421 protein-coding genes, 6 tRNA genes, 1 other RNA gene, 7 pseudogenes, 1 riboswitch and 1 other annotated feature (2 of these 437 running past the window's edge) are annotated in these 461,373 nt (G+C 44.7%); of the genes and pseudogenes, 319 read left to right on the forward strand and 116 right to left on the reverse strand.

Going from position 1 to position 461,373, the window contains the following annotated elements:
• The 5 genes from MHH57_RS07065 to MHH57_RS07085 all read left to right on the forward strand — a co-directional run.
• Positions 1-2,687, forward strand: partial view of an amino acid adenylation domain-containing protein gene (locus MHH57_RS07065; RefSeq protein WP_342434982.1) — the 3' end only. The gene continues 4,786 nt to the left of window position 1, outside the view; only the last 2,687 of its 7,473 coding nucleotides appear in the window; its start codon lies off the left edge, out of view; its stop codon occupies positions 2,685-2,687.
• Positions 2,684-2,902, forward strand: a complete 219-nt coding sequence (locus MHH57_RS07070; RefSeq protein ID WP_029516437.1) for an MbtH family NRPS accessory protein — start codon at positions 2,684-2,686, stop codon at positions 2,900-2,902. Before MHH57_RS07065 ends, MHH57_RS07070 begins: the two co-directional genes overlap by 4 nt.
• Positions 2,903-3,203: 301 nt before the next feature.
• Positions 3,204-4,265, forward strand: a complete 1,062-nt coding sequence (locus MHH57_RS07075) for an SPFH domain-containing protein (RefSeq protein ID WP_029516438.1) — start codon at positions 3,204-3,206, stop codon at positions 4,263-4,265.
• On the forward strand, positions 4,262-5,263 hold the full coding sequence (locus MHH57_RS07080) for a sugar kinase (RefSeq protein WP_029516439.1): 1,002 nt from the start codon (positions 4,262-4,264) through the stop codon (positions 5,261-5,263). Before MHH57_RS07075 ends, MHH57_RS07080 begins: the two co-directional genes overlap by 4 nt.
• Positions 5,264-5,340: 77 nt before the next feature.
• Positions 5,341-5,520 carry a hypothetical protein gene (locus MHH57_RS07085; protein ID WP_013309345.1) on the forward strand — a complete coding sequence of 60 codons (180 nt, stop codon included), beginning with the start codon at positions 5,341-5,343 and terminating at the stop codon, positions 5,518-5,520.
• Positions 5,521-5,596: 76 nt separating this feature from the next.
• On the opposite strand, the gene MHH57_RS07090 is transcribed toward MHH57_RS07085, so the two are convergent.
• Positions 5,597-6,688: a LuxR C-terminal-related transcriptional regulator gene (locus MHH57_RS07090; RefSeq protein ID WP_342434983.1), complete on the reverse strand. Its 1,092-nt coding sequence runs from the start codon at positions 6,686-6,688 to the stop codon at positions 5,597-5,599.
• Positions 6,689-6,860: 172 nt separating this feature from the next.
• On the opposite strand from MHH57_RS07090, the pseudogene MHH57_RS07095 reads away from it, so the two are divergent.
• The 12 genes and pseudogenes from MHH57_RS07095 (at position 6,861) to MHH57_RS07150 (ending at position 15,911) form a co-directional block, all read left to right on the forward strand.
• Positions 6,861-7,675 (forward strand): annotated as a pseudogene (locus MHH57_RS07095) (class I SAM-dependent methyltransferase).
• Positions 7,662-8,747: a saccharopine dehydrogenase NADP-binding domain-containing protein gene (locus MHH57_RS07100; protein ID WP_340954851.1), complete on the forward strand. Its 1,086-nt coding sequence runs from the start codon at positions 7,662-7,664 to the stop codon at positions 8,745-8,747. The pseudogene MHH57_RS07095 and the gene MHH57_RS07100 overlap by 14 nt, the downstream one beginning before the upstream one ends.
• Positions 8,748-8,892: 145 nt before the next feature.
• Positions 8,893-9,288: a hypothetical protein gene (locus MHH57_RS07105; protein WP_029516441.1), complete on the forward strand. Its 396-nt coding sequence runs from the start codon at positions 8,893-8,895 to the stop codon at positions 9,286-9,288.
• 25 nt (positions 9,289-9,313) lie between these two features.
• Entirely contained in the window at positions 9,314-9,871 is a 558-nt protein-coding gene (locus tag MHH57_RS07110; protein WP_029516442.1) for a hypothetical protein, read from the forward strand.
• 250 nt (positions 9,872-10,121) lie between these two features.
• Positions 10,122-10,835, forward strand: coding sequence for an HAD family hydrolase (locus tag MHH57_RS07115; RefSeq protein WP_039269708.1), 714 nt, complete (start codon positions 10,122-10,124; stop codon positions 10,833-10,835).
• Positions 10,832-11,419 (forward strand): GNAT family N-acetyltransferase, encoded by a 588-nt coding sequence (locus MHH57_RS07120; RefSeq protein WP_209949601.1) that lies wholly within the window; start codon positions 10,832-10,834, stop codon positions 11,417-11,419. The genes MHH57_RS07115 and MHH57_RS07120 overlap by 4 nt, the downstream gene beginning before the upstream one ends.
• Before the next feature lie 62 nt (positions 11,420-11,481).
• Positions 11,482-11,640, forward strand: coding sequence for a hypothetical protein (locus tag MHH57_RS07125; RefSeq protein ID WP_209949598.1), 159 nt, complete (start codon positions 11,482-11,484; stop codon positions 11,638-11,640).
• Between the two features lies 1 nt (position 11,641).
• Positions 11,642-12,124 (forward strand): DUF2809 domain-containing protein, encoded by a 483-nt coding sequence (locus MHH57_RS07130; protein ID WP_029516445.1) that lies wholly within the window; start codon positions 11,642-11,644, stop codon positions 12,122-12,124.
• 60 nt (positions 12,125-12,184) lie between these two features.
• Positions 12,185-13,396, forward strand: a complete 1,212-nt coding sequence (locus MHH57_RS07135) for an SGNH/GDSL hydrolase family protein (protein ID WP_209949683.1) — start codon at positions 12,185-12,187, stop codon at positions 13,394-13,396.
• 115 nt (positions 13,397-13,511) lie between these two features.
• Positions 13,512-14,456, forward strand: coding sequence for a class I SAM-dependent methyltransferase (locus MHH57_RS07140; protein WP_029516447.1), 945 nt, complete (start codon positions 13,512-13,514; stop codon positions 14,454-14,456).
• 306 nt (positions 14,457-14,762) lie between these two features.
• On the forward strand, positions 14,763-15,320 hold the full coding sequence (locus tag MHH57_RS07145; protein WP_029516448.1) for a hypothetical protein: 558 nt from the start codon (positions 14,763-14,765) through the stop codon (positions 15,318-15,320).
• Between the two features lie 30 nt (positions 15,321-15,350).
• Positions 15,351-15,911, forward strand: a complete 561-nt coding sequence (locus tag MHH57_RS07150) for a GNAT family N-acetyltransferase (protein ID WP_342434984.1) — start codon at positions 15,351-15,353, stop codon at positions 15,909-15,911.
• Position 15,912: 1 nt separating this feature from the next.
• Here the strand turns inward: MHH57_RS07150 and MHH57_RS07155 are convergent, their stop codons facing one another.
• A complete protein-coding gene (locus MHH57_RS07155; RefSeq protein WP_039269713.1) occupies positions 15,913-16,254 on the reverse strand; it encodes a GIY-YIG nuclease family protein in 342 nt (113 codons plus the stop codon).
• Positions 16,255-16,409: 155 nt separating this feature from the next.
• Positions 16,410-17,168 carry a DUF2087 domain-containing protein gene (locus MHH57_RS07160; protein WP_342434985.1) on the reverse strand — a complete coding sequence of 253 codons (759 nt, stop codon included), beginning with the start codon at positions 17,166-17,168 and terminating at the stop codon, positions 16,410-16,412.
• Between the two features lie 358 nt (positions 17,169-17,526).
• Here MHH57_RS07160 and MHH57_RS07165 point away from each other — a divergent pair, with 358 nt between their 5' ends.
• The 3 genes from MHH57_RS07165 to MHH57_RS07175 all read left to right on the forward strand — a co-directional run bounded on the left by MHH57_RS07165 (position 17,527) and on the right by MHH57_RS07175 (position 25,938).
• Entirely contained in the window at positions 17,527-19,545 is a 2,019-nt protein-coding gene (locus MHH57_RS07165) for a fibronectin type III domain-containing protein (RefSeq protein WP_342434986.1), read from the forward strand.
• Between the two features lie 82 nt (positions 19,546-19,627).
• Positions 19,628-25,477 (forward strand): RHS repeat-associated core domain-containing protein, encoded by a 5,850-nt coding sequence (locus tag MHH57_RS07170; protein ID WP_342434987.1) that lies wholly within the window; start codon positions 19,628-19,630, stop codon positions 25,475-25,477.
• A 23-nt stretch (positions 25,478-25,500) separates the two neighbouring features.
• A complete protein-coding gene (locus MHH57_RS07175) occupies positions 25,501-25,938 on the forward strand; it encodes a hypothetical protein (protein ID WP_340884806.1) in 438 nt (145 codons plus the stop codon).
• 846 nt (positions 25,939-26,784) lie between these two features.
• Here MHH57_RS07175 and MHH57_RS07180 read toward each other — a convergent pair.
• The gene (locus tag MHH57_RS07180) at positions 26,785-26,997 is read right to left on the reverse strand and encodes a helix-turn-helix transcriptional regulator (RefSeq protein ID WP_311082130.1); all 213 of its coding nucleotides are present in this window, start codon (positions 26,995-26,997) and stop codon (positions 26,785-26,787) included.
• A gap of 284 nt (positions 26,998-27,281) precedes the next feature.
• Between MHH57_RS07180 and MHH57_RS07185 the strand changes: the two genes are divergently transcribed.
• The gene (locus MHH57_RS07185) at positions 27,282-27,686 is read left to right on the forward strand and encodes a hypothetical protein (RefSeq protein WP_340884808.1); all 405 of its coding nucleotides are present in this window, start codon (positions 27,282-27,284) and stop codon (positions 27,684-27,686) included.
• Between the two features lie 43 nt (positions 27,687-27,729).
• Here MHH57_RS07185 and MHH57_RS07190 read toward each other — a convergent pair whose 3' ends face one another.
• Positions 27,730-28,035, reverse strand: a complete 306-nt coding sequence (locus MHH57_RS07190; protein WP_318626831.1) for a hypothetical protein — start codon at positions 28,033-28,035, stop codon at positions 27,730-27,732.
• Between the two features lie 117 nt (positions 28,036-28,152).
• On the opposite strand from MHH57_RS07190, the gene MHH57_RS07195 reads away from it, so the two are divergent.
• Positions 28,153-28,226, forward strand: a tRNA-Pro gene (locus MHH57_RS07195).
• Positions 28,227-28,441: 215 nt separating this feature from the next.
• Here the strand turns inward: MHH57_RS07195 and MHH57_RS07200 are convergent.
• Complete coding sequence (locus MHH57_RS07200; RefSeq protein WP_340884810.1) at positions 28,442-29,713, reverse strand: MFS transporter; 1,272 nt, start codon at positions 29,711-29,713, stop codon at positions 28,442-28,444.
• Between the two features lie 520 nt (positions 29,714-30,233).
• On the opposite strand from MHH57_RS07200, the gene MHH57_RS07205 reads away from it, so the two are divergent.
• From MHH57_RS07205 to MHH57_RS07215, 3 genes are all read left to right on the forward strand, one after another.
• Entirely contained in the window at positions 30,234-33,125 is a 2,892-nt protein-coding gene (locus MHH57_RS07205) for a 2-oxoglutarate dehydrogenase E1 component (RefSeq protein WP_342425852.1), read from the forward strand.
• A 5-nt stretch (positions 33,126-33,130) separates the two neighbouring features.
• On the forward strand, positions 33,131-34,429 hold the full coding sequence (odhB, locus tag MHH57_RS07210) for a 2-oxoglutarate dehydrogenase complex dihydrolipoyllysine-residue succinyltransferase (protein ID WP_165145028.1): 1,299 nt from the start codon (positions 33,131-33,133) through the stop codon (positions 34,427-34,429).
• A 139-nt stretch (positions 34,430-34,568) separates the two neighbouring features.
• Entirely contained in the window at positions 34,569-35,099 is a 531-nt protein-coding gene (locus MHH57_RS07215; protein ID WP_029516462.1) for a YfiT family bacillithiol transferase, read from the forward strand.
• Between the two features lie 107 nt (positions 35,100-35,206).
• Here MHH57_RS07215 and MHH57_RS07220 read toward each other — a convergent pair whose 3' ends face one another.
• The 4 genes from MHH57_RS07220 to MHH57_RS07235 all read right to left on the reverse strand — a co-directional run bounded on the left by MHH57_RS07220 (position 35,207) and on the right by MHH57_RS07235 (position 38,910).
• On the reverse strand, positions 35,207-36,205 hold the full coding sequence (locus MHH57_RS07220; protein ID WP_342434988.1) for an alpha/beta fold hydrolase: 999 nt from the start codon (positions 36,203-36,205) through the stop codon (positions 35,207-35,209).
• Between the two features lie 25 nt (positions 36,206-36,230).
• On the reverse strand, positions 36,231-37,205 hold the full coding sequence (locus tag MHH57_RS07225) for a type I phosphomannose isomerase catalytic subunit (RefSeq protein WP_029516464.1): 975 nt from the start codon (positions 37,203-37,205) through the stop codon (positions 36,231-36,233).
• A gap of 169 nt (positions 37,206-37,374) precedes the next feature.
• The gene (locus tag MHH57_RS07230) at positions 37,375-37,956 is read right to left on the reverse strand and encodes a class I SAM-dependent methyltransferase (protein ID WP_029516465.1); all 582 of its coding nucleotides are present in this window, start codon (positions 37,954-37,956) and stop codon (positions 37,375-37,377) included.
• Complete coding sequence (locus tag MHH57_RS07235) at positions 37,957-38,910, reverse strand: TIGR01212 family radical SAM protein (RefSeq protein WP_029516466.1); 954 nt, start codon at positions 38,908-38,910, stop codon at positions 37,957-37,959.
• Positions 38,911-39,217: 307 nt separating this feature from the next.
• Between MHH57_RS07235 and MHH57_RS07240 the strand changes: the two genes are divergently transcribed.
• Together MHH57_RS07240 and trmB are read left to right on the forward strand one after the other, a co-directional pair.
• A complete protein-coding gene (locus MHH57_RS07240; RefSeq protein ID WP_013309373.1) occupies positions 39,218-39,415 on the forward strand; it encodes a hypothetical protein in 198 nt (65 codons plus the stop codon).
• 104 nt (positions 39,416-39,519) lie between these two features.
• Complete coding sequence (gene trmB / locus MHH57_RS07245) at positions 39,520-40,233, forward strand: tRNA (guanosine(46)-N7)-methyltransferase TrmB (RefSeq protein ID WP_029516467.1); 714 nt, start codon at positions 39,520-39,522, stop codon at positions 40,231-40,233.
• A gap of 41 nt (positions 40,234-40,274) precedes the next feature.
• Here the strand turns inward: trmB and MHH57_RS07250 are convergent, their stop codons facing one another.
• Positions 40,275-41,447, reverse strand: coding sequence for a UDP-N-acetylglucosamine--LPS N-acetylglucosamine transferase (locus MHH57_RS07250; protein WP_049816935.1), 1,173 nt, complete (start codon positions 41,445-41,447; stop codon positions 40,275-40,277).
• 12 nt (positions 41,448-41,459) lie between these two features.
• Positions 41,460-41,987 (reverse strand): phosphatase PAP2 family protein, encoded by a 528-nt coding sequence (locus MHH57_RS07255; protein WP_029516469.1) that lies wholly within the window; start codon positions 41,985-41,987, stop codon positions 41,460-41,462.
• A 610-nt stretch (positions 41,988-42,597) separates the two neighbouring features.
• Between MHH57_RS07255 and MHH57_RS07260 the strand changes: the two genes are divergently transcribed.
• The 9 genes from MHH57_RS07260 to MHH57_RS07300 all read left to right on the forward strand — a co-directional run bounded on the left by MHH57_RS07260 (position 42,598) and on the right by MHH57_RS07300 (position 51,013).
• Positions 42,598-43,836, forward strand: coding sequence for a glycosyltransferase family 2 protein (locus tag MHH57_RS07260; protein ID WP_029516470.1), 1,239 nt, complete (start codon positions 42,598-42,600; stop codon positions 43,834-43,836).
• 309 nt (positions 43,837-44,145) lie between these two features.
• Entirely contained in the window at positions 44,146-44,643 is a 498-nt protein-coding gene (infC, locus tag MHH57_RS07265; protein WP_010349250.1) for a translation initiation factor IF-3, read from the forward strand.
• Between the two features lie 20 nt (positions 44,644-44,663).
• Positions 44,664-44,864: a 50S ribosomal protein L35 gene (rpmI, locus tag MHH57_RS07270; protein ID WP_013309379.1), complete on the forward strand. Its 201-nt coding sequence runs from the start codon at positions 44,664-44,666 to the stop codon at positions 44,862-44,864.
• Between the two features lie 51 nt (positions 44,865-44,915).
• Positions 44,916-45,275 (forward strand): 50S ribosomal protein L20, encoded by a 360-nt coding sequence (gene rplT / locus MHH57_RS07275; RefSeq protein WP_007429517.1) that lies wholly within the window; start codon positions 44,916-44,918, stop codon positions 45,273-45,275.
• A gap of 378 nt (positions 45,276-45,653) precedes the next feature.
• Positions 45,654-46,691, forward strand: coding sequence for a BMP family protein (locus MHH57_RS07280; protein ID WP_165145041.1), 1,038 nt, complete (start codon positions 45,654-45,656; stop codon positions 46,689-46,691).
• 141 nt (positions 46,692-46,832) lie between these two features.
• A complete protein-coding gene (locus MHH57_RS07285) occupies positions 46,833-48,371 on the forward strand; it encodes an ABC transporter ATP-binding protein (protein ID WP_029516472.1) in 1,539 nt (512 codons plus the stop codon).
• Positions 48,364-49,443, forward strand: coding sequence for an ABC transporter permease (locus tag MHH57_RS07290; RefSeq protein WP_069012850.1), 1,080 nt, complete (start codon positions 48,364-48,366; stop codon positions 49,441-49,443). Before MHH57_RS07285 ends, MHH57_RS07290 begins: the two co-directional genes overlap by 8 nt.
• A gap of 1 nt (position 49,444) precedes the next feature.
• Positions 49,445-50,404 (forward strand): ABC transporter permease, encoded by a 960-nt coding sequence (locus MHH57_RS07295; protein WP_010349245.1) that lies wholly within the window; start codon positions 49,445-49,447, stop codon positions 50,402-50,404.
• Between the two features lie 261 nt (positions 50,405-50,665).
• On the forward strand, positions 50,666-51,013 hold the full coding sequence (locus MHH57_RS07300) for a hypothetical protein (protein ID WP_023987757.1): 348 nt from the start codon (positions 50,666-50,668) through the stop codon (positions 51,011-51,013).
• Positions 51,014-51,047: 34 nt separating this feature from the next.
• Here the strand turns inward: MHH57_RS07300 and MHH57_RS07305 are convergent, their stop codons facing one another.
• The gene (locus MHH57_RS07305) at positions 51,048-51,488 is read right to left on the reverse strand and encodes a GNAT family N-acetyltransferase (RefSeq protein ID WP_342434989.1); all 441 of its coding nucleotides are present in this window, start codon (positions 51,486-51,488) and stop codon (positions 51,048-51,050) included.
• A 613-nt stretch (positions 51,489-52,101) separates the two neighbouring features.
• Between MHH57_RS07305 and ilvB the strand changes: the two genes are divergently transcribed.
• The 15 genes from ilvB (at position 52,102) to MHH57_RS07380 (ending at position 73,810) form a co-directional block, all read left to right on the forward strand.
• Positions 52,102-53,847: a biosynthetic-type acetolactate synthase large subunit gene (gene ilvB / locus MHH57_RS07310; protein ID WP_029516475.1), complete on the forward strand. Its 1,746-nt coding sequence runs from the start codon at positions 52,102-52,104 to the stop codon at positions 53,845-53,847.
• A 1-nt stretch (position 53,848) separates the two neighbouring features.
• Entirely contained in the window at positions 53,849-54,334 is a 486-nt protein-coding gene (ilvN, locus tag MHH57_RS07315; RefSeq protein ID WP_023987760.1) for an acetolactate synthase small subunit, read from the forward strand.
• Between the two features lie 163 nt (positions 54,335-54,497).
• Positions 54,498-55,490, forward strand: coding sequence for a ketol-acid reductoisomerase (ilvC, locus tag MHH57_RS07320; protein ID WP_013309387.1), 993 nt, complete (start codon positions 54,498-54,500; stop codon positions 55,488-55,490).
• Positions 55,491-55,614: 124 nt separating this feature from the next.
• Positions 55,615-57,156: a 2-isopropylmalate synthase gene (locus MHH57_RS07325; protein ID WP_069012849.1), complete on the forward strand. Its 1,542-nt coding sequence runs from the start codon at positions 55,615-55,617 to the stop codon at positions 57,154-57,156.
• 203 nt (positions 57,157-57,359) lie between these two features.
• A complete protein-coding gene (leuB, locus tag MHH57_RS07330; RefSeq protein WP_029516477.1) occupies positions 57,360-58,436 on the forward strand; it encodes a 3-isopropylmalate dehydrogenase in 1,077 nt (358 codons plus the stop codon).
• A 323-nt stretch (positions 58,437-58,759) separates the two neighbouring features.
• Positions 58,760-59,299: a peroxiredoxin gene (locus MHH57_RS07335; RefSeq protein WP_069012848.1), complete on the forward strand. Its 540-nt coding sequence runs from the start codon at positions 58,760-58,762 to the stop codon at positions 59,297-59,299.
• Positions 59,300-59,562: 263 nt separating this feature from the next.
• Positions 59,563-59,979 (forward strand): hypothetical protein, encoded by a 417-nt coding sequence (locus MHH57_RS07340; RefSeq protein WP_029516478.1) that lies wholly within the window; start codon positions 59,563-59,565, stop codon positions 59,977-59,979.
• Between the two features lie 337 nt (positions 59,980-60,316).
• Positions 60,317-61,420 carry an ATP-binding protein gene (locus MHH57_RS07345; RefSeq protein WP_039269745.1) on the forward strand — a complete coding sequence of 368 codons (1,104 nt, stop codon included), beginning with the start codon at positions 60,317-60,319 and terminating at the stop codon, positions 61,418-61,420.
• Between the two features lie 341 nt (positions 61,421-61,761).
• A complete protein-coding gene (locus MHH57_RS07350) occupies positions 61,762-63,903 on the forward strand; it encodes an EAL domain-containing protein (protein ID WP_340931740.1) in 2,142 nt (713 codons plus the stop codon).
• Between the two features lie 107 nt (positions 63,904-64,010).
• Positions 64,011-64,081, forward strand: a tRNA-Gly gene (locus tag MHH57_RS07355).
• A 279-nt stretch (positions 64,082-64,360) separates the two neighbouring features.
• Positions 64,361-65,401, forward strand: coding sequence for a pectate lyase (locus MHH57_RS07360; protein WP_318626829.1), 1,041 nt, complete (start codon positions 64,361-64,363; stop codon positions 65,399-65,401).
• A gap of 365 nt (positions 65,402-65,766) precedes the next feature.
• Positions 65,767-67,617, forward strand: a complete 1,851-nt coding sequence (gene abc-f / locus MHH57_RS07365) for an ABC-F type ribosomal protection protein (RefSeq protein ID WP_342435166.1) — start codon at positions 65,767-65,769, stop codon at positions 67,615-67,617.
• Between the two features lie 451 nt (positions 67,618-68,068).
• Positions 68,069-69,100: a phenylalanine--tRNA ligase subunit alpha gene (gene pheS, locus MHH57_RS07370; protein ID WP_273041806.1), complete on the forward strand. Its 1,032-nt coding sequence runs from the start codon at positions 68,069-68,071 to the stop codon at positions 69,098-69,100.
• A gap of 28 nt (positions 69,101-69,128) precedes the next feature.
• A complete protein-coding gene (pheT, locus tag MHH57_RS07375; protein WP_029516482.1) occupies positions 69,129-71,576 on the forward strand; it encodes a phenylalanine--tRNA ligase subunit beta in 2,448 nt (815 codons plus the stop codon).
• 209 nt (positions 71,577-71,785) lie between these two features.
• Positions 71,786-73,810: a DNA repair protein gene (locus MHH57_RS07380; RefSeq protein WP_342434990.1), complete on the forward strand. Its 2,025-nt coding sequence runs from the start codon at positions 71,786-71,788 to the stop codon at positions 73,808-73,810.
• Positions 73,811-73,961: 151 nt separating this feature from the next.
• On the opposite strand, the gene MHH57_RS07385 is transcribed toward MHH57_RS07380, so the two are convergent.
• Positions 73,962-74,321 (reverse strand): phage holin family protein, encoded by a 360-nt coding sequence (locus MHH57_RS07385; protein WP_029516484.1) that lies wholly within the window; start codon positions 74,319-74,321, stop codon positions 73,962-73,964.
• Positions 74,322-74,470: 149 nt separating this feature from the next.
• Between MHH57_RS07385 and MHH57_RS07390 the strand changes: the two genes are divergently transcribed.
• The 4 genes from MHH57_RS07390 (at position 74,471) to MHH57_RS07405 (ending at position 79,446) form a co-directional block, all read left to right on the forward strand.
• A complete protein-coding gene (locus tag MHH57_RS07390; protein WP_342434991.1) occupies positions 74,471-76,840 on the forward strand; it encodes an endonuclease MutS2 in 2,370 nt (789 codons plus the stop codon).
• A gap of 58 nt (positions 76,841-76,898) precedes the next feature.
• Positions 76,899-77,312, forward strand: a complete 414-nt coding sequence (locus MHH57_RS07395; RefSeq protein ID WP_013309402.1) for a DUF350 domain-containing protein — start codon at positions 76,899-76,901, stop codon at positions 77,310-77,312.
• Positions 77,313-77,366: 54 nt separating this feature from the next.
• Positions 77,367-78,077 (forward strand): hypothetical protein, encoded by a 711-nt coding sequence (locus tag MHH57_RS07400; RefSeq protein ID WP_069012840.1) that lies wholly within the window; start codon positions 77,367-77,369, stop codon positions 78,075-78,077.
• 115 nt (positions 78,078-78,192) lie between these two features.
• On the forward strand, positions 78,193-79,446 hold the full coding sequence (locus MHH57_RS07405; protein WP_322251382.1) for an MFS transporter: 1,254 nt from the start codon (positions 78,193-78,195) through the stop codon (positions 79,444-79,446).
• Between the two features lie 75 nt (positions 79,447-79,521).
• Here MHH57_RS07405 and MHH57_RS07410 read toward each other — a convergent pair whose 3' ends face one another.
• Positions 79,522-80,760, reverse strand: a complete 1,239-nt coding sequence (locus MHH57_RS07410; RefSeq protein WP_165145053.1) for an FAD-dependent oxidoreductase — start codon at positions 80,758-80,760, stop codon at positions 79,522-79,524.
• Positions 80,761-80,874: 114 nt separating this feature from the next.
• Between MHH57_RS07410 and MHH57_RS07415 the strand changes: the two genes are divergently transcribed.
• The 12 genes and pseudogenes from MHH57_RS07415 (at position 80,875) to MHH57_RS07470 (ending at position 89,567) form a co-directional block, all read left to right on the forward strand.
• Positions 80,875-81,111, forward strand: coding sequence for a hypothetical protein (locus MHH57_RS07415; protein ID WP_013370103.1), 237 nt, complete (start codon positions 80,875-80,877; stop codon positions 81,109-81,111).
• Positions 81,112-81,143: 32 nt separating this feature from the next.
• Positions 81,144-81,530, forward strand: a complete 387-nt coding sequence (locus MHH57_RS07420; RefSeq protein ID WP_069012837.1) for a spore coat protein — start codon at positions 81,144-81,146, stop codon at positions 81,528-81,530.
• A gap of 143 nt (positions 81,531-81,673) precedes the next feature.
• Positions 81,674-82,174, forward strand: a complete 501-nt coding sequence (locus MHH57_RS07425; protein ID WP_069012836.1) for an Lrp/AsnC family transcriptional regulator — start codon at positions 81,674-81,676, stop codon at positions 82,172-82,174.
• A 12-nt stretch (positions 82,175-82,186) separates the two neighbouring features.
• A complete protein-coding gene (locus MHH57_RS07430; protein ID WP_029516491.1) occupies positions 82,187-83,398 on the forward strand; it encodes an aminotransferase class I/II-fold pyridoxal phosphate-dependent enzyme in 1,212 nt (403 codons plus the stop codon).
• A 113-nt stretch (positions 83,399-83,511) separates the two neighbouring features.
• Positions 83,512-83,718, forward strand: a complete 207-nt coding sequence (locus MHH57_RS07435; protein ID WP_069012835.1) for an aspartyl-phosphate phosphatase Spo0E family protein — start codon at positions 83,512-83,514, stop codon at positions 83,716-83,718.
• A gap of 101 nt (positions 83,719-83,819) precedes the next feature.
• Positions 83,820-84,389, forward strand: a complete 570-nt coding sequence (locus MHH57_RS07440) for a hypothetical protein (protein ID WP_069012834.1) — start codon at positions 83,820-83,822, stop codon at positions 84,387-84,389.
• Positions 84,390-84,407: 18 nt separating this feature from the next.
• Positions 84,408-84,971: a cob(I)yrinic acid a,c-diamide adenosyltransferase gene (locus MHH57_RS07445; RefSeq protein WP_029516494.1), complete on the forward strand. Its 564-nt coding sequence runs from the start codon at positions 84,408-84,410 to the stop codon at positions 84,969-84,971.
• 21 nt (positions 84,972-84,992) lie between these two features.
• Positions 84,993-85,931 (forward strand): annotated as a pseudogene (locus MHH57_RS07450) (RluA family pseudouridine synthase); the annotation flags it as partial.
• A gap of 27 nt (positions 85,932-85,958) precedes the next feature.
• Positions 85,959-86,324 (forward strand): arsenate reductase family protein, encoded by a 366-nt coding sequence (locus tag MHH57_RS07455; RefSeq protein ID WP_141695545.1) that lies wholly within the window; start codon positions 85,959-85,961, stop codon positions 86,322-86,324.
• Positions 86,325-86,396: 72 nt separating this feature from the next.
• Positions 86,397-87,293: a 5'-3' exonuclease H3TH domain-containing protein gene (locus tag MHH57_RS07460; RefSeq protein WP_080710677.1), complete on the forward strand. Its 897-nt coding sequence runs from the start codon at positions 86,397-86,399 to the stop codon at positions 87,291-87,293.
• A 221-nt stretch (positions 87,294-87,514) separates the two neighbouring features.
• Positions 87,515-88,393, forward strand: a complete 879-nt coding sequence (locus tag MHH57_RS07465; RefSeq protein WP_307348962.1) for an ROK family protein — start codon at positions 87,515-87,517, stop codon at positions 88,391-88,393.
• Between the two features lie 166 nt (positions 88,394-88,559).
• A complete protein-coding gene (locus tag MHH57_RS07470) occupies positions 88,560-89,567 on the forward strand; it encodes an HRDC domain-containing protein (protein WP_340954898.1) in 1,008 nt (335 codons plus the stop codon).
• A gap of 160 nt (positions 89,568-89,727) precedes the next feature.
• Here the strand turns inward: MHH57_RS07470 and corA are convergent, their stop codons facing one another.
• The gene (corA, locus tag MHH57_RS07475) at positions 89,728-90,663 is read right to left on the reverse strand and encodes a magnesium/cobalt transporter CorA (RefSeq protein ID WP_023987788.1); all 936 of its coding nucleotides are present in this window, start codon (positions 90,661-90,663) and stop codon (positions 89,728-89,730) included.
• A gap of 552 nt (positions 90,664-91,215) precedes the next feature.
• Positions 91,216-91,341, forward strand: a riboswitch (SAM riboswitch).
• Between the two features lie 118 nt (positions 91,342-91,459).
• Between corA and metA the strand changes: the two genes are divergently transcribed.
• From metA to mqnC, 4 genes are all read left to right on the forward strand, one after another.
• Positions 91,460-92,377, forward strand: coding sequence for a homoserine O-succinyltransferase (gene metA, locus MHH57_RS07480; RefSeq protein WP_039269776.1), 918 nt, complete (start codon positions 91,460-91,462; stop codon positions 92,375-92,377).
• A gap of 125 nt (positions 92,378-92,502) precedes the next feature.
• Complete coding sequence (locus tag MHH57_RS07485; RefSeq protein ID WP_069012830.1) at positions 92,503-93,687, forward strand: PLP-dependent transferase; 1,185 nt, start codon at positions 92,503-92,505, stop codon at positions 93,685-93,687.
• Complete coding sequence (locus MHH57_RS07490; protein ID WP_342434992.1) at positions 93,684-94,862, forward strand: aminotransferase class I/II-fold pyridoxal phosphate-dependent enzyme; 1,179 nt, start codon at positions 93,684-93,686, stop codon at positions 94,860-94,862. Before MHH57_RS07485 ends, MHH57_RS07490 begins: the two co-directional genes overlap by 4 nt.
• 432 nt (positions 94,863-95,294) lie before the next feature.
• A complete protein-coding gene (gene mqnC, locus MHH57_RS07495; RefSeq protein WP_029516502.1) occupies positions 95,295-96,428 on the forward strand; it encodes a cyclic dehypoxanthinyl futalosine synthase in 1,134 nt (377 codons plus the stop codon).
• A 96-nt stretch (positions 96,429-96,524) separates the two neighbouring features.
• Here mqnC and MHH57_RS07500 read toward each other — a convergent pair whose 3' ends face one another.
• From MHH57_RS07500 to MHH57_RS07515, 4 genes are all read right to left on the reverse strand, one after another.
• Positions 96,525-97,388, reverse strand: a complete 864-nt coding sequence (locus MHH57_RS07500) for a YitT family protein (RefSeq protein WP_342435167.1) — start codon at positions 97,386-97,388, stop codon at positions 96,525-96,527.
• Between the two features lie 83 nt (positions 97,389-97,471).
• On the reverse strand, positions 97,472-98,698 hold the full coding sequence (locus MHH57_RS07505) for a cation:proton antiporter (RefSeq protein ID WP_023987794.1): 1,227 nt from the start codon (positions 98,696-98,698) through the stop codon (positions 97,472-97,474).
• A 4-nt stretch (positions 98,699-98,702) separates the two neighbouring features.
• Positions 98,703-99,197 (reverse strand): cation:proton antiporter regulatory subunit, encoded by a 495-nt coding sequence (locus MHH57_RS07510; protein WP_342434993.1) that lies wholly within the window; start codon positions 99,195-99,197, stop codon positions 98,703-98,705.
• A 208-nt stretch (positions 99,198-99,405) separates the two neighbouring features.
• Positions 99,406-99,801, reverse strand: a complete 396-nt coding sequence (locus tag MHH57_RS07515; protein ID WP_069012825.1) for a hypothetical protein — start codon at positions 99,799-99,801, stop codon at positions 99,406-99,408.
• Positions 99,802-100,041: 240 nt separating this feature from the next.
• Between MHH57_RS07515 and MHH57_RS07520 the strand changes: the two genes are divergently transcribed.
• The 12 genes from MHH57_RS07520 to MHH57_RS07575 all read left to right on the forward strand — a co-directional run bounded on the left by MHH57_RS07520 (position 100,042) and on the right by MHH57_RS07575 (position 112,803).
• Positions 100,042-100,923 carry a putative sporulation protein YtxC gene (locus tag MHH57_RS07520; RefSeq protein ID WP_342434994.1) on the forward strand — a complete coding sequence of 294 codons (882 nt, stop codon included), beginning with the start codon at positions 100,042-100,044 and terminating at the stop codon, positions 100,921-100,923.
• Positions 100,924-100,984: 61 nt separating this feature from the next.
• Positions 100,985-101,560, forward strand: a complete 576-nt coding sequence (locus tag MHH57_RS07525; protein ID WP_013309429.1) for a 3D domain-containing protein — start codon at positions 100,985-100,987, stop codon at positions 101,558-101,560.
• Positions 101,561-101,644: 84 nt separating this feature from the next.
• Positions 101,645-101,953 carry a hypothetical protein gene (locus tag MHH57_RS07530; protein WP_029516507.1) on the forward strand — a complete coding sequence of 103 codons (309 nt, stop codon included), beginning with the start codon at positions 101,645-101,647 and terminating at the stop codon, positions 101,951-101,953.
• A gap of 196 nt (positions 101,954-102,149) precedes the next feature.
• Positions 102,150-103,736 (forward strand): trypsin-like peptidase domain-containing protein, encoded by a 1,587-nt coding sequence (locus MHH57_RS07535; protein WP_029516508.1) that lies wholly within the window; start codon positions 102,150-102,152, stop codon positions 103,734-103,736.
• A gap of 149 nt (positions 103,737-103,885) precedes the next feature.
• The gene (locus MHH57_RS07540) at positions 103,886-104,575 is read left to right on the forward strand and encodes a response regulator transcription factor (RefSeq protein WP_029516509.1); all 690 of its coding nucleotides are present in this window, start codon (positions 103,886-103,888) and stop codon (positions 104,573-104,575) included.
• A 1-nt stretch (position 104,576) separates the two neighbouring features.
• Complete coding sequence (locus MHH57_RS07545; RefSeq protein WP_029516510.1) at positions 104,577-106,055, forward strand: HAMP domain-containing sensor histidine kinase; 1,479 nt, start codon at positions 104,577-104,579, stop codon at positions 106,053-106,055.
• A gap of 111 nt (positions 106,056-106,166) precedes the next feature.
• Entirely contained in the window at positions 106,167-107,123 is a 957-nt protein-coding gene (locus MHH57_RS07550; RefSeq protein WP_165145059.1) for a 4-hydroxy-3-methylbut-2-enyl diphosphate reductase, read from the forward strand.
• 261 nt (positions 107,124-107,384) lie between these two features.
• Complete coding sequence (gene aroF / locus MHH57_RS07555; RefSeq protein WP_023987802.1) at positions 107,385-108,422, forward strand: 3-deoxy-7-phosphoheptulonate synthase; 1,038 nt, start codon at positions 107,385-107,387, stop codon at positions 108,420-108,422.
• A 271-nt stretch (positions 108,423-108,693) separates the two neighbouring features.
• A complete protein-coding gene (glnA, locus tag MHH57_RS07560; protein ID WP_029516512.1) occupies positions 108,694-110,118 on the forward strand; it encodes a type I glutamate--ammonia ligase in 1,425 nt (474 codons plus the stop codon).
• A gap of 265 nt (positions 110,119-110,383) precedes the next feature.
• On the forward strand, positions 110,384-111,475 hold the full coding sequence (gene serC / locus MHH57_RS07565) for a 3-phosphoserine/phosphohydroxythreonine transaminase (RefSeq protein ID WP_185156330.1): 1,092 nt from the start codon (positions 110,384-110,386) through the stop codon (positions 111,473-111,475).
• Positions 111,476-111,714: 239 nt separating this feature from the next.
• A complete protein-coding gene (gene trmL / locus MHH57_RS07570; RefSeq protein WP_023987805.1) occupies positions 111,715-112,179 on the forward strand; it encodes a tRNA (uridine(34)/cytosine(34)/5-carboxymethylaminomethyluridine(34)-2'-O)-methyltransferase TrmL in 465 nt (154 codons plus the stop codon).
• A gap of 375 nt (positions 112,180-112,554) precedes the next feature.
• Positions 112,555-112,803, forward strand: a complete 249-nt coding sequence (locus MHH57_RS07575; RefSeq protein ID WP_013309439.1) for an AbrB/MazE/SpoVT family DNA-binding domain-containing protein — start codon at positions 112,555-112,557, stop codon at positions 112,801-112,803.
• A gap of 98 nt (positions 112,804-112,901) precedes the next feature.
• Here the strand turns inward: MHH57_RS07575 and MHH57_RS07580 are convergent, their stop codons facing one another.
• Together MHH57_RS07580 and MHH57_RS07585 are read right to left on the reverse strand one after the other, a co-directional pair.
• A complete protein-coding gene (locus MHH57_RS07580; protein WP_341039130.1) occupies positions 112,902-113,969 on the reverse strand; it encodes a phosphodiester glycosidase family protein in 1,068 nt (355 codons plus the stop codon).
• The gene (locus MHH57_RS07585) at positions 113,966-114,373 is read right to left on the reverse strand and encodes a hypothetical protein (RefSeq protein ID WP_029516516.1); all 408 of its coding nucleotides are present in this window, start codon (positions 114,371-114,373) and stop codon (positions 113,966-113,968) included. Before MHH57_RS07585 ends, MHH57_RS07580 begins: the two co-directional genes overlap by 4 nt.
• 275 nt (positions 114,374-114,648) lie before the next feature.
• Here MHH57_RS07585 and MHH57_RS07590 point away from each other — a divergent pair, with 275 nt between their 5' ends.
• Together MHH57_RS07590 and MHH57_RS07595 are read left to right on the forward strand one after the other, a co-directional pair.
• Entirely contained in the window at positions 114,649-115,305 is a 657-nt protein-coding gene (locus tag MHH57_RS07590; protein ID WP_029516517.1) for a response regulator transcription factor, read from the forward strand.
• 50 nt (positions 115,306-115,355) lie between these two features.
• Positions 115,356-116,609: a PLP-dependent aminotransferase family protein gene (locus MHH57_RS07595; RefSeq protein WP_165145068.1), complete on the forward strand. Its 1,254-nt coding sequence runs from the start codon at positions 115,356-115,358 to the stop codon at positions 116,607-116,609.
• 19 nt (positions 116,610-116,628) lie between these two features.
• Here the strand turns inward: MHH57_RS07595 and MHH57_RS07600 are convergent, their stop codons facing one another.
• Positions 116,629-117,462: a DUF2161 family putative PD-(D/E)XK-type phosphodiesterase gene (locus MHH57_RS07600; protein ID WP_209949853.1), complete on the reverse strand. Its 834-nt coding sequence runs from the start codon at positions 117,460-117,462 to the stop codon at positions 116,629-116,631.
• Between the two features lie 283 nt (positions 117,463-117,745).
• Here MHH57_RS07600 and MHH57_RS07605 point away from each other — a divergent pair, with 283 nt between their 5' ends.
• Complete coding sequence (locus MHH57_RS07605; protein ID WP_342434995.1) at positions 117,746-119,641, forward strand: PrkA family serine protein kinase; 1,896 nt, start codon at positions 117,746-117,748, stop codon at positions 119,639-119,641.
• A 324-nt stretch (positions 119,642-119,965) separates the two neighbouring features.
• Here the strand turns inward: MHH57_RS07605 and MHH57_RS07610 are convergent, their stop codons facing one another.
• The 7 genes from MHH57_RS07610 to MHH57_RS07640 form a co-directional block, all read right to left on the reverse strand.
• Positions 119,966-120,844: an arylamine N-acetyltransferase gene (locus tag MHH57_RS07610; RefSeq protein WP_029516522.1), complete on the reverse strand. Its 879-nt coding sequence runs from the start codon at positions 120,842-120,844 to the stop codon at positions 119,966-119,968.
• Between the two features lie 246 nt (positions 120,845-121,090).
• Positions 121,091-121,987: an aminoglycoside phosphotransferase family protein gene (locus MHH57_RS07615; RefSeq protein ID WP_069012818.1), complete on the reverse strand. Its 897-nt coding sequence runs from the start codon at positions 121,985-121,987 to the stop codon at positions 121,091-121,093.
• Between the two features lie 18 nt (positions 121,988-122,005).
• Entirely contained in the window at positions 122,006-123,016 is a 1,011-nt protein-coding gene (locus MHH57_RS07620) for an aminoglycoside phosphotransferase family protein (RefSeq protein ID WP_069012816.1), read from the reverse strand.
• A gap of 192 nt (positions 123,017-123,208) precedes the next feature.
• Entirely contained in the window at positions 123,209-123,772 is a 564-nt protein-coding gene (locus MHH57_RS07625; protein ID WP_342434996.1) for a PepSY domain-containing protein, read from the reverse strand.
• A gap of 118 nt (positions 123,773-123,890) precedes the next feature.
• Positions 123,891-124,484 (reverse strand): PepSY domain-containing protein, encoded by a 594-nt coding sequence (locus MHH57_RS07630; RefSeq protein ID WP_318626817.1) that lies wholly within the window; start codon positions 124,482-124,484, stop codon positions 123,891-123,893.
• A gap of 22 nt (positions 124,485-124,506) precedes the next feature.
• Positions 124,507-125,868 (reverse strand): HAMP domain-containing sensor histidine kinase, encoded by a 1,362-nt coding sequence (locus tag MHH57_RS07635; RefSeq protein ID WP_340954921.1) that lies wholly within the window; start codon positions 125,866-125,868, stop codon positions 124,507-124,509.
• Positions 125,865-126,566, reverse strand: coding sequence for a response regulator transcription factor (locus MHH57_RS07640; protein ID WP_342434997.1), 702 nt, complete (start codon positions 126,564-126,566; stop codon positions 125,865-125,867). The genes MHH57_RS07635 and MHH57_RS07640 overlap by 4 nt, the downstream gene beginning before the upstream one ends.
• 252 nt (positions 126,567-126,818) lie before the next feature.
• Between MHH57_RS07640 and MHH57_RS07645 the strand changes: the two genes are divergently transcribed.
• From MHH57_RS07645 to MHH57_RS07655, 3 genes are all read left to right on the forward strand, one after another.
• Positions 126,819-127,505, forward strand: a complete 687-nt coding sequence (locus MHH57_RS07645; protein ID WP_029516529.1) for a response regulator transcription factor — start codon at positions 126,819-126,821, stop codon at positions 127,503-127,505.
• Entirely contained in the window at positions 127,502-129,085 is a 1,584-nt protein-coding gene (locus MHH57_RS07650; protein WP_209949845.1) for a HAMP domain-containing sensor histidine kinase, read from the forward strand. The genes MHH57_RS07645 and MHH57_RS07650 overlap by 4 nt, the downstream gene beginning before the upstream one ends.
• 122 nt (positions 129,086-129,207) lie before the next feature.
• Positions 129,208-130,389: a WD40 repeat domain-containing protein gene (locus MHH57_RS07655; protein WP_342434998.1), complete on the forward strand. Its 1,182-nt coding sequence runs from the start codon at positions 129,208-129,210 to the stop codon at positions 130,387-130,389.
• A gap of 191 nt (positions 130,390-130,580) precedes the next feature.
• Here the strand turns inward: MHH57_RS07655 and MHH57_RS07660 are convergent, their stop codons facing one another.
• Positions 130,581-132,023, reverse strand: a complete 1,443-nt coding sequence (locus tag MHH57_RS07660) for a SpoVR family protein (protein ID WP_069012807.1) — start codon at positions 132,021-132,023, stop codon at positions 130,581-130,583.
• Positions 132,020-133,186 carry a sporulation protein YhbH gene (yhbH, locus tag MHH57_RS07665; protein ID WP_029516533.1) on the reverse strand — a complete coding sequence of 389 codons (1,167 nt, stop codon included), beginning with the start codon at positions 133,184-133,186 and terminating at the stop codon, positions 132,020-132,022. The genes MHH57_RS07660 and yhbH overlap by 4 nt, the downstream gene beginning before the upstream one ends.
• 165 nt (positions 133,187-133,351) lie before the next feature.
• Between yhbH and MHH57_RS07670 the strand changes: the two genes are divergently transcribed.
• The 10 genes from MHH57_RS07670 to MHH57_RS07715 all read left to right on the forward strand — a co-directional run bounded on the left by MHH57_RS07670 (position 133,352) and on the right by MHH57_RS07715 (position 143,150).
• Positions 133,352-134,065: a response regulator transcription factor gene (locus MHH57_RS07670; protein WP_340931772.1), complete on the forward strand. Its 714-nt coding sequence runs from the start codon at positions 133,352-133,354 to the stop codon at positions 134,063-134,065.
• Positions 134,066-134,100: 35 nt separating this feature from the next.
• A complete protein-coding gene (locus MHH57_RS07675) occupies positions 134,101-135,138 on the forward strand; it encodes a HAMP domain-containing sensor histidine kinase (RefSeq protein WP_341039135.1) in 1,038 nt (345 codons plus the stop codon).
• A gap of 144 nt (positions 135,139-135,282) precedes the next feature.
• Positions 135,283-136,206, forward strand: a complete 924-nt coding sequence (locus MHH57_RS07680) for an ABC transporter ATP-binding protein (protein ID WP_190298922.1) — start codon at positions 135,283-135,285, stop codon at positions 136,204-136,206.
• The gene (locus tag MHH57_RS07685) at positions 136,203-136,910 is read left to right on the forward strand and encodes an ABC transporter permease (RefSeq protein ID WP_025723953.1); all 708 of its coding nucleotides are present in this window, start codon (positions 136,203-136,205) and stop codon (positions 136,908-136,910) included. The genes MHH57_RS07680 and MHH57_RS07685 overlap by 4 nt, the downstream gene beginning before the upstream one ends.
• 14 nt (positions 136,911-136,924) lie before the next feature.
• The gene (locus MHH57_RS07690) at positions 136,925-137,659 is read left to right on the forward strand and encodes an ABC transporter permease (protein WP_029516537.1); all 735 of its coding nucleotides are present in this window, start codon (positions 136,925-136,927) and stop codon (positions 137,657-137,659) included.
• A gap of 225 nt (positions 137,660-137,884) precedes the next feature.
• Positions 137,885-138,577, forward strand: coding sequence for an ABC transporter ATP-binding protein (locus MHH57_RS07695; protein WP_029516538.1), 693 nt, complete (start codon positions 137,885-137,887; stop codon positions 138,575-138,577).
• A gap of 17 nt (positions 138,578-138,594) precedes the next feature.
• On the forward strand, positions 138,595-139,725 hold the full coding sequence (locus MHH57_RS07700; RefSeq protein ID WP_342434999.1) for a radical SAM protein: 1,131 nt from the start codon (positions 138,595-138,597) through the stop codon (positions 139,723-139,725).
• 419 nt (positions 139,726-140,144) lie between these two features.
• Complete coding sequence (locus MHH57_RS07705; RefSeq protein ID WP_342435000.1) at positions 140,145-140,750, forward strand: hypothetical protein; 606 nt, start codon at positions 140,145-140,147, stop codon at positions 140,748-140,750.
• A gap of 319 nt (positions 140,751-141,069) precedes the next feature.
• Positions 141,070-141,411: a response regulator transcription factor gene (locus MHH57_RS07710; protein WP_342435001.1), complete on the forward strand. Its 342-nt coding sequence runs from the start codon at positions 141,070-141,072 to the stop codon at positions 141,409-141,411.
• A gap of 257 nt (positions 141,412-141,668) precedes the next feature.
• Positions 141,669-143,150 carry an ABC transporter ATP-binding protein gene (locus MHH57_RS07715; protein ID WP_342435002.1) on the forward strand — a complete coding sequence of 494 codons (1,482 nt, stop codon included), beginning with the start codon at positions 141,669-141,671 and terminating at the stop codon, positions 143,148-143,150.
• A 42-nt stretch (positions 143,151-143,192) separates the two neighbouring features.
• Here the strand turns inward: MHH57_RS07715 and MHH57_RS07720 are convergent, their stop codons facing one another.
• The 3 genes from MHH57_RS07720 to MHH57_RS07730 form a co-directional block, all read right to left on the reverse strand.
• Positions 143,193-143,522, reverse strand: a complete 330-nt coding sequence (locus tag MHH57_RS07720; protein ID WP_029516541.1) for an AzlD domain-containing protein — start codon at positions 143,520-143,522, stop codon at positions 143,193-143,195.
• Positions 143,519-144,244 carry an AzlC family ABC transporter permease gene (locus tag MHH57_RS07725; RefSeq protein WP_165145137.1) on the reverse strand — a complete coding sequence of 242 codons (726 nt, stop codon included), beginning with the start codon at positions 144,242-144,244 and terminating at the stop codon, positions 143,519-143,521. The genes MHH57_RS07720 and MHH57_RS07725 overlap by 4 nt, the downstream gene beginning before the upstream one ends.
• Before the next feature lie 323 nt (positions 144,245-144,567).
• Complete coding sequence (locus MHH57_RS07730; RefSeq protein ID WP_029516543.1) at positions 144,568-145,806, reverse strand: MFS transporter; 1,239 nt, start codon at positions 145,804-145,806, stop codon at positions 144,568-144,570.
• A 335-nt stretch (positions 145,807-146,141) separates the two neighbouring features.
• On the opposite strand from MHH57_RS07730, the gene MHH57_RS07735 reads away from it, so the two are divergent.
• Both MHH57_RS07735 and MHH57_RS07740 read left to right on the forward strand, forming a co-directional pair.
• Positions 146,142-146,690 carry a helix-turn-helix domain-containing protein gene (locus MHH57_RS07735; protein WP_029516544.1) on the forward strand — a complete coding sequence of 183 codons (549 nt, stop codon included), beginning with the start codon at positions 146,142-146,144 and terminating at the stop codon, positions 146,688-146,690.
• A 99-nt stretch (positions 146,691-146,789) separates the two neighbouring features.
• Positions 146,790-147,305 carry an acyl-CoA thioesterase gene (locus MHH57_RS07740; RefSeq protein WP_013309488.1) on the forward strand — a complete coding sequence of 172 codons (516 nt, stop codon included), beginning with the start codon at positions 146,790-146,792 and terminating at the stop codon, positions 147,303-147,305.
• A gap of 109 nt (positions 147,306-147,414) precedes the next feature.
• Here the strand turns inward: MHH57_RS07740 and MHH57_RS07745 are convergent, their stop codons facing one another.
• Positions 147,415-148,881: an RICIN domain-containing protein gene (locus tag MHH57_RS07745; RefSeq protein WP_029516545.1), complete on the reverse strand. Its 1,467-nt coding sequence runs from the start codon at positions 148,879-148,881 to the stop codon at positions 147,415-147,417.
• Between the two features lie 227 nt (positions 148,882-149,108).
• Here MHH57_RS07745 and MHH57_RS07750 point away from each other — a divergent pair, with 227 nt between their 5' ends.
• The gene (locus MHH57_RS07750) at positions 149,109-149,807 is read left to right on the forward strand and encodes a 4'-phosphopantetheinyl transferase superfamily protein (protein ID WP_029516546.1); all 699 of its coding nucleotides are present in this window, start codon (positions 149,109-149,111) and stop codon (positions 149,805-149,807) included.
• Between the two features lie 45 nt (positions 149,808-149,852).
• The gene (locus MHH57_RS07755) at positions 149,853-151,442 is read left to right on the forward strand and encodes an amidohydrolase (protein ID WP_340954946.1); all 1,590 of its coding nucleotides are present in this window, start codon (positions 149,853-149,855) and stop codon (positions 151,440-151,442) included.
• Between the two features lie 69 nt (positions 151,443-151,511).
• Here MHH57_RS07755 and MHH57_RS07760 read toward each other — a convergent pair whose 3' ends face one another.
• The 3 genes from MHH57_RS07760 to MHH57_RS07770 all read right to left on the reverse strand — a co-directional run bounded on the left by MHH57_RS07760 (position 151,512) and on the right by MHH57_RS07770 (position 154,652).
• A complete protein-coding gene (locus MHH57_RS07760; protein ID WP_342435003.1) occupies positions 151,512-153,137 on the reverse strand; it encodes an S-layer homology domain-containing protein in 1,626 nt (541 codons plus the stop codon).
• A 157-nt stretch (positions 153,138-153,294) separates the two neighbouring features.
• A complete protein-coding gene (locus tag MHH57_RS07765; RefSeq protein WP_342435004.1) occupies positions 153,295-154,146 on the reverse strand; it encodes a DegV family protein in 852 nt (283 codons plus the stop codon).
• 32 nt (positions 154,147-154,178) lie between these two features.
• Positions 154,179-154,652, reverse strand: a complete 474-nt coding sequence (locus MHH57_RS07770; RefSeq protein WP_069012792.1) for a hypothetical protein — start codon at positions 154,650-154,652, stop codon at positions 154,179-154,181.
• Between the two features lie 219 nt (positions 154,653-154,871).
• Between MHH57_RS07770 and MHH57_RS07775 the strand changes: the two genes are divergently transcribed.
• Positions 154,872-155,255 carry a DUF423 domain-containing protein gene (locus MHH57_RS07775; protein WP_029516551.1) on the forward strand — a complete coding sequence of 128 codons (384 nt, stop codon included), beginning with the start codon at positions 154,872-154,874 and terminating at the stop codon, positions 155,253-155,255.
• Positions 155,256-155,361: 106 nt separating this feature from the next.
• Here the strand turns inward: MHH57_RS07775 and MHH57_RS07780 are convergent, their stop codons facing one another.
• Both MHH57_RS07780 and MHH57_RS07785 read right to left on the reverse strand, forming a co-directional pair.
• The gene (locus MHH57_RS07780; RefSeq protein WP_029516552.1) at positions 155,362-155,910 is read right to left on the reverse strand and encodes a hypothetical protein; all 549 of its coding nucleotides are present in this window, start codon (positions 155,908-155,910) and stop codon (positions 155,362-155,364) included.
• 450 nt (positions 155,911-156,360) lie between these two features.
• Positions 156,361-157,131 carry an ANT(4')-I family aminoglycoside nucleotidyltransferase gene (locus MHH57_RS07785; RefSeq protein ID WP_029516553.1) on the reverse strand — a complete coding sequence of 257 codons (771 nt, stop codon included), beginning with the start codon at positions 157,129-157,131 and terminating at the stop codon, positions 156,361-156,363.
• 608 nt (positions 157,132-157,739) lie between these two features.
• Between MHH57_RS07785 and MHH57_RS07790 the strand changes: the two genes are divergently transcribed.
• The gene (locus MHH57_RS07790; RefSeq protein WP_238794812.1) at positions 157,740-158,321 is read left to right on the forward strand and encodes a sigma-70 family RNA polymerase sigma factor; all 582 of its coding nucleotides are present in this window, start codon (positions 157,740-157,742) and stop codon (positions 158,319-158,321) included.
• Complete coding sequence (locus tag MHH57_RS07795; RefSeq protein WP_029516554.1) at positions 158,278-159,975, forward strand: DUF4179 domain-containing protein; 1,698 nt, start codon at positions 158,278-158,280, stop codon at positions 159,973-159,975. Before MHH57_RS07790 ends, MHH57_RS07795 begins: the two co-directional genes overlap by 44 nt.
• A gap of 185 nt (positions 159,976-160,160) precedes the next feature.
• On the opposite strand, the gene infC (MHH57_RS07800) is transcribed toward MHH57_RS07795, so the two are convergent.
• Positions 160,161-160,673, reverse strand: a complete 513-nt coding sequence (infC, locus tag MHH57_RS07800; RefSeq protein ID WP_342435005.1) for a translation initiation factor IF-3 — start codon at positions 160,671-160,673, stop codon at positions 160,161-160,163.
• Between the two features lie 168 nt (positions 160,674-160,841).
• Between infC (MHH57_RS07800) and MHH57_RS07805 the strand changes: the two genes are divergently transcribed.
• The 15 genes and pseudogenes from MHH57_RS07805 to MHH57_RS07875 all read left to right on the forward strand — a co-directional run.
• Positions 160,842-161,837, forward strand: coding sequence for an iron-siderophore ABC transporter substrate-binding protein (locus tag MHH57_RS07805; protein ID WP_165145161.1), 996 nt, complete (start codon positions 160,842-160,844; stop codon positions 161,835-161,837).
• Positions 161,834-163,882 (forward strand): iron ABC transporter permease, encoded by a 2,049-nt coding sequence (locus MHH57_RS07810; RefSeq protein WP_307349105.1) that lies wholly within the window; start codon positions 161,834-161,836, stop codon positions 163,880-163,882. Before MHH57_RS07805 ends, MHH57_RS07810 begins: the two co-directional genes overlap by 4 nt.
• Before the next feature lie 130 nt (positions 163,883-164,012).
• Positions 164,013-164,324, forward strand: a complete 312-nt coding sequence (locus tag MHH57_RS07815) for a helix-turn-helix transcriptional regulator (RefSeq protein WP_023987858.1) — start codon at positions 164,013-164,015, stop codon at positions 164,322-164,324.
• 76 nt (positions 164,325-164,400) lie between these two features.
• Complete coding sequence (locus tag MHH57_RS07820; protein WP_029516559.1) at positions 164,401-165,576, forward strand: MFS transporter; 1,176 nt, start codon at positions 164,401-164,403, stop codon at positions 165,574-165,576.
• A gap of 233 nt (positions 165,577-165,809) precedes the next feature.
• Positions 165,810-166,343: a hypothetical protein gene (locus MHH57_RS07825; protein WP_318626801.1), complete on the forward strand. Its 534-nt coding sequence runs from the start codon at positions 165,810-165,812 to the stop codon at positions 166,341-166,343.
• Positions 166,344-166,428: 85 nt separating this feature from the next.
• Positions 166,429-167,103: a VOC family protein gene (locus tag MHH57_RS07830; RefSeq protein ID WP_342435006.1), complete on the forward strand. Its 675-nt coding sequence runs from the start codon at positions 166,429-166,431 to the stop codon at positions 167,101-167,103.
• Between the two features lie 100 nt (positions 167,104-167,203).
• Positions 167,204-167,659: a GNAT family N-acetyltransferase gene (locus MHH57_RS07835; RefSeq protein WP_029516562.1), complete on the forward strand. Its 456-nt coding sequence runs from the start codon at positions 167,204-167,206 to the stop codon at positions 167,657-167,659.
• A 223-nt stretch (positions 167,660-167,882) separates the two neighbouring features.
• The gene (locus MHH57_RS07840; protein ID WP_340957559.1) at positions 167,883-169,214 is read left to right on the forward strand and encodes a helix-turn-helix transcriptional regulator; all 1,332 of its coding nucleotides are present in this window, start codon (positions 167,883-167,885) and stop codon (positions 169,212-169,214) included.
• Positions 169,215-169,664: 450 nt separating this feature from the next.
• On the forward strand, positions 169,665-171,035 hold the full coding sequence (locus tag MHH57_RS07845) for a helix-turn-helix transcriptional regulator (protein WP_342435007.1): 1,371 nt from the start codon (positions 169,665-169,667) through the stop codon (positions 171,033-171,035).
• Between the two features lie 160 nt (positions 171,036-171,195).
• Entirely contained in the window at positions 171,196-171,600 is a 405-nt protein-coding gene (locus MHH57_RS07850; RefSeq protein WP_341071855.1) for a hypothetical protein, read from the forward strand.
• A gap of 766 nt (positions 171,601-172,366) precedes the next feature.
• Positions 172,367-173,710 carry a WXG100 family type VII secretion target gene (locus MHH57_RS07855; RefSeq protein WP_029516566.1) on the forward strand — a complete coding sequence of 448 codons (1,344 nt, stop codon included), beginning with the start codon at positions 172,367-172,369 and terminating at the stop codon, positions 173,708-173,710.
• Positions 173,710-174,198 (forward strand): hypothetical protein, encoded by a 489-nt coding sequence (locus tag MHH57_RS07860; protein ID WP_029516567.1) that lies wholly within the window; start codon positions 173,710-173,712, stop codon positions 174,196-174,198. The genes MHH57_RS07855 and MHH57_RS07860 overlap by 1 nt, the downstream gene beginning before the upstream one ends.
• A gap of 725 nt (positions 174,199-174,923) precedes the next feature.
• The gene (locus MHH57_RS07865) at positions 174,924-175,703 is read left to right on the forward strand and encodes a hypothetical protein (RefSeq protein WP_341071856.1); all 780 of its coding nucleotides are present in this window, start codon (positions 174,924-174,926) and stop codon (positions 175,701-175,703) included.
• Between the two features lie 149 nt (positions 175,704-175,852).
• Entirely contained in the window at positions 175,853-176,017 is a 165-nt protein-coding gene (locus MHH57_RS07870) for a hypothetical protein (RefSeq protein WP_155271686.1), read from the forward strand.
• Positions 176,018-176,362: 345 nt separating this feature from the next.
• Positions 176,363-176,482: pseudogene (locus tag MHH57_RS07875) on the forward strand (DUF1805 domain-containing protein); the annotation flags it as partial.
• A gap of 265 nt (positions 176,483-176,747) precedes the next feature.
• Here the strand turns inward: MHH57_RS07875 and MHH57_RS07880 are convergent.
• Together MHH57_RS07880 and MHH57_RS07885 are read right to left on the reverse strand one after the other, a co-directional pair.
• Positions 176,748-176,987 carry a DUF3139 domain-containing protein gene (locus MHH57_RS07880; protein WP_230584966.1) on the reverse strand — a complete coding sequence of 80 codons (240 nt, stop codon included), beginning with the start codon at positions 176,985-176,987 and terminating at the stop codon, positions 176,748-176,750.
• Positions 176,988-177,577: 590 nt separating this feature from the next.
• Positions 177,578-178,822, reverse strand: coding sequence for a hypothetical protein (locus MHH57_RS07885; protein ID WP_029516570.1), 1,245 nt, complete (start codon positions 178,820-178,822; stop codon positions 177,578-177,580).
• Between the two features lie 217 nt (positions 178,823-179,039).
• On the opposite strand from MHH57_RS07885, the gene MHH57_RS07890 reads away from it, so the two are divergent.
• Positions 179,040-179,201, forward strand: a complete 162-nt coding sequence (locus MHH57_RS07890; protein WP_013370205.1) for a hypothetical protein — start codon at positions 179,040-179,042, stop codon at positions 179,199-179,201.
• Positions 179,202-179,436: 235 nt separating this feature from the next.
• Here the strand turns inward: MHH57_RS07890 and MHH57_RS07895 are convergent, their stop codons facing one another.
• Positions 179,437-181,713 (reverse strand): DEAD/DEAH box helicase, encoded by a 2,277-nt coding sequence (locus MHH57_RS07895; RefSeq protein ID WP_341039151.1) that lies wholly within the window; start codon positions 181,711-181,713, stop codon positions 179,437-179,439.
• A 436-nt stretch (positions 181,714-182,149) separates the two neighbouring features.
• Here MHH57_RS07895 and MHH57_RS07900 point away from each other — a divergent pair, with 436 nt between their 5' ends.
• The 14 genes and pseudogenes from MHH57_RS07900 to MHH57_RS07965 all read left to right on the forward strand — a co-directional run bounded on the left by MHH57_RS07900 (position 182,150) and on the right by MHH57_RS07965 (position 194,103).
• On the forward strand, positions 182,150-182,467 hold the full coding sequence (locus MHH57_RS07900; RefSeq protein WP_230584987.1) for a DUF3102 domain-containing protein: 318 nt from the start codon (positions 182,150-182,152) through the stop codon (positions 182,465-182,467).
• Positions 182,468-183,483: 1,016 nt separating this feature from the next.
• Positions 183,484-184,215 (forward strand): YiiX/YebB-like N1pC/P60 family cysteine hydrolase, encoded by a 732-nt coding sequence (locus tag MHH57_RS07905; RefSeq protein ID WP_340931806.1) that lies wholly within the window; start codon positions 183,484-183,486, stop codon positions 184,213-184,215.
• A 65-nt stretch (positions 184,216-184,280) separates the two neighbouring features.
• A complete protein-coding gene (locus MHH57_RS07910) occupies positions 184,281-185,453 on the forward strand; it encodes a hypothetical protein (protein ID WP_340931807.1) in 1,173 nt (390 codons plus the stop codon).
• Positions 185,454-185,471: 18 nt separating this feature from the next.
• On the forward strand, positions 185,472-185,750 hold the full coding sequence (locus MHH57_RS07915) for a hypothetical protein (RefSeq protein ID WP_029516574.1): 279 nt from the start codon (positions 185,472-185,474) through the stop codon (positions 185,748-185,750).
• A gap of 200 nt (positions 185,751-185,950) precedes the next feature.
• The gene (locus MHH57_RS07920; RefSeq protein ID WP_342425892.1) at positions 185,951-186,283 is read left to right on the forward strand and encodes a hypothetical protein; all 333 of its coding nucleotides are present in this window, start codon (positions 185,951-185,953) and stop codon (positions 186,281-186,283) included.
• A gap of 178 nt (positions 186,284-186,461) precedes the next feature.
• A pseudogene (locus tag MHH57_RS07925) lies at positions 186,462-187,078 on the forward strand (recombinase family protein).
• A 539-nt stretch (positions 187,079-187,617) separates the two neighbouring features.
• On the forward strand, positions 187,618-189,033 hold the full coding sequence (locus tag MHH57_RS07930; RefSeq protein WP_209949841.1) for a helix-turn-helix transcriptional regulator: 1,416 nt from the start codon (positions 187,618-187,620) through the stop codon (positions 189,031-189,033).
• Positions 189,034-189,582: 549 nt separating this feature from the next.
• The gene (locus MHH57_RS07935) at positions 189,583-190,182 is read left to right on the forward strand and encodes a papain-like cysteine protease family protein (protein WP_029516577.1); all 600 of its coding nucleotides are present in this window, start codon (positions 189,583-189,585) and stop codon (positions 190,180-190,182) included.
• 25 nt (positions 190,183-190,207) lie between these two features.
• A complete protein-coding gene (locus MHH57_RS07940) occupies positions 190,208-190,993 on the forward strand; it encodes an LPXTG cell wall anchor domain-containing protein (protein WP_230584968.1) in 786 nt (261 codons plus the stop codon).
• Positions 190,994-191,136: 143 nt separating this feature from the next.
• On the forward strand, positions 191,137-191,364 hold the full coding sequence (locus MHH57_RS07945) for a hypothetical protein (RefSeq protein ID WP_029516579.1): 228 nt from the start codon (positions 191,137-191,139) through the stop codon (positions 191,362-191,364).
• A gap of 122 nt (positions 191,365-191,486) precedes the next feature.
• Positions 191,487-192,650, forward strand: coding sequence for a WXG100 family type VII secretion target (locus MHH57_RS07950; RefSeq protein WP_165145185.1), 1,164 nt, complete (start codon positions 191,487-191,489; stop codon positions 192,648-192,650).
• A gap of 13 nt (positions 192,651-192,663) precedes the next feature.
• Positions 192,664-192,915: a hypothetical protein gene (locus tag MHH57_RS07955; RefSeq protein ID WP_029516580.1), complete on the forward strand. Its 252-nt coding sequence runs from the start codon at positions 192,664-192,666 to the stop codon at positions 192,913-192,915.
• A gap of 140 nt (positions 192,916-193,055) precedes the next feature.
• Positions 193,056-193,604: an RNA 2'-phosphotransferase gene (locus MHH57_RS07960; RefSeq protein ID WP_069012772.1), complete on the forward strand. Its 549-nt coding sequence runs from the start codon at positions 193,056-193,058 to the stop codon at positions 193,602-193,604.
• A gap of 196 nt (positions 193,605-193,800) precedes the next feature.
• The gene (locus MHH57_RS07965; protein WP_017425931.1) at positions 193,801-194,103 is read left to right on the forward strand and encodes a DUF1805 domain-containing protein; all 303 of its coding nucleotides are present in this window, start codon (positions 193,801-193,803) and stop codon (positions 194,101-194,103) included.
• Positions 194,104-194,252: 149 nt separating this feature from the next.
• On the opposite strand, the gene mtnA is transcribed toward MHH57_RS07965, so the two are convergent.
• Complete coding sequence (gene mtnA / locus MHH57_RS07970; RefSeq protein ID WP_342435008.1) at positions 194,253-195,362, reverse strand: S-methyl-5-thioribose-1-phosphate isomerase; 1,110 nt, start codon at positions 195,360-195,362, stop codon at positions 194,253-194,255.
• A gap of 5 nt (positions 195,363-195,367) precedes the next feature.
• On the reverse strand, positions 195,368-196,591 hold the full coding sequence (gene mtnK, locus MHH57_RS07975; RefSeq protein WP_069012770.1) for an S-methyl-5-thioribose kinase: 1,224 nt from the start codon (positions 196,589-196,591) through the stop codon (positions 195,368-195,370).
• 312 nt (positions 196,592-196,903) lie between these two features.
• On the opposite strand from mtnK, the gene MHH57_RS07980 reads away from it, so the two are divergent.
• From MHH57_RS07980 to MHH57_RS08010, 7 genes are all read left to right on the forward strand, one after another.
• Positions 196,904-197,374 (forward strand): Dps family protein, encoded by a 471-nt coding sequence (locus MHH57_RS07980; protein WP_013309551.1) that lies wholly within the window; start codon positions 196,904-196,906, stop codon positions 197,372-197,374.
• A gap of 390 nt (positions 197,375-197,764) precedes the next feature.
• Entirely contained in the window at positions 197,765-198,547 is a 783-nt protein-coding gene (gene sufC, locus MHH57_RS07985) for a Fe-S cluster assembly ATPase SufC (protein ID WP_029516585.1), read from the forward strand.
• 23 nt (positions 198,548-198,570) lie between these two features.
• On the forward strand, positions 198,571-199,875 hold the full coding sequence (gene sufD / locus MHH57_RS07990) for a Fe-S cluster assembly protein SufD (RefSeq protein ID WP_025719242.1): 1,305 nt from the start codon (positions 198,571-198,573) through the stop codon (positions 199,873-199,875).
• Positions 199,872-201,095, forward strand: a complete 1,224-nt coding sequence (locus MHH57_RS07995) for a cysteine desulfurase (RefSeq protein WP_165145264.1) — start codon at positions 199,872-199,874, stop codon at positions 201,093-201,095. Before sufD ends, MHH57_RS07995 begins: the two co-directional genes overlap by 4 nt.
• Entirely contained in the window at positions 201,085-201,507 is a 423-nt protein-coding gene (sufU, locus tag MHH57_RS08000) for a Fe-S cluster assembly sulfur transfer protein SufU (RefSeq protein ID WP_013309555.1), read from the forward strand. Before MHH57_RS07995 ends, sufU begins: the two co-directional genes overlap by 11 nt.
• Before the next feature lie 30 nt (positions 201,508-201,537).
• Positions 201,538-202,935, forward strand: a complete 1,398-nt coding sequence (sufB, locus tag MHH57_RS08005) for a Fe-S cluster assembly protein SufB (RefSeq protein WP_013309556.1) — start codon at positions 201,538-201,540, stop codon at positions 202,933-202,935.
• 280 nt (positions 202,936-203,215) lie between these two features.
• The gene (locus tag MHH57_RS08010; RefSeq protein ID WP_029516587.1) at positions 203,216-203,578 is read left to right on the forward strand and encodes a YmaF family protein; all 363 of its coding nucleotides are present in this window, start codon (positions 203,216-203,218) and stop codon (positions 203,576-203,578) included.
• 293 nt (positions 203,579-203,871) lie between these two features.
• On the opposite strand, the gene MHH57_RS08015 is transcribed toward MHH57_RS08010, so the two are convergent.
• A complete protein-coding gene (locus tag MHH57_RS08015; RefSeq protein ID WP_029516588.1) occupies positions 203,872-204,711 on the reverse strand; it encodes a manganese catalase family protein in 840 nt (279 codons plus the stop codon).
• Between the two features lie 205 nt (positions 204,712-204,916).
• Here MHH57_RS08015 and MHH57_RS08020 point away from each other — a divergent pair, with 205 nt between their 5' ends.
• The gene (locus MHH57_RS08020) at positions 204,917-205,771 is read left to right on the forward strand and encodes a manganese catalase family protein (protein WP_029516589.1); all 855 of its coding nucleotides are present in this window, start codon (positions 204,917-204,919) and stop codon (positions 205,769-205,771) included.
• A 169-nt stretch (positions 205,772-205,940) separates the two neighbouring features.
• Here the strand turns inward: MHH57_RS08020 and MHH57_RS08025 are convergent, their stop codons facing one another.
• Complete coding sequence (locus MHH57_RS08025) at positions 205,941-207,005, reverse strand: HD-GYP domain-containing protein (RefSeq protein WP_029516590.1); 1,065 nt, start codon at positions 207,003-207,005, stop codon at positions 205,941-205,943.
• Between the two features lie 317 nt (positions 207,006-207,322).
• On the opposite strand from MHH57_RS08025, the gene MHH57_RS08030 reads away from it, so the two are divergent.
• From MHH57_RS08030 to MHH57_RS08060, 7 genes are all read left to right on the forward strand, one after another.
• A complete protein-coding gene (locus tag MHH57_RS08030) occupies positions 207,323-208,777 on the forward strand; it encodes a bifunctional UDP-sugar hydrolase/5'-nucleotidase (RefSeq protein WP_069011215.1) in 1,455 nt (484 codons plus the stop codon).
• On the forward strand, positions 208,731-209,891 hold the full coding sequence (locus tag MHH57_RS08035) for an HD-GYP domain-containing protein (RefSeq protein ID WP_069011214.1): 1,161 nt from the start codon (positions 208,731-208,733) through the stop codon (positions 209,889-209,891). Before MHH57_RS08030 ends, MHH57_RS08035 begins: the two co-directional genes overlap by 47 nt.
• Before the next feature lie 97 nt (positions 209,892-209,988).
• Positions 209,989-211,119 (forward strand): radical SAM/CxCxxxxC motif protein YfkAB, encoded by a 1,131-nt coding sequence (gene yfkAB / locus MHH57_RS08040; RefSeq protein ID WP_340884910.1) that lies wholly within the window; start codon positions 209,989-209,991, stop codon positions 211,117-211,119.
• Positions 211,120-211,135: 16 nt separating this feature from the next.
• Entirely contained in the window at positions 211,136-212,485 is a 1,350-nt protein-coding gene (locus MHH57_RS08045; protein ID WP_029516594.1) for a hemolysin family protein, read from the forward strand.
• 240 nt (positions 212,486-212,725) lie between these two features.
• Positions 212,726-212,950, forward strand: coding sequence for a spore coat associated protein CotJA (locus tag MHH57_RS08050; RefSeq protein WP_029516595.1), 225 nt, complete (start codon positions 212,726-212,728; stop codon positions 212,948-212,950).
• A 1-nt stretch (position 212,951) separates the two neighbouring features.
• Positions 212,952-213,413 (forward strand): spore coat protein CotJB, encoded by a 462-nt coding sequence (locus tag MHH57_RS08055; protein WP_318626775.1) that lies wholly within the window; start codon positions 212,952-212,954, stop codon positions 213,411-213,413.
• Positions 213,414-213,458: 45 nt separating this feature from the next.
• Complete coding sequence (locus tag MHH57_RS08060; RefSeq protein ID WP_029516597.1) at positions 213,459-214,028, forward strand: manganese catalase family protein; 570 nt, start codon at positions 213,459-213,461, stop codon at positions 214,026-214,028.
• Between the two features lie 249 nt (positions 214,029-214,277).
• Here the strand turns inward: MHH57_RS08060 and MHH57_RS08065 are convergent, their stop codons facing one another.
• On the reverse strand, positions 214,278-215,348 hold the full coding sequence (locus tag MHH57_RS08065) for a glycosyltransferase family 2 protein (protein ID WP_342435009.1): 1,071 nt from the start codon (positions 215,346-215,348) through the stop codon (positions 214,278-214,280).
• 429 nt (positions 215,349-215,777) lie between these two features.
• On the opposite strand from MHH57_RS08065, the gene MHH57_RS08070 reads away from it, so the two are divergent.
• From MHH57_RS08070 to MHH57_RS08080, 3 genes are all read left to right on the forward strand, one after another.
• The gene (locus tag MHH57_RS08070) at positions 215,778-218,594 is read left to right on the forward strand and encodes a bifunctional glycosyltransferase/class I SAM-dependent methyltransferase (RefSeq protein WP_342435010.1); all 2,817 of its coding nucleotides are present in this window, start codon (positions 215,778-215,780) and stop codon (positions 218,592-218,594) included.
• A 25-nt stretch (positions 218,595-218,619) separates the two neighbouring features.
• Positions 218,620-219,282, forward strand: a complete 663-nt coding sequence (locus MHH57_RS08075) for a class I SAM-dependent methyltransferase (RefSeq protein ID WP_069011210.1) — start codon at positions 218,620-218,622, stop codon at positions 219,280-219,282.
• A gap of 84 nt (positions 219,283-219,366) precedes the next feature.
• Entirely contained in the window at positions 219,367-220,068 is a 702-nt protein-coding gene (locus MHH57_RS08080; RefSeq protein WP_081317560.1) for an HAD family hydrolase, read from the forward strand.
• Between the two features lie 103 nt (positions 220,069-220,171).
• On the opposite strand, the gene MHH57_RS08085 is transcribed toward MHH57_RS08080, so the two are convergent.
• Genes MHH57_RS08085 through MHH57_RS08110 form a run of 6 tightly spaced genes read right to left on the reverse strand, consistent with a single transcriptional unit; the run spans position 220,172 to position 226,933 of the window.
• Positions 220,172-221,362: a YheC/YheD family protein gene (locus tag MHH57_RS08085; protein ID WP_069011208.1), complete on the reverse strand. Its 1,191-nt coding sequence runs from the start codon at positions 221,360-221,362 to the stop codon at positions 220,172-220,174.
• Entirely contained in the window at positions 221,344-221,859 is a 516-nt protein-coding gene (locus MHH57_RS08090) for a GNAT family N-acetyltransferase (RefSeq protein ID WP_069011207.1), read from the reverse strand. Before MHH57_RS08090 ends, MHH57_RS08085 begins: the two co-directional genes overlap by 19 nt.
• A 16-nt stretch (positions 221,860-221,875) precedes the next feature.
• Positions 221,876-222,985 (reverse strand): YheC/YheD family protein, encoded by a 1,110-nt coding sequence (locus tag MHH57_RS08095; RefSeq protein WP_069011206.1) that lies wholly within the window; start codon positions 222,983-222,985, stop codon positions 221,876-221,878.
• Positions 222,982-224,352, reverse strand: coding sequence for a YheC/YheD family protein (locus tag MHH57_RS08100; RefSeq protein WP_029516605.1), 1,371 nt, complete (start codon positions 224,350-224,352; stop codon positions 222,982-222,984). The genes MHH57_RS08095 and MHH57_RS08100 overlap by 4 nt, the downstream gene beginning before the upstream one ends.
• Before the next feature lie 12 nt (positions 224,353-224,364).
• Entirely contained in the window at positions 224,365-225,519 is a 1,155-nt protein-coding gene (locus MHH57_RS08105) for a YheC/YheD family protein (protein ID WP_342435168.1), read from the reverse strand.
• A 43-nt stretch (positions 225,520-225,562) separates the two neighbouring features.
• Positions 225,563-226,933 carry a YheC/YheD family protein gene (locus tag MHH57_RS08110; RefSeq protein WP_029516607.1) on the reverse strand — a complete coding sequence of 457 codons (1,371 nt, stop codon included), beginning with the start codon at positions 226,931-226,933 and terminating at the stop codon, positions 225,563-225,565.
• Positions 226,934-227,095: 162 nt separating this feature from the next.
• Between MHH57_RS08110 and MHH57_RS08115 the strand changes: the two genes are divergently transcribed.
• From MHH57_RS08115 to MHH57_RS08125, 3 genes are all read left to right on the forward strand, one after another.
• On the forward strand, positions 227,096-227,440 hold the full coding sequence (locus MHH57_RS08115) for a YlbF family regulator (RefSeq protein WP_013309578.1): 345 nt from the start codon (positions 227,096-227,098) through the stop codon (positions 227,438-227,440).
• A gap of 72 nt (positions 227,441-227,512) precedes the next feature.
• A complete protein-coding gene (locus MHH57_RS08120; protein ID WP_029516608.1) occupies positions 227,513-227,797 on the forward strand; it encodes a hypothetical protein in 285 nt (94 codons plus the stop codon).
• A 199-nt stretch (positions 227,798-227,996) separates the two neighbouring features.
• A complete protein-coding gene (locus MHH57_RS08125) occupies positions 227,997-229,331 on the forward strand; it encodes a DRTGG domain-containing protein (RefSeq protein WP_029516609.1) in 1,335 nt (444 codons plus the stop codon).
• A gap of 42 nt (positions 229,332-229,373) precedes the next feature.
• On the opposite strand, the gene MHH57_RS08130 is transcribed toward MHH57_RS08125, so the two are convergent.
• Both MHH57_RS08130 and MHH57_RS08135 read right to left on the reverse strand, forming a co-directional pair.
• Positions 229,374-229,871 carry a hypothetical protein gene (locus MHH57_RS08130; RefSeq protein ID WP_039269883.1) on the reverse strand — a complete coding sequence of 166 codons (498 nt, stop codon included), beginning with the start codon at positions 229,869-229,871 and terminating at the stop codon, positions 229,374-229,376.
• 12 nt (positions 229,872-229,883) lie between these two features.
• A complete protein-coding gene (locus MHH57_RS08135) occupies positions 229,884-230,213 on the reverse strand; it encodes a YtrH family sporulation protein (protein WP_013309582.1) in 330 nt (109 codons plus the stop codon).
• A 137-nt stretch (positions 230,214-230,350) separates the two neighbouring features.
• Here MHH57_RS08135 and MHH57_RS08140 point away from each other — a divergent pair, with 137 nt between their 5' ends.
• The 6 genes from MHH57_RS08140 to pyk all read left to right on the forward strand — a co-directional run bounded on the left by MHH57_RS08140 (position 230,351) and on the right by pyk (position 238,647).
• Positions 230,351-234,028 (forward strand): DNA polymerase III subunit alpha, encoded by a 3,678-nt coding sequence (locus MHH57_RS08140; RefSeq protein WP_029516611.1) that lies wholly within the window; start codon positions 230,351-230,353, stop codon positions 234,026-234,028.
• 165 nt (positions 234,029-234,193) lie between these two features.
• The gene (locus MHH57_RS08145) at positions 234,194-234,691 is read left to right on the forward strand and encodes a phosphatidylglycerophosphatase A (RefSeq protein WP_023987905.1); all 498 of its coding nucleotides are present in this window, start codon (positions 234,194-234,196) and stop codon (positions 234,689-234,691) included.
• Positions 234,692-234,844: 153 nt separating this feature from the next.
• Positions 234,845-235,033, forward strand: a complete 189-nt coding sequence (locus MHH57_RS08150) for a hypothetical protein (protein ID WP_013309585.1) — start codon at positions 234,845-234,847, stop codon at positions 235,031-235,033.
• Positions 235,034-235,213: 180 nt separating this feature from the next.
• On the forward strand, positions 235,214-236,107 hold the full coding sequence (gene accD, locus MHH57_RS08155; protein WP_029516612.1) for an acetyl-CoA carboxylase, carboxyltransferase subunit beta: 894 nt from the start codon (positions 235,214-235,216) through the stop codon (positions 236,105-236,107).
• Positions 236,108-237,091, forward strand: a complete 984-nt coding sequence (locus MHH57_RS08160) for an acetyl-CoA carboxylase carboxyltransferase subunit alpha (RefSeq protein WP_039269886.1) — start codon at positions 236,108-236,110, stop codon at positions 237,089-237,091.
• Positions 237,092-237,216: 125 nt separating this feature from the next.
• Positions 237,217-238,647 carry a pyruvate kinase gene (gene pyk / locus MHH57_RS08165; RefSeq protein WP_165145285.1) on the forward strand — a complete coding sequence of 477 codons (1,431 nt, stop codon included), beginning with the start codon at positions 237,217-237,219 and terminating at the stop codon, positions 238,645-238,647.
• A gap of 99 nt (positions 238,648-238,746) precedes the next feature.
• Here pyk and MHH57_RS08170 read toward each other — a convergent pair whose 3' ends face one another.
• Positions 238,747-239,637, reverse strand: coding sequence for a LysR family transcriptional regulator (locus MHH57_RS08170; RefSeq protein WP_165145288.1), 891 nt, complete (start codon positions 239,635-239,637; stop codon positions 238,747-238,749).
• Between the two features lie 208 nt (positions 239,638-239,845).
• Between MHH57_RS08170 and MHH57_RS08175 the strand changes: the two genes are divergently transcribed.
• The 7 genes from MHH57_RS08175 (at position 239,846) to MHH57_RS08205 (ending at position 246,189) form a co-directional block, all read left to right on the forward strand.
• Entirely contained in the window at positions 239,846-240,769 is a 924-nt protein-coding gene (locus MHH57_RS08175) for a phosphate ABC transporter substrate-binding protein (RefSeq protein ID WP_029516616.1), read from the forward strand.
• A 106-nt stretch (positions 240,770-240,875) separates the two neighbouring features.
• Positions 240,876-241,808, forward strand: coding sequence for a phosphate ABC transporter permease subunit PstC (gene pstC, locus MHH57_RS08180; RefSeq protein WP_029516617.1), 933 nt, complete (start codon positions 240,876-240,878; stop codon positions 241,806-241,808).
• Positions 241,808-242,704 carry a phosphate ABC transporter permease PstA gene (gene pstA / locus MHH57_RS08185; protein ID WP_023987910.1) on the forward strand — a complete coding sequence of 299 codons (897 nt, stop codon included), beginning with the start codon at positions 241,808-241,810 and terminating at the stop codon, positions 242,702-242,704. Before pstC ends, pstA begins: the two co-directional genes overlap by 1 nt.
• 17 nt (positions 242,705-242,721) lie before the next feature.
• A complete protein-coding gene (gene pstB, locus MHH57_RS08190; RefSeq protein ID WP_039269891.1) occupies positions 242,722-243,564 on the forward strand; it encodes a phosphate ABC transporter ATP-binding protein PstB in 843 nt (280 codons plus the stop codon).
• A 287-nt stretch (positions 243,565-243,851) separates the two neighbouring features.
• Positions 243,852-245,141, forward strand: a complete 1,290-nt coding sequence (gene pelA, locus MHH57_RS08195; RefSeq protein WP_029516619.1) for a pectate lyase — start codon at positions 243,852-243,854, stop codon at positions 245,139-245,141.
• 134 nt (positions 245,142-245,275) lie between these two features.
• Entirely contained in the window at positions 245,276-245,794 is a 519-nt protein-coding gene (locus MHH57_RS08200; RefSeq protein ID WP_029516620.1) for a thioesterase family protein, read from the forward strand.
• The gene (locus MHH57_RS08205) at positions 245,791-246,189 is read left to right on the forward strand and encodes an FxsA family protein (RefSeq protein ID WP_013309596.1); all 399 of its coding nucleotides are present in this window, start codon (positions 245,791-245,793) and stop codon (positions 246,187-246,189) included. Before MHH57_RS08200 ends, MHH57_RS08205 begins: the two co-directional genes overlap by 4 nt.
• 29 nt (positions 246,190-246,218) lie before the next feature.
• Here the strand turns inward: MHH57_RS08205 and ytvI are convergent, their stop codons facing one another.
• Positions 246,219-247,337 (reverse strand): sporulation integral membrane protein YtvI, encoded by a 1,119-nt coding sequence (gene ytvI, locus MHH57_RS08210; RefSeq protein WP_039269897.1) that lies wholly within the window; start codon positions 247,335-247,337, stop codon positions 246,219-246,221.
• A gap of 345 nt (positions 247,338-247,682) precedes the next feature.
• Here ytvI and citZ point away from each other — a divergent pair, with 345 nt between their 5' ends.
• From citZ to MHH57_RS08290, 16 genes are all read left to right on the forward strand, one after another.
• Complete coding sequence (gene citZ, locus MHH57_RS08215) at positions 247,683-248,795, forward strand: citrate synthase (protein ID WP_029516623.1); 1,113 nt, start codon at positions 247,683-247,685, stop codon at positions 248,793-248,795.
• Positions 248,796-248,946: 151 nt separating this feature from the next.
• Positions 248,947-250,242: an NADP-dependent isocitrate dehydrogenase gene (gene icd, locus MHH57_RS08220; RefSeq protein ID WP_029516624.1), complete on the forward strand. Its 1,296-nt coding sequence runs from the start codon at positions 248,947-248,949 to the stop codon at positions 250,240-250,242.
• A 16-nt stretch (positions 250,243-250,258) separates the two neighbouring features.
• Complete coding sequence (gene mdh, locus MHH57_RS08225) at positions 250,259-251,200, forward strand: malate dehydrogenase (protein WP_028542892.1); 942 nt, start codon at positions 250,259-250,261, stop codon at positions 251,198-251,200.
• A gap of 314 nt (positions 251,201-251,514) precedes the next feature.
• Positions 251,515-251,931, forward strand: coding sequence for a hypothetical protein (locus tag MHH57_RS08230; RefSeq protein WP_023987918.1), 417 nt, complete (start codon positions 251,515-251,517; stop codon positions 251,929-251,931).
• Positions 251,932-252,144: 213 nt separating this feature from the next.
• Positions 252,145-253,014 carry an SDR family oxidoreductase gene (locus tag MHH57_RS08235; RefSeq protein ID WP_029516625.1) on the forward strand — a complete coding sequence of 290 codons (870 nt, stop codon included), beginning with the start codon at positions 252,145-252,147 and terminating at the stop codon, positions 253,012-253,014.
• 119 nt (positions 253,015-253,133) lie between these two features.
• The gene (locus tag MHH57_RS08240) at positions 253,134-254,936 is read left to right on the forward strand and encodes an ATP-binding protein (protein WP_029516626.1); all 1,803 of its coding nucleotides are present in this window, start codon (positions 253,134-253,136) and stop codon (positions 254,934-254,936) included.
• A gap of 128 nt (positions 254,937-255,064) precedes the next feature.
• Positions 255,065-255,796: a response regulator transcription factor gene (locus MHH57_RS08245; protein WP_013309604.1), complete on the forward strand. Its 732-nt coding sequence runs from the start codon at positions 255,065-255,067 to the stop codon at positions 255,794-255,796.
• A gap of 121 nt (positions 255,797-255,917) precedes the next feature.
• A protein-coding gene (locus MHH57_RS08250) for an IS1182 family transposase (RefSeq protein WP_342434813.1) occupies positions 255,918-257,278 on the forward strand; the annotation gives its coding sequence in 2 pieces (ribosomal slippage) (positions 255,918-256,488 and positions 256,488-257,278; 1,362 coding nt in all).
• A gap of 264 nt (positions 257,279-257,542) precedes the next feature.
• Entirely contained in the window at positions 257,543-258,667 is a 1,125-nt protein-coding gene (locus MHH57_RS08255) for a methyl-accepting chemotaxis protein (RefSeq protein WP_029516627.1), read from the forward strand.
• A gap of 127 nt (positions 258,668-258,794) precedes the next feature.
• Complete coding sequence (gene pstB, locus MHH57_RS08260; protein WP_029516628.1) at positions 258,795-259,553, forward strand: phosphate ABC transporter ATP-binding protein PstB; 759 nt, start codon at positions 258,795-258,797, stop codon at positions 259,551-259,553.
• Positions 259,554-259,592: 39 nt separating this feature from the next.
• Entirely contained in the window at positions 259,593-260,252 is a 660-nt protein-coding gene (phoU, locus tag MHH57_RS08265; RefSeq protein ID WP_025721993.1) for a phosphate signaling complex protein PhoU, read from the forward strand.
• 177 nt (positions 260,253-260,429) lie between these two features.
• The gene (gene polA / locus MHH57_RS08270; RefSeq protein WP_342435011.1) at positions 260,430-263,084 is read left to right on the forward strand and encodes a DNA polymerase I; all 2,655 of its coding nucleotides are present in this window, start codon (positions 260,430-260,432) and stop codon (positions 263,082-263,084) included.
• Between the two features lie 71 nt (positions 263,085-263,155).
• A complete protein-coding gene (gene mutM / locus MHH57_RS08275) occupies positions 263,156-263,986 on the forward strand; it encodes a DNA-formamidopyrimidine glycosylase (protein WP_342435012.1) in 831 nt (276 codons plus the stop codon).
• 111 nt (positions 263,987-264,097) lie between these two features.
• Positions 264,098-264,889, forward strand: a complete 792-nt coding sequence (locus MHH57_RS08280; protein ID WP_029516631.1) for an MntP/YtaF family protein — start codon at positions 264,098-264,100, stop codon at positions 264,887-264,889.
• Positions 264,890-264,900: 11 nt separating this feature from the next.
• On the forward strand, positions 264,901-265,497 hold the full coding sequence (gene coaE, locus MHH57_RS08285) for a dephospho-CoA kinase (protein ID WP_039269909.1): 597 nt from the start codon (positions 264,901-264,903) through the stop codon (positions 265,495-265,497).
• Positions 265,494-266,057 carry a lytic transglycosylase domain-containing protein gene (locus MHH57_RS08290; protein ID WP_029516633.1) on the forward strand — a complete coding sequence of 188 codons (564 nt, stop codon included), beginning with the start codon at positions 265,494-265,496 and terminating at the stop codon, positions 266,055-266,057. Before coaE ends, MHH57_RS08290 begins: the two co-directional genes overlap by 4 nt.
• Positions 266,058-266,173: 116 nt before the next feature.
• Here MHH57_RS08290 and MHH57_RS08295 read toward each other — a convergent pair whose 3' ends face one another.
• A complete protein-coding gene (locus MHH57_RS08295; protein WP_025685069.1) occupies positions 266,174-266,398 on the reverse strand; it encodes an alpha/beta-type small acid-soluble spore protein in 225 nt (74 codons plus the stop codon).
• A 105-nt stretch (positions 266,399-266,503) separates the two neighbouring features.
• On the opposite strand from MHH57_RS08295, the gene nrdR reads away from it, so the two are divergent.
• The 3 genes from nrdR (at position 266,504) to MHH57_RS08310 (ending at position 267,261) form a co-directional block, all read left to right on the forward strand.
• Entirely contained in the window at positions 266,504-266,971 is a 468-nt protein-coding gene (nrdR, locus tag MHH57_RS08300; RefSeq protein ID WP_013309614.1) for a transcriptional regulator NrdR, read from the forward strand.
• A 129-nt stretch (positions 266,972-267,100) separates the two neighbouring features.
• Positions 267,101-267,176 (forward strand) — tRNA-Ala (locus MHH57_RS08305).
• Between the two features lie 12 nt (positions 267,177-267,188).
• Positions 267,189-267,261, forward strand: a tRNA-Lys gene (locus MHH57_RS08310).
• 157 nt (positions 267,262-267,418) lie between these two features.
• Here MHH57_RS08310 and MHH57_RS08315 read toward each other — a convergent pair.
• Genes MHH57_RS08315 through MHH57_RS08325 form a run of 3 tightly spaced genes read right to left on the reverse strand, consistent with a single transcriptional unit; the run spans position 267,419 to position 269,842 of the window.
• Positions 267,419-268,423: an alpha/beta hydrolase gene (locus tag MHH57_RS08315; RefSeq protein WP_318626763.1), complete on the reverse strand. Its 1,005-nt coding sequence runs from the start codon at positions 268,421-268,423 to the stop codon at positions 267,419-267,421.
• Positions 268,420-269,070 carry a GNAT family N-acetyltransferase gene (locus tag MHH57_RS08320; RefSeq protein ID WP_165145305.1) on the reverse strand — a complete coding sequence of 217 codons (651 nt, stop codon included), beginning with the start codon at positions 269,068-269,070 and terminating at the stop codon, positions 268,420-268,422. The genes MHH57_RS08315 and MHH57_RS08320 overlap by 4 nt, the downstream gene beginning before the upstream one ends.
• Positions 269,071-269,086: 16 nt before the next feature.
• Positions 269,087-269,842, reverse strand: coding sequence for a MerR family transcriptional regulator (locus MHH57_RS08325; RefSeq protein WP_069011193.1), 756 nt, complete (start codon positions 269,840-269,842; stop codon positions 269,087-269,089).
• A 228-nt stretch (positions 269,843-270,070) separates the two neighbouring features.
• On the opposite strand from MHH57_RS08325, the gene MHH57_RS08330 reads away from it, so the two are divergent.
• From MHH57_RS08330 to MHH57_RS08345, 4 genes are all read left to right on the forward strand, one after another.
• Positions 270,071-270,949: a radical SAM/SPASM domain-containing protein gene (locus tag MHH57_RS08330; RefSeq protein WP_049816948.1), complete on the forward strand. Its 879-nt coding sequence runs from the start codon at positions 270,071-270,073 to the stop codon at positions 270,947-270,949.
• 234 nt (positions 270,950-271,183) lie between these two features.
• Positions 271,184-271,363: a hypothetical protein gene (locus MHH57_RS08335; RefSeq protein ID WP_029516636.1), complete on the forward strand. Its 180-nt coding sequence runs from the start codon at positions 271,184-271,186 to the stop codon at positions 271,361-271,363.
• 32 nt (positions 271,364-271,395) lie between these two features.
• Positions 271,396-271,734, forward strand: a complete 339-nt coding sequence (locus tag MHH57_RS08340) for a hypothetical protein (RefSeq protein ID WP_340884945.1) — start codon at positions 271,396-271,398, stop codon at positions 271,732-271,734.
• 10 nt (positions 271,735-271,744) lie between these two features.
• On the forward strand, positions 271,745-272,305 hold the full coding sequence (locus tag MHH57_RS08345) for an ABC transporter substrate-binding protein (RefSeq protein WP_029516638.1): 561 nt from the start codon (positions 271,745-271,747) through the stop codon (positions 272,303-272,305).
• Positions 272,306-272,432: 127 nt separating this feature from the next.
• On the opposite strand, the gene MHH57_RS08350 is transcribed toward MHH57_RS08345, so the two are convergent.
• The 4 genes and pseudogenes from MHH57_RS08350 to MHH57_RS08365 all read right to left on the reverse strand — a co-directional run bounded on the left by MHH57_RS08350 (position 272,433) and on the right by MHH57_RS08365 (position 275,722).
• Positions 272,433-273,569 (reverse strand): hypothetical protein, encoded by a 1,137-nt coding sequence (locus MHH57_RS08350; RefSeq protein WP_069012187.1) that lies wholly within the window; start codon positions 273,567-273,569, stop codon positions 272,433-272,435.
• A gap of 111 nt (positions 273,570-273,680) precedes the next feature.
• A complete protein-coding gene (locus tag MHH57_RS08355) occupies positions 273,681-274,070 on the reverse strand; it encodes a DUF4183 domain-containing protein (RefSeq protein WP_245249091.1) in 390 nt (129 codons plus the stop codon).
• 88 nt (positions 274,071-274,158) lie between these two features.
• Positions 274,159-274,971 (reverse strand): annotated as a pseudogene (locus tag MHH57_RS08360) (DNA alkylation repair protein).
• A 76-nt stretch (positions 274,972-275,047) separates the two neighbouring features.
• Positions 275,048-275,722, reverse strand: a complete 675-nt coding sequence (locus MHH57_RS08365) for a Crp/Fnr family transcriptional regulator (RefSeq protein WP_209949828.1) — start codon at positions 275,720-275,722, stop codon at positions 275,048-275,050.
• A gap of 206 nt (positions 275,723-275,928) precedes the next feature.
• Here MHH57_RS08365 and MHH57_RS08370 point away from each other — a divergent pair, with 206 nt between their 5' ends.
• The 4 genes from MHH57_RS08370 to MHH57_RS08385 all read left to right on the forward strand — a co-directional run bounded on the left by MHH57_RS08370 (position 275,929) and on the right by MHH57_RS08385 (position 281,075).
• Complete coding sequence (locus tag MHH57_RS08370; RefSeq protein ID WP_069012184.1) at positions 275,929-277,011, forward strand: ankyrin repeat domain-containing protein; 1,083 nt, start codon at positions 275,929-275,931, stop codon at positions 277,009-277,011.
• Between the two features lie 407 nt (positions 277,012-277,418).
• Complete coding sequence (locus tag MHH57_RS08375; RefSeq protein WP_029516644.1) at positions 277,419-278,165, forward strand: DeoR/GlpR family DNA-binding transcription regulator; 747 nt, start codon at positions 277,419-277,421, stop codon at positions 278,163-278,165.
• A 2-nt stretch (positions 278,166-278,167) separates the two neighbouring features.
• Positions 278,168-279,079, forward strand: a complete 912-nt coding sequence (gene pfkB, locus MHH57_RS08380) for a 1-phosphofructokinase (protein WP_029516645.1) — start codon at positions 278,168-278,170, stop codon at positions 279,077-279,079.
• 67 nt (positions 279,080-279,146) lie between these two features.
• Positions 279,147-281,075: a fructose-specific PTS transporter subunit EIIC gene (locus MHH57_RS08385; protein WP_029516646.1), complete on the forward strand. Its 1,929-nt coding sequence runs from the start codon at positions 279,147-279,149 to the stop codon at positions 281,073-281,075.
• Between the two features lie 153 nt (positions 281,076-281,228).
• Here the strand turns inward: MHH57_RS08385 and MHH57_RS08390 are convergent, their stop codons facing one another.
• Positions 281,229-282,104, reverse strand: a complete 876-nt coding sequence (locus MHH57_RS08390; RefSeq protein ID WP_342435013.1) for a LysR family transcriptional regulator — start codon at positions 282,102-282,104, stop codon at positions 281,229-281,231.
• Positions 282,105-282,215: 111 nt separating this feature from the next.
• Here MHH57_RS08390 and MHH57_RS08395 point away from each other — a divergent pair, with 111 nt between their 5' ends.
• The 7 genes from MHH57_RS08395 to MHH57_RS08425 all read left to right on the forward strand — a co-directional run bounded on the left by MHH57_RS08395 (position 282,216) and on the right by MHH57_RS08425 (position 289,887).
• A complete protein-coding gene (locus MHH57_RS08395; RefSeq protein WP_165145314.1) occupies positions 282,216-282,602 on the forward strand; it encodes a tautomerase family protein in 387 nt (128 codons plus the stop codon).
• Positions 282,599-282,934 carry a carboxymuconolactone decarboxylase family protein gene (locus tag MHH57_RS08400; RefSeq protein WP_069012182.1) on the forward strand — a complete coding sequence of 112 codons (336 nt, stop codon included), beginning with the start codon at positions 282,599-282,601 and terminating at the stop codon, positions 282,932-282,934. The genes MHH57_RS08395 and MHH57_RS08400 overlap by 4 nt, the downstream gene beginning before the upstream one ends.
• A 246-nt stretch (positions 282,935-283,180) precedes the next feature.
• Positions 283,181-284,038, forward strand: coding sequence for a PRD domain-containing protein (locus MHH57_RS08405; RefSeq protein ID WP_029516650.1), 858 nt, complete (start codon positions 283,181-283,183; stop codon positions 284,036-284,038).
• A 183-nt stretch (positions 284,039-284,221) separates the two neighbouring features.
• The gene (locus tag MHH57_RS08410; protein ID WP_029516651.1) at positions 284,222-286,102 is read left to right on the forward strand and encodes a beta-glucoside-specific PTS transporter subunit IIABC; all 1,881 of its coding nucleotides are present in this window, start codon (positions 284,222-284,224) and stop codon (positions 286,100-286,102) included.
• Between the two features lie 74 nt (positions 286,103-286,176).
• Positions 286,177-287,586, forward strand: coding sequence for a glycoside hydrolase family 1 protein (locus MHH57_RS08415; RefSeq protein WP_209949821.1), 1,410 nt, complete (start codon positions 286,177-286,179; stop codon positions 287,584-287,586).
• 135 nt (positions 287,587-287,721) lie between these two features.
• Positions 287,722-288,624, forward strand: a complete 903-nt coding sequence (locus tag MHH57_RS08420) for a LysR family transcriptional regulator (protein WP_029516653.1) — start codon at positions 287,722-287,724, stop codon at positions 288,622-288,624.
• Positions 288,625-288,747: 123 nt separating this feature from the next.
• Positions 288,748-289,887 carry a 5-methyltetrahydropteroyltriglutamate--homocysteine S-methyltransferase gene (locus tag MHH57_RS08425; RefSeq protein WP_029516654.1) on the forward strand — a complete coding sequence of 380 codons (1,140 nt, stop codon included), beginning with the start codon at positions 288,748-288,750 and terminating at the stop codon, positions 289,885-289,887.
• Between the two features lie 992 nt (positions 289,888-290,879).
• Here the strand turns inward: MHH57_RS08425 and MHH57_RS08430 are convergent.
• A complete protein-coding gene (locus MHH57_RS08430; protein ID WP_029516656.1) occupies positions 290,880-291,218 on the reverse strand; it encodes a helix-turn-helix transcriptional regulator in 339 nt (112 codons plus the stop codon).
• Positions 291,219-291,934: 716 nt separating this feature from the next.
• Here MHH57_RS08430 and MHH57_RS08435 point away from each other — a divergent pair.
• Positions 291,935-292,033, forward strand: coding sequence for a hypothetical protein (locus MHH57_RS08435; RefSeq protein ID WP_014599622.1), 99 nt, complete (start codon positions 291,935-291,937; stop codon positions 292,031-292,033).
• Between the two features lie 222 nt (positions 292,034-292,255).
• Positions 292,256-292,702, forward strand: coding sequence for a DUF6386 family protein (locus tag MHH57_RS08440; RefSeq protein ID WP_239645164.1), 447 nt, complete (start codon positions 292,256-292,258; stop codon positions 292,700-292,702).
• 138 nt (positions 292,703-292,840) lie between these two features.
• Here MHH57_RS08440 and MHH57_RS08445 read toward each other — a convergent pair whose 3' ends face one another.
• Complete coding sequence (locus MHH57_RS08445) at positions 292,841-293,971, reverse strand: phosphodiester glycosidase family protein (RefSeq protein WP_318626750.1); 1,131 nt, start codon at positions 293,969-293,971, stop codon at positions 292,841-292,843.
• A gap of 133 nt (positions 293,972-294,104) precedes the next feature.
• Between MHH57_RS08445 and MHH57_RS08450 the strand changes: the two genes are divergently transcribed.
• From MHH57_RS08450 to nspC, 7 genes are all read left to right on the forward strand, one after another.
• Positions 294,105-294,578: a hypothetical protein gene (locus tag MHH57_RS08450; protein ID WP_029516659.1), complete on the forward strand. Its 474-nt coding sequence runs from the start codon at positions 294,105-294,107 to the stop codon at positions 294,576-294,578.
• Between the two features lie 50 nt (positions 294,579-294,628).
• Positions 294,629-295,942, forward strand: coding sequence for a hypothetical protein (locus MHH57_RS08455; RefSeq protein ID WP_341039180.1), 1,314 nt, complete (start codon positions 294,629-294,631; stop codon positions 295,940-295,942).
• 154 nt (positions 295,943-296,096) lie between these two features.
• Positions 296,097-296,720, forward strand: a complete 624-nt coding sequence (locus MHH57_RS08460) for an SMI1/KNR4 family protein (RefSeq protein ID WP_342435014.1) — start codon at positions 296,097-296,099, stop codon at positions 296,718-296,720.
• A 180-nt stretch (positions 296,721-296,900) separates the two neighbouring features.
• Positions 296,901-298,781 carry a molecular chaperone HtpG gene (gene htpG, locus MHH57_RS08465; protein ID WP_342435015.1) on the forward strand — a complete coding sequence of 627 codons (1,881 nt, stop codon included), beginning with the start codon at positions 296,901-296,903 and terminating at the stop codon, positions 298,779-298,781.
• Positions 298,782-298,938: 157 nt separating this feature from the next.
• Entirely contained in the window at positions 298,939-299,208 is a 270-nt protein-coding gene (locus MHH57_RS08470; protein WP_069012172.1) for a bacteriocin immunity protein, read from the forward strand.
• Between the two features lie 314 nt (positions 299,209-299,522).
• A complete protein-coding gene (locus MHH57_RS08475; protein WP_016819676.1) occupies positions 299,523-300,722 on the forward strand; it encodes a saccharopine dehydrogenase family protein in 1,200 nt (399 codons plus the stop codon).
• A gap of 8 nt (positions 300,723-300,730) precedes the next feature.
• Positions 300,731-301,870 carry a carboxynorspermidine decarboxylase gene (gene nspC, locus MHH57_RS08480; protein WP_029516665.1) on the forward strand — a complete coding sequence of 380 codons (1,140 nt, stop codon included), beginning with the start codon at positions 300,731-300,733 and terminating at the stop codon, positions 301,868-301,870.
• Between the two features lie 108 nt (positions 301,871-301,978).
• Here nspC and MHH57_RS08485 read toward each other — a convergent pair whose 3' ends face one another.
• Together MHH57_RS08485 and MHH57_RS08490 are read right to left on the reverse strand one after the other, a co-directional pair.
• On the reverse strand, positions 301,979-302,473 hold the full coding sequence (locus tag MHH57_RS08485) for a hypothetical protein (protein WP_069012171.1): 495 nt from the start codon (positions 302,471-302,473) through the stop codon (positions 301,979-301,981).
• A gap of 326 nt (positions 302,474-302,799) precedes the next feature.
• On the reverse strand, positions 302,800-303,294 hold the full coding sequence (locus tag MHH57_RS08490) for a hypothetical protein (protein WP_039269955.1): 495 nt from the start codon (positions 303,292-303,294) through the stop codon (positions 302,800-302,802).
• Positions 303,295-303,580: 286 nt separating this feature from the next.
• Here MHH57_RS08490 and MHH57_RS08495 point away from each other — a divergent pair, with 286 nt between their 5' ends.
• Positions 303,581-304,096 carry a hypothetical protein gene (locus MHH57_RS08495; protein ID WP_342435016.1) on the forward strand — a complete coding sequence of 172 codons (516 nt, stop codon included), beginning with the start codon at positions 303,581-303,583 and terminating at the stop codon, positions 304,094-304,096.
• 70 nt (positions 304,097-304,166) lie between these two features.
• The gene (locus tag MHH57_RS08500; protein ID WP_039269957.1) at positions 304,167-304,676 is read left to right on the forward strand and encodes a GNAT family N-acetyltransferase; all 510 of its coding nucleotides are present in this window, start codon (positions 304,167-304,169) and stop codon (positions 304,674-304,676) included.
• A 108-nt stretch (positions 304,677-304,784) separates the two neighbouring features.
• On the opposite strand, the gene MHH57_RS08505 is transcribed toward MHH57_RS08500, so the two are convergent.
• On the reverse strand, positions 304,785-305,219 hold the full coding sequence (locus MHH57_RS08505; protein ID WP_039269959.1) for an N-acetyltransferase: 435 nt from the start codon (positions 305,217-305,219) through the stop codon (positions 304,785-304,787).
• 394 nt (positions 305,220-305,613) lie between these two features.
• On the opposite strand from MHH57_RS08505, the gene MHH57_RS08510 reads away from it, so the two are divergent.
• Positions 305,614-305,698, forward strand: a tRNA-Leu gene (locus tag MHH57_RS08510).
• 92 nt (positions 305,699-305,790) lie between these two features.
• Here MHH57_RS08510 and MHH57_RS08515 read toward each other — a convergent pair.
• Positions 305,791-306,321, reverse strand: coding sequence for an NAD(P)H-dependent oxidoreductase (locus MHH57_RS08515; RefSeq protein WP_342435017.1), 531 nt, complete (start codon positions 306,319-306,321; stop codon positions 305,791-305,793).
• A gap of 197 nt (positions 306,322-306,518) precedes the next feature.
• Here MHH57_RS08515 and MHH57_RS08520 point away from each other — a divergent pair, with 197 nt between their 5' ends.
• Positions 306,519-306,875, forward strand: coding sequence for a helix-turn-helix domain-containing protein (locus MHH57_RS08520; protein WP_029516671.1), 357 nt, complete (start codon positions 306,519-306,521; stop codon positions 306,873-306,875).
• A gap of 169 nt (positions 306,876-307,044) precedes the next feature.
• Positions 307,045-308,226: an enoyl-ACP reductase FabV gene (fabV, locus tag MHH57_RS08525; protein WP_341071873.1), complete on the forward strand. Its 1,182-nt coding sequence runs from the start codon at positions 307,045-307,047 to the stop codon at positions 308,224-308,226.
• 112 nt (positions 308,227-308,338) lie between these two features.
• Here the strand turns inward: fabV and MHH57_RS08530 are convergent, their stop codons facing one another.
• The gene (locus tag MHH57_RS08530) at positions 308,339-308,542 is read right to left on the reverse strand and encodes a hypothetical protein (protein ID WP_069011059.1); all 204 of its coding nucleotides are present in this window, start codon (positions 308,540-308,542) and stop codon (positions 308,339-308,341) included.
• A 168-nt stretch (positions 308,543-308,710) separates the two neighbouring features.
• Between MHH57_RS08530 and MHH57_RS08535 the strand changes: the two genes are divergently transcribed.
• The 3 genes and pseudogenes from MHH57_RS08535 to MHH57_RS08545 form a co-directional block, all read left to right on the forward strand.
• Positions 308,711-309,862, forward strand: coding sequence for a sn-glycerol-1-phosphate dehydrogenase (locus MHH57_RS08535; protein ID WP_342435018.1), 1,152 nt, complete (start codon positions 308,711-308,713; stop codon positions 309,860-309,862).
• A 197-nt stretch (positions 309,863-310,059) separates the two neighbouring features.
• Positions 310,060-311,166 (forward strand): GntR family transcriptional regulator, encoded by a 1,107-nt coding sequence (locus MHH57_RS08540; protein WP_342435169.1) that lies wholly within the window; start codon positions 310,060-310,062, stop codon positions 311,164-311,166.
• Between the two features lie 267 nt (positions 311,167-311,433).
• A pseudogene (locus MHH57_RS08545) lies at positions 311,434-311,815 on the forward strand (ribulokinase); the annotation flags it as partial.
• Between the two features lie 205 nt (positions 311,816-312,020).
• Here the strand turns inward: MHH57_RS08545 and MHH57_RS08550 are convergent.
• Positions 312,021-312,605: a helix-turn-helix transcriptional regulator gene (locus tag MHH57_RS08550; RefSeq protein ID WP_007429779.1), complete on the reverse strand. Its 585-nt coding sequence runs from the start codon at positions 312,603-312,605 to the stop codon at positions 312,021-312,023.
• 295 nt (positions 312,606-312,900) lie between these two features.
• Between MHH57_RS08550 and MHH57_RS08555 the strand changes: the two genes are divergently transcribed.
• The 15 genes from MHH57_RS08555 (at position 312,901) to MHH57_RS08625 (ending at position 329,972) form a co-directional block, all read left to right on the forward strand.
• Positions 312,901-316,140, forward strand: coding sequence for a hypothetical protein (locus tag MHH57_RS08555; RefSeq protein ID WP_342435019.1), 3,240 nt, complete (start codon positions 312,901-312,903; stop codon positions 316,138-316,140).
• Between the two features lie 110 nt (positions 316,141-316,250).
• The gene (locus MHH57_RS08560; RefSeq protein ID WP_342435170.1) at positions 316,251-321,647 is read left to right on the forward strand and encodes a polymorphic toxin-type HINT domain-containing protein; all 5,397 of its coding nucleotides are present in this window, start codon (positions 316,251-316,253) and stop codon (positions 321,645-321,647) included.
• Positions 321,648-321,675: 28 nt separating this feature from the next.
• Positions 321,676-322,005 carry a hypothetical protein gene (locus MHH57_RS08565; RefSeq protein ID WP_318626743.1) on the forward strand — a complete coding sequence of 110 codons (330 nt, stop codon included), beginning with the start codon at positions 321,676-321,678 and terminating at the stop codon, positions 322,003-322,005.
• Positions 322,006-322,482: 477 nt separating this feature from the next.
• Entirely contained in the window at positions 322,483-323,619 is a 1,137-nt protein-coding gene (locus MHH57_RS08570) for a polysaccharide deacetylase (protein WP_039269971.1), read from the forward strand.
• A 206-nt stretch (positions 323,620-323,825) separates the two neighbouring features.
• Positions 323,826-324,251: a phage holin family protein gene (locus MHH57_RS08575; RefSeq protein ID WP_029516680.1), complete on the forward strand. Its 426-nt coding sequence runs from the start codon at positions 323,826-323,828 to the stop codon at positions 324,249-324,251.
• A gap of 80 nt (positions 324,252-324,331) precedes the next feature.
• Complete coding sequence (locus MHH57_RS08580) at positions 324,332-324,619, forward strand: Dabb family protein (protein ID WP_013309679.1); 288 nt, start codon at positions 324,332-324,334, stop codon at positions 324,617-324,619.
• A 23-nt stretch (positions 324,620-324,642) separates the two neighbouring features.
• On the forward strand, positions 324,643-325,083 hold the full coding sequence (locus tag MHH57_RS08585; protein ID WP_069011066.1) for a HepT-like ribonuclease domain-containing protein: 441 nt from the start codon (positions 324,643-324,645) through the stop codon (positions 325,081-325,083).
• 8 nt (positions 325,084-325,091) lie between these two features.
• Complete coding sequence (locus tag MHH57_RS08590) at positions 325,092-325,739, forward strand: metalloregulator ArsR/SmtB family transcription factor (RefSeq protein ID WP_029516682.1); 648 nt, start codon at positions 325,092-325,094, stop codon at positions 325,737-325,739.
• Positions 325,740-325,835: 96 nt separating this feature from the next.
• Positions 325,836-326,159 (forward strand): YtxH domain-containing protein, encoded by a 324-nt coding sequence (locus tag MHH57_RS08595; RefSeq protein WP_069011067.1) that lies wholly within the window; start codon positions 325,836-325,838, stop codon positions 326,157-326,159.
• A gap of 210 nt (positions 326,160-326,369) precedes the next feature.
• Positions 326,370-327,179, forward strand: coding sequence for a glutamate racemase (gene racE, locus MHH57_RS08600; protein ID WP_069011068.1), 810 nt, complete (start codon positions 326,370-326,372; stop codon positions 327,177-327,179).
• Positions 327,180-327,296: 117 nt separating this feature from the next.
• On the forward strand, positions 327,297-328,517 hold the full coding sequence (locus tag MHH57_RS08605) for a M14 family metallopeptidase (RefSeq protein ID WP_039269978.1): 1,221 nt from the start codon (positions 327,297-327,299) through the stop codon (positions 328,515-328,517).
• A 136-nt stretch (positions 328,518-328,653) separates the two neighbouring features.
• Entirely contained in the window at positions 328,654-328,920 is a 267-nt protein-coding gene (locus MHH57_RS08610; protein ID WP_029516685.1) for a hypothetical protein, read from the forward strand.
• A gap of 140 nt (positions 328,921-329,060) precedes the next feature.
• Entirely contained in the window at positions 329,061-329,363 is a 303-nt protein-coding gene (locus MHH57_RS08615; protein WP_013370462.1) for a heme biosynthesis protein HemY, read from the forward strand.
• A gap of 23 nt (positions 329,364-329,386) precedes the next feature.
• Positions 329,387-329,608, forward strand: a complete 222-nt coding sequence (locus MHH57_RS08620) for a DUF1450 domain-containing protein (RefSeq protein ID WP_007429791.1) — start codon at positions 329,387-329,389, stop codon at positions 329,606-329,608.
• A gap of 94 nt (positions 329,609-329,702) precedes the next feature.
• A complete protein-coding gene (locus MHH57_RS08625) occupies positions 329,703-329,972 on the forward strand; it encodes a hypothetical protein (RefSeq protein ID WP_023987992.1) in 270 nt (89 codons plus the stop codon).
• 199 nt (positions 329,973-330,171) lie between these two features.
• On the opposite strand, the gene MHH57_RS08630 is transcribed toward MHH57_RS08625, so the two are convergent.
• Both MHH57_RS08630 and MHH57_RS08635 read right to left on the reverse strand, forming a co-directional pair.
• Entirely contained in the window at positions 330,172-332,154 is a 1,983-nt protein-coding gene (locus MHH57_RS08630) for an LTA synthase family protein (protein WP_069011070.1), read from the reverse strand.
• 188 nt (positions 332,155-332,342) lie between these two features.
• The gene (locus MHH57_RS08635; RefSeq protein ID WP_023987994.1) at positions 332,343-333,503 is read right to left on the reverse strand and encodes a class I SAM-dependent RNA methyltransferase; all 1,161 of its coding nucleotides are present in this window, start codon (positions 333,501-333,503) and stop codon (positions 332,343-332,345) included.
• A gap of 157 nt (positions 333,504-333,660) precedes the next feature.
• Here MHH57_RS08635 and MHH57_RS08640 point away from each other — a divergent pair, with 157 nt between their 5' ends.
• Complete coding sequence (locus tag MHH57_RS08640) at positions 333,661-334,305, forward strand: O-methyltransferase (protein ID WP_340884995.1); 645 nt, start codon at positions 333,661-333,663, stop codon at positions 334,303-334,305.
• A 110-nt stretch (positions 334,306-334,415) separates the two neighbouring features.
• Here the strand turns inward: MHH57_RS08640 and MHH57_RS08645 are convergent, their stop codons facing one another.
• A complete protein-coding gene (locus tag MHH57_RS08645; RefSeq protein ID WP_029516688.1) occupies positions 334,416-335,636 on the reverse strand; it encodes an MFS transporter in 1,221 nt (406 codons plus the stop codon).
• Positions 335,637-335,871: 235 nt separating this feature from the next.
• Between MHH57_RS08645 and hemE the strand changes: the two genes are divergently transcribed.
• From hemE to MHH57_RS08690, 9 genes are all read left to right on the forward strand, one after another.
• Positions 335,872-336,918, forward strand: coding sequence for a uroporphyrinogen decarboxylase (hemE, locus tag MHH57_RS08650; protein WP_039269982.1), 1,047 nt, complete (start codon positions 335,872-335,874; stop codon positions 336,916-336,918).
• A 31-nt stretch (positions 336,919-336,949) separates the two neighbouring features.
• Positions 336,950-337,891, forward strand: a complete 942-nt coding sequence (gene hemH, locus MHH57_RS08655; protein WP_069011071.1) for a ferrochelatase — start codon at positions 336,950-336,952, stop codon at positions 337,889-337,891.
• Positions 337,892-337,898: 7 nt separating this feature from the next.
• Positions 337,899-339,344 (forward strand): protoporphyrinogen oxidase, encoded by a 1,446-nt coding sequence (hemG, locus tag MHH57_RS08660; RefSeq protein ID WP_069011072.1) that lies wholly within the window; start codon positions 337,899-337,901, stop codon positions 339,342-339,344.
• 137 nt (positions 339,345-339,481) lie between these two features.
• Positions 339,482-340,963: a CapA family protein gene (locus MHH57_RS08665; protein ID WP_069011073.1), complete on the forward strand. Its 1,482-nt coding sequence runs from the start codon at positions 339,482-339,484 to the stop codon at positions 340,961-340,963.
• 81 nt (positions 340,964-341,044) lie between these two features.
• Positions 341,045-341,815, forward strand: coding sequence for a glycerophosphodiester phosphodiesterase family protein (locus tag MHH57_RS08670; RefSeq protein ID WP_069011074.1), 771 nt, complete (start codon positions 341,045-341,047; stop codon positions 341,813-341,815).
• 38 nt (positions 341,816-341,853) lie between these two features.
• Positions 341,854-342,477, forward strand: coding sequence for a fumarylacetoacetate hydrolase family protein (locus MHH57_RS08675; RefSeq protein ID WP_069011075.1), 624 nt, complete (start codon positions 341,854-341,856; stop codon positions 342,475-342,477).
• Between the two features lie 168 nt (positions 342,478-342,645).
• The gene (locus tag MHH57_RS08680; RefSeq protein WP_069011076.1) at positions 342,646-343,452 is read left to right on the forward strand and encodes a DUF92 domain-containing protein; all 807 of its coding nucleotides are present in this window, start codon (positions 342,646-342,648) and stop codon (positions 343,450-343,452) included.
• A gap of 82 nt (positions 343,453-343,534) precedes the next feature.
• Positions 343,535-344,113, forward strand: coding sequence for a TetR/AcrR family transcriptional regulator (locus MHH57_RS08685; protein WP_342435020.1), 579 nt, complete (start codon positions 343,535-343,537; stop codon positions 344,111-344,113).
• 121 nt (positions 344,114-344,234) lie between these two features.
• Positions 344,235-346,184 (forward strand): ABC-F family ATP-binding cassette domain-containing protein, encoded by a 1,950-nt coding sequence (locus tag MHH57_RS08690; RefSeq protein ID WP_340885004.1) that lies wholly within the window; start codon positions 344,235-344,237, stop codon positions 346,182-346,184.
• 151 nt (positions 346,185-346,335) lie between these two features.
• Here MHH57_RS08690 and MHH57_RS08695 read toward each other — a convergent pair whose 3' ends face one another.
• The 5 genes from MHH57_RS08695 to MHH57_RS08715 all read right to left on the reverse strand — a co-directional run bounded on the left by MHH57_RS08695 (position 346,336) and on the right by MHH57_RS08715 (position 350,291).
• Positions 346,336-347,373, reverse strand: coding sequence for a M42 family metallopeptidase (locus tag MHH57_RS08695; RefSeq protein WP_029516698.1), 1,038 nt, complete (start codon positions 347,371-347,373; stop codon positions 346,336-346,338).
• A gap of 13 nt (positions 347,374-347,386) precedes the next feature.
• Positions 347,387-347,809, reverse strand: coding sequence for a lipopolysaccharide assembly protein LapA domain-containing protein (locus tag MHH57_RS08700; RefSeq protein ID WP_340931884.1), 423 nt, complete (start codon positions 347,807-347,809; stop codon positions 347,387-347,389).
• Between the two features lie 56 nt (positions 347,810-347,865).
• Positions 347,866-349,662: an oligoendopeptidase F gene (gene pepF / locus MHH57_RS08705; RefSeq protein WP_029516700.1), complete on the reverse strand. Its 1,797-nt coding sequence runs from the start codon at positions 349,660-349,662 to the stop codon at positions 347,866-347,868.
• Between the two features lie 199 nt (positions 349,663-349,861).
• A complete protein-coding gene (locus MHH57_RS08710) occupies positions 349,862-350,050 on the reverse strand; it encodes a hypothetical protein (RefSeq protein WP_029516701.1) in 189 nt (62 codons plus the stop codon).
• Positions 350,051-350,057: 7 nt separating this feature from the next.
• Positions 350,058-350,291: a hypothetical protein gene (locus MHH57_RS08715; protein ID WP_013309704.1), complete on the reverse strand. Its 234-nt coding sequence runs from the start codon at positions 350,289-350,291 to the stop codon at positions 350,058-350,060.
• A 173-nt stretch (positions 350,292-350,464) separates the two neighbouring features.
• On the opposite strand from MHH57_RS08715, the gene MHH57_RS08720 reads away from it, so the two are divergent.
• The 5 genes from MHH57_RS08720 to MHH57_RS08740 all read left to right on the forward strand — a co-directional run bounded on the left by MHH57_RS08720 (position 350,465) and on the right by MHH57_RS08740 (position 354,880).
• Entirely contained in the window at positions 350,465-350,662 is a 198-nt protein-coding gene (locus MHH57_RS08720; RefSeq protein ID WP_013309706.1) for a cold shock domain-containing protein, read from the forward strand.
• A 208-nt stretch (positions 350,663-350,870) separates the two neighbouring features.
• A complete protein-coding gene (locus MHH57_RS08725; protein ID WP_029516702.1) occupies positions 350,871-352,289 on the forward strand; it encodes an MATE family efflux transporter in 1,419 nt (472 codons plus the stop codon).
• A gap of 189 nt (positions 352,290-352,478) precedes the next feature.
• Positions 352,479-353,558: a tetraprenyl-beta-curcumene synthase family protein gene (locus MHH57_RS08730; RefSeq protein WP_039269998.1), complete on the forward strand. Its 1,080-nt coding sequence runs from the start codon at positions 352,479-352,481 to the stop codon at positions 353,556-353,558.
• Positions 353,559-353,581: 23 nt separating this feature from the next.
• The gene (pfkA, locus tag MHH57_RS08735) at positions 353,582-354,553 is read left to right on the forward strand and encodes a 6-phosphofructokinase (RefSeq protein ID WP_039269999.1); all 972 of its coding nucleotides are present in this window, start codon (positions 353,582-353,584) and stop codon (positions 354,551-354,553) included.
• A gap of 117 nt (positions 354,554-354,670) precedes the next feature.
• A complete protein-coding gene (locus tag MHH57_RS08740; RefSeq protein ID WP_013309710.1) occupies positions 354,671-354,880 on the forward strand; it encodes a DUF3906 family protein in 210 nt (69 codons plus the stop codon).
• Here the strand turns inward: MHH57_RS08740 and MHH57_RS08745 are convergent.
• From MHH57_RS08745 to MHH57_RS08760, 4 genes are all read right to left on the reverse strand, one after another.
• Positions 354,877-356,247: an MATE family efflux transporter gene (locus MHH57_RS08745; RefSeq protein ID WP_342425926.1), complete on the reverse strand. Its 1,371-nt coding sequence runs from the start codon at positions 356,245-356,247 to the stop codon at positions 354,877-354,879. The genes MHH57_RS08740 and MHH57_RS08745 overlap by 4 nt on opposite strands.
• A gap of 197 nt (positions 356,248-356,444) precedes the next feature.
• Positions 356,445-357,623, reverse strand: a complete 1,179-nt coding sequence (locus MHH57_RS08750; RefSeq protein ID WP_029516706.1) for a putative glycoside hydrolase — start codon at positions 357,621-357,623, stop codon at positions 356,445-356,447.
• Positions 357,624-357,839: 216 nt separating this feature from the next.
• Complete coding sequence (locus tag MHH57_RS08755; protein ID WP_080658605.1) at positions 357,840-358,028, reverse strand: hypothetical protein; 189 nt, start codon at positions 358,026-358,028, stop codon at positions 357,840-357,842.
• A gap of 172 nt (positions 358,029-358,200) precedes the next feature.
• Complete coding sequence (locus tag MHH57_RS08760; RefSeq protein ID WP_029516708.1) at positions 358,201-359,022, reverse strand: YitT family protein; 822 nt, start codon at positions 359,020-359,022, stop codon at positions 358,201-358,203.
• Between the two features lie 325 nt (positions 359,023-359,347).
• Here MHH57_RS08760 and MHH57_RS08765 point away from each other — a divergent pair, with 325 nt between their 5' ends.
• The 4 genes from MHH57_RS08765 to MHH57_RS08780 all read left to right on the forward strand — a co-directional run bounded on the left by MHH57_RS08765 (position 359,348) and on the right by MHH57_RS08780 (position 362,778).
• Positions 359,348-360,937 carry a DEAD/DEAH box helicase gene (locus tag MHH57_RS08765; protein WP_029516709.1) on the forward strand — a complete coding sequence of 530 codons (1,590 nt, stop codon included), beginning with the start codon at positions 359,348-359,350 and terminating at the stop codon, positions 360,935-360,937.
• Between the two features lie 223 nt (positions 360,938-361,160).
• Positions 361,161-361,922, forward strand: coding sequence for a DUF624 domain-containing protein (locus MHH57_RS08770; RefSeq protein ID WP_029516710.1), 762 nt, complete (start codon positions 361,161-361,163; stop codon positions 361,920-361,922).
• Between the two features lie 58 nt (positions 361,923-361,980).
• A non-coding RNA gene (ssrS, locus tag MHH57_RS08775) (6S RNA) lies at positions 361,981-362,175 on the forward strand.
• Between the two features lie 210 nt (positions 362,176-362,385).
• Positions 362,386-362,778, forward strand: coding sequence for a DUF1499 domain-containing protein (locus MHH57_RS08780; protein ID WP_013309718.1), 393 nt, complete (start codon positions 362,386-362,388; stop codon positions 362,776-362,778).
• A gap of 92 nt (positions 362,779-362,870) precedes the next feature.
• Here MHH57_RS08780 and tpx read toward each other — a convergent pair whose 3' ends face one another.
• Complete coding sequence (gene tpx, locus MHH57_RS08785; RefSeq protein WP_029516711.1) at positions 362,871-363,389, reverse strand: thiol peroxidase; 519 nt, start codon at positions 363,387-363,389, stop codon at positions 362,871-362,873.
• A 119-nt stretch (positions 363,390-363,508) separates the two neighbouring features.
• Here tpx and MHH57_RS08790 point away from each other — a divergent pair, with 119 nt between their 5' ends.
• Together MHH57_RS08790 and MHH57_RS08795 are read left to right on the forward strand one after the other, a co-directional pair.
• Positions 363,509-364,132: a rhomboid family intramembrane serine protease gene (locus tag MHH57_RS08790; RefSeq protein WP_165147797.1), complete on the forward strand. Its 624-nt coding sequence runs from the start codon at positions 363,509-363,511 to the stop codon at positions 364,130-364,132.
• Between the two features lie 97 nt (positions 364,133-364,229).
• A complete protein-coding gene (locus MHH57_RS08795; RefSeq protein ID WP_023988022.1) occupies positions 364,230-365,168 on the forward strand; it encodes a LysR family transcriptional regulator in 939 nt (312 codons plus the stop codon).
• A gap of 88 nt (positions 365,169-365,256) precedes the next feature.
• On the opposite strand, the gene MHH57_RS08800 is transcribed toward MHH57_RS08795, so the two are convergent.
• Positions 365,257-365,928, reverse strand: a complete 672-nt coding sequence (locus MHH57_RS08800) for a zinc metallopeptidase (protein WP_023988023.1) — start codon at positions 365,926-365,928, stop codon at positions 365,257-365,259.
• Between the two features lie 42 nt (positions 365,929-365,970).
• A complete protein-coding gene (locus MHH57_RS08805) occupies positions 365,971-366,402 on the reverse strand; it encodes a MerR family transcriptional regulator (RefSeq protein WP_049816952.1) in 432 nt (143 codons plus the stop codon).
• Positions 366,403-366,696: 294 nt separating this feature from the next.
• On the opposite strand from MHH57_RS08805, the gene MHH57_RS08810 reads away from it, so the two are divergent.
• The 4 genes from MHH57_RS08810 to MHH57_RS08825 all read left to right on the forward strand — a co-directional run bounded on the left by MHH57_RS08810 (position 366,697) and on the right by MHH57_RS08825 (position 370,781).
• On the forward strand, positions 366,697-368,100 hold the full coding sequence (locus MHH57_RS08810; protein ID WP_029516714.1) for an ammonium transporter: 1,404 nt from the start codon (positions 366,697-366,699) through the stop codon (positions 368,098-368,100).
• A 48-nt stretch (positions 368,101-368,148) separates the two neighbouring features.
• On the forward strand, positions 368,149-369,231 hold the full coding sequence (locus MHH57_RS08815) for a DUF294 nucleotidyltransferase-like domain-containing protein (RefSeq protein ID WP_029516715.1): 1,083 nt from the start codon (positions 368,149-368,151) through the stop codon (positions 369,229-369,231).
• Complete coding sequence (locus tag MHH57_RS08820) at positions 369,228-369,965, forward strand: exonuclease domain-containing protein (protein WP_029516716.1); 738 nt, start codon at positions 369,228-369,230, stop codon at positions 369,963-369,965. The genes MHH57_RS08815 and MHH57_RS08820 overlap by 4 nt, the downstream gene beginning before the upstream one ends.
• A gap of 171 nt (positions 369,966-370,136) precedes the next feature.
• Positions 370,137-370,781: a TlpA disulfide reductase family protein gene (locus tag MHH57_RS08825; RefSeq protein ID WP_342435021.1), complete on the forward strand. Its 645-nt coding sequence runs from the start codon at positions 370,137-370,139 to the stop codon at positions 370,779-370,781.
• A gap of 39 nt (positions 370,782-370,820) precedes the next feature.
• On the opposite strand, the gene cimA is transcribed toward MHH57_RS08825, so the two are convergent.
• Positions 370,821-372,437 carry a citramalate synthase gene (gene cimA, locus MHH57_RS08830; RefSeq protein ID WP_340931888.1) on the reverse strand — a complete coding sequence of 539 codons (1,617 nt, stop codon included), beginning with the start codon at positions 372,435-372,437 and terminating at the stop codon, positions 370,821-370,823.
• Between the two features lie 292 nt (positions 372,438-372,729).
• Between cimA and MHH57_RS08835 the strand changes: the two genes are divergently transcribed.
• The 3 genes from MHH57_RS08835 to MHH57_RS08845 all read left to right on the forward strand — a co-directional run bounded on the left by MHH57_RS08835 (position 372,730) and on the right by MHH57_RS08845 (position 376,104).
• Positions 372,730-374,010, forward strand: a complete 1,281-nt coding sequence (locus tag MHH57_RS08835; protein ID WP_029516719.1) for a DNA polymerase IV — start codon at positions 372,730-372,732, stop codon at positions 374,008-374,010.
• 158 nt (positions 374,011-374,168) lie between these two features.
• Positions 374,169-374,411, forward strand: coding sequence for a ferredoxin (locus tag MHH57_RS08840; RefSeq protein WP_013309730.1), 243 nt, complete (start codon positions 374,169-374,171; stop codon positions 374,409-374,411).
• Positions 374,412-374,679: 268 nt separating this feature from the next.
• Positions 374,680-376,104 carry a L,D-transpeptidase gene (locus tag MHH57_RS08845; RefSeq protein ID WP_069011087.1) on the forward strand — a complete coding sequence of 475 codons (1,425 nt, stop codon included), beginning with the start codon at positions 374,680-374,682 and terminating at the stop codon, positions 376,102-376,104.
• Positions 376,105-376,131: 27 nt separating this feature from the next.
• Here MHH57_RS08845 and MHH57_RS08850 read toward each other — a convergent pair whose 3' ends face one another.
• A complete protein-coding gene (locus MHH57_RS08850; protein ID WP_023988033.1) occupies positions 376,132-376,278 on the reverse strand; it encodes a hypothetical protein in 147 nt (48 codons plus the stop codon).
• Positions 376,279-376,496: 218 nt separating this feature from the next.
• Here MHH57_RS08850 and MHH57_RS08855 point away from each other — a divergent pair, with 218 nt between their 5' ends.
• Genes MHH57_RS08855 through MHH57_RS08865 form a run of 3 tightly spaced genes read left to right on the forward strand, consistent with a single transcriptional unit; the run spans position 376,497 to position 379,008 of the window.
• Entirely contained in the window at positions 376,497-377,591 is a 1,095-nt protein-coding gene (locus MHH57_RS08855) for a quinone-dependent dihydroorotate dehydrogenase (RefSeq protein WP_342435022.1), read from the forward strand.
• A gap of 34 nt (positions 377,592-377,625) precedes the next feature.
• Positions 377,626-378,438, forward strand: coding sequence for a GTP pyrophosphokinase family protein (locus tag MHH57_RS08860; RefSeq protein WP_023988035.1), 813 nt, complete (start codon positions 377,626-377,628; stop codon positions 378,436-378,438).
• A complete protein-coding gene (locus MHH57_RS08865) occupies positions 378,439-379,008 on the forward strand; it encodes a DUF309 domain-containing protein (RefSeq protein WP_318626729.1) in 570 nt (189 codons plus the stop codon).
• A gap of 85 nt (positions 379,009-379,093) precedes the next feature.
• On the opposite strand, the gene MHH57_RS08870 is transcribed toward MHH57_RS08865, so the two are convergent.
• On the reverse strand, positions 379,094-379,621 hold the full coding sequence (locus MHH57_RS08870) for a thioredoxin family protein (protein WP_029516723.1): 528 nt from the start codon (positions 379,619-379,621) through the stop codon (positions 379,094-379,096).
• 163 nt (positions 379,622-379,784) lie between these two features.
• Here MHH57_RS08870 and MHH57_RS08875 point away from each other — a divergent pair, with 163 nt between their 5' ends.
• Positions 379,785-381,449 (forward strand): RsmB/NOP family class I SAM-dependent RNA methyltransferase, encoded by a 1,665-nt coding sequence (locus MHH57_RS08875; RefSeq protein WP_069011088.1) that lies wholly within the window; start codon positions 379,785-379,787, stop codon positions 381,447-381,449.
• Positions 381,446-382,228: a pseudouridine synthase gene (locus MHH57_RS08880; protein WP_342435023.1), complete on the forward strand. Its 783-nt coding sequence runs from the start codon at positions 381,446-381,448 to the stop codon at positions 382,226-382,228. The genes MHH57_RS08875 and MHH57_RS08880 overlap by 4 nt, the downstream gene beginning before the upstream one ends.
• 125 nt (positions 382,229-382,353) lie before the next feature.
• Here the strand turns inward: MHH57_RS08880 and MHH57_RS08885 are convergent, their stop codons facing one another.
• The gene (locus tag MHH57_RS08885) at positions 382,354-383,535 is read right to left on the reverse strand and encodes a GGDEF domain-containing protein (RefSeq protein WP_165147782.1); all 1,182 of its coding nucleotides are present in this window, start codon (positions 383,533-383,535) and stop codon (positions 382,354-382,356) included.
• A 205-nt stretch (positions 383,536-383,740) separates the two neighbouring features.
• On the opposite strand from MHH57_RS08885, the gene MHH57_RS08890 reads away from it, so the two are divergent.
• The gene (locus MHH57_RS08890; RefSeq protein WP_029516727.1) at positions 383,741-384,865 is read left to right on the forward strand and encodes a glycosyltransferase family 4 protein; all 1,125 of its coding nucleotides are present in this window, start codon (positions 383,741-383,743) and stop codon (positions 384,863-384,865) included.
• Here MHH57_RS08890 and MHH57_RS08895 read toward each other — a convergent pair.
• Positions 384,862-385,968: a hypothetical protein gene (locus MHH57_RS08895; RefSeq protein WP_165147779.1), complete on the reverse strand. Its 1,107-nt coding sequence runs from the start codon at positions 385,966-385,968 to the stop codon at positions 384,862-384,864. The genes MHH57_RS08890 and MHH57_RS08895 overlap by 4 nt on opposite strands.
• A 141-nt stretch (positions 385,969-386,109) precedes the next feature.
• Here MHH57_RS08895 and MHH57_RS08900 point away from each other — a divergent pair, with 141 nt between their 5' ends.
• The 5 genes from MHH57_RS08900 to MHH57_RS08920 all read left to right on the forward strand — a co-directional run bounded on the left by MHH57_RS08900 (position 386,110) and on the right by MHH57_RS08920 (position 388,628).
• Positions 386,110-386,715: a DedA family protein gene (locus MHH57_RS08900; protein WP_039270030.1), complete on the forward strand. Its 606-nt coding sequence runs from the start codon at positions 386,110-386,112 to the stop codon at positions 386,713-386,715.
• A gap of 84 nt (positions 386,716-386,799) precedes the next feature.
• On the forward strand, positions 386,800-387,372 hold the full coding sequence (locus MHH57_RS08905) for a xanthine phosphoribosyltransferase (protein ID WP_039270032.1): 573 nt from the start codon (positions 386,800-386,802) through the stop codon (positions 387,370-387,372).
• 101 nt (positions 387,373-387,473) lie between these two features.
• Positions 387,474-387,818: a hypothetical protein gene (locus MHH57_RS08910; RefSeq protein WP_007429850.1), complete on the forward strand. Its 345-nt coding sequence runs from the start codon at positions 387,474-387,476 to the stop codon at positions 387,816-387,818.
• Between the two features lie 141 nt (positions 387,819-387,959).
• Entirely contained in the window at positions 387,960-388,181 is a 222-nt protein-coding gene (locus MHH57_RS08915; protein WP_165147776.1) for a hypothetical protein, read from the forward strand.
• Between the two features lie 117 nt (positions 388,182-388,298).
• Complete coding sequence (locus tag MHH57_RS08920) at positions 388,299-388,628, forward strand: carboxymuconolactone decarboxylase family protein (RefSeq protein ID WP_013309744.1); 330 nt, start codon at positions 388,299-388,301, stop codon at positions 388,626-388,628.
• A gap of 140 nt (positions 388,629-388,768) precedes the next feature.
• Here MHH57_RS08920 and MHH57_RS08925 read toward each other — a convergent pair whose 3' ends face one another.
• Positions 388,769-389,305 (reverse strand): hypothetical protein, encoded by a 537-nt coding sequence (locus MHH57_RS08925; protein ID WP_029516732.1) that lies wholly within the window; start codon positions 389,303-389,305, stop codon positions 388,769-388,771.
• A gap of 222 nt (positions 389,306-389,527) precedes the next feature.
• On the opposite strand from MHH57_RS08925, the gene MHH57_RS08930 reads away from it, so the two are divergent.
• The 3 genes from MHH57_RS08930 to MHH57_RS08940 all read left to right on the forward strand — a co-directional run bounded on the left by MHH57_RS08930 (position 389,528) and on the right by MHH57_RS08940 (position 391,361).
• Positions 389,528-389,612: transfer RNA gene (locus tag MHH57_RS08930), tRNA-Leu, on the forward strand.
• A 177-nt stretch (positions 389,613-389,789) separates the two neighbouring features.
• Positions 389,790-390,302, forward strand: a complete 513-nt coding sequence (gene msrA, locus MHH57_RS08935) for a peptide-methionine (S)-S-oxide reductase MsrA (protein WP_029516733.1) — start codon at positions 389,790-389,792, stop codon at positions 390,300-390,302.
• 123 nt (positions 390,303-390,425) lie between these two features.
• Complete coding sequence (locus tag MHH57_RS08940) at positions 390,426-391,361, forward strand: divergent polysaccharide deacetylase family protein (protein WP_342435024.1); 936 nt, start codon at positions 390,426-390,428, stop codon at positions 391,359-391,361.
• On the opposite strand, the gene MHH57_RS08945 is transcribed toward MHH57_RS08940, so the two are convergent.
• The gene (locus MHH57_RS08945; protein ID WP_029516734.1) at positions 391,336-392,097 is read right to left on the reverse strand and encodes an N-acetylmuramoyl-L-alanine amidase; all 762 of its coding nucleotides are present in this window, start codon (positions 392,095-392,097) and stop codon (positions 391,336-391,338) included. The two genes, MHH57_RS08940 and MHH57_RS08945, sit on opposite strands and share 26 nt — an antisense overlap.
• Positions 392,098-392,307: 210 nt before the next feature.
• Here MHH57_RS08945 and MHH57_RS08950 point away from each other — a divergent pair, with 210 nt between their 5' ends.
• Complete coding sequence (locus MHH57_RS08950) at positions 392,308-392,499, forward strand: YqzE family protein (protein WP_029516735.1); 192 nt, start codon at positions 392,308-392,310, stop codon at positions 392,497-392,499.
• 99 nt (positions 392,500-392,598) lie between these two features.
• On the opposite strand, the gene MHH57_RS08955 is transcribed toward MHH57_RS08950, so the two are convergent.
• The 4 genes from MHH57_RS08955 to MHH57_RS08970 all read right to left on the reverse strand — a co-directional run bounded on the left by MHH57_RS08955 (position 392,599) and on the right by MHH57_RS08970 (position 397,656).
• A complete protein-coding gene (locus MHH57_RS08955) occupies positions 392,599-393,855 on the reverse strand; it encodes a hypothetical protein (protein ID WP_239645165.1) in 1,257 nt (418 codons plus the stop codon).
• Positions 393,856-393,913: 58 nt separating this feature from the next.
• Complete coding sequence (locus MHH57_RS08960) at positions 393,914-394,864, reverse strand: YqhG family protein (protein WP_029516737.1); 951 nt, start codon at positions 394,862-394,864, stop codon at positions 393,914-393,916.
• Position 394,865: 1 nt separating this feature from the next.
• Positions 394,866-396,680: an SNF2-related protein gene (locus MHH57_RS08965; RefSeq protein ID WP_029516738.1), complete on the reverse strand. Its 1,815-nt coding sequence runs from the start codon at positions 396,678-396,680 to the stop codon at positions 394,866-394,868.
• Between the two features lie 136 nt (positions 396,681-396,816).
• Positions 396,817-397,656, reverse strand: coding sequence for a helix-turn-helix transcriptional regulator (locus MHH57_RS08970; RefSeq protein WP_342435025.1), 840 nt, complete (start codon positions 397,654-397,656; stop codon positions 396,817-396,819).
• A gap of 163 nt (positions 397,657-397,819) precedes the next feature.
• On the opposite strand from MHH57_RS08970, the gene fabF reads away from it, so the two are divergent.
• From fabF to MHH57_RS08985, 3 genes are all read left to right on the forward strand, one after another.
• Positions 397,820-399,058, forward strand: coding sequence for a beta-ketoacyl-ACP synthase II (fabF, locus tag MHH57_RS08975; RefSeq protein WP_029516739.1), 1,239 nt, complete (start codon positions 397,820-397,822; stop codon positions 399,056-399,058).
• 293 nt (positions 399,059-399,351) lie between these two features.
• Positions 399,352-400,305 (forward strand): YafY family protein, encoded by a 954-nt coding sequence (locus tag MHH57_RS08980; protein ID WP_029516740.1) that lies wholly within the window; start codon positions 399,352-399,354, stop codon positions 400,303-400,305.
• A 107-nt stretch (positions 400,306-400,412) separates the two neighbouring features.
• The gene (locus MHH57_RS08985) at positions 400,413-401,153 is read left to right on the forward strand and encodes a zinc ribbon domain-containing protein (RefSeq protein ID WP_029516741.1); all 741 of its coding nucleotides are present in this window, start codon (positions 400,413-400,415) and stop codon (positions 401,151-401,153) included.
• 86 nt (positions 401,154-401,239) lie between these two features.
• Here the strand turns inward: MHH57_RS08985 and MHH57_RS08990 are convergent, their stop codons facing one another.
• Positions 401,240-402,475: an MFS transporter gene (locus tag MHH57_RS08990; protein ID WP_340955108.1), complete on the reverse strand. Its 1,236-nt coding sequence runs from the start codon at positions 402,473-402,475 to the stop codon at positions 401,240-401,242.
• Between the two features lie 195 nt (positions 402,476-402,670).
• Here MHH57_RS08990 and MHH57_RS08995 point away from each other — a divergent pair, with 195 nt between their 5' ends.
• Genes MHH57_RS08995 through MHH57_RS09010 form a run of 4 tightly spaced genes read left to right on the forward strand, consistent with a single transcriptional unit; the run spans position 402,671 to position 404,877 of the window.
• Positions 402,671-403,258 carry a TetR/AcrR family transcriptional regulator gene (locus tag MHH57_RS08995; RefSeq protein WP_029516743.1) on the forward strand — a complete coding sequence of 196 codons (588 nt, stop codon included), beginning with the start codon at positions 402,671-402,673 and terminating at the stop codon, positions 403,256-403,258.
• A 22-nt stretch (positions 403,259-403,280) separates the two neighbouring features.
• Positions 403,281-403,673 (forward strand): hypothetical protein, encoded by a 393-nt coding sequence (locus MHH57_RS09000; protein WP_029516744.1) that lies wholly within the window; start codon positions 403,281-403,283, stop codon positions 403,671-403,673.
• Positions 403,674-403,705: 32 nt separating this feature from the next.
• On the forward strand, positions 403,706-404,296 hold the full coding sequence (locus MHH57_RS09005) for an O-acetyl-ADP-ribose deacetylase (RefSeq protein WP_049816950.1): 591 nt from the start codon (positions 403,706-403,708) through the stop codon (positions 404,294-404,296).
• Positions 404,297-404,316: 20 nt separating this feature from the next.
• A complete protein-coding gene (locus MHH57_RS09010) occupies positions 404,317-404,877 on the forward strand; it encodes a GrpB family protein (protein WP_029516746.1) in 561 nt (186 codons plus the stop codon).
• Between the two features lie 177 nt (positions 404,878-405,054).
• On the opposite strand, the gene MHH57_RS09015 is transcribed toward MHH57_RS09010, so the two are convergent.
• A complete protein-coding gene (locus MHH57_RS09015; RefSeq protein ID WP_029516747.1) occupies positions 405,055-406,239 on the reverse strand; it encodes an aminotransferase class I/II-fold pyridoxal phosphate-dependent enzyme in 1,185 nt (394 codons plus the stop codon).
• Positions 406,240-406,282: 43 nt separating this feature from the next.
• Positions 406,283-406,521: a binding site (T-box leader), on the reverse strand.
• Positions 406,522-406,710: 189 nt separating this feature from the next.
• Here MHH57_RS09015 and MHH57_RS09020 point away from each other — a divergent pair.
• On the forward strand, positions 406,711-407,319 hold the full coding sequence (locus tag MHH57_RS09020) for a DUF1349 domain-containing protein (protein WP_029516748.1): 609 nt from the start codon (positions 406,711-406,713) through the stop codon (positions 407,317-407,319).
• Positions 407,320-407,414: 95 nt separating this feature from the next.
• Complete coding sequence (locus tag MHH57_RS09025; protein ID WP_069011353.1) at positions 407,415-408,125, forward strand: DUF1361 domain-containing protein; 711 nt, start codon at positions 407,415-407,417, stop codon at positions 408,123-408,125.
• 56 nt (positions 408,126-408,181) lie between these two features.
• Here the strand turns inward: MHH57_RS09025 and MHH57_RS09030 are convergent, their stop codons facing one another.
• Entirely contained in the window at positions 408,182-409,111 is a 930-nt protein-coding gene (locus MHH57_RS09030) for an ArsR family transcriptional regulator (RefSeq protein WP_342435026.1), read from the reverse strand.
• A gap of 508 nt (positions 409,112-409,619) precedes the next feature.
• Between MHH57_RS09030 and MHH57_RS09035 the strand changes: the two genes are divergently transcribed.
• From MHH57_RS09035 to MHH57_RS09085, 11 genes are all read left to right on the forward strand, one after another.
• A complete protein-coding gene (locus tag MHH57_RS09035) occupies positions 409,620-410,963 on the forward strand; it encodes a sugar ABC transporter substrate-binding protein (protein WP_250244585.1) in 1,344 nt (447 codons plus the stop codon).
• 93 nt (positions 410,964-411,056) lie between these two features.
• Positions 411,057-411,947: a sugar ABC transporter permease gene (locus MHH57_RS09040; protein ID WP_342435027.1), complete on the forward strand. Its 891-nt coding sequence runs from the start codon at positions 411,057-411,059 to the stop codon at positions 411,945-411,947.
• A gap of 27 nt (positions 411,948-411,974) precedes the next feature.
• Positions 411,975-412,817, forward strand: coding sequence for a carbohydrate ABC transporter permease (locus tag MHH57_RS09045; protein WP_029516751.1), 843 nt, complete (start codon positions 411,975-411,977; stop codon positions 412,815-412,817).
• Between the two features lie 80 nt (positions 412,818-412,897).
• Positions 412,898-414,283 carry an arabinan endo-1,5-alpha-L-arabinosidase gene (locus MHH57_RS09050; RefSeq protein ID WP_165147877.1) on the forward strand — a complete coding sequence of 462 codons (1,386 nt, stop codon included), beginning with the start codon at positions 412,898-412,900 and terminating at the stop codon, positions 414,281-414,283.
• Positions 414,284-414,323: 40 nt separating this feature from the next.
• Positions 414,324-415,295, forward strand: coding sequence for a family 43 glycosylhydrolase (locus MHH57_RS09055; protein ID WP_039270067.1), 972 nt, complete (start codon positions 414,324-414,326; stop codon positions 415,293-415,295).
• A 235-nt stretch (positions 415,296-415,530) separates the two neighbouring features.
• A complete protein-coding gene (locus MHH57_RS09060) occupies positions 415,531-415,875 on the forward strand; it encodes a DUF3024 domain-containing protein (RefSeq protein WP_238794840.1) in 345 nt (114 codons plus the stop codon).
• A 328-nt stretch (positions 415,876-416,203) separates the two neighbouring features.
• The gene (locus tag MHH57_RS09065) at positions 416,204-418,312 is read left to right on the forward strand and encodes a class I SAM-dependent methyltransferase (protein ID WP_342435028.1); all 2,109 of its coding nucleotides are present in this window, start codon (positions 416,204-416,206) and stop codon (positions 418,310-418,312) included.
• A gap of 205 nt (positions 418,313-418,517) precedes the next feature.
• The gene (locus MHH57_RS09070) at positions 418,518-419,171 is read left to right on the forward strand and encodes a hypothetical protein (RefSeq protein WP_342435029.1); all 654 of its coding nucleotides are present in this window, start codon (positions 418,518-418,520) and stop codon (positions 419,169-419,171) included.
• A gap of 91 nt (positions 419,172-419,262) precedes the next feature.
• Positions 419,263-419,688 carry a VOC family protein gene (locus tag MHH57_RS09075; RefSeq protein ID WP_029516757.1) on the forward strand — a complete coding sequence of 142 codons (426 nt, stop codon included), beginning with the start codon at positions 419,263-419,265 and terminating at the stop codon, positions 419,686-419,688.
• Between the two features lie 161 nt (positions 419,689-419,849).
• A complete protein-coding gene (locus MHH57_RS09080) occupies positions 419,850-420,323 on the forward strand; it encodes a MarR family transcriptional regulator (protein ID WP_029516758.1) in 474 nt (157 codons plus the stop codon).
• Between the two features lie 154 nt (positions 420,324-420,477).
• Positions 420,478-421,719, forward strand: coding sequence for an MFS transporter (locus MHH57_RS09085; RefSeq protein WP_342435030.1), 1,242 nt, complete (start codon positions 420,478-420,480; stop codon positions 421,717-421,719).
• A gap of 69 nt (positions 421,720-421,788) precedes the next feature.
• Here the strand turns inward: MHH57_RS09085 and nrdF are convergent, their stop codons facing one another.
• The 3 genes from nrdF to nrdI all read right to left on the reverse strand — a co-directional run bounded on the left by nrdF (position 421,789) and on the right by nrdI (position 425,403).
• The gene (gene nrdF, locus MHH57_RS09090) at positions 421,789-422,754 is read right to left on the reverse strand and encodes a class 1b ribonucleoside-diphosphate reductase subunit beta (protein ID WP_029516760.1); all 966 of its coding nucleotides are present in this window, start codon (positions 422,752-422,754) and stop codon (positions 421,789-421,791) included.
• A 218-nt stretch (positions 422,755-422,972) separates the two neighbouring features.
• On the reverse strand, positions 422,973-425,057 hold the full coding sequence (nrdE, locus tag MHH57_RS09095) for a class 1b ribonucleoside-diphosphate reductase subunit alpha (protein WP_209947980.1): 2,085 nt from the start codon (positions 425,055-425,057) through the stop codon (positions 422,973-422,975).
• Positions 425,044-425,403: a class Ib ribonucleoside-diphosphate reductase assembly flavoprotein NrdI gene (gene nrdI / locus MHH57_RS09100; protein ID WP_016819181.1), complete on the reverse strand. Its 360-nt coding sequence runs from the start codon at positions 425,401-425,403 to the stop codon at positions 425,044-425,046. The genes nrdE and nrdI overlap by 14 nt, the downstream gene beginning before the upstream one ends.
• A gap of 407 nt (positions 425,404-425,810) precedes the next feature.
• Here nrdI and MHH57_RS09105 point away from each other — a divergent pair, with 407 nt between their 5' ends.
• Genes MHH57_RS09105 through MHH57_RS09115 form a run of 3 tightly spaced genes read left to right on the forward strand, consistent with a single transcriptional unit; the run spans position 425,811 to position 427,999 of the window.
• Complete coding sequence (locus MHH57_RS09105; RefSeq protein WP_069011357.1) at positions 425,811-426,173, forward strand: DUF2500 domain-containing protein; 363 nt, start codon at positions 425,811-425,813, stop codon at positions 426,171-426,173.
• Positions 426,174-426,212: 39 nt separating this feature from the next.
• A complete protein-coding gene (locus tag MHH57_RS09110; RefSeq protein ID WP_029516763.1) occupies positions 426,213-426,773 on the forward strand; it encodes a GNAT family protein in 561 nt (186 codons plus the stop codon).
• 2 nt (positions 426,774-426,775) lie between these two features.
• Complete coding sequence (locus tag MHH57_RS09115; RefSeq protein WP_209947982.1) at positions 426,776-427,999, forward strand: MFS transporter; 1,224 nt, start codon at positions 426,776-426,778, stop codon at positions 427,997-427,999.
• Between the two features lie 70 nt (positions 428,000-428,069).
• Here the strand turns inward: MHH57_RS09115 and MHH57_RS09120 are convergent, their stop codons facing one another.
• The gene (locus tag MHH57_RS09120) at positions 428,070-429,761 is read right to left on the reverse strand and encodes an ABC transporter substrate-binding protein (RefSeq protein WP_209947983.1); all 1,692 of its coding nucleotides are present in this window, start codon (positions 429,759-429,761) and stop codon (positions 428,070-428,072) included.
• A 279-nt stretch (positions 429,762-430,040) separates the two neighbouring features.
• Here MHH57_RS09120 and MHH57_RS09125 point away from each other — a divergent pair, with 279 nt between their 5' ends.
• The 6 genes and pseudogenes from MHH57_RS09125 to MHH57_RS09150 all read left to right on the forward strand — a co-directional run bounded on the left by MHH57_RS09125 (position 430,041) and on the right by MHH57_RS09150 (position 436,344).
• The gene (locus tag MHH57_RS09125; RefSeq protein ID WP_039270191.1) at positions 430,041-431,108 is read left to right on the forward strand and encodes a LacI family DNA-binding transcriptional regulator; all 1,068 of its coding nucleotides are present in this window, start codon (positions 430,041-430,043) and stop codon (positions 431,106-431,108) included.
• Between the two features lie 204 nt (positions 431,109-431,312).
• Positions 431,313-433,865 (forward strand): glycoside hydrolase family 2 protein, encoded by a 2,553-nt coding sequence (locus MHH57_RS09130; RefSeq protein WP_069011360.1) that lies wholly within the window; start codon positions 431,313-431,315, stop codon positions 433,863-433,865.
• Positions 433,866-434,064: 199 nt separating this feature from the next.
• A pseudogene (locus MHH57_RS09135) lies at positions 434,065-434,364 on the forward strand (TIM barrel protein); the annotation flags it as partial.
• A gap of 314 nt (positions 434,365-434,678) precedes the next feature.
• On the forward strand, positions 434,679-435,419 hold the full coding sequence (locus MHH57_RS09140; RefSeq protein WP_209947985.1) for a DUF1361 domain-containing protein: 741 nt from the start codon (positions 434,679-434,681) through the stop codon (positions 435,417-435,419).
• Between the two features lie 63 nt (positions 435,420-435,482).
• Positions 435,483-435,686 carry a YwbE family protein gene (locus MHH57_RS09145; protein ID WP_165147716.1) on the forward strand — a complete coding sequence of 68 codons (204 nt, stop codon included), beginning with the start codon at positions 435,483-435,485 and terminating at the stop codon, positions 435,684-435,686.
• 25 nt (positions 435,687-435,711) lie between these two features.
• On the forward strand, positions 435,712-436,344 hold the full coding sequence (locus tag MHH57_RS09150) for a DUF2238 domain-containing protein (protein WP_025721732.1): 633 nt from the start codon (positions 435,712-435,714) through the stop codon (positions 436,342-436,344).
• Positions 436,345-436,479: 135 nt separating this feature from the next.
• Here MHH57_RS09150 and MHH57_RS09155 read toward each other — a convergent pair whose 3' ends face one another.
• Positions 436,480-437,649: a glycosyltransferase family 1 protein gene (locus tag MHH57_RS09155; protein WP_069011362.1), complete on the reverse strand. Its 1,170-nt coding sequence runs from the start codon at positions 437,647-437,649 to the stop codon at positions 436,480-436,482.
• 93 nt (positions 437,650-437,742) lie between these two features.
• Entirely contained in the window at positions 437,743-439,047 is a 1,305-nt protein-coding gene (locus tag MHH57_RS09160; RefSeq protein ID WP_209948118.1) for an MFS transporter, read from the reverse strand.
• Positions 439,048-439,251: 204 nt separating this feature from the next.
• Here MHH57_RS09160 and MHH57_RS09165 point away from each other — a divergent pair, with 204 nt between their 5' ends.
• The 5 genes from MHH57_RS09165 to MHH57_RS09185 all read left to right on the forward strand — a co-directional run bounded on the left by MHH57_RS09165 (position 439,252) and on the right by MHH57_RS09185 (position 446,147).
• Positions 439,252-440,283: an aromatic acid exporter family protein gene (locus tag MHH57_RS09165; protein ID WP_175405266.1), complete on the forward strand. Its 1,032-nt coding sequence runs from the start codon at positions 439,252-439,254 to the stop codon at positions 440,281-440,283.
• Between the two features lie 357 nt (positions 440,284-440,640).
• Positions 440,641-443,019 (forward strand): RNA polymerase recycling motor HelD, encoded by a 2,379-nt coding sequence (gene helD, locus MHH57_RS09170; RefSeq protein WP_245248922.1) that lies wholly within the window; start codon positions 440,641-440,643, stop codon positions 443,017-443,019.
• 153 nt (positions 443,020-443,172) lie between these two features.
• Positions 443,173-445,014, forward strand: a complete 1,842-nt coding sequence (locus tag MHH57_RS09175) for an adenine deaminase C-terminal domain-containing protein (protein ID WP_209947989.1) — start codon at positions 443,173-443,175, stop codon at positions 445,012-445,014.
• A 126-nt stretch (positions 445,015-445,140) separates the two neighbouring features.
• Positions 445,141-445,722 carry a Crp/Fnr family transcriptional regulator gene (locus tag MHH57_RS09180; RefSeq protein ID WP_069011365.1) on the forward strand — a complete coding sequence of 194 codons (582 nt, stop codon included), beginning with the start codon at positions 445,141-445,143 and terminating at the stop codon, positions 445,720-445,722.
• Between the two features lie 83 nt (positions 445,723-445,805).
• A complete protein-coding gene (locus MHH57_RS09185; RefSeq protein WP_029516775.1) occupies positions 445,806-446,147 on the forward strand; it encodes a darcynin family protein in 342 nt (113 codons plus the stop codon).
• Between the two features lie 141 nt (positions 446,148-446,288).
• Here MHH57_RS09185 and MHH57_RS09190 read toward each other — a convergent pair whose 3' ends face one another.
• Complete coding sequence (locus MHH57_RS09190) at positions 446,289-447,137, reverse strand: copper amine oxidase N-terminal domain-containing protein (protein ID WP_069011366.1); 849 nt, start codon at positions 447,135-447,137, stop codon at positions 446,289-446,291.
• Positions 447,138-447,380: 243 nt separating this feature from the next.
• Here MHH57_RS09190 and MHH57_RS09195 point away from each other — a divergent pair, with 243 nt between their 5' ends.
• Entirely contained in the window at positions 447,381-448,655 is a 1,275-nt protein-coding gene (locus tag MHH57_RS09195; protein ID WP_029516777.1) for an ABC transporter substrate-binding protein, read from the forward strand.
• Positions 448,656-448,688: 33 nt separating this feature from the next.
• On the forward strand, positions 448,689-450,392 hold the full coding sequence (locus MHH57_RS09200) for a methyl-accepting chemotaxis protein (protein WP_029516778.1): 1,704 nt from the start codon (positions 448,689-448,691) through the stop codon (positions 450,390-450,392).
• Between the two features lie 94 nt (positions 450,393-450,486).
• Here the strand turns inward: MHH57_RS09200 and MHH57_RS09205 are convergent, their stop codons facing one another.
• A complete protein-coding gene (locus tag MHH57_RS09205; RefSeq protein ID WP_069011367.1) occupies positions 450,487-451,761 on the reverse strand; it encodes an oligosaccharide MFS transporter in 1,275 nt (424 codons plus the stop codon).
• Between the two features lie 517 nt (positions 451,762-452,278).
• Here MHH57_RS09205 and brnQ point away from each other — a divergent pair.
• Positions 452,279-453,637, forward strand: coding sequence for a branched-chain amino acid transport system II carrier protein (gene brnQ, locus MHH57_RS09210; RefSeq protein WP_342435031.1), 1,359 nt, complete (start codon positions 452,279-452,281; stop codon positions 453,635-453,637).
• A 15-nt stretch (positions 453,638-453,652) separates the two neighbouring features.
• On the opposite strand, the gene MHH57_RS09215 is transcribed toward brnQ, so the two are convergent.
• Positions 453,653-454,573 (reverse strand): AraC family transcriptional regulator, encoded by a 921-nt coding sequence (locus MHH57_RS09215; RefSeq protein WP_029516781.1) that lies wholly within the window; start codon positions 454,571-454,573, stop codon positions 453,653-453,655.
• A gap of 180 nt (positions 454,574-454,753) precedes the next feature.
• On the opposite strand from MHH57_RS09215, the gene yicI reads away from it, so the two are divergent.
• Positions 454,754-457,078 carry an alpha-xylosidase gene (yicI, locus tag MHH57_RS09220; RefSeq protein ID WP_069011369.1) on the forward strand — a complete coding sequence of 775 codons (2,325 nt, stop codon included), beginning with the start codon at positions 454,754-454,756 and terminating at the stop codon, positions 457,076-457,078.
• 144 nt (positions 457,079-457,222) lie between these two features.
• Here yicI and MHH57_RS09225 read toward each other — a convergent pair whose 3' ends face one another.
• Entirely contained in the window at positions 457,223-458,176 is a 954-nt protein-coding gene (locus MHH57_RS09225) for a serine hydrolase (RefSeq protein ID WP_069011370.1), read from the reverse strand.
• A gap of 272 nt (positions 458,177-458,448) precedes the next feature.
• On the opposite strand from MHH57_RS09225, the gene MHH57_RS09230 reads away from it, so the two are divergent.
• Positions 458,449-460,167, forward strand: coding sequence for a HAMP domain-containing methyl-accepting chemotaxis protein (locus tag MHH57_RS09230; RefSeq protein WP_342435032.1), 1,719 nt, complete (start codon positions 458,449-458,451; stop codon positions 460,165-460,167).
• Positions 460,168-460,257: 90 nt separating this feature from the next.
• Positions 460,258-461,373 carry the 5' portion of an MFS transporter gene (locus tag MHH57_RS09235; RefSeq protein WP_342435033.1) on the forward strand. It continues 195 nt past the right edge of the window, so the window shows 1,116 of its 1,311 coding nt (coding positions 1-1,116); it begins with the start codon at positions 460,258-460,260; its stop codon lies off the right edge, out of view.

A 461,373-nucleotide genomic window follows, 5' to 3' on the forward strand; every position in this document is an offset into this window, starting at 1 on the left:
GGAACGGTGACACGAACGCGAGCACTTGTCCTAACCAAGCGTCTACCTCGAGCTTGCCTGTTTTATTCGAACAACAGGCTGCCCGTACCCCGGGAGCTGTTGCAGTTTCATACGAAGGCAACCAGCTAAGTTATGAGGAATTGAACGCGCGTGCCAATCGACTGGCGCATCTGCTGATAGCGCGTGGTGCAGGTCCAGATCGCATTGTGGCGCTGGCGCTTCCTCGGTCACTGGATATGGTTATTGCATTGCTGGCTGTGCTTAAATCGGGAGCCGCCTACTTGCCGCTAGATCCTGATTATCCGGCAGATCGTCTCGCATATATGCTAGAGGATGCTTCACCTGCTCTGATGATTACCAGCATTCACGTGACAATATCCTCAATTCCGGTAACAAGCACGGTATTCCCGGTTGTACTGGAGGATCCTCAGACAAATAAGGAGCTGAAGTCATATCCCGACCGGAACCCGGTGGATGCAGACCGTCTGATGCCTTTGTTGCCGCTTCATCCTGCTTATATTATTTATACGTCCGGTTCTACCGGAAAACCAAAGGGAGTAGTTATTCCTCATCAAAATATCGCGCGTTTGTTTGATTCGACGCAGCCTTGGTTTCATTTTGGTCCATCGGATGTATGGACTCTGTTCCACTCCTATGCGTTTGATTTTTCAGTATGGGAAATTTGGGGACCGTTGCTGCATGGAGGCCGTCTTGTCATTGTGCCGTATACTGTCAGTCGTTCTCCGGAGCAATTCCTGCAATTGCTGGTGAACGAGAGCGTAACGGTGCTCAATCAGACACCTTCGGCATTTTATCAACTGATGCAGGCTGATCTTGAACAGCCTGTCCTTTCACAAAAGCTGGCGTTGCGTTATGTCGTATTTGGTGGTGAGGCTCTGGAACTGGGCCGGCTGCCTGCATGGTATGAGCGTCATGCAGACGATGCTCCTACCTTGGTGAATATGTATGGGATTACGGAGACAACTGTACATGTCAGCTATATTGCGTTGGACCGTGATATGGTGGCTGAAAAAGCAAACAGTCTGATTGGGCGTCCCATCTCTGATCTGCAAGTGTATGTGCTGGATGATCGACTTCAGCCTGTCCCGCCGGGTGTAACGGGTGATTTATATGTCGCCGGTGCTGGATTGGCACAAGGCTATTTGGGAAAACCCGCTTTAACGGCAGAGCGTTTTGTAGCCGATCCGTATGGTTTGCCGGGGAGCCGGATGTATCGGACAGGTGATTTGGCCCGCTGGCGGTCTGACGGCTCGCTGGAGTATGCCGGACGTGCTGACCAGCAGGTCAAAATACGTGGTTTTCGCATGGAGCCGGGAGAAATTGAAGCGGTGCTGGTTCGGCATGATGATGTGGCTCAGGCAGCGGTCATTGTCCGCGAAGATCAGCCGGGGGACAAACGACTCGTCGCCTATATTGTTCCTGTACCTGGCGGTGAACCGCAAGCGTCCAGACTCCGACTGCATGCAGGAGTCAGCTTGCCTGATTATATGATACCGTCAGCTTTTGTCACGGTATCCGATCTCCCGCTTACACCTAATGGCAAGCTGGATCGTAAAGCATTACCTGCTCCCATGCAGATGGCTGCGGGTGGAGGAAGGGGACCGCGAACGCCACAGGAGGAAATCCTGTGTGATTTGTTTGCCGAGACGCTTGGCATGGAGCGAATCGGTATAGATGATGGCTTTTTTGATCTGGGCGGTCATTCATTGCTGGCTGTGAAGCTGATTAGTAGAATCCGCGAGGCATTGGGTATCGAGTTGGGCATTGGCAACCTTTTTGGAACGCCAACAGTGGCTGGCCTAGCCGAGCAGTTGAACGTAGGTGCCAGTCAAGGGGCTTTGGACGTTTTGCTGCCTTTGCGGGCAAGTGGATTGCAAGCTCCGTTGTTCTGTGTACACCCGGCAGGCGGATTAAGCTGGTGTTATGCGGGCTTGATCCAGTCCATGGGCAAGGATTATCCGATTTATGGCTTACAGGCTCGCGGGATCGCCCAACAGGAGGAATTGCCGCAGACGCTGGATGATATGGCAGCCGATTATATTCGTCATATTCGCACAATTCAGCCCACAGGACCGTATCATCTGTTGGGGTGGTCTTTGGGAGGGAATGTAGCTCATGCAATAGCGACACAGCTTCAATACGAAGGAGAGACAATTGCGATTCTGACCATGCTGGATTCCTACCCAAGCAACCATTTGCCGCTGCGGGGAGGACCAGATGAGGAGGAAGCGTTAATCGCTCTGTTGGCTCTGGGGGGTTATGACCCGGATAGTCTGAATGATGAGCCTTTGCGGCTTTCCACCGCCCTGCATATCTTACGAAGCGATGGTAGCGCCTTGGCCAGCCTCAGCGAGGAGACGATTTTAAACCTCAAGGATACTTATGTAAATTCTGTGCGTATCTTGGGGGAGTACGTTCCGAGACGGTACAAAGGTGATATATTATTTTTCCGATCTACAATTATCCCAGATTGGTTTGAGCCAATTGCTCCGGAAACCTGGCTTCCCTATATTGATGGACAGCTAGAGCAGCATGAACTGGATTGCCGTCATAAGGATCTGTGCCAGCCGGGACCCTTGGCTCATATTGGAAAACTGATGGCAGCAAAACTATACAGGCTTTCTAAATCAATACATCACAATCGCAAGGAGGAAAACAAACCATGATTAATCCTTTTGAGCAGAATGAAGGTGGTTATTTAGTGCTGATGAATGGAGAAGGACAGTATTCACTCTGGCCTGATTTCCAGCATGTACCGACTGGATGGGAGGTCGTTCACCCGACAGACAGCCGTGAGGCATGTATGAATTATATCAGCACACATTGGACAGATATGAGGCCGGATTCCTTGCATCCCAAGGCCGATGCAGTGCGTCGCTAATCGGGGAGTCATCATATCTTTATACAACTATACAACTGTTGCTCATATATGACCCATGAAATGATGACAAATGTAACGCCTTTTGATGATACCATACAATTTTTCGTGATCTTTAAAGTTTCATAGGAAGGCAGAGAACGAATTAGGCTGTTTCCTCTAACCGAGCGTATCGGAGGGGAAACGGCCTTTGTTTTTTATAAATGTCATATTGATATTATCGGGAACATGTGTTATTTTATTGTTAATAACAAAATGATAATAACAAAATAATATAAATTGTAAAGAAAGCGGGGAAGCAGCTATGTTTGGATTTAATTTTGTTAAATTTCAGCCCAGTGAATATGTGATGAAGGTGAAAAACGGGAAGGTGGTTCGGGAGGGTGTTGGATTATCCTTTTATTACTACGCCCCGACCACCTCGGTTGTTGTCGTGCCCGTCTCTTCTATTGATGCGCCGTTCATGTTTGAGGACATGACAAATGATTTTCAGGCGGTGACGGTACAGGGGCAACTGACTTATCGAATTGTGGATTATCGGAGAACGACGCAGATTTTAAACTATACGTATGACTTGAAGGAACGACGTTACATTTCGGATGATCCAAGCAAGCTGGCCCAACGGGTGATTAACATTGCCAAGGTGCTTACCAAAAAGTATTTGGAGCGTGTCCCGCTCAAAGAAGCTGTTCAGTCCAGTGAACGTCTGGCCCAAAACATGACAAAGGATATTGCTCAGCATACGGAAATGGAAAAGCTCGGCATTGAGGTTATGGGGCTGTCGATTTTGGCGATTCTACCTAATAAGGAGACGATGAGAGCGCTGGAGGCTCAAGCGAGGGAAGAGATTCTTCGCAACGCGGATCATGCTTTGTATGAGCGTCGTAATGCATCTATTGAGCAAGAGCGGCGTGTGAAGGAAAACGAGCTGAACACTGAGATTGCAGTGGAGACGAAAAAAAGGCAGATCCGTGAAACTCAACTTGATGCCGAGCGTTCCGTAAAGCAAAAGCAAAGTGAGATGAAAGAGGAGCAGCTACGATTTGACACGGCCTTGGAGGAGAAAAAACGCGAGCTGATTGAGCTGACCGTAACGAATAAAAAGGCAGAAGCCGATGCCAAGGCCTATGAGCTGACAGCCGTCATGAAATCGTTGCAGGATGTTGAACCGAACGTACTTCAAGCTATGGCTAACATGGATATGAGCCCGGATAAACTAATTGCGATTGCATTCCAGGAGCTTGCAGAAAATGCAGGGAAAATCGGTCAGCTGAATATTACGCCGGATCTGCTGCAAGGTCTCATGTCAGATACGGGAGCAAGCGGATCAGGAGGATCGAGAGGGTCTGGAGGAAGAACACGATGAGCGGCCGAATGACAGAGCAGAAGATCATTTTGGTGAAGCGTAAAACGCGACTGGAGGAACTGATTGTCCGATACAATACGGTGCAGCAGGCTCGCTTCTTTATGGAACGGCTGGGTGCGGATTTCAGTGATTATGTGCTGGAGGACGAAAATTACCGCAGGGCGGTGGCAACGGCAACGTCGGAGTTAACGGCCTTGGGTCGTGTTCAGATTGTGGAGCGGGAGCATGTGCCGAACTTTATTTTTGGTGAGCAGGATACAGTGGTGGTGCTGGGTCAGGATGGGCTGGTAGCCAACACCTTAAAATATTTGACCGAGCAGCCGCTTATCGGCGTGAATCCAGATCCATTGCGCTGGGACGGGGTATTGCTGCCGTTTACCGTATCCGACCTGCGCTGGGTAGTGCCGGATGTATTCGTGCACAGACGGCCAATTAAGGAAGTTACGCTGGCTAAGGCCCGATTAAATGATGGCCAATCCTTGTATGCTGTAAATGATTTGTTCATTGGACGCAAAACTCATGTTTCCGCGAGATATGAGCTAAGGCTGGAGGATCAAGTAGAGCAGCAATCCTCCAGCGGCATTATCGTTTCAACCGGATTGGGAGCGACAGGCTGGCTGACCAGCGTACTGGCTGGAGCGGCCGGAATTGTCGGCAGTGCTACACGGCATCCAATCTCGCTGACTCCAAGCCAGCTGATGCCAGGTACAGCCTTCAGTCAGGAAGGGACAGCAGACGGAATGAGTCATGATCATCGTGCAACCTGGAGTTCGCCATCGCTTTATTTTACGGTGAGAGAACCATTCCCCAGCCGAACGACTGCTGCGGATCTCGTGTTTGGTCAGGTAGCAGCCGAAAAACCGTTACGGATTGCATCGCAGATGCCGGAAAACGGAGTTATTTTCAGTGATGGAGTAGAAAGTGACTTTCTGGAGTTTAATGCTGGCATTGAGGCGATCATTGAACCCGCGGAGAAAAAAGGGCATCTGGTCGTGTAGAGGTTTGTACAGGACGGCAATGGGTAATTATGAGTAAGGTACAACCATCAGATGAAATTAAAAAAGGAGGAATCAACATGAGCGACCACACTCAAGACGAAGCGAAAATCCGCAACAAGAAGGACGAGGACGGAGATTCCTTGATGGAGAAAACGAAGCTGGAAAATGGCGTGGATATCGAGCCTGAGGCTGATGAATGGATTGCGAAGCCCTCACCAGTGTCATACGATGATACGAACTCCTCTTCGAAGAAATAAGGCTCTGGCATTCCAATAGAGCAGTGATGCAAAGACAGATGATCCCTAATCGGGTCATCTGTCTTTTTTACATAGGTTAATTGAATCTGGAATATACCTTCCATACTAGCTCACGACGGCTGCTTACATCTGTTTTCAAGAAAATCGCTTTCAGGTGATCCTGCACCGTGTAGGCAGTAATATGAAGTGCGCTGGCCAGCTCCTTGGTCGAAAAGCCCTGAACAATGAGTTGGACAATTTGTCTCTCTCGTTCGGACCATGAGTACACCTCAGCCATAAGCGGTAGCATGTCAGTTGCTTTAGCAGCCTCAAACCATACGGCTAGCTGCTTCTGTCCCGTATGCTTCTGTCCGCCTTGCAGAAGGGTGGCTCTGATGGTTACCCATGGGGCTCCTGCGTCTGTGGAAGGGATACATAGTCGTGCTGGTGCAGTGGCAGTGGATAGCGCTCGCAAGCATACCACCCGGACGGGAGCCGGAAGACCGTCTTCATGGATTCCCTCCTGCTGCCGAAGCAACTGTAGCCACTGCTCTGCTACTAAATTGGACGAAATCGGTTTTAGCTTATCGGAAAGCATGAGAACTCCTGGCTCAAGTCCATTTTCCGTGATCATGGCAGGGGATGGAGATAAACCGACACTGGCCTGACGCAGATGATAGGCTATGGACGGCGCTAACGCTTCAAGCAGTTGTTGCTCTTCCTCGCTGAATACAGGTTTTCCATGATGACGGAACAACCTAAGAAATCCCCAACAGCTCCCTTTGTACATAAACGGAACACGTAGCTCATCTCCGAATCCGGCGGGTTGCAAAACATCTCTATATCGTGTGCTCCGATCCGGTTGGCCATGTGTAAACCCATGTAGCGTCGCTACAGACTGTCCTTCTCGCACCAACTGATCATATTTCATCATATCGTCGTGCAGGTATTCGTATTCTAGCAGTTTGTTATGAATGTCCTCCACACCCGACTCTGTAAATGCCCCTGTGGAAAGCAGCGTACGCGGATCTACCGAGGTACAGCACGCCGCATCGAAAGTAACCTGAGTACGCAAGCGGTCGATTAGGGTGTGCTTGTACGTTAGGGATGAGGGGTCTTTTTTTCCTAGATCAATGATTTGCTGTCGGACGTCCTTAAGCTGTGCAAATTGTGTGTAGTGTGCGTTCATCATTTACTCCTATCGTGAAAGCTGGAGATTTTCAAGCGCGATTATTAAATCCCGCATTTATGGGATGGTGGATATTTGTATTGTCTTTATAATTGAGAATGATTCTTAATTAAATCTACAATAAATGAATGGTCTGAGAAGATCAAGGCTAAATGTTTGGAGGAAAGCACATATGAGACATACCCCTATTGGAAATACGGACTCAAATCAACCTATGAGCTGGAATCATCCGAATGTGCATAAGTACGCGGATACGATTGCTTTAAAAATACCTGGATATGCTCATTTGTACGAGATGACAGACGGTTTGATAGCCGCACAGCTTGAAGCACAAACTCATATTCGAAATATAGATCCAAATGTGCTAATTGTCGGAGCTGGAGGCGGTCAGGAATTGATTACGCTCGGAGGGCGCCATGATGCATGGTCCTTTACGGCAGTTGATCCCTCTGAGCACATGCTGGATTTGGCACGTAAGCGTGTAACACATGCGGGCATCAGTTCAAAAATATCGTTTGTTGCAGGTACGTTGGAAGAGTTGTCTGGAGAACAGCCTGAAGAACAGCGCGAAAAGCACAGCGAAGAATCATGCAGAGAACCGGTCTATGACGCTGCAACCTGCCTGCTGGTGCTTCATTTTCTTCAAAGCTTGGAAAGTAAACAGGCGTTGCTACGCCAGATATCTACTCGACTCAAGCCGGGTGCGCCTTTTTGTTTAGCTTCTATTAATGGGAATTCACAGGAGCCTTCTTTTTCCATCCAAATGCAGGCGTGGAAAGGTCATATGCTGAGCCAGGGCATTTCACTGGAGGATTGGGAACGATTCGCTGCTTCCATCGGTCGTGAGTCAAACCCAGTGTCCAATGCGGCAATACAGGAACTGTTGATAGATGCAGGCTTTACCCACATCACCCGGTATTATGGTGCTTTTTAGTAAATGCATGGTTTGCAGTTAAAGAGGGAGGGACATCTTATGACAAAGGATAACATCATCATCATTGGCGGGTATGGCCATGTTGGAAAAATTGTATGTACAGAGTTAAGTGAAATGTTTCCCGGCAAGGTATTTGCCGCAGGTCGTAGTCTGGAACGGGCCACTGAATTTAGCCAACGATCGAATGGTAAGATACGGCCCTTGCAGCTTAATATTCATGAGCCGATGGACCCGTCGATATTAGAGCAAGCCAAATTGGTAATCATGTGTTTGGATCAGGACAATACGGCCTTGGTACGTGCCTGCCTTCGACATGGGGTGCATTACATGGATATTACCGCGAATGCGGACTTTTTGAGTCAGGTGGAGCAGTGTCATCAGGAGGCCCGAGCTCATCAGGCCACAGCCCTGTTAAGTGTAGGATTAGCTCCGGGACTGACCAATCTGTTGGCACTGCAAGCGACACAGCTCATGGATCAGACGGATGAGTTGAATATATCTTTGATGCTGGGTTTGGGAGATCGACACGGTCAGGCTGCTATTGAGTGGACAGTAGATCAGATTCATGCCGATTTGGAGGTTATAGAACAGGGACGTTTTGTGACTCGAAAAAGCTTTACTGGCGGAATAGTGGCAGATTTTGGTGCAGGAGTGGGTCGTCATCGGGCGTATCGATTTCCTTTTTCAGATCAGCAGACACTTCCTCGTACGCTCAAAGTTCCTACGGTTAGCACACGCCTTTGCTTCGATTCGCGCTTGACCACTCGGCTTCTAGCAGGGCTTCGGACGATAGGAGTTTCAGGTCTACTCCGACAGCAAACCGTGCGTGATGCAGTGGTTCGCAGCTTTAGCAAGGTACATATAGGTGGGAATGCTGTAGCGGTCAAGGTAGATGCTCGAGGAACTCTCAATGGCAAGGAGACGAAGGTCGAATGTCGGCTAAGGGGTCACCATCAGTCTGATTTAACCGCTAAGGCAGCCGTCTTTGCAGCGCTCGCCCTGTACCGTTCAGAACTTCCATTCGGTGTATTTCATACGGAGCAGGTTTTTTCATGGAATCGCATGCGGGCTTGGTTAGGGCAGCAAGTAGCCGCAGATATTCAGGTGAACGGACAGCAAGCATAGAAGTCATACATTCTAATAAATGAATCTCATATAATCCAAGCTTATTCAGCAACGCATTGCGGATAGGTCTTGGATTTCTTTTCCTGTTAGATTACACTAGAATGAAGTACATATTTTTGGAAAAGACCTAAGGGGATGATATGAAATGTGGAACCCCTATGAAAATAGCAGACAGCATCCGCACGATTTTATAATAAAATATCGATTTTACACACCGGAAGAAGGAGGCAGGAAACAGCTGCCTATTCAGGGTTATCGCTGTGATTTTGCCTATGAGGGTGACGACATCGGGAATACGGGAATTTATGCCATACATCCTGAGTTTGAAGATGGAGATGGTCAACTGATTATGGATGTTGGTCGTCCTGTTCAGCGGGAAGGGCAAGCGAGAATGTGGATTTTGTTTGGAGAAATGAGGAAAAAGGTACACCGACATCGGATACAGGTAGGAACAAGGGGATATTTCATGGAAGGTCCGCGCCGTGTTGGTGAAGTTGAAGTTACAAGCCTGGTAGGCCTCTTGACCAATCCGGTCAACTAGGTAGTTGCTGAGGAGTCGATAAGAGATGGATATCGCTTATATCATAGATTTATTACGTAAACACGATGTGACCCTAGCTCCAGGCTTATCCATGCAGGAGATTACCGACGTCGAAAGCAGGTATGATATTCACTTCCCGCCCGATTTGCGGGAGCTTCTGATGAGTGTTCTTCCCATCGGTAAAAGCTTTATCCCTTGGAGAGATACGTCACCACAGCGGATGGGTGTAATTCGGCAAAGGTTGAATTGGCCGTTAGAAGGTATGATTTTTGATGTAGAGCAGCATGTATTCTGGCCTCCCGAATGGGGCGAAAAACCGACAGATTCGGCGGAAGCTGTTGATATATGTAAACGTGAGTTTTTACGTGTGCCCAAGCTAATCCCAATCAACGGACATCGATATATCCCAGAGCAGCCATCTGAAGAAGGAAATCCGGTATTTTCCGTATATCAAACGGATATTATCGTGTATGGGGAATGTTTGCAGGAGTATTTCAAGCTGGAATTTGGGGAGAAGCCTTATGAACAAATTGATTTTAATGCCGTAAAAAAAGTGCGTTTTTGGAGCAACTTGTGTGAGTGAGTGTCAGGAAGATGAATAAGTCGAAACGAAGGAAGGGGAGCATGATGTGAAGGTGGAGCAGGATTTGGAAGAAATCAAAGAAAGGTTGACCCAGATCGAGACCAAACTAGAACAAAAGTCGACCTCCAAGAGAATCTTGAAGTACATGATCATTATTTTCTTGTCTATTTTTTTTCTTTTATTTCTAATAGGAATTATTCAGTTTGTTTCAGCCTAATCGATACAAGGGGATGAAGGAAGGGAGCTATTTATGTCCATAGAAGCAATCATTTTTGATCTGGATAATACTCTTATTCATCGTAAACAGGCGTTTGCGGCATATACAGAGCGCTTTATAGAACGATTTATAGTGGCAGAAGAACCGGCGATCCGCGCGGCTGTCGTTGAACAGATACGATTGGCGGATCGGGACGGATACCGGGATAAGAAGGAACTGTATACCGAGCTGCATACAGACTTGGAACTGAAAAATCCCGATACGTCAGTACAAGAGATGCTGGGCTTTTGGTATAGTGAATTTCATAAGTTTACGGTGTTGATGGACGGGGCCAAGGAAGTATTGTCCGAACTGCGGTCGCGTGGCTTGAAGCTCGGTATTATTACCAACGGCTCACTCCGCACACAGCAAGCGAAAATCGACCGAGTTATGCTGAGGGATTATGTGGATTCTATTATCGTGTCGGGTGGCGTCAACATCCAGAAGCCTCATCCTCGAATTTTCGAGTTGGCTCTGAATGAGCTGGACATTGTCGATCCCGACCATGCCTGTTATGTAGGCGATCACCCGACAAATGATATTCGTGGTGCACAAAGTGCAGGATTGCATACCATCTGGCTGGAAGGCTTTATGACGTGGCAGGAAACGGGCATTGTACCGGACTATCAGATTGGGAGTTTGCGTGAAATCACAGGTTGGCTGGATCGTCGCAGTTATTCAACGAATAAGGAGGAGGGTGCATCATGAGTATGGAGCAGCAACCGAATCCGATTCTCTTATCGTTCCCGGACCAATTCCAGACGGAGAGATTGACCATACGCGCTCCGCAGTGGGGGGATGGAGCGGCAGTCAATGAGGCGATGCGAGAAAGTGCGAATGAACTGCGGCCTTGGCTTCCGTTTGCAAGAAATCTTCCGACGGTAGAGGAATCTGAAATCCGTTCGCGTCAAGCCAGACTTAAATTTCTGGATCGCTCTGATATGATGTTGTATATATTTGATACGGCTTCGGGAGAATTTGTAGCCAGCAGCGGTCTGCATCGGATTGATTGGGATACACGAAGATTTGAAATTGGGTATTGGCTCAGAACATCCTGGACTGGAAAAGGCATCATAACAGAGGCCGTGCACGGTATTACGGATTTTGCCATACAGCATTTGCATGCCAATCGGGTGGAGATTCGTTGTGATTCCAGAAACACGCGCAGCGCCAAGGTAGCGGAACGTGCAGGTTTTACACTGGAGGGGATTTTAAGAAACGTCGAGTATGATGAAAAGGGGAGCATGGCACACGAAATGGTTTTTGCCAAGGTGCGTGGTATTGAATTTTAGTATCCTCACATGAATAGTTTGGAAGTTGCTGATATGTTTGTACGATATTACGGAGGCTCATTATGATTAATTATATTATGAAAAATACAGACAAGTTGGTGTGCATACAATATGACATCAGCAAAAGGTTCTGCAATCTTGCAAACGCTATCCAAGAGAGGGTGCTTAAAAATTTCCCGCAGCTTGGCGAAGATGTCCCAGCATTAGGACAGGTGATTTAGCATGAGGAGCGTTCGTAAGAGCGTCAGCAGGAAGGCCAATCGGGAAATAAAGGCGAAATTCCGCTGGAAGGCCCGTGCTGCGTACCTTGTTGCTGTGCTGGTCACGATCTTGTTGGGTTTGGGAAGCCGAGTTTTCTCCTCCCAGTTGCCTGAATTCGTTGCTAATCACTTTGGGGATGCCTTGTGGGCGTGCATGATTTATTTTGGGCTGAGAATGTTGGGGGTGAATCGTCAATTGTCCGTAGCCCTGTGGGGCAGCTTGCTGTTTTGCTTCGCCATTGAGTTCAGCCAGATGTACCAGGCTCCCTGGATTAACCACATTCGGGCAACGACACTGGGCGGCTTGGTGCTTGGGAAAGGGTTCCTGACCGCGGATCTGATCAGGTACACGGTTGGCATTGTGGTATCCTGGGCGCTGGACCAAGGCTGTCAAAAGCTAGCGGGGATCAATACACGTATAGACGATGACAAACCACTCAAATAATCTGAAAAGCGAGGGTTGCGCTTGAAACAAAAGGGAAAGCGTCACAGGTTGTTCGGTAAGATGATTGGATTATGCGCAGGGTTCAGCTTGTTGTTTGCTACCATACTTATCCCAGGGCAGGCATTAGCCGAAAAACAGCTTGTGGCACCTCTTCGTTTTGATTTTGGCCCCGGCAAGGTAGCTGACGGCTACACCCAAGTCACTGCCAATGATGTTTACACGCCTGAGCGAGGCTATGGATTTACCGATCTTTCCAAAGTGAATGAAGAAGATCGTGGTGGAAGTGATGCTATACGCTCAGATTTTGTTCGTGTTCAAGGATCATCCTTTGTTGTCAATTTACCACCGACGGATTACACGCTTTCCCTGATTGCCGGAGATACTGCCGGAAACACAGACATTACGGTTAAAGCCGAGTCCATCGTCAAGGTAGAACCTACTGCTAAAACAGCAGGACAATTTGTCGAGGCTGGATTTGAACTTGCACTCATCGACGGTCAGCTCGAATTGTATTTCTCAGGTAATGAAGCGAAGATTAACGCTTTGGTTATTACCCCAAAGGATGCTCGAACGGCTGGAGAACATCCTTCGGTATACCTTGCGGGAGATTCTACGGTTCAAACCTATAAATCCGCGATGAAGCCTCAGGCGGGCTGGGGGCAAATGATTGCTCCATTCTTCACAGATGAGCCTATTTTTGTGAACCGTTCTATTGGTGGACGAAGCACGAAAACCTTTCTGGTACAAGGGCGGTTAGATGATATTTTACGCAATATCCGTCCAGGAGATTATCTGCTCATTCAGTTTGGGCATAATGATGCCGCGATCAACAACCAAGAGCGTTATGTTTCACCCGCAGATTACAAAGTTTACTTAAAAACCTACATTCAAGGAGCCATCCAACGCGGTGCAACACCTGTGCTAATTACTCCTGTTGGCCGCCGGGATTATGATGCGGCAAGTGCCTCGTTTCGGATTAGTTTCCCGGAATATGTGCAGGCCATGAAGGAAACAGCATCGGAGACAAATGTTGCACTGGTCGATCTTAGCCGCTTGAGCGTAGCGTACTATGATACACTTGGACTGGAAGGAACACTCCCGTTATTTTTGCATGTGGAGCCAGGGGTGTATCCTGCATTTCCTGATGGAGTGAAGGATGATACTCATTTTCAGGAATATGGTGCGGAGCAAATAGCTCGGCTGGTAGCTCAGGGAATACGTGAGCTGAATATTCCTTTATCCTCTTATGTACAGGTGGAAGATTCGCAATAGAACATTATTTCCATAGCCATGGTATACTTAGAAAATAAGCTGGCCCTACCCAAAGATAACATTGTTTAGGCTTGGGTAGGGCTTTAATGTTCTGGATCTTAAGGAGGAAGCGAGAATGACAGTCGCTCAACTTCATAAACTTATTAACGGTCAACTCCTGTACAATCAGCATCGGAGTTTATTTTATATGCGCGAGGGTTCTGTTCTGTTAGGACCTTCAACGGAAATGACGTACTGGCTGACGCAGAGAAGCTCAGAACTGATGCTCATGCTTCAAGGCTTGAAGCGCCAGCATATGTATAACGCTTTTGTGACGGATGTAGCGGCTAAAATACTGTCCCAGTTTGTAAATACCAATCAATATCTACATTTTCACACAGCTCATGTGAGGGAGCTTACGGAGCTGTATGATCGACTTTTCACCCGTATTGAGAAACTGTTCCAGAAGAAATTTATAGATAGAGCAACCTTGGACTTACTGCTTCAGCAGCATTACGGGCATTTGAGAGATTTTTTAACTCGTACCAACGGACGTGAAATGTTTGCTAAGTATGCAGAGTGTGAGTATACCTTTTGGATACCTTGTGAGGAATATACGCCGGAGTTGCAAGCCAATCTGCTAGGATTGGACATTGCTCGTTTGCAAGAGCCTGTTCTAGATGTTGGTTGCGGATCTGAGGCACGGTTGGTTACTTATTTACGTGCCTGTGGAATTGAGGCTTACGGAACAGATCGGTTGGCTGAAACAGAAGGTTGGGTCACTCAAGGAGATTGGTTAGAGACCACCTTTGGGGAACGCACATGGGGAACGATCGTTTCACATATGGCATTCTCCAATCATTTTATACATCATCATCTGAAGGCAGATGGTAATATTCATGAGTACGCTCGCAAATATATGGAATTGCTTAGAGCCATTCGGCCCGGAGGGAGTTTTATTTACAGTCCGTGCCTTCCATTTATGGAAGGGCTTTTGGATGCCCGAATGGGTTATCAGGTAGAGTATATCCAGTCATCTGAAGGTTACAGGGCCACGAAAATAACGCGTATACATTCATAAGCGCTAGTAGTAGTCCATTCATTTGTCAGATTCCTTCTTGGAATGGTATTATAAGGATAGATATTACTCTATTTGGGATTCAGTTGATGATAGAAATTCTCATGACGCTAATTTGACACCATAGAGGATGATCATTAGCAGCATGGCTGCACTGAATAATAATGATTAGCCTACGGATAACTGAATTTTAGGGAAGATTAAACCATATTTTCCTAAAAGCCGATATATGGGAATGAGGCGAGAACATACTGTTATTAAACCCGCCCGAAAATGGATGTATATAATTGGGTTAGGAGAGTAGAAGAAGTGTCAGATCTGTATACGAAAAAAGAAGTAGAAGATTATGTAACCAACGTGGTTTTCGAACGACCTTTAGGTGTAAGCATTTCAGCCATTTTATTGATCTTTAATGGAGCACTTCTGTTGGTGACCCAGCTATTGACGCTTAATGCATTAAATGAGGCTGCTACGTTAGTAGGCATTTGTAGGGGCATGTTTCAAGGATTTATCGCGTTACTTGGTTTGGCAGGGACGACTGCCGGTATCGGCATGTTATTTGGTAAGAAGTGGGCTTGGTGGCTGGCAGTATTTTATTTTACATATGAGACCATGCGTTATACGTGTGCAATTCTGTTTATTCCAGATGTCCCTCCAACGTTGGGCGGTGTACAGTTAAACCCTGCTTTATACTACGTAAAATATGGTATGCGTATTATTTGGAATTTGTTGTTTACATTGTTCATGTGTCGTAGTAAAGTGACGGGTTTTTTTCAAACAAGTGGAATCAGCAAGTGGAGAGCATGTATTGCATTATTCTTCATCAATGGAGTGATAGTTGGGATTGGCTGGTGGCTGATAAGATAAGGTTCTTCGATGTGAAGGAGGAGATAGATCATGGCAATGGAAACGTTTCCGATTTTAGAAACTGATCGGCTTCGTTTAAGACAGCTTACAGTAGGGGATGCGGAGGATGTATTCGGTTATTTCTCCAAGGATGAGGTCACACAATATTATGACTTGGAAAGCTTTACAGAGGTAGAGCAAGCCGAAAAATTTATTCGTTCGATGCTAACCAGATATGAGAAGCAAGAGGGCTTTCGTTGGGGGATTACATTAAAAAAAGCTCCTGAGCGGATCGTGGGTACAATTGGATTTCATAACTGGCAGAAGGAGCACTCCCGTATTGAAATCGGCTATGAGCTGGCACCGGAATATTGGTTGCAAGGTTTGATGACAGAGGCGATGAAGGTGGTAGTGGATTATGGCTTTCATTTGCCGCAGGTTCACCGTATAGAAGCCTTCATTGATCCAGATAACGAAGGCTCCAAACGGCTGCTACTCAAAAGTGGCTTTGCTAAAGAGGGTCACCTGAGAGACTATTTTTATGAAAAAGGTCAATTTGTCGACGCTGTTATTTTTGGATACCTTCGGGAAGAGCATCCCGTGGATTGTTAATTTACAAATACCCTTTGTCCCCGAAAGGCTGGAGTCGATCAAGCCAGGTCTGCTCCAGCTTTGCTAGTGCATCCTTGACATCAAAGAACGCGGATTCCTTTTTCTTCAAAACGTCCAGCACTTCAAATTCAAACGAATCTTCGCCGTACTCATTCCATTCCTGTTGTAGTTGTTTATTCTTAAATCCACCCATATTTAGCTCAAAACGCCGTCCATTCAGCGACTTTAAATTCGGCGTGGAAGAGACGAAAATTTTCCCATTACGTGTATTGCGAATGCAATAGATTCCTGCCTCTGTCTTCATCTCCATGTACTGCTGCACCAATTCTTTTCTTCGATTCATTGTCGAATCCTCCTATTTGAGCATTTTGCATAAATCCCAAGAGCATTTTCAAATCAGCAATGTATAGATCGAAACGCTTTAGTTCGTCTATATATTGTACCTACGAGCGTTGGGAATCGATTTATGCAAAATGCTTATTTCATAAGCGCCTAGCTTCAAGATTCCTTCAACCAATATTCACTGCCATCCGGCTTGCGATCCAACAGACTGTATTCAATCATATATCTTCGCACCGTGACATAATCGTCATACACTTCCTGTAAAATCACATTGATATCCTTCTCATGATATATTTGTCCCTTCACAAAACGGCCTGCAATTTCACGCAGCACAATCAGCTTGTGCTTTTCTTGCATTTTAAAGGTCTTAAGGCGTCCGTCTGTACCATTCGGAAAATACTTCGTGAGTACCTTTTGTCTTTCGTCTTCCGTAATGTTATAGCGTTCGTCCACCATCCGTGCTCCTATGGGTACTTCTACAATGGCGGGAGCGTGACGATCTTTCTCCTTTAGCAGCTCCATTAATGTGAGAAATACTTTGGCCTGTCGTTCTTTTTCTTTGAGACCAAAGCGATGATTGCGTATGGTGGATGCGCTACCGATTCCGGTTTCCTTTTGAATGTCCGCATCGCCCATGCCTTGATAAAATAACTGAAGCAACCGATTCTGATGATCCGTCAGTCCAGTCAGCTTTTTGTCCAGACCGATCAAATAGTCAAAGACCGAACCGTACGTCCGCTCAATATGAAGTCGCATGTACCTCTCCGCGTCATAAAATACCCCTTGATCCTGATATATGATGCCTTGCTCAAATCGCTGTCCGTCCAGCAAGCAAATGACCTGCTCTCCTTGGCGAATATATCCACGCTTCAGTTCTTCGATACCAGCATTCCAGAATAGTTCGGTATGATCCATTTTAGCAAACACCTCGATTAAATGATGATTATATTATAGACAATATAACATCTTGTTTATTTTAAATCAATGAGTTGAATGAACGCAAGAAGTATACTGGATATTCAAATTCATATAATGTTTAAAAAAGGATGTTATTGTTTTAAACATAATTTATGGCAATTTAAATATATTTATATATTTTTCTTTATTTCGACAATCTTCGCTATATACAAATTTAATACGACATTGTTATCATATGTAAATCAAAATATATTTTTCTGAAAGAGGGCGAAATATAATTGAATTATAAACTAGTTTAATTTTATTGTTCTTCTAACTAGGCATTACCACTATATACAGGAGGATGATTTTAACAATGAAATTTCCTTTAAACGAAGTGAGACAGCGATGGAAAGGAAAAAATGCTAAGCCATTCGTTTTAACAATACTTGGCTTACTTGTTTTTTTATCACCGTGGAGCGTGATCGTGCTTCCTCATGCAGTAGTGTCAGCAGCTTTTACGGGTGGGATACCAGATCTGTATCCACCACCAGACAGAGGAGGATCAATTGGACCTCCTGAAGAAAAGCCAACGCCTTCAGAACCATCATCTACACATGAAACTGTAACGTTATCGGATGGTTCGATTGTACATGTACAGGCGAATTCTTATTACATAAGCCTGACTCGCAACAATGTCGTCATCTATTTTAAGGATCTTGGGGCTGCATTATCAGCTAAACTTTACAGTGCTTCTGCATCTTCCAATAACGCCATAACAGTCTATTACTTTTACATTAATGAGAATAATGGAGCCAAATCCTCGGGAAGTTTTACATACTCAGGAATTGTCTTAACCACTCCAGCCAGCCCACACATAAGTTCCAATATTACAGGGATGACGAATCAAAATGTTCTTATCCAATTGGATAATGTACCTGCTAATTCTAAGAGCGAGTACAAAATCGGTGTGAACGGTACGTGGAGTCCATACAGTAATCCATTTCAGGTGTCTGAAAACACTACTATTTTTGCTCGTTGTACAGATAAATACGGAAACCTCAGCACTGAGAATTTATTGGTGATTAGCAGCATTGATAAAACACCTCCTGCCCCACCGTCATTCAGTAATAGCCCTGCGAATGAAGTAGCAAATAATATCAGAGTGACAATCAACTATCCTACTGATGCAGCGACAAGGGAATATCGTGTCAATCAAAGCGAATGGAAGGTGTATAACTCTCCCATTGATGTCAATGAGTATGGAACGCGCATACAGGCACGGGCAACAGATAGTGCCGGAAATGTGTCGCAAGTTACGGAATCGGTAATAAATTTGATTAATAGAACGCCAGTAACGATTAAGGGCATTCCAGCTACCACGATTGAAATGGATGAGGGAGCCTCAAATAAAGATTTATCCGAATATTTTAAAGACCCTGACCAGCAGCAACTTCAATATTCGGGTACAAATTCCAACTCAGCCGTAGTCACCCACCAATTGGTCAAGGACTCAAGGGGGAATACCTCACTACTGAATTTGCAGCCCCAAAGTTCGGGAGAATCGACGATAACCATAACAGCTACAGACCCGTTAGGTAAGTCTGTATCGCAGAATTTTGTTGTAAAAGTTTTGGATACTAAATATATAGAACAATTGGCCAAAGCTGAAGCAGCGGTGGCACAAGCAGAGACAACCCAATTACAGACGGATGTAAATACAGCTGTAGAGTTAATAAACAAACTTCGTGATCAGGACAAGGGCAAGCTTGTTGAAAGAGTAGTAGCAATACAAAAAATCATTGATGCAAAAGCTGCCTATACTGAACAATTAAAGACAGCTACGCAGGCAGTTGAAAAAGCAGAAGCTTCAAAATTACAAACGGAGATTAATATAGCCCGCACTTTACTAGTGCATCTCAATGATACAGACAAACAACAGCTTAACGATCGTTTGGATCGTATACCGGCTATTGATGATTTGCCCAAGGATATAACAAGCCCTTCCAAGCCAAAGAAGTTAGCAGGCTCCAGACCTACGCCGGGAAGCATAGTTTTAACGTGGGAAGCATCTATCGATGATGTTGGAGTTGTTAGCTATGATGTGTATCGTGATGGTCAAATGATAGGTAATACCAAGGAATTAACCTTTCAAGTGAACCAGCTAGAGCCTCAGAAAATTTACAGGTTTGCAGTGAAAGCCAGGGATGCGGCTGGTAACTATTCAGAATTTAGCAATAGTGTTAAAAGCGGCTTATCCAGAAAGTATAAATATATTTATGACGCTAATGGAAGACTTGAGCATATTGAACAGGATGGTCAGATAGTTTTCCAATATCAATACGATGCCAATGGTAACCTAATGCAGATTATAAAAATGAGCAGTTCCAAATAAATGATAAGTAACTTAATTTAAAGTCTGGAATGGAGAGAAGAACTTGCGATTTAGAACAACAAGACGTCATATAGCGATAATCATGGTTATCACATTTATTTTCAGTACAATTAGTGGCTTTGTTCCTCCAAATGTGTTCGGTGCAGGAAATGACAGTTCGCAATATTCGGCGGATCAAATGGCTGTCCGATTTGGAGTCACATCATCTTTTCTTTCGGAACAATTAAGAAAAGGTTATTCATTAAATCAAATTTATACAGCGTTATATATGGCTGAACAGGATCATATAAGCTACGAGCAGGCAGTAGCTTCGTTATTTCCTTCAGAGGAAAACCAATCACAGACTGTAACAAGTGACGTATATAATAAGCTATCGGATGCTCCACTAGATAACCTGATTTCTCATAGTGTTACAGATGATGTTTATCCAACTGATGATCCTGTTCCTACGAACAAAGTCACTGAAGATGTATATAAGACGGATTTCCTGAAACTAAATCTCATGGCGAATGTGCCACAGCTTCCACCTATTAGAGAGGAAGCGCCCGTTTACAATAAATCTTCTTTTAATGAAGCACCTTATTCTGTTGGCGATGATAAAGAATCGATATCCACTTTATCAGGTAGCTTATCGCTGCAAAACACAGATTTAACTCTGCCTGGACGAAACGGACTGAGCTTTTCATTGACGCGTCAATATGATACAAATCGTGCTCAATTTTTTGACAAAGGCGCTGAAATTGTCGACAACAGTGCTGCTGTGCAAAACTATTATGTCTACTTTAAGGCGATGATGAAACCTATTACTAAGTCGTACAAGGTAGCTTATCAGCAAAAAAGATGGGTACAAGAGGACACAGACGGTGATGGGAATGTTGATGTGAATACCTATAATCTTCAGCCGGAAACCAAAGTTATAGGCACATACACAACCTATGAAGCTGCTAGTCAAGCAGCGGGGCAAAAAATAACCTATACTACAGCTCCGGAGTCCAGAGTAGAAAAGGACTCTCAAACGGGAAAATGGGAGAAGGCTTTTCCCGATTCAATAAAGTACAGCAAAGATGGATTTACGGGAACCTTAAACAAAGATGGACAAGCCAGAGTCATCAAGGGATCTTATACAGGTCCTAGTTCTAAAAATATATTCTGGGAACAATGCAGCGTTATGAATACGTTCTACTATGATAGTGCGGGTAACGCTTCGCGATACTTTCCAGGTAGCCCGGCATGTGGAGACTCTAAAATGCATTATGACAGGGATTCATATGTAGGGGATTTAAGTTTATCATCTATGCTGGTTTATCCAAGGTGCCCCAGTTACGCTCCTGGTAGAGTAATGTGTACCGAATCAGGAACGGCGTATTATTCAGGAACAGTTTTCAATCAGGGAACTGCTGATACCCGAGAATGGAGGCAAGATTATAGCGGAACTGTTACCAAGCCCGGTTATACTAGCGATATTGGTTATAGCGAGTGGACAAGTAATGGAAAAGGTGGAAGGACAAGAACAGCCTTTACCATGGAAGGATCGCCGCAAATTGAAACGATTGTCTCAGAGGGTCTCGAAACGGCTGTTCGCCGACAGACAGCACTATTTACAACTATTGCTGAGGCTGAACATTACAGGGATTTAATTAACAGTAATCCTCAGACTGAAATTCCGAGTGACGATGGGAATAAATATTATATTGCAGCAGATGCGGACGCTACCGTTTTTGCTGAGATCGTAGCCTATCAACCTTCATTTATTTTTCAAAACCGTACCTATCCTGCCATGGAAGATCAATTGAGCCCTCTTGGCAAGGGGTGGTCCTGGAATTTGCCTTATGTAGAAACCAAGGAGGGCAAGCAGTACGTGCATTTGGGGGATGGTGGAAGCTATGAAATTGAGGGTGACCAGCTTAAAGGTTACGACTGGAAAGGACTGACCTTCACTCTTGACACTTCAGTAATAGTTAATGGAGAAAATTCAGCCTATGTATTAACTTCTGTGGATGGAATGAAAAAACAATATTTCTCCAAAGACGGTCAGTTGCTGCAAATTGAAGATGGATATCGTAACACGATAAAGTTCAATTATGAACTCAATGCTACTTATAAACGTAAATTGCTTAGTAAGGTAGAAGATGCGATCGGTAACTCGATTGATATTCAATATACGGCTACAGACGTTACTTTGTCTAAAGGAAACCGCACAGTTGTCTATCATAAACATACAGAACAAGGTGTTGAATTACTGGATTCAGTTACAGATGCCGAAGGCAGAAAAACGACATATTCCTATACATTGGCACCTGCCAAGTTTAATTTGAGTGCGTCACATCCAGAAAGACAAATCTCTAATCCGTACGCTTTGTTAACCAAAGTATTTCATCCTACTGGAGCCTCTACTTTGTATACTTACGAAGACCAGCCAGTAAAACGCTATATTGGCTCCAATTCGGTAAACGAGGCATATCGAGCGGTCTCACGTGTAGATCAAATCACATATCAAAATAATCAAACGGAAAACTATAATCAGGAAACGATTCATTATAATTCTGATATGGGTGAGAGCTATGTGAAAGATACTTCGTTCTCTACTGTAACAGACAATGGATTAGTTCGTTCGACCTTCAATTATACTAAAAAATTTATTAGTGCAGACACGCCACCACAGTATTACCTGGATCAATCTGTGTTTAAAGCAGGAGATTCTGAAAAGAGTACAGCTTATCAATACGGTAAGCAGGTGACAGGCAAAGCCTATACCGTACCTGTTCCGACCCGTACCTCGTCCAGCAATAATCAAAATGGAGACGTTTTGACAACTGCTGCTGAATATGATGATTACGGTAATATGACAAGCTCAGTGGATGAAAAAGGTTCACAAACTGCGTATACGTATGACGACAAGCATAGGATTAAAACCATTACGGAACCGATTGATTCTAACAGCACTGGAGTTACAGAGTACACTCGAAACCCGCAGGGGAAAGTAACACAGGCCATCGTCTCCAAGGATCATTCTGGGGGAGAACTACTACAAAAAGTAAATTATTCAGGTATTGATGCTTACGGAAATACAACGGTTCAGACGATTACGAACGGTAACAAGTCCGTGACTACAACCACGGAATACAGCAGTGGCTACGACCATGCTTTTCCTACGAAACAAAGTGTAGAGGTTACAAATATTGATGGAGAAAAATCTACGGTAACCATTCAGTCAGAGTATGATAAGCCAACTGGTTTAATCACTTCCTCGCTGGATGGGAAAGGTCAGAAAACTGAGTATCAATATGATGCTCTGGATCGCGTAAAGGCTGTAACCTATCCGGACGGTAAAAGTATCCATGTAGCCTACGATGATCTTGAGAACACTGTAACGGTTACGAATGAGCTCGGGATACGAACAAAAACACGTTACAATGCTTTGGGCTGGAATATCGAGTCAGGGCTGTATGAAGGTAACGATTATGTGATCAAATCCAAATCAGCTTATGACGTTAACGGCAGATTAGTATCCAGTGAAGATGCACTTGGGCACCTGACACGTTATGGCTATGACGCTTGGAGCCGTACAACGTCAACAGCCTACGCGGACGGATCACAAGCAGTAGTCGAGTATAATGATGCTCTTCGTCAAGTAACTCAACGAGATGGTGAGCTTAATGAACAAATTCAAATCTACGATAAATGGAATCGTCTGGTGCAAAACAAAGAGAAATCAGCAATGGACGGTATTGAGAAAATAACTTCCAAAGTAGAGTATGATGCTGTAAACGACCTGATTTTAAAACAAACCGATGCGAATGGTAATGAGACTCAATTTTCATATAATGCTTTGGGTGACCAAACATCTGTGACGGAGCCAAACGGCGAAACAACGAAGTACACTTACGATATGCTGGGCAATCTCACTCAGATCACATATCCGGATGGTCATGCCAAGGTGAAGGCGTATGATGAATTGGGTAGAGTGATTCAAACCAAGGATGAGAAAAACCAGGTTGAGAAGCGTTATTTTGATACCAACGGGAACTTATCCAAGAAAACAGATCGCAACGGGAACGTCACTTCATTTGAATACGATAGCCGTAATCGGTTGAAGTCGCGTGTAGGAAAAGATGAGACGGTCAGCTACGTATATGACGCTGCGGGCAAACGCCTAAGCATGACGGATCAAACGGGTACAACATCCTATGCGTATGATCCGTATACGGAGCAATTAGATACCCTGTCTTACCCGGATGGTCTAAAGCTCTCCAATCAGTATGATGCTAATGGAAATCGAACTGAAATGACAGGGCCGTTTGGCGAGCAAGTAGACTATACGTATGATCAATTGAACAGATTGAAGACCGTAGGAAACACAAAAGATAAGCCTATTTCGGAATATTCCTATACCAAAAATGGATTGCTGGATTCAACAGTATCTGCAAATGATTATCGCCAGCAAAACAAATATAACGGGATTGAGTTAGTTGAATTAAAGTACACACGATCTGATGCGGAAACGAACAGCTTTCAATATAGCTATGATCCTGGTAAAAATATCACGAAGCGTATTCAAAATGGTGTAGAGGATTCATTTACGTATGACAAGCTGAATCGGATTGCTACCTCCACCGATAATCAGGATGCTTATTCGTATGATGCCAGAGGGAATCGTCTTACGATGGAAACGGAGAGAGCTCCTCATACGAAGCCGAGGGAGAATCGATTCGACGAGCAGAACCGATTGACTCAAGTCAAGATTAACGGAAAGCTCGTAGAGTACCGATACAACGGGGATGGATTACTGACAGAACGTATACAGGATGGCGTTCATACTCGATACTACTACGATGGGAACAGTGCCCAAATCATAGCAGAGGCTACGATTGAAAATGGAAAACCTGTTTTAAAAGCTAACTATATTCGAGGTCTCAAATTAGAGGCTATAGCCTATGCGGATCAAACAAAAGCCTATCCCGTCTATAATGGTCACGGAGATATTATTGAAATCAGGGATTCCTCCGGAGCGTTGTTGAATCAATATCAATATGATATTTGGGGCAATGAAGAAGTGAAGGAAGAAAAAGTCCACAACCCATTTCGGTATTCAGGCGAATTATGGGATGATACAACGGAATTACAATACCTTCGCGCCAGATGGTATGATCCTGATAGTGGAAGGTTTATTAATGAGGATGCGTATCAAGGAGAGCAGAATAATCCGTCAAGTTTAAATTTGTATACGTATGTCCAAAACAATCCATTGATTTATATTGATCCTAGCGGGCATTATATTTCAACTGGACCATTGGAACAGTTTAAATATGAATTAGAACTAGCTATGAAGGACGTACATTCTAAAAAGCAGGCCGATTATTGGCTGTGGAGAGAAGAAATAGGTAGTATTTTTGCTCCTGTGTATAATGACAATAACAATGAATTTAAATTTTTATTTGGGTTAGCGACCCAAACAAGCCCTTATGGAAATAGTAAAAAGAAGGCGGATTGGGCTAAGAGTTACCTACTAGAGGCTTATAGTGCTTATATCACAGGATATGTTTATGAATCTTCGGGTCTTGTTGGTACTGTGGGTTCCATGTTTGGACCTAGTAATGGTAGGAACACTGGACAAGCTAAAGCCAAAATTTTCAGTGCAGATGGAAATGCTGAGTTAAGGGCGACCAGACGGCCTGTATTTGATAAGTGGATGGAGAATGGTGTCGAAGTTGGTGGTCAAGGATTCAAAATGAATCAACATGCTTACAATAGGCTATTTAAGTCAGGTCGCAAAGATATTATGCCAGATGATATCACAACAGCACTTAGTAAAAAGCCAACTCCGGGTGAGCCAGGAAGCGTGATATATACTAATCCATCAACTGGAACTAAGGTCTATGTCAATCCAACAAGTAAAGAAATTGTTGGAGTTCAACCTGGCAGTTTCAAATAAAGAGCGAAAGGAGAACTTTAGTAGTGCTATTAAAAGAGATTGATGCAAACCACAGTATCTCTAGGGTGTCATGCACATACACTCCGTCTATTGAAACCTACAATATTGTCACAGATAATATGACGGATGATTGTAAACCTACTCAGCTTGGCAATGGATGTTGCATTTGGCTAAATGAGAAAGGGCAACTCGGAGAGATTGAATGTATTTGTCCAAAGAAATTCAAAGATGGAATTTCAACATATTTTCATCTTGACGAATGGATTGATGGGACACCTTCTTTCGAGATATCATCAATTGATGGTGATGTAGCCATTGAACACCTTGAGGATGGATACATTATTTGGCTATCGAGAAAAAGTAACGTAGAACTAGAAGTATCGCAAAGTGGAATAAGCTACTTGTTATCAGGAAATAAACTATCAGGTATAGTAGCTAAAAAAAGTGAAATAATTGAATAAACCATAATGGATTGTCATGCCTAGTAGGAATGAAGTGTTGCCTAAATCCATATAAGGAAATGGTAAGAGATTTGAAAGGGATTAAAGAAAGATAATAATAATTATGGTTTTTTATATTAACCACATGTAAAACTCTTGCATGTGGTTGCTTTTCATCTCAAGAATGAAAAGCACGACCCGAATCAGGATGATTATTCGTATGTGCCAGAGGGAACCGCCTTACGAGGGAAACGGAGAGATCTCCTCATACAAAGCCGCGTGAAAACAGTTTTGACGATGAGAACCGATTGACTCAAGTCAAAGTCGACGGAAAACTCGTAGAGTACCGATACAACGGGGGATGGATTGCTGACAGTCCGCATACAGGATGGCGTTCATACCTGATACTACTACGATGGAAACAGTGCCCTAAACCAAAGTCTTATACTAGCGTAAATCGTCCTGTTATCACTGGTTTGAGTATGGATGTGATGATGATCGTAACGAATAAAATGTACGCAATTTTTAAAGGGACAACATAACCCTGATACATTATTTGATAAATATACATGGGGAGAATTTATTTAAAATCGCCTGACAGGAAGGGAGTTTGATCATCGAATCTAATTTGAGTGGGAGATCGGTAAACAAGTATTTGGAGTATTATATAAAGAACAGAGAGCCGTAAGCATATTAACGGCTCTCTTCGTCGTCTTCTGGCAAGTATTTGATCAGCTCACCAAGGAGTACGCAAGGGGTCTACAAAGTGTATTTAGGGTTGGATAGGCAATTCGGGCGTTTGCATTGAAGGGCAGCTTTTAGAAAACCTAATTGAAACAGTTTCTATAACAAGAGAAATTTATTTTACTAATTTGTATCATCCTCTACATACTCGATAACATCTTGAACATGGCAGTCTAGAGCTTTACAAATTTTATCCAGCGTATCAAATTTCACACCATCTGTTTCTTCGTTGTAAAGCTTGGTAATTCCGTTTCTATGTAACCCAGTCTTGCGGGAAAGCTCGGCTATATTTATTCGTTTTTCGCCCATAATACGGGAAAGATGAATCTTTATCATATTTTCCTCCAGATAAATGCACTCTATAGTGTTAAAAAGAACCATCAAAGTATTGACAATAAACACTATTCAATGTATTCTAGAAACAGCAAAAATAACACTGGAATGTGCATTTTATTTATTGAGATGTTGTTTGTGAACGTCGTAGTAATATGCTTATCGTACCAAAACGTTTTACAATTAGCAATTAATTATCGTTCAACCACCTAGTTTGAAAAACTACCTGTAGAAGAAAGTATATTGGCAAATAAGAAACTTTGAACAAAGGAATGGAGCGAGGATGTATGACAGAATGGGTAATGGGATTGGAACGGGTATCCATGGCTCAGGGGCCATATGATTCACCTCATATGTATGAGATATGCGAAGGGGTTCTTTATGACCAACAATATTTCTTTTACCTCGAAAATGGCATACTGTGTTTGCGCCATGTGAAGAAGGTGGAGCAATCATATCATATGCATCTTTACTTGGATGGAGAAAGCGGAGGTTTGCAACTGGCAGAAGGTGTGCAAGGGGAAGTTATGCAAGTTGTCACGGAGATCATCGAACGCTTACGCGGCAAGGATGGACTGACATTTTTATTCGATGAACTGCTGTGGCTACATGGTAGGGGACCTATTGAATTAAACCTTTTCAATAAGAAGGATGAAGTGACCTTAGGTGGCAGACAATTTGCTACGAAATAAATGATTCTTATGCTTTATATCATGGAACTTGTCGAAATAAAGCTTATGATTTCACCGAATATATCAGTTGTTGACTGATGAAAATGAGCGGATTCCGAATCCATATGGTCAATTCCAGCATCACAGCATCGGCAGAAGGACTAAAGCCCCAATCACCTCCGAATAAAATGTTTTGCTGCTGCTCTAATATAGGTGACTGAGGTTCTTCCAAGCCATACTGTTCTTTGAATCTCTCTTTCGTTTCATGATCTATGACAAGGTTATCCTGTGCAAAGGTATAGCAGATAGGAACGCTTAACTGTATTAAAAGAAGTAATGCAATGGGGATAAGTAATTTTTTGCTTTGCATGGTTAGCTCCTATGATCTCTGTTTTTGACCTCTTAACGTGAAAATAATCCCTTTACAGGATTTTATGACCAGAATATAATGGTAAATAACAGCATCGATCTACATACACTGGGTTATCGGGGTATAGCGCAGCTAGGTAGCGCGCACCCTTGGGGTGGGTGAGGTCGTGGGTTCGAATCCCGCTACTCCGATTTCAATCAAAATGTCCTGCTGATGCAGCTAATGCGTCTGCCGGGCGTTTTTTTTTGAATATTACATACCCTATCGTTTTTGTCTCTACTGGGTTATGACGAGCTAGTCGTATGCAACGAATGTATGAAGCCACCTCTGAACTGGATTCGGAGGCAGAAGTGGCAACTCAACAATCGCTGGCGGAATGGTCTGCTGTATGACTTTTTTAATTTGCCTATAAAGATTCCTGAAGGGTCTTGGAAGAAGTACTGTAATCAGCATAACGGGGAAGCACAATAGTGTAGTATATTCCTACAATAACGGTACAGATCCCAACTAATAAAAACAAGACTTCAATTGAAATAAATGAAGGAAAGCTTATAGCAATGAAACCTAATGTAAGAGACTGGGACAGCATCATTAACGGATTAATCAAACCTTGCACACGTCCCATCATTTGAGGATCTACAATACGAGGAAGCCATCCTCCTATACCAATGTTAATGAACGGAAGTATCAGTGCGATGACAAAGTTGATAATCAGGAAAGCATAGATGTGGTTAACAAATCCAAGTGTGCACATACCCATTCCGGCTACCAGAACTCCCGCTGCAATCATTTGGTGTAGTTTTAGCTTGGCAGAGATGAGAGAAGCGATTAGGGTACCAAGCAACACACCAGCCCCAAAAATAATACCCGTCCATACCATATACTGCTCGTAATTGCCTGGAGCTAGCTTGTATTTAAGAATAAACATCGGTAAAACGCTAAAACCACCATTTAAAATACCGAACATAAAAAAGCCTGAAACCAACCAAAGCAATAGTCTGTTGCGTAATATGTAAAGAAACCCTTGTTTAAAATCGATCATGACAAGTTTGAATTTTAATTGTTTGAATTGATGTGCCCCGTTCGGAAGGCGTACTTCCTTTGGAATTTTGCAGGAACGAATAAGCAGTGCAGACACAATAAAAGAAACAGCATCAATTAGGATGGCTCCAGTAATTCCAAAGTGCCAGTAAACGACAGCCCCGAGAGTTCCTCCGAATAGCATGAAAAGACTCCCCATCATTTGATTGAGGCCTGCGGCAATGGTGTAATCATCTTCGCTTAATATCCCCTGTATAATGGCACTTTCGGCCGGGAAGAAAAATTTGGAGGCAGCACTACGGATGAACAGGAGGGCAAATATCAAAGGAATCGAATCGACCCAAATAAAAATAAGCAAACATAAGGATAAAAAAGCGCTGATCCAGTCACAATTAACAGCAATTTTTTGTCTGTCCATCCGATCTGCCAGCACTCCAACTACGAGAAATACTACCAGCATAGGAAGCGAATACATTAACTCGGCAAGCGTTGCATAATAAGGCTGATTTGTAAACCGTTTCAACAAATAAAACATGAATGCAGTAACCCCGATAATTCCTCCCATTTGTGAGGCGAAGGTTGCCAGAAAAAACCTGACATAATTCTTGTTTCTGAGTACTTGTTTTAATCCAGTCACAGTTCCATCCCTTTCGCTTTCAAAGCGGTTTTTAGATGCCTAATTAAAATAATAGTGAAAAGTAGGAATATTGTACAGAAAAGTGACTTTAATGTCACTTTACGTTTGAATTTGCATCGTATCGGACCTTCTGCCTTTTAAATTCTGCTGTTGACGGTAATCATAGTGGGGTGGACTCGGAAGTTGCATTCAAACTCGTTTGGCGTTATGAGGTGCAACATAGACTAAATAACCAGCTGTTAGTTGATATTCGACGGCTGGTTATTTAAGTTGCCAGGTGTTTGATTACAGATTAGCCCGATTCATCTCATTTACGCATGGATATGTTGAGAAAAAGGAAATGCTCATAGCTAGAAAACTTTATACAATGGAAGAGGAATAAGAATTGTGAAATTCGACTTTTGATGAAGAATTTCATATAATGTGAGCATATTGTGAACAACTTAAATTGAAGATTAATAAAAAAATGAAAATGATTTCCGTCCAGCTATGAATTTCAAAATTTGACGGAGGGAACGAGATGACAATGGAAGAGAGCAGCAGACAGGTACCTTGGCAGGCGTATTACGGACCTAATCTAGGTTATGTGCAGGACCAGTATGAAAAGTATGTAGCGGACCCCGGAACGGTTGACCCGGCTTACCGCGAGCTATTTGATCAATGGGGTGAGCCGCCACAATCCGAATACTCGGCTGCTTCCATGATAGACAACAAATTGCAAGGCCCCCCCACAAGTGCTTTGGGGCATCTTGATTCGAATACATTACAGAAAGCGGTTACAGCGGGCAAAATGGTATGGAATATCCGTGAATACGGACATTTAGCCGCCCAAATCGATCCGCTGGAACTGGATGCAGAGCAGGATACACGCTTGCTTAATCCAGCATCTTACGGTTTAACTGAACAAGACTTGAAGGCTTTTCCAGCCTCTTTAATATGGGATAACGCTCCTGCGGGAACACTTAACGGATGGGAAGCCATTCAACGGTTACGTGTAGCATACACTGGTCCGATTGCCTATGAATTTAGTCATATTCATAACGAGGAGGAACGCCGCTGGCTGAACAGCTATGCAGAATCCGGTTGGTCCTCCAAGCCCCTCACCACACAGGAACGCAAGTCGTTGCTGGGCAGATTGGTAGAAGTAGAACAGTTCGAAGAGTTTTTGCATAAAACATTTGTCGGACAGAAACGTTTTTCCATCGAGGGTAATGATGTGCTTGTCCCTGTTCTCGACGAGATTATTCGTCTAACCACAAATGCAGGAGCAAGTCATGTCCTGATGGGTATGGCGCATCGCGGCCGTTTGAATGTACTGGCACATGTGCTGGGCAAGCCTTACAGTAAAATTTTCTCTGAATTTCATCATTCGCCGAATAAGGATTTGATCCCGTCGGAAGGTTCCACAGGAATTAACTACGGCTGGACTGGCGATGTGAAATATCATCTGGGTGCTGATCGTTTTGTAAAAGATGGGGGAGCGGTGCAGGCCCGTCTGACATTGGCGAATAACCCAAGTCACCTGGAATATGTGAATCCGGTGGTACAAGGATTTTCACGAGCTGCACAGGAAGACCGCAGTGAGGCTGGTTATCCGAAGCTGGATGTGAGCAAGGCAGCTACCATTATTATGCACGGTGATGCTGCTTTCCCAGGTGAAGGTATCGTGGCAGAATCACTTAATTTCACGAATTTGCGCGGCTTCCGCAATGGCGGTTCAGTTCATATTATTGTGAATAATCGTCTGGGCTTTACGACAGAGAGTGTTGATTCCCGTTCGACCCGTTATGCCAGTGATCTCGCTAAAGGCTATGAAATTCCAATTGTGCATGTGAACGCGGATAATCCCGAAGCTTGTATTGCAGCTGCTCGTATGGCTGGCGAATATCGCAATCGTTTCAAGAAGGATTTTCTGATTGATCTGATTGGTTACCGTCGTTATGGTCACAATGAATCCGATGACCCGGAAACAACACAACCGCTGGTATATCGTAAGGTGAAGAATCATCCGACGGTGAGCAAATTGTATACTCAAAAGCTGATGAAGCAGGGGATTGTGGACGAAGCGTTTAGTGCCGGCCTCATTGAGAAGGTGCAAAACAGACTGAAGGAAGCGCATGAGCAGGTGAAGAATCAACCGGAACAAGAGCCGGAGATTACTCCTGTGAAGGCGAAAAAGAATCAGAGTTCTGTGGTACGTACTGCAGTGGAATTGAAAAAACTGCGCCAAATCAATGAAAACTTACTCAAATGGCCACAGTCTTTTCACGTATATCCGAAGCTGGATCGAATTTTACAGCGTAGAAAAACCGCTCTGAACGAAGGTGAAAAGGTAGATTGGAGTTTGGCGGAGACGCTGGCTTTGGCTACCATTCTCGCAGACGGCAAGCCTATTCGTATGACAGGCCAAGATGCGGAGCGAGCTACATTTGCTCACCGTAACCTTGTGCTGCATGAGCCTGAAACAGGCCGTACACATTGCCCGTTGCATACATTGCCGGAAGCACGTGCTTCGTTCAGTATTCATAACAGTCCATTGTCTGAGGCATCTGTCCTTGGCTTTGAATATGGCTATAACGTGTATTCTCCTGAAACGTTAGTGATTTGGGAAGCACAATTCGGCGATTTTGCCAACTGTGCACAGGTTATTTTTGACCAATTTATTTCCGCAGGCCGTGCCAAATGGAGACAGAAATCGAGTCTGGTGATGCTGCTACCGCATGGTAGCGAAGGACAAGGACCAGAGCATACGAGCGCACGTCTGGAGCGTTTTCTCCAGTTGTCCGCACAAAATAACTGGACTGTCGCTAATTTGAGCAGTGCCTCCCAATATTTCCATCTGCTGCGCCGTCAGGCTGCATTAAGCGAAAGTGAGGAAGCCCGCCCGCTGGTGATGATGTCGCCGAAGAGCCTGATTCGTAATAATCGTGTCGCTTCGCCTGCTTCTGAATTCAGCGAAGGAGCATTCCGTCCTGTGTTGGAACAGCCTGGTCTGGGTGCACGTCCGGATCGTGTAGAACGCATTGTACTGTGCAGTGGCAAGATTGCCATTGATCTCGAAGAAGCATTGGAAAAGGATAAGAATGAGGCAGAAGAGCGTCTGCATATTATTCGTGTGGAGCAGTTATACCCTTTCCCGGAAGAGGAAATTCGGAATATTTTCGGTCGCTTCCCGCATGTTAAGGAGTTCGTATGGGCTCAGGAAGAACCTAAAAATATGGGGGCTTGGAGTTACATTGAACCTCGCCTGCGGAATGTTGTGCCACAGGGAGCGGAAATTCGTTACGCAGGCAGACCAGATCGTTCAAGCCCGGCCAGCGGTTATCAGCAAGTACACAGCCTAGAACAACAGCGAATTATTCAATCGGCGTTGAAGCAGGATTCCAAAAACAATATTACACTGGGGAGGTAGCGGCTGTGAGCGATATTATAGTGCCGGCAATGGGAGAATCCATCACGGAGGGAACAATCTCCAAATGGCTTGTGAAGGAAGGGGATTCCGTAGGACAGGGAGATGTTCTGCTGGAGTTGGAAACCGATAAGGTCAATCTGGAAATTAGTGCGGAAGAAGCAGGTGTGGTGCAGAAAATCCTTCGTCAGGAGGGAGATACTGTGGTCATTGGTGAAGCTGTTGGTCTGATCGGAAGCGGCAGTGGTAGTGCGGATTCAACTGGTGCTGGAGAAGTTGCAGCGACTCAAGCGCCTGAAGCACCGTCCGTAGCGACTTCACCGTCTTCCGTAGGAGGCGGCGTTAAAGTAGAAGAAAAGTCTGCACCGCCTATTTCATCGAATAGCGACGGAAATGGCCAGACGGCATCACCATCTGCACGGAAGTTAGCGCGTGAGCGCGGGATTGATCTTGAGCAGGTACAGGGAAAGGACCCGCTCGGACGTGTATTCCAGGAGGACGTAAAAACGCATAACAGCGCTGAAGTATCACGTGCAGCATCTATATCTGCGTCTCCCGCTACTAGCAAGCCTGCGCCTCCGTCTTCAGCGCAAACGGAGTACAGCAAGCCTGTGGAACGCCAGCGCATGTCTCGTCGCAGAGCGACGATCGCTAAGCGTCTTGTTGAAGCACAGCAGACAGCTGCCATGCTGACCACTTTTAATGAAGTGGATATGACCGCCATTCTCGATGTGCGTAAACGCCGTAAAGATAAGTTTAAGGAAAAACATGATGTAGGCTTGGGTTTTATGTCCTTCTTTACAAAGGCAGTGGTTGGTGCTCTCAAGCGCTTCCCTACCGTGAATGCTGAAATTAATGGCGATGATATCGTACTGAAAAAATACTATGATATTGGGATTGCTGTATCTGCCAAGGAAGGTTTGGTTGTGCCAGTTGTACGGGATGCCGATCGTCTTGGCTTTGCTGAGATCGAGAAGAGCATTGCAGATTTGGCTGGCAAAGCACGCTCCAATTCGCTTTCTCTGGCCGACTTGCAAGGAGGAACTTTTACCATAACCAATGGAGGTATTTTCGGTTCCCTGCTGTCTACGCCAATTCTCAATACGCCGCAAGTGGGGATTTTGGGAATGCATAAAATCCAACTTCGCCCGATTGCCATCGACGAGGAACGAATGGAAAATCGTCCGATGATGTATATCGCGTTGTCCTACGATCACCGGATTATTGATGGTAGTGAGGCAGTTCGTTTCCTGGTAACGGTCAAAGAATTGCTGGAAGATCCGGAATCATTGTTACTGGAAGGATAAAATAAATGGGGTAAGTGTATCTCCTCTTTACGTGTATGACAAAAGCAGACTCTTGCGAGTCTGCTTTTTTTCCTGCATAGTTATCACATAAGGCTACAGACATTACTGTCAGTAGATGTAGAGAAGGGCGGGAACTGTTTTGGACAAAGACTTGCGCTATCCGATAGGATCATTCGTTGTTCCAGACACCATTACAGAAGAACAGCTTATCGCATGGATTCACGACATTGCTGAATTGCCTGCACAGCTGCGTCTGGCGGTCGAAGGACTGAATGAGCAGCAGCTAAATACGCCTTATCGTGAAGGGGGCTGGACGATAAGGCAGGTAGTTCATCATGTGGCAGACAGCCATATGAACAGCTATATCCGTTTTAAACTGGCGCTGACGGAGGATACACCGACGATCAAGCCATATGATGAGGGACGTTGGGCCGAAATACCAGACGCCAGGGAACTTCCACTGGAGCCCTCGTTGCAATTGCTAGAAGGACTGCATGAACGGTGGGTGACCGTGTTGCGATCGTTGGGAGAGGATCAGCTACACCGATCGTTTATTCATCCTGAATCGGGCCAGACGATCCGCCTGGAACGAAACATCGGTATCTATGCCTGGCATGGCAAACATCACACAGCTCATATTACTTCCCTGAGAGAACGAAATGCATGGTGATTTTTAAAACTAACCCAAATGGAAAATAAAAAGGAATAAGAAAAGAAACCTTCAATCCCACTTTAATCGTGGTTTTAAAGGTTTCTTTTCTTATTTCCTCACAAGGCTTATGACTTGGACGAGGTTGATTGTTCAGGTTCATCGGAGGCTCCAGACAATGTGGAAACAGAGGTCACCTCTGTATTAACATGACGGTCGAGCCAGTCTACGATGTCACTCATCACCTCGTCGCGGTTTGTTTCATGAAGCATCTCATGGCGACCATCAGGATAGAGGCGATACTCTATGTCCTGAAGCTCTAGGCTTCGATACATTTCCACTAGTGACAACACGCCTTTACCGAACAAACCCACTGGATCACGATCCCCGGCAAAAATATAAACTGGCAGTTTGGGATTGATATGTTTCAGCGAGGAAGGCCAGTGGATTTCTTGCAATAGCCTGAAAAAATCCAGAAAAAAGCCTGTCGTGCAAATAGCTCCACATAATGGGTCGTGCACGAACTGATCTACTTCCTCAGGATCACGGGACAGCCAGTCGAACGCTGTGCGCACCGGACGAAAGGCACGATTAAAGCCTCCAAAGACCATAGCGTTGAGCAACATACTGCGATGATCCATTCCTTGCAGTTTGGCTTGCAGTAGAGCAACTTGCTCTCCGAGTTTTAGAAGACCACGTCTTCCGTTGGTTCCCGATAAAATAAACCCATGATACGTCTGCCGATCGTCATACATAATTTTCTGGGTTAAAAAGGACCCCATGCTGTGACCCAGCAAAAAACGAGACTGTTCAGGGAATTCCTTAGCCACAATTTCGCCTAGCTCCAGCATGCCATTTGCCATTCGATTAAACGCATCAGCTCCTGGCATACCCAGCTTATCAGGATCACCAGCCGTGCGCCCGTGACCGATATGATCGTTGGCATACACACCGTAACCGCAAGCAGTAAGCTTTTCGGCCAGTCGGATGTACCGATAGGACGTCTCGCACATACCATGCGAAATTTGAACAATCCCCTTAATGGGCAAATTCTGATCGGGCAGCCAGCGGTAGGCAAAAAGCTCTGTTCCATCATTTTCAGCGATGGTGAAGGTGTATTCCCGCATAATTAGACATCACATCCTTTAAGCCTTAAGGAAGATAAGATCTAAGTACGGTCATTCCGTCATTCAGCGTGTAACCGCTCAGGTTAGCGGGCAACAGGAAGCAATCTCCAGCTTTACAGGAAAGAGACTCGGTATTATTGTTCCATGTTATGGTCCCACTGCCTTCACAAATCACGAGAATGGTGAAGCTGTCTTCCGTTGTAGAAAGTGCCCAACTTCCATCTACGATACCCTTTTCCACAACAAAATACTCACAGGCTGCCAGCTGGAGCCATTTTCCAGGCTGTAAGCCGTCCGTTTTCATCGTTGTTGCGCCTGCACCTGCGTAGGAGGTTACATTGAGGGAATCCTCGATATGCAACTCACGAGGCTTGCCATCCAGTCCGGGGCGATTATAGTCATATAAGCGATAGGTAGTATCCGAATTTTGCTGGATTTCAGCAACGACAACGCCTGCACACAGTGCATGTACGGTTCCAGCGGGGATGAAGAATGTATCGCCTGCTTCGACTGGGACCTGACGCAAACTGCCGAGGATGTCCCCACTTTCAAGAGCTGTACGCAGACTCTCGCGGGTTACACCTTCGGTCAGACCATAAATAATCTTGGCATCCGGCTTGGCATCAAGCACGTACCACATTTCAGTTTTTCCTAATTCTCCGGCTGGAAGTCCTTTGTAATCATCTGTCGGATGCACCTGAACGGATAAGTCATCATTACAATCCAGTAGTTTGATCAAAAGTGGGAATCGTCCGCCTTTTTCCGATACACCCTTGGCCCCGAGCCAATCTTGCCCGTAGGTCTCGCGAATTTCATCCAGTCCTTTGCCTGCCAGCTCACCATTGATGACCGTTGTTGTTCCGTTTGGATGATCGGCAATCATCCATCCTTCCCCGATATGTCCTTCTGGTGGGGTTAGACCAAATTGCTCTAAGGCCCGTCCTCCCCAAACTCTCTCTTTGAACTCAGGTTGAAATTGCAGCGGGTATGGCTTTAGCATAATTTCTCTCCTCCATAATGAGTAAATGAGTGTGATCTAACAGAATAGGGAAATCAATAACGTGCTGATGGGCAATAAACTGGGATGAATAGCGCCCAAACGAGCTAAAAAAATGATATATGTAAGGCGGCTAAAAAAGCCGCTCATAACCTGAGTTTAAAATCCGACATTATTTCTTCTCAACTGCCACTACGTAAGGTGAAGCGGCTCGTTGTAATTGACGATAAATAATGCTTTGACCGCTGGAGACCGGGAGAGCAGAAGCCCATTGAAGAACGGCATCTGCTTCTTCACTTCCTCCAGCATGCCCTGGATAGAGTACGGCAGTCAGAATGCCGCGTGGTCGCAGCAATTGTAAGGCAGCATCCAGTGCGACGAGCGTACTGTGCGTATGCGTGATGACCGTAGGATCGGCGCCTTCGGATGGCAAGTAGCCAAGGTTAAACATGACCGCAGCGACTTTGCCATGCAGCATGTCCGGAACGGCCTCCCGCATTTGCTCATGACCTTGTAGTAGTAGCGATACTTCTGCTAATGAAGGTGAAGCGTTTTCTTCCAGTCGACGACGGGCGCAATGCAGTGCTTCTTGCTGGATGTCAAAGCCATAGACACGGCCCCGTTTGCCAGCAGCTTTTGCCAGAAATAACGTATCTGCTCCTGTACCGACGGTAGCGTCTATAGCAGTATCGCCTGGCTGCACCCGCGTAGCCACCAATTGATGAGCGTAGCTCAGGACGGATAGGAATCCCATTTAAGGTTGCCTCCAGTATTTTCCCTGCCACGTTTCGCGTGACTTCAGTTCATGATCAATGGCATTGAGCACTTCCCATTTTTTGAGCGACCACATGGGTCCCACTAGCAAATCGCGTGGGGCATCTCCGGTTAACCGATGAACAATCATTTCGGGAGGTAAAAACTCCAGCGTATCAACAATCAGCTTCACGTATTCGTCCTTTTCCAGAAAGCGTAGCAATCCCGCTTCATACTGCTTGACCATAGGCGTTTTGCGCATGAGATGCAGCAGGTGGATTTTGATGCCCTGCACATCCATAGCCGCTACTGCACGTCCCGTATCAAGCATCATTTCATGCGTCTCTTGGGGCAGACCATAAATAATGTGGGCGCACACGCGGATATTCCGCTTGCGCAACTTTTCCACCGCCTCCAGATAGCATTGAGTATCATGAGCGCGGTTAATCAGCTCTGAGGTCGATTCATGGACGGTTTGCAGACCCATTTCGACCCACAGGTACGTGCGTTCGTTTAGCTCGGCAAGGTAATCCACTACATCGTCAGGCAGGCAATCAGGACGTGTAGCGATGGACAGACCGACAACGCCGGGCTGCTCCAGAATTACCTCAAAGTATTCTCGCAGTTCCTCAACCGGGGCATACGTATTCGTGTAGGCTTGGAAATAGCCAATATATTTGGCGTTTGGCCATTTTAGATGCTGTCGATCCCGAATCGTATTAAACTGGGTGACCAGATCATCACGACGACGCCCGGCAAAATCACCCGATCCGCGTGCGCTACAAAAGGTGCAGCCCCCTTTAGCGATGGAGCCATCGCGATTCGGACAGGTAAAACCCGCATCTAGCATGACTTTGAACACTTTATTTTGAAATTGCTCACGCATTTCGTAATTCCAAGTGTGGAACCGTTTATCTCCCCACAGGAGAGGAGCAGGCAATAAATCTGTTTTCATGGGTGTACTCCTTTTTTTACGATCACCCTATTGTAACAAAAATTAGTCTTCATTGGGAATCATTTGACCGAACAAGTCAATAAAATGTGCGGATTTCACGGCGTTGCGGATTGAAAAAGGTTACACAATATGTTATATTGTAAGCGGTACCAGACATACAATAAAAGGACTGTTTTCGATCCTGAAGATAAAAGTTATCCCGTTGCTAATGATTATTCTTCAGGGAGGCAGCTATGCTGTTTCTAACGCCTGTTTTAGGGTAAGTGCACGTCGGTTCCATCACAAATAACCCGTGAGGTGATCTTTTATGAATGCGCAGGATAAGACGCGTATGGATAAAGTTACTGTTGAGTTAACCTTTGATGAGGCGTTGGCATTGACTGGTGTCCGTTTTGGGCAGGATCGTCAGATTGGAACGACCGCACGTCAAAAAATCAGAGCGGCTTGCCAAAAGACAATTGATTTTTCACCTGCTGATGGGGTAGACTATGAACAATTAAATTAGTTGGACCCCAATCCAAATATATTGAAAAAGGAATTTCATTTCCGTATCTTCAAGCGGGGGTGAAATTCCTTTTTCCTTGATAACAGAGTATATGGAGGAGTAACATGCGTTTACGCGGAAGAAAAGGAATACGGGAAAGTCTGGAAGAACAGCAGGATCTAGTCATCTTGGAGCCGGCACAGTATAAGGGGAAATGGCAACAGCTTTTTGGTAATGATCGTCCCATTCATGTAGAGTTCGGTATGGGTAAAGGGCAATTTATAAGCCAAATGAGCTTCCGGAATCCAGAGGTTAACTATATTGGCTTTGATATGTATGATGAGCTGGTTCGCCGTGCAACAGAAAAGTCCCGTCTGGCCTGGAGTAATTCAGAGGTTGATACGCCGCCTAATATTAAATTGGCACTGGCAAACATTGAACAGATCGAGAATGTTTTTGAACCAGGAGAAATTGAACGCATTTATCTAAATTTTAGTGATCCTTGGCCTAAAGCCAAGCATGCACGTCGTCGTTTGACGCATCCGCGTTTTTTGGACAAGTACCGTCAGCTTTTGAACAGCAAAGGACAAATTCATTTTAAGACTGATTCGGAGACACTATTTGAGTTTTCTTTGAATTCGTTTGCCGATAGCGGTTTACAAATGACGAATATTTCGTTAAACCTTCATCGTGAGGGGATCAACGAGGAGCATGTCATGACGGAATATGAACAAAAGTTCATGGGCAAGGGTATGAATATTCATCGAGTCGAAGTGCTGATCGGCCAAGATGCTTTGGAAGAGTACGGAAAAACACGCCTTGAAAAGTACGGGAAATAAAAAAAAGATCAAATGGATAAAATAAGACAGGGTGCTTCCTTTTAGGAAAGCACCCTGTTCGGTTCCAGTATATCCAAAATACTCTGTGCGCTCTGAAGAGGATAATATCGCGCTACATTGTGGACGTGCTCCTGTCGTTTACGGACGATTTCTGGAAAATCGTGTAGCAGTCGGTTCATCCATTTCACGACAACATCCAGCGAAGTAATCGGTTCTCCGTAGCCTTGAGCCGTAAAGTATTGACAATTTTCCTCCTCCTGTCCAGGGAGAGGTTTGTGAAACAGCATCGGAATCCCTTTAGCCAATCCCTCGGTGCATGTCATTCCGCCGGGTTTGGTGATGAGCAGATTCGATACCTCCATTAATTTGTCGATTTCCCGTGTAAATCCGAAGATATGAATATTTGGATGATTAAACCTGGGATCTAATTGCATTTTACGACGAATTTTATCATTATGCCCCAAACAAAAAATAAATTGAATGTTCTCTCTCCACTGAGTAAGCGAACGATGTATAACTTCGTCATTCATAAGGCCCCAGCCGCCACCCATAACGAGTACGGTCGGGATGGGTTTAAGTCCAAATTGTTCTCTAATTTCATCGTGCCCAGGATGTTCCCAAAAATTTGGATGAACGGGAATACCGGTCACCTGGATTTTCGAGACGGGTACTCCGCGTGCTCGCAGCTTACGCATGACTTCAGGCGTAGATACAAAGTACCGGTCAACCTCGGGACTAATCCATGTTCCATGTGCATCGTAGTCTGTAATAACAGTACAAAGCGGAACATGTAAACCTAAGCGCTTCAAACGTGAAATTACCGCGCTTGGGATGGGATGAGTACATACCACCAAATCGGGACGAAGCTGCCGGAGAATGTTTCGGGTCTGCGTGTAGAACAGACGGTGCAAAGCGAGCGTTGTAAGACGGTTTAATGATTTTTTGTACTGATGACGGTAAACCAATCCGACTAGGCGAGGCTGCGATACGACAGTCTTCTTGTATGCTGTAATAATAAGGGGGGCCATTCTTGGATTCAAAAAACTCCCCAGCTCCAGCACTCTTGTCTGCACATTCGGAGAAAGCTTCCGCAAACTGCTTGAGAGCGCGTAGGCAGCTTGAGTATGTCCGGCACCGAAACCTTCCGATAATAATAACACTCGTTTTTTAGCCACTCTCATTTCACCTGTTCCTGCTGGGATGTTCTCAATCATACCATATCGGCTTTAAGGCCAGAATGCAACCGTTCCTATTGCTGCAGACGTTCCGATCACCGCTCCTGCAAGTACATCCGTTGGGTAGTGGAGACCTAGATAAATCCGAGAAAAACCTACAATTGTCGCTACAGGCAACAGCAGCAGTGTTAGCATCGGTGACTGTAGCATAAAAGGCACGGTAGCTGAAAAAATAGCGGTCGTGTGCCCTGAGGGAAAAGAATGGTCCGACAAGGGGTTGCGGAATGTATTTGTACCTGGTAGCGCTAAATACGGGCGAATCCGCGGGTACAGCTTTTTAACGATAGCTACGGGGATGTGACTGACCCCAAGAGCGATGGCTCCCTTCATACCGGAATCTTTCCACGGGTTCGGAGCGAGCCACCAAATAAGGAGTGTGGAGGCTATAGTAAAGGTAGCCCCGCCTAAATGTGTGAGATAATAAAGCCAGAAGTTCAAAAAACGGTTGTGTAAGCGTCCGTTGATCCATTTGAACAACTGCTGCTCCAGACTTACAAGTTTTACGACTAGACGTTGCATTTGGTTTCCTCCGGTTGCCGGTTCAGGTCAGTCGGCAAATATTTTGAGTCATTTTGACATAATCAGACCATAAGTAATTATTCTCTTGCTCTCATCATATTTTTAAACGCTGTTCATTTCAAGAATCACTAAAGATTCATAACTTACTTGGTTCAATTCTACACAAAAATGTTAATGGAATATAAGCTGTATTGTATAACTTTCTTTGCGTTCATCCGTCTAATAAGATAGAGTGTTTAGAAGTGGTTGCTAATTGGCCCACAAAAAGGAGGGACCAAAGAAATAAAAAGTTAGCAAATGGATGAAAATAAGACCTAAACGTCATGAATGAGAAGTCCAGCGCTGCATTCCCGGTTTAAACGGGAGTTTGTTGTGTTTTTTTGCTGCTGAGACCGGTTTAAGGGCTTTGACAAAAGATTGAAAACCAACGAAAATCGTAATGGCGTTCCTGTGTCAGCCAAAAGGGGGCTGCGCACAGCCAATGAAGAAAGCAAGGGTCGGGTCAAAAACTACAGAAAAGGCGCGAAAAGCGCCGCAACTTGCGCTACACAGATAGAAAACAAACAAACGCAAGATTTTAAGGGGTATAAAAAGGGGGTAACAAGAGATCATGTTAGACGCTATTTTTGTGACGCTCCAGGTCATACTGGCGGTGATCGCAGTCTATCAGTTTGCATTCTCCTTGTTCGGATTGGTTCGGAAGAAAAGGAAAGAGCACGCGGCTCCAGAAAAGTCATTTGCCATTTTAGTCGCTGCCCACAATGAAGAACAGGTTGTCGGAGCGTTGATGGAAAATTTGAAGCAACTTGATTATCCGAAGGAACTTTACGATGTGTTCGTAATCTGTGATAACTGTACAGATAAGACTGCGGACATCGTTCGCGCTCACGGCATGAATGCTTGTGAACGTACGAATCCGAATCTGCGTGGTAAAGGCTACGCTATTGAGTGGATGCTCAAGGAATTATGGGCTATGCCACGCCAATATGATGCCATTGTCATGTTTGATGCTGACAATTTGGCGCATACCAATTTTTTGAGTGAAATGAACAATGATCTGTGTACAGGTGCCCGTGTTATCCAGGGGTACATTGATACTAAGAATCCTGAGGATTCTTGGATTACAGCGGCATACGGGGTATCTTATTGGTACATCAACCGTTTGTGGCAGCTGTCACGTCACAATCTGAACATGGCTAATTTCCTCGGTGGTACAGGCATGTGCTTTGAAACAAATCTGCTTAAGGAAATGGGCTGGGGTGCGACAAGTCTCGTAGAGGATTTGGAATTCACCATGCGCTGCACGCAGTGCAACGTATATCCAAGATTTAATTACGATGCCAAGGTATATGATGAAAAGCCGTTGACGTTCAAAGCCTCGTCCAGACAGCGTCTGCGCTGGATGCAAGGTCATTTCACGGTCGCTCGTCGTTATTTCTTCCCGTTGCTGTGGCAAAGTATCAAGCATAGAAGCCTGATTAAATTCGATATGGCTCTTTATGGTCTGAACGTGTATATCGTACTGCTCACCTTCTTGATGACAGTAGCTATGTGGATAGATATCGCCTTCTTTGGTGGACCTAATATCGAGAACATCTATGTACAGTTACCAGCTTGGACCGGTGTTATAGCTATTGGTTTGAATGTTGCTACTTTTGTGCTCGCAATGATTTTGGAAAAGGTCACATTCAAAAAAGTATATCTGTACTTATTGCTGTTCCCGGTCTATGCGATATCGTGGTATCCAATTACGGTCTATGCGTTCTTCACACAAAACAACAAGCAATGGAGCCATACCCAGCATACGCGTGTCGTTCGCCTAGAAGAGGTGCAGAGCAAGCAAGGGTAATTAGACGGTGGAATAGGACTAGAGATCGGTGTCATCAATTTTTATTAAAGTGTTGACACCTCGATTGCACCGTGATAAGATATTTGAGTATGTTAATTGAAAAGTATGGATTAACAAGTAGAAGGTCCGACTTCTCACCTGTCCGGTATTGCCGGCTGGTCATGATCCAATGATTTGTGAATTGAACTTTCATGATGAATTGAGTATCAGACAGGGATGTCGGCTGTGTAGTCGTCATCCCTTTTTTGTGCTTAAACACAATACAACAATAACAGGTTCTGGAGGTGGAGGGTTATTAGTAAGGAACATATGATCAATGATGAGATTCGAGTGAGAGAAGTACGTCTAGTTGGTGCGAACGGTGAACAAATCGGGATTAAACCGACGCGTGAAGCTTTGCAAATGGCGATTGACGCAAACTTGGATCTCGTGAACGTGGCGCCTCAAGCGAAGCCGCCCGTGTGTCGGATTATGGATTACGGAAAATTCCGCTATGAGCAACAGAAGAAAGAAAAGGAAGCCCGTAAAAACCAGAAGATCGTTGACATCAAAGAGGTATGGTTCCGTTCCAACATCGAGGAACATGACTACCAAACCAAGTTTCGCAATGTGGTGAAGTTCCTGAATGAAGGGGACAAGGTGAAATGCTCCGTTCGTTTCCGCGGTCGTGAAATTACTCATGCTAACGTGGGTCAAAAAATTCTCGAACGTGTGAAATTGGAAGTTGCTGATCTTTGTACCGTGGAGCGCCAACCCAAGCTCGAAGGACGCAGCATGATTATGATATTGGCTCCAAAGAGTCAATGACAAATTAAGGAGGAAGTTCAATGCCTAAAATGAAAACACATAGCAGCCTTAAAGGCCGCTTCAAAATTACCGGTACTGGTAAAGTAATGCGTTACAAAGCTTACAAAAACCACTTGCTTTCCCACAAATCCAAACGTGCAAAACGCGTTCTGGGTACTAACCCTGAGATGGCACCTGGGGACGTTAAGCGTCTGAAACAAGGTCTTGCTAACCTGAAATAGCACAGCACGGCAATGAAGAAAGTATAAACATTATTTGGGAGGTCATTTGATATGGCAAGAGTAAAGGGCGGATTCGTCGTTCGTCGTCGTCATAAAAAAGTATTGAAGCTTGCTAAAGGTTATTTTGGTTCCAAACACCGCATTTTTAAAACAGCTAACGAGCAGGTAATGAAATCGCTTGTTTACGCATACCGTGACCGTCGTCAGACGAAACGTAACTTCCGCAGACTGTGGATCGTGCGTATCAACGCAGCAGCTCGTTTGAACGGTTTGTCTTACAGCAAATTGATGCACGGCCTGAAATTGGCTGGTGTGGACATTAACCGCAAAATCTTGGCTGATCTTGCAGTCAATGATATTAATGCATTCAACTCTTTGGCAACTGTTGCTAAAGGCAAAATCAACGCTTAATTATTCATAATGAAGGCGTGGAAACCACGAAAGTGGTAAAGAGGTATCCCAAGCAGTACGCTGTGTAGGGATGCCTTTTTTTGTACATACTCAATGGTACGGAAAAGACTTTGTTTTCTCCAAAATACGAATAAATATGACGTAGGATGGAAGAATGTATGTTTTTTTTAAGATTGTAGCGCTTACATTGTTGAGGTTTTAAAAAAAATTGACCCAAGGTTATTAATTGTCTAGATTTTAGCCGATCATAATTGTATAATCTCTAAAGTAAGTCTTCTGTACGATCTGTCTCGTCAGTAAATGACATGCATGAGCATGTACATGTTCAAAGAAAAGAGACAGTCTAGGGATCTAACACTAAGGGGGAACAGTATCAGCATGAAGAAAATGTTCAGTATGTCTTTGGTTATGCTGCTGGCGATCTCGGTCATTCTCGCAGGCTGCGGTAACAAAAATCAAGGTGCGTCCAACGCAAATGGTGGAGACACAGGTGGTTCTGCCAAAACATCGAATGTCCAAATCGGCATGGTTACAGATGTGGGTGGAGTAAACGACAAATCGTTTAACCAATCTGCGTGGGAGGCACTACAAGCCACTGAGAAAGAATCAGGCGTTAAAGTTAAATACCTGCAAAGTAAATCTGATCAAGATTATATTCCTAACCTGAACCAATTTGTTAAGGGTGATTTTAACCTGACTTGGGGAATCGGTTTTAATCTGGCGAATGCGATTGGACAAGTAGCGAAAGACAACCCGAGCAAGAATTTGGCGATCATTGACAGTGTCGTGGATGCGCCTAACGTAAAATCGGTTGTTTTTGCTGAAAATGAAGGTTCCTTCTTGGTGGGGGTTGTAGCTGGTAAGCTTACCAAAACAAACAAAATTGGTTTTGTGGGTGGACAAGATAGCCCGTTGATCAAACGTTTTGAAAAAGGATTCGAAGCAGGAATTAAAGCTGTAAATCCAAATGCAAAATTGGAAGTTAACTACACAGGTGCATTTGATAAGCCGGATCTGGGTAAAGCAGCGGCTGCGACGATCTATAACAGCGGTGCAGATATTATTTTCCATGCAGCTGGCGGATCTGGTACAGGTGTATTTAACGAAGCACTCGCACGTAAGCAACAAGGTCAGCAAGTATGGGTTATTGGTGTGGATAAAGACCAATCGCTTGAATTTGGTGACGACGTAACATTGACTTCGATGGTAAAACGTGTAGATGAAGCTGTAAAACGCGTATCTAAAGAAGTAATTGACGGTAAATTTAAGGGCGGTGTCGAAACACTGGCTCTGAAGGATAATGGCATTGGTTTGGCAGACACTTCAACGAAAAACGTACCTAAAGACGTGCTTGATATTGTAGAACAATACAAGCAAAAAATTATTAAGGGCGAAATTACAGTTCCTTCGAAATAAGTTTTGGATTGAAGAATATAGAGGTGGCGACAAGGCTGGTTCATAAGACTAGCCTTGTTCTTACGTCTGGAGTTATATGGATTATAACGGGCAAAATCAGCTCATTGGAGCACATACTATAAAGTGTATAAGGGTGATCTCATGGATGCAGCGACCCCCGTCGTTGAGTTAAAGCAAATTACAAAACGATTCCCCGGCATCGTTGCCAACGACTCCATCAGCATCAAGCTGCATAAGGGAGAAATTCATGCCCTTTTGGGTGAGAATGGCGCGGGTAAATCTACGCTTATGAATATTCTTTTCGGACTGTATCAGCCGGATGAAGGGACCATTGAAATCGGAGGTAAACCTGTACAGATTGATAGTCCAAATAAGGCGATTGATCTGGGGATTGGCATGGTGCATCAGCATTTTAAACTCGTACAGCCGTTTACCGTTACCGAAAATATTGTCCTGGGCTCGGAGCCACGTAAGGGTCTGAAAATCAATTATAAAAAGGCTGCCGCAGAAGTACAGCGGTTGTCTGAGCAGTACGGCCTTCAGGTGAATCCGAATGCCAAAATTGAGGATATATCTGTGGGTATGCAGCAACGTGTAGAAATTATTAAAACGCTTTATCGCGGTGCAGATATTCTGATTTTCGATGAGCCTACAGCTGTACTGACACCACAGGAGATCACTGAGTTGCTGGACATTATGAAACGTTTGGTGGCTGAAGGCAAATCAATTATTCTTATTACTCATAAACTTAAAGAAATCATGCAAATTGCGGATACCGTTACGATCATTCGCCGAGGTCAGGTTATTGATACGGTCAAGACGTCTGAAACAACACCAAATGAGCTGGCTGAGAAAATGGTGGGCCGTCGTGTGTCCTTTAAAGTGGACAAGCAGCTTGCGCAACCAGGACAAACGGTATTGGAAATGAACAATGTAATTTCTAAAAACAAGGATGGTATTCATGTTCTAAATGAGTTGAACCTGCAGGTCAAGGCGGGCGAGATTTTGGGGATTGCCGGAGTAGATGGTAATGGACAGAGTGAGCTGATCGAAGCTTTGACAGGCTTACGCAAGGTGGATGGCGGGAGCATTCGTTTGCTCGGACAAGAGGTGGCCAATCAGTCACCACGCAAAATTTCAGAGGCAGGCGTTTCACATATACCAGAGGACCGTCATAAGCATGGGTTGGTGCTCGATTTTTCTATGAGTGAAAATATGGTGCTGGAGACGTATTACCAGGCGCCTTACAGTAAAAATGGCTTCTTGAACAAAGATGCTATAGAGAAACAGGCTAAAAGTCTCATCGAAAAGTTTGATGTTAGAACACCGGATATTCACACGAAGGCAAGAGCATTATCTGGTGGGAACCAGCAGAAGGCTATCATTGCGCGTGAAATTGATAAAAATCCGGACCTTCTCATTGCAGCACAGCCTACACGCGGTTTGGATGTTGGAGCTATTGAATTTGTCCAGAAACAACTGATTGCGCAGAGGGACCAAGGTAAAGCTGTATTGCTCATATCTTTTGAACTGGACGAGATTATGAATGTATCCGACCGAATTGCTGTCATCTATGAGGGCAAGATTGTCGGGGAAGTGCTGCCAGAAGAAACGAATGACCAGGAACTGGGACTGATGATGGCAGGAAGTGCAGTGAAGAAAGGAGTAGAGAATGGCTAATCTATTGAAAATATTCACAAAAGACTCCTTTGTACTGGCGCTGGTCTCTATTATTTTGGGTCTCCTTCTGGGTGCTATCGTGATGCTGATTGGCGGGTATGACCCTATTGTGGCCTATTCTGCTTTGTTTAGCCGTGTATACGGAGATTCTTATAACTTTGGAGAGGCTATCCGCGAGATGACTCCGCTGATTTTGACGGGGTTGGCATTTGCTTTTGCGGCCCGCGCCGGATTGTTTAATATTGGTGGCGAAGGTCAGTTTCTGGTAGGTATGACAGCTGCTTCGATTGTGGGCATTAAACTCCACGGACTGCCAGCTATCATTCATGCACCGCTAGCTGTGATTGCAGGCGCAGTTTTCGGAGGCCTGTGGGCTGCGATTGCTGGCTATTTGAAGGCCAAACGAGGCGTGAATGAAGTTATTACATGTATTATGATGAACTGGATCGGCCTGTATTTGGCTAATTTGGTGATCAATCAGTTCGCACTTATGGAAGGTGAGAATCGTTCTGTGGATATTCAGCCTTCTGCTTCAATTTCCATCGAATGGCTGTCCCAGATGATGGGGAATGCTCGGGTACATTGGGGTACGGTTATTGCTGTGCTGGCAGCAGTCTTTTTCTACATTTTCATGTGGAAAACAAAGCAGGGCTATGAGCTACGGGCTGTCGGATTTAATCAGGATGCATCCCGTTATGCAGGTATGAATGTAAATCGTAATATTATAAAAGCGATGTTCATTAGTGGAGTTTTTGCCGGATTGGCAGGGGCCTTTGAAGTGCTGGGAGTATTCCATTATCAATCTGTCATGGCAGGATCACCGGGAACGGGTTTTGACGGTATCGCTGTAGCTCTGATTGGGATGAATAACCCATTTGGTGTGCTGCTTGGTTCTGTTTTGTTCGGAACGCTTACGTATGGTTCTGCGGGGATGAGCTTTAGCGCAGATGTACCGCCCGAAATTATCCGGGTTGTCATCGGCTCTATTATTTTCTTCATTGCGGCCCAAGGTATTGTACGTTGGGTTGTGAAGCCGCTCTACTCCAAGCGGAAGAAAGAGAAGGTGTTGTAAAATGAGTTGGTTAACACTTGGTGAATTAATCCATACAACGCTCGTTTTTGCGACGGCGATTATTTTTGCGTCTCTCGGCGGAGTTTTTTCAGAAAAATCCGGTGTGACGAACCTCGGGTTGGAAGGACTTATGGTATTTGGAGCGTTTGCAGCGGGTGTTGGCGGATTTTATGCCGAGCAAGCTGGACTAGGAGGCACCTCTGCGGCTTGGGTAGGTGTGCTGTCAGCTGCGGTGTTCGGTATTCTGGTTTCGCTAATTCATGCTGTAGCCTCTATTACCTTTAAAGCTGATCAGGTAATAAGTGGTATAGTTATTAATTTTCTGGCAGCAGGTAGTACACTGTATATGGTCAAGCTTTTATTTGAGGGTGATGGTGACACTGGTCGGATTCAGGGTTTCAACGAAATATCCATCCCTTACCTTGTGGATATCCCGATTGCAGGAAAAGCCTTTTTCCAAGCTTACCCAACGACATATCTAGCCATTCTATTGGTTATTATTGGATATTTCACCTTGTATAAAACACCGTTTGGCTTGCGTTTGCGTTCCGTTGGGGAGCATCCAGGAGCGGCCGATACCGTGGGAATTAAAGTAAATCGTCTTCGTTATATTGGTGTGATGATTAGTGGGGCGTTGGCTGGGATTGGTGGAGCTACAATCACTCTAACTACAACCAACATGTTCTCACACAATACAGTTTCGGGGCAGGGATATATTGCTATTGCCGCTATGATTTTCGGTAAATGGAATCCGCTCGGTGCTTTTGGCGCAGCAGTGTTTTTTGGTTTTTCACAAGCCATTCGCAACTATGTGCAGCTGTTCGCATGGTCACAAAGTATTCCCCAGGAAATTATTTTTATGTTGCCGTATCTCCTGACGATTATTGTACTGGTAGCGGCTGTCGGACGTTCACGCGCTCCGGCCGCTTTGGGTCAACTTTATGATCCAAGCAAGCGTTAAACTTATAAACAACTGATGCTGTATGTTTTGCAAAATGTACATGGGTGTATAAAAAATCTGGTATCTGCATATGCAGGTATCAGATTTTTTTATATTGTGCAGGCATTTAAACATACGCTACTGGCATGAATGGAATAGACTGTGCTATGCAGATTGGACGGGACGCTCGGCCCCTGTCAGCTCCGGTCTATTTTGTGGTGGTGATGAGCTATCAAGGAGCCGTTCAATCTGTCCATCCGTTGAGAAGAAGGAGGAAATACGATGAAACAGGCAGTAACCAGAAAGCAGGTGGAGAAGCTTGTCGGCAAAGTCATCTTTGCTACTCGCAAAGATGGTTCCCAGGTCAGCGGCAAGCTGATTCGCATTTCGGGTAACCGACTGGTTCTTCAACCAAACCGCAAGAAAAAAGTAAACACGAAGGCAATTATTCCTCTGGTGCTGTTTGACTTGCTTGCCATCGGCACAGCTCCATACATTGGTGCCTATGGTGGGGGATATGGTGGCTACGGTCCGGGCTATGGAGGACCAGGATATGGTCCGCAGCCAGGCCCGTATACAGACGGCGGATACCCCGGGGTAGGATATCCGTATTACCCTAATTTATTTTAGTCATACAAAATCCTGAGCCCGAAAAAGATACTTTTTACAGTAACTTTTCGAGTTCGTGGCATCGGCTCAGAGCTACGTATCGCAGCATTTGATATTGATGACGCAGATAAAAGTGGATCCCCCTGATATTGTCTTCATCCACCATCACTTTAGCCCACTTGCAGCGACGCAGTCGTCCGTAGTGTTCGGCATGCTCAAGCAGTTTTTTTCCGTATCGCATACCTTGATGAGCCGAAGAGATTGCGATCAAATCAATGTATAATAGTTCGCCATGCAGCATAACATGAATGAAGCCAACAACCTGTGCATTATCCGGTCTGCAAGCTACAAAAGTGATGCCCCGGTTTAAGCGCCGGGGTAATTCTTTGCGTATTTGTTCCATTTCTTGGGCACTTAAATGCGATAGGGGGACAAGCTCTTGCTCGATTAGACGAAAGATGATGTTGTCATCTTGAGAGCTGCGTTTTCGAATCATAAACGGGCCTCCTTTTCTACCCTTTTAACAAGATAAGACGTGGCTTTGGAGGAGTGTACTGTCTCACCGTGTGGTCTTTTTTATAATATGCGGGTACCTCTTACAAGCGTGCGACTCGGAGGTGCTTCAGAAAAGAAACATAAATTTTTATGAAATATGGGTATTGACTATCCCAGATGGGAGACATATAATGTGTCTAAACATTTGAAAGAATGACATGAACTCAACGGCAATGAAGAGGACGAAGTGATTAGGGCTCTTTTGTTCAGAGAGTGAGGCATTAGCTGCAAGCTTCACCAAAATCCCTTTTTAACGAGCTCACCTTGGAGCTGTTTTCCTGAAAAGTATTTGGGCCCGATGACATTAACGGTGCGCTGAATCACCTATTAGGGAAAATCGTACGGTCTACGTTACAGACGCCAGATATGGAGATCCTTTGTGATTTCTGTACCTGCCAAGGTTCGATATTGCGAAATATCGGGCAAACACGGGTGGTACCACGGAAGCTACAGCCTTTCGTCCCTCAGTAACAGCAAGTCTGTTCTAGGGATGAAAGGTTTTTTTGTTTTTACAAATGTCAGATGTATGTAAATTTTGTAAAGGAGGATGACCAATGAGTGCACAAATTCCTGAAGTTAGGTCAACCAATGAATTACGTGAAAAGTGGATGAAGCCTGAAGTGATTACAGGTTCGGAAATTTTACTCCGTAGCCTGTTGCTGGAGGGAGTAGATTGTGTCTTCGGATATCCTGGTGGTGCAGTGTTATATATCTATGATGCCATGTATGGCTTTAAGGATTTCAAGCATGTCCTCACTCGTCACGAACAAGGAGCTATTCATGCGGCAGATGGTTATGCACGGGCGAGCGGTAAAGTGGGCGTCTGTATTGCGACTTCCGGACCTGGAGCGACAAACCTGGTAACTGGTATTGCGACGGCTTTTATGGATTCGGTGCCGTTGGTGGTCATCACGGGTAACGTTGTATCTTCCCTGATCGGTACGGATGCTTTCCAGGAAGCCGATATTACGGGAATTACAATGCCGATTACGAAACATAGCTATCTGGTAAGAGATGTAGAGGATCTACCGCGAATCATCCATGAGGCATTTCATATTGCCAACACAGGGCGCAAGGGACCGGTACTGATTGATATTCCGAAGGATATTTCTGCAGCCCAGACGTTGTTTGTCCCACAAACGGAACCTGTGACCATGCGGGGTTATAACCCGAAAGTGTTGCCCAACAAAATTCAACTAGACAAGCTAACTCAAGCTATTTCCGAAGCAGAACGTCCATTCATTCTGGCAGGTGGAGGAGTTGTATACTCCGGTGGACATGAAGCACTTTACGAGTTTGTTCGTAAAACGGAAATTCCTATCACGACAACATTGCTCGGATTGGGTGGTTTCCCAAGTGGACATGAACTGTGGACGGGGATGCCGGGGATGCATGGAACATACACCTCCAATCAGGCGATTCAACAGTCAGATCTGTTGATCTGTATCGGAGCCCGCTTCGATGATCGGGTAACAGGCAAGTTGGATGGGTTTGCTCCTCAAGCTAAAATCGTCCACATTGATATCGATCCTGCTGAAATTGGAAAAAATGTTGCAGCGGATATTCCTATCGTGGGTGACGTGAAGGCAGTGCTGGAATTGCTGAATCAGGATGTGAAACGTGCGGACCTGGCAGATGCATGGAGAGCGCAAATTCAGCATTGGAAGAATGAGAAACCTTATTCTTATAAGGATTCTGAAACGGTGCTTAAACCACAATGGGTTGTTGAGTTGTTGGATGAAACGACCAAGGGTGGTGCAATCGTAACGACAGACGTGGGACAGCATCAAATGTGGGCAGCGCAGTATTACAAATTCAATCAGCCACGCTCATGGGTCACCTCTGGTGGACTCGGTACGATGGGATTTGGTTTCCCTTCTGCAATCGGTGCTCAAATGGCCAATCCCGACAGATTGGTAATATCGATTAACGGGGACGGCGGTATGCAGATGTGTTCGCAGGAATTAGCCATCTGTGCAATCAATAACATTCCGGTTAAAATCGTAATTATCAACAACCAGGTGCTTGGAATGGTTCGCCAATGGCAGGAATTGATCTATAACAATCGGTATAGTCACATTGACCTGGCGGGAAGTCCGGATTTTGTGAAACTTGCCGAAGCATACGGTGTCAAAGGGCTGCGTGCTACGAATAAGGAAGAGGCACGTCGGGCTTGGCAGGAGGCGCTTGATACACCCGGACCGGTCGTTGTCGAGTTTGTAGTCAGCAAGGAAGAGAACGTATATCCAATGGTGACGCAAGGTTCGACAATTGATCAAATGCTGATGGGGGACGAGTAAAATGACAACAAAAAATACCATTGCTGTACTGGTAAATGATCAACCCGGCGTTTTGCAACGTGTGTCCGGCCTGTTCGGTCGCCGCGGCTTTAACATTGAGAGCATAACTGTGGGACAATCGGAAGAAGTTGGATTATCCCGTATGGTCATTGTGACTGTAGGGGATGAGAACAACCTAGAGCAGATTGAAAAGCAGCTTTACAAGCTGGTTGATGTGATCAAGGTCATCGATCTCAGTTCCAAACCAATGGTAGCCCGGGAATTGGCGATGATAAAGGTAAAGGCAGAACCGCCTCAACGGCCAGAGATTATGGGCGTGGTAGAAACATTCAGAGCAGCTGTAATTGATGTTGGAACGACGAGTTTGATTGTACAGGTCATTGGCGATACAGAAAAAATTGATGCCATGATCGAGTTGTTGAAGCCTTACGGTATTCGGGAGTTGACTCGAACCGGGGTTACAGCTATGATACGTGGCAATGCTTAATATGGAGCTTTAACGAATTACCGCTTATAGCGCATTACATCAATAAAGAACCGCCCGCATAAGAGCGGGGACTCGAAGAGATTTTTAGATGCTAATCACGAGGGAAAGTCTCTTGGAGTACCCGCTCATTATGAAGGGTCCAATTAAAAGGAGGAAATTAACCATGGCAGTTACAACGTACTACGAAAAAGATGCAGAACTCAGCGTATTGAAAGGAAAGACAGTGGCCGTTATTGGTTACGGTAGCCAAGGGCATGCTCAAGCACAAAACTTGCGTGACAGTGGTGTGAATGTTGTTATTGGTTTGCGTGAAGGCAAATCGGCTGATGTCGCAAGAAACGACGGTTTTGAAGTTCTGAACGTAGCTGATGCAACAAGCCGTGCAGATGTGGTTCAAATTTTGTTACCTGATGAAACTCAAGCTTCTGTGTACAAAAATGAAATTGAACCTAACCTGAAAAAAGGCGCAGCTCTTTTGTTCTCCCATGGTTTTAACGTTCATTTTGGACAAATCGTAGCTCCTAAAGATAGCGATGTATTGCTGGTTGCTCCAAAATCCCCAGGACATATGGTACGTCGTACTTATGTAGAAGGGTTTGGAGTACCGGGGCTGATCGCAATTGAGCAGGACGCAACGGGTCAGGCCAAAGAAATCGGACTTGCTTACGCAAAAGGCATTGGCTGTACACGTGCGGGCGTAATTGAAACCTCCTTCCGTGAAGAAACGGAGACGGATCTGTTCGGTGAGCAGGCGGTATTGTGTGGCGGCGTGAGCGCACTTGTAAAAGCGGGCTTTGAAACATTGACTGAAGCAGGTTATGCTCCTGAGATGGCATACTTTGAATGTTTGCATGAGCTTAAGCTGATCGTTGACTTGATGTATGAAGGTGGATTGGCAACGATGCGTGATTCCATCAGTAATACAGCGGAATATGGCGATTATGTAACTGGACCACGTGTGGTAACGGAAGATACGAAGAAAGCCATGAAGGATGTGTTGACTGACATTCAACAAGGTAAATTTGCTCGTGACTTCATCCTTGAAAATCAATCTGGACGTGCATTCTTGACGGCTACTCGTCGTAATGAAGCTAACCATCCGATTGAAGTGGTGGGCGGACAATTGCGTGAAATGATGCATTGGATCAAAAAGTAATAATCTTTTGTACTATGAATTCGACTACATGCATTATTTATAAATATTAATTACAATGCGGCCCTGCTTATTGCGTGAGCCGCATTGTAATTTAAGGGTCCTAATCCTGAGGAGGTGCGTTAGGTTGCGCAAAATATATATATTTGACACAACGTTGAGAGACGGAGAACAGTCACCTGGCGTGAACTTGAATACTCGTGAAAAAGTGGAGATCGCTCATCAGTTGGAGAAGCTGGGAATTGATCGTATGGAGGCTGGGTTCCCGGCTGCTTCTCCGGGTGATCTGGCAGCTGTTAATGCAGTAGCAAAAGCTGTAAAAAATTCGACGGTGATTGGTCTTTCGCGTGCAAGGGAACAGGATATTGATGCAGTTCGCGAGGCACTCAAGGGAGCTCAGGACCCGTGTATCCATATTTTTTTGGCAACCTCTCCTATTCACCGTCAACATAAGCTGCGGATGGAGAAGGCACAGGTTTTGGAAACTGCTCGTGCTGCCATACGCTATGGGTTGAAATATTTGCCTAAAGTGGAGTTTTCCTTGGAAGATGCAGGCCGTACAGAGCTTGATTTTGTGGTTGAAATGGTCACCATGGCTGTACAAGAAGGAGCTTCTGTCGTCAATATTCCAGATACGGTAGGTTACTTGACACCCTATGAGTATGGAAATATATTCAAACATATTAAGGAAAATGTAATCGATGTGGAGAAGATTCAATTGAGTGCACATTGCCACAATGACCTGGGAATGGCTACTGCTAATACACTTGCTGCCATCCTGAACGGCGCGGATCAGATCGAGGGAACCATTAACGGTATCGGTGAACGTGCTGGAAACACGGCCATTGAGGAAATCGCCATGGCACTGGAGACGAGACAGGAATTTTTCCAGGCCAAAACGTCTCTTCAATTGTCTGAAATTGCGCGCACGAGCCGTTTGGTTAGCCGTTTGACGGGGATGGTAGTGCCGGGCAACAAGGCAATTGTTGGAGCCAACGCTTTTGCGCACGAATCAGGTATTCATCAAGACGGCATGCTGAAAGAGAAAACGACTTATGAAATCATGACACCAGAAAGTATCGGTCTAAAAGAAAGCAAGCTGGTACTTGGTAAGCACTCAGGTCGTCATGCTTTTCGTGAGCGTTTGATCGAGTTGGGCTACGAATTGAACGAAGAAGATCTGAATCGCGCTTTTGGGCAGTTCAAGGATTTGGCTGATAAGAAAAAGGAAGTTTCGGACGATGATATTTTGGCATTGCTGGAAGAAAAATTGGCTGATGCACCTGAAGTCTTCAAGCTGGAAACGATTTTTGTTACCTACGGGAATAAGGCTACGCCTTCCGCACAAGTGCGTCTGGTTAACGATGAAGATCAGGTTATTGAGACAGAAGCTGAAGGAAATGGTTCAGTCGATGCGATCTATAATGCGATTGATCAAGCCAGCGGTGAGAGCGTTGTACTTTCAGATTACTCCATCAAGTCTGTTACCCATGGTAAGGACGCTCTGGGTGAAGTCCATGTAGTGCTGACGCAAAACGAACTGTCTGTACAGGGACGCGGGGTAAGCACCGATATTCTGGAAGCAAGTGCTCGGGCTTACGTGGATGCGCTGAATGGTTTAATCGACAAGCGTAAAAACTACAGTAATCGCGTAGATTATAAATCTTAGTTTTTATGCAGACTTAAGAGTTGGGTTTACAGGGTCGGGTTTTTCCGGTCCTGTTTTCTTTTTTTCTGATGAAAAAACCAGCTTATAGGCTGTGCCTATTGAATTGATAGATTCTATATCTTGGTCAAAGCCCTGCCATATATGTTACAAAGAAGGTATGAAAAATACGGTTGTATGGCTGTATAACAAGAGGAGTGTACGTGATGGCAGACGTTAAAAAGATTGCGGTAATAGCGGGAGATGGAATTGGACCTGAAGTGGTCGCAGAGGCAGAGAAAATTTTGAAACGTACGGAAGAAGTATTCGGCTTTTCATTTGAAACGGAGCATGCGCTGTTCGGCGGGATTGCCATTGATAAGAAGGGCACACCATTACCGGAAGAAACACTGGCAGTATGTCAGTCTGCAGATGCTGTTCTGCTGGGTGCGGTAGGAGGGCCACAATGGGATAACAATCCAAAGGAACTTCGTCCTGAAACCGGGCTGCTGGGCATTCGCAAAGAGCTCGGTCTGTTTTCGAATCTTCGTCCTGCTGTCGTCTTTGACTGTCTCAAGGACGCGTCTACATTGAAACCGGAAGTGTTGGAAGGAACGGACCTGATCGTGGTGCGCGAACTGACGGGCGGCATTTATTTCGGCGAGAAGTTCAGACGAGAAAGTCCTCAGGGTGAGGAAGCAGTTGATACTTGCGCATATAATGTAACAGAAGTAGAGCGTATCGTGCGCCAATCTTTCGAAATTGCACAAAAACGTCGCAAAAAACTTGCATCGGTGGATAAGGCTAATGTACTGGAAACTTCCCGTTTATGGCGTGAAGTAGTGAACCGGGTTGCTGTAGACTACCCGGATGTCGAGCTGGAGCATGTATTGGTTGATAACTGCGCCATGCAATTGCTGCGTCGTCCATCTAGCTTCGACGTCATCGTGACGGAAAATATGTTTGGTGACATTCTCAGTGACGAAGCGGCTATGCTGACTGGATCCATCGGCATGCTCTCCTCCGCATCACTGGGAGAAGGCAGCTTCGGCCTATACGAGCCGGTACATGGCTCGGCGCCTGACATTGCAGGTCAAGGCCTGGCGAATCCCATTGCAACGATTTTGTCCGTTGCTTTGATGTTCCGTCTTACCTTCGGGTACGAGAAAGCAGCAGATGCCATTGAGAAAGCCGTAGCTGAGGTACTGGATGCAGGGCACCGTACGGCGGATATTGCGGTGGATAAATCTCAAGCAATCTCGACAACTCAAATGGGTGATCTGATCGCTGCAGCTATTCGCTAAAAGCTCCGTAAATGCACCCGTTCTGAAAAAAAGCTTCCTATTATATAGTAAGGTTATACAGTCTAGCTTTTTGGCAAATGTTTAGCACAGTAGCTCCTGAGCAATCAGGAGCTATTTGTATATTCAAAGGTTCAAAATGTGAATAAAATGTGAATTTTTAAGCTAGTTTAAAATAATTATAAAAAAGTAATGGTTACAATATTGACTTTGATTTCAGCGAATGATAACATTTATCAAGTAAGTTGTTGTTTATTACAATACAGATGATTGAGGAAAGCACATTTGGTGTTTTTCTTACATATTTTAAAGGAGGATTTCATATTATGGCAGAAAGATTGGTAGGAAGACCCGCCCCTGATTTTGCATTGGAAACAGTGACTGGAGACGGTCAAGAATTTGGTTCGGTGAAGCTTTCCGATTACCGTGGCAAGTGGCTCGTATTTTTCTTCTATCCACTGGATTTCACTTTTGTGTGCCCTACGGAAATTACAGCATTGAGCAATGCTGCTGACCAATTCAAAGAGCTGGATACTGAAATTCTGGGTATCAGTGTAGACTCCGTGCACAGTCACAAAGCATGGATCAACACAGCTAAAGAAAACAACGGTCTAGGCAAACTGAACTTCCCATTGGCTTCTGACATCACGAAGAAAACAGCAAGCGATTATGGCGTTCTGATCGAAGAAGAAGGCGTTGCATTGCGCGGCTTGTTCATCATTGATCCAGAAGGCGAATTGAAATATCAAGTGGTTAACCACAACGATGTAGGTCGCAGTGTAGAAGAAACATTGCGTGTACTGCAAGCTTTGCAATCCGGTGGCTTGTGCCCAATGAACTGGAAACCAGGCGATCAAAATCTGTAATATAAGCTTCACAAGTTGAAATTAATTAAACAAACAAGCCCCCAACTAGCGGTTACTCTACCGTTATTGGGGGCTTGCTTGCCTGCTCTGTGCAGCGGAAAATGTGAGGACAGCCTGTTTAATGAGGCAACGCAGAGTGAGGTAACAAATAATTATGGAAATGTTGTTGTGTTCTGGAGGAATTTTGCCTGACGAAAGCGAATAAGGTATTGTAGAAGATAAGCAAGGCAGAACAGGTTTTGTTCAGAGGAGGCTGAGCCCGGATGAGTTATTGCTGTGGAGCAAGCATGGTAGGAACCAAGGGAACGCTGAAGCATTACCGCACCCAAGTTCATAATGTTCCTTTGCTGTTTTGCCCGGTATGTCGTCGCATTGAAGTTCATTATAAAGTCGAAAATGAGTATGAAATCTTGGCTGAATATGCACATGGAGATGGGGCAAGCGAGATTGATTTTCAGGATTATGTCATGGAAGACGATGATACGATATTTGAAAATTGTGTGAATCGTGAAAGTGAAGATGCGTTTGAAATTGTGAAGCGTCAAATTGACATATCCCTGGATTTATTGATGGTAGCCAAACAGATGAATGATGAAAAATGGCAGGGAGAGCTTAAGAGAAGACTGGCCGTTATGAGCCAAAGACGATCCCGGCTTCAACATAATAAGAGCGGCAGTTGACATCCTACACACCAAAGAAGCTCTCAATTCTGGAGAGCTTCTTTGGTGTGTAGGGCGCTTGTTCCTAACTTCATTTTTCATTTTGGTAATGTTGCGCAGATATTATGACGAAAGAAAACAGGATAAAAATTTGGATTCGACACTTTTTCCGATTGACTGCGATCCTTAATCTTGTCTATCATAAAATAAGACTGGAATTGGAAAGAGATGGTCGGATTTCTGTGTAACTGTTTTCTACACCATTGAAGGGTAGTCGATAGATGCCTTTCTTTTCTTCAAGATTATTACGCGTCCGATACGGCCAGTTTGTCATTCCGAAACAAGGGGGAAGCCTGGCATGATCAGTGAATTCCAAGAAGCCTTGCTTGATACCGTGGGAGCTTGTCCTTCCACACAGATCGCCAATAACAAGTATGAAAATGTGCTGGAGAACCTGGATAGTGGTATCATGCTGTTTGACAGTGACGGGGTACTGACCTTTATTAACGTGCAAATGGCGAAATTGCTGGAGCTACCACGGAGTTCGCTAGCAGGTCGCAATTTGATGCAAATTTTGCATCATCCTGAGTTAAGCCGGTTTAAGAAGAAGAAAATCATGCGGATTTATAAAGAAACTATCTTTCATAGAAAGCGCTATCATGAGTTAATTGATGAGTATGGTCGGCATTGGTTGATAACAGTAACCTATGGTGATCAGATGGATGGCGATTTTTTGTTTAGCGTCAAGGATGTGTCGGATTATAAGCAGATTGAGCAGACAGCATATCAAAACGATAAGCTGGCGATGCTGGGACGCATCTCGGCCTCTATTGCTCATGAAATTCGTAACCCGCTTACCGCAATCCGGGGCTTTATTCAATTGCTTCGACCGCATTTGGTGGAGTTGGGCAGGGATGAGTATGCCCGCATTATATTAACAGAAATTGATCGTGCGAACGACATTATTTATGAGTTCTTAAATTCGTCCAAGCCTTCGGCTCCGCAAAAAACGGCTGTATCTGTGATGGGGCTGCTGAAAGAAGTAGTGATGCTGACAGAAAGTGAAGCATTGATGAAGGGTTGCCAGATTGCATTGGACGAAAATGATGAGCTCATGAAGGTTTCCATTGATGTGAAGCAGATTAAGCAGGTTATTCTCAATATGATTAAAAATGCAATGGATGCCATTGAAAGCATGGGTGGGGAACGAGAGGGCTGCATCGATATTCATACAGTGCTTGAGGGCAATTATGTCCACATTTGTATTGAAGATAACGGATTAGGTATGGATCACAATACATTGACGCGTTTATTTGATCCTTTTTTTACAACAAAAGAAAGTGGAACCGGATTGGGATTGGCTGTGAGCTATCGAATTATCAAAAATCACGGAGGTTTCATACATGTAGACAGTAAACATGGAAGTGGCACACAATTCAAAATCACGCTTCCTGTAGTTTAATATAGAGAGGTTTTCGCAGAGGGGTCCTGTACATACTATTTCTTTTATGTTGTGCAGCGTTGGGGTATAGGTATCACCTTTTTGGAAAAGGTTATCTGAAGCGCATAATCTGACAAGATGATGCGCTTTTTTGGTGCTGTAAGCTCGGTTATTTGCGTAAATGCGAAAATGAATTCATGAATTTAAGACAAAAAAATGATTCACCTTTCACAGATTAAATGCTATTATATACCAGAATACAACATTATTTTTGATACTATAGACTTAAACAACGGCTTCCAAAGCTGTCAAACGTCTTAGATGATCGGAATCTCCGATATGCAGGGGGCTGAAGAGGCTGAATGAGTATACGGCTGGAAGTAAAAAAAACGATAGGTATCGGCATTGCTGCGATAGTTTTGTTTGTCTTGGTTCAGTTATTTCACGTAACTTTGAATAAGATATACTCCCATAATGTTTTTTTCTTGTTATATCCGATCATAGGGTTTGCCTGTGCTGCGATTTGTTTTTCTATTTTTTATCAATCCTGGTCCGTTTTACTGGAACAGTTATCCTTGCAGAGACTTCTTATTGCCCCGACGTTTTTAGTGGCTGGTCTGCTTTACCTTGTTCATATTGTTTCGTTTAGTTTCGTAAGCCTGACGGACTTTGCTTTGTCTCCGGGCATTTCGTTATGGCTGCTATTTGTAAATCGTGCCTTTACTTCTGTCTTGCTCTTATGTGTTTGTTTCCTCCCGTTTAGCAAGACGAAGTCTGAATACAAGACAGTGGCTTTGTGGGCAGGGATAGGCTGCACTTTGCTGATTCTAGGAGTTATTAAGACATTTGGTGCAGGCTTACCGGATCTACGTATACGATACGAAATAGGCAACCTGGGCTGGACGTTAAATCTGGCTGTCATGTTACTGCTTGTGCTCACTTTTATTTTCGGGGTGCGAAAATATCGGAAAGTCCGCCCGGCGGAGTTAGGCATGTTGCTTATGGTTCGTGGAATTGGATTGTGTGTTGTGAGTCAGTTGTTCTATTTATTTTCTGAGCAAATGAGCGATATTAATCACCTATTGGGACTTTTGACCAACGCGATAGCATTCTATAACATGTTGAGCGGGCTGGTCCGGTTGATGGTTCTGGTTCCTTATCGTGAAAAACAGGCAGCCGAATCTGAGTTTAATCACATTGCTTATAATGATGATATAACAGGACTCCCCAATCGTCGCCGCCTTTCCCAACGTTTAGATAAAATATTGCGCAAATCATTGAAATCGGATGAGACAGTAGCGCTTTTAGTTCTAAATATTGATCGTTTCAAGGCGATTAATGATTCGCTTGGACATATGGCAGGAAATTATTTGCTGTATGCAGTAGGCGAACGCTTGGGGCATTTTAGCCATGAAGGGGAAGCTGTCTTTAGCATGGGCGGAGATGAATTTGCCTTTCTTCTAACGGGATACGAAGATACAGATGCTATGAGAAGTCGTATTGATGATATGGTGAAGCTGTTCGATCTGCCTTTCGATATTGATGGTGAGTCTTATCATGTGACGGTGAGCGTTGGTATAGCTTTGTACCCGTTGGATGCGAATCAGAGTGAACAGCTTATTCAGCAGGCGGATACGGCTGTACATAGTGCTAAAGAGCAGGGAGTGAATTTTCAGCGGTATGCTAGTTCGATGCAGATGCGAGCGCATGAAAGACTCCAGCTGGAAAATGATCTGCGGCGAGCGCTTGAAAATGTGGAATTTTCATTGGTGTATCAACCTCGTGTCCACCTGCAAAGTGGCGAGCTAACGAGTTTGGAGGCGCTGGTGCGTTGGAATCATCCTCATCGTGGGATGGTGATGCCAGGCGATTTTATTCCGGTGGCTGAAGAAAGTGGTTTAATTGTGCCCTTGGGGGAATGGGTGTTACGGGAGGCCTGTCTGCAAAATAAGCATTGGCAGGAGCTTGGGTACCCACCAATCCCGATTTCGGTCAATTTATCCATGCGCCAATTTCAGCAAAAAAAGCTGGTGGATGTAATTCGGGGCATTTTGACCTATACGGAACTTGAAGCACGCTATCTAGAGCTGGAGATTACCGAGAGTATGACCTTTGATAAGGATCGAGCCTTTGAACAGTTAAAAAAAATAAAGGCTATTGGTGTCGCAATCAGTATTGATGATTTTGGAACTGGCTATAGCTCATTGCATTATTTGAAGAATCTCCCGATTGATCGTCTAAAAATTGATCGTTCCTTTGTAAATGAGGTACTGGTCGACAGCAAAAATGCAGCAATTGTATCTACTATTGCCTCCATGGCTCACCATTTGAAGCTGAAGGTTACGGCTGAAGGGGTAGAGAATGAGGAGCAGCTTCATTTTTTGCAGGCACAAGATTGTCATGAGGGTCAGGGGTATTACTTTAGTCGCCCCATTCCGGCAGAAATCTTTGAAAAATTGTTTTTACGTGAACCTATGAATTGGCTGGCTCAGGATAGTATGTAGTATGCTTGCATTTTGCTGAAAGGTAAGTTATACTAAATAACATCCTGATTCAGCTGGTTGACGATAGGTTAAGCGTGCCATACATAAGAATCGAGATATTATAAAATGCGGGTGTAGTTCAATGGTAGAACTTCAGCCTTCCAAGCTGATAGCGTGGGTTCGATTCCCATCACCCGCTTACTATTTTAAGAAGTTCGAAACCCTTGTGACGCAAGGGTTTTTGTTTTGTTTGGAGTTTTGTTTGGAGTAGATAAATACATTATAGCCGGGGTGCCAATGGGGTATCACGGCTTTTTGCGTTCTTACGAACTATTTTTACATTGCCACACAAAATAAAATATAAAATATTTAGCTTATATGCTATATAAACAGATAAAAAGAACTATTTACCATTTACTAAAAAATAAGTATAGTCGCATTGTTGGGATTTAACTTAAAAAAGGATGGTGTAGTTGCAATGAGGAAAATTTCTTTTCTGTTTTTAGCATTAACTTTGGTGCTGCTTACTTTCCCTGCAAGTTCTACGTTCGCCGCTGCTGATTTTCCGAATACGTCGACGAATGGAATGACTGGTTTTGCCGGACAGGCTAAAAGTGAAAATGGAGCTACTAAGCCTGCCACAACAGGGGGAAAAGGCGGTCAGATTATCTATATCAATAATCTAAACGATTTGAAAAACCAGTTAGGGGATTCAACTCCTAAAATTCTGGTCATCGAAAAAAATATCTCTGCCTCCTCTAAAACCGTGGTCAACATTGGTACTAACAAATCGCTCATTGGTTCTTATGCGCAAAACAAACTGGTTAACATTCATTTGAAAACAACAAATAATTCGGGAAATGTGATCTTTCAAAATTTAACTTTTGAGCACAGTGCCAACATTAACGGTAACGATGACATCCAACTTTATCTTACTGCGGGCACAAATTATTGGATTGATCATGTTACGTTTGCAGGTCACAGTTATAATGCAAATGGCTCGGATCTGGACAAACTTTTGTACATAGGCCAATCGGCTGATTATGTAACCATTAGTAACTCCAAATTTGCTAATCATAAATATGGTCTCATTTTGGGATATCCTGATGATGGCAATAAAAATTATGATGGCATGCCCCATATCACGATCGCTAATAATTATTTTGAAAACTTACTTGTACGTGGTCCAGGACTCATGAGATATGGATATTTCCATGTTAAAAATAATTATATTAATAATTTTCAGCTTGCTTATACCATTGCTACGAATGCAAGAATCTATTCTGAGTACAACTACTTTGGAAAAGGTAGTGAAAAGGGCGGTATTCTTGATGATAAAGGCAATGGCGAGTTTAAAGATGTAGGGAGTTTTCCCACCATCAACAACCAAAAATCGCGTGTAACCAACTGGAATCCAAGCAAGAACTATAGCTATCAAGTTCAGACTCCTGAATATACTAAAGAGTTTGTAACGAAATATGCAGGCTCGTCGAATACAACTTTGGTATTTGGAAAATAACGAGGGTTATTTGCAAATGTGTTGTGATCTGCTATACTAACCGCAAGTGATTATCCCATGAAAAGGAAGGTAACCATACGTCCGATGAAGTAAGCACACTGATTTTCCCACTTAACTGCACAGTTACTGGCAGGCGGCTGTAAGCTGCAACGGGAGAAGTGTGTCTGAAAATGAATGTAGGGACGTATGCGTTTATTCCGGAACGGGATTTGGCTTATTCGTTTACGGTGTTATTTTTCATAAGCGTATGTTCTGAAACGATTCATAACAGTCATTCTATATTCCTTGTATGCAAGCCGCAGCCTTCTGCGGCTTTTTTTATTGCTTCCGGGGTCAAAAAACCGGGCTGGGAAAGGATGATCGGTATGAGAACGATTTTGCGTATTCGCAATGTAGTAAAGGATTGGAACGGGACATCTTTATTTGAGAATGTGTCGTTGGATGTGATGGAAGGAGAACGGCTCGCACTGTTTGGAAGAAATGGAGCAGGTAAAACGACGCTATTACGAATATTGCTGGGAGATGAAGCGCCAACCTCTGGTCAAGTAGAGCATGATTTGCCACTGGAAGAGCGGGGCTGGCTGAAGCAGCAGGATACGGTGGATGGGTCTCGAACCGCACTGGAGGCCGCACAGCAGGCCAGCCCTCGGCATTGGCTCCTCAAGCAAGCGTTGGGACAGCTGGAAGCTGACCTAGCCGATGCTGGGAAGGATATGGAGCATCATTTGGAGCGTTACGGCGAGCTGATGGATGAATACGAACGCCTGCAAGGCTTTGCCTGGGAGTCTGAGGTGGAAAAGGCGCTCACTCGAATGGGAATGCCTGCCCAGACGTGGTCCATTGCTTATGGTGACCTGAGTGGCGGACAGAAGACGAGAGTGCGGTTAGCCGGACTGATGGTCAGGCAGCCGAAGCTGCTGGTGCTGGATGAGCCGACCAACCATTTGGATGCCGAAAGCTTGCTTTGGCTGGAGCAGTGGCTGTTCACGTATCCGGGAACGCTGCTGTTTGTATCGCATGACAGAGCCTTTTTGGATCGAGTGGCTACGAGTATAGTTGAGCTTGCATCGACAGGTATTGGACGCTATAAAGGCGGCTATAAGGAATATAAAGCGCAAAAGGAGCGGGAACTGCGAGAGCAGGAAGCCAGCTATCGAAAGCAGGAGCTGGCGAAACAGGCACTGGAGGAAACGATTCGAAATTACAGGGAATGGTTTCACCAGGCACATCGTAGCGCATCCAAAGTCGAAGTGGCTATTACACAGAGCTTCTATAAGGCCAAGGCTAAAAAAAATATCTCCCGTTATCATGCGAAAGAAAAAGAACTGGAGCGACTGGAGGCTAACAGGGTAGAACAACCACGTGAAGCTCCGTCTTTGCACATGAAATTAAGTGACAGCGGGTTTCAGGCAAAATATTTGCTGCGTGCTGAGCAGGTTGACTTTAGCTACGACGACCGTATCATTGTGAAAAATCTAAATCTGATCGTTGCACGTGGAGACCGTCTGGCTGTTCGGGGGCCCAATGGAATTGGTAAAACCACACTGCTTCGGTTATTAACAGGTCAACTGGAGCCGCAGACAGGAAAAATCACAGCCAACCCACAGTTGAACATCGGATATTTTTCACAGGAGCTGGAGCAGCTCCCAGAGGATCAAACGTTGCTGGACAGTCTGCTTGCGCTTCCGACGATGACCCAAACAGAAGCGAGAACAGTGTTGGGCTGCTTTCTTTTTGCGAAAGAGGACGTGTTTAAAAGGATCGGGACACTTAGTATGGGAGAAAAATGCAGGGTAGCTTTTCTGCGTCTGTACTTTAGTGGAGCCAATCTGCTGGTGCTGGATGAACCGACGAATTATTTTGACATTGAAACCCGTGAAATTGTAGAGGATTCTTTGCGTAACTATGATGGAGCACTGGTGCTCGTCTCACATGATCGGGAGCTGGTGAGGAGCACGGCAACTCGGTTACTCAATATGAAGCCGGGGGGCAGATATGAAATCTATGAGGGGACAGCCGACGAAAAGCAAGAAGATGAACGGAGCCGTCAACGGGAGCCAGAAGATCAGGAACGGCGTGAGGAACGTCTTCGATTACAATTGCGTCTTACAGAGTTGATGGGAATGACAGGCACGAATGACGAAAATGAAAAGTTGTTGAGCGAAATCAGGCGCATTCGTGCAAATCTGGAGCGGTTGGATGATCTCGATATCTAAAGGGTTGAAACGTATGCCCTGCTTGCCAAAGCGCGGTAGTTTGCATATAATAATGAACAATAGTTCGAATTTTTGAAAATGTCTTGATGGAGAAGAGTAGACAGTGTCCGATTGAACAGGGAGGAAGCGTCGTAGGATTGAGAGCGTTTCTGCAAATACTGGGCTGTTGAAGTTCGCTCCGGAGCAGTTCCTTGAACCTCAGGCGCCATGTGAATGGCGAATGTGCAAGTAGGGGATACCGGTTCACGACCGTTATAACGTGCAGAGCGAGACGATGATGCATAGCATGAACAATCACCTGTAACTATGTTGCCGTAAGGCAAAACGCCGGGTGAGCTAAGCTTATTGTCTAACGAGGGTGGTACCACGGTCTTTTCGTCCCTTACCGGGAGGAAAGACCTTTTTTTGTTGTCTGAAAAGCTGGATATGAAGAAAGGGGACTGAACAGGCGATGAGCGAAACCATCCAAATGAAGGAACATTTGCTGGCCTTGAAGGAAGAAGCACTGGAAGTATTGGAGAAGGTGGCAACACCTAAGGAGCTGGCTGATCTACGGGTCAAATACTCGGGAAAAAAGGGCGCATTGACTGAAATTTTGCGCGGTATGGGCAAGCTGAGCGCGGAAGAGCGTCCGGTTGTTGGACAGGTAGCCAATGAGGTGCGGGAGGCGATTGAAGAAGTCGTTAACCGTAAGCAAGACGAGTTCACGAAAGCGGAAACGAATGAGCGTCTGCAAGCGGAAAAGATCGATGTTACGCTACCTGGACGCACACTGCCGCAAGGCGGACTGCACCCACTCAACAAAGTGATTGAGCAAATCGAGGATATTTTTACAGGCATGGGATATCGAGTGGCTGAGGGTCCACAGGCTGAGACGGATTATTATAACTTCGAAGCATTGAACCTGCCTAAAAATCACCCCGCACGCGATATGCAGGATTCATTTTACCTGACTGAGGATCTGTTGATGCGTACCCATACGTCACCAGTTCAGATTCGCGCGATGGAAGCGATGAAGGGCGAAACACCTATTAAGGTTATCTGTCCGGGTACGGTTTTCCGACGTGATGATGACGATGCAACACATTCTTTTCAATTCCACCAGATTGAAGGGCTTGTCATTGGAAAAGACATTCGCATGAGTGATTTGAAAGGAACCTTACTTCAATTTGCACGCGAAATGTTCGGAGAATCGACCGAAATCCGTTTGCGCCCAAGCTTCTTTCCGTTCACAGAGCCGAGTGCTGAAGTAGACGTAACTTTTGTGAAGAAAAATGGCGAACGCGTGTGGATTGAAATTTTGGGCTGTGGCATGGTCCATCCGAAAGTGCTAGAGATGGGCGGTTTTGATCCCGAGGTGTACAGCGGCTTTGCATTCGGTATGGGTGTAGAGCGGATTGCTATATTGAAATACGGTATCGATGATATTCGTCATTTTTATAACAGTGACCTGTCGTTCCTGAAACAGTTTGCGCGTCAATAAACAACTATATCAAGGGAAGTGAACCCATATGAAAGTATCATTCGAGTGGCTGTCCGAGTATGTATCGCTGGATCAGGTAAGCGCGGAGGATCTGGCAGAGAAAATCACCCGTTCGGGCATAGAAATTGATGAGGTCGAGCAGCGCAATCAAGGGATTACTGGCGTCGTTGTCGGCTATGTTAAAAGCAAGGAAAAGCATCCTGATGCTGATAAGCTGAATGTATGTATTGTCGATGCAGGTCAGGAGGAAGATCTGCAAATCGTGTGCGGTGCCAAAAACGTGGATGCAGGTCAAAAGGTTCCTGTTGCAGTTGTAGGTGCCAAGTTGCCGGGAGATTTCCACATTAAAAAGGCCAAGCTGCGTGGTGTAGTATCCATGGGTATGATCTGCTCGGCCAAAGAACTGGGCATGAATGACAAGCTGCTTCCAAAGGAATTGCAAGAAGGTATTTTGGTGCTGCCTGAGGATGCTGAAATTGGTATGCCAATTACGAAGCTGCTGGCGCTGGATGATCAGGTGCTGGATTTTGATCTGACACCCAATCGTTCGGATTGCCTGAGCATGCACGGAGCAGCATATGAAGTGAGTGCGATTCTGGGACGTGATATTTCTCTGGCTGATCCGGCTAAGGATCTGGTGGAAATTAGCGATGCAGCGGCAGATCATCTGTCTGTGAAGGTAGATACTCCTGAACTGTGTACGCACTACGCGGCCCGTTATATTACAGGTGTAAAAGTGGGGGCTTCCCCATTATGGATTCAAAACCGTCTGATGGCGGCAGGTGTTCGTCCGATCAACAACATCGTAGATATTACGAACTACGTCATGCTGGAATACGGTCAGCCGTTGCATGCTTTTGATGCGGATAAGCTGGAAAATGGAAATATTGAAGTTCGACTCGCTCGTGCAGGCGAAACATTGATTACACTTGATGATCAGGAGCGTAAGCTGGAGCCGCATATGCTGCTGATTACAGACGGTGTGAAACCAATAGCATTGGCAGGCGTGATGGGTGGAGCCAACTCCGAGGTTACGGATGCGACGGTCAGCATTGCGCTGGAATCTGCGAAGTTTGACGGCGGTACAGTTCGCAAAACGTCTCGTCAACTTGGACTGCGTTCAGAAGCAAGTCTGCGTTTTGAAAAAGAGGTTGATCCAGGCGCTGTTGTGCCTGCTGTGAATCGTGCAGCTGCGCTGATTCAGCGTTATGCAGGAGGCACTGTACACCAGGGCATCGTAGAATCTGCGTCTGCAAAAGCTGAAAACCGCATTATCAAGCTGTCGCTAGATAAAATAAACCGATATTTGGGAACCGAACTGTCGCTGCTTGAGGTGAAAACGATTTTCGGTAGACTTCATTTCGGATGTGGCGACGCAGAGCAAGGGGTACTGGAAGTTCAAGTTCCTACACGCCGTGGAGATATCACCATTGACGTGGACTTAATCGAAGAGGTTGCTCGTCTGTATGGTTACGACAATATCCCGACCACGCCGATTGAAGGTCCTACAACTCCGGGAGCTTTGACAGCATCACAATCATTGCGCCGCTCCCTGCGCAGATTGCTGGCTCATGGTGGCTGGCAGGAGACGATCAGCTACTCGTTTGTACATCCGCAAAGTACGGGGTTATTTAATGCCCTGACAGAAGGCAGCCATCCGGTACGTTTGGCTATGCCTATGAGCGAAGACCGTAGTGTTTTGCGTACGAGTATCATTCCGCAGATGCTGGATACAGCGGTGTATAACATGAACCGGAAGCAAGACAATCTGGCGATTTTCGAGATGGGAACAGTATTTTATACAGAGGAACAAACATTAACCCGCCAGCCGCAGGAAATTCAAGTGCTGAGTCTGTTGTTGACTGGGGTACGCCGTGAAAAACAATGGAATATTGGTGCTGAAAAGGTTGATTTCTTTGATATTAAAGGCGCGCTTGAAACGGTGTTTGACTATTTCGGATTGAGTGCCAGCATTCGTTATGTCGCTGACCAACCGCAAAGCTACCACCCGGGCCGTTCCGCTTCGGTATGGCTGGATGTGAATGGAAGCTCTCAACGGATCGGTACCCTTGGGCAGATTCATCCGGAGCTCCAACAATCTTATGGGCTGAACGATACGTATGTTGCAGAAATTGCGTTGCAACAGGTCATTGAACACGCAAACTCTCATATTCAGTTCAGAGAGCTGGCTCGCTTCCCATCCGTGGAACGTGACATTGCCCTCGTGGTCAATAAAGACGTTGAGGCAGGCGAACTGCTTCGTGTTATTCACGCTGCAGGCGGAGAGCTGTTGCAGGATGCACGAGTGTTTGATGTATTTACAGGCAGTAAGCTTGGTGAAGATAAGAAGAGCGTAGCTATCTCTCTGACCTATCGTCACTGGGAACATACGTTGACGGATGAAGAGATCAATGCGGCGCATACTCCTGTCGTTACGTCTCTGGAACAAACTTTTGGAGCGGAATTGAGAAAGTAGCAGGAAATGCGGGAAGCCGTATCGAATCTTAGTGACAGAGGTTCGATACGGCTTTTTGGCCTATCATCATAGAAGCTCTCTTACTCTGATAATTACCCGCTGCGGGGAAGCCGGACTAATAAGGTTGAACGCTTCACGGAAGGCGGGTTACCATAGTACCGGACACACCTTAGAATCAACATACAGTAGTATTGAAGGAGGGCATAATTGTGACTACACCAGATCGTACTCGCGTCACTGTAGAGATCTACGGTACTTCTTATAAACTCGTCGGCAGCAATACCGATTATATGAAGCAGGTTGCCAATTACGTGGATGAGCGTATGCACAGCATTTCTCAAGCTCATTCGCGTCTGGATATGCCCCGAATTGCCGTGCTGGCTGCGGTTCATATGGCAGAAGAAGCTGTACAAATCCAGGAAATTCAGAGTCATATGAACCGCTTAGCAGCGGAACGAGCAGAGCTCCGGGGAGATCTGGCGCAACTCCAGACAGCTCTAGGGGAACAACAGCAGAAAAATACAGATATGCATCAATCTCTTATTCAACTGAAGGAAGAAAAGGAAGCAACGCAGAAGAAGCTGATGGAAACCGAATCTGTATCAGCCAAGGAGATCGCCCAATTGAGGGCAAAGCTGGAACAGCAGGAGAAAAAAGCGGCTGAACTTGAAAATGGACAAAAACAAGCTAAACGTGAAATGGAGGAGTCCCGTCAAGAAGCTTCTCGCAAGCTGAAAGAGCAGCAGGAGGCGGCCAATGCGCGTATCCGGCAGATAGAAGAGCAGATGAAGAAGGAAGTATTTGAAGCGGCTAAACAGACTGAAGCCAAGCTGTCAGCTGCAGAGAAGACTCATCAGGAGCAAAAGCGCACAGAACTGGACAAGCTGCGATCTGCTTTGCAGCAAGAGCATAGCAAGAAGGTAAGCGAATGGCAAACTAAGTGCTCCGGACTGAATGAGCAGCTGGAGCAGGAACGTAAACAGGCTGAATTGGCGTTGAATGAAGAAAAGCTCCAGCATCAAGAAGCACAGAAACGAGCTGATGAAGCTGCACTGGAGCAGGAGATTCGGGTCGAGGAGCTTCAGGAACAATTAGAACAAGTACAGGCAGGCAGTACAGAGCTTTCTTCTCGTCTGGGAGAGGCTCAAGAGCAAGCAAGAGTACTGAAGGAACAACAGTCCGAGCTGGAGTCTGTGCTGGAAACACAGCGACAGGCTGCGATAGAGCGAGAGCAGGCAGATACGCTTGCACGTGAAGAATTGCAAAGTCGATATGATCAATTAGAAGCTGAAGCCAAGGCTAAGCAGCAGCAGACGGCTAAGCTGGAGGAAGAACAGCGGCGGATGCAGAAGCTGTTGGAGCAAGCTCACGTATCTTCTCGCAAGCTACAAAGTGAGCTGGCTACGCTAGCTGAAAGCGAGAAGTCATGGAAGAAGCTTGCAGAAGAACGACAGGTGGTAGTTGATGAACTGGAGCTCTCCCTGCTGGAAGCACGTGAGCAGAAGGAAGAAATACAAGTGCAATTACAGCACGCAGCGGCTGAGCTCGAAGCTATTAATGATAAATTTGCTTCACAACAGCAACGGCTAGTTCAACTCGAAGCGAGAATCAAGGAGCTTTCACCTGAGCTGATTCGCGTTCAGGATGAGCTTGAGAAAGCCAAAGTCCGAGAGCAAGAGGGAACTAAGGCGTATCAATCGCTTCAGGAGCAATATGGAAGCATGAAGAGCCGAGCTGGACAGCTGGAGCAAAATATCAAGCAGCTCCAGCAGGAAAATCGAGAACGGCGGAGTGAACTGGAACGTGCTGAGGAAGAATCCCTGGAATGGCAGCTTAAATACGATCAGTTGAAGGCTGAAGCGGAACGTTTGGAAGCTGAAGATGCTGCCCGTAAGGAAGAATTTGCTTCTTGGGAGCGGGAAATAGCGGTAACGGTTCAACAAAAGGAACAGCTTCAGGAGGAAATTCGTTTGGCTGTTGAAACTGCCAAAACGGCGAAGGCTGAACAGCAGTCCATAGAGCAGGAACGGATGGCCTTGCAGTCTGAGTTGGACGAAGTGGGTCAAAAATATGAAATGGCAGCGCATCAGCTTCGTCTGTTGCAAGTACAACAGGACGTAGATCGGGAAAATTCGGAGAAGATTTCTACGGAATTACGTCAATTACAGGAAGAATACACCAAGCTTCAAACTGAGTATAATGAATGGATTGAACTTATCGAACAGGATCAGTAGATACGGATTATACATGTAAGGCAATCCCCGGCTGCTCATTGCCGGGGATTGTTTGTTTATTGTATCCACTCAGAGGTGTAAATGACAAAAAGCTGTCCTTTGGCAGATGAATTCTGCTTCGGGACAGCTTTGCCAGAAGCGATTACTGAAATTAATTCCCGTTTTTCCGACCGGCTTCAAACGGTGTCGATACCGGAATGAACAGGTCGATAATCCCGATAACCAATGCAGCGAGCAATGCGCCCAGAACGGAAACACTGACATGAGCGACGACATATTGAGCGACCCAGATCACCAGAGCGCTCACAAGAAAACCTACGATACCGCGTCCAAATGGGGAGACGCGTCGACCAAACACCGCCTCGACGATATAGCCAATCAAGGCAATGACAATGGCTAGGATCAGCGCGCTCCAAAAGCCGCCTACACTAAATCCGGGAACGATCCAGCTTACGACCATCAGCACCAGAGCGGCAACGATGAAACGTACAATGTGCCCGAGAATGCTCACGGAATAACCTCCTTTGTTTTTTGAATCAGGGTTAGACAAAGGTTAGTGTGTGGCATGAAGAGCTTTCTTATGTGTAAAACAGAGTTGGCAAATAGCGTAAGTTTGCTGCTTTCGGTATAATATAGATATAAGTGAAAGGAGTAGTGAAGTTGGACTCTAAAATTTTCAAAACCCTTGAATATCAAAAAATTCTAAATAAACTAAGTCACTATGCCCAAACGGCAACGGGACAACAGACAGCCCTTCAGCTACAGCCCAGCGATGATTTGGAGCATATCAAGAAAATGCTGAAAGGTACGGATGAGGCCTATGCTGCTGATCGCCTCAAAGGAGTGCCTTCATTTAACGGAGTAGTGGATATCACTCCGGCGGTGAAGCGTGCCCGTATTGGTGGAACATTAAGCCCGCATGAGTTGCTTGGCATTCGGACAACGGTTCAGGCCGCACGCCGTATACAAGTATACGTGACAAGTTTGCATGAAGAAAATCCTGTCGAAACATTGCTGTATTGGAGTGAGCAGCTTTCGGAGCAGAGAAGTTTAGAAAACTCCATCAAAGGCTGTATTGACGAAAATGCAGAAGTGTTGGATTCTGCCAGCACAGAGCTTTCACAAATCCGTCGGGAGCTGCGCTCGGGAGAAGTGCGTATTCGTGAGAAGCTGGATTCCATGATTCGTTCCTCAACTGTATCCAAAATGCTTCAAGATCAGTTGATTACGATTCGTGGAGATCGGTTTGTGATCCCGGTTAAGGCCGAATACCGTTCTTATTTTGGCGGAATTGTTCATGATCAATCCGGGTCAGGTGCAACATTGTTTATCGAGCCTGAATCTATCGTAGCCATGAACAATAAGCTGAGGGAAACAAGGCTGAGAGAAGAGCGTGAAATTGAAGTCATTTTACAAAAGCTGACCGCACTTGTCGCAGAACAAGCGGATATGTTGCTGTATGATGTGGACGTTTTGGGCAATCTTGATTTTATTTTTGCAAAAGCGCGTCTCGCCCGTGAAATGAAGGCAACCTTGCCTTTAATGAATGACCGAGGGTACTTGAAGCTGAAAAAAGGCAGACATCCTCTAATTCCGTTGGAGCAGGTCGTTCCCATAGATGTGGAGCTGGGCAATTCATACACCTCCATTATCGTTACCGGACCGAACACAGGGGGGAAAACCGTTACCCTGAAAACCATTGGCCTGCTTAGTTTGATGGCGATGTCTGGACTGTTTGTACCTGTTGAGGATGAAAGCCAGCTGTGTGTATTTGATGCAATCTATGCTGATATTGGTGACGAGCAGAGCATTGAGCAAAACTTGAGTACATTTTCCAGTCACATGACCAATATCATTAGCATCCTGAAAAATATGACGCCCAAAAGTCTTGTATTGCTTGACGAAGTGGGGGCAGGAACGGACCCCGCGGAAGGTTCGGCTTTGGCTGTGTCCATTTTGGAGCATATACATGCCATGGGTTGCCGTATGGTTGCGACGACTCACTATAGTGAATTGAAGGCGTATGCCTACGAGCGTAAAGGAATTATTAATGCAAGCATGGAGTTTGATGTCGCTACCTTAAGCCCGACTTACCGCCTTCTGGTCGGTGTCCCCGGACGAAGTAACGCATTTGCCATTGCCGAGCGATTGGGATTGCCAGGGCGCATTTTAGACTATGCCCGTGGTGAGGTAACAGAAGAAGACCAGCGCGTTGAGCACATGATTGCGTCACTGGAGCAGAACCGTTTGACAGCTGAGCAAGAACGGGAAAAAGCGGAGCAGTTGCGTAAAGAAATGGAAGCATTGCGTAGCCGTCATCAGATGGAGCTGGATAAGCTGGAGTCCCAACGGGACCGTATGCTGGAAAAAGCTGAGGATGAAGCAAGAGTTCTCGTGGATAAGGCTCGTAGCGAAGCTGAGAAAATCATTACTGATTTGCGTAAATTGGCTCAGGAAGAAGGGGCTTCGGTTAAGGAGCACAAGCTGATTGCAGCTCGCAGAGAACTGGATGAGGCTGAACCGAAGCAACGCAAGAAAAGTACTGTCAAACGCCCGGCCGCTACGCGTACTCGTTCTATCATGGCTGGCGATGAAGTATCCGTTCACAGTCTGAATAAAAAAGGCCACGTGGTTGAACTGTCCGGTACCAAGGAAGCTGTGGTTCAATTGGGGATCATGAAGATGAAGGTCAGTCTGGATGATCTGGAACTACTGCAACCTGCCCAAACAACGACTCCAAGAGTTCAAAAACCAGTCACTGGCGTTAAACGGACACGGGATGATAACGTACGAAGTGAACTTGATCTTCGGGGGGCGAACGTGGAGGAAGCCTTGATGGAAGTGGATCGCTTCATGGATGAAGCGTTTCTGGCCAATCTGGGTCAGGTACACATTATTCATGGCAAAGGTACGGGTGTTCTGAGAACCGGTATTCAGGAGTACCTCCGCAAGCATAAACATGTGAAAAGCTACCGTATCGGTAATTACAATGAAGGCGGCACAGGCGTAACCGTTGCTGAATTGGAATAGCTATGGGGTGCCGGCTTTGCTCGGGAACGCTTGGTAGAACGGGAGGGACGAAGTGAAGATGGCGATTGATGAATTGCTGTCACATCCGTTGGGGATGATGCTGGGTTATTTCTCGGTGGCGGTGCTAGAGCTAATTGTATTTTTGTCGTGTTTTGAGCTGGTAACCCGCTATAAATGCTGGGAAGAGATCAAGCGCGGCAATGTTTCAGTAGCCATGGCTACGGGAGGGAAAATGTTCGGTATTTGCAACGTGCTCCGCTTTGCAATGGAAGCCAAATCCAGCGTGTACGATACGATGATTTGGTCGTTCGTTGGCTTTTTACTGCTACTTGCGGCGTACTTTCTTTTTGAGTTTCTGACACCGGTATTTTCTATCGATCAACAGATTAAAGAGGATAACCGTGCTGTCGGCTTGTTCTCCATGATTATTTCAATATCGTTATCTTATGTGATCGGTGCCAGTGTAACTTGACACATCCTGTATACTAGAGCTTGGTATACGCTTGGAACGGAAGGATGAGAAAGCTTGGAAATGACTATTTGTCCATGGTGTAACATGGAAATTATTTGGGATGAAGAATTGGGACCTGAGGAAGAGTGTCCCTATTGCCATAATGATCTGAAAGGGTACTCTGACATCACTGATGATGATGAAGATGAGTCTGTTTCTCCACCTGTTCATAGACATGCCGGTGAGCATGGACATGAAGAGACGAAACATGATCATGTGACTTCTGTAACCCCGGCGCCTCACGCTCATGGAAAAGAAGACCTGAAGGGTTATCGTACATTGAGTATTCAGCTCGGTGATGATGAAGAGCAGGATATTTTATATGAGGCAGAGGATGAAATCGTAGTTGAAAAACCGGTTGATGCACCGTTGTTGCAGGATAATGAGCTGCATAAGCTACCTGTTCTGCATACTTTGCAAAAATTTGAAGAAAGCGGTGCGGATCTGATGGCTTATGAACAAGGTGCTGAACAAATACTCGACAGACAAGATGAGGTTCTTGAATGTTCCCAATGTGGAGAGTACATGCTGCATGCGGGTTCGCAAACCGTAACCAGAGAAGGTTTTGAACCGTCGATGTCGCCAGCACTTGGCAAACCTGTTCTGGACTTGCCATTCGTCTTGAATGTTTATGTTTGTCCTAGCTGTTTTCATGTCCAGCACACATTGTCAGAGAATGACCGACTGCGGATGCTGGAGAAGCTCAGCGGTATTTCCAACAATTAAATAGCAATCCCCCGGATAGGCCCAAGCTTAATACGGGCATCTTAATCGAAGAAATCTTTGAACAAGCTGGCTTGAAATAAGCTGATTGGTGATTTTTCGGTTAGGGGGAACTGCATTGAAATCAAACCTGAACGGACAATCCATTCTGCTATTAAGCTTGAATGGATTGTTTGTGTTTGCAGCAGCATTGTCAGGCACATTTCTCAACGTATATTTATGGAAGAGCAGGCAGGATTACGCGATGATTGGCTGGTTTAATGTCAGCCAACAAATTGCGCTGGGAATTATGGTCTGGGTGGCTGGGAAATGGGTCAAGGAACATAACAAAATGAATGCCCTGCGCGTGGGGACAGCACTGTCCGGTCTGTTTTATTTAATCGTGTTATATACGGGACCGCAGGCTGTAAACTACATATGGCCGCTCGGAATGTTATTGGGTGCAGCATTAGGTTTATTCTGGCTGGCGTTTAATGTCATTTTTTTCGAAGTCACAGATCAGGCAAGTCGCGATCATTTTAACGGATGGGTCGGTCTGCTGGGTTCGTTTTCCGGTATCGTGGGTCCTTGGCTGTCTGGTTGGATTATTGCTCGTATGGAGGATGATGCGGGTTATCGAGTAATATTCAGTATTTCCTTAGCTTTTTATGTCGTAGGAGTGGTACTTAGTTTCTTTCTTCGTAAGCGTAAGCCGACAGGAAATTACAATTGGAAGGAGCCTAAGCAACGATTGTCACAAAAAGGGAGCATGTGGCGTCCCTTGTCGTTATCGCTTGTTACCCAGGGCATCCGTGAAGGGGTTTTTGCCTTCCTGATTACGCTGCTCGTGTATGTAGCTACTCAACAGGAATGGAAGCTGGCACAGTTTTCACTTATCACCTCGGCGGTTTCATTTTTCAGCTTTTGGGCTGTCGGAAAATGGCTCAAGCCACACTATCGCTCGGCTGGTATGCTGTTGGGTGCTGTATTGTTGGTGATTGCGCTGTTACCCTTATTATGGCGTATGGAGTATATCACGCTACTGATTATGGGGATCGGCACCGCTATATTCCTGCCCTTGTATTTAATTCCTATGATCTCAGCGAGTTTTGATTTAATGGGTACGAGTGAAGGAGATGCGAATCAGAGAGTGGAACTGGTTGTACTGCGTGAACTGTGCTTAATGGTAGGCCGGTTGACCGGGACACTCATTTTCTTGGGCGTCCTAAGTATCAGCAAGGCTCCTACAGCGATGATTTGGTTGTTGATTGGACTTGCATTAATGCCAGTGATCGGCTGGTTTTTTATGCGAAATGTGCTGAAGATGGAACAGAAGATAAAGCGAAGCAATTCTCATTCCCATGCACAACGCTGGCGCAAGCAAACGGAATAACAGGAAAATTCGATACAAAAAGAACCTCAGAATTCACTTATATAGGCGAAAGGAGGTTCTTTTTGTATTCATATGTTAAACCATTGGTTTTGTTGCTTCTGGCGAGGGTTTGGTCGTACGGGTCAGAGAATACAGCTCCATTTCAGGTCGGTGTGTGCCCGTCAGTTCATCAGCCAATAGCTGTGCGGCCATCATATTCGTAACCGTCCCATTTCCCCCGTAACCCTCCAAGAAATAGCAGTTTGGAAAACGCGGATGTGGACCAATATACGGCAAGCCGTCGTGAGAGGAGCCGAATACAGCCGCCCAAGCGTAGTCGATCTGAAATGGCACACTGGGAAAATGCTCCTGTAGTGCTTGCAGCAGCTTTTGTTGTTGGTGTAGTAGCCTGATTTCACGTTGGTTGGCGTCCAATACAGGTTCATCCAAACCACCAATAATGATACGTCCTTCCGGTGTGGAGCGCATATATAGATAAGGACGGGCCGTTTCCCAGATCAGACACTGCTCATGCCACAAGGGAGCATCTCCGATTGGATTGGTGGCGATAGCATAAGAGCTTTGCAGAACGGCTCCCTGATCGGTTTTAATCTCTTGTGTTTCATAACCTGTTGCAAAAACAACCTTTTTTGCTCGGATCATTCCACCGTTAGTATGACAAACGACCTCATTATCATGGAATTCAAAATGCTTGGCTTCCGTATGCTCATATAAGCGAACACCGAGACGGTTGGCAGATTGCAGCAGGCCCTGGGCAAACAAAAATGGATTAACCTCAGCATCTTCGTGTGTGTACAAGGCTGCCGGTTTTCGAAAAGGAAATCGGGCAGCAACCTGTTGCTCATCCCAGTACTCCACTGGAAATCCAAACCGGGTTAGCTGTTTGTACTCTTCCTGAAGCACCTGTACATCTTCTAGTGTACTTGCATAGTACAGGCTGCTTCGCCGAATAAAGGAAGGGTCTGTATCCAGTGTGGCAGCCAGCTTATCTAACTGATCTAGTGCATCCTTGCACATGCGGTAAAACAGTACACCGTTCGTTTCACCAAACGTATTGATGAAAGAGGTTAAGGTCTTGTCATTGCTGTATTGCAGCAGGCCAGTATTGGCCGAAGAGCTTCCAGTTACCAGTTTGCGTTTGTCAATAACCACGGTGTCTACCTGTCGTTCTCCCAATAACCGGGAGCAGATGGCCCCCCCCATCCCTCCCCCGATGATCAATACATCACAATTTAAATCCTCTGCCAAAGGCGGAAAATCCAGCGCCTGCTCCAATGTATTCGGCCAATATGTATTCCCGCTTATCAACTCCATATAAAATAGCACTCCTCATAGGCAATATGTAGTATTTCTTATGTGTACATAGTATTTCGCCAAACGGACAAGATAACCAGCGTGCAACAAAACTTTTAAGGAGGCACAGAGATTATGCAATCTACGAACATGCAACCCCTGTCAGGCAAAGAGCTGGAGTACATCGTGGACTCCATCTCCAATGAAGAACTACTACTCAAACAATGTGCGGCCACAGCGGCGTCTATTCAGCACCCAGCCATCCAACAAGCCTGTTTACAACTGGCAAGAACTCATGAGCACCACTTGAATCTGCTTTCTAATGCTCTTCAACAGCATCAGCAGCTTGCTCCAATGCAACCACAGCAGTAATTTGGATTTACCAATAAAGGAGGTTTGACAGAATGTATTCACAAAACAATATGTCATTTATGCCCGAAGAAGATTTGCTCTATACCATTCTTGCTGATATGAAACGTACAGTGCGCGAATACACAACGGCGACGACAGAATCCAATTGTCCGTCTGTGCGTCAGATGTTCACCGACCTTACGAATGATACATTGCGTCTGCAAGGTGATTTGTATCATCTGATGAGCCAAAATAATATGTACGCCACTCCAACTAAAGCACTGCGCATCGATTTGGACAAACAGATTCAAGAAGCTCGCAAGACCCAACAAGAATGCCAACAGTTCATTCAGCAAAAGTCGACATCCGCGGGAGTATATGGTCAATCTATGCACCAGCAAGGCCAGTCTACACATCAAAACAACCCTTATTATATGTAAACGGGATTTTCTGTTTTTGAAGCAGATTCCCATAACAGCCGTCCACCTGCCGGGTTTACCGGAGTGGACGGTTTTTCTTTGCAGGTTTAAAGTGCGTATTGTATGATGTATAGTAATCTCTTTCGATGGAGGCCTTATGTAGAATGACAGAGCTGAATGAATTGAAATTAAAAGTGCTGGAATTGTTAAAAGAAGATGCAAGAAGAACACCGACTTTATTGGCTACTATGCTGGGGGTTGACGAGCAGGATGTACGCATCTCAATGAAAGAGCTCGAAGACCAACACGTGATTGTCAAATATGCCGCTGTAGTTAATTGGGACAAAGTCGACGACGAAAAGGTTACCGCTTTGATCGAAGTGCAAATTACACCCGAGCGTGGAAGAGGCTTTGAAGGGATTGCAGAACGGATTTATTTGTATCCGCAAGTTAAATCGGTCTATCTCATGTCCGGAGCATACGATTTGCTGGTAGAGGTTGAAGGCCGCAATCTTCGTGAGGTCGCTAACTTTGTGTCGGAGAAACTGTCGCCTATTGATTCGGTCTTGTCTACCAAGACTAATTTTACGCTTAAAAAATACAAGCAGGACGGAATTATCTTTGAGGACCATCAGGAAGATAATCGTCTGATGATTTCGCCGTAAAGGAAGATCATGATGAATCTCAAAACAGAAGCATTTACCGACAGTAACAAAGCTATGAGTTCCTATTTGTCCCCGTTGGTGCGCGAGATCCCATCTTCGGGTATTCGTAAGTTTTTTGACTTGGTGGGTGGCAACAAGGATATTATTACCCTTGGTGTAGGCGAACCGGATTTTACAACCCCTTGGCATATGCGGGAAGCCTGTGTCTATTCATTAGAGCGAGGTTTTACCAGCTATACGTCTAATGCGGGAACGCCAGAACTGCGTGAAGCGATCAGTGATTATCTGAATGAGCAATTTGAAGTCCGTTATGATCCTAAAAATGAGATTATCGTGACCGTTGGGGGAAGCGAGGCGATTGATCTTGCTTTGCGTGCGTTAATTGTACCAGGCGACGAAATTCTCGTGCCCGAACCGTGCTACATTTCATATTCTCCAATCACTGCAATTGGAGGCGGGATTCCGGTAGGTATTGAAACCTTTGCTAAGGATGAATTCAAGCTGACGGCTGAGGCGCTGGAGGCAAAAATTACACCTAAATCCAAGGTGCTGATTTTATGCTATCCGAGCAATCCAACTGGGGCTACGATGACTTATGAAGATTGGCTTCCGATTGCCGAAGTCGTGGAAAAGCATGATTTGATCGTCATTTCTGATGAAATTTATGCTGAATTGAATTATGGAGAGAAGCACGTCAGTTTTGCGGCTATGCCTGGTATGATGGATCGTACAATTCTCGTCAGTGGTTTTTCCAAAGCCTTCGCCATGACAGGTTGGCGTATTGGATATACATGCGGACATCCCGATCTGATTGCCGCTATGCTCAAAATCCATCAGTACACCGTAATGTGTGCGCCTTCTATGGGGCAAGTTGCGGCACTGGAAGGGTTGCGGAATGGTTTGGGTGAGAAAGATCGTATGGTAGAAGCCTATAATCAGCGTCGCCGTCTGATGGTTGAAGGGTTTCGGGAAATCGGCCTGGAGTGCCATGAGCCAAGAGGGGCTTTTTACGTTTTCCCTAGTATTCAAAGCACGGGACTCAGCTCAGATGAATTTGCACAGCGTCTTTTGGCAGAGGCTAAAGTTGCGGCTGTACCAGGTAATGTGTTCGGTTTGGGAGGCGAAGGCTATCTTCGTTGCTCATACGCGACTTCTGTTGCTCAGCTGACGGAGGCACTGGATCGGATTGGTCATTTTGTAGAAAAAGTAAGAAAAGAAGGTTAAAATTATTTTTTTATGGGTAATTCATAAAAAATAGTCTTTTATTTCTAATTTCTATGCTATAATTTGAAAGCGATAGCAGGAAGTTCAATTTTTCAATTGTAGGAGGAATGCTCATGTCATATGTTGGATTTAATTCGTCTAGTTCAATAGGATACGACATTTCTCTGGAAGATGAAATTTTGTTCCTGCGCAATGAGATGATGCGGACGTTTCAGAAAGAGCAGTCCTTCACCTCTGATCTTGTCATCGAGATCAGTTGCAAGCTCGATTTGAAAATCAATGAATATATGAAGCTGTATGGTACGGAATGCAAGGTTTAACTGTGTGAAGTCAGCCAAATGTAAGAAGAAGGCCGTCGAGCCTTCTTTTTTTGCGTTCACAACTTATGATATATTAATGGCATGGAAGAGGGGGCGTACATATGAGAGCGGGGCTAAAAAGGCTATCGCCGTGGATCATCGGAATGCTGACACTTGTATTATTGGCTGGATGTGGGGGACGGGACAAGGACAGCTTCTCCATTTTTATTATGGATAAAGGGGATGCTTCAGTCATCCGTGAGGAGCTGGCACAAAAGCTTAAGGATAAGCTGGGCGAACAGGCTCCGACTATTGAGATTTCAGTCAGTCCGCTGTATAACCAGCAGAAGCTGGTTGTAGAATATGCGGCCGGGGAGCATGATCTGTTTCTTTTGCCGGAAGAGGACATGAAGCTGTATGGACAGAATGGTTCGAATCTGCCGTTAGATGATGCTTTTGACAAGAAGACGTATGCCCGGGGCGTGTTCGAGGGCGGCGTATTTAAGAAGAAGGGGCAGGAGGAAGAAGGAACAGATGTGAGCAAGGAAACTCATTTGTTCGGAATTCCGGTGGAGCAGATGAAGATGTTTAAGGAGCTAAAATATAACTCCAAAACATTATTTGCTACCGTTCCGCCTCGTACAAGCAATAAGGAAGAAGCCATCAAGGTGCTGAAAGCACTTACGGAATGATAAAGGGGATGAAATGGAATGGGAATCTATACTAGAACAGGTGATGAAGGACAAACTTCTGTGATCGGCGGTCGAGTGTCCAAAGATGATGATCGTGTGGAAGCGTACGGAACAATTGACGAGCTGAACAGCTTTGTAGGACAAGCCATCAGCTTTGCCGAAGGGGAAGAGTTTGCGGATATTCGGACTCAATTGGAAGAAATACAGCAGGAGCTGTTTGATTGTGGTTCGGATTTGGCATTTGTTAAAATCAGTGAAAGCAAATATAAGGTGAAGGACGAGCTGGCAGAGCGTCTGGAAGGTTGGATTGATGCATGTCAGGAGGAAAATCCGAAGGTGGAGCGTTTTATTATACCAGGTGGTAGCACATTATCCTCAACGCTTCATGTATGCCGTACGGTTTGCCGACGCGCAGAACGCCGTGCGGTTACACTAGGTAAACATACGGACATCAATCCGGCGGTACGTCGGTATTTAAACCGCCTTTCCGATTATTTCTTTGCCGTCGCTCGCACAGCGAATGTCCGTCAGGGCGTACCCGATGTCGAATATGTGCGCAGCAAAAAAGTGTTCCGCAAATAAGGAGGCAACCGGGAATTTGTGATGAGCTTGTACTATGAACCTATCGTATATACGATCCCTCCGGAGGAGGAGGGCATGCTGTTGAAGACTATTTTACAAAAACGTATGAACATTTCTCGAAAGTTAATATCCAAACTCAAGCTGACCGAGCAAGGTATTATGCTGAACGGGACGCGTGTGTACATCAGCGTAAAGGTGAAATCCGGGGATCGAGTAGAAATTCGCATGGAGCGCGAGCGTTCTGATGATATTTTACCTGAACCCATTCCTTTTGAGATATTGTTTGAGGATGAACATCTGTTAGTGGTGAATAAGGCGGCGGGCATGATTGTCCATCCGACTCATGGTCATTACACAGGAACACTGGCTAACGGGGTTGTGCATTATTGGCAGACCAAGGGGGAGCTGTTCCGGTTTCGTCCTGTTCATCGTCTTGATCAGGAGACGACGGGGGTGCTGGTCGTAGCCAAAAATCCATATGTACACCAGCATATTTCTGAACAGATGATTGCCGGAACGGTGGATAAGCGCTATACGGCTCTGGTGCATGGGCGCCCTGAGCTGCAGGAAGGTAAGGTAGACGGACCGATTGACCGCAACCCGGATGATCCGCATTTGCGTATGGTGACTCCGGATGGTTATCCTGCCCTTACGCTGTATAAGCTGGAGGAAGTGTGGAACGGGGGAAGCCGTATCGGACTAAAGTTGGAATCCGGGCGTACGCACCAAATTCGAGTGCATATGACTTATATCGGCTGCCCGTTGATCGGAGATAAAATGTACCGGATTACACCTGATGATGCTGCGCAACGTGAGCGATATGATCAGCTTGATGTCAAGATGCCTCGACAAGCCTTACATGCTTCAGAGCTGTCCTTGGAGCATCCTGTAACCGGGGAGCGGCTGACGTTCTATGCTCCTCTACCTGACGATATGGCTGAAATGCAGGAGCTTTTAAGAGAAAACCAAATGGAGGTTAAACTAGCGATGAGCCAACTGAAAGTATATCAGTATTCTAAATGCAGTACCTGCCGTAATGCAGTGAAATGGCTGCAAAACAAGGGGCATGAGACGGAACTGATTCCTATTTTTGAACAGCCGCCCGGCCCGGAGGAATTGGAAGAATTGATTCGCAAAAGCGGGCTGGAGCTGAAAAAGTTTTTCAATACTAGCGGTGAGGTGTACAAAGAGTTAAAGCTGAAAGATAAGCTGGGAGACATGAGCCGTGAAGAGCAAATTTCGCTTTTATCCTCAAATGGAAGATTAATCAAACGCCCGATTGTAACCGACGGTAACAAAGTAACGGTAGGGTTCAAAGAGGAAACATTTGAGGGCACATGGGGAGCTCAATAACGCCCAATTTACCCCCACGATATGTTATACTGTGGGGGTTAAATATTATGATGAATGGGAGCAATACAATCTGTGACACAACGCAATGAACAATCCGTAATGCTGGTTGACGGCATGGCCCTGCTATTTCGCGCTTATTATGCAACCGCCGCAAACGGTTATATCCGTCGTACAAAAGCTGGGGTGCCAACGAACGCCATATATGGTTTTATTCGATATTTTTGGGATGCAGTCCAAACGTTTAATCCTACACATGTTATTTGTTGCTGGGATATGGGCGGAACGACATTCCGTGGGGAACATTTTGCTGCGTATAAGGGAAATCGAGCCGACGCACCAGATGATTTGATTCCCCAATTTACATTGATTCGTGAAGTGACGGACAGCCTCGGCATTCCCAACATTGGAGCGGAAGGCTTTGAAGCCGATGATTGTATCGGTACGCTTGCACGCCATTATTCGCAAAATGAGGACATGGATGTAATGATTCTCTCGGGAGATCATGATTTACTTCAATTAGTGGATGATCGGACACGGGTCATTATTATGAAAAAGGGCCACGGCAATTATATGGTATACACCCCGGAGACCCTGCTGACTGAAAAAGGGCTTAAGCCACGCCAAGTGGTGGACCTTAAAGGCCTGATGGGGGATGCAAGCGATAATTATCCAGGAGTACGAGGTATTGGTGAGAAAACGGCACTCAAGCTGGTGCAGGAATACGACTCTATTGAGGGCATTCTGGAGAATCTGGATCAATTAACACCATCGGTCCGCAAAAAAATTGAGAGTGATTTGGATATGCTGCATCTTTCACGCAAACTCGCTGAAATTCACTGTGGTGTACCTGTAGCATGTGCTTTGGATAGTTGTCTGCTGACGTTGGATCACGTGCAAATTGTAGACAAGTTTGAGCAGCTTGAAATGAAAAGCTTGTGTACATTAATGGGTGTCGCAACCGGATCATAATGAAGCTATTAGGCTTGGTACGACAATTTAAATAAAGTAAGTTATATAGGGATGCTGAGGCTGGATGCGTCAGTGTCCTTATTTGTATACGTTATGTTAACGGAGTTATATCGTCTTGTGAAGGATTATATACAATTGCGATTAGGGGATTGACCTCAGGTACATTTCAGGTGAATATAGTGGAGAGAGAACCGGATTATCGAAAGGGGACAACAGCAACTATGACAGTATTGGGAGCAATTGAGGCAGGCGGTACCAAATTTGTATGTGGAATTGGCAACGAACGTGGAGAGGTACTGGAACGAGCGAGCTTTCCAACAACCACACCAGCAGAAACAATGGAGAATGTCATCGCATTTTTTGAAGGCAAGGGCATTGAAGCATTGGGCGTAGGTTCGTTCGGGCCGATTGATCCTATCGAAGGTAGTGATACATATGGTTATATTACAACAACGCCAAAGCCACATTGGGGAAATTACAATCTGATTGGTAAACTGAAAGAGCATTTTGATGTGCCTATGGGGTTTGATACGGATGTGAATGGAGCAGCACTTGGTGAGTCTATTTGGGGTGCCGCCAAAGGATTGGACAACTGTCTGTATATCACGATAGGTACAGGCATCGGGGCAGGTGCTTTGGTTGGTGGAAAGCTAATACATGGATTATCTCACCCGGAAATGGGGCATATTCTGGTACGTCGTCACCCAGAAGATACTTACGAGGGGACATGTCCTTATCACGGAGATTGTTTGGAGGGTCTGGCAGCAGGTCCTGCGCTCGAAAAAAGATGGAAGGTTAAAGGACATGAGCTTTCTGTCGATCACCCGGCCTGGGAAATGGAAGCGCACTATCTGGCACAGGCTTTAATGAGCTATGTATTAATCCTGTCCCCGCAAAAAATTATTATGGGCGGGGGAGTAATGAAGCAAGACCAATTGTTCCCGCTCATTCGTACCAAACTACAAGAACTTTTGAACGGATACGTGCAGCATTCGAGTCTGACAACAGATATTGAGCAATATATCGTATCTCCAGGATTGGGTGACAATGCTGGATTGTGTGGTGCTCTGGCATTGGCAAAGGAAAAGCTGAATCATTAGAATTTAGGGTTGACGGCACTCCAAGGTACGGTTATTATATAGGCAACAGTATAGTACGGCTCAAAAAGGGAAGCACCTTTCTTGCGAACACGCAGGATAGGTGCTTTTTTTTGCGTTTTTGTGTTGTGCGGGACTGTCTTTCAACGATATGAGGGAGGAAGAAATCATGGAGATTGTATTTTTAAATCGCTTGTCCAAACGGAATGAACAGGGCTATGAGGACTTTGCTCAGGTATGGATTGGGCAGCATGAAGGGGGATGGAGTGCAGGCTGGAGCACACACCATGTCCCGGATGAAAGTATAGACGACCTTTGGTATGAGGGCAGCTTGTGGCAGGAATTACTGCATGTATACCGTCATGAGCTGGCGCTCAAAATGGCTGAGGGCTACAGGCCCTTAATCCATGGCGTATTTCATGAGCAAGAAGGATCATCAGGGCGAGGACAGACGCTGCAAAAGCTGTATTGCTACAGTGATTTGTATCCACGTGATGAAGTGTATGAGCAATTGACGATGTGGAGACGGCAAAAAGCAGCAACGGAACGAAAAGCACCTTATTTTATCGCTACGAATCGACTGCTTCGGCTCATTAGCGTTTATCTTCCCCATACCGAAGAAGAACTGTTGGAGCTGCCTGGTATGGGTCAGGGTAAGGTGTCGCAATATGGGACGGAGCTATTGGCTATTACGACACAAAATGACCGCACCACGCCATTTCCGTTGAACTGGGTAACAGAGACGCTGGAAGAAGAAGTTTTTTTGTCATGGCTATACAAGCAAAAAGAGAACCAGTACAGGCAGGAGCTGAACAAATTCAGCTTAACTAGAACGATTATTGAAGGCATTTCGGACGGTCTTTCACTGGAGCATATCGGAATGAAGACAGGTTTGCATCGTAGAGAGATGATTGAAGCTGTGGAGCATTTGGATAGAGATGGTATTGATATGGAGAAGCTGATCCACAACGAATTGGTGAATGTATCTGAGGCGGAGCAGGCAGCTATCTGGTCTGCTTATGAAGAGTTGGGGGATACGTTGCTCAAGCCCGTCATGCTGAAAGTGTATGGGGAAGAAAAGGCAACCGAAACAGGACTGGATCAGATTTATGAGCGTCTGCGTCTGATCCGTATACGGTTTCGTCATCAGCAGGTACCCGACCGACATGTTGGATAATATAGAACTGGTTGGATAAAGCTAGGTATTAAAGTATATTCAGGGTCCAACATACTAAAAAGCAGCAGCCAGTTCCTCACAGGACACGGCTGCTGCTTTTTATGACCAAGCTTGAAAATAGAAAAAAGTATCCAATTCGATACTTTTTCCCCTTTTATTTTTAAACCCAGTCTTTCTTACGGAAAATACAGAACATACTGACGCCTAATGCCACCATAATACCAATGACGACAAAATAGCCATAACGTGTATGAAGCTCAGGCATATTATCGAAGTTCATCCCATATATTCCGGTAATGACCGTCAATGGCATAAATACGGTCGTAATTGCTGTAAACACACGCATAATTTCATTGGCACGGTTGGCGATACTGGATTGATAAGCTTCTCGAAGGTTACCCATCAAGTCGCGGTAAGTTTCGAAAGTCTCCGAAATTTTCACAGCATTTTCATAAATGTCGCTAAAATATTTTTGCAATTGATCGTCGATGAGCCGCAAATCCCGCTTGTTCAGGGTATTGATGACTTCTTTTTGCGGGCCCAACACTTTTTTCAGCCACAGAATCTCACTGCGTAAGCCGATGATTTCGTTCAAATGCGACTTTTTCGTATGCATTAGAATATCTTCTTCCAGCTTTTCAATGCGGACCTCAATCCGGTCACCAACCAGAAAATAGTTGTCAACAATTAAGTCGACCAACAGATACATAAAACGGTCAGGCTGGCTGACTTCTTGCTCCCACAGCATAGGCTTGAGGGTACGAAGCTCATTGATTTTCTGCTTGGTCACCGTAATGATAAAATGGCGGCCGAGAAAAATGTTCAAAGCTCGCAAAAATATTTCTTCATCATCAAAACGAATGCTATTTACAACGATAAAATAATGGCTTTCATAAATTTCAATCTTCGGACGCTGTTCTTCTTCACTCAAACAGTCTTCTACTGCAAGATCATGCATGGAAAATAAAGGCTGGAGCACTGCCAAATCATCGACATCGGCATCAATCCAATAAAAACCTTCTGCCGGTGCAGTAAGCGCCATTTCAATTTCTTCGACAGGGGTAAAAACCCCGTTGTTGACCAAACGGATTTTCATATACGTCACTCCTTATGCTCCGCCGTAACGGAAATACGTTTACCTTAAGCATAAGGAATGGACTCAGTTAGCCAGTTAGCCGGTGCGGGTAAGCGTGCACTCTCATCAAAAGCCGGAGGCTTTTGGAGCATGCAGAGCCTGGCGTCCCGTCTTTCGGCAAGCTGAAGTCATTCCTATGCTGTTGTTCAGGGATCGCCGCCTATTCGGACTCGGGTCGCCTTCCATTCCGGATTCACCTCTCAAATGTTCTTTTTTTAGATTGCCACAGTATCGCAGGAAACACTCAAGTCTGCACTACTGCTCCATATTTTTGCCTAATAGCACTTGTATAGTATAACGCTCGGCCTACGGCCTTTCAAGCGCAAAATCATGGGCAAAATCAACAGTAGTGGCAAGAGCTTCAGCGATAGGAGGGATATGATTTAACCTATGGAAAAGGTAGACAAAATGTGAATGCAGGTTACAAATTTGCAAGTCCCATCTTGACGAAGCCCAGCCGATGCATTAAAGTGAACAACAAGAACTTTGTGAACCCAAAATGAATATAGCGAAATCTTATCAAGAGCAGGTGGAGGGACTAGCCCGATGATACCCGGCAACCGGCGATTTTAATCGCACGGTGCTAATTCTTGCAGGACGCGCGCTTTGTACAAAGCGCGTTGCCCTGACAGATGAGAGAGGCGCATATGGATACAAATATGACCTTTCTCTAACCAGAGAAAGGTCTTTTTATTATATGCCCGGCATCTCAACAAGACGATTTTCGCAAAACTTACCGAACAAGGAGTGAGTTTACATGCCGATTAAAATCCCAGACACATTACCTGCTAAGGAAGTGCTGGAGGGCGAAAATATTTTCGTAATGGATGAAAGCTTGGCTTATCATCAGGATATTCGTCCGTTGCGTATCGCCATTTTGAATTTAATGCCTACAAAGGAAACGACGGAAACCCAACTGTTGCGTCTGGTCGGCAATACGCCGTTGCAAGTGGATGTCACGCTGGTGCACATGAAGTCTCATGTATCCAAAAATACATCGCAAGAATATTTGAACATGTTCTATAAAACGTTCGACGAGATCAAGAACAGTCGTTTTGACGGCATGGTCATTACAGGAGCCCCGGTTGAACAGCTTGAGTTTGAGGATGTGAACTACTGGGAGGAAATCCGGCAAATCTTTGAATGGACGAAAACGAATGTAACTTCGACCATGCATATCTGTTGGGCCTCACAGGCAGGCTTATACCATCATTTCGATGTCCCTAAATATGGGCTCGACTACAAATGCTTCGGTGTATTTCCACACACCGTGATAAAACCTAAAGTAAAATTGTTACGCGGCTTTGATGAACTGTTTTATGCCCCTCACTCCAGACATACGGAGGTTCGTCGGGAAGATATTGATCATATCGCCGAATTAGAAGTTTTATCCGAATCCGAGGAAGCTGGGGTGTACCTCGTAGCCACGCTTGACGGTAAACAAATTTTTGTAACTGGGCATTCTGAATATGACCCGCTTTCACTGAAATGGGAATACGACCGCGATGTAGCCAAAGGAATGGATATTGAAGTCCCCAAAAATTATTTTCCTAATGATGATCCTGAGCGCACCCCCCCCTCAATTTGGCGGGCGCACGCCAATTTATTATTCTCGAATTGGCTGAACTATTATGTATACCAAGAAACACCTTATGATATCGGGCCCCAGATTTAAAAAAGGAGCATGTAGTTTACCTTTGTAGAGTATCACCTTGCAGTAGCGCAGCAGTATAGTCTTTGACATCCATTTTTGCAGGATTGGTTATAGCACCCACTATGGAAGTTAACAGGAGGATTCATATGAGTGAGAAACAGTGGAAAATCGAAAGTAGATTGGCACAAATCGGTTCAGTAGAAGAGCCAGTAACCGGGGCTGTTAATTACCCGATTTACCAATCTACGGCGTTCCGCCATCCCCGTCTGGGTCAAAGCACAGGATTTGATTACATTCGGACGATCAATCCCACGCGAAAGGTACTGGAAGAGGCTTCTGCTGCACTTGAATCGGGTGATGCAGGCTTTGCATGCAGCTCAGGTATGGCGGCGCTGCAAACGGTATTTGCATTGTTTGGACAGGGAGATCATCTCATAGTATCGCTGGATCTGTATGGCGGGACGTATCGTTTGCTGGAGCGTATTTTGTCTAAATTTGGTGTGACAGCCAGTTATGTGGATACGAACGATCTTGAAGCGCTCGAACAGTCATGTCGACCGAATACCAAAGCTGTATTCATAGAAACGCCTACAAATCCGTTAATGATGATTACTGATATTCGAGCGGTGGCTAAATGGGCATCACAACATCAGTTGCTTACCATTGTAGATAATACGCTGCTAACGCCATATTTCCAGCGGCCATTGGAACTGGGCGCGGATATTGTGGTACATAGCGCAACCAAATATTTGGGCGGACACAACGATGTGCTGGCAGGGTTGATCGTAACCAAAGGCAAAGAGCTATCAGCTGAAATTGCATTCCTGCACAATTCCATAGGGGCAGTGCTTTCCCCAAGCGATTGCTACCAGTTAATGAAGGGCATGAAGACGTTAGCGCTGCGTATGGACCGGCACGAGCATAATGCAACAGTGCTGTCTAACTATTTACTGACGCATCCGGCTGTGGCGGAAGTATTTTATCCAGCTCTAGAAGGCCATCCAGGTCGTGAGATTCAAAATAAACAATCCAGCGGAAATACGGGTATCTTTTCCTTTAAAGTAAAGGATGCTCGTTATGTGGAACCTTTGCTTCGTCACATTAAGCTCATTGCGTTTGCGGAAAGTCTCGGCGGTGTGGAATCGTTAATGACCTATCCCGCTGTGCAGACACATGCGGACATACCAGCAGAAATTCGGGATGCAGTCGGGGTAGATGACAGGCTGTTGCGTTTCTCCGTAGGCATTGAGCATACAGACGACCTAATTGAAGATTTACGTTCGGCGTTGGAAGCGGCACGTCAAGAAGTAGAAGGAGGAGAGCTGCAATGATAGAGGATGCGAGGAGGATCGGGCAGGATCTGAACAAAGAGCGGAAGTTCGCTACCAAGCTGCTGCATTTTGGCTCTGAAATTGACAGCGTTACGGGGGCATCGAGCGTCCCGATCTATCAAGCTTCTACCTTCCACCATCACGATATTTTTAATCCTCCACAGCATGACTATAGCCGTTCAGGTAATCCGACACGACAAGCTTTGGAGGATTATATCGCTTTATTAGAAGGCGGGGCGTGCGGTTTTGCCTTTGCATCAGGTATGGCGGCCATCTCTACTACATTTATGCTCTTGTCTGCTGGAGATCATGTCATTGTTTCCGAGGACGTATATGGAGGAACATATCGACTGCTGACCTCCATTTTGAAACGGATGAATATCGAAACGACCTTCGTCGACATGACGGACCTCAACCTTGTGAAAGATGCGTTGCAGGAGAATACAAGGGCTGTATATATGGAAACTCCGTCCAATCCGACACTCAAAATTACCGATGTGGCAGGAATAACTTCTTGGGCACAGGACAACGGGCTTTTAACGTTATTGGATAATACTTTTATGACACCTTATTATCAACGTCCGATTGAGCAGGGAGTTGATATTGTATTGCACAGCGCGACCAAGTTTCTGGGCGGACACAGCGATGTGCTGGCAGGACTTGCGGTAGCACGTACCGAATCGTTGGGAAGACAAATCAAGCAGCTCCAAAATGGACTGGGTACCGTGTTGGCTCCGCAGGAGTCATGGTTGCTCATGCGCGGTATGAAGACACTGGAGGCTCGTATGGCTCACAGCGAAAAGAGCGCAGCGAAGCTTGCTAACTGGCTGAACGAGCGCAACGACATTGAGGCGGTATACTACCCGGGTCTGGAGAATCATCCAGGGCGTGAAGTTCATGAGTGCCAATCCAGCGGTTATGGTGCAGTGATATCTTTTGATGTGGGTTCTGGTGAGCGTGCAAAAGAAGTCCTCAGTCGCGTACGTATTCCAATTGTAGCGGTGAGTCTGGGAGCTGTGGAAAGCATCTTGTCGTATCCGGCGATGATGTCACATGCGGCTATGCCCCATAGTGTACGATTGGAGCGCGGGATTACGAACGGACTACTCCGTTTCTCCGTAGGTTTGGAGGATATTGACGACCTGATCAGTGATCTGGATGAGGCGCTGCGCTAGAGCGTTAGCACATCCGCAGCATCTTTGTCGTTTTCACGCTGAGAGCAAATATGTACAGTACTAAACAGCAAGTTTCCAGTATTTCAGGAGGCTTGCTGTTTTCTATAAAATAACATGAACGACAGTGTGAAAAAAGACACTTTTCAGTTCTGTTTTCTTATTTTTTGGCTATATGCAATGTTGAGATAAGCTTGGCAGTTGCCTGTTTTCCTAGGTGAAAAGCAGAAAGAAGCGGGAATAAGTATGGTTCCTTACCTAAAGATATGTTAGTATTATCATTAGGTTTTACTATGCTAAATAGCACAGACAACATACAAGGCTAGTCATGAACATACATTACGGCAGGGTTCGAACGCAGGTTTGTGAAAGCATTCTCGTTCATAAGTCCTGTCGTTCATTTCGTCGCCCTGTGACAGCGAAGGAGGATACACCATGAGTGTAATCGACCATATTTTAGATAAAGCCCTACGCGGCGAACGCCTGAATTTAGAGGATACCGTTGCTTTGTTCGAATCAGACGAGGTAGAAAAAATCGGTCATGCGGCGAATAAAGTCATGAATCGCATGCATCCCGATCCCGTTAAAACCTTCGTTATCGGACGAAATATTAACTATACAAACGTGTGTGACGTATACTGTCGCTTCTGCGCTTTTTATCGTAGACCAGGTTCTGATGAAGGTTATGTTTTGCCGGATGAGGTGATCTTTCAGAAGATCAAGGAAACGCAGGAAGTAGGTGGCACCGAAATTCTAATGCAAGGCGGTGTGAACCCGAATCTGCCGTTCAGTTATTATACCGATTTGCTGAAAGGTATCAAGGAGCGTTTTCCCGATATTACGATGCACTCCTTCTCGCCAGCTGAAATTCACAAAATGAAGGAGAAATCTGGTCTTTCTATGGAAGAAACAATCCGCGCCATTCATGAAGCTGGATTGGATTCGCTTCCGGGCGGAGGTGGAGAAATTTTGGATGACCGCACACGCCGCAAAATTAGCCGTCTCAAAGGCTCTTGGCGTGATTGGATGGATGTCATGCAAACGGCTCATAAGGTTGGGATGAACACGACTGCTACGATGGTTATTGGCTTTGGCGAGTTGATGGAGGAGCGTGCGCTGCATTTGTTGCGTGTTCGTGATGCTCAGGACGAATGCATTGAAAACAAATATAATTCTGAAGGATTTTTGGCCTTTATTCCTTGGACCTTCCAGCCAGACAATACCAACCTGAAGAAGGAACGTCAGACGCCGGAGGAATATCTGAAGACCGTTGCGATCAGTCGTCTTGTATTGGATAACATCAAGCATATTCAATCCTCATGGGTAACTATGGGACCTGAAATCGGTAAAAAATCGTTGTACTACGGTTGCGATGATTTTGGTAGCACCATGATTGAGGAAAACGTAGTTTCCGCTGCAGGCGCAACGTATAAGGTTAACATTGAATCCATTTTACAGTTGATCCGCGAGACGGGTCACATTCCGGCACAGCGTAATACCCGTTATGATATTATTCGTACTTTTGACAGTGCCAGCAGTATTGAACATGATTTTATCATGCAGAATTAATATCCGTTAATATAGTGTTCATTACAAAACGCCTATCTGTACTAATCGTTATACATAGATTAGTGCAGATAAGCGTTTTTTTGATGTGTTACTTTGCTATGCTTTCCATCGTTTCATATACATGATCTCAGCTTGCGGGTCTGCCATTTGAATGACTGCCTTAAAGCGCTGCAAATCCAACAGATGAACGCTGTAAACGATGACCATTTGTTCTTTTTTATCCTCAGATTCGCTTTTGATCTTGCCCTCTATCTGGGCAGAGCCTACAACAGGCGTGCTGTGTATACGCAGCCTGCGATATATGGCATCCTCGACGGTTGGCTGCTTCTTGCTGACAACACAAACCATACGCGTCAGACCGGTAAACATCAGCCGGGTCGTTTCGTAGGCGGCGAGGCAGGATAAGGCTGAATATAGAGCTGGCTCCCATCCTAGCACAAAGCCAGCTGTAATGAGCAGCAGACCATTACACAGCATAACAATCTGTATTAACGGAATCTTGCGGTGTGTTAGCAACAATGTGGATGGACGGCCATCGCCTGATTCGTTAAGTCCTAGTGAATCGAGCAGACCACCGTGACGAGCTGCCAGCCCTGCGCCAAGCCCGATACAGATTCCGCCGCCCAAAGCACATACGACCGGATGGCCGCTCACTGCCGGAAAAGGCGAAAGAATGATGGCTGAGCCTGAAAAGGCGAACAAGCCGGGTAGTGCACGGAGCAGCATGGGTTTGTGAGTAGACAGAGAATACAGCAGCATGAGTGGTAAATTCAAAACGAATAGCAGTAACCCAAAATGCTCTTGTGTATAAAGCGACATGAGTCTGGAGATCCCCGTGACGCCTCCAGCGATCATATCATGCGGATGCAAAAACAATTCTAGACCGACGGATGCCGTAATCCCGCCAATCACCGTATAAAAGACAGGGAACCTGCTCGCATCTTCTGAAGCGGGCTTCACAAGCCGCCTCATAGAGTTTCGGCATGTTTAATAGCGTGCGGCATAGCCTTCCCTCCTATGGATTGTCGTATCCAGCTTTACAGTTACGCCGAGTTACTTTCTTCTTTTCGTAGGCGGGGGTCCTTGAACTTGAATATTTTGTTTAACATATTAAAAATAGGTTTTGACTGCTTTGTGAGAAGTGGTCCAAGAATGGCCAGTATGAGTACATAGATGGCTGCAAAGGGTTGAACAATATCAAGTAAACCACCTTCCTTACCCAAGTTGGCCATGATAATCGAAAATTCACCCCGTGCCACAATGGTCAGGCCGATATTTGCTGACGCTTTGGGAGATAAGGAGGCCGTACGCCCAGCCAGCATTCCTGCCCAAATGTTACCAAACAACGTGAGGACAACTGCTGCCAGCGCAAGCCATATCGCGTTTCCTCCTAGGGACAGTGGATCAATGGATAGTCCAAAGCTGAAAAAGAACAGGGCACCGAAGAAATCGCGGAAAGGAACAATTAAATGCTCGATTCGTTTGGCATGTTCTGTTTCGGCTAGTACCAGACCGACCAACAGGGCGCCGATAGCTTCCGCCACATGAATCGTTTCCGAAAAACCTGCCACCAGAAACAGGGAGCCGAAAACAACAAGTCCGAATACCTCATTGGAGCGAATACGAAGAATCCGATTTAACAGAGGGACGGCCTTACGGCCGATAATAATGACTGCAAGCATAAAGCCAAGCGCGATTAACGCTGATAGCAGCACACCCCCGAGCGAGGATGAATCGCTAAGAACCAATCCGGAGAGGATGGAGATGTATACGGCGAGGAAAACATCCTCGAACATAATAATGCCCAAAATCATTTCAGTTTCAGCATTGGCAGTCCGCTTGAGATCTACCAGCACCTTCGCAGCAATAGCACTGGATGATATGGTTGTAATTCCGGCGATAACCAGCGTTTCTGCTACAGGAAAGCCGCTCAGGAAGCCAAGAGCCAGCCCCAGTGTGAAATTGATGCCAATATAAATGGTGCCACCCACGGCAATGGAGCGGCCTGATTTAATTAACCGACCTACTGAAAACTCCAGACCCAAGTAAAAGAGAAGAAACAGCACTCCGATTCTTCCCATAAAATCAATAAAAGGGGCGCTTTCGATAAAGCGAAAATCAAAATGCCATAGCTCCATCGCATGCGGTCCAACTGCCATTCCGATCAGGATATAAAAAGGGATGACCGAGAAGCGCAGTTTGGAGGAAATAAGTCCGGCTGCAGCGATGAGAGCAATTGCCAATCCAACCTCAAATACCAGATGATCCATCCAATCACCCGCTTCCGTTCATAAGGATTTGTTTAAAGCGTTTTTGCTGATCGCGTTCCCCAACAACAACTACAGTGGCATCATCGTTAATAATCACTTCAGGACCAGGATTTACATATTTCTTTCCCTTTTTCTCCACAATGGCAATAACAGTGGCTCCCGAATTTTGCCTAATATCCAGCTCACCGATGGATTTGCCAACACTTGCATAGTGAGATTCCACTCTATACCATTCGATAATAAAATCGTCAAACGTCATTTCTACACTTTCAAGCTGTTTGGGCTTATATGTCATACCCCCGATGATGGAGGCTACCAATCGCGCTTCCTGATCATTCAGGGTTGTCGTAGAAATACTTTGTTCCAAATCCTCGTAATCAAAGTGATACAACTCACGCCTGCCATCATCATGAATAATAATGACAATTCGGTCGCCACTCTCTGCATCTATTCGATACTTAATCCCGATTCCTGGCAAAATAGACTCTCGAATATCCATTTGTAAAGCCTCCTGTACGATACGTTATTTAAATGAATGGTATGGGAAATAAATCACATGCTTTGGGAGTGACATGGAAACTTTCTTTTTGTATTAAATTTTATAAATTAACATAGAAAACCTGATAAATATACTTAACGTATTACACTTATTGGGAACGGTTAACAAATAGACATGCAAATGTGGTGATGTGCATGCTTAAGGGAGGTTAAGCCACATAACTAGAGGTAAATTTGATGGGGAACAAGTACAATTGCTTCTTTAGTTTGCAAATGACAGGAATAAAAGGCAGACGTAGTTTAGGGATGCTCAATAGCAGCACAAACGCTATCAAAATGACAAAGGGAAGTGATTTGGCCGCAGCGATCACCAGATGAAGTAAAGGGGAGGATTTGCGTATAGCTGGTTTGGGATGGTGCTCCAGACCGTGAGAATCTGTTTCTAACGAGGAAACATCAGCATGAGACAGGAGAGAAGATCCCGCAGTAAACTGAAGGGATTGAGTAGTGTCTTCTGCATGAAACGTCACAGGAAGGGACAAAATCTGAACGAGGCTCAATATGACGATCATGAATGTACGCAGCATGTTCAGCATCGTTGACATCTTATCTCCTCCCTCTTGTGAAAAATTCATATTAATTTAACCTTAACATACCCCACCCTAAATATTCAAACGTCTTTCGTTTTTTTCCTATACCACAGTCATTGTTTATAACACGCCAACCGGCTTTTTGAAACCTGATCATCCTCTTTTGACTATGTCTTTCTGTTTCCAGTCGTTCACTTCGTATAACCCTTCAGAGGCCGCCATATACTGAAAGCAGTGATCGAAAGGAGTGAGCCAATGGAACTGTTTACAGTGTGGACCAATACAGACGGAGATCAGGAAACCGACCGGTTTTACGAAGTGGTCAAAAGTAGAACAAAGGGGCTACATATGTCACGGCGCGGATTTCGATTCACTTTCAGACAGCTGGACAACAAAGTGGCATGGACCTGCAAGGGCACAGAAAGCAATTCGGCGTTTGAAAGCTTTCTCCCCTGTGTATACAGCATCATGTCTTCGGCAATAGCGGATTATATTATCGAGGTCAAGGAGTGGGGGCTGCTTAATCTCATTCTCACCAAAGCCTGTTCGCTGCTGGAGAAAGAGGATACAGAGCAAATTCGCAATATGATTCGTTCACTGTTAAACGATGATGGCCCGAGAGGTCGTTTGAAGCGTCATGGTAAGCTGACCACTCTCCTGGAGAAGGATTTCAAGGAGCTTCGTGTGATCAATTTGGAAGGACTGATTCAATTTAGGCTCCATGCGTATAAAAAAGAGCTTGAAGAAATCGTCGACTATGCCATGGAAGAATTCTGGGCAGATCGGCAATACGAAGAATTTATGGGGCTGCTTAAATATTTTGTTTTTTTTCAGGAAAGCAAAGTTCCGCTCGTACACGTACTTCACCAAGGCGGACATAATTTTACGATTCTTGATAGTGCCATGGTGCCGATACCGACTCCCGATGCAGATGACATCATTGTCGAGATGCCAGGCATCGAACTGGAAATGGAGGTCGAGGATCGAATCGTGAGCACCCTTATTTCGATTTCTCCTGCTTCCATTATATTGCATACAGACGATGAGCACACCCCCATAGTGCGGACACTCCTGCATATTTTTGAAGATAAAGTGAAGCTGAGCAGATTTTATCCAGGTCAGGATGTTCAAAAATAATAATCTGTTCGTATAAACCAATGGATTTCTGGAAAGCCTTTGCCTCAAGGGGAGGTTTTTTATGAGATCCATGTTGGTATGGAAACGGATTTTGGGAACCGTGTTAATCGCAACCTGTCTGGTATTGCCCGGCAATGAAGTTTACGGTCACAAAGAACCGGTCCAGCATAAGAAATGGCAGTCCACACCTGTTTTAGCTCCACGCGAAGAGCAGGTTATTACGACCATGACGGTCACAGCAACAGGATATACAGCAGGCTATGAATCGACTGGCAAACGGCCAAGTCATCCCGGTTACGGTATTACGTATTCCGGTGTAAAAGTGCGTCGTGACAAGAACACGCTGTCTACGATTGCGGCTGATCCCAAAACGTTTCCTTTGGGAAGCATATTGTACATTCCTGGTTATGGATACGGGATTGTAGCAGATACAGGTTCTGCGATTAAGGGTAATAAAATTGATTTGTATTTTAAAACAACCCGGCAGGTGTATTCTGAATGGGGCAAGAAAGATGTGGATGTTCAAATTATAAAAAAAGGGAACGGAAAATGTACGGAAAAGATGGTGAAATCGCTCCAAAAGGCGATAGAAACGCATAAAACCATTCCGACCGCGACACTGGATGCTTCCATATAATCCTTGAATATTGTTTTTTCCAACATCACATACTATGTTGCGGGATGAGTTTATCCCACAAAACATACTGGGAGGTTGAGAATTATGCCAAATCAAGGCGGAAGTTCTTTCACGAACAAAGGCTTCAATGCGAGCACAGGAAATCAGTTCAAAGCGGAATTTGCACAAGACAATACGGTAGGTGTTGTTTCACAAAAGGTAAAGCAGTCTGAACAAAATAAAATTCAAGACAACTTCCAGACACCAAATGAGAAGTATGATGAAGAATTTGCAACAGATCAAGGCGGTACAGGTGCAGTAGCACAAAAAGTTCAAAACTCTAGTCGCAACAAAATTCAAAACAATGCTCAAACACCGAACGAAAAGTTCGACGAAAACTTTAACACGAAATAAAAAAGCATATATAATCGATAATGCTCCGGATTATATCCGGGGCATTTCGTTTTGAGTAAAAGTGGTTAGGTACAAATAGGTCTAAGGTTTTATCTCCTTTTTAATTGTTTTTAAGGTGGAATTAAGGTTTAAAGTGCAAAATAAAGTCAGTTAAACAACACCACCTTGAAGCATAGGGTTTGGGAGGAGATATACAATGGACGAATTTAAAAATAATAACTCCGGACGCCGGAACGACAACGATCAGGTTGATACCGATAACGTAACTCGGCAAAACGATTCGAACGGTTCCTCATATTATTATTCTTACGGCCCTTTTTCTTCAGTTCAATCGGACGGACAACGTAAGGAAGGGCAGTCGGTGGAAAAAGATGTTGAGATCACGCCACCGCAGGCAGTAAGACCCCTTCCTCCCTCATACCATCGTGCTATGCCTGAGCAACAGGATGGTTCGGGCCGAAATGGCGGCAACTGGCAATTTAAACCGAATAAGCCCAAGTCGCAGGTGAAAACAATTTTCTTATCTTTTTTGGCCGGGATGCTGGTCATTACGGTATTGATGTATACAGCTGACCGAACAAATATGTTCACACCCGAGACGGCGTTGACTTCGGCGGCAGCTGAAAGCGGAGAAACGACTAATTCGGGAACAACCAGCTCGACTCCAAGCGCAGTTCCGGCTGTGATGCCTTCAGGTACCGCTGATGTTCAATCTGTTGTGGCTAAGGCTGGACCGGCAGTCGTCAAAATCGAAACGCTTGCCAAACAAACCAGTGGCAGCAGCGGCAGACAAAGTAGCCCTTATTACAATGACCCGCTGTATCAATACTTTTTCGGTAATCAGTATGGTGACAGTGGCAGCAGCGGTAACAGTAATGAAAATGAAGGTAGCAACAGCGGACAGCTGACTCCGCTTGGTATTGGTTCCGGTTTTATTTTTGATAAATCGGGTTACGTCCTAACCAATAACCATGTTGTTGAAGGCGCGAGTGTGGTTCAGGTTACAGTAGAGGGAACTAATAAGCCTTACGAAGCCAAAGTCTTGGGCAAAAATGCTGATCTTGATTTGGCGGTACTTAAAATTGAAGGCAAAAATAACTTTCCGACAGTAACTTTGGGTGACTCGGATAACGCTAAAGTCGGCGAGTGGATGGTCGCAATTGGCAACCCTGAAGGCTTTGAGCATTCGGTAACAGCCGGGGTGCTAAGTGCGAAAGAACGTACGATCACCATTAATAGTGAATCAACTGGAAAACCGACGCAATACAAGCATCTCATTCAGACGGATGCGTCCATTAACCCTGGTAACTCTGGTGGACCGCTGTTAAATCTGCAAGGGCAAGTTATCGGTATGAACGTAGCTGTTAGTGCAGACGCACAGGGAATCGGGTTTGCGATCCCGTCCAATACGATTTTGGAAGTCGTCGATAAGCTGAAAAATAACCAGCCTATCCCTAAAGAACCTGTACCTTTCATTGGTGCAAGTCTGTTAAATTTGAGTCCTGAAGTAGCCAAAGAACTGGGAACAACCCTGACCGAAGGCTCGGTTGTGCGGGATATTATATACAAATCACCAGCTTATCAGGCTGATCTGCGTCCTTACGATGTGATTATCGGAGCCAATGGCACGCCTTATAGCACATCACAAGAGCTGATCCAGTTCATTCAAAAACAAAAAGTGGGTACAGCACTGACGCTTAACATCGAACGAGCTGGGCAGAAAAAAGATGTTCAACTGAAAATAGGCAATAAAAATGACTTTAGCTCGACGCTCCAGCAATAAGATGATAACTTTACAAAAATGAACATGTGCACGCAAGAAACGGAAGGAAGATCCCTTCCGTTTCTTGCTGTATGAAGTAGCAAGATGCTACGCGCGTGTACTCCTGCTACAATAGAGGGAAAAGAAGAGATAAAGGAGTTCGATCGTGTATGCGTTCTACTATTTTGATCATTGATGACGATGAAAAAATTGTTTCCATGCTGCGCAGAGGACTGGCATTTGAAGGCTATGAAGTGCTGACAGCCGCCAATGGAGCAGAGGGATTAAATAAAATGCTGACAGCTGAGCCTGATGTAGTCGTGCTGGATGTAATGATGCCGCAAGTCGATGGTTTTGAGGTATGCCGTCGCATGCGGGAGGGGGGGAGCACGGTACCTGTCCTAATGCTTACAGCCAAGGATGAGGTTGAGAATCGGGTTAAAGGCTTGGATCTAGGGGCCGATGATTATCTCGTCAAGCCGTTTGCTCTGGAGGAGTTGCTGGCACGAGTGCGAGCGCTTTTGCGGCGTAAAACCGAACAACAGGGCAATAACGGAAATAGACTTACCTTCGAGGATTTACAACTGGATAACGAATCCCGTGAAGTGGTTCGTGGCGGCAAACGCTTGGAACTGACGGCCAAAGAATTTGAACTGCTCCATTTGTTCATGCAAAACCCGAAGCGTGTTCTGTCGCGTGATCTGATTATGGACAAAATTTGGGGCTATGACTATAGCGGAGAATCGAATGTGCTCGAAGTATATATTGCCATGCTACGACAAAAAACGGAGCAGGATGGCGGTAAACGTCTCATTCGTACAATTCGGGGAGCTGGCTACATTTTAAGAGGTGATGTGTAATATGTCTATTCGGTGGCGGCTGACAGCTTGGTATTCGAGCATCTTGGCTATAGTGCTTGTCATTTTTGGTCTGGCTATTTACGGACTGGTTTATTATTACACATACAATGAAGTAAAAAGTCAGCTTACGACTCAGGCGCCACGGATTAACAAGCAGCTACTGCTTACAATTAAAGGGGGATTATTTGAAGTCCCCAATCTGGATTTGGGTTTAGTGCAAGAACGTGGAATTGATGATTCACAGCTATATGTACAAATTTACAATTATACATCAGGTGTTACCAAAACCACCCAAAACATGAAAGACCTCAATATCACCTTCCCTGTTCCATCTACAGCGACAGGAGCAGTTCAAAATGAGGGAATCCGGCGTGTGAACGTAAATGGGGATACCTTTATGATTTACCAACAGCCCATTAAGTCCGAGGAGTTGGGCTTGGTAGTCGGGTTGCTACAGGTAGGACAATTCACGGGCTCTCAGGATCGACTCATGAACAGGTTGCAAAATGTGCTTGTATATGGTTCGTTGTTTGCATTACTTGCTGCTGCGACTTCAGGTCTCTTTCTGGCTCGCAAGTCTATGAAGCCGCTGGTCAAGGTAATTGAGGGGGCAAATCAGATTCAATCCAGTAATGATTTGAGTGTTCGGATTGAATATGACGGACCACCAGATGAAATTGGACAATTAATCGGGACAGTTAACAACATGCTGGGGCGTACAGAGGTGTTTTACAAGGAGTTGGAAGATGCGTACGGTGCACAGCGCCGTTTTGTGGCTGATGCTTCCCATGAGCTTCGTACGCCGCTAACGACGATCCGTGGCAACGTTGATTTTTTGCTCAAAATGTGGACTACCGAACCAGGAGAGCGACCGAATATGGATGAAGAGATGATTCGTGAGCTTTCTATGGAGGCATTAAATGACATGGCAGATGAAGGCAAACGGATGAGTCGTTTGGTGAGTGATATGTTGTCACTTGCGAGAGCAGACACAGGGAAAACGTTCGATAAGACTCCCGTTGCGCTGGAACCCCTTGTAAGTGAGGTTGCCCGTCGTGCTCAGTTTTTAGAGCGAACGGCCGAATGGAATGTGGGAGATTTTTCGTTGCTGAATGGTATTTATATGGATGGGAGCAAGGATTATTTACAGCAAATGCTATTCATTTTCATTGATAATGCATTCAAATACACACCTGAAGGTACAGTCCGATTTGATGCCATTGTTTATCAAGGACAGGTAGGGCTACGGATCAGTGATACGGGCATTGGAATGGACAAGAGTGAGGTTCCCTTTATTTTTGACCGCTTTTACCGGGCAGATGAGTCGCGCGGGGTGACAGAGGGAATTGGGTTGGGGCTGTCTATTGCCAAGTGGATTATTGATGAACATCACGGGTCTGTGGAAGTGGTTACGCGTCAAGGAGAAGGAACGACATTTGTCATCTGGCTTCCGGTCAGCTTTTCCGCGCCTTTGGAATAGGCTATAATAGGAAGGCAACTACATCATAGAATTGGCCGGTAAAGGCTTGGATGCCCACAGCTACCGAGTTATCGGAGCTGTATACTGTGTCGAAGAAAGCGGGGGCTCATTTTGGAAGTACTCAGAATTTCGCCCCGGGGTTACTGCTACGGCGTAGTCGATGCCATGGTATTGGCTCGTCAGGCAGCCAGAAATCTGGACTTACCCCGGCCTATTTATATATTGGGCATGATCGTGCATAACAGTCATGTCACGAATTCCTTTGAAGACGAAGGGATTATTACACTGGACGGCCCGAACCGTATGGAGATTTTAAGCCAGGTAGAGAGCGGCACTGTTATCTTTACTGCTCATGGCGTATCACCAGAGGTACGCAAGTTGGCACGAGACAAGGGGCTGACTACGGTAGACGCGACTTGCCCTGACGTCACAAAAACGCATGATCTGATTCGGGAGAAGTCTGCCGAAGGCTACCAGATTGTTTATATTGGCAAAAAGAATCATCCAGAGCCGGAGGGAGCTATCGGTATTGCTCCTAACCATGTTCATCTGATTGAAAAGGAAGAAGAGATCGACAGTCTTACGTTGCCAGCTGGCAAAATCCTTATCACGAATCAGACGACCATGAGCCAATGGGACATCAAGCACATTATGAAGAAGCTGCTGGAGAAGTTCCCGGGTGCTGAGATACACAATGAAATCTGTTTGGCGACGCAGGTACGTCAGGAAGCGGTAGCTGAGCAGGCTGGACAGGCGGATCTGGTGATCGTTGTCGGTGATCCGCGCAGTAACAATTCAAACCGATTAGCTCAGGTTTCGGAGGAAATTGCTGGTACAACAGCTTATCGTATTTCTGATGTAAGCGAGCTGAAGAGGGAGTGGCTTGAAGGCGTAGCCAAAGTAGCTGTGACTTCTGGGGCTTCAACGCCGACACTGATTACCAAAGAGGTTATTACGTATTTGGAGCAGTATGATGCGGCTAACCCGGATACGTGGGAGATTCAGCGAACCATAGATATGAAAAAACTGCTGCCTCCTGTACGAGAGAAGTCAAAAACAACGAAATAGTATGTGATTGATTACAGCCGTTATTCGGATACAACCATCCGGATAGCGGCTTTTCAATCGTTTAAATTTATAGATATTATCCGGTAGCTTCACTAGGTTTGAATATTGAATAATTCGGGATAATTAAACCTTGACGAGTATAGCTAAAACAGGTATAGTTGCTTTAACGAATAAAAGCTTAAAAGCGAACAAGCGTCTAAGTGTCATAATATCAATCTATTACTGGTTAATAAAATATGTTTCATAGAGAGGAAGAAAAAAATGATCGTTATCGCTGGTGTTCAAACACCTGAAGAGCATATTCAAGCTATTGTTGAAGTTATTGAGAAAGAAGGATTGCAGGCTCATGTATCAAGGGGATCGGATCGCACGATCATCGGATTGATCGGTAGCGTAGAGCCCAAGCTGGCTGAACATCTGCGTCAAATGAAAGGCGTAGAAAATGTGGTTAAAATATCGAAGTCCTACAAATTGGCCAGCCGTGATTTTCATCCGGAAAATACGGTGATCTCCATTAAAGGTGTAAATATCGGTGGGGGCGAACTTGTCATTATGGGTGGACCATGTGCCGTTGAGTCTGCTGCACAGATAGATGAAATTGCCGGATTGGTCAAAGCAGCAGGTGCGCAAGTTCTCCGTGGAGGTGCCTTTAAGCCGCGTACAGGGCCTTACAGCTTCCAGGGAACTGGTGTAGAAGGACTGATCATGATGGCTGAAGCCGGCCAAAAGCACGACCTCTTGACCATCACAGAGGTCATGACACCTGAATACGTAGACATTTGTGCGGAATATGCCGATATCCTGCAAGTAGGTACACGTAATATGCAAAACTTTGATCTGCTGCGCAAGTTGGGAACTTGCGGCAAGCCAGTGTTGCTCAAACGCGGTTTTAGCTCGACTTATGACGAGTTTTTGAATGCTGCCGAGTACATCCTGGCAGGTGGCAATCCGAATGTTATGCTGTGTGAGCGCGGTATCCGCACATTTGAAACCTACACCAGAAATACACTCGATTTGTCCGCGATCCCTGTGTTGCAACAATTGAGCCATTTGCCAGTTATTTCTGATCCTAGCCATGGCACGGGTAGACGTGAATTGGTTGTTCCTATGACGAAGGCTTCGGTTGCTGCCGGAGCGGACGGACTAATTATTGAAATGCATACAGATCCCGACAACTCGATGACGGGTGATGGTGTGCAATCCCTGTTCCCGGATCAATTTTCAGATTTACTAAAAGATTTGGAAATATTGGCTCCTGCTGTGGGGAAAACATTTCACACGCCTAGTACCATTGCCTAAAACCAATGTTTAACATTAATGCATAAAAGTTTTGCTGCAACGCAGTAATGAGATTTAAATTGCCTAAAAGCCCGATGTTTCGGGCTTTTTGTGCTATCCAAATGTTATCAAGGGCGTAAGCATATCTAACATTAGTTTAAAAAATACCTTACATAGCTATTGACCCGTGTCATGTTTGAGATTTATAATGACGACAGAAAAAAACATTCGATCATGAACATTTCAGGGTTGTATAAGACTTAATGTTCGGAAAAATTGGGAGGAAGAAGACATGTCCGTTGAAAACGTATTGAAAACAATTCAGGAAAATAATATTGAGTGGGTAGATTTTCGTTTTGTAGATTTGTCTGGTCGTGCTCACCATATTTCATTGCCAGCTTCCGAAGTAGATGCAGAAACATTTGTTAACGGTGTTGCTTTCGACGGTTCTTCCATTCCCGGCTATCGTGGCATCGAGGAATCCGACATGGTTATGCTGCCCGATGCAGAAGCGGTTTTTATTGACCCTTTCACTCAGCATCCTACACTGAATATTCTGTGTGACATTGCTACGCCAGATGGCGAAAAATACGACCGCGATCCTCGCGGCATTGCAAAAAAAGCTGAGGAATTTCTGCAATCCGCAGGAGTCGGCACAGCAGCATTTTTTGCACCTGAGTCCGAGTTTTTCATCTTTGATGATGTACGCTACGAAAGCGGCATGAATAGCTCCTCCTTCTTCGTAGATTCCGAGGAAGCAGCTTGGAACACGAACCGTAAGGAAGAAGGCGGCAACCTGGGCTTTAAAGTGGGAGTGAAGGGCGGATATGTACCTGTAGCGCCAGTAGACACCCAACAAGATATCCGTAGTGAAATGTGCCGTTTGCTTGAAGAAGCAGGTCTGAGAATTGAGCGCCATCACCATGAGGTAGCTACGGCAGGCCAAGCGGAAATCAACTTCCGTTTTGACACACTCAAGAAAACAGCAGATAACCTGCTCGTTTATAAATACATTGTACACAACACAGCTCGTCAATATGGTAAAGTGGCAACATTCATGCCGAAACCGATTTTTGGGGATAACGGAAGCGGTATGCACGTTCACCAATCTATTTTCGATGGGGACACTCCTTTGTTCTACGAAAAAGGTGGTTATGCTAATCTGAGCGAAATGGCTCTTCATTACATTGGCGGTATTCTGTACCACGCACCTGCGTTGATCGCTTTGACCAACCCAAGCACCAACTCGTTCAAACGTCTCGTTCCTGGCTACGAAGCACCAGTTAACCTGGTATTTTCCAAAGGTAACCGTTCTGCGGCTGTACGTATTCCAGTAGCAGCTGTTACTCCTAAAGGCTGTCGGATCGAGTTCCGTACACCGGACTCCACGGCTAACCCTTACCTTGCCTTCTCAGCAATGCTGATGGCGGGTCTGGATGGCATCAAGCGCAAACTGAACCCAATCGAATTGGGATATGGTCCACTTGACAGCAACATCTACGAGCTGTCTGATGCTGAAAAAGGTAAAATCCGTAGCGTACCTGGTTCATTGGATGAGGCTCTGGACGCTCTGGAAGCTGACTACGAATTCTTGACTGAAGGCGGCGTATTTACGAAGGACTTTATTGATAACTATGTAGAGCTCAAACGTTCTGAAGCTAAATCGGTGAACATCCGTGTTCATCCACACGAATACAGCCTGTATTTTGACTGCTAATAAGTCGATAGCATAGCTGCTTTGAATAAAAAACATTAGCTTACGGGTAACACTTGTTATTCAAAATAGGTCTCCGGTCTTATGCCGGGGACCTTTTAATATTAAAGTGAAAATCACAGAATAAAGATGTTAAATATGTTAACATTCACAACTCTGTCACATCATAAATGAAATTGAAAACATTTTTATACAAGTCTTGAACGCATTTATGAATACTGCTATCATAGCGATAATATCCACACCAGAGTAGAGAAGGGATGGGAATTTGTTGAGTAAGAGAGCCTACAATTTTAATGCAGGACCAGCGGCATTGCCGCTCAAAGTACTGGAACGTGTACAAGCTGAATTCGTAGATTTCCAGGGAACAGGGATGTCGATCATGGAAATGTCACACCGTGGAGCTGTGTATGAATCTGTTCATAATGAGGCGCAGGAACGTCTGTTATCTCTGCTGGGCAATCCACAGGGCTACAAGGTGTTATTCCTACAAGGGGGCGCAAGTACGCAGTTTGCAATGCTACCTTTAAATTTCTTGCGCGAAGGACAGACTGGGAGCTATGTAATGACAGGTAGCTGGTCGGACAAGGCATATAAAGAAGCCAAGCTACTGGGCAAGGCTCATATTGCTGCATCCTCCGCTGATGAGAAGTACATGCGTCTTCCGAATGTGGATTCCTTGGACTTGCCTGAGAATACTGCTTATGTGCATATGACGTCCAACGAAACGATTGAAGGTACACAATTTAAGCAATTTCCGGATACGGGTTCCGTACCATTGATTGTGGACATGTCCAGTGATATTTTTTGCAAGCCTTTTGATGTTACTCAATTTGGATTGATTTATGCTGGCGCACAAAAAAATCTGGGACCTTCTGGTGTGACGGTCGTGATTGCCCGTGAAGAGTTGCTGACTTCCTCACCGGACAATATTCCTACCATGTTGCGTTATAGCACATATGAAAAAAATAACTCTCTCTACAATACCCCCCCATCTTTTGCCATATACATGGTGAATGAAGTGCTGAAATGGATTCAGGAAGAAGGCGGTTTGGAAGGTATTGAGCGTGTGAACCAGCAGAAGGCTGCTTTGCTATACGACCGTATTGACAGTAGCGAAGGCTTCTATCGTGGTTGTGTGGACAGCGCTGATCGCTCTATCATGAATGTAACCTTCCGCCTCGCGAATGAGGAGCTGGAAAAACAATTTATTAAGGAATCCGAACAGGCCGGGTTCATCGGACTGAAGGGACATCGCAGTGTAGGAGGGCTTCGCGCTTCGATCTACAATGCTGTTCCATTGGAGAACTGTCAAGCATTAGCCGAGTTTATGGACGGATTCAAGCAACGTAACAGTTGATTACGTCGACATATATTTCGATACACGATATTTGAAATCGAAAAAGTAAATGTAGAGCCTTCCCTGAATGTGTATAGGGGAAGGCTTTTAGTGGTGTGGGTTGAAATTTTTGTCGTTTGATGTTCATATCTGTCTGATTTTGTTAAAATAGAAGAATGTGTATGTTTTCAATGTATACACTTTGGTTAAACTGTAGGTTATTTGTCTGATGAATTTAATGATGAAGGGAACGAAACGAGATGCCATTACATATTGTGCTTGTCGAGCCGGAAATCCCGGCCAACACAGGGAATATTGCCAGAACGTGTGCTGCAACCGGAACTCATCTGCATTTGGTGAAGCCACTCGGCTTCCGTACCGACGATGCCACGTTAAAACGCGCCGGACTTGATTATTGGTACGCTGTCCACATTGAATATCACGAGTCTTTTGCTGAAGTGCAGGAGAAATATCAGGAAGGTCGCTTTTTTTATGCGACGACCAAAGCAAATCAGCGGTATAGTGATATTGCATTTCAGGATGGAGATTTTTTGGTATTTGGTAAGGAAACGAAAGGCTTGCCTCCTGAATTGTTAGCTGCTAATCCAGATACATGTATCAAGATGCCTATGTCTGATAAAGTAAGATCTCTAAACTTGTCGAATTCCGCTGCAATTATCGTATATGAAGCGCTGAGACAAATGGATTTTCCGGATTTATCATAAAGAGCATCAGGTGAACAAGTATAAATGCGAATAAAGAACCAGGACCTTAGTTGCTAATAAAAGTTTCACTTTTATTGCTCAAAAGTACATGACAGTAGAGCTTAAATCAAGCTTGTATGGTTAAAAACTTGCGAAATTTCTCAACTAGGGCTAATGATAATTGGCTTTCCGGTCGATAAAAATATTATAGACATTCTGTACCATACTTTGATATGGTTCATGATTTTATGAAAAAATGTAATAAAATTTCCTGTGATCAGCAGGATTCGACAAAAAGACAGCGAATACTACATAAAGAATAGTGTCTTTGTACCTAGTTTTTCGCATGGTAAGAAATTGTAAGTTATTACTCAATAGGAGAGGTGTACGATCACGATGAAACCTGCCGGTGTGGTACGTAAAGTTGATCAGCTGGGGAGAATAGTTTTGCCTAAGTCACTGCGTAAAAGATATCAAATGAATGAGGGAGATCCTGTCGAAATTTTGGTTCAGGGTGACCACATTATTTTGGAGCGTTACCGTCCAAAATGTGTATTCTGCGGGTCAGTAGAACAAGTGAACGATTTCAAAGACCGTTATATTTGTGCTCAATGCCTGACAGAAATGACACAGTATTCCTCCTAAATGAGGCAAAAGCATCACGACATTCGTTCGTGATGCTTTTTTTCGGATAGAGACGTACGTCGGCAAGCATATTTAATTTGGTAGCAGACTACACATAACTATTTATAGAACAAAAAATGAGTAGGGACTGGACGCAAATTACCATCTGACGGTTTGTTTACGACTCGACCGTTAAGTATAAGCGACGAGGAACCGCCTCCGTCCAAATTATAGGCATCTTGAACACCTAGATTGTACATTTTTCCTTGCAGTTCTTCGAGCGTCGCGCCCGAACCCCCGCTTTCATTGTAGCCGTCTACGACAATAATGAGCAACTGATCATCTTTATAGTTGCCAATGACCGTACGTGGGGCCCGCTTGGGGGAGACTTTCCATTTGTCAGGAATAGGCATTTTTTGTCCCCTTTGCAGCAGGACGGGAACGAAGGTAGCCCCAAAGGTAGGCTTTAAGCTGTCAAGTGCACCTTGACTGTAAAATTTGCCACCGATAAGCTTGCCATCGTTACTCAATCCGACGAAGGATAAATCCTTAAAACTGGACTGAAAGCCAGTAAGGTAGTGGCCATTCAAGACAGTAGTGCTTAATGGATAGCGTTTGCCGTCTCCATCCGCAAAGCCGCCTGCATTGATGCCTGCAATAGCTCCGTGTCTCAAGACTGCACGCATGGTGGTTTCGGAGCCACCCAATTTGTCACTTCCCAAAGACATTTTCATAGCAGTAGGATCTTTAAGTTTGACCTTCATAGCGTAGCCATGATAAATTCCCGGGTTTACCTTAAACAATTCAATGGTAATCCGGTTGCTATCTACCCGCTCATAGGGAACTCCCAGTTTGGCGGTGATGCGTCGATCATAGATGACCGCGGGCCGCTTGGACTGCGTAGAGGCAGTCACGACAAGCTGATTCATCGTTTGGGTCGTTTGCTTGTAGAGCTCAGAAGTCCGGCGAATTGTAGATAAGGTGTACGTTGCCTTTTGCTTGGCTTCATCAAGCTGCTTGCCTACTGATTGCGTTTGTAGAGTGACTTCAGCTTTTTGCAGACTTGAAGAAGTAGACCCAGGAAAGCTCAATGAGGGATGCACTAACAAAATACACCCCAACAAACCGATAAAAGGAGCAAGGGCCAACATAAAGAACCGATTCACTTGTTTTGCGTCTACATTCATTTTAGCAAGTCCATTTTTTTCTGAAGTGTATTGAGCTGCTGCTTGACTTCGTTTAATTGGGTGTACAGTTTATTACTGTTATCGGTCTTATTGTTTGCATTATCCTTCGTGAAGGTCAGTAGTTCATTGAAGGACTGGACTTTGCCTTGCAATCCGCTAACTTCCTTGGAAAGAGCAGTCAGTTGCTTTTCATAGTCAGATTTGAGTGCTTGAATCTGTTGGTCTGTATGGGTTTGCATCTCGTTTAGCATTTGCTGCTTCAAGTGATTGCTATACAGATAGGTTGCGAGAGCACCTAGTATAATAAGAATGAACCAAAATAGCAGAAAAGCCTTTATGGGTAACCCCTTTCTTGAATTGCTCCGCCGAGCTTCGGCAGAAGGACGTTCAGGTGAAGCTTGCATACGATTTTCAACTCCCGTGTAAAGTCAAATTTCCAGTCTTTATTTGCAGTTCCAATTCTATCATGGGCCTATTTATTTCGCAAAAGCGAAATAGTCGTATAAAAATATTGGAAAAAGAGATTGCATCGGAAGGAAGTCCTAGGATACAATTTCCTTAAACGTTTTTCGCTTCCTATACGTTCACATTCGCGCAATTTCTACATATGCAATCACCAATTTTAGGATTATTTTCGCTATTAACTATGTATTTTTTTGTAAAATCAGGAGGTTTAGATATGAGAAAAGTATGGCAGGTGGTCATCATAGATATCCATCCTACAAGTATGCTGGGAACAAAGCTTATTTTGGAAGACCAGCAGGATTTGCTTGTCAGAGGGATGTCTTCCTCCGGAACGGAAGGCTTGGAGCTCGCTTGCTCCATTCGACCAGAAATCGTTTTAATGGACTACAGGTTGCCTGAGGGAACGGCGGAACCATTTTTGACACAAATGCGGGCCTTGTCTCCGGACAGCCATATTGTTATTATGACGGATGAGGATAATATTACTTTGTTTCAGCAGCTAATTTCGCTCGGAGCAAATGGAATGTTATCCAAACAGGCATCACCGAGCCAGTTAATCCATCTGATCAACGGTTTACGCGAAGGATTTGCTTCCTTGCCGATGGATTGGATTCGGTATGGAAACTGGCCCTTTATGCCGTTAATGGCATCCGAGCCTTTTGACGAATTGACACAAACCGAAGTGTTTATTATGGAACGTATTGTACAAGGAATTACATATGACAAAATTGCTATCGAGATCGAAGTTAGCCGGCGCTCCATTGATAATTATCTACGTAAAATTTATGCAAAATTAGGCGTGTCCAGCCGGGCGCAGGCGATTGAACGTTATGCCTTATATGCGCGTCAGAGGAAGCAGCTATATGCCTGATGCGTCAGCCCGGAGATCATGACCTATTTTTCAGGAGAAGGAGGATGTTCATGCAATATTCCTTTGCTTCACGAACGGCTGCGATGTTGGCTTCTCCAGTGCGTCATATCCGGGAAAATGCGAGAAGACACTCCTTTATATCTCTGGCTGAAGAATTGCCTGCACAAGAGCTGTTTCCGGTGAAGTTGCTGGAAGAAGCGGCCCATGATGTGTTTGGCTCCGGCCCTGATGCCCTCCAGTATGGTGAACCGGAGGGCTATTTTCCTTTGCGAGCATGGCTTGCGGGTGAGTGGGAACAGCGTAAAGGAGTAAGAGTACCACCAGGTCAAATCCTTCTCACGACAGGTAGTCAGCAGGCCATTGACCTGATCATAAGGCTGATGGTGGATGAGCGTGATCCGGTATTGGTCGAAAATCCTACATCTCCTGGATGTTTACAAGTACTATCTATGCAGGGTGCACAGATCGTTCCTGTAGAATCAGATGGGGAAGGTGTCATTCCTGATAAGCTTGAAGCTTTAATGATCCGTTATCGACCCAAGCTTTTTTTTGCCACGCCAACGTTTACGAACCCCACGGGCTCCTTGTGGAGCGCTGCAAGGCGGCAGGAAATTTTGGACCTGTGTAGGCATCATGAGGTACTGGTAGTTGAGGACGATTCTTATGGTGAATTGCATTTGAAGCAAAAAAATGAGTCCCATGACAAGAGTCCGCATGGTCAGAGTCGAAAATTCGCAGAGACTTACCCCTCACTATTTGCGCTGGATCATGCGGGTCAGGGCGGTCAAGTGCTCTATATCGGTTCGTTCAATAAAACCGTTGCTCCTGCGCTGAGAACGGGTTGGGCTGCTGGTCCTGCGCCGCTGATTGAAGGAATGTACGCCTTGAAGCAGTTGGCTGATATGCAATCCAGTACGATGAACCAACGGCTGCTGTTCCAATTGCTGACCAGCTCGCGTTTTCAATGGCACGAGCACTTAGCGATGCTGAACAAGGAATATTCGACTCGACTTCAATTAATCTTGGAGTTGCTCAAGCGTCCGTTTTGGAAAGACGTGACGTATCATATTCCGTCCGGTGGCATGTATGTATGGGTGCAGCTGCCCGAGGGGCTGGACAGCGCATTGCTGCTAAAGGCGGCGTTACCCAAAGGCGTAGCCTTTATGCCAGGTGCGCTATGTGCGGTTGGTAGTGAAGGCGCGTCCCATATTCGCCTCAATTTCAGCCATCCGGGCCGTGAGCAATTGCTTATGGGCATGAATCTGATCGGTGAGACGATTAGTGAATTTACTGCACGGAGCTAGCAAAAACCATCGCCCCATGTCAGTCATCCACCGTTTCCGCAGCAACGGTGGAGTAAGTGATTGGCGCTTCCGCAATCTGGCGCTGTCCACTGTCCTCGTCAAGCTCTGCGTCCATTCCAGCGGCCGTTTTAATGCCATGTTCTTGCAGTACTGCCGCATACTCGTTCAGGGCAGCTTCGCCAAACGGAGTCAGTCGATAGCGGCCGCGGGATACGCGCTCAAACCAGCCGTAGTAGTTATGCTGAAGCACGGCAGCAGCTGTGCTGACGGCTGCTATGCGAGCGAGCTGCGCCGGAGCGGCTTCCCCCAAGCTCTGCAAGGCTGCCGCTACGCGCAGCGCTTTTTCCCGATAGGCAGTGACCAGCTTGCGTCGGGTGCTGCCGCCAGTATTGTGGTCACCGCTGCGTGCGTGAAATTCCCGCAGTAGCTTTTCCTTGCGCGAGCCCGGGCGTACCGCTGCTGCATTGCGGGCATTGTCGCTAGGTAGCGCAGGGTTACACAGTACCTCAACGAGCGGCGGCTTCGTTTTGAAATGGGTGACGGTAAGCAAGCCAAGTCCTAACTGGCGGCACAGTCCCACCAGTTCGTTCCAGCGCTGATTCACGGCCCCTTTTTTGGCACGATTCCGTTCTACAGCCACATATACATTGCTGCTTAGTTTCAAACGCTGCATGCCTTGCAGCACAAGCGCCAGGTTAAACGTCTTTTTGATCTCTACAATCAGTGGTGTCTGTTGCCCTGGCTTGATACCCACCAAATCGCAGTTGCGCACCTCTCCTTTGACTTCATATCCCAAGCTCTCAAAAAAGGCTTTCACCGGAGCGTACAGCTCCGTCTCATGCCGAACCGCCATGACTTCTCCCGCTCCTTTATCCCATTATTCCGAGCTTATATTGTACCATAATGCGTCAGGTCCGCGTCGTTGTTGTATATTTTAGCACAGTGTATCCCTTGGTTTTTTCGATAAAGCAGAGAGACCTGTCACAAAAAATAGGTCAATTCTGAAATCAATCTGCATAGGTATGTATTACACTTTTTTTAAGGGGATTGCATCATATCCTGAAAGGCGTGACGAGTGTAGCCATAATCATCCGGAGTGGAGGATAGTCATTACGCAGTCATGGGAGGAACCGAGCATGAATATTTTTGAACGCGTTGCGGAGTACCGGGCGGAAAACAACCGTCTGGCCTGGAGCGGCACTTTTAGAGAGTATATTGAGATACTCAAGAAAGACCCGACGCCGGCGATGACAGCTCATGCACGGGTTTACAAGATGATTGAATCTTTTGGTGTAGAAGAGGTTCGGGGACATAAGCGATATAAATTTTTTGAGCAGGAGATCTTCGGACTGGATCGAGCGCTGGAAAAGTTGGTGGAGGAATATTTCCATTCCTCAGCCAGGCGACTCGATGTGCGCAAGCGTATCCTTCTTTTGATGGGACCCGTCAGTGGGGGGAAATCGACACTGGTCACGTTGCTAAAGCGTGGCCTGGAGAAATTTTCGAGAACGGATCAGGGAGCCGTATACGCGATTGAAGGCTGCCCGATGCATGAGGACCCGCTTCATCTGATTCCCCATGAGCTGCGTCCCGATTTTGAAAAGGAGCTGGGTGTACGGATTGAAGGTAATCTCTGCCCATCCTGCCAGATGAGATTGCGCACAGAATTTGATGGCGATATTGAAAAGGTCCGCGTGGAGCGGGTGTTTATATCAGAAGAAAACCGGATTGGTATTGGTACGTTCAGCCCTTCTGATCCGAAGTCACAGGATATTGCTGATTTGACGGGCAGCATCGACTTTTCCACGATTACGGAGTATGGTTCGGAATCCGACCCGCGTGCGTATCGGTTTGACGGAGAGTTGAACAAAGCAAATCGTGGACTGATGGAGTTTCAGGAAATGCTGAAATGCGATGAGAAGTTTTTGTGGAATTTGCTTTCTCTGACCCAAGAGGGGAATTTCAAGGCCGGACGGTTTGCGCTCATCAGTGCAGATGAGATGATCGTGGCTCACACCAATGAATCCGAGTATAAAAGTTTCATTGCAAACAAAAAGAACGAGGCATTGCAATCAAGGATGATTGTAATGCCGATTCCTTATAACCTGAAGGTGTCTGAAGAAGAAAAGATTTACGCCAAGCTCATTAAACAAAGTGATATGAGACATATCCACATTGCGCCTCATGCGCTGCGTACGGCTGCCATTTTCTCCGTGCTTACCCGCTTGAAGGAGACGAAGAAACAGGGGATGGATCTGGTCAAAAAGATGCGCATGTATGACGGTGAAGAGGTCGAAGGATACAAGGAAGCCGATCTGAAAGAAATGCAAAGTGAGTTTCTGGAGGAAGGTATGTCCGGGGTAGACCCGCGGTACGTCATTAATCGCATTTCTAGTGCATTGATTAAGCAAAATGTGGAATCCATCAATGCCCTGGACATTTTACGAGCAATCAAGGATGGTCTGGATCAACATGCCTCCATCACAAAGGAAGAACGGGAGCGCTATCTGAATTTCATTTCCGTGGCTCGTAAGGAGTATGACGAATTGGCGAAAAAAGAAGTGCAGAAGGCCTTTGTGTACTCTTTCGAGGAATCAGCCAAGACGCTGTTTGACAACTATTTGGATAACATCGAAGCTTTTTGCAATTGGGCGAAAATTCGCGATCCGCTCACAGATGAGGAACTCGACCCGGATGAGCGGCTCATGCGCTCTATTGAGGAGCAAATCGGGGTATCGGAAAATGCGAAAAAGGCATTCCGTGAAGAAATATTAATCCGTATTTCTGCGTATTCTCGCAAGGGACGGAAGTTTGAGTATCATCATCATGATCGGCTGCGAGAAGCCATTGAGAAGAAGCTGTTCGCCGATTTGAAGGATATTGTGAAGATTACGACTTCAACCAAAACGCCTGACGCTAATCAGCTCAAACGGATGAATGAGGTGATTAAACGACTGATTGAGGAGCATGGCTACACAGGAGCCAGCGCTAACGATCTGTTAAGGTATGTAGGTAGCCTCCTGAATCGGTAAGACGAAATAATAAATAGTACAGCATGGTGAAACTATGGATTGATCTGGATGGTGCCACACAGTTGTGAGGTTCCGATAAACGTGTTTTAGAGGGAATTCGGCAAGCACAGGGGGGTTCAGGTGCCTGTCGAATTCTTTTTTTAGTATCATTAGGCAGCGGAGAGTGCCTGCAATATTGCTTCTTCGCAGGAACATACAGAGGAATTGGCTTCGTTCACGAAGCTGATAAAACATGGTGAAGGAATTGGAAATGCTACAGCACTCCTCGGAAATGTTAAAGGTGTAAGATGTGGCTTGAAGACTATCCTTACGTTGGAAGCTTTACTATTGCAATGATTCAGTCATAGACTTTTTCCATTCCATATGAGCCGCAAGTACTCTTTTCCATAACTCGTCCCGTTCCTGGCGACTGTAGTTAACGAGCGGCTCGCCAAATACATCTGCCAACACTTCCAGCCACTGCGATTTCTGATCCAGCTCTATTTTTTCCAAACCGTTTAGCCCGCGCTTTTTCCAAATACATCCTCTGAGTTCATTCGCCTCTAATGCTTGCCTTTGCCGAATCAGAAATAGGTTAAACCATGGAGATTCCGCTGAGCGGCTATAGAAATGATGTTTCGGCATGAATTCTTCCAAATCCTGAACAACCGCAGGAGCAAAATCAACGCCAACAAATGAAGCAAGCGAGTCATGCTCTAACCGCCAACCTTTTGTAACAACTCCGGATTCCATGACTTTATAATGAAGAGGAGCCTGTTCATAAGTTCCCATACGGAGTGGAAGAGGCTCATATGGCATATCGCCCAGCCCGACATCAACAATCCATACTTCATCTTCATGTTGCTCATTTAGCAAGTTCACTGTTAGTCCAAGATGAAATGAATTAATGCGTGGTTCAGCTCCCAGAGGTTGTACCCCGGCACGATGCAGAGAAACTTTGTACCCTAGTGAATATAGTAGTGCACTAAAGGCACCATTCAGATGAAAACAATAACCACTTCTCCCATGTAGAATGAGTTGAATGGATTCTTGAAAACCAATGGCTGCCGGCTTCCTTGCATAAATGTCCAATGTTTGCCATGAAAGATGTTTTACATGAGCCTTATGCAGCTCAACTAAATAGGGAAGGGTAGGAGGTTGAATTTCGGGAATTCCGATTCTGTTTAAATAAGCTTTTATTTCTTCTTTTGTCATGGTGTACATGTACAGTCACCTCTATTGTTGTTAGTTTCCCAGATTCTCTTCTCGAAACCATTGAGCATTGAGTCTTAGCATCATTGTAGAAGGGGGAAGTGCTGTTTACAATGCTATAAATTTTTGATTGTACCGGTACAGTTAGCAAGTCGATTGGCTTTAGCGGCATGCGCTTTTCCTGTAGTTGTTGTCAGAACACAAAAAAACAGACCGTTTCATCGGGTCTGTTTTTTTGTTTAGTTCCAAGCTGACCGATTATAATAGTGATCTGAGTTCACGTCGGTATTTGTTCAAATGAACGAACGAGGGAATGACTCGTTTGGCAGAACGGAAGCCGCCTATTCTGATATTGCGGACCACATGATAGGGAGAGATCAATAGTGCGTGAAGCAGATGCAAATCATGGGTGCTCAATGGACGATATCGTTGATAGTAATCTATCGCGCGCAGCATCTTTGTCCCATTCCAAAGACAATTCCGATGAAGAAGATGGGAGAGATCTTTCATCCTTACATGTAGGGAGCAATTTTCAAAGTCGATCAAATGGATTTTGAGCTGTTTGTCTTTAATCAGATTGGGATAATTATAGTCGCCGTGTATAAATGCGGCGGCTTTTTGCTCCCGAGCAATGGCTTCTCTAACTTTGGGCTGCTGTAGACGATGGGACACTTCTTCACAAAGAGCTACGAGATGTGCTGTGCCTCTGTATGGGATGAGGCGTTTTTTGTATCCAGCTATTTCATCGCTCAAGCCTTCATAACGGATTCTGGATGGCGGAGCTTCAGTGACAGGAAAGCCCATGGCACTGGAATGGAATTTGGCTAAAGTAGCAATTCCCTTTTTGAAGTCTATTCTTTTTGTGAATTCTGGTCTGAGTCCATGAACCCAATTGGTTAATGTATACGAAACACCTTCATAGGTCATGTAAGCCGTTTGTTGTACTGTTGGATAGACCTTTTGGCTGCGTGTAAACCCGCGCTCATCCAGGTAGGACAAGACACGTGTAATAAAACGGATCTCTTCTTCCGGGAATTTGTAGGGTTTTAAGCAATAAGTCGTATTAGCGGTCTCAATCTTGTGAATGTCCTTCATTTGACGGGTACGCTGAATTTTGATTCCATACATCTGCTCAACGTTCGATAAAATCGACATTTTGCTCCTCACTTTCTTTTATACATGAGCCCACTCCTGCAAAATATGGATGATTTGTAATCGAAGAGGCCACGACTGATCCCAATGGTCCAGGATTTCACGATCTCTTGAACGGTGCGGGTGTCGGGAAGCATGCCAGGCTTCTCGTGGTAGTTTATATAAAGCCGTAACAATCTTCCGTTCAGTTCGGCTTAGTGGCTTGCGTTTTTGGTATCCCTTCAGCAAGGACTGCACAAATTCAGGATTGAATTGAGTCGTATTCATAAGGGCCTTTGCCAAATCAGCATAGACTGAGCCGATCTTAACCCGATCCCAATCAATGATTTTGAGATGACCATCATCCGAAATAATGACATTTGGGGTAGTGATATCACTGTGTATCAAGGAGGGGTGCCGATGTTCCATCCGAAGTAGCCTTATGATGGATGCATCCTGCAAATCCTTCCATGCTCGCCTGGATAAACGTTTGCAGTTTTCGCCGTGAGCATTGTACCAGTTGCGGTACGTTTTATCATGGCGACTGTTTTTTATCATTTTTTTTTGAAAAAGACGATCTTGGTTTTTCCATATCCGCAATTGTTGAATGGTCGGAGGGGACTTTACTTTATCCATCCGATGCAAGCCGGTGGAGGTGGCGTGAAGTGTGGCAAGTGCCCGCCCCAGTTTTTCGAAATCTTCAGCGGTCTCCAGTCCCCGTCCTTTGACCCACTGGCTTACATAAAATGGCGTTCCTTGATATAGAGTCCATAACTTGCCGGAATGAATGGGGAGCCATGCGGGCATGTAGGTATATTTTCTCTTTTTCAAAAGCCTTATATGGCTCGCAGCTCGTTCCATCTGTTGAATCGTATTTGAACGGACCATCTTTGTACGACTAAAGGGTTTTAATGCATAAGTTCCTTTTTTCGTTTTCACCTGGATCACTGCATTTTTTCGGTATAATGATGAGACTAAGCTTGATTTTAATGGAATCAAGCCGAAACGACGGGTGATTTTGCGAATCTGTGCTTTAGTATAGGATTTCGCCATAAGAACCTCACTTGACTTTGAATTGAAGAACAAGGTAATCCTCTGTTAGTTATCAGTCTATTCATAAGGAAATAATAGGTGCAGTTTTATGAAGCTATCTTCGTTCTTTTCTTGTGTCACATGGGTCAAAAAAAACGGAGCAGCGAAAGTTCGCTGCTCCGTTTTAATTAGCTCTGTATTTAGTTACCCTGATTATTGACCTGGGTGATAATATTCGTTGTCAACATCTTCGTCTGTATCCACGATTGTGCCAGATGATGCATGGATTTCAAGTTCAACGGTTCCATCGTTGGTGAGTACCTTTACCTCGTAGATGAACTGTCCATCTTCCTTATCCAATTTAGAAGACAAAAGGGTACTCCCGGGCACGTGTTTAAGCGCAATTTGCCCAGCCTGCTTTTCAGTCAGGGTGATGTGATTTGGCTTGTTAAGGATGGACTCGTCATTCGAGTCATGATCAAGCTCAGAATGGGAACGGATGGTTTTCCCAGTATAAGCATCAACATCTATATCCCAATCTTTATCTCCTTGTTGGAGATCCACCTCATAGTAGACCTTTCCGTTTTTGCGCTCCAGTTCGACATCTTCAACTTGTGCATTATTCCCCACAGCTTTCTTGGCAATGTTGGCAGCGGCGGTCGCTCCAATAAGACCCGTAGGTTTAGCGGCCCATACGGCACTCGCTGAGACACCCGTAACCGTAACTCCAAGCAGAACCGTGGCTGCCATAATTCCTAATGTATAATTTTTTTTCATTACATCATTCCTCCTTGTGCTATAAGCATGAATACAGCTTATCTCTTGAACATGAGAGGAACATAATAGAATCATGAGAAAACCATGAGAAACATGAGCTAAGATGATCGTCAAATCGTCATGATTCGTCGTGCTCCTGTTTTTCTTTTTCCCAAGTTATAGAGTCAATAGAGCCCGATACTGCATTGACCTGTACTACTGCTTCACGCCCATCTTTTACCTCAACCTCAACCAGATAGTAGAGGCCTTTGTCGTTGCGATGAAGCTCAATATCATCGGATGTTCCGTTAACTGCTTGGGCAGCAAGCTTGGCTGCTTCTTTCTCCGTAATGACGAGAGAAGCTGGGTCAGGTTTATTAGTTGGATTCGATGTGTCTCTGGTTGGTGAGGTACCGGGCTTGTGGTCCTGGGGCTCCTGCTTCGCATCTGTATAAGCCTGTGCCCGCTTAATGGATTCGATGACACTGTTATAGGCATTGGCCTTTATGTCGTACTTGCCTTTAGGGTGTTCCAGCCTGATCAGATAAAAATCACCCAAGCGTTGGGATTCAAGCACCTCGCCGGGATACTGATGCAAAATGGATTGGATGACGGCCTTTTCTTCCAATGGAGAAGCTGCTAACGACCGTGCCCAAGGCCACTGTAAAAGACAAATTGTGATCAATACAGCCGCCAGCGTACCCCCAATCATCCACACATAGATGGCTTTCATCGTTATTTCCTCCTTTGGCTTATTATTTTGGAACGGCAGGGAGGATGATCGTTGCAGTTGTTCCGCTTCCCTCTACACTTTCTAGCCCAATTTGAGCATGTATAGCTTGTGCAATTCCTGTAGCTAATGATAAGCCTAGCCCAGCCCCACCTTCCTCGCGGCTTCTGGCTTCATCCACACGATAGAAACGGTCGAATACTTTAGATAACTTTTCTTCCGGGATTCCAATTCCTTGATCTGTGATTTTTATGCAGGGTTGAGTTGTGCCGTCCACGGTATCAATCATCAGGTATATCGGCTCGTCACTGTATTTGCGTGCATTATCCAAAAAGATAAATAGGAGCTGCTTCAGCTTATTTTCATCGGTATAGCCATTGCAGTCTGCCTGTACATCCAGTTGAATTTGTCGGGCGAACGCATTTTCAAATGTAGTCTTTAATTCTGTCGCGATGCTGGTCAGGCGTACAGACTCCAGCACGACATTCCACTGTTCTTCGTTTCTGGCCAACAAAAGAAGCTGCTCTGCCATGTCCTTCATTCGGATCGCCTCGGAATGGATCGCTTCAACGGATTCGGCAAAAATCTTGGGATGCTGCAACCCCCGCCGTTTGAGCAGGCTGGCATAACTTTCAATAATGGTGAGCGGCGTCTTCAATTCATGGGACGCATTAGATACAAATTGTTCTTGCCTGACGAAATTTCGCTCCAGCAGTTCAATCATGTCATTAAATGTTTCACCCATTTCGACCAGTTCGTCGCGTGATGATGAATGGAGCGGAAGACGTTTAAATTTCCCGCTGCGCTGAATTTCTTTCATCGTGCTAATCATAGATGTAATGGGACGTGTAATCAGTCTGCCGAGCAGTCTTCCCGATACCACGACAGGAATGAGCGCAATGCCAGTGACAGCAACAAGTACGATTCTGAGTACCTGTAGCGTCTGCATCGTCGGTTGCAGACTTTCGGTCACCTGGAGATTGACAACCTCGCCATTGGTCCAAATCATGGGGAGCGATACAAGAATGTAACGGTTGCTTTCATAGGTAATGATGCGAACCTGCCGTGTTTCATCAAAAACGCCCTTCATCAAGCTAAGAGATTGCTCGGAAGAAGAGGTGATAGGGGGAAGAAAGTCGCCTTCTGGTTTCATTAGCCGAAGCATGCCATCCAGCGGTACATAGGCTCGGAGAAGATCCTCAGCGGCTACGGATACCGGAGCACGTTGAATCCCACGAATCATGTTCTCTGCTGCGGCCTCTACCTGGTCTTTTCGACTGTCTATCGAAAGTTGGCTGAATAGGAAATAGACTGAGAAATGAATGGCCACAAGTAAAATCCCGAATAATAACGAGGTATACGTATGGATTTTGTTTTGTAGCTTCATAAGGATTCCTTCAGAACATAACCAATTCCGCGTACAGTGTGGATCATCTCAGGGAGCTGGCGCGTAGGGTCGATTTTATTGCGCACGTAGCGAATATACACATCGACCACATTGGTATCGCCCATATAATCTATACCCCATACATTTTCCAGTAATTGTTCGCGGCTAAGTACCTGTCGCTGGTGTCTAAGTAAATGAACGAGCAAGTCAAATTCTCGCGGTGTAAGCTCAATGTTGTGCTCTCCTCGAAGAACTTCACGAGTACCTTCATGGAGACGTAAATCTCCGGCACTAAGCCATTGATCTACCACTTGTGGAGCCATGTCTTTCGTTGCACCCACTCTGAGTGCGGCCCGTACACGTGCAAGCAGCTCTTCGATCACAAACGGTTTGGTAACATAATCATTGGCTCCCAAATCGAGCCCCTCGACCTTATCTGCAATGGAACTTTTAGCCGTCAGCAAAATGACAGGAACGTTCGCATCATGCTTACGAATCCTCCGAAGTAGCTCGATGCCATTGAGACCGGGAATCATAATATCCAGCAATACTAGATCCCAATTGCCTTTGCAATACGTTTCCAACCCATCAATTCCGTTTTTTTCTTTACATACTTGATAGCCTTCAAATTGAAGCTCGATCTCTAGAAGCCGGGCAATCTTCTCTTCGTCTTCTACGATCAAAATAGAATGTTTCATGATCATGCCCTCCTGTAGGCGAATAGCCGATACGGGAGTATTTTAGCATATACGGACAGGTAAGACACTTCAAAGCGCAAGGCAGTGAGGGAAGAGATGTTTATACTGCGTCATATTTCCTTGACATTAAAAAGGGACAAAGTGTAACGATAGCGCTATGGAAAGTTGCAGTAACATAAGTTCAGGCCGCGGGCTTGCCCTTTGTCGCCAGGAGCGTAAAATAAAATGAAGCGAAAGCAGGGAGGGCAGGACATGGATAAAAAAATACTGATAGCGGACGATGAGGCGAGCATTCGAAATGCGCTGGCTTATGCGTTAAAGCGAGAGGGTTTTTTGGTGGAAACCGCCGTTGACGGGGAGGACGCCTTGGAAAAAATACGTTTGTTCCATCCGGATGTGCTCATATTGGATGTGATGATGCCCAAACTGGGTGGATATGAGGTGTGCCGCCGTTTGGAAAGTCGGAAGGGCATCGGTATTTTACTGCTGACGGCCAAAAACGATATCGTTGATAAGGTACTCGGACTGGAGCTGGGTGCGGACGATTTTATGAGCAAACCGTTTGATCTGAGGGAGCTGCTCGCTCGTATTAAAGCATTGGTACGGAGACTGGAGCGAGAAGGAGCACCTGCCCCGGAAGGAACAGAAATGGTACTCGGCCCATTACGGGTACGTCCGTCCAGCCGAACAGCTGAACTTGGAGCCATAGCGCTGGATCTGACCCCCAAGGAGTTTGATGTGCTGGCGCTGTTGGTGTCTCATGCCGGAAGGGTGTATACACGGGACGAGCTGCTGGAGCAGGTATGGAGCTTCGATTATGTGGGCGGAACGCGGACGGTGGATATTCATATCCAGCGTTTGCGCAAGAAGCTTGAGCCGCATCAGGCGATATTGCAGACCGTGTATGGTATCGGCTATAAGGCAGAGAAAATGACGTGAACGAACATCATTCACTCCATCAGCAAGGAAGCTTGCGGTCCACCCACCAGCAGAAGCGCAAACGCAAACCTACAGGCTTGAGCCTGCGTTGGAAATTTCCGCTGGTACTGGCGGCTTTGCTGCTGTTTACTGTCGGTGTGCTGAGCTGGCTCGTGCTTACTGGTATTCGCGCTAACCAGACAGACCAAATGGAACGCAGCTTAAAGCGTCAGGCCGAAATTGTAGAAATGCGTGTAAAACAGTCTTACCTGTTGGGAGTGCGCCAATCACCGGAAGACTTTATGAAGAAGCAGGCACCTGGGCTCGCAGTGGAACTGGGCGTATCCAGTAATATGCGCGTTATTTTATATGATGGTCAAGGGCATGAGGTTGGCAATTCTCTACCGCTGGCTTTTAGAACAGATGTCAGCCAGGCGCTCTCCTATGCGATCCAAGGCAAAATTGCATACATTACGGAAGGAAGCGCAATCACTTATTTGGCTCCGCTTCAAGGTCCGGACGGCTTACTGGGAGTGGTACAGCTTCACAGCTCAATAGAAGCGCAGCAGCAGTTCTACCGGGCCATTGCCCACTTGTTTCTATGGACGGGGGGTGCGGTGCTGGTATTGAGCTTTATCTTAGGTTTAGGCTATGTCAGCCGCCAGACGAGGGACATCGGAAGACTAACTCGCGCTTCTGAACAGATATCGGCAGGGCATTATCCGGAAGCCAGACTGCTTCGGCGGCAGGATGAGCTGGGAAGACTGGATGAAGGAATGCTCCAGATGAGCCATGTGATCCGGGAGAGCATTACCGCGCTGGAAAACGAAAAGCTTCGGCTGGAAGAAACGGTTCAGCGTTTGAGAGAGCTAGAGCAGCAGCAAAAATCTTTTATTGGAAATATCAGTCATGAACTAAAGACCCCGTTAACCTCTATTCAAGCTTATGCTGATTTACTGGATATGTATGGGGATGATCCTGAACTGGTGCGTGAAGCGAGAGAAAGCATCAGTAAGGAAACAAAACGGTTATACGAGCTTGTCGAGGACTCGCTGCGGCTATCTGTGCTGGATAAATATGATTTTGAATTGCATACGGAGGTTGTGGAACTGCATTCGTTACTGGAAGATGCGGGGAGCCATATTCGAGGAAAAGCGGCAGCGCGTAGACTGGATTTTTCGATAGATACCGTTCCAGCCCAGGTGTGGGGAGACCCTAAGCATCTGATGCATATTGTACTAAATTTGCTGGATAATGCAGTAAAGTATAATCAAGACGGTGGATGGATTACGTTATCGAATCGGGTAGAACAGGACACTGTGATTGTGTATGTACGCAATTCCGGTCCGTGGATTCCTAGGGAGCAATGGGACATGATTTTTGAGCCGTTTGCTACTTTAAGTCGTGATCGATCTCGCCAGGACAGCGGTACGGGACTCGGTCTTCCTCTGGCACGCAGACTGGCGGAGCGCATGGGGGGAGAGTTGCAGCTTACAGCTTCAGATTATAGTAGCTTGGAAAATGACAACAGGCATACAAATGTAAGTGGAAATGAATTTTCGCTTAGACTCCCTCTCTTGGTTCACGATGGCTCCCTGTAAACGGCCAACTGTTAGCACAGGGCTAGAATGGTGTCTTGTTTACAACTTGGAAACAATTCGATGTATTCATGAGATGTTCGGGCATTAAACTGGGGGTATCGTTAACAAGGAGGCCGTTGTACATGATAAAGAAAAACATAGACAGCTATGGGCAAAAGAACGGTTCCTCTCATCGCGAAGATTCCCGTACAAGAATTTTCAGACAGAAAGCCACTGGGCTGCTTATGACCGGCTTAATCGCCGGAGGATTGCTCAGCGGTTGTGGCATGAAGAGCGCAGGAGAGACAAATCCAGCATTCGGTATGAAACCGGGCCAACAGCTTACTGTGATTGACACGGATGCAGCCCAGCAGCAAGTAACGGACGAGCTGGTGGTATCGTCTATCGACAGGCTGGGGGATGTCTACGCGAGGTCTTGGCTGAGTGACGAAGAGCTGATTGTGGAGCGTAAAACCCAGCTGTGGATTCATAATGTAGAGACAGACAAGGAGCGGATTTTAACACCAGGTCGTAAAGCTCCACAGTTACTTGCTGTGGTATCACCGGATCAGCGCCATGTCTTCTTTACTGAAGGTAGCCCCAACAGCAAATATGATATTCAGGGCTACATTTTGGAACTAAGCAGTGGTAAGGTTACATCGATTGGCAAGTTGGATATGACTAACGAAGTGAGCTGGAGCGATGAGAATCATCTCATTACAGGCACACCGGATGGTAAAATCCGACTGATTGGTCTGGACGGCAAAGCTGAAGAATTGAATTTTCAAGATCCGAATCGCTCTGAATTGATGTCTCATGTTGAAAAAGTGGGTAACGCCATATTTTATACAGGCAGTGATAAACAAGGGTATCCAGTGCTGAATCGGTTCACCCTTAATCATCCTCAGGCTGTGACCATTGCAGAGGGTGCCATGTCCTTTGCCGTGTCGCCTGACGGTAAGTCTATTGCCATTGAAAAGCGGAAATGGAATACATCCGAACCAGCCCGTATGATCATTTTGGATGAACAGGGCAAAGAGAAAGGAATTGTCGGGCAAGGTACTTTAATGAGTCGTGGAAGCTGGTCCAGTGACGGGTCCAAGCTTGCTTTTTCCATTTATGATGAGGATCAGCAAGGCATGAGAGGGCTGTATGTATTTGACCAGTCCACGGGTAAAACCACTCCGGTTACGACCAATATCCAATCCTATGACAGCCCAACGGTATGGAGCCCATCCGCCCGGTTTTTATCCATGTACCAGAACATTTCGGAAGGTGGAAAACAGCTCAATCAAAGCTATATCGTCGAATTTAAGGAAAAGTAGTAAAAGGCGTATATCCGTTTGTTCGGAATGCGCCTTTTTAAATGCAGACTGGCTATTGATTTTATATGAGAATCAATTTCATAACTCATTAAAGTTTGATGGTTGTAACTAGAAATAGACAAATTAAAACATTTTGATCTATATCTAGTTTTAATTGAAGCAGCTAGAGGTATTATGAAATGGATGCATGACTATACAAATTTACGATGATGCTTCTTACCGTCATATGAGAATAAGGCGAGCTTACCCTCAATCATCGTTTCCAAATGAACGGTGCGCCCCCACAGCTGATATACATACGGAAGCGTGCGCTCCATATATTTTAAATCTAGCTCAATGCCTTCGTACTGGTGCTTGAGCTTCAACTCGCCCGTATGCAGGTAATCTCCATCCTCGACGACGATATAAGGGGAGCCTCCATTCACACGTGAAAACACGAGCTGATCCCGTATGTTTTCCCAGGATTTATCGGTAATTTTCCAATCAGGTCCTCGTTTCTCAAACACGTACAGATCCAAATCCTCTGTCAGCTTCTTGGTCATGTAATTGCGTATAAAAGAGGTGTCTGAGTCAAACTCTCGCACCTCGAACATTTTAGCTCGACCCTCGCCCGGTTTGCGCCCTTGTCGCTCTTGCTCCTCACGGGTTGGGTTATCCCAACGTTTTTCAATATCCTCAAATATTTTCAGTCCCAAATAGTACGGGTTCAGGCTTTGCTTGGAAGGCTGTACGACAGAAGCGTTCAGCATCGCAAATTCAACGGTTTCCTCCCCGGTCAAATCCAGTTCCCTGACAATCCGCTGGTGCCAATAGGAGGCCCAGCCTTCATTCATGATTTTGGTCTCCATTTGGGGCCAGAAATATAGCATTTCGTCCCGCAGCATCGTCATAATATCTCGCTGCCAGTCCTCCAGTACCTCGGAGAATTCCTGAATAAACCAGACGATATCTTTTTCAGGTTCCGGTGGGAACTGGCGTACCTTAATACCCTCGGTCTCGGCCGAATCATGCTGCTTTACTGTGTCCAGTGACCACAGATCATCGTAAGGTCCGATGGGACGCTGGTGTTTTTTGGGTTCTTTTTGCTCCTTGATTTTGAGTTCCATATAGCGCTGTTTATCCAGATGCCTTGGTTTGATAAGCTGTGGGTCTACATGCTCCTGTATCGCCAGTACAGAGTCAATGAAGGATTCAACAGTCTTTGAACCATATTCCATTTCATAGCTGTTGATTCGATCTGCTGTGGCCGACATACTCTCCACCATATTGCGATTAGAAGCTGAAAAGCGGGCGTTGTGTTTGAAAAAATCACAGTGTGCCAGTACATGAGCGACAATTAGTTTATTTTGCACCAAAGAATTTCCTTCCAGCAGGAAGGCATAGCAGGGATTGGAGTTAATGACCAGCTCATAAATTTTGCTCAATCCAAAATCGTACTGCATTTTCATCTTGTGAAACGTTTTTCCAAAACTCCAGTGGCTGAAGCGCGTGGGCATACCATAGGCTCCGAACGTATAAACAATATCCGCCGGACAAATCTCATATCGCATCGGGTAGTAGTCGAGCCCGAATCCATCTGCAATCTCCATAATTTCTGATATCGCATATTCTAGCTCCTTCTGGTCGGTGCTCATCCCACCGTTCCCCCTTCCCGTTTGCGAAAAAAGGTGCGTAAGGCTTGGTATACCTCACCTTTCTCCTTGATGACATAGTACATAAACTGATCCTTTTTAATATTCTTGTAGGCTGACATCAACGTGCTGCTGCGATTATATTGATTCACTTCGCCATAGCCGAACATATTGCTCCGCTTTATAAGTTCCTCGATTAGCTTCACGCACCGCTCATTGTCCGAGGTCAGGTTATCGCCATCCGAGAAATGGAAGGGATAAATATTGTAGCTGGAAGGAGGATATCGTTTATCGATAATCTCTAGGGCTTTCAAATAAGCGGAAGAGCAGATCGTGCCGCCACTTTCTCCGCGGGTAAAAAATTCTTCTTCCGTAACCTCTTTAGCCTCGGTATGATGCGCGAGAAAGACAATTTCCACCTTTTCATACTGACGGCGCAAAAAGCGGGTCATCCAGAAAAAGAAGCTGCGAGCACAATATTTTTCAAAAGCGCCCATTGAGCCTGAGGTGTCCATCATGGCTATAATGACCGCGTTGGATTGGGGAATGGTCTTCTCTTCCCATGTCTTGTAACGAAGATCGTCCGGACTAATATGATGAATGCCGGGCTTCCCTTCACGGGCGTTGCGGCGTAGATTTTCGAGAATGGTTCGTTTCTTGTCAATGTTCGCTTGCATGCCTTTTTTACGTATATCATTGAACACGATAGATTCAACCTCAATTTGATCCTTGTCTTTTTGCTGTAAATTCGGCAATTCCATTTCCTCGAACAGCATATCTTCCAGCTCTTCTATGCTGACTTCCGTTTCCATAATATCGTGTCCCGGCTGGTCGCCGGCTTTCTCACCTTTACCAGGCTTCTGGGAGGCAGAATCACGCCCGATGACATCTCCCACCTGACTATCTCCATCCCCTTGGCCTACATGCTTTTGCTTTTGATAGTTATAAATGAAGCGATATTCATCCAGGCTGCGAATCGGCACTTTAATAATCTGTTGACCGTCCGACATAATAATATTTTCTTCCGTTATCAGATCGGGTAGATTTTGCTTAATGACATCTTTGACCTTCTGCTGATGACGTTGCTGGTCCTGGTACCCTTTGCGATGCAGCGACCAATCTTCGCGGGATACGACGAATGAATATGGCTGGCGTGGTTCTGGCATTATTAGGCACCCCCCCAAGTGGATACACGGCACAGTTTGGCCTTGTTGGTTATTAAGTATATTCACGGGGATGAACGATATGTGATGGAACTCGATTTAAATTCTGCCCGTTTGCTTTTATAATGAAAGTAAAAAATGTAAAAAAAGAATGGAGAACCTTGGGTTATGGAAGAAATTGCAGTACTTATAGTAGACGATGAGCAGGGATTGCGGGATATGCTGACAACGGTGTTAAAAAAAGAAGGGTTCCTTCAAGTTAAGCATGCTGCAACGGGGCGGGAAGCGCTGCAAGTCGTGATGGAATCTCATATAGATGTGATTGTACTTGATGTCATGCTGCCTGATAGCGATGGGTTTGAGATATGTCGTCAAATGCGTCTATATACGGATGCCCCTATTCTTTTTTTGACGGCAAGAGATACAGATCTAGACAAATTAATGGGGTTCGGTATCGGAGGAGACGACTATATTACCAAACCGTTTAACCCGCTGGAAGTCGTTGCCCGTATGAAGGCACGAATGAAATATCGGAAAGTTTCGACAGTGGCCATGAAACCGACCTTACGCACTTTAGATTTTGGATATTTTCGACTGGAACTGGAATCCGGTGTGTTGTATGTGGAGGACAAGCAGGTCGAGTGTCCGGCACGTGAATGGCTGCTGCTGGTATTTTTGTGCAAGCACCCTAACCGTATTTTCAGTGTACGGCAGCTTTACGAGGCGATATGGAGCGAGGCCTTCTTGGGTGATGAGAAGACCGTAGTGATTCATATCTCCCGTTTGCGGAAAAAAATAGAACCTGATCCCAAGCACCCGCAATCTTTAATCAATGTAAGGGGGCTTGGTTATAAAATGATGTCAGTCAAGATGGAGGAATGAGGATGAACTCTCTGGTTAAGATGTCCTTCCGTTTTATGAAAGTAACGTTATGTTTTGTACTGGCCTATGTCCTATGTTTTGTTATTTGCACGATCTTATATATTTTTATAAAAAGTATATTTGGAGCATCTCAAAATATAAATATTAATCTATTCTGGACAGGACTTGGTATCGTGCAGAGTGTTGTGTTCATAGCTGCCTACGGATGGTATATAGGCAAACCTTTGGTGTATGTAATTAAATGGATTGGAAATATTGCGACGGGGGAATTCCAAGCACCGCTAAGTGAACTGGAACTACCGGAGCGCAAAAAAAATCAGAAAAATAGCTATAAACCTCCGTATCAATTGTATAAAGAAGTTTTTGAACAAATGAACATCTTATCGTCTCAATTGCGCAGCAATGAGGAAGAGAGAGTGGAATTAGAGAAACGAAAACAGCAGTGGGTAGCAGGTGTCAGCCATGATCTCAAAACACCATTATCTTATATTGAAGGATATGCGGCCATGCTGACTGCTCAAGAGTATGATTGGTCCGATGAAGAAAGAAGAAGCTTTAGTATGAGTATCAGTGAGAAAGTGACTGAAATGAAGCAGTTGATTCAGGATTTGAATGCTTCTATGCAGCTTAAGGAAAGTCCACTGCCCGTCCAATTGGAGAAGGAGGACATTGTGGAGTTTCTCCGTAGTGCAGTCATAGATATCGCTAACCATCCTTCGGCTGAGCAATACGAATTTTCTTTTACGTCCATGGAGGCGACTTGTATTATGTCCTTCGATAGCAAGCTATTAGGCAGAGCGCTGCAGAATTTTTTGATTAACGCCATCATTCATAATCCTCCAGGTACACACGTTTCCATGGAAGTGAACAAAGAGAACGATAAGCTTCATATTTCTATCGAAGATGATGGAATAGGAATGAATCCTAATGAGTGTAAGCAGGTATCTCACTCCGAAGGGCATGGAATACCTATTGCCAAAAGCTTTATTGAAGCGCACAACGGAACGCTTCATATCCTTTCAGGCAGTAAAGCGGGTACAAGGATGGAGATTTCACTGCCGCTAAACAACTAACTTTGTAACATCGAATCTCACATTTTGCAGTGTGCTCGATTTTTTTGCCTGTTGTTTAGGGACTGTTTACTTGATGTTAACTTTACTTCAGTAAACTGTATGTAACTTAAACTTCAGCATTAGAAGTCGAGAGGAGATCAGGAAGTGTCTGAATATGTAATACATACACAGCAGCTAACTAGGCGTTTTGGAAAGCGGGAATTTGTAAAACGAATAAATCTCCAGGTACCTGGACAACAAATTTATGGGTTTTTGGGACCTAATGGGGCGGGTAAAACAACCACGATTCGTATGCTACTTGGGCTGATTAAATCCACCTCCGGAGAAATTGAGATTTTTGGGAAAAAGCTGAAGGATCAGCGTATGGAAATATTAAAAGATGTTGGTTCCTTGGTTGAATCACCTGCCTATTATGCCCATTTATCCGCATATCGAAATTTGGAAATCGTTACAACCATGCGTGGACTGCCGACCCGAAGAATTCATGAAGTGCTGGATTTAGTGAGATTAACCAAGGATGCGTATCGTCCGGTAAAAGGATATTCCTTGGGGATGCGACAAAGACTGGGGATTGCTATGGCGCTTATTGCCAACCCCAAATTATTGATACTTGATGAACCGACGAATGGTTTGGACCCATCTGGTATTCAGGAAATTCGGGAGTTAATTATGAGCCTCCCTGGTGCTTACGGAATGACGGTACTGGTTTCGAGCCATTTATTAAGCGAAATTGAGCAGATTGCAACCTATGTAGGAATTATTAATCAGGGTGAAATGATCTTCCAGGGAACGATGAAGGAACTCACCGCCAAAAGCAAGCCTCAATTATTCATTGAAACCCCAGATCCTGTTCTGGCTGCCGGTGCACTGATTCAGCATGGATGGACAGCTGGAGCTGAATCAATTGAACAAAATGAGGTCGTGACTCCTATTGTAGATCGGCAACAATCTTCGGAGATGATCAAGGTGCTTGTGGAACACAATCATCCCATTTATCGGGTCACAGAGAAGAAAAAAACATTGGAGGAGATATTCCTGGAGCTGACAGGTAAGGAGCGAAGCTTATGATACTCCGGGTTATAAAGTCAGAGGGGCTTAAGCTGAAGAAAATATGCTGGTGGATTCCTCTTATACAGGGGTGTGTACTTACAGGTATGACTGCCGTGGAATGGTATCTTTACTTTCGGCAAGGACCAGGAGGTGTCTATGCTGGTTTTGCCGTTATGTTTATGTTCCTTTCGTTTGTGATGCTGCTTGGCGGTACACTTTTGGCGAGCATTATGGCCGGTACAGAGCATGATACTCAAACATGGAAGCAGCTTATGGTCATGCCTGTTCCCAGAAGCTATATCTATTTATCCAAAATTGTATGGATCGTGATTCTGCAGTTGGGTACCGCCTTGATCACTGTAGCAGGTATGAGCCTCATCTGGGTGTTATATACAAACGAACCCATTCCTTGGCGGATCATGCTGTTACAGCCGATTAATGCAAGTTTGGCTACCCTACCAGTACTTGCAATTCAACTTTGGCTGTCTACACTTTTCACTAATCAGGCATTCCCATTAGCGTTTGGTATATTCGGCTCTATTGCAAGCTTGTTTTTGGCACGCACAAGTATTCTGTGGATTAAAATATTGCCTTGGTCGTACCCTGCCCTATCAAGTCCTCTAATGAAGGAACACATGATTTGGGTAATCGTTGCTTTAAGTGCGGGAGTCATCTTTACGGGACTTGGTACATTACAGTTTACCAAGCATGAATTCAAATAGAGAGGAGAAGATACATGGGCTCTATTTTACGCGTAGAGACGATAAAGCTTCAATGGATCATGGTATGGATTCTCATTATATTGGATGCGGTCATAAATTCTTTAATGGGAGTCCTCGAGCTGAACGATTTGAAACAGTTTTTTTCGCCCAGCTGGTTAACTTTATATACGTATTCAGCGCAATTTCACTCTATGTTTTTTTATCCACTCTATTGTGGAATTATCGCTTCTCTTTTGTGTGCGTATGAGCATCGGGATGGGGGATGGAAGATTTTATTAAGCAGCCCGTATCCTCGTCAGCAAATTTATTATGCAAAATATATATTGCTCATTCTCATACTGGGTCTTGATCAGCTTATATTTATATTGGGCTATTTTGTAAGTGGAAATATAGCAGGTGCTCCAGGAGAAATCCCTTGGTCTGTCGTTCTTTCTACCGGCTTGGGAGGGTGGATCGGGATTTTTCCCCTGGCAGCACTACAGCTTATGCTCTCGATAAAAATTCGGAATTTTGGAGCTTCTTTGGGAATGTCTATTTGTTGTGTGGTTCCTAATATTGTCATAACGGGCTTTCACTCTTCCATAGGTGCGTGGTTTCCTTTTACGATTCCTTATTATATTATGATGCCGCAAACAGCGACTTATGCACCCAGAGTTGAGCCTTACAGCCTCGGCTTGATTGTCATTTTTACGTTTTTAGCCTATCTGTATGGTGGAAGAAAGATGTTTGTGAATAGGGACTGGTTGTAGTTAGGATAGCATGAGGATGTAATCCATAAGCGATCCTTTCAGTCGACAAGTTAATTGAAATAAACAATGATTACAAAAATAACGACAAAATCTTGCGGAAAAATTGCGTTGTTTACTTTCAAATCAGATAGTAATATATAGAAGAAAGAGCACTTCTTTTGGAAAAAATGTGAAAATAAAAAAGTTTTAAATAATATTATAGGATACTTATAAGGGGTTGGTATATTGGATTATATATTGAATTGTAATAATGTTACAAAGAAGTATGGTAGTAAAAAAGCTCTTGACTCATTAACTCTTTCAATAAAGCCTGGAACTATCTTAGGACTTCTTGGTCCCAATGGAGCAGGGAAAACGACATTAATGAAACTCATCGTATCTCTGCTGAGGGATTATAGAGGTGAGATTCGTATTAAAGGTTTGAAACCTAGTGTTGAAACGAAGAAGATCGTTTCTTATTTGCCTGATAGAGAATTTCTTTACCAGTGGATGACCATCGAGCAAGCTATTGCTTTTTTTGAACATTCTTTTGTCGATTTTAACCGAGGTTTAGCATACAAAATGGTGAAATCATTGGGTTTGGATATAAACGACAAAATTAAATCTTTATCTAAAGGAATGCAGGAAAGATTAAGTATTTCCTTGGCTTTTGCAAGGAAAGCAACGCTGTATATTTTGGATGAACCTTTGGCGGCTGTGGATCCTTCTACACGGGATAAGATTATACAAATTATACTTGATAACTTTGATCCTACTAGTGCGGTTATTATAAGTACTCATTTAATTAATGATGTTGAAAAATTGTTTACTGATGTAGCATTTGTGAATGACGGAAAGGTACTGCTACAAGGAAATGTAAAAGATATAAGAGACGAATATGAACAGTCTATAGAGGAAATATTCAAGTCTATGATCTAAGATGAGGAGGATTAATTTTGCGAGTTTCATCTTACAACGAATATTTGCTATTAAATGATTCTGATGAGGAAAGTTATTTAATTTATAACAGCTTATCGAATGGATTCGGTGAAATACATAAGGGTTTGTATAATGCCTTAATTCAAAAAGATATGGACTATCTTGAACATTGTGCAGAGAAAGAACAATTACTTCAAGGTCAGTTCCTATATGTAGGGCCTATAAAAGAACTAGACCAGATGGAGGAACAGTTCAAAATAGTTAGACATCAGAATGAGACCTTGAATTTAACTATTTTGCCTACATTTAGCTGTAATTTTAGATGTTCTTATTGTTTTGAAAATTTGACTTCTAAATCAGGAAAGAGAGCTTTTTCGCAAAAAATACAGAATGAAATTCTGACTTATATAGAAAAGTCGGTTGAAGAATTACATTTTAAACGTATTATTGTGAATTGGACAGGAGGTGAACCATTACTTGAATTTAAAAATATAACCAGTCTTATGGAGCGTATAAACTTTATCGCTAATAAAAATAAAATATCCATTGATCATTTTATGGTAAGCAATGGATATTTACTTACATCTGACCGGGCTAAGAAATTGAAAGAATTAGGTGTTAAAAGGATCCAAATTACAATAGATGGTTCAAAAAAAAGCCACGATCAAAGAAGAATATTAGCTAATAAAGAGGGCACTTTTGATAAAATTATAGAAAATATTAATAAATCATGTGAATTTATCCATATTACGATTAGAACAAATGTGGATTTGGATAATATTCATTTTATGAATGAGTATATTGAATATATGGGAAGGCAACTTTTCAAAGACAAGGTAAGTATTTATTTTTCAGCAACTACTGAATATAGCGCAGGGGGATGTGTTAGCAACAGCAGTTGTTATGCGAATAAAGATTTTTCAAAGGTAATTATAAAATTATACGAATGCGCATTAGAAAAAGGATTGAATATATCTTACTATCCTCAGTATGAACCGGTTGCTTGCGCTGCAATCGCAGCTAACTCTATGGTCATTCAGCCAGATGGAGGTATTCAGAAGTGTTGGAATACGGTTGGAAATAAGAACTATTTAATTGGACATATTAGCGAAAATTTTAGTATTGAACAACTTAATTCAAATGCTTAGTTTTAACTTTCGTCATCAATAAATCTGGAAAATTTAACTATAGCTATTAATATATTTGAAAGGAGGTGAGTTGAATGCGGTGGATTGTAAAACCTCAAAAAGTAATGAACTCTGTAACTCCTGCATTTTGTCTTGTAGATAACAAAAATTCTTGTGTCTTGTATGTTTAAACAAAATCTTCTGTATTACCGCCTGTTTTTTACTAAACAGGCGGCTATTTCATTGAAAAGGGGCTTAATATGTTATTTTCTCATATATTTAAAGTAGAAATCAAAAGACATTTTATGGTGTTTGCTATTCTTACGATCTTAAGCGGTATATTTAGTCTTCATTTTTTAATTAATAATCATCAACAATTAGCATTCTCTTATCTACTAATCAATATGGTTATAGGGATATTGATACCCATTTACATATTTATGGACTTTTACAATGAGTTTTTTATAGGAAAAATGACACTTAATCATATGCTACCACTCAAAACATCAAGTCTATTTTTTATTAAATCAATAGTATTTTTAATTGGAATTATGGTTGTATGGGGGGCAACTCTCATAGAGATTTTTCTTAATCCGCAAGGGTTATACTTAACGCGCATTGTGCAGTCAACTAGTCCTTCCGAAGGTATTTTATATTTATTTTGCTCAAAGTTTTTTGGAATGTTAAGTGGGCTTTCATTGATGGGGTTTGCAATCTCTTTAGCAAAATGGGTGAGTAAAAAGGTAGCGACAGGTCACCTATTGATTGCCTTTATTTTTATTGCAGTAATCGGCTTTCAATTTGCTTTAATAATAAAAGGGTCTTGGCATTGGCATTGGAGCATTGGAACATCATCACTAGAATCTTTTAAACAGTACGCCAATATGCTTACAATAAGTACCTTTTCCAATCGACCAACCTTTCCCGACATTAAAGAAACAATTCATTGGGATTCAGTAGTAATGAATGTAATTGTTACAATAATTTCAGGAAGTTTTGCAGCTTTACTATTTAATTCAAAAAGGTACGAAATTTATGGTAAATAAATTGGTTTACATTCAGTGAGCCTTTATTTTAGCTCTAGGAGGCAAGGGGGTGATCGATATAAATACCATTGTAATCATAGAAAATCAATTGACTTGGCAAAATAAACTCAAAGTATGGATTGAGCCGGAAAAGGACATGTATGCATTTTTTTTTAGATCGTATACTGATTTTATTGAAAAAGGTATATTTGAGGATTAGCAACTATTAGTTTGTGATATAGAATTAATCAGTTTGGATGAGCTGGAGCCCATATACAGAAGAGATCGGCCAATAATAATAAGCATTTCAAACCATAAGTCTCCCAAAATAAAGCAGTTATTGAAACTTGGCATCTCCGGCATTGTGTATAAGACAGCTACATCGGCACAATTGATGCGGACCATTCGTAATGCTTTAGATGGATTGGCTACGTTACCAATGGAATTATTTCAAAGCTTACATACCATTCCAGAATATGATGATATATTAATCAGCCCTAAGGAACGCTCAATTCTAGAAGGGTTAGCACTAGGAAAAAGCAACAAAGAGCTAGCAGCCCTTTTATATGTTAGCCAGAGGACAGTCGAATATCATTTGACACATATATTTAGTAAATTCAATGTTCATACAAGAACTGAGGCCGTAATGGCAGCTAAGTCTAAAGGAATAATTCATATGTGAATACCTTTTTCTGAAGGCAGGAAAATGACTTTATTTCTATTTAAATATAAATATAGGTTTTTTGTAGTCATTTTTATGATCAGTCTCGCTAGTTTGCTCGATATTTATCTAGCCTTTATATTCAAAAGTTTAATAGACACCGCCACATCGCAGGGGGAAAAGCAGTTTATTGAAATTTCCTTAATTGCAATAGGCTTCATTATAATTAACTCTCTCGTAAAAATGTTTTATCGCAATCTTCTTATCTCTGTAAGACGGTGTTGCTTTTAAAAGAGATTGTTTTCCAACATATTCTATATAAAGACCATTCTCAGTTTACTTCAAACCATAGTGCAAAGTACATTTCGATCATGAATAATGATATTAAAATGATTGAGGATGATTACTTAAAAAATATATTTTCTTTGACCAGTACAGGAGTTTCGTTTTTGGCGGCTCTTTTTGCTATGTTTGTTTTGAGTCCTAATATTGTTGTTATATTACTTTTACTTACACTAATATCTATTTTAATTCCACGTATTTTTGAAAAAAAAATCCGAGCTGGAAAACGAAATATTGCAGATGCTTTAGAAAAATTTACGATAAAAATAAATGATTTTTTTTCTGGATTTGCTGTTATTAAAAGCTATGGAGTAGAGCAACATGTGGAGCAGCAATTTAGTTTGAATAATACTGTCGTTGAAAATAATAAGTATTTATTTTTTAAATTAAATGCTTATGTAAGCTCATTGAGCGATGTATTTGGCGGAGTAATGTTTATCTCTGTATTTCTTGTTGGCAGTTTTTTATCCATTCGAGGAGCTATCACACTAGGTACTATGATCGCTTGTGTACAGTTGACTAATAAAGTTGTCAATCCAGTATATATGAGTATTCAATACATAACTCAAATTAGGGCATTGCGTGATATTTCGGCTAAAATATTAGAAATTTTACACGAAGATCAGGATGGTAACCAATATATAAAAAAAACATCAATAGAACACTCAGTTCGTTTTACAAATGTGAGCTTTGGTTATGCCCGAAATCACCTAAATTTACATGATATTAACATGGTTTTGAATAAAGGGGGGAAATATGCCCTTGTAGGGCCTAGCGGGTCTGGAAAGTCTACTTTGCTTAAGCTCCTAATGAAACAATATGATGTTTATGATGGAATTATTTATGTAGATGATTTGGATTTAAAGTTCATATCTGCTGAGGATTGGTGTCGGTTAGAATCGGTTGTGCAGCAAGACGTTTTTTTATTCGATGGCAGTATTAAAGAAAATATTACAATGTATCAATCGTTCCAAGATGAGATTCTTTCCAATGTGATAAGTGCCTCTGGGCTTAATAAACTTATCGATAAATTGCCTTATGGTTTGGACACACAGATTGGTGAAAAAGGAGGGAGGCTATCAGGGGGAGAAAAACAAAGAATTGCGATTGCCAGAACCTTAATTAGGCAAACACCGTTATTACTCCTTGATGAAGCAACTTCATCTTTGGATAGTGAAACGGCGAATGCCATTGAAGAGGTGATATTAGGTCTCGAAACTATTACATGTTTGGTAGTAACGCATCGTTTGTCTAAAGCTGCATTGCAGAAATATGATAAGATATTTGTTATGTCAGATGGAAGAGTAGTAGAAGAAGGTTCCTTTGATTATTTAATAGAGAATAAAGGTTATTTTTATCATTTATATAAATTTGTAAATGATTCTTCAATAAATCAGACACAACCTATATATACTTGATTTCACGATTTAACTATAGTTAGTTCTACACCCTTTTTTGATCTACCCCATCCATAAAAGTCGAACTACAGCCATACTCACAATACCGACAACGACGGTAGCCAGCAGGTTTTTGCTCCACAAGGCGGTCACTAGCGTTGGAAAGACAGCCATAAGCACTTGCCCATTAAAAGTGACGGAGGTCTCGGTTCGGACGAGCAGATTTTCCATCACGAGTGCAGTGAAAATACAAATAGGAATATAGGAAAGCCATTGTAGCACTGGCTTGGGTAGCGCCAGCCTTTGCAGCACGACAAAGGGAATGATCCTTGGGATCGCCGTGACAATCATGGCACCGATAATGATATACAGGACATGGGGATTAATGTTCATTTGTCGGTTAACACTCCAATCGTTGCGGTGATCATGGTCGCTACAATGACAGCAATATGTGACGGCACCCACCAGGACAAAAGGTACATCAGAACAGCCATACATAGCACAAGCAGCAGACGATGCTTGAGTTTGGAGGTATGGACACTTTGGAGCTGGGAAATGAGTAGGGCAAGAAACATCGCAGGCAAGGCAAAATCCAGACCAAAAGCCTCCGGTCGGGAAATCCAGTTTCCGAGAATCCCTCCTGCCACACAGGATGCAATCCAGGCGAGATAAGCTGTAATATTAAGCCCGTTCATCCAACGGTCACTGACCTGTCCGCCTTTAGCCAATTTATCAGACGCTACCCCAAAGGATTCATCCGTCAAAAGAACGCCGATACCTATGTTTTTCCATAGTGAATATTTAGAAAAGTAAGGAGCCAGCGATGCACTTAGCAGCAGATGGCGGGCATTCACAATGAATGTCGTTAAAATAATGACGGATGGAGGACTGGCTACAGCCAGCATTGAGCACATAATAAACTGGGAGGCTCCTGCGTATACAAGCGCCGACATCAGGGCAATTTCCATGGTGCTAACCCCTGACGAAGCGCCCACAATCCCTGCCGCGAACCCAATGCATACATAACCAAGCAATGTAGGAATGCAATCTTTAACCCCTTGTAAAAAGCTGAGTGAATCATGCTTCGTTCCGCTCAACTCCGAAGCTATGGACATTTTAATCTTACCCCCAGTGTATAAATTTTTTAATAGTATATAACGGAAGTCGTAAAGTATCAATATATTACACAATTGTATGTTATATTGAATAGTCCTTAAAAAGCTGTTTGATTTACTATGACAACCCAAAGAAGACTATGTATTTACCAAAAAGCTTCGCTCGTGTTCCGGTTGCAGACGATTTGGCAGCAGCCAGCATCCAAAAGCGGTGTTCAAATCGGATGTGTTCATACAAGGACTGTTTTGACTGAATGGGGAGTTCGTAAAAAAAGGGCGTCCCAGTCAGTTCATGACTTATGGGACAACCCTAAGATGGTGACTTATATAAGCTCCTGCCGTTTTTTCAGATATCTGTAGAGAATAATTCCCGAGACCGCGCAGATGGCTGCGCATAGACCGATAACTCCATATCCCGCCTGGAGCCCGCGCAACATGCCAAGCTCAGTAGTTGCGCCGTAGACTATCTTGACCCCTTCGATTACCCAGCCGATCACATAGTTGCCAATGACACTACCTATACCCATCAGCGTGACGACGAACGTAATAGCTGTATCACTGTCCTTCGGATATCTCCGTGCTATGAACGCCATCACGGTCGGATAGATCATTGCAATGCCTGCACCCGATACGGCAAAGAGAAACGCCAGTCTCTCCCCACCCGCGATTGCTGCGAACGTACATATCGCTGAGAAGGCGGAGAATAGAATCGTCGAAAGCACAAACCCCATCCGGTCAGTGAGCGGACCAAGCAACAGGCGCCCCAACGAGAAGGTAAGAAAGAACGCTGAGAGCATGCTGGACGCCTTCACCGTACTCCATGAATACGCTTTCTCTAAGAAGTTGACTAGCCAGCCCCCAACTGCGAGCTCAGAGACTACCCCAAACGACAGGATCATTACCATCATCCAGAGTGCCGGATCGCGGGTTAGGGTCTTGAGTGAGGTCCGTTCCTCATGCTGCAGATCGTCTCCCGGGAAGGTACTGAGCAGCGCGGCCACAATCGGCAGCAGGCAGAGCGACAACATAGCCAGATACATCCCCCGCCAGTCCAGCGTATGTCCAAATACCGTCAGTGACATGACTCCCGTCGCCAGCAAAGGGGCGACTGTTGAGCTGAGCCCATAGAAAAAGTGGGACAAATTCATCATCGTGCCGGTATTTTTCACAAAAATCCTCGCCCCCAAAATGGCGAGCGCAATCTCCAGCATGCCGTTCCCAATATACATCAAGAAGTAGGACGAGGCGAAGAAAGGATACGTGTGCGACAGATAGATGAACACTCCCGAGATGATCATGGAAGCAAAGGAAATGATGCTGACCGCCTTGATTCCCCACTTACGGACAAGAACGGCGGTGAACGAGCAGGCAATCAAATAACCAAGTGCGTTTAGAGACAACAATGTTCCGAGCTGCTGTTCATCCAGATTGAAGTCGAATTGAATGCGTGGAATAGCAGGGCCTTTAATATTTTCCGAGATGCCAAATACAATAAAGCCAATAAAAATTGTCGCCAGCTGCATCGTGTACATGTAACGGGACTTGCGGGTTTGCGGATTCAAATTTAGTCCCTCCTAGATAGTCAACGTTGGTTTTCTCACCTGTTGGGTGTTCAGGGACGGAAAAGTCATAGGATAGCAGCCCTCCTTCAGGATATTACAATGGTTTTCAAAAACGTTTTAATAAGTGAAGTTTAAGGACATTTATATTCAATGTCAAATGTTTTTATTGGCATGTTGAAGTTAACGAGGAACCTGACCATATTACAGTAAATTATAGCATGCCTACTTCCCGTTTAAGCCTTGTATATACCTTGATCGGCTTCTATATATAGCGAACACACAGTCTTTTGTGTATTCTTCTTATATAGACTTTTGGATACAAGGAGGCATCGTCCGTGGATTCAATGCAGTATATTATTGGCTCTAATTTGGCTCAAATCAGGAAGACTAGAGGATTAAGTTTGGATAAGGTGGCTGAACTGACAGGGGTCAGCAAAGGGATGCTGGCTCAGATTGAGAAGGGGAAATCCAATCCTACGGTAACAACCCTTTGGAAAATTGCGAACGGTTTGCACGTATCCTTCTCCACCTTTCTTAAAGAAGACCCGCCGCAAATCACGAAGATTCGAAGGGAAGACCTGCATCCGGTTATTGATGAGGACGGTAACTATTTTGTTTACCCTGTATTCCCGTATCACGCGGAAAAGAAGTTTGAGGTGTTCACGGTAAGTCTGAAGCCAGGCTTTACACACCAGGCAGAGAAGCATCTGGGAGAGGAAACGATTCTCATGATCCGTGGGGAAATGTACTTTGAGATGCAGGGGCAACAGCTCAAGCTGAGTGCAGGGGATGCCGTGCAATTTCAAGTATCTGACATACATACCTACCGCAATGATTCGGATGAGGATGCCGATTTTTATGTATTGATTTATTATGCGGATTAGTGGGATGATTAGCATAGTCTAAAACAGGCTTCCACATCAGGATTTTGCAAAATCCTGAGATATAAAAGAGAGCAACGAGGAAAAGAGAGGAAAGAACCCATGGAAAGCAAGTACATCCGAGAAACCTACTGCTTTAAGACATCCCGAGTATTTCCCAACGATATCAACAATCATAACACGCTCTTCGGCGGCCGATTGATGTCGTATATCGACGATATCGCATCTATTGCAGCTGCTAAGCTGTGTCGTACGAACACAGTTACAGCCTCTACGGATTCGGTGGATTTTTTGCTACCTATCCATCCGAGTGATTCTGTCACGCTAGAAGCGTTCGTAACCTGGACAGGCCGTAGCTCGATGGAGGTGTTCGTAAAGGTAATTCGTGAAGGACTAATGACTGGCGACCGAAAAATCGCAGCCACCGCCTTCCTGACCTTTGTGGCATTGGACGAGAACAACCGTAAAGTGACCGTGCCGCAGGTGATTCCAGAAACAGAAGAGCAGTTACAATTGCACCAGACGGCTCCATCACGCGCAGCCATACGGCGTCAGCGGAGGGAAGAAAGCAAGCAGCTGGCTAGTTTTCTGACAACAGATTATCCGTGGGAACTGTAACGTACTAAAGATTATCAATTTCATCGTTTTACGTAAAAAGGAGCCGTTATTTCCGTTAGCAGTCACCATGATCTGCTTGGAATACGGCTCCTTTTGAAAATAACTTGGGCTATTCTACTTTAACTACACGGAAATGCTGATTTGTCCCACCATTATCGCCCCATTGAATGGCTTTGGCTCCATCGGCGGTGGCGCCTTCAGAAATATCGATCAGCTTGCCAGTTGCCCGATTTTTCAGCTTGTAATAACCACCGGTTACGGATACTAATTGCCAGTGCTGACTGGACCAGCCTCCGTCGCTCCACTGCTCAATAACTGTACCATCCGTTGTAGTACCGCTTTCAACACCAATTAGCTTTCCGCTGCTGCGGTTCACAATTTTATAATATCCGCTGCCTGCATCTTTGAGTTGCCATTGTTGGCTTGCTGTTCCCGCATCTGCACGCTGTTCCAGGTCTGCGCCGTCCGTCGTTGCATTGCCAATAATGCTTAGTGGCTTATTGCTCTTGCGATTCACTAGCTGATAATAGGCATCCGGATCAATGGCAATTGGGGTCGTTATCCCCTCGACCACACCACTGGCGGTGTCAATATTAATGCTGTCGAACCAATCCATAGCTAATGAAGTCGCTGTTGGAAAACGCAGTGGCAACCATACATATTGAGAATCCTGCACAGGACCGCTCCACGCACCCGCCCAACGGTCGCCCAAATACAGGTATGAAGTTGTCTGGGCACCTTCAACAGGAATCACGTAAGCCGACTGTGAACCATAAGTCGTACCGTCCCCAAAGTTTATCGTATTACTCCAGGTTCCTTCAATGCTGGATGCGGTAGCATACTTGGCCTGATTGGGATTCCAGCCGGTCGCCCCTGATGTAATCAGGAAGTAGACGTCTCCTTTTTTGAACATCGCTGGAGCTTCACGGTATTGTCCAGGCCAAAGTGTAGTCACCAGCGATTCAACTTGCAGAAAATCCGGTGTCAGACGATAAATGTTCAGATCCGCGTTTACCCGGGTAGCCGAAATAAGGTAAGCTGTACCGTTATCGTTGTATACGGTCATATCGCGCGAATCGTAATCCAGAGGACGGAAGCTACCCTGATATGTGTAATCGCCGTCCACCGTATCGGAGGAGGCGACAGCCACTCGGGCCTCGTTGTAATTAACCCCATTCTCCTTGTGCATCCATAATACGTATTTGCGTGTTTTTTCATTATAAATCACTTTCGGACGTTCAATATTCGAAACATTCAGCTCTACGGCGGAGCTGCTGGTCAGTACGTTTTTACGAAACTCCCAGTTTTTTAAATCAGAGGAACGGTAGGCGGATACCGCCTTGAACGTGCCGTTGGGATTACGATTTTCACCAAACCAATAATAGTAACCGTCTACTTTAATCATACCACCCCCATGGGCATGGACTACGTTTCCATCTGTATCTTTAAACTGAATGCCATTCACGACATTCGCTGAAGCGGCTGAAGCGATCTTAGGTGAAAACATCTGAAAAATGCTCAACGTCAGCAAAATAGAGAGCATAATACACAGCAAGCGGGCAAAATCATATTTCATTGTTTCGTCCTCCTCTGTATGCTTTATTTTAAAGCGCTTTCATTAATGGACTCTATAAAGTAGTTTTAATAGAGCTACTTATCCCAATTGTATCCATATTGAATTGAAAGTGCTAGAGTAGTATATTGACCATGTACACGGCACACGCCATCCATATCTAACAGACTTCCATCGAACGGTGAGTGTTACAAACTGGCTGATATTCATTAGGTATATAGGAGGCGACCATGAAAATATACGCGATTGATACGAGCAAGCCGGAAGCTGAGGAGCATTACGAATTACTGGTACCTCGGGTTTCACTAGAAAAGCAGCACAAGTTAGATCGTTTTTTACATCGGGAAGATGCTTTGAGGGGCTTATATGCCGATGTACTGCTAAGATGGTTGGCCTGTCGGCAATTGAAGGTATCGAATGCCAGTCTTCAATTTACATACAATGCATTCGGTAAGCCTTCCTTAATAAATGCACCTGCATTCCATTTTAATGTTTCTCACTCGGGAAAATGGGTGGTATGCGCTATTGATGATCACCCGCTTGGAATCGACATTGAGCAGCTCCGTCCTATTGATTTTGAGGTAGGTAGGGTGTGCTTTTCGGACACAGAGTATGATGCGTTAATGCGTCAGGATGCAGACAGCCGCTTATCCTATTTTTACGATCTATGGACGCTTAAGGAAAGCTTTGTGAAGGCCGAGGGGCAGGGACTAACCCTACCGTTGAAGTCTTTTTCATTTGAGCTAAAGGCACAACCATTCATAGGCTTCACGACAGAGGGCTTTACCACCGAGTATTATCATTTTAAGCAGTATGAGCTGGATCAGGATTATAAAATGGCTGTCTGTGCAGCTCATGACCAATTTGCCGAGCAGGTGCAGCAGATAGATATAAATACACTACGCTTGGAAGTGGCAACACAGGCGTAATATGAAGTGGGTATGCGTATAGTTGAAAAAAGGAGATGAGTGGCGTTGACATTCGTTTTGTTCAAGCACGGCCGGTTGTATGGGGAGTGGGCTTCCAAAGGAGACTCCATCGTTGTACAGCAGGGTCGGATACAGGCCGTCGGATATGCTCGGGAGCTTGAATTGCAGTTGTCCGGTAAGGAATATGAAACCGTGGATTGGGAAGATGCCTATGTACTGCCAGGCTTAACCGATTCACATATGCATTTATCTATGCATGGTATGAAGTTATCTATGCTCGATTTAACATCAGCTACCTCCAAGGGCGAGATGCTGGCTATGCTACGCAAACGGGTCGCTGTAACACCGCCGGGAGAGTGGATTTTAGGACTTAACTGGAACGAAAATGCTTTTATTCCTGTTGAAATTCCGGATATATCCGAGCTGGATGCCATTACAGATCAGCATCCGGTATATCTCACTCGTACGTGCTTTCATACGTTTTTGGCCAATTCAGAGGCATTTCGACGTGCGGGTATTAACGAGGACACCCCTGACCCGGCTTCGGGAGCCTATGGACGAGACGCAGATGGACGGTTGAACGGATTGGTTTATGAGGAAGCCTCCTTTGCCTTTACTAGCGTGCAGCCAGAACCGGATTATTCGGTTAAGAAGGACACGATTCGGCGGGCTTGCCTGGATGCGCTACGGCTTGGTCTGACTGCTGCGCACACAGAGGATTTACGTTTTTTGGGCAGCGTGGAGACGATGCAGCGAATTTACAGGGAGCTGAGAGAAGAAGGCCTTCCTTTTCGCACACACCAGCTCATCTATCATCCATTTTTGGAAGAAGCGAAAGTGCAAGGGCTGCGTGCAGGTACCGGAAATGAGTGGTTTAAAATCGGTGCGATAAAAATGTTTGCCGATGGCGCTATTGGTGGAAGAACGGCATTATTGTCTGAACCCTATAGTGATGCTCCGCATACCTGCGGAATGGCGATTCAACCGCAGCCGGAGCTGAATCAGATGGTGGCTGCTGTCAGAGCCGCAGGCTATCCCGTGGCTGTGCATGCCATAGGAGATGGGGCGGCGCACATGATTTTGACAGCGATGGAGGCCCATGCGCTCACGGAGGAAAGCGGTTTGCCAGATCGTCTGATCCACGGACAGGTGCTTAGGGGTGATTTGGTCAAGAGAATGGCGAAGCTGCCGCTGATCGCGGACATCCAGCCCCGTTTTGTCGCAAGTGACTTCCCTTGGGTACTGGATCGGGTGGGGAAAGAACGGACTGAATATTTATATGCCTGGAAAAAGCTACTGGAAGCAGGCATTCCATGTGCTGGAGGTAGTGACGCGCCGATTGAGCCGTTAAACCCTTTTCTTGGTATTCATGCGGCAGTGACTCGCGCCAAGCCGGAAGAAATGCATGAGGGCTATCTTCCCGCTGAAAAGCTGGATGTACATGAAGCCATTCGTTTGTTTACCACGGGAAGCGCAGTAGCAGCTGGTGAGGCTGATGAAAGAGGGACGATAGCTGAAGGGAAAGCCGCTGACTTTACAGTCATTGACCGTGATGTATCGGAAAGCCCGCAAGCTTTACTTGATGTTAAGGTACGAATGACAGTTGTAAACGGGAAAGTTGCATATCGGTCATAGGCTGGTGCTAAGTATGTATGCCAAAAGCCTTCAACTTCACTTTTCATGTGAGGTTGAAGGCTTTGTATTTTATAAACCACGCTGTATAAATCGGTCAGCGTTTTTTACACTGGACCACAGATCAGAGCTGGCTCCGCCCGCATACCAGTAGGCGAAGCCAGCAAACCCAGCATCCTGTCCCAAGCGATACTTACGAGTGAAGGATCGTCCTTCCTCGAGCCACAGCTTATGAAGCTGCGTGTCTTTGTAAGACACGGTATACTGCTGAATATCCTCATTCCAGATTGGTTGGGAGACGGAACGGGATATGAGCTGGTTTTGCTGATCTAGTGAAATATCAGAGGAAGCGATTGACTGTCCGCTAGCGTTAAGCGTCCAGTTCCGTGTAAATAATGGCAACGCCAAGATCGCTTTCTCTGGATAGGTGGTTTGTACAAAACGCCGCACGCTTTCACGGAGCCATGGCAGTGAGGACACAGAGCCGGGGATCGAGCTGCCTCCCCAGTGCTCGTCATATCCCATCAAGATCAGATAGTCTGCCGCAGCGCCAAGCTGTTTATAATCAAAGGCGGCAGTCCAGTCCGTTCCGTAATCAGGAGATACACAAATCGCCAGTACCGTATTCTGACTTTTTAACTTAGCTTTTAATTGTTGGACGAACAATGTTAAATGGGCACGATCCTGACCATCTACATTTTCAAAATCAATGATAAGTCCATTCAAACCGTGTACAGATACAGCATTAGCAAGCTGACTTATGGTTGTATTTCGTAGAACCTCACTGGACAAAATTTGGTGCGTCAGTGCCAGGTTGGAACGGTTGCCTACCATCGCCCAGATATTTTTATGATGCTGTTTGGCCCAGGTGAGCAGCGATGAATTGGTATAATCGCTGATAATACCTGTTTCATTCAGAAAAAACCAACGTGGTGACAGGGTGTTGATGTTGGATTGGAGCACCGTATTTTCAAACTGCTGAATGGTTTGATCATATTGCCAGCCAATTCGGATGGAAGAAGCGGTGGAAGCAGTTTGGTTAGCATGTTTTGTTGAATACGTTAGCAGTCGCTCCAGTAAGACCGCTGTTTCTTCACGAGTCAGAGAGGATGCAGGACGAAAATAGTTACTTTCACCTTTCATAAAGCCGTAACGATTTACGGTGATTACCGCATCAAGAGCCCAATCTGCAATTTCGCCAGTATCTGTAAAGGAGGAAGTAGCATCTCCTGATCCGCCCGAAGAGCGGATGAGACGTGCGATCATCAAAGCCGCTTCTTGACGGGTTATAGGACTATTAGGTTGGAATGTGGCAGACGTTCCCCCCTGAACGATATTGAGCTGCGAAGCCGCTTCAATCCATCCATAGTACCACGTCTTTTTGGCAACATCTCGGTAGGAGGGAACGGGTGCTTGTACAGGCTCCAGACCGAGTGTACGGTCCAGTGCGGTAACCCATTCGGCTCTGGTAACAGCCTTTTTAGGAGAGAAGTAACCAGGTCGTGTACCGTTCAAAATTCCTTTAGCGTGCAGGGAAATAATAGACTGATAGGCATAGCTGTGTGCAGTATCTTGGAACGTAGCGCCGGATGCTGCTGCTGGAGCAGCTAAGTATGAAGAGAATGTTGTGAATATTGTGATGGCTGCCGTTGCTGATAGGGTAAGCTTGGCTAACCAACGTGATCGTTTGGAACTCATACCAAATAACCTTCTTTTTTATGATAGATTGTAGATTCATAGTTCGTTACTCGACGAATAATACTATCAAAAAGAGGAAAGTTATTCATTGCTAAATTGCTGGAAAAATACCAAAAAACCCGCTACCTATGCGGCAACGGGTCTGATATTGGATAAACTATGCCTTTTTGGCATACATAATACCGATAGTCTGTGGACCACAATGACTGGAAATAACACAGCCTGCTGTAGTTAGCAGTACCTCATGTGCGTTCGTTTCTTCTTTCAAGCGAGCTTGCAGCATCAGCGCATCTTCCTCGGCCAAAGCGTGCACGACAATAATGATATCGTTATCCATCTGATCTCGTTGATTCAGAGCGTTTTGCAGCATCTGATCCAGTGCTTTTTCACGTTTGCCGCGGACTTTGTAGGCTGGCGTCATTTTTCCGTCAATTACTTTGATCACCGGACGAATTTTGAGAAGACTGCCGATCAGATTTTGCATGCCTGAGCATCTTCCGCCTTTATACAGGTATTCAAGTGTATCAATGACAAATTCCGTATCTATTAGCGGCCTGGTTTTCGTCAACATGTCTACAATCTGCTCTATCGTATTGCCGTTGGTTGCCGCACGAGCAGCTTTCATCACAAGCAGGCCAAAGCCACACGACAAATTCAAGGAATCAAAAACCGTAACGCGGCCTTCCGGAAATTCAGAGGCAGCGAGTAGTGCATTCTGGTACGTTGATGATAGCTCGGAAGACAGACTGATATATATAATGTCGTCCCCTTGTTCTATGTAAGGAGCAAAGGCTTGAATAAAATCCGACGGAGAAGGTGCGGCGGTACGTGGTAAATGTCCCTCGCGACTTACACGTTGAAATAATTGTTCCGGGTGAATGTTCACCCCGTCCTGCAATGCTTCATCACCAAATACCGTATACAAAGGTACAATGCTAATCTCGTACTGTTGCCGCCAGTGAGTAGGAATATCACTGGTACTGTCGGCAAAAATTTTAATTTTGTTCATACATTGAATCCTCTCTGTGTGATGCAGAAAAATTATAAAGATTGCACGGAGGAAGGATAGATATCCGCTGTGCTATTCGGAACGGAAAGACCGATGGCAAGAAGTGCAATAAAGCCTACAATAATAAGTGCATTAATGATTAAGCCTGTAATAGCAAAGGTTTTCTTACGATTTTTTAACGCAATTCCAATGATACCAACGACAAGTCCGCTACAATTCAGCAACAGGCTGCCTAAAAAAATAAAAGGAAGCAATACCGTTCCGGTTTGCTGCAGAGCGATTTCCGGGTTCATCGTCTGGTATTGGCCGAAATGAGCCAGTAGATTAATAACCATAATAGCCAGAATAATATATCCGATCAGACTGACAAGCGACATAATAAAAGAAGCAATTCCGGGACCGGAATGTTTGAGCTTGACCGGAGGCTGGAACACAGGAGATTCTGAAAAAACAGGGTGCTCCTCAGACGCAGCAGGCTTTTGCAAATTAGGATCTTGGTTACTCATTTTTTCCACTCCTTGAACATAGTCCGAACAGGTACTAATTTTCCACAAAATAAACAAAAAAGCAAGCCACCCTACACATTACCCTTCAAAAGACAGGGTCTAATCATCCAATTCTGTATGCGGTCTGTTCACACACGCTGGCTGGTAAACTTCATACGGTTTCGATAAAATAAGAAGAACATTCGGCTAAAAGGATGAGATGAAAAGGAGTACACAAACATGCAACGGAAATGGATATTTACGGGATCTATAATGATGATGTTGGCGGTAGCCATTGGAGCGTTCGGGGCACATATTGTGAAAGCCCGGATCGACGCGGATGCTTTGGCCGTATATGAAACAGGTGTGAAATATCATATGATTCACGCTGTCGGTTTGCTGATCATTGCGTTGGCTGCTGGACAGTGGGGGCCTTCCAACCGTCTAAGATGGGCAGCTCGTCTGTTATTGACGGGTATCATTTTGTTTTCTGGTAGCTTGTATGTGCTAAGTCTGACCGGAATCCGTGTGCTGGGAGCTATCACCCCTCTAGGAGGCGTGTGTTTTATAGCAGGATGGATATTGCTGGCATGGGCTGCCATGGGTCTGAAGAAAGAGGATTAAAGTTCTTTTCGGATAATACAAAAAAAGAGAGTGGACAAGAAAGACATCATGTTTTTCCTGACCGTTCTCTTTTTTCATGCTTCGTTTTTTGGTGAAGTATTTACATTTACGATGTGATTTCATCGATCTCATTCATTTTAAAGGAGTACACTTGCTTCTCATCTACATGATACACACTCAGCAGGCTATTATCATGGTCCAGATTGAGGATGCGGCAAGGAATGCTGCGTTGTCCACCATAGCGGTTTACGATTAACCGTACAAGCGTATTATCATGTATATAGCGTTTGATCCATTCATACGTACTAAGGTCTTGTTGTGTTGCAGGCTTTGGCTGTACGTGGGATTGTTTGATCTCTTGAACGACTGGCGGCTTGTTCGTAATTGCGGCTGATTTCTTTTTAGAAAATTTTTCCGCGAGCGTAGCGGCTGCATCAGATGGGCTATTCACGGCTGACTGTTTTTTTAGGTACAGTGCAGCTTCAATTAAATTGCCAAGTTCGATACCGGATTGAATCCGGCTATCCGCAATGTGTTCGTTTTGGCTCAAGAGATTAAGCAGGAACTGAAGGGCCTCTACATTCGAACGGCCTTTAACTAATACATCTACATTAAATAAATAACTGGTTTCGTCTTGATTTGATTCCTTTTTCATACATCCTCCAGCCCAAGCCATGGGTAATTAGTCTTTTATGGTACCTATCAATATATCATTAAAATGTAATCTATCATAGTGCCTAAGGCCCTGTTGTTGGATATTAACAAAAATAAAATCTATATAAAGCTTTATGTGTAAAATTTTAATGGAGTACACTGGAATTGTACATTTTTTGCATGTGTATACGAATGAGGAAAGTATGTGAGCATCGGATATAGATAAGCAAAGACAGAGTTACATATACAGAGAATAAAGGAGGTAGTGGGTGAAATCAAGTAGTTTAAATTTTAAATATATTACAGTGGAAAAACATAACGGAGAAGTACTATTCATCCAGAAGAAAAGTAAAATTCCCCCTTAACGAAAGGGGGACTGGGCATATAAAAAACATGATATATTAACATGGTATATTATAGTAAGTGAAATTAAAGCGAATTTTATTTTTGATCAAAAGGGGATCCGTTGTGATCGAATAAGGTAGTCATGTTCGACTGCCCAATTCACAAGACCACTCCAGAAATCTTCACAGGCTGAAATGATCTTCGCTGGTTCAGCTAAATCTCCGGACATAACCAACTTAACTACATGATCGAATCCTTCTGGACGACTCGGCAGTTCCAGGGCCTCCGGTAGAACCATTGAACCCGTTGAGAAAAGCTTCTGATTATGCAACCCAACTAACATAGCCCCATATTGAGCAAACTGCATTACCAAGTACGGCAAGTAGGTAAGAGGACCATGTACACGGATATTTCTAAGCTTTCCTATAAACTCGTACATTTCACCTACAAGCACTTCGTTGATGGCATGCCTGAAATCTTCCTTTGTGGGGGATTCGGCAGCTTCCTTTAATATAGAAAAAAAGTCTTCAGGATCATACAGACGAAGTGGGGAAAAGAAGGGGCCATGTGTCAACGGCCATTCGCCCTCAACAGTAGAGGCAATTTTAAGAAGAACGTCTGAACTACAGACGTTCACCTCCGCTTTCCAGGGTCCCGCTGACCATTCATGGCTAAATTCTACGGGGCCGTTTGATTCACTTAGTACACAAAACATTTCAATGTCCGAGAAAGGGCCGTCAGTACCTTTGGCAACAGATCCATAGACCCCTATAGCCAGAATTTTGTCTCTATATACTTCATGTAACCTCGCAGCTATATCGTGGCAAGTCTGAAGTCTCTCACTTCGAGAAATGTTGACAGGTCCATTCATGTTCATTAGTATCCTCCTCTGTTTTATTAGGGTGAGTTGAAACTAAAACATGGATGGAGGAGCTCGGGCTTAACGGGGGACATTTTTTCGATTCATTCGAATTCCTCCCAAGCGATTTTGTTATGGGGATTGTACCCAAACGGGTTTATTTTAGCAAGCATGTTGCCTTTTCTATCTTGCTTACGGCTATGATAGGGCGGTTATAGGGTGAATCCATAGCTGAAAATTGTTGCTGGAGAGCTGTGGAAAATAGCGGCAAGTTTAATGCATATATTTTATGAGTAAAGCGATGATCTGAAGAAGTTATTTTTTAAGGGAACTAGAAAAATTATGGTCAATAATTTTCTTTTCTCGAATCAATCTTCGTAAACCCAATACTTGTGCCCTACGCTATAGCACTTGGATGGGACTAGCCCAGAAAGAAACAGATGAAAACGGGACAGGCTGATCTTCTCATAGCTGAACTAGGCATAGAGGAATGAGTCATATGTTCAGACCTCGAGGGCAACAAAAACTCAAGGTCTTTTTTATATGGATCGAGTGAGAGAAAAAATGCAGATTAGGAGTCTTAGAAGCAAGACAAACAAAAGCCAGACCTAAAAGGAGGGGAACGCGTGGAGCTGACAGACGATCATTCAATTATTGAAGCTGTACTAAAAGGCAATAAACAAGCGTACGCGGGCATTGTCCGGCGCTATCAGAATAAGCTTTACGGATTGTTCCGCAAGATGGGGTCTTCCGAAGCGGATGCTCAGGATCTGACTCAGGAGACACTACTTAAAGCCTATCGTAAACTGGGAGCGCATAACCCGACGCAGAGTTTTGCCGGTTGGATGTATACAATTGCTGTCAATTTGCAGAAGGACCGTGGACGCCGAAAAGATCCAAAGTCTCTGACACAGGAAGATACATATGAACGTGAAACACCTGAATCGAAGTTGCTGCAAAAGGAACTGCGTTTCGAATTGGATTGCTTGTTAGAGACGCTGCCCGAGCATTATCGACTTGTGTTGATTCTGCGCTACACCAACCAACTGAGTCACAAGGAGATCGCTGGTATTACTGGCATGTCGGTTCGGCAGGTTAACAACGCCGTCCACCGTGCTAAAATCAGTCTGCGCAAAACCGTAGAAGCCAAGGAGGGGCAACGTTATGAGAGTCTGGGATCGTACAACAACGAAAAAAGCCAATCTTGAAACAGAGGACGGCAAATCGACGATAGAAGACAGAAACTGGGAAATTTTGTTGTTTCACGAAAGGCTATCTAATGAGTTTACCGACCAGGTGATGCTGGCGCTGGAAGGAATCGAGATCGAACCAGCTGACAGAGCCGACGCGAGCGATCATGATGTATCCAGATACTCTCCGAGCGAGCAACCAGCGGAAACGGAGGCACAGATCTTGACGGGACCGACTGAATACAGGAATCGGCAACAGAACGCAGCCGCGTACGATGACACGTCCATCGTCGCCCAGGTGAAACATTACCGCGCTGCCAGACGCACTTCACAGTTTAAAGTATGGAGTTTGGTGGTCGCCGTCGTTGTATTTGTGGTTAGCACACTGCTGTATACGCAGCCGACTCTTGCAGATATGGTGAGGTCGCTGTTTGCGAAAGACAGCTATGTGGATAATGGCATGAAGAAGGTCCGTGAAGCAGGACTGGTACAGATTTCGGGTGCCAGTGCTAAAGATCAGGGTTACACTCTGAAAGTCAACGAACTTATCGCCGATTCGACTAGAATGATTATCGGAATCGAAGTTTTCGATGTTGAAGGAAATGCTGTAACCGGGGATTTTAGTATTCAAGATGTCGATTTCAGCCTCTTTGATAACCAGAGAGGTGATGTTGGCGCTGTTCCTTTTGAAGTAAGCACAGGGGGCAACGAGAATATTAGTAGGATTGAGTTCGACTTTATGCGGCCGGTACTGACCGACAAGCTGCAGCTTAGTGCACATATCCGTGAATTGAGGCTGTATGCGGACAAACTTAATGTGGAAGCTCCTATTAAAACGGTAAAAGGAGATTGGAGACTGGATGTGGAGGCAGATCTAACCAAAGCCAAAGCGCAAACGTTGCTGACTCCGATTGATAAAACGTATGAGACGCCAAGCGGCTTACGTATTCACATGCAGGGAGCTACCCGGACGCCGAGCGGCGGATCATTGGAATATACTACAGAGTTGACCCCAGAAGCCGCAGACCGAGCGCTGAACGGACAAAGCGGGTTCCACGAGCTTAAGTATCATCTGGAAGATGCACACGGGAAATGGCTTGGGGATAACAGAGACCCTGAATTCGGACGTCGATCTGGATTGGACCGTTGGAGTGGCAAGACGCACTGGTTCTACCAGTTTAATGATTTTGCCTATGATAAGCAGCAAATTCGATTCGTATTGGACGGCTATATAATTCGAGAGAGAAGCGAGGCGTCGGTCGTGCTCGACCCGGCTCAAACTTCAGCTGTGCATCCCGTTAAATTCGAAGACTCGGGTGATGCTTATCTGTTCAAGGGGCTCAAACTTCGTTCCAACAGTTCTAATTCGGGCAAAATGTATGCGACCATTCCGATAGGCGGTATCTTCAGTAGTCCTAACTTCACGCAAGACATTTGGGTTGCCGTTGACGAAAATAATAAGGAGTATTCGATGTTTTTTGGCGGAGGCTACACAACAGATCGTTCAGGTGTAATCGAGCTGCAGGAGGATGCCGGATATTTCGTTGATGGGCTAAATCAAATGCCGAAACAGCTCACGCTAAAACGAAAGGTCGTCAACCATTTGTACAAGGATGCCGATTGGTCGTTTGTCATACCGCAAACGGGAACGAACGGCGTCATCCTGAAATAAGCAAGCGGGTATGTATCGAGGTTGATGGATGAGAAGCGTTTTTGGTATGCTCCCTTGGTGCAAAGTAGCTATGACAAGAAAGAGCCTGAATCATACCCTGTAACCAAGGAATTTATAACAGAGGGCCGAATGGGCCCTCTGTTTCCTACGGTCTAAGTGACTGGTCCAATTTACTGATTCGCCATTCAGCGAGGGTTTAATTTCACTTGTGAGCCCTTGCCGCCCGTCTGGATTCCAGTATCCTTCACTCCGGCTTCCTTCAAATCGATTAGTAGCCGCTCTAGTACCGCTTTGGCGACAGGCGCTTCTTTTGCACCAGACGCTTTAACGACCAGCTGCACCGGTTTGCCGGAACGCAGATGTTTGTCTGCCTGACGCAGCTTCGTGTCGTAATCATGTTCCTCAATATGAGCAGTGAAGCGAAGCTCCTTGATCTTTTCTTTGCCGCTGTTTTTTGCGGCTCGGCCGACATTTTTGCTTGCTACGGCTTCTTTTTGCGCCAGCGCTTTTCCTTTACCCTTCGCGACCAAGCTACAGGGTGGTGGACTGCTCATCAATGAGGTGCAGACCAGGTCCACCCCTTTGGATCGGGCCATAGCCAAGGCTTCTGACTTGGATACAACGCCGAGCTTCTCCCCTGCGAGTCCAGTGAGTACCACTTCGTCAGCTTTAATTTGCTCGTTGGTTAATACCGCCACGTAAATGAAGCCTCCCTTAAACAATGATAAAGCTATCATATACGGAACCTGTTTGCGATTCAATTTTAGATTTATCTGTATTGACAAAAGTCACTAAGCCCTATAATCTTTTACTGATAATGATTATCATTTTCCAATGCAATATACATACAGGGGTGATTGAGAGAAATGAAAAAGATGTTGAATAGCCTATTATTATTTGTAGTTTTTACTATTGTATTGGCGGGCTGCGGTGCGGCTGGGGATAGCTCGAAGACGGAAGGTACTGCAGGGTCTGAGCAGACATCCACAACGGCTGGTCCGGTTACGGTTAAGGATGACCATGGGGAAGTCAAGCTGGACAAGCCAGCGGAACGTGTGGTTGTACTCGAATGGACGTTTACCGAGGACCTCATTGCACTTGGCGTACAGCCTGTCGGTAATGCGGACAATGAAAACTACAAGCTGTGGGTAACACCGGAGGCGAAGCTGGCTGATACCGTAACTGATATCGGCACACGGGGCGAACCGAATCTAGAAGCGATTGCGGCGCTTAAGCCGGATCTTATTATCACTAACGCCGATAACAATGCAGCGATCTATGCACAACTTAAGGGGATTGCACCAACGATAGAATTCGATCCTTACAAGGGGAACGGCTATGATTACGACCGTATGGTCGAGATTTTCAAGCAAGTCGCTGTGGCTACTGGAAAAACGGAACAGGCTGATAAGGTCCTAAGCGAACTTGACCAGCACTACGTAGAGGCAAAGGCTACATTAGAGAAAGCGGGCAAAGCAGACTTTCACTATGCGCTGACACAGGCCTTCACAGCTCAAAATGCTGCCAGTCTGCGAATGTTCAAGGAAAATTCGGTTGTAGTGGGAACGCTCGCGAAAATTGGCATGGTGAACGACTGGAAGTCGGACAAGACCGAGAAATATGGGTTTAGCACCGTTGGCATTGAAGCTCTTCCAGCTGTGCAGGACAGCAATTTTATCTATATTACGCAAAAGACGGACGATGTATTTGGAGCTGCGATGAAGAACAACTCGGTATGGAACGGACTAAACTTTGTCAAAGAAAAACGGACCTACCCACTGGACGGCACAACATGGACGTTCGGCGGCCCAATCTCATCCAAAGTACTGGTTGATCAGGTAGTCGGAGCCCTGACGAAATGACCCGAACAGACACAACGGGTTTATCGAAGACTTGGCGTGTAGGAAGCATCTTTGGGGGCGGATTGATCGTCCTCATCGTGCTTTTTTTTGTAAGCTTGTGTTATGGAGAGGCTTCGATCCCGCTTCACACGGTAATTGAGGCGTTGACCCAGCGTCAGGATACGCTTGAACATAACATGGTGTGGGATCTCCGGATGCCGCGTACGGTCATCGGAATCCTGGCTGGTGGTGCGCTTGCCATCGCTGGTGCTTTGCTCCAGGCCATCACCAAAAACCCGCTGGCGGCTTCTGATACACTAGGTATTAACGCTGGTGCCTACTTTGTGGTTGTCCTTGGCGCGGTGATGTTTCCCGGACTGCTGCATCAGGCGCCGTTTCTATTTGCCGCTGTCGGCGGCCTGCTGGCAGCGGTACTCGCTTACTTCATGGGCGGGGGACGAGCGGGAAGTCCGATTCGGTTGGCGCTTGCCGGCTTGATTGTATCCATGGTTCTCGGTTCGTTTACCGGAGCTTTGCATATCTTTTATTCATTTGAAACGCAGGGACTGTTTCTCTGGGGTTCTGGCTCGCTTGTGCAAAACGACTGGAGCGGGACGACTTACGCCTGGCCCTGGGTCGTAGGACTCTCGGTCATTGCCTTTCTGCTGTCAAGACAATTTGATGTCCTGGATCTGGATGAGTCCACATCCACGTCACTTGGACAAAAGGTTAGTTTGACCCGGGCGGTGGGTATTGTATTAGCTGTCCTGCTGTCGACCATTACAGTTAGCGTCATTGGACCTATTGGTTTTGTGGGTTTGGTAGCTCCACATTTGGTGCGCTTAAGCGGCCTAAAAATGCATCGCTGGGTGCTGCCTGGTTCCTTTCTGTGGGGAGCATTACTGTTGACAGGCGCTGACGTGCTGGCGAAGATGGTCCACCAATCAAGCATGGATCTGCCGACCGGAGCAATGATGGCCTTGATTGGGGCTCCTTGGCTAATTTGGTTGATTCTGTGGAAGATGAAGCTGCCTTCTGGTATTAATGGACAATCTTCAATGAACATAGGTGTGCGCTCTCGGAAATTACCCTATGGCAGGCTGGTCACGTTGCTTGGGTGCGGTGCCGTGCTGTTGACCGTATTCAGCCTGATGTTTGGAGGGATGCGAATTCCGGTTGGCGATTTGCTATCTGGCCTATTTGGCGGTGAGAACGCAAATTCGGCCCTGCTGCAGTTTAGAATTCCGCGCACGCTGGTGGCAGCCGGGGCTGGTATCGCGCTTGCGGTCAGCGGTGTCTTGATCCAATTAGCCGTTCGTAATCCCTTAGCGGATGCCTCGATCATTGGTGTTTCTTCAGGGGCTGGCTTTGGCGCGCTTGCAGTGATTATCGTTTGGCCTGGGCTGCCTGTTTATATGCTGCCTATCGCGGCGATTGCCGGAGCGACGGTGTCGGCGGCGGTGATCTTCTTTTTATCATGGAACAAGCACCTAAACCCGTCTGTGGTCATCCTACTTGGGATTGCTGTATCAGCGATCGGAGCAGCTGGCATTCAGATACTGATTATCCAAGGTTCGCTTTGGGGCAGCACAGGCTATATTTGGCTGACGGGTAGTACCTACGCTCGAAACTGGGGGCAGGTGGCGACGATTTTGGCTTTTCTGCTCGTGTTGTTGCCAATAGCCTGGTGGCTAGCTCGCCGCTTCGATCTTTTGGTGTTTGACGACAGCAGCGCTATGGGACTGGGACTTCCGGTGCGCCGCACCCGGTTGCTGGCGATGGCAGTGGGGGTGCTGCTGGCGGGCGGAGCGGTAGCCTGTGTAGGTACAGTTGGCTTCATCGGGCTGATTGCTCCGCATATCGTGCGTACGTTGATTGGGCACCATGTACGTCGCTCTATCGTTCTGTCTAGCATCTTGGGAGCGGTAATGCTGGTGCTGGCTGATACAATTGGACGGACAGTGCTTGCGCCGACTGAAATTCCTTCCGGATTACTGATCGCACTGATCGGTGCACCGTATTTCCTGTACTTGATGTATCGCTCCAATAAGAGTAAGTCAGTGTAGTTGAATATGTACTTGAACAGGCTGTTTCCCAACGGATTTCCCGTGGGAAAGCAGCCTTTATTATTTATTTTTCTACGTAATCATTGGACTTTATATTTACAAATCTAATAAAATAGATATAATGTTTTATATGGAACCGTCATTGATTTATAAAGCATTGTCAAACGAAACTCGCCGTCTAATTATGCTGTGGTTAAAAAAACCAGAAGAGTTTTTTGATGAACAGGCTTATCTGAAGCAAGGGCTTAATTTTCAAATTGGTGTATGTGTGGGAGATATTCAGGCTAAAGCGGGACTTGCGCAGTCTGTGATTTCAAGTTATTTATTAACGATGCAAAAATCCGGTTTGTTAGAGTCTGAGCGTATTGGGAAGTGGACGTACTATCGTCGGAATGAAAAAACAATCCGGGAATTTGCCGAGTATGTTCAAAAGGAATTATAAATAGAAAGGAGGTTTTTTTTCACGTAATATATCTACAAATCTATATATATAATTAATTTGGAGGCTTATACTTAAAATGAAAAAGGTTAACCCGTTACTTATTATCATTCTGGCTTTAGGCGTATTCGGCATTATTACAACGGAAATGGGAATTATAGGCGTTCTCCCTCAAGTAACCCAAAAATTCAATGTATCAGCTGCCCAGGCGGGTTGGCTCGTCAGTATTTTTTCTTTCGTTGTTGCCATTTCAGGTCCATTTTTGACCTTACTCGTTTCTGGTATGAATCGTAAAATCATTCTATTAATCGCTGTATTCAGTTTTGTCATTTCCAATATTGTCTATGCCTATACCACTCATTTTGAGGTCATGCTCATTTTTCGTGTTCTTCCCGCTATTTTTCATCCTGTCTTTTTTTCGGTCGCCCTCGTGACTGCAGCTCATCTGGTCCCCCCTGAAAAGAGTAGTAAAGCCGTCACCAAGGTTTTCGCTGGAATTACGGTAGGATTTGCGTTTGGCGTGCCTTTGACTTCCTATCTTGCTGAAAAGATATCGTTAGAAGCTGCCTTCTTATTTGGAGCTGTCGTAAGCATGATTGCATTTGTGGGAATACTCGTATGGCTTCCTTCCCTGCCAGTTCAGGAAAAGATGTCTTATGGCAAACAGCTTGGTATATTACGTAAACCTCAATTGTGGTTCAACATTGTGACTGTTATTTTTATCTTTGCAGCTATGTTTTCGGTGTATAGCTATTTTGCCGAATATCTTGGAGAAGTAACTCTGATGAACGGGTCATGGATCAGTATGATGTTGATGGTCTTTGGAATCGTCATGATTTTTGGGAATTTTTTATTCGGGGGATTATTACATAAAAATCTGACCAAGACCGTAATTATGTTCCCATTGCTATATACGGTCATTTACGTATTCACCTATGCTCTGGGTGCTTCTTTCCTACCGATGTTTGTGGTTGTGCTCACTTGGGGGGCCGTGCATTCTGGGGGGCTTATTATTAGTCAAACATGGTTAACCACGGAAGCGAAAGAAGCTCCAGAGTTTGGTAATAGCCTGTTTGTCTCATTTTCTAATCTAGGTATTACGATAGGGGCTGCTACGGGCGGGTGGTTTATCTCTCACTTGGGAATACACCAGCTCATCTGGAGCGGGCTGATGTTTGCATTACTAGCTTTTTTATCCATTATCATAAAAATAAAAATATTCAATTCGAATGCAGCGGAAGCCAACGTGCGTTAAAATATGGAGAGACATTAGAAGAGTACTCTACAAGATGACCATAAAATGATGCATGGGGTGATGTTGATTGCATATCGTATGGACTTCGATCTTAATGACATTCGTAATCGTTAGCGGGATCTTGGCGTTGCTCATCTGGGGAGTGATATCCTTAATCAAGCGCTTTCGCTAAACGCAATGAGGAGTAGACATCTCTATGTGTTGAACTTATATTATCCAATTGGGAGGAATAGATGAATATTCGAATGTACCACGATCTGGAGGCTCAATTGGAAGAAGAGATTTGGGAGCTTGGAGAGGATGCAGCTCATACACTCCCATTAGATAGCAACTTGGCTGTGGAAAAAGCACAGAAGGCTTGGGATCTAATACCCGAGCCTAAGCATAAATGGGGCATCACAGGTGTAACCTTGCATCAATACGTTCAAATTCTCAATTATAACGGGCATACTCAGCGATCAGTAGAGCTTTTAAATGAGGAGATTTTAGATTTGGAAGGTACAGGGTACCGCATTATACATGCTGAACCTTATATTCAGATGGCGGAAACACTTCTTCATCAGAGCAAGCCTGTATTAGCTCATGAATATCTCCAGAAGGCATACTCGATTGGGAGGGCAAGAGCGTTTCGGGACCAGCCCGAGCTTTATCTCGAAATAGCAAAAAGTAAAGCTCTAGATGAACAGGATATACTACTTCAATTTGCGGCGTTAGATGTGAACGCCAAATTTTTAAGCGACTTAAAGGATAATAAACAAACATTGTAATGACCTCATATAGTCTGAGATAAAATGCTGATATGGATTAGACGGACAATGGGTTCCAAAATTATTTGTGGGGAGGACCAATGCATTGAAATTAAAAGAAGTGCTCTTAGCCACCCATAGTTTCGAAGCGATAAAAGCTTTTTACGGCTCTCTCTTGGATTTGCAGGTTGTGGAGGAAAGCTCTTCGCGGCTGTCGTTTCAAGTAGGGGAATCGGTTCTTGCTTTTCAGGAATCCTCCCATATGGAAAATGAGTTTTATCATATTGCGGTTACGATCCCAACGAATAAATTCATAGAAGCAAAACAGTGGGTAATCGACCGTGGAATTTCATTGATTTCAAGACCCCAAGAAGATGAGTTTTTTTTCGAAAACTGGAATGCAACAGCGCTTTACTTCTATGATCCGGATCATAACCTTGTCGAGTTCATCGCTCACCATACACTCGACAATGCAGTCACTGAAGCTTTCGGGCCCAACTCTCTACTTCATATAAGCGAGATCGGTCTTCCTGTCGATGATGTCCCTGAAGTATCTAGGATAATCACCGAAACGTTCCAACTTGATCCATGGGGAGGGGCTGGACAAAAGTTCGCGCCGCTAGGGAATGTAGAAGGATCATTTATATTCATAGACAAGCAACGGCCTTGGTTTCCTGATGATAGGCTTCCGGCCGTATTTAATACCAGTGTCTTGTTTGAAGGTCCATACTCTGCCCGTCTTTCACTGCATAATGGTTTGTATGAATTGAGGTCAACCTGAGTTAAGGCTTCATCTCATCGCCATCACCCCCGGATTTCTGGAATAAAGCTTACGATAAGGGGGGAAACCCGGGGGCCATAATACATTCAGGAGAGAATATATGAATATTAGACTACTTAATTCAAATGAAAAATATCCAATAGATCTCTTGCTACTAGCTGATCCTTCGCGCCAACTTGTTGAGGAATATTTGAAAAGAGGGCAGTGTTATGTAGCAGAAATTGACAATCATATTGTTGGAGTCTATGTTCTTTTACCTACAAGACCTGAAACAGTTGAGTTAGTGAATATAGCAGTATCAGAAGATATGCATGGTAAAGGAATAGGCAGACTATTAGTGACACATGCCATTGAAACAGCTAGGGCACAAGGTTATAAAACGATGGAAATGGGCACAGGAAACTCTAGCATTGGGCAGTTAGCCCTCTACCAAAAATGCGGGTTTAGAATTGTAGGTGTAGATCTAGATTTCTTTATCAGACATAACTATCTAGAAGAAATTTATGAGAATGGCATACAGTGTAGAGATATGATTCGTATGTCTCAGGATTTATAGAGCTTAATTTTCTTTACAAACCCTTCAAAGGTATCTTAAGTAAGGTTCTGAAAGGTATATGATATTGTGCCAAAAGATGGTACAATGAATTGCGGAAAGGCTATACAATCATTGGATTGCAATAGTCCTTTTTTAATGAGTTGATATCCTACTAAGTTCCTGACAAGGGGTGGTTACTTTGTACAACACAACAACCACGATACTCACAGAGATAACAAAACATATGAAAGATCATGATTTAATCCTAAGTGATTTAGCTAGAAAAGCAGAAATGAATCCGGGCACCATGAGCAGTATTATTAATGGGAACCGCACACTTTCAGTCGATCAGTTAGATCGAATTACAAAAGCAATGGGGCTTCCCGTTGGCTATTACTACGAACGGTATGTGTCTGAGTATTTAACAGAGGCTAATCCGAATTGGCGTCGAATGAGTCCTTTTATACATAATTGTGCGAAATTAAATAAATTGGACTGCATTCATGATGTGGTTAATTTATTGATGGATAAACTAGGCTATTCAGAATCTTTATTTGAGCTTGCCGAAGAACTTTTTAGAGAAGGGCTTTACGAAGCGGCAACTATTCTATATGAGAATGTGGCTCTAAGTGAGAAAAAGCAATATTCAGAACGTCTGGCTATGTGTCAGTACCGTTTGTTCCATACAAGGCAAGGAGATAATCAAGAGAAAAACTATGAAGCAGCCGTTCAATTTGAAATATACGTTGATCGACTAGATGAGATAGAACAGTTAGATGCATTAAAAGATCTGGCGAATACATACCGTTCGTTACGAAAATGGGACAAAGTAGAATTATTCGCTAAAGCTTTGGGAGACAAGGCAAAAATTCAATATAACATGGAGCAACAACGGCATCCTTCCAAAAGAGAAAATGTAAAGAAACCAAGCTTTCCTCTGTTTGCTTATTGGGCTTTTTCGCATTTACTTCGTGCACAAGCATATGACGAGAGGAAAGACTATGAAATGGGACTTCATCATATCAAAAAATATGCTGATTTAAGCTGGGTTTTGGATACAGATGAAGAAACATTGAAATGGAAAAATAAATATGAGGATTGGGCGGTAGTAAATACTTATGTAAATAAGCTTCTTTCAGGCGAAGAGAGCGTACTTCCCGAGTATGTAGCTTATATTTCTTCAAGGAAAGATGAGGTTCTTCCCGCACTTGATAATATCATCGAGGCAGCTAATCGATACCAATTTGATGTAGATGATATTTTAGAGCAATTCAAGGAGGACATTTCATCTTATTTAGAACAACAAAAAATCGAAGGCTTTTATACTCAAAGATTCATAACAGAGCGTTTTATACATTTTTCTAAGGAATTATCAGTCTACTTTTTGACTAAAGGAAGATTTTCTGATGGTTTTAAATTTTTATTAAATTGTTTGGAAAAATCTACATTAATCAATAATAAATCATATATAATTAAATGTATGAGGCTTTTTGAATCTTATCAGGAGCATTCATCATTTGAGACGAAGACAGCCTACAGAAACTTGATTAATGAGGTGGATCAAGATGAAGCGTAAAATAATTCTGACCTTTTTAGCAACCAGCTTTATGTTAATAGCAATAGTTACTGTCCCTTTACTTTTTCATGATCAAGAACATGGCTATCAACCGAGTCACCATGGCGAAATGTAATTATTCTTAACAGGAAAAAGATGCATGATATTTAAAGTACTTAATAAGGTATAGAGTATAAAACCAAATGGATAATGGAACAGGTTAGATGGAATGATCCGTCTAGCCTTTTTATTGCGTGTTTTGCTGTATATAAGCAAAATGAGGAAATCCTCTTTTGAGGAATATATGTAAAAAGTGCAAAAATGTAATGTGTGCTGTTGTAAACAACGAAGGGTATATGACTTTGTTCCAAAAGACAATGATGGGATAAAGTAATTTTTACTAACTGTTTCTCATTACATGGTTTAATTATGTATTATATGTCGAGTTTATGTTGAAAGGGTGGTTTATCTATGGAGATCACACCTACGATTAGAGCAGAAGTTCAAACCTATCTGATACGGAAAAGCTTAACCATGACCGAGTTTGGTCACATGATTGATTTGAATGTAGGGACAGTTAGTGGCATTGTGACGGGCAACCGATCAATTTCAGTTCACCAGCTAGATCGCATCACTATGGGAATGAATTTACCACCAGATTATTTTTATGAACGTTATATTGAAGAATGTATTGAGGAAGAACCGCTCAACTGGCGAAGAATCAGCCCTTTTTTGTACCGCTGCGTGGAGTTAGGGCGACTTGATTGCTTGCGAAGAGTTGTAGGTATGTTGCTAGATAATCCTGTTTATCTTCCTTCACTTTTTGAAGTAGCCGAGGATTCTTTTAAAAAAGGTTATACTGAAGCAGCGGCGTTCCTTTATGAAAATGTAGCAGAAGGGGAGAGATATCAGTATTCAGAACGATTAGCGGTTTGCCAGTATCGATTGTTTACGATTCGTATTAGAGACGATCAAGAGAAAAACTATGATGCAGCCGTTCAATTTGAGCCTTACGTTGATCGGTTAGATGAGGTAGATCAACTTGATGCACTAAGGGCGTTGGTGAATACATATCGTTCTCTACGAAAATGGGCTAAATTGGATGCGTTTTCCAAAGTATTAGGAAATAAAGCAAAAATACAATACAAAATTGATCAACAGCATCATGAAAATAATAAATATACAAAGAAGCCGCTATACCCTCCATTTGTCTACTGGGCATTTTCGCATTTAATACGAGCTGAAGTTTGTGATGCTAATAAAGATTATGATGCAGCGCTCCAACATATCCAGAGATATGCCGATTTAAGATGGGTAGAAGAGAAAGATGAAACGACCCTAAAATGGAAAAGCCAATTTAAAGAATGGGCAACTGCTAATATTTATGTAAATAGGCTTATGTCAGGCGACTTAGGTGTAATCCCTGATTATGTTGCTTATTTCTCTTCAAAGAAAGATGAAATACTCCCTGCAATAGATAATATAATTGAGGCGGCTAATCGATATAATATTAATGTAGATCACATCCTTGAAATGTTTAAAACAGAAATTCAATCTTTTTTGAATGAACAAAATCAGGTAGGCGTATATACTCAACAAATCAGTTCAGAACGTTTTACTCATTTATCAAGGGGATTGGCAATCTATCATTTGCGTAAAGGGAGATTTTCAGAAGGCTTCGCATTTTTGTTTAGCTGTTTGGAAAAGTCTGCTGAATCTAATAATAGAATACAAGCAATCAGATGTATGAGATTGTTTACACATTTTAAAGAACATGCATCTGCTCACACGAAGGAAGTCTATGGAAATCTGATTAAAGCGGTCAACGAAGATGAAGAGTAAGCTGATCCCACCATTCCAGTTTATGTTAGTAGCAGTGAAGGCACCTCCTATTGAGCATTGAGAGAATGGCTCGAATTACAGACCAACGGGTCGCCACGTGGCAGTCTGAGAATAAAATGCTCTCAAGTTCAAAATCACAGCCATTAGAAGGAGTAAGAGTATGAAGACAGATAAAATAAATGATACCTACTATGCTGGATTTGAAGGAGAACCAGAAATAAGATTGATTTATACAAATTCAGATAAAAGCTATGTATTGAAGATATGGAATGGATACTTTGATACATTAATGGATTGTTTGGTTCAACTAGAATCTGCACAAAGTAATATACTAAGTGAATATTATGCCCACGAAGGCTGGTATGAGGAAAGTCCATGGGAAGTGGAAAATATTAGAGAGACCCTACAATTGTTTGATTCATTTGATATTAAATATTTGACCGAGGAAGAAGCGAAAAGTTTGACTAATATATTACCTGTACTTCCTGATCTTAAGAACGATATAATTATATTGTTACAGAAAGCCGTCAATGGAAACGGCAATGTGTTCATTGAGTATGATTAATATTTTATAAGCTTGCTCCTTTAACAATAAAATGGGAGCAAGCTTTTTTGCATAGTTAGTCAATTAAATAAAGGGTCGATAAAGAAAAGGAGCTATTGCGATGGGTTGGCTTCTTTTGTTTTGGGATTTTTCTGGGAAATCTACTTATTTCCTTTTATACATAAAAAAACGATTGTATACACCACTCCAGCAATGAGGCTTAGTATAAACGAGATTGATAAAGTTCTGAAAATAAAAGTAGAAGTGGGTACTGTATAAAATTTAAACATACCGTTGATTGAAGAACTCATTGTTGTTGGCCCTTTAATAAAGGAATAATAAATTCCTACACAAAAACCGTAAGACAAATACTTAATTAGATTTTTTTCAAATTTACTCATTTACTAGCCTCCAATAATGTTTATGGAAAAGGTGAAATTTGTACTATGAAGCCATTCAAAGTTATATAGGAAAAGCCTTTAAATATAGCGTCCTAGAATTATATAGTAAGGATGTTTATTGATATTATGTCAATTATATTATTATAAATCAAAAAAAGTAATAATGATATAATCAATACTTGATCACTATCATATGGATAGAACAGCTAAAACTGACTTAGGCATCATCTAACAGCGTTATACACTACTTTAGACATAATAAATCTGTTTATTTCAGTTCAAATGTCACATGGATTAAAAGGAAATAACAGGATAGCAGATGGATTTCCCTAAATCACCCCTTCTGATAAGATTATTTCCATCAAAATTAAAGTGGGCGTGGTAGAATGGGGAGAATATTAGTTCCACCTGACAAATTGATGGAAGTGGCTGATCAGTTCTTACACAGAAAGCATGAAATGGAACGTATGCTGAATTTTTTGAGTGGACGAATTGATTTTGTCCAACAAGGCTGGTCTGGGGCTACCCAAGAGAGATTTTTTCAGGAGTTTCAGGTTTCTCGACAATCCATGAGTGTGACGATTGAACGACTATCGACAGTAGCACAAGAACTTATTTTTATTTCAAAAAACTTTGCAAAGGTGGACGGGGAAAAAATCGTACTGGATGTGCCGTGGCTCGGAGCCCCTGTTAAAAAAGCATCCACAGGTGAAGGTTGGTTACATAAAATTTTTGAACAGATTGGACAAGCTGAGATCACTAAGGCTGAGGCTCAAATGGAAGCTAGCAAACTTCAAGGAGAAATCCTTTGGGATACTGCACAGGGAGCAAAAGGAGCTATTCAGGGGAATTTGACAGTGGGGATATGGCCTGATAAAGAACGGAATTATGATCATCCCATGGCAGCTAAAGTAGGAGAAATTCTCGGAAATGTAGCTACAACATTGCAAGGGGCAGGTGAGGTAGTAGCTGGAATAGGTGGAGAAGGATTATCCGTTGCTGTTTCATCTACAGGTGTAGGGAGTATCATTGGGGTACCCGGATTAATTGGATCGGCAGCTTTGGCGGCGCATGGAGCTACAACTGCGGTTAAAAGTGCAAAAGGAGCAGGGGAAAGCTCAGCAGAATTGTGGCAGATGGCGAAAGGAGAAGGTGGAGGCTCATCAAAATCCACTCCTTCTTCGGGAGCTAAGGCAGAAAAGGCACCGCATGTCGTCGAGGGAACCCACAATTACAATAGGGGTAGCATAATTAAGGAAGGAAATAAGACGAAATATACAAACCCTGCTGGCAATGAACTGACATGGGTTGATCAACATCCCAAAAATATTAACCGTGATATTGAAAACTTTATGAATAGCTCAGATGTAGGAAAGGCAACTGAAGCAAAAGTAGCTGGCTTTTTAAAAGAAGAACGTGAAGTCACTGGTTTTGGGCAAAAAATATTAAAGAAAGATGGTCAATTTGCAGGTGATTTAGATGTGGTTACAAAAAATGAATTAATTGAGGTAAAGGCTTCGATCAAAGCAGTTAAAGAAGGACAACTTGAGAAAATGACAATTACTACTGATAAGCTTTATTTTAATCCAGAACAGAAGAAAGTTATACTTTATATTGATAAGCCTTTGGGCAATCTATCTCAAAGTAATATAGAAAAATTAGATAATATCAAGAAGCTAGGAGTAACTGTTGTAAATTCCTTGGAGGAATTAAGAAAGGTGGTTAAGTGATGGGGAGTTCGGCTTTTATTTTAATAGAACGAGAAAAATATACACCTGAGAAATTACTAGGAGATGCAATCGTAGCTGCCTTTCATGCAGATGCTGGATTATATTTTGACAATGATAAAAAATATAAGAACGAACAGTTTTTTTCAACAACTCTAAATATATCTTATAACCCACTAGGTGCTGAAAATAACCAGCAGTTTATATTCTATATTGATGGAATTTATAATTACGAAATTAATTATGAGCATGATGAGGATATTAGTGGATTAGATTCAAGCTTGTCCTTGTATCAAGTAGGATGTATTGAAGATGTTTATGGTGTTGAAGAGCTGATTTTTCGATTTATATATGAATATCTCAAGCTAAATCCTACTGACTATTTTTGGATTCCTGATTACGATTGGGTCTACAGTTGGGAAGATATGCAGAAGTTCAGATCTCTGCCCTATGATCCAAACTGGTGCTATAAAAATCCTAAATCAATATAATTCACAACGATTAATGAATATCTATAAGCTTGCTCCTTTAACAATAAAATGGGAGCAAGCTTTTTTCATAGTAATTTATCTGATAAAGAAGATAATTTGCATGCACCTAAGAATTAAGAGGTGGGTTTAAACAGGAGAGTCTCCAATCAGGCTACTAACTTAGCGATATGGGTAAAGTATACGGAAGGTGCGTGAATGTTATGAAGTATGAAGTATGATACATTCTTAAAATTATGGGAAGAACAAAATAGTCTAATGAGACTATTGTTCTGTGAAAATAAAGTGTTAGACTGAAAAACAAAGCATTAGACCGTGAAAAATAAAGTTGTAGACTGGCAGCCGGCATTAGCCAACGGGCAGGATAACGCAACCATCAGATGGACTTATGGTTCTCATTTGATACAATTTATCCCAGAAGTATCTTCGAGGGTTAATGAAAAGCAGCGGTGATGAACTAATAGGAGACCAACACAAAAAAAGTGGTAGTTTATGGATATGCAATAGTCTACTATAGGATCTTATTCTCGGTTCGTCTGAACCGATTGTAACGGAGATTCATGAAGTGCCTGGAGAGATGGAAATAAAAGTGTTGTCTGACAATGGACAGAGCGGGATTGGAAGAGCGGAAGTGAAGTGGCAAAGCCCGTAAGCGTAGGTCACAGCTCATAATACGAACGGAGAACTATAGCTTAACCAAGAAATTACTGGAAAATGCGGAGGGTAATTTGGATCGTAATTCGCTGGAATCGAGCGTAGATTCACTTCGCAGACAACTGGTGGCACTACGCGCCGAATGGAACTTGGTACTAAAAGGAGGGGCAGGACACATGCAAGAAGAACAGGAAATATTCGCGGGCGACGGATATAACAGGTCGTACGCAATGGCTACGGGTATGCCGATTTTGAATCTTAGGGGTAGCATACCGCGTGAAAGTAACGGCCAACTACCGTTTCCGTGGGTGACAACGGGCATCAGGATTGATAAAGAACAGATGTTGGAAACCGTTATGAAGCAAAAGACACTCGAGTATTTGTTTAATATGCAATTCAGTAAGGAGGAAATGACCGACCGCAATTTGGTTGTAGGCTGTTATGAATACAGGAATCCGAATGACAAGGAACAAATAATGCTATATGCGCTGGTTTCGTTGAAGGAATTTCTCGCGAGATACGGCGATGAACGGGCATTGGAGATTCTGATGCGAGTTGGCTGCACATACGAGAAGATTATGGAGGAATGTGATGAAGCCATTAAAGAACACTTTGCAGTGTTGCGCCGGTCACTTCATTTAAAGAATTTGAGGGACAAATATGATGTCGTTTACGAGTGGAGTGAAGAGGAAGGGGTAAAGACGTACATAATCAGATACACCAAATCGAGTTATACGAAGATTAAAGCTAAATCATTCGAAGAGTTGACCAAACTCTATGATGAGCAACGGAAGAAGGATGCAAAGAAGACGTTCGCGACTCTGGAGCCGTTAGAAGCATTCATGCAAGCATAAGAAAACCGCCCCTTTACGGGGTGGTTATTCAACATTTCATTGAACGAAGATTCGAGGAATATCCAGCGATAGAGAGGATTCTCGACAGTCGCATCGGAAAGTGCTGACCCGTACGCCAGATATGGTCGAATGGGGACTGATGGAAGACGTTGATCCAGCCGATTATTTCGGCAAAACCAATAGAGGTAGAACGATTTAAGGCGATTGGAAGCCTAGCGATTCAGGGAGAATTTATCGCCTCGGTGTTTCTTACTGACGGTAAGCCGATCGGCAGCACCGAAACGGTTGTAGATATATCGCATGAAATAATTTAGCACCACTTGTTACGCTAACAGAGAACGTTAGTTCAATAAACCAGCGGCAGTCTAGGACTTTATTTTCAGGTCCTTGACTGCCGCTGGTTTTATATTTGGGTCAGTCTAAAACTTATTATTCCAAGTCTGACGATTTAGCAATTCAGAATCAGCTTAGGACCAACAAATCCAGTCTAAATCTTTATTTTCATCGGACAACTATTAGAGAGGAGGGATTTAAGAATCGGAAAATTTTTTATCATGGATTTGATAAGAAGTATTTTCGGTTATTTTCATTGTGGGCTGGGACTTGCAAAAATATTGGAGGCTTATAGCATAAACAAAGAGGAGGTGCATGAAATCACCATGATACACATGGAACCTATTCAAGTGGGTGAGCATACATTTATCGGAGTCGAGGTCAAACTGCCTAAAACAACGCTGTTAACGATCTCTAACTCCCGTGGTTACATCATGTGTGGTGCGTCTAAGATGCGGCTATTTCAGGGGATATAAAATTTTCTTTATTTAAGCCTTAAAGTCAAGCAGGACAAGCTTTCATAGCAGTTTTCAATTTACTGATCTTTACTGATTCATTCTATTGAAATCTTATAAATGACTGAATTTTGTGACCTCTTGGAGGAGGACAAGCATGTGACTGTGCATTGCATTTCCGTTATAATCCTTCAAAGAATAATTATACGCCCCATCATCTACTCCTTTAATGGGGGCTTAGCTACGCTGAATAATTTTATCTTGCTCTTTTAAAATACCTTGCATTGGTTTCGTCCTTAAAAATAACTTGTGTACTAACTAAGGGAGCTTTACCTATTTGAGTTTTAACTGAATAAATTTCAGATGGTTTGTATCCTTGAATTTTTACAAGATAATCGAATACTTTATTTTGAGTATCACTTTTAGCGTAACTACTAAGCATCCAAACGCTTGCGAATATCATTACTATAAAGATTGCTATTCCATATTTTCTCATAACTATCTCCTTTGTTGGAGCAAGCTAAAGTGGCGCTACCAATGACGTAATATTTGCTTCGAACCGTTACTTAAGAAAAGGAGCCGTTGCGATTTGGACAGCTTCTTTTGCTTTGGAGTTATTCAAAGAATCTACTTATTTCCTCTTATACACAAAAAAGTAATTGTATACACTACTCCAGCAAAGAGGCTTAGTAGAAACGAGGTTGATAATGTTCTAAAAATAAAAGTAGAAGTGGGTACCGTATAAAATTCAAACATACCGTTGATCGGAGTACTCGTTGTTGTTGGCCCTTTAATAAAGGAATAGTATATTCCTACAATAAAACCGTAAGACAAATACTTAATTAGATTTTTTTCAAATTTACTCATTTGTGAGCCTCCAATAATGTTTTTGGAAAAGTAGAATTCTTGTACTATGAAGCCATTCAAATTAGTATAGGAAAAGCCTAGTATTAAAAAAAATCTTTGTTAAGCTAACGGGAAACGTTAGTTGAAATCTGTTCATTGAGAGGAATGTTACATGAATGAAAAACAAAGTTTGAAGATTATTGTTACCATTTAGCTGGTATTAGATCTGGAAGAGAAGAATTATGGGTTTTTCTTGGTTTTAGGCAACACTTCGACTGCTATCTCAGCCCATTTGACAGAGCCGTACGGTGAACTACCTCCCACAAATACATCTGGACTTAGAATATTGACCAGATAAGTGCCAGGTTTTTGAATAACGACAGAACCGCTAAAGAATTTATCCTGTTTGAGGGGGATAACGGTCTTTTTTTCAACTTCAACAAAATCACCGTTCTGAAATGCTGCCACTCCAAAAGAAACTTCATTGCTTTCCAGATACGTAGCTGTCACGACTCCAGCAATTGCTATTGGGTCTCCAGCCTGTACACGGAGGTACCCCTGTGTCGGCTTGGTGAAGCGGATGTCATGCTCGTTCTCGGGATGGTTGTATCTAATAGGGACGGAGGACGGGTTTAATACTTTGCGATGCACCATAATCTTAACAGATCCTTTATCATTAGTGGTAATTTCCAACGGATTTGGACCGGGACGAAGCTCAACTGAATATTCAATCCGCCGAAATGTTTGCCCATTTATTATAATCGGCTTTCCAATGCTTTTTTCTTTTCCCTTAAACGTGCTAATGCTACCTCCAATGGAACTTGTCATGCCACCGTGCCCTGTATTTACCATAAGATAAGCATGCCCGAACTCTTTTTGTACTAATGCACTAAAAGTGATTTTTTCCTTATCCGTTGTATACGTTGGATGAAGCGCTTTAACTACTTTGTCGTTCCAGACCCAGTGCATGACTCCATTACTCCATGTATAATTTATTCCCATCTTAGGCAGAAGTGACGCTGGAATATACAATTGATCGTTTTTCATAAACGTTTTAGGGATTGGCTCATCCAGCGCTGTCATGGTTCCGTCTTCGTATCTGAAAATCTTTGCTTGGTTAGGCATCAACCGAAATGAGGAAAAAGGTACCGAGTTCTCAGTGTCAAACTCCGCCCACGTGCTGCCTGTCTTTGCATCCCACTTGGTGGTTGCCAAGTGAGCTGTTTCCAGCCATTTGAACGGGAAATACAAGTGATTATTTTTCTTCAGCAGGGGAGCGGTCTTTATGGAGACGGAATCCAGCGATAAAGAAGATTTGTTTAATTCGGCAGTCAGTTGGTGCGGAACCAGATAGAACACAGCCGCATCCTCTACTACAACGGGAAGATTGGAATTTGAATTCTCCGCATAACTCAGAGGCGCTAGAAGCAGGCCAGAAATAAGAAGGCAGGAAGATACAAGTAGAGAAACAAAAATTCGTCTCATTGAATAAACACCCAGTTTCATTTTTTTATCATATATACCAGAAAAACGAAAAAAAGTTGCGTATATATAGTCTTTTACTCTGACCATTAGCCTTTTTGAATAACTTAGTTCTTTCATTCAACTGCTTTCTTATTTTGTTTTATGACAAGCTTTATGATACTTCGACACGACTTTTACTATAAGATAAAAAAGACTAATTTACTTTGGAGGTGTCTTTTTGGAGTTATTTCTATTTATACTTAACATTTTAGTTATCCTCCTTTCTATTGCTGGCGGAGTGCTTTTAATTGGATTAGTGTACAGAGGATATGTACTGCTAGGTTTACTTATTGCTGAGAAAAAGAGAAGAATAACGGATCAATCTCAAAATCAGGCTTGACTATTAGCCCAACATCCGATGGCGGTTACATTCTATAGAATGGCTGCTTTATAGCGGATACGCTTGTTGCCATTGGCATATAAATCCCTCCTCAAAATGAGTGCAAAAAAGCCGCCATAGCTTTGGCGGCCGTGATTGGTAGGTATGTTTATACCGATTATAAAATTGAGGAATCCAAGCGGACGTCCGAAGTCAACACGGAGTCAATGCTCATCCTCGAAAAAGCTACGCTGCATCAAAACTTTGACAGTTTGAATATAGGCCTCAAAATCTTGCGAATCCCAAAAGCAAATACAGTCATAGCGGTCCATGAGCTGCGCATATTCTGGATGTATTGATCGTTGATTATATAAGTCCGAGTGGAAGTAGGGCTCTTCAGACCGAACTCTTCCCACTCCGCCGGATCATTCGAACCTCCGAGCCTTACAAGCATATTCGCCGACTCGCTATTTACTTTAGCTGGAATTTGTTCGTATGCTTGGGTGATTTGTGCATGAAATTCGTCGATCGGATTGCCGCTGACAAGGCTTTCCAAGTGGATGCCTTCACGAAGGTAAGAAACGTATGCTAGATGGTCGGCCCAGAACTTGTCGATATAAAAAAGCCGTACGCGTTGCTCCAAAGGACTCATCAGCTTCTTGCCTTTTAAAATTGCGAGCCGCTCCTCGTATAGAATTCGTCGCTGTTCCTCTACCATATCCGAATAACGGTTTAGTTCTTGATGGATATCGAAGTTCTGGCCCATAATAACGCGCTGAATATGCGCGATTTTGCTGCGTAGCACCGGGTCTTCGAGAGTCTCATCCTGCCTGTGGGCGCGAATCGCTTTATCGATGCCGAATCGAAGTAACAACTCGTCCTCTAAGCTTACGAAAAATACGGAAGCTCCAGGGTCGCCTTGGCGCCCAGAACGCCCGCGCAGTTGGTCGTCGATCCGCACGCTTTCGTGCACATGCGTACCAATCACGTACAACCCGCCCAGCTTGGCGACAACTTCTGCTTGCGTAGGGTTGCCACCGCCGATCCGAATGTCGACGCCGCGTCCCGCCATATTCGTAGACACCGTCACGGCGCCGATTTCTCCCGCTTTGGCAATGACCTCGGCTTCTTCTGCGTCGTTTTTCGCATTCAGGATATGGCAAGGTACGTCGGCAACCGCTAGCGCCTTTGCCAGCATGTCCGACTCCTCCACGCTTGACGTACCAATGAGAATTGGGCGTCCCGTCGCATGTACGGACGAGATTTCTTGTACAAGCGCCTTAAGCTTGGCTTCTTTATGTGTATAAATTCGGTGCGGATGGTCGATCCGTATGTTTGGCCGGTTCGGCGGAATTTGCACGACCTGCAGTGCATAAATCTCTTTGAATTCCATGGCGGAAGCGTACGCGGTAGCCGTCATTCCGCAAATTTTTGGATACAGGCTAATGAAGTGTTGAAGGGTGATCGTCCCGAGAATTTTCCCGCCGACTTTCGAGTGCAGCCCTTCTTTGGCTGCAAGCGCGGCTTGCAGTCCTTCTGGCAAATGCCTATTCTCCGCCACGCGGCCGGTATATTCGTCGATCAGCTCGATTTTCCCGTCCCGGACGATGTAATCGACGTCTTTTTTCAATAACGTTTCCGCATACAACGCGCAATTTAACGACGACAACAAATGACTATTATGGCTTTCGTACAAATTGCCGCACCCCAGCAGCGCCTCCGCTTTCGCAGCGCCCGCCTCATTCAAATAAACGTTCCGCTTGAACTCGTCGAAGTCGTAATACTTATCTTGCTCGAGCTGCCTAGTCACATCTGCGAAACGAATTACGTCGTTGCCGGAAGAATCCGGCTCGCCAGCGATGACTAGCGGCACCCGAGCTTCGTCGAGAAGCAGTGAATCCGCTTCGTCGACGATGACGTAGTGGAAAGGACGATGCACGGTATCGGCTTCGCTTAGTGTGATCGTGTCGCGCAAATAATCGAATCCCGCTTCTTTGGCCGTCACATAGGTTATATCCGCGGCGTACGCTTCTCGTTTCTCGGACAAGCTCATGCCCGCTTGAACCGATTTTACCGTTAACCCGAGGAAACGATAGATCGGACCCATCCACTCCGCATCCCGATTTGCCAAATAATCGTTAAAAGTGAGCACATGAACGCCTTCGCCGGTCAGCGCATTTAGATAAGCAGGCATAACAGCAGAGAGCGTTTTTCCTTCGCCGGTATGTTGCTCGATCACAAATCTCTCGTGCAGAGCGATGGCAGCCATAATCTGAACATCGTAAGGCTGTAATCCGAGCTTTCGCTTCGCTGCCTCGCAGACTAGTGCATAGGCATCGACAAGCAGTTCGTCCAAAGGCGTACCCGATTCTGCTTCCTTTTTCAGCCGGAGAGATTCCGCTTTCAGCCGCTGATCGTCCCATGCTTTCAAATTCCGTTTCCTAATGAGCTCCGCTTTGTCCCGATAGCCTTTCAGCTTATTCTGAGTATCGCGGTCTTTGAATTTTTGCATCAACTTGACGGCTAAATTCATTGGAATTTGATCCCTCCTCGCTAGAAACACGCAATTCTAATAGTGGCTAAAGTATAATCAAACTCTATAACAATAGCAAAGTTTGGAATAAAAAAAATATATGGAAATGTCAAGGGTCAGCTTGATAGTTGGATATTCAACTAAAGCCTATGAAAAAGAAAACTATTTTTATCATTATCGGAGTCGTTTTAGCAATTTTTATCGTCTTTTTCCTTTTTAACTTATGGGCGATTAATAATCTGCATGTTCCTGCTCAATAACTACAATGTGTCCAAAGATATTAAGCCTTCCTTTATTGGGAAGGCTTTTTGTATTATTAAAGTGGAAGCGTGGTTAACATAATGATTACATTTAAAATAGGAGGCTTAATCGCAATTCACGAGAAACAAATAGCTGGACAGTCGCTATTTGAGATTGGGCACGACAATTGAAGCATGTGAAAGAGAATGACTTAGTTCATGGTGAGTGGGAGAAGTGGCTAAAGACAGTCGATTTTACTCCCAGAACAGCACAAAGAATGATTAAAGCATTTGAACAATTCGGAAATGCGACGACGTCGTCGCTTTTGGCAAACAGTAAAATATTTGAAATGCTATCTTTGCCTGAATCTGTAGACCGCTTAGAGTTTATTGATCAGGAACACACCATCCCCTCAACTGGTGAACAGAAAACAGTGGATGAAATGACTGTGCGTGAGCTGCGGTATGATTCAACGCTGAGACAATTTGTCTTAGGCTTCAGCTATTACATATGAGTTGAGTAAGTATGATAGAGTGTTTGAATCGATTTTCTTATTGATAATATCGGAATGACTATTATAACACTCCCACTCCGCGATTCTTGTTACGATTTACGATACGTGTTTGCTGTGTTTAAAAATGTAGATAAATAAAGGATTTTCTAATTTTTGATTTCGCACAATTTAATTTATAATAACTTAAAATTCACTTGATGCATCAAGCTTTTTTACACATTACTCCTCGATACCTACGATTGAAACCACGATGTAAAGCAATTCTTCACAAATCCCTTTATTTATCTATGTTTTAGCTATTTTTCGATACGGCAACAATTTAAATATATTCTGGCACAATTTTGAACCACAATGACTCAAAAAACCATATGAAATAAGTGTTTTATGCACATAAGATCAATTTTTACGATTGAGCTTCGATACGGGTGTAGTTACAGACTATCTCTACAGTGCCTCCAAAATTGGTGATACCCTCATATGGTTGACACAGCGTCAACTTCCTATCCACTTTACTGAGAACATCAAAATATTACTTTCAAACTATGATTACAAATAGCTTAAAAAATGTTGATCAATTTGACTTTTATTGAATCTATGTATATAATTTGAATATATTGGATAGGAATTTTTATCCAGTAGCTTAGAATATACATTTTTAATCAAAATTAGAGATTATAGCACATGTATAGATCGCCCAAATCTATATTTACTGGTACATACTTTTTTACATAAATCTCTGTTTAAAAAAATTGATTGTTATTGGACGGTTATCCTGCCGGACATAAACAATATATTCGCAATTGCTACTTCTTACTTAGAAGGTGATTGCGTAAGCTCGTATTTCTATTTGACTTATGGAGCTAACTAACTAAATTTAACATACATCATCCTCCAAAAAATAGACATACGAGACTTTGTTATATGGAGGGACAAAAAATGAAGTATGGATAAACATGTAGACAAACTTTGAACAAGCACTCTCTTATATCAATTAAATCCCATTTGGAGGTATAATCATGAAAAATGTTCTTAGTTTAGCTTTTTCCGCTAGTCTTGCTCTAAGTATCCTTCTTCTTCCCAGTGCAAACATTTTTGCCGCCGATGAAACATCGCCTTCTTTCAGTGTTAATGACAATTCTTATCAGAAAATGAAAGATGCTGGAATGAGTGATAATGATATTGAGTTACTCCGTAAACATAATGAAAATGATCTTCAGATCCTAAAAAGCGGGGAATTGGAAGAGAAGGCATTGAATGACCAAAAAACTAGCCAATCGCTCACTGATAGCTCGGAGAATCCTAGGCTAGCAGCATCAAGTTTAGGAACAGTCGGTGATATTTTGGTTGCCTATAACGCAAGTTCGTGGGGTATTGATTTCGGATATCCAGGACATGCTGCTATTGTTTCCTTACTAAGTGGTAAAACAGTAGAATCGTTCCCAGCTGATGGAGTTCAATATCACACAAATGATTGGAGAGGTCGCTCAAATGTTTATGGAATGAGCGTTAAAGGGGCTTCGGGTTCCCAATATAGGGCAGCTGCACAATATGCAGCTAATCAAATTGGAAAACCCTATAACTGGAATTTTGTTAATCCATGGACAGAAGCTAAATTTTATTGTTCACAATTGGTGTGGAAGGCTTGGAAAACTCAGGGGATTGATGTTGATTATATAACAATTGATCCTATTGTTACCCCAATGGAAATAGCTAAATCCGGTAATACTTCAATTTACTATAGTAACTAACAAACCTAATCACTCACAGGAATATATATTTTTTCCTGTGAGTGATTTCACTAAGGGGGGACATTATGCTCTTTAAAAAAAGAATAAGAATTATTTTTGCAACTTTATTTTTACTTGGATTGGCAGTTTCAACGTTTTGGTTTACTACAACACATCATTCATTGAAAAATATAACAAAATCCGAGACATTTACTGTTGTTTATTCAAATGCAATGGATGACGGTGCAGAAATTGTGAAATACAGTAATAAAGGCGAGATTTTAGACAAAAAAAACTTAGTTAATGCCCAGTCACTTTATTATTTTGCCAAAGTAAAGAATGACTATTATTTAATGTCTGAACGAAAAAATAGACATTACATACTTAATCAAAATGGAATTCTTCAACCATTTTTTGGACCTAATAAATATGGAAAAGATAGGAATATCGGAACTTCATTTTTGAAAGAAAGCGACAATCATCTATTTTTCTCCATGAACGTGGGTATTAATCCGAGTTATTCTCCCACACAGTACACCAATGAATTGGTTTATTTCGATAAAAAAAATTTGAAATATAGAAATATTCTTTTGAATGGATATTTATTATCAACCGTTGAATACAATAATATGGCATACACTTTATATGTGAACAATAATGATAATTCTGTAGGTATTTATGTCATTGATTTAAAAACATCAAAGAAGATCAAACAATTCACTATAGAAAATCGTTTACATGGTTTAAAAGAATACTTTCCGGTAGGCCAAAATGGAGCATCACTACAAATATTTAAAGGCAAGCTTATTGTATTTCTTGATGGCAATACATCTGATACACAATTTCATCCTATAATGCAGATAATTGACCCTAAAAATGGTAAGTTGGAAAATGAAACATCTTTGTCAGATACTTCATTTTTGTTTTATGACAGCCAAATTTACAACGATAAATTATATATTCTCTCTGAAGACTTAAATTATACTATTTTCAATGACCTCAACAAAAAGCCTAAAAAGTTGAGATTAAAACAAAGCAATTCCGTCTCCGAAAAAATACAAAATGAGAAAGGAGTAATATCTGGAGTACAGTATTTTGCAGGATCTGTTTTTGTCCTATATGATTATGTCAAAAATTCTCCTGTTGATAGAATAAGGGAAATAAGAGAATATGACTTATTGACAGGCAAAGAATTACATGTCATTCCTCTAGCATTTAAATCAAACAAGGAAATGATTCGTTTTTTTCTGACTAATTAACTTTAAGGAGTGATTATTATGATTTACTGGTTATTTCCAAAACTTAATCCCCTCTTCCCTACTTTTATATTTTGCCCCATTCTGGCAATCTTGATCGGAGTATGTTTCGCCTATTTCAAAGGAAACATCTACTTAGGATTAATACTAGCCTTGCTACTGCCTCTTATATTTATTGCCACCAATTTAGAAACCATTGCAGTTAATATAGATGCTTGGCTTCTATATGGTTTTATCTACGCAATTATTACGTTTGTGGCTTATAAGATGGCGTTTTCACAGTTAGGAAAATCGAGTTGATTTTTTTACACTATTATCAATAGTCACCACGATCAAATTTTCGCACACTAACTTAGGTATAACAGGCGACGATGCATCTTTTGAGTTCAATCCAGTTTATTTGCTAATTGGAAATCATTCCGGAAATGATGGGTCTGGTTACCCGATTAAAATTTCTGAGAATGGATATGCAAATTAATTAATGAAGGGTTAGGGAAGAAGTGAAGGCTAAATTGAAATTTTTGGGGTTGGCTGCCCTTACTGTTACGTTTGCTGTAGTTATTGGTAATAATGTTTTTGCTAGTGACGATACTTCTGAAGAAATGAAGGGCGTTACAAAAGCAATAGTCCCTGACAGTGTATTAGAAGAACTTAATCATCCTGATAAAATTTATACTAAAGTTGGATTATTTATAAAAAAACCGCAATCTCTCCATGATGAAGATAAGTTCAGTCAAGATGAAGTAGTCTACGACGTTTCAAAGACTACTGATGAAACTAAAGCAATCATTCAATATGACGCTATTTACATCAAGGAAGAAGACAGTAAATAGATTTGTGTACTAAAGTATTTGAAAAGTTAAGTTGTATAATGGAATATCTAGGGCGACTTCGGTTGCCCTTTTTATTATGCTCAATTTAGCCAAGTCTTTTTCCAACACTTTGTCATATAGTATACATTTTGACATACTTTGCTAAATACAATTAATGACATAGTAGAGGATGATCCATATGAGTGAGATTAGACGCTATGGTTACATAAGAGTATCGAGTAAAGATCAGAATGAAGCTAGACAATTAGAATCGATGAAGGACTTAGGTATTATGGAACGTGATTACTTCATTGATAAGCAAAGTGGCAAGAATTTTGACAGACCACAATATCAAACATTAAAGAGCGTACTTAGACACGGAGACATTCTGTTCATTAAGGAACTTGACAGACTTGGACGGAATGCTAAAGAAATCAAACGTGAATGGCAAGATATAACGTATGAGATAGGTGCACACATTGTTATCCTTGTATGCCTATCCTTGACACTAGACAATATCAAAATGGTTTGGAAAAGGTTATATCTAGTATCGTGCTTGAATTACTCAGCTACATGGCAGAACGTGAACGTGAGAAGATAAACGGTAGACAATCTGAAGATATAGCAGCAGCCAAAAATAATGGTGTGGTATTTGGTCGGCCTAAAAAGGCAATAAGTGATGAGTTTATTACAGCATATGAGGAATGGAAGCAAGGTGGAATAACAGCAGTCGAAGCAATGAAGCGCGTAGAAATGAAGCCTAACACGTTCTATCGCAGGGTAAAGGAATATGAGCAACAGAAACAAGTAGGATAAATTGTTCATGTGTATGGAGCCTAGATGATTATGTCTAGGTTTCTTTGTTATGTCTGCTGATCAAATACTAGCAGGTACAATAAAAAGGACGGGGGGTATTTTACATCATAAACGTCTATTTAATTTCCAAAATTGCCCCTAACACATTCACTTTCACACTCAAGTTATTTTTTGACTCGATACCGTCCCTAATATCATTAAGGTTGCTTGTATGCCATACATCCAATCAAGGCTCAATTCATAGATTAAAACACAAGGGAATGCGAACCTGACTATTAATCTGGTACTTTGTATTGGATGAGTTGTGTTCTAATTTTTTAAATAAACTATACATCAACATAAAGACGATATCCTTAATCATGAAATCATACGTAACTATCCCAAAAGGTATCTTGAGTACTATATGAAAGGTATATGATTTTATACCAAAAGATGGTACAATCAAGATCGTTAGAGCATTTTACTACTTGTTTCACAACTACATAATAATTTTTACTATGCATCGTATTGTGAGTCTACATTGAAAGGGTGGTTTATCGATGAAAATTACACCCACGATTAGAGCAGAATTGGAACAATATCTTAAACAAGAAGGCTTAAACCTATCGGAATTTGGACAAATTACAGGGATGAATAGGGGAATAATAAGTAGCATTGTAACAGGTAATAAATCTATGTCTATTAACCAGCTCGATCGTATTACTGAAGCTATGGGCTTACCAGAGGGTCACTTTTATGAATTGTTTATAGAAAATTACATCATTGATCATCCTCCAAATATGAGGCGAATCGAGCCGTTTTTGTATCGCTGTGCGGAGTTGGACAAGTTGGATGCGATCCGTCGAGTAGTGGGAGCCATCATGGACAATCTACTCTATTCACCCAAGCTATTTGAAATAGCGGAAGAATTGTTGTCGCAGGGACGACTAGAAGCGGCATTGATACTTTATGAGGGGGTAGCTGAAGCGGAGAGATATCAACATTCTGAACGCCTGGCAATCTGCCAATATCGTATTTTTAAAATTCAGATTAATGACGATCAAAATCAAAATGTTGGGGCGGCAGCCGTATTTGAAGCTTTTGTCGAAAGACTAGATGAAATAGACCAGCTTGACGCATTGAAGGATTTGGCTAACGTGTACAGATCATTGCGTAAATGGGATAAGGTTGATGAGATGGCGAGGAAAATGAGAGCTAAAGCCGAAATACAATGTACACTGAACCATCAACAGAACAGCCGAGAACAGATCGAATCTAGCGACAAGCTAAGTCGTCCCTTGTTTGTGTACATTGCTTATGCAGACTTGCTCTGTGCTAATGCATGTGAAGAGCAGGGTAATTATGAGCAGGCATTACACTATACATATGCCTACTCCAATTTAGATTGGGTTAGAGAGACCGATGAGGATACCCAGCACTGGATTGGCTTGTTTAAACATTGGTCACAAGCTAACATACTTGCATATAGGCTTTTATCTGGTGATGTGAGTGTGCTTCATGAATATCTAAACTTTATTGATGACTCATCAGATACGATTCAAGAAGATAGGGTAACTCAACTACTTAACATAATGACGGCGGCTAACCGTTATGAGCTTGATTTAAACGATATACTTAAACGATTTGAAACAGAGATTGCGTCTTTATCTCAGCGACCATCATCAGATGATATGTATACCCAGCAAGTAATACCGGAATACTCTGCACTTTGTGGATATGAATTGGCTTATTATTATTTAGATCATGGGATGCACAATGATGGCTTTAATCATTTGTTTTGTGCAATGGTAAAAGCGCATATACTAAATAATGAGACATATTTTATAAATTGTATGGGGTTGTTTGTGCGTTTCAAAGCCCATGCGGTATCTGAAACCAAAACAGAGTTTTACAATCTCATTGAAAAGGTGTGGTTAAACAATGTTGAAAAAAGTGGTAATGTTGATCGTTGTTAGTAGCTTTTTGTTCACCTTAGCTGTACCTATTTATCTGGATAGTCATGATGGAGGATTTCAAGTCTTTGCAACACATGGAGGAGCTTAAATACGAATTGATTTGAAAATTCGTTAAAACTGCACCCCTGAAATAGGTTTAATTACGGAACCCAATAGGCCAACGCAGGGGAACCTCAAAAATTCTATTATTAAATAATGTTCTATTCCAAGACCTACAACTAAAGTAGGTCTTCTTTATGATTTGTTAAAACTTTTTTTGTGAACTAATCCATTATTAACCAAGACGAGGGTTTGAAGAAGGAGGTGCATTATGAAAAGGGACGACGGTTTACGTCAAAGGATGGGATACCTTCAACGTTGTGCGTAATTAAGGAAGTAGCAGGATACTGTTTTATTAAAATTGTTGATATTTTAACACTTACAGGAAAATGATTAATATAGTGCTGACTTACTATTTTTGCAATAATGTTGAATAAAATGTTATATTATTGTATTTTCTGTATTATTATTGTATTGTATTCCAAATAAGAAAAAAGGAAGTGTCATTACATGAAAAAAATAAAAATGACAGCATTTGTGCTTATGGGGGTATTAGCACTTAGTGCTATCGCTCCATTAACATCAGCCCAAGAGATCAATTCAGACAAAATCACACCTAGTTACATAGATTACAAATCTCTTCCTGTGCCTTCGCATAAACAAGAGAAATCTAATTGGTGCTGGGCTGCTACTTCACAGATGGCTATAGAACATTTAGGTGGAAATAAAACTCAATCTCAAATTGTAAAATATATTAAAGGTAGCCTCGTAAATAAGGGAGGCACGGATAAGGAAGTAAAAAGCGCGTTAGCATATGGGGGGTTGAACTCTACAATTGATAAAGAGCCGATACCCTTTGGAACTATTATCTCTCAAATAAAAAGAAATCAACCGCAATTAGCACATATCGTGTGGAAGGACGACTCTGATCTTGGACATATGTATCTAATAAATGGATATTCCGATAATACAAATTTAGGATTTCAAAAAGTATATTACAAAGACCCTGCCGTTGGTGAGAAGATGGATAAAATAGATTACTATGATGGATTTGTTAATAATAGAGATTTTAGTTGGTACAGCACTATAAACGAAATTTATGTTAATTAAAACGAGACTAAGGAGGACTGATAAAATGTATAAAAAAATAATTGGTATTGCGTTTTCTTGTATCTTATTGTTACCTATAACCGTCTTAGCGGCAAATGAGGTTCCGAAAGAAGTTGAGCAGTCTATTGAAAAGGATTTGGGGAATTTCAAAGATGATATTAGAAAGAATACAGGATTTAAAATAACAACTACTAAAGAAGCGGAAAATTTAACTCTTGATGAAGGTTTTAAGGTTTACACTGTTAATTCTAAAGCTGTTAGATCAGGGAATACAGATAGAGCTAATGACATTTTAAAATCTAAAGGGTACTTATTTTCCATAAAAAGTGGACAACAAAATAATGGTATTGTTTTTTCAGAAGATGGGAAAAGAATACGATCAGCTTATAGTGATCTTGAGTTTCCGAGTCAATTCGAAGAAGCAAAGAAATTGATTGGCTACGATGAAAGCAGCAAACTGATATATGATGATCGACTGGCTACGGTTGCTCTAATTTCTGATATAGATGGGAAGGAAGTTGTGGTTCCTCTTAGAGAGAGCGTATACATGGAATTTAAGCCATTGAAAGTATACAATTTACAGGAGTTTGTAGAGTTTCTATCTGCCAATGAGAAGGCTCGGCAAGAAGCTTCTGAAAAAAATGATTCAGATGAACTGATCTCTGGGGGGAGTCCATCTAATCTAAACTCGACTACTTCGCAGCTCATTACAAGCAAAATCAGCACAGAAAAAGTGTCACTATTTTCTATTGCAGGGTTAGCAATTATTGGTGGCATTTTTTTCGTAATTAAAAGAAGAAAAAAGTTATAGATTAATCTTGTATACAATAAACTGTGTAATAGTTTTGATATAATTAGACGGCTTGGCGGGCTGGAATTATCTATTTAAATTCAACTCAGATAATGAAGTGTTGTAGGTGGCTAGATGGATATTCCGTCTAGCCTTTTTGATTTGTGTTGAGTTGGAAAGAATCTGGAGTGAGGGATGGGAGCGCCAATCTAGAAGGGAATAATCAGCATACATATGAAAGTGCTGAGCAAAATAATTTTGGTCAGCAAAAAACACAGGCTGATATTGCACATGAGTTAAATATAACAACTCAGCAACTAAGAAACTACAAAAAACTCCTTACGCTTATCCCTGGGTTGCAAGATATGGTTGAAGATCATGGCACGTTTTAAGTCTTTAGACGTAGGTAGAAAGGTTAATCCTTCATATAACAATTAGGAATTAAGTTCATTTTCCATAAATCGGAATAGTGTTACTATGTCATAACGAATTCATGACTAGAGGTAACTAACCTATGACAACTATTAAAGTGACGCCTGAGCAACTTATGACTATCTCCAAGCAGTTTGAGTTAGCACAGCAAACGGCAACTCAAGTGAATAGCAATTTAGTAAAACAAATTTCATCTATGGGACAATTGTGGGAAGGACTGACTAAAGAGCACTTTTACTATTCCTTCCAGACCTCTCAGAAGAATATGAATGACTTTGTTACCCTGATGGATTCTATTGCTAGGGAGTTACGTCACCATGCAGATAAATTCAGATTAGCAGATCTGATGGAAACAGGTAACATTGATGCAAGTTGTTTACCACCTCCACCGAATTCATGTGCTGTTCCTGCTCCAGATACACGAAATGCATTCCAGAAATCGGTAGATAGCTTAACTGAACTAGGTCAGGATTTTGTAGATGCTAATTCAGTACGTTATGAGAAAAAGTTTGATTCGGTTTGGAGCTTCTTAGATTATATGTCGTATGGTATTCCAAAAGGAATGTATCAAGGGTACATGGAACGAGCAGCTAAACAAAACGATTCGTGGAATGACATGCTCAATTTCAGTACATTTGGAATAACGGGTATGATTCAGGGCGCATTTAATCCTACCAATGCGTGGTCAAAGGAACATTGGGCTAATATGATTGGTACAGCAGGATTGTTTGGAGGAGTCAGCTCAGTTATTAAGCCTAAAATTGGTTTGAAACCATCTATTCAGTATGAGATTCCGAAGAATAATACGAGTTCCAGCTTACGGAATTCAATAGAATCTGAATCTAAAACAGAAGTACAAACAGGTGGGAGAAACGATCTTTCAATTGATGAATATTTTCGTAGAGAAGCTGAAGCAGATGAGATGTATGATCAAATCAGAGCTTCAGATAGTGATGTAAGAGCAATAGCTGAGAATTCTGGAATGAAGGAAAGTAGGATTCAAAGAATCAAAGAACACGTTTTCATAAAAGAACACATAAAATCAAGTGGTTATGGCAGATTTCATTCTGATTACGAAATAGCTCAAGCATGGGATAGATTACAAAAAGGGATACAAACAGAAAAAGATATGGATTTGCTTAACCATGAATTGTTTGAATCTAGATTTGAGGGTATATTTAAAACAGACTATGAGACTGCTCATAACGCTGCGGTAAGGTCGGGTCGTCCATGGGAAATAGAATAGAGGAGATTTTATAATGGGAGCATTTGTTTTACTTTTTAAAGAACATGAAGATGATACAGTAGTTATTTATAAATATGGTCCAAACGAACACACTATGGGGAAAATTCAATTAAACAAGGATACTAAGCTGTTCTCTGAAATTGAACCTTTACCAGATTCGAATCATTCAAACAAATTTTATTTTGATAGGGCTGCACAGCGGATGGCACGTTGCTTCGTTAAAGAAGGTGGTATATTTCCTGACAAGATGACATTTGAATCATAAAGTAGCTTCAGGAATACGAACCGAGCTTGCTCCATTGATAATAAAATGAGAGTAAGCTTTTTTCATTGCAATCTATCTGATTAAAGAGGAAAATTTTTATCCACCCTAGAATTAAGAGACGATTTTAGAAGGAGCATATCATGTTAACGCCAAAACAAGAAGAGAGCCTTAGTAAATTTATGAGTAAGATTCTTAGGCATACACCAGAACAGTTTGGTCTTGAGCTAGACCATGAGGGTTATTGTGACATTCAAGACCTGATTCAAGGAATAAGATCAGAGAATAGATGGTCTGACGTAAGCGAGTCGGATATCAAGCAAGTAGTAAGCCATTGTCCAAAACAAAGATATGAGATTGTTAATGGGTACATAAGAGCTAATTATGGGCACAGTGCAGGCAGATTGGATTATAAGGAGGCCACTCCACCAACCATTCTCTATCACGGTACAAACACAAAGGTAATCCATAACATTTTTACTGAAGGAATTAAGCCAATGGGCAGAAAGTATGTACATCTGTCTGAAGCCCTTGAGTTTGCAATTCTGGCAGGTAAAAGACGTGGGGAACTGGTGATCCTTGAAGTAGATACAGAAAAGGCATTGGCTAATCAAGTGAAGTTTTATAAAGCCAACCACGGTGTTTGGCTTGCCGACCTTGTGCCGCCACAGTACTTAAAAAAGTTTGAATAAAGCGTAACCCAGACCGTTAACGATGATCACCGAGACTAGATGAGAAAAAATACGTCTGGTCTTTTTGATATCGTCTATTTTGCTGTACATACATTCCCCTCCTAATATTTTGAATGTATCCACGGGCGTCCACACTCACCCGCAAATGCCGCATAAAATATCCCGGATGAACAAAGAGGAGGTGCATGTAATAACCATGATACACATGGAACCCATTCAAGTGGGTGAGCATACATTTATCGGAGTCGAGGTCAAACTGCCTAAAACAACGCTGTTGACGATCTCTAACTCCCGTGGTTACATCATGTGTGGTGCGCTGGATGTTGGATTGCTCAATGAACGGCTGGCGGATCGGAAAATCCTGGCCGCACGAGCTGTGGGGGTAAAAACACTAAAGGAACTGTTGGAAGCGCCGATGGAGTCAGTGACAACAGAAGCCGAGCAACTTGGAATTAAACCAGGGATGCCAGGCTATGAAGCACTATTGAAACTGGTGTAGTGAAGCCTATGTGCATATGTTGCATAAAAGTAGAGGAACAAGAACCGAAAAAAACCGGACTTTTTGGCTCCGGTTTTTTTCTATGAAAAGTTACACTCTATCGAGCAGACTATTCGGCTTTATACGAACGGTATGATCTGCAAGAACGATTAATCGGCAAACAAAGCGGGGAGGTTGTCGTTAAAGGGTGCTTGGACAATCCCTTTTTCGGTAATGATGGCGGTAATGTACTCATGAGGTGTAACATCGAAAGCTGGATTGTAGACTTTGATGCCCTTCGGGGCGGTCCGTTTACCAAAGCTTTCGGTAACTTCCTCCGCAGAACGTTCCTCAATCGGAATATCTGCGCCTGTTGCGGTCTGCAAATCAATGGTAGATAGTGGTGAAGCGACATAAAAAGGAATGCCATGCGCCTTCGCTAGCACAGCTAGACTATAGGTGCCGATTTTGTTGGCGACATCGCCATTAGCAGCGACTCTATCTGTGCCGACAATAACGGCCTGTACCCATCCTTTGGACATCACCATGCCCGCCATATTGTCACAGAGGAGGGTGACATCAATGCCTGCCTGCTGAAGCTCGAAAGCGGTCAGGCGCGCTCCCTGCAGCACGGGACGGGTTTCGTCGGTAAATACTTTGAGATGGATGCCGTTCTCATGCGCAAGGTACATGGGCGCGAGCGCTGTTCCGTATCTGGCTGTCGCCAATCCGCCTGCATTGCAGTGAGTGAGTACGCCCATTCCGTCCTCGAACAGAGGTAAAGCATGGATGCCGATCTGGCGGCATACTTCCTCATCCTCTGCCTGAATGGCTGTGGCTTCACGCTCCAGCCCGGCATTCCAGTCTTCGATCTGGCCCACGCTAGCATCAGCAAGGAGTTCGCCGGCTCGCTTCTTCATGCGGTCCAGGGCCCAGAACAGGTTCACTGCCGTCGGGCGTGAAGTAGCCAAATGTCCGCACACGTCGTGTACATGCTGCAGCCACCCAGCAGCGTCGGTGTCGTCGTAGGCGGTAGCTCCTAGCACAACGCCGTAGGCCGCAGCCATCCCGATGGCGGGCGCACCACGTACTTTCATGGCATGTATGCCATCCCATACTTCCTCGGCCGTGAATAAATCCAGCATGACAATCGTTTCGGGTAGCAGACGCTGATCCAACATGGACAAGCGGTTGCCTTTCCACACCAACGAAGATAGAGCCTGACCGGACACTGCAGCTTTCCCGGAGGTTACGGGGGCCGCTTCTTTCTTTTCACTCATATTCATTAAGCTCCTTTAGTTTGGGCAGCTGTTGCTGTCCGAACAATGTCTCCCAGTTCCCGAATCGAATGAAGCCCGCGATTGCGAAGAACCAAGGATTTACCGATAGATAACGCCAGACGTTCCGCAGCTTCCTTGAGGTCAGGATCGGCTATTGTCTCGATATCTGCCACATGCGACAGGCTGATGATACGGCGGATCACTTTGCACCCTGCAAAACCAATCGTATCTTGCAGTACTTTCTGGAGATACAAGTCCTGATATCCCGCTGTACGTGCCATATGATCGGTGACATGCTCGTCCCACAGTTTGCGGAACCTACGCTCAAACTGCTCCCATACCTGAATGGCAGTCTCCAGAACCCAGTCGCGCCTTTCTTTTAGAGCCTTCTCACCAGAGGTCCATCCGGGCTGTGCAGCGTAGTTCAACAGCAGATTGGCGATCACCGCTCCGATATCAAAGCCCATGGGTCCGTAGTAGGCAAATTCAGGATCAATGACTTTAGTCGATTCGGTCGTTACAAAAATGCTACCAGTATGAAGGTCACCGTGCAGAAGCGCTTCGGTTCGTGTCAAAAACTTTTCTCGCAGCAAAGCCACTTCCAGATGAAGCGCTTGATCTGTACGGAGTGCCTCTGCTTCGTCTTCGATGTACGCACCATAGTTGTTATTATCTGAGAACCGATACGGTTCATCCAGAATCAGATCCTCAGTTATTTTGCAGAGATCCGGGTTAATAAAACGTTTGACTAGGTCTTTTTTATCCTGCTGATTCATGCCCAAATCTGAGGTGAAGAAGAGCGTGCGTGCCAGAAACTCCCCAATATGATTAGCGAAATATGGATATGTGTTTCCTTCTATTAGCCCCTTGCGCATGATGGTGTGGGAGCTAAGATCCTCCATCACGGTCAATGCAAGCTCATCGTCATACGCCAGTATCGCAGGAACCAATTCGGGGCAAATGTGGTGCTCCTGCTGAAGGGCCTCGCGTTCAATACGGGCACGATCCAGTGAGAGCGGCCAGGATTCACCCACAATTTTTACATAAGGAAGTGCCTGCTTGGCAATGATACTCTTGTTAGATTCAGAATCCGTAATATGAAAAACCAGATTTAGGTTACCATCACCGATTTCCCGGCATTCCAGACGAGCTTCCTGACTAAAAAATCCGGGGATGTTCTTCACGAATTCGATTGCTTCTTCAGTCGTTAAAGGATGATATTGGGACAACGAAGTCACCTCCATAAATTGTGCACATGTAAATAGTCTGGGAATATCACAATATTAAACCAAGTATTTTGATAGGATAGAGAAAGTATAACGAAAATCATTGAAGTTTTGTACATTTTTTTTATGGAGGATCGAAAGAGGGAGAAAGGAGAACTCTTCTTTTTGTTTCGTTTCCGTATAGAGAGGGTAAGTATGAAACAGACGTCCGGCAGGTGATTAGGATGCCCGCTGGCGTCTTACCGTCAGCAATGACGGTGATGGATACGTAAACGTTCCTGAAAATCAATTTGATGAAAAAGGAAGGGATTTATGATGGCTAAAACAACAAGTAACTCGAAAAATACGCAAACCAAATCGGTGGAGGAACTTTTAAACCGTCAAGTCGCTAACCTCAATGTGTTATATGTAAAAATTCATAACTATCACTGGTATGTGAAAGGCTCCAGTTTCTACACACTCCATGTTAAATTTGAAGAGTTATACAATGAAGTGACATTGAAAATGGATGAGATCGCCGAGCGTTTGCTCGCGTTGAAAGGTTCACCTTCCGCAACATTGAAGGAGTACCTGGAGCTGTCGTCGATTCAGGAAGCAACCGGCAACGAAGATGCTCCCAAGATGGTACAAACCTTGATCGAGGATTTTGCAACGGTATGCGAGGAGTTTCAGGAAGGTATTGAACTGGCGGAAAGCAATTCCGACCAGCCAACTGCAGATTTGCTGATCGGCTATAAAGCGGATCTGGAGAAACATATGTGGATGCTTCGCTCTTATTTGGGCTAATTGTAGTGATGGGATTACGCTTTGAAATAAACTTTTTACATGTAAAACGCTACTGACGTCATGCTGTCAGTAGCGTTTTTATGGCTGAAAAGAGATCATGCACCTCGTGTTTTTTGTACAAATTTATAATTATATAAACATTCGCAGGATGTATTTTGCCATTTGTGTGCTTGGTAGGGTGAACATTTTATGAAGAAAGTTGGATAACGTGTGTCTGTTGGTTGCACCCTTCAAGATATTTATTATAAAATAACTTGAGAATCATTGAGAATCAGTTTAGAATGATTATAAATAAATTTTTAAATATTACTTGAAATCAGGGGGCTCCCCTGTTTAAATATACTTTCTGATTTCGACACCACACTACATTTTTTGGAGGGTATTGCGAATATGGCTACAAACTTTAAGATTGAAGGTCTCAAAGCGACCATTGAAGGCAAGGAAATTTTGAAAGGTATTAACCTCGAAATGAAGGGCGGAGAAATCCATGCCATCATGGGTCCTAACGGTACGGGTAAAAGTACACTTGCGTCTGCTTTGATGGGTCATCCAAAATATGAAGTCACAGATGGTAAAGTAACTTTGGATGGAGAAGACGTGCTGGATATGGAAGTGGATGAGCGTGCACGTGCAGGATTGTTCTTGGCGATGCAGTACCCGAGTGAAATTGCAGGGGTAACGAACTCCGACTTTTTGCGTAGTGCGATCAACGCGCGCCGTGAAGAAGGACAAGAAATCTCCTTGATTAAGTTTATCCGTCAAATGGAAAGCAAAATGAAAGAGCTTGAAATGAACCCTGAGTTTGCTCACCGTTACCTGAACGAAGGCTTCTCTGGTGGTGAGAAAAAACGGAATGAAATTTTGCAAATGATGATGATTGATCCGAAAATTGTCATTCTTGATGAAATCGACTCCGGTCTAGATATCGATGCTTTGAGAATCGTGGCTAACGGTGTGAACGCTATGCGTTCCGAAGATCGTGGTTTCCTCGTGATTACTCACTACCAACGTCTGTTAAACTACGTTAAACCAGATTATGTACATGTAATGATGCAAGGACGTATCGTTAAATCCGGGGGTCCTGAGCTTGCTGAGCGTCTGGAAGCGGACGGTTACGACTGGATCAAGGAAGAGCTGGGTATCGTTGATGAAACTGTAGGACAAGAGGCGTAAGCCGGAAGCGAGGAGGAAAACTAATGACAACACAAACAATCCTTCCGGTAGATTCCGAGCAACTGCGTGTTCTGTCCGAACGTAACGGCGAACCATCTTGGCTGGCTGAAGACAGACAAAAAGCACTTGAGCTTGCAGGCAAACTGGAGCTTCCGGTATTTGAAAAAACAAAAATCGAACGTTGGAAATTAAACGATTACGGTCAACATAAACAGAGCGAGGTCATTGCATCGGTAGGGCAGGTTCCTGCAGCCATTGCTGATCTTGTCAAAGAGCAACAGGAGGGCGGTCTGATTATTCAGCGCAACTCCGGCGCGGTATACGTGAAGCTGAGCGAGGAATTGGCGGCGCAAGGCGTCATTTTCACGGATTTGCAAACAGCCGTTAAAGAGCATGCTGATTTGGTTAAAGCTCATCTGAACACAGTGATTAAGGCAGAAGAGAATTCATTATCTGCATTGCACGCAGCACTCTGGAACGGTGGAGTATTTGCTTATGTGCCTAAAAATGTAGAACTGAACGTTCCGCTTCAAGCTGTATTCCTGACAGACGATGCGACTGCAACGTTTGCGCCGCATGTGCTGCTTATTGTCGAAAGTCATAGTTCCGTGACGTACGTAGACAACTATGTATCTGCGGATTTGGCGGCACCTGTTCTTCATAACGGTGCGGTAGAAGTTGTTGCAAATGCAGGGGCTAAAGTTCGCTATGCGACAGTCCATCAGTTTGGAGAGCAAGTAACGGACATTTCAATTCGTCGTGCCACGTTGGGAAATGACGCAGCTATCGAATGGATTGTGGGCGAAATGAACAACGGCAATACAGCAAGCAATACCATGTCCGTGCTCAAAGGCAATGGCTCCAATTCGGATGCCAAGATCATTGCTGTAGGTTCCGGCTCACAAAAGCTGAACTATACGACACAAGCACAGCATTTCGGCAAAAATTCCGCCAGTCAGATGATTACGCGCGCAGTGATGCGTGAAGAAGCGTCTTCCATCATTAACGGAATTACAAAAATTGAAAAAGGTGCTACCAAAGCAGATGGTCAGCAAACAGAACGTGTTCTGATGCTCAGCCCGAAAGCTCGTGGTGACGCTAACCCAATCCTGCTGATTGATGAAGATGATGTAACAGCAGGTCACGCAGCATCGGTTGGTCAGGTTAACCGTGAACAAGTGTATTACTTGATGTCCCGCGGGATTAGCCGTGCAGAAGCTGAGCGTCTGATTATTTATGGCTTCTTGGCACCTGTCGTATCTGAGATTCCGCTCGAAGGACTTCAACATCAGCTGCAAAGCCTTGTTGAAAGGAAGTTAGGCCAATGAATACTGCATTGATCCGTGAACAATTCCCGATTTTACATCAGGAGATTAACGGTCATCCGCTGGTTTATTTGGATAATGCGGCTACTTCGCAAAAACCGCTGGCGGTCATCGAGGCGATCAAGCACTACTACGAATATGATAACTCAAATGTTCACCGTGGTGTGCATACCTTGGGTAGCCGGGCGACGGATGCTTATGAAGGTGCGCGGGAGAAGGTAGCTCGCTTTCTGAATGCCAAGCGCAGTCAGGAAATTATTTTTACACGCGGAACAACAACGGCGCTGAATCTGGTGGCTTCTTCTTATGGTAGAGCTAACTGTAAGGAGGGTGATGAAATTGTCATCACACAAATGGAGCATCACAGTAATCTGATTCCGTGGCAACAGGTAGCCAAAGCCACAGGCGCAACTTTAAAATATATTCCACTTCAAGAGGATGGTAGCGTTGATCTTGCTGATGTGGAGAATACTATTACAGAAAACACCAAAATTGTAGCGATTGCGCATGTCTCCAATGTGCTTGGTGTTGTGAACCCTGTCAAAGAGATTGCAGCTATTGCGCATCGCACAGGCGCAGTTATCGTTATAGACGGTGCACAAAGCACACCACATATGAAAGTAGACGTGCAAGACATCGATGCTGACTTTTATGCCTTTTCGGGTCACAAAATGTGTGCGCCTACTGGGATCGGGGCACTGTACGGCAAGAAGGCGCTGCTGGAAAATATGGAGCCCATTGAGTTCGGCGGGGAAATGATCGACGATGTGGGATTGTATGAATCCACATGGAAGGAGCTGCCTTGGAAATTCGAAGGTGGAACTCCGATTATCGCTGGAGCTGTTGGTTTGGGAGCTGCTATTGATTTTCTGGAAAGCATCGGAATGGACGCCATTGCACAGCATGAGAGCCGTTTGTCCAACTATGCCCTCAAACGTCTCCGTGAAGTGGAGGGGTTGACGATATACGGACCGGCAGAACGTCATGTTGGGCTCGTAACATTCAACCTGGATGATGTGCATCCGCATGATGTAGCTACTGTACTGGATAGCAAAGGGGTGGCTGTACGTGCGGGACATCATTGCTGCCAGCCATTGATGCGCTGGCTGAAAGCCAGTGCAACTGCACGTGCCAGCTTTTATCTCTATAACACGGAAGAAGAAGTCGACGCTCTGGTCAGCGCCTTAATCCAAACAAAGGAGTATTTTGGCGATGCAACTTGATGACTTGTACCGACGCGTGATTATGGATCATTATAAAAATCCGCGCAATCGCGGACGTTTTGAGGATGATGCCGTTACGGTGGATTTGAATAATCCTACGTGTGGTGACCGGATTTCCCTTCAACTCAAAACGAAAGACGGCGTGGTCGAAGATGCCCGTTTTACTGGTGAAGGCTGCTCGATTAGTATGTCCTCAGCTTCGATGATGACAGAAGCAGTCAAAGGAAAAACGATTGATCAGGCATTGGATATGGCAAGCCGCTTCTCTTCTTTAATGAAGGGGGAAGCCGTCGAATTTGATGATTATGAAGAATTGGAAGCTTTGTCAGGCGTAAATAAGTTCCCGGCCCGCATCAAATGTGCGACACTGGCTTGGAACGCGCTGCGCAAAGGGATTGATGAAGATAAATAATTTAAATAGAACAGAGGAGGTTTGAGAAACATGGCCAAGAAAGCACCGGAAATGGAAGAGTATAAATACGGCTTTCGTGACGAGCACAAGTCCATTTTCCAAACAGGTAAGGGTCTCACTCCGGAAATCGTAAAGGAAATCTCCAAAATTAAGGATGAGCCAGAATGGATGCTGGAGTTCCGTCTGAAGGCACTAAAGCAGTTTGAAAAAATGCCAATGCCAAACTGGGGCGGAGATATGGATGAACTGGATTTCAACGATATCCAGTACTATGTAAGACCTTCCGAGAAACAAGGGAAGACGTGGGAAGAGGTTCCTACGGAAATTAAAGAAACCTTTGATAAACTGGGTATTCCCGAGGCGGAGCAAAAGTTTTTGGCTGGTGTATCCGCACAGTATGAATCCGAGGTTGTCTACCACAGTATGCAAAAGGAACTGGAAGATCAGGGCGTTATTTTCATGGATACCGATACGGCGTTGCGTGAGCATCCTGAGATTCTGAAAGAGTATTTTGCAACAGTTGTACCTCCTGCGGACAATAAGTTTGCAGCACTGAACAGTGCGGTATGGTCAGGCGGGAGCTTCATCTATGTACCAAAAGGTGTGAAATGTGAAGTTCCATTGCAGGCTTACTTCCGTATCAACTCGGAAAACATGGGTCAATTTGAGCGTACGCTCATAATTGCTGACGAAGACAGCTTTGTGCACTATGTAGAAGGCTGTACGGCTCCGATTTACAGCACGAACTCGCTGCATAGTGCCGTAGTCGAAATTATTTGTAAGAAGAACGCACGCGTTCGTTATACAACGATCCAGAACTGGGCACCAAACATTTATAACCTGGTAACCAAACGTGCGGTTGCAGAAGAAAATGCAACGATGGAATGGGTCGATGGTAACATCGGTTCCAAGTTGACGATGAAGTATCCAGCCGTTGTATTGAAGGGCCGTGGAGCGAAAGGGATGGTCTTGTCCATCGCTGTTGCAGGCAAAGGCCAGCATCAGGATGCAGGTGCGAAAATGATCCACTTAGCACCAGACACCACGTCCACCATTGTATCCAAGTCGATCAGTAAGCATGGCGGTAAAGTAACGTATCGCGGATTAGCTTCATTCGGTCGTCAGGCTCAAGGTGCAAAATCCAATATCAAGTGTGATACGTTGATTTTGGATAATCAATCAACCTCAGATACTATTCCTTATAATGAAATCATGAATGATGACATCACGCTTGAGCACGAAGCAACGGTTTCCAAGGTATCGGAAGATCAGCTGTTCTATCTGATGAGCCGTGGTTTGACTGAAGCAGAGGCAACGCAAATGATCGTTATGGGCTTTATTGAGCCATTCACAAAAGAACTGCCGATGGAATATGCGGTAGAGATGAATCGTTTGATCAAGTTCGAGATGGAAGGCAGTATTGGTTAAAATCCATTAACCCTTGGTGTCACGAGTTTTTGAAGTAATCTTAAGCTTGTTAAATCCGAGTCATGCCGATTTTATGCCGACTCGGATTTCCTGCTAGTATAGGAGACGAACTTTTTAAGTTCGTCTTCTTTTGTTTTTTCTGTGATACCTAAGTCCATAAGCCTTCTTTCTACTACAAAAAAAAATTATGCTTAGGACTGCAGATAGTTGCCTAGCACTTATGTATGTTTGCTTAATAGGATGTTGTGAGTGACATAAACATAAGGAGGCATGCCAACAGATGCAGAAGAATAAAGCTGGAGTGAAGAAGAAAACCCTCTCTTCTAAGCAGACACAGAGACATGTACATGAATTTGAAGGTAGCACCAAACTGGCCGAAGAAGGTGCAGACCGACATAACCACCGCTTTGCAGGTGTTACTGGGCAAGCGATTCGAGTTGGAAGAAGTCATGTCCATGAAATTGATCTTACGAAAACTGATTTCGTGAACCATTTTCATAATCTGAGAAGGATTAGAACAGGGCCCGCTATTCCAGTCGGAAATGGTAAGCATGTACACTTTGTTACGGGCCAAACTACATTAAATGATGGTCATGTACACCAGTTTAATTTTGCAACATTGATTCAGGCACCTCTTATTTAATGAACGGTGGTTTGACCGAAGCTGAGGTAACACAAATGATTGTTATAGACATCTGCTCATACAGAATGAGAGCATCGTCTTTGAAATCAAAAAGCTCTGCTAACCATAATTGGTCGGCAGGGCTTTTAGACTTACATAATTCTGTACTTCATGATTTATGATCGGCTATGATTTTATGCCTTATGATAAGCCGCCTTATTCGAATATTAAGTATATATTTTTTGTAACATTTTTATGGTCAGTGTCACCAATAAGCAATTCTTTAATGTTGGGACAGCTCGTCTGCCACTTGTTTATTTATCTGAAGTTTTATGGTCTAAGTCATGATGTAACTCGGTTGCTGGTATTTTGGCATTATAGATTTGTCCTTTGGCAACTGGTTTTGAGATGTATACATAGCTCCCGGTTCCATCCGGCGCACTCCCTGTTGCCCACAAACCTTCACTAGATTCTTCGCCCTCAGACAAATTCCAAAACTCATAAGCTTCAGGCTGAGACTCTTGTTCTGCCTCAGGGGGAAAAGAAGCCGGAACCACAACACCGTTTTTCTCTTCTAATTCTTGGATTGCCGCCATCCACTGATACTGGTGATAGCGGTCACGCGCTAGCATTTTCCGTAGTGTAGCTCTGACGCTTTCATCTTGTGTCATATGATATAGCCTTGCTACCTGCAATCGACCCTGACTCTCTGCGTGCAAATTGGATCGCATATCTGCCAAAAGGTTGCCACTTGCGACGATATAAGAGCCGTTCCATGGAACTCCATTTGAATTAGTAGGCAATCCGCCTAGACCGCTGACCAGCAAATGCTGTGGGTTAATTCCCCCCATTATGGCAGCTGTAACAGGGTCTTTTGCAGCTTGTTCTTGATCTTCTGGTTTAGCTCCATCAAGTAGTTGACTAATTAAAGCACACAGCATCTCCACATGCCCTACTTCTTCAGTTCCAATATCCATCAGCATATCTTTATATTTTTCATCACCGCGACAGTTAAACCCTTGAAATAAATATTGCATCATTACGGTCATTTCTCCAAATTGCCCTCCCAAAACTTCTTGTACCTGCCGGGCAAAAAGAGGATCAGGGCGCTCTACTTTCACTTCAAACTGCAACTCTTTTTGATGTCTAAACATATTTACTCCTCCTATAGCTAAAGCAGCTTAGTGAATTCTAACTGTATTTAACCTTTTCAAGATGTAATAAAACGAGGAGCAGCATCACAAAAATCGATACGGGTCTTTATATTTAACTTTCTGTTTGTTTGGTTTGTATATAAATTATTAAAGAGGGAAGCCTATGTTTCACTTTAAAATGAAGAGTCTAAGGAGGGTATTTGAATTGTATTTTTATAAGGAAGATTTAATTAACTTAATAGTACCCGATAAGCCCGATCCTGCTGCTGCTAAAGTGATTCAAGAAGTGTTAGGTGGTCGATTCGGAGAAATGCGTACTATGATGCAGTTTTTCTTTCAAAGTAATAATTTTCGTGGTAATGCTGTGCAGTACAGGGATTTGATACGAGGAGTTTTTCTAGAGGAGCTTAGTCATGTTGAACTGGTCCAACATACTATAAATCAACTTCTGACTGGCTCAGGCGCAGATCAAGCCGGCGATGCGGGAATGGATCATGCTCCTTTAGATGAGGCGATAAAACACGCAAATCCTCATCATTTTATTATGGGAGCCCAAAGTTCCTTACCTGTTGATGCAAGTGGGAATCCTTGGCTAGGTAGTTATGTTTATTCCCATGGGAATCTGGTTAGTGATTTGCTTGATAATCTCGTACTCGAATCTACAGGGGTCCTGCAAAAATCCCGAATTTACGAAATGAGCTCGAACAAAACATTCCGGGAAACGTTGGCTTTTTTGATTGTGAGGGATAATGCTCATCAAAACGCGTTTGCCAAAGCATTAGAGACACTTGGAGTTGATTGGGGAAAATTGTTCCCGGTTCCAAATTACGATATTAACAAGTATCCAGAATGCCGGAAGTATGTTGAGATGGGCTTTCACAATGCGCAGTTTAATTTTCGATTGGATTCTACCCGTATTGGGGAAATATTCAATGGGCAAACTCCAAGCAGAAACGGTGGGGATTTGAGTGTAATAGATCCTCCTGAGGGTTTTCCTCTTCCGTATATGCCCGAATTGCCTAATGAACATAGTCCAGGGCTACACGATCTTACCACTTAGGATTAAACCATAAATAAAGATAGTAACAAGGTTAATATCCGTAACTTAAAAAGAGGCTGTCCTTCGTAGAAGAACCTACGAATCAAGGACAGTCTCTTTTTATTCGCGTAGTCTGTGCTTCGGCAAAACATTTCGTTCCACCGAAGTAACGCCGGGAGGCAGTAGCGGATCAGGATTCCAAATAAATTTCATCAATGGATACATGGCGTTCCCTAGACAAATCTACATATTCATCATCGTTAATTCTTACTAAGGGTCTGAAGTAATCAGCAGGATTGTTCAGAATGATCGTTCCTGTCTGACCTGTAGTCAACAGAACCTGCTTATTAATGAAATTAGGAAGCATGTGTCTGATGAACACTTGGGTAGCTTCTGGGTTTAGATGTCCAAAACTCATGCTGTGCAGCTCGCGTAATACGGTGAGTAGCTCCTGCTTCGTCTGATACACACGATTGGAAATCATCGCGCTATACACGTCGGCAATAGCTGTTATGCTGGCAAAAGGATGAATTTCTTCCTTGAACAGACCATGGGGATATCCACTTCCATCTTCACGCTCATGATGCTGTAAGGCGACAATTGCAGAAATCTCATCGCTGGTTGAATTGCGAATAATATCATAGCCATATAGCGAATGTTTCTTCATTTCATGAAATTCTTCAGGTGTCAGTTTATCCGGTTTGTTCAAAATTTCATCGGGTATCATGGACTTGCCTATATCATGTAAATATCCAGCTTTACCGGCGGCATATGCTTCTTCTTCCGTATACCCAAGCCATGTGGCAATGTAATATGACAGTACGCCTACTTGGAGAGAATGATTATAGGTATAGTGATCTCCCCGTTCCATAATTAACAGCAGAGATACGACATCTTTTTGACGAGCTAGCTCTGAAACGAGAGGGCCGAACAGCTCATCAACTCGATATTCATCAAATTTGCCAGTTGAGGAAGCTTCGAGAAACATACTTTCAAAGCCACTGATCGTCTGCTCCATGAGAGGAACGGCACGTTTGAGGGACTCGGGGGAAGCTGGAACATCGGGGGCAAAGTCAACCGGAATGCTCGCAGAACCGGCATCAATGTCGATATAATCGACACCGTGCATAATGAGCTTGGAAATATCGTCATGCTGTAGCTCGGTGCCCTGAACCATGACAGGCACACCGTGCCCATTGTATGTATCGGATTTGAGGCGATCTCCTGGCTTGGCATCGGTAACGTGTACTCTCATGCGCTAACCTCCTTATTGTCGTAAATTTGTCGAAAATACGAAACAAACTTAATATATCAAGAATTATATGGGATGACAACGACTAATTTACTATTATTCCAAGCTGTAAAATAGGTCCCAGGAACCCAATTCCTATCAGATACCTACAATAGATAACGTCAATACTTTTCACTATGTTTGTAATATGAGATTGCCCAGAGACTACAGCGAAGCTTAAGGACTATGTCCACCCATATGTACCATATTGCTAAATAACATGATATGCTTAAACATTAGAAGCTCCAAAGTCGATATATAAAATATAGAGGAGGGCGGTTATGGAGATGACGACTCGGCAAACGTTGACCATTTTGCATACCAATGATATCCATAGTCATTTTGGCAGTATGCCTTCGATAGCCGCGATGATTAATGAACGAAGAGCTGCATTAGGGGATGCGCTACTTGTGCTTGACATAGGAGACCACATGGACCGGATGGCCCCCGAAACGGAAGGAACGCTAGGTGGGGCAAATGTGGATGTGATGAATCTAACAGGATATGATGCCATTACGATCGGTAACAATGAGGGACTGACTTTTACCCCGGATATGATTGAACAGGCATATGCGGGCATTCATTGTCCGGTCATATGTGGCAATATGACTGAGTGTGCCACAGGGATGAGTCCTGCGTGGATGAAGGAATCCCTTATCGTAGACAAAGCAGGAATCAAGGTCGGTTTACTCGGTGTGACGGCTCCTTTTGTAGAGTATTATCAATTGCTGGGCTGGGATGTGCTCAATCCGTTTGATGTGCTGGGGAAGCAGATCGCGGCACTGAGAAAGCAGGTTGATGTTTTGGTCGTGATGTCGCACCTGGGTCTACCTTCCGATAAAAAGTTAGCGTCGCAATTTCCTGAGATTGACGTTATCCTTGGAGGTCACACCCATCACGTGCTGGAGGAACCGCTTTGGATCGGGAAAACAGCTTTATGTGGGGCGGGTAAGTTCGGAACGCTGCTGGGTGAAGTGACGCTAAGTCGTAACAATAGCCTCGAACCGTTTCGAGTCACGTCAGGCGGTGTAGTTCCTGTGGATCTGACAATACTGGACGAAAAAGTGGCATCGGCCATTGTGGTGCATCGCAGACAAGCAGAGCGCGCCATGGAGAGCACGGTTGCTGTGACGGATCGGAAACTGGAGATCGCATATGATCAGGAATCCCCTTTCGGGAATATGCTGGCACAATCAGTGTCCCATTTTACAGGAACAGAAATTGCCCTCGTCAATGCGGGACAACTGCTCGGCCCATTACCTCAAGGGGATATCAGTAAAGGAATCCTGCATTCCTTATGCCCTTCACCGATTAATGCCTGTGTTATGAAGTTGCGGGGGAGCGATATTCGGTTGGCGCTGGAGCAGTCTTTGCTGCCTGAATTTGCGGACAAGCCTATGACGGGCTTTGGCTTCAGAGGCAAAGTGCTTGGTACGATGTGTGTGGAAGGCTTGGCTATTCAGTATGACCCTGGCCGTGCTCCTTATGAAAAAGTAACGGACATTCGTGTAGCAGGTCAACCTTTGGAAGAGCATGAGGAATACACAGTGGGCACGTTGGATATGTTCACTTTCAAAGCAGGTTATGAGGTGCTTGCGAACGGAACAGATCTCCGATTTATGCTTCCAGAATTTTTACGGGATTTGATTGAAATGGAGTTGAAGCGTCCGGGCGCGATGGAAGAATGTTTTGCAGCTAGGTGGCTTCAGGTATCAAAACAATCGGGAGAGGATTAAGCTGCGACTGGTACCTGTTACATTATTGAGAGCCGGCATGAAGCTGGGCAAAAAAATATACAATGAAAATGGAATGGTGCTGCTCTCGGAAGGTGTTGAGCTTACTTCGCGATTGATTGAACGTCTAGGCCAAGTCGGTATTGGATATGTATACATTGAGGATGCTGTGACAGAAGATATCGTCATTCCTGAGATGATCCATGAACAGACAAGGGCGGCGGCGCTACAGGAAATCAAAAAGCAATTTCAAGGGTTGTCATCCTACTCCGTAGATCATAAGCACAAATATTTTGGCAAGTCATTTTATAAGGTGATGGAATCTATTCTGGACGATATTGGAGGCCGGCAGGACGCCGTCATTATGTTGATGGATATTGGGGCCGCAGATCAGGATTTGTATCATCATTCTTTGAACGTATGTCTATATTCACTTGTACTGGGAATTTCCAACGGCTACGATAACAATCAGCTGATGGAGTTGGGAATAGGTTCACTACTGCACGATATCGGTAAAATGAAAATTTCACCTCAAGTACTCTATAAGCCGGGCAAATTGACCGACGAGGAATATGAGCATATGAAAACACACACGGTGATCGGCTACAAGCTGCTTAAAGACGAACCTGGAATTCCCTTGTTGTCGGCTCATTGTGCATTACAGCATCATGAGCGTATTGACGGCAGCGGATACCCACACGGTTGGAAAAAGGACCAGATCCACGAATATGCGAAATGGATCGGCCTGGCAGACTCGTACGACGCAATGACAGCAAGTCGGATATATAAGCAGGCTTTGTTGCCTTATGAGGCGATGGAAGTGCTGTACGCCGGGGCAGGAACGTTATATGAGCAGCGAATGCTAGAAGCCTTTCGTGACTGTGTGGCTATTTACCCCTTGGGACTCTCTGTGGTGCTCAACACGGGGGAAGAGGGGGTCGTGGTGCGTATACATTCCAAAATCCCGCAAAGACCCGTCATTCGCATTGTAAGGGACCGGGATGGGCAGGAAGTGAAAGCACCTTATGATGTGGATTTGTCCATATCCCTCTCGGTTATGATTACAAATACATTGGGTGCTACTGTGGCCCCTTTCGGAGGAGTACACGTAGATTAGCAGATGATGTGGAAGAAAGCATGCAGACACTTTACACATCATGATATGATAATTATACGTCTTTTGAGGTTAATAACAGAAATAAGGTGAAAACATAATGACAGTTCTACAAAATAACACGCTACCCCAAATATCGCCAACCTATGATCCGTGGGACCCGATTGTCTCATTGCGTACACATGGTCGTCATTTGCTTACGAGTGTGGAAATGACCGTAACGCATCTGTGTAATATGCGCTGTGAGCATTGCGCTGTTGGCGACATGCTGGTTATGAAGGAGGCCCCTTTCCTTCCGTTAGACCTAATGCTGAAGCGTCTGGATGAAGTCGAGCATCTGGAGACCATCAGTATTACAGGCGGGGAACCTGCTTTGCTCGATAAAACAGTGGATGAAGTGATCGTTCCACTGTTGAAATACGCCAAAGAGCGCGGTATTCGCTCGCAAATCAACTCCAATCTGACGTTAGATATTCGCAGATATGAGAAGATGCTTCCTTATCTAGATGTGATGCATATTTCGTTTAACTATTTGAATGCGGACGATTTTTATGAAGTGGGTTTTGCAAATACAGGCCGGCCGACCCCACGTGCGGGTGCTGTTCGCCTGTATGAAAAAATGATCGAGAATGCCTGCAGATTAAGTGAAATGGGAATGTTCATTTCAGCTGAATCCATGATTAATTATCGGACACACACGAAGCTGGAGGGCATTCATCAGTTGATCAACGAAATGGGATGCCGACGGCATGAGGTTCATCCAATGTATGCGTCAAATTTTGCCTCTGCTTTGCCTGTGCTTTCACTCGACGACATGCGGAACTCTATCCATAAGCTGCTGGATGTACGTAATCAGGACATGTGGATGTTGTTTGGCACATTACCGTTCTTTGCTTGTTCGGACCGGGAAGAAGACCGCAAACTGCTTCGCCGCTTGCGTCAGGAACCGAATATTACGGTGCGTAATGATCCAGACGGAAGAAACCGTGTGAATGTGAATATGTTCACGGGTAGCGTGTATGTGACGGATTTTGCAGACATTCCGGCTTTCGGCAACATTCAGGAAGACAGTCTGGACGATATTTTTGGTGAATGGCTGAATGAGCATCCGTTGAATCAGACTGTGAACTGTCATTGTGATGCCGCTGCCTGTTGTGGACCGAACCTGCTCGTAGCGGATATGTACTACAAAGGAATAGACTTTAAATCAAGAAAAGCATTACAACTATAGAAATGGGGAGTTCGTATTGGATGGTCATACCGAGTTTCATTGGGGATTGCTAGCTGTGAATCTCCTCTTGGTACTGCTGCTTGTCTTTCTAAATGGTGTATTTGTGGCCGCAGAATTTTCGTTGGTCAAAATGCGCCAATCCCGATTGACGCAGCTCCAAAGCGAGGGTCATCGCCTGGCAGGCTATGCGCTGAAGGTGAACCAAAGGTTGGATGCTTATCTGTCCGCCACCCAATTGGGCATTACGCTGGCTTCATTGGGTTTGGGTTGGATTGGAGAGCCAGCAATATCCGGCTACCTGATAGAGCCACTCATGCACAAACTCGGTGTAACTGACGGCACCCTGATTACAACGATATCCGTTGTCGTCGGATTTTGCGTAATTACCTTTTTGCATATTGTATTGGGGGAATTGGCTCCCAAGTCTTTAGCGATTCAGAAGACTGAAGGTGTGGCGTTGTTTTTATCGGCGCCTTTGCTGCTTTTTTATAAGGTCTTTCTACCTGTGATCTGGGTATTGAATGCTGCGGCAAACTTGCTGTTGCGTGCATTCGGGATTCAGCCGGCGAGTGAAGCCGAAGCGGCTCATTCGGAGGAAGAGATTCGTATATTGATGAATCAGAGCGCCAAAAGCGGTGTGATTGATAAGGACGAAATTAAGCTGATGGATAATATTTTTGATTTTTCCGACTTGCTTGCACGTGAAATCATGCTGCCGCGTACAGATATGGATTGTTTGTATACGAATTTGTCGTTTAAGGAAAATCTCAAGATTATCAGCGAGACCAAGCATTCCCGCTACCCGGTAGCGGTTGAGGATAAAGACCAGATTATCGGTTTTGTCCATATCACGGATCTTCTGCTAGCTGAGCAGGGGGAACAACTGGATCTGGCTTCGGTGGTACGTCCTATTTTGAATGTGCCGGAGTCTATGGAAGTGAGTCACGTGCTACGCCTTATGCAGAAAAAACATTCCCAAATGACTCTCGTGGTAGATGAATACGGCGGAACGGCCGGGCTGCTGACAGCGGAGGAAATTTTGGAGGAAATCGTCGGGGATCTCTATGATGAGTTTGAGGATGAACGCCCAAGCGTGGAAATCAAGGAGAACTTCATCTCTGTGGACGGTCGTATGCTCATTGAGGATGTCAATGATTTGACTGGAGTAAACATTGAAGACGACGAGGTGGATTCCATCGGAGGATGGCTGTTCAAGGAATTGGAAGGCATTCCGGTGAAAGGGAAGAAAATTGAGTTTTATAACCTTACCTTCGAGGTGGAGGAAGCAACAAGGCTTCGCATAATGAGAGTGAAGATTCACCGCAAGCCTGAGCCTGTGATTGAAGATGAGCTTTCTACCGATTGAGTCCTGATCCACAGAGATAGGTAAGATCAGTTCAGGTATGTAAGTTATTATAGTGTGCTGAAGCAAGAACCTTTAGATCCACGTTACCGTGGTTTTAAAGGTTCTTTTTGATTAGAAACAGTTTTATAGTTATTTTTTTTGAACAATTATTTTTATCTGTGATTTTTTGTTCGAGACTTGGGCGATGCGGCATATGTTGAATAGTAAAGCAGATGGATCAACCAAAGGAGGTCCCGGCCCGTGAAATTTCCACAGCAAGGTGAGTATGCCCCGTTTGTCGGCCCGTTCGATCCGTGTCCGCCCGTTCTGTGCAAGACTTATGTGCTTCCGCCAAACTTGTTTGTGCAATTTCAGCCCCCTGGTCTACCGCAATTCAGTCCAGATGAGGCGCTGACGAAGGGAACGCTATGGCCTTTGCTTTACAGCCCTTATGAGCCTAGAAGAAACCAGGGGGGAGGCGAATAGAATGGAGAATCCAAATCAGGGTCAGTCCCCATTCCAATTCCAGCAGCAAAATCAGCATGAGAGTGGACAGCAACAGCCGAATCCATATCAAAGCCCTTATTCAAATCCGTATCCATACCAGAACCAGTATCAGAACCAGTATCAGAACCAAACTCAGGGCTATAGTCAAGCCGGAAACCCGACCCAAGGCTGCACGTCCCAAACCAAGCCGGGGGATGCCCAGTTTTATGCGTTGCTGGAGAAGCTCCAAGCGGTGGATTTTGTGTTGGTGGAGCTGAATTTGTATCTGAATACGCACCCAGATGATTTACAGGCCATCGAGCAGTTCAATAAGCTGACGCAGGAAAGAACGGCGATTGCTAACGAGTATCAGATGCTATATGGGCCTTTACAAAATTTTGGTCGTGCCTATTCCAAGTATCCTTGGGAGTGGAGTCAATCCCCTTGGCCGTGGCAGGTCTAGGCAGGTACAACCTTTTAACAACCTTTTATAAAGGAGGGGACATGAATGTGGGTATATGAGAAGAAACTGCAATATCCCGTACGTGTCAGCAAATGTGATCCTCATATGGCCAAACTGCTTATGGAGCAGTATGGTGGAGCGGATGGCGAGCTGGCAGCGGCATTGCGCTATCTGAATCAGCGATATACGATTCCCGATAAGGTGATTGGTGTACTGAACGACATAGGCACGGAGGAATTTGCGCATCTCGAGATGATTGCGACTATGATTTATAAGCTGACCAAGGATGCGAGCGTAGAGCAAATGAAGGCTGCCGGTCTGGGTGAATATTATGCGGCACACGACCATGCGCTGTATTATCAAAACGCTGCCGGAGTTCCTTTTACAGCGGCTTATATTCAAGCCAAAGGCGATCCTATTGCCGATCTATATGAGGACATAGCGGCAGAGGAAAAGGCACGAGCTACATATCAGTGGCTGATTGATCTGACAGACGATGTGGATTTGCAAGATAGTCTGAAGTTTCTACGTGAACGTGAAATAATCCATTCGCTCCGTTTCCGTGAGTCAGTGGAAATTTTGAAGGGGGAAAGAGACCGGAAGAAAGTGTTCTGATAAAATGATATACGAGGTCTCTTGGTGAGCTTAAGCTTGCAGGAGACTTTTTTTCTTTTGAAGTAATCTAAGCCAATGAAATGGTCCTTCCCGAGGAGCAGCAATGGGCATTTATATATAAGAGGGGGTAAAAATAAAAGCCCCGAAAAATTGCAGGCTGTCCGCCGGGTATCGTGCCGAGCACATATCGGCATGATGACTAAGGTCGGCTACATTGAACGACCTTTCCCCGGCGCGTCTTTCTCATCTCTATTGCTTCAGTTGTGCGAAATACTTCTCGTTATATAAAACACTTGGATGAGTAGGGTGGTGCAACTGAGCTATGCGATGATGCGATTTTGCCTTTTCGATGTCACCGATTCGGTCGTAACACAGGCATAATTGCAAGTGTGGAAACCAGGTATAGTACGACGAATTGGTTAGGGCCATCACATCTTGTGGAGGCTCTATCAACGTTGCCTGGTGAAACCAGTAAATGGCTTGAGTATACTGTTCGTCTTCAATCAACAAATTGCCAAAGACACAGCAGAACTGGGCGTGTGGTACATCAAGGTTAAGTGTGCGAAGCAGAGCCATACGCTGCTCCTGTTTTTGACCCTGGTGGGCGTAGCAATCCGCTAGCTTAAAGCAAGCAGCAATCCGATCCTCAATCCATCCTTGATCGAGTCCCAGATAGTGCTCGTACTGCTGGATGGCTTCTAGTATGCGTCCGTTATCATATAGTTCATTCGCGAAGTAGTAGTGATCTCGCTCAGAAAATGCAGTGCCTTGCTCCCGATGCTTGAGATATATATGCAAATTACGATCAGTGTAGGCACGTGTCTTTTTATGAGTCACCGCTATATTACTGTGAAAGGTGCTGCCAGTCACATGCAGGAATTCGTGCACAAAGCCGATCCATCTGAATCTTCGATCACGCCGCACAATTCGGTTTCTTTTGAGCTTATACAACGGCTGTCCTTGTTCATCTACAGACAGCACATAATCCATCGTAATGCTGTCATAGGAGAGGGTGGCTTGTTTCTTCCAGTTGAGAAATGATATTCGGTCTTTTTCTTCCAGTATGTCATCAGCGTCCAGCCAAAATTGATATTCTTGCGTTGCCTGATCAAACGCATAATTGCGGGCTGCAGAGAAATCATCGCACCATTCAAAATGGTATACCCGAGCATTGAACGATGCAGCGACCTCTTGGGTACTGTCAGTGGAACCAGTATCTACGATAATGATTTCATCTACCAGGTCATGGACTGATTTCAGACAGGTATGAAGGGCTTCTTCTTCATTTTTGACAATCATACATAAGCTGACAGTTACCATGCTCTTTGTCCCTCCCAAAAAACTTGGTATAATCTCCATTTTATTAGGATAGCTTGCTCATTATGTAGTAATTCCGAGGGCTCGTTGAGAGGATGGTGATAATCATAAATTCAGTCTTGCTCTAATAAATTAGAAAATCAAAGTCTGATATGAGGGGGAGGAGATTGTGCGAAATTCGATATTATCAAGCGACCGGGAAATAAATTTGATGGCTAAATGTAGTTAGAAAACGGGTGGAAAACTGAAAAAGAGTAGTTGTTTGGATGGTAAGATTGTATTTTTGTATGGATGTCGTTTTCATTGATATTTCCAGGTGCAAGTCCATTCATACTACGCTCACTCCCATATCGCTCGGTTGCAATTATGGTATGCCTTAGGATATGGAGGGGGAACGGTTATGAGGCTTCTGCCTGATGGAGGCGTTGAATCATGCGTATACTAATCGGTAGCCCGGTGCACCAGAAACCGGAAATATTGTCTTTATTTCTTCAAGCTTTAGAGCGACTGGAGGCACCTGATGTGCTGCCCGATTATTTATTTGTCGATGATAATGACAATCCGACTTCAAGCCAATGGCTTGCCGATTTTTCCAATCGGCTGCCGGGCAGGGTTTTGCCCTTGTTAACAGGTCCACAGCAAGTGGAGAACCGAAGTGATGAGCACACTCATTATTGGCCGCCAGCCCTCGTCTGGAAAGTGGCCGACTTCAAAAATCGTCTTATTGATTATGCACTTCAGCATAATTATGACGCGCTGTTTTTAGTCGACTCAGACCTGATTCTCCATTCCCGTACCTTATGTAAGCTGGTGGAGGCGGAGAAGGATATTGTATCTGAGATTTTCTGGACACGCTGGCAGCCGGAGGGGCCTCTATTGCCTCAGGTGTGGGTTAGTGATGAATATAATTTGTTCCATCGTGAAGAAGGCGAAGTGTTGTCGGCAGAGGAGCGAGCACAACGCGAGTTGCATTTTATACACCAATTGCATGTTCCTGGTTTGTACGAAGTGGGGGGTCTAGGTGCTTGTACCCTAATCCGCAGACGTGCACTGGAAGCAGGGATTCACTTTGGTAAAATCAAAAACGTTTCCTATTGGGGAGAAGATCGACATTTCTGTATTCGGGCAGCTGCATTTGGATTTCCACTTTTTGTGGATACACACTATCCGGCGATGCATCTGTACCGGGAAGCGGACAGAATGAAGGCAGAGCAGCTACTATTCACCCTAAATTATTTTACAACGAGCGCTGTTCATACGGACCAATCAGAACATTTAGCATATCTAAATCACTCCGATACTTCTACTAACTCTCCTGCCTTCAATCCTTCTGCATCATCAAGTCCATCTAAGTTCCCTGAACCTCCTGTTATACCGTATGACCTCCGTGAGTCAGCTGTCTTTGCCAAGTACACGGCAGATTCTTTTGTTATACCACAAACGTTCCCTGGTCCACGACAAAGTGAACTTCATACGCCGCCTGTCTCCAAACCCAAATTGACGCTGACCATGACGGTATACAATGAGGCAGATCGCAAGCTCATTGACGTGCTGCGGAGTCATCGAGAATATATTGATGAAGCGGTCATTATTGATGATGGCAGTCAGGATGATAGCGGAGAGTTGTGCCGTGAGATCCTAAAGGGAATCCCATTACGTTTAATACGCAATGAAACAGCTTCTTTTAGCAATGAATTGGAACTACGTAAGCAACAGTGGAGAGAGACGTTGGCTTCTTTTCCGGAATGGATATTAAATATGGATGCTGACGAAATGTTCGAATCTCGTTTTGCTCAAGGGGTACATTCTTTGTTAGCGGGAACGAAAGCGGATACGATTTGTTTCAGGTTGTTTGATATGTGGAATTCCACGCATTACCGCGATGATGATTATTGGCAGGCTCATCAATATTACCGTCCTTTTTTAATTCGATATAAGGAAGGGTTCTCTTATAAATGGAAGGAGCAGTCCTTGCACTGTGGGAGATTTCCCGAAAATGTGCTTGACCTTCCCAGTGAAATCAGCAACTACCGCATCCAGCATTGGGGATGGTGTACACCTGCTATTCGCATGGCCAAATTTCAGCGATATCAGTTGCTTGATCCAAGTGCTCGTTATGGCTGGAAAGAGCAATATGAATCTATTTTGGACCCGAACCCCCGACTCACGCTTTGGGTAGATCAGGACAACATAAATGGAGAAAAAGAAACTACACCAGAGTATGAAGCTACCCATGATGTGAACGCCATGGATGTTGCCGAGATTTCAAGTGTCCAGGTTATGAATAATTCCGGTCTACAAATTAAAAGTGAAATAAAGAACGTATTTTATAGTAAATGCAAACTGTGTGGTTCGTCTGACACGGGAGTATTTCATAACTATGAACGCTTTACCTTGATGGGGTGCGGCTCCTGTGGCTTGGTTTTTCGTAATGATGTGGATCATATACAGCCGGAGGATATGATTGCAGAGATTTATAATGCCGATTGGGTTGCTATGCGGGATAGTGCAGCAGCGTCAACTTATGGGGATCATGCCCTTTTTGGACTCATGCTACTGGATATGTTCAGCTCCGGTAAAGGAAAATTGCTTGAGATTGGATCAGGTACCGGAGAATTTATCCATGCTGCCCTTCAAGCCGGCTGGGATGCAGTGGGTATTGAACCTTCCATAGACTCGCGTGCTTACGCCAAACACAAATATGACGTGGATTTATTGCCGGGTTACTGGAACGGTGAAACCGAAGAAGATACTCAAACCGATGAAGCATGTGATATGCAGGAATTGAATGAAGCACAAGAAATACAAGAAGTAGAAGAAGATACTGAATTACCACTGGATCACAAATACGAGGCCGTAGCATGCTGGCATGTGCTGGAGCATATTGCGGACCCTGTTGCATTTTTGACAGATTTACGCGAACAGCTTCAACCTGACGGGACGTTATATATTACAGTGCCCAACAAAAACTCGTTCACCAATGAGGCTTATGGTGTTTATTCACCTTTATTTACTGAGGAAGATCATTTATATCATTATTCTGAGCATACGCTGGTGCTCTTACTGGAAAAGTCTGGATTGCGCTCGGTGGCTATGTTTACCCGCCAGCTTCCCTCTGGTTTGGATGCCTTGCTGCAAGCCCATCCTTTGTACGGTGATCTTGCCTTTACGGAGCAAATGGGATTGTTGGCCAAACTTCAAGGCGAGAAACGGGGTCATGAACTGTGCTGTGTTGCAAGAGTAATTTAAATCTCTCCAAAAGGAGGCAGCATCCATGAACATGTCTGACCCGTATCTATCTCGCTTTTTTGTATATTCTGACCCCAACTCCTCCAGCATGATTTACAGACTCCCCCAAAGCTGGTGGAGTCGCCCCTATGAGTATGAGTGGTGTCTTCAATTTATGTCCGGTCAAGATTCGGTGCTGGATGCAGCGTGTGGAATTCCACATCCATTCAAATTTGAGTTGGCCCGCCGTTGCGCTCAGGTCTATGCTTGCGATCTGGATATACGGATCGTTTCCGTGGATGCCATTTTGGCCGAGGTGCGGCGGGATATCGGAGAGGAGGCTGCCGAGCGCATTCAGGAGATTTTACCGGTTCGGCTCCACTCCGCACATGCCAATCTGACAGCTCTGCCTTATGAGGATGCCAGTTTTGACAAAATTGTATGTATTTCAGTGCTGGAACATTTAACACCTGAGGAGTCTTTGGCAGCCTTACATGAATTTCACCGGACCATACGCGATGACGGAATGCTTCTGCTGACGTTTGATTACCCTACAGTGGATCTATCAGCGATGGAGCAATGGATAGAGCAGGCGGGATTTTCGTATTGGAATGGTGTGGATCTCAACCTTCCAAGGGGTGCCTTACACACGGATATGTGGGGTGGTTTGCATTGTTTCAGGACTGTTTTAAAAAAATATAAGAGTTAGCGGTATGCGCAATGAGGTTTACACGGACCTCTCTTATTGCTTATCATGAGAGGGGTTAGAGTTGTAAACCTACATAGGAAAGGAATGACTGATAACTACATGAACAATGCACCTGTGTTGAAGAAACCTGAGGCTATGGTATTTGATATGGACGGTACACTTTTTCAGACGGAGACGCTATTGCTTCCTGCGTACCACAAGCTGTTTGATACGCTGCGCGCCGAAGGGCTTTATGAAGGAGAGACTCCTCCCGAGGAGCTTATTTTGAATAGTTTGGGCATGCTGCTGGATGAAATCTGGAGAAGAGTGATGCCGGAAGCCAGCGAAGCGGCCCATAGAAGAGCGGACGAGCTGCTGCTTCAGCTGGAACTGGAGGGATTGAAGAGCGGAAGTCATGCCCTGTATCCACAAGTAAAAGAAACACTCCAGGCCCTTCATGAGCAAGGTGTCCGATTGTTCGTAGCTAGTAACGGTCTGGAGGACTATGTAAAGGGGATCGCTGCTGCGTATGAAATGGTTCCCATTTTTGAAGGACTGTACAGCGCTGGGGAGTACAGCACGCTTTCCAAAGTGAATTTGCTGGAAATTCTATTGAGCAAGCACGATATTTCGAACGTATGGATGGTAGGAGATCGTTCCTCAGATGTGGAAGCAGGCAAAAAGAACGGACAGACGGTGATCGGTTGCGCTTATGCGGGATTTGGTGTGGACGATGAGTTGAAGGGGTCCGATGCGATTATTACAGACTTTACGCAACTGCTTACACTTTATAAAAACGCTGAGTAACTGTGAAACACAGGTTATTGGTTATAAATAGGCTCGACGCACCATATAATTAAACATGCTGTTACTGTCGGACAGATGAAAAAAAGAAAGGAAGGCAGCCACTTTACGCGGAGCCTTCCTTTGTCTTATTCTCTGTCTTATTTTCTGCTTTATCTTCTGTTTTATCTTCTGCTTTGTGGTCAGCCTGAGGCTTTGGATTAATTTGTGTGTGGTAGACCCACAAGGCATATTCCATGGGCTTGGCGATGGAGCGGCGATAGGTTTCTTTTTCACCAATACGCGAAAAGACCTCGCGGGCTGGCTTCGGGTTGACTTCCAGCACATATATATGACCGTGCTTATTAATTGCCAAATCGAGTGCAAGCTCACACAATGCCCCGTAGCTTTCTTCCAGATACGCAGCGATGTCCAGTCCGAGTTTTTCCCCTTGCTTGATGATTTTCTCTCTATGGCTTTCATCACGAATCCATTGCGTTAGCAATTGGCTCATCGGTACTGCCTTGCCTCCACCATGCAGGTTGGAAGTGACACTCCGATGCGCCCCGATGCGCCCGGCGCATCCGGTTAGCTCCCATACTCCTTGGCCATTTTTCTGTACCAGCATACGGTAATCATGGACTCTGCCATTCGGCAACTGCACAGGAATGCCTTCCTGAACAATGTAATTATCCATGTTCCAGCTGCTCAGACGCGGCTCCAGACGGTCAAGACGTACCCGCTGCTGGGGAATGATATGGCGTTTGCGATTGCGGCCCTCAATCAGATACAGGCCTCCTTGCTTGTTAACAGGTTCAATACGTAAAATACCTCGGCCTCCCGTACCGTTAATCGGTTTGAGGTACACTAGTGAATTCTGTTTGAGCATCCGTTTGACACTATGAAATCCACTGAACAGCTCTGTTGCAGGCAAATGGGGGCGAAAGGCAGACCTTCTCGCAAGCTGCTGATGAATGACCCATTTGTTACTCAGGGGTCGGTTTAAATATACAAGGTCTGTGTATTGCAATCGGAACTGCTTCAACTGACGATATCGCTCACTGCGCTGTACCCGACAACGGTCGAAAATCATGTCTGGGAACTCTCGCCACTTTCGGCTCCATTTTCCGCTGTGTGGATCATAGATTTGGGCAAGGAGCAGCCTGCGATCCTTATGGACATCCGCAGGAGTGAATACATACATATCCAGTCCCAGCCGTTTCCCTTCTGCAATCATGCGCTCATATATGTCGCGTTCCTCTAATTGCTTCTTGTTGTTCAAATACAAAGTCATGATGCCTAGGACAGGTTTTGGCACAGCATTCCACCTTCCTCTGCCGTCTGCTTATCTTGGGATAACTCTCCGTGAAATATCAGCGTGGGTTTCCCGGTTGGTCCAGTCGTCATTTCATGCGCAACAAGCCCAGCGCGGAAACAGGTTTTGAGACTGGACATATTGTCGGCGGCTACGCTGCACGTCAGACGGCGCAGCTGTTTGAGCTGGGCGGACAGCAGTCTAGCGCCCAGTCTGCGGCCCCGGTAAAGCGGACGAACAATTACGATGCAAGCATCCTCCCCGTAATTCAGAGCGAGGGAAAATCCGGCAATCCGCAGCCCCTTCTCCGTGCGCACAAATGCACACAGGAGGGAGGAGCCAGGGGTGTTCAATTGCTCGGGCGTTAAAACGGCCAACTGCCGCAGAGCATTACGAGTAATGCGCATGCCCCCTGAGCTGCGGGCCAAAAACAGCAACTGTCGTCGTCTCAGCAGCCAGCTCCGGGCAGGCAAATGTTGAACATCGCTAATTTGCGGCATGATTCCACTTCCTTGATCATGATTTCATTCGTCCGGCCAAAAAGGAGCTGTACTGGAATATGCGTCTAAGCGACTTTTGGCGGATTTCCGGCTCGTCAAATTTCATTGGTTTGGCATTGGCCTCAAAAAACCAGAGGGTTCCGAGCGTATCCACGCCCAGATCCATGGACATTTCGCCATGAGAAAGACCGGATGCGCGTTCAATTTGACGTGCAATCTGTATGGCCGTACTTTTAACTTTGTTCAGTAGATCCGTGCTGTCCTCAGGCCCAAACAGTGAGGACAGTAGCTTGAAAGGGTCCTCTACACTCCCGCCACGCGGGACATGTGTGGTAATGCTCCCCTTACCGGCCAGTCTGGCACCGACTCCGGTGATACTCCAGGAGCCACGGATATTTTTTTGTACCAGGATACGCAGGTCGAAGGGTTTTTTCTGATGGGTTGCCAGATCGATACCCTGTTGAATGATATAAGGTGAGTTGCCTGCTTCCCGTCGGATACGTCCCCACAGCCGGGATAGCGATACAGATCTGTAGGTTACACTTTTTTTGTCATGCTGAATGGTCAGTCTGTAAGCCATTAGATGGTCTGGGAGGAATTTAAGAATCATAATCCCCTTTCCGGCCTTACCGTTTTCCGGCTTGAGATACAGGTATGGATACGTAGACAGCATTTTTCCTAAGGAAGACAGGTTGCTTAACCGTTTGGTTGCCGGAACAAGCTGACGAGTCGTTTCTGAGGTGCGCAACCACTTGAACAGTTCCCATTTGTTAAAAAAGCCTGGATTGTACAGCTCAATGCCCGAGGCATGTGAAATTTCATCCAACTTTGTGCGCACAGAGGTTTTAAGTTCATAATTACGGTTGGGGATGCGATTATAAATGACCTGTGGAGGTGGGAAATCCTGTTCCTCCCACGTCTGTAAGCTCTTGTTGAAGACATAGCCCTTAATCGTCTCATCTGCCAGTTTCAGGTCCCTGACGGTAACAATGTACACCTGATATCCCATCCGTGTTCCCGTTTCAAGAATATCCCTGAAATTGCGCTGATTGCCCTTGAAAAATTGCCCTTCGTCGTGCACTGTCAATACAGCAACGACTGGCTTATGCTCCGCCCGGGTATTCATAGTTCCTCTTTTCTGCGGAATTTACTGAGGTAAAGACAGTGGTCCAAAATATGCTCCACGGATGCTTTACCCTCCGCACGCAACGATGGATGCTGAAAAATGGATCGGCCTGGCTTGGAGTTGGCTTCAAACATCCATACCTTTTCATCCTGATCAATGCCCAGATCAAAACCGATTTCACCCAATAGATGCTGGTGATGGTGTTCAATGGCTTCAGCGAGTGTAACTGCTACGTTCTTGGCACGTTGAAGCACTTCACCCGCCCGGTCTCCGAATACCCGGTTCAACGCCTGTTCAGGTGTCATAAGAGAACCGCCATTTTTGATATGGGTTGTGACACTGCCACGTCCGGCTTTTTTGGCTCCAATGCCGACGACGACCCACTGATTATTTCCATTTTTATGCATGTGAAACCGGAAATCAATCGGGCAATTGTCAATCTCGATCAGCTGGATACCCTGTTGAATGACATAACCCTTTAACATCTGTCCCTGATTGGAGTGAAGCATCCTGAGCATGGAATTAAAAGAGGCGAATTTTAGCAATACATTGCTACTTTTCTTACGGTACCTCACATAATATCCTTGCTTGGGAACATGGGACAGACGATAGATTCCTTTACCGAGACTGCCTCCACTTGGCTTGTAATAAGCAAATTGATGTCGCTCCAGCATACCTCGGATACGTTCAGAGCTGGGATTCATATATGATTCAGGGACATAGCGGTTAACATCTGGGTTATTCTCCAGCAGATTATAGATATCGGACTTATTGAAAAAGCTCCAGTTAAAAAAGGGAATTCGTTTGCGGGAAAAGCGTTCGCGTAGTTGATTGATCGCCGGGGAAAAATCAGAGCGACGGCTCGGCAAACGGTTATAGATCACGTCCGGCAAAGGTACAAGTTTACGTGTGAATTCCCCGCTGGATGACAGAAAATAGCCGTTAATCGTATCATTTTGCCAGTTGATATCCCGAGGGGTGAAGGCAAAAATATAAGATTTTTTGCTGCCTTCCCTCAGCAGTTGCTTAATAAAGCCTGTGCGCGATCCGAAAGGGCGAGTGGTGGAGGTGGTACCGTCAGACAGCACGCCAATCAACGGCCCTAGCTGTATATCACCATCCAGATTCCGCAAATAGATGGCCCCGCTTTTGGGAACACGGATTGCATTACGTAAGCCGGAGGTCAAGTATAGATGGCGTCCCGCCTTCTGAATTGGTTTTACTGTAGCGGGAATCTGATCCTTACCGAGCCGCAGACGAACGGACTTGGCTCCGGATAATTTAAGGCTTTTCAACAAGGCAGTGGATATATACGCCACCTTGTCGGGCTGCTGTGAGAAATGCACATTGCAATGCGTTAAACTCATCTGTTTATCCTCCTATACCGTATGTTCAAGGGAGGCGCCCGCGCCCTTTGGCCCTGTCGCTTTGGAATGGGTCATTAAATATCGAGCATATTCGAGCGGGCGGTTGACCGACTGGAAAGCGCACTCCGGCTGACGGGTCTGAAAAAAGGCGGCCCGACCAGGTCGGGAATTAACCTCCAATAGCCAGATGTTCCCGCTCTGGTCAATACCGTAATCAATTCCCAACTCGCCAAGGCGGCCATAACGTTCCTCAAGCGCCCTGGTAATGGTCGAGGACAGCGCCCTCATCTGCCCGATGATGAGACGCGTGGTGTCCGCGCCAAATTGTTCACGAAGGTATGGCTCAGCCGGATGGGCTTCGCCCCCACCGTGCAGATTAGAAGTCAGAGTTCCTTTTCTGCCTTCTCTTACAGCAAAGCCCGTCAGGCGCCAATGGCCGTTGCCATCCTTTTGCATGAGTGCGCGAACATCAAAGGGATGATTGCTTTGGCTTGTTAATTTCAAATAAGGCTGCACGATATAAGCGCGTTTGTGTGCAATTCCGTGGATCCATGACAATCCTGCATCCAATTCGGGAAACAAACGCCGGAACGGACGGTTACGGGAGTCTCTACCCTGTACAAGTAGTCCCTGGCCTCCTTCTGCCAGCCGGAGATACAGTGTGCTCTTGCCATGTGTTCCGGTCTGTGGCTTCATAAACAGCTCCGAATGGCGTCCTAGCCATTCCACAAGCTGGGCCGTGTCCCGGTAAGGCGCCGTAGGCGGCACAAAAGGACGTACTTTATCTACCGCATGCAAAGCGCGATACACCTGCCATTTGCAAGGTAAGTTACGCGACCAGTAGATGAGCTTGCGCGAATTTTGCTCCGCCATGTCTTCCAGTGTGCGCCTGACATTCTGGCTCTCGTGGACATGGAGACAGCGGTTATACACAATATCCGGCAACGGAAAGCGGCCGGATGTCCATACTCCGTTACGATAAACATAACCTCGTATGGAGTGATCTTCAGGTGAAACTCCTTCGACGGTAAACGCCATTACGCTAAGATCAGAGCGCCTGCCCAACAGACTTAGCCTGCGGCAAAAATCGGCTTCGGTAATAGGGGGAGTGGCGGCCTGATTCCGGCTAACAAGCACGCCCAGCGTGCCTGGCACAACAAGAGACACCGACAACAGCTCCTTTGGCAGCCAGACTCTGGAAGAGATGAATTCATTTGAAGCCGGCTGAATAACAGCAGTATTCAATCATTTTTTTAACGGACGGGCGAGTTTTCTGATCATTTAACGGCGTGTTGTCATTCTTCGATGGCTTCGAATTGACCTCCAGCAACCAGATGCGCCCCGTGCTGTCTATTGCCAGATCAATACCAAATTCTGCGAAATGGGCGGGAATTGCTTTTTCTACTCCGCTTGCGATATCCAGTGCTGCTGTTTTGAGAGAGGTATGCCCATTCGATTTAACGGTTGCGGGCAGCGTGGTCTTGGCAAGTGCTTCCTTGACAGTACTCAGCGTGCCGCCTCTTGCCAGATTGGACACAAAGTGGCTTCCTCCGGCGATCCGGGCGACAATGGATGTTACGGTCCAGGTTCCGGACGAATTTTTCTGCACAAGCGCACGAAAGTCGACCGGACGCTTACCGTGATCAATCAAGGTAAGTCCCTGTTGGAGTTGAAAGCGTGTTGTTTTCATTTTTCCCGCCAAGCTTTTGTACAGCTTATCGACGTTGGCATACGTTTGCTTGCGGGGTGTGCCTGCTGTTGTGGATAGCACCGAAAAGGTGCCATCGGTTTGCTTGTTAATGCGCATTATGCCTTTACCCAGGCTTCCGCGCACTGGCTTGAGAAAAACAGCGGGATACTGGTTGCACATTTTTTTGAAAACAACAAAAGTTTGCAGCAAGTGGGACTCGGGTAAATACTTGCGCAGGGAAGAATTTGATTTAAGCGCATCAAATACTTCATTCTTATCCAAAAACTTTTCGTTAAAAATGGTCGTGCCGTACTGCGATTTTACTTCTTTCATGAAATGCTGTACGCTAGTTCTGTTCTCGAGTTTACGGGAGGTAAGACGATTATTGACGACATCGCCGGCGGGCATGACCGTCTTTTTCCAGCCTCCGTCATACACCCATCCCTGAACTCGCCCGGGCTGACTTCCGATATGCTCCGGGGTGAAGAAATACACATATGCTCCTTGTCTGCGGCATTCCCCGACTAGTTCACGGCAGAACAGGGTGATCGACCCGAAAGGCTTGTCGGGCTGTTCGGGATAGTCCCGACTGACCAGCACGCTAATAAGTGGGCCCACTCGAAGTGTCCGGCGACCTCGGCTGTAGGTTACTCGCAGATCACAATTGGCATGAAGCCCCATTTTTCGGGCTAGCACGCTTCCCACACGTAGGCCGCTATAGCGGGGCACCGATATGACGGTAACCTCTTGGCGGAACGAACCGAAGGCGAGCTGAACGGGGTGGCCAGCGGATATTTTCCATTTGCGAAGCAAGGACTCGCCGACCATGAGTACGTCATCCTGCAAGATGCCCGATCCGATGATTTGAATCGTTGTTTTTTTGATGGACATCGTGGATCTCCTTCCGGGCAGCAACTTGATGTCTTGAAAGTAACGGGAAACGTGAATGGGCTGTAATAGCACTGATTCATCATATGAGGACATATATCCCTTGGTGATTGACGGACAATGTGAAATGTTGACACTAAACTTGTATTGGAGGAATAAACAATCATGAACATCTACGACAAAGCCCATGATTTAGCGAAAGCATTGAAGGAAAGCAAAGAGGTAGAGGAAATTACGTCAGCGATGAAGCTGATCGAAACCGATCCAGAAGCCAAGAAAATGCTCGACGATTTCCGTGAACGCCAAATGGAAGTACAACAACGCATGATGAGCGGCGATATGCCAGCACAGGAAGAGATGGAAAAGATGGAGAAGCTGTTCGAGGTGTTAAGTTTGAATCTCAACATCCGTCGCCTGTTCGACGCTGAACGTCGCCTGAGCGTGATTATTGAGGACGTTAACAAAATTATTGCAGACAGCCTTCAAGATTTGTACGGTTCATCTCTGTAAGTTTGTCTCATATTCCTTCCTGTCCTCTCATAGACTAGATACATAGAGTCACAGGGAGAGGAAGGGATACGATTGGGTTCTTTTAAAAGATGGAAACATGGTTTGTATACACTGATTGCGCTGGCTATGGTCTTGGTCGCGTTACCACGCATCTCGCTTGCAGGCGGTTTGAACTGGGTCAACGGCTTTGGGATAGTATGGGTACTTTTTGCGCTGCTAGTCATCGGAGCGAACATGCATTTTTTGCTGGGTGTGGATGAGGAAAAGCGCAAAACGCTGGAGCGTGTACGGCGGGCCAAAATGCAGCAGTGGCAGATGAAATGGGATGAAAAAGCTGACAAAGGCAGCATGCAGTGAGTTTTTTTTCAGCTTGTCTTGGGCTGGCCTACCAGATTACAAATCAATCATAGTAAGAAGCGGTCCTTGTGAAGAGGGGATCGCTTTTTTGCTATTTCCGAAGCAGAGAACTCAAAATGAACAAAGGTCTAAAATAAAGGGTTTTTGTGCTATAATAGATACAGAATGATACAGATTGAACGTTGGGGGTGTAACAGAGTTGGACGGGCTAGATGAAACAGTTACGAAGCATGAGCAGCTATTGCGACATATCGAGCAGTTGAAAATAGGCTCCAAAATTTCTGTGCGCAGGTTGGCTAAAGAAATGAGCGTCAGCGAAGGAACGGCCTATCGGGCCGTGAAGGAAGCTGAAAACCTAGGAATTGTCATTACCAAGGAACGGATCGGAACAGTACGAGTGGAGAAGCGCCCGCGCGGCTTGTCCGAGCAGCTGACCTTTGCAGATGTCGTGAATATTGTAGAGGGACATGTGCTGGGCGGAAGTGAGGGGCTGGAGAAGCCTTTGCACAAGTATGTGATCGGAGCGATGCGCGAGGAAGCTATGGCTCGTTATATTGACGCAGGTAGTTTGCTGATCGTAGGTAACCGTGAGGATGCGCATTCACTTGCATTGGAGCAGGGGGCAGGTGTGCTGATTACAGGGGGCTTCGGTACGAGCCGAGAGGTTAAGCAGCTCGCAGACAAGATCAGTCTGCCAATTATTTCCTCACGCCATGATACTTTTACAGTGGCATCTATGATTAATAGAGCCATATTTGACCGCTTGATCAAAAAGAAAATTATGCTGATTGAAGATATTGCGGCAGGCAAACCGAAAACGTTGACCTTGAAAATCAACAGCACACTTACCGAGTTTGAAGAACTTTCGGTGACGACCGGACATCATCATTTTGCAATCGTGGATGAATGGAATCGTTTAATTGGTATCGTCAGCCGCAAAGATGTGGAGGGGCTTCAACCTGAGCACACGATGGATAAATGTCTGATCCGCAATCCGATAACGGTCACCTACCAGACCTCGCTGGCTTCAGCCGCGCAAATGATGGCGTGGGAAGGTGTGGATTATTTGCCGGTCGTGGACCGCAACCGCAAGCTGCTCGGGTCCGTTACACGGCGTGAGGTGCTGGAGGCGCTGCGTAACGCCCAAAAGCAGCCGCAACTTGGCGAGACGTTCGACCAGCTGATCTGGAACGGGTTTGCTGAGGAGCGTAATGAGGACGGATCGTTATTTTTTCGCGGGTTTATCATTCCGCAAATGGCGACCAATTTAGGTACGATCTCGGAAGGCGTACTGGTCAACGTGATGACACAAGCGGGCTACCGGGCAGCTAGAGACATGAGCGGCAAAGATTATGTGCTGGACAATTTGACGACATATTTTATTAGACCCGTACAGATAGAAGATGCTGTCGTTCTTCGTCCGATGCTGCTCGAGATGAGTCGCCGCACCTGCAAGCTAGAAATTGCAATTTCACGGGAAAATCATTTGGTATGCAAAGCAGTGATGACGCTTCATTCCATTGAACATGGTTAGTCTACAATGGATCGGAGTAAGGTGTGAAGTCGAATAGATCGACTAGTGGCTTTCAGGCAATCTTTCTTTTGCTTCCAGCCAAATTTGCAGCACGCCTTCCATTACAAGCATCGTTTTGACCTGGATCGTATACTCCTTGTCACGAACGGTGTATTTTTTTTGGTGCAGCAACATACGTACCAGCTTGCTGTCAGAGTCAATCTCGAACATATCTCTGCCGCGCAGCACCTCCAGATCACGACTGACACGGCGAAGAAGTTCCTTCAGGTTGATAGAATCAATTTTTTCGGCCGAAGCTTCCTCCGCGATCAGCTTGATTTCTTTGACAACGGTTTGGCGCTTGCTGTATTTGCGCAATGTTTTGTTGTCCTCCTCGGCTTGCTGGAGCTGGAATTGGAGATCCTGGTTGTTCGTCCATAGCTGATTGAAGCTGGCATGCCAGATGACGTTGTAGATCATGCCTCCCGTAATCATACCGAGTACAAAGACGGAGGACAATTGCATAAAAGGACGCAGGCGCTCAAAAGGGGGAACTCTCATAGTCGTTTCACCTCACGGTCGTCCGTTGCCGCATACCCACTTGACCAGCTCTGCACCCATATGAGCGCCTAAAAAGGCGAAAATCAAATACAATATCTGCTTAATGGCAGGTGACAAATTACCATCCAACATATTGCTTTCAATGACCCGGATCGGGTCCATCGTTCCCCCCACAGCGGCAGCAAGCGCCCATATTTTAATTCTTCCGGCAACCTCTAGCATCGTCTGGGTGGGCGGCTGAAGCGATACCACAGCTCCCATTCCGCCGAGCATGGCTCCACCGAGCACGATGCCGAAAGCAATGAAGAAGTCGAGAATCGCTTTGGATATAAAAGTGCTCATGCTCTTTTCCTCCTTAGGTATACGAATCAAGACCGCGCTTGTCCGCCGAGGTCTGTACTTTTATTCTATGGGCGCTACTAACGCGGATATGATAAAATAGTTTGAAGAAAATCAAGCGGTGAAAGGAAGAGAAGCGCATGAGTTCATTTGTGCATTTGCATGTTCATAGCGAGTACAGCCTGCTGGACGGCGCGGCTCGTACCGCGGAGTTGGTCAAACAGGCATCAGCTTATGGAATGAAGGCGCTGGCCCTTACAGATCACGGGGTCATGTACGGTGCCATTCCTTTTTATAGAGCGTGTGTAGAGAACGGCATTAAGCCGATTATTGGGTGTGAGGCCTATATGACGGCAGGATCGCGTAAGGAGCGTGGCAGCCGCAAGGATCAGCCCATATATCATTTAATTTTGCTCGCCAAAAATAAAACAGGCTATCAAAATCTGATGAAGCTGTGCTCCATCGGCCATTTGGAGGGCTTTCACTATAAGCCGCGCATCGACATGGAGGCTTTGGCTGCTCATCACGAAGGCATCATATGCCTGAGCGCTTGTTTGGGCGGTGAAGTGCCGCAGCATTTACTGCATGGTCGGGAAGCCGAGGCACGACGAGCAGCGGAACGATATCGTAACATTTTTGGCGATGATTTTTATCTGGAACTCCAGGATCATGGTCTTTCGGAGCAAAAACGTGTAAATCCTCTCTTGATCGCACTGGCGAAGGAACTGGATATTCCACTGGTCGCGACGAATGACGTGCATTACTTGACTGAGCCAGATGCGGACGTGCAGGATGTTCTGATCTGTATCGGGACAGGAAAGACAGTTGACGATGAGGAGCGTTTGCGTATACCAACACGTCAGTTGTATCTGAAAAGTCAGGAGGATATGGCTCGTTTATTCCCGCATGTGGCAGAAGCCATCGCCAACACGGTGCGTATTTCTGAAAAATGCGAACTGGAGCTGGAATTCGGTCAATCCATTTTACCTGAATATCGCCCGCTGCCGGAAGGAATGACCTCTTCGTCCTATTTACGCAATCTGTGCGTGCAAGGGCTGGAGCGTCGCTATGGAAGCGATTCCGGATGGAAGCAGCCGGAGGAACGGGAAAGGCTGAACCAACGGCTAAACTATGAGTTGAATACCATTGACAGTATGGGTTTCAGCGATTATTTCCTGATTGTATGGGATTTTATTGCCTTCGCACATAAGCATAAGATTGCAACGGGACCAGGGCGTGGTTCCTCAGCAGGCAGTTTGGTTGCCTATGTGCTTAACATCACGAATGTCGATCCGATGAAATACAATCTTCTCTTTGAACGGTTTCTGAATCCCGAACGAATTAGTATGCCGGATATAGATATCGATTTTAGTGATGAGCGGCGTGACGAGGTTATTGACTATGTAGTACAGAAGTATGGAAATGAGCATGTAGCGCAAATTATTACCTTTGGAACGCTGGCGGCAAGAGCCGCTGTCCGTGACGTCGGCCGTGTATTGAACGTGCCGTATGGCGAGGTGGACAAGGCAGCCAAGCTGATTCCGGCGCAGCTAGGTATTAATATCCGTCATGCGCTAGAAATTACCCCGGAGCTGAAAACGCTATATGAAACGAAGCCCAAGACACGTGAACTGTTGGATATGGCGATCAAGGTTGAAGGAATGCCTCGTCATGCTTCGACACATGCAGCGGGTGTTGTCATTTCGCGGACTCCATTGACCGATGCGGTTCCGCTGCAAGAGGGGAGCGAAGGAGTACCTTTGACGCAGTACTCGATGGAAAATCTAGAGCGCATTGGTTTGCTTAAAATGGATTTCCTTGGGCTGCGTACGCTCTCCATTATTGAACGGTGCATACACTGGATTGCGGAAGAGCATGGAGACACGCCTGATTTTAGCCGTATTCCCGATAACGATCCCCATACCTATGACTTGCTGGGCAAAGGAGATACAGGAGGTGTATTCCAGCTGGAGTCGGCCGGTGTACGCCGGGTACTCAAGGATTTGAAGCCGAGTGTATTTGAGGATATCATTTCTGTCCTGGCTTTGTATCGTCCGGGTCCAATGGGTTTTATTCCTAACTTTATACAGGCCAAGCATGGTCAGATCGAGATTTCTTATCCGCATCCTGACTTGGAACCGATCTTAAAGGATACGTACGGTATTATTGTGTATCAGGAGCAAATCATGCAGATTGCTTCGCGCATGGCGGGCTTTTCCCTGGGAGAAGCCGATCTGTTGCGCCGGGCTGTGTCCAAGAAAAAGCGCGAAGTGCTGGATCTGGAGCGCGGACATTTTGTTGAAGGCAGTATCAAGCAGGGATACACGGAGGAGGAGGCCGGCAGGGTTTACGATATGATTGTTCGTTTTGCTGACTACGGCTTCCCGCGTGCTCATGCAGCTGCTTATGGTGTGCTAGCATTTCAGACGGCTTATCTAAAGGCACATTATCCAGTACAATTCATGGCTTCAATGCTGACGGCGGTGATGGGAAGTCATCGGAAAGTGGCTGAATATGTCGTCGAATGCCGTCGTATGGATATCGCAGTGTTGCCGCCTGATGTAAATGAAAGCAGGGTGCTGTTTACTCCATTACAGCAAGGAAGCATCCGTTTCGGCCTGGCTGCAATTAAAAATGTTGGCACACAGGCGATGGAGAGCATTCTCGCTGTTCGCAAGGAACGGCCTTTCGACAGCCTGCTCGATTTTTGTCGACGTGTCGATTTGCGAGTATGTAATAAGAGAGTAATTGAATCGCTTATTCAGGCAGGGGCCTTTGACTCATTGACGGGTCATCGGGCACAGTTGCTTGCCATGCTGGATGAAACGGTGGATGCAGCCGTCAAGTGGCGCAAGGAACGGGATGACTTGCAAATTGATATGTTTGGTTTTGTGGAAATGCCCAATTGGGATATCGAATACCCCAATGTACCCAAATTCAGTGCCAGCCAGCAGTTAGAGCTGGAACGTGAACTGCTGGGACTGTATTTATCCGGGCATCCGTTGGATGATTTTGAGTCGCTTTTGGAAAACAGCGAGGCGGATCGTCTGATGGAGCTGGGCGATGTGCCAGATGAAACGGTTGTTGTGACCGCAGGCATGGTAGTGTCACTCAAAACGATTACGACCAAGCAGGGTAAGGCTATGGCCTTCATTGAGCTGGAGGATCAGATTGAGCGCTGTGAGGTTGTGTTGTTTCCTGAGGTGTGGAAGCGGAGCCAGCAGTGGATTGAAAAGGGGGCTTTGCTTACGCTTCGAGCCAAGATGCAGCAGCAGGACGAGCACTTCAAGCTCCTTGCGGATGAGACCGCCCCGCTGGCGGAAGACTCGCTGGCACGGCTCCTCCAGCGCCGACGTGCCAGTACGCGCTCGTCCGCCGCAGCTGGAGCATCCTTACCAGCTGCTGGTTCTGCCGCTGGCGGCCCAGGCGGGAGCGCGTCGCGTGTGTCGTCCCCGCCTTCGGCAGCCACTGCATCTGCTTCGCCTCAATCGAAGGCGGATCGCCCCGTGGCGGCGGCTTCACCGCGCGGAGTCGAAGCGGCTCGCGGTGAGCAGGTGCCGGTCCCGCGCAGCGCGGAGCCGACCACTCGTCAGCGGGTGTTTGTCAAGATCACCCGCCAGGCTGAGGAGGACGCCAGCTTGTTGGTCAGTCTCAAGGCGCTGCTACAGGAGCATCCCGGTGCTATGCCTACCGTACTTTTTTATGAGAGCAACCAGCGTCTGCTGGCGTTGAGCGATGCTTACAGTATTAAGCCCTCTCCTCAGCTTTTTGATCAAATGGAGTCGATGTTGGGTGAAGGCACGGTGAAAGTCAAATAATAGGTACACAGTACCCGCCCTTATTGTAACGGTTTAATGAACATTTTCCTTCCCTCCCGCATACACTTGGAAAACTGGCGGAACAGGGGTTCAACACGCACCCTGCACCATAAGGTCCCGCACGGTGAAAGAATTGAACTGCACGGTGAAAGCGGGAGGGAAATTATGTCCTATGAATATGCAGAAACTTTGCTAAATCGCAGAGGCATTCGTATCGAGTCCATTGCGGACATTGTTTTTCAGCTTCAGCTAAAATATTATCCTCATTTGACGATGGAAGAATGTATAGACAGTGTCAAAGCGGTTTTGCAAAAGCGCGAGGTTCAATATACCTTGCTCACAGGCATTGCGCTCGATGAATTGGCTGAAAAAAAACTTCTCCCTCAGCCGCTGCAAGCCATTATGGAGGCAGACGAACCGCTGTACGGAGTGGACGAGACACTAGCTCTTGGAATTACGAGTGTGTACGGCATGATTGGCTTAACCAGTTTTGGTTATCTGGATAAGGAAAAGACGGGGATTATCGAACAGCTGAACCAAAAAGGCAGTGGTATTCATGTGTTTTTAGACGATCTTGTCGCCGGACTGGCTGCCGCTGCTTCTTCGCGAATTGCACATCGGAGTCTCCATGCCAAGCATTATCCTGCATCATTGGATGCTTAGTTGACCTGTGTAAACAGAGTTGATGATTTTCTAGGCCCTCCGACGGAACTTAAATGATCAGGAGGGCTTTTGTTGCGGGAAAAAAGTAAGGTATGTTATCATGAGTCTATTATATGGGCTCAAAACTTGAGGCTTAGGGGGTAGAAACAAGGCATGTGGACGGTGATTTATATTGCACCGACGGCCAGACTGGCTGACATGATTAAGCTCAAACTGTCTGAAGAAGGTTTTATGGTGCAGGCCCGGGCCATCAGCGCATCCAAGCAACAGTTTGAGATACTTGTGCCTTCGGGTGAAGTCGAAGAAATTCAGGAAGTGCTTAATTCGATTTTGCGCCCTTGAGTCCGGAACGGCGGAAGTGATACAGCAGCATGAGTGGAACAAAGGATGCACGATCGGCGGTAATGTTTTAGGAACAGGCGTTGACGTGTGTATGAACATAATGCTTAGAGGTGCCGCATAGACGGCAGAGGACCTTGTATCGGTTACGGCTGACAAATAAACGGCTGGAGAGGTGTAGTTGTGTTTAAAGATTTATTCCAAAAGAAGCGTAAATACGCGACCATCCCTTCGGAACGGGCGCTGAGCGGCGATCAAGCGGACATGCCGGATCGTCCCAAACGGGAAATTCCCGAAGGTCTTATGACCAAATGTGGCAAGTGCGGAAGTATTCAATACAGCAAAGAACTAGAGAAAAATTTGAAAGTGTGTCCGGTGTGCGGATACCATATGCGTTTGAATGCAATGGATCGCATTCGCATGGTGCTCGACGAAGACACGTTTACGGAATATGATGCCGATATGATTTCGGTTGACCCGCTGGACTTTCCGGGATATGCGAGCAAGCTGGAGCAACAGACCCTGAAATCTGGCTTGCGAGAGGCTGTCGTTACGGGCGACGGCCTTATTTATGGACATCCTGTTGTCGTTGCTGTGATGAGCTTTGACTTCTTTACTGGTAGTATGGGTTCGGTCGTAGGAGAGAAAATTACGCGCGCCATTGAGCAAGCAATAGACAAGCGTCTGCCGCTAATTATTTTCTCAACTTCCGGCGGAGCACGTATGCAGGAAAGTATTTTAAGCTTGATGCAGATGGCAAAAACAAGTGCTGCTCTTGCTCGTCTGGATGAGCAGGGATTGCTCTATATTTCTGTTATCACCGACCCGACTACAGGTGGAGTATCCGCTAGCTTTGCTACGCTTGGAGATATTAATATCGCAGAGCCAGGAGCTGTATTCGGTTTTGCAGGGCGTATTGTAATTGAACAAACAATCAGACAGAAGCTGCCGGATGATTTTCAAACTTCCGAATTTAATTTGCAGCACGGACAATTGGATATGGTTGTACATCGCAAGGAACTGCGCGATACCCTTGGGCAACTGCTTGATCTACACAGTGTGAAAGGGGAGGAATAGATGGCTGGCGAATTGCCTTATGAAAAGCCCCTGGTCGAGATGCGACAGAAGATCGAAGAACTCAAGCAATTCGGACAGGATAAGCAAATTGATTTTACAGATGAAATCAACCGTCTCGAGGAACGTTATCTCGAGATGGAAGAAGAAATATATTCGAACATTACAGCACCACAAAAAATGCATTTGGCTCGTCATCATCAAAGACCAACGTCTCTTGATTTGATAGAGCAGGTGTTTACGGATTTTATTGAATTACACGGCGACCGCTTGTTTGGAGATGATTTGGCGGTTGTAGGCGGGATTGCCAAGCTGAATGGTATTCCGGTGACCGTCATTGGCCAGCAGCGTGGTAAGGATACGAAAGATAACATTGCACGTTTTTTTGGTAGTGCCCATCCGGAAGGATTCCGTAAAGGCTTGCGTCTGATGCAGCAGGCTGAGAAATTTAAACGCCCTATTATTACATTCATTGATACGAAGGGCGCTTATCCGGGTAATACAGCAGAGGAGAGAGGTCAATCGGAAGCGATTGCCCGCAACTTGCGGGAGATGGCAAAGCTTTCGGTGCCTGTTATTTGTGTGGTCATCGGCGAGGGTGGAAGCGGCGGTGCGCTTGCGTTTGCAGTCGGTAACCGTGTGCTGATGCTGGAACATGCCATTTATTCGGCCATTTCTCCAAACGGTGCAGCCTCGATTCTATGGAAAGATGCTTCCAAGGCCGATCAGGCAGCTGAAGCCATGAAGATTACGGCTAATGACCTCCTGCGCATGGAAATTATCGAGGATATTGTGCCGGAGCCGAAAGGGGGCGCGCATCGTAACTATGAAGTGACCGCTGCCGCAATCAAGGAGCTATTGGAACGTCATTTGGCGGAACTTACCAATATGAGCTGCGATGAATTGAGGGAAGATCGGTATCAGAAATTCCGAAAAATAGGTCAATACACCTTCTTGAAGTCTTCGGAAACTGAACCTATGTTGTAATACGCTGTAAACGGGTAACAATAAATATGACGAACTTCCTATACAAATAGGAAAAAGTGTAGTAGATTTAATTGTTGGAAAAAGATATAAAGAGTAGCACCTTTGAAAACGGAGGAAAAACCCAAATGCGCAAAACTAAGATTGTATGTACCATCGGTCCTTCCAGTGAGTCATTGGAAAATGTGAAGAAACTGATTTTGGCTGGTATGAACGTAGCCCGCCTGAATTTCTCTCACGGTGATTTCGAGGAGCATGGCAACCGGATTAAAAACATCCGTCAAGCTTGTAAGGAGCTTAACAAAAATGTTGCTATTTTGCTCGATACGAAGGGGCCGGAAATCCGGACAGGAAAGCTCGAAGTTGAACCTATTGAGCTTGTTCAGGACGAGTTCATTACGCTGACAACGGAAGAAATTCTCGGTACGCAAGATCGTATTTCTATTACGTACAAAGATCTTCCCTCGGACGTGGAGCCCGGCTCCACCATTCTGATCGACGATGGTCTGATCGGACTCACCGTTATTGAAGTATCAGGCACTGAAATCAAATGCCGCATTGTCAATGGCGGAACGATCAAAAGCAAGAAGGGCGTTAACGTTCCAGGCGTTGCAATTTCTTTGCCTGGTATTACGGAGAAAGATGCTAATGATATCATTTTCGGCATTGAGCAGGACATTGATTTCATCGCGGCTTCTTTTGTTCGTAAAGCAAGTGATGTACTGGAAATTCGTGAATTGCTGGCGAAACACAACGCAAGTCATATTCAAATCATTTCCAAAATCGAAAATCAGCAAGGTGTGGACAACCTGGACGAAATTTTGGAAGCTTCGGATGGCCTGATGGTTGCCCGTGGTGACCTTGGTGTGGAAATTCCTGCTGAAGAAGTACCTCTGGCGCAAAAATTGATGATTAACAAATGTAATGTAGCTGGCAAGCCTGTTATTACGGCAACACAAATGCTGGATTCCATGCAACGTAACCCGCGTCCGACTCGTGCGGAAGCAAGTGACGTGGCGAATGCTATTTTTGACGGAACAGATGCAATTATGCTGTCCGGCGAAACAGCTGCGGGTAAATATCCAGTAGAATCCGTATTGACAATGTCACGTATTGCAGAAAAAGCTGAGTCCTCTCTGAACTACCGTGATTTGTTCAAAAAACAAAGAACGGCTCAAGAGATTAGTATCACAGAAGCAATCAGCCAATCCGTTTCTATTTCTGCACTTGACTTGCATGCTAAAGCGATTCTGACGTCCACACAAAGCGGAACAACGGCGCGTATGATTTCTAAATACCGTCCAGAAGCTCCGATTATTGCTGTGACAACACAGGAAAGAACAGTTCGCCGTTTGGCTCTGATCTGGGGCGTACATGCAGTACAAGGCAGACCAATCGTTGACACAACAGACAGTCTGTTTGACAACGCGCTGGAAGGTGGTCGCAAATCTGGCCTCGTTAAAGAGGGCGATTTGGTTGTGATTACTGCGGGCGTACCTCTTGGTGATTCCGGTTCTACGAACCTGATCAAAATTAGCTGCGTTCCAGCACAAGCGTAATTAAAGCCTCCGTGAAATAATACCGAGGCTGTATGTATCGTTACAACAAGCAAAAGAGCATTCAAGTCAATAAGACTTGGATGCTCTTTTTTATGTTCTCTAGCTTTTTATTTCTAGTCCTTCTTGTCGTATGAAATCAAGGAATGCCTGTTGCATTAAGTTCATGTGTGTATCTTGTTGATACACGATGTTTATTTGATAATGGCTCCTTTTGTTATCAGCCTCGGGATAAGGAAGCCACTCCACCGAGGAAGCAGCATTTTCATGATTATCGACTCCGCTTGCAGGAAAGAAGGCAAGCGCCTCTCCGCCGCTTACGACTTGCTTTACCGCTTCCCAAGAGTTGATTTCCAGATGGGGCTTAACTAGCGAGGAGTACAGATCTACAACGGATGAACCGCTATATTTTACCCATGTGTGCTTGTCCAGCATATCGGTTCCATCGAACTCCTCTAATTTGACTTCAGGTGCACGTGCAGAACGGATAACTCCTACTTGATCTGAAGCCACTGGCTCTGCCACTGTATACTCTGGAAGAGATCCTCTATCGTCGAGAAAAGCAAAATCAATTTCCCCCTGTTTCAGTAGCTGCCTAATTGCATCCGGGGATTGAATCTCTAACTGAATACGACAATCTGGATACCGCTCAGCAAACTTAGCCATCAAAGTGGGGAGGAGATACGTACCTGATATCGACTCAGCACCTAGATGTAATTGACCCTGTGACTCTTCTGTCAGTTCATCTACAGCTTGTCTAGCTTCTTGCTCCAGAGAGATGATTTGCTTTGCGTAAGGTAATAATTTTTTTCCAGCTTCCGTTAGCATAATCCTGCCTTGTTGAAGAGAGAATAGGGAAACACCCATTTCCTTTTCCAAGCTTTTCATATGAAAGCTGACGGTAGGTTGTTTGACTTGCAAAGCTTCGGCCACATCCGTCGCCTTATGGAATTTGTCGATCAGCATCAAGATACGCAATTTTAGAATATTCATGGAATCCAACAGCTCTCCTTATATGTCCATTCATATATGAATTTCAAACTATAGATTAATTATATACCGAAAAATAATTTATCTATCAATATTTTATATTTGTTTTACAAAACCACGTCGTTCGTCTAACATTCCAGGCCTACAATGTAAAAGTGTTGATGGTCATAAATAAAAAACCGTCACTTAACTAAGGGGAGGACAATAAAAAATGTTGAAAAAATGGCCGTTCATTCTGATGACTCTCACCATGGTATTTGCACTTGCAGCTTGTGGATCAGGTAACAATGCTGCACCACAAGGAGAAGCTGCTACAGGAACAGACAATAAAGCAGCTGCTGAACTGACAGGAAACATTCTGGCTGTGGGCTCCACTGCACTTCAACCATTGGTAGAGCAAGCGGGACAAAAATTTATGGCTGTCGATAAATATAAAGGCATTGCAGTTCAAGTACAGGGCGGCGGTAGCGGTACTGGCTTGACTCAGGTTTCCGGCGGACAAGCGGACATCGGTAACTCCGACGTGTTTGCAAAAGAAAAACTGGAGAGCGGTGCAGATGAGCTGGTCGATCACCAAGTAGCTGTTGTAGCCATGTCAGCGGTAGCGAATCCTAAAGTAGGCGTTACAGACCTGAAAAAAGATCAATTGGTACAAATCTTCACAGGTAAAATCACAAACTGGAAAGAAGTTGGCGGTGCGGATCAAAAAATCGTTATTGTAAACCGTCCAAGCAGCTCCGGTACTCGTGCAACATTTGAAAAATACGCATTGGGACAAAAAACAGAAGATCTGCCGGGCTCCATTCAAGAAGATTCCTCCGGTACTGTGAAAAAGCTGATTGCTGAAACACCGGGTGCGATTGGTTATCTGGCTCTGTCCTACATCGACAACACAGTAACTGCTTTGAAATACGATGGCGTTGAAGCTAACGTTGAAAATGTAGAACAAGGTAAATATCCAGTATGGGCTTACGAGCATATGTACACTAAAGGTGAGCCAAAAGAGCATGTGAAAGCATTCCTGGACTACATTCTGTCAGATGAAATCCAAAAAACGGATGTCGTAGACTTGGGATACATTCCAGTATCAGGTATGCAAGTGAAACGTGATGCTGACGGTAATATCACGAAATAAGGAGAGTCACACCTCCTGTTCGATGAACGCAGCTAACGCGAGTATATTCACGAAGAAGAGGCGGACTAGCGTCCGGCCTCTATTCTTCGGTTAAAGGAGTTACAGTATGGGACCAATTGAAGGGAAGGCATACATGGAACAGAATAAACGATCCCGAGTTATGAAAGAAAGACATTACTGGGAAGAATGGACCGGCCGCATATATACGTCGGTTTGTGTCGTTTTTTTAGTTGCGGTTATTGTCTCCATCGTATATTTTGTTGCCTCCAAAGGTGTAGCTACATTTGCGGTGAATGGAGTCAGTCTGCGAGAGTTTTTCTTTGGAACCAAATGGAGTCCGGATGGCGAGCCTAAGTCCTTCGGCGCACTTCCGTTTATTACGGGTTCTTTTGCAGTAACCATACTGGCGGCTTTAATTGCCAGTCCGCTCAGCTTATGTGCGGCTTTATTTATGACGGAAATTGTGCCGAAATCGGGTAAGCGTATCCTTCAACCCGCGATTGAATTATTATCCGGTATTCCGTCTGTTGTATATGGCTTTGTCGGCTTGACCGTAATCGTCCCGCTGCTACGGAACGTGTTTGGAGGACAAGGCATCGGCATTCTGGCAGGCTGCCTAGTGTTGTCAGTCATGATTTTGCCGACGATTACGAGTATTATGGCGGATGCGTTGTCTTCCTTGCCGGGGGGGCTACGTGAATCCTCTTATGCTTTGGGTGCTACCCGCTGGCAGACAATTGCTCGTGTTATTATTCCGACGTTGTTGCCTGCTCTTTTAACAGGAATTATTCTCGGTATGGCTCGTGCCTTCGGAGAAGCGTTGGCTGTACAGATGGTAATCGGGAATGCTCCGCACATACCGCATTCCTTGCTGGAATCCGCTTCGACCTTGACCAGTGTCATTACACTTAGCATGGGGAATACAGCGATGGGCTCTGTTCATAACAATGCTCTCTGGAGTATGGCGCTTGTTCTTCTGCTCATGACATTCATTTTCGTGCTGCTGGTAAGGCTGCTTGAAAGGAGAAACCGGGTTTGATGAAAGCTAAAACGACCGACAAGATCGCTACATTTGTAATCTGTTTCTTCGCCTTGTTCATTGTTGCACTTTTGGTGGGATTACTGGGCTTCATTTTGGCCCGCGGAGTCAGTCATATTTCTTTTGACTTTCTAACCAGTGCTCCCCAAACATTACGTGCAGGCGGTGGCATTGGACCACAATTATTTAATTCCGTATTTTTGTTAATCTTAACTTTGATTATCACCATTCCGATTGGCTGGGGCGCAGGTATTTACATGGCGCAATATGCAAAGCCGGGAAAAATTACGGACTTTATACGACTTGTTGTCGAAGTATTGTCCTCGTTCCCGTCTATCGTCATCGGATTGTTTGGACTACTACTTATCGTAAATACGTTTGATTTTGGCTTTTCCCTCTTATCAGGAGCCTTGGCTTTGGCCGTATTTAACCTGCCGCTGATGGTTCGCACAACGGAGCAGGCTTTCCGAGCTGTACCGAAGGAGCAAAAGGAAGCTGGACTTGCGCTTGGATTGTCCAAGTGGAAAATCATTACCTCCATTTTGTTGCCAGCTGCGCTGCCAAGCTTGATTACGGGTACCATTTTGGCCGCAGGCCGTATTTTCGGGGAAGCCGCAGCATTGCTGTTTACAGCAGGGATGAGTACGCCGCCGCTTGATTTTACTGATTGGAATCCATTGCATGCTAGATCGCCTATTAACCCGATGCGACCTGCTGAGACATTGGCTGTTCATATTTGGAAGGTCAATAGTGAGGGGATTGCTCCTGACTCCAAAGATATTGCTGCAGGCGCTTCTGCCGTACTGGTGCTGCTTGTGCTTGCATTCAACTTGAGTGCAAGATGGTTCGGAAGAGTTGTATACCGCCGTCTGACAGCTGCCAAACGTATGGATTAGAAAGGGGATGGAGAACAATGGAACATGTGATTACGCGAACGGCAAAAACCGCCGCACCAGCAACATCCGTTCAGTCTACGCGTTCGGAACAGCTTGTGGGGCAACCGCCGCATCCGTTCAGTACTGAGGATTTGAGTATTTATTATGGCAGCTTTGAGGCTGTGAAAAAAGTGAATCTAGCCTTTCCCGAGCAGACAGTGACTGCCCTGATCGGGCCTTCCGGCTGCGGTAAATCGACCTTTTTGCGCTCCCTTAATCGGATGAATGATGAGATTGCATCTTCCTCTACAACGGGACACATCTGGATGGATGGACAGGATTTGACGGCACCGGAAACGGACGTGATCAAGCTGCGTCAGCAAATTGGCATGGTGTGGCAGCGTCCCAACCCTTTTTACAAATCCATTTACAATAATATCGCCTTCGGTCCTAAATATCGTGGGGTGCGCAAGAAGAAACAGCTTGATGAAATCGTCGAAAGCAGCCTGCGTAAAGCAGCATTATGGGATGAGGTCAAGGATCGCCTTCACGACTCCGCTCTAGCGCTGTCTGGCGGGCAACAGCAGCGGCTTTGCATTGCACGTGCTCTATCCGTTCAACCGAAAATTCTGTTACTTGACGAGCCAGCTTCAGCGCTGGACCCTGTGTCTACAGGCAAGGTAGAAGAGCTTATTACCGAATTGAAAAAAGAATTGCGCATCGTTATTGTGACGCACAATATGCAGCAGGCTGCACGAATTTCCGATTATACTGCTTATTTTTATATCGGAAGTCTGGTTGAACATGGGAAAACGAACGATATTTTCACGAATCCTGAAAATGAGCTGACTCAGGAGTACATCATGGGTCGATTTGGTTAAGCGATGTTGCTCATCGACCTACTTTATATTAGCTTTACGTAAAATCCTCTTACTAATCCGGCATTAGTAAGAGGATTTTTATTGTTTTCAAAGTTTTTTAACTTTTTTAATCTATTAGTAAATTAAAATATATTGATCGTTTGGATATATTTTCATATAATACAACTAACTATTTATCATGCATAAATAGTGGTTCAGTCCCTCTCACTATCCAAAAGAATCCTCAGCAAGAATGTATAGGTTAAACTGAACGCAATGACCCAACTTAAAATAAGGGAGAGGTTCAAATGAAGAAGAAGATGTGTCCAACTGTAAAGATGATAGCGCTTTCAAGTTTGGCGATTACAGTAACGTCAGGGCTCCTAAGTCCCTCATGGGCTGCGGCACAGGAGATTGTGCCGGCTACATATGATTCAGTACGTGAATCGGCTACTGCTTCTTATGAGCTTACCACAGATTCAGCTGTGGGACGGGACGTTTATGGTGACGATGTAAATTCAGGTGTGTTGGATCGTGAGCAATTATTTGGGCTGTCGGCTGTGGCGAAGCCAACCGCTGTTGTCAATACAGACAGCATCCTAAACAAGATGCGCGATTTCAGTAAGTTTTCTACGGGGAATACATCCAAGGATACTACACTTGCCTTAAATATTGTATCCTGGCAATTGCCACATGGCGGATTCTTCAAAGCTATGGAAAAGAATTATAAATCCAAATGGGATGGCAAAGCTGCACGCTCCACATGGAAGAGCAAGGATGGTGTTGAACTCGGAACGTTCGATAACGAGGCGACGACAACCGAGATTCGCTTTTTGGCGGATGTATACAAAAAAACCAAAAATAAAGACATTAAGATCAGTGTACAAAAAGCAGTTGACTTCGTACTAACTTCTCAATATTCCTCCGGTGGCTGGCCTCAAGTATACCCTAAACGTGGTAATTATTCCGATGCTGTAACTTATAATGATGATGCAATGGTCAGAGTTATGGTTTTGGCTGACGATATCGTGAACAAGAAGCAGCCGTTTGATAGCGATATTCTGGATAACTCTTACCGCTCCAGACTTCAGCAAGCGCTAAACAAAGGTATCCAGTACACAATTAAATCTCAAATTGTAAATAATGGTACACCAACAATCTGGGGTGCACAGCACGATCCGGCTACTTATGCATCTGTTGAAGCCCGGGCATTTGAGTTACCTTCCAAAACAACTACGGAATCAGTAGGCATTACTGCTTTTCTCATGTCCCAGCCGCAAACCGCTGAAGTGAAAAAAGCGGCTCAAAGTGCTTTGAAATGGTTTGACGCGAACCGAATCGACGGTATGAAATACAATCGTCAAGGTCCGGAGTTTTTCCAAAAGGACGCATCGAGTGTAATGTGGTATCGGTTCTATAATGTGGAAGACAATAAATACTTCTTTTCAGACCGGGATGGCAAAAAGTATACCGACATCATGAAAATTAGTGAGGAAAGACGACTCGGTTACGCCTGGGCGGGAAGCCAAGCTAAGAGCTTGCTTAAGCTGGCTTCGGATAGCGGATATTATAAACTGTCCAAGCCGTTGCCACAATAATAAAGGCATTATTATATATGATTTGCGAGGGAGGACCGGTCGGTCTGCCCTCTTTTTGTTCCCGGGCTGTAAATATGGTTTAATGGAGAGAGGGCAAAATAGAGATAAAGATGCACAAAGATAGGAGAGCTTGTATGACTCAAGAGGAGAAACAAACGGAATTACGCTGGTATGGCGCACCGCTACGTGTCCGTTATCAGGAAAGCGACCAGATGGGGGTCGTATATCATGCAAATTATTTGAACTGGTTTGAGATCGGGCGTACCGAAATGATCCGACAGACGGGTTTTAACTATCGGAGCATGGAGGAACGTGGAGTTTTGCTGCCAGTTATTGAAATCAATGCGAAATATGCGAGTCCTGCTCGATATGATGATTTAATTACCGTTTATACCGCAATTACCGACTTCTCCAGACTGCGTCTAAACTATATCTATGAGGTTCGGCGGGTAACGGATGATGAGCATCAAAGGTATCTGGGAAAGGTATGGACCCAGGCAGACACGCTGCCGGGAGAGCTGCTCGTCACTGGGATGACACGTCACGTATGGGTGAACACCGAATGGAAGCCCGTTCGACTGGACCAGGCGCTACCTGAGCTGTACACTGCATTAAGGTTTGCTTTTACAGGCGGGGAGGGACAGAAGTCATGATGATGCGTAAACGTCTGTGGCTGTTGCTGCTGCTCATTCCTTTGGCGGAGCTATACGGGTTTATATGGGTAAGTCACTGGATTGGAGCAGGCAAAACGATTTTACTCATCATTCTGACGACGCTAATCGGGGCTGCCATGATGCAATTTGAAGGTCGTAAGGTGATTGCCGATGCGAAAAATGAAATGAATCGGGGACAAATGCCCGGCCGTAAAATGCTGGATGGATTATGTGTCTTTTTTGGTGGGAGTTTGCTGCTTATCCCCGGATTTTTAACAGATATTATTGGTTTTACGTTGGTGTTCCCTTTAACACGAGCGTTGTACCGACGTTTTTTATTAAAGTGGCTGGAGAAAAAAATGAAAAACGGCAGTATTACGTTTCGGCGGTTTTGACGTGAGCTGCCGTTTTTCCTATCCATGATCTAGCGGACTCTTCCTGCGAGAATATAATTGCGCAAGTCCTGAATGACATTCGCACGATTCAGTGCATCAACGACAATGAGTGATACAGGTCCGATAATGAGTCCTAAAACGCCAAATAGCTTGAGCCCGATGAACATACCGATAAGGGTGGGAAGCGGGTTTAAGCCCACGCTGCTGGCCAGCACCTTAGGCTCCACGATCTGTCGTCCAATCAACAGGATGATATAAAGGATCGACAATCCTACCCCTAGCGCCAAATTACCAGACATATACGCATACAGTATCCACGGAATCATCACAATGCCAACCCCCAAATAAGGTAGCAAGTCCACCAGCCCGATCATTAAACCGATGGTAAAGGCGGATTCCACACGCAATATGAACAGCCCAACAATGACCGTTAATGCCGTAATGGAGATGATAATAAACTGTGCACGCAAATAGCCGTACAGTGCTTTACGTAGATCGTGCCATATATCCGACAATGGCTTGCGAATCGTATCAGGAACCGTGTTTGCGAGCATCCGACTATGTCGGTCCCAATCCTTACTAATAAAAAAAGCTGCTAATACAATAACCATTAGAACTGCTCCCATATTAGGCAGAGAGGTCAGCAAGTTCAAAACCCCATTAAAAAATTGAGCGACTAGCGTAGTGACAGCCGAACTGACGGTTTGAGTTGTTTTATCAATATTACTGTTAATGGTATGTTGGTAATCCGGATTATCCCGGATAAAATGGTTAATTTCAATAATTACATTTTGAATCAAATCGCTTTGTGTCCAATCGATAAACAGGCTTTTAAAACGCTCAATATGCCCGTCAAAAGTCATGGCCAACTTTATAACTTCTCGGACTATGCGGGTGATTGCTGCAGATAGGATAATTGCAATTCCACCTAAATATACAAATAATGAGAACGTGACAGCCGTCCAACGTGGCATACGGGCTTTGTTACGCAGAAAACCAACCAGTGGATTCATGGCATAAGCCACAAGCCAGGCGAATAGGAAAGGATAGACGAGAGGGAAAAGCACATATATGCCCAATAACAGAGCTACAATCACGATTGCCACCCATAGAGCACGAAATATGCGATTCAGGATTAACCGGCTCAAGCTCTCACGACTCCTTTCTTTTACGATAGTATTTCATAAAATAAATGCTCTACTATACATATGCGGGAAAGGGGGGAGACAAGACCTGTGTAAAAAAGTGCAAATGAATCAATATTTTTTGTAAGGGGTTTCAAAAATTTATTTATGGAAGCGATAAAACATTTGAATGTGTTGGAATAGCCCTCAATGTTCACATAAACGACAAAATCCAGTATAGTGAAAGAAGGTTTAAATATTGACATATGGCGTTAACATTACTCGGCTATTTAAAAGGCATATCTTACTTTTGAAAATGTTTACATTGCAAGTCCGTTCACAATGTTTTTACAAAGGAGAGATGTAACGATGACAGCGACTAAAGGTCTGGAAGGGATCGTAGCGACCACTTCCTCCATAAGCTCTATCGTAGATGGCGTTCTCACGTACCGGGGTTATAACATTGATGATTTGGCTGTTAACGCCGATTTTGAAGAGGTAGCTTATTTGTTGTGGTTTGGGAAATTACCTGATAAAGAGCAATTGCAGGAGCTTCGCAACCAGTTAAGCGAATACGCTGCTATTCCGGATGAAATTGTTACTCAATTAAAGTTATATCCGAAAGATTTGAGCACGATGGCTGCCTTGAGATCAGCCGTATCGTCTCTCGCTTTGTATGACCCAGAGGCGGATGATATGTCGAGAGAGTCTAATGTGACCAAAACCGTCAAGCTTCAGGCGCAATTGCCTACCATTGTGGCAGCTATAGCACGTATACGCGAGGGCTTGGAGCCGATTGCGCCTAAAAAAGGTATTTCTATCGCTGAAAACTTTTTGTATCAGCTGACTGGCAAGGATCCAGAGGAGACGGCTATTAAAGCGTTCAATCAGGCTCTCGTGCTGCACGCCGATCATGAATTAAATGCCTCTACCTTTGCTGCGCGTGTAACGGTAGCCACATTGTCGGATATTTATTCCGGAATCACGTCTGCAATTGGAGCTTTAAAAGGACCACTGCATGGTGGAGCCAATGAGGCTGTGGCCAAAACGCTGGAGGAGATTGGTGGTTTGGATCAGTTGGACTCCTATATCCAGGCGAAACTGGATAATCGCGAAAAAATTATGGGCTTTGGACACCGAGTCTATAAAAACGGTGATCCGCGTGCCAAGCACTTGCACAAAATGTCCCGCGAGCTGGGGGAAATGAACGGCGACACAACGTTGTTTGATATGTCAGTTCGAATTGAGGAAATTGTAACAGGACAAAAAGGCTTGAAGCCCAATGTGGATTTTTATTCTGCCTCTGTGTATACCCAACTGGGTATCAAGAGAGACCTGTTTACACCTATTTTTGCTATGAGTCGTGTATCCGGTTGGACAGCGCACATTTTAGAGCAGTATGAAAATAATCGCCTGATTCGTCCTCGCGCCGAATATACAGGTCCAATGGATCAAAAATACGTATCACCAGAGTTGCGCTAACCCCTTGTCGAAGGAAGATTGAGGTTGTATACCCTGAATTTAAAAAATAAGGTACAATAGAGGGGACGACGAGAGATGTACGTTTTTGTCTGTGATAAAGATCATGTCTTTCGTCCTGTACCCATTCATATCTGAGGAGGAAAAGGAACTTATGGCGAAATTTGAAAAGTTTGAGCTCCCAACTGAAGGCGAAAAAATTACGATTGATAACGGTCAACTACAGGTTCCGAACCATCCGGTAATTCCGTTTATCGAAGGTGACGGCACGGGTCGCGATATCTGGAAAGCCTCCAAGCGCGTACTGGACGCAGCTGTAGAAAAAGCATATAACGGCAGCAAAAAGATTGCCTGGTATGAAGTATTCGCTGGTGAGAAAGCTTTCAATACATACGGCGAATGGCTCCCTAACGATACTTTGGAAGCCATCCGTGAGTATATTGTAGCCATTAAAGGTCCGCTTACGACACCTATTGGCGGTGGTATCCGTTCGTTGAATGTGGCATTGCGTCAGGAACTGGATTTATACGTATGTCTGCGTCCTGTTCGTTATTTTAACGGTGTTCCTTCTCCAGTGAAACGTCCTGAATTGGTAGATATGGTTATTTTCCGTGAGAACACAGAAGATATTTACGCGGGGATCGAGTATGCTGAAGGGTCCGAAGACGTGAAAAAGGTTATTCAGTTCCTCCAGCAAGAGCTGGGTGTGAACAAAATCCGTTTCCCTGAAACCTCTGGTATTGGCATTAAGCCAGTTTCTTCCGAGGGTTCAAAGCGTCTGGTACGGGCAGCCATTCAGTATGCAGTTGACCACGGACGCAAGAGTGTAACGCTTGTACACAAAGGTAACATTATGAAATTTACCGAGGGTGCCTTCAAAAACTGGGGTTATGAAGTGGCTGAGGAAGAATTTGCAGATAAAGTATTTACTTGGGCCCAATATGACGTAATCAAGGAAAAAGACGGTGAGGATGCGGCTAATGCAGCTCAAAAAGCAGCTGAAGATGCAGGCAAAATCATTATCAAGGATGCGATTGCTGATATCGCACTTCAGCAAGTACTGACTCGTCCTTCTGAATTTGATGTGATTGCTACGCTCAACCTGAACGGGGACTATCTGTCCGATGCTCTTGCTGCCCAAGTTGGTGGAATTGGTATTGCGCCAGGTGCGAACATTAACTATGTAACAGGGCATGCTATCTTTGAAGCTACACATGGTACAGCACCAAAATACGCCGACAAAGATGTAGTGAACCCTGGTTCCGTCATTCTGTCGGGCGTAATGTTGCTTGAACACTTGGGTTGGAAAGAAGCGGCTGACCTGATTTACAAAGGGCTGGAGACGTCCATTAATAAGAAGATTGTAACTTATGACTTTGCTCGTCTGATGGATGGTGCTACACAAGTGAAATGCTCCGAGTTCGCAGATACCATTATTAGTAACCTGTAAGGAAGGGGAATACCACTTGTCCATTCAACGTAAAAAAATATCCATTGTTGGCGCCGGTTTTACCGGTGCCACTACCGCATTGCTGCTGGCTCAAAAGGAGCTAGGTGATATCGTACTGATCGATATTCCGCAACTAGAGAATCCGACCAAAGGCAAGGCGCTTGATATTTTGGAGGCCGGTCCGGTACAGGGATTTGACAGTCAGATCACGGGCACTTCCAATTACGAGGATGCAGCTAACTCAGATATCGTCATTATTACAGCTGGGATTGCACGCAAGCCGGGTATGAGCCGTGATGATTTGGTAAATACGAACGCAGGAATTGTAAAATCCGTTTGTGAGAACGTGAAGAAGTATGCGCCAGATTCTATTGTTATTATTCTGAGCAATCCGGTAGATGCTATGACCTATACTGCCTACCAAACGCTGGGTTTCCCGAAAAATCGGGTTATTGGCCAATCCGGTGTGCTGGATACAGCGCGATATTGTACCTTTATTGCACAAGAGCTTAACGTTTCCGTCGAAGACGTGCGCGGCTTCGTTATGGGGGGCCACGGTGATGATATGGTGCCCCTGGTACGCTATTCCAGTGTTGGGGGTATACCTATCGAAACTCTGATTTCGCAGGAACGTATCGAAGCGATCGTACAACGTACACGCGGCGGTGGCGGAGAGATCGTCAACCTGTTGGGTAATGGTAGCGCATATTATGCTCCGGCAGCTTCGCTTGCACAGATGACGGAAGCGATTGTAAAAGACAAAAAACGGATTATCCCAGTCATCGCCTATCTGGAGGGAGAGTACGGCTATCAGGATTTATTCCTTGGCGTACCGACACTTCTTGGTGGCAATGGCATCGAAAAAGTGTTCGAGTTGGAATTGACAGCCGAAGAAAAAGCAGCGCTCGATCAATCCGCGGAGTCGGTCCGCAGTGTGATTAAAATAGTTACCGTTTAGATTCAATTTTCTACTAAAACGGTGACTATTACCTGAAGAGGTGTCCCTAAGCCATAGTCATGGCCGCGGGACACCTCTTTTACTCATAAACAGAATATAGGGAATCTATTCGTTTTCTTCCTTATTCCTTTGCTTTGACTCACTTCCCCGGTATAATAGAGTTCATATGCATTGATAGTTACATGAGGACTTTGCAAAATCCTGACATAGAAAAGCATGTCCCAAAACACTGAAAAGATGGTAGACATTCGTTGGAATATGATCGTTCTATGGAAAAAAAGTTTGTAAGAAAACAAAGAAGTGGAGGTTGTAAAATGTTTTTTATTCACATTATTGGATCACTGGCGATGGGTTTTTATTTATTGCTCCCCTTCGTGGTGGGCAAAATCGACAAATTGGCTCCTAGCGTGCAGGAAGGAACGATATCGGCTGTTCAGCTATTGAACCGTTTGGCTCAATTTGCGCTGATCTTAGTGCTTGTTAGCGGTATCTATATGATTTTTCCCTGGGGTTCTTATTCGGTAGCATGGATTGTTGTCGTTTTGCTGTTGTTTCTCGCCATTTCTGGTATTGCGGGAGCCATGGGTAAGCCGTTACGGCTGTCGCTGGAAGCGATTCGTAGCCAACAGCCTATTACGCAATATGCTGGCAAAATGCGAATGTTCAGTACGCTGCTTGCTGTCTTCCTGATTTTAATTACGTTTTTAATGGTATACAGCCATATTATTTAATTATGCATTTAGTGAGAGTCTATAATCGAATGATGACAAATGCTAAATTGAAAAACGGTCTGTGCTGAATAAGCATAGGCCGTTTTTTTTGCGCTCAAATCACTACATTGTTCTTTTTTCGTTTAACGAATAACTTTGTGTGGTAATTCAGGAGTAGAGTGGATGCAAATGTTGCATCCTAAAAAATATCTGATTTTGAAGGGAGAATGTACAATGTCTAAAAGTAATCAACCTCAGCAAACTTTGCCCCCACAGCATCAGGACCAGCAACCGGGGATTGAGTCCAAAATGTCGCCTGCACCCCAATTTGAAAAACCAACTTACAAAGCCGCTGGCAAGCTAACAGGTAAAGTTGCACTTATTACTGGTGGGGACAGTGGAATTGGTCGGGCTGTAGCTGTCACGTATGCCAAAGAAGGTGCGGACGTAGCCATCATCTACTTGAATGAGCATAAGGATGCGGAAGAAACAAAACGTCAGGTGGAACAGGAGGGACGCAAATGCGTGTTGATTCCTGGCGATATCGGAGATGATCAATTTGCCAAAAAAGCGGTTCAACAGACAGTTAACGAACTGGGCAAGCTCGACATCGTTGTGAACAATGCAGCGGAGCAGCATCCACAGCAAAAGCTGGAGGATATCACCAAAGAACAGTTAGAGCGCACGTTCCGAACGAATATTTTCGGTATGTTCTTCTTGACGCAAGCAGCATTGCCGCATTTGAAGAAAGGGAGCACGATCGTCAACACCACATCGATTACCGCGTATGCTGGGAACAAGACACTCATTGATTATTCATCGACCAAAGGGGCAATCACATCCTTTACACGTTCCCTTTCACTCAATTTGGCGGATCAAGGCATTCGGGTGAACGCTGTAGCACCAGGGCCGATCTGGACACCGTTAATCCCGTCTACATTTGATGCTAAGACGGTCAGCGAGTTTGGAGGAGCGCAGCCAATGAAGCGTCCGGGTCAGCCGGAAGAATTGGCGCCAGCCTATGTGTACCTTGCTTCAGATGATTCTTCTTATGTAAGCGGACAGGTTATTCATATCAATGGCGGTGAAGTTATAAACGGATAAAAGGACAAGGAAAAGGTTAGGGCTGTGTTATGCCCTAGCCTTTTTTCTTTTCACAGTGGAACATAATGAAGGTAGCCTGTAGAATGAGACTTAACTTACATAAAGGATGGGCATATTTTATGAAATCGTTTCGTTTCAGGCTTACCCTGATCATGCTGATTTTGATTGGCGTATCTGTCCTTGCTGCTGGAATCACGATGGGACAAATTTTTAAAAATTCGAATATGAAGGTGCTAGAGGAGAACATGGGACGGGAGATCGACCTGCTTCGAGCTACATTCCCTTTTGTTAATGCAGATGCCCTGTCCAGCACGGATTATGTCTCTTATTATTCTCAAAAGGCGAAAGAAATTGCTCGTCTGACGGAATCGCGGGTGACCTTCATTCGCAAGGACGGGACGGTGGTTGGAGATTCGTTAAGCGATCCGCGTAAGATGGAAAATCACGCATCTCGTGAAGAAATTCAGCAAGCTTCAACAGAGAAGATTGGACGCACGATTCGTTACAGCGAAACCTTGCAGCGGAACATGCTATACGTTGCAGAGCCTGTTGTATCGGATAAGGGTTTTGACGGATATATCCGTTTGTCCATGAGTCTGAAAGCGGTGGAGGAGGGAGTGCAGCGCGGCTGGACGGCCATCGGGATTGGTCTAGTGTTGCTGTTTATTGCTGCTGGACTGGTGAGCTATCGTATTGCTCGCAGTCTCACCTCGCCCATTGAACATATTACTGGGGTAGCCAACCGTATATCAGGACTGGATTATGACGCAAGGGTTGGTGTGCAGCGCCGGGACGAGGTAGGGCAACTGGGTGAAGCCATTAATCGTATGGCTGATAGTCTCCAAAACCAAATGAAAACGATACGTGACAATGAGGATCTGCTCCAGAGTGTCATGAGTAATATGACAGGCGGAATTCTAATGATTGATGCAAATGAGTGTATTGCGCTTGTAAACCGTGAGTCTGAGCGAATGCTTGGTGTCGTGGGTAAACGGGTGACAGACAAGCCGTATCATGAGCTGAAGAAGCATTATGAGCTCACAAAGCTAATTGAGGGCAGTATACAAAGCCGAGAAAGGCTGCATGGTGAGGTTCATTTGTACAATCCCGAGGAGAGACTCGTGTTGCTGGACGGTGTTCCGATGTATGAGGATGAGGGCGGATACCGGGGGATGCTGTTCCTTTTACAGGATATTACGGCTATTCGACGGTTGGAAAATATGCGGAGCGAATTTGTGGCTAACGTTTCTCATGAGCTAAAAACGCCGATTGCCGCAGTCAAGGGTTTTGCCGAGACCTTGCTCGGTGGCGGGGTTAAAGATGAGGAGACGGCCCGTTCATTTTTGCAAATTATATATGATGAAAGCGAACGATTGAATCGGTTGATCGGTGATATTCTGGAGCTGTCCAAAATCGAGTCCAAGCGTTCCCCTCTGGAATGCTCGCCGGTGCACGTTTCGTCGTTCATAGAATCATTGCTGGAAAAACTGAACAATGTAGCTGCCAAAAAAAGAATTTCACTACACATGGATATCCCGGATGAGCTGTTTATGGAGGCAGATGAAGATAAGCTTCAGCAGATTTTCCTGAACCTTTTGTCTAATGGCATCAACTATACACTTGATGGTGGCAAGGTAAAGATTAAGGTTCTAACGATACAGCGGGAGAATGACACCGAAAAGGTCGTATTTACAGTCAGTGATACAGGTATTGGAATTCCGAAGAAGGACCTGCCACGTATCTTTGAGCGCTTTTACCGGGTGGACAAAGGTCGCTCGCGTAACTCTGGCGGAACGGGGCTGGGATTGTCGATCGTCAAACACTTGGTCGATTTGCATCATGGCACCCTTTCGGTGGAAAGTGAGCTTGGATTGGGTACCACATTTACAGTTGAATTACCGCTATTGCAACAGGAAGAATGAACTAGACCATTTTTTACATTCTGTTAACAATGCCGTGATAAAATAAACGGGTGTCGCATGAGTATGGAAAAAGTTTCAGGATTTTGACCAATGCGCCTTTAACAGGTAAACAGGAGATGAAGTTATTTATGGGACAACGCTTACTGGTTATTGAGGATGAACCAACGCTTGCCAGATTGCTATCCTACAATTTGATACAAGAAGGCTTCGAAGTGGATACGGAGGATCATGGCAGTGCCGGGTTTGAGAAAGCCTCCAGAGAGTCCTACGATTTGATCCTGCTGGATTTGATGCTGCCGGGAATGAACGGACTGGACATTCTGAGCAGACTTCGCCATCAGGGGCTGACGACGCCTATTATTATCTTAACGGCCAAAAACGGTGAAGCCGAGGTTGTCCAAGGGCTGAAGTCGGGTGCGGATGATTACATCACGAAGCCTTTTGGCGTTTCTGAGCTGTTGGCCCGCGTGACGGCTGTGCTGCGAAGAACTTCCGGTGGGGATGAAGGAGTGTTGTCTGATCAGAAAGATAGCTCCAAAATTCAATTGGGCGAGCTGGAGATTTACCCTGAAAAATATGAAGTCATTCTTGGAGGTCAGTCCATCAGCCTCAGACCCAAGGAATTTGAGGTGCTTCTTTATTTGTCCCGCAAGCCGGGTGTGGTCCTGACCCGGGATGATCTGATGAATGCTGTTTGGGGTTTTGACTATATTGGCGGGCAACGGACCGTGGATGTGCACGTCAGCTCCTTACGTAAAAAGCTGGAGCTTGATCCCGACTCGGTTCATATCGATTCGATCCGTGGAGTGGGGTACAAGCTGGTTGTAAATAAAAAAAGAAGCGCTTCTCATTTATTATAAATGAGGAGCGTCAGGCTGTCGAGAAAGTCTCGACAGCCTATTTTATGTTAATTTTGTTTAAGACGACACCGCGTTAATGTTGTATAATATAGGTAACTATTGTAGAACGGATGGTGTTGATATGCTACGCTCCAACCGCGAAAAACAACAATCCTACGAATTTGTTTCCATCGAAGATCTGGTTCCTCAAGATCACTTGCTCCGCAAAGTAGATAAGTATATCGATTTTTCGTTTATCGATGATAAAGTTCGACCACTGTATTGTGCAGACAACGGGCGTCCTGCCATTGATCCTACCGTATTGTTTAAAATGATCTTTCTCGGTTATTTCTATGGCATTCGCTCAGAACGGCAACTCGAGCGAGAAATTCAGACGAACCTAGCTTATCGTTGGTTTCTGGGGTTGGGCTTAACGGATAAAGTTCCGGACCATACGACGATGAGCTGGAATCGTCGCACTCGCTTTAAAGACACCACGATCTTTCAAGATATCTTCGATGAAATTGTGCTGCAGGCGATCTCTCACCGAATGGTGGGTGGGCGTGTTCTCGTCACCGATTCCACACACGTCAAAGCCAATGCTAACAGGCACCAGTACACCAAAGAACAAGTGTTGCAGAATACTAAAGACTATATGGACGAGCTGAACGAAGCGGTGAAGGATGACCGGAGAAACCACGGAAAAAAGCCTTAAAATCCCGAGAGGAAGTGAACGAAGAAAAAGAAATTAAAGTGAGCAAAACAGACCCGGACAGCGGCTATATGATCCGTGATGGCAAGCCCGAAGGCTTCTTCTATCTGGACCACCGCACGGTGGATATGAAGTACAATCTGATTACGGACGTGCATGTGACACCAGGGAATGTACATGATTCTGTCCCCTATTTGTCCCGTTTGGATCGCCAAAGAGAACGTTTTGGTTTTCAAGTAGAAGCTGTTGCACTAGATTCAGGTTATTTAACAACGCCGATTTGCCGAGGGTTGCAGAACCGAAAGATTTTTGCCGTGATTGCTCACCGAAGATTCCATCCCAGACAAGGACTGTTTCCGAAATGGAAGTTTGAATACGATGCCAAACGCAATGCGTATAGATGCCCAGCCCAACAGGAACTGCCCTACCGAACGACGGACCGTAAGGGATACCGGCAGTATGCCTCTGACCCAGCTCAGTGCCAGCATTGCCCACTGCTAAGTCAGTGTACCCAGTCTCGAAACCACCGCAAAGTGGTGACTCGGCATGTCTGGGAAGACAGCAAAGAGTGGGTACGGAGCAACCGGCTGAGCCCATCTGGTAAAAAGCTGTACCGCAAACGAAAAGAGACGATTGAGCGAAGCTTCGCGGATGCCAAAGAGCTCCATGGGTTTCGCTATTGCCGTTTGCGCGGTCTTCCAAACGTCAGGGAACAAGCCCTTATGACGGCAGCCGTGCAGAACATGAAGAAGATGGCGATCCACCTAGCTCGCCTGGAGAAACAGGGGTAACCCCCCCTGCTTCTCCAGAGACCAGAGCATTATGATGTGAAAAAGAAACCCACGTCTCAAAATGACGGGGTTTCTCGACAATCTGACGCTTCTCATTTATTATAAATGAGGAGCGTTTTTCTTTATTCAGCGCAGTGTCCGGGGACCTTTGTGTCCATTTTGTGATTTTACATTTCATTAACAAAACTAGACGCTAGAATCAACAAATGACCGATATGATGTTCCCGTCACTCCAAGTAGTTAAAAAAAGGGGACTTCAGAACGATGATAACGGAACCAAAGACCCAGCCGAGCTCCACTGCCGTGATTGAACGTGAAGCATACAAGTCGATTACTACCTATGTGCCATGCCGGGAGGTTCCGATCATTGGTACGGATATGTCTTGTAAAGAACTGTTAGCCCTTATGAAAACACAGGAAGATATTCCTTGTGTCATTGTTGTGGATAAAAATGATCTTCCATTGGGCATTATTATGAGAGATGCGTACAATCGCCATTTTACGGGCAGATTTGCTGCGGCGTTGTTCTATGACAAGCCTGCGGCCCTATTTGCCGACCCCGATACATTAATTGTGGATCTGAAAAGCCAGGCATCGGACATTGTGGAACTGGCGATGCTGCGCGAAGATCAGCGTTTTTACGACTGTGTGTTGATTAAGGAAGGAACACGGTTACTCGGTGTACTCACGATTCGTGATATCCTGTCCGTCGTGCAGCGAATGCAAAGAGAAGCGGACGAAGAGCGGGGAGATGTGATTCGGCATAGCTATGACGGAGTCCAGCGTATTCAGCTGACTGTGCTGGATGCAGCTAAAGAGGCCGATGACAGTGTGCGGCTAACCCGCTCAATGAGTGAATTATCCCGTCGTGGCAAAGTAGAACTGGAGGATGTTTTGCTCTCCTATCGTGCGGTTACGGAGCAAATGAAACGCCAGCATGAGCAAATGACGGCGTTGACGCAATCGCTGAATGACATTGCGGGCATGGCTTCATCCATTCGTGCACTGGCAGATCACAGTGGATTGCTGGCGATCAACGCGTCCATTGAAGCGGCACATGCTGGCGAACATGGACGAGGCTTCCAGATTGTGTCTCAGGAGGTGCGGAATATGTCACTCCAGACGAAAGCTTTTTCCACACAGATTACAGGCTTACTCACCCATATCGAGCAAATGCTGCGTGACACCGCTGAACTGACGGATACGAGTATGCAGCAGATTCATACAGGCTCTCAATATATATCTGCCGGAACACAAACTTTTGCCAAACTACTGCAGGCTGTCGATGAAATTGAAGCTAAAAACAGTGAAATGTCCCGTTCCGCAGAGGAAGCAGCTTTGAATGCAGCCGAAATTGCGCAGGAGCTTGAGCTCATGCTAAGTTCTTGATCATTTTACATAACGTTAACAAATCCACCACACTAAATTTACACACAGCTTATATAATCTTCATATTGTGCAAATCAGGTGCAATGCTTGAGGATCATAACTGCAACACGAAGGAGATCATAAATCCATGAATGATTCCGTAATCCGGATTGATAAGCTGAATTTATATTATGAGAAATTTCACGCGCTGAAACATATAAACCTCGATATTCCTGAAAAAACGGTAACTGCCTTTATCGGCCCGTCCGGCTGCGGCAAATCGACCCTGCTGCGTACGCTAAACCGGATGAATGACATGATACCGGGAACACGTATTGAAGGCACCGTGAGTATCGCAGGTCAGGATATATACGGCGATACTATGGAAGTAGAAACTCTGCGGAAGCAGGTGGGAATGGTTTTTCAACAGCCTAACCCGTTTCCCAAATCGATTTATGATAACGTGGCTTACGGCCCGCGTCTGCATGGAGTTCGGCAAAAGGACAAGTTGGACGAATTGGTCGAGCAAAGCCTGCGGCAGGCGGCACTCTGGGAAGAGGTCAAGGACTTTTTGAAGCGTTCAGCTCTGAGCTTGTCCGGTGGACAACAGCAGCGGTTGTGCATTGCCCGGGCGCTTGCTGTACAACCAGATATTTTGCTTATGGACGAGGCGACATCTGCGCTGGATCCGATCTCCACGATGAAAATTGAAGAACTGGTTCAGGAATTGCGAGACACGTATACCATTGTCATGGTGACGCATAACATGCATCAGGCAGCGCGTGTGTCTGGTAGAACTGCGTTCTTTTTGAATGGTGTTGTGGTGGAAGCGGCGGACACACAGACGATGTTTTCCACGCCGCAAGATTCACGTACGGAAGATTATATTTCAGGGCGATTTGGCTAAAGCCTACCAGATGAATATGCCAGAAGGGGTGACTTCGAAATGATACGTAGAAAAGGTTTTGATGAAGGGTTAGACGAACTGAGAGCCGTACTGCGCGAAATGGGTGCACACGTTTCGAAGGCGCTCGATCAGGCCATTGAATGTTTGCAGACCAAAAATACAGAATTGGCTCAGCAGGTGGTCAAAAATGATGCATCCCTCAATACGCTGGAAGAGAATATTCTCGATATGGGTTCCAAGCTCATTATTACCCAGCAGCCGGTAGCGAAGGATTTGCGCCGAATCATTGTTGCATTTAAAATTTCCAGTGATCTGGAACGAATGGGCGATTTGGCACTTGATATTGCCAAGGTGACCCTTCGTCTGGAAGGGCAGCAGATCATTAAGCCGCTGGTGGATATTCCGCACATGGCTTCCATTGTTAAAGAAATGATAGATGATGCGATCAAATCCTATTTGGATGAAAACACAGATCTGGCCTACAAAATGGCCAAAGAGGATGATCGTGTGGATTCCATGTATAGCCACATGATCAGCGATCTGTACGCCTTTATGGTAGAAAAGCCGGCAGAGGCTTCACAAGCTATGCTGCAGTTGCTTGTAGGACGATACATTGAACGAATTGGTGACCATGCTACGAATATCGGTGAAAGCACTGTATATCTCGTAACAGGGGAGAGACCAGATTTGAACCAGTAGAGCTTTCAGGTATATAGCGGTTGTTTCTGACCCAGACTTGTCTTTGAGCAAAAGGCAAATTTGGTTAGGAAGCAGCCGTTTTTTTCTGAAAAAGGAGTCTTGTATGTTAAGATAGGAAGAGGAATGCGTAAAACGTAAGAACGTTACGAATGCATTGATGAACTTGCGAGGTGCTAAATGGATAAACTCATGCTTATAGATGGTAACAGTATCATTTACCGGGCGTTTTTTGCTATGCCACCGTTAACGAATTCGAGCGGACAGCAGACGAACGCGGTGTACGGATTTACGACGATGTTATTGCGGCTCTTGGAGGAGCACAAACCAACACATATGCTGGTTGCCTTCGATGCCGGTAAAATAACGTTTCGCCATAAGGGATACGAGGATTACAAAGGTGGACGGGAGAAAACCCCGCCAGAGCTGTCCCAGCAATTTCCGTTGCTGAAAGAGCTATTGACCGCTTTCGGCATTGCCCAGTTTGAATTGGATGGCTATGAGGCGGACGATATTATAGGGACCCTGTCCAAGACAGCGGACGAAGCCGGCTTCAATGTGCTGGTCGTGACCGGGGACAAGGATATGCTTCAATTGGCTTCAGACCATGTCACAGTCGGCTTGACTCGCAAAGGGGTTACTGAGGTGGAGACGTATGGACCTGATCAAATTCAGGAACGATATGGGCTGAAGCCGCTGCAAATTATTGACCTTAAGGGCCTGATGGGCGATACGTCGGATAATATTCCTGGTATTCCCGGCGTAGGTGAAAAAACAGCGCTCAAGCTGCTGCATCAATACGGTTCAGTCGAAGAAGTGCTGGCGCACACGAATGAGCTGAAGGGCAAAATGAAAGAACGCGTTGAGACACATGCTGACGATGCGCGAATGAGCAAAGATTTGGCGACCATTTATCGGGATGTAACGTTGGACAAGCAGCTGGAAGATGTGGCCTTCGGCGGGCTGCAAGCAGAAACAGCCGGGCCAGCTCTGGCGAAGCTGGAGTTCAAGTCCTTGCTGGAACGTTTATCTTTTTCAGGTGAGGTTGGCAGTACTGGGGTAGACGTAGAGGAAGCCGCGGCTGACGTAACAGTGCTGGATGAGCAGCGGATTAGCGAATTGGTAGAAGTGTTGGATCATGTGGATGTGCTGCATGTTGAGACGCATGGCGATAATCCGCATCATGCTGACATCGTAGGTCTGATATTTGCCGCAACGGGACAGCAGTTTTTTATGACACTGGATGTACTGCAAAGCGATACAGCTACACCTATTCGCGAATGGCTTGCTGACCCTGAACGCAAAAAACGCGGTCATGATCTGCATCGTACGGATTTGGCTTTACACTGGCATGGAATTGAGTTTGCAGGTGCCGAGTTTGATGTGCAATTGGCAGGGTACTTGCTGGACCCAACTGATGCAAACCAGACATTGAGCGGATTGGCAGCCAAATATGGCTTGTCTTCGATCCGTCCTGACGAAGAAGTGTTCGGCAAAGGAGCTAAATATAAAGTTCCTGACGTGGACGTGCTGTCTGATCATGTGGCGCGTAAGGCAGCGGTGATTGAAGCTTTGGTGCCTGTGCAGCAGGCTGAGCTGGAGAAAACGGAAATGCACAAGCTGTTTCATGAGCTGGAGATGCCGTTGTCCCGCATTTTGGCGGATATGGAGAAGCAGGGCATTTTGGTGAACGTAGAAGAACTGCGTGCTTTGGGTAAAGAATTTGAAGCCCAGATCGCAACGTTGGTGAACGAGATCTACAGCATTGCCGGAGTAGAGTTCAATCTGAATTCGCCTAAGCAGTTGGGTGAGATTTTGTTTGATAAACTGGGTTTACCTGTCATTAAAAAGACGAAAACGGGGTACTCGACCGATGCGGAGGTACTGGAAAAGCTGGCCCCCTATCATGATATTGTACAAAACATTTTGCAGTACCGTACCATTGCCAAACTCCAATCGACGTATGTTGAAGGTTTGCTTAAAGAAATTTCGGAGAAAACGGGTAAGGTGCATACGTATTTCCGGCAGACGGTTGCAGCAACTGGACGCTTGAGTAGTCAATTTCCGAATTTGCAAAACATTCCGATTCGTCTTGAAGAAGGTCGCAAAATCCGCAAAGTATTTGTTCCGTCCGAACCGGGCTGGTCTATTTTGGCGGCAGACTACTCACAGATCGAGCTGCGGGTGCTGGCTGATATTTCGGATGATGAACGTTTGAAGGAAGCCTTTGTCCACGATATGGACATTCACACCAAGACCGCATCCGATGTGTTCGGTGTAGCAGCGGAAGATGTGGACTCCAATATGCGGCGTTCTGCGAAGGCAGTCAACTTTGGGATTGTCTACGGGATCAGTGATTATGGTCTGTCACAAAATTTGAATATTACGCGGAAGGAAGCGGCTCGCTTTATCGACCAGTATTTTGATGTGTTCCAAGGCGTTCGCCGTTACATGGATGATATTGTGAAGGATGCGAAGCGGGACGGCTACGTAAAAACGCTGTTGGAACGCAGACGCTATTTGCCGGAGATTAACGCCAGCAATTTCAACCTGCGTTCATTCGCCGAGCGTACAGCGATGAATACGCCGATTCAAGGCACCGCAGCCGATATTATCAAGTTGGCGATGGTACAGATGGATAAAGCGCTACGTGAACGTAATCTTCGTAGCAGAATGCTGCTCCAAGTACATGATGAGCTTGTATTCGAGGTTCCGCCTGAGGAAATGGAAACGATGAAAGAGCTTGTCCCGGCTACCATGGAAGCTGCATTAAAGCTGGCTGTGCCGCTCAAAGCCGAAGTAAGCTATGGCAGCAATTGGTATGAGGCCAAATAAGATATTTCAATGAGTAGATAGTCCCAATTTGACGCTGCTTCCGTTATAATATAGGGTGAGGTGAAGACATCATGCCGGAATTACCGGAAGTAGAAACCATTAAACGAACGCTAAACGAGCTTATCGTTGATAAACATATAGATCATGTCACTGTGAATCTGCCGCGGATCATTCAACGGCCCGATGATATCCACGCTTTTGCCATGGAATTGGCTGATCACCGGATTACAGGGGTGGAGAGACGTGGAAAGTTTCTGCGGATTTTGCTGGACGGGCTGGTGCTGGTCTCCCATCTTCGAATGGAAGGGCGATATGGATTATATTCACAACATGATCCTGTGGAAAAGCATACCCATGTCATCTTTCATTTTAAGGATGGTACGGAGCTGCGTTATCAGGATGTGCGCCAGTTTGGCACGATGCACTTATTTCCAGCAGGACAGGATTTGCTGGAAAACCCGCTGAACAAACTTGGCCTGGAACCGATGGACGAGGCCTTTACACCAGAAATGCTGCGTGCCGCTGTTGGAACTCGTTCGACTTCGATCAAGGCAGCGCTGTTAAACCAGTCATATGTGGTGGGCATCGGGAATATCTATGTAGATGAATCGTTGTTTAAGGCGGGGATTCATCCAGCACAGCCAGCCAAAAGCCTAACGGATAGCCAATTTCATGTCTTGCATGAGGCGATTGTCTCCACGCTAGGTGCGTCCATTCAGGTTGGAGGCTCGTCCATTAAATCGTTCGTGAATGGACAGGGCAAAGCGGGCGACTTCCAGCATCAATTGCAAATCTATGGACGTAACGCGAAGCCTTGCATCAACTGTGGTACATTGATCGAAAAATCTGTTGTAGCCGGACGGGGCACACATCATTGTCCGGTCTGCCAGCCTCTGCGCTAAACAGGCGCAGTCACCCCAAGCCCATCCCTCTCATATATTGTTCCAAGTACCAATACTGCGGAGGATTTCGGTTGTTATAAGACCCTGCCTTCGCAATGGGAGGGAATTGGAGTGGCTAATCATTGGGGAGCCCTGCTGTTACTGGCATTTGCGCTAAGTTTGGACAGTTTCGGAGTCGGTGTTACATATGGTCTGCGCAAAATGAAAATTCCACTGTTGTCGATTGCTATCATCTCCGTATGTTCAGGTTTGGTGATCGGCATATCCATGCAATTGGGCGCATTACTATCTCGTGTCCTGTCTCCTGTATATACGACCGTTTTCGGTGCTGTCATCCTGATCTGTATTGGCTGTTACTCTTTGATTCAAGCTCTGCACCGCAAAGAGGATTTGCCAGAGGATTCAGTGGAGCCCTCTCGGGGTCTGCTTCTTACAAAACAGACTGATCCAGCGAGCAGATCTGTTCTTGGGGAGAAGGAGGGTATGGAGAATGCTGATACCGAGTCTTTCCCTAGCTCAAGAAAAGATCTGTCGGCAGAAGCTTCTGTGGAGCAGCAGGAACGAACAGTATTTTCTCTGGAGTTTCGCAAATGGGGGCTTGTTATTCGGATTCTTCGAAGCCCGTCTGCTGCGGATATGGACCGTTCCGGCAGTATATCTGCTACCGAAGCGGTTTGGCTGGGTATTGCATTATCGGTCGATGCGTTCGGAGCGGGACTCGGGGCAGCTATGCTTGGTTTTCAACCACTGTCTACTGCGCTGGCTATTACGTTATTCAGTGGAACATTTTTGATTGCAGGGATGAAGGCAGGTTTCTTTCTATCAGCATTTCGATTTATGAAGGCGCTGGGTGTATTGCCGGCATTATTACTGATTATGATGGGCATATTGAAGCTGTTATGAGGTGAAAGAGCATGAATATCGGATTAACCGGAGGTATTGCTACCGGAAAAAGCACCGTGTCGGCTCTTTTGGTCGCCAAAGGTGCGCTGCTGATCGACGCAGATGCCATTGCCCGGGAAGTGATGCTTCCGGGGCATCCGGTGTTGGCGGCGGTCATACAGCATTTTGGACAAGCTATAGTGAACAGTGACGGAACTCTGCATCGCAAAAAGCTGGGAGAGATTGTATTCGGAGACCCTGCCCAGCGGCAGGCACTTAACGATATTACACATCCTGCTATTCGTGAGGAAATGCGTATGCGCATGGAAGCATTCGAACGGGAACAGCCGAACAAGCTTGTTTTGGCAGATATTCCGTTACTGTACGAGTCGGGGCTTGAGAGCTTGTACGAGGAAATTATGGTTGTGTACGTACCACGTGATATTCAGCTCCAGCGTCTGGTGCTCAGAGACGGTCTGACGGAGGAGCAAGCTGGACTTCGGCTGTCCGCACAAATGGATATTGAGCAAAAGAAAAGCTTGGCCGATATCGTTATTGATAATAGCGGAACACAGACTGAGACGAAGCGACAAATTGATCAATTTTGGCAGCGGAAGGGACTTGCATGAATATTTTGCGAAAGAAAAGAGTCCTGCTCATTTTGTTTGTCGGGTTTGTCCTGATTCTATTCCTTAATTCAAATTGGATGTCTTGGTTCTATCCAATTCAATATAAGGATGAGATTCGGCAGTATTCACAGACGTATGAAGTAGACCCATTTTTGGTGGCGTCTATTATCCGTGTAGAAACCAATTTTAAAACCAGTAAGCAGTCACATAAGGGGGCGCTAGGGCTGATGCAGATTATGCCGAATACGGCAAATTGGATTATGGACAGCGCCCAGATTCAAAAGGTTCCGCTGGACAGTGTCAAGCACGAGCCTGGCACCAATATTGAGCTGGGAACCTGGTATTTGCATAACCTATCCATAAAGTTTCAGGATAATCCTGTAGCAATCGTAGCTGCTTACAATGCAGGGCCGGGTAAAGTTCAAGAGTGGCTGGATAAGGGAGTGTGGGATGGAAAAGAAGAGTCCATCAAGCAAATCCCTTTTGGTGAAACACGACATTATGTACAGCGGGTCATTTATTACTACAGGCAATACACGAAAATTTATAATGATTTTTAAATCCAAGTTAATGACATGATGAGCTTTTCGCTTTAAAATGAAAAAAGCGTTGGACAGGCTGTTTTTACCAGCCCATCCAGACACTTTTTCTTGTTATTTTTGCATTATTACCGCGATTATTGGTATTGACCTGCCAATTGTTGTTCGGCGATCGTTACGAGGCGTTTTGTGATGTAGCCCCCGATCGAACCGTTCTCATAGGAAGTCATATTACCTTGGTATCCATCTTGAGGAATGCTGATACCCAACTCTTGAGCGATTTCAAATTTCATTTGCTCCAGAGCGCCGGAGGATCTGCTGACTACCAGATTGTTGGAGTTGCCATTGTTTCCTTGTGCCATTGTTGTTCACCTCCTCGCGATATGGTAAACATATTATGATCTGTTTTGACAAAATTATTACTAAAAGTCTTCGGGAATTTATTGGAAAAAGAAAGTGGTGAGATTATGAAATGTCCGTATTGTGCCTACAATGGCACGAAAGTGCTGGATTCGCGACCTGCGAATGATAACAAGTCCATCCGTCGCCGCCGTGAATGTGAGCAGTGTGCCAGGCGTTTTACCACCTTTGAAATGGTGGAGGAAACCCCTCTCATGGTCATCAAAAAAGACGGCAGCCGTGAAGAGTTTAGTCGTGATAAAATGCTGCGCGGTCTCATTCGAGCCTGCGAGAAGCGTCCAGTATCCGTCGAGCAACTGGATATGATCGTATCCCAGGTGGAGAATGCTATCCGCAACACAGCAGCCACAGAAGTGGATAGCCAGCAGATTGGTGAGCTGGTCATGGAACAGCTCTACCCAGTGGATGAAGTCGCCTACGTACGTTTTGCGTCCGTCTATCGTCAGTTTAAAGACATCAATATGTTTATGAAGGAACTGAAAACACTGTTATCTAAAGATACAGCCAGCGACTGATCGCTGACTGTATCTTTTCTGGGCCATGAAGGGAGAAAATTATATTTTTTTATAAAAGTATTGACACAGGGTTAAATATTTTATATGATATAGAAGTCGCTTGAAACGTTGATAAAACTTGCTTATGATGGGGCCTTAGCTCAGCTGGGAGAGCGCATCGCTGGCAGCGATGAGGTCAGGGGTTCGATCCCCCTAGGCTCCACCAAACTTTTATTATGGACTCTTAGCTCAGTTGGTAGAGCAGTTGACTCTTAATCAATTGGTCCAGGGTTCGAGTCCCTGAGAGTCCATCCTTTTAGAAAAACGGCAGAGATGCCGTTTTTTTGTTGTTTATAGATCTATTCCCAGTCTAACCGAGAACAGTTATGAGTTGAATGAGCGCGTAACTGAATGCACAGAAAACAGATCCTAGCATATTCAAAAGAAGTTTGGAAAAAACATCATTGTTTAACGCTCACTTACATAATTGGCAAGGATTTCGAGATACTCGTCATTCACCAATTTTCTTGGGGCGAATACGGCTGTTAAAAAAGTTAGAGATTTTGAACGCGCGATTTTTTCATCCATCATGGAGTGGTCGGCTTCAGGTAAATGAATCACGGACAGTAGCTCTGCGGGGATTTTCTGGTGATAGACTCGCTCGGTATCCTTTACATCAACATTAATATCTTTTCCAGCCAGAACCAAGAGTACAGGAGAATGGAAGTGACTTAATTCTTCGGTGGAATCAGACAGAAAATTTTTGCGTATAAAGCTCCATCTTTCTTTGGAAATCATATCGTCAGGATCGGCTATGCTTAGATATTCTTCATAAGAAGCCTGTCTTTTCAGTAACTGTAGAATCTCTTGATCGTAGTTCAATGTCTTTTGAATTTCTTGCGGAGTAACTCCTTCTCGCTCCAGTTCTTTTCTGGTATTAAATTGTCCTTGGGAAATCCAGTTCACGGCAGGCGATACAAGGATGCTGAATGCAATATCATGCTCCTCTTTAACGATCTTCGGAATGACCCATCCTGCTTGACTGGCTCCCCATAGGCCGATTTTTTGCTTATCAATCATAGGTAAGCTTCTTGCCCAGTCTATTGCATATCGGATCTCCTGTGCGCGGTCCTCCATGCTTTGGGCGAGCCAATTGCCAGGAGCGCTGTTAATACCGGGCTTATTCAGTGACAAGGAGGCATAACCCTTGGAAGCGAACTTTTCCCACAGTGGTTTGTATCCATCATCATAGGTGTCATTAATAGGACCATCCCCATGGACAAAAATAACCAATCCAATTTTTCCCGAGTAGTTTTTAGGCAAAGTTAATGTACCTGTTAACAGCCCTTTAGGTGTCGTGATTTGTATTTTTTCTTCTGTCATCTTGTAGGAATTTTGATATAGAACAATGAGTACCAAGGCAACAGCCAGAGCTGCCGCAATACCAAAAGTAAGCTTGAGTGTTTTTTTCAATGATGCTCTCTCCTCGAATGCAGGTTCTCTTGCCAACTCATCAGATGCCATACAGGCTCCTTGAACCAAAAATGCCGTAACCCATTATATTTGGATTGTTTTACTTCAAACGCCAGTTGGTGATACAAACGGATAGCCCCTTGGTTCTTATGCGCTACGTGAAGCGTCAATGCATGAAAACCAGATTCAACCGAAAATTGCTGTGCGAAAGCTACAAGATGGCGTCCTATTCCCTGATTACGATGACTTGAACGAATCGCCAAATGATCAATGTAACACTCATTTGCAGCAGGGGTATACTCTAGCGCATGCATACCTGCCAAAAATTTAAATACATTGAAACAACCAAACTGCTTTAGGAGCGGAGTCAAAGAAATGGGGTTTGTTTCAGGAAGTGAAGAGTAGGAGGGTTTCCATTTAAGGGAAAGAACACCGATAACTTCTTCGTTTTCTTTGGCTACAAATTGTTTCATAGATGTAGAATAAGGATTTTGAACCCAAACCTGCATTAACAACTGCTGTGTAGCTTGATCCTCTAGTGTAACAAGAGATTGGAATTTTGCTTTAAACGATTCGACTAAAAGACTGCAAACAGCTTCATGGTCTTGTTTCTGGTATGCAACAATGTCAAAAGATTTTGCACTCATGTAACACCTCCAAGATTTATTCTACTTTGACTTGAATTTCATATTGTAGCTTGTTGTTGTCGAACATCGAAAGATAAGATTTTTCTACTAGAATGATCTTGCTTTGGCAGTTATATTGGTGATGAGCTACATATCGTTCCATTTGTTTGATCTCATAATCAATCTCAGGTTCTTCAATGACGGAAAGATGCTTATAAAGATAGTTGCCTTCTTCCAGAATATAGTCAGCCACATCCGCCGTTTCATAACACAGCTTCAACTGTCCAGCATCAGGCAAGTAATGCATGTCATTTTCAAATAATCGAGGTGGGGCAGGGCGGTGTTCAAATAGGTTTCCGGCAGTGAACTCTTGACCATTCTCTAATGCAAACCATAGCTTTAAATGACGGGGACCTAATCGTTTGACTTGATACTCATCGCCCTGCTGGGTCCGATTATTATATTCTTCTAACACTTTGTGAATAAACTGTTCATGCATCTTTAAGTTAGCTATTTCAGCTTGTACTTTTTGCAACGAATGCTCTAAAAGCTGGTTATAATCATCGGCAGCATAGGAAGTCATACATTCTTGAATCTGACCGACAGGGACATTTAATTTACGTAGTAATAAAATATGCGATAGCTGATAAATCTCATGAAGCCCGTACATCCGATATTGATTTTCTTCAGTATGTGATGGATAGAGGATTCCCTTTTCTTCAAAATATCGCAGTTGATGTACAGATACATTCATAAGCTGAGCAAGCTGGCTGATCGTAATGTGTTCTTTCAATGAGAGGACTCCTTACTGATATTTGAATAACTCCACTATAAACCTTAGGTCAGACCTAGGGTCAATAGAAAATATCAAACAAATCTTGGATAGGCGTAGGTGTCGAGCATTTGATGCCCACACCAAGGGGGAGACTGGAGAGTTTACCTGTCGGTAATAACCCGTTATAATCATAAGATTAGTGAGCATAAACAAGATGCTCAGGATGAAGGTTAGAATGGGGAAATCATGTTGAAAACTTTTAAAAAGGTATACATTGAGATAACGAGCATTTGCAATCTCGCATGCAGCTTTTGTCCTCAAACACAGCGTGTCAAAAAATTTATTGATCCGGAAGTTTTTCGAAATGTGCTTGATCAGGTCAAACCACATACAGATTATATCTATTTGCATGTAAAAGGAGAGCCGTTGCTCCATCCGAAAATTGATCTTTTACTGGAAAGTGCTCATGAGAAAGGCTTAAAGGTCAATATTACCACTAATGGTACCTTGCTGCCGAAGACCGAACATAAGCTGCTTGGGCAACCAGCGCTGCGTCAGATGAACTTCTCTCTCCATAGTTTTGACGGACATGAAGGCTCCGTGGATCGAGAAGGATATTTGGGTAATATCTTCACGTTTGTAAGAGAAGCGGTGAAACACAATGTCATTATTTCGTTCCGTCTCTGGAACTTGACTGAAGATAATTTGACTAATGTGCAGCGTCAGCGCAACCGGGAAACACTTGAACGACTGGAGCAAGAGTTTGGACTGGACTATCGGATTGAGGAAAAGGTGATACCGGGTAGTGGGGTCAAAATTGCACCAAACGTTTATTTGAATCAGGACCACGAATTTGAATGGCCGAGCCTCAGTGCCCCGGAAGATGACGGAAAAGGCTTTTGCCATGCACTCCGTAGCCAAGCAGCGATATTGGTGGATGGAACGGTGGTCCCTTGCTGTCTGGATGGAGAAGGTGTCATTAATTTAGGTAACGTGCATGAGCAATCTTTTTCCGACATTGTGGAAGGGGAGCGTGCAAATCGTCTGTACTTCGGGTTCTCCAAAAGAGAAGCGGTAGAAGAGTTATGCCGAAAATGCGGGTACCGCAAACGATTTGGAACATAGTCATACAGGTAGAGCTTTAATCGACAGTAGAATGAATCGCAAGAAAGATAGCCCTTTTGCAGGGCTTTTTTACTTATATTTTGATATATACATAATTAATGGTTTTAAACTGTTCAGAGGAAGTTGGATATATTCGATTGCTTGTGAGAATGATTATCAATTATAATAAATTTAATTCTGATAGGACGGAATAAGAATTGAAGGAACGGTTTGGATGGGGGCTGAGCGGTAGTAATGAAGTTGAACGATCACATTTTGCTGTGGAATCATGTTTTTATACAGGTGATGGATGTTCGTCATAGGAAGATCGAAAAAGGAGAGGAGCTTCGAGCCTATCGACTTCCTGCCAGTGCGTTCTTATATGCCGTGCGTGGAAGCGCACGGGTACGGTTGGATACAGTATTCACAGGATAGAGCGTTTCCATGTACTGCATGGCGGAAAAGGAATGTGCCTGAGTATCCTAGCGGAGGATGTGCTTGAATATTACATCATTTTGTACAGGGCGACGTTGGCCCTGCCTGATCGCAAAGAGATAGCACAATTGCTGGAAAAGGGAAATCCCTTTCAGAATCAGTATGCTTTCGCACCACATTACCCGCTGTCCCTGTACGAGAAAGTGAAGCTGTTGGAGCAAGAATGGCGTGGAGCTTCTGGACTTGGCAAACTGCATGTTAAAGCCTTGTTTCATCAATTTGTATACGAGTTGTTGCAGCAGTTGTATTGGCAGGGCATCGAACCTCTTAAGCCCGACCTTGTATCGCAGGCTCATGCACGGAAGAGTTAAAATAACGGCCATGATGATTATGCTGTGTTTATCATTGATGCTGGGAGCTTGCTCGGCTCCGACGAATACAAATGGAAGTTCGCAAACGAAGGCTAATCATACAGCGACAACATCCAACAGCGATGGACAAGCGGCAGTGCAAGCACTGGATAAATTCCGTAGAATCAGTGAAATCTTTGGCAAGCAGAAAGAAGCCGAGCAGTGGATTACTGAATACGAGAAGAAAGCTGCAGAGGCCAGAATGAAAATTCAAGGTATCGTTAAGGACGGAGAGACGGTTTCAATTGTACAAGTCGCCAATAAATCGATATATGTTTTGGCAGCGAAAGGCGGCAATTACGGAAGTCCGACCATTTATCAGATGCTAAAGCTGCCACCTACCAAGAAGGCATTGAATATGAAAGAAGGATTTGAAAATATTTCACTTGAGGTTTTACCCGAGTATATGGGAGATCACATCTTTGTATACGGTTCAGAAGATGAAGGGGCTAATCAGATTCTGCATAGTGAGCTATGGAAAGGCCTTCAGCTGGATACCATAGTTAATCTCTTATTAGCCCACAAAAAATAAAAGGATGTACAAGTAACATCTCCTATCTAAACAAGGGGAAGCTTTTAGAATTTCAAGCTGTGATAGTCATATAGACAAAATCCGCTTAACACAAAGATTCCTAAGTGTTTGGCGGATTTTATCATGTCTATATTTCTTCTTCTCTGTATGTTTTGGTGTATCTTTGAAATTCAGATTTTTGATTATCGTAATAATCAGCTCTCGTCCAAAAAATAATTTGAGAGAATGAGTCGGAATGTTCCAAATAAGTGATTAGATATACAATTTTTACTTTATCACTCTCTACCCATACTTCGTATTGCAAGCCTTGATTCCCGTTTATATTGACCTTTACTGGTCCTGTCGAAATAATCCCTTTTCCAGACCTTTTGAGTACTAATTGAGCTGAAAACTCAGCGTAATCTTTTAATGTGATCATTGAGGATTTCTCATACGGCAGTTCAGATTTCCAATCCTTGATGATCGTCATGTATGCATCGTTTTTTTCATACCAAGCTTGAATTAGCGCATCTGGATTAAGAATTAAACCAGTCTTCCATATATAAGGGAGACGAATTTGTTGCGTGGCATCTTCACTTTTAAATGTTTTCAAAATAGTTGTTGAGCGAAGGTCTGGCTTAACTTGTGAGTCGCTTAAGACTTTCAAGGAGCTGGCTATAGTTGCAAATTCGTGATGTTGTTCTACTGCAGAGCCTCCCCTTGAATAGATTAATACTTGAAGATAGTGCTGCTTACTCTCTAACATGGCACTGAAGTAATAGACCTGTTGGCCATTGTATTTCCCGCTATAATCGGCTGTTCTGGCGGTTGTGGAATCAATCTGGATTGGGGTAGTATCCACAGCCTTAAAGTTTTCTAGGCCCAATGCGGAGATTTCTTCACGTTGCTGTACGAATTCGTCGAGCGTCATATTATTTGCAAAAGCTGACTTGGGGACACGGAAAACCAGACCTACATTCTTTTTTTCTTTGTCACAAACACTAAGCACCGAATCCAGTTGTCCCTGTTTAAATTTACGCCAGCCAGCGGGAATGGTAAGAGCCACAAGATCCTTATCCGAGGTAACGGTATGAGGCAGCGACTCTGTGACGGGTAGAACAGGCTGACTTTCTTTGTCTACAACTGTTGTACTATGAGTCGCATTGTCTACATCAGAATTTGTTTGGACTGCAGTTGCAGCATTTTTTGAGGTGCAGCTGGTAAGCATGAGCACTGCGATCAGTGCAATAACATAAAATCGGAAATGCGCAAAATTGAATTTCATGGAAATAACTCCCTCTGTTTCATATTTACAAAGGAAATTTTACCCTTTTATAAAATTATAAAAAAGAGGCGTTTGTCCTGTTTTACGTAGCTCAGTCGCTTATGGTAGTCGTTACTGAACATTGTTGACAGAGGTTGAGGAGGCACTAGAGTTGAAATTAATAACTTCAACGACTACTGTCGCGCCAACAATCAGGCCTGTATTTATAATTAGGTTTGTAGCAGAAAGCGTTGTTAAGCCGCCTCGCTGCAACGTCCCATTTACAAATACATTGTAGTATCCGCTACTGGTCGGAACAACAAGACTGTTTGTCGCGACTGAAGTACCACTATCATTCATGAAATATTGTGCTGGGATAGTGGTCACTCCACCAAATATATTACCAAGCACGACAATAGCTGTGTAACGATTAACCACTGGAGTGACATTGATACTTGTTGTGATAGCAATGTTTCCAGATACGATACTGTCTGCTTCCAGATAGATTTGAATAATAGACATAGGAATTCCTCATTCCTAATACTCCAGATAAATATCATAGTTTATGTGAATATTCTAGATATGGATTGGATGGGGAGGAGTCTTCTAATTATTTCTCTTTGTTCAAGCTTCTTTGGGCCCGGGTTACTATTCGCTTCGTTTCTTTAGTATCCGAAGCCATCAGCCATGCATTACAAACTTGAAGAACTCATTCCGGGCTGGTTTTGCTGGCATCATTCAACCAATTGCCAACGGAGTCCTGGACATATTTGACCGGATCGGACTGAACAGCCTCCAAGAGCGGAAGAGCCAACTCGGGATGTTCTTTTAGTTCAGGGATGTGCTTGGCCCAAACGCCTTGTGGTCGGGTTAATTCAATGGCAAAACGACGTATGTTAGCATCCTCATCTCGCACCCAACTGTCTAACAGGGCAAGCCCTTCAAGCAGTTGCAAGGATATGGATTCTCTCACGGCCATCCAGGCTATTTCACGTACTCCGAAATGGGAATCCGCTGCAAAGGGGCGAATGCCAGCCAATTTTTCCTCTACACTTAAACAGGGATCAACCCCGATGATGTAGGCAGCCCAGCAGCGAATGCTGTCTGAAAGATGCGAGGCCATCGCATCAAAGATGCGAATACGTTCTTCTATCGCTTGTTGCTCAAACACATGAAGCCACGCTCGCGCGATTGCGGGTATCATTTTCATGATCTTCTTTTCCTTCAGCTCATTCAATTCGGTCAGGAAGACATCGGATGATTGCTGCAAGCCAAATTCATCAAGAGTATTTTGTAATAGTACAACATGATCGACAGCCAGCCATTCGGTGAGATTCACCGTCTGAAGCCGCCCTTGCTGTAGCAGCTGAAGCACATCACTAGGAATATCTGACCCTTTGCGAGCACCTTTTCGTTGTAACATTTCATCCACTCCATATCGTAAATTGTCTGATAGGTATACGATACTTTTTTGGGTTGGAGTATAGATGTAATGTAGTTTACAACTTCACTAACTTTTCGCGATGGATGTAAATCGTCTTAAAGCCGGTTTTAATGACCTTTTCTTTGACAAGCTCCTGAAGAGCAGCTGTTACAGCCTCACGGGTGGCCCCGACCAGATTCGCAATTTCTTGATGAGAGAGAGGGAAATTGATTTTGCAATACTCATCACGGCTTTGGAGGGCGAACTGATCGGACAATTTCAGAAGAATATACAAAATTTTATCCTGTAAATTTCCCAAAGCTAAATGCTGGGCCAGACTGCTCATTCCTGAAATTCGGTCACTTAACACCTTGATCATGTTCATCATGAACCTGGGATGTTCTATTAAAAAATGCTCGAATCGGTCTTTGTCCATACGGCAGATATCGCATTCTTCTATCGTTTCTATATACATCTCCCTTGTTCCTAGTGAAATCATATCCATTTCACCAAATACATTTCCCTCGCGGAGGATATCCAAAGTAAATTGCTTCCCGTCAGCATTTAGCTTATATAGACGTACTTTGCCCTTTTTCACAAAATAAAGTCCCTCGGAAAAGGTCTCTGGAGTTTGTATAAAGTTTCTTTTCGGTATAGTCGTAATGGAGGTCATTTGATCCATTTCAATTAAATCTTCTAATGAGAGACTATGAAGCAAATTAAATTGGGACAAATATTGAATGCTATTCATATGTTCTCCTTTTCGGTTGCACAGGGTATACAGAATCATAATACAATTATAGCTTCTATAAGGTATTTTGACCTCTATTACTCACTTGTTTGCGATAGAGTGAATAATGAATTTTGGGGAATCTGTTGGATTTATATAAAAGAGAGGTTGGTATAAAATAGATATACATGATTAATAGTAGATACATAAAGAGTGAGGTAATAACCATGATTAAATTAAAAGATGTAGGCAATTTCAAGGTTCTTCCTGAGATAGCGATGCATATCGTTCAAGGCAATATATCTGCTTTACGCCAGGCGCTGACCGAAGGCTGGGATATAGAACAAGGGATCGTACTCAGCAAATATACGACATTAAGTCCACTGGATATTACACTCATCACTGGGCAAATGGAAGTCTTGAAGCTACTGGTCGATGAGGGGGTTCAACTTAATGTAAAGGATAATCCCGCATTCCTGACGGCTGTTCGCTATGGTACCGAAGAGGTTGTCCGTTATGTGGTCGCCCATGGCGCCAAGCTGGACGGTAAAAATCATGTCAAATCTGGTGCTTATGAGCAAGCCTACTACGGTAACAAAAGTAATATGCTGCTTATCCATGAGCTGGGCCTCGATATGAAGCAGCATGCTGGAGCAACACTCCGCAACGCAGTTAGTGAGCATGACTTGAAAACAGTAGCTTTACTATTGGAACATGGCGTAGATATTAATTTCAATGCCCCTAATATGGTATATCCATATAAAGCCACGCCTTTGACAGTGGCGGCGCGCAACAACGATTTTTCGATGGTGAAGTATTTGGTTCAGCTAGGCGCTGATGTGACGCTGGCAGAAAAAGATGGAGAACGGGCATATACAATTGCACTAAGTAATAAAAACGTAGAAATGGCTGAGTATTTAAAGTCTGTAGAGCCTCCGGCATTTCATAATCTGGAAAATAAACGACATGCTTTGAAAAGCTACAAGCTTCCGAAGGATTTAATAGCCTTTCTGACAGGGAATCAACTCCGTGTGAACCTGCCAGAAAATGATCTTGATATTCAATTTGTTGAGTTCTTTTCAATTATCGATACGGTTGAGATGAAGGTAGGTCGGCAAAAGCTGTTGCGTCTGTCTCTAAACGTAGATAATTACTCGGATATTATATTGGTGTGGAATCCAAAGCAGAAGTGCCTGGGTTATTATGACGAGGAGCATCAGGAATATGCGGATGTGTGCAGCTTTGCTGAGTTTCTTGCACAGCCGGAAGATTATCTGGAGAAGATTATTGAGGGTGAATATGTATCATAACAAGGTGAGCCATGAATGCGGTATGCACGCAGTCATGGCTCTTGTTATTTTAAAATACAGCACTAGTGTACACAGGTGCCTAATGCTCATCAGGAATGGTTACGTATGAGCTTAATGAGGTTTCAGGGAAATTGGGACGAATTGTGCGCATAATGGTAAAATAGTACTGATGGAAGCTTTAGAACGTTTTTGAACGTTTACTGCTGAATTCCTATGTAAGAAGAATGAATTTACATAAAAGTAGATGAATTTTCTTTAAAATGTAAACGCAATCATGTCGATTAGAGCGGGAATTCACCATTTTGTAAAAAAATGAAGTTGGAATGAATTTTTTTGAATCTTTTTGGAGAAAAATGATTGTTTTTTATCAGGTTTGTGGTACGATATAAACAGTTGGGGGAATGAAGATGCTGACGGAGGAAAGATACAAGTTAATAATACAGCGCTTACAAGAACGTGGTGTTGTAAAGTTGCAGGAATTGGCTGATCTGTTGGGAGCTTCTGAATCAACAATTCGGCGCGATTTGATAGATCTTGAGGGCCGTCAGTTGCTAAAACGGATTCATGGTGGGGCAACCTTACTGAATCAGAAAAGTCAGGAACCTGGCATGGAAGAAAAAACATTCAAAAACGTTCAACAAAAAAACGCAGTCGCCCGCATGGCAGCCAAAGAAATTTTGGATGGCGAATGTATTTATCTGGATGCGGGAACAACAACGATGGCGATGATTCCTTACATTGAAGCTAAAGACGTGACGGTCGTGACGAATGGTCTATCCCACGTAGAAGCACTGGTAAGTAAAAGAATCAGAAGCTATCTACTGGGAGGGATGATGAAAATTCATACCAAAGCCGTAATTGGCAGTATTGCCCTACAAAATTTGGACAATTTTCGATTCGACAAGTGCTTTCTAGGAACGAACGGGGTGGATATGGAAATGGGGTATACAACTCCTGATCCTGAAGAGGCGCTAATCAAGCGGCGAGCCCATCAGTTGTCAGGCAAAACGTATGTGTTGGCCGATTCCAGCAAAATTGGAGAAGTAACCTTCGCCAAACTGTTCGAGCTCAAGGAAGCTATACTTATTACCGAATCGATGCCAGAACGCTCACGCCGATCCATCGCTCAGAAAACTAAGATAATCGAGGGATAACAATGATATATACAGTAACGCTGAACCCTTCCATTGATTATATCGTGGAAGTTGACGATTTGAAGCTTGGTGATTTGAACCGGATGAAACGTGATTTGAAATTGCCAGGTGGTAAAGGAATTAATGTATCACGTGTACTAAACCAGCTGGGAGCAGATAGCACGGCGATCGGCTTTCTAGGAGGATTCACAGGCAGGTTTATCGACGATACATTGCGGGAAGAATCCATTAAAACTGATTTTGTAATGATCGAAGATGACACACGGATTAACATTAAACTCAAGCATGGCGATGAAACGGAAATTAACGGTTTGGGACCTGTGATTCGTGAGCAAGAGGCCGATGCGTTGGTGCAAAAGCTGGCCGCACTCCAGAAAAATGACATTGTCGTCTTGTCGGGAAGTATCCCGCCGTCACTTGGAGGAGACTTCTATGATCGGCTGATTAGCGTATGCCAGCAAACTGGGGCTGAATTCGTCATCGACACCACAGGTGAGGCGCTGATGAAGGCACTGGTTCATAAACCGCTGCTCATCAAGCCAAATCACCACGAGTTGGCTGAGTTGTTTGGCGTAACTATTCACTCAAAGGAGGAGATCGTCACTTACGGTCGTAAGCTGCTGGAAGCAGGTGCAAAAAATGTACTGATTTCCATGGCAGGAGAAGGGGCTTTGTTCATTACGGCAGATGAAGTGTATCACGCAAATGTACCAGCAGGAACGGTTAAAAATTCTGTAGGCGCAGGTGATTCAATGATTGCTGGATTCGTGGGTACGCTGGCTCTTCATGGCGATCCGATCGAAGCATTCCGTGCAGGAGTGGCATCCGGAAGCGCAACTGCGTTTTCCGATGATCTGGCTACTAGAGAGAAAATTGAACAATTACGGCCGCAAGTCACGATTTCAAAACGGTAATCCGGCTGCATCATGAGCTTATTATGCGTGTATCGACACGCTGACCGAACTTAGGAGAGTGTGAAAAATGAGAATAACAGACCTGATGATTAAAGAAACGATGATCATGGACCTGCAGGCGACGACAAAGGACGAGGCGATTGAGGAGCTCATCGCTAGTCTCGAAGCAAGTGGACGTATTAATGACCGTGCCTTGTTTAAAGAAATGATTTACAAACGTGAAGCAGAGTCCAGCACTGGAATCGGCGGCGGCATTGCGATGCCGCATGCCAAGACCAAAGCTGTGAATGAAGCGACTGTCGTTTTCGCCAAAAGCAGTAAAGGCGTAGAATTCGAATCGTTGGACGGTGAGCCGGCAAAAGTGTTCTTTATGATTGCGGCTCCAGAGGGGGCAGCAAATACGCATCTTCGCACACTGGCAGCCCTTTCCCGGCTCTTAATTGATACCGATTTTATCGGGAACCTTATGAAAACGCAAACACCGGATGAAGTATCTGTGTTGTTTGATACCAAGCAGGCGGAAGAAGAAGCTGCCAAAAAAGCAAAAGAGGCTAAGAAAGAGGCAGCCAAAGCGCAGCAAACGCCAGACGTTATCGTTGGCAATCCGAATTCTGACGAGTTTGTGGTTGCAGTGACCGCTTGTCCTACAGGCATTGCACACACGTTTATGGCTGAAGATGCTCTTATTAAGAAAGCGAAAGAAATGGGTGTAAATATCCGTGTAGAGACGAATGGCTCGGAAGGCGCACAAAACGTACTGACAGCGGATGAAATTCGTCGTGCCAAAGGAGTAATCGTCGCAGCTGACAAGAAGGTTGAAATGGCCAGATTTGACGGTAAACCTGTATTACAAAGACCGGTAAGTGACGGTATTCGTAAATCTGAGGAACTGATCCGCAAAGCGCTGAACGGCGATGCGCCAATTTATCGTAGTGAAGGTAAAGGCAGCGCTGAAGAGTCGAAAGCGGAGAAGAGCAGCGTAGGCAGCAAAATCTACAAGGATTTAATGAACGGTATTTCTCATATGCTACCATTCGTTGTAGGCGGGGGGATCTTGCTAGCCATTTCCTTCTTGATTGAACAGGTAGCGGGAGAAGATAATGTATTCTTCCAACTGTTACAAACGATTGGCGGCGGAACAGGTGCGTTCCACTTCCTGATTCCGATACTGGCCGGATTTATCGCGATGAGTATTGGAGACCGCCCGGCACTGATGCCAGGTATGGTTGGGGGTCTGATGGCTGTAAACTCCAATGCAGGTTTCCTTGGCGGTCTGGCAGCAGGTTTTCTGGCTGGTTATGTGGTGATCTTCCTGCGTAAAGCTTTTGCAGGTCTACCAAAAACGCTGGATGGTTTAAAACCAATCTTGTTATACCCGGTATTCGGACTCCTAATTACAGGCGCGATTATGTTCTACCTGTTTGATCCAATTTTCGGTGGTATTAATACGTGGCTTGTCAACGTTCTGAACAATTTAGGAACAGGTAATGCAGTTATTTTGGGTCTGATCCTGGGCGGAATGATGTCGATTGACATGGGTGGACCTTTCAACAAGGCAGCTTACGCATTTTCGATCGGTGTCTTTACTTCCAGTGGTAACACGAACGGAGCTATGATGGCGGCTGTTATGGCGGGCGGCATGGTACCTCCGCTGGCAATCGCATTAGCTTCGACGTTCTTCAAAAATAAGTTTACTGAGCAAGAGCGCAAGTCTGGCTTGACGAACTATGTACTTGGATTGTCCTTCATTACGGAAGGAGCCATTCCATTCGCAGCTGCTGATCCTCTGCGTGTCTTAACCTCTTGTATTGTAGGTTCAGCGATTGCTGGTGGTCTGACGCAGTTCTGGCAAATCAATCTTCCAGCTCCACATGGCGGAATTTTTGTAGCAGCTCTTGCCAATCATGCTTTGCTGTTCTTGCTTGCAGTGGTGATTGGTTCCGTAATTTCCGCGCTCATTCTGGGACTGTGGAAAAAACCGCTTGAAGCGAAATAACAGGTATGACAACAAGAGTATAAAAATAAAGAGAGGGCCACATTTTCTTAGGCCTTCAAAATAGTAAAGCCGCTAAACACCAGGTTTCTGAGTGTTTAGCGGCTTTTTCTTTATGCAAAGATGATATAACTTATTAGTAGTCTTGCATAGATGCTATAGCCTGCAAAGCTCCTTAACCAGCTGTATAAATAGCTTTCGGGCCGAAGACATATACTGCTGGTGATGGTTGTTTTGTAATAGTCCAACGGCAATATTAGGGTCTGTTAACTGGAGGGGGACGGTGACCAGTTCCTCCGGCAAAGGCATTGACGATAGAACCACTCCAACTGAAGGAATCGTTTTTACGAACGTGGGGATCGACGAGATTTGACTGACAGTATAAAAAAACGGCATCGACGGGAAGTGTGAAAGCTCTTTCTCCAGTCGTATATGGTACAAGCAGTTCTTACCTCCAACGATAAGCGGATACGCGTACAGATCTTCGAGCTGAAGCTCACTTTTTGCCGCGAAGGGATGATTACGGGACACAATAAAGGCGATGTGTTCGTGATATATGGATTCAAAGTGTAAGGAAGGAATGGAGTGAGGTTCCCCAGAGATAGCAAAATCCAGCTTACCATCCACCAAAGCATGTGCGAGTGCATCCGTGTTTCCAACTGTAAAATGACACGTAATATTCGGTTTATGCTCTCGAAACTGCTGCAGAGCCAAGGGGAGTAAGGTAGCCGCTACCGTTTCAAACACACCGATATGGAGCGTGCCGATCTCCTCCTTTTTCAGCGACTTCGCCTGGTCCATTACAAAATTCCAATGCTGAATAAGTCCGTCTATCTCCTCGGCATATAGTTTGCCCGGGGACGTTAACTCCGCATCCCAACCCCTTTTAAAAAGTTGAAATCCCAGCTCTTTTTCAAGCCTCTGGATTTGGTTCGTGACTGTAGACTGAGCGTAGTTTAATTTGACAGCAGCTTTTGAAAACGTTCCTTCTTCGATTATGGTACGAAATGTAGTTAATTCTTTCAGATCCACGCTTGCTCATCTCCATCGATGAAATTGAATATATTTATGATTATTTTCAATTATACAGATGAAGGGTAGAGGAGTACAATCATCTTATCCCAACGGATAGGAGAGATGAACATGCCATTTGTACGAGTTGGCTACATGGAGCAACAATACACAGAGCAAGAGCTGCCTGACATTAGCCGCTGTATCATGAATGCTTTGATCGAACATTTTCAGGTCCCGCCCAAGGATTACTTTCAGGTTTTTCATGCTCATAAGCAAAGCGAGTTTTATTATAGTCCCGATTATTTGAATGTATCCAGAACAGACAAGCTGCTGTACATCCAAATTACGATGGGATCGGGTAGAACTACGGAACAAAAAAAGGATTTTTACCAAAGATTAGCCGAACTCATCTCTATTGAATGTAAAGTCCGACCGGAGGATGTTTTTGTGACACTGGTAGAGACTGAATTAGAGGATTGGTCCTTTGGCAATGGACTTGCCCAGATGATTGTATGAAGCATAAATTAATCAAATCGAGTGTTCGGGAAACGATAGGTGATTTTGCACCCGCTTTTGTAACCTATACGGAGGATGTTCTTTTTGGAGATGTATGGAGAAGAAGTGAGTTGTCTCTTAGGGAACGGAGTTTTATTACAGTTGCCGCTCTGGTGGCGGGTGAGCATGTGAATCAACTTCCTTATCATCTGAACCTGGCCAAGGAAAACGGGATTTCGGAGGAAGAACTGGTTGAAGTCATTACACAGCTTGCCTTTTATGTAGGATGGCCCCGGGCAGCCTCAGCCATTCAGGTTGCCAAAGAGGTGTTTTGCAAAGAGCAAGAAAGTTAAGCATGAACCTAAAAAACTGCTAAGCACAAAGGATTCCGAGTGTTTGGCGGTTTTTTGGCATGATTGTATTGTTATTCTGCATTGAAAGCGGTATAGTAAGAGTAATTGAATGAGGGGTGAAGTGCCCTTCGGGATTGTTACTGGTGAGCAGGCGATACCCAAATAATGACTAATTGATTTAGTCGTTATTTGGTTTTTTTTTGTTATTACAAACTTTGTCATTACATCAATGAGGTGAGCAGATAAATGATCATCCGGCAAATTTTTAACAACAATGTTATCCGAGTCGAAAATCAGGTGGGTCATGAATTTGTTGTCATAGGGAATGGTCTAGGCTTTAAAAAGAAAAATGGCCAGAGGGTCGATGAAGACAAAATAGAAAAAACCTTTGTATTAAAGTCCGATAAAATTCCACAAAAATTAATAGATCTTATTGGGGAAACATCTGTAGAGTATTTAAAGGTGGCGGATGAAATTGTAGGCAGCGCAAAAAAGGAAATGGGAGATATTTTTAGTGACAATATCTATATTTCTCTGATTGACCATATTCAATTTGCCATCTCTCGATACAGAAAATCCGTAGGACTTAAAAATTCACTGTTATGGCAAATTAAAAAATTTTACAAAAAAGAATTTATGATCGGAATGAACGCATTGGACATCATCCATGCTCAATTTGGCATCCAAATGGATGAGCATGAAGCAAGCTTTATTGCTATGCATTTTGTAAATGCAAGACAAGACGGTCAGGGAATGAAACAAACGGTTGAGATTACCGAGATTATTGATGACATTTTCAACATTGTAACCGATTACTACGAGATTACACTGGATGAAACTTCGTTCAATTATTCCCGTTTTATTACTCATTTGCAGTACTTTGCCCAACGATTGCTGAGCAATGAACAAGAACAACTAGCTTCAGGGGATAATTTCTTGTATGACCAAGTCAAAGATAAATACGAGAAGGCTTTTCAATGCACCCAATTAATCAATCAATATTTAGAGTTAAAGCATGAAAGTGCTATGTCGATTGATGAAAAAGTGTATTTGACGATTCATATACAGCGTGTAACCTCCAGAAATGATATAGCTAGTTCTTAGAAAAAAAGCTTGCAAACGATTTCTAAGTGATTTATAGTAGGCTCACAACTTAAATATAAGGATTGTTACTGGTTAAGCAGGCGATACCTAAATGAATGGCAGTGATCATTTTCTTTGATCATACAGGCCTTTCGTTTAGGTATTTTTTTGTTTCCATGCAATCTGCCCAAGAGGAGAATGAACATGGATCATAAGAAAATGGGCGAAGACATCGTACGTCTCGTTGGAGGAGAAGAAAATATCAATGGACTTGTCCATTGTGCTACACGACTCCGATTTGACCTGAAGGATTCACGAAAAGCCGAAAGAGAAGCGCTTGAGAAGCATGAGGGAATCATTACCGTTGTTGAAAGCGGAGGACAATTCCAAGTTGTTATTGGCAGCCATGTTGCCTATGTATATGCAGAGATCATGAAAAACAGGGATTTTGGATCGAATTCCCCTGCAGCCAGTGAATCCAGTGGGAAAAAAACATCGGTCATATCCACAATCTTTGAAGTCATTTCCGGTAGTTTCTCCCCATTGATTCCAGCGATGGCGGGCTCGGGAATGATAAAAGCACTCCTGACGGTTTTGACCTTGCTAGGATGGATGTCTGCAACAAGTGATACTTATATGATCCTGTCTGCTGCAGGGAATGCTGTGTTTTACTTCTTGCCGATTTTACTAGGGATTACGCTTGGTATAAAGCTGAAGGCGAATCCTTATGTAGCTGGTGTGATCGGTGCGGCTCTCATGGAACCCAACTTTACGGGGCTGATGGACAAAGGCTCTGATGTATCGTTTTTAGGAATACCGGTGGTCATGATGAACTACTCCGCCAGTGTTTTCCCGATTTTTATATCCATTAGCATCTATGCGTTGGTAGATAAGTTTTTGAAGAAGATCATTCTTAAGGATTTACAGCTATTTTTAGTTCCGATGCTGGCTTTAATGATTATGGTTCCGCTATCTGCGATGGCTTTTGGACCTTTCGGTACAGGGGTAGGAGATTGGATTTCTTCAGGTGTGACATGGTTAATCGGTGTAAGTGGCATTTTGTCAGGGATTGTTCTTGGCGGTTTTATGACCTTTATGGTCGTCTTCGGACTTCACTGGGGTTTTACCCCGATCACGATTCAAAATATCGGTGTTGGCGGTGATCCGATTGAGGCGATGGCTGCAGCAGCTGTATTTGCTCAAATTGGGGTCGCATTTGGTATCTTCCTGAAGGCGAGAAAAGATAAAACACTTAGAACTCTTGCCGGTTCCACGAGTATTACAGGATTGCTGGCTGGTGTGACAGAGCCGATTGTGTATGGTCTGGTGCTTCGCTATAAACGTGTCATTCCGATTGTCATTATCGCAGGTGCTCTAGGCGGTGCCATCAATGGACATTTTGGAGTGAAAATGACGGCGTATGTGTTTCACAACATTTTTGCGATTCCAGTGTATACGCCAACCTTGTTATACGTGATTGCCATTGCCTGCTCATTCGCGGCAGCAACCGCACTAACCCTTATTTTTGGGTATGAAAGCAAGGTGAAGGAGGAGACCCCAGAAACAGTTGAATCCGTGAAAACAGCAGAACCAGAACCTGTTGTTACAGCAACCAAGGCTGTTGACATCAAGAAAGAAACGATCTACAGCCCGATCACAGGCAAGACGATACCATTGAGCCAAGTGAATGATTCGGCATTTTCTACAGGGGCGATGGGAAAAGGCTTAGCCATTGAGCCGTCTGTCGGTGAGGTCGTAGCGCCTATAGATGGAGTTGTAACCTCGCTGTTTCCCACAGGACACGCCATCGGCTTGACTTCAAAGGCGGGTACGGAGATATTAATTCATATCGGAATTAACACCGTTGCGCTGAAAGGGAAGCATTTTAATCCAGTGGTTAAAGAAGGCGACAGCGTGAAACAGGGCGATTTGCTAATCCAGTTTGACAGAGAGCAGATTATTGAAGCAGGATACGAAATCGTGACCCCTGTCATCGTCACGCTTACAAAAAATAAAGTGGATGTGTTTGAGACAAATCAGGAGCAAATTCAAAAAAATGAAGTATTGCTAACGTTGGTTGTGTGATACAGGAAAGCCTATCATCACATTCATGAATTGCAAAATCAGAAGGATATAACGATAACTGGAGGGACTATAGCATGAAACATAATCAATTGAAGGCATTTCCTGAAAATTTTTTCTGGGGAGGTTCAACTTCCGCTTATCAAGTAGAGGGTGCATGGGACGAAGATGGAAAAGGCCCCTCTGTGATTGACATGGCTAACCACGTTGAAGGAGTCACTGATTTTAAGGTAACCAGTGATCATTACCATATGTTCAAAGAAGACGTAGCTCTGATGGCTGAAATGGGCTTTAAAGCATATCGTTTCTCGATTGCTTGGACACGTATTTATCCCCTGGGGGCAGGTGAAGTGAATCAGAAGGGAATCGCGTTTTACAGCTTATTAATTGACGAACTAATTAAATACGGGATTGAACCGATTGTTACCATGTATCATTTTGATCTGCCTTATGCTCTTGAACAACAAGGCGGTTGGTCCAAGAGAGAGACGATTGATGCCTTCGAACAGTATGCCAAAACATTGTTTGAGAACTTTGGAGACAGGGTGAAATATTGGTTAACCATTAATGAGCAGAACATGCTGATTCTCCATCCCGGTTCTATTGGCACATTAGATACAAGTCTGGAAAATCCGCAAAAGGTACTGTACCAACAAAATCATCATATGTTAGTCGCACAGGCGAAGGCGATGGTATTGTGCCACGAGATGCTGCCTGACGCGAAAATTGGACCAGCACCGAATATTGGGGTTATCTATCCAGCCAGTTCCAAGCCTGAAGATACGCTGGCGGCGGACAACTATGCAGCCATTCGCAACTGGCTCTATCTGGATATGGCTGTGTTTGGCCGATACAACCATATTGCCTGGAGCTATTTGGTCGAGAAAGGCTATGAGCCTGTCATTGAAGAAGGGGATATGGATATATTAGCGAAGGGGAACCCGGACTTTATCGCATTTAATTATTATACCTCTCAAACCGTAGGAGAAAGTTTAGATGACGGGAATGATTTTTCACATACAGGAGATCAGCATGAAATTGTGGGTGAACCCGGAGCATATCGAGGTTCCGTCAACCCCAACCTGCAAACGACGGAGTTTGGTTGGGAGATTGATCCGGTCGGTTTTAGATCCACGTTACGCCAAATTTATTCTCGCTACCACTTGCCTTTGATTGTGACAGAGAATGGCTTGGGCGCTTTTGACAAGCTTGAAGAAGGGGATGTAGTGAATGATCCTTACCGCATTGACTTTTTCAACAAACATATCGAGCAGATTCAACTGGCTATTACAGATGGTGTAGAAGTGTTCGGCTTCTGTCCGTGGTCTGCAATTGATCTGGTGAGTACCCATCAAGGCTCCAGCAAGCGTTACGGGTTTATTTATGTGGATCGTGAGGAGTTTGATCTCAAGGATCTGCGTCGTATTCGTAAACAAAGCTTTTATTGGTATCAAAAGCTGATTGCCACAAACGGTGAAATTCGTTAATTAAAGCCGCCGTGAAAAAGCACCTCCTTGAAATGGATGTTACCATTTTGAGGAGGTATTTTTTAATTCCCTTTTTCAGGAGCATGGGCATGTATTATATAATAGAAGAAACACAAACGGAAAGGACATCATGCATTGACCCTACAACAATTAAAATATGTCATTGAGGTTGCCAATCGCGGTTCCATGAATGAGGCGGCAAAGCGGTTGTTCATTTCCCAGCCCAGTCTGTCGAACGCGATTCGTGATCTGGAGGAAGAAATTCATATCACCATTTTTGAGCGTACCAATAAGGGGATTTCTTTGTCCAAGGAAGGCGTGGAATTCCTCGGTTATGCACGTCAGGTCGTTGAGCAGGCGGAGCTGCTGGAAAGTCGCTATCTGGATGCCAAGCCTACACCACAGCATTTTGCTGTGTCCACGCAGCATTACGCTTTTGCCGTAAATGCATTTGTGAATCTGGTGAATCAATATGGTCAAGAAGAGTATGAATTGGCTTTGCGAGAGACCAAAACCCATGAAATCATACAGGATGTCAAAAGCCTGCGCAGTGAGATCGGAATCCTGTATCTGAACGAATTTAACGCCAAGGTCATTAACAAGCTGCTAAAAGATGCGAATCTACAATTCAACAGCCTGTTTACGGCCAAGCCACATATTTTTATCAGTGCCAATAATCCGCTATCCCAACAGTCCATCGTGACCATTGACCAGCTTTATCCGTATCCGTATTTGTCCTTTGAGCAAGGGGAGTACAATTCCTTTCACTTTTCCGAGGAGATTCTCAGTACGTTATCGCATCCCAAAAGCATTCGCGTCCATGACCGGGCGACCCTTTTTAATCTGCTCATTGGGTTGAACGGCTATACCATTTCTACCGGAGTGATCAGTGCCGATCTGAACGGTAACGACATTATTTCCGTCCCTCTGGAATGTGATGAGTCTATTAATGTGGGATGGATTTGCCATAAAAATGCTGCGCTCTCCAAGCTGGCCACTGTCTATGTAGAAGCGCTGCATGAGGCGATAGGGGAATAAAAAGTTGGGTATAGCCCTAGGCTATAACTAGCTATAGTTTATTGGAGTTACCTTATAACTGAAAATGTATGTTATCTTTCTTACAAGAACTTCACTATAGAAGCGAAAAAGGAGATAACCCTAATGAGCAGCATCCTTGATAATGCATCCCAACGTAAAGTGACCCCTTTTAGACATGATATGGTCGGCAGCTTTTTGCGCCCGCAAGCGATTAAAGACGCCAGAATTCAATTTCAAAATAATGAAATCTCTGCGGACGAGCTGAGAAAGATTGAAGATAACGAAATTATCAAGCTAGTGGAAAAGCAAAAATCCGTAGGACTTCAAGCCGTGACGGACGGTGAATTCAGACGCTCCTGGTGGCATCTTGATTTTATGTGGGGTCTGGACGGTGTGGAAAAGGTACAGCTTTTGAACGGCTACCAATTCCAAGGTGTGGAAACAAGAGCGGAAACTGCACGCTTGTCCGGTAAAATCGGACATTCCCGTCATCCTTTCATTGAAGATTTCAAATTCCTGAAGCAAGTAGCAGGTGAGGATGCGATCGCACGCCAAACGATCCCGGCACCTGCACAGTTCCTGGCCGAGCTATTGCGCGGAGAGAATAAAGAAACAACCGATACGTATTACAGCAATCTGGATGAACTGGTGACGGATATCGCCAAAGCCTACAAATCCGTGATTCAAGCGTTGTACAATGAGGGTTGCCGCAGCTTGCAACTGGATGATTGCACATGGGGTATGCTCTGTGATAAAAACTATTGGGAAGCTAGACAGCATGCGGGTGAAAATGTGGAAGATACCAAAAAGCTGTTCGCCCGTGTGAATCAGGAAACGGTGAAGGATCTTCCAGCCGATTTGGTCGTTACGACCCATGTATGCCGTGGTAACTACCATTCCACCTGGGCATCTTCTGGCGGCTATGAGCCTGTAGCCGAAACCCTGTTCGGCATCGACAACATCGACGGCTACTATCTCGAATTCGATACCGACCGTGCAGGCGATTTCACACCGCTTAAGCATCTGAAAGATCAAAAGCAGGTCGTACTGGGTCTCGTTTCCTCCAAAACGGGTGAACTGGAAGACAAGCAGACGGTCATTAATCGCATTAAGGAAGCGACTCAATTCGTCGACATCAACCACATCTGCCTCAGCCCACAATGCGGCTTTGCTTCGACAGAAGAGGGCAATATTCTGACAGAAGAGCAGCAGTGGAAAAAGCTTGCTTTCATTAAAGAGATTGCGGACGAGATTTGGAAGTAAGGTTTGGTTTAGGATATTTAAAAGGTTCTATTAGTTAAAGATATTTTATTGAAAAACACGTCATATATGGACGTGTTTTTTGATCTTTACAAGATTAGGTGGGGGTTTTCTTTTGATTGAATTCTATAACATTAACAACATGGTCATATGGTTTCGCCAAACTGATGGCGGGAAACTCTAAAAAAGCATAATCTCTGAGTATCCTAAAAAAGGCTAAGACTCTTTTATGTTTGTCCACTTCCTATTTACAACTCTTGCATACAATGGATTGTAGAATGGTATTAAGAGGGAGTGACAAAAAAATGAGTCTTTATTTTCGAAACAGCACCAATTCTACCGTACAGGTAGCCATTTTCTATCACGCGAGTAGGTGTGGGTTTGTCTTTGTGGGACAAACTGGTATATTGTCTACCTGGTACCGTTTGGCGCCTGGTCAAACGAGGGAAGTTGTTACTGGCAACGTAGGGGATAGAACAATATATTATTACGCTGAGAGCGTATCAAGAAATCTTGTGTGGTCAGGTAGTTTCCCCATACATGTTCCTAATTATAACTTCAGTGGATGTTGGATCTGGAATATTAATGGTAATCTATGCAATAATTGCAGAAGAGTTGGTTTTAAAACACTTAACATCCAACGCGGTTTCGTGAACTTTACAGTCAACCTTATTACAAATAGTGCTCAAAGAAAAGCGAAGCTAAAAAATGTTCGTATGGTATTGCCCACAAAAAGGGTAAAAAGAAAATTTAAATTGAATGACCGCAAGAAACTACCTAGAAGCCAATAATTTCATAATGGCGGGAAATCCTTTGCAATTTCGTATTCGATTCGGTTCGCGCTTTTATATAAGAAACTTGAAATTAAGATAATACTGGATATATATATGTTATTTTAATGTTCGATAGGGTATTGAACTTACGTAAAACAATAGTGCAATAGGAACTGCCTTGTTAACTAAAGGTGGCTCCTTTATTTTTGCTAAAAAATCCTTTTATTTTGTAATCTCCCGTATCACATTCCTCGCCAAGCGTACTTTCTCTGGACTCGATTTTTGGAGTATTTTTACGATTTCTTGTATATCAGTTTCATGTTTTGTAACCTTAATATCCTCATTTACATAAGCAAAAAGCTGAATCAAATTAACATCCAGTGCATTAGCAATTTTAGCTATATTTATTAAAGATACGTTTTTTTCTCCACGCTCAATCTGCCCTATGTATGAAAAATGGAATCCACCTTTTTCCCCAAGCGACTCCTGAGACAATCCTTTTTCTTTTCGCAAAGCACGTATTCTGGCACCCACTAATTTAAGAACTTCTTTATCTTCCATCGTCTACACCTCACTATTCTAAAAGTGTAGACAAGATATCCAAACGAAAACATTGAATAATGAATATAATAAATAATAATAATATCTATAAGTATTATTTTGGAGTATAATAAGACTAATATTGAAATTCTCTGGAGGAATAGATATGAAAGAAGCCCTTCTACCTTTATTCCAAGTCCCCCTCAACCGTCCAGACCCTCACAACACCTACATAATTCAATAACCGATTTCCACACTCTATCTCAATACCACATGAAACTAGCCCAAATCCTGTACAAGCACAATCAAGTCCAATGCTGCATTATCCTATGTGACTGGGCGTTAACTTCCATGTTAAAAGCTCTATATATGAAAGAAAACAACAGCCTTTTTCCTCCCGGATTCCTGTCTATGACTGACCTGCTGCACTTATTACATACCGAAACCACCCTGGATTAGATGTTGTCGTATTTATAGGTACCACTCAATTTCTTTCATCCCAGTTAGAAACCCCGCTCCTTCAAATGATGAGGCACAAGGATGTGAGCAGGCTGTTGCGCAGAACTAACGATATTCTCTGCCAGTTGTCATCCAGAGTCATTAGCGATCTATCTCAAACGTATCAGTCCATTTTTTGAGTAGCCCTTCTATGGCAATAAACTTGCCGATTCGCCCTGTCGTTATCCACTTTTCTACATACGATAAGAGTAAGCTTTAATGCAAGGAGGGATTCAGACATGGGTGAAGTAGGTTACGGTGGAGCATGGACATCCACAGGAGCGATTTTGGTATTGTTCATTTTGTTGGTAATTATTACTAAGTCTTTTCTGATCTAACAGCAGGTTAGCATCGCTTAAATCACAAATCGGCCTTCTTTCACGACATCGTGAGGGAGGGCTTTTTATGCAGAATGGGTGTTAGTCCAACATGTTGTCTGGCCCTGCAAGCATTGTTATACTTTACATACAGGGATAATTTCCCTCAAATCTATAGCAATACGGATAGCGGAAGACGTGGGAAAACGGAAATTCGCTGACTATTATCAGGAGGATTGTATGATGAACATGGCAATCAGTCCATTTCAATTTACGACAGACACGGCGACTCTTTGCCTATTTGATACGCAAGCTCTGAAGCATCGCTTGAACGATGAGCCGGATTGGTGGTCCATTGAAGAGGACGAGCTGGGCGAGTTGAACAAAGGAAATGTAGCTTTTTTGAATCTGGGAGCGGACGGAACGTATGAGGTTGTGATGACAGATCATATCGACAAGCCTGCTGTGCGGCTGTTTTTGAAGGTTCCCTCAGGCAACCTATTTATTGGAGCAGGGGAGGAAGCCACAAGTGGTGGGCTGGAGCCTGAGTGTGTATGGGGAGGGATGTTCCTTTCTTTGCAACCGGGACTTTATGAATGCATGGCAAGCAGAGAAGACAACCGTATTTACCTTTCTATAAAAAAAGGAAGCGAAGGCAGCAATAGCTTTACAGGTCTGATTCGATTGTAGATTGCAGGATCAATACGTGACGGTCATACATGCCGCCTGAACAGGTGGAAGCAGGAACAACCGAAGCCAGGGGAAATGGAAAAAGGCTATCCCCACAGCTTACAGATCCGTGAAGACAGCCCTTTATCATTCTATTGGCTATTGATACTTTACAATAATGGCATTGCTGATTTGGCGGCCGGGTGTGGTGAGGTAGGAGCCGTTGTAATACAGCCCGCTGGAAGCACCGCCATCCAGATTCATGGCCTGATAAGCGCCGGCCTGCTTCATCATTTGGGCGAGCTGCGGTATAGTCGCTCCGTTGGTGGTCAGGAGGATCAGCTTATGATCCCGACTCATTCCGAGTGCGCTGCGGGCGCCGCCGCCTGTTAATATTTTAGGGTCCTTGAAGCCTTCGGCTTTGACATTTAGGGAAACCTGACCGTTCGTAACCAGACGAGGTCCAGCTTGAAGAGCACCTTCGACGCTGCCTTGACTTAAGCGTTGTTCAAAGGCAGAACCTGACACCAGCTCGGATAAATGGTTAGCATCGTAGGTGAAGACCGTCCGTTGGTCGCCGGAGCTCTTTTTCAACATCTTTCCATGGCTGACCAGGTAGCCGTAAGGCGTTTTGTAGGAGCTTTTGGTATAGGCATCAAAGAATGTACCGTTTATGGCTACAACCGCTTGATTACGTTTGGCGAGACTGCTTAAGTCTTCCACTTTACCAATGGTATCGCCTGCTAGAGCCACGTCTAGGCTTACCTTGGGATGGAGCATAGAGACGGTGACCACCTTAGCGGAAAAGGTACGAGACCCGACCTTGAAGCTTTTATGAGCCGTTGTAATGGGGGGAGTATTTCCGGGTAGCTTACCAGTAAGTATCGGAAGCGTGACGGACGTTGTACCCTGCTTAATGCTTACAGCTGAGGTTTCCTTTTGCCATGAGACTTGCAGGTTTAGATATTGGCTGATGAACTGCAAGGGTACATAGGTCGAACCATTATCGGTAAAAGGAGCATTTTGCAAACGGACCGTCTGATCATTCACTTTGGCGGTAGATTGTCCGGTGAATAATGTGATCCGGGTATTGCCTTGCGCGATTTCTATTTTTTTGTCCGCGGCAGTCATGTTGAGTGTGATCCCTTCATAGCTGTTCAGGAGACGGAGCGGGATGAAGGAGTGGTTACTTTGATCCACATAGACCAGCATAGGTGCTGGGGCAGCAGCGTAGATCGGGGTTACAAGTAATAGCAAGGACAGGATAACAAGTGCGGTGATTCTTTTCATGAATAGATCAATCTCCTTATGTAGTCTTGACACTTTACGAGGTGCTTGTAGTTATATCGGATTTTGTGAGTTGTAAATGTATGTTATACGAATGTTGAGTGTTTAACTGATATAGGAAGCGGGGTGGCTGGGGATGAGCAGGTATGAGACGAGACTTGAGGATTACCGTCGCAGAGAGCGCCCGTCTTATCGTGTGTTTGAAGGATTGCAGGAATTGGTGCATAGCGTGGGGCAACTGCATAATAACTGGTTATATGTGAATGTAGATCAATGGGATCAGGACCCTGTTCACACACCGATTTATTATTGGGATGAGCATTGGCTAGAGGAATGTGCAGAGGAGGGTACAGCCGTAACCAACGAACATGACGAGTCTATTCCCAAGTGGGTGCCAGATCGTCAGGTTCAAACCTGGTTTGAGTTGGCGACCTTCGAAAGTATTGTGGAAGTCCTTAAGGCTGCTGGACAGCCAGTGACGCTTCAGATGGTGATTATAGCGGTAAAATACTATGACAAGCACGATGCCTATCTGGACTATGAAGAGGTGAAGGCAGTGACAGACCTGTGGTCTGTGCTGACAAAGGTGAGAAACCACCTAGCAGAATGAACAAGCCTGTAGATCAAACGGGGCATACATACACTGGATGGGGGAAGCGAATGAGTTGGTTGGATCATGAAATGGCAGCAAAGTGGCGACAGGAAGGAAAAAGGTATGCTGCAGATGTGAATGAATTTGTCAGAATCGGTATGGAAAGCCAGTGGCAGCAAGAGCAGCCAGAGCCAAAGCAAGACGAACGCTCCAAACTGGCCGAAGATATTTTTCGTATGATTCAGGACGCAAATCAGGCAGAGGAAACAGAGCAGTTACGTCGGGAAATTCCGGCTGCATCCTGGCCGCTTACAGCAGCGTTTGAGGAGGCTTTGCAAGCCGTTAGGCCGATAGCCTTTATGAATGGAGGCAATGAAGTCATTCTACATGCGGGCAATCCTCGGGAACGCGGACAGATCTATGTGACGGGAAAAGATGGAATCAGGCAAATCCCTGGAATGCACCGAGTAGGTTGTTCGCCGGACGGGACTTATTTTGCGTTGGTGGATGGACAGGGGATTCGTATTGTTCGTCAACCGGACTTAAATCTGCAAGGAGAAGAGACAGCACATTTTCAGTGGAAGGATATACAAGGACGCTTAAAAGCATCCATTCCTGATTTGGAGTGCTTGGGAGATGAAGAGCATCCAGAGGATATATTAGATGAAGTGATTCCGTTTGGCGATGGACAGCGAGTTCTGCTGGTATGCGGTTACGGCGTTTATTTGTTGGCTGGTGATCAGGTGGATTTGATCCATCCCAAGACGTCTGAACGAAGAGAACTAGAGCTGGAAGACACGATTGTGGATATGGCCCATGGAGCTGTGTCGAGGGATGGACGCTGGATCGCTTACGGTAGCCAGATGAGTGAGCATATGCTTATGGATCTGTCCGATAAGACGGTGCATACATTGGAGCCAAATTCTAGTTATCCGCATTATGCTGTATTTTCCAAAGATGATTTGAATGTCTGGTACAATGCCTGTCATTTCTACAACGGCGCCACCATTCAAGTGTCGATTGCTGAGGTGGATCAGGGTCTTGCTCAGAATAAGGAAGAGTGGCCGATGATAAATGAAGAAATGCGAGTATACGCTGCAACAGCACTGACGCAAGGATCTATTTTGGGTGATGCCTACGGTTATCTCCGTCTGATTGACAGGGAGGGGCGTGAACTTTGGCGCTATTTTGTCGGCAGTACGATATCCGGGCTGGCAGTTACACCCGATGAAGGCATGTTGGCGGTTGGAACGTATGGTGGTATGCTTCATTTGATTGATTTGCAGAGCAGCACGAAGGACGAATATAGCATTGGCACCGCTCTAATTCACGAGACAGAACGTTGGATGATCTGGCGTAACTATGAGCCGTTGCGCTGGTAATACTAATATTCCGCAAATGGTGATAAAAGCAAGTTCTGATAAGCTGAACTTAAAAGTGCAGTAACACATGAATACAATGCTATTTTCATATAGAGAGCATTTGGCATAAACCCATGATGCAAAATGCGAATAGAGAGGAAAGAGGTGTGAGGACATGGACAAGAAAGCGGATATTCGTACATCTATGAAGGAACTATTTGCACAGATGGATGAAGCCTTTTTTATGGATGTGGAAGAAAATGTACCGATTGAAATGCGTGATGGGAATGTCGACGAGGAGGGATGGATCAAGTGGAAGCCTCTCCCTTCACAGATTACTGAACAGGAAATTCGGGAGATGGAGGAAAAATACCATTTTGAGCTGCCGCCCCTGCTAAGGAGTTTTATCATGTCCTACCATTATGTATCTTTACAATTCGATAATGAATCCATTCCGGGAGTATACTGGAGCGATTGTACGTTTGTTGAGTTCCCGCGTCTGACTGTAGGTCAAGGCTTAAAGGCATTTTATGATTTGCTCGATCAATGGTCACCTCTGCTGTCAGCAGGCTACATTCCTTTTGCAATAGCAGAGGACGACCAAGGTCCCGTTTGTTTAAATGTAGGCAGCAGACATAAGGACGGCGATTATCCTATTGTTTGGTTCTTTCATGAGGACCTACAGCATTTGGATGAGGATGAGCTGCGGATCAGGAGTAATCTGCTTCCCCATGTACAAGGGCTGTTTCCCTCCTCTGTCGAAATGTTTAACGTGATGTTTAAACACATTAGACTCTAGTGATTTCCTAAAATGTAATTTTACTGCTCAGTCAACCGAGATATTGACATAAAAAATGAGGAATGTTATAAAAAAGGTAGGCTAGCACTCGAAAGATGGGAGTGCTAACAAAGTAGAATTGTTTGCATAGCTCATATCTGCTGGCCTTACATAGGTTTATATCTGAAAGGAGATATCCGAATGGAGAAAAAACAGTTTCAGGCTGAGTCCAAGCGTCTGCTCGAAATGATGATTAACTCGATTTACACGCAAAAGGAAATTTTTCTAAGAGAGCTGATCTCCAATGCAAGTGATGCGATTGACAAAATTTATTATAAAGCATTGACGGATGATCAACTGGTCTTTGACAAAGAAAATTATTATATCAAAGTAACTGCCAATAAGGATAATAGAACGCTAACCCTGCGTGATACCGGGATTGGTATGACTAAGGAAGAACTAGAAAATAACCTGGGTGTTATTGCTAAAAGCGGCTCACTGGCATTCAAAAATGAAAATGAATCCAAGGATGGTCATGACATCATCGGTCAATTCGGCGTCGGCTTCTATTCAGCTTTCATGGTAGCAGATGTGGTTACAGTGACTACCAAGGCTTTGGGAAGCGATACTGCATATAAATGGGAATCCACAGGTGCGGACGGGTATACCATTGAGGCAGCTGAGAAGGACGACGTCGGAACCGAGATTGTTCTGAAAATCAAAGCAAACACCGAAGATGAGTCCTACGACGAATATTTGGACGAGTATCGTTTAAAAGCACTGATTAAAAAATACTCCGACTTTATCCGCTATCCGATTAAAATGGATATTACAGGCAAGCGGTTGAAAGAGGGAAGCGACAACGAGTTTGAGGATTACGAGGAAGAACAGCGCATCAACAGCATGGTTCCGATCTGGAGAAAAAACAAAAGCGAGCTGACCGACGAGGATTATCAAAATTTCTATGCGGAAAAACGCTATGGCTACGACAAGCCGCTCCAGCATATCCATGTCAGCGCGGACGGCGCGGTAGTGTACCAAGCTATTCTGTTTATTCCTGAGAATATCCCGTTTGATTTCTACTCCAAGGAATATGAAAAAGGGCTGGAGTTGTATGCCAACGGTGTGCTGATTATGGAAAAATCCCCTGATCTGCTGCCGGATTATTTTAGCTTTGTCAAAGGTATGGTTGACTCCGAAAGCTTGTCACTCAACATTTCCAGAGAAATGCTGCAGCATGACCGTCAGCTGAAGCTGATTGCCAAAAATATCGAAAGCAAAATCAAAGGCCAATTGCTGACCTTGCTCAAAAATGACCGGGAGAAATATGATCAATTCTACAAATCATTTGGCAGACAATTGAAATTTGGTGTCTACAACGATTACGGCAGACATAAAGAAACTCTGCAGGATCTGCTCATGTTCTACTCTTCTACAGAGAAAAAGCAGGTTACTTTGGACGAATACGTATCACGTATGCCAGAAGATCAAAAGTATATCTATTATGCTTCCGGCGAGTCCAACGAGCGTATTGAAAAACTGCCGCAAACCGAAATGGTGGCTGACAAAGGCTACGAAATTCTGTACTTCACTGATGATATTGATGAGTTCGCTATTAAAATGCTCTTAAGCTACAAAGAGAAAGAATTCAAATCTGTATCAAGCGGCGATCTGGGCATTGAGCCTGACGAAACTGAGAAAGAAACAGAAGCAGAACAAAACGACAACAAAGAGCTGTTCGAGTACATGAAGGGCTTGCTGGAAGGCAAGGTATCCAGTGTTAAAGCCTCTAAGCGCTTGAAGACACATCCGGTATGTCTGTCCGCAGACGGCGAGGTGACGATTGAGATGGAAAAAATCTTGAACGCCATGCCTAATAACGCTGATGTCAAAGCGAATAAAGTGCTGGAAATCAACATAAACCATGCCGTGTTCAATTCTTTGAAAGAAGCTTTTGCCGAGGATAAGGAGAAAGTAAACCTCTATACGGCATTACTGTATAATCAGGCTTTGCTGATCGAAGGCTTGCCACTGCAAGATCCAGTTGAATTCACGAACGATATTTGCAAAATCATGGTTTAACAAGCTTTATTACTATATAGAGCCGTTCCCGTACTGGGAGCGGCTTTATTTATCATAAACGTTTCCTAAAGCTTCATGATAGATCATATAGCGCTTACAGAAGAAGGGATGGGCCCACACATTACCGATCATACTCAATACAAAGGAGGGCAATTATATGAGTCTGGATCAAGCCAACCAGGAACTCCAAAATTTAGACCGTTTAGAACGAAGTGAGCTTATAGAGTTAGTGGAAAAAATCATCAGAGATGAGGGAACAGAAGAGGAAATCGACAGTATGCTGACCATAGTGAAGCAAAATACGCCCCATCCGGGGATCAGTAATTTGATCTACTGGGATGATCGTGATTTGAGTGCGGCAGAGATCGTAGATGAGGCATTACGCTATCAGCCCATCATTTTACCACCCCATGAATCTTCTCCATAGGATGTGGAGGGGTGGTCTTTTGTTTAGAAATAAGATAGTATTAATTCTTTAGGGCTATGAGCATTATATTCAAAAAAACTTCCGTTAAACGTGTGCTGACTTCCCTGGGGTGTATGGGGTAATAGTTGTTTTCTGTTCACTTTACGGAGTTTTATGCCTAATTTTGGGTTTTGTAAAGTTTTTGTGACATGCTCCTGTGAATTTTGACACAGCAAATTATCGTTTTTCTTGATTATTTGGTGGGATGTCTTTATAATCATTTTGTTTGCAAGAATGATTAGCGATTAGCGTATGGAATAAGGAGGTTATTTATTTTGGGAAAAGCATTGATTATTGGCGCCGGTGGCGTGGCCAGCGTTGTGGTGCATAAATGTTGCCAAAACCCAGATGTATTTGAAGAAATTTGTATCGCAAGCAGAACTGTTGAGAAATGCGATGCGCTTAAAGAGAAGCTGGGTGGAGGTCGTACGAAGATTCAAACGGCTCAGCTTGATGCTGACAACACCGACATGGTCATTGACTTGATTCGAAGCTTTCAACCGGATGTAGTTATCAATGTGGCTCTCCCTTATCAGGATTTGACGATAATGGATGCTTGCCTTGAGACAGGTGTTCATTACGTTGATACGGCGAACTATGAACCGCCGGATACGCCGAAGTTTGAATACAGCTGGCAATGGGCCTACAAAGAAAGATTCGAAAAAGCAGGAATTACAGCTCTGCTGGGCAGCGGTTTTGATCCAGGCGTGACTGGAGTATTTACGGCTTATGCTCAAAAGCACTACTTTGATGAAATTCATACGATTGATATTGTGGATGCGAATGCAGGGGACCACGGATATCCTTTTGCAACTAATTTTAATCCGGAAATCAATATTCGTGAAATTACGGCGAAGGGCCGTTACTTTGAAAACGGAGAATGGATTGAAACTGAGCCACTTTCTGAGAAAAAGGTATACGACCTTCCTGAAATTGGACCGAAAAATATATATCTTTTGTACCATGAAGAACTGGAATCTCTTGCAGTGAATATTAAAGGCGTGAAAAAAATCCGCTTCTGGATGACGTTCTCGGACAATTATCTGAATCATTTGAATGTACTTCAAAACGTAGGCATGACTTCGATCGAGCCTATTGATTACGAAGGACAACAAATCATTCCACTGCAATTCCTGAAGGCTATTTTGCCAGATCCGGCTTCTCTGGGTCCAAGAACAAAAGGCAAAACAAACATTGGTTGCATCATCCAAGGTGTGAAAGATGGAAAACCAAAAACGTATTATGTTTACAATGTTTGTGATCATGAGGAATGTTATGCAGAGGTTGGCTCCCAAGCCATTTCTTACACAACTGGTGTTCCTGCCATGATCGGCGCCATGCTTATCATCAAAGGTCTCTGGAAAAAGCCAGGCGTTTACAACGTTGAGGAATTTGATCCAGATCCATTTATGGAAGCCCTAAATAAACACGGATTGCCATGGCAAGAGAACTTTACGCCAACGTTGCTTGATTGAGGTCTGCGATGAATATTGATATTACAGGACTTCCATCACCTTGTTATCTTGTTGACGAAAGACTTCTTGTCAAAAACCTTGAGGTTTTAAATTCCGTTCAAGAACGGACAGGCTGCAGTATTTTGCTCGCTCTTAAGGGATTTTCGATGTTTTCGACCTTTCCTCTGGTTGGCAAATACTTAAAAGGGGTAACCTCCAGTTCGTTGTTTGAGGCTAGACTTGGTCGCGAAAAAATGGACAAGGAAGTTCACGTATACGCACCTGCTTATGTTGACAGTGAATTTGATGAGCTATTGGAGTATGTTGACCATATTGTTTTCAACTCCTTTGATCAACTGAAACGCTACAAAAGCAGAGTGCAAGGCGTAACTTCCAAAAAAATCGACATCGGCATTCGGGTTAATCCGGAATATTCGGAAATCGAAACGCCGTTGTATGATCCTTGCTACAACAACTCCAGAATGGGTGTGACTCTGGCTAACTTTAGACCTGAGGATCTGGATGGCGTGGACGGTATTCATTTTCATACGATGTGTGAACAGAATTCAGATACGCTGGAGCGCACCATTAAAGTCGTGGATGAGAAATTCGGGCCATACATTAAAAACATGAAATGGCTCAATTTCGGCGGCGGTCACCATATTACCAGAGAAGACTATGATCTGGACACGCTGGTACGCTGTATTCAATATTTTCAGGATAAATATGGTGTGCAGGTTTATCTGGAGCCGGGCGAAGCTATTGCTTTGAATACTGGATATCTGGTGGCTACTGTATTGGATACGATGAAGAACGGAATGGATATTGCCATTCTGGATACTTCGGCTGAATGTCATATGCCTGATGTGCTGGCTATGCCTTACCGCCCGAATATCATTGATGCAGGCAAACCTGGTGAGTATGCACATACTTATAGACTTGGTGGGCTTACGTGCTTGGCCGGAGATGTAATTGGAGACTATTCCTTTAAAGAGCCATTGAAGCCAGGAGACAAGCTTGTATTCTGCGATATGGCCCATTACACCATGGTCAAAAACCACATGTTCAACGGAGTCAACCTGCCAGCCATCGCCAGCTACAACGACGAAGAAGGCATTAAGGTAATCCGTCAGTTTTCCTACGAGGACTTTAGCTCTCGTTTGTCGTAAGAAATAGATGTGATTAAATGACTGTACCGAAGAATGAATGAACTACAAAAGCCTCGCCCCTTGGGATAGGGGCGAGGCTTTTTTGTATAGGAAACTGAATTAGTATCTTTATTCCTCAATTTTGGCGGAAATCTTGTACCAGAACAATTGACCGATTTCGTAGCCTGGCACTCCCACTTCTAAGTAGTACTCTTTGCCAGCCTCAAGTTTTTTACCTAAAGTATTCTGTCCTTCTTCTGTTGTTTTAATCATATGACCATCGCTATCTGTTAGAGTCAAATTTAACCATGCATTAGGATACTTATCCCCTTCAATTTTAAAATCAACCCACTTGGTCTGAAAAGCTTTAAATTTATACATATCGTAAGTATCATAGTCTCTTCCTTCAATGAGTTCCCCTATGGTTCCGTATATATCACTACCTAGCCAAACTTCGCTGGCCTTATCATACCAATTGTTAGGCTCCCTGTCAGTTCCATTACCGAAGAGTTGGTTGGTTTCCTTTGCAACTGGTACAGAATCTGCTTCTGCAGCTAAAGCGACACTGGCAGTAGTACTCAACATAAGTGTAAGACCTAATGAAGCTAATAATGTTTTTTTCATGAATAAGAGCCCTCACTTTTTTGGTTTATATTCATTAAGTATACATATTAATTTTAGGTTGTTATTCTATATCATTCACTAAATAATCATATACAAAAAAGAAATAACAATACGTGAGTATAATAGAATTCTTGTTATAAGATGGTGATTTTCCATGATGCAGAAGCTTATACCAGCCATAAGCACGGAGAAGGTGTTAGCGTTCATCCGTAGTTCTCCTACGAGGATAGCTGCGTTTGTGGTAAGACAGGAGTTGTTAAAAGTGGTAAAAATGTGGTCCTGAAAAAGGATCGTGTTTTTTTGTTAACTTCAATTTATCCTTTGATCTACTTGATCGTAGAAGTAATTTTATAGTCGAATAATTGTCCTAACTCAGCACCGGGTGTTTCTACGACCAGGTAGTACCATTTGCCAGCTTCAAGATTTTTACCTAAAGAGTATTCACGATCATTTGCATATCTAATGAAGTGTCCGTTACTGTCAGCCAAACCAAGTCTCAGCCATGTATTAGGGTATATGTCCCCTTGAATATTAAATTGATACCAACCAGACTGAAAGGCTTTAAACTTATAATAATCGGTATTGTCATAACCTCCATCAATGTGTTTGCCTATTTCCCCATAGATGTCGTCTCCTGCCAGTATTTCACTAGCTTCATCGAACCAGTTATTAGGCTCTCTGTCAGTCCCATTTCCAAAGAGCTGGATAGATTCCTTTTGTAAAGCGGGTGCTCCTTCTTGAGCTTCTTGAGCAGATGCAACAGCGGAGGATGTGCTTAATAGAAGTGCAAGACCTAGTGTGGAAAAAACTGCCTTTTTCATTTAATAATCTCTTCCCTTCTTTTGTTTTGTGGGATTTATATGATATATTACTAATCCCATCCAGTATTATATAGTGTATTACAATAAATTGGAATAATAAACGAAAATATATATTTTTTTGTCACAATTATGTGTTTTTACAAATTTATTCACCGAACTTCGACATATAAATTGACCAACTTGCTGTATACTATAAAGTTCCATCTTAATATGCTTTCATGAAAAGGGGCATTCTATTTTAGAGGTAACAGAAGCTATGTTATACTCAATAATTGGAGGTGGAAAAATGTTCGACCCGACGGTTTTTGATAATTTAAAAGTGGCTATGGAAAATGCGGTTTACGATCTGGATAATTTGGATTCACGTATTGACATTACTCAGCGGATCGATAGATTGGAAATGTCTGTGATGTCGCGTGAATTTTGCGTACAGTTCAGACTGAGGGAACAGCCGGATGTGATGGCAGAACTTCAACTAAAGATGGATTTAAACAACTTGGCTGCGGAAATTTTGGAAATCAAAGATCAAATTCCGGGATGTGTCTTGTTGCTGAGTTTTTACATGGAAATTCGTGATATTGAGTCACAATGCAGGCGGATTGAAAATATACTGACCGAAATTTGGAAGCCCGATCTTCGACCGGTACAAACGCTTAGTCAGATTTACGGAGAGAAGACACCTACATACCAAAATAGGATTGAACTCCGATTTTCCAGACAAATTAATGAAGATCAGATGGAGGATATTCCAGAGTTATTGGAACATATGTTGCTGACACTTATGGAATTAAACAAGGTCTAAACATCCCTCTTCCTCTTAATAAAGACAGCCTGTCATTTGGGGGATTTAGAGGTAAAGGAGCTAGGAATATATGATAAATGAACACGATTTTTCTGAAATATATGCGATTATGGAGTCTTCTTTTCCAGCATCAGAATGCAGGACGTTTGAGGCTCAAAAGGCTTTACTGAAGCATCCAAGCTATCGTATTATCACTGAAAAGAATGAGCAGGGCAAGGCAGTGGCTTTTTTGGCAGGCTGGGAATTCGCGCATTTTCGGTTTGTAGAGCACATTGCGGTAGATTCCCGTATACGAGGTGGCGGATTAGGCAAAAAACTCATGAGTAGTTTTATCTCACAGTCTGATAAACCGGTAGTACTGGAGGTTGAGCCACCAGGGGATGAATGGACACGGAGAAGGATTGGTTTTTACGAACGTTTGGGGTTTCATCTAAACCATTTTGACTATGTACAACCCCCATTAAGAGAAGGACAGGCTGATCTGCGGCTTCAAATTATGAGCTATCCAGGTGCGCTGGCTGAACAGGATTTTGCTCCGTTTAAAAAGATTTTATATACCGAGGTTTATGGGCTTAAATAAGAGACTACATAGTCAGTTGTATTAAATAAAAGCAAAAGGCTCTGCTTAAGCCGTATTTCTACGGGAGCAGAGCCTTTGTGCTATAAAGCTGTTGGTGCTTCATTATTGTTAATGTTGTGTCCATTTCATCACGAATTCTTTCTCGTCAGTTTCGGTATCTACAGATTCCTCTTGAATGGTAAATCCATTTTTAGTGTAAAAGTTAAATGCTTTCGTGTTTGACTGGTACACCTTTAATTGAATCTCATCATGTTGCTCCTTAACCCAATCTAATAGTAACTTGCCGTAGCCCTTTCTTTGAGAATCAACACGTATAAATAGAGCCGCCAAGTATCCATCCAACATGGAAACGAAGCCGCCGATGCTATGATCATCTTGTATGATAACGTAGTTTTGAGCGAGGGGAAGGTACCTGTTCTCCATCTCAGTAGCTTGTGATGCCCAATACTGCGGAGCAATAAAATGGTGGGCTTCTACGGAAGCATCCAGCCAGATGGCTGCCAGTTCCTTGAACTCTTCTACATTCGCGGGTCTAATCGACATCGTAACGCCTCTTTTCACAGTATGTAATCCTATTCCGATAGTCAAGTATGAGAAAGATGTTGTTGAAATAAAAAAGACCGTCCGAGGACGGTCTTTCTACCCGTGGCGCTTAATTAAAGCTTTGATCCGTATCCCGCGCCTCCGTTAACTCTGTAAATTAGAGAATAACGGACCGGGTAAGGGATACGCTCAACATGTGATTATTGATGTTGACGCACCTCCTTTCCTGATGAACCCATTTTACCATATCTGGTTTGTGATATCCAGTGATTTTCTTATATTTACGGGAATGATTCATAGAAAATATAAGATAAAAATAGCTTGATTTTATGTTCTATGGAAGATATAATCTAAATTACCGTGATTGAAAAACATCGGTGTGAATACATAATATGCGGTCGTGGCGGAATTGGCAGACGCGCACGGTTCAGGTCCGTGTGGGCTAACCCCCCGTGGAGGTTCGAGTCCTCTCGACCGCATCATGCCTAACATTTACAGGTTCTTGGATTGGCTGGATGCCACCAAGAGCCTGTTTTTATATGGGTAAGATGCGTGTACTATTATAACTATTTTATTTATACTGAAATATATATTTGATATAATCCTTTGCACTCTGATTAATGTCTTCGTCACTTGCTTGAAACGAGGCTCCAAAGACAGCGAAATAGGGTAATGTTATGGCGCCAACATGTACTGCGCTTGCTTTAAAAGGTGCTATAACTTCATCAACAGTGAAAAAAACGGAACCAGTAGGTAAGTAATTTTCTTTTTTATCGCCAATGGACATGGCTATCCCTAGCTTCTTTCCTTTTAACTTATCACCTTGTGAACCATAAGCCCATCCGTGAGTAAAAACATCATCGAACCACTTTTTTAATAAAGGTGGGTAACTATACCAATATAAAGGGAATTGAAATATGATATTACTATGTGTTTCAAGTAACTTTTGCTCTCTCAAAACATCAATGCTCCAGTTTGGATACTCTTTATAAATCTCATGAATAGTAATTTCATTGGTATACTGAAGTAATTCTTGTTTCCATCTTTGATTTACTCTGGAATCTTCAATATTCGGATGTGCTAAAATCACGAGAGTTTTCATCATAAATCACCTTTCTTACATAGCATCATTTGTTTTTTGTTGGTACGTCTTATTATTCTGTACGCTATAAAAAAAGTAAATACACACAATAAAGTAATATAGTTACTAGAAAGTGTGCATGGTACTTAGAGTAAATATATGGGATTATAGAATTAATCAGATCAACTTAGTTATTTTAGCGTTGAAGAGGTGGTCGTATGAAACAATATAATTTAGGCATAGAAGCAACACTTGAGATCATCGGAGGTAAGTGGAAATCCTTAATCATATGCTTACTAATGTCTGGTAGAAAGAGGACAAGTGAATTACAGCGCAGTATTCCAGGCGTTTCTCAAAAGGTTCTTATACAGCAGCTCCGTGAACTTGAGAAGGATGGCATCATTGGCAGACATGTGTATAATCAGATGCCTCCAAAAGTGGAGTATTATATAACGGAATATGGTATAACAGCAAATGAAATAATTGATTTAATGTGTTCTTGGGGAAGAGCTAATATCAAAATAAGACAACAGCAAGGAGAAGATGTGATGTTGTTAGAATATGATTCAAAATGAATAGTGGAGTAAAAAAGCGTTATAGACTACGATGTTTGCGGCGGTTTTCTTCGGCTGCCTTCAAGTGCTATGTTATATGTTGAGCCACAAGCTGATTTGCTATATAGTAATGACTGGACAACCATTCCATCCATATTAAATGAATGCCAAAGTAGGGGGACCATTTACAATGATTATTAAACCGAAAATTCGTGGTTTCATATGTACGACTGCACATCCTGCAGGATGTGCGGCTCATGTTAATCGTCAGATCAACTACATCAAAGACAGTACATCAATACAAGGAGCTAAAAAGGTACTTGTGATCGGAGCATCTACTGGATATGGGCTGGCTTCTCGTATTGCTGCGAGCTTTGGGCTGGGAGCGGATACCATAGGGGTATCCTATGAACGTCCCGCATCAGAGGGGCGCACGGCTTCAGCAGGCTGGTATAATACAGTAGCCTTTGAAAGAGCGGCCAGAGCAGCTGGCTACATAGCAGAAAGCATTAATGGAGATGCTTTTTCTCATGAAATTAAGCAGGAGACATTGAAGCTGGTAAAGGAAAAGCTGGGCAAGGTAGACCTGATTGTGTATAGTGTCGCTTCACCGCGACGGACACATCCCGATACGGGTGAAACTTTTAATTCCGTTCTCAAGCCTATCGGACAGTCTTTTTCTAATAAAACAGTGAATACGAATACAGGTGTCGTATCAGAAATTACGCTGGAACCGGCTACGCAGGAGGAAATTGAGAACACCATCACGGTAATGGGTGGCGAAGATTGGTCCTTGTGGCTAAAAGCGTTGGAAGAAGCTGATCTGCTGGCTGAAGGGGTAACCACACTGGCTTACTCGTATATTGGTCCCGAAATTACGGAGGCTATCTATCGTAAAGGAACCATTGGCCAAGCTAAAAATGATTTGGAAGCTACAGCACATACTCTAACAAAGCAACTGGAACGTTATCATGGAAAAGCCTACGTTTCTGTGAATAAAGCTTTGGTTACACAATCCAGTTCGGCTATTCCAGTCGTACCATTGTATATTTCTTTGCTGTTTAAGGTCATGAAGGAAAAGGGACTGCACGAGGGATGTATTGAGCAGGCACAACGTCTGTTCGAGACGCTATACAGTGGGTCCACGGTGGAAACGGATGAAGAAGGACGCATCCGTCTGGATAACTGGGAAATGAGAGACGATGTACAGCAGGCTGTCAAAGCAGCTTGGTCCGAAATTACTACAGAAAATGTATCTGAATTGGGCGATCTCGAACAATACCGTCTGGATTTCCTCCAATTATTTGGATTCGGGTTTGATGAAATTGATTATGAATTAGATGTTAACCCAGAGGTAGACACGACTTCATAAGTGAATATGTGTAAAATAAAAACGGGTACTCTCAAGCGATGCAATTGGCTTAAGAGGCCCGTTTTTTTATATTCTAGCAAAATACAAGTTGCACTCGTTTCACTAACAGCATTTATCGAGAATTAGACGTGGAAAGCGACTTACGGTGCAGCAAGCGAAAAACGGCAATGGTAATGATAATCCCCGCAATGCCAAAGATTGCAACAGAAGTCAGGGCCCGGTAAGCTTGCCAGCCGAACAAAAATGCAATACCACTGCCAAACGTTGTACCTGCCAGTAACCCAAGTGCGCAGGCAATATCCGTTCCAAATTTCATAAACATGTTCCTTTCGAATGTATAAATTAAAAAGTAACTTGTACTTTTTCTCTGGACTTAGACACACACTTGTGCGTACAATTAAATAGTAATCGTTTTCAAACGGAATCTATTAATCATTATGTATCATTCTTGGGCAAATTATTCCTTTTTCAGGAGGCTGATGAAATGAATATGAATGAACAGATCAAGCTGTGGAACGAAGAGGCGCAGGCTAGTAACGCTGATCATCCTCACCGAAAGGTTGAATTGTTTATTGAGGTACGAGATGGAGCATTGGAGGCTGTTGTTCCTTATTTGAACCAACAGGATTATCGTCATGTAACTCTGGTAGAAGATGAGCATACTTCGGTTGCGGCTGGAAAAAAAGTAGCTGAGCTGATCCGGGAGGCAGGTTTGACAGTTGATGTAGTCCGTTTACCTCCGAATGCTGTAGGGGATGTCATTGCTGATGAAACCTACATTATGAAGGTGCTGCTGGGTGTGGCGGATAAGAGTCAGGCTGTACTTGCTGTAGGTTCTGGCACGATTCATGATCTGGTTCGCTTCGTATGTTATAAAATGAATCGTCCCTTCTTGTCAGTACCGACGGCTGCTTCGGTGGATGGTTTTACCTCCGCAGGCGCACCACTGATTGTGGACGGCAGCAAGCAGACATTCCAAGCAGTTCCGCCAGAGGCGATCTTTGCTGATTTGTCCGTGCTGGCAAATGCGCCACAGACGATGACTGCTGCAGGTTTTGGCGATATGCTTGGTAAGTTCACCTCACTAGCGGACTGGCATGTTTCCAGAGATTTGGGAAACGAGCCGTATTCGCCTGTGGCTAATCGCATTACCGAGGAGGCTTTGCGTGCCTGTGTAGAGCATGTCGATGAGATTTCGGCAGGCAGCAAGGCTGGTGTCGAGGTATTGATGAATGCGCTGATTGCATCCGGTATTTCGATGCTGATGATAGATCATTCCCGTCCAGCGTCAGGGGGAGAGCATCATATTTCCCACCGAATTGAAATGGATTTTATTGCAGAGGGACGCAAGCAAGTTTTGCATGGTGCCAAAGTAGGCGTAGCATCCGCATTGCTGTCTGACCTGTACAGGGATTTAGCAGCCAGCCAGGATGTAGAGGCTTTTAAGGTGTATCAGGCTTTGCCTACGCCGGAGCAGATGCGTGCATGGCTGGCTCAGGTCGGAGGTCCATCTACCATTACCGAGCTTGGGGTTACGGAGGAACAGCTTGCTCGTGCATTGCGCACGGCTCATACCTTGCGTGATCGCTATACTGGGCTCAAGTATATGAACGAACATCAATTGCTTCGTTCGTAATGTGCAACATCTATACAAATTGTCCTTAGATATTCGGCCAGTTATGTGTGGCAAGGAAGGGATAAGTGAATGGGTTTACATTTCCGACAGCAATACGACGATATCCTGTTCCTGTAACATTTGTATGTACAAATGAACGGTATGCTATAATCGTGGAATATGAACAGGTACACGATATTGCAAGTACGGAGGAAATTATGGCGCCCAAATATATACAAGTTAAACAGGAAATTTTGTCCTGGATTCATTCATCCAAACTGGAACCGCAAAGCCAGCTTCCATCTGAGCATGAAATGTCTGAACAATTTGCTGTTAGTCGGCAAACGGTGCGTCAGGCGCTGGGTGAACTGGTGCAGGAAGGATGGCTGTTTCGAATGCAGGGCAAGGGAACCTTTGTCGCGACACGTGACAGTAAACAGCCCGAAGATCCAAAGATTATTGGAGTCATTACAACCTATATTTCGGATTATATTTTCCCTTCCATTGTACAGGGAATTGAATCCAAATTGAGTCGCCAGGGCTACAAGATGCTGCTGTCAAGTACAGGTAGTGACCCTGAGCAAGAAAGTCAGTGCCTGGAAATGCTGTTAAGTCAACCGCTGAGCGGAATTATTATTGAACCGACCAAAAGTGGAGAGCGTAACCCCAATCTGAACTATTATTTAACCGTGGAAAATCGTCAAATCCCTTATTTGATGATCAATGCGCGTTATGAGGAAATGGATGCGCCCTGTCTGAGAGTAGATGATGAAAAAGGTGGTTTTTTGGCGGCCGAGCATCTGATTAAGCTGGGTCACCGACGCTTGGCCGGATTTTTTAAAACCGATGATATGCAGGGGATTCTTCGTATGAAGGGATTTGTGGGCGCTCACCGCAAATACGGAGTGACATTACACCCGAACGCAGTAACGACTTACCGGACAGAAGAAAAAAATGAGATTCCGCTACAACGTGCGTCGAGGCTGTTGGCGATGGAGGCGGGGGAGCGTCCTACTGGATGGGTGACCTATAATGATGAGTTGGCTGTTCGACTCCTGGATATAGTACGTTCGGCGGGTCTGAACATACCCAATGATCTATCGCTGGTTGGGTTTGATGATTCGTTTTTGGCGACAGCAACAGAAATCAAGCTAACGACAATTTGGCATCCAAAGGAAGAATTGGGGTTACGTGCTGCCGATACCATGCTGTCGATGATTGAAGAGAAGGGGTGCCATGAAGAAGATCGTCAGTTAATTCTCCCGCCTGAGCTCATCGTTCGTGAATCTACAGGGCCTGTCCAGGTCATGCCTGGAGAACACTAGGCTGGGAGATCAGTCACTTTTATTACTTAACATGTAAGGACAGGTTAGTAAGTATACAGCTGTAACGCTTCATATTTGATGGGCATGGTTCTCGCCATACCGAACAGTCTGTTTTCTGGATTGCAGAAATAGACTGTTATTGTTATATCTTTTCTGAAAATAAGTACATAAATCTATCGAAAAAACATAAAAAGGTTAGCTAAGTTGTACGTACAAGTTTATAATGAAAGCAGAACCAAGAATAAAGGGTCAATGCAATCGGTCTGTAACCGTTCTCTGTTGGTCGACACTAACATGACAGGGCTTATTGTCGGGTATACGTTGCTGACGTAACCGGACGGGAATTTATTTAAGGTTGCAGCTTCCACCCAAACTCCTGCGCTGGGTGCGGCCATGTTCGCAGCAGTGCTGCGGGAGCTTAAACTGGAGGGTACAATGATATCGTCGAAGCAGCGCGTCATATGGCCGTGTACGGGACGAGAACTTCAAACCGATCCCTGAGAACGCGGCCGTGTATGATAAGCTGTACGAGGAATACTGCCGTCTTCACGACTACTTTGGACGTGGAGGCAACCCGGTGATGAAAAAGCTAAAGTCCATTAAGGAAGAAGCGGGACGTTCAACTGAAGCGGCAAGCATTCATTCTTAAGATACTGACAAATATAAGCAAGAAATATTTAAAGCTCTGTTATCTAAAAAGCACAGTACACCGAGGAATCGGCAGACTGTGCTTTTTTGCATTTTATATTCTGTGAAATTACATGATGTGAAAGTCTCAGTGAATGAAAGATGGTAATGCGTTCCTTTCAAAGACTTTCATGAAAATTACAACCATTTCTCTTTTACGGACATTTTTACTTTTTCAGCATGGCATCAGCAAACAAAATGGATTTTGGAATACGGAAAAACTGTTCCGCCTGATCCTGGAAGGTTTGCGAAGGAACGGTACCCTGATGCAACCATTTCCGAAATGTACCGGGGTGAACGCCAATCCAATGACTCACATCGGTCACCGAAATATCATGTACCATGCATAGACCCGCCAAAATCCGATTTTTAACCGGAGAGCGAGTCACAGTCCGTTTCATAAAACGGGACGGCGCTGGTTGACAGATGAGTGGTGAACGCCGGACAACCTCTTCATTAAATAGGATATGGTGCGGATAACCAAGTGTATTACACGTCTTTTCCAGATTAGTGTTGCCGGGAATGCGACCTTCATATACCCACGCACTGACACTACGGGAGGAAATGGAAAGCTCCTCGGCAAGTTGGGACAGTTTAATGTCATTAGCCATCAAAACGGCAAGCAAAACGCGATTGCGCACCTGACAGCGTGTTGGTTTACGAAAACGTTTGACACGCACGCCTTTTCCCAAATATTTGCGATTGATCAGAGACCACGCCTGAATGGAATGTTTATCTTGTTGTTTAGGCATATACCCTCCGATTTTTTTAAACACATACTACTATACCCGAAGGGGGGTTTGCAAGTGGCTCCTCTCCTGATTTTCTTTTAATCCCATGGGCTTAACCGGTTTATGGAAAATAAGGTCCATTTGGCCTATAAAAATGGAAGTTTAAGGTGCCGACATATTAAAATGTGACATTTTTAATGGAAATGGAGGTAACATGTTCTTCTCTTACAATTGTAAGGATGTACAGAGATAAAAGTGGGTCCTTGCAGCCCGACATGGATTTTTTTGACGAGAAAAAAGGAGGTTATACAGCTAGATGATTTGTAAAAAGGTAATGGTATGGTTTCTGACGGCACTTTTAGCAACAAACACTTTGCTGTGCTTGCCTAGTGTGGCAGGAGCGGAAAAACAAGATTTAAAGGACGGAATGCAACTGGATCAGGCAGGTTTGGTACAGGAGGAGCAGGAGCTTTCTGATGAAACAGTTTCTTTCAATCCGCCTACCTCTGCAACAAACAGCGTTTATAACGCACTCATGATGAGTTTGGCAGCGGTGGAGTATACGTCAATTGTTATCGAACCTGGGGAAACCTATGAATTCGAGAATACAGATACGATCAGTAAGTCCATATATAGCAACGCTTCTCAATCAAAAGGCATTTTGTACGATAGTGTAAGTTACAAAGAGGACGGAGACATCAGCACTGTCCATATGGACTATGGCATAAGCCCCATTGGTGTTCCTGGGGGAGGCACAGCGTTTATTACGAATACAGGAACAGCAGCATTAACCGTAAAAGTAACGGACGTCTTCACCTACAGTACATCGGAGGACCCGGCACTAGAGCGAGTTACGGTCTCTAAAAATGAAAGCTATCGGATTGTGAATGAAGGATGGACTGCCCGTTCGATTCAGCATGATGGGTCAAATGCAGACAATCGCCGTTTTGATTACGCAAAATACAAGGCAGACGGAACTTTATCCGCATCTGATCTTAATAGCATTGCTCATCCCTCTTTGGGTGATGGCGAGGAACTGATTATTACAGGTTCCACTGCCAATGCGGTTACCTTCGGATTTCCATACGGTAAATACAGTATAGAAAGCACCGGCGAGCCGGCTTATGCGCGGGTTACCCTAAATCAGGGGGAAAGCTACCAATTTATCAATGTGGGAACCCGATTGGATACGGTGGAAAGTGACGGTACATCTAAAGATAAACTTGATTATGTTGTTTATCTGGCAAACGGAACAGAGGCTTCACGCGGCAGTGGCACTACGGCGAAGCCGCAGATTGCTGTGGACAGATACGCGGTAATTACCCAGGTCACTGCAAACCCGGTGACATACGGGGCTCCGTATCGCAATTTTATTGCCCGTCCAGTGGGTGGAGATGCAATCAGCCGTGTGGAGCTTGAGGTAGGCAAGAGCTACATTTTCCACAACAATGGTACGCTGATGAATCCGATCTACAATAACTCCAAAAAGGTAGGAAGCTTGTTCGACTATGCTATTTACAAGCCGGATGGAACGGTAAATTCCTCTGGTTTTAACAGCCAGTCTGGTCCCATGATCCCGCCTTCGGGATATGCCATTGTGACTGTGATTGGTCCGAATCCTATTATCTTTGATTATACAGATGATTTTTCCTGGGAAACGAGTAGCCATCCTGCTTTCTTGCGGGTAACACTTTCGAAAGGTGAAAGTTATGCTTTTACCAATATTAGTGATCATTTGAGGAATCTGCACAGCACAGCCAAAACTGTTAAAGGAAAATTTGATGTGGTCCTGTATAAAGCAGATGATACAGAGCAATCCAGGCGCAATACCGGGAACTCAACCTTTTTGGTTGGCGCAGGTAAAAAGGCTAGTGTGACGGTAACCAGTGACACGCCAATCACGTTTGGGGGTATCTATCGGAGCTTTAAGGCCAGCGAAGATGATAATGGTATTGGGCAAACGACGCTGGAGCCGGGAGATTCGTACATTTTCCGCAATCATGATAGCAAATCGAATTCATTGCGGCATGACAAAAGTAGTGGAAGTGTACGCTTTGATTCGGCAAGCTATCGAGGGCTTCGTTTACTGACATCAGATCATTTCAACAATACAGTGGACCCAGAGATTGTTGCGGGCGGTGAAGCCATTGTCACCAATGTATCCGATCGGCCAATCACCTTTATTTACAGCAGTAAGGTAGAGGCTATGCTTAACGCACAGGCAGCCTTCCATCGAATTACATTGAAACGCGGTGAAAGCCGGAAATTTATAAATGTTAGCACTTTGGACAAGGCCCTTGACGTCATTTCGGTCAACGGTATGAAATGGAATTACATTAATTATAAGGCAGATGGGACAGTGTACAGCCAGGCTAAGGATACAACTCAATTGCCATTGGTACAGGCCGGAGGTTATGCCATTGTAACGACGGTTTCGGATGTGCCAGTGACTTATGGAGCTGTATTAGGAATATTCGATGTTGAGGCTGCCGAGGTGCCAACAGGCAATCAGGTTACCATCAAGCAGGGAGAAAGCTATGTATTCCATAATATTGGCTCACAGGCTTCCTCATTAACCACAGATGCTTCAGACACAAGCCGTCTCTATGACTATGCCATGTATGGAGAAGGTAGCGGTGTGAATTCCAAGGTGGATAGAGCAGGTATGAGTGTTTCATTACCTGAGATCTCACTTGGAGCAGGAGGTACACTTGTTGTAACCGTCACTTCGCCGCAAGCTGTAACCATTCATTTCAACAATGACATTAAAGCAGATCCAAGCACAGAACCAGCATTATTAAAAACGTCTTTGTCTGGCGGCAAACAGGAAGTATGGATCAATCGCGGGAGCCAGGAAGCACCTGTTTTGACGAATGCGAAAGCAACGGGTGGAACATATCAGTTCACTGTTGCAGATCATGCTGGAAAAGTGATTCGTGAACATAAAGAGGCGACAGACACTCAACAGCAAGTGCCAGCTAACGGAAATATTCATCTCGCCGTAGCTGCAACTACTCCTGCTGTTAACTTTGGAGCGCCTTATCGTGTGTTTGCTGTAAAAAATAACGATGACAGCAAGCTGGGCGAGCTAATTGAGCTTATAGATAAGGAAGTTGACTTTACGGTAGGCCAACAAGGGAAATATCGGTTTACACCCAAAGAAGACGGGATTTACCGTTTTGCGGTGAAGGAGAAATCCAACTTTGCTGCGCAGCAGCCAATTCTAGCCTTGTTTACGGACCCTGATTTTAGTAGTCAGCTTGTCTCCTCAACTGAGCAAGCACAAATATATGGTTGGGATTACACGGTCTTAGAGTATGAGATGAAGGCAGGTCAAACGGTTTATGTGAAGCTGTCAGAAATTAATAGCGGTGCATTGCAAACTGTAATTAAGGCAGCCCATATGGCGCTTGGCAAAGATACTTCATACGAATACGGCAAAGGAAACCGACTGAATAAAGTTATCTTATTCACCGGTGATCAAATTCAATTGGATTATGATTTAAACGGAAACATCATTAAACGGACAAAAAAGGTATTTCCTTTTACAGATTAAAAGGATGTCTTGGCTTCGAAAAAATATAACAGATCATTAGATGTATAGGCATTATTAATAGGGGTGAGCGAGTGTTTAAACGTTATATTTGTAGTCTACTATGTGTGCTGATGTTACTGGGTTCATGGAGCACATGGGCATATGGAGAAGCAGGTCGTGGAGAGGCAGCAACTTCTCAATCTTCTTCGTCTTCTACTCCGCAGATTATTACCAGAGCTTGGCTTGCACAGCAAACAGGTAAGGATCAGGCGTGGGTCAATGCACAGTTATCCAAAGGCTATACCTTATATGATATTTATAAAGCATGGCAAAAAGATGGTGGAGAAAATTCATTACCAGAACAAAGTCCAAGCTTGTGGGTACAGCAGAATGGACTGACATTGAGCACAAATACAAAGGTGGAACCATCCGATGAGTCGGCTGCACTGAAGGAGGGCGAAAAGCGCGCTCAGACCACCCAGGATGAAAAGGCAACTCAACATCCACTTGATAAGGAAGAGGGTAAAGAGCCGGCTCCAGACACGACTGAGATGGTTATCCCATCTATACCCCGAGTAAATGATTCCGTATATGCTCCGACTCCAGGAGAAAGCGGACTGATCGGGCAGGATTTATTTAAACAAAGTTTGTTGCAGGTATCAGCTACAACAGATGTGTATGCTCCTTTTGATCAGGCGGCGCTTGCACAAAGCAGGTTGAGTGATGATACGTCTCGTTATGGAATGGACTATGGTGACAACAGTGTGTCCACCGCTTCAGGACAGCTCGTTGTTCAAAATACGGATTTGGTACTGCCGGGGTCATTGCCCTTTGCATTGACTCGTGTGTATAACAGTTCATTGGCAAATAATCAGATTGGTGTGCAGCAAAATGAAGGGTTGTATACAAACACAAGTGCCATCCGCGAGGAAGAAGCAGCTTCTGGTCTGGGGAGAGGCTGGAAATGGGATCTTCCTCATATGCAGAAACAGGATGGTAAACGGTATTTGTATATTCCGGGAACAGGCTCCTATGAACTGAGAGATGATTTGCAGCTAGAAGGATATGCATACAAAGATCTGAAGATCAGTACAGATCAAAGCGCAAGTGTGCAGGGAGTAAGCAGTGCATACAAAATAGCAGTGCTGAATGGAAATGACTATTATATCGATCAGGACGGTTATTTGATTTTAATCCAGGATGCGTATAAGAATCGGGTGGAGTTTGATTATACAAGTTCTGGTGGAGTAAAGCTTATTCGATCGATTCGAAACAGTGATGGCAAAGAGCTTGACTTCACTTACAATGCCGGGCAAATTGTTGTTAAAGAGCAGGGCACGGACCATCAGTACACCTATCGCCAAAGTGGCGAGGGAAGCAGCAAGGTGCTGTCAGAAGTATTGGATTCTCTTTCCCGAAGCACAAGCTATGCGTACACATTTATGGATGCTCCTTTTAATGTAGTCGTAAATGGTGAAGGAAAGACTGGAGCTCTACAATCCAATGAAACCGCGCTCCTTACACGAATTGTACGACCTACTTCATCGATTACAGACATTCGGTATGAAGCCTATAACAAGCAGATAGGCGTATACGGTACACAAGGCGTGTTTAAGGTGGCTTCACGCGCTGATATGTACAGTACAACTGCCGGCGATCGTTTTTTAAATAAACTTGATTTCGCGTATTCCGGAGAAGATCTAGCAAGTTATGGCAAAAATGCTGAGTGGACGGTGGTTGCTAAAGGGACGCGTACAACAGAAACCTTCCATTTTGGTAAAGTCTTTAGAGGTGATAATACACCAGACAAGCTTGTTCTTAACCGCTATGATCAAGAGGGTGATTCTACCGGCTATCATATAAACTACATATATAATGATGCCATGGACTGGAATTTGCCTGTGCAAATGCAAGAGTCGTATACGGAGGGAGGTTCTTCGTCAGAACCTGTAACCACCTCCTATGACTACAATGAATATGGTCTTCCACTAAAAGTATCCCAAAGTACTGGATTGGAGACTGTTCATACGTATAAAACCTCTAGTGAGCCTTTTTTCTGGATTCAACCTACCCAGACGGTTACTAAAATAAGTGAAGGAAAAACTGGAACGACAGTTCGAACTTATAAAGCAGAGGGTACATTGTATGAACTGAAAAACTATGAAGGTACAGAGCAAGGGAAGCTTTTATCAGATACCTATACTTTTTACAATGCAAAAGGGAATGTAAGTGGTCAGAAAGTTCTTATTGATGACAGAAACTATACGGATGTTTCGATTGATTATAAATCTCCCTATGGTTCTCAGCTCCCAACAAGACAGCTTTTGCCTAAAGGTGTTGAGTATACGTATGATTATTATCCGACTGGGGAAATCAAGTCCCAAACAGATGCCAAGCGCAAAACAGAGTCCTACGTATATGACGCTTTGGGACGTGTAACGAAGGTTACTTATCCGGATGGAACTCAGACGGTTGTGGTGTATAAGGATGATACGAACGATGTCACCGTCACCGGACCAGATGGAGTAAGTGCTGAAAGAATGTATAATCCATTCGGACAGATGCTCCAGCAGCAGGTGGGTGATGCGATTTACGGATATGGTTATGATGATCATGGAGATATGGTAGAAAGCACGGATGCTGAACAAGCAACCACTCGCTATGCCTATGATGCCTTTGGACGACCTGTGAAGACGACCTATGCGGATGGAACCACAGATACCGTGACTTATAACGCAGTGGATCGTACTGTTACTCAGACGGATGCGTCCGGTTATCGTGTGCGTGAAGTATCAGATGCTTTAGGTCGTGTGACTTCCACACAAGAAGCTAAAAATGGATCATTTCAGCCGCTGGAATCGTTAGCTTATAATTATGCGGGTATGGTCACTAGCCGTACAGACGGTAATGGTCAACGCACGCTCTATGATTACGATGCTTTGGGACAAATGACCTCGGTCACTGATCCATCCGGACAGCAGGTCAGCTATGTGTATGATCTAGCCGGAAATTTGAAGACCGTTCAGTTTCCTGATGGGCAAAAGAATGTGTATTCATACGATGAGCTGGGTAGACGTACGTTACTTGAGAAATCAAGCGGAGGAACTACGTTAAATATTTACGATACAGATGGAAACATCACCCGTATGTTGACAGGAAAATCGGAGGCCATTACCTTTCAATATAACGCTGACGGATTAGTTACCGAAGCGGCGGGTCCCGATTTTAAAACCAATTACACCTATGACAGCGCAGGACGAAGAAAAAGCATGACTGATGGTCAGGGAACGACCTCCTATGCCTATGATCCATCAGATGGAGCCTTGACTGGGCTGAAGTACCCTGATGGTACGCACATCAGCTATGAATACAACAAGCAGTCTCGTACAGGCTATGTGCTAACAGATGCTGCTGGCACGTCTATGCACGTTCAATCCAAGCTGGACAGTGTGGGCCGAGTTACCCAAATGGACATTAGCGCTGGGTCCGGTGCGGCAAATGTACAGAGTTTGGGAGAAGCGAGTGCTGCTGCGGGCGGATCATTGGATCGAATGACGTTCGATTATGCTCCTAATGGTTTGCTGAAAAGCCAGTCTTCGAGCAGAGGGCTGAGTACGCGATTCAGCTACAACGGACTGGATTTATCCGGGGTTACGGTGGAGCACGGTGGTACGTCGCTACATCAATTTGGGTATGAACGGGATGGGAATAAAAACATCATCGGACGTACACAAAACGGAACAACAGACCAGTTTGGATATGACCCGTCAAACCGTATTGCCAGCGAAGCCGCTGGTGAAAAGAATAAGACCTATGTCTACGATCCGAATGGAAACCGAAGTGCTGAAGGCAGTGGCAAAGTGTTCGGCATGAAAAATGCTGAATATACGTATGATTCTGCCAGCCGTCTGACAAAGGTGACCGGTGAAGGCAAAGAGGTAGGGTACAGCTATAACGGAGACGGTCTACTGTACGAGCGTACAGAGGGCGGCAAAACGACTCGGTATTACTATGACGAAGAAGCGAAGCTGATTGCAGAAGCCGAGGTCCAAGGTGAAACAGCCAAGATCACTTACGCTTACGTGTATGACTTGTCCGGTCAACTGTGGGCCAGACAGGACAAGGCAAGCGGGCAGTTGCAATATTATCAGCTCAACGGTCACGGTGATGTGGTAGGTCTAAGTGATAGTTCGGGCAAGGAACTGAATAGCTACAGCTACGATATTTGGGGTGGACCGGAGAAGGTCAAAGAGACCGTTCCGAACGTGTTGCGTTATGCTGGTGAGTATTGGGACGATACGACCGGGCTACAGTACCTGCGGGCTCGCTGGTACGATCCAGGCACAGCCCGTTTTATGGGCGAGGATACGTATCAGGGAGAGATCAGCAATCCTCAAAGCTTGAACTGGTATACGTATGTAGCCAATAATCCACTAATCTATGTGGACCCAAGCGGACATTATTTTGAGACCATTGATTATCAAGAGCTTAGAATATTACTAAATGAAGCTAGGCTTAAATCGAGTTCCAGCAAAAATCGGGATTATCAGGTATACAAGGATTTCATACGAAAAAGATATGATTTTGTGTCCATTTTTGGAGGAGCAAACCAGTACAATTACTTATACGATCTATTAACGGGAACCAGTGATTATAAGAATAGTTCTGGCAAGTCTGATTGGGCTAAAGATCAGTTGTTAAGTGCATACCAAAAGTGGACAGATGCCGAAGTCCTTGGCATAGCTGCGATGGGGATGATCGGTGATTTTGGCGGAAAGTCTGTTGGTAGAGGGAAGTATAGCGGTAAAATAAAATCAGGGAAATGTAATTGTTTTACAGCGGGTACGAAGGTTCAAACAGACGAAGGGGAGAAGAATATCGAAGACATTGAGGTCGGAGATAAGGTTCTCGCCAAAGATGAGAATAATCCTGATGGGGAGTTGGCTTACAAGGAAGTAACAGCTTTATTCCGCAACCAACGTGATGATATTATTAAATTGAATGTTGGAGAGCAAGTCATTGAGACGACCAATAATCATCCATTCTATGTTGAAGGAAAAGGTTGGGTACTTGCAGATGAACTTCGAGTGGGCGATAAACTCCAAAAAGCTGACGGAAGCAATCTAACGATTGACAAGGTAGAGTTTGTCGAACAAGATGAACTTGTTACAGTTTATAATTTTGCCGTTGCTGACTACCATACGTATTATGTAACCGATTTAGGAATTTGGGTACACAATACTAATACGGGTGATTGTATTATTAAAACAGGTGACAAGACACCTGGAGGTCATTCATTTAGTGAACATGGTGCAGAACGTGCAAATGAGAGAGGGTTTTCATCTCAAACGATTGACAACATAATAAACAACAATAAAAAGAATAGGAAAAGTAAGGTTGATGACCTAGGGCGGAAAACATGGGAATATACAGATGCTCGGGGCAATAAGGTTGTAACCAACGAAAGTGGAGGAATTATTTCTGTCCATTCTCCTGCTTCGGGGGGCGTTTATATTCCTAAACCTTAATAATTATAGTTGGAGTTGATAAGAAGAGATGAATAAGGATGTATTATTAGAATTATCAAAGAATCTAAATACTGAATATGAGATAGGGATTTGGTCAGAGACAACGGACTTCTTTGAAAGACAGGATAATATCGCAGATTTTTCTGTTAAATATGATGATGGTCAGTATAATATTGTGATTAAACTAAAAGAGTTTAACTTAAATGCGGCAAAAACCATATTCGCCTCATTAGTACGATTTATAGAGTATAAATCGACATTCTATGTGAGGGAAGATAAAAAAGATTCATTCGTATACTACCTGCTCTCTTCAACTGATAGCAAAAAAGCTTTCTTGTTTTATGTAGTTATTCAATAAGTTTGAGACCTTGAGGGCGGCAATCCTCAGGGTCTTTCTTTATATCTATCAATACCTAGTACCTTGTAAACGGGTTAAATGATACTCCTCTATGACAATCCATAGTTTATTAGATACCTAGAATATTTAGTCAGATACCAGAGTTCTATCCCCAAGTACCTTACCTTCATATTTCTTCAGGTAGTCTCTAGTTCTATCAAAATTTATTCACAACTTTGTAACTTATTTGGTAAGATGGATTGCGAGATTGTTTTCAAATTGTTTTACTATATTTACCTACTATAGTCTGGTAATCTATTAGTATATATAGGGGGAACGAAAAGACGTCCGGTTCAGTCGGTTTATATGCGTTTATGTTCTATATGTTGAGTGAATGTCTATATTGCCATGTCTATATCGTCATGTCTGTATAACTTCATAGACAAGCTAGAGATAGCTCCCGCACATTATAAAATACAGCACAGGATGGTGTAATGAATGAAGCTTTTAAAAGTAAAATGGATGGCTGTATGCTTGATGGCAATCTGTTGTTTGGGTTTGCTGGGTATACATACGAATACAGCGAGTGCACAAGCGAAGGCGCCTTTGCTTGGGGTCAATGATGTGTTGCTAGATTCGAATACGGTTAAGCCCGTAATGGAAAATGATAAGTTGTATGTACCCATCGTTACATTAGGGCAAAAGATGGGTATTTCTACTTCTGCCAATGGAAATGCATTGGTGCTGACTGGACATAATCGCAGCTTTACGCTGGATTTGAACAAGGGGGATGTGTTCGAGCGTGGAGGACGCACGATGGTGCCAATTCGCACTTTGACCGATGCATTCGGCTTCACTATTACGGTTCCTACAAGTAATCTGTATCGAATTCAGAATGCAAACGCTAGTTTGTCTGATGCTCAGTTTTTGAATACATTCGCGGCAGAAATTAAACAGTATGCAGCTGTCGAACCGGGCAAAGCCAGCAATACAGGCAACAAGGGAACTGCCTCATCATCCAGCCGTACGATTTATTTGAGCTTCGATGATGGTCCTACAGCGCATACGTCGCAGCTGCTGGATATTTTAGATAAATATAATGCGAAGGCTACGTTCTTCATGCTGGGACCTGAAATTCGCCAACATAGCGCAGTGATGAAGAGAATGGTAGACGCAGGGCATGGTTTGGGCCTCCATGGGATGACACACCAGGTGAAAAAGATCTATGCATCCCCGGCAGCAGCATTGGCAGAGATGAATCAGGATAACGACATTTTATTTAAGGCCACAGGGAAACGCACTTCTTTGATTCGTACACCTTATGGCAGCAAACCGTATTTGAAGAAAGCATATCGTGATCAACTGACGGGTGCAGGCTATCATATTTGGGACTGGAACATCGATTCGAATGATTGGCGTTATACTAAAAATCCGCAGCATTTTGTACAGACAGTCCTCAGTGATATTAAGAGACTGAAAAAGCAAGGCAGAACACCAGTCGTTCTTATGCATGATAAGCCATCTACGATCAAGGTGCTTCCACAAATCATGGCGGCCTTGCAGAAAGAAGGATATTCGTTCGAGCCGTTGAATGATAACCTGACTCCGCTTAATTTTTGGAATGATCATCGTTAATTGAATAGCATGAAAGAAAAGGCACCTTTTCAACCATTTGTATAGTGGTTTGGAAGGTGTCTTTTTGTTGTATTTGCTCGAAAATGTGAAGTTTGCAGCATGGTTTATATGAATCTATGAATTCATGTCTATGCACAGGTCATATGACTTTACGGGTTATCATGTCGCTGCATATATTACAGTAACCGTCCCGAGAGGAGGAAGGTATGAATATTAATCCGAGTATGTTTAGTATGATTTGTGCTACCGCAGGAGCCTTTATTACGTTTGCCTTTGGCGGCTGGAATCAGCTAATGGTGCTATTCACGGTTGCAATGGCTGTCGATTATGTGACTGGAGTCGCCGCAGCAATTAAGACTGGGCAAGGTTTAAGCAGTAAAGCCGGCTTTTGGGGGTTGGCGAGAAAGGCTTTAATGCTAATGGTAATTTCTTTGGCGCATCATGTGGACCTCCTGATGGGTACCGAAATCATGAAAGGGGCGGCAACGTACTTTTATTTATCCAATGAATTGATCTCTATTACGGAAAACTGTTCACGAATGGGTTTACCGCTCCCACCGAAGCTCAAGAATTTTTTTGCCCTATTAAAGGACAAGGAGTCTGATGGAAAAAATGGTGGAAAAGATCGCTAGAATTACAAAGTTTCTTTCCGTATGTGGGGCGTTATGATAAAATTTTCAAGAGAACATTTTAAGATAAGGAGCCTATACGCATGATTAAACATATTGTTTTGTTCAAATTGAAAGACCGCTCCCCCGAAAGCATTGAGCACACAGCATCCATTTTGCGCAGCATGAACGGCAAAATCAAAGAGCTGCTGTCACTCGAAGTAGGTACGGATGTGATTCGTTCGGAACGTTCTTATGATATTTCCCTTACCGCTGTTGTCGAAACACTGGAGGATTTGCAAACGTATCAGGTACACCCTGTGCACCAGGAAATTATTGTACACATGAATGAAGTGAAGGATGTATCTATCGCAGTTGATTATGAAATCTAAAGCGGTACTGGAGGTGCAGGACCTTGTATTATGTCAACCGGGAACAAATTGAGCTTCGACTAGGGGCTGTTCCCGACATTGTCGCCGGACTTCGCCAGACTTCTGCTTCCTGGAACGGCGATCTGTTGCAGGGGCTAGTGCAGGAGCGCTGTCTTCATCTGGCCATTGAGACGGTAACGGACGTAGGAAGCTATATCATCGACGGATTTATTATGCGTGACGCCAGTAGCTATGAGGATATTATCGGTATCATTCATGAGGAAGGTGTACTGGATGATACCGTATTTCATTCGCTAGTAGAGCTGGTAGGCTTACGTAAACCCTTAGTGCAGGAGTATTTCCATTGGGACCGGACAAGCCTTCACCCGCTTACAACAAAGCTGCCTGGGTTGCTGGAGCTTTTTGCATCTAACGTGCATGATTATTTAAATAAGGAATTGGGTCCCCAGCCCGAGGGAGTGTAAAGGCAAAAGTGACGGATAAGTATATCGTACCCGAAATGCCCACTAGGCGCATGATCATGACACTATTGAAAACCCAGGGACCTGTGGGCGTCGGAAGCTTGGCAGCTCAATTAGGCATTACCGAAATGGGAGTGCGTAGGCATCTCAAATTGATGGAGCAGGATGGCCTGATCGTGGCTACAATCGTGAGACAGGCTATGGGACGCCCGACGTTTTTGTACAGCCTGAGCGAGCAGGGAAGCGAGCAGTTTCCACGTAATTATGATCATTTGTTACTGGAACTGTTAGAGGAACTCGATGAAGAACAGGGAATGGAAGCTGTTTACTCGCTGTTTGATGGTAGAAAACGTAAAATGATGAAGCGATACGCCCCTCATATAGAGGGGGAGACTACACTGGCTTCACGTGTGGAAAAGCTTTCGGGCATCCAGAATGCTTCCGGATATATGGCAGAGTGGCGCGAGGAAGAGGATGGTAGCTACTCTATTGTGGAATACAATTGTCCTATCTCTCAAATTGCAGGCCGTTACCGCAAGGCTTGTGAATGCGAGCAGCAAATGTTTGAGGAGCTACTTGATGCCGAGGTTGTTCGTGAGGATTGTTTGGCAGATGGGGGCCGTTGTTGCCTGTATCGTATCCGCTCTAAAAAAAAGTGAAACTTTTCAGGCTTGTTTTCTGTGTCATGACAAGCTCCCCATGCTTATAATGCACTAACAGATGGGCATTCGCCCGGGCACAAGGGAGAGATGATGATGAAGGAGAACTGCAAAAGTTTTATCCGAGGCGCGTTGGCAGGCAGCATTGTTGGTTCGGTTGCTGCTTTATTATTTGCCCCTAAGTCAGGTCGTGAGCTGCGTCAGAATATTACAGATCAGGCGCGCAACGTAAGTGATAAGGGACAGGAGCTAGCGGGGAAAATTTCAGACACTTCAATTGAGTATACTGACAAAATTAAGGAGACAGCCTCAGCCGTCATTCATGAAATTGGGCAATGGCGTAAAAAGAGTGAAATGATTCCTGAGGTTAGTATTTCATCAGCGACTGCTCAAGAAGATACGGAAAAAGATGCGCTGTAACGGTCTGTACAAACGTAGGTGAAACACTGAATACAGTTTGAATTCGTGGCTTCTCCCGTTGGGATGGAGCCTTTTTATTGATCACTTCCTCGTTTTAGGGTAATCTTTTGGGGTACCTTTTACACGAATACGACATAAGGTATGTAGCAACGGATAGCATTCCGAGATGAAACAACTCATATTTGAACAAAAAAAGGAAGCGGTGTGTACGTGCAGCAAGCGATTGCAATATTGGATTCCGGTGTAGGAGGTTTGACGGTTGTTAAAGAAGTCATGCGTCAGCTTCCACGGGAAAAAATCATTTATTTTGGAGACACTGCGCGCACTCCGTATGGCCCCCGACCATCGGAAGAGGTTAAAAAATTTACAGAGCAAATGGTTGATTTTCTGATTCAATTTGATCCGAAAGTCATTATTATTGCTTGTAACACGGCTACTGCCGCGGCATTGGACTATATTAGCCAAAAGGTATCCATTCCGGTGATCGGAGTCATTCACCCCGGGGCTCGTGCTGCGATTAGCGCGACTGCTACCGGGCATGTCGGGGTGATTGGGACTGTCGGTACGATTCGAAGCGGAGCGTATACAGCTGCGCTCAAGCAATTGTCTCCTTACGTAGACGTGGTGAGCCATGCGTGTCCTGCGCTTGTTCCATTGGTGGAGCAAGGGTTATTTCGCTCTAAGACGACATCGCAGGTTGTGGAGGAGACATTGAGACCTATTCAAACGTATCCGATTGATTGTCTGATTCTTGGTTGTACGCATTATCCTTTTTTGAAGGAAACGATTCAAGAAGTCATGGGGCCTGCAGTAAAGCTCATTAGCTCGGCAGATGAAACGGCGCGTGAGACGAGTACCATTTTGTATAACAAAGACAAGTTGGAAGCTGGGGACGAAACCCCGGTACATCAGCTTTTTTGTTCCGGCGATCCTGAATTGTTCCAGCGCATTGCCGCACAGTGGCTCGGGGAGCAAATTCGCCAAACGCCTGTCGTCTGGCAAGTCACCAATTTGGATTAACGAGACAGCCGACTTTTTGTCATTGGACAAAAGAAGTCGGCTGTTTTGCTTTTCGCTACATCAAGACACGCCGCGTTTGCATAACATGCAGTAAGGCAGATGGAAGGGGCGTAGAAGATGAGGGAATATATCGTTCAAAAAGGAGATACATTGCACCGGGTCGCCTCGGCTTTTAAACTATCGGCGGATACTTTAATCGTAGATAATCCGTGGGCCGCCACGCAACCCTATCTGATTAGTGGTCAAGTGTTATATATTCGTCCGTCTACGGATCGTAAATACGTTATTCAGCCTGGTGAGTATGCAAGACAGATTGCCAAGCAGTTTGGTGTGGAGCTTAATGAGTTACGGCTAGCCAACCCCGGACTTGCGGAGCATGATTTTATGGAAGGAAAAACTATTGTTATTCCTGAAGACCATCAGGATCAGATTGTACGATTACGTGGAGAGTATGGATATGAAGATTTAAAGGAAGACCTAGCGGCCTTGGCCCGCAGATATCCGTTTATTGAAGTTGGCAGCATTGGAACCAGTGTCATGGGGAAGGATATTCCTTATGTACGTATTGGGCAGGGAACGCGTAAAATTCACGCCAATGCTTCAGTTCATGCTAATGAATGGCTGACGACGCCTTGTTTGCTGCGTTTTATAGAGCAATATGCACAAGGGATCGGTGGGACTGAAGAACATGTAGGGGCCACTCAATGGGTGTATGGAGGTTCTCCGCGGGATTTGCTGGAGCATACATCCTTATGGGTGGTTCCGATGGTCAACCCGGATGGGGTAGAGCTGGTGCAACAAGGTATACTCCCAACTCATCCGTTGTATCATGACCTCAAAAAGTGGAATGAAGGACGTGCTGATTATCGCGGTTGGAAGGCGAATATTCGTGGTGTCGACCTCAACGATCAATTTCCGGCATATTGGGAAGAAGAGGTGCGCAGACGCGGTAAAACAGGTCCGTCTCGACGAGACTATGCAGGACCTGCACCTTTGTCTGAACCGGAGTCTAAGGCGCTTGCCGATCTAACGGAGCGCGAACAGTTCGACATGGTGTTATCCATACACAGTCAGGGACAGGAGATCTATTGGAATTATCGGGATCTAGAGCCTAAGGAGAGCCGAGATTGGGCCTTACGGCTAGCTGCCGCAACAGGTTACCGGGCGGTAAAGCTGGGTGGGAGCGATGCAGGGTACAAGGATTGGTTTATACAGCGATTTGGTAAACCGGGGTTTACCGTTGAAGTCGGTCTAGGCGTAAATCCGCTGCCCATGCGTGATTACGATGATATTGCAGCAGAAGTGGGCATGTTAATGGCAACAGTGCTGTCATGGTAAAAAATTCGGCCTACTGAAACGTATCGAATCACTTGCACGTATTAGGAGGAACACGTTTTTTATAAGTGTTCCTCTTTACATGTCCCTTCAATGGGGTATATATACTTAGGAGCATTGGAAATGGAGTGAACAACCTATGAAGTGGAAAAGATTACTATCTCTCCGTCAATGGTCACATGTATTTCGTCGTATGCCCCGATTGATTACTTCATCAAGGATTCCGCTGGGAGAAAAATTACTCTTTGCGGTGCCTGTGTTGCTCTATTGGGTATTACCTGATGTCATGCCATTTATGCCCATCGACGATATTGGTGTTACGCTATTGCTTATGAATTGGTTTGTCACCCGTGCCGAACGAAAATATCCAGATGTGCTTGAAAAGCAACATGTACGTGTTCGGTAGATAAGCTTATGAATTTCGTGATTGCGATTTTTCGCGATTTTCTTTACAATAGGAATATTGCCTTTTGCTATGCTAAACATAATTGTGATTTATCCAATAAACCACATTTCATTTAATGAATATGAAGGAGATGAAGTTTGATGAACTGCAAAATTACTCGTAACGCAGCTAAAGTATTGAAACTTGAACTGGATAAGGAAGAGAACCAAGGGAAGAGCCTGCGCGTTGTTATTACTCATGCTCATGGAGATCATGCTCATTACGGGCTGGATTTGGACACGCCTAAAGAAACAGATACTGTCGTATCTACAGATAAAGGCATTGACGTAATTTTGGAAAGCGGCCAGCCGCTGCTGGATGGTGTGAAAATTGATTACTTGTACTTCCCCGAAGAAGGATTTGTCATTACTAACCCTTCCCAAGGTAATCACGGCGACCACTAAGCCGGAGCTCGGAGGGATGACAGATGGCCAACGATATTCGCGTATGTGATGAATGCAATCATATTCGCTTGAAAACAATCTTGCCCAAGTTGCAAAAGATGGCACCAGATGCCGAGATCAAAATCGGCTGCAAATCGTATTGCGGTCCTTGTGGGAAACGGGCGTTTGTGTATGTGAACGGACGTTATGTGAGTGCGGCTACGGAGGATGAAGTATTGGAGAAGGCTGCGCGCTTTATCAAATAGTTCCAGTACGCAGCATTCGCAATTTTTGAATAGTTCCCCTTCTTCTGATCCATGCTAATGGATGTAGACCACTGCCCAGAAGGAGGAGTGACTCATGGCCCAATATGATTCCAATCTCGACAATCACAGTGTTGAGGCTCAAACACAAAACTCGGTGGACAGGCTCCACAATGCCGTCTCTCAGGCATTGTCACATCCAGCTGAGCAACTGATTGAACAGGCGGAGCAGTCTCGCACTCATGCTGAACATGCCATACAGCAGGCGAAGGATAGCCTTGGTGACGACTCAGTAGAAGTTGCGGAGGATATGCTTGGTGAAGAGGTACAACGGCTTGAACAGGCCAAAAAAACGTTGCGTTCCTAAGCATTTGTGACTGGTAACAACGAGCGCAGTCGAGTGACAATCCATAAAAAAGCACGATCCACAGCACTTACAAGCCGATGGATCGTGCTTTTTTGTTATATACAGAGTAGTTATGCGGCGACATCGTTAAAGGGGTTTGGGAAGATGCTATATCAGCAACCTCCCACATAAAGTCTATTAGATACAGATACAGAAGGAGTTACTTCTTTGTTTGTGGTTCCCATTCGCGAATAAGATCGTATGTGATAACCTGATCGGATATGTTCAACCGATTGAGAGCTTCGGTATATCCCGGTCCGCAGGCGTTTACGTCTGTAGGCTGGCCTGTACTCAGGTTGTAACAGGTCCCTTTGGAGAATGTACCGTCCTCAGATGGAATGTAGTACACTCGTCCATCCGTGAAAGCACCAGTACGTAGCACAACCATACGAGGCTTCCCGCTAAACAGATCGTTTCCCATAAAATGATATGGTTTTGTAGAAATCCCAAGTAGGTGCATTACGGAAGGAGTCAGATCCAACTGACCTGCCGGTTCTGTATACGTGCCCGCCTGACTTCCGTCAGGAAGATGCACAAGCAATGGCACCTGATTCATGATTTTCTGCATGTCCAGATCCGTAAGTGGCTTGCCTAAAAATTTCTCATACAGTGCTTTGTCTTTAATAGAATTATCATGATCCCCATAAAACATCAGGATCGTATCATCCCACAGTCCGTCTTTCTTCATCTGATCTACCAATTCGCCTAGTGCTTCATCTACATAATGGACAGATTTTAGATAGTCTCCGAACATGGTACCTTCAAACTCGCCAACGTCTAAATCTACCGCGTCAGGTGACAGGTTGTACGGATGATGGCTCGAGATACCGACCATATAGGCATAGAACGGCTGCTTAACTTCGGTAGTGAGATCATTGAGCGTTTGACGGAAAAAGGATTTGTCTCCCAGGGACCAGCCCAATGGCTCATCAATTTTAAAATCTTTTTTACTGTAGAACTTGTCATAGTTCATTGCCTTATACATAGTGTAGCGGTTCCAGAAGCTGCTGTCATACACGTGAAACGCATTGGGACTATATCCAGTATCCTTCAAAATGGAAGGTAGCGTATCGAATTTATGGTCCGCATAACGGATAAATACAGAGCCTGTAGGGAGCGGATGCAGCGAAGCATGTGTAGAGAAGTCCGCGTCCGAAGTACGGCCCTGCGCAGTCTGGTGAAAATAATTGTTGAAATACATGCTTTCCTTCGTCAGTTTGTCAAAGTTAGGCGTAATCGCTGCACCGTTGATCTGTTTGCCGATAAAAAAGTTCATGAACGCTTCAGCTTGAATGACCATCACGTTTTTGCCCTTATACTTGCCAGATAGATCATTTTTTACCTGAAGCAACTTTTGGTGCTGATTAAACCATTCCTTATCCTTATCGGATTCCGCTTGAGCCAATGTAGGCTGAGGACCAAGGTGATCCTGACCATAGCGGTAGATGTCATATCCATGAAATCCGATCAACCCTGTTACATTGTACAAGGCCATCGACCACCAGTTGCCGACAAATATGCCAGTTGCCCACGTGGAGGTATAATATTTGATCGGCCCAAATGTTAATACATAGCCAATCAGGAAGGCCAATGCTCCTTTAGAGAAGCGAAGCAGGAACCTCTTTGTGTAGGAGCTTCGGGATGCTTTTAAATAAGTATCATTCGTGGTAAATCGACGTCGTAAGGAAGCCACAAATATGACATACGGAATGAATAGAATCCAGTCTGCAAAAAAGAGAATGTCCCCCCAGTACATAAGGGATGCGATACTTCCGCCCAGAGAATCAACTTGTCCAGCTTGAAGTAAGACGGGAATCGTAATGAAATCCTGGAAATACCGATAATAAACCATGTCGGAATAAATGAGCGCGGTGAGCAACATATCGAGCACCACAAGAGCAATCAAACGTCCGCGACGTGGCAGCCATAAGGTCCAGAAGCTCACAAGTAAAAGCGAACCAATAGCGATGACATAATCCAGCGGATTCATGTCAATATTTTGGGCATGCAAGTTATAGTGAATCAGTACGAGCTTGCCGATCATAAGCACAAAAAACAGACCTAGTCCAAAATATCGAGACAGCAGCATTCTGCTGAACGTGTTACCAGTGCGACTTGCACTGGACGTGCGAATAACCAACACTTTACCCCCTCTGGCAGAAATGTTCGGCTAGTATAAATTACATATTAACGTAATGTTAAAACCGAAATGCCTTTAATTATTATAGCGCTCATCTCGCGCATTTCAATGATTAAGTAAAGAAAATACAGCACAAATCAGGCCAGAACAACGAACGGAGAGTTCGTTTCCTGGCCTAGGCTTCATCTTATTTAAGGCTGCAACGGCGAAGTATCTTTGCGGCGCGGAGGCAGAGGGCCTAGATACTGATAGTATTGGCATTCGATCCGGCCGTTAAACAACTTCCGGCGCTTGTCTGCTTTACGGCCCCAATAATGCTCAAATTGCTTGGTGGAGCTGATGGCAAAGAAGGACCAGGTCTTCATTTCGGCTGCCGTGCGTGCGAGTGAACGGATCAGCTTTTCCACCTCGGATTGTTCGCTCAGTCTCTCGCCATAAGGTGGGTTTGTAATCATCACACCATATTGTCCTTCGAGTCTGACTTTAGTTACAGGCATCACCTTAAGAGGGATGTCTTTAGCAAAGCCTGCTGCTTTTACAGCTGCCTCAGCAACTTGTATGGCATTTGGATCGATATCGCTACCTGCAATTTCAAAAGGAATGTCATCGCGGGTCAAATCCATCGCCTCGTCGCGAGCCTGATCCCATAATTCTCTGCCAATGACAGGCCAGTCTTCCGAGTTAAAGGTACGTCTCAGTCCTGGCGCAATATTCCAGGCTTGCATGGCAGCTTCGACCAATAAAGTACCGGAACCGCAGCATGGGTCATAGAAGGGGCGGTCCGGGCTCCAGCGACTAAGCTGAATAAGAGCAGAAGCCATCGTTTCTTTGAGGGGCGCCTCTGTAACGAGCTTACGGTAGCCGCGTTTGTGCAGTCCTGGACCGGTTGTATCAAGCGTCAGCAACGCACGATCATTCAATAGAATGACCTCAATGACGTAACGAGGGCCATCTTCAGCAAACCAATCTGTGTGGTAGGTTTCCTTGAGCTTCTCTACAATCGCCTTCTTGACGATTCCTTGACTGGCTGGTACGCTACTAAGCTGTGATTTGTGCGAACGTCCCTCTACGGGGAATTCACCATCTACAGGAATCCAATCCTGCCAGGGTAATGCTTTGGTACCCTCGAACAGCTCATCGAAGGTTGTTGCAGCAAATTCACCCATTTTAATAAGTACGCGGTCTGATGTGCGAAGCCACAGGTTACACCGGCATATATCCATATAATCTCCGGTAAAAACGACGCGGCCGTTTTCGACGGTTAGATCTTCGTACCCGAGTTCTCTGAGTTCTCGGGCCACGACGGCCTCAAGTCCCATTGGCGCAGTCGCAATTAGTTGCAGTTGAGTCATTAAACGTATTCACTCCGTCCCCATAATCATGTAAGCTTGGTTCAATCCCTATAGTATAGGTCATTGTACTCGAAGAGACAAATCATTAAGGTAAAAAATTTACGAAGGACACCACGTCCTACCTGCGTTATGATTAAGTAATAAGGAGAGATGAACCGTGGAAATTACACCCAATATGACGCCTGAACAATATGTAGACCAGCTGGTACAAGAGGATGAAGCACTTCGCAGTATTAGGGAGGCTATCGTTAAAGAAGGTATGCCGGAAGTATCCGTTGCCCATCCTTATGGAAAACTGTTGACCTTTCTAATTGAAGTATCTGGCGCACAGCATGTACTGGAAATCGGCGTATTAGGCGGCTACAGTGGATTATGTCTGGCCCGTGGGCTGGGAGAAAAGGGCCGTATTGTGTCACTGGAGCTGAAAGAAGCGTACGCAGCGCTGGCACATCGACATATGGAAAACAATGGATACGGTGACCGTGTCGAATATCGTATTGGACCCGCAGCGGACAGCTTGAAAGAACTTCAGGAAGAGGGAAGAACTTTCGATTTTTTCTTCATTGATGCAGATAAGGAAAATTACCCAGTATATCTGGAATATGCGATTGCTCTGGCGAATCCAGGTGCCATTATTGCGGGAGACAACTGTTTCCTTCGCGGACGGACGCTGAATACGGATAAGAACGGCCCTGCCGTTCAGGCCGTGAGACGTTTTAACGAAACGATAGCAACAGATCCGCGGCTGGTCAGCACGCTTTTGCCAGCTTACGATGGATTGGCGCTAGCTCGAGTTAAATAGCGTTCATTCTTCCCTATGTATAGCTATAAAAAAAGAACCTCCCTGTCCAATGTAGCGTGGACAAGGAGGTTCTTGTCTGTTAAGGCGGGCTTGTCTTACCTGAAGGTTTCTTACCTGAAATCAGGCGTAGCCTTACGATCAAAAAGCTTCATGCGTACCCAGAATATGTTGACGATTAACAGGACACCTGACATGATAAACAGTCCTTCGATGCCGATAAACCCGGATAGCACCCCGCCAATGACAGCACCCAGCATATTCCCAAGCGCGAGCGAGCTGGTATTGAAGCCGAAAGAACGACTTTCCATTCCTTCCGGTGTATACGTGCGAATCAGCGCATTTACGCTTGGTAGCAGACCGCCCATAAATACACCCATGAAAAAACGGATAATGACAAGTTGCCACACTTCATTGACAAAAGCCTGCGGAATGAGCATAACCGCCGTTCCGAGCAGTGCAATGGTCAAGATCTTGTGCGCTCCTATCTTGTCACTCAATCTTCCAAGGAGTGGTGCAGCAATCATATTGGATACGCCTGTTATAGCTGTAACGAATCCGGCAATCAGTGCAATTCCTTCTGCCGACCCATATAGTTTTTGCACATATAACGGCAGCAGAGATACCGTACTGATCATGGCAAATTGGAGCAGAAACGTTACGGTGAACAAAGCCGGAAGCTGGGGCGTATGGCTTAGCTCCTTTAATCCGGCAAGAACCGAAATTTGCGGTGTGCGTGCGGCTTCCGCTTTACTGAAATTTTCTTTAACCAGAAACATTGCAATGAGCGAGGCTATAAAAATCAGAGCGCCTGTAATATAAAAGATCGGTCTGAATCCGACCCAATCAGCCAAAAATCCACCTAGCAGAGGACCGAGAATCGTGCCGGCCATCTGACCGGATTGCATAATCCCCATAGCGAATCCGGTTCGCTCTTTGGGAGTGGTGCCCGATACTAGGGAAATCGATGCCGGATTGAAACCCGAAATCGTACCGTTCAGCAGGCGAAGCGCCAGCAGTTGCCACGGATGGGTGACCAAACCCATACATCCGATGACCAAAGCCATACCAAAGCCTGAGCGAAGCAGCATGACTTTACGTCCATATCGGTCAGCCAGCTTGCCCCACAAAGGCTGGAACATAAATGAGGTCAAAAAGTTAGCGGCAAAAATAACTCCAGCCCATAGACCAATATCGTGCTCTCCCTTCACATGAAGGTCCTGAGCCAGATACAGAGCGAGGAACGGAGTAATCATCGTAATACCCGCATTGACCAGAAACTGACCGAACCAAAGCACAATGAGATTGATTTTCCACGTCTCCCACGTTTTCAATGTGCTTTCACTTCCTTTCTGCCCATTCTCATCCTGTTGTAAATCCTACGTATCAACGCATAACTTCTCCGGAGCTTTAAAAAAAGCCATTTCTCTAGTATAGCACACTTCATTGAAACTTTATCCAAATGTCATGGGTTTGTCATGGTTTGTTCGAGAGCTACGGTTGTTACGACTCTTGAAAAAGGGCATAATTAAAATATAGTATTTATGATTCGAACTGGAGGCTGAAGTCATGACCTACAATGATACTTTTATCCGCGCTTGCCGCAAGCAAGCTGTGGATCATATTCCCGTATGGTACATGCGGCAGGCCGGAAGGTATGACCCTGAGTATCGCAAAATTAAAGAAAAATACACGTTGCTTGAGATATGCCGCCAGCCCGAGTTGGCCGCAGAAGTGACTTTGATGCCCGTGCGCAAGCTCGGGGTGGACGCTGCAATTTTATATTCTGATATTATGAATCCGGTGGCCTCGCTAGGGGTTGATTTTGATATTGTCAAAAATATTGGACCGGTTATTGATAATCCGATCCGGTCAGCTGCAGACGTAGACAAGTTGCGTCCAATTGATGTGGAACGCGATTTGGGTCATATTTTGGAAACGATCCGCATTTTGGACCGTGAACTGAAAGTGCCATTGATTACGTTCGCTGGAGCGCCTTTTACCATTGCAAGCTATTTAATAGAAGGAAGACCCTCCAAAGGATATATTCGCACCAAAGCGATGATGTATGGAGAGCCTGAGTTGTGGCATCGCCTGATGGATAAGCTAGGGGACATGGTTATTACATACGTGCGAGCTCATATCGCTAATGGCGGTAAGGCTTTTCAATTGTTTGATAGTTGGGTAGGTGCGCTCTCGCCCTATGATTTTCAAACTTTTGTGCTGCCGACTATCACACGTATTTTTCATGAATTATCTGATCTGGATGTACCTAAAATTTATTTTCCGGGCGTAAGCTCTGGTGAATTGCTCCCACACTTGAATGGGTTAAAAGCCGATGTGATTGGACTGGACTGGCGGGTAAGTATACCTGAAGGACGTCGTCGCTTGGGCAACGGTTTTGGTGTACAGGGAAATCTGGATCCTTATGTGCTTACTGCGCCAATAGATGTTATCAAGCAGTATGCGAAAACCATTGTAGATGAAGGTATCTTGGAGCCGGGTTACATTTTCAATCTCGGTCACGGTTTATTTCCTGAAGCCTCGCTAGATAAGCTAAGAGAGCTTACTGATTATGTACATGAGTATTCCCACTCGATTTTGTCAAAGAATTAAACCATTAGAAATGTTAAGAGGTGATCTGCTAATGAAAACCAAAGTGGGTGTGCTGGTTATGTCCTACGGGACGCCAGAAAGTCTGGATCAGGTGAAAGCCTACTATACACATATCCGTCGCGGTAATGCTCCCTCGCCGGAGCAGCTAAAGGAATTAAAGGATCGTTATGAAGCTATTGTGGGCGGTGTGTTTCCGCTGCGTCAGAATACGGATCGGCAGGTTCAAAACCTGCAGGAAACCCTAAATCGGGAAAATCGCAACCCGGACATTGAATTTGCCTGTTATCAGGGACTCAAACATGCGAAACCGTTTATTGAGGACGGTGTGGAAGCCATGGTGCAAGATGGCATTCGTGCTGCGGTGGGTGTCGTGCTGGCTCCGCATTATTCCGTTATGAGTGTAGGCACTTATATTAAGCGCGCACAGGCTAAGGCACAGGAACTGGATCTGGCCATATCATTTGTGGAGAGCTATTATCTTCATCCAAAGTTGATTAAGACGCTAACTGAGCGTGTGAACGCCAAGCTGGCGCTTTTTGAAGAAGCTGGAGCCAAGCGGGATGAGGTTCGTGTTCTATTTAGTGCGCACAGCTTGCCTGAGCGGATTTTGGCTATGGGTGATCCTTATGTAGAGCAATTAATGGCTACTTCGCAGGCTGTTGCGGATAAGGTGGGGATTACCAACTGGCAGTTTACGTGGCAAAGCGCTGGTCGTACAGCAGAACCATGGCTGGGGCCAGACATTTTGGATACCATGCACAGTCTTAAAGAGGAGCAAGTGGAGTATGTGCTGGCTGCACCAGTTGGCTTTGTTTCTGATCACTTAGAGGTGTTATACGATCTGGATATTGAAGCACAGGCTTTGGCGAAGGAATTGGATATGCGTTTTCAGCGTATTGATTCACTCAACAGTGATCCACTGTATATGGAGACGCTTAGTGATGTCATCATAGACCAATGGAAAAAGGGATGAGGACATAATGGAGCAAAGGTTACGTAATATTGTAATTGTAGGCGGAGGCTTGACCGGGCTTAGCACTGCTTTTTATACACGAAAAATGTACAAAGAAGCTGGCTACACACCTCGAATTACGCTGGTGGAGAAAGCATCCGTGCTGGGCGGAAAAATTGAAACACTGCATAAAGATGGTTTTGTGATTGAAAAGGGGCCAGATTCCTTTCTGGCCCGTAAAACGGCCATGATAGACCTGGCAAAAGAGCTGGAGTTGGATCATGAACTGGTGAGCACGAATCCTGAGGCTAAAAAGACATACATTTTGCATGAAGGACAGCTTCATCCGATGCCCCCTGGACTGGTGCTGGGGATTCCAACGGAGCTGAAACCCTTTTTGCGCAGCGGCTTGATCTCTTTAGGCGGGAAAATGCGGGCTATGATGGATTTTGTCATTCCGCCTCGCCGTGTACCGGGAGATGAGGCGTTGGGTGATTTTATTGAACGCCGACTTGGCAAAGAAGTGCTAGAAAATGTAACCGAACCACTACTGGCAGGGATTTATGCTGCCAACATGAAGACACTAAGTTTGCAAGCGACCTTCCCACAATTTGCTGAGGTAGAGAAGCAATACGGAAGTCTCATTCACGGAATGATGACAGGTCGAAAACCAGCTGAAACACATACGGGTACGAAAAAAAGCGCCTTTTTGACCTTCCGTCAAGGCTTGCAAAGTTTGGTGCATGCGTTACTGAATGATTTGTATGACTGTGATTTACGCACCGGTATTGCTGTTACAGAATTCACAAAGACACCGCAAAGTGAAGGCAGCCCATATCGCGTTATGCTGGACAATGGAGAGATGCTGGAGGCGGATGATATTTTTGTAACGACTCCCAACTTTGCTGCTGCGCCGCTATTGCGAGATCATGTCAATGTGGCTGCACTGGAAGCTGTTAATTACGTCTCCGTAGCAAACGTGGTCCTAGCCTTCGATAAAACAGATATTGAGAACGTCTTTGACGGTTCTGGTTTTCTGGTTCCTCGTAAAGAAGGACGCAGCGTGACCGCTTGTACATGGACGTCTGCCAAGTGGCTTCATACCAGCCCAGATGATAAGGTGCTGTTGCGCTGTTATGTAGGGCGAGCAGGAGCTGAAGACACTGTAGAGTTACCGGATGATGAGTTGATTGGACTGGTACGTAAGGATCTGAAAGAGATGATGGGAGTTACAGCGACTCCGTTGTTCACGGAAATTACACGTCTTCGCAATTCCATGCCGCAATATCCGGTAGGGCACCCGCAGGCTATAGCTGATTTGCGTGAAGAGTTACGCACTGAGATGCCGGGAGTGTATGTGTTGGGCGCTGGCTATGATGCAATTGGCTTACCGGATTGCATCCGTCAGGCTAAGGAATGGGCCTCCAATGCCGTCCAAACGACACAACAGGAAGCAGTCAAGGTACAGGTGTAAATGTTCGATAATGAACCCTTCGCGATCCAGGCGAGGGGTTCTATTTATATTGAAATTTGATATATAATGGAGAAGGTGTAAAGTTCGCCAGCTAATAAAGAAGTTATGCAAATGCAATAGCATAGAAGGAGTGAAGAATGTACCCTCCCAGATCACAGCGAAATGAAGGTCGCAAAAAAGCAAGAAAACCAAAAATAGGCAAGGCTTGGATCATTACAAATCTGGTCCTACTGCTTATGATTGTAGGTCTTTTCGGTTATTATTACATATTTGAACACGACAACAGTGGCTCTCTTGCGGAAAATGCCGGGTATTCGCAAACGGAGAAGAAAATCCAAACAGGATCTGCTAGTGCAGATCGGTCTACTCCCTCGGTCAGTGAAAATGTTACACCCTTGTCAAATAAACAGCTGGATGAAGGCCCCCATGCAGAAAATAAATTTGCCGACGATGAAACAAAGCAATCTACTGCTTCAGACACAAGCAATCGTCCCGCGACAACGTCTGACACAAATGCTCCCGAAGGCAGTTCCACAGGAGCGAAATTGTCCTCGGGGAAAGACGGGCAAGCACAGAACGATACGTCCAATAAGGATATATACGACGATAATCCATCCACCGATAAGGGAGGAACGGAGGATATAAAGAAATCCAAAACAGACGGTGCAGACTCTCCGACAGTCACGCTTCACTTTGTAGGGGATGTGCAGTTTTCCGGTAAAGTTGAGCAGCGTTTGGAGCAGAATGGGTTTGATTTTCCGTATCAATATCTCGGAAACTTGTTTCATAAAGACGATCTGACGATTGCCAATCTGGAAACGCCCGTGACAACGAATGGTGTGGGTGCGTTAAATAAAACGTATGTGTATAAATCTTCGCCCAAAGCGTTAACTGCGTTGGCTGCGGCAGGGATAGACGCTGTCAATTTGGCCAACAATCACATTTTGGATCAGGGCACAGGCGGATTACTGGATACACTGAAATATCTGGATGAAAAGGGTATAGCCCATGCTGGAGCCGGACGTAATGCAAAAGAAGCATATGCACCGCATTATTTTGAACGTAAAGGGATCAAAGTTGCCTTGTTGGGGACTACACGTGTTATGCCTGAAGCCAACTGGAATGCGGGCGCCAAACAGCCCGGTGTAGCAGGAGCCTATGATTCGACCGCTATCGTAAAGTCTATCCGTGAGGCACGAATGCAGGCCGATCTGGTGATTGTCATTACCCATTGGGGGAAGGAGCGCGCAACTGCACTTGAGCCCCATCAAACCGAGTTATCGCACGCTTTTATTGATGCTGGAGCTGATCTTGTCATTGGCGGTCATCCACATGTGCTTCAAGGGATGGAGCAATATAAAGGTAAATGGATTGCATACAGCACAGGCAATTTTATTTTTTCTAAATCAACGGTGCCAGCCACTTGGGATACAGCGATATTTCAGGCAACCTGTACCCGTAAAGGGGCTTGCGAGATGAAGCTGACTCCTTATCGGGCGGAGCTGGGTCAGCCGATCCCATTGAAGGATACGGAGGCCAGCAAAATTTTGCAGAGAGTGGCGGCACTGTCACCGGGAAATGTCTCGATTGGGACGGATGGTACAGTAAGTGCTCAATAGAATTTCGAAAGAAATTGTTAATATAGGAATTGACGGAATGAGCGTATGAGGGACTCCTTTGTGGATGGAGGTCATAACAAGATGAATAATTTGTGTGTGGCTCACCGCGGTTTTTCGGGGATTGCTCCTGAGAACACGATGGCAGCCTTTCAGCTTGCGTTGGAGCAACCATTTGTGCACTGGATTGAGCTGGATGTACAGCTGTCAAAGGACGGTGTTCCGGTGGTAATTCATGATTTTACACTGGAGCGAACGACGAATGGTACAGGGAGAGTAAAGGATTCGGACTGGAAAGCATTGCAACAACTTGATGCTGGTAGCTGGAAAAGTGCAGAATACCGTGGAGAAATAATCCCCTCCCTCGCACAGGTGCTGGATTTATGTCGTGGCCGCGTATCGCTCAATATTGAGCTTAAAACAGCGGGAGATATGTATCCAGGACTGGAGAAAGTCGTACTCCGTGAAATTGCGATGAGAGGGATGGAGGGAGAGGTGGTATTAACCTCTTTTGAGCGTGCTGCATTACGCCGGGCTAAGGAGCTGTGTCCTGAGATCCGTACCGGATTGATTATTGATGCGCGTCCAGATGACTTGGCAAAGCAACTGGAACAGCTACAATGCACTTTTTTATCTATAGGCTATCCGCGTTTGGATCGAAACTTGATGAAAGATCTCACTGGACGCGGTATTACTGTCATGGCGTGGACGGTGGATGACCGCCGTATAATGCGGAAATTGGCCTCATTGCATCCTGAATTGATGATTTGCACCAATTGGCCGGATCGCTGGGAACGGGTTTTTTTGCTTTCCAAGCATCGGATGTGGCACTATATACGTAAACTTATACGTTAATAATTGGACTACATACGCGGGAAGGGTGAAGGGTCGTAATGAACGTGGAAATTCGTAATGTTTACTGTGTTGGGCGCAATTATAAACTGCATGCGGAGGAGCTGGGTAATGAGGTTCCCGCAGAACCAATGATTTTTTTGAAGCCGTCTCATGCGGTTGTGCCGCTGGATGGCGCCACGCTGGAGCTTCCGCAGGGGCAGGGAGATATTCATTTTGAGACTGAGCTGGTTGTAGCTGTAGGACGTAAATACGAACCGGGCATGTCCGCAGATACGTGTCTGAACGCATTTGCATTCGGCATCGATTTTACCCTGCGTGATGTACAAAGTGCTCTCAAGAAAAAAGGCCATCCATGGACCGCCGCCAAAGGCTTTAAATCGTCTGCTCCCGTGACACCATTCCTGCCTTTAGAACAATTGGACATGCTGGAGCTGCAGGATTTTTCCTTGCTCAAAAATGGACAGGAAGTGCAGCGTGGACATGTCAAAAATATGATTTTTTCTATCCAGCACATCGTTGAATATATAGCGACTCATTATGGACTGGGCGAGGGAGATATTATTTTTACAGGTACTCCAGCAGGAGTAGGGCCTACAGCAAGTGGGGATCGCTTTGAGCTTTTCTGGGGGAGTGAGCGTCAGGGAAGCTTCACCATCGCATAAATTTGTGAACGAAATCCACAGAAGAGGATTAAAAAAGGGAATGTTTTGAAGGCCGTGTCCTGTGCCAAAGCATGGGACACGGCTTTTATATAAGCGTGGAGCGTTGTACAATAATATACAGAACGAAAAAAGAAAAACGGAGATTCATTTCAAAAGCGGGGGTATATCATGGACTGGATCATCGGATTGCTTTGTGCTGCTGTGGTGGCGGGAGCTGCATTTTATAAAAAATCCTTAACCTTATCTGGCTTTGCTGCGGCTGTACTGATGGGAACCGTATATTATGGGGCGGGTAACCTGTTCTGGTTCGGCACATTGCTCTTGTTCTTTATCACGTCAACCCTCCTGTCGAGGTTCAAAAAGGAGCGCAAGGCTGAGCTGGAAAAATCGTATGCCAAAACCGGCAACCGGGATGCAGGCCAAGTATGGGCTAATGGGGGATTAGGTATGCTGTTATGCCTGGGTTATGCGATATGGCCTCATGTTACGTGGCAGCTGGCTTTTGTCGGTGTCATGGCTACGGTCACTTCCGATACGTGGGCAACGGAATTTGGCAGTCTGAGTCGTAAGCCACCCCGTTCAGTGCTTAACGGGAAGGTGCTGGCACCTGGAACCTCAGGCGGAGTATCTGTATTGGGAACGGCTGCGGCCTTGGCTGGGGGTCTACTGATTGGCATAGGTGCATGGGGCTTTGGACACGCCATAGGAACGCAGAGTTTGCCGTTATGGCTGTGGGCACTGGTTGGAGGTATATCCGGTAGTGCCGGAGCCTTTGCTGATTCCTATCTTGGTGCTACGGTGCAAATGATGCGTTCCTGCACGGTTTGTGGACGGGAAGTAGAAGTAGACTCACATTGTGGACAAACGACGGTCTATGTACGAGGCTGGCGTTGGATGAGTAATGATCGGGTGAATAGCATTAGTTCTATTTTCGGAGGATTGGTCGCTCTTGCAGGTATTTTTCTTATACTCTGAACACGGAGCTGGGGATCGTTACAAGGGAATAATTATTATAAGAATTGACGGTGTTTCGATCCTTGTATAAGGAGGTGCTAAGATGGGCGATATACACGGAGATAAATATGAAGCCATTTTGGACGCCGCTTACACAGTCTTTGGCACCAAAGGCTTTTATGAAAGCAAAATTTCCGAGATTGCAGAACAAGCGGGAGTTGCCAAAGGCACAGTATACTTGTACTTTAAAAGCAAAGAGCAGCTATTTACAGCAGTCACATGTAGAGATTGCGAGCAATACCTAGCCGAAATGCAAGGCGCATTAATCAATCGTACTTTGGGAGAAGGTCTGCTGCGGATGGCAAATTTGCATCTGCACTACTATTTCAAGCGCAAGCAGCATACGAAATTATTTTTTATGACCCCCAACAGTGACCCCGATCTAATGGAGTTTATGCGGGGATTTATTCAGGACTATACTGATTTGGTCAAAAATAAACTGGCGTCAGAGGGTGTACAGCAGTCCGAGTTTCATGCGAAGGCATTCATTGGGATGTTGGAGCGCCTAAAAATGGATATTTTATTAAATAAAGATTTCCGAGAATGTGACGTGGATCAGACGGCTGAACTAGCAGCGAACTTATTTATGCATGGCTGTAAAGCCGGAATACAAAAATCCTGACATCTTATTGCTAAGAAACCGTACTGAATTCATTCAGATAACGGTTTTTTTAATCATTGGCTGTGTCTGTGTTAAAATAAATAGGATGCATCACAAAATTGGGGAAGAGTAGGGAATCCGTATGAATATTATGACCGTTGAACATATAACGAAAAGCTATGGCGAGAAAATGTTGTTTGAGGATGCTTCCTTTGGTATGGATGAACGTGACAAAATAGGGGTCGTTGGTGTAAATGGCACCGGTAAATCAACATTTTTACGCGTGATTTCCGGCTTAGAGCCGCCGGATGATGGCAATATTGCAGTGAACAACGATGTGCGAATTCAGTATCTAGCACAAAATCCGGAGTTTGATCCTGAAATGAAGGTACTCCAGCATATTTTTCATGGCAATCAGCCTGAGATGAAAGCGGTCCGTGAATACACAGAAACCATGGAGTTGTTGGAATTAAATCCGGGTAGCGAGGAGCTTCAAAACCGTCTATTGCGAGCAAGTCAACAAATGGATACGTTCCAGGCATGGCAGCTGGAGAGTGAGGCCAAAAATATACTTACCCGACTGGGGATCACCCAGTTTGAGTCTCGTATGGGCGTTCTATCCGGTGGGCAGCGTAAGCGGGTGGCTTTGGCGGCGGCTTTGATCCAACCCTGCGAGCTGCTCATTCTGGACGAGCCTACAAACCATATTGATAATGAGTCCGTTGAATGGTTGGAGCAGTATTTGCAAAAAAGACGTGGTGCGTTGTTAATGATCACGCATGATCGCTATTTTCTGGATAGAGTTGCAAATGTCATGCTGGAGCTGGATCATGGTCGCCTTTTCCGTTATGAGGCTAACTATACCCGTTTTCTGGAGCTGAAGGCAGAACGCGAGGAGCGGGAAGCGTCTACGGAACAAAAAAGGAAGAACCTGCTGCGTAATGAGCTGGCTTGGATTCGCCGTGGAGCAAAGGCTCGTTCCACCAAGCAGAAAGCGCGTATTGACCGATATGAGCAGCTTAGGGATCAGCAACCGGAAGCTCGTTCTGGATCTGTAGATATGTCCGTCGCCTCCACACGTCTGGGTAAAAAAATATTGGAGATCGAGCATCTTTCCAAATCGGTAGATTCTCGTAAGCTAATACAGGATTTGAGCTACATTGCGGTTCCTGGTGATCGTGTTGGTATCCTAGGTCCTAACGGTAGTGGGAAATCCACTTTGCTCCAAATGATTGCCCAGCATATAGAACCGGACTCCGGCAACGTTGTGCTGGGACCGACGGTGAAGCTTGGCTATTTTACTCAGGAACATCAGGAAATGAACGAATCTTTACGTGTTATTGAATATATTAAGGAAGAAGCCGAAGTGATTCGTACAGCAGACGGTTCGACGATTACAGCTGCACAAATGCTGGAGCGTTTCCTGTTCGCACCAAGCGCGCAATGGACGGTTATTTCCAGGCTGTCCGGGGGTGAAAAACGGCGCTTGTATCTGCTTCGTGTTCTGATGTCGGCACCGAATGTGCTATTGCTGGATGAACCAACAAATGATCTGGATATTCAAACCCTTTCCGTTTTGGAAGACTATCTGGATGAATTCCCGGGCGTGGTGTTTATTGTTTCTCATGATCGCTATTTCCTGGATCGAACAGTGGACAAAATACTGGCGTTTGAAGGGGATGGACAGGTACGTGTACATGTGGGCGACTATAGCGAGTATGCAGAATGGATTAGTAAAAATGCTCAATCTTCTGTGAATACGTCTGTCTCGACGAGTACGGATTCCTCGAATCGCTCTTCCACGCCTAAGTCTGCGGGTCCTTCCGAGTCAGTCAAGGAGACAAGTAAAACCAAGCTTAAATTCACCTTTAAGGAACAGCGGGAATATGAGCAAATTGATGAGCTGATTGAACAAGCCGAACAGAAGTTGGCCGACATTCAGCGGCAGATGGAAGAGTCTTTTAGTGATTCAGCACGACTACAGGAGCTCATGGCTGAGCAAGCGAAGGCAGAACAGCATTTGGAGCACCAAATGGAACGCTGGACCTACCTTAATGAGCTGGCCGAGCAGATTGAACAAAGTAAATCTTAAGCAATGATAAAGCCACATTAATAGCATTCTGCCAGAGCTATTTCTTCATGTTGCTCAGACTAAAAAAGCAAGTATCCGAAAAACCGGAAGACTTGCTTTTTTATTTACTGATCTATTCGACGATGTAACAGGCTGATTGTCGTTATTCGAATTAAACTGTCACATAAGCTGCAAGCAGATGGGCAGTGTTCACCACGGCCTGCTTGTGCGTGCGCTCCATAGCATGGGAGGCGTGTACGCCAGGGCCGATCAACGCAGCACGGATGTTATTACCTGCTCGTAGTGCAGCCGAAGCGTCCGAACCGTAGTGTGGATAAATATCTACCGCATGCGGAATATTCAGCTCTTTGGCCAGCTCAATTAGACGGGTTGTCATAGTATAGTCGTAAGGCCCGGAGGAATCTTTGGCACAGATAGAAACATCCGTTTCCTTGCAGCTCAGATCTTCACCCATACAGCCCATATCGACAGCTATCATCTCACTGATTCCTTCAGGTATGTAAGCCGCTCCGTGCCCCACTTCCTCGTAGTTAGAAATGAGCAATTTAACGGTATGTCGAGGCTTCCAGTTTCCATGTACAGCAGATTCCAGTAAACCAAACAGCGCAGCTACACTAGCTTTATCATCCAGATGCCGTGACTTGATAAATCCACTTGGTGTTACGACTGGACGCGCATCGAACGAAATAAAATCGCCCACTGCAATACCGAGCTGAAGCACGTCTTCTTTTGACTCGACAAGCTCGTCAATCCGTACCTCCATATGGCTCTCCTTGCGCTCAAAGCTCCGTGCATCATCATAGACGTGCACAGATGGATGGCTGGACAGAATAGTGCCTGTATACGTTTGTCCGCTTCTGGTATGAATAAGGCAGTATTCATTCTCAATACTGTTCATCATGAAGCCGCCGACGGATGTCAGACGTAGGGTGCCTTGTGCTGTAATGGAACGCACCATTGCGCCCAATGTATCCACATGTGCGCTCAGCGCCACCGTATGGTCCGTTTCCTGACCTTCCAGAGTCAAGATGGCACCGCCTTTTGCATTCCATTCGATTTGTACCCCGAGGCTTTCCGCTTCTTGACGAATCAGCTCCATCACATGGTGTGTATATCCACTGGGACTGGGTGTGTTCAGTAGCTGATTTAAAAAGTTCATCATATAATTCTCATTTAATTGAATCGTCATTTGTTGCTCCTCCTCATTTGGACAACCGATCAGAGTTAGAGGACGGTTGCTCTATATCTTGGTCGGATGTAGACCCTGTGCTGGAAGAACCAGTCGTGTCATAGATCACATCCGCGTTTGCTTCTACCGTGGATGTGTGCTCTTCTTGTAGTGTATGAAGCTGAGTCGTCAGACGTTTAATCTCCCTCTGAAGCCTATATTGGCGGAAAATACCGAAAGAACCGACAATAAGTCCACCTAGAAGAGTGCAACCGAGAATAAGCAGAATCAAAGGAATGCTGACCATACTGAATAGAAGGTTCACTTGAACCGAATTCACATTAATAACAGCAAATACAGCTGTTAACAAAGCAATAACAAGAGCTGCGATCAAAGACCATTGTGTTTTCAAAATGCCACCTCCTTCCGTTACATTATAAAATCCCTTGCCCGCCATGGACAAGGGATTTATCCGTGCATCATTTCAATGCTGGATTTTAAGTGCGCACGGTTTTACTTTCCTTCAGTTAGCTTTTCCATTTCTGTGATGACTTCTTCGAATACGCTCATCGCTTCGCGAATCGGCTGCGGAGAGGACATGTCAACGCCAGCTTTTTTCAAAATATTGATTGAATAATCACTGCCACCGCTCTTCAAGAAGCCCAAGTAACGGTCAACGGCTGGCTGGCCTTCTTCCAGAATCTGTTTCGAGAAACTGGTTGCTGCCGAGAAGCCAGTAGCATATTTGTAGACATAAAAACTGTTATAAAAATGGGGGATTCGTGCCCATTCCATTTCAATGTCTTTATCTACCTTCATGCCTGGTCCGTGGTATTTCACATTCAGATCATAGTAAATCTCTGATAAAAGCTGCGGTGTGAGGGATTCCCCCTGTTCAGCGCGTTCATGTACAATTTTCTCAAATTCCGCAAACATGGTTTGACGGAATACCGTTGTGCGGAATTGATCTGCATAGTAGGTGAGAAGGTACATTTTCTCTTTTGGATCGGTTGATTTGTTCAGCAGGTAGTCCATTAGCAACGCTTCATTGGTTGTGGATGCCACTTCAGCCAGGAAAATGGTGTACTGTGCATCTCTATACTTCAATGCGTTGTCTGAATAGTACGAATGCAACGCATGCCCCATTTCATGAGCAAGTGTGAACATGCTGTTCAGGTTATTTTTATGATTCAGCAACACATAGGGGTGGGTACCATAAGCTCCCCAACTGTATGCACCCGTACGTTTGTTTTCATTCTCGTATACGTCGATCCAGCGCTCATCATAGCCTTTTTGCAACGAAGCCAGATAGTCCGCGCCCAGTGGCTTAAGGCCTTCCTTTGTTTGCTTTTTGGCGTCTTCATACGTAATGTCCATCTTGTATTCGTCCACAAGTGGAGCGAACAAATCATACATATGGAGCTCATCCACACCTAACAACTTCTTACGCAACTTCATGTAACGATGGAGCAGGGGCAAGCTTTCATGAATGGTGTCAATGAGATTCGTATACACTTCCTTCGGAATATTGTCACCGTATAGTGACATTTCCAGTACAGAAGGGTATTTGCGAACACGAGAATAAAAAATATTTTTGTTCACATTGGCACTTAGTGTAGAAGCAATTGTATTTTTATTTTTGGCATACGTGTCATACACCGCTTTAAAAGCACGTTCGCGTACTTCGCGGTGTGGACTTTCGAGGAATTGAATGTAGCTGCCATGAGTCAGCTCAACCTCTTTGCCGTTCTCATCCTTAATTTTTGGAAACTTCAGATCAGCATTGTTGAGCATGCCGAAAATCGTTTGCGGGGCTTGAGCCAGATTGCCAACCTGAGCGAGCAGCGCTTCTTCTGTCTTGCCCAAAATATGTGCTTTTTCCCGCTTCATTTCTTGAAGGGTGAACCGATAATCTGCAAGCTTCGGATCTTCAATGAAGGCATCGAGCTGATGATCTGGCAGTGCCAAAATTTCAGGTGTCACAAAAGAAAGAGACTCGCTAACCTCAACGCCTAATTTTTTGGCTTTTTGCGAAAGACCCTGGTATGTAGGTTCAGCTGTATCCTCATCATGATGCAGATGTGCGTACACATATACACGCTCGGTTTTCAGCGACAATTCATCTTCCAATTTAAAGCAGTTGCCAATCGATTCTGCTGAATTGAGCTTGCCTTGGAATTGTTCAGCCTTTTTGGCTAGTTGTTTGACTTCTTCGTATTCTTGATCCCATGCTTTGCGGTTGGGAAACAGATCTTCCAATTTCCATGTATTTTCCACTGGAGCATCAGCGCGTTTTACAATTTCACTCATGGAGAGCCTCCTCTGATCGAACGTAATGTGGGGTAGGACTGCGGCAGTAAGGGACGGATGCCAAAACGAAGAAACCGCCACGCTTACCGTAAGCAGCAGGGCAAGAGGTTTTACAGGATGCATGTAACGGCAGATCCTCCTTATACCATGGCTTGTTATGCCATAGTATGACCTCTTACGCCCGAAAGTATAATTTTCCTTACTGTGGGTTGGAACCTATATTTAATAAGCTGTATACAATGAGATAAAAGGCAAAGCAAACCATGATTACAGCAGTGAGGGCCATCCACTTTTTGAGAGGAGTCGGTATCGTATCACGCTTCATGATCAGCACTCCGCCCAGCGTGAAGGCCAGAATAATGAAGATGAGATAGCTGTTGGACACCATGAATAGGCTAGACCTGTTTGAAAGCGTTCATGATCCGCTGCCATTCTTCCTCATTATCTTGAAAGGACTGCTTGGGAAACCGATTTTGAGCCCAATGCATCAGCGCCGGGCGGCTTAAAAACGTGTGGGCTTCCTCGCCCCAATCATCGGATATTTCCCGTAGAACGATGTAACGGCCCTGCACCTCGACAGTCATCATGTTCCAATTGTCTTTTTTGTATATTTCGTGTTTTTTCATCATATGCATGTCTCCGATTTTATAGATGTTTTGGTTCATGATACCGCAGTTTCCGCCGCAAAAGCAAATCATTCCAGCCCAAAAAACCCGGAAAAACATCAATTGCATTGTGAAAAAGCATGAAGTATAATATGGATATTCGCCATAGATGGCGGTATTTTTAGGAGGTTGTTCACTTGAAAGGTACAGTTAAATGGTTTAACGCAGAAAAAGGTTATGGCTTCATTCAAATGGATGGTGGCGAGGACGTATTCGTACATTTCTCCGCAATCCAAGGCGACGGCTTTAAAACTTTGGAAGAAGGTCAAGCGGTTGAATTCGAAATTACTGAAGGTAACCGTGGACCCCAAGCAGCTAACGTAATCAAACTGTAAGTGTAACTGAATTGTAAGAATGGTTCCGTTTCTACGGATGTCTTATATATTACGGTTAAACTATGAATTGAGAGCGCAGTTCCTTTATTTTAAGGGACTGCGCTTTTTTGCGTAAATACGTTTATGATATGAGAAGATTGAGCAGGAATAGGGTATTATACGTAATAAAACTAGGCAGAAGACATTATAGATTGAAGGAGTTGAGAAAATGAGTGCAGCAGAGGCTAGTCGTAAGCCTTCCTTGATTGAAGGTCCTATTGCTAAAACGCTGTTTATGTTCTCTTTGCCGATGCTGTTCGGCAACATTCTGCAATCCCTGAATGGAACGATTAATTCGATCTGGGTTGGGAAATTTCTGGGAGAGGCCGCCTTGACTGCCGCTTCCAACGGAAATATTATAATGTTTTTTCTTATCAGTTCCATTTTTGGTGTCACTATGGCTGCTACTATTATGATTGGACAAAATATCGGAGCAGGAGACGTAGCTGAAACCAAGCGTGTAGTAGGTACAAGTGCAGTCTTTTTTCTGGTGCTCGCTTTTGCTATAGGTATTATCGGATTTTTGAGTGCGCCTTGGATACTTCATGTACTCAATACCCCTGCTGAATCGGTAGATATGGCGATCACGTATACGCGTATTATTTTCGCAGGCATGCCCTTTTTGTACGGCTATAATTACATCATGACTGTAATGAGAGGGGCTGGAGATTCCAAAACACCATTTTATTTTCTGATTGTTTCCGTCGTACTGGATGTACTACTCAACCCGCTGTTCATATTCGGATGGGGACCGATTCCTGCTATGGGCATTGGAGGTTCCGCTACTGCTACCCTGATTGCTCAAGGGATCAGCTTTGTGTTGATTCTCATTTATCTATATCGTGTAAAATATTTTTTGCGCATTACATCTTCAGAGCTTCACTTACTTAGATTTGATTGGAAGATTATTTGGACCCTAGTCCGTAAGGGAGTGCCGATGGGGTTGCAAATGATTGCTGTCTCTACCAGCGCGATTGCTTTAATGAATCTGATTAACGGCTACGGGACAGTTGCAGCTGCAGCTTATACAGCAGCTAATAATTTGTCCAGCTATGTACAGATGCCGGCAATGGCGTTAGGTGCAGCTGTATCTTCCTTTGCCGCTCAAAATATCGGAGCCGGACGTTGGGATCGAGTGCGCACGACAACCTGGATTGGGATTGTGTATAATTTTGTATTGACTGGTGGAGCTGTGGTATTAATTTACGTGTTTAACCGTCAGGCCTTGCTCATGTTTCTTCCTTCTACAGGGGGTGCATTGGAATTGGGAATGCGGATTAATATGATCACCTTGTGGTCTTTTGTTATATTCGGTGTTACCAATGTCATTACAGGGGTTGTTCGATCAACGGGTTCCGTAATGATACCGCTTTTAATAACCATTATTTCATTATGGGGCATTCGTATACCTTTGGCCTATGCATTTGTTGATGAGTATGGTCTAGATGCTGTATGGTGGAGCTTTCCTGTTGGTTTTGCTATCTCTGCCGTAGCAGTCATTTTCTATTATGCTTTCGGGAAATGGAAGCAGGCAAGTATGGGAGAGGGAATCCAAGGCGTGAAGCCAGCAGAGGACAAGGATAGGTAGGCCCTTTATACTATTTTCGGCTAATAAAACATTACAGGTATAAAGTCTTTTAATGAGAACAGCTCATTTTTCTTGAATTTTAAAGAAAAAAGTGAGGTTGTTCATTTGTGCTAAAAGGACGATCATATTATAATGGATATGGTTTGGATAGGTATAATTACGTAGACAACAATGTGGAGGCACCGTCATTTGAGTTATGTTGAGCAAGGACGTTATCAAGTACCGAGAGGCCCCATAGGTCTAATGAGCCGAATGTACAAGCACATTCTCCCTGAAACGAAACAAGAATTGAGTAACTGGAAGAGCAAGGCCGAACAAATTCCGGACCCTGAACTGCGAAGCCAGGCGCTTGCGAGCATAGCGGATAAGACATTTCACTGCGTGGGTGGAGCGGTTTATGCCGCAGCTAATATGTCTGCCCGGCAGACGTTAATTCCGCTGATCGTAGCGTATCAGACCATTAGTGATTATCTGGACAACCTGTGTGATCGCAGTACATCCATGGACCCGGATGATTTTAGGCTGTTGCATCAGGCTATGCTGGATGCGATTAATCCGACGGCTAGGCCAGTGAATTATTATGAGTTGCGTCGTGAGCAGGAGGATGGCGGTTATTTGACTGGGCTGGTGACAACCTGTCAGTCTTGTGTAAGCAGGCTTCCGGGCTATGAGGCGGCAATGCCTTACGTTCAGGATTTGGCGCGATTATACACGGATTTGCAAGTATACAAGCATATTAAACCCGAGCTGCGGGAACAAGCGCTTTTGGACTGGTGGTCGCTTCATAAAGACCGTACACCAGAGTTGCGCTGGAATGAGTTTGCTGCGGCTACCGGTTCAACTCTGGGGGTCTTTATGCTGTTTCTTGCTGCCAGCGACCAGCATCTGACAGATGCGGGGGCTGCCTCAATACATGCATCGTATTTTCCACATGTGTGCAGTCTTCATATTTTGCTGGATTATCTAATCGATCAAGACGAAGACCGGAAGGGCGGAGATCTTAACTTTTGCAATTATTATGAAGATACCGACATGATGCTAAACCGGATCGCCTACGTTGTGAATCGGGCGCGGGCTGATATTGCAGATGTCCCTGCCAGCTCCTTTCACCGGATGATTATCGAGGGATTGCTGGCTTTATATTTATCCGACCCTAAAGTTAGCGAGCAGCAAGACGTTCGCGCTGTTTCGAGACGTTTAATGAAAAATAGTCCGCTCATGCGTTTGTTTTTCTTATTAAACAGTCGATGGATAAGAAGGCTTATATGATTATTTTGAGGAGGTCATAAACCATGACAGCAGTTAAGAAAATTGCAGTATTAACAAGTGGTGGAGATTCACAAGGGATGAACGCGGCAGTTCGCGCCGTCGTACGTAGCGGATTGTATTTCGGACTGGAAGTATTCGGGATTCAACGTGGTTATCAAGGCCTTTTGAACGACGATATTTTTCCAATGGATCTGAGAAGCGTCGGAGATATTATCCAACGTGGGGGTACTGTACTTCAATCTGCAAGATGCCTGGAATTTACGACTGAAGAAGGGCAGAAAAAAGGCGCGCAAATTTTGCGTGACCGTGGGATTGACGGCGTAGTCGTGATTGGTGGAGACGGTTCCTACCAAGGAGCTAACAAACTGACCAAGCAAGGCATTAAAACCATGTGTCTTCCGGGTACGATTGACAATGACATTTCCTTCACGGACTACACGATTGGTTTTGATACAGCGGTTAGTATCGTAGTGGACGCAATCAACAAGCTGCGTGATACAATGTCATCTCATGAACGTTCTTCCATTGTTGAAGTTATGGGACGTCATTGTGGTGATATTGCTTTGCATGCGGGTCTGGCTTCTGGCGCAGAAACAATTTTGGTGCCTGAGGTAGAATTTGACCTGAACGAAGTATCAGATCGTATGAAACAAAATTTCAAGCATGGCAAGCGCCACAGTATTATTATCGTTGCGGAAGGCGTAGGCAAAGGTGAAGATGTAGCAAAGGTAATCCAAGAAAACTGTCCGGATTATGAGCCTCGTGTTACAGTGCTTGGACACATCCAACGTGGAGGCACACCAACCGCGTTTGACCGCAACCTGGCGAGCCGTTTGGGTGACTTTGCTGTTCGCCAATTGATCGAGGGCATATCTGATAAGGCTTGCGGAACGATCGACGGTAAGTTGGTAGCCACAGATATTGACAAGGTTGTAAATACTAAAAAAGATTTCAACATGGAGCTTTATGAGCTTGCTTTGCGTTTGTCGCAATAATAAGAGCCTTCTACGTACAGTAGATCGGTTCTGATATTGGAAAAGATCAAAATTATGCGGATGACCCGAGTCATCCGCTATTTTTTAGCTTTGAGTCCTATCAGGAGGTAGTCATACATGTACCTATTCAAAATCGAAGTGGATAGTTCGGAAGGAGCGCTGACTGTCATTCTCGCTGCTGAAAATGAAGAACAGGCATTTGAAGAGATTGAACAACATGTGGAGAGACACTTTCTATATCCTCCCAAGCTGAACGAAGTGGCTATTGTGGAGAAAAAACGAATAACATTAGGCGCAGCATATGTAATCGAGACACGCAAAGGCTAAATAACCTCTGCGTGTTGTTTTTTTTCGGAGAAACGACGTTGTACTTTCACCAGACGCCAGAGAAGTAAAATAGCACCTACTGCCAACCCTGTAATCAAACCGATCCAGTAGCCGTAGGGCCCCAATGAAGTCCAGCGTGCCAGTATATATCCTACAGGAAGCCCAATGACCCAATAGGAGAGGAATGTGAGCAAAAAGGCTGGATTGACGTCTTTATACCCGCGTAGCGCTCCTTGTGTAGGTGTAGCGACAGCATCAGATATCTGAAAGAAAATCGCATAGATTAGAAAATGCTGTGCCAATTGAATGACCTGCAGATCGGTGGAGTAAAGTCGAGCAACCTGTTCACCCCAGATAAGCAGTACAATAGCTGTAATCAGTGATAGACCTACTGCGCTGCTGATGCCCATTACACTATAAGCTTTGGCATCCCGCGGCCGAGTAGCTCCTGTTTCATAGCCAACCAGAATCGTAAGTGCCATGCAAATGCTGAGTGGAATCATATATAACGTAGATGCAAAGTTCATCGCGGCCTGATGTGCGGCTATGGTAGCTGTATTATAGCTACTCATGAAGAGAGTGACGGCTGAAAAGACGGCAGTCTCAAAAAATATTGCAAATCCAATCGGTACTCCAATCTTGATGAGCTCTTTCAAAGCACTAGCAGCAATCCCGTATATTTTGCTGAAGATTCGGTATTCGGCAAATATTTTTCCCCGATGCGCAGTGATACCAGCGACCAGCATAATGATCCAGTAGGTGGTTGCCGTTGCCACCCCGGAGCCTACACCTCCCAGACGCGGAAAACCCCAGTTCCCATAAATAAGTAGATAGTTCAACAAGACATTGATGGGTAACGACATGAGCGTGATTAACATCGTAAAGCGGGTTTGTCCCAATGCATCCATAAAGCTTCGGAGCACCGTGTAGGCAAATAGAGGAACAATACCGAAGGCCATCGCACAAAGATAGTACAGGGCCACATTATGAACTCTCAATTCCAGATTCATACCATTTAGAATAGGCTTGACCAAAATGATGCCAGCAATCAAAACGACCATGGATAGGGCAAGAGAGAGCCAAAGTGCTTGAATGACATAGTAGGAGACTTTATCTTTGCGCTGTGCTCCCACTAATTGAGATACAATAGGTGTGATAGCCATAAGTATTCCGTTAAGGCCTGTTTGTACAGGAATCCACAGACTTACTCCGATGGCTACTCCAGCCAGATCGGCAGGGGAAAAGTGTCCCGACATATTCGTATCGAAAAAAGTCATGGCAGATAGTGCAAGCTGGGTAATCAGGATAGGGAGCAAAATGTATAAAAGCTGCTTCCATTTCTGCCCCGTTGTTGAAGTCAATTGCATTTTTGTTTTCCTCATTTACTAGGGATTGAATATTCGTATGTATCATAACATGTAAGTATTTATTGTAAGGGATACCGCCACATTTGAACAGTAATAAAAAAAGACTGCACCCGTTCGCCAAACAACGGGACAGCCTTCGAAAAAATTATATAATTTCTAAATTTCGTATTAGATAACGAGAAGTCCGGAGGGATAAATTATTTGTAAGTTACTCCGCTTGAATAGCGGTTTGTGGCATTCCAGAGTAAATATTCATCCACTTTCATATCCTTAAGCGCTCGAATTTGGTCCTCTACTTGAGTTTTTCCATACTTAGCATAATGTCCGCTTCCTAACCAACTTGCAGTAAAATCCTGGATCCAAGGACGAATAATTGGCTTTAGCTTGCCTGTCGGATCTAGCTTTTTGTGTGTATCGGCCATGGAGCCTTTAATCGTCTGGTAGGGATTCTTATCAGGGTCTTTTACACCGAACCAGCCTGTGGTGTAGTGACTTGGATAAACCATGGGTGAAATGACATCCACATTTTCGGAAATTTTAGTGAAATCCTGTCCGATTCCCTCCGCAGCAGGAACGGATGCGGCATATCCAAAAATATCTACGGATACTCGTACACCTAATGGAGCAAGCTCTCTGCGGGCATATTGTACGAATTCAGCGACTGCATCCGAGCGGGATTGATCTGATTTGGTATATTTCAGCTTGTCTGCTCTTTTCTCAAAGCCTTCAGGGAAACGTACATAGTCAAATTGAATTTCCTTAAAACCAAGTTTAGCTGCTTCCTTAGCGATGGCTATATTATAATCCCATACTTCTTTATTATAGGGATTGACGAACCCGTCTCCCTTGCCGTTTTTCCAGACAGAGCCGTCAGGATTACGGAAAGACATCTCGGGATTTTTGTTGGCCAGTACCGTATCTTTAAATACGACAATACGAGCAATCGGGTAAACATTATGCTTTTTCAATCGGTCCATCAAACCGGAAATATCCCGAATGAATTTTTGCGGCTTGCCCAATTTGAGCAGCTCGGGATTGGACGTTGGATAAGTGATATAACCTGCATCGTCTTTAATATCAATAACCATGGAATTGAGCTCTGTCTTATCAAGCAGTTCAAACAGCTGGGTCATACGCGAACCGCCTGCGCTATAAGCTGTGACATAGATGCCCTTGATAGCAGGAGTCGTCGGTTGTGGGTCAATTTTAACCGGAGGATTGGAGGCATCCACCTTCATCTTATTGTGCTGAGCCTGAATCATGGCGCTGCTAATTGTTGTTGCCACCGTATCTTTTACATTTGGAGTGTTGGCTGACTGGTCCCCGTTTCCGCCTATCCCCATCGCCAATAGCATAATTGCCCAAATCATATTCATTTCCTAACTCTCTCCCTTATGGATGTCGCTTACCTGATTATACGTAAAGTTATGTATCGAAAAACAACACGCTTGTAACCAATACTGGAATCATCAGGCACAGTCTTACATGATTAACCCAACTTATGTTTATTGAATCCATAAAAATGTATAAATAATGCCGCTCTCTTCGCAGTTGTAGATGCAACCGGAAGAAGCGGCACTTGGTAAAGAAATTTATTGAAGATAATTATTGTCTTGATGCTCGCAAATACTGTACTGAATAATTTCTAGCGCATCCGTTGGCTTGAGTATGGACATCCCGTCCCGAAGCACAATCATCGAGTTCAGCTCATCCTTTTTGAGAGAAGGGAGCATTTCCGGATACCATCTTAAGACAATGTCGGACAGTTTTACCGTTTCCATTTCCACAAAAATCACCCTTTCCTGCTCGGAATCATTCCAAAAGAATCATTCAATACGATTCGGAAAAGCAAAGTGCCTGTGAAATAGCAGGTAAAGCTGGTCTTTATATACTATGGGAACAGCGCACATATAGTGTACCACAGAAACTGTATTTTGACACTTGGGTTTGTGCTTATCTTCGGCGAAATGAACCCATCACCCCAACCGTTTCCACAATATTGACAAAAGCAGAAGGGTCCACTTCTTTAATGATCCGTTTTAATTCAACTAGCTCGTAGCGTGTCGTGACAGTCATCAGCATGTCTTTTTCAGTATGTGAAAATGCGCCTTCAATTTTTATTTTGCTAACACCGCGTGGTGTGGTTAACATCCGCTCCAGTAGCTTGTCGGTGTGTTCTGTAATAATGTAGACGGTAATCTTCGTGTGACTGACATAGATTTGATCTAACACTTTGCCAGTCACAAAAATAGATAGCATCGACGCAAGTGCAATATTCCAATCATCGTTCAAATATCCTGCTGCAAGAATGACCAGTCCATTCATGCCAACAAGTACAGTTCCTACGGGGAAGTCACGATAACGAGTGACGATGGAACCGATAATGTCAAAACCGCCCGTAGACCCCCCTACCCGAAAGGAAATTCCTGCTCCAACGCCGATCATCACTCCTCCAAAAACGGAGGCTAGCAGGGGGTCCGACACGACAGATCGCACCGGCACCAAGGCCAAAATCCATGTTGTAACGACAACGGATAAAATGCTCAGGCTAATAAAACGCTTGCCTAAAATAAACCAGCCTGTAATAAGCATCGGGATATTGATAATAAAATACATCGCGCTGATATCAAATTTTGTGAAGTAGCCGATTAACATGGAAAGCCCAGCTACTCCTCCGCTCAGCAAGTGGTGTGGCACGAGAAACAGATTAAAACCGCATGCAATGGCAGCGGCTCCAAGAATGACAGTTAAGCAGTTTAACACCATTTTTAACAACTTATTTTCACCTCATTTAAATTATACGGGAAGCAACTTGCTGGTATTCATGAATTGTTCTGTGCTATAATGCGATGTGGATATTCTTGAGTAGGGACCTATGTCCAGAGAAACACTTAAAATTTAAACTGTTTTAAAAAGGATAAATTCGTTTAAGATGTATCGGATAGGTTCCCCAAATTCATTACAGAAAGTTGCAGTTATAGGTCTAAATAAACTGTCACTGTATTGGGGAAAACTTATACAATAATATCGCTACTTAAGAATACAGACAACATTGTGGATTGTCCACCACATCCACCATTAAGAAGGAGTTTGAATAAATTTGACGACATTTGCAGAATTTGATCTTGAACCGAAAGTAATTCAGGCGATTACAGAACTGGGTTTTGAAGAAGCAACACCAATTCAATCGCAATCCATCCCGATTGCACTACAAGGCAGAGACATGATTGGCCAAGCCCAAACAGGTACTGGTAAAACTGCTGCGTTTGGTATTCCGCTGATCAACAAAATTTCTAGAAGCGACGAAAAAATCAGAGCTCTGATCATGGCACCAACACGTGAGCTTGCTATCCAGGTAGCTGAAGAAATCGAAAAACTCTCCCGTTTCAAAGGTCTTCGTACTTTGCCAATCTATGGTGGACAAGATATCGTACGCCAGATTCGCGCTTTGAAAAAGAAACCTCAAATTATTATTGGTACGCCAGGACGCTTGCTTGACCATATTAATCGTAAAACCATCAAGCTGGAAGATGTAAACACAGTTGTTTTGGATGAAGCAGATGAAATGTTGGATATGGGTTTTATGGAAGATATTCAATCCATTCTGAAGCAAGTTCCAGACGAGCGTCAAACGATGCTTTTCTCGGCTACAATGCCTCCTAATATTAAAAGATTGGCTGAACAATTCCTCAAAAATCCTGAGCATGTTTCAGTTATTCCTAAACAAGTTAGTGCTCCACTGATTGATCAGGCCTATATCGAAGTTCCTGAGCGTCAAAAATTCGAAGCATTGAGCCGTTTGATCGACATGGAATCCCCAGAACTTGCTATCGTATTTGGTCGTACCAAGCGTCGGGTAGACGAGCTGGCTGAAGCTCTGCAAAAACGCGGATATTCTGCAGACGGTTTGCATGGTGACTTGTCTCAAAACCAACGTGATGCTGTAATGCGTAAATTCCGTGACGGAAGCATCGATGTGCTCGTAGCGACTGATGTAGCTGCCCGTGGCTTAGACGTTTCCGGTGTAACTCACGTTGTGAACTTTGACCTTCCGCAAGATCCAGAAAGCTATGTTCACCGTATTGGACGTACTGGACGTGCAGGTAAAGAAGGGGAAGCTTGGTCTTTCGTAACGCCTCGTGAAATTGACCATTTGCACTTTATCGAACGTGTAACTCGTCACCGCATTCCACGCAAGCCGCTTCCAACGTTGGCTGAAGCTCTGGAAGGCAAACAACGTATCATTGCTGAACGTCTCCTAGAGGCTGTAGAAAGCGGCGAGCTGAACGAGTATAAAGGTTTGGCTATTCAAATGCTGGAGCAATATGATTCTGTACAACTTCTCTCCGCAGCTCTGAAACTAATGACTGGTGAGAAGAGAGAAGCATCGATTGAGCTGACTCCAGAAGATCCGATCCGTGCAAAACGTCGTAAACCAGACGTGCGTTCTGGCGGTCGCAAGCCTTCCAACTACAGCGGTCGCAGCAACGGTGGTTACAATTCCAACCGTTCCGGTGGTAGCGGCGGTAGTGGCAGCAAAGGTGGATATGGCGGTTACAACCGTGGCAAAGAAGGCGGTGGCTACAACCGTGATTCCGGAAGCCGGTACAGTGGAGATCGCAAACCACGCCCGAGCAGCAATGGGGAAACTCGTCGTCCTGCAAGACGTGAAGATTCCTCTTCCGAATAAGAAATGAAATAATGAAAAGTCGAAGCAGATGAAGCTTCGGCTTTTTTGTTATGATTGAATCAGTATGTATGAACCTTTTAGCAATCTGCTTTAATGAGGCGCTTATTGATTTCACTGGCGCATTAGGGCTGAAATACGGTATGATATAGCCAAGAGCCGGAATTTATAGGCATAGCAACATGAGTCTTGGAACTGCCAAGGCTTGCGGAGGGAGAGACTGACATTGGAGTTTAAAGGAGCTATGGGTGGTATTTACCGCCTGACCGAGTGGATTACCCGACTGGCGGCTACAAATTTGTTATGGGTGTTATGTTCGTCGCCTTTTGTGTTCTGCCTCATACTGAAACTACTTGTAATGAATCAGAATTTGGCTAATGAATCTTTACAAATGAATTGGGCGATGGCTGTTTTGGCACCGCTTACTTTATTTCCAGCCACATCGGCTATGTTCACAGTGGTTCGCAAATGGGTAATGGGGGATACCGATACAGGCGTGTTTCGTACCTTTTTTAAAGGGTACAAAGAGAACTATAAGCAGAGTCTAATCGGGGGTATCTTTTACACGTTACTGTTTGTCATCATGTATGTGGATTATACCGTATATATGACACAACTCAGCAACTTGCAAATCGTGGGCGTAATTATGCTCATTCTTATCATTATTTTGCTTGTGTCTATGTTTAACTTCTTTTCGATGGTGGCTCATTATCATATGTCTACCGGACAAATTATCAAAAATGCGGTTTTACTGACGCTGATTCGACCATTCCGTGTATTTTCTACCATGCTCGGTAGCGCCGTTGTTATATTTATCGGAGTCAAATATCCTGTGCTTTTCTTATTCTTCATCGGTAGTGTAGTTGCCTGGTTCGCTTTCTTTAATTTTTATGGAACATTCCTTAAAATGCAGGATCAAATGGAAAAGATGAAGCAGAAAGATGAAGATACGGCAAGCATTGAAGACAAGAAAAGTGATAACCTCTAAAAATAAAACATATTTCTCCTAGCATTTACTTTCTGAGTGAGAAGCGCTATAATAAGGTCATATCCTGCGATGCACGTTACGGTCATTTGTTGTTTTGAACCAATGACAATGTCTAGGGAGATCTATACGGATGAATAGCTGAAAAGCCCTGTCAATTCCTGACAAGGGGACTTCAAAAGTTTATTCTGCGGTCACCCACCTGCTAAAGCAGGTTCAGAAGACGCTATGGTCGGACGGCATCGGCGGGTACTCCAAAGATAATGAATACACTCTGTTTATGCTTCTTGCAGAAACAGGGTGTTTTTTGTATGCAACAATGTTAAACTAAGACATGAGGTACTAAGGTCGCATACCACAGGTATGGTCGGTTAACTTTTTGTTGTTTAACATTTTATAAAGCGCTTGCAGCAAAAAAACCGATGTGCTGCATTATGGCAACGATTATCGTGAAGGAGGAAATGTCTTGTCGTTGAAGAGGACTCTGGTAGGGATTGTGCGCAGCCAAGAAGGTACAAGCGACCGGGTCAAGGACCCCCAAATGAAGACACGCTATTATAACTTATCGAGAGACAAGGCTTGGGAAGAAGTATCATCTATTCTAAAAAAAATTCCTGGCTACAAGGTTCTTCATGAGGTAGCATCCGTAGGTGAAATTACGTTAGAGAAGCGAACGGCGTTCGGTAGAACCGTCGACATTACCGTTTCCATATTGTCTGTCTCACCAGTTCGGAGTGCGGTGGATATTTATTCTGCTTCACGCGGATCACTAGGGGACTTGGGCGCGAATTACCGCATCATTTTGCAACTGTTCGCTGTGATTGACAAGAAGCTGTCTGCTCATAAGGTTGTGCAGTGATTGTAGATGTGTGAGCAGTGATGTGGCAGACAAACGTCAAAAAAAGCGAGGAAGGCAATCCTTCACTCGCTTTTTTAATATGCAGTCTTGATTTAGACGAGTTTTTTCACTGCTGCAATCGCTTGGTCATAGTCAGGGTGTTCGGACATTTCGCTCAAGTATTCTACGTAAGCAATTTTGTCATTTTGATCAATCACAAAAATAGCTCTATGATCCAAATGGAATTCCTTGATGAACACACCATAAGCTTCGCCAAAGGAATGATCCTTATAGTCGGACAGTGTCAATACGCGGTCAATACCGGCAGCACCGCACCAACGAGCTTGAGCGAAAGGCAGATCGACGCTGACAGTCAGCACCACGACTTGATCCCCAAGGGAGTCAGCTTCCTGGTTAAAACGTCGAGTCTGTGCGTCACACACACCTGTATCCAAAGAAGGAACAACACTGATCAGTTTGACTTTGCCTGCAAAGTCTTGGAGCGTAGCTGCTTCTAACAGGTTTTTCTGTAATTTGAAATCAGGTGCCTGATCTCCAACCTTCAGTTCAGGACCTAAGAGTGTCAAAGCATTGCCTTTAAAAGTAGCAGCTCCTGTACGTTCTTGTGCCATATGTAATAGCCTCCTTGGTTTTTAGCATTGGTTATCGTTGCCGAAATCTATTATAATCTTTTATAAAAGACATTGTCCAATTTGAATAAGGTGGAGACACCCATGAAGGAAGGATTGCCTTGATTTTTTTACGTTATGAGAACTGGAAAAGTTATTTGCGGTTTTACCCAGTAACCTGTCTGATTTTGCTCATCAATATTGTGATGTTTATTGTACTCACCGTACAGGGTGGATCGGAAAATAGTTTGACGCTGATCCGATATGGAGCTTTGATTAATGAGGCGCCATTCACCGATCAACTGTGGCGATATGTATCAGCCATGTTTTTACATGCAGGGTTTGATCATCTTCTGTTCAATTCCTTTGCCATACTCGTCTTCGCTCCTCCGCTGGAGCGTTTGCTGGGGTCCTTCCGCTATGTGCTATTGTATCTGATCACGGGTATTGTAGGGAACATACTGTCCATTGCCCATTACAACATGGTGGCGGAAACGACAGTCTCTGTAGGAGCCTCAGGAGCGATTTATGGCATCTATGGGGCGTTTCTGTACGTTGCCTTGTTCCAACGTTCCTTGATGGATGATGCTTCGCGCAAAACGCTGTACACGCTGCTTGGGTTTGGTATTCTGTTTTCTTTTGCTGTAGCGAACATTAATTGGACCGCTCACTTTGGGGGATTACTCAGTGGATTTTTCATGTATGGATTATTGATTAGATTGACTGGCCAGCGCAAACGCCACTAAAGACAGTTTTACCGTAAGTTAGCAGGGAAGAAAGAGGATGATGTTCGATTGACGTCTTCTTCCGGATGTTGAAAAACAGATTGGAGCGAATATCGGAGTGGAATTACGACAGTTACAATACTTCATGAAGGTAGCGCAAAAAGAACATGTCACTCAGGCAGCCGAGGAGCTACATGTGGCGCAATCTGCGGTAAGTCGGCAAATTCATCAGCTTGAAGAGGAGCTGGGAGTTAATCTTTTTATGCAAAAGGGTCGCAATTTGCAGCTTACGCCAGTGGGACAGCTATTTTGCAAACGGGTTGAGACGATAATAAAAGATCTAGAGCGAGCTGTTTTGGAGGTTCATGAGTTTTTGGATCCTGAGGGGGGCGAAATCCGCATCGGTTTTCCGCACAGTTTGGGGATTCATCTTATTCCTACGGTAGTGGCTGAATTCCGAAAGCGGTATCCCAATGTTAAATTTAGATTTAAACAGGGGATGTATCCGAGTTTAATTCGTGATGTGTTAGCGGGTGAGGTGGACTTGGCTTTTGTATCTCCTTTTCCCGATCGTCATGATCATGTGGAGGGGGATGTGGTGCTGACCGAGGAGTTGTTTGCTGTTCTCCCGCCCAATCATCCTTTAGCCACGGCCAAACATATCACGCTGAGTCAGCTTAAGGGAGAAAAATTTATTCTGTTCAGAGATGGATATTCGTTACGTCCGATTGTCTGGCAGGCTTGTCTGGAGGCAGGATTTACGCCGGATATCGCTTTTGAAGGTGAAGAGACAGATACGATACGCGGATTAGTTGCGGCTGGCATGGGAGTCAGTCTTTTGCCTGAAATGGCGTTGTTTCAGACCAACCCGCTTCAACCTGCAAGAGTGTCAATTGTTGATCCAGAGGTCACGAGAACTATAGGCTTGATTCATCGTAGAGATGATAAACTGCCATTAGTTGCAAAGTCATTCCGAACTTTCTTGTTGCAATATTTTGGTCTTAAAGGTAGTGCAGCTACTCCGAACGGAAGTGCAAAAGCGGATTTAGGACAGTGAGTATAGCTGATTGGTTTTAGATAAAGAAAAAAGGTTGTTCTCTACCGTTAACTTGGTAGAGGAACAACCTTTTTTGCAACACAAGCAATTAATCCCGGCTGTTGAAGATACCGATTAAGCGGATTAGTTCCAGCAAGGAAACAAGAGCTGCAGCCACATAAGTTAATGCAGCAGCATTTAATACTTTGGCTATACCCCGTTCTTCATCACTACGGATAAACCCTTCCGAAACCATAATTTCTCGGGCCCGGTTGGAAGCATTAAATTCAACCGGTAATGTAATTAATTGAAAAGCAACAGTAGCCGAGAAAAAGATAATACCCAAGCCAATCAGGTTCGTGTAGCTGAATAAGAAACCGGCAATCAGCAGAAACGGTGCAATCCCAGAAGCGAAGTTTACGATCGGAAAGATCCGGTGACGGAGTGCCAGCATGGGATAATGCTCTTTATGCTGAATGGCATGACCAACCTCGTGACAAGCTACGGCAACTGCTGAAATGGATTTTTCATAATAAACGGGCTCGGACAGCCGTACGACTCTTTGCATTGGATCATAATGGTCAGATAACGCACCAGGTACTGGTTCAATAGGCACATCATGCAAACCATTGCGATCTAGCATATGCCGAGCTGCATCATAACCGGTCAACCCATTTTCATTTGGGACATCAGACCATTTATTAAAAGTACCTTTTACACGGAATTGCGCCCATAAGGATAATCCGAACGCAAGAATAATCAATATATACATACCCATCATAAAGCAACCCTCCAATATTGTTCATCATACTAGCCAGGGTATCTACATCATAGAACTATGCTCCAGCAGATACTTCAGAGCTTCGATACAAGCGGCGCTTTGTGGTAGTAGACCAGTAAGCAACTTGCGCGCTTGAACGGGCTTGAGCTGCCCCAAGAGAGGCTGTAGTTCATTGACTTCGCGTTCTAGACGCTGCATGTGCATCTCCAGACTCGTTAGTTTGTCAGTGACGTGCTCTTCCCCCGCAACCGAGTTCCATTTAATCAGTGTCTGTCTGATTTCCTCTAGGCTATACTTCTCTTGTTTCATTTGGTTAATACGTTCAAGCCTGTTTAAGGTTTCATCATTATAGAGCCGATAATTTTTCAATGATCGTTCTTCAGGTGTGATCAAACCAAGCTTTGTGTAATAATCAATAGTTCGTTCGCTGACACCAGCCGTCTTGGCTAGCTCACCAATTCGATACAGCTTCATATCCCCATCTGTCTTCACCTCGCGCTCTTCGTTCAACCTTCAATATTAGCATTTGCAAACGGAGTGTTTATAAAGAATATTTTACATGATTCCCAACCATACAGTCAAACGTTATGCTTTTTTTGAACAGAAACAAGCTACTTTTATAGTTAGTAAATATGACATGTAGTGTTTGGAACCATATTTTTTTAACATAATAAAAAAAATCTTGTCAACTTTCATGTATTCTGATTATAATGACAATAAGAATTTCACGAAATGTAAAGAAACTTAACATTCGAGGGAGTGGGCTTCATGAGAAAAAAGTGGTTAGTTGTATTATTGGCCATGCTGACAGTATTAGCTTTTCCGGTAGGTGCGTTTGCTGCTGACGGTCCGACAAATATTCAACTTCAAGCCGGGCTAAACACGGCCTTTACGTTCTTGGCATTTATACTTGTATTTTTTATGCAAGCGGGATTTGCATTGCTGGAGGCAGGCTCGACTCGAATGAAGAATGCGGGTCATGTCGCTGGTAAAACGATTCTCACCACGGGTGTTGCGGCTTTGTCCTTCTGGGCACTTGGATTTGGATTCGGCTTTGGTAATGATGGCGGAAACGGATTTATGGGACTGACGGGTTTCTTCATGAGTGGTACGGATGCGGCTGCATCGTTTGATGCTCTCTCAGGTCTGGATGTTCCGATTACAATTATGTTTTTGTTCCACTTTGCTTTCGCTGCGGTATCACTTTCTATCGCATGTGGGGGGATGGCAGAGCGTGCAAAATTAAGTGTATACATTATTTTCGGTATTTTGTTCTCCATCGTGATTTATCCGGTTGTAGCTCACTGGGTGTGGGGCGGTGGATGGCTTGGTAAGTTGGGGATGCAGGATTATGCCGGTTCGACGGTAGTCCATTTGACAGGCGCTACGGCAGCACTCGTCGCTACCCTGCTGCTCAAACCGCGTCTGGGCAAGTTTAATAAAGATGGCAAGCCGAACATTATCCCTGGTCATAACCAGGTGTACTCTATCTTGGGTGTTATTATTCTCTGGTTTGGTTGGTTTGGGTTTAACCCGGGTAGTGCTGTATCAGCTATGAACGACGGATTCTTTGGATATGTGGCCTTGACTACCAATATTGCTGCTGCGGCAGGTGGGGTTTTCGCTTTGCTCGTATCCTGGATGGTATATGGAAAAGCAGATATTCCTGCTATGCTAAACGGTGTGCTGGCGGCTTTGGTTGCTATTACTGGTTCTTGTGCCTTTGTAGCACCTTGGGCGGCATTGGTCATTGGTGCAGTTGCAGGGATCGTTACTTTCTTCACAGCGCAATGGTTCGAGCGTGCAAGAGTAGACGACCCGGTATATGCTTTCTCCGTGCACGGTGTTGCAGGGATGTGGGGCGCAGTGTCCACAGGGTTCTTCGCTACTCCTGAGCTTGTAAAAATAACTGGTGTAGGTCAAGCGGGTCTGTTCTATGGTGGTGGATTTACCCAATTAGGAGTACAGCTGCTTGGACTGATTGGCACTTTGGCTTTCGTGTTTGTCATTTCCTTCATTATTCTGGGTGCGATGAAAGCGATTATGGGTATTCGCGTTACAGAAGAGGAAGAAACAATGGGATTGGATATCAGTGAACACGGTACGTACGGCTATCCTGAGCAAATGAAGTTGGTTGCTGAGGCTGAAAAGCGTTCTGGAATTGTGAACTAATATGTAAAATATAAAGAACCAGTATGGATGAGCGGAGGAGATGGAAGTATGGAACTGCAAAATATGGCCCCTTGGGTGAGTTCCGCCGAAGCGATTGATCATGCAGATACACCTGAATCGCTAAGGCGGGCCAGGGTCGACTCTCAAAAATGGTTGCTGGCTTCTCAAGCCTCCGCTCCGTTATCAGACTGGTTACAAACGGCGAATGAAATGCATGACCGCATCGCGGCCAGAGCTGTACAAATGTGCGAAAAAGGGATGGTTGAGGATGGCTTCGGCCCTCCTCCCGTCCCTTACGCATTTATAGCCTTCGGAAGCATGGGGCGCTCGGAATCAACGCTGTGGAGTGACCAGGATAACGGTATGATTATCAGTGACACGATATCTGCCGACAAAGAATTATATTTTAGAGAGTTTGGTCGCAAAGTGTCTGCGATGTTAGAGTATTTGGGATATCCCAAATGTGAGGGGAAAGTAATGTGCTCGGAGCCGTTGTGGCGTCAAACATTATCTGAATGGCAAAAACAGCTAACAAAATGGTCGGACGATTTTGCTTGGGAGCCGATCCGTTATCTGATTATCTCGTCTGATATGAGGCATATCGCTGGAGATGAACGACTATCTGCAAACTGGAAACGAAGTTTTTATGAGTTGTTCCGAATACATCCTGATTTACCCTCGGCGGTACTTAGGAACACGGTGAGGCATAAAGCGACACTTAACATTTTAGGTCAGGTTGTTACCGAGCGCTTCGGTGAGCATGCGGGCGATTTTGATGTGAAATACGGGTTGTACATTCCGCTGGTGAACGCAGTCCGTTTTTTGGCGTTGCAACATGGTGTAGAGGAAACCTCCACCTTCAAAAGGCTCAGTCGTCTCGCATCACTGGAAGCGGCACCGTTGCCTTTACTCGATGCTTGCGAGCGTGCCTTTCGGATTGCGCTTCAGCTACGAATGGCTACACCAGTGAAGGAGAATGATGGATTGCTGGTCAGCAATGGCTACCTGGCTGTAAAGCCGCTGAAACAAGGTAAAGGCTGGCATGAGTTGCGCGAGGCGCTTTCGACGGTACGACGGTTGCATCGTGCGTTGCAAAGGCAGTTGCGATTTATGGAAGGGAGAAGGTCATGAAGGAACCAGCGCAGGGAAGTGGCTTCTGGAGCGCTCTCCGCAGAGGAGGAGTGCCGTCTGCGATCGCATCTGTAATGGGGGCTCCTACGGCTCAACAGATGGCGTTTATTCGCTCCTTAACCCGGGAGCAACGGCGCTCTGAAGTATTGCGGACCCCGCTGGATCGTTTGGAGACGGTAGTTTTTGATCTGGAGACAACGGGATTTTCAGCACAGCATGGAGATGAGATTTTATCGTTCGGGGCGATTCGGGTTGTCGGGGACATGATTATGGAAAAAGAGCAGTTTTATACGCTTGTTAATCCACGGACTGTGATTCCTGAGTACATTACCGAACTAACTGGGATTACCCGGGAAATGACGGATGAAGCTCCACCACTTATGAATGGACTGCACGACTTTATGTCCTTTGTAGGTGGGCGAGTACTTGTAGCACATGCTAGCGCTCATGATAAGGCCTTTTTGAATGCTGCGTTATGGAAAACATCTAAAGTTCAATTGACTCATCGTGTTCTGGATACGATGATGCTTGCCAAATGGCTTGAGCCACAGCAACATCAAACCTACAGTTTGGATGAATTGTTGACCTATCAATCCATTCCGATTGAAGGGCGGCACCATGCGTTAGAGGATGCGAAAATGACGGCTAAGCTGTGGGTTGCTTATGTTCAGGAAATGTTGAAGCGTAATGTGACCAATTTGGCAGATGTCTACGCGCATTTAAGTCATGCCTGATTCAGTACAAGGCATAGCATTCATATACACATCAAAACAGCAAGTTCGCGATTTCGTGGGTTTGCTGTTTTTTTGCGTCCTATTCAGATTTAGAAGGTTAGAGGTGGGGACAGTATGGGCATCCTATGGAGAAGGTAAGGGTCATTTAGACGAAAGACAGGTGATAAGACTGTGAAAAAAATTCTTTTCATCAGAGCGATGGTTATACTGGTTGTGGTTGGGGCTTCATGGGGAGTTATTGCAAATACAACTTATGCAGCAACCCTGTCCATGAAAAATGCACCCTTAAAAGAGGGGAATGGTAGAGAAAAACTTGAAGCTAAGAAAGAGGTAGAGGCTGAAACAGATGCGGTAGAGGTAATGAAAAAGATAAAGCCTGGTCAACGGCTTCCTTCTATGATTTTAAAGGGGTTAAACGGCAAGACCTACGATGTAGGGGCCACTCGCAATAAGGCTTTGGTTATTAGCTTTTGGGCTTCATGGTGCGATCCGTGCCGATTAGAAGCGCCTATGCTGAATGAGTTGTATAGTAAGTACAAAGATGATGTAGATGTGTATGGTATCAATGTAACTCGTTATGATCGATTGGAGGATGTACAGAAGTTTTCCCGCTCTTTGGATCTCCAGTTTCCCATTTTACTTGATGAGCAAGGAGCATTGTTTGAACGAGTTGGAGGGGTGGCTTTTCCAACTCATGTAATGGTTGATCCTCATGGACAGGTCAGCGAAATCATCATCGGCATGCTCAGTGAGCAGGAGTTGGAACGCAAAATAGAAACTCTTCAAAAAAAGAAGGTGTCTTTGGGAGCCGAGTAGACCGCCAAAGGCACCTTATAAGCTCATGCGAGCAACTGATTAATGATTAACTAATCCATGATGAGTAAGCTCTGACTGATCGTTTGTTGGAGTTGGTGCTTCCAACAATGCGTAACGGAAGCTGTCCAAGAGAGCTTCCCAGCTGGCTTCAATTACATTTTCGGATACGCCTACGTTACTCCAGACGTCTTCGTAATTTTTAGACTCAATGAGCACACGTACCTTGGCGGCGGTGGCATCCTTTTCGTCAAGCACACGTACCTTGTAGTCGGCCAAATGCATGTCCCGCAAAGCAGGGAAATATTGAGAAAGAGCCTTGCGGAGTGCGTTATCGAGCGCGTTGACAGGACCGTTGCCTTCAGCTGCAGTATAGACACTCGTCCCTGCGACATTCAGTTTCAAGAATGCCTCGGATACGACCGGGCGGCCGGCTGTTTTCTCTACCAGCACTTTGAAGGACTCAAAAGAGAACATTTCCTTCACTTCACCACCTGCTTCACGAATGAGCAGTTCCAGCGAAGCATCCGCGCCTTCAAATTGGTATCCCTGATGCTCCAGTTCCTTGATGCGGCTAATTACGCCACGTGCCTCATCACTGGATGGGTCAAGGGTGATGCCCAGCTCTTGCGCTTTGGATACCACGTTGCTTTGCCCGGCCAGTTCGGAGACCAAGACTCGCTGCTTGTTCCCCACAAGTTCAGGAGCGATGTGCTCATAAGTTCGCGAGTCGCGCAGAATGGCTGACACATGGATGCCCCCCTTATGGGCAAAAGCTGCATTGCCAACATAAGGCTGGTTCACAGGCATATTGACGTTGGCGACTTCACTCACAAAGCGGGCTGTATTGTGGAGTTGACTTAACTTCTCGGTATCTAGACAGTCGTAGCCCAGCTTAAGCTGCAAATTAGGAATGACGGAGCACAGGTTAGCGTTACCGCACCGTTCACCGTATCCGTTGATAGTACCCTGAACCTGCCTTGCGCCTGCTTGTACAGCACTTAGAGAGTTCGCTACTGCCAATTCGCAGTCATTGTGTGTATGAATACCCAACTGTGACCTCGTTATCTGGCTTTGCAGCATAGTGACAATATCCTGAATCTCATGCGGCAGGGTACCGCCGTTTGTATCGCACATCACGAGCCAATCCGCGCCTGCTTCTTCAGCTTTTTTCATAACGGCCATTGCATACTCGGGATTGTTTTTATATCCGTCAAAAAAATGTTCGGCATCAAAAATAACCTCCATGCCCCCTTGCTTTAAAAAGGCGATGGAGTCATAAATCATAGACAGATTTTCCTCCAGTGTCGTCTGTAAGGCAGTGTGTACATGAAAATCCCATGATTTACCCACAAGTGTAGCAGCCTGAGCGCCGGATTCCAGAATTCGTTGCAGATTGACATCCTGTGCTGCGATGCTATCTTTGCGGCGCGTGCTGCCGAAGGCGACAATCTTTGCCTGAAGGCCCAGTTCTTGTACCCGTTTGAAAAATTCGATATCCTTGCTGTTGCTTCCGGGAATCCCGCCTTCAATATAATGAACACCGAGATCATCGAGTTTTTTGGCGATTTTCAATTTGTCATCAGCAGACAAGCTAATTCCTTCTCCTTGAGTGCCGTCTCGCAGCGTTGTGTCAAAGATAGAAATAGCGGTGGACATGAGGGACTCCTCCTTTGCGGATTGCTCAGATTGGTGATATTCTGCTTTTTTAAGCACATTAATTTAGTTGTTTAACGCTTAAAAACAGGAAAGCGTTAGTTTGTCGTGTTCGTATGTTAGTCGATTATATCAACTTATGACTTCAATTGTAATATATAATTATCATTTTTAGCCGCAAAACCTTTATTTTTTATGTAAAATAGAAATGGTACTTAAGGGTATCTCAAGTGTAAAATCAAAACACATATTCCCGCGATGACGGGTGAATTTACAGTTAAAAGAAGGGTTGAGCATGAAAGATGTCAGTGCTTATTATCCGGTTGGCGGGCGAGTTATTCTGCATGTGGATATGAACGCATTTTATTGTTCCGTTCATGCCGCGGAGGAGCCGGAGAAATATGAGGGACTACCTACCGCGGTGGCAGGCAGTAGTGAGTTGCGCAAAGGTGTAATTGTAACCTGCTCTTATGAAGCCCGACGATTGGGCATCTCAACAGGAATGGTCGTTCAGCAGGCTCGTCGGATCTGTCCACAGCTCATCGTAATACAGCCTGATTTTCACTTGTATCGTCGTTATTCCAAAGCGTTTATGAGCATTGCATATTCGTATACGCCTATGCTGGAAGCAACTTCAATTGATGAGTGTTATCTGGATATTTCTGGATCCAAACAGTTTGGAACACCTATGGAAATTGCTGAGGAAATCCAGCGCAGAGTAGAAGACGAACTAGGCCTGCCCTGTTCCATTGGAGTTGCTCCCAACAAGTTGCTGGCCAAAATGGCCTCTGATCTGAAAAAACCGCGCGGGATTTCTGTTCTACGTTTGCGTGATGTACCCAACATTTTGTGGAACCTACCTTGTGGTCAATTGTTTGGTGTGGGCCGCAAAACGGCAGATAAGCTTCTACAAATGAACATTCGCACCATTGGGCAACTGGCTAAGGCTGATGAACATATGCTGGTTGGGGTATTTGGTGTGACGGGTTCGTGGTTAAAATTGGCTGCTAACGGGATTAATCATTCTCCAGTCAGCACTGAGCGGGAGCCAAACAAGTCTATCGGCCACACGACCACCTTACCTATGGATGTGGTCAAACTGGAAGAAGCCCAACGGGTACTTCTTAACATTAGTGATCAGGTAGCCCGGCGGCTTCGACGACACGGTATGCTGGCAGGAGGTATACAATTGACGATTCGGACGCCGGATATGAAGACCTTTACGCGTTCTCAAGTCAGGAGCACTCCTACGGAAAGTGCAGAGGACATATATAAGGAAGCTTGTGCGTTATATCGTCGCCATTGGGGAGAAGATAAGCCTGTGCGCTTGCTGGGGATTACGCTACAGCAGCTTATTCCAAAGGAGGAAGCGGCCGTTCAAATGGATCTATTTGAATACCAGGATCAGCCCAAGAAAGAAAGCTTATTGAAGACGATGGATGCACTTCGCGACAAGTTTGGTGAAAATGCAATTTTGACCGCTGGGATGCTGGGAGATGATCCTTCGGTACTTCTTCGCAACTCCAAGTTGCGCGGAACTTCGCTGCAAAAAGACAATCTACCAACTCCGGAGTGAACTTTTGGATAGATTAGTGCAAGCAGAAGCTTACGTTATAAGCATTTTTTGCATGAAGGATAAAGGAAAATAATTTGTAATAATATTGGGTTTGTATTAATATGTGAATAGAATGCAAAAGCTGGTTTGTTTGATTGTATAGGAGGAAGAGAAAAGTTATGGCTAAATACACTTGGGTAGAAAAAGATACATGCATTGCATGCGGAGCCTGTGGCGCTACAGCACCAGACATTTATGATTATGATGATGAAGGTTTGGCTGAAGTGATCTTTGAAGGGGATGCCAACCAAGGCATCAAGGCGATCTCAGAAGACCTGTTTGATGATATGCAGGATGCTTGTGACGGTTGCCCTACGGATTCCATTAAAGTAGCAGACGAGCCGTTCAATAAAGAAGGTTAAGCGTAGGCTTCTTTGATAGGCACAGCACCGACAGTTCCCTTCGCCGTATAACGGTGAAAGTAAGCTGTTGGTGCTGTTTTTTTAGGTTATAGAATGGTTCAGCGGAGGCTGAACCATTCTATAACCGCAAGAAAAACTTCTGCCAAGCGCGGTCTGGCTTCTGTGAAAGTACGTCGATAGACGTTTTTCTTATGTGCTGTCCATCAAGTCTATTTTTACCGATATACATAATAGGAAGTATGCAAGATTACACGATCAGGAGGATCCGATGAACCATTCGCCTCATCTTAAATCGTATGTGAAAAAACACCCTGATAATAAAATGGCCTGGTATTTACTCGGCAAAGAGTATGAGAGCAGCGGTCAGGAGGGCAAAGCAAATTATTGCTTTAATCGCGCAGGAGAAGTGTTCGAAGCCTTCGAGCATAAACAGATTCCGGCAGACGTATGGATGGAATATCAGGATAAACTGGTTCAGATGTCCAAGGAGAAGGAGCGAAGAACGGCTCGAACACGTCACCTGTTAACTGCGTTAATGGTACTACTGCTCATATGGGTTCCTTCAGCTAATTCACCGAGACCTTCAAATGAGAATACATTTGATCCATCTGGAACTGAGCAGGCAGCAATTGATAATATTGAAGTTACGAAAGTGGCCACTGCTGATCCGAAGGAGACGGCCCAGATCGGTGTGGTTGGTGGTGTGTTTACGGCTCAAGCTCGAAAAGGGAGTGAAGCTGGAACGGGGCTTACTGATATGTTGGCTAAGACTAGCCGACTGCCATCCAGGACTACGGTGTTGGGCATGGAGCAAGGGGGCTCGTGGCTGCTCTGGAGAGAGGGCATGAAACCATTACTTAGTGTACAGAACAAAGGAAACGGCGGATTAGCTGTTCAGTCTTACGACGCAGCTGCGTGTGCTTGTAAGCCGTCAGACAGTGAAAATCTTCGCAAAGCAGGTCTAAAATGGGCTGCTGGACAGGAGGAATTAGCTGTGCTGAATAGCTCCATGCGTGCTTTTCGCTCACAGCATCAACGTCTTCCCCAGAGTCTTGATGAACTGACTCGAGACTTTCCCGCTAACACGATGTATGGTACGACAGACGGGATGAAGAAGGCTTTTACACCTATGCGTAATTTACTTGCTTCACCAGGAAAGGGAACAGGGAAGGCAGTAGATTTAGACGCTGACTCGTTGGCCGGAAGCAGTCCATTACTGGCATCGTCATTGCACGGAAGGCCTTTTCTGGGGCAACCGCTGCGAATTGTGGTGGACAAATCCAAGCATAGGCTTGCCCTGGTAAGTGGCAATGTACTTATTCGAAATTATCCTATTGGTTTGGGTGGAGAAAGAACACCAGAAGGGAAATTTGTGGTTACCGATAAAGTAGTAAATCCGAACGGAAAATCCAACGGTGAGTTTGGCAGCCGTGGAATGCAACTGTCTGCAACGAATTATGCCATTCATGGCACGAACGAGCCGGACAGCATTGGCAAAAATGAGTCTTTGGGTTGCGTCCGAATGGGTAAAGAGGATGTGGAGGAATTGTTTGCACTCGTACCTTCGGGTACGGAGGTAGTCATTGGTAACGGGGGATTGCCTGATCAAGTGCTTGTGCCTGGTTCTCGATTTACAAGTGAGCCGCAGCATGACCAGACGAATCCCCGCAAAACCTATCACTGGCTAAATTAAAATTTTGATGCTATTGCTACTTGGTGTTTAACGATTTCCTGCTTGTGCTAAAACAATGACCAGAATAATTACAATGATGAGGAGAACAAAGCTGACGGCGGTCCATACAATCGCTTTCTTGTTCACCTCATCCTTTTTCTTTTGCAGACTGGGCGGCTTGCGCTTGGTCTTCATATCAGCAATCCCTCTTTTCTAACGAGCTAAGGTCTTGTCTTACTATGTCCATTGTAAATGGTTTGATTATACATTTTCAATGACATCTCCATGACAACTGAATTGTTCTGATGTTGCACCTCGCAAATTACTTTCTTTTTGGTATGGAAAAAGCTAAACTATTTTGTAGAGATGTTTTTTTAGGATTGTGCAAGGGCATAGAACGGAGTGGATGAATCGTGTTGTATCGAAGGATTGCGAAACCTGTTTTTTTTAAAATGAGTCCAGAGACGGCCCATCATGTAGTCATTGACGGTTTAAAACATGCGGGCTCACTTCCTGGTGGAGCAGCGACACTGCGAGGAATGTACGGAGTCAAGGAGACGGAGGATCTTGCCGTTGATCTGTTTGGCATTCATTTTCCCAACCCGATTGGACTGGCTGCAGGACTGGATAAAAATGCAGAAGCGGTTACTGGTTTTTCTTCCATCGGGTTTGGATTTATGGAAGTGGGAACGGTGACACCTGTGGGACAGCCCGGTAACGATCGGCCACGTTTGTTCCGACTGCCTCCCGATGAGGCATTAGTCAATCGGATGGGCTTTAACAATCTGGGTACTGAGAGCATGGCCAAGCGTCTGGCTGCACTCAAACATCGACCTGTTCCGGTCGCAGTTAATATCGGCAAAAATAAAATCACGCCCAATGAGGATGCTCATAAGGACTATGAAAAGTGTATTTCCGCACTGTATCCGTATGCGGACTTCTTTGTAGTGAATATTAGCTCGCCGAATACGCCGGATTTACGAAAGCTCCAGCATGGTAATGAACTGAAGTCGCTATTGGAAGCGGTTCGGGCAGAGATGGGAGTTCAGGCGAAAAAGTATGGCAATGCCAAGTCTGTACTGGTTAAAATTGCGCCAGATGTATCGGACGAGGAATTGGAATATATGACAGATGCGATTGCTGCCAGTGGAGTAGACGGTATTATTGCGACCAATACAACAATATCCAGAGCTGGTCTGACGCACCGAAATGCGAGTGAAACAGGAGGGCTGAGTGGTAAGCCGCTGCGTGACCGTTCCACAGAGGTCATCGGACGGGTGTACCGCCAGACGAAAGGTAAGCTGCCTATAATCGGATCAGGCGGCATCTTCACGAGTCGTGATGCCTATGACAAAATTAAAGCAGGCGCAAGTCTGATTGAAATTTATACAGCATTGATCTACGAAGGGCCGGAAGTAAATAGAGCTATACATGCTGGCCTGCGTGAGCTGCTTCGAAAGGACGGCTTTAGACACATTACCGAGGCTGTTGGTGCAGATCACAGATAAAAAAGTGTTGTCGGAAGAGACAGGAGGTACGGGGATGGACGGAAGAGACTGGGGAACATTTTTACTGCCATACGATCAGGCGGTGGAAGAGCTTAAGGTCAAGTTCAAAACAATGCGTGCGGAGCTGAAAAAGCGCGAGGAATACGCTCCTATCGAATTCGTAACCGGACGGGTTAAAAAAATATCAAGCATCCTCGATAAGGCGAAGAGATTACAGGTTCCTTCTGATCAGCTGGAGACGGGAATCGAGGATATTGCAGGTATTCGCATTATGTGTCAATTTGTAGAGGATATTCGGCGGGTGGCCGAATATATCAGAAGACGTAAGGATTTGACTGTACTGTATGAAAAGGACTATATCACCAATTATAAAGACAGTGGCTATCGCAGCTTTCATATGATTGTGGAGTATCCGGTTCAGACAGCAGTCGGGCTGAAAATCGTGCTGGCAGAAATTCAAATCCGTACTTTGGCTATGAATTTTTGGGCAACCATAGAGCATTCTCTTAGCTATAAGTATCGTGAAAGCTTGCCTGATAATATGCGTACACGGTTGAAAAAGGCAGCTGAGGCAGCCTTTGTATTGGATAATGAGATGTCTTCCATGCGTCTTGAAATATTGGAAGCGCAGAAAAAATTCGAGGATGAAGCCAATATCGTTTCCAAAGTGCTAACAGGCATGCATCGGCTGTATTTCTACCATAAGATCAGTGAAACGATTGATGCGCAGCGCAGATTCAATGAACTGTGGGAACGGCACGACATGGAAGGAATCAAGCTGCTTCACGATGAGGTCAAGGAGATGCTAGAAGCCTCTACCAAGGAAGAAGACAGGGATGAGTATTAAATGGCACACCATTCCTATGAACCGCTATACGTGACTTATTTGGTATACTTCAATCGTGATCGGGATTACTTTGAATGTCATGAGGTACTGGAAGAGCTGTGGCTTAAGCTGGACCGTGACCCTGTATATAAAGGTTTGCTGCAAGTTGCTGTAGGGCTGTATCATTTTCGGAATGGTAACTATCGTGGTGGACATATGATGCTGGATAGTGCGGTCCACCGGTTGGAGCATGCTCCTTCGCAGGCGCTGGGCATTAATATGGTGAAGCTGGTGGAAGAGGCGCGCATTTGCGCTCGTCAGCTTGCTGAAGCTGTTATGACCGGCACGGAAGAGCTTCAGCAAGAACCGCCGGTTTATCGGGATATGACGATTGAAATCGTCGAGCCCGGGTTGCGCCGGGCCGTGGAGAAGGCATCGTCGTCTATTCCGGTCAACATTCCGCAGCAAAGAGGTCCTCGGCGTGGGGAAAAGCATGAGCAGCGTCAGCAGGCGCTGGAAGCTTCTATTAGGCGAAGACAGGCCGCTGGCGGCTCAGGTTCTGTCTCAGCGGAAACGAAGGATGCACCTTGAGTTTGAAGCGCATGATAAGCAAGCAGCCCGATCCGTTTCATGAGGATCGGGCTGCTTTATCGTTTTCAGGTCTGTGAAGGTTTGCTTAGGAGGTTACGTTCTTTTTATATTTCTCAAAGAAGGCTTTGAAATCGTCGAGTGTGTATCCATTGTCTGAAGGATTTTCCTTCAACCCGCCTACCATACGTTCCTTTTCCACGCCTTTTTCGTAATAAATGAGCGTAGGGGTATACTCAATCTTATACTTGTCCCAGCCATCCTCATACTCACGCAGGTTAAATTCGTGCATCGTGATGTTCTCCTGCTTGCTCAAAGGCAAGAGCTTGGGAGTAGTGGCGCGGCAATGCACACAGTCGGAGGCGAAATGATAGACGAAAAAGTTTTCCTTTTTGTCAATTTTGCTCTGTAAATCTTCCGGCTTAATAATTTGCTGATAGTTCGGGTCATTCAGCAGCTCTTGAGTAGCAGGATTTAACGAGGCTGTGGAAACGCCATACAGCTTGTTTTTAGTGCCTGAATTTAAAGCGAGCAGCACACCAATCAAAATGACCAGCACAACAAAAAAGCCGATGACGGGTATAAGCTTTTTTTTGTTGGAATTTTGTGCGTTCAATGCAATCTCTCCTATCAAAATTCAAAATATGCAGCTATGAATCTTATTATTATACAACATTACATCTTGTAGTGAAAGTTTGTAAATCACACGGATATTGCGGGATAACAGGTTGAATATGGTACAATAAAATTTATTTTAAAAGGACAGGATGATTACGATTATGGGTGTACAGCTCCCCACAGCATTTGTAAAGCGCATGGAGCAATTGCTCGGCGAAGAATTTGAAGCATTTATGACTGCCTATGACCACACGCCCCATGCCGGGATTCGCGTCAATACATTAAAAATTCCGGTAGAGGACTTTAAGAAACGTTCTCCGTTCGAACTGCGGCCGATTCCGTGGTGTGCCACGGGTTTTTATATTCCGCACGGTACAAAGCCGGGATTACACCCTTACTACCATGCGGGGCTGTACTATGTACAGGAACCGAGTGCAATGTCTCCGGTTGAGCTGCTCAATGTAGCTCAGGACGAAGCTGTATTGGACTTATGTGCTGCACCGGGCGGGAAATCAACCCAAATAGCTGCCAAATTACAAGGAAGCGGCGTATTGGTGACAAATGATATTAGCGCGGACCGAACCAAAGCGTTGGCTAAAAATGTGGAATTGTACGGTGTGCGTAATGCCGTGGTACTGAATGAAAGCCCGGATCGAATCGCCGATGCCTTTCCACATTTTTTTGACAAGATACTAATTGATGCACCTTGCTCGGGAGAAGGTATGTTCCGCAAGGATGAGGACATGGCAAAACAATGGGAAACGCATTCGGTAGATAAATGTATAGTCATGCAACGGGACATTTTGCGTGTAGCGGCCTCAATGCTGAGCGCAGGAGGGAGAATTGTCTATTCGACCTGCACCTTTGCGCCAGAAGAAAATGAAGGAATGATCGCAGAATTTCTGGAGGCTCACCCCGATTTTGACGTAGTCCCTGTTTCATCAGAAGCAGGCTTTGCACCAGGCCACCCGGAATGGATGAGTGAAGAGGTCGCGTCAGCATACCCCGAGCTGCGGGGAACAGCACGCCTTTGGCCGCATCTAGTAGAGGGAGAAGGCCATTTTATCGCTGTATTGCAGCATCAGGGGGGGCATGCCGCTGCGATAGAAGATCACACTGAATCGGAGGATTTGACTCCATTTGAGGACAAGGATGATAGGGCATTGAATATAGATGCAGCGTATCCACGGAAGAAGCCGTTTTTGTCCGTCAGGGAAGCGCAGACGCCAAGCCGTCAAGGAAGACATGGAACTGGTGAGCCTAAACGAAGTGGAAAAGGAATGGACGGGAAGTCCGGTAAAGGAAGGTCCGCGCGCGGCTTGGGTGGCATTAAGTCCCGATCTGGCAAAGAAAATGTAAAATCCGCTGCACGCTCCCCACAGGATGTGCTGGAATCCTATCACCAATTTGTGAAGGAGCAACTGGAAGTGTCTTTTACAGGCTATACGGTGGTTTATGGAGATCGCATTTATCAGTCGCCACTGGCATCACATCGTTTGGACGGCCTTAAGGTGGTGCGACCAGGCTGGTTTATGGGTACTGACAAGAATGGTCGCTTTGTGCCTTCACACCCGCTGGCGGTGGCATTACGCTCTTCAGAGGCGGTTAGAAGCATCAATCTCTCCAGTTCAGATGCTGAGGCCATCCGGTATTTAAAAGGGGAGACCTTGTCCATCCCCGTTGAGAGAATGGCACTGCGGAACGAAGTCCAGCCCAAAGGCCATACTCTCGTGTGCATTGATGGTTATTCGGCTGGGTGGGGCAAATGGCAGGATGGCATGCTCAAAAATGAATACCCTACAGGCTGGAGGTGGACATCGGTATGAGTGGAAAAGGGAGACAAACGCAACGTTTGGATAAAGTTTTAACCCATATGGGATATGGCACCCGTAGTGATATCAAGCGACAGGTGAAGCAAGGGATAATCACGGTAAACGGGAAGACCACCAAGGATAGCGGCTTACAGGTTCATCCATACCAGGATCAGATTGAAGTGAACGGGGAACGTGTTGTTTTTCGGGAGTATATTTATATCATGCTGCATAAGCCACCAGGTGTCATCTCTGCAACTGAAGATACAAGGGAGCGGACGGTACTGGATTTGCTGAGTGCGGAGGAACGACATTTTGAGCCTTTTCCAGTAGGACGTTTAGATAAAGATACAGAAGGATTATTGCTATTGACCAACGACGGTAAACTAGCGCATGAGCTACTTTCTCCACGGCGGCATGTTCCTAAAACGTATGAAGCTACCGTGTCGGGTCATGTCACGGAGGAGGATATTCTTCAATTTACAGTAGGAGTGGAACTGGATGATGGGTATGTTACCCTTCCCGCACAGTTGACTATTCTTCGCCACGAACATCCGTACCAGGCAGATGGAGAAGTCATTTCCTATATTTCGCTTGTCATCCATGAGGGTAAGTTTCATCAAGTGAAGCGTATGTTCGAGGCGGTTGGTAAAAAGGTGACCTATTTGAAAAGAACGGCCATGGGACCATTGAAGCTGGATGAACAGCTTCCACTGGGCAGCTATCGAGAGCTGACTAGTGAAGAGCTGGCATGGATCGGCCGGGATATAGCGTCTGCAACGTCAGAAGTTTGATGAGCAGATTAAATATAAATGACGCACAGGCTCTTATAAGATTCCTGTGCGTCATTTTAGGGTATAGACAACCAGACAGAGAATTATTCAAACTCAACTTTTAACAACGAATCGCAGTTTACAAATTATTGTGCGCGTGCTGCCCGACTTTTTTTCACTTCGGCTGCTTTATAAGCTGTAACCTTGTTTTTACCTGTCGTTTTGGATATGTACATCGCTTGATCGGCCTGTTTGACCAGTTCATCCGGGTTCATTTCCTTCTTCACTGTACTGTGTCCGACACTGATTGTGACAATGCTTTCCTCCGCGACCCGCTCGCGGATACGTTCTGCGACATGTCCAACCTTGGCACGTCGATCCACAACCATTGCGACCAGTTCCTCGCCACCGTATCGTCCGGTCAGTCCGATTTCATCCAGTTCATCCTCCATAATCTGTGCCACCTGTTTGAGTACTTCATCCGCACGAGCATGGCCCTGCGTATCATTCAACTTTTTGAAATTGTCAATATCGCAAAAAATGACCGACACGCGGATTCCTTGATCCATATATCGCCGTAGTCGTCCTGAAAAATATTTACGGTTATATAGCCCGGTCAGACCATCGGTGATGGAAGAACGGTAAATCCTTTGGAGCAGCTCCACAATCCGTTCAAACAGGATGAGGAATAACGTAGTGTAGTACAGCAATGGTAAAAATGACATATATAGGACTGTGTTTGACCTGCCAGCTTCTTCAGGGATGTCATTTCCCAGCCACAAATAGCCGAGCCAGAGCAAATACATGAATAAGCCCGCTACATACTTCTTTGGCTGTCCGATTCGTGGGGTGATAAACACAAGGCTTAGTATAAGTACCAGTACTCGATAAAATAGAGTGAACCCAACCAGTTTCGCTGCGCTGATCCAAGCGGGCAACAAACCTGCTGTCCAGGCAGTAACCGGCAATATCAATAACGCACCCAGCAGTAGCAAGGTCCATGTCTGCACACGTTTTAGCTTCCGGTATAGTTGAAATACGGCGGCATTGATGAGTACGAAGGCAGACGCCTCCAGTACATTTTTCCACACGATTCCTTGGAGTTGCATCTTGCCTCCGCCTGCTGAATAGAGATTCATGGCTTCATATGTCATAATAATAATAGCGGCAACTGAAAAAAGGATATAGGCTTTTTTTCGTTGTCTGCTATATATGATCACGCACATCAGTGCCATCATGAGTATAATATACAAACCGCAGGCTGCACTTACTGCCTCGGCCAGAGATGGGAAACCCAAGGTTCCCGATAAGGACAACAACGTCAACATCACCGACTCCATTTGCAAAAATAGTCAATCTATTGAACGGATGATATCGTTCCGATACAATAGACAGGATTTATCCCATTTAAAATGTTATAATTTTCTTTTGTGACTAACATTTATTCTCAATATATCATCTTTCAGAAAATCCGGAAACCTATACATACATCTGTGATCCGGGCAGTCTAATGCTTGAAAGGGGAAGCACGTCATGAAATTGCTACAGGCTCTCTTTTTCCCACCCGAGCAACCGGGAGGTGTTTCATCCATGATTCCATATCTGCAAGAGCGATTTACATCCCCCCGTTGGGAAATGGAGCTATTTTCAATCCCTAAACGGATTCGTAACAAGGGTAGGGACGAAGTAATTTTTGATACCTTTGACTGGACGAGATATGAACAATATCCAATCGTTCAAAAATATATTCAGACGTACCGTGACTATTTGTGGTGGACCCGGCTTCGTATTCAGAAGCCCTATGACCTCATTCATGCTCATCACCCCATTGCCGGGATTGCTATGAAAACTGTTTTTCCTGACATCCCGCTTGTACAGACGATTCACTCTTCCTATGAGAAGGAGTTAATCCTAAACGGGAAAATAGAGGAGAACGGGCCTGAACACCAATTCTTGGTATCACTGTACGGGGAAATGGAGCAGAAGGCGGATCGCCTGATAGCGGTATCTCATTCTTTTCAGCATTATTTAACTCCTTACGTTCAGAATCCGCAAGACATTGCAGTCATTCCGAATGGATATGATGAGAAGCGCTTCAAGCCCATTCCACACGAAAATGAAGTGACACAGCTCATAACCGTTTGCCGCCTTGTTCCGGCGAAAGGATTGGATATTTTATTGCGGGCCTGTGCTGAACTTAAAAAAAGAAATATGGAATTTGTGCTTCATATTATTGGAGATGGCCCGGTTCGCCCTGAGCTGGAAGAGATGGCGCGAGAGCTTGATATATACCATGAGACGATTTTTTATGGATATACCCTTCATCCAGAAGAGTTTATGCCTTTCTTTGATGTATTTGTTTTGCCTTCTCGAGCGGAGGCCTTTGGTTCGGTATTTGCGGAAGCAGCGTTGAGTTGTCTGGCATTGGTAGGCACAGAAGTGGGAGGAATACCGGAGCAGATTGAGGATGGGGTCAATGGTCTGCTCGTGCCACCCGACCATCCGAAGGCACTAGCAGACGCATTAGAAAAGGTCATCGCTGATCCTGCCTATCGTTATGAGTTGGCTAGATCTGCCTGCGATAAGGCTAAATCAAGCTATTCTTTGAGTCGAGCGGTTAACGAGTTGAAGAAAATGTATTTGAAATTTCCACACTAACCATGACGAGTATCACCTGATTTGGGATCAGAATGCCGAAGGCTGGAGTGAGGACGTGAGGAACGGAAAGGTCTCCCGCGTCCTGCCATGATCAGTTTACTAACCCACATCAGACTGAGCATCCCGAAAATAGGATAAAGAACAGATAACAGTGAGCTAAAGCCGAACTGACTGATTAAAAAACAGGTGAGCATAATGAATAGTGTGATGAGCTTGGGCGAAATTTGGACATGTTGACGAATTTGCAGACTGACTCCGTAAATGTCGGCCACAAAGGTACTGAAGATTTCCATGAAAATGAGTAGAATGTATATGATTTCGACGAAGGCACCCAGACGATAAGCAATGCTTCCCATAGGGATTTCAAATTGCTGAATACCCGGCATATGTGCTGACATGGCAAAGTGTGCAGCCATCAGCATAAACCCGACACCAACTCCGCCCAAAACTCCGCCCCAGCGGATGGTTCTTCGGGAAAAGGTTTGGCTGCCAAGTGGTACAAGCACGGCTTGGGCCATAGTTAGGTTGAAGGACGTGTACAGCAGTGGAGAGAGCAAGGTTCGAAATGTACTGTGATCTGTCGTATTCGTAATAAAACTCTGAGGATTGGGCATGGAGAGCGTGCTGTGAACGAGCAGAAGAGACATGATGATCATCAGAGGGACAACCACGGTGTTCATGTGTAAGATGGCTTTAATGCCTTTACTTAGCAGCAAATAAGTACCAATCAGTGTAATAAGCAGTCCGGTTTGGTAATGCAGGTGAAGGTGCTCTACAAAAACAGAGCCGGCTCCTGCCAACATGACGCTGTTTACGCCAATCAGCACGATGAGCGTGAACCAGCTAATCCATTTCCCGGCATTGGCGCCAAAAAGATGTTTGTTCAGGTCCTCGTAAGATTTGGCTGAAATATCATGAGCGATCAGCATCATTTTCGTACCCAACCATACAAATATGATTGTGGACAGCATAATAGTGAGAGTAGCCCAACGACCGTACTGCGTAAAAAATTGCAGAATTTCTTGTCCGGTAGCAAATCCGGCACCGACGATTGTGCCGATGTATGTAAAAGCAATCTGAAAAACATGAATATTACGTTTCATCCCCAGTCCCTCCTTGCCTGCTTGAATAACGCTGCAGCGAGCATATAATACAAACTATGTTCAACTGAAATAGGACATGACTGGATGAGACTGAAAATAATTAAAGTGAATTTAATGAATAGCTTGACGGGAGCGTAATTTATGGGTCAAATCCTTGCATGGATACTAGAATACGGATATTTGGCAATGTTCGGCTTACTTGCACTTGGAGTAGCGGGTATGCCGATACCCGACGAAGTGCTAATGATCGCCTTCGGCGGACTCGTGTCTCAAGGGCACTACAACTTCATTGCTGCACTGGCAGTCACATTTTTCGGTAGTATGACGGGTATGATGCTTAGCTACACACTGGGGCGTCTGCTGGGCAAACCACTATTGCATCGATACGGAAAATGGGTGAGGCTTACGCCTTCCAGGATTGCCTCTTCTGAAAATTGGTTTGGGCGCTATGGTACCTGGGGAATTCTGTTCGGATATTTTGTCCCCGGCTTGAGACATGTATCCTCATATCTGGCAGGCACAACCCGTCTAGGCGTTTTTCGCTATATCTGTTATGCATCAGCAGGAGCTTTGCTGTGGTGCGGTACATTTTTGGGGATTGGACATGCGGTGGGCATGCATTGGGAGCAGGTGGCGAAGCTAATGGAGAAGGTGACGCATCGGGTAGGGCTGGTCGTTATTCTTTTAATCGTTGTGGGAGGAATCACCGTATGGTTCTGGAATAAGCGTAAAAAAAATGTCACATGACCTGAAGGAAAGTAGCTATAGCTTGAAAGCGGCGGGTGAAGTATGGTACTTTTACCGCATAGGAATGCCGTGGGAGGTCATGTAATGGAAGTATTAAAGGAACGAATTATAAATGAAGGCGTGATTGCATCAGATCAGGTACTGAAGCTGGATGGTTTGCTTAATCACCAAGTTGATCCAGAATTGACAATGGCAATGGGACGAGAGTTCGCAGCACGTTTCCGGGAAGAGAAGATTACCAGAGTAGTGACCGTGGAATCCTCAGGTATTGCCATCGGGTTTGCGACAGCTTTGGAATTGGGTGTCCCGTTGGTATTCGCTCGTCGTAAAAAGACCCTACTAGCTGATCCAGACGCGCTGTGTGAACGCGTACCTTCGTTTACTAAAGGTATTGTTACGGATATTATGCTGTCTCGTCAATTTATTCACGAAGATGATCGTGTTCTTTTCATTGATGATATTATCGCTAATGGTGATGCGGCGCGAGGCATGGTTAAAATCATTCAACGCTCCGGAGCTGAGTTGGTTGGATTCGGTGTCGCGGTGGAAAAAAGCTTTCAGGCCGGAGCGAGAACCATCCGTGAGCAGGGTATTCGTGTAGAGTCATTGGTCAAAATTTCGTCGTTAGCGGACGGTAAGATTGAGTTTGCTGAATAGTAACAATTCAAAACTCCTGTTCCTGATTTCTAATAATAACCTTTGCATGAGCTTCAATTTCGCTTATAATATAGTTAAGGTTTTGGAGAGGAGGCAGCAACATGGGGAAAGAACAATTGACCGAACAGTTTTTTCTGGAAAAACTGGCAGCGGCTAAAGTACACTTTGAGCGTGCCTTGGATTGTAAGCATACGGAATTTGACGATTTGTATCCCTATATGATTGAACATCCTCAGTTTTTTTGGTATAAACGCTATGTGGCCTGGTCTGAGTTGTTGACGTTGGTTAACCTATGCGAAGAATTGTCCTTCTCTTGGAAAGAAGAATTTACTGCTCACCAAGTGGAGTATGTAGATCAGCGAGTGTTGTCTGCACAAGTGCTGGACTTCTGGTACGAGAAGAACGATACAAAAGAACATGATCACAGTGTAAATCAGTCGGGATAATTTGTCGCTCTGTTGGCAATCCATATAAGTAGTAAGTGAGAAGAGACCTAAATGATTCATTTAGGTCTCTTTTTAAACTTTTTCATGCATAGAATCATGGTCGCTGTGTTATTAAAAAAAGTGTATAAGGAGGGGACAAGGATGATTATGGACGAAGAATTGGATGCTTATCGACTCTCCGGTGAAAAGGTGCGTGTCGTACGCGATGGATTGGAGACCAACGATGTTGTTGGCATTGTACTGGCATGGGATGATGAACAGGTGCTTATTCGGCGCCAGAATCGACGTGTGGTCAAATTGGATCGCAGCTATACATATCAGCCGTTCAGCGAGCCACGTCACAATCCGATAGATCTGAATTAGGAATGGGTTCCAAATGGGTGTTGGATAAAAATAACTGGGTGATTCATTAGGCATACAGAAACTCTAAATCGGACACAGTAATGAAGGAAAATCCAACAGAGAGGACGTGCTGTGTCAATGACGGTTATGGACGAAAAAGTACATGCATATAAGGATCAAATCAGCCATTTGGAAGATCAGTTGCCCGAGGTAGTTCATGCATATCATCGCTTTACCGGAGAGTGCTTTCAAGCCGGCAGCTTAGATGAGAAAACCAAGCAACTGATTGCACTAGGCATTGGCTTATTTGCCAACAATGAAGTATGCACGTTTTATCACGTAGACGAGGCGCGGTCCAAAGGAGCTAGTGATCAGGAAATTATGGAGACCATTGCTGTAGCCGCAGCGGTAGGTGGAGGACATGCTCTAAGTCAAGGGGTTACGCGTGTACAGAAGGCGTTGCAATAAAGCGAATCATTAATAGATATGCTTATGCTTCATCTTAGCGGTTATAGATCGATTTGGAGATATGATGGATATGGAAAGGAGCTTCCGAGCACAGTTGGTGTCTGCGGAAGCTTTTTTTTTGCGTGTTTATTGTGCGGGGATTATGCTCTTCTGCTTGCGGCAACAGCAGCAGGGCGAGACGTTTTACGCTTATAAGCCAAAGAGGATGTAACCAAACTTCGATCAACGATGCGTAGGGGGTTGGAAGTTGAATTGTTTGGTAATTCGGGGCGATGTTTCTCTAGTAAAGGAAGGGCAGCTGTATGGGGCATAGAGGTTGAGAGCCCCAGATATGCTCGCATCCGCTCATACATTTCTTTGCGGAATGCTGGCATTGCCATACTGAACTGCTCTTTATTGCCTTTACTTATATAGGTGGCGTGAACGCCGGAGTGGTTTTGTTGTATGTCCAGAACATGAATGTGATATTTATTAAATTCATGTTTTACTTCAGACAGTAGGATTCCGGTACGATCTACACCTGCGTTAACCATTTCGACATAAAGATCAGGGGTTTTCAGCATACCGCTTTCTTCAAGAATTAGGCTGTCCCGCTCAAATACTTTTTGAATAAAGGTAAGGAGCAGATAACTTTTCACAAGAGACCATTCATGCTGAGTAGTATCCAAAGAGGTCATTACCATTCACCGCCTTAGGAAAATGTGATGATAATTCATAAACGATTGAAGAAAAGGAACATTCATTCCCGAGAACCTATGTTCTTATTTTAGTTTATTATTCCTTTTTTATCAAGAGGAAATTAACGAACATAAAAGGTTTGACATCTTGATATATGCATGGTATGATCTATCTTGTCGCTAAGAAAGATTGATCTTTCGAGGATAAACGATAATTTATATGCGGTCGTGGCGGAATTGGCAGACGCGCACGGTTCAGGTCCGTGTGGGCTAACCCCCCGTGGAGGTTCGAGTCCTCTCGACCGCATCCATTAGAAAAGGTCTATAGAATTGCTCTCGTAGCAGTTTTAGAGACCTTTTTCTTATATTTCTGGGGATTTGCTCATAGTTTAAGCTGAACACGTTTCTTGTCTTCACGCAAACTATGGATTTCCAGATATGATAGAAAATTTTATGATGAAGTTATTGAAAGGTTGGATGTAAGATGGAGAAAGCAACTTTTGCAGGTGGGTGCTTCTGGTGTATGGTGACTCCGTTTGAAGAGCAGCCGGGCATTCATGGCATTGTGTCAGGATACACTGGAGGAACGATTCCCAATCCCACCTATGAGCAGGTTAAAACAGGAACTACAGGCCACTACGAGGTGGTGCAGATTACGTTTGAGCCTGAGCTGTTTCCTTATGAAAAGCTGCTCGAATTATATTGGCCACAAACAGACCCTACTGACGGGGAAGGTCAATTTCAGGACAGGGGCACACAGTATAAACCCGCAATTTTTTATCATACAGAGCAGCAAAGGAAGCTTGCGCAGCAGTCCAAGGAGCAGTTGGCACAAAGTGGACGCTTTGATAAGCCAATTGTAACGGAGATCCTTCCAGCTTCGATTTTTTATCCGGCAGAGGATTATCATCAGGATTACCACAAGAAAAACGTGAAGCACTATAAGGAAGATCGGGCTCAATCAGGCCGTGATGAATTTATGGATAAGAACTGGTAAGCCGCTTTAACATACGTTTCTACGCACGATAAGGCAGATCAGGGAGTATTCCTGGTCTGCCTTATACATATTTAGACGAGGTTACTCACACAATGAAGGGACAGAGAAGGAGGCTGACCCGCAATGAGTACACGACGGAAGCTGCACATGAGAAATATAATAAAAAAGGCTTTAAAGGCATCGCGCGGCCGGAAAGAGCCAGCTTATGTACCTGTATTCCATTCAAGCTCCAAAATGCGAAGAACCGTAGTACTCTGTATTTCGGTATGCATGTTATTCATGGTCTGTAGTACTGGTGTTGCAGAAGCAATAGACAAACAGGACGAGTCGCAAAGGATGGTTGCTGTCATTATTGACGATCTGGGAAACAATATGAAAGGGACTGAGCAAATTTTAAATTTACCCGTTAAGATTACTGTTGCTGTGATGCCCTTCCTGCCTACAACCAAGCAGGACGCTATGGAAGCGCATAAGCGTGGTCATGACGTCATCGTCCATCTTCCAATGGAGCCAAAACAGGGAAAGCCCGAATGGCTCGGACCCGGAGCAATTAAGGCTAATATGACGGATGAAGAAGTACACGCTAAGGTGACAGCAGCGATTAAGGATGTTCCTTATGCGATAGGGATGAACAACCACATGGGTTCCAAGGTTACTTCAGATAAGCGCATTATGTCCATAGTTCTTGATGTTTGTAAAGAGCATGGACTATTTTTTGTCGATAGCCGTACTAATTATTGGTCGGTGGTGCCTGAGCTTGCCGCTAAAAAAGGAATGCCACCGGTACGCAATGATGTTTTTCTGGATGATGTCCATACCCTCGTCCATGTGAATCGGCAACTTACAAAAGTGGTTGAATGGCTGGATGAGCACAACACCTGTGTAACGATTGGGCATGTCGGCGTGTCGGGCATGTACACATCCTCCGCTCTTCATTCCTCGGTTCCCAAGCTAAAGGAGCACGCTAAATTTGTGGGTATTAGCGATTTGGTACGGACTGTATGGGGATGGACGGGAGACCCAGCCACCAACACTACCAGGCCGTCAGATGCGCAATAATGCCTTCGGCAATAGCTCCTGCAATGCTTTTTTGACCACGATCCTCGGAAAGCATAGCTCTGTCCTGTTCGTTACTGATAAATCCGGTTTCCACAATGACAGCAGGATGCTGGATTTTATTCAAAAGATAAAAGGGTTTTCCGTACACTGTTTTTCTATTCATGCAAAATAAGCGGTTTAATGAATGCTGAATCCGTTCAGCTAACAGATAGCTGCTGCCTTCATCCTGATACAGCACAATGGGTCCCCGTTTTTCGGCACGTTTGGTCCAATTGACATGCAGGCTTACAACCAAAGCGGTGGGCAGTTGTTCTGTTAAGCTTTTACGTTGAGCAAGGTCTTTAAGATGCCGGGATTTGGACTGTAGCCAACGGTTGTCGTCACTCAGTGCGTAGTCCTTGTCCCGATTCAGAACGGCAGAATATCCCTGGGATCGTAAAATCAAGTACAGCTTTTGAGCAATGGCGAGATTGATGTCTTTTTCCAAAATTCCTTTGTGACTTGCTCCACCATCCACACCACCATGGCCTACATCAATCAGTACAACGGGCTTGGCAAAAGCGTGATAGGACGAATGTACGCTGGGCGGAACATCTGTATACTTGTTCGGTTCCTTACTTTTATCGTCAGGCTGGGCAGCTATATAGGTAAATGGGGCAAATACAGCACTGCAAAGAATGCATAGACTCAATCCCAGCCTTGTCATCCCTATCTTGTTTAACTTTTTATTCCGCACGTTCTATTCCTCCAGTGGACGAATTGATTATTTACTGATTGAAGATAGTATGTTCCATTTAAGGGAAACCATGCATAGTTATTCCCACAGGGGTTAGACCTTTTGGAAAATGAGCAAGCTAGTTTTATCTGCACCTAACGTGTAAATCCGATATTTCCAAGCAACGTAAGATGGAAAGGATAGGCGCAGATTCGGAGGAGGTCATGGATGATGGCGAAGAGTGACGAACTGGTGACGTATATTACGCAGCGGATTGTTCGCTATATGGAAACGCCGCGTGATGTTCGGCGCAGTCAAAAACAAGCCAGAGAGCCGTGGGGGAGCAAATGGTTTGGCATGTTGCCTCTCGCTCTGAAAATGTGGATGAAATCCACACGCAGAGGGCGAAGGGAGCGACATTAAGCTCGCCAAAGAGACCACAAGAGGCATAGGGTATGCCATTTTGAGGTCTCTTTTTATGTTGTAGAGATCATTCCGAATCATTATCATGTTTCTTTATAACTAGGAGTCCAAACGATAGAATTCGCCAGCTGACAATAACTTTTTTAATGGTACAAATCGGGAAAGTCCATGATGGTAGGTTAACGCATATAAATTGGATTGGGACGGATGATCTGGGGATATCCAGGACTGATACCCACTAATGGATAAGGGACCCCCAAAGGCAAAATTGATACCTGTGGCAGAAAATATAATACGCGGCGAAATACTCAGTGTATCCATAAATTGGCCTGTGTTACGGACGGAAAGCTTTTGCTTGGGTTGAAGCCACCCCAGGTCGTCATAGGGATCGAAAGGAGCAGACGAGACCGTAACCGCCTGCGCCTGTGTTTTCAAAAAGGGTACAGATGAAGAGAATGCGTTGTCCTGAAGCTTATGTTTCCAACTCCCATCTGCCACTTCTACAGGTAACGGATCGCCAGTCACAGCATCAATACATATTCGGCTGCCTGTAGAGGAACGCACCAGCCAGTAGGCTAGTAGCGGTTCCTCATACATAGGTGTGATTTGCAGCTTGTCGATAGATGAAAGATCAGTATCTGTGAGCGACACCAGGGATTGACGAAGTACATCCATACTATAAGGCCCACCCGGGCCATTCCCGTATTCGTTGAGTTGATATATGCCATTTGAGTCTGATCCGATAATCAGATAGCCGATATATTCTCCCGCACGGTTTACTTGAACAAGCCAACTATGGGTTCCAGGTCCGAGCGGATGATAGCTAAGCTCAGCATCTTTCCACGAGGCAAAAGGGGGCTGCGACGATAGGGATTGTACTGTGTTGTTTGCAGCCTGTTTTACGTCTGCGGGCACGCCTTGCTCCTCAGTAGGAAAACTTGCAGAAACGTCACCCGGGGAAGGGGTAACCGGACTCGTGGAGTTCAATGGAGGAACCCACGAGCTTTCGTTGTAGAGAGACACCGAGTTTAAATTGTTGCTTTGTGCGACTGAGGGAGCCGCATGAATGGAAGCGAACGGACAGACTGCAGACAGGCCGATCAGAACAGCTGCGATCATACCTATGCTATAGTGCCCGGAATGACTCTTCTTCAATGGTATCCACCTTTCTGTCGGCTTGATTGCCCGACGGAGGCATTCTTTTTTATCCAGCATACAGCCTGTCCCATAAAAAGACTGCTGCACCTTGTCGGCGTAAATGTCATATCCAGGTTCGCTTTTTGCTGTCGATACATAGGGGACATGTTTAACCAAACTTGTGGTTACAGCAGCGGAAACTGATGTAGGCTGAAGCAAGATGTTACAAGCTGACGATATCTCTGCAACTTTCCTGCGAAGGAGCGAGAGATATCGGTTACCGCAGATGAAATATCCCGCAGTTAATGGCGGATACGAGTACCTTTGGCTCATATTGCCATACCATTTCTTTACGTCGGGCTTGATGCTGCTCGGATATGGCTTCTTTTTTTTCCTCTTCCTCTTTCTGCTCCTTGATTAGATCTTCGTAGTAGTGGTCAATGACCTCCAATTCCTCGCGCAATCGTTCCTTCGCCTGCTCAGCCCAACCATAGTCTTGCTGACGGAGTTGTTCAGTGAGGTAGCTTTCAAGCGAGGTGGAAGCTTCCGGGACAGATAGCTTGGCAGGCTGTACATGCATATTGCCCGCCAGCAGCGGGCTGAGCTGCCGGGTTTCGAGCATGGCGCCAAAATCGGTTACAATGGTGCCGCTTTTGAGCGAAATACCTAGCCAATGAAGTTCCTCACGCTTCAAATCGCAAGCGAATTCAATTTTATAGCAGATGCTGAGCCAAGCTTCATAGACTACGGGAGAGCGGGCAGACAACTGACGGGCATCAGGCTGCTCAAACAAATAAACATATTTTCCTCCATCCCGTGCGGCTTCAAAAATTTGGTGCAGCCGACGGCTTCCATATCGAAGCTCCTCCTGCAAAATACGTCCAGGTCCCAATTGTGGTAACGTCGGTACATGACCGAAGTAACGCCCCATGACCTGATCTTGTGCTGCGTTGCCTGATGCTGGAGTTGGGGGTGTATGGTCCGCTAAACGTTCCTGTTCTGTGCGATAGGCTTCCCCATCAAAGATGAAGGTGAAGGACATCGTCTGCGCTGGAACGCCAGTACGCTCCACGTATCCCCAATAGTAGGGCCGGTTTGTTAAGGCTTTATCCGCTTCTGGAGAAAGCTTGACGGTTACATGGTGGGGTGACCTCTCAATGACACTGCATCCGGTAGCTTCCAGATAGGTGTGGACAAAACGCTGGACTTGCTGTGCATCCATGGTCAAACTAGCGACCTCCCTTCACACTGCGTCGAGCTTTACCCGGAGGAACCGTATTGCCTGCTAAGCCTAATAAGTTCTCGGTGTTTGGCTGGTCTGTGCGCAGTTGTTCCATTTCCTGTTTGATGGAATCCAGCGAGTGGCCCAGTTTTTGCATTTTTTTGCGAATTTCATCATCGCTATTGGATTCAAGCATGATTTTATACAAACTTTTTTCAATGGATTCTTTCTTCTCAAACTTCTCCAGAATAACGTCCAATCCGCCAATGACCATCTCAAACATATTTATTTTTTCATGCAGCAGATGTAGGATATGCTCCTCAATCGTTCCGGTTGTGGACAAGTTGAAAATATTAACATCATGCGTCTGTCCAAGTCGATGCACCCGTCCGATCCGCTGCTCCACGCGCATGGGGTTCCACGGTAAATCGAAGTTAATCATATGGTGACAAAATTGCAGGTTAATGCCTTCACCACCCGCTTCGGTGGCAATCATGACCTGAATGCGCCCACGGAACAGATCCATCATCCAATCCTTGCGTCCACGGTTCATACCGCCTCGGTAAGGAACAGCAGATAGGCCACGGTCACGGAAATAGTTCAGCAAATACTCCTGTGTGGCTCTGTATTCTGTAAAAATGATCACCTTTTCGTTCATCTGACGGATAAGCTCGAGCGCCTTTTCTGCTTTGGAATTGGCCTTGATCGCTTTAATGTGTGCAACCAAATCCCAGACACGATCGCGTAGGGGAGAGTCTGGAGCCATTTTTTTAGACAAATTGACCAGCGTCACGAACACAGCGTCCCGGCTGCTGCACACTTCCCGTTGAAGGGTAACGAGAGACAGCATGCTACTTAAATTTCCACCATTCGCCTGGTATTGCTCTTTGACAAAAGAGGTTACCCCATCGTACAGCGCTTGCTCTTCCGGCGAAAGTTCCAAGTGAATATTGGAAACATTTCGTTTGGTGAATTGAACTGGGCCTTCTCCGCGACGATTGCGGATCATGACTTTAGACAGCTCATCCTTGAGCTGATCTTCATTTTTGGGCAGACGTTTATCTACAACAAAGTTGGCTGAAAAATCGCCATGTCTTCCCAATTGACCGGGCTTGAGCAGTGTAATCAGGTTAAACAGCTCAGACAGATCGTTTTGTACAGGTGTCGCTGTCAGGAGCAAACAATATTTTTTACGCAGCTTCATAATGAACTGGTAGTTGGATGTCTTTTTATTTTTCAGCTTATGGGCCTCGTCTATAATGAGCAGGTCATAATCGGTATCTAGCAGGATGTTACTATGGGGCTCTCGCTTGGCAGTATCCATAGAGGCCACGACAACCTCGGAAGACCAAGAATACGCTTTTTTCTGGGCGACAGCGGGAATACCGAATTTGCTGTTCAGCTCACGCACCCATTGTAGGACCAGGGATGCGGGTACAAGAATAAGCACTTTGGAAGCCAGCCCGCGAACCAGATATTCCTTTAGGATCATTCCAGCTTCGATCGTTTTGCCCAGGCCGACTTCATCGGCAAGAATGGCACGTCCGGACATTTGAAACAGTACCTTCCGAGCGGTATCCAGCTGATGGGGTAGTGGAGTGAGGTCTTGCAAATGCTGTAGACATTGAAGCTCATCGAAGTTCGGCACCAGTTTGACTTTTTCTGCCTCAATGGCCAGCTGATACAGATTCCAATCTCCCCAAGGGCCACCTTTGCGTAGGCGTTGGTCCAGCTCATCCTGCCAGCTTCGATCAAATTGCACCGGAACAGGCAGTGGCGCTTGATTGTGTATGTGCGGGGAACTTGTCGATTTGGCTTTCATGATGATTCCCTCCCTCCTGGTAGTAGCACAGTTGAAGCTCTTGGTTCTGTCACATACGTGGCATCTATTTTTGCACAGATCGTAGATGTAGTATGGACGGAAAATGATATCTTCATAACAGGAGGGATGAAATCCTTTAGCTGCCTTCCATTAACTTTTGGAGTTTGCTTTCCGTTGAGGTTTGCGCATTGGGGGTGTAGATACTGCAACGGAGATCAACACTGCCTTGTACCTGAAGAGAAGTTAGGTCAAATAGCATTTTGCCAGCCTTCGCATGACGAAATTCAATGAGCACCTCCGGTGCAGAGCTTACTTCGCTCTGATTCCAAAGCTCGTTAAACTCCGGGTAGGCCTGGCTCATATTTTGTATAAATTGTGCATACCAGGGATCTGTCACGTATTGCCCGTAATAAGCGCGGAAAATAGCAAGGAACCCCTTTACAAAGTGTTCCCAATTCACAGCTAGACTTTTAAACTCCTTTTTGGTGAATAGCAGTTCAATCATATTGCGTTGCTCATGTGGTAGCTCGGCAAAATCCATAAAAACATGAGCAGCAGCGGCGTTCCAGCCGACAATATGACAGCGCCGATCTGAAATAATAGCAGGGCAGTAGTGTAGCTCATGTACGATCTTTTGCAGAGAGGGGGAAATGACGGCTTGCTCTGCAGGAGCAGGAAGGCTGTGAGACCCAGCCTCGATCGCCAAATCATACAAATATTTGCGCTCGTCTGTGTTCAACTGCAATGCGGCAGCAATAGCATCCAACACAGAGGCGGACACCTTAATATCTCGTCCTTGCTCCAGCCAGGTATACCAGGTCGTACTGACACCAGCCAGCTGAGCGACTTCTTCTCTGCGCAAGCCTGGTGTTCTCCGACGTGATCCTTGGGGAAGACCGACCATATGTGGGTGTAGGCGGGCTCTTTTTGTTTTTAGAAAAACAGATAGTGCTTCCAGACGTGCTTCCGTTTTCATAGGTATTTTCTCTCCATTCAATGGGTATATCCGAAGTGAGCCAATAAGGCGTATACTATAGTAGTGTTCATTATACCAGGATAAACAAACACTTGTAATAGGATAAGACGAGGGTAAAATGAGGATTATAAGTAAGTCACCGAGCAGGAGGAATGAATAGCTTATGCAAAGAGTAGTGATAACAGGTATGGGTGTCGTTTCCCCACTGGGTAATGAAGTGGACACGTTGTGGAAGAATTTGCTGGAAGGCAATTCAGGTATACGTAAAATTGATACATTCGATGTGTCCGATTTGAAAGCACAAATTGCTGGACTGGTACAGGATTTTGATGCAGAAAAGCAATGGGGACGTAAAGATGCTAGACGAATGGATCGGTTTACTCAGTTTGCACTATATGCGGCAGAGCAAGCGCTCAAGGATTCCGGTCTGGAACTGGATCACACCGATTTGGAGCGTGTCGGTGTTTATGTGGGATCGGGAGTCGGCGGTTTGGATACGTTGGTGGACAATGTAGATGTACTGCTACAGCGTGGACCGGGCAGAGTTAGCCCGACGCTGGTACCCATGATGATCTCAAATATGGCTGCTGCTCAAATTAGTATCGCGTTTGGAGCGATGGGACCTACGCTTTCCCCCGTGACGGCTTGCTCTATTGGGAATACAGCAATTGGAGAGGCGTTTCGGACGATTCGTACAGGAGATGCGGATGTCATATTTGCCGGTGGAGCTGAAGCAGCGGTGTCCCGATTGGCCTTGGCAAGTTTCGCTAATGCAACAGCCTTGTCCACACGTAACGAGGAGCCTTCGATAGCAAGCCGGCCGTTTGATCAAGATCGTGACGGTTTTGTCATGAGCGAAGGAGCAGGCATCCTAGTACTGGAGTCGCTGGAGCACGCTACCCGGAGGGGAGCGGAAATCTATGGTGAGGTCATCGGTTATGGAGCGAGTTCGGATGCTTATCACATGGTTGCACCGCATCCCGAAGGAACCGGAGCTTACTTGGCGATGAAAGCGGCCCTTCGTTCGGCTCACATCTCCCCGGAAGAAGTGGACGTGATCAGTGCCCACGCAACGAGTACAGCTGTAGGGGATACCGCTGAAACTTTGGCAATCCACAAACTGTTTGGCGACTATGCCTATCAGATTCCGGTTACTGCGAATAAGTCCATGCTGGGTCATATGCTGGGAGCTGCGGGCGGGGTCGAAGCGATTGCGCTTGTGCAAAGCCTACGGGAGGGCATCATTCCACCAACGATGCACCTGGACAATCCGGACCCGGCTTGCGATCTGGATTATGTGCCTCACGAAGCGCGCAAGGCTCTACTAAATATTGGGCTATCTAATTCTTTCGGCTTCGGTGGTCATAATGCGGTCATTGTGCTGAAGCGCTACGAATCATAATTTGTAAGGAGTTATTGAAACCTCAGGCATTCTATTCGGCTGGATAGAGTACCTGAGGTTATTTTAATTGAAGAATAACAGATTCATTTTAGATCCGGATTTTGCAAAATTCGATACTAGTGGCTCTGAAGTGCAAGATATAGACGAACTAAACCATTTCGATCTATATCTTGTTTATTGAAAGTCGCTCAATGGATTTTTGCTAAATCCCAAGATAAGAGATAGAGTAAGATGAAGGAATACGATGAGGAGTTCATGGCTTATTTTTATTAATGGTGAAAGGTTTTGAAAAAATGAAAATTGACCGATTGCTTTCTATCGTCATTTTGCTACTAAAGAAAAATAGAATACAAGCGAAGGAACTGGCTGATTTATATGAGGTTTCGATCCGGACGATCTATAGAGATATTGAAGCGATTAGTATGGCAGGTATTCCGGTGGTGACTTATCAGGGAGCCAATGGGGGGATCGGCTTGATGGAAGGATACCGCCTGGATCGCAGTATGTTGACGGATCATGATGTCAAGGACATTGTAATGGGGCTGCAGAGTTTGTCCTCGTCGTTGGGCGGCCCGAATGTGTCGCGGTTACTTCATAAATTTGAAAGTATTATACCAGAGTCTGGGAAAGAGCAATTTAGTGTCCATACCACACAGTTTATCGTCGATCATTCGGGATGGGGAAATCGGGCTGCGCAGGAAGGCAAATTGATAAAGGTAAAAGAAGCAATGAGCCAAGCGCGCACTGTCGCCTTTACCTATCGAAATGCGGGGGGAGCCATTACAGAACGGAATGTTGAACCGCATACGCTCGTTCTGAAAGGACAACAATGGTTTGTATATGCATATTGTCCCGATAGGGAGCAGTTTCGTCTATTCAAGCTTTCCCGCATGAGTGACCTTGTGGTTACAGAGACCGTTTTTGCTCGCAGGGATCTTTCTTATGAAGTGTTGCCGTGGAATGAGGGGCGGATGGAGGTATCCAGGGCCGTACAACCATTTACGCTACAATTTAACCGTAACTCAAGGCATCTGGCGGAGGACTGGTTTGGCGTAGAAGCATTGACCGAGCAGGAGGAAGGGATCTATACGGTCTCGGTCCCGTTTCCTGAGGATGCATGGGCGTACGGATTTATTTTAAGCCTGGGACCGGATGTGGTTGTCAAAGAACCAGCCCATTTGCGGGATAAGATTCATAAGATGGCGCTGCGTATTGCGTCTAATTACGAAGAAGTTCGGGAATCATAAAGGAATTCTTAGATTAAAGTAAAACAAACCTGACCCATAGTTGTCAGGTTTGTTTCGTTATACTGGTGGCATACCTGATATCAGATAGCGAAAGGGGATTTACGAGGATGGATAAAGCTTGTCAAAGTTGTGGGATGCCGCTGGAGCATGAGGACCAATATGGAACGGATGCACAACATCATAAAACGGATGAGTATTGCAAGTATTGTTACAAGGAAGGCGAATTTGTACAGCCTGAATTGACTATGGAGGGGATGATTCAGCAGTGTGTGCCTATCCTGGTAGAAGAGGGGATGCAGGCAGAAGAAGCGACTTCGATGCTGCGTAATTACCTACCGCATTTGAAAAGGTGGAGGTCTTTAGAGGATACAGAGCTTCAACTTGATGGACCCATTCGGGAGGAATACCGAGGTGAAATCCATTTAATTGGACTAAAAGCACGTACAAATAATCAGAAGGAACAAACATCTCACGGGATCATTCCAAATATGTGGGAACGTTTTTGGAGCGAGGGTGTGCCAGGTCGGATCAGGGGGCATGAAGGATCTGCTTCCGTCTATGGTTGCTATACTGACTATGAAAATGGAGCTTTGGGCGAGTATACATTCTTTATCGGGAAGGAAGCGGCTGTTGATTTCCAAACTCCTGACGATCTTGAAGAACTTGTTATTCCGGCTGCACGCTACGCCATTTTTCAGACAACTCAGGAACCCTCTTCTATCTTCCGAGTATGGCAGACGATCTGGGAGTGGGCTGCCACGGGACAAGGGGAGCGGACATACACAGGTGATTTTGAAGTGTATGGCAGTCCTGATGAACCTGTTTTGATTTATATCGCAATCAAGTGATGATTTTGTCGTGACAGAAGAGAACCACCCGGTCATTGTCGTGGACCCGGCGGTTTTTTCTGATTCAATCCATAGCATTCTCCCCATCAAGTTGAACGTCGGGTCACAGCCCAAAAGATGAGAGCCAGAGCACTGACACCAGCTCCTAATAGACACACCCCGTTCCATCCGGCATAGATGTACATATGAGTGGAAGCAATAGCCCCGGTGGCGCTACCGATGGAATAAAATATCATGTAGCCTGCGGTAAGTCGGCTCCGTGCCTCAGGGCGAACATTGAAAATCAAGCTTTGGTTGGTGACATGTACAGCCTGTACGGCCAAATCCAAAAGTATTACGCCAAGAACTAAAGCGAACAAAGAATGCTCGGTGTAGCGGATAGGTAACCAGGACAGCAGCAATACAACGAGTGCGATACCTGTCGTCCGTTGTCCCAAGCCTTGATCAGCAAGACGCCCTGCTCGTGCTGCTGCTAATGCTCCGGCGACTCCAGCCAGGCCAAAGGCTCCGATGGCTGTATGTGAAAGAGATAGAGGCGGGGCACTGAGAGGTAACACAAGCGAAGTCCACAATATGCTGAATGCCATAAAAATGAGCAACGCAAGGACAGCGCGAATGCGTAGAATTCGTTCTTGCACGAACAACAAGATAACCGATCGGAGCAGCTGCGGATAGGAAAGTGCCGCACTCGTGGGTTCGTTCTTTGGCAACACCCGCAACAGAGCTACAGCCATAAACAGCGTAAGTATAGCAGAAACAAGGTAAACTGAACGCCAGCCTGCCAGATCAGTTAATACACCGGCCACGGTTCGTGCAAGCAGAATGCCGATAACGACTCCACTGGTCACCAGACCTACGACCTTACCCCGTTCAGTCGGATTAGCCAAGGTAGAGGCGAAAGCCACGAGTGTTTGAGTAACTACAGCCAGCAGTCCAACCATTGCCATTCCCATAAGCAGTATTGTACGAGTAGGAGCAAAGCTAACCACGCTTAATGCCAGCACGGACAGTAGCATTTGCCCAGCAATCAGCCGCCGTCGATTCAAAAGATCGCCAAGCGGGACGAGCAGCAATAAACCCAATGCATAACAAATTTGCGTGATGGTAATGACCATGCCTACCGATGAGTGCGTAATGCCAAATTCATTTGCCAGCGCATCCAGCAGTGGCTGTGCATAGTAAATGTTAGCGACAGCGAGCCCGCAGGCTATGGCAAATAGGAGTGCCACAGATCGGGACAGGGAGGGAATGGGGGCTGTTTCGGTAGCATTTGCTACCGTTTGATGAGGGAAGAGTACCGCTTTTTCTTCTGACGTCTTCATTTTCACATACCACATCGCTTTCTGTAAGTTACATACCGTTAAGTATAATATACCGATTGGTATGTAATTAATTTAGGTCAATATAACTCGTGCATATATGTTATGTCAAGAGTTTATCCTGTACATATTTGACAGTTCCTTTTCGTAATCATACAATCTTAATATACTGAACGATACGAAAAGAAGGAGCTGCTTATGGTTCGACCACGGGAATTTGATGAAGATCAAGCGTTGGATGCAGCGATGCAAATTTTTTGGGAAAAAGGATTCGAGGCTACCTCTTTAAGCGATTTAACCTTAAAAATGGGAATTCAGCGTCCTAGCATTTACGCTGCTTTTGGAGACAAGAAGCAATTATTCGAAGCCGCGCTGCGCAAATATACGCAATCTCATGCAGCTTGTGTAAGGGCTAAACTGCAAAATAGTTCATCTGTAAAAGAAGCATTTTACAATTTTTTTGGAGGAGTGGTGGCAGAAGAGTACGAGGAGGGACCCAATAAGGGATGCTTTTGCATCAACACGATGGTAGAATTAGCCCCTCATGATGAAAAATTCGAAATTTTAACTAGAGAACATCAAATGTATCTTTCTGCTGTCTTTCAGGAGACCCTCGAACGTGGTATTCAATCTGGGGAGCTTGAGGCGACTATGGATGCACGGGCTTTAGCGCATATGTTGGTCTCTTTGTTAATCGGGATTACCGTGATGATGAAATCACGCCCAGAGCGTTCTTTTGTGGATCATGCGGTTGCGACCGCACTTATGTTGCTGGATGGGAAATAGAGATGAAGGGAGGGGAGCGTGGATGCCACAGATAAAGGCCGTTCAAACCCCGATTGGAGTATTGTATGGACGAGATGCGATCTATTTGGACCATGTGCATATGAATTATTCGAAGAAGGAGCTGATTTTAAAGGGAGAGATTAATGGGGGGCTGGCAACGGAAGCAGCAGATGATTTTGTGCCTTATGAACTGATATTTACAGAAGTCTACTACTTCAACATGATTGAATTGGACGTCGCTTTGCACATGTCTGAACGGGAATATACGCAGGGCAGCAGCTTTGATGAGCTTATAGATACGCCGTTATTAGCTACAGTAGCAAGCGCACGGGGGAAAAATCTAAAGCACTATATGTTGAAAACCTATGACGATATAGTAGAAATTGCCTGTAGAGACTATAAGATGACTATATAAACGAGTTGATTTTTAGAAGAGGGAGAGGATCAATGGATACCCAAATTGAACTATTGAACGTGACAATACGTGTGTTGCAAGGGGATATTACCCGTTGTAAGGCGGATATTATTGTCAATGCAGCCAATACAAGCTTGCTGGGTGGCGGTGGCGTAGACGGCGCGATTCATAGGGCTGGCGGTCCGGCTATCTTAGAAGATTGTGTAAGTATCAGAAACAAGCAGGGTGGATGTCCCGTAGGAGAGGCAGTTTATACCACAGCTGGCAAGCTGGATGCCCAATATGTTATTCATACCGTCGGCCCTGTGTGGAATGGTGGCGACCATCGGGAAGAGGAGCTATTGGCGAAATGCTACCATAATGCACTCCAATTAGCTTTAGAACTGAATGCACGAAGCATTGCTTTTCCGAATATCAGCACAGGCATCTACTGTTTCCCCAAAGAAAAGGCGGCGGATATTGCTATACAGGAAGTGACACGTTTTGTACGTGAACATGCCGGTTTGAATGAGATTATTTTTGTTTGTTTTGATGCGGAAAATGCTCAGTTATACAGCCGTAAGTTACAAGATGGTGTTAAGGATATTCAAAAAGATACAGTTGAAGAGAGAATACATGAATAGAAATTAGGGGGGGATCATGAATGCATGAGGAGCAAAACCAGGAACATTGGCCGGTGTGGGCTACGGAGCCTGTAAAAATAGTGAATCCTGATCCTGCCTGGTCAGAGCAGGGCCTAAAGATCATTCACCAGTTGCGGGAGTTATTACTGCCGTTTAAGGTGACGGAAATCGAACATATAGGAAGCACGGCAATTCCCAATCTTTCCGCTAAGCCCATTATTGACATAATGGCAAAATTAGAATCTTGGGATCAACTGGAACAGATCGTGTCTACTTTACAACCAGCAGGCTGGAACTATGTTCCGCCTGAATTGGACGGTCGGGAATGGAGAAGATTTTTGGTTAAAGTGGAACAGGATCAAAGAAAGGGACATCTGCATCTCATACTGAAATCTGATGAGCATTGGGATCGGCAGCTATTGTTTCGGAACCGACTTCGTGAACAGCCTGAGCTGATTCAGCAATATGATGTATTAAAAAGGCGGCTGGCGATGGAAAATCAGCATGATCGTGAAGCGTACACGGATGCCAAGACTGATTTTGTGCAAAACGTTCTGAATATCGGACATCCTAAAGACTAGGACGACCGGACATTCCGGGTACTTTCCGACCAAGCGCTGAAGTCTCCGACATTTGTTATTGCCGTGTAGGGGAATGGCCGGAAGGCTTGCCAGCACACCAGAAAAAGCTTATTCAGAAGCTGTTACAGTAGGGTTCATCCAGTACTCATGTTCATTTCAAGATAGGAAAAATCGCATTTACAGGCGCTTCAAAAATGCGCTAATGCGCTCTAAAGCCATTTCCAACTGATCTCGCGATGATGCATACGAGCAGCGGATAAAGCCCTCGCCGCCTGAGCCAAATGCGGAACCGGGTACAGTAATGACTCCTTCTTCTTCCAGCAACCGCTTGGCAAACTGCTCTGAGTTTAACCCTGTGTGCATAATGGAGGGAAAAGCATAGAAGGCACCGTTTGGTTCGTGACATGGCAGTCCTGTCTGACATAGGCCTTCAACGAACCATTTTCTACGCAGATTGTAGGACTCCATCATACGATCTTTTTCCTCCAGCCCGTTACGCAGGGATTCAATAGCGGCAATTTGCCCGATAATAGGAGCGCACATGGCGGTATATTGATGAATCTTCAGCATAGCTGAAATCAACTCTCTGGGGCCACACACATAGCCGACCCTCCAGCCTGTCATCGCAAATGCTTTGGAAAAGCCGCTGATGAGCAGGGTGCGCTCTTTCATTCCTGGCAGAGCAGCGAAGCTTACATGCTTCTGTCCATAGGTCAGTTCAGCATAAATTTCGTCTGATATGACGACAAGATTATGCTCCTCAACCAGGCGGGCAATCGGTAGCCAATCCTCATAGGTCATCACCCCACCCGTTGGATTATTCGGGTAACAGAGAATAAGCACTTTGGATCGTGGAGTCAGCTTGGCTTGAAGTGCCTCAGCTGTCAGCTTGAACTGCTGATTCGCAGAGGTTTCAACCGTTACGGTATGTCCTCCGTTCAGAAACGTGATGGGCGAATACGAAATATAACATGGAGCCGGAATGAGTATTTCATCGTGTGTTGAGATGAGGGCGCGTAGTGCCAAATCTAGGGCTTCACTGCTGCCAATGGTAACCATGATTTCATCTGTCGGGTTGTAGGATGTGTTGAAGTTGCTCTCCAGATACCCGGCAATCTCCTCACGAAGCTCAGGAAGACCGGCATTTGGTGTGTATGATGTTTTGCCATTTTCCAGTGCTGTGATACAGGCCTTTCTGACATGTTGAGGGGTTACAAAGTCGGGTTCACCGACACCAAGCGATACAATATCTTTTCTGCCTGTACTATATTCGAAAAACTTACGGATGCCTGAAGGCGGCATTTCCCGTACAGCTGGAGTCAAAAAATCGGTTATAGATACTACTGTCGATACATTTGTCATGATGATTTCCTCCTTTTTGAAAAACAAAAAAACCCGCCCCTGTAAAAGGGACGAGTTTATACCCGTGTTACCACCCTAGTTTCATTCCATAGGAAATGACACTCTGTTCACGTATCCATCAATACGTGTTCCGGTTAACGCTGGAAAGGCGGCAGAGCTTACTTCAGGTTCAGCCCGCTTCTCAGAGATGGCGTTCGGCTACCCTCGGAATGTTGGCTTTCACCTGCCCCAACTCTCTGCAAATCCGCTGTATAGCTTACTCGTTCTCGTCATTGAAATTTGTTACCGTATCAAGTTAGGTGTAATTATAAGCACAACATTTCAGGATGGCAAGTCTTTTTTTCATAAACTCTAAAGACATATCATCATTATTGACGACTGGAAAATAACGTATATAGTGGTATCAAGGGGATTGTGCCCCAGATTTCAATGTGTTATATGACTATATTGCCAGAGAGGAATGGTATCCATATGAACGTATTTGAACGCTTTAGCGGTGAAGTTTTGCCGGCGGATTGGAGCTGGATCAATGAGCCGACAGAATGGAGATTTGATGATACCAAGTCTTTGCAAATTTTTGCACCTTCACAGGCAGATTTCTTTAGGGATCCGTCCGGCGCAGCGACTAAATCGTCCGCACCTTTTTTGCATACAACGCTTCAAGGTGATTTTACAATATGGACGAGGGTTCGTGTTGATATGAAGCAGCCTTATGATTCAGGATGTTTGATGATAATGGCGGATGATACCCGCTGGGCTAAGCTGTGTTTTGAATATTTCGAAAGCATTCCATCTATTCTTAGTGTGGTCACTCGGGATACATCTGATGATTGTATCTCTGGGGCGATGGACGTGTCCAATCCGTATTTACGAGTGGCACGAGCTGGAAATTGCTTTGCATTTCATTATTCATCAGATGGTCAGCATTGGAAGCTGGCGAGATATTTTGGGATGAATGTTCCTAACCAGCTAAAAGTCGGAGTTGTTGCTCAATCTCCCGTGGGGGAGGGCTGTGCTGTTACCTTTGATGCCTTGACGATAACAAACCATGTATCTGAGGACATACGAAACGTGGAGTAAACAGACAAAGACCCTCTTTCTTAATATGAAAGCGTTATAAAATTAGGATTAGAAAAGACGTATATACGCAACTCAGGCAGGAGGTAGATGGAAACTTGCTGTTAAGAAGGAAGGGTTACAAGCTGCCCAGTTTGTTGGGAGTGCTGCTTGTAGCTACGTTGGGCTGTTTCGGGCTCATTATGTATTTACAGTCCACAAGCGGAACGAGGATGTATCAATTTCTGTACTGGGATATATTCCTGGCCTGGGTTCCGGTCTTTATCACTCTCGGCATGATGGCTTTATCCAGACTGCGAAGTACAAAAGTGAGGAGTATTCTTTTATTTTTCTCTTTAATTGTATGGTTGTTTTTTCTGCCGAATGCTCTCTATTTGGTGACTGAGTTACTTCATGCGTTTCGTTTTTACGATGTGAATCCTGATACACGTTTTTGGTTGAACACCCAATTTTGGTTAATCTTATTTACGTCTTTTTCAGCAGCAGGGCTTGGCCTTTTTCTTACATCCCTTTGTGTGTTGGTGATCCATCATATGCTGAGGAGGATTTGTTCAAAGGGGCTCGCATGGGCTGTAGTTTTGGTGTTGTTGTGGCTGGACAGCATAGGCGTATATATAGGCAGATTTGCTCGCTGGAATAGCTGGGATGTGTTGTTGCAGCCACTGGTGCTCCTTACGGATATTTGGAGCTGGGGAGTATATGCTGGACCTAGGCTTCATTTGCTGTCCTTTTGCTGGCTGGTGTTTGGGATAGCAGTCATTTTTTATTTATTGATCTATATCTCTTTAAGTGAGGATCAGGATGTTTAGGCCGAGGACATGTATTCCATGAATACAGGCTTCGGCCTATTTTTACATGTGGCGAGTCAGGAGTTGGCGTTGTCCTCCCCATGCACATCGTAAAGCACGCGCACAAGCAGATCCTGACTGAAATTCCCGAATCTTTTGCCAAAAATAGTGAGTCCTCCTTTGTTTTCTGATTCATCGGTTACAGATAAACGGAGTGTAATGTCGCTTTTATAATTAAGGTTAATATCATCTATTGTGACCTCGGAAATGCGGCACCCATCAATGAAGCTGCCTTGTTGATTGATGCGAATTAATTTGAGCATACCATATTGATTCAGATGCGGTGGCCACCAATCTGGATTGAGAACCCCCGGCACTTCTCCAAAATCTCCGGCGCTGGTCCAGTGCCCAATAGGGATACCGTTAATGTGAAAACAAATATCGGAGGGATATTCCTCACAATAGCAGGGTGCTTCTGAGCCCAGTTCTGCGGAGAATTGAATTTCTTTAAAGGATTGATTCGCTTTCAGATAGTTGGGGATACGGTATTCCAAAAAGCCCTCAGCCATCCAGATCATTTCCGACTCCAGCCGCCCGGGATCTGCAAAATAGCGTGGATCATCAAAATCGCCAATAATGCTGTCTCGGGTCACCAATCCACAAGTGGGGGACGCTTGATAGTTACTATAGTGACCTACGCGAATCTCAACCTCATACACATTTTTTTGTTCTCTACTGCGCAAATCTACCATCAGTTTATCCTTGTTCAAATAGCACATTTTTCGGGTGCCGTGCTTGCCGCTCACGGTATTGATGTCCACAAGGCCGCATTCTTCCAATTTTCGAATATGCATTGTAATGGTACCGTTGCTCAAATTAAGTTTGTTAGCAATGTCATTCATACTTTGTCCCTGGTAGGCAAGTAACTCGAGAATTTGAATGCGGATTTCTGAACCCAGTGCTTTAAAAATATCTAATCCTGACATTAAGTCCTTAATATAAATCATAGCTATAGACCATCCTTATCTATAAAAATTGTGATGTAAGCGCTTATATATTTACTTTGATTTATGTTAAAATAAAATCAAAAAGAAGTAAACTGCTTTTTTGTAAATTTTTTTTACTAAATAAAGAGGGGAGAAAATTAAACTCCAAATTAAGAATTACTTCAAAAATAATTCGTATTTAAGCTTTATTACTGATTATTTCGATAAAAGTTAACTTAAATACGATTTAATTTTGCTTTCCATGTTACTCTAATCTATGTTTTATAATTATTTAAAAAGATTGAAAAATACATTGACGAACCGAGGAAAGGCATGCTATATTTTGTTTGTAAACGAATTCATTATTGATAAAGTAAAATGTTAATTATATGGTACATGAGAGGGATGATAATCACAGCGGCAATCAACAACGGGTTGTGTACCGCACAGTTAAAGATTAGGCCGAGTGGTATAAAGTTATTTTAACACTAAATGTATGCGGTTTCATTTAAACTTAGGAGGGGTCGCGTTGATAAAGAAAAAAGGTTTTGCAATAACAATGGTTGTTCTGTTGTTAATGGTGGCTGCACTGGCTGGTTGTAGTGGGGGAAGTTCCAGTAGTGATGGAAGTAAGGAACTGACATTCATGTTCCGTGGTGGCACAGATGAACAAAAGGCTTATAAGGAAGTAATCAAGAAATTTGAAGCGGAACATCCTGGCGTAAAGGTTAAAATGGTCGTGACTGCAGCAGATCAATATGCCACAAAGCTTAGAGCTGCAATTACAGGAAACAATCTTCCAGATATCTTTTACTTTGCCCCTGGAGATGTGAAAGCTTATGTAAACAGTGGGGTGTTGAAGAATCTCACGCCTTACATTGAGAAGAACAAGGATATTAAACTGGATAACATTTGGAAATACGGTGTGGATTTGTATCGCTATGACGGTAAAATGGCCGGCCAAGGAGATATTTACGGTATGCCGAAGGATTTAGGTCCATTCGCACTCGGCTACAACAAAACGATGTTCGAAAAAGCGGGCGTTCCCTTGCCTGACAAAGACAAACCGTATACATGGGATGAATTTATCAAGGTTAGCCAAGAGTTGACCAAAGATACCAATGGTGACGGCAAGCCAGATCAATACGGTACAGGCTTTAACGTTCAGTGGGCATTGCAAGCCTTTGTATGGAGTAATGGGGCTGACTGGCTGGATGAGAGCAAAACTAAAGTAACGATTGATGATCCGAAATTTGCGGAAGCGCTTCAGTACTTTGCTGACATGCAAAACAAATATAAAATCACACCTGGTATTGAACAATCGCAAACATTGGACACATACCAACGTTGGATGAAGGGTGAAATGGCATTCTTCCCGGTAGGTCCTTGGGATATGAGTACATTTGAAAAACTGCCATTCGAATATGATTTGCTGCCGTTCCCAGCCGGATCGACTGGCAAATCAGCAACATGGATTGGTTCTCTGGGTATCGGCGTTTCCTCTAAAACAAAATACCCGGATGAAGCTGTTGAACTGGTTAACTATTTGACGACTTCTAAAGAAGGAATGAAGCAGCTTGTAGATGCCAAGGTACAAATTCCGAATCTGCTGGACATGGCTGATGAATGGTCCAAAGATACGAAAACCAAGCCTAACAATAAACAAGAATTTATTGATATCGTAAATGACTATGGACGCTCATTACCAGGCAACTATACGTATAATGCAGAATGGTACGATATTTTCTTCACAGATATTCAACCTGTGCTGGATGGTAAAATTACGGCGGCAGATTATGTGAAACAAGAACAACCGAAGATGCAGAAACTGCTGGATAAAGCGGTGGAGCAAGAGAAAAAATCACAGAAATAATGCGTAAATAGAGGAAAAAAGGATGATGTTAGTGGCTGAATATCATGCTGCTAACATCATCTTCATTCCAAATTAGAAACAGAGGTGAGCCCTGTGATAACCAAATCTAATCTCTACCGCAAAGAGAAGGTATATGGATACTTATTTATTCTTCCACCTATTCTCGGTCTGCTAATCTTTACGTTATTCCCGTTTATCTATTCATTATACGGCTCTTTTACAGACTGGGACGGATTGGGACAAATGAACTTTATTGGTCTCGACAATTTTAAAGATTTATTTAGCGATGAGCTCTTTTATAAATCGATGTACAATACTCTTTTCTTAATGCTAGGTATTCCAATCGGTCTTGTACTAGCTTTACTGCTGGCACTAGGTTTGAATCGCAAGATTCCAGGTACGACAACATTTCGTGTGATTTACTATATCCCGGTTATTTCTTCGTTGGCTGCCGTTTCTATTATGTGGAACTGGGCATACAACGGGGACTATGGTTTGGTGAACCAATTCCTCGAAATATTCGGTATTAAGGGTCCTAACTGGCTAATGGATAAGGATACGGTCAAACCGGCCTTGATCCTCATGACCGTCTGGAAGGGTCTCGGATATACGATGCTGCTATATTTGGCAGCCCTGCAAAGCGTATCTCGCTCTTATTATGAAGCAGCAGAGCTAGATGGAGCTAGCGGATTCCAAATGTTCCGCAATATTACATGGCCAATGGTGAAACCAGTAACTTTTTTCCTGGTCGTAACTAATATCATTGGTGGTTCGCAAATCTTTACTGAAATGAACATTATGACACCTACAGGGGGTCCGGAATACTCATCCGCCTCAATCGTCTTTTATATTTGGGATAAGGCATTTAAAAACCTGCAAATGGGATATGCCTCCGCGATGGCTATGATTCTCGGCATCTTCATTTTTATCGTAACTTTGATTCAATTCAAAATGAATGAAAAATCGTCCTTTGATGGGGATTGATTTTCGCGGAAAGGAGTGAGTCTGATTATGTCCCATAGTCAAAAAACGAAAGTTACCAATATCATTATCTTTATTGCACTAGCGATTGGAGCGATTGTGATGATCGCGCCGCTGCTTTGGATGCTGTCCACTTCAGTGAAAGAAAAGCAGGATGTCTTTGCTCTTCCACCAGTATGGATACCAGAGGTGTTCCAGTTTGGCAAGTATAAGGAAATTTGGGAAGCAGGGCCTTTGTTAAGCGGAATCAAGAACAGCGTGATTGTAGCTGTAAGTGTTACCGTTGTAGGTACCTTTACATCCAGTGTGGCGGCTTTTGCATTTGCTAAGCTGAGATTTCCCCATAAAAACAAACTGTTTTTGGCACTCATCGCATCTATGATGATTCCATACCCAACGGTTATGATTCCACAGTTTATGATGTTTTCCAAACTTGGCTGGGTTGATACACTTTTGCCTCTGATCGTTCCGGGTTTGTTCGGAAATGTAGTTATGATCTTTTTCCTGCGGCAGTACTTGCTTAGTGTACCGGATGCCATTATCGAAGCTGCGAAAATTGACGGAAGTTCTTATTTCCGACTCTATTCGTCGATTACGTTCCCGCTCATTAAGCCAGCAGTTGCGGCACAGCTTATTTTATGGTTCATGGGGATTTGGAACGATTATTTGGCACCGATTATTTACTTGAACTCACCAGAAACGCAGACATTGCAACTGGTTATCGCGAATTTTAATGCGACTTACGCCATTCAGACGGACTATCCGCTTATAATGGCAGCATCAATAATAGCCTTGTTACCTGTACTGATTATATTCTTGATCTTCCAGAAACAAATTATTGAATCGGTTGCTATTTCGGGTGTCAAAGGTTAATTGACACTTGGAGGGTACGCATGAATGATGTAAGGCAGTTACAATATGTAATGGGTAAAGGAAGGAGGAGAATAACAGTTATGGTTATGCTGCTCATGCTGGGTCTATCTGGCTGTGGGGATAACACTCCGGACCCTGTGTATCCGCAGGCTCCGCCTCCCGATCACTTGTATGATCAAAGTACGATTAACGATGAACAGCGCTGGACCATTAACAATGCACATGACCCGGCGATTATCAAAACAGATCAAGGCTATTATGTCTACTCAACGGATGTAAAGACAGGTGGAGAATTGAGACCCGGTGTCATGGTACGCAAATCGACTGATCTGATTCATTGGAATTGGGTGCAGTATGCACTCCCCGGCATTCCAAAGGAAGCAGAATCGTGGTCATCGGCAACCAATCTGTGGGCACCGGACGTCATCAAGATGGGTGATACCTATCGGATGTATTACTCTGCTTCTACCTTTGGCAGCACACGGTCTGCGATCGGATTGCAGACATCCAGCTCCCCGGAAGGCCCTTGGAAGGATGAGGGGCTGGTCGTTAAAACGAAAGAGCATGACAAGCTGAATGCGATTGATGCCAATCCGGTGCTGGATGCAGAGGGTAATCCATGGATGGTATACGGCTCTTTTTTCGGCGGTATTTATATTACACCGCTTGATCCCCAGACTGGAAAGCTCAAAGAATCTGGCTATGGTAAAAATATCGCTGCCAGAGATCGGGCAACTGAGGACGGTGCTGTAGAAGGACCATACATTGTGTACAATCCAATGTTCCGTAAATACTACTTGTTCGTCTCGTATGATTCTTTGTTTGAGGACTACAATGTTCGCGTTGCCCGTTCAGATTCTATCACAGGCCCTTATGTGGACATGAATGGACATGATATGGCAGATACCAACTATTTGCCTCAATACGAGATTGGAAACAAGGTATTGGGCGGTTATCGGTTCAGCGAAGGAGAAGGCTGGGTTGCGCCAGGTCACAATTCTGTCCTGAAGGACGGTGCGGATTATTATATTGTACATCATGCGCGAGGAGAAACGGACAAGAGCTGGCCGTACCTGCATGTACGCAGAATATTGTGGACGACAGAGGGCTGGCCGGTCGTCTCTCCAGAGCGCTATGCCGGCGAAAAGGAGCAGGATATACCCAAAAGGCTATTATCCGGCAACTGGGAGCGCATCGTGATAAAGCAGGAAGTAGACGGCCAGGTGGAAGCTGAACAGCTCCGTCTAGAAGATGGAGGGCGGGCAACCAGCGGTTCTCTTGAAGGTCACTGGAGCTTTGATGGCAAGCGTACTCTAACAATAGATTGGAGCAATACATCCGAAGGAACTAAGGAAGAATTGTTATTGCTTCCTTCATGGGACTGGGAGCTTGGTCGCCATACTTTAATTTTCACGGGTATGAATGAAAAGGGAATTTCCATTTGGGGAAAACGTATCAGCGATTAATTGTATGAACTACATACTACACATAGAGGAGAGAATAACCATGAATCAATCTGTACCCATTAATAATCCGGTCATTGAGCAACGGGCAGACCCTTGGATTTACAAGCATAGTGACGGATACTATTATTTCACCGGATCTGTGCCAGAGTATGACCGCATTGAGGTTCGACGAGCAAGTACTATTCAAGGCTTGAGTACAGCAGAGCCTGTCGCAGTGTGGCACAAATATGAAACGGGCCCGTTAAGTGCGAACATTTGGGCACCGGAAATTCACTATATAAACGACAAATGGTACATTTATTTTGCAGCAGCTCGTACAACAGAAACGAAGGAAGGCCTGTTCGACCACCGGATGTTCGTGCTTGAAAATGATTCAGCTAATCCTCTGGAAGGGGAATGGGTGGAAAAAGGACAGATCAAAACCCGTTGGGAGACGTTCGCTCTCGATGCGACAACCTTCCAGCATAATGGAGTTTTGTATTATGTGTGGGCTCAGAAGGACCCTGACATCGTCGGTAATTCCAATCTGTATATTTCCGAAATGAGCAATCCATGGACGTTGCGCGGTGAGCAGGTGATGATCTCCACTCCTGAATATGATTGGGAAATCATCGGTTTTAAGGTGAATGAAGGAGCAGCGGTTCTGAAACGGAACGGGCGGATCTTTATCAGTTATTCAGCTAGCGCCACAGACCACAATTATTGCATGGGTCTGTTGACGGCAGATGAGAATGCGGATTTACTTGATCCGAAATCATGGACGAAATCACCTCAGCCGGTATTCTGCACCCATGAGGAAACAGGACAATTCGGGCCAGGTCATAACAGTTTTACGGTTGCTGCTGATGGTAGCGATGTAATCGTATATCACGCCCGGAATTACAAGGAAATTACAGGCGACCCGCTGTATGATCCGAATCGTCATACACGTGTGCAGCCGTTCTACTGGAAAGAAGATGGAACACCTGATTTTGGTATTCCAGTACCAGATGGCGTTTCTGTTGATAAATAAGCGAAATTTATTATAGATGGTTGACGTGTTGCACAGTGGCACTTTAACTTTCTAGAAATCATAGGGGATTATGATTCGGCTGCGTATAACAAGAGTAATGAGATATCTTCTGAGCCTTCAGGCTGGAGGATATCTTTTTGATTTTGGGACGGCATGAAGGACTCTTTTCAAAAACTTCGATTTCTGCTATATTTAAATCGTAATATTTACGAATTGATCAAGGGGTGGAAATCTCGTGAACGAACGGATTGATCCGTTTACCGTTAAAAAGGTTGAATACCTGCTGAATGGCTATATTGCGCTAAAGGTGCCAGGCTACGTGCGTTCTGACGTGCGGCTCATTTATCAAATAGAGGATAACTGTTTGATCTTGATGGAGGAAAGGCCTTCTAATGAAACTGAGTTGTGGGATCGCACGGACATTGTCCAATTTCGCTGGGAAGAAAATCATTGGCATGTATATGCCCGGCAAGAAGCTGAAAGCTGGCAGTGTGTAAAAGAGATTGCACCTAATCCGTGCTTTGAAGAACAGCTCGAACAGGTAGAAATAGATCATGCAGGTATTTTTTGGACAGGTTAACGAAGTCCAGAATGATAAGTTCGGAAGATGGAGGTAGTGGGAGTCGTGTCGTTAAACTGTATATGGAAATAAACAGGCTGACCGTAATTCCTTATATGGAAGTTACGGTCATTTGTTTTGTCTGATGTGGCACTGTCTAGTGCACTTGAGGGTTATGTATGCGTTTGGAAAGTATGTCAAGCGGTTGATTGATACAAATGTTTAATATTTTCCACGAGGTGGAAGTTACAAATGTATGGTAAAGTGTAGTATATACAAGGTTTTAATCCAAATGTCTTATTCAAAGTCTCCTGTGCATACCGAATCCGAATCACACGAGGTGAGAAAAATGTTGCAATCGTTAAAAGCCATTGCTAATTACAGGAAAGAAAATGATCTGGCCTGGGATACACCGACTTGGTTAAAGCTGCTTGTTTCGGCTGAGGAGCGTATTGTAAATTTGGAACGCATTCGATCTATAGGTGAGTTAAAGGATGCCAATCCTGTACTGGATTACGTGGAGCGTACGTTGCTTATTTTGGACGGACTTCCATTGTCATTCTGGGTTAAAGAGCTACTGGAGGATGTATTGGTATGGTCTGAGACAGCCAAAGGAGGCACAGTCCGCGAACGGCTACGCTGGCAGCATGAGGGTATTAATTTATTTGTACATAATATCGGATCCTCCCAACTGTATGTCAGACAGGCCCAAGCGGAGTCCCCTGCTTACCCGCGTAATAGCATGACCCGAATTCTGATTGAGACGCATGGATTGATCGGGCAATATATACGGGGGGAAATTCCTTTTGCTGAAAATCGACTGCTGCTTGAAATTACTCGTAAAGGCTGGCTAAGCCCTGAGGAACTGGAGCTTGTTTTACGGGCCCTGAACGAGTGTATTATCGCCGGGGTGGAACCTGCATTATGGGATCAAGTACGCAGTGAAGTGGAGCAGCTGATCGGCTGGATTGCATGGGATAACGCACCTGTAGTCTGGAGTGTAAAGGAGCGACTGGAAAGGTTACGGTCGGTTTCCATTCATGAAGGGGAGCCGTTCGAGCAGGCTTACACAGAACTAGAGCGGGAGTTGAATGTAGAGAAGGCGCTGGCTCCGTTGGAGAATCGGACACTTTGGTATGTAGAATCAGCTTTGCAAGATTTTTCACTTCAAGAACTGGTAAAGGTATTTTTACTCACATTAAGGGATGGCACAGGGCAGGAACAGCCTGCGACCGTTCGCCATATCAGTTTCGAATCGCTCATGAATACGATGTATTATGACTATCGTGGTGTCAAGAAAATTAACGTATATAAAAAACGAATGATAGAAAAATATTTAAGTGCACTGTCTTGGCAGGACATTTCAAAAGGAAAACGGAAGCATAATCCTCATTTGAGTGTGATCGTGGAGCATAAAGAGGAGCTGCCGAGTACTGTATTTTTTAATTTTGTATTTTCATCTGCGGCTGAGAAACTGATTGACTTTTGTATTGAGGCAGAAAAAACGCCTCTGTATGACAAAGCAGTCCTGCTGCTGTTCGATCTGTTCGGATTACGGCGCGATGCGTATGATCGCTTTCACAATGAGGAAACGTACCTTACAGATATGAACCAGACCGTAGATTACAAAAGGATCATTTTAGATTATGTGACTGGAACCCGCATACTGGATATTGGACCCGGCGGGGGTGTACTGCTGGATCTGATCGAACAGGAAAGACCAGATGCGAAGCCATTAGGTCTTGATATTTCTGTAAATGTCATTGAGGCACTTAAACGTAAAAAGCAATTGGAGCGCCATCGTTGGGATGTCATCAAAGGGGATGCGCTTCAGTTAGAGGAATATGTGGAAACGGGGAGTATGGACACGGTCATCTTCTCTTCAATTCTTCACGAGCTCTATTCCTACATTGAACGAGATGGGATTCGGTTCAATCCACAAACAGTGGAGGCAGCTCTGCAGAGCGCCTATCGTGTGCTTGCACCCGGCGGGCGTATCATCATTCGTGACGGGATTATGACCGAACCAGTAGAGCAGCGCAGACGAATTCGATTCTTGGAGCCGGATGGAATGGAATGGCTGATACGGTATGCGCAAGATTTTGCAGGTCGCCACATTGAAATAGAGCGTGTGGGGGAGCATGAGGCTGTTTTACCAGTGAACGATGCGATGGAATTTCTCTATACCTATACATGGGGAGCGGAAGCCTATGTGCATGAAGTGCAGGAGCAGTTTGGTTATTTTACCCCGTCACAGTATGAAGAGTGTATTCGTAGCACACTTGGATCACAAGCGATTATCCGCGTGAGCCGCCACTATTTACAGGAGGGCTATGCCGAGGCGCTGTCTAGACGTGTTGAGTTCATGGATGAGCAGGGCCAGCAGGTTTCTTTTCCAGACAGCACCTGTCTGATCGTGATTGAGAAGCCGAATAATAGGGTTGGAGTTGCTGAATGATTTTTAAATTGAACAAGAGAATGCCTTCTGATTTGTGCCAAGCACGATTAGAAGGCATTTTTTAGAAAGCTATGCATTCAAATATGACCGTGCAGCGTATACAGAAGCCAAAGGACCATTCATTCGGCAGGTGGTTGAGCGGGCGAAGCTTGAAAGATATAGGTAGGGACAGATGAATTCTTAGTCGCATGAACAAAGTGGGGGAATGATGAAGAATATGATGCTTGATGCACAGCTAACGCCGAATGGTTTAAAAGACAGAATGCTACTACTGTCAGCGCTGGACATTATATTGTCTCCAGAAGATTGGTTACGCACGTATCGTATGCGGTCTGAGTGGTCTGGTGATGTGTGCCTGGGTGAGGTAAACAATGGCGCTGGAGATACGATTCATATGCTATGGACGGGTGAAGGTGTGCTGCTGAAGGGGTTTGACCATGAATCCCCTGTAAGTTCTCATGCGAGAGACGATTATGAAGTCTGGCCGGGCATATATGACGGTGTGCCTGATGATATGATGGAGCTTTTGGAAGATGAAGCACTGGAGAAAGAGGACGTTACCTTTTGTATGTGGAGGGAAGCGGGAGATAAAGAGTGGCGTATGGGCAACGCGAACTTTCCTGAGGGATATGACGATGGCTCATCCTTTTTGTTGGGGAAAATTATAGTTACACCGGAGGAATATCAGGATTGGGCTGAGAGTTACTATGAGTTGCCGATTTCTCTAGGGGTGGTAAGCCAGATTTTCAACGGCGTTCCGATCACTGCACAGATGATCTCTGCGCTTCATCCACAGCGTAACGTTACGGAAGCGATAAAGGAGCTAAAGCAGCTTGGCGTTCAAGTGCATGAAAGCTAAGAATACAGATTTGTTTTTCTTGACAAGTTTTGTATATAATACAGGAGAAATGCTGGGTTAACCACCTCGAATTAAAGGAGCTGTGTTGAAGATGTCCAAACGTTTGATTCCTTACATCACGATGGATGGAAATGCAAAAGAAGCAATCGAATTTTATAAAGAGGCATTGGATGCTCAACTGCTTTTTATTCAAACCTTTGGGGAAATGCCGGAAAACCCCGATTTTCCCATTCCCGCAGAGGTCAAGGAACGTGTGGGACATGCTACCCTTAAAGTGGGTGAGACAGAGCTCATGTTTTCTGATACCTTTCCCGGGTCACCGTTTAGCCGCGGGAATCAGGTGAGCATCTGTATTACAACCGATAGTGTGGAGCAAGCTCAAAAAATGTTTAATGCTCTACAGCAGGGAGGACAGGTGGGAATGCCTTTGCAGGAAACCCATTTTAGTCCAGCTTATGGGAATGTAACAGACAAGTTTGGTGTCACTTTTCAAATGTTCACTGAGGCTGGGTCTTAAGAAATGTAAAACGGCTCGATTCCGCTACTTTAGCGATCTGGCCGTTTTTTTTTCGTGTATGCCCTCGTGCTCAATTCAATAATTATTTTAATATTGTTGAAATAGAAACAAAAATATACTATATTGTATTGTTAATGCACCAACGGGTGGGAGGACAGGCCATGAACAAAGAAGAACAGGTCATAGTGGGTTTCAGGGACTTATTTAACAAGATGGTTTGGCTTAATAAAGATAAGATGGAAGACAGCCTTAAGGGTTATAAGCCTTCTGAAGTACATTGCATCGAATACATTGAAAGAAATGCAGATTCCAACGTGACAAAACTTGCGGAGTCCCTTTATATGACTACCGGTGCCATAAGTAAAATAACTAAGAAGCTTATAAAAAAAGGCATTATCGAAAGCTACCAGAAGCTGGATAACAAGAAAGAAGTCTATTTTAGGCTTACTGAGGAAGGGAAAGTAATCTATAACATCCATGAGGAACTGCACAAAGAGTTTCAAGAGCGGGATAAAGCCGTATTTGAGCAGGTAACCGAAGAACAATTTAACAGTATGATTAGCTTCTTGGAAAAGTATAGTAGGCATTTGGATGCAGAAATAAAAAAACAGGGTATAGATATTAAGACGGAATAAATTTGAATAATGAAAATCAAACCATAGGCAGCCGGGCTCTATTGAGAACGGGCTGCATTTTTTTGTTATTATTTTGTTGCCGAGGAAGCAAAATTGTGATACGATATTTTTGCTTCCGAGGAAGTAAAAATTAACCTTTAAGGGGAGAAATGAAGTGTTCAAATGTAGATCACACAATGAACAGAACACAGAACAAACCGTAGATAAACACGCTTTAATATTCGGCCTTATCTCTGTATTTCTTTGCGGAATAGGCTTCAGTATCATAATACCTGTCGTCCCATTCTTAGTGCAGCCTTATACAAGCAGTCCGGGAGAACAAGCTATAGTTGTTACGCTGCTGACCTCTGTTTATGCATTCTGCGTGTTTTTTGCGGCTCCCGTACTTGGAGCTTTGAGCGACAAATATGGCCGTCGTCCATTGCTCTTAGTATGCCTTTTGGGTTCCGCAATTGGGTACTTGGTTTTTGGCATAGGAGGAGCTCTATGGGTACTATTTGCTGGGCGCATCATAGAAGGGTTAACAGGCGGGAGCATAAGCACGATCTTCGCCTATTTTGCAGACATCATTCCTCCAGAAGAGAGAACCAAATACTTTGGATGGGTGAGTGCGGTTGTAGGTGTAGGCACTGTCATTGGGCCAACTCTAGGCGGATTACTTGCCAAGTTTGGTTATTCTGTACCCATGTATTTTGGAGCAATCATAACTTTATTGAACGTTGTTTATGGATTCTTTTTTATGCCTGAGAGCCTTGACAAGAAACATAGACTGAAAGAGATTACCTTTGTAAGACTGAATCCATTTACACAGCTTGCAAATCTGCTTTCCATGAAAAACTTAAATAGGTTACTTGTCTCTGCGTTCTTACTTTGGATACCCAACGGATCTTTACAGGCCGTTTTTTCACAATTTACAATGGATACTTTCAGTTGGAGGCCTGCACTAATCGGACTTATGTTTTCAATTATGGGTTTCCAAGACATCATTTCACAAGGTTTCATCATGCCCAAGCTTTTGATAAAACTTAATGATAAACAGATAGCCATTCTTGGAATGGTTTCGGAGATTATAGGTTACAGTCTTATTGCGCTATCTACTTTGTTCTCATTCTATCCTCTTTTTATCGCTGGAATGTTTATATTTGGTTTTGGTGATTCGATCTTTGGACCTTCATTCAACGGGATGCTCTCCAAGTCTGTCGATTCTAGTGAACAAGGAAGGATTCAAAGAGGTAGTCAATCTATTCAGGCTTTAGCAAGAATGATTGGGCCTATTATTGGGGGTCAAATCTATGTATCACTTGGTCATGCCGCACCCGCTTTTATGGGTATAATCCTTATAACAGCGGCAATACCAGTTTTATATAAGCGAACGCATGCTACCTACTTTCTTTAGGCAATAGGGTTTCAGAACTCAGGGACAAGTTCTGAAACCCTATTTGTTTACAGTTTTACGTAATTGTACTTATACGCCAAAATTAAAATCATCATCTGTCAGCGGCTCTACATTCATCGCCCGCACATAGCCGTTTCCTTTTTTAGAAAAGAAATCATGCTGCTTAGTATGGGTGCTGATGCCGTTGAATACAATGGGATTAACTTCTTCTTCTTCAAACAGTGGATCAAAGCCCAAGTTCATCATGGCCTTGTTGGCATTATAGCGCAAAAAGACTTTCACATCGTCTACGAGTCCAATAGGGGTGTAAATTTGCTCGGTGTATTGTTCCTCGTTATTATGCAAGTAGCGCAGCAAGCCTACCAGCGTCTGGTAAAGATCACGTTGTTCTTCCTCGTCCAATTCTGCATAAATCTCCTGTGCCAGTACACCTACGTACACACCGTGAATACTTTCGTCCCGTAAGATCAAATCGATAATTTCTCCACTACATGTCAGCTTGCCCTGGCCCGCCAGATAAAGAGGATAGAAGAAGCCGCTATAAAACAAATAGCTTTCTAACAGCACCGACGCAGCCATCGCGAGATAGAGGTCTTTCGGTGTGTGGATATTCATATAATATTGACGAATGGTTTCTGCTTTGGTTTGGAGATGTGGATTTTCTTCCACCCAGCGGAATACACCGTCAATTTCTTCCGTGGAAGCTAGCGTTGTAAAGATACTACTGTACGACTTGGCATGGATTTGTTCCATCATCGCCATAAAGCTTAGTACGGCTTTGCGTTGCAGTCCGTCCACATGCTCCATAATTTGCGGCATACCTACACCGCCTTGAATGGTATCCAGCAGTGTTAATCCGCCCAGCACCTTCATGTAGGCTTCTTTTTCGATATCACTGAGGGTTACCCAGGACATTTTATCGTCAGACAACGGGATTTCATCATCCGTCCAAAATTGCATGATGTTCTGGTTCCAGAACATCAGTGTAAAATCATCGTCCGAGCGATTCCAGTTTACGGCTTGTATACCTGTCATTGTTAGCATTCTCCCTTCAGCTTGCGAGATTCCCTAGAAACACACATTGAAATAGTGCAGGCGAATCATCGTATGCTTGACATACGGAAGCTGTATCCGCGAGGGTCTTGTCCAGCCCCGTAAAGGTCTGAACCACACGCTGGATACAGCTTCTAATGCAAAGCATCCATATCTATTTAAAATCTAATTTTTATACTACAGCTTGTTACCATTTATGCTTAGATGGAGCAGGTGAGGCACTCTTCCACAGACAGCTTTTTGGTGCGTGTGTAGTATAACGATTTAAGTCCTTTGTGTGCGGCGTACAGATAGCAACGTGCTAACTGACGCGTAGTCACGTCACTGTTCACATGAAGAACGGTCGAAATTCCTTGGTCCACATGCGGCTGGATTTCTGCAATCAGATCCAGCACTTTGAATTGGTCCATTTGATAAGCGGATTTATAGAAGAACACGTTATCCTTTTGCAAATAAGGCATTGGATAGTAGGTCGTCGAATTGGCATAGGTACGGGTTTCAATCTGCTCAACAATCGGCATGACGCTGGATGTTGCATTTTGAATGTACGAAATGCTGGCAGTCGGCGCAATTGCCATACGATAGGCGTGGTACAGGCCATTTTTCATCACATCTGCTTTTAATTTGTCCCAGTCCGCTGTAGTCGGAACATAGATGCCCTTGAACAGCTCTTGCACACGTGCAGTTGTTGGACGATAATCTGTGTTCAGGTATCGGTCAAAATATACGCCTGTCGCATAATCCGATTCCTCAAATCCATAAAAGCTTTGTCCAGCCGCTTTCGCGATTTCCATACTCTTTTCGATGGAATGATAGTTCATCGTCATGAAGAAGGTACGGGCAAAGTCTTTTGCTTCATTGCTTTCATACGCAATTTTGTTCTTGGCAAGGTAGCCGTGCAGATTCATGACACCCAAACCGACGGAATGCATTTCACGGTTCGCTTTCGCAACACCTGGCGCATTAGCTACTTGGGTCATATCGCTGACCGAGGTGAGCGCAATCATACCCTCGTGAACGGATTCGCGGATTTTGCCATGCTCCATCACATTTACAATGTTCAGAGAAGCCAGATTACAGCTCACGTCCCGGCGGATGGTATCCTGTTGGCCGTAATCTGTAATTTCGGAAGTTTCCTGCAACTGGAAGATTTCCGTGCATAGGTTCGACATCTTGACTTGACCCACGTTTTTAAGAGCATGTGCCTGGTTCGCGTTACTTTTGTTCATGATATATGGATAACCAGACTCCAACTGAATCATGGCAATTTTCGTCAGCATGTCACGTGCGCTCATCGCTATTTTTTTCTTCACCCGATCGTCGGCGAGCAGCGTGTCGTACATTTCATCCAAATCCATGTCGTCCAGATGTGTTCCATAGGCTTTGAACACACTGTAAGGAGCAAATACATGCAGCGGTTCATTATCTTGAGCCAGCTTGTAAAAACGGTTTGGCACCAGCAATCCAATCGAAAGTGTCTTAAGACGTACTCTTTCGTCAGCATTGATTTTTTTGCTATCCAGAAACTCCAGCACATCCCATCCGAAAATGTTGTAATAGGCTGCCCCAGAGCCTTTACGTTGCCCCATTTGATCCGCATAAGAGAAGCCGTCTTCCATCAGCTTCAGCACAGGCATAATGCCTTTTGCTGCGCCTTCTACGCCTTTAATCGCTTCGCCGCGTGCCCGCAGCTTCGACAGGTTAACGGCAACACCGCCGCCGATTTTGGACAATTGCATGCAAGTGTTTAGCACATAGTTGATCGAGTTCAGGGAGTCGTCCATTTCGAGCAAGAAGCAGGATACCAATTCCCCACGGCGGCTTTTGCCTGCATTCAGGAACGTTGGTGTCGCTGGCTGGAGACGTTGCTCCATCATCGAGCGGGACAACAGGCGTGCCGTATCCGCGTTACCGCGTCCCAAATGCAGGGCAACCGCGGCTACCCGATCAGGGTAATGTTCCAGATAGACTTTACGGTCATTACTCTTCATTGCATAATCGGTATAAAACTTGGATGCTGCCATATAGGAAGGGAATTTAAAATTATAGCTATGAGTGATATGGAAAATATCATTAATTTCGTCAGCCGTGTAGCTGTTATAGAAATTTTCGTAATAATCATTCTCAATCATATACAGCACTTGAGCGGCTGTGTCAGCAAACTTCAAACTCCGTTCCTGAACTTCCTTCATAAATTCTGCTACAGCCTCTTGGTCCTTTTCCAATTGGAAAAAGCCGTCTGTATCGCGTTTCATCAACATGTTGTTCAATTCAATATGCCGCAACTCGGCTCACCTCCTGTTTAAAACGCTCTACATCTCCGAACGTTCCAGATAATTCAAATTTACTAATCACGGGGACATTATAATGATCGGCAATCAAATCCGCACTTTTGGCAAATTTCTCACCCCAGTTACGGTTGCCGCTTGCAGCTACACCAACAAGGTTTTGAGCATTCTTTTTCAAAAAGGAAGATACCCTCTCAGGTATCTGCCCAAACCCAGTTGTATATGTAATAAGTACGTAAGGTTCTTCTATAGTCATTTGCTCCTCGATCTGAACCGCTGGAAGCTTGAGCTTGTTTATAAATCTTTTTACATTGCCGGTCTTGGAATCATATGCAATCAGCATGGTATGCAACCTCCTTAAACATTTAACGAAAAAAGAAAACGGCATTGCCTGGGATCTATTATAGATGGAATCCCTTGCTGGCTGCGCCATTTAAGATTTTTGACTCTATATTTACATGTATTTTCATACCTGTATCTTCAAGATATCGGGCATAAATACGTTTTTTACACTATATTTAGAGTACATTCTCTATTTTATATCTATATATAGTTTTGTCAATCGGTCTAGAGGGGATCAGAGGACCCAGATCGGGTAGAAGTCCAAGCGGGGTGCGGAAAAGAGCGAAAGAACTTTTTTTTCGTAAGTATGTTAAAAAAGTATTGGAGTTTTTGAGGGTGAAGATGTACGATTTGTCAATGGGCAATTGAATGGAAAATTTACATTTTACTGTAGAAAGGATGAAGTGAATGGGAAGTGATTCTATGGAAGTTCAATCGTTTAATACGATCTTTTTTATCGTATTTGGACTCATTGCTTTTGTAATGATTATGGGAATTGTCAAAACGATCGGAGCGGGCCTGTCCAATCAAGCAGCCGAACGGGTACAACGTTCATGTAAGGTTGTGGATAAACGGACGAGAGTGCGTGGGGGATCAGGCGATTTTTCAGCTTCGACCTATTATTATATCACCTTTGAGTTTGACGGGGGTGAGCGTAAGGAGCTGGAGGTGAAGGATAGGGACTTTGGTATGATTGTGATCGGGGATCGTGGGGAGCTTCATTATAAAGGTACACGTTTTCTGGAGTTTGTGAGAGTAATGGAAGCATAAAGGTGCTTAAACAAATACATAATCGGAGGGAAGATTACGATGCCGCATATCATTGGAAAACGAGTTGTATTGAGAGAATACCGTCAAGAGGATATACCAGATATCCGAAAATGGGTCAATGACCCGGAAATCACACGTGGTTTAAGCGACGTGTTTATCTATCCGCATTCACAGGTGAATAGTGAATCTTTTGTACAGATGATGATTGACGGCAACCCCGAGATCAAAGGTTTTGTCATTGCGCATAAAGACACCCTGGATTATATCGGACAACTGGACTTATTTAAAATCAACTGGGTGAATCGGCATGCCACCCTTGGAATTGTGATCGGGCGTGACGGTGATCTGGGCAAAGGTTATGGACGGGAAGCGATCCGGCTGTTACAAAAATTTGCATTTCATACGCTGAACCTACATCGACTGGAGCTGGAGGTCTATGCGTTCAATGAACGTGCACACCGTTGCTATTTGGCCAGCGGCTTCAAGGAGGAAGGGCGGCTGCGGGAAAAGCTATTCAGGGAAGGGCGATACTATGACATTATTCAGATGGGGATTTTGCGAAGTGAATATGAGGCTGCACAGCAATCGACGGAATCCTGAGAGTGCAACCTCATAAGCTATATTACTCCGTCAGCTTTCTTCAATTTTTTATGAGTGAAATCACGGGGACTACGCTCATCCTTTTTTTATTAGCTAAAGGACTTTCTTTGCAGAGTGCGAACTTCTTACTGGTTGTATTCTTTGTAAGTATTTTTCTGTTTGAGATACCTACTGGGGCTATTGCAGACAAGTATGGAAGAAAAATCTCTGTTATTTTGGGACTTTGTTGTTTTCTAGCCTATAGTGTATTGTTCGTTTCGACAGATCATATCGGGGTGCTTGTGTTTGCGCAAGTCTTTGGAGGTCTGGCTATATGTTTACAATCAGGTTCGTTGGAATCATGGGTTGTGGAAAATAGTGATAAGCCCATGGAAGTTCTTTTTACAATCTCTAACAGTATACAGTACATTTCAGGATTTATTTGTGGTCTGTTGGGGGCCTTTCTCGCAACTTTTAACTATTCACTTCCATGGGCGGTTAGCATTTTATCTATTATTGTATGCATTTTTCTATGCTTCTTTTATATGGATGAGGAGAATGTGGCTCATCGAAAGACGTCCACTACCCGCATTAAAACGATTATCGGAGAAAGTGTCCGTATCGGTTTTGAAAATAAGTCTATCTGGATTGTGTTTATGATTGGCTTATTTATCAGCTTTTCAAACTCGGCTGGAAATACATTTCAACAGCCACGTCTGGTGGGTCTTTCCGAACAAGGGATTTGGATTATGGGGTTTATCAAGGCAGGGTATTCACTATGTATGACTTTGGGAAGCTACCTGGTTCGAAAGCTAGGCGCACGATACAGTGATGTACATATACTCATGTATGCTTGCGGCATGATTGGAGTATGGCTCATTTTTGCCGGTGCGTTCAACACATTTTATCCTGTACTGCTTACCTTTTTGATCTATGAAATTGGGCGCGGCATGTACCCGGTTGCCAAACAAATTTTTCTGAACAAAAGAATCTCTAATGAGTATCGTTCTACACTACTATCTTTGGATTCTGCGATTTCACAATTAGGCATGTGCATAGGTTTAATCGTGACAGGGACCATCAGTCGTAATTTTACGGATTTGTCTTCCGATCAAACACCTATTCAAATATCTTGGGTGATGTGTGGGGGGATTGCGTTGATTCCTATCATCTTATTGTTTTACGTCAATCGTGTATCAGGGAAAAGTAATTCTTGGAAAGAAAAAGAAACCAAACAGAATATGTAATAATAGTTAATGTAGAAGGGCTGAACAGCATGGTCTGTCAGCCCTGTAATATTTCATTGAAAGACAAACCCTATTTTTCGCCGTACCACAGTTTCAGCCGATTTTGAATTAGGTCAGTGTAGATTTCTTCAGCCTTTGGCACACCCGCCTGATCTAGCTCTTGGAGCATGCGGTCATACACAGCGTCGAACTGATCTGGCTTGGCGAGTACGGCCTCAGGAATGCGTTTGCGTACAATGTCCTGCGACTTTTGATAAATAACATTGTAATTCGTATTGGTCGGAACAGGCATGTTGTAGGCAGCCCCCCACTCTTTTACCGGAAAATCTTTTTCGTTCGGGAACAGGTCTTTCCACGTATGGGCTTTGTATGCCTGAAGGGACTCTTTCTCGGCTTTACTATAATTTTCGGTAATCATCTCCGGATAATTGGTTGTGTAATAATTGCCCGAAGGGTCCTTCACGCTATCGCCGTAATGTGGCCCCCATATCCAGTACAAACCGATACCTGACTCTCTGCTAAAAGAAGCGTTATCGGTGTTCTTACGTTGTTGCACATCCGCCGGAATGACTCGTTTGCCATTCTCTACGTTGTAATGCTGGCCTTCAATTCCCCAATTACGTAAAATTTGTCCTTCGTCGGAGGCCAGAAAATCCAGAAACTTGATAGCTCGCACCGGATTTTCACATGAGGTTGTAATTCCGATCCCGGATGCGGTATCGAAGCCGATGGGCTGGAGGGAATGGTCCTCGTATTTCTCATTTAAAGTGACTGGAAAATGGGCGTAAGTGAATTCATCCTTACCTGCTGCTTTGAGCGCATTTTCGGCATCTTGATAGTTCCATTCCTGATCAATGAGTCCGATGACACGGCCTGCGGCAATTTTGGACTTGTACTGATCACTTTTTTGCACAAAAGTATCCTTATCCAACAGTCCCTCATTGTACATATGGTTCAACCAACGGAAATATTCACGTTCTTCTGGGCGCTTGTAGTGAAGAATGGCTTTGTGTGTTTTAGGATCAATATAATATTCGCCATCGTCGGGTCCACCTGTAGCAGTAACAGCCGGGTTTGTCACTGTAATTTGAATTTTCCAGTCCTCGGCATCGAGTGATAGGGGGATGGTTCGCTGTCCATTGGTGGTTGGATATTTGGCGACATAATCTTTAAGTGCTTTTTCAAAATCTTGAACGGTGCGGATTTTAGGGTATCCGAGCTTCTTAAGTGCCTGGTGCTGGATTTCGAAGCCGGCTTGTGCATCAAACGCAATGTGATCCACACCCAGATTGGTCGGGATCGTGTAGATGGCTGGATCTTCACTACTATATTTAATACGATTAAAATAGTCTCCATACACTTTCTTAATGTTAGGGCCGTATTTGTCAATGAGGTCGGTTAAGTCAATGAGTGCCCCGGCATCGACTAACTTGCCAATGTCTGATTTAGGGTACACGAGATCTGGATATTCTCCGCTCGCTGCCATTAAAGCAAACTTTTCCTCGCCTCGACCATTGACAGCATGTTCGGCATTTAGCGTAACGCCCGTTTTCTTGATAATTTCCTGTCCGACAGCATCCTTCATGTTGTTCCAGTTAGAGCTGGAATCACCGCCAAAGAAAGTAAATGTAATGGGACTGGTGTCATTAGGATCTTCATTTTCTGCCTTACCGTCTGTTCCATTCGCACAGCCCGTTGTAACGAGCAGCAGCAAAGACAGGAGTAGAATAGAGCTCTGTCGTACCGACCTGTTCATGAACATTTGCAAATCCCCCTTAATAAGTATGATTTACACAATGTAAGTGCTTTCAATAGTAAATTGTAGGAAATAAAGAACCTCACGTCAAGTTATTTATAATTGTTTGTTATGCAGTTTGTTTTTTTATTAAGCAAACATATTTTAATGAAAAGTGTGGATTTGTGTAAATCCATCGTTTGATGATCTAAAACAAAGTATGCTACGATGGTACCAGTTTATAGGCATATCTGTATATTTAGAATCTAAGGTAGAAAAAGATTTCGAATAGGGTTGGGTGAGGAGATGCGTGGAAAAGTAACATTGCAGGAAATTGCGGATGCGGCGGGTGTTTCAAAGTTTGCTGTTTCGCGTGCACTGTCAGGCAAACCCGGTGTAAGTGAAGAGACGAGGGCGCTGCTGGTTAAGCTTGCTGCCCAGATGGGCTATTTTCGCAGTCATCCCAAAATGACTGGGATAGAGCCTCGGGACACAGATGCAAGAGAATGGTCGGGTACGGTGCTGGTGTTATTCCCAAATATTCGGCACCAGAACAGGGAATCCAGGTACTGGGGACCTGTATTTGAAGGGATTTCCGAGCGTCTGAACCGTAAGGGGATGGATATGATCACGTTAACGGAGCCCTCGACTGAGGATATGTTTTCTCTACTGAACCCGGAGGCGATTAAAGGGATTATCACAGTAGGGACAATTTCAACTTCGTTGTTGCTGAACATTTATCGGATGGGTATTCCGGTCGTCATGGTAGATCATTGGGATTCTGCATTTTTAAGTGATACGGTGTTTACAGATAATCGCACATGCATGAGTGAATTAATGAAGGATTTGCTGTGTAGGGGCTATACCCGCTTTCAGTTTGTGGGTCATATTGATGACGCTCACAGTTTCTACGAACGCTGGGAAGCTTGTCGTTCTACACTGGAAATGAGCGGAGTAGAATTGCGACAAAATAAAGCCCTTCTTCACGGAGGAGCGCAGGCGCTTGCTGAGGAAATGGACAAGTTGTCTGAGGACAAACTGCCTGAGGTTTTTGTATGTGCTAATGATGTGACTGCTGCGCAGGTCGTGGATGTGCTGAAAGAAAAGGGGATTGACGTTCCGAGGCGTTGCGGAGTGACCGGGTTTGACGATACGAATGAACAAATGCCAATTTATGCCACGGTGAGAGTGGATAAGGAATTGCTGGGAATGCGTGCAGTGGACCAATTGTTGTGGCGCATAACGAACCCGAACTCGCCTGTCGAGAAAAAGCTGCTACATGCTGAGCTATTCATACGGGAAGTTCATGCACCCCGGATCAGTCGGGAAAATGATGACCGTGAGCGTCCCATCAGCACAATCACATATAGTTAATGTCCAGATACGTGTGTGACACCATACATCGTGAAGACAAAGGAGGTCGCTTTTAGCCTGTTTGGGGCAGAGGGCGACTTTTATTTTGTATTTTGTCACTTGTTCCAAAAAACAATTGACTACTTTGTTAGCTTAATGTTATTTTTGTTATGTTACTGACGAATCCAGATGTTCCCAATCATGCTTATAGGGAGGCTTGTGACGATGGTTAATGTGATAGGGTTGGATGGCTGGAGGTTTAGAGAAGCACAAAGTGATGAGTGGCTCAGCGCGAAAGTGCCGGGTTGTGTGCATACCGATCTTTTACGACATGGCAAAATTCCTGATCCGTTTATGGGTATGAACGAGATGGAGGTACAGTGGATTGATAAGCAGGATTGGATATATGAAGCCCATTTTGAGATAAATGCAGATCAGCTTCAATGTCAATGTGTAGAGTTGGTGTTGGAAGGTCTGGACACATACGCGGATGTAAAAGTGAATGATCAATCTGTCTTGTCAGCCAATAATATGTTTCGAGTATGGAGACGGGATGTGAAGGCATTGGTTCAGCAAGGGGAAAATCGGCTAGAAATCAGTTTTCGTTCTCCGATTGCTGAAGATGTACCCAAGCTGGAAAGCTTAGGTTATGGACTCCCTGCACCCAATGATCAGTCCGAAATAGGTGGTTTGTCCGATAAAAAGGTAAGCGTTTTCGCACGTAAAGCTCCTTACCACTATGGTTGGGATTGGGGACCGAGGCTGGTGACGAGCGGTATCTGGAGAGAGGTTCGGATCGAGGCTTGGTCCGGTCTGATCGTGAGAGACTTGTTTATTCGACAGGACGAAGTGAGTTCGGCAGGGGCTAAACTCATGGCAGTGGTAGAGATCGAAAATGCAGATGAGATTAGAGATGCCGAGTTGCGTATTTCTGCTGACGGCAAAGTGTGGTCCAAGCCAGTTCGGCTGCTGAAGGGGAAGCAGACAGTGGAGCTGGAGCTGGAGATGAAGAAGCCGAAGCTGTGGTGGTGCCGTGGACTGGGGGAGCCGCATCTATATACGTTTGTGGCCGAATTAGTGGAACAAGAACAAGGAGCTGTAATCGCGGAAAAATCAGTAAAAACGGGACTGCGTTCCATCCGTCTTGTACGGGAACGGGATGCAGCAGGAGAGAGCTTTTATTTTGAGCTGAACGGAATTCCGGTGTTTGCAAAAGGGGCTAACCATATTCCGAATGACAGCTTTGTCACTGAAGTTACGATGGAACGATATCGGTATGAAATTGCCAGCGCAGCCGCCTCGAATATGAATATGTTGCGAGTGTGGGGTGGCGGTATATATGAACAAGACGTATTTTATGAGCTTTGTGATGAATACGGTTTGCTCGTGTGGCAAGATTTTATGTTCGCTTGCAGTATGTACCCAGGCGATGAAGATTTTATAGACAATGTGGCACAGGAAGCCGAGGACAATATCAAGCGGCTGCGTAATCATCCCTGTATTTCCTTATGGTGCGGCAACAATGAGATCGATTCTGCGTGGGCGCATTATGAAGAGAATGGAGGCTGGGGCTGGAAAAAGAACTACACACCTGAGCAACGGGAACGCCTGTGGAATGATTATGAAATGCTCTTTCATCGGATTCTACCGGAGGCGGTACGCACCTGGTCAGCGCAGACAGCATATTGGCCCTCCTCCCCGCTAATTGACCTGACGAGAGATCGGAATCAGCATGCCCATCGGTCTTCAACTGCAGGTGATGTTCATTATTGGGGTGTATGGCACGCGTCTGAGCCGTTTGAGAATTATCATGTACATGTGGGCCGTTTTATGAGTGAATATGGTTTTCAGTCTTTTCCTGAATACAAGTCCGTTCGTACTTATGCGGAAGAGAAGGATTTGGAACTGGAATCTGCGGTGATGCTGGCACATCAGAAGAACGGTGCGGGCAATCGTCTGATTAAAGAATATATGGAGCGGTACATGCGAGAACCAAAGGATTTTACAAGTTTTCTTCCCATGAGCCAAATTTTACAGGCAGAAGCAATGAAAGCAGCTATAGAGGCGCATCGTCGTCACAAGCCTTATTGCATGGGAACATTATACTGGCAAATGAATGATTGCTGGCCCGTTGCCTCCTGGTCGAGTATGGACTATTTTGGTCGTTGGAAAGCGCTCCAATATACGGCTAAGCGTAGCTTTGCCGATGTGTTGTTGAGTGCAACAGATACAGAACAGGGGAATAAGGCACTACATCTGGTCAACGATACACTAGAGCCGATATCAGGTACGCTGCGGCTGACGCTTTTGCATATCCGAAGCAGCCAGGCTGTTCGTGAAGAGAATGTTAAGGTAAAGCAACCAGCAGGTGGTGCAGGAATTGTACATATACTGCCTATCGACAAATGGCTGAGTGGCCTGAACCGTGCGGAGCATATGCTGGTCGCGCGTCTGACGCAGAATGGTGAACAGGTGATCTCCAGTGAAATTTATTTTGCAGACACGAAAGAGATGGATTTACCGCAGGCAAAAATTGAAGTGACAGAGATTCAGGGAAGCGAGGCTAGCAGATTCATGCTGTGTTCGGATGTACTTGCCCGACACGTGTGGCTATCGGCAGAGCAGGAAGGTATTTTCAGCGACAACCATCTGGATCTGGCTCCCGGTATTCCAAAAACAGTGGAATTTTTGGCTTTGCACAACGGTTCATCAGCATTTGTGGCAGCTGCGCCGGGTACATTGGCAGTACATTCATTAGTCAATTGGATACAAGGTTAGACAACAGTAAAAGCTTATCCGTCTTTAAGTAGATGATGGATAGGCTTTTTTTATAATATAAATTTATTTTTGTGATATGTGGAGCGATTTCATAATGTTCATATACATAACAAAAGAAGGCTTGGGAGCTGAGTGATAATAGATCATTTGTAAGAAATTTATCTATTCAGCATCTAACTGTTGGAATATAAAAAAACATATGGGCGGCCGAGAACTTGTAGAGGAAATCCGTCAGTTGGGCTTTAGCAGGGTGGAGCTGAATTATAACATTACCCGGGAAATGCTAACGACGATTGAGCCTATGATTGAGCGGGGGAAAATCGGCATATCGAGTGTGTACAATACATTTCCTCATACACCAGATCCGGATTACGGCACGAATTCCGTTCTGCTCGGGTTTGACGATGAAACCAAGCGACAACGTGCGATAGAGCTGCTGGTGCAATCTGTGGAATATGCGCATCAGTACGGAGCAAAAGCGGTAATTGTGCATCCCGGACGACGGATGGCGAATGGACAGAGCGCAGCAACGGAATTTATAATGCCGTTAGCGATATTATGCTAATTCATGCTGCCCGAATTTTAAAACTACCGGAGCTAAGCCTTTACCTGTGAGTGAAGTCTAAAACACAGTATGCATCTATTTTTCGGGGATGAGGTCAATTCCCAAAGAATAGATGTTTTTTAATGTTCATTTATGCAGAGGTGGAGCGCTTCCATTGAGCTTGAAGCCATTGTGGTGTACACTGTCCAGAACAGGTGTAAATTGGAACGTCAGGAAGGCAGGACGGTTACAAGGAGGGAAAGACACGTATGTATGCCCGTTTAAGATCGTTAAATTATCCAGTAAAACTTTATGTTTTTTTAACACTGGCCTTATGCTCCGTAATCAGTACATTGTGGATCATTAACGTGCGACTGCCCTCAGGGGGCCGCCCTTATCTTTTTATTTGGTGGAATATGATGCTGGCCTGGATTCCTATGCTGTTGACGCTGCTGCTTGATGTAATGTATAGCTCGTGGAGGCGAGGAACGAGGACTTTTTTACTCTGGGTCACGGGGGCGGCATGGCTTTTCTTTTATCCCAATACACCCTATTTGATCACAGATTTGCTGCATGTATTCGCCAGATATCCGTTTCTCGGGGAGCAACGTTTCTGGGGAAATCCGTATTTTTGGAATCATGTATTGGGGATGCTGCTGGTAGCCATACTTGGTCTGACAATGGGATTTGTATCACTTGAATCCGTACGACAGTTGGTACAACGTGCACGTGGTGGGCTTGTTAGTTGGCTGTTTATGATGGCGGTACTCTTGTTGAGCAGCCTGGGTATTTATATTGGCCGTTTCTTTCGAGGGAACACATGGGATATTGTTTCTGCGCCTTCTCAACTGTATGCACAGGTATCTTCCATATGGGCAGACTCCTTGCAACGTACTCATTTTGTGGAGTTTAGCGGGATGGTATTCGTTATTTTGCTCGTCAGCTATGTATCCACGATGTGCGTAGTCTGGATGGGGAACAGCCGCCGGGACGAATGGCGTCGTTGGTGATTTTGTTGTAACTGAGTGGCTGAATATCATTATAAATATAAAAACAAAGGAGGAATAGCTACAATGAACGGACAGAATCGATCCGACATCCGCACTGGTCTTCAGGTAGATATTGTACTTAAAAAGGATCAGCCTACCGGTAAGTTGACGCGAGGAACGGTGAAAGATATTTTGACCAATTCCCCACGTCATCCGCATGGAATCAAAGTGCGTTTGGCAGACGGACAGGTTGGGCGTGTCAAACATATCGTAACGAACGAAGGCTAGAGCTTTGGGCTGAGGAGGAATGACGATGAACCAGGCAACGGCATGGTCTAAAAATGATCGCTACCCGCTTGTTTTACTTGTATTGCTGGCGCTTGCCCTCATTTGGTCTTTGATTCGCCCGGCGGATTATTTTACATGGGTACTGGAAGTTCTCCCAGCAGTTTTGGGAGCTGTACTGCTGGCGGCTCTGTACCGAAGATTTCGGTTTACCAATCTGGTATATACCCTAATCTGGCTGCACGCATTGATCCTGATTGTGGGCGGACATTATACCTATGCCGAAATGCCACTGTTCAACTGGATTCGGGACACGTTCGGACTGGAGCGCAATTATTATGATCGACTTGGGCACTTTGTACAAGGTTTTGTACCCGCACTCATTGTCAGGGAAGTGCTGTTGCGTAAAACGGCCTTGGGAAGCGGGAGCTGGCTCACTTTCCTCACGGTTAGTGTGTGTCTTGCGATCAGCGCTGTATACGAGTTGATTGAGTTTGCTGTAGCCAAGGCAACGGGAACAGCAGCAGAAGCTTTTCTGGGCACACAGGGGGATGTATGGGACACCCAATGGGATATGCTTCTTGCGTTCATCGGCGCTTTGACCGCAGTGATTTTGTTGAGTGGGGTACATAACAAGCTGCTGAAACAATTAAGGTATTAGCAAAGGTTTTTCTTCTTTTATCTGCAATTGTAGTTAGACGGGGAAATAGTTAAGCTGATGAAGGGTGGTTACAGAATGCGTGAAGGAGCATTTTCTAACCACCCTTTAGCATCTGTAGCTATGAAGTCCTCAGAGTTACATTCGCGTCATGGGATGGCTGTCAAGATGGAGGGTCGCTGCGTCCATGTAGCTGTCCAGTAGCCGTTCAAAAATACGGTCCCATGTCTGCTCCAGACTGTAGGCTCTACCAGTTCTGGATATAGCATCGCGAAGTGAGGCATCCTTATACAACAGGTGTACAGCTTTGGCAAAGGCAGAGGCGTCCCCAGCAGGACACAATAGCCCCGTTTTTCCATGGATTAGATTATCTTTTACCCCGCCTTCATTGGCACCGACCACAGGTGTACCGCTCGCCATAGCCTCCAGTACTACGTTGCCGAAGGTTTCCGTGGTTGAAGGGAAGAGAAATACGTCGGCTGCGGCGTAGAGTTCAGCTAATTCCGGCCCTTTCACAAAACCAAGCCAGTGGAGTGCATGCTCCGGCACCCCTATATCCGCTGCAGTTTTGACCTTATATAATGGACCATCTCCTGCAATGACCAGCACAGAGGCTGCGCGGACGTCGTCAGGTAACTGGAGGTAGGAATCCAGTAACGTGTCTACCCCCTTTTCTGGTGCAAGCCTGCCCACATACAAAATAACAAATGCATCTGCATGAACGTCCCATTTCTTCCATACTGCATGACGGTCCACCTTTGGTTGAAATCGGTCGGTATCAATGCCTCTGCTCCAGATTTCGAGCTGCCCCATTCCTTTATTGCGCAACAATTCCATGGTTGATTGAGAGGGGACATATACCCTTTCGCAATGTCTATGAAACCAGAGCATGTATTTCCATAACGCAGGTTCAAGCCAGCGAAGCTTGTAATATTCAAGGTATTTATCAAAGTGGGTGTGATATGAGGCAACGAGTGGAATATGGTGTTTGGCTGCGTAGCTTGTTCCATACAGGCCAAGGTTAAACGGAGTAGCGACATGAATCAAATGCGGGGAAAAGGCTGACAGACGCTCGTTGATCTGTTTGGCGTTGGGGATCGCAAGTCTGCATTCCCGGTACAACAAAAAGGGAATACTTCGAAATCGCTCTACACCCGGCCCAGAGGGCAGATGATGGTCTGCCTCCGGTGCGAAGACGAGCGTAGATACTCCATGTGTCTCCAGATAGCCAATCCATCGTTCCAGGGTCAGAGCAGCGCCATTCACGTCAGGCGTATACGTGTCCGTAAATAATGCAACTCGAAGCATGCCTTCATTCCTCCTCCGCCATTCTCATTTATCCTATGACGTTCCAAGGGAGTCCGCTTGGAGGCTCCGGCTTTTATTGTGTCATGATTTTGTTTACGGGCCTGCCGGGTTTTGTAAAAGCTGGTTCGCAGACGGACGCTTTTCTCGAAACATCCTGTAATAGACGAGGGAGGACAAAATATAGAAAACACCTGTCATGCTAAATGTGATGGCATAGCCCCAGTAGTTGCCATAAGTTGTAACCAGATAGGCTTGTACAGGTCCCATACCTGCGGTGCCTAGCATCCAGGTCGTCTGGAGAATGGAGTTGGCAATGCCACGATTTTTATCTGACACACGTTCGACGAGAATGGCGGTTTGCAGCGGATTAGCTGCATTCATGAGCGCTTGCCTGAATAGAAAGCTGATCGAAGCGATCCATAGTACGTTTGTAAAGCCTGTAATGAGAAGGAACGGTAGCGAAAGCAGTTGGAAGCCAACTACAGCTCTGACTAGACCAATTCGGCTGCCGAGGGTAGGTCCGATCAACATGGAGAGGATGGTCATGAGCTGGCCGAGTGCAATCAGTAAACTCATTGCGCTGAGCGATACGGAGAAGCGGTTCGTAAAATACAAATTAAGATACGGGATGACCAGACCTGAACCCAGTCCAAGAAAAAACTGGGCCAGAACAAATTGTCCAATAACCCGGCGATCAGAAGAAGCAGTAGGTGTCTCCGAGGCAGGGATATCGGATGTAATGTACGGCGTCTGTACTTGTTCTGTTTGAGATGAAGATTCGGCAGGAGCTGGTGCTTCTACGGTTGCCGTAGTTTTTGTGATAAACAATAGAGGAATAAAAGCAGTCAATGTTGCCATTCCTCCAAGGAACAGAGCAACCCGCAGACTGGATAGCGGTGTGATTCCCCACGTCTGCAGCCCATCTGCAAGTACGCCACCCCCGAAGCTGCCCAGGACTTGGGCTGCCAGTACAAGAGCTGAGTAATAGCTGAATATTTTTAAACGTTGGGCTTTGCTTATGCTTTCTGCTAAAAAAGGCACGGCCAGCACCTGAATAAAGGCGGCGAATATACCTGAGATTACGGCAAATACCAACATGCTTCCGCTGGTATCTGTAAAGGTACGGGCGAGAAAGGCCAGGCCGCTGAATAACGCGCCGATGACCAGCATATTTTTTCGGCTTGTCCGATCCCCCAAAAATCCGACCGGAATGAACAGCAACGCCGTCGCCAGCGCCTGCATGCTGACCACTTGGCCGTTCATATCATCGTCAAAGCCAAGCTTTTGAATATACAGATTGTACAGCACAGAAAACATTCCTGTACCCATCTGGTACAACAGATTGGCCATAAAAAACAATCGGATATTACGCGGCCACTTTCGGGGCTCTTCTAACATTTTGCTAGTCCATGACACGATGAGTTCCTCCTGTGACGTGTTGCAAATAAGTTAATACTGTTGATATGTATTCTATCAGGAACTGTACATTTCATAAATATTCCTGATCTTCGCTTGTTTTGGGTAATAATAAAGCATGGACTTTACATTGAATTTTCATTATAGTAATTCGGTATGAATAAATTTGAAAGGTAAGCAGGAGGGATGGCTTTGGCTTTTGGAGCACGGGTGTTGAAAACGGGAATTGCAGTGACGCTCGCCCTTTTTCTGAGCACGCTTTTGAACACCCATTCGCCTGTGGGGGCAGCGATAGCCGCTATTTTTGCCATGCAACCGTCGATATATAGGTCGTGGCGTTATTTTCTGGATCAACTCCAAACAAGCACACTAGGTGCAATCATGGCATTGCTGGGCGGAATGGTATTTTCGAATGAGCCGATTGCAGTCGGACTCGTATGTGTATTGGTACTTATGATATGTCTGAAAATAAATATGGCTGATACGGTTGGATTGACACTCGTGACCGTTGTTTCTGTAATGGAAGCCTCAGGGGACTGGAAATTTGCGGTGACCCGCTTTGCGCTCACTTTGATTGGGATTGTGTCTGCTTTTGTCATCAATGTTAGCGTTTTTCCCCCGAAACCGAAAAGGCAGTTTATTAATCAGATTCAAAATGTATTTAACAGCATGTCCTTGCTGCTGCGTACTGCCATTTCCGATGAGATTAAGGAGTCTGTCTTTAAAGAGGAAAAAGGAAATCTAGAGGGAGCCATTAAATCGCTGTCGGACAAATATCATTTGTTCGAGGAAGAGCAGAAGAAGCTCAAGCGCTCCAAGTTTAGTCAAACGAGACAAATGGTAGTATACAAACAAATGCTCGGAAGTTTACACAAAGGATATGAGGTACTGGATGCGGTGGAAAGGCACTACTTCCAGTCTTTACGGCCAAAGGGAACGGATGCTTTTTTTGACAGTCACCTGGAGTTGCTGATTCGTTTTCACGAGCACGCTCTACTGAAATTCGAAAATAAGCTAAAACCGAACGAGGACGAAAGTGAATTGTTCCAGCAGGCGAACGGCGAATTTATGAAGCATGCGATTACACGTTTTGACCATTGTCAGGAAGGAATGCTGCGGCTTTCTATTGTGGCTGCGGCCATGTACGACTACGGTCATCAGCTGGAGAGGTTGAGCAGATTGGCCGATCATATTCATCCTGTGGAAGAGAGCAGATAGGCGAATTTCCTAAAAGAAAAGCGACCGCATTCATCAATCAGATGAAACGGTCGCTTTTTTATGTAATGAATTCAAGTATGTCAGAACAGGTTAATAGAAGGTTGCCAGAACGCACAAAAAAAGCCCGCTGGTTGCGAACAGGGACTGAACTTGCTACAATAGAGAATGCTCTGTTTTATGGTAAAACCATATGCATAAATTGTGAGTTACACTTCTTTTTACATTATAGCATGCTTCAAAGGATTAGTCAATTTTCCCGGAGCAGGGGGATGCCGCGGGTATGTCCGGGTCCATAATAGAGCATAGTTTGTACGCAAGGGAGCCCTGCGTGGAGCAGGAGGAAACGGAACAGGAGCGATGCCAGTGACTACTGAACAGCAATGGAATGAAGAACAACGAAGAGTAGAAGATGTGACCGCAGTAATTAGCGGGCGTATTCGGAAGCTAGAGACAGAGGTTGGTTCTGTGCGCGGAGATGTCGTCGATATGCGTAAAGACTTCTGGGATGAGGTAACGATCAATTTCAGTGAGGCGGATGATGTGGGCGAGACGTCCACCAGTTTGCGTCAGCAGTCTGAGATTTTGTCTGAGCGGGAACGAAGACACAAGCATTCCACAGAGGCGTTAGGTCGTTTGAAAAAGTTGCTTGATTCACCGTATTTTGCACGCATTGATTTTGCTGAGGAAGGGCAGACTGCGGAACGTGTTTATCTGGGGATTGCCTCCCTGCTTGATAATCAAGATGAGGAATTTCTGATCTATGACTGGCGCGCGCCTATTTCCAATCTTTATTACGATAACATGCCGGGTCCCGCTTCTTATAAAACTCCGGCAGGGGAGATGGATGGAGAGCTCACGCTTAAGCGTCAATTCTCGATCCGTGATGGACAAATTCGTTTTATGTTCGATACAGGGGTGACGATTGGAGACGAACTTCTTCAAGCCGTATTGAGCCGCAGCTCGGATGCTCAAATGAAAAGTATTGTCGCTACCATTCAAAAGGAGCAGAATCGAATCATCCGTGATGACCGAAGCCGTATGCTTATTGTTCAGGGAGCGGCAGGAAGTGGCAAAACCTCTGCAGCGCTTCAGAGAGTAGCGTATTTGCTGTATAAGTATCGGGATCGCTTGCGAGCGGATCAGGTCGTGTTATTTTCGCCAAACCCGATGTTTAACAGTTATGTTTCAACGGTATTGCCTGAATTGGGTGAGGAAAATATGCTTCAGGCCACGTTTCAGGAATATTTGGAGCGGCGTTTGGGCCGGGAGTTTCAGTTAGAAGATCCCTTTGAACAGCTGGAATATGTGCTTTCAGCGTCGTTACTGCCTGGGTATGAAGCCAGGATGGAAGGTATCCGTTTTAAATCGTCTAAGACGTTCTTACATGTGATTACAGGCTACAAGGCGTATTTGGAGCAGGAGGGCATGCGTTTTAAACCCATCCGTTTTCAGGGACGTGAGGTGGTTTCAGTAGAGCAGATGGCACGCAAGTTTTATGAATTCGACTCTACGGTGCGACTGGCGAATCGATTGGAACTGCTGCGGGATTGGATGCTTAAAGAGCTGGCCCGCTTTGGTAAGGAGGAATGCTCCGCTCCATGGGTGGATCAACAGATGGATCTGATGGAGCCGGAGGATTATCAGCGTGCCTATAACCGTATGCGCCGTAAATCCAAGAATAAGGGCGATACTTTCGACGATTTTGCACGTGAAAGAGAAATATTGGCACGTATGGTGGTCAGTGACCGCTTAAAGCCTCTGCGCAAATGGATTAAGGCGCTTCGCTTCGTAGATACGACCCGGCTCTACAGCGAGCTGTTTATGAACGAGACGCTGTTGAGCCAACTGGCGAATCATGCAGAGCTGCCCGTCAGCTGGGGTGAAATTAGTCGGCAAACCCTGCAACGAATTCAGGCTGGGGAGTTAGCGTATGAGGATGTAACCCCCTTTTTATATTTGCGTGAGCTGATGCTGGGCTTCCGTTCCAATAGCAACATCCGTCACGTGTTTATTGATGAGGCACAGGACTATTCCCCATTCCAACTGGCGTTCTTCAAGCGTTTGTTTCCACAGGCTAAAATGACGGCACTGGGTGATTTTAATCAGGCCATCTATGCCCATGCCTCGGTGCTTCAGGATGCAGAGCCATTGTATGACTTGTATGGTGCAGATCAGACCGAGATGATTTCCCTGACACGCAGCTATCGCTCGACACAGGAGATTGTGGAATTTACCCGGGGGATGGTCGCTGGGGGAGAGCACATTGTACCGTTTAACCGTAAGGGTGAGAAGCCTCTGGTAACCGAGGTGCGTTCACGTGAAAAGTTGCATCAACGGATAGCTGGGAATGTCACTGAATTGTTGGCAGAAGGCTATGAGTCCATCGCGGTGATCTGTAAAAATGCTGACGAAAGCGCGGCAGCCTACAAAGCGCTGGAAGGACAGCTGTCAGTGAAGCCAAAATTAATTAAGAAAACAACCCCCGCTTTTGAAAAGGGGATTCATATCATTCCAGCCTACCTGGCAAAAGGCGTGGAATTCGATGCGGTCCTGATTTATGACGGATCAGCGAAACAATACCAGCGTGAGAGTGAGCGTAAGTTGTTCTACACCGCCTGTACGCGAGCGATGCATTTGCTGCATATTTATAGCATAGGGGAGATTACACCATTCGTGAGTTTACGGGATTCGGATACGTATACCCGCAATGTGGAAGAAAGTGATCGTGTTCTGTAGAGAGGATATTGGCAATCAGCTGGGGACAAATGCCACAGGAACCTTTGCGATGTTTGAATAGATATAGAGTTGGCTGGCATTATGGAGCGTATTCCAGTAACATAAGCAAATAAGCAAAACAGGTAAGAAGCATAAACGGAGGTTACAAACGTAATGGACATGAAGAGTGTATTTCAACGCCCGCCACTGGCGGAGTGTGTACCCGAGTTAGTAGCTACAGCTAGAGGGGAGCGCAAGGCATCACTGGTGATCCGCGGAGGAACACTGGTCAATGTGGTATCGGGCGAGTTGCTGCCGGGCATGTCTATTGCTGTGCAAGGTTCTCGTATCGCTTACGTCGGTAGGGACGTCAGTCATACGATTGGTGAAGACACCATAATCATTGAAGCGGATGGCCGCTATATGGCACCGGGGTTACTGGACGGACATTGTCACATCGAAAGCACGCAGCTTACGGTAACTGAGTTTGCTAAGGCTGTACTGCCGCTGGGAGTGACGGGTGGTTTTTTTGACCCGCATGAAATTTCTAATGTACTGGGTCTAAAAGGGCTTCGTCTGATGTTGGACGAAGCCCGTACGACACCGCTGGCAGCTTACATGCAGGTGGCTTCCTGCGTGCCGTCCACAGGCCCGGAGCTGGAAACGACGGGTGCCTCCTTCGGCCCGGTGGAAGTCGCAGAAGCGTTAAGCTGGGGCCCGGATATGATCGGGCTGGGCGAAGTCATGAATTTCCCTGGTGTCGTCTATGGAGACGATGTGATGATCGGGGAAATTCAGGCCACGCTGCGCGCGGGCAAGGTGGCGGATGGCCATTTTACATGGGCCTCCGATGATTGGCGACTGCCGGTCTATGCAGCCGCGGGAATTTCGGGCGACCACGAGTGTGTCACGCCCGAGGATGTAGCTGAGCGTATCCGGCTCGGCATGTATGCCAAGATGCGGCAAGGTTCCGCATGGCATGATGTGGCCGAGACGATCCGCGCCAGCACGGAAATGGGTCTCGACACGCGCCGCATGATGCTGGTAACGGATGACCGCAGCGCAGAATCCTTGCTCCATGAAGGGCAGATGGACTTCGTTGTGCGTCATGCCATTGCACAGGGCGTCAAGCCCGTAACCGCGTTTCAGATGGCTACGCTGAATACGGCAGAGCGCTTCGGCGTGGCACGGGACATCGGCTCGATCATTCCGGGTGCGATTGCCGACATTATTTTGCTTGATGGCCGATTGGCCGAAGTGAATGTGACGGCTACCATCGCAGCGGGCCAGCTGGTGGCCGAGCACGGTCAAATGGTCGCCGATTGGGACGGATTCGTTTATCCTGCGGAAGTAATGGACACGGTCCATCTGGGACGAGAGCTGAGTGCAGCAGATTTCCGCATTGCGGCTCCAGTACAGGAGGGGAACGTACCCGTACGGGTGATTCGTGTTACGGAAAATCACGTGGACACGAAGGAAGTGCGGATGACCGTTCCGGTGCGTGATGGTGAAGTTGCATCAGATCCTGCGCAGGATTTGTGCAAAATCGCCGTTTTCGAGCGACATCATGCCAGTGGCAGTCACGCGGTCGCACTTGTGACAGGTGTCGGCTTCACTGAGCCGGCTGCGATTGCCATGACCGTCGCGCATGATAGTCACAACCTGCTCGTCATTGGTAATGATGACGAGCTCATGACCCAGGCGGCGAAGCAGGCTGTTGGTCTGCGTGGTGGCGTGGTGGTTGTATCCGCCTCGGGTGAGACACGCTTCCCGCTGCCTATTGCCGGGCTGATGTCCCCAGCTCCGTTTGCAGAGGTGGCAGCGCAGTCCGAAAGTATCAGCCGCGCGCTTCAGCAAGCCGGCTGCATGCTGAACAACGCGCTGATGACACTGTCACTGCTCGCACTGGTCGTTATCCCTGAAATCCGTCTGTCGGATCAGGGGCTTGTCGTCATCGGAGCGGATGGCATCCGCAAGGTATCTCTTTTCGTGGAAGAGGATGCTGCGGAAGTCTGATAGAACACGTCGCTGGGGGTTGTCCTGCAGGTCTGTCCAGACCTAAGGGATAACCCCTGTTTTTCATATACGAAGCCATAAAAGTTATCTTCGATTCCTTTATAAAAGTCAAGAAGAGGTGGGCAGATGCATCCCTATTATCGTTCACTAGAAAAAATGGCTCATCATGCCTCGATTATAGAGCAGGATTGGAACCGGTTTGTAGAGCAAACCCGTGTGAAGCATGTTCAGCAGGGAACGGTTCTCATTGAAACGGGTGAGCCTGTGAAACATGCCTATTTTTGTTCAGAGGGATTATTCCGTTTATTTTATACATTAGCAGATGGCAGAGAATATAATGTCGGTTTTTCGCCAGAAGATGATTACGTAACCTCTTATGGGGCTATGATCCAAGAAGAAGCCTCCACTTTTTCGATTGAGGCAATGGAAGATTCGGTTGTCATTGAAATTCCATATCACGTATTGAAGGAGCTTATGGATACAAGCCATATGTGGGAAAGATTCGTGCGCAAGAGTGTAGAGAGACTTTACATTCGAAAAGAGGAGCGGGAACGCGAATTATTGTACCTCTCCGCTAAGGAACGTTATCACGCTTTTCTCCTAAAATACCCCGGATTGGACAAGCGAGTTGCCCAATATCATATAGCTTCTTACATAGGCGTCTCCCCTGTGTCACTTAGTCGTTTGCTGCGTAGTGATCCGCATTAACCTATGTTAATGCGAATTTGTAGACAAGCAGCGTACAATAACGATACATCATTCAAGCTTCACCAAAAAAAGGAGATAGGCATATGCGTTATATGATGATTGTATTATTGGAATTCTACCCTTCCTGGTTGGCTCTTCCTCGGGAGGAACGTCGAAAACATGCGGGGACCTTGCAGGCTACCATTCAAAAGTATAACGAACAGGTTCAGGTTCGGTTTTTTGATGCAGAAGCATTGCCTGGAAAGGACTACACCGATTTCGTCGTATGCGAAACAGAGGATATGAAGCAATATCACTATATGTGGGAAGAAATTCGCGATTCGGAACCGTATACCAAAGGATACATGAAGATTAAAGATGTAGTGATGGGTATGGAAAATGCATTTCAGTCCTATGAGTCAGAAATGTTACAGATGGAAAAATAACCTTCATTCCGCTTTCTATGTAAAATGAAGAGTTCATCTTATATACGGTTAATAAAGGCGAATTCCTGTGCTGCTTATGTTCAGCTGGGAATTTGCCTTTTATCTTTTGGAGACGAAAAAAGTGTAATAAGAAAAACCACATTATACAGTTGTGTTACTTATAATCTTCAGAAAACCGTTCTTCCCAGCGGTAAACATTAACTGATTAATGGATTTTCTTGCGGTATCATTAAACAAATACCACTCATCTTTCGATACGTCATGAACTAAAATCTCTGGATATTCTGTTGAAAGTTCAGATGGAACAGGACTAATTAAAGAATAAATATCAAAACGGACTAAGCTTTTCCCTTTTTTGTCTAAAAAATCATATTGTGCATTTTTATAATAAGACCCAAGTGTGTCAATAGTGAAGCTCCAAGAGTAGTTTGCAGGTGCTTCAACCTTTTCACCTATGTTGTTTGCAAAAATACTATAGATGGTTTCATTAAATGCATTTCCATTAATTTGCTGAACTACGCCGCCCATAAACATATGGTATTCATATTGCAATGCTTTTACTTGTACACCGTCTATGAACAGTGGTTTAGTATCAACAATCACTGCAAGGTTGCTGTAATTGACATTGCAGCCAAACGTCTCTGCAATAAAACGAAGTGGAACATATATGCGATTGTTTTTCGTGTATGGTTTTACATCAAGCAGTATCTTTTCGCCGTTTTTCTCCGCTGTACTTCTATTTATTGCTAATTTCACTTTCATATCGCTTTTAGCGAGAATAACCTCGGAATTGGACCATTCGACGCTAGCCCCCAAACTTTCACTAACAACACGTAGAGGTACCATTAAACGGTTGTTCTTCATTTCGGGCTTCACATCGGATGTAGCAGTCACACCGTCAACTTTGATTTGATTTTCTGCTGCATAAGTAGTGGATGATGAAATAAATAAAAAGATTGCAAGAAAAACCCAGCAGAATGCTTTGTTCATAAATGATTGCCCCTTTTTTGATTAAATTTGTTGTGAAGTAACTTTTCCCCATATTAAGACGCGATTGGATAAAATTTGTTGTGCTATCTTGTCTGTTAACTTAACGTAACAACCTGTTTGTACTATTATTTAACTTCCGATATTTACCAACGAAAAACTTCTAACCTTCGCGAAGGATTATGTCGATAACATTGAATATTGTTCATAAATTTTATGAAAGCAAATCCTTAGGGGGGGAAGTTAATGAGAAAACAGCTAAAAGTTGCGATTTCTCTAGCATGTTTAATTATGTTTATAGGTTGTTCAGCTTCACCATTATCACAGCAGACGACCAAGATTACACTTTTGAATTCTAAATCTGAAATAAAAACCCAGTTAGAGGAAGTAGCAAAACAATACAATCAAGAGCACCCTGAAGTATCTTTAGAGATTATAACCGCTCCTGAGGGGACGTCTGCATATCAAAAGCTGATGTCGATGTATGGCTCAGGGAGTCCAGCTACCATGTCGATGCTTGATCCAGGCGACACGCAGACATTCTTGGATAAAGCTATTGATTTAAGTAAAGAGAAGTGGGTAGCCGATACGATAGAAAATGGACTTGACACCGTCAAGAAAAATGATGCTGTGCTGGGGTTTCCATTTGCAGTAGAAGGCTACGGATTAATTTACAATAAGAAAGTACTGGACAAAGCAACAGGGGGGGCTTTTGATGTTTCCTCGGTAAAAAGTAGAAGTAGCCTGAATTCATTAATGGCTAAAATTCAGAAGTCGGGAGTAGCACCGGACATGCTTTCACCAATGGACTGGTCTCTCGGCTCTCATCTTTTAGCTCTGTCTTATTCTGTTCAACCTGGGGGCTTTCCGGAGTTTGTTAAAGGTATGCAGAATAACTCCATTGATATGTCCCAGAACAATGTAATGTCTGGATGGGTACAAACTTTAGATCTGCTCAAGGATAACAACATTAATAAGCACTTGCCTTTGGACAGTACGTATGAAGATGGAGCCAAAGCTTTGGGAGAGGGCAAGGTAGGGCTTTGGTTTATGGGCAACTGGGCTTGGAATGGAATAAAGAGCAATGATACGGCAAATGAGGAATACGGTTTCTTGCCTCTTCCGCTAAACGATAATACGGATGATCCTAACAATGCTAAGATCACTGTCGGTGTGACAAAGTATATATTCATCGACTCCACAACTACCACACCTCAGCAGCAAGAGGAAGCAAAGAAGTTTTTGAACTGGCTGGTATATGAAAAATCCGGACAAGAACTTTTGGTTAACAAGGCCAATGTTATACCGGCGTTCAAGAATATTGACATGGTGCCTTCAGATCCTTTGAGTAAATCGATCAAGTCATATATGTCGAGCGGAAAGACGCTGCCGTTCATGGCAACCCTTCCACCTGATCATGGGGGCATCACAGGAGCATCTATCCAAAGCTACATCAGTGGAAAGATAGATAAGGCAGAGCTGTTGCGCCAAATACGTATATATTGGAAAGCTCAGCAGTGATGATACGAGACCAGTCACGGGAGGAAGATAAGGGTGTTTAAATTAACGTTAAAGAAAAAGATAATTAGTGCAGCGCTCATACTGGTGATCGTGCTGTCCCTTTCAAGTGTTATAGGCGTTATTAAGATGTCGGAAATGGGGGAGGCTTCTGATAAGGTAAATAACAGGTCTTTACCTGCAGTCATTCTTCTTCAAGGTATGGATAAGCAGATTACAGAAATCGATAGGCTCACCGTTCGAATGATACTCGAAGAGGATGCAGCCGTCCGCAGCACTTATCAAGAAGAACTAACCAAAGCTACAGCGTCAATGGATAAGAGTGTAAATAAATATCAAAGTTTAGCCTCCACGGCAGAGGAAAAAGAACTATTCACCGACTTTTATGGTCAGTGGGCAATGTATCTCCGCCATCTAAAGGTGGTTTCCGCGGCCATGGAAGAAAACGACAAGGTGATGGCCTACATGATCATCCATGGGAATTCTTCTATTTATAAGGCAGCCTTGGACGATGTGAATAAACTGAAGCTGCTTAATGAGCAGTACGCTACTGATGCCGCTAATCAATCGAGTCAATCTTACCATTCAGGTAGACTTTTGATGATTTCTCTGACTATCATATGTACGATCCTTGGAATTATCGGTTCTTTTTTACTGGCTCAATCGTTCACTAAGCCCATATTAAAGATAGCGGAACAGATAAAGCTGGTAACGAGAGGGGACCTGCAAGTGGAACCCCTTAGTATCCGATCCAAAGATGAGGTCGGGGAGCTGGCATCCGATTTTAATGAAATGTGCGATTCACTTCGCAATCTTTTAAAGGAAGTTGTGGATAATTCCTTACTGGTTGCCTCTACGGCTGAACAGTTAACGGCTAGTGCGGAACAGACAAGCATTGCTACCGAGCAGATAGCTATAAGTGCCACTCAGGTTGCGGAGGGATCTCAGACACAGCTTGTAGACATAGCTGAAACGCTGAATTACACGGTAGACGTTTCTAAAAGTGTAGAGAACATAACCAATCGCTTTGTGAATGTGGCAAATCTCACAACCCAAGCACAAGAAAAAGCAAACAACGGAAAAACCCAAATGTCTTCGACTGTTTCTCAAATAAGAGATGTGCATACCAAGGTAACTCAATCCGCTGAAGTAGTAAATATTCTAGGAGAAAAGTCTGCGGAGATCAGACAGATCACAGCTATGATCCGTGATATAGCAGCTCGAACCAATTTGCTTTCACTAAATGCGAGTATAGAAGCTGCGAGGGCGGGAGAGCAGGGAAAAGGGTTTGCGGTTGTTGCTTTTGAAGTACGCAATCTGTCGGCACAAGCAAGTGAAGCAACAGGCAAGATCTCTTCTCTGGTTAACGAAATTGCCTTAAGAACAGATGAAGTTGTGATTTCAATGAATGAAGGTGTTCAATCTCTAAATGAAGGCATGATGCTTGTCGAAGGCGTAGGTAACGTTTTTTCTGAGATTGTAGGTGCCGTTGAAGAAGTGAGCGGTGAGGTGGACACTGCGGCTGTAGAAGCAAGATCCGTAAATGAAGGGACCGTTTCTATGGTGGAATCGATGAAGAAAATTGCTGAAATCTCCGAACGTGCAGCAGATTCTACTCAAACAGTCGCAAGCGTAGTCGAGGAAACTACTGCATCCATGCAGGAAGTGTCTGCGGGTGCTAACATGCTTGCCAAGAGGGCGGAAGAGATGAATCAGACGGTGTCGGTATTCAAGATTTAAAATAAGCTTCAAATCAACTGGAGTTAAGAGCGGCAGCCTTGGACGAGAAAAAAGTCCTAGACTGCCGCTGTTTTGTTAAGCTTAAACCATTAGATTACGAATGAACTGCTTCAGCTTTTTTGGTTGCTCTTTTCAGATCCTGTTTACGGCGTTCTTCCAGATACCGCTCTCCATTCTTCTTGTCTGCTGTCAGTGTAAAACAGGATAGGATGGTGAATAGACCTGCAATGGAACCCAGAATTACATAAGTAATCGGGAAATTTAATACTTCATACATATGCCCGACAATGGGTGAGAAAATGGAAACCACCAGGGAGCCCATAAACAAATACAGCAGGTACATGGTGGAGGACAAGCGCTGGTCAAAGTTAACGGTAATGTACTTGAAGATGGCTACCAGAATAAGTGGTTTCTCCAGGGAGTGAATCATCTTCATCGCAGCCACCCATATAGAACCGAATGGCAGCGAAGAGCCGATAATACGCAAAGACATAATCGACCCGGCAATAATTAATGCCCATTTGGCGGTCGTTTTGTTCACAAACCAAGGGGTAACGAAAAGGAACACAAATTCCAGAAAAACCTGCACAGCGCTCAAATCGCCAAGGAATTGATTTCCTTCCGCTTTGGAACTGAACTGCGATACGAAGTATGTGGCAAACTGTTGGTCATATACCTCATAAATTTGGGTCACGCCAACCATGAATAGCATAAGAAACCAGAACTTTGTGGTACGTACGAGATGCAGCACATCAATGAGCTTCAACGATTCTGTTTTCTGCTGCTCCTGTCCAGAAATTTCGACTTTGGTCAGGAAGATGCAGATCATGGCAACAATGGCAGATACGGAGGCAATCCAGAAGGTCAGATTTACATTGATATTGATGACCCGTCCCGCAACAAAAGTAGCCGCCGCCCACCCGAGTGAACCCCACATACGAACCCGTCCGTATTCAAAGCCATATTTACGCGAAACTTTGTCCATATACGAATCGACGACACCGTTACCTGCATTAAATACCAGGCCGATAAATAGCGCACCAACAATGGCACCAATGACGAACTGCGTTTGAAGCAATGGACCGTATACATAGATAAAAAAGGGCCCGACGAGCAAAAGGATTGTAAAGAGTATGTACAGCAGGTGTTTTCTCAAGCCCAGCTTGTCAGATAAGTAACCGAACAAAGGCTGCATGATCAAGGCGACGATTGAATTAGCCGCGTATAAAAATCCCGTGTAGGTTTCTGAAATTTCCAGGCTTTGTCCCAGCCAAATGACAAAAAAAGACATGGCGGCAGACCATGTAAATAGATAAGCGAAGTTAAAAATACTCAGAGACCAATAGTTGCGTTTTGCCAAATTCGTCATGTTTAAGCACCCCTTCAATTGTAGCCGCTCAAATTGTATTCAACGTTAATATGCATTGTTGTACTATTAATTGTAAGGATTATTCGCTTGCTTCCATAGGGCATTTTCCCAAGATTTCCTGTGCTTATTACAATCAGTTGATGATTCGATTAAACCGCAGATTATGTAGTAATTTAAAACTTTTACGAGACCTACCGGGTGTGTGTAACTACATCTATGTCTTGTAAGAAATAAGTCCTACGTGTAAAATTCTCTTATAGTTCATTAAGCTCACTAAGTAGGAGGAGAAATATAGGGTAGCCTCATAAGTGCAAAAGCAAGGGGATGAAATGATTCATTTTTGCAAGTACAAAGTTACTTGAAACGATGATCGTATATAGAGTAACATACTCTAGGCAATCAGATGCCGTTCTTTGAATGCAACAATTGGCTACGTTCCTATTAACATACAGTATACAAAATTAAAAGAAAACGAATAAAAACAAAATGTTGTGAGTTCGTGGTTGGAGGATTTATTATGTCTAAAAGTGTTTCTACGTCCTTTATTATCATTATAGGATCAATGCTATTTGCCTTATTTTTTGGTGCAGGGAATCTAATCTTTCCACCTATGCTTGGGCAAATGGCCGGAAAGAATGTATGGATAGCCAATGCGGGTTTCTTGGTTACCGGTGTCGGCTTACCATTACTAGCCGTCACAGCCTTTGTTTTTTCGGGCAAAAGCAATTTGCAAACTTTAGCGAGTCGTGTACATCCAGTATTCGGTCTTGTCTTTACAACAATCCTTTATCTAGCCATCGGGCCTTTGTATGCAATTCCTAGAACCGGTAGTGTGTCATTTGAAATTGGAGTAAAGCCTTTTTTTTCAGACAATGCAGATCATCCTGTCGCACTTTTTGTATTTACTATCCTTTTTTTTGCAGTTGCATGTTTGTTGTCACTTAATCCTACAAAAATTATTGATGTCATCGGAAAGTTCCTAACACCCATTAAATTGACATTCATTGGATTACTTGTGATTGTAGCTATTATTCACCCAATAGGAAAATTCCAAGAACCTGCGGAGGGTTATACATCCAATGTCTTTTTTAAAGGCTTTCAAGAGGGTTATTTAACATTGGACGCTCTTGTAGCCTTTATTTTTGGAATTATCATTGTGAATGCGATTAAGGATAGAGGGGTTAATACAAAAAAAGAGCTGATGATCATTTGTGGCAAAGCGATAGCAATTGCGGTTATACTCTTAGCTTTTATCTATACGTCTCTTTCATACATGGGAGCTTCTAGTGTTGAAAAACTGGGCATTTTAGGAAATGGTGCTGAGGTGTTAGCTAAGGTTTCCTCCTATTATTTTGGATCTTATGGATCTATTCTATTAGGCTTAATGATTACAGTAGCGTGTTTAACGACAAGTGTGGGGCTTATCACTTCCTGCTCTTCCTTTTTTCATGGATTATTTCCAAAAGTCTCTTACAAAAGAGTCGCTCTCATGTTATCTATATTTAGTATCCTTGTAGCCAACATAGGTTTAACACAGCTCATTAAGGTTTCAACGCCAGTATTAATGGCAATATATCCTATTGCTATTTCTCTAATATTTTTAACTTTTTTACATCCCGTATTTAAAGGAAAGTCAGAAGTATATCAAGGCAGTTTGATATTAACCTTTATCATTAGTTTATTTGATGGCTTGAATGCTGCTGGAATAAAAATTAATGCAATTAATGATTTTTTCACCCATTTTCTCCCATTATATAATGTAGGGTTAGGGTGGTTAATTCCCTCTGTTTTAGGAGGTGTAGCTGGCTATATATTTACTAAATTAAGAGGAAGAAAAATAATTTTAGTACTTATGAAGCCCAAAAAAAACAAATAATTTATCCTATGCATATCAGTCTGTTATATAAGGGACAGCAAGCGCCTGATCTGCTTCGTGCTGCTTACGGTACTGCGAAGGGGTCAGGCCTTTCCATTTTTTAAAGGTCGCAATAAAGTAGCTTAGATTGTCAAATCCAACATCCAGCGCAATATCAACCACTTTTCGATCACTTTGCTCCAACAACCTGCAAGCCTTTTGAATCCGATGATAGTTGATATATTCTACCGGGCTTTTCTGAACCATCTGCTTAAAAAAACGGCAGAAATGTCCCTCGCTCATTCCAATCTCATCTGCGATTTCCCGTAAACGTATAGGCTCATGAGCATGACTGTTGATATACGCCAACGCTTTTTTGATCCGTTCAACTTTGTTGCGCTGACCCGCCATAATCACATCCTCTCCGTTAGCGGGAGTCATGTGTGGGTACAGGCAGGCGATCATGCTATAGAGCTGTGCCTTGGTCGCCAGTTCACGGGCAGGCGCATTCTTTTCATGGCTGGTGATAATGTATCGCAATGCAGCCAGCACCTCTTGCTCCCAGAGCTGCACGCCGCGAATGTGGGGGGGAGGGACAAGCTTTTTACTGATAAATGGGTCAATAAACTGCGTCTGCACCGTATCCTGCGTGCGGCTGTGCAGTATGTCGGGGTGAAACACCACCGCAGAAAATACACAGCGAGGACTTTTTTGTAAATAACCGGCGTGAAGCTCGCCACTGTTTACAAAAAGGGCTTCACCTTCGCTAACCTCCGTATAGACCATATCCGTCTGAAATACAGCGGTCCCTTGTTCCACTACGATAAACTCCATTTCCTCATGCCAATGGGACTCCAATATACTATTTCCGTTCAATTGCTCTACGCTCGGATATACGCTGACTGGATACATGGGATTGCCGTGAATGCGGTTTTCTCGTAACATTTCCCTTTGCATTTCAATGATTCCTTTCGGCAAACTGATTTATATAGAAAACATCAAAATATTGATACAATACGTCAAAATAAAAGAAGTAAACCCTTACATAAATCAATATTATTATAGTGAGGATTTCGAAAAAATCCAACAAGCGATTTGGAATCAAGAATATAAAGATTGAGACGGAGGAAGGAACAGATGAAATTTACAGATGGCTATTGGTTGGTTCGCAAGGGCTATGAAATACAAAATCCTGCTGAAATCCGTGATATCGTGACGGACGATGCTTCCATGACGGTATATGCAGCAACCCACCGGATCGAGCATAAAGGAGATACACTGAACGGAGCGTTGCTGAAAGCGACCTACAGCTCGCCTATGCCGAATGTCATTCGGGTACGTCTAAACCACCATAAGGGACGGGTGCATCAGGGACCGGATTTTGAAATTCACACCTTGCCAACAGAGGTAGGCATTACGGTGGATGAGGACGCAGCGGTACTGAAAAGCGGCGATCTGAGTGTGCGAGTCGGTCGTGGAAAGAGCTGGGACGTAGGCTTTTATGTCGAGGATCGCAGAGTCACAGGTAGCGGACATCGGGGACCAGGCTATATTACAGACCCGCAGGATCAGCCTTTTTTTCGGGAACAGCTGGAGCTGGGCATCGGTGAGTACGTATACGGACTCGGAGAGCGTTTCACTCCGTTCGTAAAAAATGGCCAAGTGGTCGATATCTGGAATGAAGATGGCGGGACCAGCAGTGAGCAGGCCTATAAAAACATTCCATTTTATCTATCTAATAAAGGGTATGGTGTGTTCGTCAACCATCCGGAAAAGGTATCCTATGAGATTGCATCGGAAAATGTATCAAAGGTTCAGTTTAGCGTCTCCGGCGAATCGTTAGAGTATTTTATTATTGGAGGAGCTAACCCTAAAGAGGTACTGGACAATTACACCAAGCTGACGGGTAAGCCTGCATTACCACCAGCCTGGACTTTTGGTTTGTGGCTGACCACTTCGTTCACAACAGATTACGATGAAGCCACAGTGAATCATTTTGTGGACGGGATGGCTGAGCGAGATCTGCCACTCTCGGTATTCCATTTTGACTGCTTCTGGATGAAGGAATACCAATGGTGCGATTTCCAGTGGGATCAAGACATGTTCCCAGACCCGGAAGGCATGCTGCAAAGATTGAAGGCAAAGGGGCTCAAAATTTGTGCATGGATCAATCCGTATATTGCTGAGAAATCCATTTTGTTTGATGAAGGCATGGAGAATGGTTATCTGGTCAAAACCGCCGATGGTGGCGTGTGGCAATGGGATATGTGGCAGGCGGGGATGGGGCTGGTTGACTTCACGAATCCGGCTGCAGTCGCCTGGTACCAGGATAAGCTGAAGGTGTTAGTAGATCAGGGGGTAGATTGCTTCAAAACTGATTTTGGCGAGCGCATCCCTACCCATGTGGTATATCATGACGGATCTGATCCGATGAAAATGCATAACTATTATACGCATTTGTACAACAAGGCTGTATTTGATGTGCTGGAGGAAAAGCTGGGTAAAAATGAAGCCGCGTTATTTGCACGTTCCGCTACAGCCGGGGGGCAACAGTTCCCGGTTCACTGGGGAGGAGACTGCTCGTCGACGTATGAGTCGATGGCGGAATCCTTACGAGGCGGTTTGTCGCTTGGTTTGAGCGGCTTCGGCTTCTGGAGCCATGATATTAGCGGCTTTGAGTTAACGGCTGCGCCGGACGTATACAAACGGTGGGTACAATTTGGACTTCTGTCCTCCCATAGCCGTCTGCACGGAAACGAATCCTATCGCGTGCCTTGGCTATTTGACGAAGAATCAGTGGATGTGGTGCGTAGCTTTACAAAACTCAAATGCTCGCTAATGCCATACCTGTATCCTTCTGCTGTGGAATCCTCGGTAAAGGGACTGCCGATGATGCGGGCTATGGTATTGGAATTCCCGCAGGACCCAACCTGTGCAACACTGGATCTGCAATACATGCTGGGGGATTCCATTTTGGTAGCCCCAATCTTTAATAAAGAAGGCAATGTACAGTATTATGTACCAGAAGGTCAGTGGACAAATTTACTTACGAATGAGAGAGTGTCAGGTGGTCGTTGGGTCAACGAGCATCATGATTTTACAACTTTGCCTGTGCTCGTGAAGCCGAACACACTGTTGGCAATCGGTCATGAGGACAGTCGTCCGGATTATGATTATGCTGATCAAGTGGCGCTTCATTTGTTTGAGCTTGGTGAGGGGCAACAGGCTCGAACGGTTATCGTGAATACGTCAGGTGAAGAAGAGTTAACGGTTATTGCCAGCCGCAAGGATTCTGTCATTACAGTGAAGGCAGAAGGTGCTGTTAAACCATGGTCGATCGTCCTGCGCGGTATCCACGAGGTTGTTCAAGTGGAGCAAGGCAGCAGCCAGTCGGGAGAACAGGGTGTAATTATTACACCAGCTTCCAGTGGACAGCAAGAGCTTACGATTCACTTGGGCTAGGTAAGGCGCTAGAAAGTGGATGAAGTATGTCACAATGTAGCGATTATATGTAAAGAAAGGGCTTGCTTGATCCAACAGGCAAGCCCTTTTTGATGCAGATTTTTGATAGAATCAGTTGCAACTTTTAGCATTGGTTATCTACTCCTATCCATTCTGCTGGAGTAGTAGCGGTACAATATACTGCCGGAAAATATCCACAGGAGTCCGTTTCTTTTTGAATTTATCGGCGGTAACGACAACAACCATGTCATACGACGGGACGACAACAATATATTGCCCACCAAAGCCGAGAGCGTAAAAATAGTCCGTTTCACTTCCTGTATCTGTTCCATCTGAAAAGGAAGAAGTCCACCAGTGCCATCCGTAAAATGCTTTTTGTGGTTTGGCAGCAGGGAGAAACGGACGGGTTGAATATCGAACCGTCTCTGCTTGGATGATCTGCCGTCCTTCCCAGCCTCCTTCATTCAGGTAAAGCTGCCCGAATTTGAGCATGTCCATTGGCCTGAGATGCAGTCCGAAGCCTCCCGTATGAGTGCCCTGAGGATCGGTTTCCCAATGGTAGCTTTCGATACCGAGCGGTTGGAATAATTGCTGTTCGGCAAATTCAGCAACTGTTTGTCCAGAAACATGACGTAGTATGGTGGCCAAAAGTTGAGAACAGCCAGAACTGTACTCCATTCGCGTGCCTGGCACATCCGATAATGGCTGTGAAAGTACAAATTGCACCCAGTCTGACGTTTTGCTCATGGTAGGAAAAGAGTTTTGTCCGCCAAACTCCGTCCAGTTAAAGCCTGCGGACATCGTCAGCAGATGTTCAATCGTAATATCATGTTTTCGAGAATCACTATCTGTGGCCAACTGGGGAAAGAATTCGAGGATCGGCGTCTCCGGTTTCGGTCCCTGTTGCTGGTTCATAGCGATACTAACTAATGCAGAAATCACGCTTTTGGTGCAGGAATTTATTTTATAGAGTTCGTTAGCAATTTGAGGTTCACGATAGTAATTCAAGATCATGTTACCCTGCTGCTCAATAAGGCAGCTGCGGGTTTCCAACTCGTTAAGCACGTGAATAAGCGGTTTGAGCTCCAGACTGTTCATGCAGATCCTCCTTGAGGCTTATGCTATACCAATACATAGTATATCATTTAAATAGTCTGAAATTCGAAGAGTACAAACTGAAAACAGTTCATTTACCTAATTTTGAATTTTTTTGTTTTTTGATATTAAAAAAGATATATATGTTCACTGAATAGACATAAATATATTTAAAAATCTATACACTATTTTCTATTTCATTCAAAAAAACAATCGAATAAAACGATATATAGTAAGTTGGACATTTTATTCAGAAATAACTGGGGGACCGATTCATGAATTTAACGATTAAGGCCAAAATGATTCTTAGCGCGATACTGATCCCGAGTGTGATTGCAGCAATGCTGCTGACCAATTACATTTTAAGCGTACATAGTGAGAATGAGTACAAGGATATTATGAATCGTGAAGAGGCTATTGCGTATAACTCGAAGTCTCTTCAATTTTTGTTAAACGGCATATCTAATGATGAGCGGGCATATTTGCTAACTCGTGACGAACAGTATGGGAAAGAGATCGGAAACAAGCAAAGTGAAGTTGCAAAGTTGCTACAGGAGACAGAAGCTCTGCTTAGTACAGGCAATGAGGATTCTAGTAAAAAGATGACTGATCTCAAGACGGGGATTAATACCTATATGAATCAAGTTCATCGTTTACTGACTACAGCGGGGTATCAGAGTACAAGAGATGACGCTTTCCCGCCATTTTCTGATTTGCTCGATGATTTTGAAAACGAACGGGTGTTGCGCAAGCAACTTGATACCAAGGTAGTAGCCTTCGTCAAAGCTCAAGAGGATATGGTGACGGTGAAAGTACAGCAAGCGCACCAAACGATGACGAATACATCCTTGATTACGAGTATTGTAGGGCTTCTGGTTATCATTTACAGTATTTTTCAATCCATCGTTCTGATTCGTTCAATTCGTCCATTACACCATATGAATGAGCAACTGTTGGAAATGTCTGAAGGTGGGGGAGATTTGCGTAGCCGACTGGATATTACGTCCAAAGACGAAATCGGTATGATTGCAAGCTCCTACAACAAGCTTATTGAGGGATTCCGCAGTATTATAGTGGATGCTCAGGATACGGCGCGTACATTAACCGTAACCGCAGAACGGGTTAGCGTAAGTACAGAGGAAATGAATCAGGCCAATCGTCATACTTCCGGTGTAATGGAAGAATTAGCGGCTGGTATGGAGCATCAGGTCGACGATATTACACAAACTACAGATACTGTGAAAGAGCTTGCCCACGAACTGGAGCATATTGCAGCTACGAGCCAGCAGGTATATGAGTTGTCTGATACAGCCGCTAAAGATGCAGAAGCAGGGGAACAATCTATAGGTCAGGCTATGCGTCAGATGGAGAAGGTAAGCGTAAGTGTAGACAGCTCTGCACGTGCTGTACGTTCACTTAGTGAACAGGCCGAACAGATTGGCATGATTGGAGCTGTTATTACTGGAATTGCTAAACAGACAGGAATGCTGGCGCTCAACGCGTCGATTGAAGCGGCAAGAGCCGGAGAGCAGGGCAAAGGATTTGCAGTTGTAGCCTCTGAGGTAAGAAGATTGGCCGAGCAGGTATCGGTTTCAGCAGCAGAAATCACACAATTTGTGCAAAATATTCAGGAGCATGTTGGAAATGTCGCTTCCAGTATGCAGACAGGGACGGTTGAAGTGCAGTCTGGCGTAAAGGTCATGCAATCCGCAGAAACCGCATTTCGTCAGATTGGAAGTTCCATTCAACAGGTCAGCGAACAGATTCACAGTGTAAACCGGTCCGTAGAACAAATGTCCGGCGGATCAGAGCGAATGGTGGAAGCAGTAGAACGTATTCGTGAAGTAGCAGAGCAGTCGGCAGGGGGAACCCAGAGCGTCAGTGCGGCGGCAGAAGAGCAACTGGCTTCCATGGAGGAAATTGCATCATCTATTCATACACTGGCGGATATGTCGCAGCTACTAAATGCAAGGGTCGGTGGATTTAAAGTGTAGCCGTATAAATCCCCACCAATGTAAACACAATAACATCTGTAGAACAAATCTGAACAGCTGTGTTATTACTTTTGCAAAGGTGGTAACGGGATGCAACAAAATAAGGGGAATCTGCTTGCGTTAGGTTCCATCCCGCTGATGATGACGCTGGGTAATTCCATGCTGATTCCTGTGTTACCGGAAATCGGACGTAAGCTACATGTAAGCTCTTTTCGGATTAGCATGTTGATTACAGTATATGCGGTGGTGGCCATTTTACTGATACCGATTGCGGGCTATCTCTCCGACCGATTTGGCCGTAAGGCGGTGATTGTTCCCTGTCTGATTCTGACGGTGATTGGTGGGGGGATTTCTGCAGCGGGAGCATGGCTGCTTCACGATTCGGCAGCATACTGGACCATTATTGCAGGCCGTCTACTTCAGGGTGCGGGAGCAGCAGGGGCTTTTCCTATAGTCATTCCGCTTGTGGGTGATCTGTACGAGAATGAGGATGAGGCCAGTAAGAACCTGGGGGTCGTCGAGACTTACAACACATTTGGCAAAGTGCTAAGTCCGATACTCGGTGCCGCATTGGGAGCTGTTCTATGGTTTTTGCCACTGGCCGTAATTCCAGGCCTCTGTCTGATTTCGCTCATTTTGGTGCTTTGGCTGATCCATGTGCCTAAGCGTAAGAACCAACCGATTATGTTTCGGGAGTTTGTGGGAAATGTGAAGCGGGTGCTTGCCGAAAAAGGACGTTGGCTCTATGCTATTTTCGCTATGGGCGGCATTTGTATGTTTGTCATTTTTGGCGTCTTGTTCTACTTATCCGACATCTTGGAAAGTCGTTACAACCTCCATGGAGTGTGGAAAGGTTTTGTGTTAGCCATTCCGCTGATTTCCCTCTGTCTGTGTTCTTATGTAGGAGGCAAGATCATCGGCAAGCACAAAAAGCGTATGAAGTGGATCGGTTTTAGTGGTTTGGCCATATTGACGATCAGCTTTGCCATTCTCGGATTTATCCAAAATATTTATGCGGTGATCGGACTGTTTGCGTTAGGGGGCGGCGGAATTGGGCTTGCGCTGCCTTGTTTGGATTCTCTCATTACAAAGGGAATTGAAAAAGAGGAACGCGGAACCATTACTGCCCTGTATAGCAGCATGCGCTTTGTCGGGGTGTCACTAGGCCCTCCGGTTGTATCCTTGCTGCTGGGCAGCAGTGGACAT

The sequence above is a fragment of the Paenibacillus sp. FSL H7-0442 genome, from assembly GCF_038593105.1.
In the GTDB taxonomy this organism is placed as follows: Bacteria; Bacillota; Bacilli; order Paenibacillales; family Paenibacillaceae; genus Paenibacillus; species Paenibacillus polymyxa_D.

Coding starts and splice junctions, on each gene's coding strand:
- MHH57_RS07070 (WP_029516437.1), top strand. CDS start 2,684: ATGATTAATCCTTTTGAGCAGAATGAAGGTGGTTATTTAGTGCTGATG.
- MHH57_RS07075 (WP_029516438.1), top strand. CDS start 3,204: ATGTTTGGATTTAATTTTGTTAAATTTCAGCCCAGTGAATATGTGATG.
- MHH57_RS07080 (WP_029516439.1), top strand. CDS start 4,262: ATGAGCGGCCGAATGACAGAGCAGAAGATCATTTTGGTGAAGCGTAAA.
- MHH57_RS07085 (WP_013309345.1), top strand. CDS start 5,341: ATGAGCGACCACACTCAAGACGAAGCGAAAATCCGCAACAAGAAGGAC.
- MHH57_RS07090 (WP_342434983.1), bottom strand. CDS start 6,688: ATGAACGCACACTACACACAATTTGCACAGCTTAAGGACGTCCGACAG.
- MHH57_RS07100 (WP_340954851.1), top strand. CDS start 7,662: ATGACAAAGGATAACATCATCATCATTGGCGGGTATGGCCATGTTGGA.
- MHH57_RS07105 (WP_029516441.1), top strand. CDS start 8,893: ATGTGGAACCCCTATGAAAATAGCAGACAGCATCCGCACGATTTTATA.
- MHH57_RS07110 (WP_029516442.1), top strand. CDS start 9,314: ATGGATATCGCTTATATCATAGATTTATTACGTAAACACGATGTGACC.
- MHH57_RS07115 (WP_039269708.1), top strand. CDS start 10,122: ATGTCCATAGAAGCAATCATTTTTGATCTGGATAATACTCTTATTCAT.
- MHH57_RS07120 (WP_209949601.1), top strand. CDS start 10,832: ATGAGTATGGAGCAGCAACCGAATCCGATTCTCTTATCGTTCCCGGAC.
- MHH57_RS07125 (WP_209949598.1), top strand. CDS start 11,482: ATGATTAATTATATTATGAAAAATACAGACAAGTTGGTGTGCATACAA.
- MHH57_RS07130 (WP_029516445.1), top strand. CDS start 11,642: ATGAGGAGCGTTCGTAAGAGCGTCAGCAGGAAGGCCAATCGGGAAATA.
- MHH57_RS07135 (WP_209949683.1), top strand. CDS start 12,185: ATGATTGGATTATGCGCAGGGTTCAGCTTGTTGTTTGCTACCATACTT.
- MHH57_RS07140 (WP_029516447.1), top strand. CDS start 13,512: ATGACAGTCGCTCAACTTCATAAACTTATTAACGGTCAACTCCTGTAC.
- MHH57_RS07150 (WP_342434984.1), top strand. CDS start 15,351: ATGGCAATGGAAACGTTTCCGATTTTAGAAACTGATCGGCTTCGTTTA.
- MHH57_RS07155 (WP_039269713.1), bottom strand. CDS start 16,254: ATGAATCGAAGAAAAGAATTGGTGCAGCAGTACATGGAGATGAAGACA.
- MHH57_RS07160 (WP_342434985.1), bottom strand. CDS start 17,168: ATGGATCATACCGAACTATTCTGGAATGCTGGTATCGAAGAACTGAAG.
- MHH57_RS07165 (WP_342434986.1), top strand. CDS start 17,527: ATGAAATTTCCTTTAAACGAAGTGAGACAGCGATGGAAAGGAAAAAAT.
- MHH57_RS07170 (WP_342434987.1), top strand. CDS start 19,628: ATGGTTATCACATTTATTTTCAGTACAATTAGTGGCTTTGTTCCTCCA.
- MHH57_RS07180 (WP_311082130.1), bottom strand. CDS start 26,997: ATGATAAAGATTCATCTTTCCCGTATTATGGGCGAAAAACGAATAAAT.
- MHH57_RS07185 (WP_340884808.1), top strand. CDS start 27,282: ATGACAGAATGGGTAATGGGATTGGAACGGGTATCCATGGCTCAGGGG.
- MHH57_RS07190 (WP_318626831.1), bottom strand. CDS start 28,035: ATGCAAAGCAAAAAATTACTTATCCCCATTGCATTACTTCTTTTAATA.
- MHH57_RS07205 (WP_342425852.1), top strand. CDS start 30,234: ATGACAATGGAAGAGAGCAGCAGACAGGTACCTTGGCAGGCGTATTAC.
- MHH57_RS07220 (WP_342434988.1), bottom strand. CDS start 36,205: ATGCGGGAATACACCTTCACCATCGCTGAAAATGATGGAACAGAGCTT.
- MHH57_RS07225 (WP_029516464.1), bottom strand. CDS start 37,205: ATGCTAAAGCCATACCCGCTGCAATTTCAACCTGAGTTCAAAGAGAGA.
- MHH57_RS07230 (WP_029516465.1), bottom strand. CDS start 37,956: ATGGGATTCCTATCCGTCCTGAGCTACGCTCATCAATTGGTGGCTACG.
- MHH57_RS07235 (WP_029516466.1), bottom strand. CDS start 38,910: ATGAAAACAGATTTATTGCCTGCTCCTCTCCTGTGGGGAGATAAACGG.
- MHH57_RS07240 (WP_013309373.1), top strand. CDS start 39,218: ATGAATGCGCAGGATAAGACGCGTATGGATAAAGTTACTGTTGAGTTA.
- trmB (WP_029516467.1), top strand. CDS start 39,520: ATGCGTTTACGCGGAAGAAAAGGAATACGGGAAAGTCTGGAAGAACAG.
- MHH57_RS07250 (WP_049816935.1), bottom strand. CDS start 41,447: ATGATTGAGAACATCCCAGCAGGAACAGGTGAAATGAGAGTGGCTAAA.
- MHH57_RS07255 (WP_029516469.1), bottom strand. CDS start 41,987: ATGCAACGTCTAGTCGTAAAACTTGTAAGTCTGGAGCAGCAGTTGTTC.
- MHH57_RS07260 (WP_029516470.1), top strand. CDS start 42,598: ATGTTAGACGCTATTTTTGTGACGCTCCAGGTCATACTGGCGGTGATC.
- infC (WP_010349250.1), top strand. CDS start 44,146: ATGATCAATGATGAGATTCGAGTGAGAGAAGTACGTCTAGTTGGTGCG.
- rpmI (WP_013309379.1), top strand. CDS start 44,664: ATGCCTAAAATGAAAACACATAGCAGCCTTAAAGGCCGCTTCAAAATT.
- rplT (WP_007429517.1), top strand. CDS start 44,916: ATGGCAAGAGTAAAGGGCGGATTCGTCGTTCGTCGTCGTCATAAAAAA.
- MHH57_RS07280 (WP_165145041.1), top strand. CDS start 45,654: ATGAAGAAAATGTTCAGTATGTCTTTGGTTATGCTGCTGGCGATCTCG.
- MHH57_RS07285 (WP_029516472.1), top strand. CDS start 46,833: ATGGATGCAGCGACCCCCGTCGTTGAGTTAAAGCAAATTACAAAACGA.
- MHH57_RS07290 (WP_069012850.1), top strand. CDS start 48,364: ATGGCTAATCTATTGAAAATATTCACAAAAGACTCCTTTGTACTGGCG.
- MHH57_RS07295 (WP_010349245.1), top strand. CDS start 49,445: ATGAGTTGGTTAACACTTGGTGAATTAATCCATACAACGCTCGTTTTT.
- MHH57_RS07300 (WP_023987757.1), top strand. CDS start 50,666: ATGAAACAGGCAGTAACCAGAAAGCAGGTGGAGAAGCTTGTCGGCAAA.
- MHH57_RS07305 (WP_342434989.1), bottom strand. CDS start 51,488: ATGATTCGAAAACGCAGCTCTCAAGATGACAACATCATCTTTCGTCTA.
- ilvB (WP_029516475.1), top strand. CDS start 52,102: ATGAGTGCACAAATTCCTGAAGTTAGGTCAACCAATGAATTACGTGAA.
- ilvN (WP_023987760.1), top strand. CDS start 53,849: ATGACAACAAAAAATACCATTGCTGTACTGGTAAATGATCAACCCGGC.
- ilvC (WP_013309387.1), top strand. CDS start 54,498: ATGGCAGTTACAACGTACTACGAAAAAGATGCAGAACTCAGCGTATTG.
- leuB (WP_029516477.1), top strand. CDS start 57,360: ATGGCAGACGTTAAAAAGATTGCGGTAATAGCGGGAGATGGAATTGGA.
- MHH57_RS07335 (WP_069012848.1), top strand. CDS start 58,760: ATGGCAGAAAGATTGGTAGGAAGACCCGCCCCTGATTTTGCATTGGAA.
- MHH57_RS07340 (WP_029516478.1), top strand. CDS start 59,563: ATGAGTTATTGCTGTGGAGCAAGCATGGTAGGAACCAAGGGAACGCTG.
- MHH57_RS07345 (WP_039269745.1), top strand. CDS start 60,317: ATGATCAGTGAATTCCAAGAAGCCTTGCTTGATACCGTGGGAGCTTGT.
- MHH57_RS07350 (WP_340931740.1), top strand. CDS start 61,762: ATGAGTATACGGCTGGAAGTAAAAAAAACGATAGGTATCGGCATTGCT.
- MHH57_RS07360 (WP_318626829.1), top strand. CDS start 64,361: ATGAGGAAAATTTCTTTTCTGTTTTTAGCATTAACTTTGGTGCTGCTT.
- abc-f (WP_342435166.1), top strand. CDS start 65,767: ATGAGAACGATTTTGCGTATTCGCAATGTAGTAAAGGATTGGAACGGG.
- pheS (WP_273041806.1), top strand. CDS start 68,069: ATGAGCGAAACCATCCAAATGAAGGAACATTTGCTGGCCTTGAAGGAA.
- pheT (WP_029516482.1), top strand. CDS start 69,129: ATGAAAGTATCATTCGAGTGGCTGTCCGAGTATGTATCGCTGGATCAG.
- MHH57_RS07395 (WP_013309402.1), top strand. CDS start 76,899: ATGGCGATTGATGAATTGCTGTCACATCCGTTGGGGATGATGCTGGGT.
- MHH57_RS07410 (WP_165145053.1), bottom strand. CDS start 80,760: ATGGAGTTGATAAGCGGGAATACATATTGGCCGAATACATTGGAGCAG.
- MHH57_RS07415 (WP_013370103.1), top strand. CDS start 80,875: ATGCAATCTACGAACATGCAACCCCTGTCAGGCAAAGAGCTGGAGTAC.
- MHH57_RS07420 (WP_069012837.1), top strand. CDS start 81,144: ATGTATTCACAAAACAATATGTCATTTATGCCCGAAGAAGATTTGCTC.
- MHH57_RS07425 (WP_069012836.1), top strand. CDS start 81,674: ATGACAGAGCTGAATGAATTGAAATTAAAAGTGCTGGAATTGTTAAAA.
- MHH57_RS07430 (WP_029516491.1), top strand. CDS start 82,187: ATGAATCTCAAAACAGAAGCATTTACCGACAGTAACAAAGCTATGAGT.
- MHH57_RS07435 (WP_069012835.1), top strand. CDS start 83,512: ATGTCATATGTTGGATTTAATTCGTCTAGTTCAATAGGATACGACATT.
- MHH57_RS07440 (WP_069012834.1), top strand. CDS start 83,820: ATGAGAGCGGGGCTAAAAAGGCTATCGCCGTGGATCATCGGAATGCTG.
- MHH57_RS07445 (WP_029516494.1), top strand. CDS start 84,408: ATGGGAATCTATACTAGAACAGGTGATGAAGGACAAACTTCTGTGATC.
- MHH57_RS07455 (WP_141695545.1), top strand. CDS start 85,959: ATGAGCCAACTGAAAGTATATCAGTATTCTAAATGCAGTACCTGCCGT.
- MHH57_RS07465 (WP_307348962.1), top strand. CDS start 87,515: ATGACAGTATTGGGAGCAATTGAGGCAGGCGGTACCAAATTTGTATGT.
- MHH57_RS07470 (WP_340954898.1), top strand. CDS start 88,560: ATGGAGATTGTATTTTTAAATCGCTTGTCCAAACGGAATGAACAGGGC.
- corA (WP_023987788.1), bottom strand. CDS start 90,663: ATGAAAATCCGTTTGGTCAACAACGGGGTTTTTACCCCTGTCGAAGAA.
- metA (WP_039269776.1), top strand. CDS start 91,460: ATGCCGATTAAAATCCCAGACACATTACCTGCTAAGGAAGTGCTGGAG.
- MHH57_RS07485 (WP_069012830.1), top strand. CDS start 92,503: ATGAGTGAGAAACAGTGGAAAATCGAAAGTAGATTGGCACAAATCGGT.
- MHH57_RS07490 (WP_342434992.1), top strand. CDS start 93,684: ATGATAGAGGATGCGAGGAGGATCGGGCAGGATCTGAACAAAGAGCGG.
- mqnC (WP_029516502.1), top strand. CDS start 95,295: ATGAGTGTAATCGACCATATTTTAGATAAAGCCCTACGCGGCGAACGC.
- MHH57_RS07505 (WP_023987794.1), bottom strand. CDS start 98,698: ATGGATCATCTGGTATTTGAGGTTGGATTGGCAATTGCTCTCATCGCT.
- MHH57_RS07510 (WP_342434993.1), bottom strand. CDS start 99,197: ATGGATATTCGAGAGTCTATTTTGCCAGGAATCGGGATTAAGTATCGA.
- MHH57_RS07515 (WP_069012825.1), bottom strand. CDS start 99,801: ATGTCAACGATGCTGAACATGCTGCGTACATTCATGATCGTCATATTG.
- MHH57_RS07520 (WP_342434994.1), top strand. CDS start 100,042: ATGGAACTGTTTACAGTGTGGACCAATACAGACGGAGATCAGGAAACC.
- MHH57_RS07525 (WP_013309429.1), top strand. CDS start 100,985: ATGAGATCCATGTTGGTATGGAAACGGATTTTGGGAACCGTGTTAATC.
- MHH57_RS07530 (WP_029516507.1), top strand. CDS start 101,645: ATGCCAAATCAAGGCGGAAGTTCTTTCACGAACAAAGGCTTCAATGCG.
- MHH57_RS07535 (WP_029516508.1), top strand. CDS start 102,150: ATGGACGAATTTAAAAATAATAACTCCGGACGCCGGAACGACAACGAT.
- MHH57_RS07540 (WP_029516509.1), top strand. CDS start 103,886: ATGCGTTCTACTATTTTGATCATTGATGACGATGAAAAAATTGTTTCC.
- MHH57_RS07545 (WP_029516510.1), top strand. CDS start 104,577: ATGTCTATTCGGTGGCGGCTGACAGCTTGGTATTCGAGCATCTTGGCT.
- aroF (WP_023987802.1), top strand. CDS start 107,385: ATGATCGTTATCGCTGGTGTTCAAACACCTGAAGAGCATATTCAAGCT.
- glnA (WP_029516512.1), top strand. CDS start 108,694: ATGTCCGTTGAAAACGTATTGAAAACAATTCAGGAAAATAATATTGAG.
- trmL (WP_023987805.1), top strand. CDS start 111,715: ATGCCATTACATATTGTGCTTGTCGAGCCGGAAATCCCGGCCAACACA.
- MHH57_RS07575 (WP_013309439.1), top strand. CDS start 112,555: ATGAAACCTGCCGGTGTGGTACGTAAAGTTGATCAGCTGGGGAGAATA.
- MHH57_RS07580 (WP_341039130.1), bottom strand. CDS start 113,969: ATGAATGTAGACGCAAAACAAGTGAATCGGTTCTTTATGTTGGCCCTT.
- MHH57_RS07585 (WP_029516516.1), bottom strand. CDS start 114,373: ATGCAAGCTTCACCTGAACGTCCTTCTGCCGAAGCTCGGCGGAGCAAT.
- MHH57_RS07590 (WP_029516517.1), top strand. CDS start 114,649: ATGAGAAAAGTATGGCAGGTGGTCATCATAGATATCCATCCTACAAGT.
- MHH57_RS07595 (WP_165145068.1), top strand. CDS start 115,356: ATGCAATATTCCTTTGCTTCACGAACGGCTGCGATGTTGGCTTCTCCA.
- MHH57_RS07600 (WP_209949853.1), bottom strand. CDS start 117,462: ATGGCGGTTCGGCATGAGACGGAGCTGTACGCTCCGGTGAAAGCCTTT.
- MHH57_RS07605 (WP_342434995.1), top strand. CDS start 117,746: ATGAATATTTTTGAACGCGTTGCGGAGTACCGGGCGGAAAACAACCGT.
- MHH57_RS07610 (WP_029516522.1), bottom strand. CDS start 120,844: ATGTACACCATGACAAAAGAAGAAATAAAAGCTTATTTAAACAGAATC.
- MHH57_RS07615 (WP_069012818.1), bottom strand. CDS start 121,987: ATGTCGATTTTATCGAACGTTGAGCAGATGTATGGAATCAAAATTCAG.
- MHH57_RS07620 (WP_069012816.1), bottom strand. CDS start 123,016: ATGGCGAAATCCTATACTAAAGCACAGATTCGCAAAATCACCCGTCGT.
- MHH57_RS07625 (WP_342434996.1), bottom strand. CDS start 123,772: ATGAAAAAAAATTATACATTAGGAATTATGGCAGCCACGGTTCTGCTT.
- MHH57_RS07630 (WP_318626817.1), bottom strand. CDS start 124,484: ATGAAAGCCATCTATGTGTGGATGATTGGGGGTACGCTGGCGGCTGTA.
- MHH57_RS07635 (WP_340954921.1), bottom strand. CDS start 125,868: ATGAAGCTACAAAACAAAATCCATACGTATACCTCGTTATTATTCGGG.
- MHH57_RS07640 (WP_342434997.1), bottom strand. CDS start 126,566: ATGAAACATTCTATTTTGATCGTAGAAGACGAAGAGAAGATTGCCCGG.
- MHH57_RS07645 (WP_029516529.1), top strand. CDS start 126,819: ATGGATAAAAAAATACTGATAGCGGACGATGAGGCGAGCATTCGAAAT.
- MHH57_RS07655 (WP_342434998.1), top strand. CDS start 129,208: ATGATAAAGAAAAACATAGACAGCTATGGGCAAAAGAACGGTTCCTCT.
- MHH57_RS07660 (WP_069012807.1), bottom strand. CDS start 132,023: ATGAGCACCGACCAGAAGGAGCTAGAATATGCGATATCAGAAATTATG.
- yhbH (WP_029516533.1), bottom strand. CDS start 133,186: ATGCCAGAACCACGCCAGCCATATTCATTCGTCGTATCCCGCGAAGAT.
- MHH57_RS07670 (WP_340931772.1), top strand. CDS start 133,352: ATGGAAGAAATTGCAGTACTTATAGTAGACGATGAGCAGGGATTGCGG.
- MHH57_RS07675 (WP_341039135.1), top strand. CDS start 134,101: ATGAAAGTAACGTTATGTTTTGTACTGGCCTATGTCCTATGTTTTGTT.
- MHH57_RS07685 (WP_025723953.1), top strand. CDS start 136,203: ATGATACTCCGGGTTATAAAGTCAGAGGGGCTTAAGCTGAAGAAAATA.
- MHH57_RS07690 (WP_029516537.1), top strand. CDS start 136,925: ATGGGCTCTATTTTACGCGTAGAGACGATAAAGCTTCAATGGATCATG.
- MHH57_RS07705 (WP_342435000.1), top strand. CDS start 140,145: ATGGACTTTTACAATGAGTTTTTTATAGGAAAAATGACACTTAATCAT.
- MHH57_RS07720 (WP_029516541.1), bottom strand. CDS start 143,522: ATGAACATTAATCCCCATGTCCTGTATATCATTATCGGTGCCATGATT.
- MHH57_RS07725 (WP_165145137.1), bottom strand. CDS start 144,244: ATGTCCATAGCTTCGGAGTTGAGCGGAACGAAGCATGATTCACTCAGC.
- MHH57_RS07740 (WP_013309488.1), top strand. CDS start 146,790: ATGGAAAGCAAGTACATCCGAGAAACCTACTGCTTTAAGACATCCCGA.
- MHH57_RS07745 (WP_029516545.1), bottom strand. CDS start 148,881: ATGAAATATGATTTTGCCCGCTTGCTGTGTATTATGCTCTCTATTTTG.
- MHH57_RS07750 (WP_029516546.1), top strand. CDS start 149,109: ATGAAAATATACGCGATTGATACGAGCAAGCCGGAAGCTGAGGAGCAT.
- MHH57_RS07760 (WP_342435003.1), bottom strand. CDS start 153,137: ATGAGTTCCAAACGATCACGTTGGTTAGCCAAGCTTACCCTATCAGCA.
- MHH57_RS07765 (WP_342435004.1), bottom strand. CDS start 154,146: ATGAACAAAATTAAAATTTTTGCCGACAGTACCAGTGATATTCCTACT.
- MHH57_RS07770 (WP_069012792.1), bottom strand. CDS start 154,652: ATGAGTAACCAAGATCCTAATTTGCAAAAGCCTGCTGCGTCTGAGGAG.
- MHH57_RS07775 (WP_029516551.1), top strand. CDS start 154,872: ATGCAACGGAAATGGATATTTACGGGATCTATAATGATGATGTTGGCG.
- MHH57_RS07780 (WP_029516552.1), bottom strand. CDS start 155,910: ATGAAAAAGGAATCAAATCAAGACGAAACCAGTTATTTATTTAATGTA.
- MHH57_RS07785 (WP_029516553.1), bottom strand. CDS start 157,131: ATGAACATGAATGGACCTGTCAACATTTCTCGAAGTGAGAGACTTCAG.
- MHH57_RS07795 (WP_029516554.1), top strand. CDS start 158,278: ATGAGAGTCTGGGATCGTACAACAACGAAAAAAGCCAATCTTGAAACA.
- MHH57_RS07805 (WP_165145161.1), top strand. CDS start 160,842: ATGAAAAAGATGTTGAATAGCCTATTATTATTTGTAGTTTTTACTATT.
- MHH57_RS07810 (WP_307349105.1), top strand. CDS start 161,834: ATGACCCGAACAGACACAACGGGTTTATCGAAGACTTGGCGTGTAGGA.
- MHH57_RS07815 (WP_023987858.1), top strand. CDS start 164,013: ATGGAACCGTCATTGATTTATAAAGCATTGTCAAACGAAACTCGCCGT.
- MHH57_RS07820 (WP_029516559.1), top strand. CDS start 164,401: ATGAAAAAGGTTAACCCGTTACTTATTATCATTCTGGCTTTAGGCGTA.
- MHH57_RS07825 (WP_318626801.1), top strand. CDS start 165,810: ATGAATATTCGAATGTACCACGATCTGGAGGCTCAATTGGAAGAAGAG.
- MHH57_RS07835 (WP_029516562.1), top strand. CDS start 167,204: ATGAATATTAGACTACTTAATTCAAATGAAAAATATCCAATAGATCTC.
- MHH57_RS07840 (WP_340957559.1), top strand. CDS start 167,883: ATGAAAGATCATGATTTAATCCTAAGTGATTTAGCTAGAAAAGCAGAA.
- MHH57_RS07845 (WP_342435007.1), top strand. CDS start 169,665: ATGGAGATCACACCTACGATTAGAGCAGAAGTTCAAACCTATCTGATA.
- MHH57_RS07850 (WP_341071855.1), top strand. CDS start 171,196: ATGAAGACAGATAAAATAAATGATACCTACTATGCTGGATTTGAAGGA.
- MHH57_RS07855 (WP_029516566.1), top strand. CDS start 172,367: ATGGGGAGAATATTAGTTCCACCTGACAAATTGATGGAAGTGGCTGAT.
- MHH57_RS07860 (WP_029516567.1), top strand. CDS start 173,710: ATGGGGAGTTCGGCTTTTATTTTAATAGAACGAGAAAAATATACACCT.
- MHH57_RS07880 (WP_230584966.1), bottom strand. CDS start 176,987: ATGAGAAAATATGGAATAGCAATCTTTATAGTAATGATATTCGCAAGC.
- MHH57_RS07885 (WP_029516570.1), bottom strand. CDS start 178,822: ATGAGACGAATTTTTGTTTCTCTACTTGTATCTTCCTGCCTTCTTATT.
- MHH57_RS07895 (WP_341039151.1), bottom strand. CDS start 181,713: ATGAATTTAGCCGTCAAGTTGATGCAAAAATTCAAAGACCGCGATACT.
- MHH57_RS07905 (WP_340931806.1), top strand. CDS start 183,484: ATGAAAAATGTTCTTAGTTTAGCTTTTTCCGCTAGTCTTGCTCTAAGT.
- MHH57_RS07910 (WP_340931807.1), top strand. CDS start 184,281: ATGCTCTTTAAAAAAAGAATAAGAATTATTTTTGCAACTTTATTTTTA.
- MHH57_RS07915 (WP_029516574.1), top strand. CDS start 185,472: ATGATTTACTGGTTATTTCCAAAACTTAATCCCCTCTTCCCTACTTTT.
- MHH57_RS07930 (WP_209949841.1), top strand. CDS start 187,618: ATGAAAATTACACCCACGATTAGAGCAGAATTGGAACAATATCTTAAA.
- MHH57_RS07935 (WP_029516577.1), top strand. CDS start 189,583: ATGAAAAAAATAAAAATGACAGCATTTGTGCTTATGGGGGTATTAGCA.
- MHH57_RS07940 (WP_230584968.1), top strand. CDS start 190,208: ATGTATAAAAAAATAATTGGTATTGCGTTTTCTTGTATCTTATTGTTA.
- MHH57_RS07950 (WP_165145185.1), top strand. CDS start 191,487: ATGACAACTATTAAAGTGACGCCTGAGCAACTTATGACTATCTCCAAG.
- MHH57_RS07955 (WP_029516580.1), top strand. CDS start 192,664: ATGGGAGCATTTGTTTTACTTTTTAAAGAACATGAAGATGATACAGTA.
- MHH57_RS07960 (WP_069012772.1), top strand. CDS start 193,056: ATGTTAACGCCAAAACAAGAAGAGAGCCTTAGTAAATTTATGAGTAAG.
- MHH57_RS07965 (WP_017425931.1), top strand. CDS start 193,801: ATGATACACATGGAACCCATTCAAGTGGGTGAGCATACATTTATCGGA.
- mtnA (WP_342435008.1), bottom strand. CDS start 195,362: ATGAGTGAAAAGAAAGAAGCGGCCCCCGTAACCTCCGGGAAAGCTGCA.
- MHH57_RS07980 (WP_013309551.1), top strand. CDS start 196,904: ATGGCTAAAACAACAAGTAACTCGAAAAATACGCAAACCAAATCGGTG.
- sufC (WP_029516585.1), top strand. CDS start 197,765: ATGGCTACAAACTTTAAGATTGAAGGTCTCAAAGCGACCATTGAAGGC.
- sufD (WP_025719242.1), top strand. CDS start 198,571: ATGACAACACAAACAATCCTTCCGGTAGATTCCGAGCAACTGCGTGTT.
- MHH57_RS07995 (WP_165145264.1), top strand. CDS start 199,872: ATGAATACTGCATTGATCCGTGAACAATTCCCGATTTTACATCAGGAG.
- sufU (WP_013309555.1), top strand. CDS start 201,085: ATGCAACTTGATGACTTGTACCGACGCGTGATTATGGATCATTATAAA.
- sufB (WP_013309556.1), top strand. CDS start 201,538: ATGGCCAAGAAAGCACCGGAAATGGAAGAGTATAAATACGGCTTTCGT.
- MHH57_RS08010 (WP_029516587.1), top strand. CDS start 203,216: ATGCAGAAGAATAAAGCTGGAGTGAAGAAGAAAACCCTCTCTTCTAAG.
- MHH57_RS08015 (WP_029516588.1), bottom strand. CDS start 204,711: ATGTTTAGACATCAAAAAGAGTTGCAGTTTGAAGTGAAAGTAGAGCGC.
- MHH57_RS08025 (WP_029516590.1), bottom strand. CDS start 207,005: ATGAGAGTACACGTTACCGATGCCAAGCCAGGAGATCGCCTCAAATCC.
- MHH57_RS08030 (WP_069011215.1), top strand. CDS start 207,323: ATGGAGATGACGACTCGGCAAACGTTGACCATTTTGCATACCAATGAT.
- yfkAB (WP_340884910.1), top strand. CDS start 209,989: ATGACAGTTCTACAAAATAACACGCTACCCCAAATATCGCCAACCTAT.
- MHH57_RS08055 (WP_318626775.1), top strand. CDS start 212,952: ATGGAGAATCCAAATCAGGGTCAGTCCCCATTCCAATTCCAGCAGCAA.
- MHH57_RS08060 (WP_029516597.1), top strand. CDS start 213,459: ATGTGGGTATATGAGAAGAAACTGCAATATCCCGTACGTGTCAGCAAA.
- MHH57_RS08065 (WP_342435009.1), bottom strand. CDS start 215,348: ATGGTAACTGTCAGCTTATGTATGATTGTCAAAAATGAAGAAGAAGCC.
- MHH57_RS08070 (WP_342435010.1), top strand. CDS start 215,778: ATGCGTATACTAATCGGTAGCCCGGTGCACCAGAAACCGGAAATATTG.
- MHH57_RS08075 (WP_069011210.1), top strand. CDS start 218,620: ATGAACATGTCTGACCCGTATCTATCTCGCTTTTTTGTATATTCTGAC.
- MHH57_RS08080 (WP_081317560.1), top strand. CDS start 219,367: ATGACTGATAACTACATGAACAATGCACCTGTGTTGAAGAAACCTGAG.
- MHH57_RS08090 (WP_069011207.1), bottom strand. CDS start 221,859: ATGCCGCAAATTAGCGATGTTCAACATTTGCCTGCCCGGAGCTGGCTG.
- MHH57_RS08095 (WP_069011206.1), bottom strand. CDS start 222,985: ATGAATACCCGGGCGGAGCATAAGCCAGTCGTTGCTGTATTGACAGTG.
- MHH57_RS08100 (WP_029516605.1), bottom strand. CDS start 224,352: ATGAGTTTAACGCATTGCAATGTGCATTTCTCACAGCAGCCCGACAAG.
- MHH57_RS08110 (WP_029516607.1), bottom strand. CDS start 226,933: ATGTCCATCAAAAAAACAACGATTCAAATCATCGGATCGGGCATCTTG.
- MHH57_RS08115 (WP_013309578.1), top strand. CDS start 227,096: ATGAACATCTACGACAAAGCCCATGATTTAGCGAAAGCATTGAAGGAA.
- MHH57_RS08130 (WP_039269883.1), bottom strand. CDS start 229,871: ATGAGAGTTCCCCCTTTTGAGCGCCTGCGTCCTTTTATGCAATTGTCC.
- MHH57_RS08135 (WP_013309582.1), bottom strand. CDS start 230,213: ATGAGCACTTTTATATCCAAAGCGATTCTCGACTTCTTCATTGCTTTC.
- MHH57_RS08140 (WP_029516611.1), top strand. CDS start 230,351: ATGAGTTCATTTGTGCATTTGCATGTTCATAGCGAGTACAGCCTGCTG.
- MHH57_RS08145 (WP_023987905.1), top strand. CDS start 234,194: ATGTCCTATGAATATGCAGAAACTTTGCTAAATCGCAGAGGCATTCGT.
- MHH57_RS08150 (WP_013309585.1), top strand. CDS start 234,845: ATGTGGACGGTGATTTATATTGCACCGACGGCCAGACTGGCTGACATG.
- MHH57_RS08160 (WP_039269886.1), top strand. CDS start 236,108: ATGGCTGGCGAATTGCCTTATGAAAAGCCCCTGGTCGAGATGCGACAG.
- pyk (WP_165145285.1), top strand. CDS start 237,217: ATGCGCAAAACTAAGATTGTATGTACCATCGGTCCTTCCAGTGAGTCA.
- MHH57_RS08170 (WP_165145288.1), bottom strand. CDS start 239,637: ATGAATATTCTAAAATTGCGTATCTTGATGCTGATCGACAAATTCCAT.
- MHH57_RS08175 (WP_029516616.1), top strand. CDS start 239,846: ATGTTGAAAAAATGGCCGTTCATTCTGATGACTCTCACCATGGTATTT.
- pstC (WP_029516617.1), top strand. CDS start 240,876: ATGGGACCAATTGAAGGGAAGGCATACATGGAACAGAATAAACGATCC.
- pstA (WP_023987910.1), top strand. CDS start 241,808: ATGAAAGCTAAAACGACCGACAAGATCGCTACATTTGTAATCTGTTTC.
- pstB (WP_039269891.1), top strand. CDS start 242,722: ATGGAACATGTGATTACGCGAACGGCAAAAACCGCCGCACCAGCAACA.
- pelA (WP_029516619.1), top strand. CDS start 243,852: ATGAAGAAGAAGATGTGTCCAACTGTAAAGATGATAGCGCTTTCAAGT.
- MHH57_RS08200 (WP_029516620.1), top strand. CDS start 245,276: ATGACTCAAGAGGAGAAACAAACGGAATTACGCTGGTATGGCGCACCG.
- MHH57_RS08205 (WP_013309596.1), top strand. CDS start 245,791: ATGATGATGCGTAAACGTCTGTGGCTGTTGCTGCTGCTCATTCCTTTG.
- citZ (WP_029516623.1), top strand. CDS start 247,683: ATGACAGCGACTAAAGGTCTGGAAGGGATCGTAGCGACCACTTCCTCC.
- icd (WP_029516624.1), top strand. CDS start 248,947: ATGGCGAAATTTGAAAAGTTTGAGCTCCCAACTGAAGGCGAAAAAATT.
- MHH57_RS08230 (WP_023987918.1), top strand. CDS start 251,515: ATGTTTTTTATTCACATTATTGGATCACTGGCGATGGGTTTTTATTTA.
- MHH57_RS08235 (WP_029516625.1), top strand. CDS start 252,145: ATGTCTAAAAGTAATCAACCTCAGCAAACTTTGCCCCCACAGCATCAG.
- MHH57_RS08240 (WP_029516626.1), top strand. CDS start 253,134: ATGAAATCGTTTCGTTTCAGGCTTACCCTGATCATGCTGATTTTGATT.
- MHH57_RS08245 (WP_013309604.1), top strand. CDS start 255,065: ATGGGACAACGCTTACTGGTTATTGAGGATGAACCAACGCTTGCCAGA.
- MHH57_RS08255 (WP_029516627.1), top strand. CDS start 257,543: ATGATAACGGAACCAAAGACCCAGCCGAGCTCCACTGCCGTGATTGAA.
- pstB (WP_029516628.1), top strand. CDS start 258,795: ATGAATGATTCCGTAATCCGGATTGATAAGCTGAATTTATATTATGAG.
- phoU (WP_025721993.1), top strand. CDS start 259,593: ATGATACGTAGAAAAGGTTTTGATGAAGGGTTAGACGAACTGAGAGCC.
- polA (WP_342435011.1), top strand. CDS start 260,430: ATGGATAAACTCATGCTTATAGATGGTAACAGTATCATTTACCGGGCG.
- mutM (WP_342435012.1), top strand. CDS start 263,156: ATGCCGGAATTACCGGAAGTAGAAACCATTAAACGAACGCTAAACGAG.
- coaE (WP_039269909.1), top strand. CDS start 264,901: ATGAATATCGGATTAACCGGAGGTATTGCTACCGGAAAAAGCACCGTG.
- MHH57_RS08290 (WP_029516633.1), top strand. CDS start 265,494: ATGAATATTTTGCGAAAGAAAAGAGTCCTGCTCATTTTGTTTGTCGGG.
- MHH57_RS08295 (WP_025685069.1), bottom strand. CDS start 266,398: ATGGCACAAGGAAACAATGGCAACTCCAACAATCTGGTAGTCAGCAGA.
- nrdR (WP_013309614.1), top strand. CDS start 266,504: ATGAAATGTCCGTATTGTGCCTACAATGGCACGAAAGTGCTGGATTCG.
- MHH57_RS08320 (WP_165145305.1), bottom strand. CDS start 269,070: ATGAGTGCAAAATCTTTTGACATTGTTGCATACCAGAAACAAGACCAT.
- MHH57_RS08330 (WP_049816948.1), top strand. CDS start 270,071: ATGTTGAAAACTTTTAAAAAGGTATACATTGAGATAACGAGCATTTGC.
- MHH57_RS08335 (WP_029516636.1), top strand. CDS start 271,184: ATGAAGTTGAACGATCACATTTTGCTGTGGAATCATGTTTTTATACAG.
- MHH57_RS08340 (WP_340884945.1), top strand. CDS start 271,396: ATGTGCCTGAGTATCCTAGCGGAGGATGTGCTTGAATATTACATCATT.
- MHH57_RS08345 (WP_029516638.1), top strand. CDS start 271,745: ATGATGATTATGCTGTGTTTATCATTGATGCTGGGAGCTTGCTCGGCT.
- MHH57_RS08350 (WP_069012187.1), bottom strand. CDS start 273,569: ATGAAATTCAATTTTGCGCATTTCCGATTTTATGTTATTGCACTGATC.
- MHH57_RS08355 (WP_245249091.1), bottom strand. CDS start 274,070: ATGTCTATTATTCAAATCTATCTGGAAGCAGACAGTATCGTATCTGGA.
- MHH57_RS08365 (WP_209949828.1), bottom strand. CDS start 275,722: ATGAATAGCATTCAATATTTGTCCCAATTTAATTTGCTTCATAGTCTC.
- MHH57_RS08370 (WP_069012184.1), top strand. CDS start 275,929: ATGATTAAATTAAAAGATGTAGGCAATTTCAAGGTTCTTCCTGAGATA.
- MHH57_RS08375 (WP_029516644.1), top strand. CDS start 277,419: ATGCTGACGGAGGAAAGATACAAGTTAATAATACAGCGCTTACAAGAA.
- pfkB (WP_029516645.1), top strand. CDS start 278,168: ATGATATATACAGTAACGCTGAACCCTTCCATTGATTATATCGTGGAA.
- MHH57_RS08385 (WP_029516646.1), top strand. CDS start 279,147: ATGAGAATAACAGACCTGATGATTAAAGAAACGATGATCATGGACCTG.
- MHH57_RS08395 (WP_165145314.1), top strand. CDS start 282,216: ATGCCATTTGTACGAGTTGGCTACATGGAGCAACAATACACAGAGCAA.
- MHH57_RS08400 (WP_069012182.1), top strand. CDS start 282,599: ATGAAGCATAAATTAATCAAATCGAGTGTTCGGGAAACGATAGGTGAT.
- MHH57_RS08405 (WP_029516650.1), top strand. CDS start 283,181: ATGATCATCCGGCAAATTTTTAACAACAATGTTATCCGAGTCGAAAAT.
- MHH57_RS08410 (WP_029516651.1), top strand. CDS start 284,222: ATGGATCATAAGAAAATGGGCGAAGACATCGTACGTCTCGTTGGAGGA.
- MHH57_RS08415 (WP_209949821.1), top strand. CDS start 286,177: ATGAAACATAATCAATTGAAGGCATTTCCTGAAAATTTTTTCTGGGGA.
- MHH57_RS08425 (WP_029516654.1), top strand. CDS start 288,748: ATGAGCAGCATCCTTGATAATGCATCCCAACGTAAAGTGACCCCTTTT.
- MHH57_RS08430 (WP_029516656.1), bottom strand. CDS start 291,218: ATGGAAGATAAAGAAGTTCTTAAATTAGTGGGTGCCAGAATACGTGCT.
- MHH57_RS08435 (WP_014599622.1), top strand. CDS start 291,935: ATGGGTGAAGTAGGTTACGGTGGAGCATGGACATCCACAGGAGCGATT.
- MHH57_RS08440 (WP_239645164.1), top strand. CDS start 292,256: ATGAACATGGCAATCAGTCCATTTCAATTTACGACAGACACGGCGACT.
- MHH57_RS08445 (WP_318626750.1), bottom strand. CDS start 293,971: ATGAAAAGAATCACCGCACTTGTTATCCTGTCCTTGCTATTACTTGTA.
- MHH57_RS08450 (WP_029516659.1), top strand. CDS start 294,105: ATGAGCAGGTATGAGACGAGACTTGAGGATTACCGTCGCAGAGAGCGC.
- MHH57_RS08455 (WP_341039180.1), top strand. CDS start 294,629: ATGAGTTGGTTGGATCATGAAATGGCAGCAAAGTGGCGACAGGAAGGA.
- MHH57_RS08460 (WP_342435014.1), top strand. CDS start 296,097: ATGGACAAGAAAGCGGATATTCGTACATCTATGAAGGAACTATTTGCA.
- htpG (WP_342435015.1), top strand. CDS start 296,901: ATGGAGAAAAAACAGTTTCAGGCTGAGTCCAAGCGTCTGCTCGAAATG.
- MHH57_RS08470 (WP_069012172.1), top strand. CDS start 298,939: ATGAGTCTGGATCAAGCCAACCAGGAACTCCAAAATTTAGACCGTTTA.
- nspC (WP_029516665.1), top strand. CDS start 300,731: ATGAATATTGATATTACAGGACTTCCATCACCTTGTTATCTTGTTGAC.
- MHH57_RS08485 (WP_069012171.1), bottom strand. CDS start 302,473: ATGAAAAAAACATTATTAGCTTCATTAGGTCTTACACTTATGTTGAGT.
- MHH57_RS08490 (WP_039269955.1), bottom strand. CDS start 303,294: ATGAAAAAGGCAGTTTTTTCCACACTAGGTCTTGCACTTCTATTAAGC.
- MHH57_RS08495 (WP_342435016.1), top strand. CDS start 303,581: ATGTTCGACCCGACGGTTTTTGATAATTTAAAAGTGGCTATGGAAAAT.
- MHH57_RS08500 (WP_039269957.1), top strand. CDS start 304,167: ATGATAAATGAACACGATTTTTCTGAAATATATGCGATTATGGAGTCT.
- MHH57_RS08505 (WP_039269959.1), bottom strand. CDS start 305,219: ATGTCGATTAGACCCGCGAATGTAGAAGAGTTCAAGGAACTGGCAGCC.
- MHH57_RS08515 (WP_342435017.1), bottom strand. CDS start 306,321: ATGAAAACTCTCGTGATTTTAGCACATCCGAATATTGAAGATTCCAGA.
- MHH57_RS08520 (WP_029516671.1), top strand. CDS start 306,519: ATGAAACAATATAATTTAGGCATAGAAGCAACACTTGAGATCATCGGA.
- fabV (WP_341071873.1), top strand. CDS start 307,045: ATGATTATTAAACCGAAAATTCGTGGTTTCATATGTACGACTGCACAT.
- MHH57_RS08530 (WP_069011059.1), bottom strand. CDS start 308,542: ATGAAATTTGGAACGGATATTGCCTGCGCACTTGGGTTACTGGCAGGT.
- MHH57_RS08535 (WP_342435018.1), top strand. CDS start 308,711: ATGAATATGAATGAACAGATCAAGCTGTGGAACGAAGAGGCGCAGGCT.
- MHH57_RS08540 (WP_342435169.1), top strand. CDS start 310,060: ATGGCGCCCAAATATATACAAGTTAAACAGGAAATTTTGTCCTGGATT.
- MHH57_RS08550 (WP_007429779.1), bottom strand. CDS start 312,605: ATGCCTAAACAACAAGATAAACATTCCATTCAGGCGTGGTCTCTGATC.
- MHH57_RS08555 (WP_342435019.1), top strand. CDS start 312,901: ATGATTTGTAAAAAGGTAATGGTATGGTTTCTGACGGCACTTTTAGCA.
- MHH57_RS08560 (WP_342435170.1), top strand. CDS start 316,251: ATGTTACTGGGTTCATGGAGCACATGGGCATATGGAGAAGCAGGTCGT.
- MHH57_RS08565 (WP_318626743.1), top strand. CDS start 321,676: ATGAATAAGGATGTATTATTAGAATTATCAAAGAATCTAAATACTGAA.
- MHH57_RS08570 (WP_039269971.1), top strand. CDS start 322,483: ATGAAGCTTTTAAAAGTAAAATGGATGGCTGTATGCTTGATGGCAATC.
- MHH57_RS08575 (WP_029516680.1), top strand. CDS start 323,826: ATGAATATTAATCCGAGTATGTTTAGTATGATTTGTGCTACCGCAGGA.
- MHH57_RS08580 (WP_013309679.1), top strand. CDS start 324,332: ATGATTAAACATATTGTTTTGTTCAAATTGAAAGACCGCTCCCCCGAA.
- MHH57_RS08595 (WP_069011067.1), top strand. CDS start 325,836: ATGAAGGAGAACTGCAAAAGTTTTATCCGAGGCGCGTTGGCAGGCAGC.
- MHH57_RS08605 (WP_039269978.1), top strand. CDS start 327,297: ATGAGGGAATATATCGTTCAAAAAGGAGATACATTGCACCGGGTCGCC.
- MHH57_RS08610 (WP_029516685.1), top strand. CDS start 328,654: ATGAAGTGGAAAAGATTACTATCTCTCCGTCAATGGTCACATGTATTT.
- MHH57_RS08615 (WP_013370462.1), top strand. CDS start 329,061: ATGAACTGCAAAATTACTCGTAACGCAGCTAAAGTATTGAAACTTGAA.
- MHH57_RS08620 (WP_007429791.1), top strand. CDS start 329,387: ATGGCCAACGATATTCGCGTATGTGATGAATGCAATCATATTCGCTTG.
- MHH57_RS08625 (WP_023987992.1), top strand. CDS start 329,703: ATGGCCCAATATGATTCCAATCTCGACAATCACAGTGTTGAGGCTCAA.
- MHH57_RS08635 (WP_023987994.1), bottom strand. CDS start 333,503: ATGACTCAACTGCAACTAATTGCGACTGCGCCAATGGGACTTGAGGCC.
- hemE (WP_039269982.1), top strand. CDS start 335,872: ATGACCTACAATGATACTTTTATCCGCGCTTGCCGCAAGCAAGCTGTG.
- hemH (WP_069011071.1), top strand. CDS start 336,950: ATGAAAACCAAAGTGGGTGTGCTGGTTATGTCCTACGGGACGCCAGAA.
- hemG (WP_069011072.1), top strand. CDS start 337,899: ATGGAGCAAAGGTTACGTAATATTGTAATTGTAGGCGGAGGCTTGACC.
- MHH57_RS08665 (WP_069011073.1), top strand. CDS start 339,482: ATGTACCCTCCCAGATCACAGCGAAATGAAGGTCGCAAAAAAGCAAGA.
- MHH57_RS08670 (WP_069011074.1), top strand. CDS start 341,045: ATGAATAATTTGTGTGTGGCTCACCGCGGTTTTTCGGGGATTGCTCCT.
- MHH57_RS08675 (WP_069011075.1), top strand. CDS start 341,854: ATGAACGTGGAAATTCGTAATGTTTACTGTGTTGGGCGCAATTATAAA.
- MHH57_RS08680 (WP_069011076.1), top strand. CDS start 342,646: ATGGACTGGATCATCGGATTGCTTTGTGCTGCTGTGGTGGCGGGAGCT.
- MHH57_RS08685 (WP_342435020.1), top strand. CDS start 343,535: ATGGGCGATATACACGGAGATAAATATGAAGCCATTTTGGACGCCGCT.
- MHH57_RS08690 (WP_340885004.1), top strand. CDS start 344,235: ATGAATATTATGACCGTTGAACATATAACGAAAAGCTATGGCGAGAAA.
- MHH57_RS08695 (WP_029516698.1), bottom strand. CDS start 347,373: ATGACGATTCAATTAAATGAGAATTATATGATGAACTTTTTAAATCAG.
- MHH57_RS08700 (WP_340931884.1), bottom strand. CDS start 347,809: ATGGCGGGCAAGGGATTTTATAATGTAACGGAAGGAGGTGGCATTTTG.
- pepF (WP_029516700.1), bottom strand. CDS start 349,662: ATGAGTGAAATTGTAAAACGCGCTGATGCTCCAGTGGAAAATACATGG.
- MHH57_RS08710 (WP_029516701.1), bottom strand. CDS start 350,050: ATGGTGTCCAACAGCTATCTCATCTTCATTATTCTGGCCTTCACGCTG.
- MHH57_RS08715 (WP_013309704.1), bottom strand. CDS start 350,291: ATGATGAAAAAACACGAAATATACAAAAAAGACAATTGGAACATGATG.
- MHH57_RS08725 (WP_029516702.1), top strand. CDS start 350,871: ATGAGTGCAGCAGAGGCTAGTCGTAAGCCTTCCTTGATTGAAGGTCCT.
- pfkA (WP_039269999.1), top strand. CDS start 353,582: ATGACAGCAGTTAAGAAAATTGCAGTATTAACAAGTGGTGGAGATTCA.
- MHH57_RS08740 (WP_013309710.1), top strand. CDS start 354,671: ATGTACCTATTCAAAATCGAAGTGGATAGTTCGGAAGGAGCGCTGACT.
- MHH57_RS08745 (WP_342425926.1), bottom strand. CDS start 356,247: ATGCAATTGACTTCAACAACGGGGCAGAAATGGAAGCAGCTTTTATAC.
- MHH57_RS08750 (WP_029516706.1), bottom strand. CDS start 357,623: ATGAATATGATTTGGGCAATTATGCTATTGGCGATGGGGATAGGCGGA.
- MHH57_RS08755 (WP_080658605.1), bottom strand. CDS start 358,028: ATGGAAACGGTAAAACTGTCCGACATTGTCTTAAGATGGTATCCGGAA.
- tpx (WP_029516711.1), bottom strand. CDS start 363,389: ATGGCACAAGAACGTACAGGAGCTGCTACTTTTAAAGGCAATGCTTTG.
- MHH57_RS08800 (WP_023988023.1), bottom strand. CDS start 365,928: ATGATGGGTATGTATATATTGATTATTCTTGCGTTCGGATTATCCTTA.
- MHH57_RS08805 (WP_049816952.1), bottom strand. CDS start 366,402: ATGAAGCTGTATCGAATTGGTGAGCTAGCCAAGACGGCTGGTGTCAGC.
- MHH57_RS08810 (WP_029516714.1), top strand. CDS start 366,697: ATGAGAAAAAAGTGGTTAGTTGTATTATTGGCCATGCTGACAGTATTA.
- MHH57_RS08815 (WP_029516715.1), top strand. CDS start 368,149: ATGGAACTGCAAAATATGGCCCCTTGGGTGAGTTCCGCCGAAGCGATT.
- MHH57_RS08820 (WP_029516716.1), top strand. CDS start 369,228: ATGAAGGAACCAGCGCAGGGAAGTGGCTTCTGGAGCGCTCTCCGCAGA.
- cimA (WP_340931888.1), bottom strand. CDS start 372,437: ATGTCCACCGCTATTTCTATCTTTGACACAACGCTGCGAGACGGCACT.
- MHH57_RS08835 (WP_029516719.1), top strand. CDS start 372,730: ATGAAAGATGTCAGTGCTTATTATCCGGTTGGCGGGCGAGTTATTCTG.
- MHH57_RS08840 (WP_013309730.1), top strand. CDS start 374,169: ATGGCTAAATACACTTGGGTAGAAAAAGATACATGCATTGCATGCGGA.
- MHH57_RS08845 (WP_069011087.1), top strand. CDS start 374,680: ATGAACCATTCGCCTCATCTTAAATCGTATGTGAAAAAACACCCTGAT.
- MHH57_RS08850 (WP_023988033.1), bottom strand. CDS start 376,278: ATGAAGACCAAGCGCAAGCCGCCCAGTCTGCAAAAGAAAAAGGATGAG.
- MHH57_RS08860 (WP_023988035.1), top strand. CDS start 377,626: ATGGACGGAAGAGACTGGGGAACATTTTTACTGCCATACGATCAGGCG.
- MHH57_RS08865 (WP_318626729.1), top strand. CDS start 378,439: ATGGCACACCATTCCTATGAACCGCTATACGTGACTTATTTGGTATAC.
- MHH57_RS08875 (WP_069011088.1), top strand. CDS start 379,785: ATGGGTGTACAGCTCCCCACAGCATTTGTAAAGCGCATGGAGCAATTG.
- MHH57_RS08880 (WP_342435023.1), top strand. CDS start 381,446: ATGAGTGGAAAAGGGAGACAAACGCAACGTTTGGATAAAGTTTTAACC.
- MHH57_RS08885 (WP_165147782.1), bottom strand. CDS start 383,535: ATGTTGACGTTGTTGTCCTTATCGGGAACCTTGGGTTTCCCATCTCTG.
- MHH57_RS08890 (WP_029516727.1), top strand. CDS start 383,741: ATGAAATTGCTACAGGCTCTCTTTTTCCCACCCGAGCAACCGGGAGGT.
- MHH57_RS08895 (WP_165147779.1), bottom strand. CDS start 385,968: ATGAAACGTAATATTCATGTTTTTCAGATTGCTTTTACATACATCGGC.
- MHH57_RS08900 (WP_039270030.1), top strand. CDS start 386,110: ATGGGTCAAATCCTTGCATGGATACTAGAATACGGATATTTGGCAATG.
- MHH57_RS08905 (WP_039270032.1), top strand. CDS start 386,800: ATGGAAGTATTAAAGGAACGAATTATAAATGAAGGCGTGATTGCATCA.
- MHH57_RS08910 (WP_007429850.1), top strand. CDS start 387,474: ATGGGGAAAGAACAATTGACCGAACAGTTTTTTCTGGAAAAACTGGCA.
- MHH57_RS08915 (WP_165147776.1), top strand. CDS start 387,960: ATGATTATGGACGAAGAATTGGATGCTTATCGACTCTCCGGTGAAAAG.
- MHH57_RS08920 (WP_013309744.1), top strand. CDS start 388,299: ATGACGGTTATGGACGAAAAAGTACATGCATATAAGGATCAAATCAGC.
- MHH57_RS08925 (WP_029516732.1), bottom strand. CDS start 389,305: ATGACCTCTTTGGATACTACTCAGCATGAATGGTCTCTTGTGAAAAGT.
- msrA (WP_029516733.1), top strand. CDS start 389,790: ATGGAGAAAGCAACTTTTGCAGGTGGGTGCTTCTGGTGTATGGTGACT.
- MHH57_RS08940 (WP_342435024.1), top strand. CDS start 390,426: ATGAGTACACGACGGAAGCTGCACATGAGAAATATAATAAAAAAGGCT.
- MHH57_RS08950 (WP_029516735.1), top strand. CDS start 392,308: ATGGCGAAGAGTGACGAACTGGTGACGTATATTACGCAGCGGATTGTT.
- MHH57_RS08965 (WP_029516738.1), bottom strand. CDS start 396,680: ATGAAAGCCAAATCGACAAGTTCCCCGCACATACACAATCAAGCGCCA.
- MHH57_RS08970 (WP_342435025.1), bottom strand. CDS start 397,656: ATGAAAACGGAAGCACGTCTGGAAGCACTATCTGTTTTTCTAAAAACA.
- fabF (WP_029516739.1), top strand. CDS start 397,820: ATGCAAAGAGTAGTGATAACAGGTATGGGTGTCGTTTCCCCACTGGGT.
- MHH57_RS08980 (WP_029516740.1), top strand. CDS start 399,352: ATGAAAATTGACCGATTGCTTTCTATCGTCATTTTGCTACTAAAGAAA.
- MHH57_RS08985 (WP_029516741.1), top strand. CDS start 400,413: ATGGATAAAGCTTGTCAAAGTTGTGGGATGCCGCTGGAGCATGAGGAC.
- MHH57_RS08990 (WP_340955108.1), bottom strand. CDS start 402,475: ATGAAGACGTCAGAAGAAAAAGCGGTACTCTTCCCTCATCAAACGGTA.
- MHH57_RS08995 (WP_029516743.1), top strand. CDS start 402,671: ATGGTTCGACCACGGGAATTTGATGAAGATCAAGCGTTGGATGCAGCG.
- MHH57_RS09000 (WP_029516744.1), top strand. CDS start 403,281: ATGCCACAGATAAAGGCCGTTCAAACCCCGATTGGAGTATTGTATGGA.
- MHH57_RS09005 (WP_049816950.1), top strand. CDS start 403,706: ATGGATACCCAAATTGAACTATTGAACGTGACAATACGTGTGTTGCAA.
- MHH57_RS09010 (WP_029516746.1), top strand. CDS start 404,317: ATGCATGAGGAGCAAAACCAGGAACATTGGCCGGTGTGGGCTACGGAG.
- MHH57_RS09015 (WP_029516747.1), bottom strand. CDS start 406,239: ATGACAAATGTATCGACAGTAGTATCTATAACCGATTTTTTGACTCCA.
- MHH57_RS09020 (WP_029516748.1), top strand. CDS start 406,711: ATGAACGTATTTGAACGCTTTAGCGGTGAAGTTTTGCCGGCGGATTGG.
- MHH57_RS09030 (WP_342435026.1), bottom strand. CDS start 409,111: ATGATTTATATTAAGGACTTAATGTCAGGATTAGATATTTTTAAAGCA.
- MHH57_RS09045 (WP_029516751.1), top strand. CDS start 411,975: ATGTCCCATAGTCAAAAAACGAAAGTTACCAATATCATTATCTTTATT.
- MHH57_RS09050 (WP_165147877.1), top strand. CDS start 412,898: ATGGTTATGCTGCTCATGCTGGGTCTATCTGGCTGTGGGGATAACACT.
- MHH57_RS09055 (WP_039270067.1), top strand. CDS start 414,324: ATGAATCAATCTGTACCCATTAATAATCCGGTCATTGAGCAACGGGCA.
- MHH57_RS09065 (WP_342435028.1), top strand. CDS start 416,204: ATGTTGCAATCGTTAAAAGCCATTGCTAATTACAGGAAAGAAAATGAT.
- MHH57_RS09070 (WP_342435029.1), top strand. CDS start 418,518: ATGATGAAGAATATGATGCTTGATGCACAGCTAACGCCGAATGGTTTA.
- MHH57_RS09075 (WP_029516757.1), top strand. CDS start 419,263: ATGTCCAAACGTTTGATTCCTTACATCACGATGGATGGAAATGCAAAA.
- MHH57_RS09080 (WP_029516758.1), top strand. CDS start 419,850: ATGAACAAAGAAGAACAGGTCATAGTGGGTTTCAGGGACTTATTTAAC.
- nrdF (WP_029516760.1), bottom strand. CDS start 422,754: ATGACAGGTATACAAGCCGTAAACTGGAATCGCTCGGACGATGATTTT.
- nrdI (WP_016819181.1), bottom strand. CDS start 425,403: ATGCTGATTGCATATGATTCCAAGACCGGCAATGTAAAAAGATTTATA.
- MHH57_RS09105 (WP_069011357.1), top strand. CDS start 425,811: ATGGGAAGTGATTCTATGGAAGTTCAATCGTTTAATACGATCTTTTTT.
- MHH57_RS09110 (WP_029516763.1), top strand. CDS start 426,213: ATGCCGCATATCATTGGAAAACGAGTTGTATTGAGAGAATACCGTCAA.
- MHH57_RS09120 (WP_209947983.1), bottom strand. CDS start 429,761: ATGTTCATGAACAGGTCGGTACGACAGAGCTCTATTCTACTCCTGTCT.
- MHH57_RS09125 (WP_039270191.1), top strand. CDS start 430,041: ATGCGTGGAAAAGTAACATTGCAGGAAATTGCGGATGCGGCGGGTGTT.
- MHH57_RS09130 (WP_069011360.1), top strand. CDS start 431,313: ATGGTTAATGTGATAGGGTTGGATGGCTGGAGGTTTAGAGAAGCACAA.
- MHH57_RS09140 (WP_209947985.1), top strand. CDS start 434,679: ATGTATGCCCGTTTAAGATCGTTAAATTATCCAGTAAAACTTTATGTT.
- MHH57_RS09145 (WP_165147716.1), top strand. CDS start 435,483: ATGAACGGACAGAATCGATCCGACATCCGCACTGGTCTTCAGGTAGAT.
- MHH57_RS09150 (WP_025721732.1), top strand. CDS start 435,712: ATGAACCAGGCAACGGCATGGTCTAAAAATGATCGCTACCCGCTTGTT.
- MHH57_RS09155 (WP_069011362.1), bottom strand. CDS start 437,649: ATGCTTCGAGTTGCATTATTTACGGACACGTATACGCCTGACGTGAAT.
- MHH57_RS09160 (WP_209948118.1), bottom strand. CDS start 439,047: ATGTTAGAAGAGCCCCGAAAGTGGCCGCGTAATATCCGATTGTTTTTT.
- MHH57_RS09165 (WP_175405266.1), top strand. CDS start 439,252: ATGGCTTTGGCTTTTGGAGCACGGGTGTTGAAAACGGGAATTGCAGTG.
- helD (WP_245248922.1), top strand. CDS start 440,641: ATGCCAGTGACTACTGAACAGCAATGGAATGAAGAACAACGAAGAGTA.
- MHH57_RS09175 (WP_209947989.1), top strand. CDS start 443,173: ATGGACATGAAGAGTGTATTTCAACGCCCGCCACTGGCGGAGTGTGTA.
- MHH57_RS09180 (WP_069011365.1), top strand. CDS start 445,141: ATGCATCCCTATTATCGTTCACTAGAAAAAATGGCTCATCATGCCTCG.
- MHH57_RS09185 (WP_029516775.1), top strand. CDS start 445,806: ATGCGTTATATGATGATTGTATTATTGGAATTCTACCCTTCCTGGTTG.
- MHH57_RS09190 (WP_069011366.1), bottom strand. CDS start 447,137: ATGAACAAAGCATTCTGCTGGGTTTTTCTTGCAATCTTTTTATTTATT.
- MHH57_RS09195 (WP_029516777.1), top strand. CDS start 447,381: ATGAGAAAACAGCTAAAAGTTGCGATTTCTCTAGCATGTTTAATTATG.
- MHH57_RS09205 (WP_069011367.1), bottom strand. CDS start 451,761: ATGACGAATTTGGCAAAACGCAACTATTGGTCTCTGAGTATTTTTAAC.
- brnQ (WP_342435031.1), top strand. CDS start 452,279: ATGTCTAAAAGTGTTTCTACGTCCTTTATTATCATTATAGGATCAATG.
- MHH57_RS09215 (WP_029516781.1), bottom strand. CDS start 454,573: ATGCAAAGGGAAATGTTACGAGAAAACCGCATTCACGGCAATCCCATG.
- yicI (WP_069011369.1), top strand. CDS start 454,754: ATGAAATTTACAGATGGCTATTGGTTGGTTCGCAAGGGCTATGAAATA.
- MHH57_RS09225 (WP_069011370.1), bottom strand. CDS start 458,176: ATGAACAGTCTGGAGCTCAAACCGCTTATTCACGTGCTTAACGAGTTG.
- MHH57_RS09230 (WP_342435032.1), top strand. CDS start 458,449: ATGAATTTAACGATTAAGGCCAAAATGATTCTTAGCGCGATACTGATC.